Here is a 383,403-nt window from a genome sequence, read left to right on the forward strand (position 1 = left end):
CGGGCGCCGCCCGTCATGGGGGCCTGGCAGTGGCGACAGTTGGGGGGCGTGAAGGCCGCAGGCGCGGCGGCTTGATCGACGATCTTGGGGGGAGCGGGCTTCTCGGCCTCGCGCAGGGAGGCCACGAGGGCGTGGCCCATCTCGGCCGCGCGGTTGAAGCGCTCCTCGGGGGTCTTCTTGAGGGCCCGCATCACCACGGCTTCGAGCTTGGGGGGGACCTGGGCGTTGAGCTCGCTCGGCGGGGTGGGCGCCGCGTTCATGATGTTGAGGATCGTCCCGCCCAGGTTGCCCGCGTCGAAGGGGGTCTTGAAGGTGAGCATCTCATAGATGAGCGCTCCCAGCGAGAACAGGTCGCTGCGGCCGTCCACCAGGCGCGAGTCGCAGAGCTGCTCGGGCGAGATGTAGGCGATGGTGCCGAGGGTGGTGCCGGTGGTGGTCATGGAGGGCAGGTCGCTCTTGACCCGCGCCACGCCGAAGTCCGTGAGCTTCACCGTCCCGGTCTCGGCGAGCATGATGTTGTCGGGCTTGATGTCGCGGTGGACGACACCCGCCTGGTGCGCGTAGTCGAGGGCCGCGCAGATCTGGACCGAGATGTCCACCACTTGCTTGATCGAGAAGGTCTTCTTCTGCTCCAGGAAGTCGCCGAGGCTCTTGCCGTCGAGCAGCTCCATGGCCATGTAGTGGCGATCGCCGTCCTGGCCGTAGTCGTAGACCGTGACGATGTTGGGATGGCTCATGCGCGCAGCGGCCATGGCCTCGCGCCGGAAGCGCTCCACGGTGTCCTGTTTCTCGACTTCGGGCAGGGCGTTGGAGAGCAGCAGCTCCTTGACAGCGACCGTGCGCCCGAGCCGGGTGTCGGTCGCCTTGTAGACGACGCCCATCCCGCCTCGGCCGAGTTCGGAGATGATTTCGTAGTTGCCGAGCCGATCCGCCATGGTCTTGGTACTTGGAGGTGCTAGCCGGCGTTGCGGAGCAGGATCACGCTGATGTTGTCCTGCCCGCCCCGCTCGTTGGCCAGGGCCACCAGCCGCTCGCAGGCGACCTGGAGGTCTTGGTGCTCGTTGGCGATGGCGAGCATCTCCTCGTCGGCGACCAGCCCCGAGAGGCCGTCGCTGCACAGCAGGAGGCGATCGCCCGGGTTCCAGGCGACCACGAGGGTGTCGGCCTCGATCTCCATCTGCATGCCGAGGCACTTGGTGATGACGTTGCGGTAGGGGTGGCGCTGGGCCTCCTGCGGGGTGATGGCCCGGGCGCGCAGCAGCTGGGCGACGACCGAGTGGTCCTCGGTGAGCTGCGCGATCGCATCCTGGGTCAGCAGGTAAGCGCGGCTGTCGCCGATGTGGCCCAGGTAGACGGCCTCCTGGCAGGTGACGGCGACGACGGCGGTGGTGCCCATCCCGCGCATGGAGGCGTCCTGCAGCGAGGCGTGGACGATGACGCGGTTGGCCTCCTGGATGGCGTCCTGGATCACCTTGGCCAGGTCGCCGTTGGGGGCCTGGTCGATGGCCTCGCAGGTCAGGAGGTTGCTGATGGTCTCGACGGCGCAAAGGGAAGCCTTTTCGCCCGCCAGATGGCCGCCCATCCCGTCGGCCACCACGTAGAGGCCGCGCTCCGGATCCGCCGCGAGGTAATCCTGGTTGATCTCGCGGACCCGTCCCACGTCGGTGAGCGAGCCGGCAACGAGGCCGGTAGCCCGCTGATAGGTGGCGGGCTTGGGGTCACGGGGCGCCGTGGTTTCTTCGTTTGTCGTCGTCACGAATCTCGCCTTTAGCCGTAGTGGGGACGGGCACGGAGGGCGTTCAGCACCTGATCCTGGGTGGCGAAGCCCCCTTCGAGCAATACCTGGACGAGCGGCACCTGCTGCTCGTATTGGGCTTGGACGGCCTGGGTCAGCTGCTCTTCGGTCAGAACCCCTGCTTCCACCAGTAACATTCCCAGCGGCGGCTGGTTGCTAACGGGCTGAGGTGCAAGGAGCTCCTGCGGGACCTCAAAGCCGTAGCTGGTCTGAAACGGGTCGAAGCTAAAGGCGCTGAAGTCGTCGCTCACGGGCTATGCCTCCTCGCTGGTGCCGTCGTCTTCGCCGTCGGCCTCGGCCTCGGCGACCACCAGGGCAGCACCCACCACCCGGTCGTTCTCATCCATGCGCTGGAGGCGGACCCCCTGGGTCATGCGGCCCAGGCGCGGGACGGTGGCGACCTTCTGGCGGATGACGATGCCGTGGGTGGTGACGATGACGATCTCTTGGTCCTCGTCTGCGAGCATGATGCTGGCGACCTTGCCGTTACGGTTGGCGTTGAGCTTCATGTTGATGATGCCCAGGCCGCCGCGGCCCTGCTGGCGGTACTCGGCGAGGGCGGTGCGCTTGCCGTAGCCGTCGGTCGTGACCGCGAGCAGGTCGCCCACATCCTTGCCGAGGGTCATGCCGATGACCGCGTCGCCCTCGCGCATGGTGATGGCGCGGACGCCGCGCGCGGTGCGACCCAAGGGGCGCAGCTCTTCCTTCTCGGCGAAGTGGATGGCCATGCCTTCCTGGGTGCCGATGATGATCGACTGGTCGCCGTCGGTGCGGCAGACCCAGCCGAGGCTGTCGCCGTCGTCCAGGGCGATGGCGATGATGCCCGAGCGCCGGATGCTCGAGAAGGCCGTGAGGTCGGTCTTCTTGATGACGCCGCCGCGGGTCAGCATGACCAGGTAATCGCCCTCGGTGAACTCGGGGATGGGCACCACCGCGGTGACCGTCTCGTCGGCACCCAGGGGCAGCAGGTTGACGATGTTGGTGCCCTTGGCCTGACGGCTCGCCTCGGGGATCTCGTAGGCCTTGAGGCTGTAGGCGATACCGCGGTTCGAGAAGAAGACGACGTTGCCGTGGGCGTTGGTGACGAAGAAGTGGCGGATGAAGTCGCCCTCGCGGGTCTGCATGCCCGCGATCCCGCGACCGCCGCGACGCTGCTTCTCGAAGGTGTCGGTGGGCAGGCGCTTGATGTAGCCCTGGTCCGTGATGAAGATGGCCATGGGCTCGTTGGGGATGAGATCTTCCTGACGGATCTCGCCGGGGTCGTGCTGCAGCTTGCTGCGGCGCTCGTCGCCGTAGCGCTCCTTGACCGCCAAAAGCTCGGTCTTGATGATCCCCATGACCTTGGCACGGTCGGCCAGGATCCCGCGGAGCTCTTCGAGGGTCGCGAGCAGGTCGCGGTTCTCGTTCTCGAGCTTGTTGGACTCGAGAGCCGTCAGGCGGCGCAGCTGCATCTCGAGGATGGCGTTGGCCTGGATCTCGCTGAGGTGGAAGGAGGTCATCAGGCCGGTGCGGGCGGCCTCGGTGTTGGCGGCGCCGCGGATCAAGGAGACGATCGCGTCGATGTTGCGCTGAGCGACCAGCAGGCCTTCCACGATGTGGAGGCGGGCCTCGGCCTTCTTCTTCTGGTATTCGGTGCGGCGGGTGACGACCTCGGCGCGGTGGTCGAGGTAGTGGCCCAGGATCTCGTGCAGGCGCAGGATCTTGGGCTGGCCGTTGACCAGGGCGAGCATGATGACGCCGAAGGTGGTCTGGAGCTGGGTCTGCTTGTAGAGGTGGTTGAGCACCACCTGGGGGTTGGCGTCGCGCTTGAGCTCGATGACCACGCGGATGCCGTGGCGATCGCTCTCGTTACGCAGATCCGAGATGCCGTCGAGCTTCTTGTCCTTGACCAGGTCGGCGATCTTCTCGATGAGGGGATCGGGGCCCACTTGGTAGGGCAGCTCGGTGATGATGATCGCGTGCTTGTTGTTCTTGATCTGCTCGATCTCGGCGACCGCGCGCAGGGTGATGGAGCCGCGGCCGGTGGTGTAGGCCTCGTGGATGCCCTTCTCGCCCAGGATGATGGCGCCGGTCGGGAAGTCGGGGCCCTTGACGTACTGGATCAGGTCGCCCGAGGTGAGGCTGGGCTCTTCGATCATGGCGACCAGGCCGTTGACGACCTCGCTCAGGTTGTGGGGCGGGATGTTGGTGGCCATGCCGACCGCGATACCAGCCGAGCCGTTGACCAGCAGGTTGGGGATGCGCGAGGGCAGGACGACGGGCTCCTCGGTGGTGCCGTCGTAGTTGGCGTTGAAGTTGACCGTCTCGGAGTCGATGTCGGAGAGCATCTCGCTCGAGATGCGGCTGAGGCGGGCCTCGGTGTAGCGGTAGGCCGCCGCCGGGTCGCCGTCGACCGAGCCGAAGTTGCCGTGGCCGTCGATCAGCATGTAGCGCAGCGAGAAGTCCTGCGCCAGGCGGACCATCGCGTCGTAGACCGAGGCGTCGCCGTGGGGGTGGTACTTACCGAGCACGTCGCCGACCACGGTCGCGGACTTGCGGTGCTTGCGCTCGTGGGTCAGGTTGTTCTCGTGCATTGAGAACAGGATGCGGCGGTGCACTGGCTTGAGGCCGTCGCGGACGTCCGGGAGCGCGCGCCCGACAATGACGCTCATGGCGTAGTCGAGGTAAGACTCCTTGAGCTCCTCGCGCAACGAGCGCGGGATGATCCGTGCGGGGGTTTGCGGGGTATCGGACACGAAGGCCTCCATCCAGGGACGATCGAAATATGGCCGGAAAGACCATCATTGTACCATGGATGGGCGGTCGTTAGGGGCGGGCCACGCCCCTGGGCGCCGTCCGCCGCCGTCGAACGGGGCGGGGCCGCGTTGCAAGCGATCTTTTTTTGCTTAACCCGTTGACAATGGTCGTTAGCCTTTGGTATTAATAGTTTCACGGACGGCGCACTGCCTCGCTGAGGCGCGGTTCCGCTACGTACCCGGTTCGTTCAATGGTAGGACAGCAGTTTCTGGCACTGCTTATCGAGGTTCGAATCCTTGACCGGGTGCCTACACCGCCCCTCTGGCCGATGGCCCGGGGGGCGGTTTCTTTGCGGGGGTGGCAGTCATGGACAACCTGATCCTGCTCGGCTTCATGGGGGCGGGCAAGTCCACCGTCGGCGCGATCGTCGCCGATCGCCTCGGGTGGGACTTCGTGGACGTGGACGAGGTGATTTCGCGCGAGGCGGGTCGCTCCATCGGGGAGATCTTCGAGACCGAGGGTGAATATGGCTTCCGCCTGCGCGAGAAGGAAGTCCTCGCCCGGGTCTGCACCGGCAAGCGCCAGGTGATCGCCCCCGGTGGCGGGGCGGTGCTCGATCCCGACAATGTACGCCTGATGGCGGCCTCCGGCACCGTGGTGGTGCTCCATGCCCCGCCCGAGAAGCTGTGGCGCCGGGTCCAGGAGACGGATCGGCCCCTCGCCTTGGAGCGCGAGGGCTTCATGCGGCGCTACCGCGAGCGGGAGCCCCGCTACGCGGCCTTTCCTATCCGCGTCTCGACCTCATTCGGTCACCCGGGCCTTGCGGCCGACACCATCCTTTCGCGCTGCTTCGGCACCTCGGCCCAGGTGAAGGTGCCGCTCGGTTCGCGTTCCTACGACATCGTCATCGCCCCCAACGCCCTGGCGAATCTCGGCGAGCGGATGGCGGAAGTCCTCAAGCCGGGCCCTTGCCTGGTGGTGACCAACCCGACGGTGCAGCGTCTCTACGGCGAGGCGGCGAAGCGCTCGCTGGAGCATGCGGGCTGGGCGCCGATCTTCGGGGTGGTGCCCGATTCCGAGGGGGCCAAGTCCCTGAAGGAAGCCGAGCGCCTCTACGACCTGGCCATCGAGCGGCGTCTGGAGCGCCAGAGCCCCGTGGTGGCTCTGGGTGGCGGGGTGGTCGGGGATCTGGCGGGCTTCGTGGCGGCCACCTACCAGCGTGGGGTGCCCTTCGTGCAGGTGCCGACGACGCTGCTCGCCCAGATCGATTCCTCGGTGGGCGGCAAGGTCGCCGTCAACCATCCGCGCGGCAAGAACCTCATCGGGGCTTTTCATCAGCCCTCGCTGGTGGTGGCGGATCCCCTGGTGCTGCACAGCCTGAGCGATCGCGAGTGGCGCGGCGGGCTCGCCGAGCTGGTCAAGTACGGGGTCATCCTCGATGCGGCCTTCTTCGACAAGCTCACGGCCGACCTGCCGCTCTTGCAGGAGCGGGCGCTCTCGGCCCTGGTGCCTGCGATCGCGCGGGCCTGCGAGCTCAAGGCCCAGGTGGTGGCGGAGGACGAGCGCGAGGGCGGCCAGCGGGCCATCCTCAACTTCGGCCATACGGTAGGCCATGCCATCGAGGCGGTGACGCGCTACCGTACCTACCTGCATGGGGAGGCGGTCGCCATGGGCATGGTCGCCGCCGGGGCGATCGCCCGGGAGCTTGGCATGTGGGCGGCTGCGGAGCACGAGCGCCTGGTGACCTGGCTCCAGGAAGCCGGCTTGCCGACCGAAATCAAGGGCTTGTCGGCGCGTGCCCTGCTCGAAGCCATGGCCCACGACAAGAAGGTCCAGGACGGCAAGCTGCGCTTCGTGCTGCCCGAGACCATCGGGCGCGTGCGCGTTCGTTCGGACGTGCCCAACGAACTGGTCGAGAAGGTCCTGCGCGAGCTGGGCGCGAACTAGACCCCCATCACGCCGACTCCCCCGGTTCCACAACGGAAGCGGGGGCGTCGGCACGGATGACCGGAACTACTCGTTTGCATCCTTGGCTGCCCGGCTGCGGCGCCCGATGGTGGAGTAGTAGTCCACGCCTCGGGTCTGCTTGAGGGTCTGACCGCCCTTGCGGCCGATCTCGGCGTAGTGTGCCTCGCCGTGGCGCTGGTAGGTGGAGGATCCACCCTTGCGGCCGATCTGCGCGAAGAACTCGCTGCCGCGCTCCGCCTTGACGGCCAGCCCGCCGCGGCGACCGGCTTCGACCTGACGGGGATCGCCCTTCTTGGGACCCGGTTTCTTGCCTGCCATTGGTGTACCTCCTTCGATCAGGGTAGGTGGGGTGGCCTCGCTCGGCCCTTACACTCTATTGACAGTCAGATTAGCCGAATTGTTCCAGCCAAGTTGGCGTTTTTTCTTTTGCTTGCGTTAAGGAGATATGTCGCTTGCCTACTTGGGCTCGAAATCCTTGTGGCCGAGGGGCGCTGCGGCTACCATGAGCGGGCTGACACACGTGATGCGAGGAAGAGGAATGGACGAATTGACGCACTTCGACGCCCAGGGGCGTGCCCGGATGGTGGACGTGGGAGACAAGGCCCCGACCGAGCGCGTGGCGGTGGCCGCGGGGGCCATCCGGATGGAGGACGAGACCCTCGATCGCATTTGCCAGGGCACCATGACCAAGGGTGACGTGCTCGGGATCGCGCGGGTGGCGGCCATCATGGGGACCAAGCGCACCGCGGACCTGATTCCCATGTGCCATCCCCTCATGCTCTCGGGAGTGCAGGTTGAGTTGACCCCCGCGCGAAACCCCGCCCGGGTGGAGATCCGGGTGAGGGTACGGGTCGAGGGTCGCACGGGCGTCGAGATGGAGGCGCTGACCGGGGTGATGACGGCCGCGCTGACCATCTACGACATGTGCAAGGCGATTGATCGCGGCATGACGATCGACGAGGTTCGTCTGCTCTCCAAGTCGGGCGGGCGTAGCGGGGAGTGGGTCCGGGACTAGCTGCCTAGCAAGAGGGCGTCGAAGGCTTCGCCTGCCCGTGCGCCGTCGCGCTCGGCCGGGACGATGATGAGGGCGTTGGCCATGGCCATGGAAGTCATCATCCCCGAGCTCTGCGAGCCGGTCAGCGCGGCGCGGTAGCCCTCGGGCCCCTCTTCGACGACGGCGCGCAGGAAGGACGTCTTGCCGAGCGGCTTGCGGATGTCCTCGGTGAGGATCGCCCGCACGTGCCGCCGATCCACCTGGCGGTGTCCCATCATCTTCAAGAGGGCCGGGCGCACGTAGTGCTCGAAGCACACCATGGTCGAAGCGGGATTGCCCGGCAGGCCGAAGACCGGCTTGCCCGAAAGGGTCGCGTAGGTCAGCGGCTTACCCGGTTGCTGAGCGACCCGGTCGAAGTGGATGGTCCCCAGCTCGGCGAGGGCCTCCGAGACGTGGTCGAAGCGCCCCATGGAGACCCCGCCCGAGGTGATGACCACGTCGCATTCGAGCGCTTCATGGATGAGGCGGCGGGTTTCCTCTCGATCGTCGCGGGCGACCCCGCAGGGGACCGGAATCGCCCCGGCTTCCAGGACCATGCCGGCGATGGCGTAGGCGTTGCTCGCGTAGATCTGGCCGGGGCCCAGAGGCTCGCCGGGCTGCACCAACTCGTCGCCCGTGGTGAGAATGGCGACGCGGGGTGGCCGGTGGGTCTGCACTTGTGCGCGCCCGACGCCCGCCAGCAGCCCGACGCGCGCGGCGTTGAGAGGAGTTCCCGCTTCGAGGACGCAGGCCCCTTGGGCGAGGTCCTCGCCCGCGCGGCGCACGCTCTGCCCGAGGGCGCAGGGGCCGGTGAAGCGGACGCGGCCGTCTTCCTCGCGGGTTTCTTCGACCATGACGACCGAGTCAGCCCCCGGCGGCAGGATGGCGCCCGTCATGATGCGGCAGGCTTCGCCAGGGCCGACGGTCGGGGGCTCGCCGCAGCCCGCTGCGACCTCGCCAATGACCGGTAGCCAGACGGGGGCGTCTTTCGAGGCCTGAGCCAGGTCGTGCGCGCGGACCGCATAGCCGTCCATGGAGGAGTTGTCGAAGGGCGGGTGCGACACGGGCGAGTGGACGGTCTCGGCGAGGACCCGGCCTAAGGCCGAGAGCAGCGGAGTCGCTTCCGGCTGGGTCGGCTGGATGGTGCTCAGAATCAAACGGCGTGCGTCTTCGACCGGGATCATGGCGTCTCCTTTGAGCAGAAGCTGCAGGCGCTCGCTGCGACCGTGCCTGCGTGTATGATAGCAACATTGGCCGCTTTCGCGTGCTTGTCATCCCAGCCGATCGAGGAGACTTCGCCCGTGCATCCCAGCGATGAGGCCCCGACCTCCGAAGTGTTGAGCCTCGCGGAGCAGGAGCGCTACAGCCGTCACCTGGCCCTGCCCGAGGTCGGCGTCTCGGGGCAACAGCGTCTCAAGGGCGCCAAGGTCGCCGTGGTCGGCGTTGGAGGGCTAGGAACGCCGCTTGCGGCTTATCTCGCGGCCGCGGGGGTCGGAACGATCGGGCTGGTGGACTTCGATGAGGTCTCGCTCTCGAACTTGCAGCGCCAGATCCTCTTCGACACCGAGGACGTGGGGCGCCCCAAGGTCTGGCAGGCCAAGGCCCGCCTCGAGGCGATGAACCCTCACGTTCGGGTGGTGGGCCATGAAGCTCCTTTGAACGCGACAAACGCCCTTGCGATCCTTGGGGGCTACGATCTGGTCGCGGACGCCACGGACAACTTCGCCGTTCGCTATTTGCTGAACGACGCCTGCCATCAACTCGGCAGGCCCCTCGTTCAGGCGAGCCTCTACCGCTTCGAGGGACAGCTGACGGTCTTTTCGCCCGAGGGGCCGTGTTATCGCTGCCTCTACCCGGAACCACCGAGCATGCCGCCGCGTTGCTCGGATGCCGGGGTGCTCGGCGCGCTGCCCGGCATCCTGGGGGCTTTGCAGGCAAACGAAGTCTTGAAGTTGATCCTCAAGATCGGCTCGCCGCTCATCGGGCGGCTGTTGCTGGTGGATGCGTTGGGAACGCGCTTTTCCGAAATCGCCGTGCCCAAGGATCCCGCCTGCGCCCTGTGCGGCGAGCATCCCATCCTCACCGCGCTGGTGGATCAGGGCGCGATCGCCTGTGAGGCTTCTGACGACGCGATCTCAGCGCGCGAGCTTCTGGCGCTCGGCGAAGAACCGCTCGTCATCGACGTGCGGGATGGCGTCGAGGCTCTATCCCCCGTGCCGGGGGCGATGCACGTGCCTTACCCGCGCTTGAGCGACGTGCTGCCTGAGTTACCGCGCGATCGCAAGGTGGTCGTGTATTGCCTGAGCGGCGATCTCAGCCGGCATGCGGTCGCGCTCTTGAGAGGGGCGGGGTGTGCGCAGGCCCGGAGCCTCGAGGGCGGCTTGCTCGCCTATCACCGCGAAATGAGCTTGCGCGAGGCGTTCCTCAACGGCTGAGGAGTTCGAGTGCTTGCTCGTAATCCTCGGGGCGATTGAGGTTCCAGAAGCTGCGCAACTCGGGGTCGTGCTGCCGCAACGCCTCAGGGCCTATCTCGCGGTGGTTCACGTCGTCGATCAGACCGCAGACCCGGCAGTCTCCCGCGCCCAGCCGCTCGCGCAGCACCGGCAGCAGACGCCGCGAGTAGATTGCAAGCAACGGTTCTCGGAAGCGCGGCGTGCGAGGCGCGATGACGTCGGCATCGTCCGGCTCATTCGCGAGGGCGCGCAGCAGCTCTGGCTGGAGAAAGGGCATGTCACAGGCCACCAGCAGGACTCGATCCGCGTCGATGGCTTCGAAGGCGCTCGCCAGACCTTCCAGAGGGCCGTTGCCGGGGAAGCGATCGCTGATGCAGAAGGCGCCGGGCACCGGGAAGTCGGGCTGGTTCGTGACGACCACGACTTGGGGGAACACCTCCGCGAGCGTCCGATAGACGCGAGCGGCCAGGGGCTCGCTTCCGAAGGGAAGGCGTGCCTTGTCCTGCCCCATGCGCTGGCTCTTGCCCCCCGCAAGCAACACGGCCGCTTCGATCATGACGTCCTCCTGTCCTGCCGGATTTCTGACTACTTCTGCCCATGGTAAGCGGTGGCGGCTGCTTGGCAAGATGCTACTTGATTGTAAAACGGTGGGGCGACACGCTATGATCCGAGCAAGGAGGCTGCCATGCGTTTGACCATCCGGCTCTTTGCCATGCTGCGAGAGGCCCACGGGGCCGACCACGTCGTGCTGGACCTGAACGAAGGGGATTCGATTGGGGCTGTGCGCGAGGCGATCGCCCGCACATACCCCGCTCTCGCTCCCCATTTGCCCAGCGTGCGCGTCTCGGCTTCCTTACGCTTCGTGACTGACGCTTACGTGCCTGCTGCGGGCGAGGAGCTCGCGCTCATCCCCCCCGTCAGCGGAGGTTGAACCACTCATGATCCAGGTGACGTCTGAGCCCATCGACGTGGCGGCCCTCGAACGCCTTCTCGCGCATCCCGCAGCGGGCGGGATCGTCACGTTCTCGGGCGTGGTGCGCGATCACAACGTGGGGCGCGAGGTCCTCTTCCTCGAATACGAGGCCTACGCCGAGATGGCCGAAGCGCAACTCGCCGATATCCATCGCCGCCTCACCGAGCGCTGGGACACCAAGCGCGTGGTCATGGTCCATCGCACGGGCCGCCTCGCCATCGGCGATGTGGCTGTCTTCGTCGGGGTCGCGACCGCCCACCGGGCCGAGGCCTTCGAGGCGTGCCGTTTTGGGATCGATACCATCAAGCACGAGCTGCCCATCTGGAAGAAGGAGCACTTCGTGGGCGGCGAGGTCTGGGTGGAAGGCTGCGCTGGATGAAGCGGCTCCTGGGCGTTCTGTTGCTTGGCCTCTTCCCTGCGGCGCCGGTGTTCGCCGCCGAGCTCACCGTCGCGGCCGCTCCGAGCTCCCGCGAGGCTCTCGAAGAGCTGGCCGCCACCTTTCAGCAGGACACCGGTCATCAGGTGAAGTTCGTCTTCGCCTCTTCCGGCAAGCTCTTCATCCAACTGCGCAACGGCTCGCCCTGTGATCTCTTCTTCTCGGCGGATGACGTCTACCCTGCGAGGCTGCACGCCGAAGGGCTCGCCGAGAAGCCGCGCCGCTACGCGCAGGGCCGGTTGGTCCTGTGGGCGAGCAAGGCTTCGGGCTTCGCCGTCGAGCGGGGCCTTGACCTGCTCGGGGATGCGAAGGTGCGCAAGGTCGCGATCGCGAACCCGAAGCTCGCCCCCTATGGCCGCGCGGCCGAAGAGGCCCTGAAGGCGAACGGGACGTATCAGGCGCTCGCCTCGAAGCTCGTGCTGGGCGAGAACGTCTCCCAGGCCGCGCATTTCACCGCCTCGGGTGCGGCCGATCTCGGGGTCCTGCCGCTGTCGCTCGCGCTGACCCCGGAGCTTTCCCAGAAGGGTCGCTACGTGTTGGTTCCCGCCTCGCTGCATACGGCGATCGCAGCGGATGCAGCCGTGATGACGGCCGCCCCGGACAAGGCCCTCGCGCGCCAGTTCCTGGCGTTTGCGACCAGTGAGCGCGCTCGGCCGGTCTGGCAGCGCAACGGCCTCGCTGCTAAGTGATGGGGGAGTTCGCCCTTACCCTCAAGCTCGCGGTCCTGACCACCGGCATCCTGTTGATCGTGGGGACCCCGATCGCCTACGCGCTGGCATTCGCCCGCGGGCGCTGGAAGCCGCTGCTCGAAGCGACGGTCCTCTTGCCCCTCGTGTTGCCGCCGACGGTCCTGGGCTTCTACCTACTCGTGGGCATGGCCAAGCTCGGTCCCTGGTGGGAAGCGATCTTTCGCCAGCGCCTCGCCTTCTCCTTCACGGGATTGCTCCTCGCCTCGGTTTGCTTCAGCTTGCCTTTCGCGGTGCAGCCGCTGCAAGCGGCATTTCGTGGAGTCGATGCACGCTTGATCGAAGCCTCGCACACGCTTGGGGCTTCTCGCTGGCGCACCTTCTGGCGAGTCGTACTGCCTGCCTCGCGTGCCGGGGTGGCCTCGGCGGCGCTGCTCTCCTTTGCGCACACCATGGGGGAGTTCGGGGTGGTCCTGATGGTGGGCGGCAACATTCCCGGTCAGACCCGGACGGTCTCGATCGCGCTTTACGACATGGTGGAGGCGATGGAGTACGCTCAGGCGAGCCGCCTCGCGCTGCTGTTGGTTGTCTTCTCCTACCTCGTCCTCTTCTTGCTCTCGCGCCTCAACCGGAAAGGAGCCGCCACGTGGACGCCCTCCTGACGGCGGCTTTCACCAAGGCTTATCCCGGTTTCGAGCTGGCCTTCGACCTTTCGCTCGCACCCGGGATCACCGCTCTGATGGGCCCGTCTGGGTCGGGCAAGACCACGGCGATTCGTTGCCTTGCAGGCCTCGTGCGTCCCGAGACGGGGCTGGTTCGCTGGGGCGAGGAGTGCTGGCAGGATTCGGCGCAAGGGAGCTTCCTGAGCGTTCAACAGCGGCGAATTGGCTTCGTCTTCAAGGAGTTCGCCCTGTTCCCCCACATGACGGTGTGGGAGAACGTGCGCTATGGCGCGAAGCGCGATGCCTGGGCCAAGGAGTTGCTGGAGCTGCTTGCAATCGATGCGCTGCGCGATCGCCGTCCGCCCCAGCTCTCGGCGGGGCAGCAGCAGCGGGTTGCGATCGCCCGGGCGATCGCAAGCGAGCCGCGCCTGCTCTTGATGGACGAGCCTTTCTCGTCGCTGGATCCGCCCCTCAAGCGCCACTTGCTCGCGGAGTTCGCAAGCTTGGTGCGAAGGATTGGTCTTCCGACCCTCGTCGTCACGCATGCCCTGGATGAGGCGAGCGTACTGGCCGATGACTTGGTCGTCATGGCTGCGGGTCGCGTGCTTCAGAAGGCCCCCGTGCGCGAGGTCATGACCACTCCCAGCAGCCCCGAGGTTGCGCGTCTGGTCGGGATCCGCAACTGCTTCGAGGCGTCTGCCGATGTGGCCGCCTGGTGCGTCCGGGCCGATCGCATCGTGCTGGCGAACCCCGCCGACGAAGGCGCGATCCGGCTGATGGTGAAAGAAGCCGTGCTCGAAGAAGGGGGCCTGCGCATCCTGGGGACGGGCGGAGTATTCGAGGCCCTGGAAGTTCGGCTGCCGCTCTCGGCCTGCGAGGGACGCGCGATTGGACCCGGCGCGTCGCTCGACTTGCGCATTCCGCCCGAGGCGGTGCACCGCTTCGAAGGGATGCGCTGATTGACGGGCGTCGGGCCCATCCGCTTGAATGGTTCAATTACCTTGATTTCATGGAGGTGTAGCGTCGATGGAGCGGCTCGTTGATTCCTACCAGCGAACGATCACCTACCTCAGGCTCTCGCTGACTGACCGCTGCAACCTGCGCTGCCAGTACTGCATGCCGCCGGAAGGCCTCGACTGGATTCCTGCGGACAACCTGATGCAGGACGACGAGATCGTGACGATCCTGCGCGACGTGTTTCTGCCCCTGGGGGTGACCAAGGTGCGTCTGACGGGGGGCGAACCCACGCTGCGCAAGGGACTTCCTGCACTGGTGGAACGGATCGCGGCCCTGCCCGGCCTGACGGACCTGTCCATGACGACCAACGGCATCTTCCTGTCGAAGCTCGCCGGGCCCCTCGCGCAAGCCGGTCTGAAGCGCATCAACATCAGCGTGGATAGCCTCGACCCCGAGCGCTTCGGTTCGATCACCCGAGGGGGGGATCTCTCCAAGGTCCTCAAGGGAATCGAGGCCTCGCTGGCGGCTGGGCTTTCGCCCGTCAAGCTGAATGCGGTCCTCATCCCCGGCACCAACGACGACGAGGTCCTGGCCTTCGCTGCCTTGACCCGAGAGATGCCGGTCCACGTGCGCTTCATCGAGATGATGCAGGTGGGCGATCGCAGCTTCTTCGAGGAGAAGGGCTTCGTGCCCATCCAGGCGATGATCGACCAGATTCGCGATCGCTACGGCATCGAGGCCTCGGATGCCGCCGTCGAGGGCAACGGGCCCGCCAAGGTGATGCGCATCCCGGGGGCCGCTGGGACCCTCGGCTTCATCAGCCCCATGAGCCAGAACTTCTGCCACGCTTGCAACCGACTGCGCCTGACGGCGGACGGTCAGATCAAGGCTTGCCTGATGCGGCCGCAAGAGCAGGATCTCCTGGGCCAGCTGCGGGCCGGGACCGACCCGGCAATCCTGCGCGAGACGGTGAGAAACGCGCTCGGGATCAAGCCCCTGCACCATGAGTGGGGGGCCGATGAGCCCATTCTTCGCACGATGTCGCGGATTGGCGGTTGATAAGGGGCTGAATCAGCTGCCAACGATGAAGGTGGGAGCGGTGCTCACATCGAGCGCGAGCTGACCCTTCTCGATTTTTGCTTCGAGCTTGGTACCGGTCTTGTCGAATACCTGGGCCTGAGCGAGGGGCAGGGTGAGTCGGGCGCTTCCATCGCTTGCCCACACCACGTAGAGGGGCTTGTTGTCCTTGCGTCGGAACTGGTAGCCCTGCACGCCAGTCGCCTTGACCTCGGAGATGGGGGCAGCATCGCTCAGTTGGCTTGCCGCGAACTTGTAGGCGTCGTAGCCCAGGGTCTTCTTGGAGAGCGTGGCCTTGTCGATCAAGCCGATGTTGTTGAAGCCCGGGTTGGCGAAGACCGACCATTGCACCGTCTCGATGTCGCCCTGTGCGGCGGCCGTGGCGAAGAGCTTGCCCACGTAGCTTGCTTGTTCCGAGGGATTGTCGGCCGAAAAGCCCGTCTCGGAGCACCCGAAGGTCTTGCCCGTGATGCCCTTGGCCTGCAATACCTGCTTCATTGCCCGGTAGCGCCCCAGAAAGCCCCAGTCGGAGGTCAGGACTCCGTTCGACGTGCGCTTGTCCGAGCCATAGGCGTGGAAGTCGACCACGTCGAAGTACGCTGCGCCCCCTCGGTCGATGATCCCGGCCAGGTACTTCTCGTAGCCGAGGCCCCCCAGGGTGATCTTGGCGGCCGGATCGATCCCCTTCACGATGACGTGGCTGACCTTCAGGAGCCGGACGTAGTCCTCGACGGAGCCCGTCCAGTAGCGGTTGCTGCCGTTCGAGGACGTGCCGGCCGTGAGGTCTCCGGATGGGAAGTCCGGCTCGTTCCAGACTTGCCAGTAATGGATTTTGCCCTTGAATCGCGAGACCATGTCGAACATGTACGCGGCGTAGTAGTTGTTGAGGTTAGGCTTCGCGCCGGGTTTGTAGACGTCGGTGCCGTCGGCGAAGATGGGCGCGCCGAGCCCCAACGGCACGGTGTAACGACCGAGCGACGCCTCGTCCCAGCCGGTCTTGGAGGCGTACGCAGGGTCGGATGACGCCCAATCGGGGGTATCGGTCACCATGGCCTGCACCTTGACGCCCATCTGGGCGAAGGTGGCCGCCTTCTGGTCGAAGTAATCCATCCAGGAGACGTACTGGTGCTTGCCGACCTCGATGTTTCGCCAGTTCCAGCCTTCGCGGATGGTGGTCATGCCCAGGTCCCGCATGAGGGCGTAGCCCGCCGTGTGCGTGTTGTCGCTGCCGCGCGGCACGCTCTCGTTTCCGAACAGGGTTCCAGCGAACCCGGCATGTTCGCCCACGCTTCCGGGGCCGCCAATTGTCGGAACGGTTCCGCCGTCGTGGCCGGCGGCGGGACCGGCGCTTCCCCCGAGGAAGGGAAGAGCATTCAGGCCGCTGCTTCCGCAAGCGACGTTGAGCCCCGAGCCGAGGATCATCAGAGCGAGAAAGCGGATTCGGCGTTTCAAACAAGGGTCTCCTGTTGTTAGGCAAGGCCAGTCGTCCTACCATTCCCGCCAGGAGTTGATGAAAGAGGGATTGCTTCCCTATTGCGTTGCCGCTAATTCAAGGCTGCGCGCAGTTTTTCGAAATGAACGCCACGATCGATGCTGCTGAGTCTCTTGCTTGACCTGTGCGGGAAGGGCTCGTTTGACAGCCTGTGTGCAACTCCGATACCTTTAGAATCGGTGGGGTGTAGGCATGCGGTCTGTTGCCTCGTGGCCTCCCCCAATGTGGTGCTGCTTGACGAGGAGTGGTGCATGTTCTACCAACCAAAGACGGTTGAGGAGGCGCTCGCAATCAAGGCTGAATTGGGCCTTGGCGCGCGCTTCGTGGCAGGCGGGACCGATGTGGTGGTCCAGATGAAGAAGGGGCGCCTCTCGCTTGAACGCGTGATCGACCTGAGCCGCCTGGGTGATCTAACCGAGGCCCGCCTCGAAGACGACGTGTGCTACGTCGGCGCTCTCTGCGCCCACCGCACCCTCGAAACCTGGCCCATCCCGGTGCTCGCTGATGCGGCCCGCCAGGTGGGCGGCCCGCAGATTCGCAACCGAGGGACCGTGGGCGGCAATGTCGGCACCGCAAGCCCCGCAGGCGACGTCTCGGTTGCGCTGCTCGCCTTGGACGCGTCGATCGACCTGATGAGCGTGCGCGGCACCCGGACCCTGCCGTTGCGCGAGTTTTTCGTCGGCGTCGGCAAGACGGCCATCGAGCCGGATGAGTTGATCGTCGGCTTCCGCTTCCGCCGCCCCAAGGCGAGCGGCTTCTACAAGAACGGCAAGCGTAACTCGGTCGCCATCTCGGTGGTTTGCGCCGGGGCCTCCGTGTGGGAAGACGGCTCGGTCGCCATCGCCCTGGGCTCGGTCGCCCCCACGCCCCTGCGCCTGACGGGCACCGAGGCGTTCCTGCGCGAGCGCGGCCTCGGCGCCGAGGCGATCGCCGAAGCCGCCCGCCTTGCGACCGAAGAGGTCCGTCCCATCACCGACCATCGCGCTTCGGCCGACTATCGCCGGGCGGTCTCGGGGATCGCCGTCAGCCGCTTGCTCACCCAGCTTCAGGGAGGTGCCCATGTCGCTCTCGTCTAACCCGTCCGTTCCCGCGAGCCTGGGCGACGACCAGGCGACGTACCCCTTGAGCTTCACGCTCAACGGCAAGCCGACCGAGGCCCAGGTCCACCCGCTTTCGACCCTGCTCGAAGTGGTGCGCGAGGACCTTCGCTACACCGGCACCAAGGGCGCCTGCCACGAGGGCGAGTGCGGCTCCTGCACGGTCCTGGTGGACGGTGTGCCCATGAATTCGTGCCTGATCCTGGCGCCTCAGGCCCAGGGCGCCGAGATCGTGACGGTCGAGGGCCTTGCCGACGGCGAGACGCTGGATCGGGTCCAGGAGGCCTTCCTCGCGTGCGGCGCGGTCCAGTGCGGCTACTGCACCCCGGGCCTGCTCATCTCGGCCAAGGCCTTCCTCGAAAAGTGTCCGGATCCCACCCCCGAAGAGGTTCGCAAGGGGATGGAGGGTAATATCTGCCGCTGCACGGGCTACATGAAGGTCGTGGATGCGGTGGTGCAGGCCGCCAAGTCGAGCAAGGGAGGCTGCCATGCTGAGTAACACCATGGGGCCGGTGGGCACCAGCGTCCGCCGCAACGACGCCCAGGGCAAGGTGACGGGTGAGACCCAGTACGGCGGGGACCTCGCGGGCCCCGACGCCCTGCACGTGGCGGTCCTGCGCAGCGAGCACGCTCACGCCGAGATCCTGGGCATCGATACGACTGCTGCCGAGGCCCTGCCCGGGGTGGTCGCGGTCTACACCGCCAAGGACGTGCCCGGCACCAACACCCACGGCCTGATCACCCGCGATCAGGAGCTGATCGCAAGCCGCTTCGTCCGCTACACCGGCGACGCGGTGGCCGTGGTGGTCGCCGAGACCGCCAAGATCGCTCACCGCGCTCTCAAGCTGATCAAGGTCGACTTCAAGCCCCTGCCCGGCGTCTTCTCGATCGACGAAGCGCTCGCCGAGGGCGCCCCCAAGGTCCACCCGGGTGGCAACGTGATGGCCCGCCAGCCCATCCGTCGCGGCGACGCCAAGTCGGCCATGGCGAGCGCTCATGTCACGGTTGAGGCCACCTACGAGACCCAGGCCGTCGATCACGCCTTCCTCGACATCGAGGCCGGCATGGCCTTCATGGACGGCGACGTCCTCACCATCCACGCCTCGGGTCAGTGGGTCCACGAGGAGCAGCGCCTGCTTGCGATCGCCCTCGGCCTGCCCCTCGAGAAGGTTCGCTGCGTGCAGCCTGCGACCGGCGGCGCCTTCGGCGGTCGCGAGGACCTGGGCATCCAGCTCTACCTGGCGCTCGCCGCCCTCAAGACCGGCCGCGTGGTGCGCCAGGATTACGACCGTGCCGAGTCCATGACCGCACGCCACAAGCGCCATCCCCTGCGCATCCACTACAAGCTGGGCGCGGACAAGGACGGTAACCTGGTCGCGGCCGACGTCACGGTCTATACCGAGAAGGGCGCTTACGCCTCGACCGGCATCGCCGTCATGCGTAAGTCCGCAAGCCACGCGACCGGCCCCTATCGCGTGCCCAACATCAACGTGGACGTGATCGGCGTCTTCACCAACCACAACCCCAACGGCGCCATGCGCGGCTTTGGCGCGGCCCAGATGGCCGTCGCCTACGAGGGGGCCATCGACCTCTTGGCTGACAAGCTCGGCATGGACCGCCTCGAGATCCGCCGCAAGAACCTCGTCCGCAACGGCGACATGGTCACGACCACCCAGATCGTGCCGGTGGCGACCGCCGTCGAGTGCATGGAGGAGGCCCAGCGCCGTATCGGCTGGGAGAACCGCAACTACGAGACCGGCAAGCCGCACCTCAAGCGCGGCTACGGCATCGCGACCATCTGCTTCGGTCTTGGCTACGGCGGCGGCTTCCCTGACGCCTCGCGCGCCAGGGTGCGCTTCGCCGAGGACGGCGTCCTCGAGCTCTACACCGGCGCGGTCGAGGTGGGCCAGGGCCTGACCACGGCCATGGCGCAGATCGCAGCCCAGGAGTGCGGCGTGCCGGCCGAGTCGGTCCGGGTCATCTGGGCGGACACCGCGCGGACTCCCGAGTCGGGCTCGAGCTCGGCGACCCGCCAGACCTACTTCACCGGCTCGGCGGTGCGCCTGGCCGGCGCCGAACTCAAGCAGCAGCTTCTGGACATCGCAGCCGCGATGACGGAAACCCACTGGGACGAGCTGACCCTCAGTAATGGCTTCGTGGTCGGCACGCACCTCGAACCGGGCCGTATCTCGGTGGCCGACGTGGTGGCCGAGGGCCGCAAGCGCGGATACTCCCTGGAGGCGTCGGCGCTCTTCAAGCCGAACACGGTGCGTGAGGGCGACGACGGCCTTTCGCCCCTCTCGTTCATCACCTACCTGTTCGGTAGCCACGCCTGCTCGGTCTTGGTGGACATCGAGACGGGCGAGGTCCAGGTCGAGAAGATCGTGGCCGTCCACGACGTGGGCAAGGCCATCAACCCGCAGCTCGTGACGGGCCAGATCGAGGGCGGCGTCACCCAGGGGCTCGGCATGGCCCTGATGGAAGAGGTCGTGCGCCGCGAGGGCAAGATCCTCAACCCGGGCTTCACCGACTACATCCTGCCCACCATGGTGGACGTGCCCGTGATCGAGGCGGTGGGGCTCGAACACCCCGACCTGGGCGGCCCCTACGGGGCGCGTGGCGTCGGCGAGCCTCCGCTCATCGGGACGCCGCCCGCGATCCTCGCAGCGATCGCGGATGCCATCGGCACCCAGGTGACGCAGCTGCCCGCGACCCCCGAGCGCGTCTGGCGTGCTATGCAGGAGAAGGCGAAGTCTTGAGCACCAGCCGGGAAACTCTCGAACACTTGCTTCCCTACCTGCAGGGCGACCAGCCGGTCGCGCTCGTGACCATCGTGGGGTCGAGCGGCTCGATCCCCAACGCGGTCGGGGCCAAGATGGTCGTCGACGCCGCTGGGAACCGGCTTGCCGGGACCATCGGCGGCGGCGAGATCGAACGGGAGGGCGAGCGCCTCGGGGCCGAGGCGATCGCCGCCGGCAAGAGCAAGATGGGCTCCTACCACCTCACGGAGAAGCACGCCCACGGGATCGGGATGATGTGCGGCGGGACGGTCCACCTCTTCATGGAGGTCTACGCCCCGGCCACGCGCCTGGTCCTGGTGGGGGCGGGTCACGTGAACATCGAGGTGGCGCGCTTCGCTCGCCATCTCGGCATCGCGGTGACGGTCATCGACGAGCGGCCTGAGTGGGCGAGCGTCGAGCACTACCCCGACACCGAGATCATCCCGTACCGCGCCGCCGAGGGGATGAAGCGTCGCGAATGGAAGGCGAGCGACTACCTCATCATCGCGACGGCCGACGCCGACACCGAGTCGCTGCGCACGGCCATCGACCTGCCCTGCCGGTACGTGGGGCTGGTCGCGAGCAAGCGCAAGACCGTCCAGATCCTCAAGAACCTGGAGGCCGAGGGCTTGGACCTGTCGGGGCTGAAGCCCAGGCTGCGATCGCCGGTGGGCCTCGATCTCGGCGGCAAATCGCCGGCCGAGGTCGCCCTCTCGATCGTGGCCGAGATCCAGGCCGATCGCAACGGGCGTGACGCGCGATCCCTCTCGTTCGTCGAGCGGATCGTCCCCAGGGAAAAATCCAAGGAAACGGCCGAGGCATGATCGCCCCTGAGCGCGTCGCGGCCGTCGTGACCGCGGCGGGCTTCTCGTCGCGGATGGGAAGCCCCAAGGCGCTGCTCGACTGGCATGGCAAGCTATTGTTGCAGCATCAGATGGATGCCCTGGCCGAAATCGGTCAGGTCGTCGTGGTCCTGGGCCATGAGGCCGAGCGCATTCATTCGCATCTGCGAGCCGGAGCTAACTGTCGGGTGGTGCTCAACCCGGACTATCCCGAGGGGCGGGCTTCTTCCCTGCGACGGGGATTCGAGGCGATCGCTGCCTCGCCCGAGGCCGTGCTCGTGATTGGTGTGGACCAGCCCTTCGCGCCCGAAACCCTCACGTCGCTCTTGGCGCAAATGACCGCCGAGACGACGATCGTTCTTCCGACCTCTGCCGGTCGCCGCGGGCACCCGGTCCTTTTTGCCGGGGCGTTGCTCAACGAGTTGCGAGGGATCACCGAAGAAGGCGAAGGCCTGCGCGCCGTTGTGCGGCGCCACCCGGTGCGCGAGGTGCCGGTGAACGATCCGTTCTGGGACCTGAACCGTCCCGAGGACTACGCTCGAGCCCTTCAAGCTTGAAAGCGCATCCCCCGCCCCATCAGGGGCGGGGGATGCGGGTATTACGAGCGCTTGGCTTCTTGCGCGTCGGCGTAGACGTGCATCGCTCGCTGCATGAACGCTGCCAGGCCGGGCTTCACCTTGTCGTAGGTCTCGGTGAAGCGAGGATCCGCGACGTACATGTCGCCGAGGCCGCGGAAGATCTCAGGGGTCAGGCTGTAGAAGCGCTCGTTGATCATCTGCCACCAGCGCCCCACGCCTTCTTGGACGATCGGATCCGCGGGGTCGCGGTCCATGAGCGAGGCGAGGTTCTCCGATATCGCTTGCAACTCGGTCTTGATGTCGAGCCAGTCGCCCTTGGTGTACTTGGCGCTGCGCTCCTCGCTTTCCTTCCAGGCGTTCGACTGGCCCCAGCGGGCCTTGGCCTCTTCGCGGTATTCGACGAGCTTGGAGTCGTTGAAGGCCTCGAACATCGCGTCGTTCTTCATTTGCTTCCCACTTTCGAGTGCGCCGATCGACTCGTCGACCGACTGGATGAGGGCATGGAGGCGGCGCTGTTTCTCAATCAGCAGTTGCTTGTGCGTGAGCAGGGCCTGCTTCCGGTCAAAGTCCGGACGATCGATGATTTGCTTGATCTCTTGCAGGCTGAACCCCAGTTCGCGGAAGAACAGGATCTGCTGCAAGCGTTCGAGTTCGTCATCCCCGTAGTGCCGGTAGCCCGCGGGGCTCACCGACGCCGGTTTGAGTAGGCCGATTTCGTCGTAGTGGTGCAGGGCGCGGGTGCTGACCCCTGACAACTCGGCGACGGCTTTGACGGTGTAGGTCATCTCGCTCACCTCCAAGAACGAAGCTAAGCTATCCCGTAACGTGAGGGTCAACCCTTCGCTTGAAAAAAAACGAACAGCCTGCATGCCGAAGCAAAACAGGCTGTCGTCACGGGCGATAGGGGGCCGACTAGCGGGCGCCGACCGTGCTGGCGCCGACCCTGCTCAGGACGCGAGCCAGGGCGTTCGGGACCTCGGCGAGGACCTCGGCCTCGTCGAAGGTGAGCAGCTTCGAGTCGCGGAAGACCATCCGACCGTCGACCATGGTCATGCGCACGTCCGAGGTGCGGGCCGCGTAGACCAGCTGAGAGTAGATGTTCTCATCGACGCTCGGCGCGATGTGCGCTCCGCTGAGGTCTACGGCGACCACGTCCGCGCGCTTGCCCACTTCGAGGCTGCCCAGCTCGTGCTCCTGGCCGATGGCCCGGGCCCCAGCGAGGGTGGAGAGCTCGAAGACTTGGGGCGCCGGCATGCTGGTCGGGCCGTGGATCGGCTTCTGGATGAGGGCCGCAAGGCGCATCTCCTGGAAGCCGTCCAGGTTGTTGTTGCAGGGGGCGCCGTCCGCGCCGATCGAAACGTGGATGTCGCGCGAGAGCAGATCGGGGATCTGGGCGATGCCCGAGCCCAGCTTCAAGTTCGAAGAGGGGCAGTGCAGGACCTTGGTGCCAGTGCGCGCCAGGATCTCCTTCTCGGCCTCGTCCAGCCAGATGCAGTGGGCCAAGAGCAGGTTGGGGCCGGCGAGGCCCAGGTGTTCGAAGTAGGCCACGTTGCGCATGCCGCGCTCGCGCATGACCAGCGCGATCTCGTCCTCGTTCTCCGAGGCGTGGGTGTGCACCAGCACGTTGTAGTGGCGGGCCGCGTCCCCCACCTTCCGCAGCAGCTCCTCGGTGCAGGAGACGGCGAAGCGCGGGGCGAAGGCGTAGCGGATGCGCCCTTCGTCGGCGCCGTGCCACTTTTCGAGCAGGCGGATGCTCTCGTCGAGCGACTCCTGGGTGTCCTCCATCAAGCTCGCGGGCACCCCGCCGCCCACGTCCATCATGACCTTGCCCACGTGGGCGCGGATCCCCGACTTCTCGATGGCGCGGATGGCGCGCTCGGTGTGGTGGACGGTCTCCATGTCCACGATGGTCGTGGTGCCGCCCCGCAGCAGCTCGGCGATGCCGAGGTAAGCGGAGGTCTCCAGCGAGTCGGGGTCGTGACCGCCCTCGTAGGGCCAGATCCGGTCCTTGAGCCAATCGAGCAGCAAGAGGTCGTCTGCCAGGCCGCGGAAGAGGGTCTGGCAGAGGTGGATGTGGGTCTGGATGAGCCCCGGGATCAGGGTGAGGCCCTGGCAATCGATCACCTGGGCATCGGGCGAAGCTACAAGCTCGGGGCCGATGGCCGCGATGCGGCCGTTCTCGACGAGCAGGTCGCCGCGGAGGATCTCGCGTCGCGCGTTCATGGTGACGAGGCGCGCGTTCTTGAAGAGGGTGGTCGAGCGTTGCATGGATTTCTCCCTAAGAGTGGCCGGTGGTGTCGAGAGCGGGCGCGATCGCCTTGGCGCGCCAGGGCACGAGATCGGAGGCGAGCCCCGCGATCACGAGGGCGATCCCTGCGGCCTGCAGCGGGGTGGGCCGCTCGCCGAGGACGACGAAGGCGGCCCCCAGGCCGAAGAGGGGGGTGAGGTAGGCGAAAGCGCCTGCCTTGGCTGCGGGCATCTTGGTGAAGCCCCAGTACCAGAGGGCGTAGGCCAGCGCGGTGCAGGCCACGGCGATGAAGAGGATCGCCCCCCAGGTAGAGGGCGAGAGGGTGCCGAGCACCCCGGGTAGCCGGGTTGCGGGCAGCAGCGGCAAGAGGCCGATCGTGACCGCCCACAGGCCGATGGCGAGCGAGAAGAGGGGTGGCACGGCCCGGTTGACGATCTTGCTGAGGATCCCGCCCAGGGCCATGAAGAAGGGAGCGCCGAGCAGGAGCAGAGGCCCCAAGAGCGAGGCGCCGCCCACGGCTCCTTTGCTCGCAACGACGAGGGCGACCCCCGCGAACGCGACCACCAGGCCGACGACCCGGCGGGCAGGGATGTGCTCGCCGTACACCAGGCGCGCCAGGATGGCGGTGAAGATCGGGCTGGTCGACACCAGGACGCCGGCGAGGCCCGCCGGGGTGCCCAGGCTCTGGCCGTAGGTCAGGCAGAGATTGAAGCCCGCGAGCCCCGAGAGGCCCGTCAGGAGCGAGAGCCCGAAAATGCGCGGGGTGAGGCTTCGGAAGTGGCGTCGGGCGGTGAAGAGGAAGGGGGTGAGGCAGAGGCTTGCGATCGCGAAGCGCAGCACCATGACCTCGGCGGGCTGGAGCTGTCTTAGGGCGATCTGGTTCGCGGTGTAGCTCTGGCCCCAGAGCAGGGTCACGGCGACCAGCGCGACGATGGAAAGCGCTTGAGCGTTCACGTTTGCCCCTTTGCAAACACGAGGACGGTCAAGCGCAAGGCCGGAAAGGGCAAGTGGTCGCCCTTCCCGGCCTTGCGCGTGCGGCTTAGAGCCCGATGTTGCGGGCGATGACGATCCGCTGGATCTGGCTGGTGCCCTCGCCGATTTCGCAAAGCTTGGAGTCGCGCATCATGCGCTCGACGGGGAAGTCCTTGGTGTAGCCGTAGCCGCCGAGGATCTGCACCGCGTTGTTGGTGACGCGGTTCGAGACCTCCGAGGTGTACAGCTTGGCCTGGGCGCCCTCGAGGGTGTGGGGCAGGCCGGCATCCTTGAGGCGCGCGGCGTGGTAGACCATCATGCGGGCCGCGTGCAGCTCGGTGGCGGCGTCGGCGAGCATGGCCTGGACCATCTGGAACTTGCCGATGGGCTGACCGAAGGCCACGCGCTCCTTGGCGTAGGCGAGGGCGGCCTCGTAGGCGCCGGTCGCGATGCCCAGGGCCAGAGCGGCGATCGAGATGCGGCCGCCGTCGAGGGTCTTCATGGCCTGCTTGAAGCCGGTGCCTTCCTCGCTGATCATCAGCTCGGCGGGGATGCGGCAGTTCTGGAACGAGAGGGCCGTGGTGGGCGACCCACGCATGCCCATCTTGCGCTCGTGCTTGTCGATGGCGAAGCCAGGGGTGTCGGTGGGCACGATGAAGCTCGAGATGCCCTTGTTGCCCTTGGACTTGTCGGTCATCGCCATGACGATGACGTACTTGGCGTGGGTGGCGTTGGTGATGAAGTTCTTGGCGCCGTTGAGGACGAAGTGGTCGCCGTCGCGGACCGCGGTGGTCTGCTGGCGGGCCGAGTCGGAGCCGGCCTGCGGCTCGGTCAGAGCCCACGAGCCCATGAACTCGCCCGAGGTCACGAAGGGCAGCCAGTCCTGCTTCTGCTTCTCGGTGCCGAAGTAGACGAGGGGCATGGAGCCCAGGCTGATGTGAGCGGCGTAGGAGAGACCGGTCGAGCCGCAAACCTTGGCGAGCTCTTCGACGGCCAGCACGTAGCTCAGGGTGTCGGCACCGGCGCCGCCGTACTCCTCGGGAACGGGCACGCCCATCAGGCCGAGCTTGCCGAGCTTGTCGAAGGTTTCCTTCGCGAAGCGCTCGGTCTCGTCGATCTCGGCGGCGATGGGGGCGACTTCGCGCTTGGCGAACTCGCGGACCATCTCCTGGAGCTGCAGTTGCTCGTCGGTGAGCCCGTACAGGTTGGTGGCCGAGTAGGGGCTGTTGAGCATCGTGGTGGCCATCGTGATCCTCTCTGTGCGATCTGCCGCCGAAGTCGCATCGGACGAGCAGCAGGGTCGGAAAACCGCTTAGGGCCTGAAACGGCGCGGCGCGTCCATTATAGGGGCCGGCGCGGCGTTTTTCAACCGAGAGATTAACCCGAGGTTAACCAGGTGTGGGCCTGGGGGGCGCTGGCAGGGCGCTTCTCAGGCCGGAGTTTCTCCATTTTGGCCCTGCGTCGGGCCCCCGTGCCGCCGTTAGGATCGCTCCAGATCGCCCGAATTCAAGGAGGGGATTCTCGATGGACCGAGACGCACGCCTCAAGATGGCGCTAGAGCTGACCCGTCTGGTCTGGGACCTCAGGACGCCCGAGCAGGCCGCTCGCGGGCGATCTGAGCACATCCTCGACGTCTTCGCCTCGTGCTACCAGCGGATCGAGGAGCTGGAGGTGCCTGAGCAGCCGGTCGTCCCGGCGGACTGAACCTCGTTCGACCTATCACCGCTTCATGCGCCAAATGGCTTACCGAGCAGGTGGTCATTTGGCGCATCTCGTGCGAGCAGGCCTGTGGCATCCTGGGGATTAACCAGGTGAATCGGCTTGCCCTCTTACGAGAAAGGAAGCGGCAATGTTCAACAAGCGATTTATGACGGTCCTGCTCGCCTCGACGGCCGTGGTTTCTCTGACCGCTTGTGCCGGTCTTCCCACGAGCGTTCTCGGTAGCCTCAACGCCCAGCAGACGGCGGCGGCCCGAGCGATGATCGATGATGCGATCGCTTCCATCCAGACGGACTCGGACATGACCCTCGCGGCGGCCCTCGCCGAGGATTCGAACCTCAAGATCCAGGCGATCGAGTTCGAGGCGGCGGCTTCGGGCTCGGCGGGCCCCCGTGAGCGCGATCGCTTCGAGCGCTTCAAGGAGCGCGCCAAGCCGCGCCTCGAGAAAGCCCGCGGCGCGATCCGCACCGCCGAGAAGGTCGAGACCCCGACCGAAGACGGCGGCAAGATCGTCAAGGTCACCATGACGGTCAACCACCGCAACGAGCTCCAGAGCCGCGTGGTCGAGCGGACCTACGATGCCGACGGCGCGCTGATCGAGGCCAAGGTGCACTTCGAGATGGAGCGCAAGAACGGCCTCAAGATGACGAGCGATCGCCACCGCAAGCTCGAGGCCGACGGCACCTGGACCGCCAGCTTCAAGAGCGTCATGACCCGCAAGGACGGCAAGACGAAGACCATCGAGTGGACCCGCGTCGAGGCCACCGACGGCAGCGAGACGGGCGAGGGCAAGATCACCCGCTTCGACGGCTCGGTCGTCACCATTACCATCACCAAGAGCGCCGACGGCACCGTGGTGACCAAGACGGTCGACTCCCGCGCCAAGGTGGACGCCGAGATCACCCAGCCCGACGCTGGGACCGAGGCGACGGTGACCGTGACCGATGGCGCCAACGGTCAGGTCGCGGCGACCACGACCGTGAGCAACACCGAGGCGGTGGAGCCCAGCGAGCAATAGCGCTCAAGCGCATCAACCGGGGACCGGGGCCGTCAGGCTCCGGTCCTTGCGCATGGTGGGCGCCTGCATGGTCTCGATGGTGTAGCGCCGACCATCGGTGCGCACGGTGATCGCGCCATCCCAGTCGGTCCGGTAGACGGGGCCGTGCTTTTGTAAGCGCGAGAGGGTCTCGGCGGCCGGGTGCCGGAAGGTGTTGCGCGCCCCCACCGAGATGAGGCTCGCCTCGGGGGCCACCGCTTCGAGAAAGGCCGCGCTCGACCCGTACCGGGAGCCATGGTGCGCCACCTTGAGTAGGGTCGCTGAGAGCCAGGGGCGTTGCTCGCGCAGCAGGCGCTCTTCGGCCTCGTGCTCGATGTCTCCCGCCAAGAGCATCTTGAAGGCGCCATGCCTGAGCCGCAGGACCACCGAGTTGTTGTTGTGGTCGGAGCGGGTGCCCGCAAGCAGGGGCCTGCCGGGCGAGAGCACGTCCAGGAAGACGCCCGGTTCGAGACAGAGCGTCTGGCCGCCTTCGGCCGAGCGCCAAGACACCCGGTGTGCGAGCAAGGTCGCGAGCAGCTGGTGGTGGCCACCCTCCTCGCTTGCTTGGCCGTTCTCCAAGACCTCTTCGCAGGGCATGGCCGAAAGGATCGTCTTGACGCCACCCATGTGGTCGGCATGGGGATGGGTAACGACGAGACCCGCCAGGCGTGTGACCCCCTGGCGGCGCAAGAACGGCACGATGGTCCGGCTGCCGGCATCCCCGCCCTCCCAGGTGGGGCCCGCATCCACAAGAAACCATCGCCCGCGCGGCGTCCGGAAGGCAATGGCGTCGCCCTGTCCCACGCTCAGAATGGTGATCATCAGCTCGCCTGCGCGGGGCAAACCCTGCCAGAGCACCAGCGCGATCGCTAGTCCGCCTGCGACCAAGCCGTGCTTGAGGCGCCCTCGCTTCGCGCCCTGGACAGCCCAGATGAGCAAGAGGTACATAGCGCTGCCGCCGAGCCATCCGAGCGGGATCAGGTAGAGGCTCGCGCCAGGCAGGACGTGGATTCCCTCGATGCAGGCCTGGAAGGCGCGCAAGAGGAGCCGCAGCACCTCGAAGGGGGGCTGGAGCCAGGGGCCGCCAAGGCCGAGCCCATGCGCGATCGCCGCCACCGGTACCAGGACGGCGCCTGTGTTGGTCAAGGCCCAGATGAAGCCCATGGCCGCGAGGTTGGCGCCAAGTGCCCAGGCCGAAGCCTGCCCGAAAACCGCCAGCTGCAGGGGCGTGACCCATACCAGCGCCGCGATCGAGGGGGCGAGGGCGTCTGCGATCGGCTTGGGCCAGCGCGAGAGAGCGGCATGGATGAGCGGCGCGGTGTCGAGCAGGGCGTAGGTGGCCAGAGCGCTGAACAGGAAACCGAGGTCGAGCAGGAGGCTCGGGGTGTGCAAGAGCATGCCCCAGACGGCGAGGGTGAGCGGCCAGAGCCGTTGGCTGCGCCGCATGGTGCCCCAGGCGAGCAGGTTTGCCATCGCCATGATGACCGCGCGCGTGATCGAGGGCGGCATCCCGGTCATCAGGCCGTAGACGAGGATGCCGCTGCCCGCGAACAGGACCGTGAAATGCCGCGGCAGGCGCAGGGTGCTGCAGAGCCACTTGAGAGCACCCAGCACGATCAGCACCTGCGCGCCCGAGACCGCGAGGACATGGGCGAGCCCCACGTCCCGGAAGCGCTCGGACAGATCGGAATCGACCGGCGAGGCGCCAGCGCCGAGCAGGAGGCTCCCGAGCAGGGCTGCCTCCTTTTGGGGCAAGTGCTGAGAGAGGGCGAAGAGAAGGCTGTCCTTGAGGGCGATCGCCATGCCGGTGAGGCTCCAAGGGGCCGCCTCGAGCCGGGACCAGCGCCGCGCGCTCAGGACTGCGAACAGGCCGCGCCGCGCCATGGCCTCGCGGTAGGATCCTTCCCCCGGGTTCATGGGCGGTTCGGGCCGGTAGAGCCCGCCTTCGAGCCGGATGCGCTCGCCGAGTCGAGGCCGCTTGCTGCCCGCGAGCCTGACCTGCACCCGGCCGCCAAGCCGAAAAGGGTAAGGAGACGTCATGCGCTCGGCGTCGAGCTCAAAGCGAACGCCGCTCGGCGTGGCGATGGGATCCGTCCGGACGCGGCCGGTCACGATCAGCCAGCGCATGGGCGCAAGCCTTGCGGCATCATCCGGCCCCTCGCGCGGGGTGCGAACCTGCGCCCAGCTTGCAGAGAGGACAAGCAGGCTCAAGGCGAGCAGCCCATGCCCAAGCAAGGGCCTCAGGTGCTTGCCTGCGAATCGCCACAGCCCGAACCCTGCGAGGCCGAGCAGGGGCCATGGTGTCTCCAGTGGCAAGAGGATCCCCAGGCACCAGCTCGCTAGCGCCAAGAGGGCCGTCGGCACCTCACAGCCTCAAGAAGGGGCGCAGACGACTCAGCTTGCGTTCGCCGATTCCCGGCACCTCGCGCAATTCATCGAGGCTGCGAAAGCTACCGTGCTTGCTGCGGTAGGCGAGGATGTCGCCCGCGATGGCCGGGCCGATCCCCGGCAGCGCATCCAGTTGCGCAAGGGTGGCGGAGTTGAGGTTCACGACCTGCGAGGCGTCACCTGCTGCGGCTGCGCGCGCCCGGCGTGTCCGAGGTGCCTTCGCCGCCACTGGGGCATTCGAGGCAGCGCTTGCGCCATGCTTGGGCACCAAGAGCGCATCGCCGTCCTTGAGGGCTGCGGCCAAGTTGAGGCCCGAAAGCTCGGCTCCGGGCAGGAGCCCGCCTGCCGCCTGGATGGCGTCCGCGCCGCGCGCGCCCAGGCGAAGCTGGTAGACCCCTGGGCGCTTCACCAGCCCCTTGACCTGAACGTGGATACTGCTTTCGAGCAGCAGGGACTCCGCCCCGGCGGGCAGGGCAAGGCCGACAAGGAGCAGCCAGGCGATCGACAGGAGCTTGCGCATCGCGGGTCTCCTTTCTGCTGTGATTTATTTACTATATATCATAATTATTTCAAGTTCGGCCGATTGCCTTCCCTTCCCGAGTGAGGGCGCAGGCTTCCAGGATTCCGTGGTAGACTTGATGAAACTTCAACTAAGTCCGGGTTAATGCTGCCCGTTCAAGACAGAGAGGACATTGCATCATGGCCGATACGCTCAACCTTCGTCGCCAGGTCATCATCAAGGCGATCGTCACCGACACCTTCAAGCAGCAGGCCTCGGCCGAGCTCCAGGCCGCCCTGCAGAACGTCGACATGAACCTCCAGCAGCTGGAGTTCCAGGGCAAGCGCGCGATCGCCGACCTCGAGAAGAAGAACATCACCCCCGCCGGCCCCATGGTCCAGCAGCAGATCGAGGGCATCAAGCAGCAGATCGAGGGTGAGCGCGGCCAGCTGATGGCGGCCAAGAACGACATGCTCCAGAAGCTCAACATGATCGGCCAGCTCGACATCGGCTCCGAGTTCGTCCAGGCCCAGGTCGACAACTTCGTCGACGTGGCGATCGGCGACAACCTCTACCTCAAGCTCTCCTCGCCCGAGGTCATCGTCAAGGATGGCGTCGTCGTCGAGATCCGTCAGCCGGAGATGATGGCCTAACCATGAGCGAGAACGCCGAACGCTACATATCGGTCGGCCGGATCCTCAAGCCCCACGGCGTCCGTGGCGAGGTCAAGGTCGATCCCATGACCGACGACCCCGCCCGGTTCAAGAAGCTCGAGCGTATCTATTGCCTGCGCTCGAACGGCGAGCGCGTCACCTTGCACATCGAGGCGGCGCGCTCGGCGGGGCCCGAGACCGTGCTCGTGAAGTTCCGCGAGTACGCGACCCCCGAGGCGGTCGATGCCTTGCGCGATTGTCTGATCCAGATCCCGCGCAGCGAGGCGCCCGCCCTGCCCAAGGGCAAGGTCTACTTTGCGGATGTGATCGGCATGGCCGCCCGCGTCCAGGAGACCGGCGAGGTCCTCGGGACCATCACCGCCATCATCTCGGCCGGCAACGAGCTGCTCGAGATCAAGCGGCCGGACGGCAAGGAGCTCTTGATCCCCTGGGTGGACGCCTTCGTCTCGAAGGTCGACGCCGAGACCCGCGAGGTCTTGATCACCCCCGTCCCCGGCCTGTTGGAGCCCTAACCCCTTGCGGATCGATATCCTGACCCTGTTCCCCGGTATGTTCACCGGCCCCATGACCGAGAGCATGATCAAGCGCGCCCAAGAGGCGGGCCATCTCGACCTCGGCATCCACGACATGCGCGAGCACGCCACCGACAAGCATCGCATGGCCGACGATCGCCCCTTCGGCGGTGGCGCCGGGATGGTGATCAAGCCGGACATGGTCTTCGCGGCCGTCGAGAGCCTGCCGCGCACCGAGCGCACCCGCATCATCATGACCTGCCCGCAGGGCAAGCGCTTCGAGCAGGCGGATGCCAACGCCCTGGCCGAGGAAGAGCACCTCATGTTCCTCTGCGGCCACTACGAGGGCTTCGACGAGCGCGTCCGCGAGCACCTGGTCACCGACGAGTACTCCATCGGCGACTACGTCCTGACCAACGGCGAATTGCCCGCCATGGTCATGCTCGACGCCATCGTCCGGCTCATCCCCGGGGTGGTGGGCAAGGAGGAGTCGACCAAGGAGGACTCCTTCTACACCGGCATCCTCGACTACCCGCACTACACTCGCCCGGTGGACTTCAGGGGCTGGCAGGTGCCCGAGATCCTGCGCTCGGGGAACCACGGCGCGATCCAGCGCTGGCGCCGGGATGAGGCCCTGAAGCGGACCTTCGAGCGCCGGCCCGAGCTGCTCGCCTCGGCTCCCCTGGACCGCAAGGACCTCAAGTTCCTCAAAGAACAGTGCGGCTGGGAGCCTAACCGTTAGCCAAGCGACAGGGGCGGGTAAGAGGTCAGTGGATCCGCCCGTCCCTTCACGAGCCAGAGGTGCACCGTGTCCCAACTCAATCGCATCCTGACGAACTTCGTCGTCACCGAAGAAGGGATCTCCAAGATCCAGCACTTGCTTGCGGACCTCGTCAAGGACGTGGACGCGGATGCTGCCATGCTGGTCGAGAAGAGCGGCCAGATGATCGCCACCGACGGCGACGTGCAGGGCCTCGACACCACCGCGATCGCAAGCCTGGTCGGCGGCGCCTTCGCCTCGACCCGCGCGGTCGCTCGCCTGATCGGCGAGACCGAGTTCCAGGCCATGTTCCAGCAGGGCGAGAACGCCTCGATCTTCATGTACGCCCTGGGGACCAACGACATCCTAGTCGTGATCTTCAACGACGTGAGCAAGACCGGTCTGGTCAAGGTCCAGGCCCAGCAGACGGCGGTCGCCCTCTCCGCTCAGCTCAGCCAGATGCAGACCGGCAAGTAGCCGATCCTCGAATCCTGCGAATCGATCGTAGCTTGGCCGGAAGTGGTGCTATACTAGGGGCGTCACCGCTGGTTTTGGACTGTTCGTAGGAAGCGAGGACTTGGTTGCAACCAGGTTTGCGGCCTGATAGTGCCCTCTTATCGCCGACGCCGCCTCGCGTGGCGCCCTGGACGCTCGGCTCCCGCACCTTCGCGTGGGGCGAGCGCACCTACGTCATGGGCATCCTCAACGTGACGCCCGACTCCTTCTCCGACGGCGGCACGCACGGCACCGTGGAAGCGGCCCTTTCTCACGCGCGGCGCATGCTCGCAGAAGGGGCCGATTTCATCGACGTGGGCGGCGAGTCCACGCGGCCCGGGGCCGTGCCGGTCTCGGTCGAAGACGAGTGCGCACGGGTCGTGCCCGTGATCCGCGCCCTGGCCGCCGAGACCGACGCGGCGCTCTCGATCGACACCTTCAAGCCCGAGGTCGCGCTGGCCGCCCTCGAGGCGGGGGCGCATCTGGTCAACGACATCTCGGGGCTCGAACAGCCCGCCATGCGCCGCGCGATTGCGCGCCACAAGGCTGCCGCCGTCGCCATGCACATGCAGGGCACGCCCCAGACCATGCAGCAGGCGCCTCATTACGACGACGTGGTGCGCGAGGTGCGCGCCTATCTCGAAGACAAGCTCGTCGAGGCAAAGGCCGAGGGCCTGGACCGGGTCGCCCTCGATCCTGGGATCGGCTTCGGCAAGACCCTGGAACACAACCTCGCCCTCCTGCGGCACCTGGCGGTGTTCAAGGAGCTTGGGGCCCCCGTGCTGCTCGGGACCTCGCGCAAGGGGTTCATCGGGCAGCTGTTGGATTTGCCCGTGGACCAGCGGGTCGAAGGCACCATGGCCACCGTGGCGCTCGCCGTTCGGGACGGGGTGGACATCGTCCGCGTCCACGACGTGCGCGAGGCCGTGCGGACCGTGACGATCGCCGACGCCGTGGTGCGGGGCTCGAAGGGGGGCACGCTTGGATAAGGTCCGAGTCAAGGGCATCGAGGCCTACGGGTATCACGGCGTCTACGCCGAGGAGCGGACCCTGGGCCAGACGCTCGTCGTCGATGTAGAGGTCGGCTGCGATCTGCGCGAAGCCGGCCTCTCCGACGACATCCACGACAGCATCAGCTACGTGGATCTGGTGAAGATGGTCAAGGAGGTCGTCTCCGAGACCCAGTTTCAACTGCTCGAGGCGATCGCCGAAACGATCGCCGCGCGGGTGCTGGATGTGCCCCGCGCCCAGAACGTCGTCGTGCGGGTTGAGAAGCCCCGCGCGCCGATTCCCCATCTGACGGGGACGGTTTCGATCGAAATCGTGCGACAGAAAGGATAACGACATGGCCACGGTCTACCTCGGACTCGGATCCAACGTCGGCGATCGCGCCGACTACGTCAAACGAGCGATCGAGCTCCTCGAGAAGCACCCGCTGATCGAGGTGACGAAAGTTTCTTCCATGTACGAGACCGAGCCGCTGGAGTATCCGGATCAGCAGTGGTTCGTCAACGCGGTCGCCGAGATCCAGACCGCGCTGCGCCCCATGCCCCTGCTGGACGCCCTCCAGGGCATCGAGAAGCAGCTCCAGCGCCAGCGCATCATGCGTTGGGGGCCGCGCACCATCGACCTGGACATCCTGCTGTACGGCGATGAGCTGCTGGCCGAGCCGCGGCTGCAGATTCCGCACATCCGCATGCACGATCGGGCTTTCGTCCTGGTCCCCCTCGCCGAGATCGCCCCGGATGCCGTTCACCCGATCCTGGGCGTGAGCGTCGCCGAGCTGGCCGAGGGCGTGGATCGCAAGACCGAAGTCCGCGAGCTGGAGCTCCAGCAGCAGTAACCCCATCCACACACCAAAGGTCCCGGTGAAGGCTCACCGGGACCTTTGGCATGCAGGGCTGAAATCAAGCGAGTGCTTGGTGTTGAACGTCGGGCAGGAAGGTCTTGACGGTCTCGAGCAGCTCGCGGCGGTTGAAAGGCTTGGATAGGTAGCCGTCGCACCCGGCCTGGAGTGCCTCGCGGCGATCGCTCTCGAAGGCGAGGGCGGTCAAGGCCACGACGGGGATCTTGGCGCCATGCGGATGCTCCTTGATGCGCTGGGTGGCTTCGTGGCCGTTCATGATCGGCATCAGGATGTCCATCAGGATGAGGTCCGGCCGTTCGTGCAGGGCTACCTCGACGGCATGCAGGCCGTTCTCCGCGAAATACAAGGAATAACCGTAGGACATGAGCATGAGTTCGACGATCTTGCGCGAGTTCGGATCGTCATCGACCACAAGAATGCGCTTCATGGCCCAGTCCCTTTCTCCATGCGTAGGCGACGTCGGGCGCCTCGCCAGCGGGTCGGATCCTTGGGTGCAATACCCCTGCCTGACCCTTTCAGGAAAATCATAAGAATTATGAATAATCTTGTCAATGACTTCGCAAACTTTTGTGCAGATCGGTCTTGACGCACCGTGTTGACTTGATGTCTGCGACCCATAACAACAAGGATCCAGGTCGCGCTGTCATCCTCGTGGCGGGGCAAACGTCAACAACGGCCGGGCTTCTACTTAAATACCCGGCCGTATACAAAAGTTAACAAACTAGCGAGCGTTATTGTGAAGCTTCGTGATCTGGGTCACATGCTCAGGTGTCGAGAGAGCCCTCGAAGCGGCTGCCGACCGCGATCGCCCGCCAACCGCGAGCGGCTTCCTCGGAGCTCTGCGCCTTCTTGTTGGGAAGCTGGACCTGCTCGATGCGCAGGACCCCCGAGCCGCAGGCGATCTCCCAGCCGGCGGGCCCCATGGCGAGGACCGTCCCCGGCAGGCTGCCTTCCGGGTCGCGCGGGCTCAGGCTGGCCTTCAAGATCTTCACGGTCTCGTCGCCGAGCTTGGTGGTGGTGCCGGGCCAGGGGTGCAATGCCCGGATCCGCTGGTGCAAGGCCTGTGCCCCTTGACGCCAGTCGAGCTCGGCCATGGCCTTGGTGAGCATGGGGGCGTAGGTCGCGAGAGCGTCGTCTTGCGGGGTGGGCTTCAGGGTGCCCTCGAACCACGGGCCGAGGGTATCGACGAGGGTTTGGGCGCCGATCTCGGAGAGGCGCTGCGAGAGGGCGTCGGCCGTCTCATCGGCGCCGATCGGGGTGCGCGCCTCCATGAGCATGGGGCCGGTGTCCAGGCCCTTCTCCATCTGCATGGTGGCGACCCCGGTTTCGGCGTCACCGTGCAGGATGGACCACTGGATCGGAGCGGCGCCGCGATAGCGGGGCAAGAGCGAGGCGTGGACGTTGATGCAGCCGAAGGGCGGCAGGTTCAGGATCGACTCCGGCAGGATCTGGCCGTAGGCGACGACCACGATGAGGTCGGGGGCGATGGCCTGGAGCGTCGCGAGGGCCTCCTCGTTGCCGCGCAGGCGCTGCGGCTGGTGGACCGGGATCCCGGCTTCGAGGGCCGCTTCTTTGACCGGGGGCATGGCGATCTGCTTGCCGCGCCCCACGGGCCGGTCGGGCTGGGTGAAGACGGCCTTGACGTCGTAGCCGGCCGCGAGGAGGGCCTTGAGCGAGGGGACGGCGAAGGCAGGGGTGCCCATGAAGACGATGGACTTGGACAAGGGGGCCTCCTGTGAAAGGGCATGAAAGGGGAAAGGCCTCCCGTCGAAGACGGAAGGCCGAAAAGTTGTGGGTTCGACCTACTTGCGAGAAGAGATGCCTTTGAGTAGCGAGCGCACCTTGTTGAGGGGGCCGGGGTCCGCGGCGTCGCTGGGTTCCGGCTCGCTGGCGTGTGCCTTGGATTCCTGGAAGCGACGGTCCAGGATGTCGTCGACCTTCTGGGAGAGGTCTGCGGTGGGGCTCTTGACGAAGGCTTCGCGGCTGTAAGTCGTTTTCATTGGTTACACCGTCATTTCGACTTGTAAGGCGTGGGTCTCCTCGACGGCGATCTCAACGTGGCGCTTGTACGCAACGAGAAGGCCCTTGCGCTGGGCGTCGGATTCGCCTTCGATGGCGGTTTCGAGGTGCTGGACGTAATTCGTCAGGCTCATTGGAATTCCTCTCGGGCAAGAAACGATTGATTCCCTTCGGGGAGTCTATCGCCGCTGCTTTTCGGGGACTTGCCTGATTTTCACATTAGTTAAAACAAGCGGCGATGCGCCCCGGCGTGACTTAGCCGAATCGGCGCTTGTAGCCACGGGCGTAGCCCACGTAGGCTTCGGCGGTCATCTCGATGCCCTTGCGCTGGTTGGGGCTGATCTCCTTGATCACCTTGGCCGGCACGCCGACCACCAGCGAGTTGGGGGGCACGACCATGTTCTCGGGCACGACGCACCCGGCGCCCACGATCGAACCCTTGCCGATGACCGCCCCGTTGAGCACGGTGGCGCGCATGGCGATGAGGCAGTCCTCTTCGATGGTCGCCCCGTGCACGATGGCGCCGTGGCCGAGGCTCACGCGATCGCCGATGGTGCACGGGTGCTTGGCCCCCACATGGAGGATGCAGCCGTCCTGGACGTTGGCGCCCTTGCCGATGCGGATGGGGGCGATGTCGCCGCGGATGACGCAGCCGAACCAGACGCTCGCGTCTTCCTCGAGGGTGACGTCGCCCACCACGATCGCGTTGGGCGCGATCCAGGCGGAATCGGCGATCTTGAGGTCGTCGACGAGCTGGAAGTTGCGGGAAATCTCGAGGTCTTCAGTCATGCGACTGATTCTACAACTCGAACAGGTCGTTGGAAAGGGGCGGATTGACCGTCAAGCTGGGCACCTGCGCGCGGAACACCACTTCGCTGCCCTCGAAACCCTCGACCTGACTGGGCATGTGGCTCTGCTTGTCCACCGCGATCCGCACCTTGGCGAGATCGGGCAGGAGGCTCTTCGATCCCGTGATCTCGATCAGGTCCGCCGCGCGGCCGTTGATGGTCGCAGGGCCCGCATGGCGCAGGGTGGCGCTGGGATCGAGCAGGCCGCCCACCAGGGCGACGAGATCCGTCTGGTCGATGCGGTAGCCGCGCAGCGAGAGCACCTGGGGATCGTCGTAGGGGAGGGTCTTCTTGATGAAGCCGACCTTGACCGTGATCTTGCGATCGCCCAGATACACCATCTTGGCGCCGCGCTTGAGCATGGTGTCGGCCTCGGTCACGTTGGCGCGAAGCTTGCCCGGGCGGCTCCAGTAGAACTCGGCCTTGCTCTTGGTCTGCTCGCTGCCCTTCTGCTCCCAGAAGGCGACGACGCCCGAGACGGTGTTGAGCCCCGTCCAGGTGCGCTTGACCTCGGTGACGACCGCGTCGGCCTGGGTGTCGGACTTGGCCTGCAAGCGCGTCTGGGTGCCGCGGTCGAGGCTAGGGACGATGCCGCAGCCGGCGGCGAAGGTGGCGGCGGTCAGGGTCGCGATGGCGAGCAGGCGATGGAGCGGGCGCATATGACCTCCTTCGAGTGAAACGTTTGCGAACTTGATCTTAATAGATACTTAATCATTCGTAAATCTAATGCCCCTCGCCTTGGGCGGGATGAATCGCGCCCGGCGGGTATAACCTGGCGAGTAGCGCTACGCAGGAAGGAGCACGCTTTGGGGGGACGTCCCGAATTCACGCAGCAGGCCATGCCGAAGACCCCCTTGCCTGGTCTTGCCTGGGAGGCGCTGGCCCCGCTGGGGGTCAAGTCCCTCTACGAGCCCTTCGCGGGCCTGGGCGCCAACCTCTATGCCTTCAAGCGTAACGGCATCCGGGTGATCGGCAGCGAGTTGCTCGAGAGCACCGTGAGCGCGAGCCGCGCCGTGAGCGCGAACAATGCCACGCGCCTGAGCCCGGAGGCGATCGCGCGCTTCACGGCCCCTCCCACCATCACGCTCGCCGACTATCCGCGGTTCGCGCCCTGGGTCGAGCGCCACTTCTTCGACGAGAAGCAGGCCGCTCACCTGGGCTACTGGCGCGAGCAGCTGGAGACGCTCTCGGGTTACGAGCGCGACCTGGCCTTGATGGCGGTGGCCTGGATGATCGATAACTGGATCAAGAGCCTGGAGCAGCCCGGGGTACCACCCGCGGGCGTCAACGCCATGGGGCTTTACCTGAGGCGTGCCAACCAGTGGGTGTGGAACAACGGCGTCCAGAACGACGTGCGCTGCGGAGCGCCCGCCGAGGTCGCGCAGACCGTCCAGGCGGATGCCTGCTACCTTTACCTGGAGCCGCCCCTGGTGGCCATCGACCTGCGCTCGTGGCTGCTCGAGGCCTGGTACCAGGGAGAGCCCGAGGCCGACCTCAGCGCCTTCTACCGCGACAACCCCTTCTACGCACCGGCCGACGAGTACCGCGAAGGGGTCGAGGCCCTCTTTACGAGCCTCCAGCACATCCCCATCTGGGCGATTCAGTACCGCACCGAGGAGCTGGATGCCCTGTGGGGCGATCAGCCGAGCTGGCTTGCAGGCCGCGAGCTGGTTGCCCAGCAGCACCTGGGCATGGGGGCGGGCGCCGAGGGCGAGATGCTGTTCGTGGCGGTCAAGGCTTAAGTTCAGGTTCAATTCAGGTAAAGCGCGCCCTATATCATTAATTGTCCATTAAAAATCGAAAGAACGCGTTAAGGGGCCTCCATAACCTTCGATAGTAAGCCGGCCGGGCAGGGCATAATGCCCTTACGGCACGAGGATTGGAGGTCATCATGGCAGACAACTTGCGGCTCAACACCACGCGCCCGGGCACCGGCCGTCTCGGTCCGCTCACGCCCTCGGCCGCGCCTGAGCAGGCCGCGGGGGTGCAGGCGAGCCCTGAGCCGAGCGTCGTCAAGAAGGCCAAGACCGACACCCTGCGCCTCAGCACCGAGGCAGCGGGCGCGACCGGCCCCCTCGACCCGACCAAGCTGAACGACATGGCCAAGGCCGTCGGCGCCGTGCAGAATGAGCGCCAGCAGGTTTCCGACTTCCAGGCGCGCATCAATTCCATGGTGCCGGGTGGGGTTCGCTTCGAAACCAAGGACGGCGCCAACTGGACCTCGGGCGAGATGAAGAACCTGCTCGATGTGGTCGAGAGCATGTCGCCCGGCGATCGCCAGGCTCTCTCGGGCCTCAACTTCGTCCGCACCGGCCAGATCGACACCGCTGCGGGCGGGGATGCGGCCGTTGCGAAGCACTTCGGCAAGGAACTCGGCGACGTGGCGGGTCAGAGCGCCATGGCCAGCGCCAAGATGGGTGACAGCGAGCCCAAGGGCTTCATGGCCCAGGTCAAGAACTTCGTCCTGCACTCGGCGGACGTCCTGGAAGGCATCCCCGTCCTGCGCTTCATCGGCAAGAGCCTCAAGGCCATGTTCGGCCAGGAGGCCCCCGAGCGCGCCATCGTGCTCGGCAACTCGGGCTCGCTTGTTTCCAAGAACCTGTGGGCCCACGAGATCGGGCACCAGGTGCAGATGGTCAACCGCGGCTGGAACCCCGAAAAGATCGCGGAGTTCGCCAAGCTTTCGGGCTGGACTGAGAACTATGGCGACGGCAAGACCCATGTCGCCGACGGGGTGGATAACCGCACGGGCGAGAAGCTGCTCTTCGACGAGCAGGTCCTCAAGGCGGGCAGGACGGACAACTTCGTCTCCAAGTACGCCATGACCAACCCGACCGAGGACTTCGCCGAGTCGTACCAGGCTTTCCTGAACGATCCCAAGAAGCTCATGCAGGTCGCCCCCGAGAAGTTCCTGTACATCAACGCCCAGTCCCAGCGCTACGGCGCAAGCGAGATCAAGGGCTTCGCCCAGCAGACGGGCCAGGACCTGGAGGCGGTCGCGACCGACCTCATGCTCAACTCGGGCCTCAAGCAGGGGACTCTCACGTCGATCCTCGGGGTCAACGGCCTGAGCGCCGACAAGGGCGCCATGGTCTCCGAGGCCGCCTCCCAGCTTGCCTCGGGTGATGCGCTCAGCCAGGCCTGGGCCAAGATCGCCCTCGATGCCAAGGATGCGGGCGCAGCCTCGCGCCTCATCGCCAATCCTGAGGAGGCGCTTGGGGGGCTTTGGGGCAAGCTCGGCGCTGACGAGCAGGCGCTTTTCAAGGACACGGCCTTCATGCAGGCGCGCATTTCCGAGCTGCAGGGCGGGACGGCCAGCTTCCGCTCGTCGGCGGGCGCTACCCAGAACGAAGCCCACCGTCGTGCCATCGGCGATCTGGTGAACGGCTTGCTGAAGGACCCTGCTTTCGCCCAGGGGCTGGGTGCGAATCCCGGCCAGGCTTTGGCGGCGTCCGGGCTCACGACCCGCCTTTCGCCCGAGGTGGCCGAGGCCTTCACGGCCAACCCCCAGGCGGCCTCCAAGCTCACCGATGAATTGATGCGTCTGATGGCCAGAGCCGGTTCCGAGGAGCGGGTTCGCTTCGAGCAGAACCTGGATCGCGCCCTGGTCCAGTTGGGCCCCGAGCACTTCTCGGCCTTCGCGATGGCCCTCAACAACAAGGAGAAGCCCGGCCTCGCCGCGTCGATGCTGCGTCAGGTCCTTGAGACGGGAAGCCCGGTCTATCAGGGCGGTGGAGATCCCCCCGGCTGCTAGCGCCCGCAGCCGTTTCATCTTCAAGGACCCGTGGTGAACCCGACCTCTCGCGACGCCCTCGACGCTCTGTATCGTTACCTCGAAACCCAGCAGGCTCCTGAGAGCCTGCTGGGTTTGCAGCGTGCCGTGCTGAGCAAAGCGGAGCGCGCCCTGGCGAGTACCGGCCAGTGGACGGTGCTCGACTATCCGCTGGCACTCGCTCGAGCGCTCGGCGTCCCCGCTGAGGCCGCGCTGCCGGTGGCGGGAGCCTGTGCCCTTTTCTACGCCTTCGCGGACGTCACCGACGACGCGCAGGACCATGACCTGGCCCCGAGCCCCTGGGACGCTTGGGGGTGGGAGCAAGCGGTCAATACCGGTACCGCGCTGCTGTTCGCTTCGTTGCGTTCGCTCGAGGAGCGCCTTCCGGTCGAGGTCGCAGCGCAGGCGTCTGCCGTGCTCGTACGGGCCGGGCTCGAGATGTCGTATGGGCAGCACATGGATCTCATCGGCCTGGCAGCCGAGAGGGCAGGGCTTGCCGACTACATGCTTGCGATCGAGCGAAAGTCGGGGGCGTCCTTCGGGGCTTACGCTGAACTCGTCGCGATCGCCGGCGGCCTTGAGCCGGCGCGCGTTGCCGCCTACCGTGCGTTCGGGCGCGCCCTCGGAACCCTGTACCAGATGATGAACGACACCCACGAACTCTGGGGCATGGCGCTCTGCCCGGATTTCGTCAATCGTCGAAGGGCCCTGCCTTTCGTCCTGGCCTTCGAGCAACTGAGCGAGGAGGCCCTCATCCGGTTCCGCCGCCTTCTCGAGGGTCCGGCGGATTGGGAGCATCAGGCGGAGCTGGTCGCCTTGCTCGAAGCGGCGGGCATCAAGTCGTACTTGACCATGCGCATCGAGCTCCAAAGGCGCCGGGCCCTCGATCTCGCAACCCAGCTCGGCATCGGCGCCGAACCCTACCTCGCGGGCATGCTCGCGTCACCTGCCTTCCCCACGGCCCCCGTGGCCATCTGATTCCATGTCTGGAGCTCGCGCGATGCCCACTCAGAAACATCTGGCGTCCCTCACCCTCTCCGCGCTCGCCATCGCATGCTTCGTCGCCTGGTGCGTGGCGGTGATGGGGTCGCTTCAACTCATCAACAAGCCTTTCCCGGGCTTCCGCTTCGAACCGACGCTGACGGTGTCGGCGGTCAACGAGCCGACCTGGACGGGCATCAAGGCGAAGCTCCAGCAGTACGATCGCCTGCTGCGCGTCGACGGCCACGACCTGCGCACGGCGGGTGACCTGACGGCTTACGTCCACTCCAAGCCGATCGGGACGCCGCTCGAGTACGAGCTCGTTCGAGAGAAGCGTACGATCAAGGTCACCGTGCCTTCGCAGGCCTTCGGCTGGAGCGACTGGTTCAAGAGCTTCATGCCGTTGTTCCTGGTGAGCTTCCTGCATTTGCTGGTGGGGGCGGTGGCCTTCTGGATGAAGCCGCGCCACCTCACCTCGCAGGTGCACCTGCTCATGAACGTGGCGATCTGCCTGTTCTGCGCGCTGAACAATGACTACGACTCCGGGCGCTTCTTCGCCCCGGTCTACCTCTTCTCCTACTCTTTCCTCGGTAGTACCTTCCTCCACCTGGGGATGGTCTTCCCGGAGCCCGGGCATTGGTTGAAGCGCCGCCCCTGGCTCAACGCCCTGTTCTACCTCCCGATGCTGGGGTTGACCGGGCTGTGGCTCTCGGTCTTCAAGCCCGAGGGGCAGCTCGTCAATCCGGAGGCGATGGATCAGCACTTCTCCTGGCAGGACACCTCGCTCATGTGGGTGATGGTCGGCCTGCTGGTCCTGATTGCCAGCATCCTTTTCCACGTCTTCAAGGGCAAGACGCCGCTTGCGAAGCAGCAGGCCAAGGTGGCGCTCTTCGGGGCGACGGTCGCCTACTTCCCGGGGGCCGTCTTCTGGATCGTGCCGTACTTGGCGGGCAACACATCGCTCGATGGGTCCGGGCTGCTCGTCAACCTCTCTTTTGCCTGCTTCGTCTTCTTCCCCCTCTCGATTGCCTACGCCGTCGTGCGTCACAAGATGTTCGACATCGACCTGGTCATCAAGCGGACCATGGTCTATGCCGTCGTGGTGGCGGCCCTGTCCGGCGTCTACTTCATCACCATCGCTGCGATTCGGTGGGCGATCGAGCATTTGATCGGCTCGGCGGGCAATACGACGGGCAACATCCTCGCGACGGCCTTCGTCGCGCTCGCCTTCGTGCCCGTCCGTAACCGCACCCAGGCGATCATCGACAAGCTCTTCTACCGGAACCGCTACGACTTCCGCGCGGTGCTGAGCGACTACACCCGCTTCACCAAGGAGAACCCCGAGCTGGAGGCGGTCCTCGACAAGTTCGTCGAGGTGGTGGACCAGACGGTGCATCCGCGGCACATGTCGATCATGATCCGGGACCCCAAGTCGAAGAACCTGCACGTCTACAAGACGAGTGGCCTTTCGATCTTCCCGGAGGACTTCGCCATCCCGGCCAACGCGCCCGAGATCGGTGAGCTGAGCAAGGCGCGCCGCACGGGGCTCAAGCCTTCGAAGGCGACCACCCGCCAGCTCTCCCACATGGATGCGCTGGGGATCGCCTTCTGCGTGCCGCTCGAGATCAAGGGCGAGATCCTCGGGATGGTCAACGTCGGCCAGAAGCTCTCGGAGCTCGACTACACCGCCGAGGACCAGGGGCTGCTCATGAACATGGGCCAGCAACTGGCGAGCGTCATCCGTATCCACGAGATGACCAAGGCCGAGGTCAATCGTGCGCGCCTGGATGCGGAGCTCGAGACTGCACGCAGCATTCAGGCCTCCTTGCTGCCGACCGCCGCCCCGGCGCCGGCGGGCCTCGAAGTCATGGGGTCGTCGGATTCGGCCTACGAGTTCGGCGGTGACTACTACGACCTGGTCACCCTGCATGACGGCCAGCTGCGCGTGGTGGTCGGCGACGTGGCGGGCAAGGGCGTTCAGGCCGCGATGGTCATGGCCATGGCCAAGAGCTGCTTCTTCAACCAGGTGCGGGTCGATCCCGATCTACCCACCGTCATGAAGGCCATCAACCAGATGATCGTCGAGACCATCGACGACAAGAAGCACCGCAAGACCACCCTCATCTATGGCGCCATCGACCCGGTGGCCAAGACGCTGCGCTATACCTGCGCGGGTCACCAGCCCCCCCACTACTACAACGCCGAGACCGGCAAGGTCGAAGAGTTGGCGATTCCGGGCTCGTTCCCGTTCGGTGCCTCCAAGCTGGCCAAGTACCAGGAGATCGAGGTGCCCCTGCATGCGGGCGACGTGCTCGTCTTCTACACCGACGGCGTGACCGAGGCCGAGAACCCCGATCACGAGATGTTCTACCGCATCGAGGATGGGCCGGACGGCGAGGAGGTCGTGTACGACAACCTCAAGGACATCCTGGAAGCCCATCACCACGCAAGCGCTCAGGAGATCCATCGCCAGATCCTCAAGGCCGTGAGCGCCTGGGTCGACGGGGGCCCTCAGGGCGACGACATCACCCTCGTGGTGGTCAAGGTCCAGTAGCCAAGAACAGCGAACCCCCCGGCCATCGGCCGGGGGGTTCGTGCTGAGACCGGAAGTTGCTACACCTGTGCGGCTTTGGCCTCGTGCGAATCATGCGCTGTCGCCTGCGCGGCTCCGGTGCGCGATCTTGTTCGTCAAGTCGGGCGCGTCGTGTTCCACTCTGACACTCGTGCCGGTCTCACCACCCTCGCTAACAGCGTCCAACGAATTCGTTAAACGCTCTCAGGATACGCCGCGCACCGGGGGCGTCAACGGCTCGTCGCGCGTCAGTGGACCTCTTGGCGAACAACGCCGATCACACGGCCCTGGACCTGGACGCGATCGACGAAGATGGGGGCCATGGTCGCGTTGGCCGGCTGGAGGCGGTAGCCGCCGCGCTCCTTGTAGATGCGCTTGAGGGTGGCCTCGCCGGTCTCGAGCAGGGCCACGACGATCTCGCCGTCCCGGGCCGTGGCCTGGGGCTTCACGATCACCATGTCGCCCGGCATGATGTGGTCTTCGATCATGCTCTCGCCCGTGACCTCGAGAACGAAGTTGCCGTTGGTCGCCCACAGGCCCTTGAGGTCGAGGGTCTCGGTGGCGTCCTCGATGGCCTCGATGGGCGAGCCCGCGGCGATGCGACCCGCGATGGGCAGGCGCGCGGTCTCGGTGGCGTCCTCGCGAACGAGCGTGGCCACGGGGGCCGCCGGGCCCATGTCCAGGACCTGGATGGCGCGGTTCTTGCCCTTGTCCCAGCGGATCAGGCCGCGCTCGGCGAGGCCCGTCAGGTGGTAGTGGATGGTCGAGGTCGAGTGCACCCCGAGGGCCTCGACGATCTCGCGGATCGAGGGGACGTAGCCCCGCTCGGTGATTGAGCGGCGCAAAAAGTCGAGGACCTCTTGCTGGCGCTTTGGCAGCTTGGTTTCGGACATGGCCCCTCCGCAAAGATGAAACATAGGTTCGAGAACTTCTAATCTAGAAAAGAAGCGATCGCTTGTCAAGGAGCGGACAATTGTTAACCTTCTTCTAAATCGAGCTTGTCCTCCCTCTTGTCACCTTCGAAGCCGATCGTATACACTGGGGGCTGTTAGCACTCGTTCGATGTGAGTGCTAAGCCCTTCAAACTCATTCGTTCACCTTACGAGGAGGTTCAAAATCATGGCTACTGCTACCGCGCAGCAGATCCGTCCTCTCGGCGATCGCATCGTCGTGAAGGTCGTCAAGGAAGAGAAGACGGCCGGCGGCATCGTCCTGCCCGACACCGCCCAGGAAAAGCCCCAGATCGGCGAAGTCATCGCCGTGGGCTCCGGGCGTTTGCTCGACAACGGTGAGCGCGCCAAGATGGAAGTCGCCAAGGGCAACAAGGTGCTGTTCGCGAAGTACGCCGGCACCGAGGTCAAGCTCGAGGGCGAGACCTATCTCCTGATCAGCGAGAAGGACATCCTCGGCATCGTCGAGTAGTCCGTTCCAGTCGGAAACCGCAAGTCAAGCACCGATTCATCCTTTCAACCTAGAGGAGATTCAACCGATATGGCTAAGCAGATTCTGTTCGACGAGCAGGCCCGTCGCGCCCTTGAGCGCGGCGTCAACGCCGTCGCCGACGCCGTCAAGGTGACCCTTGGCCCCAAGGGCCGCAACGTCGTGCTCGAGAAGAAGTTCGGCGCGCCCCAGATCATCAACGACGGCGTGACCATCGCCAAGGAGATCGAGCTCGAGGATCCCGTCGAGAACACCGGCGCCCAGCTCGTCAAGGAAGTCGCCACCAAGACCAACGACCTGGCCGGTGACGGCACCACCACCTCGACCGTCCTCGCCCAGGCGATGATCCGCGAGGGCCTCAAGAACGTGGCCGCCGGCGCCAACGGCATCATGGTCCGCAACGGCATCAACAAGGCCGTCGAAGTCGCGGTCGGCGAGATCAAGAAGCTCGCCAAGCCCGTCGAGAACAAGTCGGCGATCACCCAGGTCGCGACCATCTCGGCCCAGGACGAGGAGATCGGCAATCTGATCGCCGAGGCCATGGAGAAGGTCGGCAAGGACGGCGTCATCACCGTCGAAGAGTCGAAGACCACCGGCACCACCCTCGAGACCGTCGAAGGCATGCAGTTCGACAAGGGCTACCTGTCGGCTTACCTCGTCACCGACGCGGATCGCATGGAGGCCGTCATGGACGAGCCCTTCATCCTGATCACCGACAAGAAGGTCACCGTCGTCGCCGACCTGATCCCCATGCTCGAGAAGGTCGCCCGCGCTGGCCGTCCCCTCGTCATCATCGCCGAGGACGTGGAGGGTGAGGCCCTCTCGACGCTCGTCGTGAACAAGCTCCGTGGCATCCTGAGCGCGGTCGCCGTCAAGGCTCCCGGCTTCGGCGATCGCCGCAAGGCCATGCTCGAGGACATCGCCATCCTCACCGGCGGCACCGTCATCAGCGAGGACGTGGGCCTCAAGCTCGAGAACGTCACCGTCGAGATGCTCGGCAAGGCCCGCCAGGTCCGCGTCGGCCGCGACAAGACCACCATCGTTTCCTTCAAGGACGAGACCACCGCTCAGAAGGTCGAGGCTCGCGTCGCCCAGATCCGCAAGCAGATCGAGGAGACCGAGAGCGAGTTCGACAAGGAGAAGCTGCAGGAGCGCCTCGCGAAGCTCGCGGGTGGTGTTGCGGTGATCCAGGTCGGCGCTGCGACCGAGACCGAGCTCAAGGATCGCAAGCTCCGCATCGAGGACGCGCTCGCCGCGACCAAGGCTGCGGTCGAAGAGGGCATCGTCGCCGGCGGCGGCACCACCCTCGTCCACCTCACCAAGCCCCTCCAGGAGCTCATGACCAAGGTGTCGGGCGATGAGCGCACCGGCGTCGAGATCGTGATGCGTGCCCTCGAGGCCCCCCTGCGCCAGATCGCCGACAACGCCGGCATCGAGGGCGCCGTGGTCGCCGACCAGGTCAAGACCCACAAGGACGGCTTCGGCTACAACGCCATGACCGGCGAGTACGTCGACATGATCAAGGCCGGTATCGTCGATCCCGCCAAGGTCACCCGCTCGGCCGTCGAGAACGCCGCGTCGATCGCCTCGATGCTCCTCACCACCGAGGCGCTCGTGGTCGACAAGCCCGAGAAGAAGTCCGCCATGCCTGCGATGCCCGATATGGGCGGCATGGGCGGCATGATGTAAGCGCGGCTCAGGCCGACGAACATCCGAGGGGGGCGGCGAAAGCTGCCCCCCTCCCCTCTTTTCAGCATGTTGTAGGGTTGGTGTGCTACGCTGAGTATCCATCGCTCGGAGGTTTGGGCGACTTGGCGCGAGGACAGGCCGTGATGCATCCGCAACCTATTCAATCCACGTCCTTCATCCAGGTGCTCGACGATCTCGGAGAGGCGGCCCTCCTCGTCGAGGGGGTGCGCATTCTCAGTGCCAACGACGCTTTTTGCCGGATGAGCGGTTACGCTTCCGAGCACCTGCTCTCACTTTCCAGCTGCCTGGAGCTCGCCCCGGTCGACGAGAAGCCCTTGCTCGAACTGCGCTGGAAGCAGCGACTCGCGGCGCCAGGGTCGATCAGCCGCTTCGAAACGCGCATGCGCCATCGCGAGGGGCATGTCATCCATCTGTCGGTGGCGGTCAAGCCGCTGCTGGCGGAAGGGCTGCGCTGCGTGGTGCTCGTCCGCGACATCACCGAGCAGAAGCGCATCGAGGAGGCCCTGCGACGCGCCAACGAGCAGTTCGCGATCATCCTGGAAGGGGTAGCGGACGGCATCTTCGCGATCGATGCTTCGGGGGATCTCATCTACGCCAACGAGGCGGCGCTTCGCTTCTACAACTTTCCGCACGGCAAGGCGAATCTCGCCGAATGGCGAGCGCATCTGGCCCACCACGTCACGTACTCGGAGATCGATGGACGTCCGATCCCCTTCGAGCGCCTTCCCAGCTTGCGGGCCTTGGCGGGCGAGGTGGTGCCCGAGCATGTGATGAACTACGATTTTCGCGAAACAGGAGAGCGCCGTGTCGCCATGGTGAAGGCGACTCCCGCCTTCGACGAGCACGGGCGGGTGCGCTTCGGGATCGCCATCGTGCACGATCTGACCGAGCGCATGCGCCTCGAGCGCCTCAAGGGCGATTTCCTCAACGCGGTGACCCACGAGCTGCGTACGCCGCTTACCTCGATCAAGGCCTACGCCGAGTTCCTCGAAGACGAGTTGCTCGGGCCCCTATCGCCCGAGCAGCATGCCTTTCTCGCGCAGCTTCAGCGCGGTGCCCAGCAGTTGGAGCTGCTGGTCGACGACTTGTTGGACTACGCGCGGATCGAGGCAGGCGAGTTCGCAGTGCGTCGCCAGCCGTGCGATGCGAGCGCCATCCTGCGCCAGGTGGGCGAAGCCTTCGACCCCATCGCCAGCGCCCGGGAGCTCTCGTTGACGGTGAGCGCACCGCCCTCGCCCCTGGAGGTCTTGGCGGATCCCAACCGGCTGGTCCAGATCCTGAACAATCTCTTGAGCAACGCCCTGAAGTTCACGCCGCCGGGCGGCTCGGTCACGTTGTCCCTGAGCCAGAGCGATACCGAGACGACCTTCGTCGTGGCGGATACAGGGATCGGGATCCTCGCAGAGCACTTGCCCCACCTCTTCGAGAAGTTCTTCCAGGCGGAGAGCTCCCTGACGCGAAGCTACAAGGGGACCGGGCTCGGCCTGCCCATCACCAAGGCGCTGGTCGAGGCTCACCAGGGCACCATCTCGGTGGCCAGCACACCGGGCGAGGGCGCGACTTTCACCGTACACCTGCCGCACTCCTGAGTCCGTGGACGCGCCCCATGGGGCGGGATATAATGGAGCTGCGAGGCAGCGCGCTCGGTGCGCGGCGCTCGCCCCCTCCACTTTCAGCGAGGTCTTCCATGCTCAGTCCTACCACCGTTGCCATCGTCGCCATCGGGGCGCTCGTCATCTTCGGCCCCAAGAAGCTCCCCGAGCTGGCCCGCTCGCTCGGCAAGAGCCTCTCCGAGTTCAAGGCCGGCGCCGAGGAGGCGCAAGACGCCTTCAAGCGCGAGATGAACCGATCACCCGAAGCTCCCAAGGCCCAGGACGCCGACGCGTCGAGCCAGAAGCCCCGCGAGGACGCGTAGAGGTACCAGGTGGCACATCCCTTCGAGATCAAATCCGCTTACCAGCCTGCCGGTGACCAGCCCAAGGCGATCGCCCAGCTCAAAGAGGGTCTCGATCGAGGGATTGACGCCCAGACCCTCCTGGGGGCGACCGGCACCGGCAAGACCTACACCATCGCCCAGGTGATCCAGGCCGCGCAGCGCCCGACGCTGGTCATCGCGCACAACAAGACCCTGGCGGCGCAGCTCTGCAACGAGCTGCGCGAGTTCTTCCCGAACAACCGCGTCGAGTTCTTCATCTCGTACTACGACTACTACCAGCCCGAGGCCTACATCCCCTCGAGCGACACCTACATCGAGAAGACCTCGAGCGTCAACGACGAGATCGACAAGCTGCGCCACTCGGCCACGCGCTCGCTGCTCGAGCGGCGTGACACCATCGTCGTGGCCTCCGTCTCGTGCATCTACGGCCTGGGTGCTCCTGAGGAGTACCTCAAGGGGACGGTCTTCCTCAAGCGCGGCGACGAGATGGGCCGCGATGACCTGCTGCTGCACCTGGTCGGCGTCCAGTACGAGCGTAATGACGTGGAGCTGATGCGCGGGCGCTTCCGGGTCCGGGGGGACACCCTCGAGATCGTCCCCGCATGGGAGGAGAACGTCTTCCGGATCGAGTTCTTCGGCGACGAGATCGATCGCATCACCGAGATCGACCCGGTGACGGGCGAGATCGTCAGCACCCGTGACGAGCTTGCGATCTATCCGGCCAAGCATTTCGTCACCTCCGACGATCGCATGCAGACAATCATCGCGGACATCGAGCGCGAGCTCGAGCACCGCTTGCCCGAGCTGAGGGGCCAGAACAAGCTGCTCGAAGCCCAGCGCCTTGAGCAGCGGACCAACTACGACCTGGAGATGATCCGGGAGATCGGCTACTGCAATGGCGTCGAGAACTACTCGCGCCACTTCACCGGCCGCGCGCCGGGCGAGCCGCCCCCCACCCTACTCGATTACTTCCCCGACGACTTCCTGGTGGTCATCGACGAGAGCCACGTGAGCATTCCCCAGATCCAGGGGATGTACCAGGGCGATCGCGTCCGCAAGGAAACGTTGGTTGAGCACGGCTTCCGCCTGCCGAGCGCGAAGGACAACCGGCCGCTGAGGATCGAGGAGTTCTGGCAGCGGGTCGGTCAGAAGATCTTCGTCTCGGCGACGCCCGGCGATTACGAGTTGAAGGTCTCGGAGCAGGTGGTCGAGCAGATCATCCGTCCGACCGGCTTGCTGGATCCCGAGGTCATGGTCCGTCCCATCGAGGGCCAGATCGACGATCTGCTGGGCGAGGTCCGTGCGCGCATTTCGCGCGAGGAGCGCGTCCTGGTCACGACTCTCACCAAGAAAATGGCCGAGGACCTGACCGAGTACCTCCAGGAGGTCGGCATCCGGGTGCGCTACCTGCACTCGGACATCAAGAGCCTGGAGCGCATCGAGATCCTGCGTGACCTGCGCATGGGGGTGTTCGACGTGCTGGTGGGCGTCAACCTCTTGCGAGAAGGGCTCGACCTGCCCGAGGTCTCGCTGGTCGCGATCCTCGACGCCGACAAGGAAGGCTTCCTGCGCGCGCACCGTTCGCTGATCCAGATGATCGGCCGCGCCGCCCGCCACCCCAACGGCCAGGTCCTGATGTACGCGGACAAGCTGACCGACTCCATGATTAAGGCCTTGGACGAGACGGAGCGCCGTCGGACCCTGCAAGTCGCTCATAACGAGCGGCACGGCATCGTCCCCAAGGCGATCGTCAAGAGCACGCGCAACCTCATCCTCGAGAGCCTCAGCGCGGTGGACGGGAAGGGGGCCACGGTGCCCATGGCCGCGCCCCCGAACTCCGAGGATCTCGGGGCGGTCATCAAGGACCTGGAGGTCCAGATGAAGGCGGCCGCGCAGATCCTGGACTTCGAGACCGCTGCCGCCCTGCGCGATCGCATCCAGAGCCTGCGCGCGCAGCAGGAGAAAGCCCGCAAGGACATGAAGCTTCATGGCTGATCTACGCACCCATCGCGAACTCACCGAAAGGGGCGAGGCGGCCATCGTCTCGGCCCTCTTGGCGTTGGGGGACGCCTACGTCGTCCTGCCGCACCTGCTCTTGAGCGGCATGCTCGGGCCGCGCAACCCCGACGACCTGGACGTGGTCGTGCTGGGGCCCGGCGGGGCCGCGCTGATCGAGTATCGCCATTGGCATGGACGCTTGACCGTTTCCGAGCCGCCGACTCCCTGGATCCTGCACTACGCGGCAGGCGGATCCGAGCCGCGCCCCAACCCCCTTGCGAACTTGAGCGACAAGGCTGACGCCTTGCTCGAGCACCTGAGCGCCAACGGGGCGGCGCCCGCCGCTCTTCTGACCGCCGTGGTCGTGCCGGATCGCACCGAGCTCGAAGGGGACGCCGAGCAACCGATCCTGCCCCTCTCGAAGCTCGTTCGCTGGCTCGAAGACGCCCTGGGGGGGAGCGCCACGCCCTGGACCACTCAGGCTGCCGACCTGCTGCGCCCGCCGGTGCCGCCCCGGATGGTCAACCAGTACCGCCTGACCTCTCTGCTCGGGCGGCAGGGCGATCACACCACCTACCTCGCCTTCGACACCCTCAAGCACCGCTTGGTCACCATCCGGGAGATGCCCTACGACCCCTTTCAGCGGCCCGAGGACCTGGACCGCGTGCGAACCGAGCTGCTGCGCGAGGCCAAGCTGACCATGGAGCTGTTCCATCCGGCGATCGCTCGGATCGAGCAGCTCATCCCGCAAGATGATTGCTACTACGTCGTGGGCGAGTGGGTCGAAGGGGCCCAGAACCTGCGCGAGGCCCTTTCGCAGGGGGTGTTGACCGTCGAGAGCGCGCTGGATATGGCGATCGCCTGCGCGGACGCCCTCTCCTACGCTCACGGTCGTGGGATCGTGCATCGCAACGTTCGGCCGGAGAACATCTTGCTGGCCGGCCGCGCGGTGAAGCTCACCAATTTCAAGATGGCCAAGAAGGCCGATCTTGGCACGCGATCCACCTTCGACCTGCGCCAGATGGCCCAGGAGAGCCCCTACGCCGCCCCCGAGTTCAAGCTCGGTGCCGAGGGGCATCACCGGGTGGACGTGCGCGCCGACGTGTACGCCCTCGGGGCCGTGTTGTACGAGGCCCTGGTCGGCAGTCCGCCGGTCCATCTCGACGAGAAGTACTGGAACCCGCCCTCGGCCTCACGGCCCGCTACCCCTCAGGGCCTGGACGAAGTCATTCAACAGGCGCTGCGCTTCGATCCCGCTCAGCGGTTCTCGACCATGGCGGCCTTCCGCGAGCGCTTGCTCGCCCTTCGAGAAGGGCGGCAGCCCGACGCCAAGTCCGCGCGTTACGGCGAGCGCCGCCTGGTCAAGCGGACGCGTAACAGCTTGCTCTACCGGGCGGTGGATGCGGTGCGCGGCCACGAGGTGGCCCTCAAGAAGATCCTGATCGATCCGGCCCTCTCCGCCGAGGCGCGTGGGGTTATGGTCCAGCGCCTGCTGCGTGAGGCCCAGATCGCCCGTACCCTCGTGCATCCGCGCATCGTGACGGTCCTCGACCAGTTCGTCGAGGACGAGGATCCGTACGTCGTCATGGAGTGGCTCGAGGGGCACGACGTCCGCGAGCACCTGGACGGTCGTCGTCCGGTGCTGAGCTGCGAGGAGGCCCTGGATCTGGTGCGGCAGGTGGGCGAGGCGCTCGCCTATGCCCACGACCAGGGGGTCGTCCACCGCGACCTGAAGCCCGAGAACCTGATGCGCGATGGGAGCCGAGTGACCGTGCTCGACTTCGGCCTCGCGTCGCTCGCAGGCGCCGAGCAACCGTTGGAGGTGGCGCCCGCCGGGACTCCGCGCTACATGGCGCCGGAAGTCTTGCAGGGCTTGGCGGCGGATCCGCGATCCGACGTCTTCTCGCTCGCGGTGGTGCTGTACGAGTTGCTCACGGGGCGCTATCCCTACGGCCCGGAGGTGCTCTTGGGGCGCTTTGCGGGCGGAGAGAGCGAGGGAATGCTCGCCCCGCCGAGCCACCTGAACCTCGCGGTGCCGCCGGCCCTGGATGCGCCGCTCATGAAGGCCCTGGCCGTCGCGCTCGAGGCGCGGACGCCCAGCATGGCCGAGTTCCTCACCGAGCTCGCCGCTGCGGACGAGGAGATGAACGCGGGCAGTTTCTTGCCCCGAGGGAACGCCCCGCTCAAAGCCATCATGCTGGGCGGTTTGGGGCTGGTCACGGTCGCTGGCCTGGGCCTCGGGCTGTACTTCGGTGGCCCGGGTCTCATCGGGGGCTTGCCGCAGCCGCAGGCGCCGCAGCCATCGCCGAGCGATGCGCTCGCCGCGCGCCCGGGGTTCGAGCAGCCCCCCACGTCGATGCCGAGCGAGGTCCCGGCCCCCGAACCGACGCCGCAACCGACCGTGGCCCCCGCGACCCCTGCGCCCGTGCGCGAGGTGAGCTGGACGAGCAGCGCGGTCAACATCGCCGGGGTGAAGGTCCGCGTCGAGCGCCTCATCGGGATCGAAGGCCAGAGCCTGCTGACCTTGAAGGTGACGAACACGACCGACGCGCCCGTCAGCTTCTTCAAGCCGGAGGCGGCGCTCGGCCGTCTGCTCATCACCGACGATCTGAGCGGCGACTACAGCCGCGATGTGGATTGGGCCTCGCTGCCCTTGGTGCTGACCCAGGTCGAAGGGGGCCAGACGGCTGAGGGGACCGTGCGTCTCACCCGTGCCATCGACCCTGCGGCGGGCATGGTGCGCCTCATTCTCAAGGAGGAGGGCGGTATGGGGCGCGAGTTCCTGATTCGCGCCTATCGCTTGGAGCATTAGCCTCGCGCTCGCCCCTATAACACAACGGTCCCCGGCCAGCTGGCCGGGGACCGTTGTGTTGGATGAGCTAAGTCTTACTTGCCGCCCTGGACGAAGGCTGCGCCGTCGCCGCCCGGGGGAATGATACCGACGAAGAAGTTCGCGAAGCTCTTGGTCGCCGCGATGTTCGAGTCGTAGACCGTGGTGCCGCCCGGGCCGCTCTGGAAGACCATCACGCCCGCGCTCGCGGTGTCGGTGGTCGCCCAGCGATCGGTGGAGCCGGTGGTCCAATTGAAGGCCGTCGTGCCGTCGTTGCCGTAGGTGCCGGTGACCGAGGCCTTGATGGCGCCGCCCCAGGGGCTGCTCGAGGCGTCTTCACCGCGACGGCTCTCCCACATCTTGGCCAGGTCGGCGACGGGGGGATACGAACCGCCACGGTTAGCCGCGATCTCCTCGACGATGGTCGCGAGGGCGAGAACCTTCTCTTGAGCCTTCGAGTTGCCCGCGGAAACCTTGGACTGGTTGTACAGCGTGATGGCGCCGGCCAGCACGATGACACCGATAACGATTGCGAGCGACACCTCGATCAGGGTGAAGCCGGATTGATTGTTGCGCCGAGACATCTTCACTTGAGAAGTCCTCCCCTAGAACACACGATTACTTGCAGTCTATACCCCTGCCCGTCTACTTCTAACAGCGTGGAGACGCGAATCTCAAATCTTCACGTTAACCCCCAGGCGTTCGAGCGAATTCTTCGCAACTTGTCGGACGCTCGGATCCGGGCTGGTTTCGAAAATGCGTCGCCAGACGTCGAGCGCCAGATCCTTGCGGGTGGCCTTCTCGTACATCCGCGCGATGAAGTAGCGGGCCTCGGGCGGTGCGCCGGGCAGGGCAGCAGCGCGCTCGTAGTAATGAGCCGCCCGCAGGTAGTCGTCTCCGAAGAAGAACAGGGTGAAGCCCGCCTGGTAGGGATACCAGTAATCGTTCGGGTGATGCTTCGCGCCCTTGTCGAGCAGCGCGATCGCCGCGTCTACCTGTCCGCTGTCGGCGAGCGCGAGCGCGCCCAGGTCGTAAGCGGGCTTGAAGCCGGGATCCAGGTCGACGATGAGGTTGAGGATGGGGGCCAGGTTCTGGAAGTGGCGCCCATGGGTGAGCTGATAGCCCCAGTAGCTGGCAAAGCGCATGTAGAGGGCGTCGGCGGCGAGGTTCTCGAAGCCCATCACCATCCGTGCGACGGGGGCCGGCGGCACCGAGAGGTAGCCGTGGCGTACTGGATCGGCCGGATGGCGCAAGGTGCCCAGGATGCTTGCGGACCCTGCGAGCGCTCCGGCCGTCAGGAGCCAGAGGATGGCCTTGCGCACCCCGCCCATGCTGGGAGGCGAGAGCTTCAGCCCCATGGCTAGAACTCCTTGCGCTTGAAGATCAGGACCGACAGGCCGGTCAGGCCGATCATCAGGCACAGGGCGTAGGCGACGGAGAGGCCGAGCTCGCGCACTGGGGGGAGCAGGCCGTAGACCACCTCGTTCTTGAGGTTCAGGGCCTCGAGGTTCGGGATCGCCCGGTACAGGAACTCCGAGAAGGTCGCCGCGAAGCCGCCCGCATTCTGGCCGTAGGTCCGGATCATCTCCGTCTGGTGCCCGAGCAGCATCAGGGCCAGGGTGTAGAGGGCCGCGAGGGTGGGCGAGGTGAGCAGGGAGAAGAGCGTGGCGATGCCCGCGACCACGAAGGTTTCAAGGGCGCCGGTGGCGATCGCCACCAGGTAGTGCGGCACGATCGGCAGGCCCACGACGGCGAGCATGCCGTAGAACACGCCGGCCATGGCCACGATCAAGAGGCCGAGGGCCGCGATGAGGCCCAGGTACTTGCCCACGATCAAGGCCGTGCGGCCGATCGGCTTGCTCAGCACCACGTAGAGGGTGCGACGTTCGAGCTCGCGCGGCATGTCGTGCGAGGCCAGGGCGATCGCAATCAGGGTCGAGACGATTTGCATGGTGCCCAGGCCGAAGTCGAGGACGATCTTGGCGCCGGCCCCGGGCCCCAGGTCCCCCAAGGCCACCGAGAGGGCCATGAGGCCGAGGCCGAAGAGGAGCGCCAAGTGAAGCAACTTCTCGTTGAGGGCCGCCTTGAAGGTCAGACGTGCGATCGCGATCACCCGGGAGTCCATGGCCATTTGGTTTCCTAGTCGACGTCCGTGTACGTGCTGTTGACGTTGATCGGAACGTAGAGCCTGGTGTTGGCCATGGCGCCGAAGTCGTTGATTCCGACCAGCGTCACCTCGGCGGTCACCATGGGAATGGCCGAGCCGGTGGCGCTTTGGTCGGTGCGGTTGATCAGGTCCTGCGTGATGAGGCCATCGAGCGTCACCGAAACGGGGCTCGGGGCGGTCGCGCGATCCTTCTGCATCAGGACGAGGGGGATCGGGACGACCGTGGGGGTACTGAACGGGGTGGCCGGGAGCGTCACCCGGCCCGAGGTGGGGGAGACCTGCAGAGTCGCGGGGTCGAAGAACTGGGCTCGCGCGCTGGAGTAGCGGATGGGCGACGAGTTGGCGTCGAGCGTGAGCGAGATGACCGGCGGGGTCACCGTCACCTTGCCGCTGCCTTCATAGATCATGCCGCCGTCGCGCTGGCGCCGGTAGGCCCAGTTGATCTGGCCGGGGGTCGTGACTACGGCCGCCACCCGGCTCGTGTCGGCCAGCGTGTTGAAGTAGTTGGCCGGATTGCAGGCGGTGGTCGTCGTCAGTAGACCAAAAGCCGCCATGCTCAGGAGGAGCGGCTTATGCGCGCGGCTTTTCATCCTTGATTACCTCCGGGGTCAGCAAGATCTTGACTTCGGTCTGCTTGCTGGTGTTGTTGCGCGTTTGGAACAGGCCTCCGAGGAAAGGAAGATCGCCCAGGAGGGGGAGCTTTCTGACCTCTTCTGACTTGCGATCCTGGATGAGGCCGCCGATCACGATCGTTTGACCGTCCTGGACATAGACCTCTTGCGCCTGATATTCGCGGGTGCTCTTCAGGGTCGCGATGAGGTCCCCGTTTTGGGTGTTGCGGATCTGCTCGCCGGGTACCGAGATGACCGGGTGGATACTCATGGACACCCCGTTGTTGGAGTCGATCCGGGGGGTCAGTTCCAGCGTTACGCCTGCTTCGTCGAGCGTGATGGTTTTCGTCAAGACTGTGGTGTTGGCGTTCTGGGTGGTGCTCGTTTCCATCTTGCCAACGATCTGGTCGGTGATCTTGATGAGGGAGGTGCGGTTGTCCATGGCGAGCAACTGCGGGCTCGCGAGGACTTTCGCCTTCCTGGCGGTCACGAGCGCGTTGAGCCTGACCTGGAAGTTGAGAGCACCATTTGCGACGGTGTCGTAGGTAAAGGTGCCATCGCTGCGGCCCGAGTCAAAGTCGATCTGCCGGGCGCCCGCCTTGTAGCTGAGCCCCAGGTCCCGCGAGTCGTCCACACTCATCTCGACGATCTGGGCCTTGATGAGCACCTGCGGCCGGCGCTTGTCGATGGACTTGAGCACCGAGTCGACCAGCATCAGCTCGCTGTTCGAGCCCATCACCAGCAACGCGTTCTGCGTCGGCATGGGGATGAAGCGCGGCGAGTCCTGGGAGACGTTGATGCTGTCCTTGCGCTGGGTCGGGCGCACGCCCGGGGCGGCCGCCCCGAAGTCGGGCACGCTGTTCTGGAGGGTCGCGATGGCCTTGCCCGAGCCCGTCTCGAAGAAGGTCGCGCGCAGCACGTCCACGGCCTCTTTGGGCGTGACGTGGTTGAGCGGGAAGATCTTGCTCGGCGTCAGCACGTCGAGGCGACGCACCAGGCTTTCGGCCTGGTTTACCTTGTCCTCGGGGCCCGTCAGGACGATGCGGTTGGAGCGCGGCTCGGTCTTGATTGAAAGCCTGAACAGGTCGCGAATGGCGGCGGCGCTCGAGGCCGGCACCACGTCCGCCGAGGTGGTCACCGACTCGCTGGCGTCCGCCGAGGCGGCCTTGGGCGGGGCCGAGGCCTGGGCGGCAGCGGGGTTCAGATCCAGGAGGTCGTTGAGGGTCGGAAGGATGGCCTGGGCGTTCACGTAGCGCAAGGGCACGAAACGCATGACCGGCTGGCCGTACTGACCCGAGCGGTAGACGACGAAGCTCTTGCCGTAGGGCTGGAGGCGATAGCCATTGGCCGTCAGCATCGAGTCGAGGATCTGGTTGAGGGGCGTCTGGAAGAAGTCCAGCGATACGCTGCCCTGCACCGAATCATCGAGGATGAGGTTGAGATTGCTCGTCTCGGCGATGAGCTGGAGCGCCTCGCGCATGGTGGTGTTGCGCAGGCGGAAGGTCATCTTGCTCTGCCCCCCGGGCACCGAGACGCGCCCTTGGAGGTAGACGTTGTCCGCTGCAATGCCGGGGCTGCTTGATAGCAGGCTGGCCAGCACCAGGGGCAGCAGCAACCGTTTGTGTTTCACGAGGCAATCCTCCCTACAGCGACGCGTCCCTGGATCATACGACCAGGCGGACGCGCTGGCTGTGAGTTGCGCACGAAGCTTGTACCCTTCTGGGCTCAGCGATTAACCGGGCTTGGCCTCACTCGAGATCGGTGGAATCATCGGCCGAGCCCGGAGCCGGGTAGCCGACGCGACCGCTCAGCGAGTCGATTTCCTCGACATCGGTCGGGGGGCCGCCCCGGACGAAGAGGTAAGGTGGCGAGTTCGGGTTGGGGTAGCTGTTCGGGACGATGCCCACCAGGTAATAGCGGAAGCCGAGGAGCCTGGAATCCCCGCCCGACTCGTCCCAGGTGGCGACGGCCGCCTGGGAGTTGGAAGCGGTTGGCCCTGCGGTCCAGTAGTAAAGCGCCCCTCTGGTCCCGGGGCTCGCCGAGGCGGCGTAGTGATCGGGGCAATCCCCGCCACCCAGGCCGCTTGCGACCTCGGTGCCGATCTGGGCGAAGCCGCCCCAGGGGCTCATGTTGTAGTCGGTGGGCCGGCGCTGCTGCCAGACGCCGGCGAGCTGCGTCACGCTCGGGTAGGTTTCGCGGTTGACGACGTAGAGGTGCTCGACCTGCGCCTGGAGGGCGACCACCTTGTCGATGGCCGCGGAGTCCGCGGCGGAGCGGCGGTACTGCTGGTAGAGGATCGTGCCGGAGGCGAGCAGCGTGCCGCCGATCGCGATGACGAGGATCGCTTCGATCAGGGTGAAGCCCCCGTTGTTCGTGCGCTTCATGTGCTCGCTATCTCCCGCTGGTGACCATGAAGTGTCGCGTCCGGGTCTTCAGGCCGGCGACGCCGTAGCCGGTGATGGTGACTTCTTGCTGAAGCGAGTTGTCCCACAGGGCGCCCCGGGCCACCGCGCTGGCGGTGGCGGTGCCGTCCCCGACGTAATAGTAGTAGAGGCCGCCCGTGGTCAGGCCGCTTTCTTCGAAGCGCTTGACGTTGTGGCTCCCCGAGGCGAAGGCTCCGCCCATGATGGCCGCGCTGCCCTCGGGCGCGTCGATGTTGCCCCCCCAGGGCGACTTGCCCCAGTCATCCGGGTGCGCGAGCATCCACTTCTGGCGGACTGACGAGAGCGAGGGCAGGGTCCCTTGCGCCGAGTAGAGGGTCTCGACGGTGGCCTGCAGGTTGCCGATCCGCAGCTTCATCGCGGCGTCCCCGGCGTTGTTGCGGACCTGGTTGTAGCCGGCGACCATGGCGGCCGTGACGATGATGCCAATGCCAATCGCCAGGCCGAGCTCCAGCAGGGTGAAGCCCCTCTGCGAGGCCATGCCTGCCTTCGCAACATCACGCGTCGTGGGTTTCAACTTTTGGTGCTCCTCTGGCCATCTTGCTCGCTTTTAGCAGTATACCAAGCCATCCCCATGTCAAAACTCGCGCCTTACCCTGGTAGAAAACTGCTTAGCGTGGGTACGAAGTGACCGCCTGGGCCTTGTCAAGCCCGACACCCGAGGAGCGGCATGGCCGAGCAGAAGTACTTCGAATACCTTGCCCAGTCTGGAGAGTCGGTCCGACGCGCCACCATCACGGCCACCGACGAGCGGATGGTGCGTGCGATCCTGCGCGAACAGGGCATGATCCCCATCGAGATCAAGCGGGCCAAGCCCCGGACCGAAGGCGAGGACAATCTCTTCGGGGCGCCGGTGGGCGTCCACGAACGTGACAAGAAGCGATCCTACTTTTACGTGGCGATCCCGACCGACGGCGGCGAGAACGTGCACGGCGAGATCATCGCCTCGAGCGATCGCGAGGCCCGCCAGCAGCTGCGCGAGCGCGGCTTGATCCCTTCCAAGGTCGAGGTCAAGCGCCTCTGGCACGACCTGATGATGGCCGGCAAGGTTTCCACGGTCGCCGAGATCCGCGCCCAGGCCCGCGAGGCCAACCGCCCGACGACTTTCACGCGACGCGTCTCGTTGATGCTTAACCGTCGCATCGGGCTGAAGGACATGCTGTTCTACGCGTCCCAGCTGGCGACCATGAACGAGGCGGGCCTCTCCTTCTCGCAGTCCATGGACATCCTGTCGGGCCTCATCACGAACCAGCGCCTGCGGATCATCCACGAAGTCGTTCGTCAGCAGGTGATGGAGGGCGTCTCCCTCGCCGATGCCTACCGCAATTTCGAGAACGAGCTGCCCCGCATCTTCATCGAGCTGATCACCGTCGGGGAGGCGAGCGGCAACCTCGAACACACCCTGAACCGCATGGTCACCTACATGGAGAAGCAGCTCGAGATCCAGGGCAAGATCCGCTCGGCCATGACCTACCCGCTGATCATGATCGGCCTGATCTTCGCGATCGTGCTGGGTTTGACGATCTTCGTGGTGCCGACCTTCATCCAGCTCTTCGACTCCTTCAAGGTCGACGTGCCGCTGACGACCAAGATGCTGCTCGGCTTCAGCTGGTTCGTCACGCACCAGTGGTACCTCTTGCCCATCATCCCGCTCGGTATCTTCATGCTCTGGAAGGGGTTCCTGGCCACCAAGTTCGGCCGACAGTTCTACGATCTGTGGGAGTATCGCTTCCCCATCTTCGGCAAGCTGGTCTACAAGATCACCATCTCGCGCATCTTGCACAACCTGGCGCTGTTCCTGAACTGCGGGATCACCATTCTCAGCGCCATCGAGCTGACGCAGCAGTCCATCACCAACGCCTACACCTCGCTCAAGCTGGAGGGCATCCGGGTGGGCGTCTCCCAGGGTATGCGCCTCTCGTCGCTCTTCGAGGGGACCGAGCTCTTCCCGCCCATGGTCAATTACCTGCTCATCGCGGGCGAGGAATCGGGCTCCATCGACGAGCTGCTGGAGCGAGGCGCCAAGTACGTGGATCAAGAGGTTGACGCGGCGATCAAGGCCCTCACCAGTGCGATCGAGCCCTTGCTGACCGTGGTGGTCGCGGGCGTGGTCCTGTTCGTGGTGGGCAGCCTCTATCTGCCGCTGGTCGGTCTCATGAAGGGTGGCGCCGGCGGCGCCGGAGGGATGTGATGAGGGCAGGGCAGAGGGGTTTCACCCTCATGGAACTCACCCTGGCGATCGCGATCGCGATGGTGGTGCTCGCGGGCAGCATGTGGGCCCTCAAGCAGCACAACGCGGAAGCGAGGGTCCAGCAGAGCAAAGTGACGCTCGCGACCCTGCGCACGCAGATCGCCTCCTTCCGCTATCGCACCGGGCAGTGGCCCACGCGAGCGCAGATCTACGCCAATGGCTTCATCCCAGGAGTGGCGAGCGTTTCCGAGCCCGTGAGCGGCGTTGCGACCATCTATCTCACCGGGGACGCGACGACGAGCTGGGGGGGGTGGCTCTACGATGTGGCGGCCGGCACCATGTCGGTCAACCTGAACCCGGCCAACTATCCGGGTGATTCCCCGAGCCGCTGGTGAAGGCGTTGTGCGTACTTCACAGTCTTTGTTCAGAAAGTCCCGTTAGATTGGGGTGGCCCCGGTTGATGTGCTGATGAAAGTGTCGTCCTGGTGAGAACGCCAAAAGGATATGTTGGTCTCTATATCACGAGCGACAAGATCGAGGCGGTCCTTCCCGCGTCGAGCGATGGCTCCATCGAAGAGACTTATACCTACCCCCTGCCCCCCGACCTCATCACGGATGAGGGGGCTGTTGCGTCATCCGACGAGCTGGGCGTAGCCCTCAAGGAGGCCTGGAAGGCCCTTGGGCTGCGCAACAAGCGCGTCGTCCTCATCCTCAACTCCCGCCAGGCCATCGTGCGCCTGGTTCGCTTGCCGCACCTGCCGCTCAACCAGCTGAACCACGCCATCCTCTCCGAGGCCGAGCAGTTCGCCCTCTTCCGCAACGACGCGCCGATGGTCGATTACTTCGTCGCGAGCCAGGAGGGGGACTTCATCCAGGTCTGCTACGGCGCCGCCGCCGAGACCCTCATCAAGCCTTACGAGAACGCCCTCAAGGCCGCCGGCTTGCGCTTGATCGGGGTGGACCTCGTCCAGCTGGCGGGCCAGCGCGGGATGGCCTACTACCACCCGCCCGACGAGGCCCCCTGGATCGGCGTCATGCTCATCCCCCAACGCCTGATCGTCACGGCCTGGATCGACGGCAAGCTCTCGGCGGTCCGCGAGCTGGTCCTGCCCGAGCGAGACAACATCTCGATGGAGCTGGTCGCGCTCAACTACTTGCCGGATGCCGTGCGCTCGGTCGCAGGCGTCAGCCTCGGCGAGGAGCCGCGCCTGGTCATCGGCGCCCAGCGCCCCGAGGATGCCCGGGAGCTCGCCTCGCACGCCGAGGCCCACATCAAGCTGCCCATCTGCATCGCCGAGCCGGCCGAGCTGGATCCCGAGATGGAGCTACCTTCGTGCGTGGCCCTCGGGGCCGGGTTGTGGGGGCGAGGCGATACTTTCCCCTCCTTCAACCTCGTCAAGGGCAAGGCGCCGGCGGTCGAGCTTCCTTCGCTCTCCTTCGAGCTGCCCCTGGATACGCTCAAGGAGCGGGCACAGCAGGTGGCGATGCCGGCCCTCATCGGGGTGACGGGGCTCGCCTTGCTGGGTGGGGCCGGCTGGCTCTGGTCGCAGAACGCCACAGGCAGCGTGCAGGACCTCAAGGGTAAGATTGCCGCCGTTCGCACCGAAAGCCTCTCGCTCGATGAGGAGCTGAAGAAGTCCGAGGCGCCGCCCCAGGCCGAGGTGCTGCGTCAGTGGATTCCCCATCACGCCGAGACCCGCTTTGCGGCGGATCTGGTCTCGCGTCTGAAGGGGATCGTGCCGGCCGATGCTTGGATCGGCTCGGTGTCCTATGTTTCCGGTCGTGAGGTGCGCCTGCAGGGCGCTGCTCTCAGCCAGACCTCCTGCCTGTACTTCGCCGATCAGCTCGGAGCCATCGACGCCGTTGCTCAGGTCCGCATCCTGAGGCTCGAAAAGCAGGGCTCCACCTATACCTTCGAGCTTCAGGCGCAGCTGGGCCAGAAGTACCGAACGGACGTGCTGCCATGATGGAACGAATCGACCGTCGCGTCCTGCTCGGGGGGATCGCGGGCGCTGCTCTGGTGGGGGGCCTCACCTACTACGTGCTCGCCATTCGCCCTGCCGCCATGGAGGCCGCCACGCTGCGTGCCGAGCTCGAGCGCGTCATCCGGCAGCGGGACGTGTCCGCTCAGCATCTGGCCGAGAGCAAGGCTCGCGTCAATCCGGCGGATGACGAGATCCAGCGCCTCAAGCTCTTCGACCTGCGCAAGGAGCAGAGCTTCGACACGGCGCTGGCCAATCGCTCGAACGTGGGCCTCATTGCCCTCTCCGAGATCCTGCAGCGCCACGCGATCACCATCGAGGCCCTGACGCCCGGTCCCATCGACGAGGAGAAGATCTCGGTGCAGTCCGTGCCACAGGCCGGGGTGCTGCATCGGCGCTACCAGATCCGGGCCCAGGGCCAGTACCAGGATGTCCAGGCGGCCTTCGGCGCCTTCAAGACCCTGCCCCCTGCCCTTGAGATCGACCAGTACGACATCCAGTACATCGGGGCCGAGGGCAATCGCGCCCGCGTCCTCTTCCAGCTGGGCTTCGGCTTCAACTTCCTCGTCTCGCTCGAACAGCTCGAGCGCTTCGCCGAGCTGGCCTCTGCGTCGGTGGTGCCCGCCCCGGCTTTCACCTTCAGCTCGCCCGCGCCCGCGGCGGCCCCTGCTGCGACCCCTGCCCCTGCTTCGCCCGCGCCCGTTTCGGCGCGCGAGAGCTGGTGGTCGGCGCTCGCTGGGTGGCTGGATCCGGTCGCCGTGGCCGCACCGAGCCCCAAGCCCACCAAGTCGCCGGCACCGGGGCCCAAGACCTATTCGTTCAGCGTGGATCGGGGGGTGACCCTCGGGCGCGTGGAGCCGTTCTTGCCGCTCGGAGCGGCCCGTGAGATGCCGGCTCCGGTGATCCTGCCCAAGCCCGTCGTCGCTCCCGCTCCCGTGACGGCCCTGCCCTCCACTCAGCTCTTGGCGGTCCTGCTCTCCAACAACGGGCAGGCGAGCGCGCTGTTGCAGGTGGGGAATGACCGTCTGCGCGTGCGAGCGGGCTCCATGCTCTCGGGCGGCGGCGTGGTGGCGGCCATTGGCAAGGATTTCGTCCTGGTTCGCCAGGGCGGGGCCCTGCACCGCATCGGCCTGAGCGCCGGCGAGGCCTCGTCGCCTGCAGCCGCTGCGCACGGGGCTCCGCCTGCAGTACCCGACTTCCCCAGCGTCCCGGCCCTTCAGATTCCGGGCGAACCTACGTCCGTATTCGACAAGACCAGGAGGTAGCGATGGACCAGGCGGCAGCCTCGACCGGAACGGGCGGCCTCCGGAAGAAGATGATCGGCGAGTGGCTGTGCAACCTCGGCCTGATCTCGCCCTTCCAGCTCTCGGAAGCCCTCAGCACTCAGCAGGAAACCGGTGAGCGCATCGGTCAGATCCTCATCCAGAAGGGATACTTGAACGAGCGTGAGCTCTCCGAGATCCTGACGCTGCAAGAGGTGCTGGCTACCAAGTCCTCGCTTCTGGACTTCCCCATCGAGGCCGAGACGATCGCCCTCATCCCCGAGGCCTTCGCTCGCAAGAACCTGCTGGTGCCCCTCATGAAGGTGGGGCGCCGCCTCATCATCGCCACTCGCAACATCGACGACCCCAAGCTGCTCGACCACCTCTCGCTGCTCACGGGTTACATCGTGGTGCCCATCGGGTTCCGCGAAGAGGACCTCAGCGCTGCTTTGGGCCGCTTCTACGAGGATCGCTCGCGCCGGGTGGACGACACCATCGAGCGCGCGATCAAGCGTACTGGTGGGACACGTGATGAGAGCCGTCGTCAGCAGCAGGCTCAGGACATCTCGGCCAGCACCGAGGTGGATGCGCCTATCGTCGAGCTGGTCAACTCGATCCTGACGGATGCGGTCGAGCGGGGTGCTGCCGACATCGCCTTCGATCCGAACGAAGAGGGGCTTGCGATCCGCATGCGCAGTGACGGCGTCATGATGACCGTCCTCAAGCTGCCCCGTGCCATCGAGGCCTCGGTGATCACCCGCATCAAGGTCATGGCGGGGATGAACATCACGGAGAAGCGTCGTCCGCAGGACGGCCGCTTTTCGGTCGTGGTCAACGGCGAGAAGATCGACTTCCGTACCTCGTGCATCGCCACCCACTGGGGTGAGCGCGTCTCCATGCGTATCTTGCGCACCCGATCGATCCTGCTCGGCCTGGACAGTCTGGGGTTCGGGGAGCGCGATCGCGAGACCCTCGAGCAGATCCTCTTGAGCCCCATCGGGGTCATCCTGGTCACGGGCCCTACGGGCAGCGGCAAGACGACGACTCTCTACGCGGTGCTGCAGCAGTTCGACCGTGAGTCGGACAGCATCATCACCATCGAGGACCCGGTCGAATACCCGGTGCCCGGGATCGCCCAGATCCAGGTCAACCCCAAGATCGACCTGAACTTCTCGAGCGCCCTGCGCACCGTGCTGCGTCAGGACCCGGACATCATCATGGTGGGTGAAATCCGTGACCTGGAAACCCTCGAAACCGCGACCAGTGCGGCCATGACCGGTCACCTGGTGCTCTCGACCCTTCACACCAACGACGCGGTCAGCACCGTGACGCGCATGATCGAGATGGGTATCCCCCCCTACGTGGTGGGCGGCACCGTCTCGGGCATCGTCGCCCAGCGCCTGATCCGCTGCGTCTGCACGACCTGCAAGACGACGCGCAGCGCCACGCCCAAGGAGAAGGCCTTCCTCAACGTGCCCCTCGACGAGGAGCTGACGCTCGCGATCGGGACGGGTTGCGAGCGATGCAACGGCACGGGCTACAAGGGCCAGCTCGGTGTCTTCGAGATCCTGCGCATGACCCGCACCATCCAGAGCCTGATCAGCCGCGGCGAGCCGGGCACCATCATCCAGGACGAGGCGAACCGCCTCGGGATGCGATCGCTCCTGGATGACGCCAAGGAGAAGGTTCTGAAGGGCCTCTCGACTGTGGATGAGGTCATCCGTTGTCTCGGGACCGGCACCAATTAAGCAAGAAGGGCCGCGGCAATCTGCCGCGGCCCTTTCTCTTAGTTCGGTCGAATGGATCTTGGGGTACCGATGCCCCGGATGTAACGCTTCGGAGCATCCACGCTGCGCTGCGTGACGAACTGGATCTGCACGGAGTCGGTTGAAGAGGGCGGAGAGACCGAGAAGACGGCGGCGGTGGCGACCTGACTGCCGTTGAAATCGTAGAAGGGGCCCTTGCTCGCATCCAGGTTCGCGAGGACCGGGCCGAGTGCTTGCCCGCCAGAGACCAGGCGAGTCCCGTCGACTTCGTAGGTGATGTCGACATTGTTGAGCTTGAAGCTCAACCGCTGCGCGCTTACTTGAATGCTGCCCGTGGCGCTGTCCAGCTCCCGGGTGATGCGGTTCATCAAGGCGACGGCCTGATCCGCGTCGCTCATGTCGGCGGTGGCCAGCGAGAGGGTGCCGACCAGCGTGCGGTAGGAGATGAGGAAGGCCGAGAGGAAGGCGGTGCTCAGCGCAAGGGCGAGCACCAACTCCAGCAAGGTGAAGCCGTTCGCGGTTCTAGATGCCGGCACGGGCCCCTCCTACGTTGAGCTTCCAGAAGCGCGTGAACCCCACGACTTTGTTGGCCGGGAGGCGATAGACGGTCACGTCGTAAGAGATGAGTTGGTGCGCGACCCCGCGGGTGTCGTTCATCGAAGGGAATGGCGAGGTGGCGATGGTGATGGAGGCGACGTCGCTTCCAAGGCTCATCGTGGCAAGTGGAGTGATGACGGCATTGGGCGTGGCCTTAAGCGCGGCGACCTGCGCGCGCAGGTACTGATCGACGATTCCCACGTCTTGAGGGGCGATGGGGCCGTTCGCGACGGGGGTGGTCGTATCGAGCGTGATGCGTACCAGTTGGGCGGTCATGATGGTTCCGACCAATAGGACAACACCTGCGATCGCCGCCTCGATGAGAGTGAAGCCGCTTTGATTGCGCATCATTATTGGACCTGGTACTGCCGGATGACGTACTCGGCGCGTGCTGAGTAGGTGGCGACGGTGGCGCGCACCGTCCGCGTGAACGTCAGTCCGGCTGAATTCGAAACGGTCGCATTGACAGTCAACTCGGCCGTGGCGGGCTCCGACGTAATGGACCAAGCCTTGCTGAGCTGGATCGAGTAAGTCGCCGAGGTCGTGGCCAGAGCAGCGACGGAGGCGCTGGCAAGCTGAATGGAGTCGGTGGCCTTGGGTTGGTACTTGCCGTCCCCCGGCCGCAGCCCCCACTCGTAGAGCGCATAGTTCAAGCCGGATTCCGCCACATTCTGGGCGAGGGTGCCGCCGAAGTTGGAGCTGCGCATCTCATCGGCTCGCGCGAACTGCAACTGGACGAGCCGCGTGAGGCCGACGCCCGCCAGCCCCAGTCCCAGCACGATCAGCGCGGCGATCAAGACGATGTTGCCTTGCTCGGCGGAGCGCTTCTGATAAGTTTCGTGTTTGCTCGTTTTCACCAGGCCCTTATACCCTTTCGAGCGTCCCTTCATCCTAGTCGGGGCGCCCGTGGCGAACTTGCCGCACCCGAAGGGTGAGTGTTAAGATGGCATCAGAGTATCCGACGGCGGGTCTTCGGACCTGTCGTCGTTTTTGTATGTGCCTCCTGGCTTGACGGACTTGATTGTAAACGGTACATATACTTCCGTTAAGCTATGTAAACGACCGGACGGCCACCCGAGGAGCATAACGCGTGCAACGTGAACGACTGGATATCCCCAAGGGCGACAACGATGCGATCGAGAAGCTCGATGCTGCCGAAACCGTGCAGGAACAGGGAGAGCTGAAACCCGAGGCGGAAGGCCTCACCCCTGCCTATGAGGGCGGTGAGACGGTTGCCGCCTCCAGCACCGAGGCCTCTGAAGGCCCCCCTCTCAAGAAGACCTGGATGAAGCCCGAGCTTTTGATTGACGACGAGCTCGGCGATCTGCCCGGCGAGTACGAGCGCGATCGCGCCGTCCTCATGGTGCGCGACCCCTTCTGGGTGCATGCCTACTGGGATCTCGACGCGGAGTCGGTGGCGCGCGCCAAGCTCGAAGGCGGCGCTCAGCTCACCCTGCGCGTCCACGACGTCACGGACCTCATCTTCAACGGGACGAACTCCCACTACCACTTCGACGTGGCCATGCCCTTCGACTTCCAGCGGGTGTGGTACTTCAACGTCCCCAACGACGGGCGCACTTACCTGGCCGAAGTCGGCTACCTGCGTCCCGACGGCCGCTTCATCCCCCTTGCGCGGTCGAACGCTGGCACCACCCCCCAGGCCAAGATTTCGTCGATCATCTCGGACCGTTTCGTGGATCCCGAGGCGAGCCAGCCCATCCCCCAGGCTCCGGCACCGCAGGTGCAGCCCCCTGCCCCGCCTGTTGCCCCGGTCGTCGCTCAGGCCCCCGAGCTGGTGCCCCAGCAGCCCGCCCCCGTCATGGAGGCACCGGCGGTCGAGGCTCCTGCGCCCATGCCCGAGAACCTCGAGATCAGCGAGCAGATGTATCGCCTCTCGCTGCGCGGCACGCCCTACTGGTCGGCCAACATCCCCAAGTACGGCGACTACCTGATCGATCGCGCGACCAGCTCCGAAGGCATGCCGCTCGCGGCCATGTCGAGCGCTCAGCATGCCCCTCAGCCCCCCGCGCCCAAGGCGAAGGACTTCTGGCTGGTGGCCGATTGCGAGCTCATCGTCTACGGGGCCACCGAGCCCGACGCCAAGGTGACGCTGCGCGGCCAGGCCGTTGATCTGCGCCCCGATGGGACCTTCTCCCTGCGCTTTGCGCTGCCGGACGGTCTGCACCCGATCCCCATCCACGCCGTGAACGCCGACGGGGACATGGAGCGCTCGCTCACCATCACCGTATCGCGAAACTCTCACGCACCTTCGTAGTCCACCCTTCGCGAAAGGATCCCGCCCATGGCGATTGGCTATCTGGCAATGGTGCTGCACGCGCACCTGCCGTTCGTGCGCCATCCCGAATACAGTTTCTTCCTCGAAGAGGACTGGCTCTACGAAGCCATCACCGAGACCTACGTCCCGCTCATCGAGGTGTACGACGGCCTCATCAACGATGGCATCGACTTCCGCATCACCATGACGCTCACCCCGCCCTTGGTCTCGATGCTGGCCGACCCCCTGCTCCAGAGCCGCTACGTCCATCACATCGATGAGCTGATCGAGCTTTCCGAGAAGGAAGTCACCCGCACCAAGTTCGACGGCCACTTCAACTACCTGGCGCGCTACTACCTTGACCACTTCAAGCGTATCCGCCACGTCTTCGTGGACCAGTACCAGGGCAACCTGGTCAAGGCCTTCAAGAAGTTCCAGGACCTGGGCGTCCTCGAGATCGTGACCTGCGGGGCCACTCACGGCTTCCTGCCGTTGATGCAGATCACCCCCCAGGCCGTTCGCGCCCAGATCCAGGTGGCGGCCGACTCTTACGAGAAGCACTTTGGCCGGAAGCCTCGCGGCATCTGGCTGCCCGAGTGCGGCTACTACCCCGGGGTGGACCGCTACCTCAAGGAAGCGGGTATCAAGTACTTCTTCACCGACACCCACGGCCTGCTCAACTCGACGCCGCGGTCGCGCTACGGGGCCTACTCGCCCCTGTACTGCCCCAACACCGGGGTGGCGGCTTTCGCGCGGGACCAGGAGTCGTCCAAGCAGGTCTGGAGCTCGGTCGAGGGCTATCCGGGAGATCCGATCTACCGCGAGTTCTACCGGGACATCGGTTACGACCTGGACCTGGATTACATCGGGCCCTACGTCCAGCCGGACGGCACCCGGAAGAACACCGGCATCAAGTACTACAAGATCACCGGCAAGACCGATCAAAAGCAGCCCTACGATCCCTACTGGGCGCGCGAGCGCACGGCGATCCATGCGGGCCACTTCATGAACTGCCGGGAGCAGCAGATCGAGCATCTGTTCAGCGTCATGGGCAAGGCGCCCATCGTGGTCTCGCCCTACGACGCGGAGCTGTTTGGTCACTGGTGGTACGAGGGGCCGCAGTTCATCGACTTCCTGATCCGCAAGTCGGTCTACGACCAGGACGTCTTCAAGCTGACGACGCCTGCCGAGTTCCTCGAAGAGAACCCGATCAACCAGGTGGCGACGCCCTCCTACTCCAGCTGGGGCGACAAGGGCTACGCCGAGTTCTGGCTCAACGAGACCAACGACTGGGTGTATCCGCACCTTCACGTCGCCGCCGAGCGGATGGTGGAGCTTGCGAACCTCTTCCGGAGCAACGGCAGCCCCGTCCTCACTCGGGCCCTGAATCAGTGTGCGCGCGAGTTGCTGCTCGCGCAGAGCTCGGACTGGGCCTTCATCATGAAGACCGGGACCATGGTCGAGTACGCCGTCAAGCGTACCAAGAGCCATCTCAAGCGCTTCAACAAGCTCTACGATGAGATCAAGGCCGACGCCATCGACGAGGACTGGCTCCAGAAGTGCGAGTACCTCGACAACATCTTCCCGGAGATCGACTACCGGGTGTATCGCTGACCAGGAAGGGGGTGGAGCCGAGGCTTCACCCCCTTTCCTGTAACTTTAGTCACAAGTTAACACCTTTTTTACCAAGTTTTCGGGCGTCCCGGCGATAAGTCTCTCGGATGGAATGGATAACAAACCTTCAGGGAGGATTCGCCATGATTAACGTCGCTGGTAACTACAACGCCACCGCCATCAAGCCCCAGGCTCGCCCCGAGGTCCCGCAGACCCACGTCGTTCGCAAGGGCGATACCCTCTGGGACATCTCGGCCGCCAAGCTCGGCGATGCCACCCGCTGGCCCGAAATCCACGAGCTGAACAAGAGCCAGATCAAGGACCCCGACCTGATCTACCCTGGCCAGGTCCTGACGCTGCCCACCCTGCGCAAGCCCTCGCAGCCCACCAAGCCCTCGGTGCCTGCCAAGCCTCCCGTTTCGACCAAGCCTTCGGTGCCCGCTCAGCCCACCAAGCCCTCGCAGCCCACCAAGCCTTCGGTTCCTGCGCAGCCCCCCGTCTCGACCAAGCCCCAGGTTCCCACTCAGCCCACCAAGCCCTCGCAGCCCCCCGTGTGCGAGAAGCCCGGCCAGGGTGGTGACGTGATCCTCTTCCCCACCAAGCCTTCGCAGCCCACCAAGCCCTCGGTTCCCACCCAGCCCACCAAGCCCGCCGACCCCAAGTACCCCACCGTCGGCGAGTACGTGAAGGATCGCTTCAACAAGGCGGTCGACACCACGGTCGACGTCCTGCACGGTGCCGCTGAGCTCGCGCTGCCCCCCGTCCTGCTCGGCGAGATGGTCGGCATCAAGGCCAAGAACAGTGCCGACGCCTACGGCCGGATCTGGGACCTCGAGATGGATCCCGCCGGCAAGTGGAAGGACGAGGCCAAGAAGATCCGCAAGGAAGAGTCGGCCGAGGCGGACGCCGCCATCCGCAACCTCCCCGGTGTCCGCGCCATCCACGCGGCCGGTGATGCCATCGAGGACGCGGCCGAGTGGACCGGCAAGCAGATCAAGACCGGCGTCCAGGTCGTGGCCGAAGTCCCCAAGGATGCGGCGCGCGGTGCGGCCAAGGGCATCGGCGGTATCGGCGATGCGCTCACCCGCTTCTCGAACTGGGCCCTCGGCGGTCTCAAGTAAGCCTCTTCCATCCATCCTCCCCCATCCCATCCATCCAAATCCCGACCGTCGCCGCTTCCTGAAAAGGAGGCGGCGACGGCCGTTTAATCGAATTTTATTTTCAAAACCGGTAAGTTTCGCTTGCTACGGGGGATAAGAGAACTATCGGTAGGAGGAGACCATTATGGCCATCGAATTCCGCAGCATCACTGTCCCCAATCAGTCCACCACCCGCAGCGCTGCCCCGCAGACCGAGGCGCCCGAGCGGCGGACCGTCCCTGCCGAGGCTCGCGGGTCCGTCATCAAGGGCGATGAGGCTTCCTTCTCGATCGCGACGCGCAAGCAGCCGACCACGACCGAGTACCCGACCGTCGGCGAGTACGTGAAGGATCAGTTCGATCAGAAGATGAGCGGGGTCCTCTCGGGCCTTCACCTGGTCGCTGAGACCCTGCCGCCGGTCCTCGTGGCCGAGATCGCTGGTATTCACGCCAAGCACAAGAAGGCCGCCCTTGAGCAGATCTGGCAGTTGCCCATGGATCCCGAGGGCAAGTGGAAGATCAAGGCCGAGAAGATCATGGACACCGAAGCGGCCGCGGCGCGCGCCGAAGTTCGCGAGCTGCCCCTGGTCAAGGCCGTGAACAACGCGGGCCAGGCGATCGCAAGCGGCGCCTCGTGGCTCGGCGGTCAGATTGAAGCCGGGGTCAAGGGCCTTTTCACCGGCATCGGCAACGTCTTCAAGAGCATCGGCAAGGCCATCACCCACGTGGGCAACTACGTCCTCGACGGCTTCGTCTCGACGGGGGTCGCCGTGGGCAAGGGGGTGCAGGTCGTCGGCCGGGGCATCGAGAACGGAGCCCGCGCCACAGGCGAGGCCATCCGGGACGCCGGCACCACCATCTCGCGCGGCGCAACGCAAGCTTACCAGGCCACCGCGGACGGCCTGACCTGGCTCGGCGATCAAGCGGTCGAGTTGCCGCGAACCGCCGCGCGCGAAATGGCCCGAGGGATCGGGGATCTCGGCAAGGGGATGGTCGATTTCTCGGAGCGCACCGAAGCTTACCTCGCCCCCTAGGCCCGCTTCAATCTCACAAAAATATCGAGCGAGCTGCCTGGTGCGGCTCGCTCGGCGTTTTAGCGGGCGATATTTAAGGGATAATTAACCCAGAACCAAGCAGGAAACCGTACCTTTTGGGGGATAACTCCCTAGAGTGTTCGGGAGGACGACCATGGATATCCGTAACCTTGGCCAATCGATGATGACGCGCCTCAGGCAGCTGCCTGCGAAGGCGACCCACTTGGCTGAGAACTTGCCCGAGACCCTCAAGGATCTCCCCGCCAAGGCCCAGGACGTCGTCCAGCATCTGCCCGAGCACCTCGAAGAGGGCGCCAAGTCCATTCTGGCCAACGAAACCGTCGCCCAGGGCTGGCGCACTGTTGGAAAAGGTGTTGGAGAGCTAATCGGCCACCAGCCGGGCGATCAGATCAGCCTCACCAACCCGACCGCGCCCGTGGTGAAGCCGCCAGTGTCCGGCGGCAACGCAGTCCTCAATCCGGTGGCAGAGATCCCCGCAGGGACCGTCGCGGCTCCCAAGCCGCCGGTGGGCAACGCCATCCCCAACGCCGCCACCAAGGTCGCGAAGCCCAAGCCGGTCCTCACCCCGAAGCCCGGCCCCGTGAGCGTTATCAAGGAGCCCGGCTTCGTCTCGGGCGGTCCGACCATCACGGAGCCCGCCGCGAACATCGGCAACACGGTGAAGCGCGCCCGCACCGCCAAGGAAGCGGGCCGGGTCGCCAGCGGCGTGCGCAACACGGTCAAGCCCTCGCTTCCTGTGGCGACTGCGCCTGTGGCTTCTGCGCCCGTGGTCGCCGCTCCCGTCAAGAAAGCCGCCGACGTCCTCAAGAACGGCGCCACGGTCCCGGTCAAGGTCAAGAACCTCGACATGGTCAAGCAGTACGCTTCGGCCTCCAAGCACATCACCGAGCGCGCCGCGCTGCTCAAGGAAGTGGGCCAGCCCGAGGCCGCCGCGAAGATGACCGAGCTTTCGGCACGTCTTTCGCGCGCGGGCGAGCTCGCCAAGCAGGGCAACACCCCCGCGGCGTCGCGGATGCTGCACGCCAAGTTCAAGGTGGGGCTGCGCAACCCCGGCGTGCAGGATGCGATTCGCCTGGCGAACAAGGCTGACGATCTCAAGGCCGCCTTCGGCACCCCCGCGACCTCCCAGCCCTTCGCGGCGGCCTCCGAGAAGATGCTCGCCCGCGCCAAGCAGCTCTCCGAGATGGGGCATCCCGGCGAGGCGCGCACCCTGACCAACTTCGCCAAGAAGCTCCAGACGGCCGGCGAGAGCTACGCCGCCGGCGACAAGTCGGGGGCCTTGAAGCTCTTCCGGAACGGCCTGACCGAGAAGACTCAGCAGGCCCTCAAGGTCAGCGACAAGGCCGACGAGGTCTTCGCCGCCTTCGGCAAGGGCAAGGGGGCCGCGAAGACCGCGACCTCGGCCACCTCGACGGCGAAGGTCGCCGCCGAGTCCCTGAAGGCCGAGGCGACCCAGGTCGCCCAGGAAGGCGCCAAGAGCCTGACCAAGGTGGCGAAGGCCGCCAAGGGTAGCGTTCCGGCCGTCGAGGCGGGCGGGGTCGCCGTCGCCCAAGAGGCCACCGCGACCGTCGCGAAGGAAGTGACGGCAGGGACCGCCAAGCAGGTGAGCACGAGCGCCCGCACCGCCACCTCGGCCACGCGCGTGGCCAAGGGTGCGTCGCGTGCGAAGGACGTGGCCTCGGCCGCGAGCGCCGGGGAGGCCACGCAGGCCGCCGCCCAGACCGCGACCAAGGCGGCCAAGGCTGCCAAGGGCGGCGCTCAGGCCGTCCAGGCCGGAGGCACCGCCGCCAAGGAGGTCGTCAAGACCGCGGGCACCGTCGCCAAGGACGCCGTCTCGGCGACCGGTGGCGCGGCGGGAACTGCCAAGGGGATGTTCGGCAAGCTCGTCGACGGCGCCAAGAACCTCTTCGGCAAGGCGAGCGAGCGCGTCAAGGGCCTCTTCGGGAAGATCAAGACGGGGGCCGGCAACTCGGCCGGCTGGCAGACCATCAAGCAGGGCTTCAAGGAGATGCTGCCGGGTCTCAAGAAGGCGGCCGTCTCGAGTGCCATCTTCTCGGCGGCGTTCTCGACGGCCGAGAACCTCTTCAAGATGTTCAAGGGCGAGCGCGCCCCCGGTCGCGCGCTCGGTGGGGTCCTGGGCGACACCCTGGGCGGGACCATCGGCGGCGTGATCTCGTCGCTTGCGAGCGGCGGGGCGATCGCAGCCCTCGGTGCCCTCGGGGTCGTCGGCTGGCCCGTGACCCTCGCGGCGGGCGCGGTCGGTATCCTGGGCTTCATGGCCTTCGACCGCTTCTTCCGCAAGTCCTGGGTCTATGACCAGATCACCCACCTCTTCACCTGAGGTGAAGAAGGTCGCTTGAAAGGGTATACGAAGGAGGCCCCCGGAGGGGGCCTCCTTTCGTTCGAGGCATTGCATGGCAGACGATTCCAACAAGGCGGGCTTTTTCAACCAGATCCTTTCGACCCTGGGTCTCAAGAAGCCCGAGCCCGAGCCCACGCCAGCGCCGCCTCCCGCGCGCCCGCGCACCGGCAACACCGGGGCGATGCCTCGCAAGCTGGGCACCGGCGAGCAGTTCTCCCGATCCGGGACCGGTCCCGTCGGCGCGGGGGCTCCGCCCGAGAAGAAGGCCGTCACCGCCCCCCTCACCCCTGAAGAGAAGGCCAAGCAATCGGATGAGCGCCGCTACCTGATCGCGGCCTTCGAGTCGACCCCGACCCTCATCCCCGAATTCCAGAACCCCCAGTACATGTACAAGCTCATCTCCAACGAGCGAGAGTACACCCAGGAGAAGCTCAACGCGCTGCTCGAAGAGCGCAAGATGCTGCTCATCGAGCACGGGGGTCAGATGGGGGAAGAAGAAGAGGAGCGCCTCAACGCCCTGGAGGGCCAGGCGCAGGAGCTGCGCAACGATCTCACGCGCCTCTTCTTGCTGATCAAGCGGGTCGCGGGGATTCAGAAGAGTGGCACCGGCGGGACGGATTTCCTGGACCCGCTCAAGAGCTAGAAACCACGGGCCATCTCACCCGATCCCTTGTTGTACTCGCCGTGGGGCCGCGCTATATTGGCGCGCAACGAGAGTGCAGAAGGAGAATCGCCGTGAGAGTCCGAGGGATCCGCAACCTGCTCGAGCTTCCCCTGGTGACCGCGCAGCAAGTCCACATGGGGGACATCTCCGACGCACTGCTCGATCTAAGCGAGCAACGGGTCATCAAGCTCGTGATCGACTGGGTCATGGACAACCGTCAGGTGTCGGGCTCGGATCTCGACCTGCCCTTCAGCCAGATCGCGGCCTTCGATCCGCACCAGGTGATCGTCAGCGACGAGATCGGCGAGACGGCCGGCCTGGACCTTTTGAACTACGACGACGATGCGCTGGTCTCGGTGAATGACTGTCTGCTCGATCGCGACGTGGTCACGGTGAGCGGCCAGCGCCTGGGATCGCTCGTCGACCTCTACCTGGACGAGGAGGACGGCGCCATCCTGGGCTTCGAGGTGAGCCACCAGGAGCTGGGCGTCGACGAGGTGCGCACGCGTCTGCTCGCCCCGACCACGGACATGGACTTCAAGGACGGGGAGATCGTGATCCCGGACAAGATCCTGACCATCACCCTCGCATCGAGCGAGGGCCTCTCGCGGGTGGAAGGGGAGGAGGCCGAGGACGCGGATTACGTCTTCGAGGCCGAGGAGATGCCCGCCCGGACTCAGGACCCCGAATCGGACGAGGATGTCACCGATCCCAGCCAGTTCCCCGAGGGGCACCGGGTCGGCACCGCCGCCGAGACGCGCGACAATCTGTTCGGCTAGAAGCCGCTCCGTGACGGTGCTTTGACGGGCGCTTTACAAGGGGTTAAGCGGCCTTCTATAATCGTCAGGCTTACGCAACATTCGCGCCACCGCAGGAGGACCAACGTCGCCATGACCCGCCTCAACCGCATGAACCAGGCCCTTGCCAACCGCACCTTCGTCAAGGTGATCGCCGGGATTGAGAACTTCGACACCCACCACGTGATGGGCGTGGTCGCCGCCGCTGAGGCCGCTGGCGCCCATGCGGTGGACATCGCCGCCGACGCCGCGCTGATCCGCACCGTCAAGGAGTCGACCTCGCTCGCCGTGTTCGTCTCGGCCACCGAGCCCGCCAAGCTGATCGCCGCCGCCGAGGCCGGCGCCGACGTGCTCGAGCTCGGCAACTTCGACGCCATGTACGCCCGCGGCGAAGAGCCCACCGCCGAGCAGATCCTCGGCTGGACCCGTGAGGTCAAGGCCGCCGTCGGCGACAACCTGCCCCTCTGCGTGACCGTTTCGGGTCGTCTGCCCCTGAACGTCCAGCTCGACCTGGCCACCCAGCTCCAGGCTGCCGGCGCTGACCTGATCCAGGCCGAGGGCGTCATGGGCAACGTCGAGATCGTCGACACCCACAGCGCGCTGACCGCGATCACCTCGGCCCTCGCGAACGCTGCCGAGATCGCCAAGGCCGTCGAGATGCCCGTGTTCGTCGCGGGCGGCATCACCCCCGCCAACGCGGCCTTCGCCGTCGGCGCCGGTGCTTGCGGCGTGGGCGTCGGCCGTGCGGTCAGCAAGCTCGCGACCGTCGCCGAGATGGAGGCCGTCGCCAAGGGCGTGGTCACCTCGCTCGCCAACGTCCGCGCTGCGGCCCCGAGCCTCGCGCTCGCCTAACGCGTCTCGTCTTCGAGCCCCGGCGACTCCTGTCGCCGGGGCTCGTGGCTTGTAGGATTCCCCATGGCCAAGAAGCGTCCGTCGTCGGTTCCCAAGAAGAAGCGCCGCAAGAAGCGCCGGCACGATCCCCGCGCCGCGCAGATCCGCGGGGTGCTGATCGGGGGCGGGCTCGTGCTTGCCGCCTTCGTCTGCGTGGGGCTCGTCGCCCTCTACGAGCTCCAGCTGGAGGAGGCCGAACGCCTCGAGGCCGCCCAAGTGACGGCGACTCCGTCCCCCACGCCGACCCCTGCCGAGGTCGATCCCCTTGCGGCGTCGGCGACCTCCTCGCTCACATCGGGTCGGGTGGCGGATCTGAAGCTCGGCATGCCCGAGGCCAAGGTTCGTGCCTTGCTCGGAGCCCCGGACGCCGCCCTCGACGACCATCGCTTCCGCTACGATCGCCTCGGGATCGAGTTGGCCTACAAGATGGGACCAGGCGGTTTGCCGGTGGTTTCGGAGATTCGCTGGGGCGCTGCCTCGGCGCACGAGGGGCTGTCTTACGGTTCGAACAGCTCATTGCCCGGCTCGCTGGGACTTGCTGGCCTCTCGATCGGCGGCGATCCGCATGCCCTTCGCGCCGTGCTGCCGAACGGGCGTATCGTCTACCACCGCAAGACCGGCAGCTTCACGCTGTATGCACCCGAGCGACACCTGGCGGTCGACTTCACCCCCGATCGCATCGTGGCGGTGCGCCAGGAGGCGAGCCTGACGGGGAAGCTCGAGGCCACCCTGAAGGGACCGTACGACTTCGAGGTCTCCTTCGCGCGGGCTTTCGACGCCCAGAGCCTGCTGCCCCAGCCGTTGAGCGACCACCAGATCGAGACCCGCTCGCGCAAGATCGCAAGCCCCGGCGGAACGGCGCGGGCCATCGACCTGCGTCTCAAGGTCGATACCTTCGGGGTCGACGACCTGAGGGCCCTCATCAAGCGCCGGGTGTCCATGCAGATTGCCGCCGGGGACGCAGCCGTTTCCGTCACGGTCCAGACCCAGAACGGCAGCAAGCTGGTGGCCTGCGACTGGTACTCGCCGCGCTATGCCGAGGCGGCCGGATCGATGCCCGAGCGTCTCGGAAGCGTGGACAGCACCGACAACCTCTCGTGGAGGTGGTACTAGCGCATGCTGAAGGCCTGCAAAGGCCCGCCGTGCGTGCTTTGGGCCGGTCTCGTGCTATAATGCTCCTCGCTCTGTCTTTTCTTGCCACGCCGTAAGGCACGCACATCAGGAGGCCTCCTTGGAACCGACCGCGACCGTCCCGTCGACCGCCGACCTCTCCGAGCACGAGCAGGTCCGCCGCCAGAAACTCGCCGAGATTCGCGCGCTCGGGATCGATCCCTACCCCGCCAAGTTCGACCGGACCCATGAGGCCGGTGACCTCCAGACCAAGTACGCGGCCCTCGAAAACGGCGAGGAGACCCAGGACGTGGTCCGCGTGGCTGGGCGCATCGTCGGTCGCCGTGAGGCGGGCAAGCTCAACTTCATCGACATCCAGGACGGCACGGGCAAGCTGCAGCTCTTCGTCTCGCTCGGCACCATCGGCGAGGAGTCGTTCGGCCAGCTGAGCCTGCTCGACCTGGGCGACTTCGTGGGGGTGGAGGGCACCGTCCGCCGCACCAAGCGCGGCGAGCTATCGGTGGCCGCGACCTCGTGGCAGATCCTCAGCAAGAGCCTGCGTCCGCTGCCGGACAAGTGGCACGGCCTCTCCGACGTGGAGGCCCGCTACCGCCAGCGCTACCTGGACCTCATCAGCAACGACGAGGCGCGCGAGACCTTCCGCAAGCGCAACGCGATCATCAAGGCGGTGCGCGCGTTCCTGGACGAGCGGGGCTTCATGGAGGTCGAGACCCCCATGCTCCACGCGATTCCGGGTGGTGCTGCGGCGCGTCCCTTCAACACCCACCACAACGCCCTGGACATGGAGCTGCACCTGCGCATCTCGCCGGAGCTCTACCTCAAGCGCCTCATCGTGGGCGGCTTCGAGAAGGTCTACGAGATGAACCGCAGCTTCCGCAACGAGGGCATCTCGACCCGCCACAACCCCGAGTTCTCGATGATCGAGGTGTACGAGGCCTACGCCGACTACGACGATGTCATGCGCATGACCGAAGAGCTGATCAGCTCGGTGGCCCAGCAGGTCTGCGGCACGACCCTGATCCCCTACGGCGAGCACATGATCGAGCTGAAGGCGCCCTGGCCGCGCCTGACCATGGAGCAGGCCATCAGCCAGCGCCTGGGTCAGGACGTCTCGGCGCTGGACGTGCCCGCCCTCGCCAAGCTGGCCGAGGAGCTGGGTGCCAAGATGCCCACCGAGCTCACCCGTGGTCGTTTGATCAACGAGATCTTCGAGGTGAAGGTCTCGGATGAGTTGATCCAGCCGACCTTCATCATCGACATGCCGGTCGAGATCTCGCCTCTGGCCAAGAAGCACCGGAACAACCCCATGCTCACCGAGCGCTTCGAGGGCTTCGTGGCCGGCCGCGAGCTGTGCAACGCCTTCTCGGAGCTCAACGATCCCATCGATCAGCGTGAGCGCTTCGAGGACCAGCTCAAGGAGCGCGAGGCGGGCAACGACGAGGCGCACCTCATCGACGAGGACTTCCTCACCGCCCTGGAGCACGGCATGCCTCCGACGGGCGGCCTGGGCATCGGCATCGATCGCCTGGTGATGCTCTTGACCAATTCCCCCTCGATCCGCGACGTTCTGCTCTTCCCCCTGCTGAAGCACCGGGACTAACCTCGGTGAAGCCTCCAGGCCTGCGCACGGCGATCGCGCTTACGCTCCGTCAGGCGGGGGTGCTCTTGCATCCCCCCGGCGCGAGCCCTTATCTCGCGCTCATGCTCGCGGTGGCGGGCTTCGAGGTTGGCTTCAACACCCCCTATACCATCGCCGAGACCCTGGCGGTGCGGACCCTGATGACCGACGGGCCGGCTGCCTTCTTCGCCGCCCTCAAGGCGGTGCCCGATCCCTCGCGCCCGGCGCTCGGGACGGCGCTGCTCCTGGCGGCCTTGTGCCTGCTGACCTTCGGCGGCTGGCTCAACACGGCCCACGCCCTGGCGCGCGGTGAGGAGCCGACCCCCGAGGGTTGGCAAAGCGGGATGGCGCGCTCGGGCCGAGCACTGTTCTGGCTCGGTCTCACGGGGACCATCGCCCTCGTGCTGATCGGCGGCCTTGGTGCCGTTTCGGCCGCGCTGATCAAGGCGGCGTCCATGGGGGCACTCGGGGACGGCTGGCGGGCCAGTGTCTTGCCATGGGGGGTGACGAGCGCGTTCATCGCACTCTTGCTCGTCGGGGTCTACGCCCTGGTCTTCACTTTCCTGGCCGCCGTGGTGGCGGTGGGCGAGCCGGAAACGCGCCTCTTGCGGTTGCCGGCCCGGACCTGGAAGCTCTTCAAGGGGGCAAGCAGCGATCGCTTCTTGCCCCGGATGGGCGGGCTGCTTTTCGCCTGGTTCCTGCTCAAGACCGCGCTACAGCAAGCGATCATCCCCTTCCAGCCTCTGACGGGGCGGCTCGGGGATGTTCTCTCGGTCGGTGGGGCGCTGCTCAGCGGCCTCCTGATGGTCGGAGACGGGGTGATCGCCCTGATCGGGATCGTGCTGGCGGCCCAGCTCTATCAGGCCGCTGCAACGCAGGTCGAAGCGCGCAACGAATAGAGAAATCCCCCGCCTGATGGCGGGGGATTTCATTTTAGCGACCGAAGGTGGTTTCGCCGGGAAGCAGGACGCGGTAGCCGTTGAGATGCTGACCGCTGAGATCGTCCATGGCGTGGAAGAGCTGGTAGTCTGCTTTGCCCTTCTTGAGCACCGAGACCTTGTAAGAGTCCACGGGGCCGGCTTCGACCGTGATCTTGGAGAAGTCGAGCTCGGCAATCTTCTCGCCGGCTTTGCGGCGCGCGTCGGTCGACTTCTGGACGGCGATCGCAAGCACCAGGTTCACGTTGGGGTTCTTGGGGTCGGTGGGGATTTTCAGGACCTGGCCGGTGCGCAGCACGTCGGACTTGAGACCGTTCGCCTTCTTGAGGTCTTCGATGAAGCGGGCGGTGTCCTTGCTGTCGGCCTGGCCGAAGGTGTTGTCGCCGGCATAGTCGGTGGCGTAGGCGCGCGCCAGGCTGTAGAGGGTGGTCGACTTGGTGACGGGCACCAGGAGCGAATCCTCACCGGGGGTTACCGTGATCCACCGCTGAGGGGTGACCTTGACGGTATCGTTCACGGGCTTGGCCGCCCGAGCGGTGCTCGTGGCGGGCATAAGCGGCGTCGAGCGGAGCGGGGCGGCCTTGACGGGAGCGGGGGCGTCGAACGCGATGAGCATCTGGCCTGTCTATCCTTTCGGGGGCGTGCAGCCCCGAATCGCGGCAATCTCCGACTGAAGAGGTTATCGCGTTTTTAAGGATAGACTTGCTAACGATGAAGGGCCTAGGAGGCCGCCGGCTGCCGGGTCTTGATGAAGTCCATGATGAGGTCCAAGACGCGGTCTTTATCCCAGTCGATCATCATCTCGTGGGCGGAGCGCTCGAACCAGTGGATGTCCTTCTCGGTCGAGCCGACCTGGTCGTAGATGACCTGGGCGGATTCCGGCTTGATGACCGTATCGGCCTTGGAGACGAGGACGCGGATCGGCACCGTCACCTTCTGGAGGTCGGCCTCGACCCGGCGACCGAGCTCGTAGAATTCACAGAAGGCCTTGGTGGGGAAGATCGAGTAGTTCTTGGCGGTGCCGTAGGCCGAGCCCTTGGGGGGGGAGGGCATCCACCAGTAGGGCACGATCTTGGCCATGAGGTGGCAGTAGGGCGCCAGGGGATCGGCGACCCGCAGGGCGGGAGAGACCGTCACCACACCGACGATCTGGGCCGGACGGGCCATGGAGAGTTGAAGGGTGATGAGCCCCCCCATCGAGAGCCCGACCACGACGACCTTGTCGGTTTCGGTGAGCAGATCATCGAGCGCGGCGTTGGCGTCGTCGTACCAGTCCTGGGCCTTGACGCCCACCAGGTCACGAGGCTGGGTCCAGTGGCCGCGCATGGCGGGCATCCGGTAGGGGATGCCCGCGGCCGAAAGGTGGGGGATCAGGCCGTTCACCGATTCCGGTAGGCCGGTGAAGCCGTGGAGCAAGAGGACGCCGAGGGGCTGCTTCTGGGGCTGCTTCATAGGGGCCTCCTTGTGGCTGCTAGACTTCGCGCCGGCCTTCCAGCGCCTTGACGAGCGTCATCTCGTCCGCGTACTCGAGGTCGCCGCCCACGGGCAAGCCGAAGGCGATGCGGGTGACCCGGACGCCGAGGGGCTTGAGCATGCGGCTGAGGTAGAGGGTGGTCACCTCGCCCTCGATCGAGGGATTGATGGCGAGGATGACTTCCTGGATCTCGCCCGAGGAGAGTCGGGCGAGCAATTCCTGGATCTTGAGCTGCTCGGGGCCGATCCCGTCCATTGGCGAGATGAGGCCCTGCAGCACGTGGTAGCGCCCCTTGTATTCCTTGGTTCGCTCGACGGCCACCAGGTCCTTGGGCTCGGCGACCACGCAGACGGTGGACACGTCGCGGCCCGGGTGGGCGCAGAGCTCGCAGGGGTCGAGCACGCTCAGGTTGGAGCAGACCGAGCACATGCGGATCTGCTCCTTGGCGTCGAGCAGGCTCTGCGCGAGGCGCTTGACGTCCACATCCGACTGCTTGAGCAGATGGAACGCCAGGCGCTGTGCGCTCTTGGGGCCGATGCCCGGGAGCTTCTGAAGCTCTTCGATGAGCTTGGCCAGGGGCTTGGAGTAGAACACCCGTTCTCCTTGGTCTAGGTAGGCTTAACGGCCACCGAAGCCGGGGATGTTGAGGCCGCCGGTCACGCCGCCGATCTGGCCCTCGGCGAGCGCGCCCGCCTTGGCCTGGGCGTCGCGGATGGCGCCGAGCACCAGGTCTTCGAGGGTCTCGATGTCATCGGGATCGACCGCCTCGGGCTTGATCTTGATGGCGGTGATCTCCTTGTGGCCGTTGGCGGTCACGGTGACGGCGCCGCCGCCCGCAGTGCCCTCGACCGTCTGGCTGCCCAGGGTCTCCTGCGCCTTGAGGAGGTCCTCCTGCATCTTCTGGGCCTGCTTCATCATCTTCTGGAGGTCCATCCCGCCGAATCCACCGGGCATGCCGCGCATTTTTGAGTCCCTTTCCTTTTGCGAAATCAGTGACACGATCCAGCTCAGCATTATACCACGCGCGCCCGATCGAACCTTTCTCGCCCCGCTTTCGTCCAGGAATTGGATGCGTTGAAGCGCCGAGGAGGAATGACGGATGGTGTCGAACACGATCGCCTTGAGGCACGCGGGCGCGCCCGGGTTGTGGGGGGAGTCCAACTCCGGTAGAATCTCGGTCGGTAACCGAGAGACCGCACAGGTGGCCCCCCAGCCGCCGATCACGAAAGGACGCGGCGTGTCCAACTCCCCCGACAGGCAAGCGCTATTGGAGCGCGCCAAGGCGGGCGATAAAGGGGCTTTCGAGCAGTTGATCGCCCCTCTCCTCAACCGCTATTACGGCCTGGCCTACCAGATGATGGGCAACCAGGAAGACGCCTCGGACGTGGTCCAGGAGGCCATGATCAAGGCGTACCGCTCTCTGGCGAGCTTCCGCAGCGAGGCCGACATCGCCACCTGGCTGGGACGGATCGTCCGGAACTGCGCCCTCGACGAGCTCAAGCGCTCGGTGCGCAAGCACGAGGAGGCGACCGAGATCCTGCCCGAGGCCATGGGCCCGAGCCTCGACCACCCGACCGAGCAGCGCGAGTTGCAGCAGATCATGGGCGAGGCCATCGGCACCCTGTCGGAGAAGCTGCGTGAGCCCCTGGTGCTGTACGATATCGAGGGCTACAGCTACGACGAGATCGCCTCGCTGCTGGAGATCAACCTCGGAACGGTCAAGAGCCGCCTGAACCGGGCGCGCGAGACCCTGCGCCAGAAGCTCCTCGCTCAGAAGGCACGCCTCGCCGAGTATCTGCCCGGCGAGTATTTCGGCGAATCGAGGCAATCATGATGTGTGAAGACGTTCAGAACTACCTAGGGGAGTACCTCGACCCCGCCGAGGACGCCATCCCGCGCGCGGCGATCGCCGAGCACCTCGCCGGCTGCGCCGAGTGCACCGAGCACCTGCGGGAGCTTTCGATCGTCACGGCCATGCTGCGCGATCGCAAGGCCCCCGATGCGCCCCCCGACCTGATGGACAAGATTCGCCTGCGGCTCGCCGACGAGCCGGTACCCGCGCCGGCGTCGCCTCCGAGCGTGCTCGCCCGAGTTTCGAAGCTCATCAACTGGCCGAGCCTTGCCGCGGGGGCCGTGGCGGCCGGGACGATCATCGCCCTGGTGACGGTGGTGCTGCGCAACCAGGCGCCCTTGCCCACCATCCAGACGGCGGCGGTCACGGTCGCGAGCCCGACCTCGGTCAACATCGGCTTCGACGTGGCCCAGGACGTCAACGACGTCACCTTCACCATCGACCTGCCCAAGGGGCTCGAGTTCGTCGACGCCAACAACCAGCCCATCGACTCCCAGAGCGTGTCCTGGCAGGGTGAGTTGAAGCGCGGCAAGACCGTCGTGCCCATCATGGTGCGCGGCGTCCAGCCGGGACGCTTCGAGATCCTCGCCACCGTCCGCAAGAACCAGTTCGCCCAGACCACCAAGATCGTCGTGCCGATCGAGGGCCGCCAGGGTACGAACCCTTCGGCCGCGCTTTCCGCTTCCCTGATTCTCGAAGAGGGTAAACCCAATGCTTAGCGCCCTTGCGATCGCCTCCGTCCTGGTCGCGACCGTCCCCGATCCCGCCCTGGTCGCCAACGCCCCCGAGGCGCAGCAGAGCCCGGGCCTGCCCATCAAGGGGGTCACGGTCGACAAGAAGATGCCCCAGGGGGTGACCCACATCGAGGCGCCCCCTCTGCGGGGCTACAAGATCCAGCTCGCCCCCACCCCGCCCGCCACCCCTTCGCCCACCCCAGAGCCCAAGCGCCGCTAGGCCTCGGCCTGATTCGCAGCAAGGAATGCCGTCCATGTCCGATTGTCTCTTCTGCAAGATCGTCGCCGGCCAGATCCCGGCGCAGATCGTCTATCAGGACGATCACACCGTCGCCTTTCGTGATATCAACCCTCAGGCGCCGGTCCACGTCCTCGTGATCCCGAAGGAGCACATCCCCTCGGTCGCGCACCTGTCCGGGGAGATCTGCCATCACCTGATGGAGGCCGTCAACGCGGTCGCCAAGCAGGAAGGGATCGCCGAGAGCGGTTACCGGGTCGTCTCGAACGTCGGAAAAGACGCCCAGCAGACGGTCCCGCACCTGCACTGGCACGTCATCGGGGGCCGCGCCCTCCAGTGGCCGCCCGGTTAGCGCCCGCGGCTGTTTCGTCAGGCGGCGCGAGATCGCGCGCCGCCTGCCTTTGAGGGGGCGTCTCTCGCCGTCCTGAAGGAACGATGTCAAGCTTAGGAGTTGTTTTTCACTCGCTTCTAGGTTAAGATTAGGGTTCCTGGGTCGCCGAAACCTCTTTGGCGTGTGCCCGGCATTTTTAAAATCGGAGGGGGTGAGTTACTTGGCAGAAGTTCGTCTCGGCGAAAGCGAGTCGATCGAGAGCGCCCTCAAGCGTTTCAAGAAGAAGATCCAGAAGGCTGGCATTCTTTCCGAAATCAAGCGTCGTGAGCGCTATGAGAAGCCCAGCGTGCGTCGCAAGCGCAAGTCGGAAGCCGCTCGCAAGCGTCGCTCTTAAGAGCCTCTGGTTAAACTCAAGAACGGAGCTTGGTTTCAGGCTCCGTTTTTGAGTTTTCTGGTATCATGCCCCTGCCCCCCGCGGCCCGTCGGCCGCCCACGAGAGAGCTGAATGCCCACGGAGATCCGGATCCCGCTCAAGGCCCCCCACAATGCGCTGTTGCTGACCGGCAACAACGAAGAGAACCTGCGCCTCGTCGAGCACGAGCTCGGCATCCAGGCCACCATGCGTGGCAACGAGCTGGTGCTGATGGCCGGCGACGACGCCCTCGGCTCGCTCGAGATCGGGCGCCGCCTCTTCGAGGAGCTGGACGCCTGGCAGGGCCTCGACTCGATCAAGGCTTCCGAGGTCTCCTACGCCCTGCGCCAGATCCGGACCAACCCGGACGCGCCCATCGGCACCCTCTACGCCGAGACCATCGTCACCACCCAGCGCGGCAAGCCGATCCGGGCCAAGACCCTCCACCAGCGCGCCTACGTCAAGGCCATCCACGAGCACACCCTCACCTTCGGGCTGGGGCCCGCGGGCACCGGCAAGAGCTTCCTGGCGGTGGCCATGGCCGTCTCGGCCCTCAAGGACAAGCGGGTCAGCCGCATCATCTTGACCCGCCCGGCCGTCGAGGCGGGCGAGAACCTGGGCTTCTTGCCCGGCGACTTCCAGGCCAAGGTCGATCCCTACTTCCGCCCCCTCTACGACGCCCTCTACGAGATGATGGACGTGGAGCGCTTCCAGAAGTACGTGGAGCGCGGGACCATCGAGGTCGCGCCGTTGGCCTTCATGCGCGGGCGCACCCTCAACGACGCCTTCATCATCCTGGACGAGGCCCAGAACACCACGCCCGAGCAGATGAAGATGTTCCTCACCCGCCTGGGCTTCGGCTCCAAGGTGGTCGTCACGGGCGACGCCAGCCAGACGGACCTGCCCCGGGGCAAGGTCTCGGGCCTCGCCAACATCGAGGCCCTGCTCAAGGACGTCCACGACATCGCCTTCGTCAAGTTCACGCAGGCCGACGTGGTTCGCCACGATCTGGTCGGCCGGATCGTGAAGGCCTACGAGCGCTACGAGGCACAGCAACCTTATGATTCAAGCCGTCATCGACAAGGTTCGCGCTAGCGCGGCCGAGCGGATCCCCGCGGGGCTTCGCGCAGTCTTCGAGCGGGTCGAGACCCACCAGGCGATCGCCGGGTGGGCCTCGTTCGTCCTCTTGACGGCCCTGCTCCTGCAGATCCACTCCGCTTGGCTGCCGGCGGGCCATCCGTCGAGCTACCTGCCCGCCCTAGGGGTGGTGATCCTCGTCGCCACCCTCGTGAGCCTCTACGTCGCCTACCTCCAGCTCTTCGAGCCCGAGATCGTCCGCGAGCCACGCCGTCTCTACGTGCTGGTGCTGGTGACGCTGCTCGTCTTCACGGCGGTGTGGGTCCTGGAGCTGCTCAAGGCCTCGCCCTACCTCTCGCCCTTGCCGGCGGCGGCAATCCTGCTCGCGGTCTTCCTCAACCCGCGCATCGCCCTCTTCACGGTGCTCGTCATGGGTCTGACGGCCGGGGCCACTCTCGGTGCGGGCGCGCCCTCGGCCCTGGAAGGGGCGGGTGCGGTGCTGGTGCACATCGGCGGGGCGCTGGCAGCGGTGCTTTCGGTCCACCGGATCCGGGCGCGCTCGGACCTCGCGCGGGCGGGCCTCTTCGCGAGCCTGGTCAACGTGGCCCTCATCGGGGCACTCGGTGCGCTGGAGGGCGGCATCGCCCCCTTGGGCTGGAGCCAGAAGGCCATCTGGGGCGCCATCGGCGGCGTGGCCTCGACGGTCCTCGCCGTGGGCATCCTGCCCTACTTCGAGGCCCTCTTCGACATCGTCACCCCCTTCAAGCTCCTGGAGCTCGCCAATCCGACCCAGCCGCTCTTGCGCCTGGTGCTGACCAAGGCGCCCGGCACCTACCACCACTCGATCATGGTGGGGAACCTGGCCGAGTCGGCCGCCGAGGCCATCGGCTCCGACGGGCTGCTCTCGCGCGTGGGGGCCTACTACCACGACATCGGCAAGACCAAGCGCCCCATTTTCTTCGTCGAGAACCAGCTGGGGATCGACAATGCGCACGACAAGCTCAACCCGCGCCTGTCGGCCCGCGTGATCATCGCCCACGTGGAGGAGGGCCTGGAGCTTGCGCGCCAGCATCGCCTCCCCAAGGACATCACCGACTTCATCGCGACCCACCACGGCAAGAGCTTCGTCTCGTACTTCTACCACCAGGCCCGCGAGGCCGAGGGGGCCGACGCGGTTTCCGAAGAGGGCTTCCGCTATCCCGGCCCGCGCCCCTGGACCAAGGAGCAGGCCATCGTCATGCTAGCGGACGCCACCGAGGCGACCCTGCGCACCGTCAAGAGCCCGACCATCGAGTCGATCGAGGCCACGGTCCGACGCATCATCAACAAGCGCCTGGCCGATGGGGAGCTCTCCGAGAGCCCTCTGACCCTCCATGAGCTCGAAGTGGTGGCCCAGACGTTCATCCGCATCACCCAGGGGCTCTACCACCAGCGGATCGAGTACCCGGACCAGTGGCTCAAGGACCTGGGCCCCAAGAAGCAAAGCGAAGGAAAAAAGGTTGGAAATCCTGCTCGATGACCAGACTGACGCCGGGCTCGACCTCCCGCACTGGGAGGCGCTCGTCGCCAAGATGCTCGTCGCCGCCGGCCTGGAGGATCGCGCCGAGGTGTCGGTGACCTTCGTGGACGACGCGGCGATTCACGCCCTCAACCGCGAACACCGCCAGAAGGATCGCCCGACCGACGTCCTGAGCTTTCCCCAGTTCGAGCCCGACGAGGAGTTCCCGCCCGAGCCGATCCCCTTCTCCCTGGGGGACGTGGTGGTGTCGGTGGACACGGCTTCGCGCCAGGCCGAGGAATACGGCCACTCCTTCGAGCGCGAGGTGGGCTTCCTCCTGGCGCACGGTCTCTTGCACCTCCTGGGCTACGACCATGAGACGCCCGACGAGGAGGCCGAGATGCGCGACAAGCAGCGCGAGTTGCTGGGAGCGGTGGGCCTCGGCCGAGAGGAGGATCCGGCTTGAGGTTCAAGGCCCATAGCCTTTTAGCCAGCTTCAAGTACGCGATCGCGGGTCTCTACTTCATGCTGCGCACCCAGCGCAACATGCGGATCCACACCGTCAGCGGCTTGCTGGCCTTCGGTCTGGCGGTGGCGCTGAAGCTGCCGCGCCTGGAGCTTGCACTCGTCGCAGTGGTCTGCTCGCTGGTGGTGGTCTGCGAGATGTTCAACACCGCCATCGAGAACGCGGTGGACCTCGCCACCCACAAGCGCCATCCGCTCGCCAAGGCCGCCAAGGACGTGGCGGCGGCGGCCGTGCTCGCCTCGGCCCTCAACGCCGTGCTGGTGGGCGGCCTGCTCTTGCTGCCGCCCCTGCTCAGGATCCTGCTTCGGGACTAGCGAGCTTCAGGGGCGGCAGCTCGTTGGGGTGGTCCGCCTCGTTCCAGACGGGCAAGGTGAACTTGAAGGTGGCCCCGCGGCCGAGCTCGCTGTCGACCTCGATGTGGCCGCCGTGCAGAGCCAAGAGCTCCTTCGAGATGGAGAGCCCCAGGCCCGTCCCCCCGTATTGCTTGACGTTCTCCACCTGGGTGAAGCGCTGGAAGAGGCTCTTCTGGGCCTCGGGCGAGATCCCGATGCCCGTGTCCTTGACTTCGACCGCCACGTCGTTGCCCAGGGGCCTGGCGCTGATGGTGATGGAGCCGCCGGGCTTGGTGAACTTGATTGCGTTGCCCAAGAGGTTCACCAGCACCTGGATGATGCGCATGGGATCCACCCAGACGAGCGGCAGATCGGCCGGCAGCGAGGCGATCGTGAGTGAGAGGCCGCCTTTATGGGCCAGGGGGTCCACCTGTTCGACCGCATGGCCCAAGAGCTCGCTCAGCGAGGTCGCCTGGCGATCGAGGCTCAGCCGGCCCCCTTCCAGCCGCGAGAGGTCCAAGAGGTTGTTGATGAGCAGCAAGAGGTCCTTGCCGCTCTGGATCATGCGGTGCAGCACCTCGAGCTGTTGCTCGCTGAGCGCCCCGTAGGTGCCTTCCTCCAGGAACTCGCCGTAGCCCAGGAGCGCCGTGAGTGGGGTGCGGATCTCGTGGCCGACCAGGTTCAAGAGATCCGTCTTCTGCTGGTTGAGCCTGGTCTGCTCCTCGTGGGCGGCCTGGAGGGCCTGGTGCTTCTCGTTGAGCTCCTGATTGAGCCGCTCCAGCAGGTGGGCGTACTGGCGATAGCATTCGGCCTCGGCCCGATGCACCTCGGCCTGCTTGCGGTAGCAGGCGATGAAAGGCGCGGTCGCTTCGTTCAGGAGGTCGCTCGCGTACTTGAGCCCTTCTTGCGGGCGGAGGCTTTCGCACTTCCTGAGCGCCTGGGCGTGCAGGTCCAGCAGCTGCTCGGGCCCGCACCCCTCGGCGATCAGCAACTCACCGATCGCGCGCGCGCGCCTGCGATCGCTCTCGTTGGGGTGCGTGACGAAGCGACAGAGCAGGGTCGCGTACTCGTCCAGCAGGGGGCGGAACCCGCCGGTGCTGCAGGCGGGCGTGGTCTCGGCCATCGGCGTCTCCTTCGTATCGCCCGAACCGCCGCGCAGGGATCTCGGGCCGACGCGAGCCATTGTATCAACTTCATTAACTTCGTTGAATGCCGTCTTTCTTGCCTGGCGAGTGCGCACGGGACCTGTCTTGCGCGCCGTGGCTGAAAAGGAGGGGGCAAGACAAGCGATCCACCTGGTATAATCAAGCTCCGAGCGGATCATATAAACTAGACAGCGAGGAGTTGCATGCCCACCAAGTACATTTTCGTGACCGGCGGGGTCGTCTCGAGCATCGGGAAGGGCATCGTGGCGAGTAGCCTGGGCCGCCTGCTCAAGAACCGCGGGTACTCGGTGCGCATCCTCAAGCTCGATCCCTACATCAACATCGACCCGGGCACCATGAGCCCCTACCAGCACGGCGAGGTCTTCGTGACCGAGGACGGGGCCGAAACGGACCTGGACCTGGGTCACTACGAGCGCTTCACCGACACGGACCTGGGCCGGGAGAACTCGGTGACCTCGGGGGCCATCTACTGGTCGGTCATCACCAAGGAGCGCCGGGGTGATTACCTCTCGGGCACCGTCCAGGTGATACCCCACATCACCAACGAGATCAAGGACCGGATCCACAAGGTGGGCGCCAAGGCCGACGTGGCCATCGTCGAGATCGGCGGCACCGTGGGCGATATCGAGGGGCTGCCCTTTTTGGAGGCCATTCGCCAGTTCCGCAAGGATGCCGGGCGCGACAACGTCCTCTACGTCCACGTGACCCTGGTGCCCGCCCTCAAGGCCGCCGGTGAGCTCAAGACCAAGCCGACCCAGCATAGCGTCAAGGAGCTGCGCTCGCTCGGCATCCAGCCCGACGTGCTGGTCTGCCGGACCGAGGCCCCGCTGCCCGAGCACGTCCGCGAGAAGCTCGCCCTCTTCTGCGACATCGACGCGGACGCGGTCATCGAGAGCAGCGACGTGAAGCACATCTACGAGGTCCCGGCCCTGCTGGAGCAGCAGGGCCTGGCCGAGCAGGTCGTCTCCCGTCTGGGCTTGAAGCCCGGGGTCAACGACGCGGCCGCCTGGGAAGACTTCGTGGCGCGGCTCACGAGCCCCACCCGCAAGATCCGCATCGGGATCGTCGGCAAGTACGTCAAGCTCGCCGACGCCTATCTCTCGGTCATCGAGAGCTTGCGGATCGCCGCGGCTCAAGAGGGGGCCGAGGTGGAGCTGAAGTGGATCCACGCCGACTCCGAGATCGAGGAGGACGGCGCCGAGCAGCACCTCTCGGACGTGGACGCGGTGATGGTGCCCGGCGGCTTCGGCCTACGCGGGATCGAGGGCAAGATCGCGGCCATCCGCTACGCCCGCGAGCACAAGATCCCCTTCCTCGGCCTCTGCCTCGGGATGCAGACCGCGGTCATCGAATTCGCGCGCCACGTGGCGGGCCTCGGCGGGGCCAACTCGGCCGAGTTCGACCCCGGCACCCCCTATCCGGTCATCGACCTCTTGCCCGAGCAGAAGGACGTCAACGGCATGGGCGGCACCATGCGCCTGGGGGCCTACCCCTGCCAGCTGGTGCCGGACACCCGCGCGCGGGAGCTGTACGGCACCGAGCAGATCGCGGAGCGCCACCGCCACCGGTACGAGGTCAACAACGCCCTTTTGCCGCGCCTCGTCGAGAAGGGCCTGGTCGTCAGCGGCACCAGCCCGAACGGCCGTCTGGTCGAGATCGTCGAGTTGCGCGATCACCCCTACTTCGTCGCCTGCCAGTTCCACCCGGAGTTCAAGAGCAGGCCGAACAACCCGCATCCTTTGTTCCTCGGGTTCGTCCGCGCGACCCTCGCCCTGGGCGATCGCGCCGGCGCCCCCCTCGCCGCGGAGGTCCGCTCATGATGAATTCGCGCCCCAGCTTCGATCGCAGCGCTCTACTGGAGCAGGCGCGTGAGGCCATGCGCTCGGCGTATGCCCCCTACTCGCGCTTTCCCGTGGGCGCGGCCCTTCTGACCGAGGACGGCCGCGTCTTCACCGGCTGCAACGTCGAGAATGCGGCCTACCCGCTCTCCATGTGCGCCGAGCGCGTCGCCATCGGCAAGGCCGTCTCGGAAGGGGCCACGCGCTTCGTCGCGATCGCCGTCACCGCCGAGCGGATCCGCCCCGTCACCCCCTGCGGGGCCTGCCGCCAGGTGCTCGCCGAGTTCGGCGAGATGGCCGTCGTGCTGGACCAGCCCGACGGCACCTGGGATCTGGCGGTCGCCGATCTCTTGCCCCACGGGTTCTCCGCTGCCAGCCTCGAGGAAGTTTAACTTGTCCACTACGCCTTTTCGCTCCGGTTTCGTCGCCTTCGTCGGCCGCCCCAACGTGGGCAAGTCGACCCTCATGAACAAGATCGTCGGTCAGAAGATCGCGATCGTCTCGTCCAAGGCCCAGACCACCCGCCACCGCATCAAGGGCATCCTCAACCGGGACGAGGCCCAGGTGGTCTTCGTGGACACCCCCGGCGTCCACAAGCCCCTCCACCTGTTGGGTGAGCAGCTGGTGAAGGCTGCGACCGACACCCTCTCGGACGTGGACCTCATCGTGTTCCTCGTGGACGGCCGCACCAGCGCGGGTCGGGGCGACAAGTACGTGGCCGACCTCATCCAGCAGGTCAACAAGCCCGTCATGCTGGTCCTGAACAAGCTGGACTCGCTCAAGGTCGACCCCGAGGTCCTCAAGAGCTACGAGGAGCTCGGCAACTTCGAGGGCGTCCGCGTGATCTCGGCCCTTTACGGCAAGGGCGTGCCTCAGCTGGTCGACGAGCTGGTCTCGAAGATGCCCGAGGGCATGCCCTTCTACACCGAGGACGAGGTCACGGACCAGACCGAGCGCGGGATCGCGGGCGAGCTGGTGCGCGAGGCGGTGCTTCGCCTGACCAGCGAGGAGGTCCCCCACGCGGTGGCGGTGCGCGTCGACGAGTTCAAGGAGCGCGAGGACGGCAACGCCTACATCCAGGCGACCATCTTCGTCGAGCGCGAGAGCCAGAAGGGCATCCTCATCGGCGAGAAGGGGACGAAGCTCAAGGAGATCGGCCGGACGGCCCGCATCGCCATCGAGAAGTCGCTCGATCGCAAGGTCTACCTGGAGCTGTGGGTCAAGGTGCTGCCCAACTGGCGCAAGCAGGCCAAGAGCCTCAAGCAGCTCGGGTATGCGGTCGACTAAGCGTCGCCAAAGCCACTTGATTTCAGGATAATAGAGGGGTGTCTACCTACACCGCCACCGGCATCACCCTGCGCCACTACCCCACCGGGGAGTACGATAAGATCCTCGTGCTCTTCACCCGCGAGCACGGCCTCAAGCGGGTGATCGCGAAGGGTGCGCGCCGCAAGCAAAGCAAGCTCGGCGGCAAGAGCGAGCCGCTGGTGCGCGCCGAGTGGTTCCTGGGTAAGGGCAAGAACCTCGACGTGGTGGCCCAGTGCGAGGGCCTGCATGCCCACCGGGCCCTGCGCGAGGATCTCGACCGCCTCCTCTCGGGCATGTACCTGGCCGAGCTGGTGGAGGCGCTCGTCGAAGACGAGCAGCCGAACCCCGACGTCTTCGATCTGTTGGCCTCGACCCTCATGGTCCTCGAGGTGGCCGCCTCGCCCCCCCTCGTCGTCGCCTGGTTCGAGCTGACCCTGCTGCACGCCCTGGGCTACGGCCTCGAGCTCGAAGCCTGCGTACTGTGCGGCGACGCCCTCGACCACGACGGCTGCGGCTTCTCGGCCGAGGAGGGTGGAGCAGTCTGCGCGGCCTGCCGGGCCGTTTCTGCCGCTCGGCGCCTGCACTACAAGGGCCTTGAGCTGTTGCGCCGGCTCTCGGCGGTGGAGCTTTCGGCGATCGCCGCCCACACCCTCAGCCCGGAGCTGCTCGCTCATGCCCGCTCGGCCCTGCAAGCCTCCCTTGCCATTCACGCCGGGCGCCCGTTGAAGGCGCTGGACTTGCTCGTCAAGCCCTAAAACGGAGAAGGCTTTCGTTGGCCCTTGGCAGCTCTTGCCTGGCCGCTCATGCCACAATCCCATTGAAGCATCCTTAACATTCTCCCCCTCTTGTTTCTCATGGGCCGCCACGGGCGGCTTGATGGGGCTTGTGGCCTGTGCGCCCAGCCTCTCTCTCGGAACGACGCGGATCCCTCGCATTCGAAGTGGAGGCAGAACTCCGATGATCGACGCCCGCTGCCGGCTCAGCGCCTTGAGCTTCTTTCCGAACGAGAATCCCGACTGGGACTTTGCGCGCACTCGGCGCCTCGCCCTGCGCACACCCCATGGGGAGTGGTGCCAGTCGGCGCTGAGCGCGTGCGAGGCCGACGGCTTCTGGTACCACCAGGTCGATTACGCGCACGAGGGTTTCGTGGCGCGCGTCCAGGGCGAAAGCTGGAAGGCGATCGATCGCATCGGCTTTCGGCTGGTGGTCGAGGGGCAGACGCCCGAGCTACGGGCGGGCGAGGTCACAGTGACCCCCGATTGGGTCCTGTACCGCTTCGAAGCCGAGGAGGGCTGTCTTGGCGTGCGCTATCAGCTCTTCGAGGTGCCCGAAGCCGCGACGGCCATGCTCGCGGCGACCTACACCTGGGAGGGAGCCGGCAAGGCCGATATCCTGCTCAAGCCCCTGTTGGATCTGCGCGATATCCACTACTTCTCCGATCCGGAGGGCCACCATGCCGAGCGCCTCGATGAGCGCTTGCTCGTCGTCCACCACCAGCGGCACCTGGCGATCGCAAGCGACACGCCCTTCGCCCTCTTCCCCGATCGGCAGGTGCGGGAGCTGTACTACCCCTTGGGCTCGGGCGAGCGCGAGGTGCTCCACGGGCGGATCCACTTCAAGCGCGAGTACTTCCGAGGCATGAGCTTGGGGGCTTTCGCCTTCGACCTCTCGGCTCCCGTCACCCTCGCGTTTGTCGCCGCGCCGCACGAGGCCGAGGCCATCGGCGCCGTGCACGTCGGCCTGGAGCACCTGCCTGCCCTCGAAGCGGCGTGCGAGGCGAGCGCGGCCTCTTACCATGCGCGCCTGCCGGGTCTTGCCCGCGAGGTCGCATCGCGCGTCTACGTCATGGCCGAGAAGTTCGACCTGCCCCGAGGCGAGCGCGCAGTGCCAGGCGCGGGCGCCTGGTGGGCCCGGGAGCCCCACCTCTCTTCGATCTTCGAGGGCTTGCTACACAACCGCCAGACCTTGCTGCACGTAGGCCGTGGCGCTTTGATCGAGGAGAGCATCCGCCTGGCCCTTGATCACCCGGCACCCGAGACCGATCTCCTGCTTTTCGATTTCTTGGCCGAGCACCTGCCAGCCCTGCGGGACCCGAACCTGCTCGATGAGTTGTACGAGGCCTACCGTCGCGCCTTCGAGGCGTTCGCGAGCGGCTCGCACGACGCGCTAGGCGGCGCCCCCGTCCTGGATCAGCGGGGCTTGCTGTCGAGCCAGCCGAGTGCGTCGTGGATGAACGGGATGCGCGCCCTATCGGTCGAGGGGCTCCAGGTCGGAGGCCTGCCGGTCCGGATCGATCCGGCCTGGCAGCAAGAGGCCATCGCCTGGCTGCGCGATGCGCGCCACGTCCAGGCTCTCTTCCAGGTGCCGGCCTATTACCTCCCCGAGCTGAACGCGCGCTGGATCCGCATGCTCGAGACGGGGATGGCGCTGGCTGACCGCTGCAATGACGCGGCGCTGCTCGATGCGAGCCGGGTGGCCTACGAGCGGGCGCTTTCGAGCTTCAAGCGCGTCTTCTGGAATCCGGAGGCGGGCTTCCTGTACAACTTGGTCACCCGTGAGGGACGCGTGGATCCGACCCGCGCGATCACGGCGGTCGAGGCGGCCGCGCGTCTGGGCGAGCGGGTCTTTTCTCGTGATGAGCTTGCGGCGATCTGGGAGGCGGCGCGCGATCACCTGCTGGTGCGGCGCACCCTCGCCGGCCGGCCGGCGGCCTTCGGGCTCATCGCCAAGGAATCCGCCGAGCGGACCTACCTGGGGGATGTCCAGGCGTACGAAGCGGTCTGTTGGCCGAGCAAGACCCCCTACCTGCTCAAGCTCCTGGCGCAGCTGGGCGAGACCCGGGTGATGCGCGAGATCCTGGCGACCAATCTCGCGCATCAGTTCGACGAAGGGGCAGTCTTCTACGCCGGCGAGCTCATGAGCTTGCCCGAGGGGGGCAACCCGTCGCCGAACCCTGCCACAGCGCAGGACCCAGTGCCGGTCCGAAATCCGATGCACTGGGCCGCTCTGTGGTGCGACGCGTACCTGGCCGCAGCTACCGATTGCATGCCACCCCGCTCCGGCGGGATCGCCTGAGGCGGGTTTAGACCCCGGGCTGGGGGGCGCGGGTCTGCAGCAGGCGCACGAGGCTCACCAGGCTGACCAGCGCCCAGGTGGTCTGCAAGAGGATGAAGCCGTACTGGCGGCCGACGACCGCCGCGTACCCGAGCCCCAGGGCCCCCAGCAGGTTGAGGAGCTGGTAGGCCGCCGAGCGGTTGTTCATCCAGCCGAAGGTGTTGCTGGCGAAGGCTGCGAGCACCAAGAAGGCACCCAGCAGGGAGATGAGCTGTACCGGGTTCATCGCGCGGCCTCCTGCCCGATGGGCACGTTGTGGTGGGCGATCGCACCGAGCTCCTCGGCGGCGAGCTGGCGGACGGTCTCCAGCACGAGCTCGACCGAGCCGTCCACGGCCCGGCGCTCCTCTTCGGGGGTGGCGAAGGGCCGATCGTCTCCCACAACCCCGAGCACGGCGCCCGCCAGCACCTGGTGGGCGTGGCCTTCGCCTTGCTGCCGGAGCTGGTGGTTGTAAAGCGAAGCGAGGATGAAGAGCTGGGCGGTTTCCATCTCGGAGGCGAGTACGCCCGAGGCGCTCAGCACCTTCATGTAGGCGTGGTTCTCCTCGTGCAGGGGGCCGGCGCCGAACTCGCGGGCGAAGAGCGAATCCTTGCAGTGGACGGTGCCGAAGTGGGTGGAGGGAGCGAGGCCCAGGGCGGCAGCGGCGCGCTTGGCGGCAAGCACCACCTCGAGAGAGGCGACGGCGGGCACCTCGATGGGCACGTAGCGGCGCGAAGTGGCTTCGTCGCGCACGCTCGCGGTGGCGACCACGAGGCTCCCGGCGCGGATGTTCGCGGGCTGCAGCGAGCCAGCGGTCCCGACCCGCACGAAGCGCTTGGCGCCCAGCTGGCAAAGTTCGTTGACGATGATGTCGATGCTGGCGCAACCCATCCCCGTCGAGACGGTGGCCACGTCGACGAAGCGATCGCCGACCTTGAGGCGCCCGAGGTAGAGGTTGTGGCAGCGCGGGTGCGGCAGGACGCGGACGTCCTCGAACGACTCGGCGATCCGCTGGGCGCGCCCGTCGGACCCGGGCAGGATCACGTAGCGCCCGATACCGTCGTTGCCGGCGAGATCCGCCGGGGTTGCGTTGATGTGGTGGGGGACGAAACCGTCCGTCGTCATCGCTCACTCCTTTGTGTCGCTGGATGTGGACAGGTCTTATACCCCCTACGCTTGCCTGTTACACCGCTCGCCGCGCCGTGGCGCTCGTCCTGGCCTTCGGCCGGTGGCTTCGGTATAATCGTTGTTTTACGGGCTTTTGCGCCCGCATGCCAATTCGGAGGTACCGTGGGGCGTAACTGGTCGGAAACCTTCTTCAAGCTCGCGTCGAGCCTCTTGATCCTGGTGCTCTGCTACGTCGGGTGGCAGGCGGCTGGTTACTTCCAGGACGTCTTGACCGTGCTGGTCAGCGCCAGCCTGGTGGCCTACGTCCTGCAGATGGCGGTCGAGCCCCTGTCGCGCCGGATGCCGCGCTGGTTGGCGGTGCTCTTGGTCGTCGTGGCCTTCGTGGTCGGCGTCGCGGCCGCGGTGTCGCTCGCGGTGCCCTTGGTGCTCAACCAGGTCCAGATGCTGCTGGTGCAACTGCCGGGCGGCATCGAGAAGCTCCAGGACCAGCTGGATCTCCTGAACACCTATCTGGCGTCGCGCCACCTGAAGGCGGACTTCCGCATCGACGCGTGGGTCCTGCCGCGTCTCGAAGGGATCGGCCAGAGCGTGGCGAGCAACTTGCCGGGCTTCTTGATGGGCTCGTTCTCGGGCTTCTTCAGCGGCGCCATGATCCTGGTCTGCTCGTTCTATCTGCTCAAGGACGGCACTCGCCTCTGGCGCAGCCTGCTCGACGCGCTGCCGAGCCGCCTGGCGCTCCAGGCTTCGTACTTCCAGGTTGAGCTGGATCAGAGCCTCAACCGCTACGTGCGCGGCCAGCTGATCAACGCGGGGGTGGTGCTCGCGGCGGCCTCGACCGCCTTCAGCCTGCTCGGGATGAACTACGGCATCGTGGCGGGTCTCATCTGGGGCCTGGCGGAGATCATTCCCTACTTCGGCCTCTACCTGGGCCTGGGGACGGCGGTCTTCCTCGCGATGCTTCAGGGCGGCCCCGTGGTGGGCAAGGTCCTGCTCGCGGGGCTCGTCATCTGGTGGACCAAGGACAACATCATCGCGCCGCGCGTCATGAGCCACACGACGGGCCTGCACCCCGTTCTCATCATCGCGGCGGTGCTGATGGGAGGCAAGCTCGCGGGCTTCTTGGGCGTTTTGCTCGCGATTCCCATCATGGCGGTCATCGTGACGACGCTGCGCTTCTGGCTACAGCAGCAGCGCGCGCGCGAGCTCGCGACTGTCGAGCCTGCGCCTGTCGAGCCCAGGCCGAAGTCGCCCGGACCGGCGGTCGAGCCGTTGCCCGAAGCTTAGCGCCGATAGTGAACACCGTAATCCCCTCGCTCCTTTCTGGGGCGAGGGGATTACAGCACCTAACAAAGCGATTCCGCTTGCCCTGCGCCGACGGCGGCCAACGGTCCTCCCATGCCTGGTCTTGTTAGCTGCTCTTACGATGTTTGCTCTCCCGTGCGCTCGGCCATCGTCAGACTCACGTGCGCCTCGAAGGCCGGGGCGCGCTCCATCAGCTCCAGGAAGGCTGCGCGGTCGAGCGAGAGCAGGTGGCAGGGCGTCAGGGTTCGGATGGTCGCGCCGCGGGGCGCGTCGGTGCTCAGCGCGATCTCGCCGAAGTAATCCCCGTCCTGGAGCTGGGCGACGCGCCCGGCGGTGCCGTCGGCTTGACGCTTGAGCACCTCGACGGTGCCGCGGGCGATCAGGTAGAAGCGATCGCCCGCATCCCCTTCGCGAAAGACCTCGCGCCCCGCGCCGACGTGCTGGGACAGGAAGCGACCGGAAAGATCGGTAAGAAGTCCTTGATCGAGGGTGGCGAACAGCTGCAAGCGAGTGAGCCACTCGGGTCGGACCCGGTTGGCGACGAAACCGTTCTGCTTTTCCCACCATTCGGCATAGAGGCCGCCCGCTTCGAGAAGTGTCGAATGGCTGCCCTGCTCGACGATGGCCCCGTCGTTCAGCACGTGGATCTGCGCGGCGTGTTGGATGGAGGCGAGCCGGTGCGTGGCGATGAGCACGGCTGCTCGGTCTTTCGCAACGGCTTGGACGGTTGCCAGGAAGCTCGCTTCGCTCTCGCCGTCCATGGCGCTCGTCGCATCGTCGAGGATCAAGAGGCGGGGGCCTCGCAGCAGGGCGCGCCCGAGGGCGAAGCGCTGCCATTCGAGCGGCGAGAGGCGCAGCTCGGCGATCGCGGTATCGAGCCCTCGGGGCAGGGCCAAGAGGGTTTCGCTCAGTCCCACGGCCGAGAAGGTCTCGTCGATCGCTTCGGGGCTGGCATTTGGCGCTGCGAGCAAGAGGTTCTCACGCACCGAGCCGGGGAGGAACTGAGGTTCGGCGCGCAGGACGGCCATACGCGCGCGTAGGCTCTCCCGGGTGAAGCGCTCGATCGGCTCGCCATCCACCGTGATCGCGCCCCCCAAGGGCAGTGCATCGCCGATGAGCAGGTCGATCAGAGCGCTCTTGCCAGCGCCGCTCGGGCCCACCAGGGCCACGGTGGTGCCGCGGGGAATCGCAAGACTCGCCTCGCGCCGTGCATCGGTTGCTCCGAACGCGAAGGAGACCCTATCGAGCTGCCAGTGCGCTGGATCCTCGGGGGCGGCGATGGCCTCGGGCGCATTCGCCTGCTGGGGCACCTCCTTCAAGAGGTCCTCGATGTGCTGCAAGGCGCCCGCGGCCGGCACGACGATGGGCAGGTAGTTGATCACGTACGAGACGGAATAGCTCAGCGTCACGAGCAGCGCCTGGAACGAGACCAGCGAGCCGATCGAGATGGCCCCCGTGAAGGCGAGATAGGCGCCCACCCCCATGGTCAGCACCTGGAGGAAGCTGATCCCGATGTTCGCCGTGCGCTCGACCACCGCGCTGATGAAGCTCACCTTGAGGCCGTCCTGGGCCAGGCGTCGCGTGCGCTCGTGAAAGCGCGTGACGGCATCCGCTTCGAGGCCGAACTGCTTGATGAGCGGTTGGAAGGCGACGTTCTCCTGGACGTGGGCGACGATGGCCGCTTCTTCTTGCTTGTAAGCGTAGCTCTCGCGCGATGCCCGGTTCGAGAACAGCCGAGGGCCAATCAGGCTGAACGGCCAGATCAGCATGGCGACCAGTGCCAGGCGCCAGTCCAGCAAGAAGAGGAGAACGGTGCTCATGGCGATGTCCATGAGGGGCAGGACGACCCAGGGCACGACGCCTGCGACCGCGTACTCGACCGCGGCGATGTCGATGGAGAAGCGGGCCATGACGTCGGCTTCGCTCGTGCGGCGGTAGAAGCCCAGCGGCAGGCGCTGGAGATGGGCGAAGATCTCCCGGCGCAGGTCGCGCTGGATCCGGCTGACGATCTTCGCGTAGAGGTAGTCCCGTCCCAGCCCCGTGGCCGAGACCAGCAGCAGGGCGCCGAGCAGCGCGCTCAGGGTGAGGGCCAGAGCCGCGCGGTCCTGGTGCGCGATCGCCCCGTCGATGAGGTACTTGAAGCTCATGGGGACGAGCCCGGTGAAGCCCATCTCGAGCGCCAGGGCGGCGGCGATGACCCCGCACATGGCCGGGTAGCGCATGAAGGAGCGCCCGATCCGCAAGAGGCTGCCCACCACGCCGAGGATGGGCGCGGGCTCGTCGGCAGGGGCGGAGCCGGGGGAGTTCAACGGGCCGGTGGGCATTGGAGCTCCGAATCGAAAAGCGGGGGCTCCCTTATTGTAGCAAGTAGGCTTCTGCTCGCGGACCTATCGGCTCGCCCAGACCGCGATGCCGCCGTTGAACGGCGCGATCCCGTCGCCGAGCGGCGTGGTGAGGGCTCGTTCGAGCTGTTTGCGGGTAATGGTCACAGGGGAGGCCGCGAGAGGATCGTTGAGGTGGATGCGCTCGCCGTCGTAAGCAGTCGCCAGGGCGAAGTGCCCCCCGTCGAAGGGGTGGGCAAGCTGGTTGGCATAGGCGGGGGTCGGGTTGACGTTGACGATCACCATGCGCCCGGGGATGGCGAGCTGCCGCAGGACCCCGTCGACGCCGCCGTAGACCATCTGGGTGCCGAGGCCGAATTGCTTGGCCGCAAACGGGAACTGAGCGGGGTAAGTCCAAGTCCCTATATCATCCGTCCCCGTCATGGCGAGGCGTACGGCTTCGATCAGCTTGTCACGGCTGCCCTGATAGGGGCGAGGCACCTTGCCGTAGGCCGTGATGGCCATGGCGAGGCTCGTCGGACCGCAGTTGGCGTTTTCGAGCGGCGTCGGTTCGGGGTGGTAGACGGGGTGGGTGTACTGGGTGATGAAGTAGGAGCCGGGCTCCGGCATCGCCTGGCCCATGGCGACCGTCTGAGGGGCGCCGCAGCCGACGAGGCCCGCGCCGATGCAAGCAAGGACTAATCTACGAGGAACCATGAAGGCTGAAACTTCCTTTCCATGCGTATTTCAGCTTTTATTCCTCGCGAGGCCCCGTCCGAAAATGCGGACTAGCTTGCGATTTGTGAAGTGATAAGTAACACTTGACTGAAAGACTAACTTATATTAAGATGTAAATTACTTAAAACGTTCGCGATTATCCCTGCACCGGCGCGAAGCACCGGTGCACTCGGCCCGCCGGGCCGTGTCACATCCCATCGTAAGGAGGAACTCACGCATGGCAATGGAGCCAACGTCGCGGTTCACCAGGTCCCCCAAGCCCATCAAGGGCACCGCCCCCAAGTGGAAAGCCGCCTTCCCGGCGCCTATCCCCAAGCAGGCAGAGCCCCGCAAGCAGGATGCCTACGGCGGCATCAACTACGGGGACCGGGGCAGTTCCGATCGCATGAGCTGGCGCTCGCATCGGGATCACTAGTTTCGAACCCAAACTGAATAAGCAAAAAGGGGAGGCGACAGCCTCCCCTCGCTATTTGTTAGATGCGCTTAGCCTCTGAGCGAGGCGATCGCCTCGGCCGCGTCCGGCGCGCCGAAGACGTAGGAGCCCGCGATGAGGACGTCCGCCCCGGCGTCCACCACCTGGCGGCCGGTCGTGGCGTTGATGCCGCCGTCCACCCCGATTCGGAGATCATGGCCGATGGCGTCCGCCATCTCGCGGATGGCCTGGATCTTGCGCAGCACCCCCGGGATGAAGGACTGCCCCCCGAAGCCCGGGTTCACGCTCATGACGAGCACCAGGTCCAGGTCCTGGATCAAGTAGCGCAGGGCCTCCTCGCTGGTCGAGGGGTTCAGGGCGACCCCCGCCTTGATGCCCATCTCCTTGATGCCGTGGATCGTGCGGTGCAGGTGAGGGCAGGCCTCGGCGTGGACCGTGAGCAGGTCCGCGCCCGCCTGCTTGTACGCGAGCAGGTAGGGCTCGGGCGGCTCGATCATCAGGTGGACGTCGAAGGGCAGGTTCGAGTGAGGGCGCATGGCCGCGATCACCCCGGGCCCGAAGGTCATGTTGGGCACGAAGTGGCCGTCCATGACGTCCAGGTGGACCCAGTCGGCCCCTGCCTTCTCGATCCGGCGCAGGTCGGTGGCGAGGTTGGCGAAGTCGGCAGAGAGGACGGAAGGGGCGATCAGGGTTTTGCGCATGGTTCGGACCTTTCGAGCGCGACGAGGGCCTCGCGCGCGGCGGCTTGTTCGGCTTGCTTCTTGGATTGCCCCTTGCCGTGGCCGAGGACGCTCCCCTCCACCTCGACCTCCACGAAGAAGGTGTGGTGGTGCAGGGGCCCCTCGCCGCCCACCACCCGGTAGGTCGGCAGGGTGCCGAAGCGCTCCTGGGTCAGCTCCTGCAAGAGGGCCTTGGAGTTCTCGGCGCCGGGGGCCGAGGCCGCCGCCACCAGCTCGGTTTCGAGGAGCTGGCGGATGAGCGCCGTGACGATCTCCAGGCCATAGGTGAGGTGCACCGCGGCGAAGACCGCCTCGAGCGACGCGGCGATGTTGCCGACCTTCTTGCGACCGCCGGTGCGCTCTTCGGCCTTGCCGAAGCGCATGTAGGCGGGCAGGTCCAAGCGACGGGCGATCGCCGAGAGGGTGGCGTCCGAGACGATCCGCGCGCGGATCTTGGTCATCTCGCCCTCGGGGAGCGCCGCGAAGCGCTCGTAGATCCAGGCGGAGGCGACCAGCTTGAGGACCGCGTCACCGAGGAACTCGAGCCGCTCGTAGTGGGGATGCCCCGTGAAGGAGGAGTGGGTCAGGGCTTGCTCGAAGAGGTCCTCGCCCCGCCGGGGCAGGCCGAGGACCTTTTCGATGAAGTCTACGACGGGCAGGCTCACGCGAAGCGACGGAAGACGAGGCTCGCGTTGTGGCCGCCGAAGCCCATGTTGTTCGACATGCAGACGTTCACCTCGGCCTTGCGCGCCGTGTTGGGCACGTAGTCCAGGTCGCAGTCGGGATCGGGCGACTCGAGGTTGATGGTCGGCGGGAGGATGCCCTCGTTCATGGCCATGACGCAGGCGATCGCCTCGACGGCGCCGGCAGCACCCAGCAGGTGACCCGTCATGCTCTTGGTCGAGGAGATGGGGATCTGCTTGGCGTGCTCGCCGAAGACGCCGCGGTAGGCGGCCGATTCGTACTTGTCGTTGGCGCCGGTCGAGGTGCCGTGGGCGTTGATGTAGTCCACATCCTCGGGGGAGAGGCCCGCGTCCTTGAGCGCCTTCTTCATGGCGCGCTGGACGCCCTCGCCCTCGGGGGCGGGCATGGTGATGTGGTGGGCGTCGTCGGTCAGGCCGTAGCCGACGACCTCGGCCAGGATCTTCGCGCCGCGCGCTTGGGCGTGCTCGAGGGTCTCGAGCACCAGGACGCCCGCGCCCTCGCCCATGACGAAGCCGTTGCGGTCCACGTCGAAGGGACGGCTCGCGCGGGTGGGATCACCCGAGGCGTGCCCGCTGGAGAGGGCCTTGGCCGCGGCGAAGCCCGCGATCGCAAGCGGAGTGACGGTGGCTTCGGTCCCGCCCGCGAGCATGACGTCCACGTCGCCGTACTGCAGCTGACGGAAGGCGTCGCCGATGGCGTGGGCACCGGTGGAGCAGGCCGAGACGTGGCACAGGTTGGGGCCCTTGGCGCCCAGGTGGATGGCCACGTTACCGCCGGCCATGTTCACGATGACTGAGGGGATGAGGAAGGGGCTGACGCGGTCGGCGCCCTTGTCGCGGAGCTTGAGGGTCTCTTCCTCGATCACGTCGAGGGCGCCCATGCCCGAGCCGATGAAGACGCCGACCCGCTCCATGTCGAGGGAGTCCTTGTCGAGGCCCGCATCCGCCCACGCCTGCTTGGCAGCGGCGATCGCGAACTGCGAGAAGCGCGCCGTGCGCTTGGCTTCCTTGCGGTCCATATACTCGGTCGGCTCGAAGTCCTTGACCTCGCCGGCGAACTGCACCGGCAGGGCCGAGGCGTCGATGGAGGCGATGGAGGCGATGCCGCTTTTGCCTTCCTTGAGGCCTTCCCAGTACTTGGTCACGGAGGATCCGAGGGGGGTGATGGCGCCCAGGCCGGTGATGACGACGCGGTGTTTCATAGCGACGAAGTGACTCCCTAGCGCGGAGGGCCTTCCGCGAAAAAAACGAAAACTTGGAGATTACCAACATGGTATCGCGCCCAGGCCCCAGGCGCTACAAAACGGGTTCGCGGCGGGGAAGCCCCGCCGCGATTGCCGACCTGCTTACGCGGGCTGGTGCTTCTTGATGTAGTCCATCGCGGTGCGGACGGTGGTCAGCTTCTCGGCGTCCTCGTCCGGGATCTCGACCTCGAAGGCCTCCTCGAGGGCCATGACCAGCTCGACGGTGTCCAGCGAGTCGGCGCCCAGGTCCTCGGTGAAGGAGGCGTCCATGGTGACTTCGTCGGCGCTCACGCCGAGCTGCTCGACGATGATCTGCTTGACCTTCTCAAAGAGTTCTTGCTCGTTCATTTGAATGTTCCTTCTTGTATGGGTGGGTGAGGGATTAAGTATGCATGCCGCCGTCGACGTTGATGACCTGCCCGGTGATGTAGCTGCCGCTGGTCGCGAGGAACGCGACCAGGGCGGCGACCTCTTCGGGCTCGCCGAAGCGCCCCAGGGGGAGCGCGTCGAGGTAGGTCTTCTGGACGTCGTCGGTAAGCTTGTCGGTCATCTCGGACTTGATGAAGCCCGGAGCGATGGCGTTTACCAGCACGTTACGGCTGCCGAGCTCCTTGGCGAGCGACTTGGTGAAGCCGATGATGCCCGCCTTGGAGGCCGCGTAGTTGGCCTGGCCCGCGTTGCCCATGACGCCGACCACGCTCGAGACGTTGATGATTCGTCCGGCGCGCTGCTTCATCATGGGCTTGGCCACGGCCTTGGAGAGGAGGAAGACGCTCTTGAGGTTGGTGTCGAGCACCGCATCCCAGTCTTCTTCGCTCATCCGAAGGAGGAGGGTATCGCGGGTGATCCCCGCGTTGTTGACGACCACGTCGATCTTGCCGTCGCCCCAGGCCAGGACGTCCTTGATCAGACGATCCACGTCCTCGGTCTTGGAGACGTCGGCCTGGATGGCCTTGGCCTCGCCGCCGGCCTGCGCGATCGCTTCCACGACCGCATCGGCGGCAGTGGAGTTGCTCACGTAGTTGATGGCGACCTTGGCCCCGAGCTTGGCGAGGGCGAGGGCGCAGGCGCGGCCGATACCGCGGCTGCCGCCGGTGACGAGTGCGACTTTTCCATCGAGTGCGTTCATGAGACTGCCTTGGTTCGTGTCCGTGAGGACGAGTGGGATGAAAGGATCGATTCTACCACGCTTGCTACGAGGACACCGGCGAAGTCATGGCATCAAGGGCCTTGCGAAGCGCCTCGGGATCCTCGGTGACGAGGGTCGGGGCCTTGCGATCGAGCTTCTTCACGAGGCCCGAAAGCACCTTGCCCGCGCCCAGCTCCACGAAGGTCGTCTCGCCCTGCTCCATCATCCAGCGCAGGGTGTCGGTCCAGCGGACCGATGAGGCCAGCTGCTTGGCGAGCTTGGCCGAGAAGTCGGCCGCCTTGGTGGTCGGGGTCGCATCCACGTTGGTGACGACCGGGACGGTGGTGTCCTGCCAGGGGGCCTTTTCGAGGGCAGCGGTCAACGCTTCGCTCGCCACCTCCATCAGGGGCGAGTGGAAGGCGCCCGCGACGACCAGGGGCACGACACGCTTGGCGCCCGCTTCGCTGGCCTTCTGGCTCACCTCGGCGACGCCCTCGGGCGTGCCCGAGATGACGAGCTGGTCGGGCGAGTTGTAGTTGGCGACGACCACGGTCGAGCTGGCGTTGCGGCAGAGGTCTTCGAGCTTCTCGGCCTCAAGGCCCATGACGGCGGCCATGGTGCCGGCTTCGGCCTTGGCCATCAGCTCGCCGCGCAGACGCACGAGCTTGAGGGTGCTGGCGAAGTCCAGAGCACCCGCGGCGCAGACGGCCGAGTACTCGCCGAGCGAGTGGCCGGCGACGAAGGTGGGCTTGGGGCCGCCGAGGGCCTGGAAGGCGCGCAGGGCGGCCATAGAGGTCACGAAGAGCGCGACCTGGGCGTTCTCGGTGGCGCGCAGGGTCTCTTCGGGGCCTTCCCAGCAGAGCTGGCGGATGGGAAGGCCCAGGATCTCCTCGGCCTCCTCGAAGGTGCGGGCGGCCTCGGGGAAGGCCTCGGCGAGGGCCTTGCCCATGCCGACGGTCTGGGAGCCCTGACCGGGGAACAGGAATGCGACGTTCATGATGCCTCCTCGTGTGAGATGACTGGCGCGAGGGGTTGGAGCGCTAAGCTGGCGAGGGGGAGAAAAGGCTAGGCCCGCGAGGGGAAGGGGCGGTCACAGGTCCAGCGCACGAGGGCGCTGGCCCAGGTCAGGCCCGAGCCGAAGCCCACCAGGCAGACAAGGTCGCCCTTCTTGATGGTTCCCGCCTCGACCGCCTCGGCCAGGGCCAGGGGCACGGTGCCCGCGCTGGAGTTGGCCATGCGATCGACGTTGACGATCATCTTCTCCATGGGCACGCCCATGCGCTTGGCGGCGGCTTCCATGATGCGGTAGTTCGCCTGGTGCAAGACGAAGTGGTCGATCTCGTCCACGGAGACGCCGGTGCGCTGGGTGATCTCGTCGACGCACTTGGGGACGATCTCGACGGCGAACTTGTAGGTCTCGCGGCCGTTCATGTGGACCGTGTGCTCCATGGCCTCGATCATCTCGGCCGAGGGGGGCACGCGCGAGCCAAGGGGGATCTGGATGTGGGCCGAGCCCCCGCCGTCCGCGCCCATGTAGCTGCCGAGCAGCCCCTTCTCGTCGCCGCCGCGCAGCACGACCGCGCCGCAGGCGTCGCCGAAGAGGACGGCGGTGCCGCGGTCCTTCCAGTTGATGTACTTGGAGAGCAGGTCGCCGCCGATGACGAGCGCCGTGCGGTACATGCCCGTGGCGAGGAACTGGCTGGCGACGATGGTCCCGTAGACGAAGCCGCTGCAGGCGGCCTCCATGTCGAAGGCGGCCGCGGGGGTGGCGCCGATGGCGTGCTGGACCAGGGCGGCGGTGGCGGGCATGGCCATGTCCGGCGTCGAGGTCGCGACGATGATCAGATCCAGCTCGGAGGCCTCGACCCCGGCGTGCTCGAGCGCCTGCTTGGCCGCGGGGATGGCCATGTCGCTCAGGGCGTGCTCGGGCGGCGCGATGCGGCGCTCACGGATGCCCGTGCGCTCACGGATCCAGGCGTCGTTGGTGTCGAGGAAGCTCTCGAACTCGGCGTTGGTCATGATCCGCTCGGGGACGTAGTAACCGCAACCGATAATGGAAACGGGAAGCAGGGAAGTGGTCATGAAGCTCTTTCTCAAAACAGGCCGGACCGGATGGTCCAGTATCTCATGACGCGGCGCCACCGGAAGGGGGGGCGCTGACAGGGGGGGCATTTTGCCCGCCCGCATCGGCCAGCTGGCCGAGGGTGTCGGAGACGATGGCCTCCTTGGCCACTCGGATGGCGTTGACGATGGCCTGCGCCTTGCTCGAGCCGTGGCTGATGACGCAGATGCCGTTCACCCCCAAGAGGAGGGCGCCGCCGTACTCGGCGGGATCCAGGCGCTTCTTGAAGCGGCCGAAGACGGGCATCAGGAGGGCCGCGCCGATTTTGGCCAGCAGGCCGCCCTGGTTGATCTGCTCCTTGAGCAGGCCCGTGAAGAGCTCGCCCATTCCTTCGGCGAGCTTGAGCATGACGTTGCCGACGAAGCCGTCGCACACCGCCACGTCCACGTTGCCGCGGGGCAGGTCCCGGCCCTCGACGTTGCCGATGAAGCGGATGCCGGGGGTCTCGGAGAGCAATTGGTGGGTCGCAAGCGAGAGCTCATCGCCCTTGCCGGGCTCCTCGCCGATGTTGACGAGACCGACCCGGGGCTCGGGGATCTTGAGAACCGCCCGGGCGTAGGCATCGCCCATCCGGGCGAACTGCTGAAGGTAGAGGGGCTTGCAGTCCACGTTGGCGCCCACGTCCAAGAGGACCACCGGGCCCTTGACGGTGGGCAGGACCACCGCGATCGCGGGCCGCTCGATGCCCCGCACGCGGCCGAGGCGCAAGAGAGCGGCGGCCATGGCGGCCCCGGTTGAGCCGGCGGCGACGACGCCTTGGCAGTGACCGGCCTTGACCTGGTCCATGGCCACGACGATCGAGGAATCTCTTTTCTTGCGGACCGCACTCGCCGCCTCGTCCATCCCGATCACCTCCGCGGCGTGCACCACGGAAAGGGGGAGGTTCTCGGCGGCGTAGGGTTCGAGCTCGGCCTTGAGGCGCTGCTCGTCGCCGACCAGCACCAAAGACAAAGCCCGGTCCGCTCTCAAAGCTTCGACCGCACCCTTTACGATTTCGGTCGGGGCGTAATCCCCGCCCATGGCGTCAAGGGCAATGCGAATGTCGGGCATTGGAGCGAACCGGGCCTCGGAGGTCAGCTTACTGAGCGACCGAGAGGATCTGCTTGCCGTTGTAGAAGCCGCAGGTGCGGCAAACGGTGTGCTGCAGCTTGGGAGCGCGGCAGTTGGTGCAGGTGGTCAGGTTGGGGGCCTTCGCCTTCCAGTGCGAGCGGCGGTGCCACTGCTTGGAGTTGGAAGTCTTCTTCTTAGGTTGAGCCATGGGTCTTGGATTCCTCCTCAGTGGTTCGACTTAGCAAGGCTTCGAGCTTACGCCAGCGCGGGTCGAGGGGCTTGTGCTTCGCCAGGTATTCGGGCTCGCACCCGCAGAGACTGCGACTGGGCAGGTTCAACAGCAGGTGCTGCCGCAGCAGGTCGGAGAGGTCGATTTCTCCGGTCGCCGCAACGGCCTCTTCGACCTCGAGCGCCTGGGTCGGCGTCTCGGTCACCTCGAGCGTCTCTTCGAGATCGAAAGCGATCTCGGTGGGGGCGGGGCCGAGGCAGCGATCGCAGACCAAGTCCGCGGTCGTTTCCAGGTGGCCCGTCAGGGTGAGCAGGCTCTCGTCGATGGCGCGCGAGATCTTGACATCACCGGAAAGGGGACGCTTGAGGGAGCCCAGGTCGGCCGGAAACTCGACGTCCTCGCTGAACGCGACGCGGGTTTCGCTCTCCGGGGCCTGAAGCAGGGTTTCCACATCCAAACGCACGGGAAACCTCCTTCCGGGCACCAGCTGGACGACACGACAATTTGGGCGCGTATTACCGACGATTCAGTATAGCAGCGGCGATCCCTTTGTCAAGGCGTAACCTCGCCTTTACCGGGCCTTAGCCCCCGCGGTGACGCTCTTTCATGGCCCGCTCGATGTCGCGCTTGGCGTCCTTGGCGGCGATCGCATCGCGCTTGTCGTAGAGCTGCTTACCCTTGGCGAGGCCCAGCTCGACCTTGGCCCAGTCGCCGTGCCAGTAAAGCTTGAGCGGGATAAGGGTGAGGCCCTGCTCCTTGGTCTTGCCGATCAGGCGCGAGATCTCCATGCGCTTGAGCAGGAGCTTGCGCTTGCGCATGGGGTCGGGGTTGTAGCGGTTGCCGTGGGTGTAGGGCGCCACGTGCATGTGGTGGAGCCACACCTCGCCGTCTTCGATCCGGGCGAAGCTGTCGCTGAGGTTGGCACGCCCCATCCGCAGGCTCTTGACCTCGGTGCCGGTCAAGGAGATGCCGGTCTCGAAGCGCTCCAGGATGTGGTACTCGTGGAACGCGCGACGGTTGTCGGCGATCAGGGAGGATTTTCGGGTGTTGGCGGTTGCCATGGTGGCGCCCCTTGTTGATTTGCGTCTTCAACCTTGCTAGAATTACGCCGTCCATTATCGAGTGTCTCAACGCTCGGCGCAAGTGGATGCCAAGTGCTCGCGTCGCGCGCCCATCGGGGGAGCCTCACGATGATCCGTCCGGTCCGCTTCATGGACCTGCCCGCTCTCAAGACGATCTTCGAAGGGTCGTTCGCCGAAGAGTTCGAGCGGCGCGGCGTCGATATGACCGGGCAGCTCGCCCGGTGGCAGCAGATGTACCCGCTGGTGCGGGCCCTCTCCCTTTTCCCCAATCCCTACCAATACACCATGAACCTCCAGGTCGCCGAGCTGGACGGAGCGATCGCGGGCTTCATCCAGACCAGCCCCGGCAACCACCAGAAGACCCGCTGGCACATCGACTACATGGCGGTGGCCAGCGCCTTTAGGCACCGGGGGGTGGCGAGCGCCATGCTCGACCACGTCTTCGACGCGTACGGGGGGATGGGGGTCAAGAGCTTCACCCTCGAGGTGGACACCCGGAACCTTGCGGCCATCAGCCTGTACGCCAAGAAGGGCTTCCGCACCTACGCGACCCTCTCGTACTACCAGCTCTCGCCCGAGCGCCTGCGCGAGTTCGAGCCGATCGAGCCGCCCGAGGGCTTGAGGCCCTACCGCCCCAAGGACGCCGAGGCCCTCTTGGCCCTGCACAACGCCTGCACGCCGGCGAGCGTGCGCCTGATCGACTCACGCTCGGCCGAGGACTTCGAGCTGGGCTTCATCGAGCACAACTTCGCCCGCTGGCGGCGCAAGCTGGGCCTCTTCGAGGACCGGCGCTACGTGGTGGAGAACGAGGCGAAGGCCATCGTGGGCTACCTGCGGATCCTCGGCCACTTCCGCCACACCCCCCAGAGCCTGCGCCTGACGGTGCATCCCGGCTACGAGCACCTCTACGAGCCCTTGCTGCGCTTCGGGCTCGGCAAGCTGCGGGGGTATCCCGAGAACGTGGTCCTCGCCTGGGCGCCGGATTATCAGGCGGCGAAGGCCCGGGCTTTCGAGGAGGCGGGCTTTAGCCTCCTGACTGCGGATCACCTGCTCGTGCGCGACAGCCTCCTGACCATCCGCATGCCCTTGCCCGGGGTCAAGGTGGACGAGGCGACCTTCAAGCCCGCCTTCTGCGAGTCCTGACTCGGTTCTAGATGAACTGGCCGCCGTTGATCACGGGGGCCCACTCTTGCACTGCCGTGAGCAGGGGCTTGATGGCCCCGGCGATGACGGAGTGCGCGATGGCTTCCTGGAGCTGCGGGATCTGCTGGAGCAGGGGGAAGTGGGCGAGCAGGACGAGCGGGGTCGCGAGCACCACCACGCCGGTCATCAGGCCGAAGACCGCGCCGCCGATCCGGTCCGCGACCACCAGGGGACGCAGCCGCATGGTCAGCCGCAGGAGGCTGCCGAAGACGTTGACGGCGATAAAGGCGAGCACCCAGGTGAGGACGGGGCGCGCGAAGAGGGCGAGGGACCAGGTGGGGGGCACGAAGGCGTCCACGAAGGGGGCGACGAGGCCCTGATGCTGCCAGGCGGCGTAGGTTGCGATCACCACGGCGATCGCACCGACGCTGGTACGGATGAGGCCCGTGGTGAGGCCTCGCAGGACGTTGTAGCTCAGGATCAAGACGCCGAACACGTCCATCCAGGTCGCAATCACGTCAACCCTCCGGTCCAAACACGCGTTGTGGACAGCCCATGGGAATCCCGGTAGCATGGGTGCGCTACCTGCAAGGCAGGCGCCATATCGCGTCCCGCCTCGATCAAGGATACCCGGATGCAGCCCCTCAAGCAACTCATCGCGCGCGCTGCGCGCCTCACGGTGTCCCAGCCCATCCTGTGGACCCCGCCCCTCGGCATCGCGCTGCTCTCCAGCCTGATGGCCCCCCAAGCCACCCCCCAGATGGGGATCATCTTCTTGGTCACGGCCCTGATCACCCTGGCGGTGACCGCGGGCTGGTACGCCCTCATCGCGAAGGCCGCCAGTGACGAGCTGCCGGTGTGGGAGGACTTCTTCGTCGCCATCGGCCGCCACTTCTCCACTTTGATCGGCGGGACGATCGTCTTTGGCCTCCTGGTCGCCGTGGTGGCCGTTCCCCTGCTCATGGCCGCGGTCTCCTGGGCGGGGCCCGAGTCCTTGAACAAGCTCAAGGACCTGCTGCCGGGGCTCATGCAGCAAGCGCAGACCAAGCCCGAGGTCCTGCTTTCGATCGAGCCCTCCTTGCTGCTGGCGGCGAACCGCTTCTTCCTCGGCCTCTGCGGCGCGGGGCTCTGGTTCGCCCTCTTGAGCATGGTCCTGCTCTTCTGGAAGCAGGCCGTGGTCCTCGGCACCATGCCCTGGCCCGAGGCCTGGAAGGCGAGCCTCACGGTGATGCGCCGCCACTTCGGCCCGGCCATGGGGGTGATGACCGTCCACGGCCTGGCGTACCTGGCGGCGGCCTTCTTCAGCCTCATGCCGCTTCCCTTCGGCTTGATCGGCTGGCTCTTGCTCATCGGGGTGGACGTCTTCGCGACCGTCGCCTACACCCTGCTCTACCTGGAGGCGATCCCGCCGGTCAAAACCGCTGAGTCAGCCTCAGCGACACCGACTGGCCAAGCAGGTTAGCGCCCGGACTCATCCAGGCTCGCACCTGGAGCTTCACGGGGGCGATGCTCAAGACGAGCTCGCTCGATGTGCCGAGCCCAGTTGCCGAGCCCAAGAGGCTGACCTGCGCATCGAGCGCCCAGGACGGCCAGCCAAGCCGCCCCATGACCGCCACCGTAGGCCCGACCCCCAGGTCGGGCCTTTCTTTGTAGCCGGCATCCAGCTTCAGGCGCCAAAGGCTGCCCGCGGTGACGAGCGAGCCTTGCCAGGACGGTTGAGGCAGGCTGAACAGCCTGCCATCCGCGAGCTTGAGGATCCACTCCACCCAGAACGGGTTCTCTTGTTGAGGCGAGGTTGGTGCGAGGTCCAGGGCTGCGAGGGGCTCGGGCCCGTCGAGGCCACTCGGCCGGAGGCGGAAGACCGCCGCCTCCGCAGCCAAGGGGGCACTCAGGACGAGCGAAAGCCCCAGGATGATACCCCGAGGGCTTGCCATTGCGCAGGGCGTCGCGCTAGTCGATCGCCTTGCGCCAGTAGCTGCTCGCCCGGTCCTCGACCACCTCGTAGGTCCCGGCCGGCACGCTGAGGGTGGCGTGCTCCGGATGCTCGACCATCGTGTCGTGGGGCGCGACCAGGTAGAGCCGGTTATCTTTGCGGTAGACGGTGCAGTCCACCGGATTGTGACGGCCAATGAGCCGCCCCCAGTCGCTGCTCATTACCTCTTCTTCATGGACCGGGTCCGTGAAGAAGCTCTTGAAGCCGTCCACGGCCCGCCGTAACAGCCCGACCGCCTTGGGGCGCTCGACCTCTTCGACGTTCGCCGGAAGGCGCTTGCGCGGCAGGAGCACGAAGTCCCCTTGCTGGAGGCCGCCGCGCCCGAGCCACTCGAAGCAGGTGTCCGGCTCGCTCGGGGCCCAGGATCCCATGGGCAGGCGCTGGCAGTAGGTGGTGCCGTTCTCCTGGAAGATCAAGTAGCGGTAGAGCTGCTTGATGGCGCCCTCGCCCCGGCGATAGCGGGCGGCGACCTCGATCAGGATGGCTTGCTCGCCTTCGCTGCGCTTCTCCTCGGTGAGGCTTAGCCCCTGGGAGACGATGGAGACGAGGCGCTCTTGCTGGTCGACCTCGATCTTGGGGGTGATCAGCTTGCGGAGGGTGGCCTCCTGGAAGTTGGGGACGTTGAGTACGCGGATCGAGACGAGATCCGAGATGCGCGGGGCGACTTCGAGGGTCTTGAGGGGCGCGGGGACCGGCGGCACGACGGGTGGTTGCTGTGGGGACTGCAACTCGGGCTTCAGCTCGATGGCCATGAGGGGCCCTCCTCTCGCGAGACGGTCGGGATGCGCGAAATGCCTCCGAGCAAGCAACCATGCGGTGCTCCGGCCTCAGGGCGCCCTTATCCTAGGAGCGGCTCGAATGAAGTGTCAAGAAATGTAAAGTTAACTTCCTGTGTGGATTTCGGCTAAGAGCAGGCCCGAGGTGGGTTGACACCTCGGGCCTGCTTGGGTATAGTAAGAAAGCTTCGCGGGTGTAACTCAGCTGGTAGAGTACCTGCTTCCCAAGCAGGCTGTCGCGCGTTCGAATCGCGTCACCCGCTCTCACTCGAAGGGTAACTTTTGAGTCGGCTTGGGCCTCAAGGTGCCTGGCACCCGAGGGTCCAATTTTTTCGGCGGCATAGCCAAGTGGTAAGGCAGAGCTCTGCAAAAGCTCCACCCCCAGTTCGAATCTGGGTGCCGCCTCTCCCTCACTTTCGAGGGCGCATAGCTCAGTTGGTTAGAGCGCTACGTTGACATCGTAGAGGTCACTGGTTCGAATCCAGTTGTGCCCACTAGACCCCCTGGTGAAAGCCAGGGGGTTGTTTTTTTGTCTAAATCCCGATTGATCGGTTTTGGATCAAATGATGGATCGGAAGTGAAACAAATGAGACAGATGAAACAATCTTGTTTCACTGGCTGGCGAGCGGGACAAACATTGCTCTAGCTATTAACTATATGACAAGATATTCATGTTTCAGTAATTTTTTAATTATCACTGGGAGACTTGAGTTGTTTGAGACTGTTGGACGGATTGGTTTTGCAGCACTTGTTGTCTTTGGATACTTCGCATCTCCCCAATGTGCTGAAGCAAAGAATGAAAAATTGGGTGAAGAAATTTACACCATGCTCGTCAAGAAATACCCATCGATCCAGCAACCTGATGTTCGTGGGCTTGCAACTTCTACTCCTCGCGTAACGCTGTATGTGCCTTTCAAGGTCTGGGCAAAGCTATCTAAAGCTGAAAAGCAAAGCGTTCAAGCCTATATGCCTACTCTGGTTGCAAAGGTAAAAGCATCGCCAGATTCTTATGTTGGCATTCCTTCATCAGCTCCTGTCTATGGGCGTTTTCGGGCGAAAATCCCCACCCTGAGCAGCAATGCCTGGGAGATCATGGGAGGAAATATTATCCGTTCTAGCAAGGGTGGGAACACTATTACGGTTGATCGGACTCTGGCTTGTGGTGATGGAGACTGCAATTAGTCCACACCCTCCCCATTCAAATTCAATTTAAGAAGCCCGCCGGGTGTGCGTCCGGCGGGCTTCAGTTCAGAGAGGTGATGTGTGGGTGATGGGAGTGTCTTGCCATGGGTTGGTGATGAACACTGTTGCTCTGAACACCATCGAATGGTGAGCTTCCTATCAATAGCTTGAGCGCTTGTTCGAGGTGGAAAATTGGCCCAAATCTGACCTGACTCCCGAAAACCGGGTCAGCAAGAATTTGGATCTTCCGGGAATAGAACCCGAGGAGGGCCAGCATGAAATCCAGCCGTTTCACCGAAGAGCAGATCATCCGGGCGATTAAAGAGGTCGATGCCGGTCGCAAGGTGGCCGACGTGTGCCGCGAGCTCGGTGTTACCGATCAGACCATGTACAACTGGCGCCGCAAGTACGGCGGCATGGAAGTCAGCCAGGCAAAGCAATTGAAGCAGCTTGAGGACGAGAATCGGCGCCTCAAGCTGCTCTTGGCCGATGCCACCCTGGACAACCAGGCGCTAAAGGCGGCACTCGGAAAAAACTGGTGAAGCCCGCAGCCAAGCGGCGTGTCGTCCGGTACTGGGTGGATAACTTCCAGCTGAGCGAGCGTCGGGCCTGCGGGCTTGCGAATCTGGCCAAGTCGGTGTGGCAGTACAAGAGCAAGAAGGCGCTCTCCGACGCGCCTCTCAAGGAGCAGTTGCTGGAACTGGCTCGTGAGCGGCCTCGGTTCGGCTACAGACGGCTCTGGGCGATGCTCCGACGCCAGGGCGAAGTGATCAATCGCAAGCGCGTCTACCGGGTTTACCGCGAACTCGGTCTGGCGGTCCGGCGCCGAAAGCGCAAGAAGATCGCAGCGGCCGCCAGGGTGCGGATGCCCGCCCCAACCCGGCCGAACCAGCGTTGGAGCATGGACTTCGTGAGCGATGGCTTGAGAGATGGCCGGCGCTTCCGCACGTTGAACGTCGTCGACGACTACACCCGAGAGTGCATGGCGATTGAGGTGGACTTCTCGCTGCCCGGTGCGCGGGTGGTGCGCGTCCTTAGCGAGTTGGCCGCCACTCGGGGTTTGCCCGAGGCTATTACGATCGACAATGGGCCGGAATTCGCAGGCAAGGCACTGGACGAGTGGGCCTACGAGAAAGGAGTGAGCTTGCAGTTCATCCGGCCGGGCAAGCCGGTGGAGAACGCGTACATCGAGAGCTTCAACGGCAAGTTCCGAGATGAGTGCCTCAATGCGCACGTCTTCAAGAACTTGCTCCACGCCCGAGCGCTGATCGCGGCCTGGCGCGACGACTACAACCAGGTCAGGCCCCACAGCTCCTTGGGGCTACTAAGTCCACAGGAGTTCAACCGACGTAACCCACGTTCCGCGTAAGATCCAAATTCTGGCTGGGTCAACCGAGGGTGTCAGGTCAAATCCTCCTGGCAAGAGGTCGACTTGCTTTTGCGTCTTTCAGGGACAGGCCAGAAGATTAATCGCTTTCGCCTCGATTTGGATGACGTCGCCTGTCTGCATTTCCAAATTGAGTATCATCTGTCCGTTTGCTTGCATTGCTGGTTCATTGGCTTCCAGGATATATTTTGGTGGTGAAATTCCCCAAGGCTGCTTATGAGGATAGATAAGCATCAAAAGACCTTGGACTTGTATAAGCGCCTTCATCACTGGTTGTTCAATTACCTGATTATTACCCGCGAGCGGGATAGGCGCGCCATATCCGAGCAGTAGCGAAAGCTCTGCTTTAGCTTCTTCAGGATCGATTTTGATCGCATACAAAATTGCGTCATGAAGGTCAGCCCATTCAATCATAAAAAGCTCCTTGCAGGAGAAATCTAGGACCCGTTGCTCAAACTGCGTTTTTAATCTCGCTAATCTTTGGCAACTGCAACCAATACCTCTCCCTTTTCAAGTTGGCGCTTTTCCACAATAACTCGTGAGCCAGGGACAAACTCCCATTCTTCAACTTCTGGGTCGTAAATATCTGCGCCGTTAAGAATATATATATTCGATGTGATTTGAGACGCTGGAACAGGTCGATAGACTGTAGTGCCCTCATTCAGAAGACGGATATAGATTGTCTCGGATATAGAATTATCGCTCCAAGGTGCTTCTTTTAAGCAGACAACGATAGGAATATCCGCCCGATCAACTATTCCTACCTCATCAAAATGAGCATGTGAGCCCGAATTTCTATGCTTTACGACTTCCAAGATGGACATTGCAAAATAAATTAAACCATCCGGGTTTCCATTGATCGAAAGCGTATTGCCGTTATCGGTCTTCACAAACTCCAGAAAATGATGAGAGACTCCATCAACGCTTGCGCGTGCGTTCATTTCTCGAAGCTTATCAACTAATTCATCAAATCCACTTGGCAAACTGAATTCCATCAAAACCACCATGAGAACCAATCGCCTGATACAAGCACTTAATACCCAAGCAAATGGTGATTGAAAAGTCTTGTATTTTGTCTTATTTTCATGTCCACCTTTTGGCGAAATTCCTGCCCTCTGTTCACTTCCATCCGAACGAACGGTATAGTTCCGAACGCTGATTTGACCTTCGGAGGAGCCGGTGAAGAAGCTTGGGGAAAGCCTTTCTACGCTTGAGGTTGCGCACGATCTAGGGCTTGGTCGAGCAACGATCCATCGCTGGATTCAGGACGACACCATCCCGGCTATCAAGGTGGGATGGAACTACCAGATCCCATTGGAGCCGTACCTCAATTTCAAGGCGTCGTATGTGCAATCTGAGGACGCATCAGACACTCCGCAGCTTCACAGGTTGATCGAGGAGTGGCTGCATCACTTGCGAAATGGGCCGAGACCCTTATCCCCCAAGACGGTGGATGATTACGGCTACAACTTCAGGATCTTCCTTCGGACCATCGGGGGAGCAGGTCATGTGGACGCTGACCAACCGAAGCAGGGCCCTGCGGGTTCGGTGTTCGACTTGCTGGCCGATTTGTGATAAGTTCTTAGAACATACGTTCAATTTGCTTCATTGTTGAAAGGCTAGGTCTATGCAGGTTAGGGGAATCGATTTTGTAGGCATCGCCGTGGGGGATCTCGATGCTGCCCGTCACTTCTATGGAGAAGTCTTGGGGCTGCCGGCATTGGGGACTTTCGGCGACAGCTGGGCCGAATTCGACGCCGGTAACGTGACTCTCTCCCTCATCAAGGCCGATCCGGCCGCGATCGCCAAGCGGCTCGAGGCTGGCCCCTATGCTTCGATTGGCGTCGCCATAGCCGTGCCGGACGTGGGCGCTGCGATCGATGAGCTTCGCCAACGGGGCATCAAGGTCGTGATGGAAACGACCGAAGGTTCGCCGTGTTTCACTGCCATGGTCGAGGACCCGTCGGGCAACTTCGTCTGGCTGCATCACCGCAAGGATGGGACGGCAGGCTAGACTGGATGGCCGCCCTGTCGAGATGGCAAGTCTGAACCCACCGTTGACATCGTAGAGGTCACTGGTTCGAATCCAGTTGTGCCCACTAATGACCCCCAGCCATTGGCTGGGGGCTTCTTTTTTGTCTAAATTTCGATCAATCGCTTTTGGTTAGATGGTGGATCGGAAGTGAAACAGATGAAACGAATGAAACAATTTTGTTTCACGGAGTCTCGGGCGTGCCACTGACTGAGCAATAACGTGCAAGCAGGTCTTCCCAAGTGCCGCCATTGGAAAAGTAGACCTGAACGGCAACATCAACAATGCTGCGCTTTTCAAACCAATGCCAGTAGCGCTCACCGCTGAGCAGTTCACTGGCTTTATGACAGTGCGAACATAGGAGGTGAAGGTTCGATGCCTCATCACTTCCCCCTTCGCATCTGGCCAGGATATGTGATCTCTCGGTGACGGCCTCAAAGCCGCAAGCAAAGCAATAGTCATCCTCGAAGACCTCATCCTCGCAAATGAATTTCTCAAGCTCTACAAGGCACTTCCACCAGTACTGCCGGATCTTGTCCTTGGACGGCATCCTTCTCGGCGATGGATTAAGCATGGATCTATCCCCCCTCTTCAGGCATTTACAGGCTCGCCTTCAGACCATGAGAAAACCCGCCGGGTGTGCATCCGGCGGGCTTCAGCTCAGAGAGGTGGTGTGTGGTTGATGGGGTTATCTTGCCATGGGGTGATGATGGACACCGTTGCTCTGAGCACTATCGAAGGGTGAGCTTCCTATCGCTTGCTTGAGTGCTTATTTTGGACGGAATCGCCAAAAATTAGAGAGTTTCTCTAAACAACAATGATTCCATCTGGCGAGCCTGAAATCGTGTAGCACTCATAGTACTCGTTGTCATCAAATATCTGTAGTTTTGCCCCATTTGAGAATGTAAGTTCCAAATTCCCTTTTCCGGATTTCTCAACTTTGGAAATTGCGTGACCCAGAAGAACTGAAACCATTGAAGAGGAAATATATTCTTCCGCCGACAGCTCATAAATAACTTCGGGTGAAGGTAGGTAATTAAATCCGCTTTCAATCGAGACACAGACGTTCTCATTAAAGCGGAGCTGCAAGTTGAATTGTCCGATACAAACTTGGCTCAGCTCTTTGTGAAGCAAAAAGTCGAGATCTATAGAGTCATTTAATCCATACATATGCAATACAGACCTGCAGCTAAAAGTGGGATCGGCGGATAGTGAGCCTACTTTCCATGCGCTGCCTTTTGCGCAGTTCGGAATTCGGCGTTCTGGAGCTTGCCCCGCCACCATTGCTCGAACTCCAACTCTTGCTCGTTGGCATACTTGGCGAAGAAGTACAGGAGCGCGACAATCTCGCGTGCGGCTTTCTCCGTATTGCCAGGCGTCTTGAGGAAATTGTGATTGAGGCGGCGGGTAAACCAGCCACGATCCGTTAGCACCTTGTCCCGGTTGATGTCCTTCTGGCGCCGAGTGGTGTGAGAGGGGTCATCGATCTCGATGTTGTACTTGATGCGCCGCTCGGGCCAGAGGATGGCTATATCGAGCACGTAGTTTTTCGAGTCGCCGTTCTCCCACTTCTTCCACCCAAGCTCCGTCAGCTCGTACTGATGAATGAGGAAGGGGCGGCCACGATTGGCGACGCTCACTTCTTGCCGGATACCGAGTTTCCGCAACTCGTCGATCACCTCGGCTTCGAAGCGCCCGACCTTGGACTTGTCCGAGAGCGTCACGTGCTTCCCGTAGAAATCCACATAAGGGAGGCGGGTGATCGCAGCCTTGAAGATCTCGTCTCGATAGAGATCGGGATTGGCCTCGAATGCACCGAACAACTCCTTCTCATGGGAGTACCGTTGCTTCCGCAGGCGTGGGAAATGGAAGAGCACTGGCACGATCATGACTGCGAAACAAACGAATACAAGCAACGATGAGAGCAGGAGGCTTTTCGGGCGAATGAGAAGCCACTCAACCAGCGACATTCCTAGCCCCAAGGCAACGAAGTAGGGCCAGATGTGCAAGGCCAGCGACTTGCCGCTAATGAATTTAGGTGCCGGGGTTTTGCCGGATACCGCATCCTGAATGACTTTGGGGCAGTCCGAATAGGCGGGGAGGGCCGCATTGGGCTTGAAGAAGACACGAAGCGTCTGAAGGTCTTTCAGGCGAGTGGACGTATCGACGACCAGTTCTCCAGACCAACCCATTGCATCCTCCCGCTTATCAACAACTGAAGGTCACATACCCGCCAGAAAGATGATTGAATAGTACCCTTCGGGAGAACGAGTATTTCATTCTCTTACTCTCTGCTCAGGGAGGATAGTTGTCTCACTTGATCGACCTGGGCTACTCGAATCCAGACCTGATGGTGGCCGAGGCGCTTGCGATGGTGCGTCTGCACGGGTGTTTAGTTGATGATGAATCCTTCGAAATGGGCTATCGAGTAGCTTTTGCACTAGCGATAAACGTGGTGAAACCCGATAGAATGCACCACAAAATAGAGATTGACCGTATAGAGGCCGAAATGGCCGGGTAGGAAATTCTCAGGTGCATTCTAGCGTCCCGAAGCAGCTTGCTATGCGCATTGATTTGCGGGAGAATATTGCTAACACTGTTTTCAAACACATTAGGAGGAACTTGATGCCTCGTACTGCTAAAGCTGCAACTGCCACCAAGAACGGCAAATCGAAGATCGCTGGGAAGGTGAAGACCACGGAAGCCAAGCGTACCCGTCGTTCACCTTACGATCTGGTGCAAGAACTGCGCGCCAAGCGCGATGACCTCATAGAGAAGATGACGGGACAGCTTGCCAAGCTGGACGAGCGGATCGCCAAACTAGAAGAGAAGCACGAACACAAGATTCGCGTCTCTGAGTTACTCCATAGCACCACTCCCGAAGAGCTTGAAAAGCAGATGGAAGAGATGAAGAAGCAGCAGACTCTTCTCCGTAAGGCTCTCAAGCAGTCGAAGAAGTAATCAGGCATATTTAAGATTAGAGCCTCCTGGTCTCTATGTATTAAAACTCCTCTGAACCCACCGATACGCTTGCGCCACTTCCCTGCTATCAAGGGGGATGAAGTGCGGCCCTCACCGGCTTTCACCTGGACGAGAGATCGTCTCTCTGGTGGGAGCGCGCTTCGAACGGAAGCAAGTTCGGTTGCAGAGGTAGCCCAGTGACACTTCTCACCAGCGACGCGTGATAGGGAACCGTCAGGACTGCGCCAGGTCAACCTATAATGAATCCAGCCAAGTTCTGCACTCATAGGCAATGGCGCATCCGTTCATCGGGTGCCTCGCTTCACTGCCTCTCGCCGTTTCGCCGCAAGACAGAAAGGAATCGCAGCCTTTATGCAGGAAGTAACCCGTAGCCAGCTTGAGGCCCAACTGATCGCCAAGGCCTGGGAGGACGAGGCCTTCAAGCACGAATTGATGTCCTCGCCTCGGACCGTGATCGCACGGGAACTGGGTATCTCGCTCCCCGAGGGCCTCAACGTCCAGGTCTTCGACGAAAGCAACAATTCGCTTGTCCTGGTCATCCCCCGCAACCCCAACGCCGAGGAACTCTCTGATCTGGAGCTCGAGGCCGTGGCTGGCGGCAAGGGACAGCCCTTTAGGCCTTCGCAATCCGAGCCGTTCAGAACCAGACCTATGGGTGCCTGATCCAAGCAATCAGTAAATAAGGTGAACGTCTGAATGGGGTTGGAGATGCTTCCAGCCCCATCGAACTACGCTCGGCGCGGCGAACGGGTACCTCTGTAGCAGCGACGTGATACCCCCGTCCCGGACCCATGAGTTCATCTTTAAAAACCACGAAGCCCCCCATCCCTTGATGGGGGGCTTCGTGTCAGGTGGCGCCGATCTGATCAGACGCTCGGTTTTGCTACGGGATACTTAGGCTGCTTTGCCATTGAGGGCGCCAGTTGATCACGCTGAGATTGCCTGCCATGATGACCAGCGCTCTAGTGGGGCTCTAGGAGGTAAAGAACACACCGATGCTTGATCGATCTTCTTCGAAGAAAGTCGTTTCCAAGGCGCCCTGGGGCTACCGTGCGCGTAGACGGTGGCAATTACTTGTCGCGGTTGCCCTAGCTCTGATCCCGACTCCGGCTGCTTGGGCCGACTCGGCATTCGATACAAGCATCGCCAAGATTGAGACCCGCCTGAAGGGGCGGGTGGGGGTCTTCGCCATGAGAGGCCCCGCGAAGCTAGGCTACCGATCTGGCGAACGATTTGCCTACTGCTCTACCTTCAAGTGGGTACTGGCGGCGGCCGTTCTCAAAGGTGTTGATGGGGGAGAGTTAGACCTCACTCGTGTGGTGCCCTACAAGAAAGAGGACCTGCTCGCCTACAGCCCCGTTACTGGGAAACACGTTCAGGATGGGGGAATGGGCATTGGTGATCTTTGCGCTGCAACTATCATCACCAGTGACAACACAGCCGCAAACCTCCTGTATCCACTCGTGGGAGGGCCTACTGGGCTGCAAGATTTCGTCCGCAGCATGAACGATCCAATCACGCGGTTTGATCGAATGGAGCCGGAGTTGAATAGCAACCTTCGTGGCGATCCACGCGATACGACCACGCCTGAGGCAATGACCCGCCTACTTCAGAATGTCCTGGAGTCGGAGAGACTCTCGAAGGCTTCTCGAAACCAACTCCTCTCCTGGATGAAGGCCACCGTAACCGGGCATGGTCGAATTCGTGCCGCCGTTCCCCAGGGCTGGGTGATTGGCAACAAGACGGGTACGGGCAATCGGGGGGCTGTGAATGACGTGGCTATCATCCTCCCGCCGAAGGGGGAGCCAATCTACCTGTCAGTTTTCACAGATGACGACCGGAGCGACCTTAAGGCTCATGAGGAAGCCATCGCCGAGATAGCGAAACAAGTCCTGGAAGCCCTTCCCTAGGGGCCACTTGGTCCAAGCACTCATCACTCTCCTGCCACCTGGCTACGTTGATTTAGCGAGTCAAGACCCGCCGCTGACATCGTAGAGGTCACTACTTCGAATCCAGTTGTGCGCAACAGAAACCTGGCCACGTGTCGAGGGTCTGTTTTTTAACGAGGCCTTGCAGACCAGCTCGCACCAACGGAGGTTATTATCCGAAATGTCGCTCATTAAGTGTTTTAAATGCGAAGGCGATATTTCGGATTCATCGAATGCTTGCTTATGGTGTGGAGAGAAAACGCCGAGAGGCCGGGATTTTGAAAAATATAAGGCTCGAAAGCACCAGGCCACTCTGCTGCTCTTCTTGGGGAACTTTATCGCTTTGGGTTTTGTTGAGAAAAGAGGTTATCCACCAGCCTTCTTACGGCACTTTTATCCCTTATTTGAGGGGCGTCCAGAATTACGTGAACTTGTTCTACTCTTGGCAAGATGCGGTTGGTATTTTGGGCTTCTGGTTAGTTTCGCAGGGTTTGTAGCTGTTGTTGCCTTATCGCTAGGATTCCATCGCTCACGATAAATTTTTGTTATCCGCAGGGTGTTGTTGGTAGGTTGAGGCACTCAGCAATTTGGTAGTAGAGAGCATTATTTGAATCCAGTTTGCCCACCAGAGGGTTTGTGATAAATTATCGCCACTGGCGCCATTGGTTCATTCTCGACTTTGGGTACTGCCTCAAATTCGCAGGAAAGCTCAATTGGGACAGGGGGCTATGCAATGTATCAGGTCGATTCTTCAAGATAGATATCCCCGCACCCCGCTAAAGAGAGGGGCTAGCCCCTCTTGAGTGCGTAGAAGGCGAACGCTTAAAATTGCCTGCGGCTCTTCCGTATGGCAGCGAGCGATCTCGAAAAATGAGACTGGCGGCGTGAGAGCGCCTTGCTCACCGGCTCGTAGGAAGGGCGTTAGCGCTAGAGAAGCATTTCCGGCGCGCCAAAGCACCTGAATACGAGGTTATCAATGAAGCGCATGATCCTCCAGGCCGTCTTGGCCAGCTCGCTCGTCGGGGCGATCGCCCTGCCGGCCATCGCCCTCTCCCCACTGGAGCTGACCCCGCTCAACTCGGGCTGGACCGCCGGTTCGCTGCGGATCGCTCCGATGCACCTGGATCGCTCGGGGGAGGCGGAGCTCTCGTTGCGGCCGTCCTTCGACCAGTTCGCCATGATGCAGGGACCGAGCACGGCTCTCAGCCTCCAGCTTCGCGCGCTCGACAGCGTCCTGCTTTATGCGGATTACGGCAAGCTGACGCAGCTGGGCCTTCGCGGACCGCTCCCTTCCCTGGGCGACGTCGGGTTGGGCTGGGACGCCTCCCTGCGCCATGACACCTACATGCTGAGCCAGACGGGAGCGCAGGTGCTGGTGCCCTTCACGCAGCTGGACGCAGTGGGCTGGGGCGGTGATTTCCGGCTCAACGGCAAGTCCGCGCTGGGCGGCATGAACGTCTACTACGGCCCCTTGATCTCGGTGATGAGCAACCGCTGGGGCGTGGGCCTGGAGGCGGGTGTCGAATACGATCTGGCTGGCTGGGTCTTGGGCGCCAATGCCGGGGCACGCTATCACTTCGGCTTGAAGGACGCGCCCGCGTACTCGTACGTCATGCAGCCCTTCGAGGACGTTTTCGGCCTGGGCGTGCGCAAGGCGCTGACGGATACCCTGGAGGCGAACGTCGCTTTCCAGTGGCAGCCTGACAACGTCTACGGTATGTGGAACCGCTCGTACACGGCGGGCGTTTCCTGGCGGATGGCACAGAAGGCCAGCAAGCCCGCCCCCGCTCCGACTCCGGCTCCTACCCCCGTGCCGACGCCTTCCCCGATGGCCACTCCCACTCCGGTGAAGGCCCCGGTGAAGCGGACCTTGATGCTCGGCGGTCGGGTCTACTCGTCGCTGGGTGCGATCCAAGGGCCGGTCACCGTCCGCTTGAAGCGTCGCGCTCCTGGCGAAACGGGCTTCGTGACGATCCCCGAGACCCTGCGGGCAAAGGCCGACGGGACGTTCCTTTTCACCGATCTTCCCAAGGGCGAGTACCAGGTCTTCTTCAAGGACGAGTCGGGGGATCCGACGCTGGTGGATTACGCGCTGGCGGATGCCACGGCTCCCGGCTACGAGGGGGCGGTTCCCCAGGTGGAGCTGGACGTGGCCTGGCGTGGCATCGACGCGCAGGCGGAAGGCCCCCTCGTGCGGGTCAACTGGTCGGCGAAGCCCGGCTTGACGGCGGCGGTGTACCAGGGGCTGGTGCGCGGTAGCGTCGCGGGTTCGCCCGTGGACTTCACCAACTTCCCGGAGACGCCTGCCGACGTGACGAGCGGCCGGTTCGGCGTGACCTCCGGCATGGAGCGGGCCGATTCGCTCTACGTGGTGATCAAGTACTGGAAACCTGGGAATTCGTTTGCCGGCTCGGGCTACTACGGTCAGTCGAAGCCCATCCTTCCCAAGCGTGCCCAGTAAGGAGAGCAAAGCATGCGTAACCTGATAGGTGTCATGACGGCGGCCACCCTCTTGGCCGGCTGCACCGCGTATTCCCCCTTCGATTCGCTCCAGACCTCGGGCGCTCTCTTGACCACCGAGGGAAAAGTGACCGTGAAGGCCAGCTTTGTGCCGGGCGGCTACACGTTCCCAGTTGCCGCTCCTGTGGTGTACCGCACGGCGGCGGTCGTACCCAACCTGACCAAGTCGCAGGTCGACCACCTCAAGGTCAGCCTCTTCAGCGTGGAGGGCGAGACCGAGACGCCCCTCAAGGACGCGAACGGTGCGCCGCTGGTCAAGACCGTTTCGGCGAGCGATCTCGAATCGGGCCTGGTGGTCGGCGGGCTGACGATCGGCAAGTCCTACCGCCTCAAAGCGACGGCGTACCGGACCGCGGAGGAGTCGAGCCCGATCTCTTCCGAAGTCGTGGTGCTATTCAAGCTGGACAAGCTGAAGCCCTCGGCCGAATTGAACATCCAGCTCATGGACGTTCCTTTCAACGGGCAAATCTCGCCGCAAATCGAGATCACTCCCAGCGGGGAGCTCGGTCATCAGGGGCCGATCGTGATCGAAGCGGAGATGCAGGTAGGATAGCGAGGAGATCCCATGCGTAAGTTCACTTTCAGCCTCACGTTATCGCTCGGGATCGCCCTCGTGGGTTGTGCGACCCTGGCGCCTCTCACCCCTGCTCCCGAGGCCGTCTCTCCCCAGGTCCTGCCGGCCTTCGAGCCGGGCGATCTGGTGCTGCGTCTGCGGATGGGCGATTCGCGGATCGTGCAGACCATCACCGGCGATCCGGTCGCGGTCTATGACGCGAACGACGTCGACAAGCTGGTCATCACGGGGTTCGTCAAGGTGGGGGATGCCTTCGTTCCGATGAACGTCTCGGGCAAGCCCACCACCGAGAACGCGACCGACCGGCTCAAACTGGAGACCACAGGTGATCGGCGGTACTTTGTCCTGAAGAACCTGCCTGCGGAGCAGACGTACGGCTTCCAGGCCCGGGCCTTCGACGCCCAGGGCAAACAGATCTCGAAGGACGCCGACAGCATCACGCCGGTGACGTTCGTTCGACACACCTACGTGGAAACGGCGGATATCCCGCTTCGCCTGGTGGACAAGCCCTTCGTGGCCACGGCCAAGGCCCAGCTCAGCTTTCCGGACGGGCTGGACCAGACCGATCGCGTGGTGGTCACGCTCTTCAAGAAGGGTCCCCTGGAGGTGAAGGTGGCGGGCCCGTTCGTGATTTTCGCCGCCGAGCTCCAGAACACCCGCACGCTGTTGCTGGGCGGGTTGGCTCCTGAGACCACCTACGTCCTCAAGGCCGAGGCGCGGGCTGCCAACGATGAGGTGCTGGCCTCCGCCTCCAACGAGTGGAAGGTTGAGAACGACCGGAATCTCGGCACGAAGACGCTGGCGCTCAGCTTCGAGACCCAGGTCACCACCATTTCGGGGGGAAGTGACGGTTTCAACGTCGTCAATGTTCCCTTGGCCCAGGCCAGGTATATCGCGCCATACGGCATGACGCTGGGAGACGATGGAGCCGTGTATGTGGCGGATCAGTACAACAGCGCGATCCGTCGTCTCGACCTCAATGGGAACGTGACGACCTGGGCGGGCATTCCCTACCCTGAGGCGATGACCCGCGATGCCAGCGGGAATCTCTACGCTACGAGTGGCGCCACGTTTAAGGTCTACAAGATCACCGGTCAGGACACCTACACCACGTATGCCGGAAACGGGTCGGGCAGCGGTCTCGATGCGCTTACCAACTCACTTCCCGGGGTTTGCGTGGATCCTCAGAACCAACTCTACGTCACGGGCTGGGACACGCTCTGGAAGTACACGGCGCCGGGGCAGCGGACGACCGGATCGTTTGGGCGACTTGAAGGCCTGCACTCGGATTCCCAGGGGAACATCTACGCCGGCGATGTCAGTAGACACATCATTATCAAGATCGCTTCCGAGAGCGTGGCACCAGTGACGGTCGCGGGAAGCGGAGCGGGGGGCATCGAGGACGGCCCCGTGTTGACGGCGAAATTGTCCAGGCCCAGGTCCCTCGCGCTTTCGGGCGATACCCTGTACTTCACGGACGATGGGTATATCCGCCAGCTCAAGGGCGGACGGGTTAAGACCCTTGCGGGTGGTCCGGCGAATAACGGGGGGACCTTCCGTGATGGCAAGGGTTCCGAGGCGAGATTCGGCATGTTCTTGGGTGGCCTCGTGGTCTTGCCGGACGGAAACCTCGTGGTCTCCGATATGGACAACAGGCGCATTCGCAAGATCGTCCTCCCTAACTCACCTAAAAACTAGCGGATCGCAAGGAGTTCAACGTGAAGAAACATCTATCCCTTCTCACTTCGAGCCTCCTGCTGCTAGCGGGATGCGCTGCGGGGCCTCAGGTTGCCAGGACCGGTTCGGGCGCAATGCTGGTCCTCACTCCTGAGGTGGTCTCGGGCGGTTATCAGACGCAAGACGTGCCCTCGATCGAGCCGTTCACCGCCGCAGACGTCAAGAGCCTGGTGGTGAAGCTCTACACGGTGACGGACGGCGTCGAGACGCCAGTCACCGAGAACGGTCAGCAGGTGTCCCGCGGGCTCACCAGCGAGCGCCTCGGCGACCCGGTCGTCTTCAGCAAGCTCAAGCCTCATACCACCTATCGCGCCAAGTGCGAGGCCTACGGCTTCGATATCCGGTATCCGGAACCTGAGGTGATCACCATGACGCTCCTCAGCACGAATGATGCCAATTCGTACACCGACATCGTCGTGACCGATGACGATCGCCCGACGGTAGGCAAGCTCAAGGTACGTCTCAAGGCGCGCTTGTTCAGCGGCCAGACCGACTTCGACGTCACCATCGGAGCTGGTGGCCTGTTTCCCGGAGCTTCGGAGTCCCTGGCGCTCGAGCCTCTGGATTAGCCTTCCTGCCTTCTGTAGAGCAAATAAAGGCGATCCTGTACCAAAGATTGGTACAGGGTCGCCTTTACTATGTAGTGAGCCTTGCCAGCTTTCTAGAGCGACCGAAAGGTGATGGTTTCGCGGTAAAAACCGCTTAAATGAGTCCGGCTTCTTGGAATAATCGATGGTAGATCTCTCGCACCACGGGCTCTTTTCGCTTGTTGTAATCCATCACCACTTCGACATTATCGAGAGACGATTGTTTCGCTTGTTCATACAACGCGCGGTCTTCGGGGTGAGTTCGTAGCCAATCGCGAAACATGAGGTGGCGGATGCTCTCCGGGCAATCTGGGCCAAAAACATGGAGATTGACGCGGGGACCATTCAATCGAAGGCAACGATGCTGATGCCAGCTTGGCTCACGAATGTACAGGTCAAAACCCAGCGATTCCAGGGCGGGGACATAAGCGGCTTCGTCGGTGGGATCAGGCACCGTGAGATCGATGTCGATCACTGGCTTTGCGGCGAGGCCTGGCACAGCGGTTGAGCCGATGTGTTCGAGCTGGAGAACTGTTGCGCCGAGTGCCGCCTTAATTTGCTCGGCGATCGCCAGATAGCGTTCGGGCCAAGCCCGATCGTATGGAACGACTTCGATGTTTTCTGGTTGTGGCTTGCCATGAACCCAGGGATTTTCGTTTGGGTCCGAATCGTAATCCCGAACGATGTCCTTTGCTTGCACTTTCACGTTTCATCTCCTCCGGATCGCTGGCTTCAAACGCATCAGGCTCAAGTAGATTGTAGTCTGAGCCCTTTAAAGCTTGTCCACCCCAGCTCGATAGGCCCTTGGTGAAAGCTCAGGGGGTTTCCGAATCAAAGAAGCTATCAATCTCCTTTCAAGCGCCGGATGGGATGGCCGTAGCTCTTGCTTGTTGAACTAATCTGAGGATGTGACAAAATGTTAAGAGTGGCATAGCAAGGGAGGACAAGATGGCTGGCGAAACGGACCGCTTGAAGGGTAAGGGCAAGGAGCTAAAGGGCGATACTCAAGAATTTGTCGGCGAAATGACGGGCGATCGCTCGTTGGAGCGCAAAGGCAAGCTCGAGCAAATGAAGGGCAAGGCCCAGCAGGCCTGGGGAGACGTCAAGGAAAAGGCCGAAGATATCAAGCGCGATATTCAAGATAGGTAGCGCTCAATTCACCTGTAAAGGGGAGCCTCCGGCATCCGGAGGCTCCCCTTTACAGGTGGAAAGGTGCTTACAAGCCGAGGCGGGGTAAGATGTTACCTATCGACGATTGATTCCCGGAGGACGTTCACTTGTTATCCAAAGTTCGCCCTTTCGCTCTTTGTTGCCTGATCCTCGCCTTCGCCACACCGGCGCTCGCCCAGGTCCCCACCTACCAGCTACCGGCGCCGGAGCTTGCGCGCATCGTGGACGCTCCGCTTCCGCCCAGTATCAGCATCGGCCCGGATAACCGCACCCTGCTGCTCATGGAGCGGCGATCGCTGCCGAGCATCCTTGAGGTCAGCCAGCCCGAGCTCAAGCTCGCAGGTCTTGCCGTCAACCCGAAGACGAACGGCGAGTCCCGAGTGAACTACGTTTCGGGACTCGCCTTCCAGGCGTTGCCCGACGGCAAGGCTCGCAAGGTCACGGGCCTGCCCAAGGAGCCTCAGATTTCCCACGTCGCCTGGTCGCCCGATGGTAAGAAGCTGGCCTTCACCCTCACCCGCGATGCCGGTATCGAGCTTTGGGTGGCGGACGTCGCGACGGCTCGGGCCCAGCGCCACGGAGTCCTTCGCCTCAACGCGGCGGTGGGGATGCCGTTTGCTTGGCTCTCTGATAGCCAAAGCATCCTCTGCCGAGCCGTTCCGGAAAAGCGCGGCGCGGCCCCCAAGGAGCCGGAGGCCCCCGTCGGCCCGATCGTGCAGGAGAACATGGGCGAGAAGGCCCCTGCCCGCACCTATCCGAACTTGCTCAAGGGGCCGTACGATGAGGCCCTCTTCGAGCACTACCTGACGTCTCAGCTGCTCGTGCTCGATGCAACCGGTCGCGCGAAGCCTCTCGGCCAGCCCGGGCTGATGATGGGCGCGCGCCCCTCGCCGGACGGCAAGTACGTGCTCGTCGAGACGGTCCATCGCCCCTACTCCTACCTCGTGCCGCTGGATCGCTTCCCGACTCGGGCCGAGGTCTGGGATCGCGCAGGGCGGCTCGTCCGGCGCGTGGCGGATTTGCCGCTTGCTGAGACCGTACCGATCTCCTTCGACGCCGTCCGCAAGGGACCGCGTGCTCTGGCGTGGCGTCCGGATGCCGATGCTTGCCTCTACTGGGCCGAGGCCCAGGACGGCGGCGATCCGGCCCAGCCGGCACCCGTGCGGGATCGCGTGCTCATGCTCAAGGCGCCCTTCAAGGGTGAGCCGACCCCGTTGGTCGATCTGGCTTACCGCTTCTCGGGAGCCGAGTGGGCGAACGGTCGCCTCGCCTTGGTCTGGGAGCAATGGCGCAAGACGCGCCAGGAGCGCACCTGGGTGCTCTCGCCCGATACCACCGCGGTGCCTCGGAAGCTCTTCGAGCGCTCCTCCGAGGATCGCTACGGCGATCCGGGCAGCCCCATTCGCCAGCGCACGGCGCGCGGCACTTTCGTCATGACCGCCTCTGCCGATGGCAAGAGCCTGCTCTTCAGCGGAGCGGGGGCTTCGCCGAGCGGCAACAAACCCTTCCTGGATCGGCTCGACCTCGAGACCGGCCGCAAGGAGCGTCTCTGGGAGTCCCAGGCGCCCACCTACGCGGTGGTGGCGCATGTTTTCGACGCTTCGGGCAAGCGCCTGCTGATCCGTCGAGAGTCCCCCAGCGAGCCGCCCAACTACGTCCTGCGCGACGGGGCGCAGGAGCATGCGATCACGCACTTCGCCCATCCCACGCCCGAACTGGCCGGCGTCCGAAAGGAACTCATCACCTACAAGCGTGCGGACGGGCTGCCCTTGAGCGGGACCCTCTACTTGCCGTCGAACTACGATCCTGCCAAGCAAGGGCCCCTGCCCATGGTGATGTGGGCTTACCCTCGCGAGTTCAAGAGCGCCGATGCGGCAGGACAGCTCGACCGCTCGCCGTACATGTTCGATCGGATCGCGTACAACTCGCCCCTGGTCTGGCTGGCGCGCGGGTATGCCGTGCTGGACGATCCCAAGCTGCCCATCCTCGGTCAGGGGGAAAACGAGCCCAACGATACCTACGTCGAGCAACTGGTCGCCGGTGCCAAGGCTGCGGTGGACGAGGTCGTGCGGCGCGGGGTGGCGGATCCCCGTCGGATCGCGATTGGCGGCCACTCTTACGGGGCGTTCATGACGGCCAACTTGCTGGCCCACTCGGACCTCTTCGCCGCCGGCATCGCCCGCAGCGGGGCCTATAACCGCACGCTGACGCCCTTCGGCTTCCAGTCCGAAGAACGCACCCTCTGGGAGGCGCCCGACACCTACTTCAAGATGTCGCCCTTCGTGAACGCCAACCGCATCAACGAGCCGCTGCTCTTGATTCACGGCGCGGCCGACTCCAACCCCGGCACCTTCCCCATGCAGAGCGAGCGGTTCTACCAGGCCCTCAAGGGCCTCGGTGCGACGACCCGGCTGGTGCTCCTCCCGCACGAGGAGCATAGCTACCGGGCACGTGAATCCATCCTGCACATGCTCTACGAGACGGATCGTTGGCTCGATCGGTACGTGAAGCATCGCCCAGCTGATACGCCGCGTCGCTGAGCCTCGACAAGGGCGATTGTCACGCGTCAAAAAAAAGGAGGAACCATTGTCAGAGACCACTGCCCCGATCGGGATTTCGCACGTCGGCTTCATCGCCATCAATGTGCGCGACGTCGAGAAGGCCATCGCCTTCTACGGTGAGACGCTCGGCTTCAAAAAGACCACGGATGCCACGATGGGCCCCATGCGCTGGGTCGAGTTCACGCCCCCCGGCAACGCCACGCGCGTGACGCTCCTCAGCGAGGGGAATCCCGCCTTCGAACCCGAGCGGGTCGGCGCCATGATCGCGGCGACCTTCGAGGTCAACGGCTTCGAGGCCACCTGTGCGCAGCTCAAGCAGCGGGGTGTCACCTTCGGGGTGGAGCCGCGGAAGGAGCCGTGGGGTTGGTGGGCTGAGATCCTGGATCCGGACGGCAATACCTTGGGCTTGCACGCCGAGGCGTAAGACTTACCAGCACGATTCGCTGCACATTCAACCGACCTCATCAGACAGAAAGGAAGCCCCATGCCCGTTACGCAGATTGCGTTCGTGATGTACCCCGTTACCGATATGGCGCGCGCCGTGGCCTTTTATCGCGACGTGCTCGGCCTGAAGCCTGAGGGCCTCGCCTCGGAGACCTGGGTGGAGTTCGAGGTCGGCAAAGGCACCTTCGGGGTGGGAAACTTCGAGCAGGTCGGAAAACCCGGCACGGCTCAGTCCTTGTCGCTCGAGGTGGACGATATGGAGGCCTTCCGGGCGATGCTGGCCGAGCGCGGCGTCAAGGCGAGCGAGGCTTTCGAAACGCCGATCTGCTGGATCTCGATGGTGAGCGACCCGGACGGCAACCAGATCTGGCTGCACCAGGCAAAGCACGCCTAAATCGCCAACCAAGACGTCCCTGCCCGCCGAAGCGGGCAGGGACGCAACATCGCGCCAGCGGCTGTCGCTATTGCGCCTTGAGAGGGGAGCGGATTTAGACGGGGATCCGCTTCTCCTCGATGTCGTAGATGTCGAACCAGCGATAGATCCGCTGCCAGCTCTGGGGCGGCAGGTTCTCTTGGACATAGTCCTCCATGTGGAGGACGAGCCGATCGTCTAGCTCGCTGAGCCGCTTTTCGCGCCAGCCGTTGCTCCAGCGCACGATGTCGATCCGATCCCGCTTGACGGCCACCTCCTGGATCCAGTCGGCGACCTCGTCGTCGGAGGCGCCGGTGGCGACGAACGCCTTGAAGGCCTCGGCCGATATGCCCGCGAAGTCGAGAAAGAGGCGGCTGAGCGGGCAATCGTAATGATACTCGCCCTGCCATCCGGCAATCTCCGCGCGGCACTTGTCCAGGGCGCGGGCTGCGATCGCGTAATCCGCAAGCGGCTCGGCTGGACTACGGGGGAAATCCGTTCGCAGGTCCTTGGCTAAGCGCTTCACTTGATCTAGGTTCATCGTGGTGGCGGCCATGGCGCTGACCCTCCTTTGCGCATCATCGGGCGATTTTCACGTCTGTCGCGAAGGTTATGCCGGTTCCGGCACCAAGTCAAACTGAGCCCATCGTCCTCATCACCCGCTTGCCGCGTGGCAAGCGGGTATCAGACGACCCTTGCGCGAGGGGCGTGGTAAAAATCCGGCGACTCTCCACGTGGTCTTCCGCGAGGCCCCGGCCGAGAATGGGGGGACGGGAGTGGGTGCGATGGCCACGCGCAAACCTACGGGCCACGGAAAATGGTGGGTGCTCTTTTCTGTCGGCATCAGCACCTTCATGTCGGCGCTCGATGGGAGCGTCGTGAACACGATCCTGCCCGTGGTGAGCCGCACCTACCAGAGCCCCATTGCTCAGGTCGAGTGGGCGGTGACGATTTACCTCCTGGTCATCAGCGCGCTGTTGCTCGGTTTCGGACGGCTCGGTGACCTGCTCGGGCACAAACCCATTTACCTGACGGGCTGCACCTGCTTCGTGATCGGCTCGGCGCTGTGCGGCGCTTCGCCATCACTCCATTGGCTGGTGTTGTTTCGAGCGCTGCAAGCGATCGGGGCCGCCATGCTCTTTGCAAACTCGCCGGCCATCTTGACCTTGAGCTTCCCGGAGCATGAGCGGGGGCGTGCCTTGGGGCTTCAGGCCACCATGACCTATCTGGGGCTGAGCGTGGGGCCCGCCCTGGGCGGATGGCTCACGGACCAGTTCAGCTGGCGCGCCGTCTTCTACATCAACGTGCCGGTGGGGGCGCTGGCCTTGCTCTTCGGCTTCCACTTCATTCCGCGCCCGCGGCCCGTTGCGCAGATGCCGCGCTTCGATTGGCTCGGCGCGATCGCCTTCGCGGTCGGCCTCTGCGCCTTGCTGCTCAGCTTCAACCGAGGCCCCACCCTGGGCTGGAGCTCACCTCTCACCTTGGGCCTGTTCGCCGTGGCCTTCGTCGTGCTCGGGCTCTTTTTGGCCATCGAGCATGCCTGCAAGGATCCCATGTTGAAGCTCACGCTCTTCCACGATCGGCAATTCGCAGCGGCGAGCGCCAGTGCCGTCTTCAACTACATCGCCGTCTCGGGGACGCTTTTCCTGCTGCCCTTCTACCTGATCCAGGGGCGCAGCTTCAGCCCGGAGCATGCGGGGCTCATCCTCACCACGCAGTCCCTCACGATGGCGCTCGTCGCGCCCCTGAGCGGCGCCCTCTCCGACCGTATCGGCACGCGTCTGCCCGCGGTCGTGGGGATGCTCCTCTTGGCGAGCGGCTTGTTCTTGCTGTCGCGCCTGGGCGCGACGACCCCGCAAGCGAACATCCTGGTGGGCTTGGCGGTGGTCGGCCTCGGGACGGGGATCTTCATCTCGCCCAACAACAGCAGCCTCATGGGGGCCGCCCCCAAGGCCGACCAGGGCCTTGCCGGCGGTGTGCTCGCCACTGCCCGGAACGTGGGGATGGTGCTCGGCGTCGGCCTGGCCGGGGCCGTCTTCTCCACGGTCCTCGGCACGCCCCAGGCCGCAAGCTCCAGTGTCGCCCTCTCTCGCGCCGTCGATGCCGGGTTATCGGTGCTCGCGGCGGTCGCTCTCTTGGGTTGCCTGACGTCCGCCATACGCCGGTCGTAGCACGGGGTACGCGCACGGGCGAGATGAGGCCAGGTGCCGAGTGCCCCATGGTCCCGGGACGCGAGTGATTGAACGCTTGTTGCCAGCTCCGCCGCCGATTCTTACACTCGGGCGCATGGACGAGGCAGAACGCAAACTCAACTGGTACGGCCTGCTCTTGCTCATTCCGGCGCTGGCCTTCCTCGGGGCGCTCGCGATGGACCTGACCTACGCCGTGACCCAAAACGGCGCCTGGTTCGGTATCGCGGGCTGGCTCATCGCCCTGGGGTTGGTGGGCGGGGTGCTCGCGGCCCTGCCCGGGCTCGATTACTTCGTCCACACCGTGCCCCGCACGACGTCGGCCGCGAGCAAGCTCGCCACGGCCCACATGGCACTCAGCGTGGCAGTCTTGGTGCTCTTTGGGCTGAACCTCGCCTTGCGCCAGTATGGCGCGAGTACCGCCTGGGCGCGCTGGCTCGCCGTCTACCTGACGGTGTTCGGGAACCTGGAGATGGGGGTCTCACTGGTGCTCGCCCTGCGCTTGCGCGCATACCACCGCAGCGCGCGCAAAAGCCGCCTGCACGTCACCATGAGCCCTTACGATCGGGTGCGCCCTCGCAAGTAGCGACGTCAGGGCTTACGAGCCGGGGCCCCCGTCCAAGACGCGGGCCAGCAGGCTGCGGTACGCTCGCGCGGCGCTGTCCGGCCGCATCAGCAGATCGCCACCCGGGCCGAAGGTGACGTATTTGGGCTCTTGGCTGGCGATGATTGTGCGGTCCTCGTCGAGGACCTTCCGGTTGTAGCGGTTGAAGAGGGGCGTCAGCAACCTGGAGCGCGCGAAGCGCCGCAGGCCGAGGATGTAGACCCGGGTCTCCGTCGCACCGACCGGGACGCCCCACATGTAGTGGATCATCTGTGCCGAGATCGTAAGCCGGTGGACGTTTGGCAGCCGGAACGTCAGCAGCCCGTCCTCGAGGTCGAACCCGTCCGGCAGCTCGGTCACCTTCGGCACGTGGGGGCTGCGTTTCTTGGCGAAGCGGCCGATGGTGCGGGCATGGACGTAGGGAAGGTGCACCATGTCGAGCATGTTCTCGGCGAAGCGCGTGAAATTGGTGTCCCATCGATCCTCGATGAGGCCGTAGGCCCAGCCGGGCTCGCGCAACTCGGGCGGGACCGGGTCGCCTTGGGGGACGGCGTCCGGGACCTGGGTCATGTACACCCAGACGAGGCCGCCCGCCTCGATGGTGTGGTAGCGGGGAATGCGCAGGTTCTGAAGAGTGGGGGCTGCCTCGCCGAGGGCAGGAATCTCGAGGCAGCGCCCCTCTTCGTCGAAGCGCCACCCATGGAACGGGCAGGTCACGCAGCCGTCGCGCACGTGACCGAGCGAGAGCGAGGCCCCCAGGTGGGGGCAGCGATCGCGGAGCGCCACGACGCCGCCCGCTTTGTTGCGGTAGAGGACCAGGCGCGTATCCAAGAGGGTGGCGGCAAAGGGCTTGTGGGCCTTGACCTGATGCGAGCGAGCGGCGATGTACCAGTGGTTCCAGAGGTAGTACGGCGGCGTCGGCATGGGGCCCTCCTAGCGACCGAGTTCGCTGCGTAGCGCTGCCTCGAGATCGGGATGGTGGAACTTGAAGCCGCTGGCTTCGAGCTTCGTGGGCTGCACCCGTGCGCCTTCGAGCAGCAAGGCGTCGCCCAGCTCGCCGAACACCAGCCGGACCACCGGGGCCGGCAGCGGGAAGAGGGTCGGTCGGCCGAGCACCTTCCCGAGGGTGCGGGTGAAGGCCGCGTTGGTCACGGGCTGGGGGGCGGTGGCGTTGACGGGGCCTTCGAGCGACTCGGTGAAGAGCGCATGGTGGAAGGCCCCGATGAGGTCGTCGAACCCGATCCAGCTCATCCACTGCCGGCCGCTGCCGATGACCCCGCCGACCCCCATGACGAAGGGCAGCAGCATCTGGGCGAGGGCGCCCCCACCGGGAGAGAGCACGATGCCGGTCCGCAGGTGGACGACCCGGATGCCCGCCTCTCGGGCGGGATCCGCGGCGGCTTCCCAGGCCTGGCAGACCTCGGACAAGAAGCCGGTGCCCGGTTTGCTGGCTTCGGTGAGCACCTCCTCGCCGCGATCGCCGTAGAAGCCGATCGCCGAGGCGCAGACCAGCACGCGGGGCGGCCGGCGCAGCTTGGCGAGGCCCTCGGCAAGCAATCGCGTCCCCTGGACGCGGCTGTCGCGGATCGCCGCCTTGCGCTCGGGCGTCCAGCGTCCGCCCGCGATGCTCTCGCCTGCCAGGTGGATCACCGCGTCGACCCCTTCGAGCTTGTCGAGGTCCAGCGCGCCTGTCGCCGGGTTCCAGTGGATCTCACGCTCGCCCGCCGTGCGCCGCACGAGGGGCCGGACGTCATGCCCGCCGCTCGTGAGGAAGGCTGCCAGCTGCGTGCTGACGAAGCCCGAGGCGCCCGTGATCGCGATCCGCTGGGGGCCCAGCTGCGCGAAGGCTTCGTGGCGCGCGAGGTCGTGGCGGGTGCGTTCGTGCCGGAAGCCGAACATGCGCGTCAGCTCGCGCGCGATGGTGGGACCCATGACGGTCTGTCCGAGACTGGCGAAAGGCACGCGGTACATGATCTCGTCCTTTAACACGCACCGGTGGTCGCCCTGCGGGGTGAAGGCATGCAGGTGATCCCACGCGGCGAAGGGGCCTTCAAGCTGGAGGTCGCGGAACTGGCGGTTCGCCTGGTAATCCCGGTGCTCGGCCACCCAGCGCCGCTTGATAAGACCGAGCGAGAGCTCCATGACCAGCCGATCGCCGTCTTGGATGCTGCCGTGGCGCTCGATGAGGCGTACCCGCATCCAGGGGGGGATCAGCCGCTCGAAAGCCCCCTTGCGGGCATGCCAGGCGAACGCGGTGGCTGTCGGAACCTCGAGCGTGGTGCTCGCTTCGAACCTGGGCATGACGCCTCCCTTTTCTCCACGTGCCCGGAGTCTAAAGATCGTGGACGGCGTTGTCAATATCTTGTCCATTACAAGCATTTGACAAGCGCTGCGCCCTCGGGTATGAAGGACCCAGGAGGCGCCCATGAAAGATCCCGGCAAGTACCAGATCAAGGCCGTTTGCCGCCTGACGGGGCTCAGCCCCGACGTCATCCGTGCCTGGGAGCGGCGGTATGCCGCGATCGCCCCGGTTCGCGCCGAACGCAACCTCCGCCTGTACAGCGAGGGCGACGTGGCGCGTCTCCTGTTGCTCAAGCAAGCGACGGCCGCAGGTCATGCCATTGGCCGGATCGCCTCCCTTTCGGACGCGGATCTCTCGGACCTCGTCGCCACCCCCGAGCCCCTGCCTGTCCAGCCTCAAGGCGTGCTCGCCCAGCGGATCATCGACGCGGTCGATCGGCTCGATTACCTGGCGGCCGATGAAGCGCTGGGGCATGCGGCTCTCGTCCTTCCCCCTGTTCAGCTGATTCACGAGGTCGTGCTGCCGCTCTTGGAGCACGTCGGGAGCCGGTGGTCGCACCGGTCGCTCGGGATTGCCGCCGAGCACCTGGCCACCTCGCTCTTGAGAAGCCTGCTCGGGACGATCCTGCGGACGCGGCATCTCGATCGCCGCCACGCCCCGGTCTTGCTCGGGACCCTGCCCGGTGAATTGCACGAGATGGGCCTGCTCGTGGTGGCCTTGATGGTCGCCTCTTGCGGGGTGCCCGTGTGCTACCTGGGGCCGAACCTGCCCCCATCCGAGCTCGCGCTTGCCGCCAAGCGGATCGGGGCCTTTGCCGTCGGGATCAGCCTCGTCACGCATCCCGACGACGCCCGCCTTTCCGCGCTCGAAACGCTGGCGGGCGCGCTGGAGCCCGGAACGAGGCTTTGGCTGGGAGGCCAGGGAATCTCCACGCTTCCCGCCCGTGCCCTGCCGCGCCAGGCGATCGTCCTGCCGACGCTCTTGGAGGTCGAACGGCACTTGAAGGTGGCAAGCCTCGGCTAGTAGGCCGGCAGGGCGCCTTTTGGCCCGCGCGTCTTCGATCGATTATACTGAGAAGGCATGCTCGTTAGTTTGTCCAGAGGTGTCTATGCGCACGAAATTCTGGCCTCTGCTTTCGATCGTCGCCTTGCTATCGGCGTGCCTTCCTCTCGTCCGCCAAGAACGCCTCATCCAGGCGGACCAAGGCCAGCCCGCGCCCCCTCGGGCCTTGATCGTGAACGCGGATGATCTGGGGATGAGCGACGGCGTCACGGCAGGCATCGTGCAGGCGTGGCGCGAGGGGGTGGTGACCTCCTCGTCGGCGCTGGTCAACGTCGAGGGGGCCGAGGCGCGGCTCGCCCAGGTCCGCCGAGAGCACCCGGGCCTGCCCATCGGCCTGCACCTGAACGTCACGACCGGCCGCCCCGTCTTGCCGCCGAGCGAGGTGCCCACCTTGGTCGATGCCCGCGGACAGTTCTATTCTCGCGACGCGCTCATGGAGCGCGCGCCGGATGTCTCGCTCATAGAGCTAAAGGCCGAGCTTCGCGCCCAGGGCGAGCGGCTGCGATCGCTCGGGGTGCGCTTCGATCACCTGGACTACCACGAAGGCATCATGTTCCTCTACACGCCCTTCTACGGGGTCGTGCGCGAGCTGGCCCGAGAGTGGAAGGTGCCCGTCCGGCATCCGGTCCCCGAGACGGTCTACGGGCGCGTTTCCTTTGCCGGCGGGGGCGGCAATTCCGGGATGATGTGGAGGATGATCGCCTTCGGCATCCTGCATCCCATCAAGGCCTGGCGCATGATGCCCTACATGACCCCGGACGCCTTCAAGCGGCAGGCGACCTTGCTGGTCGAAGAGGGCATCGCAAGTCCCGTCAGCTTCGTCGACGGCTTCTTCGGGGTGGCCAGCGTCGAGAACTTCGTGGGCATGCTGCCGCAGCTTCCGCCCGGGGTGAACGAGGTGGCCGTCCACCCCGGCTACGTGGACGAGCAACTGGAGCATTTGGGCGGCGGCTACGTCAGACAGCGGGAGATCGAGCTTGCCGTCGTGCGCGATCAAGGTGTGAGGCGGGCGATCGAGGCGCAAGGCGTTCGCTTGGTGGACTTCGCCGCTCTTCGGGCGCGGCCTTCGCGCCCTGATTGATTCGAGACGCCTGCCTCAGGGGGTGGGCGAGAGGATGCCGACGCGCTTGCGGGAGCAGGAAGCATCGGGCAGGGCGTCGATCATCCAGCGGGCCAGCGCCTCCATGCTCACCTTGAGGGGCCCTTCGGGCAGATAATCGGCCTGGACCGAGAGGAGTGCCTCGCGGTCGCCCTCCACCAGCTCCGGCGGGCAGACGAGGGTCCAGTCGAGCGCCGAGGCTTCGAGGTGCTCCCATGCCTTGAGGTGGGCCTGGGAACCGGCCCGAAACGCCTCGGGATACCCGGCGCGCTCGAAGCGCAGGCGCGAGGCGTCGAGCTGCAGGATTCCCGCAGAGGCGAGGGCCACGATGCGTTGGATCCCCGCCCCCTCCATGGCTGCGATCAGGTTCGCCATGCCAACGGACAGAAGATCCGGCGCCTCGGCCGCGCGGCGATGGCCGAGCGTCGAGATTACTGCGTCGTGGCCCTGCACCGCCTCGGCGAGGGCGGCCTGGTCCCGGACGTTCACGGACACGCGCTGCAGCCCGGGGTGCGCAAGGTCGATGGCTTCAGGCGAGCGCGACAGGATCGTGACCGTGTGGTTGCGGCTCAGCGCTTCCATGACGACGCGACGGCCCAGGCGGCCCGTTCCCCCGGTGACGATGAGGCGCATCGATGAGTCTCCGTTTCATGCGCAAAATGGGACGAACAGGACGGGGGCATCCCCGTCCTGTTCGTGAGCATAGCAGGTTCGCGCCGAAGCGTGCGTTATGCCTTCAGGGCTTCGAGCCTCGCGAGCGCCCGGGGGAAGAGGATGTTGTTCTCCTTGTGGATGTGGGTGAAGGTGTCGCTTTCGAGCTCGGCGAGCCCCGCGAAGAGCGCGCGGTAGGAGTTGCAGGCATCGTCGGGGGCCGTGAACCCGCCGCTCAGCTCGCGCATGCGCTCAAGGTCGTGGCCGGCGCCGTCGTGCTCGGCTTCCATCGCCCGGATGGGATGCTGGACGGGGAAGCCCGCGTCCCCGTGAGCCAGCCGAATGAGCGCCGGGAAGAGGATCTGCTCCTCTTTCACCAGGTGCTCGGCCATTTCGGCATGGAAAGCCTGGTAGACCTGGTTCAGCTCGACGAGCTCCGGGTGGCGATCGCCGTGGACGTTCGCGACCTTGAGCGAGAGCGCCGCCAGGCGCGGCATCGCCTCGTGCAGGTAGGCGTGGTGCGTCTCGACGAGGTGCTCGACGAGCGTGTCGAGCGGGGTGTCGGCCCAGTCGAGCTCGGGGGGGACGGCCTGGTCCATGGCCGCCTGGATCTCATCGAGCAAGGCCTGGGCGTCCAGCCCTTTCCTGGCGCAGACGGCCTGGACGCTGAGCTTGCCGCCGCAGCAGTAATCGATGCCGTGCGTTTCGAAGACTTTCGCCAGGAGGGGGTGGGCCGTCACGATCTGGCCGACGGGGGTTTCGAGAGTGGGAGTCATGCGGGGTCTCCTTCCGTGAGGCGGCGCGTGAGGGCCGTAGGTTGGCCCTGGTCGAGGCCAGCATATCCTCGCGATCGCACCCCCTCAATGAGATGCCTCATAAGTGGCTTTTGACGCTCCATTCGCCCGTGGGTATGATGGCCTGAACGACTGAGGAAGGGATTGCCCGTGGCCCAACAAGACGCCGTGCTCCTCGAAGCGAAGGCAGCGCTCGAAGCAGGAGACGATGTGCAGGCGGAAGCCCTGCTCGCGGGGCGAACCGATCGCCGTGCCACGCTCTTGCGGGCGAGTATCCGTTGCGGCCGTGGCGAGCACCTGGAGGCGGTGCGCCTCCTGAAGACCGTCATCGCCGAGAAAGAGACCGCCCAGGCCTACTATCGCCTCGGGATGTGCTGGGAGCACCTCGGCCAGTGGGACGGCGCCGAGAAGGCGCTGCGCCGGGCCGTCCTGCTCGATCCGCGTCACACCGACGCTTTCATCCGCCTCGGGACGGCCCTTTACCAGCTGGATCGCTCTCATGAGGCCATGCGGGCCTACGAGCAGGCGCTCGTGAACGATCCCAAGGCCCTGCTCGCGCGTTACCAGCTCGCGCAGCTCTGCACCGAGGCAGGGGACTTCAAGCGGGCGCTCACCCAGCTCCACGTGCTGCAAGGACTCAAGCCCGATTACGACCGCACCCGGCGCTTGCAAGCGGCCATCTTCCTCAAGCTCGGGGACCATCGCCAGGCCCTGGTCGAGCTCTGCTGGCTCGCGGAGAAGGGCCATGCGGATGCCTGGTGCTTCGGCGCCATGGGCCGGGCGTACCGGGCGATCGGCGAGAAGCTTCAAGCCCTCAGGGCCTACGAGTTCGCCCTGCGCCTGGAGCCTTCCCTGGACGAGGAGACGCTAGAGGCGGCCTCGCTCAACGAGGAGCTCGAGCAGTACGAGGCGGCACTCGCGCTCTATCGCGCCCTCGTGAGCGATCCCCAGTGGGGCGAGCGCGCGCGAGCGGCCGTCAAGCGCCTGGAGCGCCGCCTGGCCACTCTTGCCCCCGACGCGACGCCCACCGAGCTTGCGCCGTTCGAGGGCTTCGAGCCGCCCCCCACCCAGCAGCCCGAGACCAAGCCCCTGGGCAAGGCGCCCGGCCTTCGCACCGTGCCGCTTGCGCCTGCCGAGGAGCCCGACGTCGAGGAGGACCTGCTTGCGATCGTCAAGCGCAACCTCGGCGAGATCGCAGACGGGCGGCTGGATGCCGTGCGCAGGCTCGGCGAGGAGGTGCTTTCGCGCCTGCCCCTCGAAGGCTTGAAGCAACGCCTGCCCAAGGAGCTCGCCAGGCTCCAGGAGCTCAAGCAGCGCTTCCAGCGCCGCGAGGGCGATCGCTGAGGGTTGATTTAACGAAAGAAAAACAAACTCCAAACAGGGTATTAAGAAGCGAGCGGCTGGATGCGTGGATAACTCCCTGAGCGCGTTCGTCTCCAGGAGGTAGCCATGACCATTCGCCAACTCAACCATACCGGCTCGTTCGCCTGGCAGCAGGCCAAGCAGCGCCCTGCGATCGCTGATCCGGTCCCCAACTGGCGGCAGCACATCACCTCGCACCAGGGGCACCGCGCCAACCCGTTCAGCGGGCGCGGGGGCGAGTCCCACCTCGGCCTCGACGTGGCGGTCCCCCAGGGCACGCCCATCCAGGCGGCCAAACCGGGCAAGGTGGTCTTCGCCGGTGAGCAGGGCGGCTACGGCAACCTGGTCGTGCTCAAGCACGACGACGGGACCTTCACCAAGTACGCGCACCAGAGCAAGATCAACGTCACGGAGGGCCAGGACGTGCAGGCCGGGGACGTGATCGGGGCCGTCGGCAGCACCGGCCGCTCCACGGGCCCGCACCTTCACTTCGAGGTCCGCAAGGGATCGCCCGACGGCGAGGTCCTCGACCCTGTCGCCTACCTGGAAGGCGCCGAGAAGGTCACCGCCCACGCGCCCGAGGGTGGCTACAACCCGGCGGGCGACTCGCGCGGCGCCTCGACGGGCGGCGGCATCGCGAGCACCCTGGATCTGCCCTCAAGCGGTGGCGGCGCAAGCAGCTCAGGTGGTGTGTCGAGTGGCGGCGCCGTGGGCTCGCCCGGTTTCAGCGGCAACCTCGGCGGCATCAGCGCGGGCGGGCTCGACGGCCTGTGGGATCAGCTCGCCAAGTACGGCATCGACCAGGAGTGGATGCGCAAGCTACTCGAAGAGCTGGGCATCCCCGCCTCCGAGATGGAGAAGATGATGACCCTGGTCTTGGGGGTCATCAAACAGGAATCGGGCGGCAACCAGGGCGCGCGCTCGCCGGTCGGCGCGACCGGCCTCATGCAGCTGATGCCCGCGACCGCCCAGGGCCTCGGGGTCAACCCGAACGACCCCAAGGACAACGTGCGCGGCGGGGTCACCTACCTCATGCAGCAGCTCAAGGCCTTCGGCAACGACGTGCCCAAGGCGCTCGCCGCCTACAATGCCGGCCCCGGCAACGTGCAGAAGTACGGCGGGATCCCCCCCTTCGCCGAGACGCAGAAGTACGTGCAGAACATCACGCGGAGCGTCGGCCTGGCCTGAGACCCGCAAACGCTCGAAGCCCCGCCCATCTGGGCGGGGCTTCGAGCGTTTGGCCTCAGTCCGCCACGGCTTGCCGGGCGTCCGAAACGAGCGAGGGCCAGAGATCGATCATCGCGCTCTCGAACTCGGCCAGGAACCGCGCGAGGAACGACCCGTCGGCCATGGCCTCGGCCGAGAAGGGGTTCATGATGGTGGTGCGCAGCACGGTGACGCTGCCCTCCGGCGCGAGCGCGGCGACCAGGTCGCTGCCGAGCCTTGCTTCGAGGCCATGGCGATAGGCGTTGATGCCGAGGTCCGTCTTGGAGAGGACGAACTCGTGGCTGAACACCCGGCGCTCGATGTCGATGGCGAAGCGCTTGTAGAGCGCCTCGTTGAAGCGGTTCAGCTCGGCGCCCGAGCACGCCTCGGGCGGCAACGCGAGGAAGGTGACGACGTTCAGGTCGGGGGCGTTGAGTGGCACGATCCGGTAGCCGTGCCGGGACTCGAAGGCCCTCAGGCCCTCGTAGAGCTGGTGGGCGCATTCCACGCTCTTGCTGATCAAGCTGCCGTAACCGGTGGTGTCGAGGGGCAGGACCCGGTGGCTGAGCCAGACGGCCGCGGCCGCGGCCCCCGGCTTCGAGCCTTCGAGGATGTACTTGCCGATGGTCGTCGGCGAGGTGACGGGCGTCTCGTGGAAGACGTAGGGGGCGCTGACCGAGAGGAACTCGCGGATCCGCGAATCCCGGAACACCACCGCGCCGGCCGGGTAGGGGATGTAGCCCAGCTTGTGGGGGTCGATGGTGATGGAGTCGGTCTCTTCGAGGGCCTTGAAGCTCGCGAACAGCTCAGGAGTGTCGCCCTCGTCCACCCATTCGCCCTGCGGGCTGCGGAACATGGCCGCGGCGTAGCCGCCGTAGGCCCCGTCGATGTGGCAGTAGCAGTGCAGGCCCTGCTCTTCGGCGATCGCGCGCACGGCAAGGAGCCGGTCGAGCGCATCCACCGAGCCGGTCTCGGTCGAGCCCAGCACCGAGATCAGGGCGAGGACGGGCACCTGCCGCTTGCTCAGGTCGTCGAGCACCGCTCCCAGCCCCGCCGGGTCGATGCGGTAGGCCTCGTCCAGCGGCAATTCGAGCAGTTGTCCCTGCCCGAGCCCCAGGAGGTTGGCGGTCTTGACCCAGGAGTAGTGCTTGGTGCCCGGCACCAGCATGACCGGGGCGGGCAAGGGAGCGCCGTAGGCCGTCTCGAAGTGGCGGTGGAACTGCAGGTAACCCTGGTTTCCGATCACGGTGGCTTCGAGCAGGGCCGCCGCCTCCGGGTCTTGCGCGAGCGCGTCGCGCAAATCCAGGATGCTCGACGTCCTGAGGTTCATCAGCTGCCATGGGGTCAGCTGCCCCAGGCGGGCCTCCTGGCCGTTGGCGAGGACGACCGCCGGGCCCTCGATCCCCAGCTCGTTGACGACGAGCCACGCGGCGGCCGGGAAGTACTTCACGGCGCGAACGGCCCAGAGCGCTTCCAGGTTGGCGACGGAGCCGCCGGAGGCCAGGTGCCCCCAGGTGTCGGAGCCGTAGCCCACCAGATTGCCGAGCTGGCGCCCGACGTCCAGCTCCAGCTGGGTGGTGACCGGCGAGGCCTCGCCCGAGACGTTGTTGGGGTTGTACAGCATGGCGGCGAAGTAGCCGACCAGCGAGGCCATCGTCACGTCGCTCGTCATGTGCGCCAGGTAGCGCGGGCTGAAGAGGGGAGCGCCCTGCTTGAGCCGCGACAAGAGGGAGTAGAGCTCCTGGCGCAGGCGGATCAGCGAGTCGTCGAAGGCGGGGGTGCCGCGATCGCTCTGGCGAATGCTCGGCGCGTCCTCCGGGTGGAAGTTGCGGCGCCAGAAGACGTGGTCGCGCAGGGCTTCGAGCATGAAGCTTTCGAGGATGTCCGCGTTCTCGGCGGCGGGACCGAGGAATAAGGAACCGATAGGCAGGGCCATATCAAACGATCTCCCGGGTATTGGCTGGTGCAAATACGCTGAGCGTACCCATCGAACGGCGCGCGCTCAATGAGGTGCCTCATTCTGCAGAGGATACCGCCACGCCAAGGCCTTCGACGTCCGTAAGTTCCACCGTATGTCCGTGCTTGCCTCGGTGCTCGTCGGGGCATAATGAAACGAACGTGCCATTCATCGACGAAAGGATTGCATCACGTGAGGATCTCCAAGTTTCTGCTGGCGGGCCTCCTGGGCCTTGGGGCCATCCAGGCCCCTTCGCCCGTTTCGGCCATGCAGGTCGCTCAGCGCGAGAACGCCCTTCATCGCCTGTTCGCATCCGAGTGGGACTACGCCATGGCTCAGGATCCGCTCTGGGCCTCGTCGCTCGGTGATTACCGCTTCAACGATCGCTGGCGGGACCTGAGCCCGGCGGCCAGGACCGGCCGCGCGCGCCACTACGCGGACACGCTCAAGCGCCTCTCGGCCATCGACCGCAGCAAGCTTTCGAGCGACGACCAGCTCAACTACGACCTCTTCCAGCGCGAGATTTCGCTGCTCGCCGAAGAGGCGGCCCTCGGCGCGGATCGGATGCCGCTGAGCCACAAGGAAGGCATCCACATCGCCCACGACGTGGTGGACTTCCTGCGCTTCGAGACGGTCAAGGACTACGAGGACTGGATCGCCCGGATGCGCACCTTCCCGCGGTACATGGACCAAACCCTTGCCCTGATGCGCGAAGGCAAGGCAGCGGGCCTCCTGCCGCCCCGGGCGATCCTGAGCCGGATTCCCTCCCAGCTCAAGCTCCAGATGCCCGCCAACCCTGAGGACAGCCCCTTCTACAAGCCCTTCGCCAAGATGGCCGCGGGCATCCCCGCCGCCGAGCAGGAGCGCCTGCGCGCCCAGGCGCGCGAGGCCATCACGGCCCAGGTCATCCCCGCCTTCCACGCGTTCGACGTCTACTTCTCGGGCGAGTACCTGCCCGCGAGTCCCGAGAAGGTGGGCCTGCGCAACCTTCCGAACGGCGAGAAGCTTTACGCCTTCTACGCGCGCTACTACACCAGCACCGAGCTGTCCCCCTCGGCCATCCATCGCCTGGGGCTCTCCGAGGTCGCCCGCATCCGGCGCGAGATGGAAGGGGTCATGGCCCAGGTCGGCTTCAAGGGCACCCTGAACGCCTTCTTCGCCCATCTCAAGGATCAGAAGCAGTACTTCCGCGCCGACGCGGACGCGCTCCTGATGGAGTACCGCGCCCTCTCGCGCCGGATCGACCCGCTCTTGCCCAAGCTCTTCAAGAACCTGCCGCGTGCCCCGTACGCGGTCGAGGCGGTGCCGGCCGAGCTTGCGCCCAACTCGAGCGCGGCCTACTACATGGGACCGGCCGCCGACGGCTCGCGCCCCGGTACCTTTTACGTGAACCTGTACCGCTCGGAAGAGCGTCCCACCTACGAGATGACCCCGCTCGCCCTCCACGAGACCGTGCCGGGCCACCACCTCCAGATTGCGCTGGCTCAGGAGCAGAGCGAGCTGCCCGCGTTCCGCCGCTACGGCGGTTACACGGCCTTCATCGAGGGCTGGGGGCTGTACTCCGAGTCGCTCGGTCACGAGCTGGGCCTTTTCGAGGATCCCTACGTCCGGTTCGGCAAGCTGAACATGGAGATGCGCCGCGCCCTGCGCCTGGTGCTCGACACCGGCCTGCACCACGAAGGCTGGGATCGCCAGAAGGCCATCAAGTTCTTCCTCGAAAACGCGGCCAAGACCGAGCTCGAAGCGACCAACGAGGTGGACCGCTACCTGGGCAAGCCCGGCCAGGCCCTTTCGTACAAGGTGGGCGAGCTGAAGATCCAGGAGCTGCGGGCACGGGCAAGCGCCAAGCTCGGCAGCAAGTTTGATATCCGCGAGTTCCACGACGTGATCCTGCGCCAGGGAGCCCTGCCGCTGGACGTTCTCGAGAAGCGCGTCGACGCCTGGATCCAGGCGAGCAAGAAGTAACGGACCCGAACAGCAACTAGACGCAAAGCGGGCGTTGATCCCAAGAAGGGGATCAACGCCCGCTTTGCTTCTGATGCGGAATAAAACCTTATATTTGATGTTCTTGTATTTAGTGGGGATAGTGTCCGACATCTGAGATGTTTGGCTTAATTCCTGGATTAGTGGCGGATCTATGGTCGATTTCTCTTATTCTTAGGGGGTTAGCCCCCTTCTTTTAATCGCATAGTGTTGTGGATAATATGCTCGGGTACATGCTTAATTACCGAATAACTGCCCGTGTTAAGCGGTTGTTTTGATTTGATTGGCTATGTTCCTGGAATGTGGAATGCGGTTGGAAGAAGGCGCGGTAACGCGCTTTTTGCTGCCTGAATGAGCGAGGTTTGGTACGAAATGAGCGCCTCAGCGGCTAGAAGGCTCATCGTCGCCTTGCACACGCGCTTTCTGCGCGTTTGCCTGATCGTGCTCTGTCTCGTCGCTCAGACTGCTTGCTTTTTTCCGGTCGCGGCGCCGCGCGCACTCGGCGGCAACGGCGAGACTTCCGCCACCACGAATAGCGTGCCCCCTCTCTCGGGCCGAATCGCCTTTTCGCGCGGGTATGGCACCCAGGCCGACCTGGAGGACGTGGCGGTCGGAGCGACCGTCTCGCTCATCAACACGGGGACCAACCAGACGGACGCGACGAGCGTGACGGACGAGAAGGGGCGCTTCGTGCTCAGCTTCGGGAGCAAGTTCAAGCCCGAACGCACCGCGCTCTACTACCTGGAGGCCTCCAAGGGCCTGGGGGGCAACCTGCCCGGCAACAACGCCGCGCGCGTCAGGACCCTCGTCAAGTTTTCCGGTGGCTGGACCAGCCTGACCAACGCGACACCCGGGGGCGGGATCGTCCTGGATCCCGTGACGACGGCCGTCTCGATCGGCGCAGCCCTGCGCAACGGCAACCCGGCGCGCTTCGATTTCGCCACCTTGATCGGAGCGGTGACCCCAGGCCTGCCGAGTCGCTACGCTCCGGTCTCGGGTCTCTCGGAGGCGGACTGCACGGCCATCCTGGTGCTGGTCGAGCAGGCCCTCGGCCTCGATCGGGATCCGACGGCAGGGGTTGCGCTCGAGCTCGATGAGTGGGTCGAGGCCACCCAGAACAACGCGCGCCTCTTCGTCTCGGCGCTCACGCCGAGCAGCGGCAGCGTCAACACGGACGTCACGGTCACCGGCACGGGCTTCAGCCCGACCCCTTCCAACAACGTGCTCAGGTTCAACGGGACACCGGCCGGTGTGGTCGCTTCGAGCGCAACGAGCATGCGTACCTCCGTGCCCGCCGGTGCCACCTCGGGACAGACCAGCGTGCAAGTGGGCGCGCGGCTGCAACTGGGCCCGATCTTTTCGGTCGAGGTGCGTCCTGCTTCCTTCATCCCCACGAGCGGCAGCGCCGGGACTGTCGTGACCATCACCGGCACGGGCTTCGACACGGGGATTCTCGCCAACAATGCGGTGACCTTCAGCGGGGTGGCGGCGACCGTCACTTCGGCGACGGCGACGAGCCTCACCGCCACCGTGCCGACGGCTGCGGTGAGCGGCCCGATCGCCGTCTCGGTCAACGGCAATGCGCAAACGATCGACGGTAACTTCACGGTGCCCGTCAGCGTCGCGAGCTTCGCGCCGGCCTCAGGGGGGCCCGGGCAAACCGTGGTGCTCACGGGTGCGGGCTTCAGCAGCACGCCGGCCGATAACCTCGTCACCTTCAACGGCGTCGCGGCGACGGTCGTCAGCGCCACCCCGACGAGCCTGCAGGTCCAGGTCCCCGTGGGGGCGACGTCTGGGCCTGTCTCGGTGATGGTCAAGGGCCAGCGAGGCACGACTGCGGCCTCGTTCCTGGTGGGAGCCGCCCTGCGTGCCAACGCGGTGATCCAGACGATCGCCGGCTCGAGCCCCTTGGCGCCGCCGCCTGGGGTCAAGGCCCTGGACTGGAGCCTGCCGCCGCTTGACGGGAAGATGGCCTGCGATGCTGCGGGCAACTTCTACTTCATCGGGAACGCCAGGGTCTGGAAGGTCACGACGAGCGGGACGCTTTCGCTGGTGGCCGGTGGCGGCGCCACCCTGGGAGACGGAGGCCCTGCCACCAACGCCCTGCTCAATAATCCGAAGGGCCTGGCCCTCGATGCCGCCGGCGCGCTTTATATCGCCGATACCGGCCACAATCGGATTCGCAAGGTCAGTGGCGGGCTCATCACCACCGTCGCAGGCGGGGGGAGCGGTTTCGGGGACGGAGGGCCCGCGACCGCCGCCCTGCTCAGCAACCCGAACGGGATCGCCCTGGATGCCGAGGGGACGCTCTACATCGCCGACACCAACAACAGCCGGATCCGGAAGGTCAGCGACGGGATCATTTCCACGATCGCAGGCAACGGTAACTTTGGCGCCACCGGCGACGGAGGACCACCCGCGAACGCGGTGCTCGGCTACCCCTTCGGCGTGGCCGTCGATGCGACGGGGGCGATCTATGTCGCCGACACCTACAACAACCGAATCCGCAAGATCAGCTCCGGCGTCATCACCACCGTCGCTGGCGGCGGGAGCGGTCTCGGGGACGGCGGGCCCGCCACCGGCGCGCAGTTGGCCTTCCCCCAGGCCATCGAGGTCGATGCGGCGGGCGCGTTCTACGTGGCTGATACCAACAACAGCCGGATCCGCAAGGTCAGCGGCGGGATCATCACCACCGTCGCCGGCGGAGGCAGCGCCAGCGACGATGGAGGGCCCGCGACCGGCGCCCAGCTCAGCAGTCCGCATGGGATCGCGCTGGATGCCACTGGGACGCTCTACCTGGTCGATTCGAACAGAAAGCGGATCCGCAAGGTGGTCGCTGGGACCATCACGACGGCTGCCGGCAACGGCTTTGCCTCGTTCGCGGGCGATGGAGGGCCTGCGACCGCCGCCCTCTTCTCAGCTCCCTACAGCGTGGCGGTCGACCCGCAGGGCACGGTCTATGTCGCCGAGCTTCAGAACAACCGCGTCCGCATGATCCGCGAAGGCATCGTGACCACCGTGGCCGGCGGCGGGAGCGCCACGGGAGACGGCGGACCGGCTACCGAAGCGTTGCTCAACGGCCCCTTCGGGGTCGCCCTGGGGCCGGACGGCAGCCTCTACATCTCGGAAGCGTACGGCAACAAGGTTCGGAAGGTGACCACCGGCATCATCACCACGGTCGCGGGCGGCGGGGGCACCCTTGGCGATGATGGGCCCGCGATCAACGCGAAGCTCGCCATGCCCGCAGGCCTGGCAGTGGACGCTTCGGGCAGTCTCTACGTCGCTGATACCGGTCAGCACCGGATTCGCAAGGTGAGCGGCGGGATCATCACCACCGTCGCAGGCGGTGGCAGCATCCTCGGCGACGAGGGGCCCGCCACCAGCGCCAAGCTCAATTCACCGTACGGGGTCGCGCTGGATGCGGTGGGCAATCTCTACATCGCCGACACCAGCCATTCGCGCATTCGGAAGGTGAGCACCGGCATCATCACCACCGTGGCGGGCGGCGGTAGCACGCTCGGCGACGGCGGGCCCGGCACCAGCGCCCAGGTCCTTACGCCCTACTCGGTGGCCGTGGACCCGCTGGGGACCCTCTACATCGCCGACACCAGCAACTACCGGATCCGCAAGCTCAGCAGCGGCACCATCACGACGGTGGCAGGGAGCGGAGCTCCGGGGCCCACCGGCGACGGGGGCCTTGCGACCAGTGCTCAGTTCTTTCCCGTGGGCCTCGCGGTCGACTCGGCCGGATCCTTGTACATCGCCGATGGGCAAGCGGGCCGCATCCGGAAAGTGTATTGAGCCTTGCGCTCGACTGGAAAGAGGCTCCCCATGCACCTGATGCGTCTGCCATTCGTTCTCGCCCTCGCCCTGATGCTGGCGGCTTGCCGCTTGCCGTCTTCCTCGGTCGCGCCGATGCCGAGCGGGCCGGAAAAGACCCAGGTCGAGGCGGAGGCCGTGCGCGAGTTGACGGGGAAGGTCGCTTTCCCTCGCGCACTGCGCCCCCAGGCGACCCTGGAGGAGGTGGCGGCCGGTGCCACGGTCTCGCTCATCAGCACGGGGACCAATCAGACCATCGCCACCACGGTCACCGATAGCGCGGGACGCTTCATCCTGACCTTCCGGAGCGCTTTCAAGCCCGATCCGGGCACCGTGTACTACCTGGAGGCTTCCAAGGGCTTGCGCGACAACTCGCCGAGCCTGCCCCTGGTCAGGGTCCGCACCCTCGCGAAGTACGTGAACGGCAAGTGGGCGACCATGACCCGCGACGAGATCCTCCTCGACGAGACGACCACCGCTCTTTCCATCGGCAGCGCCTTGCGCAACGGCAACCCCGCCCCGTTCGACTTCGCCTCGCTCATCGGGGCGGTCCAGATAGGCTCGCCGAGCGTCTACGTGCCCGTTCCGGGCCTCTCCGCGTCGGATTGCGACGCGATCCGGACGATCGTGAACCAGGCGCTCGTTGCGGATCGCGATCCCATGGCCTCCGTGGTGCTGGATAACGGGGTAAACGCCTGGGTGGCGGCGAACCAGGGCCAGCCGGACCTGATGGTCACCGTTTTCACCCCTGGCACCGGCGGGGTGGGGACGCCCGTCACCGTGAAGGGGACGGGCTTTCGAACCACCGCTTCCAACAACGTCGTCAGGTTCAACGGGACGCCCGCGACCGTGACGAGCGCGACCATCACCAGCCTGAGCACGGCGGTGCCGCCCGGGGCCACGTCGGGGCCGACCAGCGTTCAGGTGGGGAATGCGATCTACCTCGGGCCGCTCTTCTCGGTCGACGTCGTGCTCTCGAGCTTTGCGCCGACCAGCGGTTCCGCCGGGACCGTGGTCACCATTGACGGCTCGGGCTTCGATCCGAGCGCGCTCGCGAACAACCGGGTCTTCTTCGGAAGCATCCCTGCGACCGTTACGGCTGCGACCGCGACCCGCTTGACCACCGTCGTGCCGAGCAACGCGACGAGCGGCGCCATCACCGTCGTCGTCAGCGGCAACGCGAAGCAGAGCGCGACGAGTTTCACGGTGCCGGTGGTCATCTCGAGCTTCGTGCCCACCGCGGGCACGCCCGGGACCCAGGTCACCATTTCGGGCTCGGGGTTCGGAACCGTCGCCGGGGCGATTTCGGTCAAGATTAACAACCAAGCTGTGACGCTTCTGGCGGCCGCTCCGAACAGCTTGACCGTCCAGCTCGGCTCAGCGATGACGACCGGCACGGGACCCGTTGCGGTCACGGCCAATGGTCAATCCGCGACGAGCGCAGCGAGCTTTGGCGTCTTCAACGGAATTGCCTCAAGCGCTCTCATCCAGACCATCGCCGGCCGGAACGCCCCGACCGACGGCACCCTCGCGACGCTCTGGAGCCTGCGCACTCCCAGCCACGTCGCGTGCGATGCGGCGGGCAACGTGTATCTCAGCATCCGGAACGCCGTCTACCGGGTAAGCCCCGGGGGCGCCTTCACCCGCATGGCGGGGGGCGAGTACCCCGGCTACTCGGGCGACGGCGGACCCGCCACCAGCGCCCGCCTCAACAGTCCGCACGGCGTTGCCCTGGACGCCTCGGGGAACCTCTACATCGCGGATCGGCTCAATCATCGCATTCGCAAGGTCAGCGCCGGGACCATCACCACCGTGGCGGGGAACGGCAACTGGGGCTTTTCCGGTGACAACGGCTCGCCCCTGAGCGCCAAGCTGGATAGCCCCGAAGGCGTCGTGCTGGACGCTTCGGGCACCCTCTACATCGCTGATTCCAGCAACTTCCGGGTCCGCAAGGTCAGCGGGGGGCTCATCACGACCGTCGCAGGCAACGGTGCCTCGGCTTACTCGGGCGAGGGAGTGGCGACGAGCGTGGCGATTTCGCCCCCACGCTACATCGCCCTGGACGCCTCGGGCAACCTCTACATCGCCGATACCGACAACCATCGGGTGCGCAAGGTGGACACTTCGGGCACCATCAGCACCGTGGCGGGGGACGGCAATCGGGGCTTTTCGGGGGACAGCGGCAGCGCTACGAGCGCCCGTCTCGATAGCCCGCGGGGGCTTGCGTTCGATGCCTCGGGGAACCTCTACATCACGGACTATTACAACGGTCGCATTCGGAAGGTCAGTGGCGGCGTCATCACCACGGTCGTAGGCAACGGGGGGGCCGCCTTCGGCGGGGATGGCGGCGCTGCGACGAGCGCGACGCTCCGCTACCCGAAAGCGATCGCGTTCGACCCTACAGGGAATCTCTACATCGCGGACAACGAGAACCATCGCATTCGCAAGGTCAGCGGGGGGATCATCTCGACGTTCGCCGGCAACGGCGCCCTGATCAGCGGGGACGGGGCGGCGGCGAGCGATGCCCAGTTCGGCGCGCCTGCCGGCCTTGCTTTGGACGCCTCGGGCAACCTGTACATGGCGGATTCCAGCCAGCATTGCATCCGAAAGATCACCGCTGCTGGCGTCATCACCACGATTGCAGGGGATGGCAACGCAGGCTTTTCTGGGGACGCTGGGCCGGCGACGAGCGCGAGGCTCAACAACCCGCATGCGCTTGTGTTGAATGGTGCGACCGCCCTCTACGTGGCCGACTCGGACAACCATCGCGTTCGCAAAATCGACCTGGCGAGCGGCATCATCACGACCGTCGCCGGCGGCGGCGCCACCCTGGGGGATGGCGGGGCGGCGACCGCCGCTCAGCTGAGCGGGCCGGTGGGGCTCGCCATTGACTCATCGGGCAACCTCTATGTCTCGGAGCCCGGGGCGGCACGTGTTCGGAAGATCACCTCGGGGAATGTCATCACGACCTTCGCGGGAGGCGGAGCCACGCTCGGCGACGGGGGGCCTGCGACCAGCGCGAACCTGTATCAGCCCCATGGGCTCGCGGTGACGCCGAGCGGGGAGCTGCTCATCGCGGATATGTGGAACCATCGGATCCGGAAGGTCAGCGGCGGCATCATCAGCACGATTGCAGGTGCGGGCGGCGGCGGAGACGGGGGGCCCGCGACGACGGCCGGCCTCTACTACCCGTCGAGCATCGCGCTGGACAGTTACGGGACGCTCTACATCGCCGAGGGCTACAAGATCCGGCGCGTCGACACGCTGAACGTCATCACGACCCTCGCAGGCGGGGCGGCGTTTGTCGACAACGTCTCGGCCATCGGCTCTTCGGTGGAGTGGACGACCCAGATCCTGGTCAACCAGGCAGGTAATGGGCTCTACCTGTTGGATGCCAACAACAGCCGCATCCGCCGCATCCAATAGCCAGGAGGGGGATCAGGCGGCTTGCTTCTCGAAGAGCCGCTTCACGACCCCTGCGAACATCAGACCTGCGGTGCCGATCACCGCGCCCACAGTGGCGCCGATGGGACCGCCCACCATGAAGCCCAGCCCGGCGCCGAGCATGGTCGTGCCCGGGGTGATGAGCAGCTTGCCTGCAAGCTTGAGGTTGAAGTTGTCGCCGGTCTCCTCGCCCTTGGCGCGGTGGGTGAAATGGTGGGCGAGCTGCTTGAGTCCGAGCAGGGTGCCGGGAGCCGAACCGCCTGCGGCCGCCCCGATGGCGGCTCCGACCGGGCCAGCCACGAGGAAGCCGAGGCCTGCGGCCACTACGCTTGCGATCGGCGAGAAGACCATGACGGGCACGAGGTTCGTCAAGTCGTCCCAGCCCCCGTTGTGGGCGGGCTGCGGGGTGCGGGTCGAGCGCATGCTCTGGTTCGAGAGCGTGAGCTGATCAGCCGCCATGCCGGGTGTTGCAGCGACGGGGCGAGCGGGCTGCGGCGCCGGGGTGGGGTTTAGCTTGGGCTGGTAGCTGGCCCCTTGGAGCGAAGTGATCATGGGCTTACCTCTTGGAGCGTCAGACGTGCCGGACTCCCATGATCATCGCTTTCAAGGGGCAGATTCTTGCGTTCTGGATGAAAAAAGGCTCCTAGCCGGCTTTTGCCGGCAGGTTCTCGGATGATGTGGCCGCCTGGACGGCCGCCATGACCTCCTGGTGGGCGAAGTCCGGCTCCAGGTCGACCAGGTGCGCGATCGCCACCCACACCACCCAGACCAGGAGCCCGAAGCAGAGGTAGCCGAAGTACCCGAGCAAGGGCATCTCCGAGAAGAGGTGGATGACGTTCACGTAGGGCACGTCGTAGCCCCAGAAGTTGGGGTTCGACGGGACGCCGTTGCGAAAGGCCTGGCTGCCGTAGTTCCAGACCTCCCAGCACAAGCCGTTCAAGAGGGTCGCAAGCGCCATGACGCTGAAGCGGGACCAATCGCCCTGGGCCATGGCATCGAAGGGGGTCCAGAAGCCCGCCACCTTGAGCCCGCCCATGATGACCAGCAGCGAGCCGACCCAGAGCGCCCAGAACATGGGGTAGGGGAAGCGCCCCATGAGGAACAGGAGCGCGAGGCCCGTCATGAGGCTCGCCGCCATCAGGCCGCGCGAGAGGGCGATCTTCGGGCCATCGGCCCAGCGCCGGCGAATGGCCGGGAAGGTCATGAGCAGCATGTACCACTCGAAGCAGGCCGGCCAGATCGTCGTGTAGGAGAGGGTGTACCAGACGACGTTGCCGAACGGCGTCAGCAGGTGCGCGTGGGGGTAGTACCAGTTGCCGAGCGCGAAGTAGTTGAGGTACTCGAACAGGTACCAGCCCACCACCGAGACGAGCGCCAGGATGAGCATCTCGTGCTTGCGCGAGCCGACGATGGAGCGCCCGTTCGTGCGGGCGTAGACCAGGCCGTCGAGCGCGTAGATGAAGCCCCACCAGAGGGGCACGAAGCTAAAGCGCGCAAGCAGTCCCGACCCGAACCACATCAGGCCCCAGCTGACCCCCATGACCGCCACGCCCGGAGCGAACCAGGCAGGGAGCGGACCGGCCTTCGCTGGGGCGACCCGCACCGGCGCCTTGAAGCCGAAGAGGCGCGGCGCCCCCAGGTACAGGCACAGTCCGAGGGCGACCAGGGAGAAGACCACGAGGTACCGGGTGTCGAGCCCGGGCGGCGGTGCGACCCTAGGCGGCGGAAAGGCGCCGTAGCCCGGGGGAAGGCCCTTCCAGCGCAGCAAGCTGCCGCCCAGGGGCAAGAAGGCCACCAAGAACAGGCAAGCGAGCAGGAAGGGTTTGCGGAGGATCGCCGGGAAAGCCAACGAAGCGGCGGGTTTGAGCGTGGTGATCGGGTTGGTGACGTTCATGCGCGGGCCCTCATGTGCGTCGATGGGTGCATGATCTATTCATTGTCATATGATGCAAAATATTACATATCTTTTCAAGGCGTCCTGCCTGGCGATCCCGCCTGCGCTCGCCTCGAAATGATGCTCAGATGCCCTTCGCACGCTCAGCTTGACGGGGGTAGGCTCGTCCAATCCGAGCAAGAGAACCGACGATTTGCCCTAGCCTTGTGCGGGGCCCGCCGGGCACGATCCGGATGCCCGGCAAGGGGAGCGCGGATGGAGGCAGGGATGGAGTTCGTGTATGGGGGCTTGGCACCGCTGCTGCGTATCATCCTCGTCGGCACGCTTTCTTATCTGAGTCTGCTGGTCATCCTCCACGTCACCGGGCAGCGATCGCTGGGCCGGATGCAGACCTTCGATGTGATCGTCGCAGTGGCGATGGGTGCGACCTTCGGGCGGCTGTTGACCGCCAAGGAGGTCGAGCTCGACGAGGCGATTACCGCCTTCTTGCTACTCGCCGCCCTGCACTATTCGGTCTCTCGGCTGACGTACCGCTTCCCGCGCCTTGCCGCCGCGCTGACGACCAAGCCCCTCTTGCTCTATCGCGAGGGCTTCATCCGCTCGGCCATGGATCGCCAGTGCATCACCGAGCAGGAGCTGCTCGCCGCCGCTCGCAAAAGCGGCCTAAAGTCACTGCGCCAGGTTGAGGCGATTGTCCTTGAAACGGACGGCACCCTCGCGGTGATCCGCCGTGCGCCCGAGTACGACGACTCGACCCTGCGCGGCCTCGAGGGCTAGCCGGCCTTCTTTCGCTCGGGTGTTACGTTTCGTGAAAGCGGCTTGACTACCTAACTTAGTTAGATTTATCGTCCTCTTTGTACTGACCAGTCAGTTCAAAGAGAGGCTGTCATGACCAAGGACAAGATTCGCGCCGGAGCGCTCGCCATGTTCGCCCAGCGGGGCTACGACGAGACGACCCTGGACGAGATCGCCGAGGCGGCCGGTGTCGCCAAGGGTACGCTCTACTACCACTTCAAGAACAAGGAAGCGCTCTACGCCTACGTGCTCTCGCAGGGCCTGGCGGACTTGACGGAGGCGATCGCGCAGGCGGTCTCGTTCGAGGGCCTCTTGCCCCTCGAACGCGTCGCGGCCCTGCACGAGGCCCTCTTCCGGGTGCTGGCGCGCGAGCGGGACTTCTGCCGGGTGCTGCTCGCCTCCGCTTCCAATCGCCAGACGCACACCGAGGCGGCCTGGAGCCACCTGGGCCCTTTCTTCGCTTTCCTCGAAAAGACGCTCGCCGAGTTGCAGGCCCAAGGGGCGATCGCAGCCGAGCTGGACATCCCGACGGCGGCCTCGGCCACCTTCGGGATGATCGGGATGGTCGTGCTGCGCAAGCACTTCCGGGGCGAGGAGGTCGACGTGGAGCCGACGCGCGGCACCGTTCTTCGCATGGAGCGCCTGGCGCTCGGTTAATCCCCACACGGAACGAGAGGACACGATGATGGAACAAGAAACGGGAATCGAACGCCACGAGCCACCCACGCAGGCCGAGCGCAGCCGCACCCGGCGTGGAGTCATCGCCTTCGCGGGGGTGGCCCTCGCCTTCAGCGTCGCGCTCGGCTTCGCCCAGGCGACCCAGTCCCACACCACCCAGGGACCGGCCTTGACGGGGGTGGTCGAGGGCACCGAGATCGATCTGGCCTTCAAGCTGCCCGGCCGGGTGGCGGCCGTGACCGTCCGCGAGGGGGACACCCTCAAGGCAGGCCAGGAGGTGGCCCGCCTGACCTCCGAGGAGGTCCAGGCCAAGCTCGAGCAGGCCGAGGGGGCCTACGCCCTCGCCGAGGTCCGCGCGGCCCAGGCGCGGCAGGGCGTCTCTCTGATGGACGGCGCGAGCAGCGCCCAGGTCCACCAGGCGCAGGCGGCCGTCCAGGCGGCGAACGCGCAGCTCGACGCCATGCGCAACGGGGCGCGCCCCGAAGAGGTGGCCCAGCTCGAAGCGAAGCTCAGGGCCTCCAAGACCGGCGAGAGCGCCGCGCGGGTCGCCTACGAGGGCATCAAGGAGCTCTATCAGGCGGGTGGGGTGGCCAAGGCCAAGCACGACGAGGCCCTCGCCCAGTACGACAAGCTGCGCGCCGAGCGCGAGGCGACCGAGGAGCAGCTGCGGATGGCCCGCAAGGGCGCTCGCCAGGAGCAGCTCTCGGCCTCGCGGGCCCAGGTCGCGCAGGCGTCCGCCGTCTACGACCAGGCCATGGCGAACCGGGTCCAGGTCTCGCTCAAGGCCCTCGACGTGGCCGCCGCCGAGGCCGGCATGAAGCAGGCCAAGGGCCTGGTGGACGAGGCGCAGGCCGCGCTTCGGAACACCCACCTCTTCGCGCCGGTGGACGGGGTGGTCAAGACCGTGGCGATCAACCCAGGCGAGCTGGTGCCGCAGGGCGGGCTGGTGGTAACGGTCGAGGACGTGCGCGCGCGCTACGTGAAGTTCTACGTGGACGAGCAGCGCCTTGCGGGCATCCGCGCCGGCGAGCGGCAAGAGCTCTACGTGCCTGCCATGGACCGACGGGTCGCCGCCAAGGTCCTCGCCGTCTCGCCCTCGGCCGATTTCGCGGTCCGCAAGGCGACCCGCGAGCTGGGCGAGCGCGACGTGCGGGCCTTCACCGTCAAGCTGCGCGTCGAAGAGCCCGAGCTGCTGCCCGGCTACACGGTCGAGTGGCAGCCCCGGAAGGAGAAGGTCTCATGAGCGCCTCTCAAGCCTTCGTCCGGGTCTTCGGGCGCGAGTGGCGCACGATCTTCAAAGACAAGACGATCCGCAACGTCATGCTGATCGTGCCGGTCCTCTACTGCGCGATGTTCGGCTGGCTCTACAGCGCCCAGCGCGTGACGGATTTGCCCCTGGTGGTGGTCGATCAGGACCGGAGCGCCCTGAGCCGCGAGCTCGTGCGGGCCCTGGACCAGGACCAGACCTTCCGGGTGACGGCGCACCTGAGAAGCGAGGCCGAGGCCTTGGCCGAGATCGACGCGGCTCGGGCCGCGGTGGCGGTCGTCATCCCGCCTTCGCTCGAACAGGACGTGAAGCGTGGGCGCGAGGCGGCGGTCCTCACCCTGGTGGACGGCGCGAACATGATGGTCTCGAACACCGCCGTGCGCGCCGCCAACACCGACATCAAGACCATCTCGGCCGGCATCACCCTCAAGAAGCTCGCCGCGCGCGGCCAGTGGGGGAGCGTCGGCGAGCGCACCTTCACCGGGATCGACTACCGCTACCGGGTCCTCTTCAACCCGACCTTCTCGTACGCCGACTTCATGGTGCTGGGGCTGGTGGGGGCCGCGCTGCAGCAGGTGCTCTTGCTCGGGGTCGCCCTTGGTGCGACCCGCGAGAAGGAGGCGGGCACCTGGCATCAGACCCTCGAAACGACGCCCTTCTGGGCGCTGTGGCTCGGGAAGACCCTGCCCTACTGGCTCGTCACGATGACCATGACGGTCCTCTGCCTTTCGGTCGCCGTCTTCGGCTTCGGCCTGCCCGTTCACGGCCCCTTGTGGCCGGTGCTGCTGGTGAGCGGCGTCTTTTGCCTTGCGGTTGCCGCTCTCGGCTTGCTTATTTCCTTTGCCTTCTCGACCCAGCTGATGGCGACCCAGGTGGCGATGCTGATCGCCGTTCCCTCCTTCATGCTCTCGGGCTTCACCTGGCCGCAGATGGCCATGCCCCAGCCCCTCGCCGTCGTCTCCCAGCTACTGCCCTTGACCTACTACCTCCACGCCATCCGGGAGGTCGTCTCGAAGGGCCACGGGCTCGAATCGCTCGCCACGGATTTCGTGGCCTTGCTCGCCATGACGCTCGTTTCGCTCGTGGCGCTCGTGTGGTTGCGCGCGCGGGCCGTGGCGAAGGCGCCGGTACCGGATGCGCGCCTCGCACAGGCGAACGCGACGCTTTAGAAAGGACCTTTCCACAATGGAGATGAAGCACCTGGCGGTGGCCCTTGCAGCGGCCACGCTTCTTTCGGGCTGCGACTCCTTCGCGCAGCTCGTCGTCACCCCCAAAGAGAGCTCGCCGAGCGCTGCGATCGCAGCGACCCAGCTCGTGACGGCGGTCGGGGCGACCAATACCGTCTCGTACGTCTTTGCTCCCGGCGCCTTGCCGGCCGACATCCTCGCGGGGCAAGCCCCTGCCCTGGTGCTGAGCGGCAAACCCGCGCCCTTGAGCCTCGGCAAGGGCGGCACCTGGGTGGCGACCTTGCCCCCGTTGACCCAGCCGCCCGTCACGGACCCTGCCGGCCGCACCGTCATGCTTCTCCAGAGCAGCGCGGGCCGCCGCTACCTCTCGGTCACCGTCGCCAAGTCGGCCCCGATCGTCATCGGGCCCGCGACGGCGAGCCTTTAAGGAGACGTTCCCATGGCATCGATTCAGACGCGGGGCCTGCGGGCCCTTTCGATCCTCACCGTGCTTACGAGCGCCTTGGCGGCATCTCCCGCCTGCGCCGCCGAGGCGCAGGCGCCGGAGGCCGACCTGCTCGGGAACGCCTTCGGCTTGCGCTACCAGTACCGGACCTTCAACGCGGCCGAGAGCGGCAACGGGGTGGCAGGCGCCATCGACAACGGGCTCGGCTTGCGCTGGCAAGGGCGCTGGGAGAACTGGCTGTGGCGCCTCGACGGCACGCGCGATCGCGCCAACGTGCGTCTGGCGGACGGCTTCTCGCCGCTTTCGCCCGACGCGACGGTCGCAAGTCCCGAGACCTTCGAGACGAGCTTGAGCCTGGGCCGTGTCTGGCACGTCGCGGGGGCGGCGGCCTGGGCCCCATACCTCTCGCTCGATTACCGCAGCCTCCAGGCCCACAATTCCGGATCGCGCTACACGGGCACGGCGCTCGACTTCGACCAGACCTGGCTTGCGCCGGGCGTCGGCGTTGCCGCCGAGTGGGCGATTCATCCGCGGCTGGTGCTTTCGGCCGACGTGGCCTGGTACCCCGTGGCGGCGGTGACCATGGCCCAGGCGCCCGCAAACCTCACGGGGACCTGGGGCCTCAAGCCCGGCGTCTCGCTCGGCTTTGGCGTCGCCCCCGGGATCCGCCTCGAGGCGGCCTACCTGCACGACCTGTGGCGCGCCGACGGCTTTGCGCTCGATTCCGATGCGATCACCCTGGGGCTCGCGTCGCATCCGGCGGAGGTGACCCGATGAGCGCCCTGAATCGATACGCCCGCGGCGCCGTGGCGGCCTGGGTGGCGCTCGCCGTTGCTGCCCCCGCCGCCTGGGCCCAGGGCCCGGTGCAGCCCCTGACGCTCGACGAGGCGATGCGGCGGGCGATCGCGACCAGCGAACTGATCCAAGGAGCCGAGGCAAAGGCTTCGGGGGCAGCGGCCCGCGAGCAAGAGATTAAGGCCCAGAACGCGCCTACCGTTTCGGTCTCGGTGATGCCCATGCACCTGGGGATCGTGAACCCGACCTTGAAGGGGGCCCTCGATCAGTACCTGCCGGGCATGTCGCCCAACGCGCTGCACGAGACGCTGACGGTGAGCCAGGTGCTCTACGACGGCGGGCGCACGAGCGTCGGAGCGAAGGCCGCCAAGGTCGGCCAGGAGCTTGCCGCCGAGAACGTGCGTAACGCGCGCCAGACGGCGGCGTACGAGGCGGCGAATGCGTACCTTAACGTCTTGCGGGCCGAGAGCCTGCTTTCAGCAGCGAACGCGGCCCAGCGTCAGACCCAGCAGCACGTCTCGGACAGCGAGTTGCGCGAGAAGAAGGGCATCGGCTCGCGCTTCGAGTTGTTGCAGGCCAAGACTGCGCTTGCCAATGCCGAGGGAAAGGTGGTCCAGGCGCAGAACGCGGTCGAACTCTCGCGGCTCAGCCTGAGCACGGCCATGCACGAGGAGCTGGGGAATCGGCCCCTTGAAGCGGCGCCTTCGCTTGCGCCGCGCGCCGTCGAAGAGGCAGCGATCGCCGAAGGCATTGCCCGGCGTCCCGAGGTCCGCATGGCCCAGCGCCAAGAGCAGATTGAGCGCCTCGGCGCCGAGATCAAGGCTCGCGAGAAGTTGCCTGTCGCGGCGGCCCAGGGCATCGTCGTGGGGATGGGCAGCCAGGTCCCTGGCTACGCGGTGCTCGGGACGGTGAACTGGACCCTGTTCGACGGCGGCAAGACCGATGCCAAGGTCAAGCAGGGCGAGCAGAGTGCCGAGGCGGCCGCCGCCACGGTGCGGGCCTTGCAGAACGGGCTGCGCTTGGAGGTGCAGAAGGCGATCGCCGATCGCCGCGAAGCCCAGGCCCGGATCAAGGCGGCCGAAACGGGCCTTGCGACGGCGAAGGCCGGCTACGAGCTGGCGCGTGTGCGCTTCAAGGCGGGGGTCGGCAGCGGGACCGAAGCGATCGATGCGGCGACCATGGTGGCCGGCGCGCAGGCCCAGCACATCCAGGCCGTCTATGACGAGGTCGGCGCCGAGCTACGGCTGGCCAAGGCGCTCGGGATCGACTTGCGCGATCGCCTCGGCCAGCCCTGAGGAGGGGAGCTAAGCCCGCGCCGCGGCGGCGGGCATCTGGCTCGCCTGGAGCGCCTGCTCGATGTCGCGGATGAGGTCCTCAGGATTCTCGACGCCCACCGACAGGCGGATCAGCCCTTCGGTGATGCCGCAAGCGCGCTGGCTCTCGGGCGGGATGTCGCTGTGGGTCATGGTGGCCGGGTGCTCGACCAGGCTCTCGGTGCCGCCCAGGCTGACGGCGAGCTTGCACAGCTTGACGGCGTTGAGGAAGCGGAAGGCCTCGGCCTTGCCACCCTTGATCTCGAAGGAGACGATGGCGCCGGGGCCCGAGCACTGCTTGGTGTAGATGGCGTGCTGGGGCGTGCCGGGCTCCAGCAGCGTCGGGTAGAGGGTCTGCTGGACGGCCGGGTGCTGGTTCAGGTACTCGGCGATGCGCACCGCGTTGGCGGCCTGGGCCTCCATGCGGATCTTGAGGGTTTCGAGCGAGCGCATCAAGAGCCAGCACGAGAACGGGTCGGGCATGGAGCCCATGATGGTGCGGTAGGTCGAGATGGCCTCGACGACCTCCTTGGAGCCGGTCACCGCCCCTGCGATCACGTCGCTGTGGCCGCTGATGTACTTGGTGGCCGAGTACAGGATCAGGTCGGCCTCTTGGGCGAGGGGCTTCTGGAAGATGGGGCCCAGGAAGGTGTTGTCCACGAAGGTCAGGACCTTGCGCTCGGCGCTGGAGGCCCGGCGGGCGATCGCCGTGACGCCCGCGAGGTCGATCATGACGTTGGTGGGGTTCGCGGGGCTCTCGACGTAGAGGATAGCGAGGCGATCGCCGAGGGATTGCGCGAGCGCCTCCAGCTCGTCGAGGGGCAAGTCCGCCGCGAAGGGGCGGGTCTCGATGCCGAATTTGGGCAGGATGTTCTGGAACAGGAACTCGGTGCCGCCGTAGACCGGCATGCTGTAGAGCACCACGTCGCCGGGCTTGGTGTGCGCCAGCACCGAGGTGCTGATGGCGGCCATGCCGCTCGCGAAGCTCAGGGCCATCTCGGCGGAATCCCAGAGGGCGAGGCGCTCTTCGAGGATTTGAAGACCGGGATTGTTGAGGCGCGAGTAGATGAGCCCCATGGTCTGGTGGCTCTCGCGGGCTTCGAGGCCGTAGGCCCACTTGAAGTACTGCTCGCCCTCTTCGGCGGTCTTGAAGACGAAGGTCGAGGTCATGAAGATGGGTGGCTTCGCGGCGCCTTCCGAGAGGAAGGGGTTGTAGCCGTAGGTCATCATGAGGGACTCGGGGGAGATCGGGCCGGGGTTCATGGTCATGGGGCGTGATACTCCTTCGTCGTGAGAGGCAGGCGACGTCGCCGACATCGCTCTTCGTTGTATCGCATTCGGCCGCTTTATGCCACAGCGATGAAAGGCCGCCTGGCGGTTCTGTTCGCTTGTTGGGGGGATGGTGCGCATCGGCTAAGGTGAGCGGGATGGGCACGAGCCGAGGAGGGTGTGATGACCGTATCGCTCTGGGCCGCCACGACGGCTACTCCGGACTGGCCGCGGCTGGATCGCGATCTGGCGGTGGATGTGGCGATCGTCGGGGCGGGGATCGCCGGCTTGACCTGCGCCTACCTGCTTCAGCAGGCGGGGAAGACGGTCGCCGTACTTGATCGGCGGGACGTCGCCTCGGGCATGTCGTCGCGGACGACGGCCATGCTGACGCAAATCTGCGACGCCCCGCTCAGCAAGCTCGTCAAGGATTTCGACGCCGAGGTCGCCAAGACCGCCTGGGAGGCGGGCAAGACCGCCATCGACTTCATCGAGCAGGTGGTGGCGCGCGAGGGGATCGCCTGCGACTTTCGCCGGGTGCCCGCCTATCACTACGCCTCGACCGTCGAGGCCGTCTCCTTCGTCCGTGAGGAGGTGCGCCTCGCCCTCTCGCTCGGCTATCCGGCCGCCTTCACGGACGCGCTGCCCTATCCCCAGGCGAGTTTCGGCGCCTTGATCCTTCCGGAGCAAGGGCAATTCCATCCCCGGCGCTACCTGCTCGCGCTCGCCGAGCGCCTGCGCGCGCGCGGGGTGGCGATCTTCCCGCACACCGACGTTTCCCGGGTCCGGGCAGGCGAGCCCTGCCGGCTCGAGACCCCGGGCGGGACGGTGACGGCCGAGCGCGTGGTCTATACGACCCATCATCCGCTCGATAACAACCTACTGGTCTCGAAGGTCGCCGCTTACCAGACCTACGTGATCGCGCTCAAGGTGGCGCCGGGCACCTTTTCCCAGGCGCTCGCATGGGATACGGAAGACCCCTACCACTACTGGCGCCAGGCGCCTCAAGATGGGTACGACCTGGTCCTCATCGGCGGCGAGGACCACCGCACCGGGCAGGAGGCCGAGCCGGAGCGCCGTTTCGAGCGTTTGGAGGCCTACGCGCGAGAAGCCCTGGGGGATCGCTCCTACGAGCTGATGTACCGCTGGAGCGGGCAGATTCTCGACCCGGCCGATGGTCTGCCGTTCATCGGGCGAAACGGTGCGGCGAAGAACGAGTTCGTGGCGACCGGCTTTGCGGGGAACGGCATGACCTTCGGCACCTACGCTGGCATGCGTCTCACCGACCTGATCCTGGAGCGCGAGGTCCCCGCCGCCAACATCTTCAACCCCGATCGCTTCGGTCTCAAGGCGGGGGCCGTCACCTTCCTCTCCGAGAACCTCGCCTACCCGACCCATCTGGTCGAGCGCCTGAAACCCGAGCCTCAGCCCGATTTGGCGGCCTTGAGCCCCGGCGACGGCCAGATCTTCGAGCAAGACGGACAGAAGGTCGCCGTCGCCCGCGACGCGACCGGGGCGCTGCACGCCTGTAGCGCCGTCTGCACGCACCTCGGCTGCGTGGTCCACTGGAACAGCCTCGAAGCGACCTGGGATTGCCCCTGCCACGGCTCTCGCTTCGCCGTGAGCGGCGAGGTGCTCGACGGTCCTGCCCGGCACGCCCTGGCGCCGGTTTCGCTCAAGGTGCCCGAGGAGCGGGGTTGAGCGAGAGGCCTCAGGGGATAGGGGGCGCTTCGAAGGCGAAGATGCGCTTGAAGTCCCGGCGCATGCTGACGAGCTGCCACCCGTAGGCATGGGCCAGCTCGGGGAGGGTGGGGGACTCGTGCTCCCACATGGGGCGCTGGGTGTCGTAAGCGTACTCGCGCACGGCGTCGTCGTGGTTGATGAGTAGCGAGAGCGAGGGGCGGGCCGGATCCCGGGCGTAGCGCAGCATCTCGGTATCGCCGCGCGAGTTGCCGACCGCGAGGATTGGCCGGCCCCCGATCCGGGAGATGATCCGCTGGACCTTGTACGGCCCGTCGTTGAAGGGATAGCGCGTGATGTCGCAGCGGATGGGCAGGAAGTAGCCCTCTTGCTCGCGCACCGTGTAATCGATCTCGGTGCCGATGACGTCGTTGGGCGGGATGCGGTAGCACTGCCAGCTCACCGCCCGCAGGAAGTCGAGGCCGCCGCCGCTCACGATGAGCGGGCGGAAGGCGTGGGCCCGCAGGAAATCGAGCAGTTCGAGCTGCGGCTGGTAGGTCAAGGCGTTGAAGGGGACTCCGAAGCGGGGATGGAGGTCGGTCGCGAAGAAGGTGCAGACCTCGCGCTCGAACTCGGCCTGGGTCAGCCCCGCGTTGATCCGGGCGATGTGCTCGACGATTTCGGTCATGTGCATCGCTTCGAGGGTGCCGGACGTGGCGTCGAGCAGCTTTCGGTACGGCGCCTGGTTTCGAAGGGTCGGATGGTCTTGGACCTTCCAGCGCGCCTGCTCGGCCAGGAAGAAGCCTTGCACGTAGGCGGGCTGCTCGCACCAGAGGGTGCCGTCGTTGTCGAAGACGGCGATCCGCTCTTCGGGCGGGACGAAGCCCGCGCCGCCCTCGGTGGTCACGGCCTCGACGAAGCGCAGGATGGCGTCTCGGGCCGCCCCAGTGTTCCAGGACGGCAGCACGTCGTCGTGGCCCAGGGCCGGGTCCTGCTTGGGTCGTGCTCGCATGGCGTCACTTCCTCGAATGAGCCGGTGGTGGCGCGTCCCTTCTCATGCCACAATGAAGGGCTGTCGCGTATCGGCCAAGATTCAAGCTGGAGTTGTAGAGAATGACCAAGCACGTCGCGACCCTCGCGGTCCTCCTCGCCCTCGCCCCTGCCGCCATGGCGGCCCCTGATCCGGACAAGCGCGACTGGGAGCGCTTCTTGACCCAGGAGGTGCCGACGGAGCGTGTGCTGGCCGATTGGCTCGGCCGGGCGCCCGAGCTGGATACCGAGGGTCCCGAGGGGCGGCACTTCCTGATTCGCGATCGCGCCCCCTACGCGGGCGGCGTGGACGTGTACGCCACCGGCAAGGGCGACGTGCAGGAGGTCATCTACTACCTGGTGGAGGGGCCGCTCTACCTGGAGAGCCAGGTCAAGCGCGCGCTCACCCTCAAGAGCCCCTACACCGTCGACGACGTGGAGCGGTGGTACGGCAAGCCCTTTGAGCGGCGCGTCAGCAGCCGCAGCGGGGCCACCATCCTCACCTATCACTTCGCGGGCGATACGAAGCGTGAGCTCACCTTCTCGTCGCTGCCGGGATCCAAGTACCTGCACCGCATCGTGGTGACGCGGGGCGAGTGAGCCCCTGGCTTACTTGCCCTTGGGATGCCCTTCTTCCTTGTGGTGCTTGAGTACCGTGCGGGCTGCGACTTCCTCCTCGCGGCCCGGGTAGCGGCCCGACTTCTCGGCGGATTCCTTGATGTGCTCGTACATGCGCTCTTCCTTCGGCCCCACGCCGCGGACGGGCTCCTTTCGCTTTTCGGGCATGGCCTTTCTCCTCTCTTTCGGCATGACTCCTGGAGCCTAGCCCTTCATTCGGCGAAGGGGAAGTGGCAGGCGCTGGTGTTCGCTCAAGCGGTGTGCGTGACGACCGTCTCGACCGGGGGGCGGCGGCCTTCGCGGCGCTGGGTCTCGTAGCCGAGCTGCAAGAGGCCGACGATCCGCGTGGTCGCAGGATCGATGCCGAAGAGCGCGTAGGCCTGCGGCGTGTCGAAGCTCTTCCAGCCGCTCGCCACCTCATCGGCCCAGGCGGCCAGGAGGAAGTTCTGCACGGCGCAGCAGGTGGAGGCGTAGTCCTCGCGCTGCCGGATCTCGTCGCCTTCCTGCACGGCGTAGACCATCACCTGGAAGGGAACGGCGAGGGCCTTGGCACGGGCGGCACTGCGGGCGGAAGGCACGTCCGCCTCGCCGCCGCCTCGGGCGCGCAACTTGGCCTCGGCGCGATCGGCGAAGTAGTCCGCGAGCCGCTGCCGCATCTCGGGCCCGACCAGGACGAAGCGCCACGGATAGGTGTGCTTGTGGTTGGGGGCCCAGTTCGCGGCTTGCAGCGCGCGCTGGATGACCGCGTCGGGCACGGGGCGATCCTGGAACAGGAAGGTGGTGCGCCGCGAGGCGATCAGGTCGTGCATGTCCATGGGCGGGTCTCCTTGGTCGAGTAAATGAGAATGATTGTCACAAATTCGCGATCGAAAGGTCAAGGCGAACGCTGACGCTCGCCTTGACCTTTTGCGGCCTGGCCGCTCAGCGATGGGTTTCGCGCTCGGCCGCCTTCTCGCGGGCGCGGGCGAGCGTCCCCTCGTCGAGCATGGCGACCCGTAGCTTGTCCCCGAAGCTCCGGACCCGGAAGGAGAGGCCGATTTGCAGGCACCCGGCGATGATGGCCAGGACCCCGATGGTGGCCATCAGGGCCAGGAAGCCGATGGCCGGTCGCGTCATGGCCATGATCCCGAAGACCACCCAGGCCAAGCCGCCGAGCCCCAAGAGGATCTGGCTCGTCTGTTCGTTCTTGACCTGGAAGGCAGCGACGATCTGCGCCACGCCGCGGATGACGGCCCAGGTCGCCACCACGTAGAACAGGGTGACCCCGGCGGCCACCGGCATGGCGAAGACCGCGAGGCCTGCGATCGCGCTGACGACGCCCAGTGTCAGCATCAGCCAGCGGTGCTCACCTACCCGGTTGGCGAGCGAGCCGATGATTGTGACGATCCCGTCGGTCAGGGCGTAGGCCCCGAACAGGATGACCAGGGCCGCCGCAGTGGCGATGGGCCAGGCCATCGCGGCCACCCCCATCAGGACGGCGAGGACCCCTTGGACCATCAGGAGCCACCAGTTCTGAGTCAGGGTTGATAACATTTCAAGCCTCCTCGCTTTTTCATGCGCTTCGAGGCGCTCTTGGAGGGGCATCTTAGTCCCGCCCACGCGCCAGGCCAAGTTCGAAGCAACCCTTGTGCCGGAAAAGCAGCCAAAGGATAAGAAAGATTGCCCGACGCAAGATCCGCTTGCTGGGTACGATAATCTGGTAAGGCTTGTTAGCGCGTTGTTAATGGGTTAGGTCAATGTCCAGCATCGGAAGCACCAACAGCAACTATCAGCCGCACTGGCTCCGCAAGCGCCCTCTCGAAGAGGAGGCGTCCGAGACGGCTGGCCAGGAGCAGGGTGCTGATGCGCAACCCAAGTTGGATTCGACCGAGAGCGAACTGATCAAGAACGCGGCGACCAAGGCCGACAAACTCGTCAGCTCGGTGGTCGGCGCTCAGGTCAAGGTGGCCTCGGCCGCCGCTTCGGGGGATTCGGTCGGCGCCGTCACCGAGGCCGCCAAGGCCATGGGCGAGAAGGTCACCACCAACGACTCGCTCAAGACCGGCATCGCGAACGGTGCGACGGTGGTCGCCGGCATGACGGCCGTGGCCAACGGCGATGCTTTCGGCGCAGCGGCCGCGACCAAGGCGGTGCTCGAGAACGCCCCCCCGGCCCTGGCGCCCCTCGCCTTCGTCGCCGACGTGGTGATTCTCGCCAAGGGCGACCAGAAACTCAAGGACAAGGCCCAGGCCGCCGCCAAGGAAGTCCAGACCCTCACCTCGCCCGTCGCCTCGCCCACCAAGAAGACGCGCTCCGCCCTGAACCTCGCCACCCACGTCCAGGGCGGCATCACCCTCGGCAAGGAGCTCATCTCGGCAGCGAGCGGCGTCGGCAAGATCGCCTCGCGCTCCAAGGCCCTCGCCCCGACGGTCTCGGCCCTCGGCCGCGGCGTGGACTGGCTGATGAAGACCCCGGTCGGCAGCATTTTCAGGGGGCTGGGCAAGGCGCTGCCCTTCCTGAACGTGGCGGCACTCGCCAACTCCATCTGGATCGGCCACGACGTCTTCAAGGCCAAGGAGTCCTCGAACACCACCAAGGCGCTCGCCGTCGGCAGCATCGCCTCGAGCGCGGGCCTCTTCTTGGCGACGGTGAGCGCGCCTTTCGCCCCCTTGCTTCTGCCCATGGCCCTCGGGGGCCTGATGGTCGAGCTTTCGCTCTTCTACTCGCGCCGCAACGATCAGAACTCGGGCGACACCGACCGCAAGCTCTCGCACGCCCTCGCGCACCCGGTCGAGGGTGCCGAGATGGCCGCGCGCACGGCGATGAAGGCGATCGACTCCACCCTGGACTGGTTCGCCAAGAACCTCAAGGAAGGCGTCGATAACCTGGCCGGCCTCTTCAAGCCCAATAAGCCCTCGTCGGATGCCTAGCGCACGGAGATTGCATGGTCGCTGAGATCCTGATCGGCCTGGTCGCCGTCGAGCACCTCTTCTTCTTCATGCTCGAAGCCGTCTTCTGGAACCGGCCGCTCGGCCGCAAGGTCTTCGGCTTCACCGAGGAGTACGCGACCTCGACTGCGTCGCTTGCCGCCAACCAAGGGCTTTACAACGGCTTTCTCGCCGCCGGCCTCTGCTGGGCGCTTCTTGCCGCTGAGCCTCAGATGGCGCGCGCCCTCGCCATCTTCTTCCTGTCCTGCGTGCTGGTGGCGGGCGCCTTCGGGGCCGTCACCGTCAATCGAACCATCCTCTGGGTCCAGGGCTTGCCGGCTGCGATCGCCCTCATCGCCGTCTTCGCGGGCGTCTAGCTTTAGCCTGTCTTCTTGTTGGTGGGCGCGTTCACGATCCCGCCGCAGGAGTTCTTGCCGTCCTTGCGCCACCGGACGCAGCCGTAGCCCGTCCCCGAGGGGAAGAGGCGGGTCGGGGCCTTGCAGAGCGGGCAGGGCGGATTGTTCAGCGCCTCGGCGTCCATGATGAAGTCGCAGCTCTCGCGGTCGCGCGAGCAGCAGAGGTATTCCTTACCGTTCTTCTGGCTCGTGACGCGCCGCATGAGCGCGCCGCAGCGGTAGCACGGCGGGTTGTCGAAGAGGGCCTGGACCTCACCCTTGGCACCGCTCGTCGCTTCGCCCTTCCCCTTGCGGCCTTTGCGGGCGCCCGTCTTGGGGGCGGGGCTCTGGCGCGCGCTCTTCTGCGGCACCCCGCGCGAGGGCACGCCCGCCTGCGCTGCGGTGAGCAGCGGGGTGAAGGCTTCCCAGAAGGTGCCCAAGAAGCCACGCCAGGCATGCTTGGCTTCGGCGATGCGGTCCAGCTCGGTTTCCAGCTGGGCGGTGAAGCCCTCGTTGATGACCGGGGCGAAGTGCGTGCGTAGCTCCGTGTCGAGCTTCTCGCCGCGCGGGGTGGGGGCCAGGTACTTGCGGTCGGCCTTGGTCACGAACTCCTTGCGCAGGATCAAGGAGACCATGGAGGCGAAGGTGCTCGGGCGCCCGATGCCCTTGGCCTCCAGGTACTTGATGAGGGTCGCCTCGGTGAAGCGCTCGGGGGGCTTGCTCCAGTGCTGCTTGGGCAGCACGCGGCTGAGCATGAGGGCCTGGCCGGCCGAGAGGGCAGGCAGGGTGGTTTCCTTGGCGTCCCGGTCGTCGAGGATCGTGAGGTAGCCGCGCTGCTTGAGCACGCGGCCGCTGGCCTTGAGGGCATGCTCGCCCGCGTGGATCCAGGCCTCGGTGGCGTCGAAGACGGCCGGGCGGCACTGGCTGGCGAGGTAGACCTTGGTGATGAGCGCGTAGAGCTGGCGGGCGCGCGGCTCGATGCTGTCCGGGGGCTCCTGGCCGAGCCGGGTGGGGCGGATGCACTCGTGGGCGCCCTGGGCGCTTGCGCTCTTGGCCTTGTGGATGTTGGGCTTGCTGGGCACGATCTCGGGGCCGTGCTGCTCACGCAGGTAGGCGAGGGTTTCTTGCTGGAACTCGGGGCTGACGCTGGGTTCGTCGGTGCGGATGTAGGTGACGAGCCCCGCCTCGAAGAGGGCCTTGGCGTGGCGGGTCGTCTCGTCGGTGCCCATCTTGAGCTGGCTCGAGGCCTGCTGGAGCATGGTGCTCGTGATGAGCGGGGCGGGGGGATTGCGCTTGGCCTCCTTGCGATCGACCCGCGCGACCGCATGGGAGAGCCCGCGCAGGGCCTCGGCGATCGCCTCGGCGTCCTCACGCTTGGCGATCACCTGCTTGCGTGGGGCCTTGCCGTCCGCGTGCTTGCCCACGTACTCGGCCTCGAACATGGCGTCGGGGCCCTGCCCCGGCACGTGGTAGAAGGCGTGCACCGACCAGGACTCGGTCGGCTTGAAGGCGCGGATGGCGAGCTCGCGATCGACCACGACCCGCAGCGCCACCGACTGGACCCGCCCGGCCGAGAGGTTGGCCTCGTTCGGCAGGCGGTTGCGCACGATGGGGCTCACCTTGTAGCCGACCAGCCTATCCAGGATGCGGCGCGCCTGCTGGGCGTCGACCAGGTGCATGTCGAGGGGGCGCACTTTGGAGAAGGCGCGCTTGAGGCCCTCGCGGGTGATCTCGTGGAATTCGAGCCGCTGGACCTGCCGGGCCGGCAGGCCGATCGTCTCGGCGATGTGCCAGCCGATGGCCTCACCCTCGCGGTCCGCGTCGGAGGCCACGAAGATGTCTTCGGGCTTGTAGCGCCCCTTGAGGGCCTTGAGCTTGGCGACCACGTCCTTCTTGTCGGAGGCGTAGACGTAGGTCGGTGCGAAGTCGCGATCGAGGGCGACGCCCAGCTCCTTCTCGGGCAGGTCCCGGAAGTGCCCGACCGTCGCCACCACCTCGTAGCCCGAGCCGAGCAGCTGCCGGATGGTCTTGGCCTTGTTGGGCGATTCGACGATGATGGCGCGGCGCGACATGGCGGCTCCTTTCGAAGAGGTTCGAAATTTTGTTCGATAGCCGGTTCGATTCTACCTCCACGGCGCTCGCTTGTCACCCGTCCTTTCGAGGGTCGCGCTTGCGCTTGGGTGGCGCGAAGCGCTCGGCGTCGTAGCGCTGGACGATGGCGGCGAACTCGGCATGGGCGGCCGGGGCGAGCACGGAGGAAGCGAGCGCGAGGGCCTCGGCCGGCGAGGTTGCGGCGGTGATCGGCACCCCGCGTCGTTCGAGCCGCTTCAGGGCGCGCTGGTACGCGCGGGTAGCGGGCGGCAGGCGACGCCGCCAAGCGCCGTAGAGAAGAAGGGCGCTGAGCACCGCGACCAGGATGAAGAGCCTGGGATCGCGGGCGGGCAGGGTGGAGCGCCTGGCGGGCGTCGGGTCGTAGCTCACCCATTGCCCGTCCGCGAAGGCCTCCACCCAGGCGTGGGCGTCCTTGGCCCTGTAGAGGACGTGGTCTTCCTGTTGCTCGCCTTGCGCGTAGCCCACCACCAGGCGCGTCGGGATGCCGATGCCTCGTCCGAGCAAGGCCAGGGCCGAGGCGTAATGGAGGCAGAAGCCTCGGCGGCTCGCCGTCAGGAAGAAATGCGTCGGGTCCATTCCCCCGGTCGCCCGTGGCGCGTCGAGGTCGTAGCGGGTGTCGCGCTGGATCACGCGAATCAGCGCCGCCATGGCCGCGTCATCGCTCGACGCGCCGGCGGCGTACACCGGCGCACGATGGGCAAACTCCCCTGGAATCCGGTCGAATGCCTTCTCGGAACCGCTCGGGGGAACCTTACGCCAGGCCGCTTCGCTTCCCAGGGTGACGCGGTAGCGGTAGCCCTCGCGCAGGCCGGTCGGATTGCGCAGGCTGCCGTCGCGACGAAGGTGAGGGCGTTCGAGGGGCGTCAGGACCCCGATGGTGGTCTCGGGAAGGGGGAGCCGATCCATGTCCGGGGCGAGCAGGGTCAGCCAGCGCTGGGGCCCTTCGCGATGCGCGGGCGCTTGGGTCGTGGGGGCGAGGTCTTGGCGCGTCCAGCGCCCGTTCCGGTAGGTATCGAAGGTCTCGACGCGCAGCCGCAGCGGCGGGCGGCCTTCGAGGCGAGCGGCGGGGGTGTCGTCGGTGCTCCAGCGCGCATCCAGGGAGAGGGATCCCGCCTCGCCCGGCAGGCGAGAGGCGCGGGTCAGGGCTTGCGCGCGCTGCGCCTGGGCCAAGCCGAAGGTGGGCAGCTCGGGGAAAGGCAGCGCGGGGAGATAGGGCTGGGCGAGGTAGGCCGTAAGGCCGATCCCCACGAGTGGCAGCCAGCGAGAGGGCAGGTTGCGCAAGTCCTGGAGCCGGACGCGGGCGAAACCGATCGCATGGCGCCCGTCGACCCAGCTGGCGAGCCACAGCGCAAGCAGGGTCGCGCCGTAGCTCAAGCCGACGAGCATGGTGTCGCGCGGGGCGACGAAGGCGGGCAGGATCGCGATCGTCAGCAGGGCGAAGAGCTGCTGGGCCCGCAGGTAGGCGCGGTTGCGCAGATCCCATGCGAACAGCCCCATCACCAAGAGAACCAGCTCGACCATCGCGCTGCGCGAGGCGGCCGGGTGCTTCAATTGCCAAAGGAAGAAGCCGAGTACCGCGAGGATGCCCAGGTAGAGCAAGGCGTGCAGCCAGCGTGCCGGTTTGCCCTGCCGGCGCGCGCTGGCGGTGCTGCCGAAGGCGGCGAGCATGCCGGCGACGCCCGCGATCCCCACTGGGGCAAGGCCGCTCAGCCAGGCGAAGGCGATCGCCGAGAGGGTGGCAAGGCCTGTCGCGAGGTGCATGAGGCCCAGATCCAGGGCGGGCCTGGGGGCTTCGGAGTTCGACCAAGGGGTGCGGCGCGGGGCGGAAAGGGGCTCGGGATCGCGCAGCCTGACCACCAGCGCCTGTTTCTTGGCGCTGACCCCCCAGTGCACGTCGCGGATCCTTTCGCCGGGCCGATGCTCACGGATGCCGCCCGAGGGCTCGGCAATTGGGCCATGTGGTGCTTGTCGACTTTCCTCTCGCGCCGCCTCGCGCGTCGGGGGGCTCGTCTCTTGCTGGGGCCACGGGATGCGGGTGAGGGTGGAGACGGCGAGCAGGCCGAGCGGGAAGGTGCGAAGCCGCACCACGATCGGGGTGCGATCGCGCGGGGGCAAGAGCCGCAAGCGGTGCGCGGCGGTGTCGGGCAGGACGACGGGCACATCCTCGCTCCAGCGCTTGTCTTGCCGGACGGCGAGCCCGAAAGGGCCTGCTTGCCTCTTCGATCGGACCCTCACGCCCAGTAGCCGGCTGCCGCCCGCCTCGGGATCTGTCGCGAGACGCGCGTCGAGGGTGACGCCGCGCCGCTCAAGCACCCCCAGGATGAAGGCCAAGACGAGCATCAAGAGCAGCGCGTCGCCCGAGAGGTTCAAGAGGGGCAGGCGCAGGGCGGACCCCGTCAGGAGGCAGAGCCCCCCGATGACGAGGACCGCCGTGCCGCGGCCGCTCAGGGTTAGGCGCAGGCTCATCTAGCGAGGGATGGCTTCCTGGGCGAGCAGTGCTTCGACCACGCGCTGTGCGCGAGCGCGCGAGGCCTCGCCTCTGAGCACCAGACGATGGACGAGGGCCGGGACGGCCGTCGCCTTGAGGTCGTCCGGCACCAGGTGGCCGCGTCCCTGAACGAAGGCGTGGGCGCAGGCGAGGGCTTGCCACGCGAGCGCCCCGCGGGGGCTGATGCCGAGGACGACGTCCGGCCAGTTGCGGCTCGCATGGACAATCGCGAGCAAGTAGCGGCGCAGCTCGGGGGCCACGTGGGTCTCGGCGGCCGCCTGGCGCCAGGCCTGAAGGCTCTCGGCGGGCATGGCTTCCGCGGGGATCCCCTTGCCATGGCGCCCTTCGAGCAGCGCGAGCTCCGCTTCGAACGAGGGGTAGCCCAGGCTCACGGCCGCCATGAAGCGATCGAGCTGGACCTCGGGCAGTGGGTAGGTGCCCTCGAAGTGCACCGGGTTCTGGGTGGCGATGACGAAGAACGGATCGCTCAAAGGGTAGGTGGTGCCGTCCACCGAGACCTGGCCCTCTTCCATCGCTTCGAGCAGGCCGGCCTGGACGCGGGGTGAGGCCCGGTTGATCTCGTCGGCCAGGAGCACCGGGGTGAAGAGGGGGCCCGGCACGAACGCGAAGGTGCCATCCACCTGGCGAAAGACCCTGGCACCCGTCAGATCGCTTGGCAAGAGGTCCGGCGAGAACTGGACCCGGCGAAAGCCCAGGCCCAACGACTCGGCGAGACGCTTGGCCAACAGCGTCTTGCCCACGCCGGGCACGTCCTCGAGCAGGAGGTGGCCGCCCGCGATCGCCGTGCAGACGGTGACGACGAGGGCCTCGCGAGGTGCGGCGACGGCCTGCTGGAGGCGCTGCACCAGCTGCATGGGGGCTGAGACCTGGAGCGGCATGGCAACTTTCCTCTGTGACGCGGGCGCACCGCATTATACCCTCGATCGCCCCGTTGTCCCGGCCGGGGGCGGACTACAGCCCCTTATCCGGTTGACTCCGTTGAGAATTAGAATTATTCTAAATGCAGTCAACCACAAGAAAGGACCCCTCGCATGTTTACGCCCGTGACGGTCGGCGCCCTTCGCCTCAAGAACCGCATCGTGATGGCCCCCATGACCCGCAGCCGCGTCGAGCAGGACGCGACCCCCGGCGCGCTCGAGGCGACCTACTACGCCCAGCGCGCCTCGGCGGGCCTGATCATCACCGAGGGCACGGCACCGTCCGCCACGGGTCTCGGCTACAGCCGCACCCCGGGCATCTACACCCCCGAGCAGATCGAGGGCTGGCGCGCGGTGGTGGACGCGGTGCACGCCAAGGGCGGCACCATCGTCCTCCAGATCATGCACGTGGGCCGCGTGGCGCACCCCCTCAACCAGCCCGAGGGGGCCGAGATCGTGGCGCCTTCGGCGATCGCCGCCAAGGCCAAGGTCTACACCGAGCAGGCGGGTATGCAGGAGATGGTCGCCCCCCGGGCGATCGAGACCGACGAAATCCCGGCGATCATCGCCGAGTTCGCCCAGGCCACCCGCAACGCTCGCGAGGCGGGCTTCGACGGGGTCGAGCTGCACGCGACCAGCGGCTACTTGCCCCACCAGTTCCTCAGCACCAACAGCAACCAGCGCACCGACGCCTACGGCGGTTCGCCCGAGAACCGGGCCCGCTTCGTGCTCGAGGTGATCGACGCCATGGCCGAAGCCTGGAGCGCCGATCGCGTCGGCATCAAGGTCTCGCCCGGCCAGGGCTTCAACGACATGGTCGACGAGACGGCCCGCGAGACCTACGGGTACCTGGCAGATGAGCTCGCCAAGCGCCATCTCGCTTACCTCCACGTCACGCGCCAGGCTCAGTTCAGCCCGGCGGATCAGACCTTCGACTCGTTCGCCGAGATGCGTCGTCGCTTCAAGGGCCCCTTGATCGTCAACGGCGGTTTGACCAAGGCCGAGGCCGAGACCCTGCTCGCGAACGGCCAGGGTGACCTCTTCTCGTTCGGGGCGGCCTACATCGCGAACCCCGACCTGCTGGAGCGCCTCGAAGCGGACCTGCCGCTCGCCGTCTCGGACCGCTCGACCCACTACGCGGGCGGCTCCAAGGGCTACATCGACTACCCCACCCACGAGGAAGCGCGCCTCGCGGGAGCGGTGCCCCGCGACTGAGCCCGCCTTTTCATGCACGAGCGAGCCCCGGCGCCATTTGGTGCCGGGGCTCGCTCGTCGAGGCGTGTTGAAGGAGGCGATCGTCGCTTCGTCTCTGAGGCCCTGGGTCACTGTCTGACGGCGCATCGCAACGCGAGCGACGAGGCAGCTTTGGCCCAATCCTTTCGTGCTATCATCGAGGCGAACAGCCTTGCAAGGGATACCCGCGAGCGTTCAAGAGACCAGGTAAGAGCGGAGCACCAGACGCTTGAAGAAAAGTGGAGTCGGTTCGGATACGCTGCGGCGCACGCTGATCGTCAACGGCATGGGGCCAACCCTCGTCATCGTGCTGCTTTGCGCGATCCTCGTGTGGCAGTTCGCCAAGGTCCGGGCCGAAGCCGACAAGGTGACGCACACGGTGCAGGTCCAAGAACGGGTCAGCCAGCTGGACTCGCTGCTCGCCAACGCGGCCGCCGGCTTGCGCGGCTATCGTCTTGCCGCCCGGCCCGAGTTCCTCAAGGAGTTCTCTCAGAGCCAGGAGCGCGTCGATGCGCTCGCCGGCAGCATCGAGAACCTCGTCGCCGACAATCCGGCTCAGCGTGAGGCGATCCGCAAGATCCGCAGCCTGATTCCCCACTGGTATCACAACGCTCATTTGAGCACCAAGATTTCAACGCCGGCCACGCCCGACACCATCCGCCTGATGCTCGCGGCGGATGGGGCGCCGATGCTGGCCGAGATCCACGACCGCCTGCGCGCGATGCACGACCACGAAGGCGACCTGCTCCGGGAGCGCCAGGAGCGCCTCGGCGACTCCAACGCCTGGGCCATGCTCGTGGGTGCTATCGCCATGCTGCTTGCGCTCGGCTTCTTCGCGCTCTTCAGCTTGCGGCAGTTCCGGATCCTCAACCGGCACTTCCAGCAAAATCTGCGCGATCTCGAGCTCCAGAAGGGCGACCTCCTGGAGCTGACCCGCTCGCTCGAAGTCTCGAACCAGACGCTCGAGCGCCGGGTTCATGAGCGTACCGAGGAGCTTCAGGTCGCCTACGAAAAGTACCGGCATCTCGCCGAAGCCGACGGCCTGACCGGGATTCCGAACCGCCGCATCTTCGATGAGGTCCTGGTGCGCGAGTGGGAGCGCTGCGGCCGCCAGGCAACACCCCTCTCCCTGGTCATGCTGGATATCGATTACTTCAAGGTCTTCAACGATACCTACGGTCACCAGGCGGGCGATGACTGCCTGCGGCAGGTCGCCAAGGCCCTCGCCGGCCAGGTCAATCGCCCGGGCGAGCTCGTCGCGCGCTACGGCGGCGAAGAGTTCAGCATCATCCTCAGCGACACCGATGCGCTTGGAGCCGAGCAGATCGCCGAGCGCGTCAGGAGCCAGGTCGAAGCGCTGGCTATCCCGCACGCTGGCTCGAAAGCCGCGCCCTGCGTCACGATGAGCCTCGGGGTCGCCACCCTCGTTCCGCGTCCCGAAGACGCCGCCGACCGGATGGTGGCCCTGGCGGATCACGCCCTATATCAGGCCAAGCAAGAGGGCCGTAACCGCGTTTGCATGATGCAGCCCGGAGAGTTGCCCGTTTAGCGCCCACGCAGGGCCCCTAAAGCTTGCTTGATGCTATACTTCCAAATGATTGATCCTATTATTGGAGGTGTAAAATCTTGCAACTGCATCATCGAGTCGCGCTCGCGGTCGCGAGTGGCCTGCTCCTGATCCCCCTTTCGGGCTGCCCCGATCCGAGCGCAACGAATCAGGCAAACACGCCGGATGAGCAAGGGAAGTCCGATCAGACGCTTCAGGGCAACCTTCACGAGGGGGAGATCAAGGCCGACCAGACGTGGACGAAGGCGGCCAGCCCCCACATCGTTCGAGGCACCCTCTATGTCCAGAGCGCCCAGGGAGCGACCCTGACCATCGAGCCGGGTGCCGAGGTGCGATTCGAGCCGGGCGCTGCCCTCCACGTGGGCTGGAACGACACGGGCATCCTCAAGGCCGTGGGAACCGCCACCGAGAGCATCACCTTCACCACCACCCAGGCGAGCAAGGTCCCGGGAGCCTGGGGGCAGATCTATGTCGGCAATGGTGGCGCTTCGACGATCCTGAGCCACTGCAAGATCATGTACGGAGGCGGCACGGGCAAAGAGGCGAATGACAGCGCGCTCTACGTCAACGGCGAGGGCAACAAGCCCACCGTCAGGAACTGCACCTTCGAGAACAACGCCGGCATTGCGGTCTCGGCGTTCGACACGTCCTTCACCGCCTTCGAGAACAACACCATCACCACCAGCGGCGAGAATCCTATCCAGCTGAGCCCGGAAGCGGCTGGCTCTCTGGGGGCGGGCAATCGCCTGACGGGGAACGGCAACGACACTGTCCTGCTCACGGCCGGGACCGTATCGAAGAGCGTGCGCTGGCGCAACCACGGCATTCCGTACCGCGTCATGGGGACCGTCTTCGTTCAGCACGCGAGCAACGCCCCTGTCTTGACCGTCGATCCCGGGTCCGTGGTTCAGTTCGCGCATGAGGCTGCCCTCTCCGTCGCTTATTCCGGAATGGGCGCCCTCCATGCGGTCGGCACGAGCGCCGAGGCGAGCGAGAGCATCACCTTTACGAGCTTGCCGAGCAACAAGGCGCCCGGCGCCTGGAGTGGGATCTACATGGGGGATGCGACCGTCGATGGTGCAGAGAACAACACCAGCTCTACTCGCTTGCGGTACGTCACCATCGAGTATGCCGGTGACTCCGGAAATTTCGGGGCCAACCTCTACGTCGACAGCTGCAAACCGCTGCTCGAGAAACTGACCCTCCGGAAGTCCGCCGGGGTGGGCATCCAGCTCGTGGGCGAACTCGCAACCATCCCGGTCGAGAGCCTCTTCTCGGACTCGAGCAAGATCACCTACGACAATAACGCCGTGGGGACTTACCTCTACCCCGAGCAATAGGCCGAGGATCCATCAGCGAAAAGGCCCGAGGCCCTGCAGATGCAGGGCCTCGGGCCTTTCTTGTGCCGTCGATCAGGCGCGCTTGACCACGACGCTGCCCACCGAGTAGCCCGCCCCGAAGGACGAGATGACGCCGCAAGCGCCCGGCTCGAGGTCCGCGTGGTGAAGGTGGAAGGCGATGATCGAGCCAGCCGAGCTGGTGTTGGCGTAGCGATCGAGGATGATGGGGGCCTCCTCGGCGCTCGCCTCGCGACCGAGCAGACGCTTGGAGATCAGCTGGTTCATGCCCAGGTTGGCCTGATGCAGCCAGAGGCGCGACAGGTCGCTCGGAGCGAGCGAAAGGGCTTCCAGGTGGCTTGCGATGTGCTCGGCCACCATGGGGCAGACCTCCTTGAAGACCTTGCGCCCCTGCTGGACAAAGAGCTTGTCCGGCTGCCCGATGCCGCGCTCGTCCGTGCGGTTGAGGAAGCCGAAGTTGTTGCGGATGTTGTTGCTGAAGACGGTCGCAAGCTTGCACCCGAGCACCTCGAAGCGCACGGGGGCCTTCGCGAGGTCGGCGCGTTCGAGCACCAGGGCGGTGCAAGCGTCGCCGAAGATGAAGTGGCTGTCCCGGTCGCGGAAGTTGAGGTGCGCCGAGCAGATCTCGGGGTTGACCACGAGCGCGCGCCGGGCCTGGCCCGACTGGATGGCGTTGACGGCCGTCTGGATAGCGAAGGTGGCAGATGAGCAGGCCACGTTCATGTCGAAGGCGAAGCCCTGAATCCCGAGGGCGCCCTGGACCTCGATTGAGACTGCCGGGTAGGGGCGTTGCATGTTGGAGCACGCGACCAGGACCATGTCGATGTCGCTTGCCTCGCACCCGGCACGGCTCAGGGCCTCGCGGGCGGCCTGCACGGCCATCTCCGCCTGGACCGAGGCTTCCTCGTTGGAGCGCTCGGGCAGGCGCGGGCACATGCGCGCCGGGTCCAAGACCCCCTCGGCGTCCATCAGAAAGCGGCTCTGGATGCCGGAAGCCTTGACGATGAACTCCGCGCTCGAGGGCTGGAGAGCCTCGCGGGCGCCGGAGGCGATCGCCTCGGCGTGCTCGAGGTTGTGGGCCTCCACGTACGCGTTGAAGGAGGCGACCAGTGCTTCGTTGCTCACCGCGTGGGGCGGGGTGAAGAGGCCGGTGCCGCTGATGACGACCTGGTGCTGCATGGAAGAGGGTCTCGCCTTCTGGGTTCGAGGGGATAGGGTGTGTGCCCTCGATGATACACCAAGCGTGATATTTAGGGCGCCTCGGGGCTAAGCTGCGCCTTGGGGCGGGCGGCGAGCGTGCGGTAGAGGATCAAGCCGACGAGGCCGCAGGTACCGATGATCCCCGCCATGGGCAGGGCGGAGCCGTCGTGCAGGCGCCCGACCAGGCTGCCGGCGACTGCCGCGAGCCCGAATTGGAGCGCTCCCATGACCGCTGCCGCGAGGCCGGCGCGCTTGCCGTGCTCCGCGAGGGCCGCGGCCGTGACGTTCGGGAAGACGAAGCCGAGGGCCGCCAGGTAGCCGAACAGCGGCAGGACCACGCCCCAGAAGCCGCCGACCTTGAGCCCCACCAGCGTCGCGAGGCACAGCCCGAAGAAGGCGGGCAACTGGATGGTCAGTCCCAGGATGCCTTCGGGGGCACGGGTCTTGAGCAGCCGCCCGTTCACCTGGGACGCGGCGATGAGCCCCAGGGCGTTCGCCCCGAAGATCCAGCCGAAGGCCTCGGCCGGGACGTGGAAAAGCTCGATGAAGACGAAGGGCGAGCCCGAGATGTAGGCGAACATTCCCGCCTGGATCACGCCGCCTGCCAGGGTGAAGCCGAGGAAGCGGCGATCGGTGAGCAAGGACCGGTAGTCGCGCGTGAGCGAGGCGGCGGGCTCGGCCTGACGCTTGGCGGCATCGCGCGTCTCGGGCAGGGCGAGCGCGGCCAAGGCGAGGATCGCGAGTCCGAAGACGACGAGCCCGCCGAAGATGGCGCGCCAGCCCATTCCCATCATCAGGTAGCCGCCCACCAGCGGCGCGACGATGGGGGCGACCCCCATCACGAGCGTCATCAGGGAGAAGACTTGGGCGGCTTCGCGCGGCGGATAGAGGTCACGCACGATGGCGCGCGAGACCACGAGCGCCGCGCAGCCCCCCAGCGCCTGGAGCAGGCGGAAGGCGATGAGCGCGCCCGTGCTCGGCGCCAGGGCGCACCCCGCCGAGGCAAGCACGTAGAGCACCAGCCCCGAGATCAGCGGCCCCTTGCGGCCCAGCCGATCGGAGAGCGGCCCGTAGATGAGCTGACCGAGGGCCAGACCGACGAAGAACAGCGCCAGCGTGAGCTGGACCGCCGCGGTGCTCGCGCCCAGGTCCCGGGCGATGGTCGGCAGGCTGGGCAGATACATGTCGATGGACATGGGGCCGATGGCCGTCAGGGCCCCCAACAGGGGGATCAGGCCACGGCGGCTCGTCTGGACGGGAAGGCTCAGGGTGGAACTGGACAAGGCGCCTCGATTCTTTGCGGGCAGGTAACCTGGGGCAGCGCAAAGCGAGGAGGGGACGAGCTTTGCGGCCACCCTTTATGTTACCACCGTTGTTTCAGAAATCGGTCGCTTGTCGACGCGCGCCAACGTCAAGATTCGTGTCGCATGCAGGCCGGCAAATGCGCGTCCTGGAAGCGGTGGCGCAGGGTGACGGCCTCGGCGGCGGGGTAGCCCGCTTTTTCGCTGGCCGCCTGGAGGCGCTCGGGGGAAAGCAAAGAGGCGAGAGGCTGCGGGACCGAGGGGGTGAGCGTCAGGGCGAGGCGGAGCTGGGCTTCAAGCGCGGTGAGCTGCTCGCTCGAGAGGCTGCTGCGGGTGTTGCGGCGGCAGCCGGGCGCGCCGCAGTGGCAGGGGAAGAAGTCGTCCTCGCGGTGGTCTTCGAAGGTGCCGTAATCGTTGGTCAGCTGCTCGCCCATCCGGATGTCCCGGATGGCCACCTCGAAGCCGTGGAGGGTGCCCAGGCAGTTGGGCTGGCAGGAGTGGTTCATCTGGCGGCCCAGATCCCAGATCAGGACGCGGTTGCCCTCGGCGTCGCCGTAGGTGTAACGCGCGAGCAGGTCGTCGTAGGCCGCAGGCAGCGCGGCAACCCGAGTGGGATCGAGCAGTTGATCGAGGGCGTCCTGCACCCAGATGACGGTGCCCATGGGGATGGGCGCCGTCGCGACCAGCCCGTGGCCGACCGCGGGCGAGATGAAGCGCAGGGCGGTGTCGGGGTGGATCATCGGCCGAGGGCCCAGAGCCCATCGCCGCTCTCCGGTCGCGCACGTTCGGGGGCCTGGTAAGCGCGGCTGCTGGGCAGCGGCACCTCGCGCCCTTCGCGCAGGGCGTCGGCCAGTGCCCGATCCGCCGGGCTCAGCTTGGCGTAGGGCAAGAGGGGCTGCGGGACCGAGAGAGCCCGCTGGAAGGCCTGCGCCGCCTCTCGGTCCCACTCGGGCCAGAGGGTCTCGAGATCGGCTGCGCTCACGCTGCCGCGGCAGCCGGGCGCGCCGCAGGCGCAGGCGAAGTCGCCCGTCATGTTGAGGGTGCCATACTCGCAGGTCAGCTGCTCGCCGGGCTGGATGTCGCGGATGGCGATCTCGAACGCCTCGCCGACGCTGCGGCTCGTGGGGCGGCACGAGTGGTTCATGTAGCGGCCGAAGTCCCAGCAGAGGATGAAGTCGCCCGCCGCGTCGACGTAGGCGTACTTCTCGAGCTGGGCGCGGAGCAGGTCAGGCAGGGCCCGGACCTCGTCGGGCGAGAGGATGCGGTCGAAGGCATCCAGCGCCCAGATGATGGTGCCCGCCGGGATGAACGCCGTGGTGAAGACCCCGTAGCCGATCGCGTCGTCGATGAAGCGTAACTCGGTCGCTGGATGGATCATGGCGCAGCCTTTCGAGGGGGCGATGTTGCGATATAAAAGTTAACGAATCATTCTAGCGCGCCCACCTCGTCAGGCGTCAAGGGCGAGCCCAATCACCTTGCTCGTTGCTGACGATCCGGCCGAGTCGAGGCCGATTCACGGGAGGTCGACGAAACGATAAGGCAAGACAGCGGGCCACCCGATCCGGGTGGCCCGCTGTTCGTCTTGGCTTGAGGGGCTCTTAGAAGGCGCCGAGGTAGACGTTGTCGATGACCGGAGCGCTCATCTTGTCGGTACCGAGGTAGTAGTCGTAGGTGTAGCGGAAGCGAACCTTGACGGTGCTGGTCTTGTAGGCGCTGAGGTCAACTTCGACGCGCTTCCAGTCGGTCTGGTTGGCGGTCTGGTCGTAGACCTGGCTCCAGGTGGCGCCGCCGTCGGCCGAGGCATCGACCTGGAACTTCGCGGTCTTGAAGTAGTTCTGGGCGGTGAACTTGGAAAGGTCGAAGCGGAGGGCCGAGCGAGCGTTGCCCGAGAGGTTGGCGTTGCTGGCGAGGGTCAGGGCGTAGGTACCGGTCTCGGTGACCTGGCCGTCGCTGCCGCCGGGGGTGGCGCCCTTGGCGCCGCCGTTGGCCGCGAAGGTCGAGGCGTTCCAGTTGGTGGTCGCCGCAGTGGCGCTGCTGTAGCTGCTCTTGGTCCAGCTCGCCTGCCACTTGCCGAGGCCGCCCTCGAAGTCGTCGCTGAAGGCCGCGGCGACAGGGGCCGGGGTGGCGACGGGCGCGGGGGTCGGGGTGGCGATGGGAGCCGGGGTCGAGGAGTCGTCGCCTTCGATGGTGACGCCGAGGTCGAGGCCACCGAGGACGGGCTGGTTGGTCTTGAGGTTGATCTTCATCGAGAGGGGGGTGACCTTGCCCTCTTCGACCTGGACGCCTTCCTGGATGAGGCCGCCGAGGTAGCCGTAGCTCTGGTCGAGGGCATCCACGCGGACGGTGTAGGTGTCGCCCTTGAGGCCGTTGAAGGACACGTCCTTGCTCATGGGCCAGCCGATGGTCTGGCTGACGGTGCCCTGCTTGCCGTTGTAGCTGACGACGTGGATCGAGAGGTAGCGGACGTCGCTCGCGGCGGCGGCGGTCTGGTAGCCGGCGCGCTTGATGATGATGCCGCCGCCCTGCTGGGCCATATCGAGGGTCATCGAGCGGTCGCCGGTCTCGGCGACGGGGGCCAGAGGATAGGAGCCGCAACCCGTGAGCGCCGCGATGGCGGCACCGAACACGATGAACTTGCTGGCGGTCTTCTTGAACATTGCGCTCCCATCCTTTCGGACTGTGGTCCTCACACCAGTGTTATCCGCGGGTGGGAGTGAAATGTTCTTATGACCGAGTTAAGGTTACTCTTTCAGGGTGTTAAGATTGCGTACGTTGCAGGGTGCGGCGGTCGATCTTGCCGCTGCCCAGCCGCGGCAGCGCGTCCAGGACGGTGATGTCGCGGGGCAGCTTGTAGCGGGCGAGGCCTTGCGCGAGCTGGGCCCGCAGGGCCGAGACGCTGAGCCCCGGGTCGCGCAGCACCACGAAGGCGACGGGGACCTGGCCCCAGGTCGGGTCGGGGGCGCCGACCACGGCGGCCTCGGCCACTCCCGGGTGGCGTTCGAGGGCTTGCTCGATCTCCGAAGGGTAGACGTTCTCGCCGCCCGAGACGATGAGGTCGGTGCGTCGGGCGAGCACGTGCAGGCAGCCCTGCGCGTCCAGGTAGCCGTCGTCGCCGGTCCGAAGCCAGCCGTCGACCTTGGCGGCGGCCGTCGCAGCGGGGTTGTGCAGGTACTCCTCGAAGACGGTCGGGCTGCGCACCTCGATCGCACCGGGGGTGCCGGTGGGAAGGGGAAGGCGCGCCTCGTCCACGATGCGCACGTCGGTGCCCATCAGCGGGGTACCTGAGCTTGCGCGCTCGCTGTCGCTCGCACCGAGCCGCGTGAGGGTCACATGGGAGCAGGCCTCGGTCATGCCGTAGGTCGGCAGGGCCTGGGGGCAGCGCTCGACCAGGTCGAAGGGGATGGGGGCGCCGCCGACCAGGATGGCGCGCACGCTCGAAGGCAGCGGGCGATCGCCCCACTGGTCCAGCATGCGACGCAGCATGGTGGGGACCACCGAGAGCATGCTCGCCCCGTCGTCGCGCATAGCCTGGATCATGGCCTCGGGCGAGAAGCGATCGTGCAGGATGACGGTGGCTTGCGCCAGCGCGCAGCGGTGGACGATGTTGAGGCCCCCCACGTGGAACATGGGCATGGCAAGCAGCCAGCGATCGCGCGGGTTCAGCCCGAGGGCCGCCGCCGAGGCCGTGGCGCTCGCGAGCTGGTTGGCCCAGGTGAGGACGACGGCCTTGGGGCGGCCCGTGGTCCCCGAGGTGAACAGGATGGTGTGGGCTCGATCGGGGTCGAGGGTGTCGGGGATGGCGGGGCTTTCGTCCTCGCTGAAGGCCTCGGCGAGAGGCACGACCCGGAAGCGCTCGCGGATGCCGCGCGAGAGCCGATCCGCGTCGGCGAGCACGAGGCGGGCGCCCGCATGCTCAAGTTGCCAGGCGATTTCCTCGTCGGTGAGGCGCAAGTTGAGCGGCAGGAGGATGGCCCCGAGGCGGCCGAGCGCGTGGGCTGCCGCGGCCCAGTCCGGATGGTTGGCCCCCCAGACGGCGACCACGTCGCCCTCGCGCACGCCGAGGGCCGCGAGGGTGGCGGCGGCGCGCACGACCCTGCGATCGAGCATCTCGTAGGTCGTGACCTCCCCCTTGAAGAGGATGGCCGGCTGGTGTGGGCGCAGGCGGCGCGCCTGGGCGGTGGGGTGGCTCAGCATCGTTCGAGGCTCCTGGTCAGGGCGGTGTGCGCGGGCTCGGGGGGGCAGACGCCGAGCCCCGGCCCCTCGGGCCGCACGAGCGCGCCTTTGCGAAGCCGAAGCGGGCCATCCGCATCGGGTGCGTCGAGGAGCGCGAGGGTGGAGAGACCGGCGGGCTCGGGCCCATCGAGGGCGCAGGCCAGGTGCAGGGCCGCGGCGACGCCTACGAGCCGATCGAGGCTCGAGGTCACGACGGTGCGCAGCCCCTGCCGCTGGGCTTCTTGTGCGAGCGCGTGGGCGACGCCCAGGCCCCCGAGCAGCATGGGCTTGAGCACGAGGGCATCGACGGCTTGCTCTGCGATGAGGCGATGGGCGGTTTCGGCATCCAGCAGGGCTTCGTCCGCAGCGATGGGGACGCCGCGATGGCGCAGCGCCGCGAAATCGGCACCGGCCACTGGTTGCTCCAAGAGGTCGATCCCCAAGGGGGCGAAGGCCTCGATGGCGGTTATCGCTTCGGCCTCTTGCCACGCGCCGTTGGCGTCGAGCCTCAGGCGGATCGCGGGGAAGCGCGCGCGCAGGGCACTGACCCGAGCGAGATCCGTCGCGAGGGGGGCAGCGCCGACCTTGAGTTTGAAGGTCTTGAAGCCTTCGGCGATAGCCCGCTCCCCTTCTGCGATCGCGCCTTCGGGGTCGGTGGACGTGAGCAGGCGCTGCAGCTCGGCCTCGGGCGCGGGGGTTCGTGAGAAGGCTTGCGCGAGCGCGTGGCCATCGCGCTTGGTTAGCGCATCCAGGAGCGCGAGCTCGACCCCCGCGTGGACGCAGGGCGTATGGGCGAGCGTGAGGCCTGCTTCCTTGAGGGCCGCGGCGACCCCTTCGAGGCTGGGCTCGGTAAGCGAAAGCGGGCACTCCGCAAGCTTAGCAAAGGTGCTCGCTGCCATCTCGTAGGCCTCGCCGCCGAAACCCGGCAGGGGGGCGACTTCTCCGAACCCCAGAGACCCCGCTTCGTCCCGGACGGCCACCCACCAGCCCCGGCGGTGCGTGTAGACGGCGCTGCCGGTCACGAGCGGGCGCTTGAACCTCACCTCGTAGGGGGCATAGGCGAGGCGAAAGCGGCTCACGGCAAGAGCAGCCCCACCGAGAGCAGGAGCCCGAACAGCATCAGCAGCTTGGCCGTGCCTGCGAGGGTCTGGTTCAGGACCGGCCCCACGTCACGGCGAACCGAGCCGAAGAGCTTGATGGCGAGGGGTAGGGTCAAGAGCGGCAGCAGGGCCTTGAAGTCGAGCTTGCCCATGGCGACCATCGCCACCGGCACGAGGTAGGCGCCGGTGAGCAGCGTGGCGTAGTAGCCGTGGGTGAAGCGCGCCCCGAAGCGCGCCGAGAGGGTCTTCTTGCCCGCGACGCGGTCGGTCTCGATGTCGCGCAGGTTGTTGACCACGTTGATGGCCGCCGCGATGAGGCCGACGGGGATGGCGAGCGCCCATGCGAGCGGCGAGAGGTGGAGGGCCTGGACGTAATAGGTGCCGAGCACGGCGACCAGGCCAAAGAAGATGAAGACGAACAGCTCGCCCAGCCCGTTGTAGCCGAGCGGGTAGGGGCCGCCCGTGTAGGCGAGCCCCGAGAGGATGGAGAGCAGGCCGATGGCGACGATGGGCCAGCCGCCCACCGCCACCAGGTAGCAGCCCACCAGCACCGCGAGCCCGAAGGCGATCGCGGTGGCCTTCAAGACGGCCTGGGGGCTCGCGAGGCCCGCCTGGGTGACCCGGGTGGGGCCCTGGCGGGCGTCGGTGTCGGCGCCCTTCTTGAAGTCGAAGTAGTCGTTGGCGAAGTTGGTGCCGATCTGGATCAGGCAGGCGCCCAGGAGCGCCGCGAGACAGGGTCCCGCCGCGAAGGCGCCGTCCGCATACGCGATGGCGCTGCCGACCACCACCGGGACGATGGCGGCGGGCAGGGTCTTGGGCCTTGCGGCCATGACCCAGACGGCGACGGGCGAGGGCTTCTCGATGGCGGTGCTCATGGGCGCTGCGTGTTCCTTACGGCTTACGGACGGCGGGGGAAACGGGAGAAGTTGGGCTTGCGCTTCTCGACGTAGGCGTTGCGGCCCTCCTGGGCTTCCTCCGACATGTAGTAGAGCAGGGTGGCGTTGCCGGCGAGCTCCTGCACGCCCACCTGGCCGTCGATCCCCGCGTTGAACGAGGACTTGAGCAGGCGCAGCGCGAGCGGGCTGTGCTCGAGGATCTGGCGGCACCACGCGACGGTCTCGGCTTCGAGCTCGGCGAGCGGCACGATCTTGTTGATCAGGCCCATGTCGAGGGCTTCCTCGGCGTCGTACTGGCGGCACAGGAACCAGATCTCGCGGGCCTTCTTCTGGCCGACGATGTCCGCCAGGTAGCTCGCGCCGAAGCCGCCGTCGAAGCTGCCGACGCGGGGGCCGGTCTGGCCGAAGCGGGCGTTGTCGGCAGCGATCGTCAGGTCGCAAACCAGGTGCAGGACGTGGCCGCCACCGACGGCGTAGCCCGCGACCATGGCGATGACGGGCTTGGGCATCGAGCGGATCTGCTTCTGGAGGTCGAGGACGTTGAGGCGGGGCACGCCGTCGAAGCCGACGTAGCCCTCGTTGCCGCGGATGCGCTGGTCACCGCCCGAGCAGAAGGCGAGGGGACCTTCGCCGGTCAGGATGATGACGCCGACTTCCGGATCTTCGCGCGCGTCGGTGAAGGCGGCGGTCATCTCCATCAGGGTCTGCGGGCGGAAGGCGTTGCGGACCTCGGGGCGGTTGATGGTGATCTTGGCGATCCCCTCGGCCTTCTCGTAGCGGATGTCGGTGAAGTCCTGGACGCTCTTCCAGGCCGGCAGGGCGACGTCGATCATGGGTGGCTCCTTATCGGTGAGAAACGAGGATATGAGTGAAACCAGCGCCTCCGGGCGCTCGAATGGAACAGCGTGGCCCGCCTCGGGCACGACCGAGAGGCGGGAATCCGGGATGCGCCCTTGCATGAGCCGGGCGATCGCCTGAAACTTTTCATCCTGTTCGCCGACCACGAGCAGGGTCGGCACGGTGAGGGTGTCGAGCCGGTCGTGCAGGGACGGCTGGCTGCCCGTGCCCACGACGGCGAGGGAAGCGGCCAGGCCATGAGGCGCCTGCTCCATGCGCTGAGCGTGCAGAGCAGCCCGGGTCTCTGGGGCAAGCGATGCCATAGAAGCAAAGAGGGGCAGCGCGGACCAGCGCTCGATGAAGCGCTCGATCCCTTCTTCCACGATCGCGGTGGCGAGGGCCGCGTCGGAGGCCCGTCGGGCCTCGCGATCACTCGACGTTTCAAGGCCCGGTGAGGCGCCGACGAGCACCAAGCGCTCGACGAGATCGGGCCGGCGCAGGGCGAGCGCAAGGGCGAGGCGGCCGCCCATCGAGTAACCGACGAGCGTCACGGGGCCGCGCCCCAGCGCATCGAGCAAGGCGCCGAGCGCATTGACCACCCGCTCGAAGGTCCAGCTCTCGATGGGCGCCGCAAAGGCGGTGCCGCCGTGGCCGGGCAGGTCGGGGGCGATGCAGGCGTAGCGCATCGAAAGGGTGCTTGCGATCGCTTCCCAGGCCCGCGCGTCCCAGGTGAAGCCGTGCAGGAAGACCACCGTCTCGCCGGCCGCTTCGTTCCAGCCCCGGACGCGCCAGCGCAGGCCGCCGGCCTCGACCCAGCGTGCGTTCATCGCACGCTTTCCCTCAAGGTGAGGGCCGCTTCGGCGGCATCGGTCGCTCGCTTCATGAGGGCCTGGTAGGCGAGGGCCTCGTCGGTGCGGGCGGTGGGCACTTCTACGATGCTCGGGCGGCCGCTCGCGATCGCAAGGGCGACCTGAGAAGCCACTTCGTCGGGGGTGGCGGCGACGAAGTGCGAGAGGCCGAAGAGCGTCGCCGCATCCCCGAAGCGCAAGCCGTGGGGCGTGCCGAAGTACGGCTCGAAGACCTCGGGGAAGCCCGAGATGGGCAGGTGCGAGAAGATGGCCCCGCCGTCGTTGTTGAGCACCAGTGCCACGAAGGGGGCCTTGAGGTGGCGCGTGGCGAGCAGCCCGCCCAGGTCGTGCAGGAAGGCCAGATCACCCGTGACGAGCAGGGTGGGGCGATCCAGGCCCATCGCCGCCCCGAGAGCGGTCGAAGTGATGCCATCGATGCCGTTCGCCCCGCGGCTGACCAGCACTTGAAGCCCGGCAGGGCCCTGGCCGCACAGCGCATCGGCGTAGCGGATGGACATGCTGTTCGAGAGGAAGACCCCGCTGCCTTCGGGCAGGGCCTGAATGGCCTCGCGCACGGCGAGCGCCTCGGTGGCATCGGTCGCCTGCTCGAAGATCGCCGCCACCGCTCGGTTCGCAGCGAGCAGCTGCTCGCCCCAGCGGGTCGGGGACTTGGGAGCGAGGGTGTTCGTCAGGGTGTCGAGCATGGCCTCGACGTCACCCGTGATCGTCAGGTGCGCGAGCGCTTCGGGATCGCGCCTCGCAAGGTCGGGCTGCAAGAGGGCGAGCCATGGCTGATGGCGTTCGAGCCACTTGTTGAGGGTGGCCGAGGTCGGCAGCCCCCCCAAGCGGAGGACGACATCCGGGCCGTTCTCGGCGATCGCAGGGGCGCGCAGCAGCGCCTCGGGATGGCCGACGACCAGACCCTCGGCATCCGGGTGGAAGCGCAGGCCCGAGGCCACGTCCGCAATGATGGGGAAGCCCGCGAGGCGCGCAAGTGCGAAGACCTTCTCGGGAGCCGTGGCGTCGAGCGCGGGGCCCGCGACGATCACGCCGCGCTCGGCTTTCGCCAGTCGCGCGGCGAGGGGCGCGAGCGCCGCCGGGTCTAAGCCGGGAGTGGGCGCAACGAGCGTGCTGACGTGCGCGAGGGCCTCCTCGGCGAGGGTGGCAAAGGTCGGGTCCTCGGTGGGGATGGGCGGCAAGGGGTCGGCGAAGGGTACGTTGAGGTGTACCGGCCCGATGGGGGCCGCCAGGGCGATCTGAGCGGCCTGGCTAGCACTCGCGCAGAGCCGGCGCAGCGCGGCGGGGCTCGCAACGGGCAGGGCCGTCTCGGCGAAGTGCCGGACGTGCGAGCCGAAGAGGCGCACCTGGTCGATGGTCTGGGAGGCGCCGGTGTTGCGCAATTCGGGTGGGCGGTCGGCGCTCAGGACGATCAGGGGCACGCCTGCGAGCGACGCCTCGATGATCGCCGGGTAGTAGTTGGCCGCGGCCGTGCCCGAGGTGCAGACGAGCGCAACCGGGCGGCGGGTGGCCTTGGCGAGGCCCAGGGCGAAGAAGCCCGCTGCGCGCTCGTCGATGTGAACCGTGGTGCGCAGGTCCTCGTGGACGTGGGCCGCGTAGGCGAGTGGCGTGGAGCGCGAGCCGGGGGTGACGCAGACGTCGCGGACACCCGAGCGGTGCAGGGCGCCCATCAGGATCTGGGCCCAGAGCGCGTTGAGGTTGGGGGCGGTCATTCGGAGCGACCCTCCAGGATCGAGAGGATGCCCGAGGCCTTGCGCTCGGTCTCCTCGAATTCGGCATCGGGGTCGGAGCCTGGGACGATGCCGCAACCGGTGATGGCGATCGCCCCACCCGGGTGGAGGATCGCCGAGCGAATCCCTACGGCGAAGTCGCAAGCGTCGGCACCGACCCAGCCGACGGCTCCAGCGTACCAGCCCCGCACCCGATCCTCCAGGCGTCTGACCGACTGGCGGGCCGCCTCGCGCGGGGTGCCGCAGACCGCAGGCGTCGGGTAGAGGGCCGCGAGCACGTCTTGCAGGCTCGTGTCGGGCTTGAGTTCGCCCGAGATGGGGGTGTAGAGGTGTTGCACCGTGGGGGTGCGAAGGATGGTCGGCGTCTCGGCGACCTGGAGCGAGCGGCAAAGAGGGCTCAGGCCCTCCTGGATGAAGCGCACGACGAAGTCGTGCTCTCGGCGCTCCTTGTCGTCTTCGAGCATTGCAGCGGCCAGGAGCTGGTCCTCGACTTCGTCCATTCCCCGGCGGCGAGTGCCTGCAAGGCCGTCGGCCATGACGCGGTCGCCCGTGATGGAGACCAGGCGCTCGGGGGTGGCCCCGAGGAAGGCGGCATCCGGGTCGAAGCGGAAGCAGAAGCGGTGGCCGGGCGCCGTCGCAGGGAAGCGGGCGAGTACCGTCCAGGGATCGAGCGCTTCGGTCGCACGCAGGCGGATCTCGCGCGAGAGCACCACCTTGGGGATCGCATCGGCCTGGGAAAGGGCCGCTCGGATGGCCTCGGCCCAGCGCTCGCGATCGCCAGGCTCAGGAAGGCGTTCAGCCCTCAGGTGCGTCGCTTCGAGGGTGGCGGCCTGTCGGGCCCAGTCTTCGAGGCGATCGCGCAGGACCGAAAAGCGCTTTTCGAGCTTCTCGGAGGTTTCGTCCGCCACGGCGCGCACCAGCGCGATCACGTGGGCGACGCCGGGGGTGTCCGCGTCCCAGCGCAAGGTCACCTCGGGCAGGACGAAGCGCGCGGGCAAGCCAGCGGGCCATGCCGGATGAACGGGGGAGGAAGGGTCGAAGGCGATCCCGCCGAAGTAGCGCAGCGCGGGGTGGGCGAAGGCCGCCAGGCGCGCGCGGCACAGGTCGGGGGCCGAAAGGGCGCCGTCGGGGGTGGTGGTACTCACTTCGTCGGCGGCGCCCAGCCCCAGCCAGGTCTCGCTCGAGGCCGCGTCCACCCAGCCGACCTGAGGCCCCATGGCCGCCACGCGGGCGAGGGCGAAGGGGTCTTGCGCCTCGAGCCGGAATTCATAGGCGACGAGGTGCTCAAACCCTGACCGTTCGACCGCTTCGAGGAGCATGGGAGTGTCGAGCGGTCGAATGGACGAAAGATTCGGTTTGCTCCCGGTCTGCAAACGGGGCCTCCTCTTCGCTTCGCGGGGGTTTGCGCTCGTTCCATCATTGCATAGTTTTCGATTTTCAAAAAGATTTGAAGGCTCTGAAGGGGTGTGCTAGAATCCGGGGGTAATGGGCAACCTACCTAGGATTCGCCCGCACATTCACAGGAGGGCGCCCGTGCTCATCACGCTTTCAGACCGCACGGAAGCTGCAAGAATCCAAGGCTGGCTCATTCGCGAGGGTCATGCCAACCGAAAGCTCGACGATGGGCGCCTGATCCTCGTCGATGACCCCTTCGTCCCGCACCGGGTCCGCGAGGCCCTCCAGCGCGACGCCGCGGTGGCTTCCATCGAGCTCACGCGCAGCGAGCCCCGCCTGGTGATGCGCCACAGCGATGCGGATGCGGCCTGGCCCTTCCCCGGTCCCATGCCGGACGTGGTCGCCGGCCCCTGCTCCATCGAGAGCCGCGCGGTGGCCGACGAGGTCGCCCACTTCCTCTCCACCCTGTCGATCAGCTGGATGCGCGGTGGCACCCACAAGGTCCGCACCTCGCCCTACGAGTTCCAGGGGGCGGGTCTCAAGGCGGCCGAATGGCTGCGCGAGGCTTGCGATCGCTACAACCTGCGGGCCATCAGCGAGGTCATCGACACCCCCGACATGGAAGCGGTGGCGAGCCTGCTCGACGTCATCCAGATCGGCGCGCGCCAGATGCACAACCCGCAGTTCCTGCAGAAGGTCGCGCGGCTCGGCAAGCCGGTCCTGCTCAAGCGCGGGCTCTCGGCGACCCCTGCCGAGTGGCTCTGGGCGGGCGAGTACCTGCTCGAAGCGGGGGCGCCCTTCGTCGCCTTCTGCGAGCGCGGCATCCGCACCCCCTCGCCCCTCAAGCGCTTCACCCTCGATCTCCAGGCCATCCCCTTCATCAAGGAGATGACCCCCTTCCCCATCTTCATCGATCCGAGCCACGCGGCGGGGTCTTCCCCGTACGTGAAGCCGCTCGCGCTCGGCGCCATGGCTGCCGGCGCGCACGGCTTGCTCGTCGAATGCCATCCCGATCCCGCCTGCGCGCGCAGCGACGCGACCCAGGCCCTCGACTTCGCGGCGATGACGGACCTGGTCCGGCAGGTGCGCCGCCTCAACCTCCAGGAGGTAACCGTATGATCTCGCAGACTGCCGAGGTTCGCCGCAAGACCTTCCGCGAGAGCCTCCTCGACACCGTCCAGTCCAAGAACGAGGTCCTCTTCAAGGCTGCCGCCCACCTCCTCGAGGTCGAGGGCAAGTCCATCCGGCCCCGCTGCGCTCGCCTGATTGGCGAGGCGGCCAATCCGGACGCGCCCTTGACCGACGCTCACGAGCGCCTCGCCGAGGCGGTCGAGATGCTGCATGTGGGCTCGCTCATCCACGACGACATCCTGGACGAGGCCGAGCTGCGCCGTAGCGTGACCTCGGTCCACGTCAAGTACGGCGCCAAGGCGGCCGTGCTTGCCGGTGACTTCTTGCTCGCCCGCTCTTGCGGCCTCATCGCCTCCCTGGGCCACCACCGCCTCAACCAGCGGATGGCCGAGGTGCTCGCGGGCCTCTGCGAGGGCGAGTACGTTCAGGACGAGCAGCTCTGGAACCTGGACGTGACGGTCGAGGCTTACCTTGAGCGGATGGCCCTCAAGACCTCGGGCCCCTTCGAGCTCGCCTGCGAGGGCGCGGCCCTCTTGAGTGGCCAGCGCGACGAGGTGGTGCAGGCCGCCCGCCGCTTCGGCTACCACCTGGGGCTGCTCTTCCAGATGTTCGACGATCTGCTCGACTACGCGAGCTCGGCCGAAGTGGCGGGCAAGCCCGTCGGTCAGGACCTGCTCGCGGGCTCGTTGACCCTGCCGGTGATCGTGGCCCTCGAAGACCCCACCGTCGGGCCCGTCATGCGCCGGATGCTCACGCCCTTCCCCCAGGAGATCCACCAGGAGCTCAAGGAGCTGCTGTTCAGCCCCGAGGTCTTCAAGAAGTCGCTCGCGCGCCTCGAAGCCGAGGCCCGGACGGCGCGCGCCTGCCTGGACCTCTTCCCCGAGAGCGCTTCCAAGGACCAGCTCTTCGAGTACCTGGACAAGCTGAGCGACCAGGCACGCAGCCTCTCGCCCGAGGCCGCCCTGCCCACCCTCGGAGCCGCCCATGTCGTTTAACCTCCCGAGCCTCGAAGACAAGCCCACCTACGTCCGCGGGATGTTCGACCGGATCGCGGCCAACTACGACCTGATCAACCGCCTCATGACCGGCGGCCGCGACACGGCGTGGAAGCGGAGCGTCTTGCGCCTCGCCGAGCCCAAGGCCGGCGGTCAGTACCTCGATCTCTGCACGGGCACCGGGGATATCGCCTTCTTGCTGGCTGACATCGCCGGGAGCACGGGCAGCGTCAAGGCCCTCGACTTCTCGGAGGGCATGCTGGAGGTGGCGCGTCAGCGCCCCTGGAGCGGTCCTGCCATTACCTGGATCCAGGGGGATGCGTGCGACCTGCCGTTCGAGGATGGTAGCTTCGATGCGGTCACGGTGGGCTACGGCCTGCGCAACGTGCAGCCGCTCGAGAAGGCCCTGAGCGAGATCCACCGCGTCCTCAAGCCGGGCGGCCGCTTCGTCTCCCTCGAACTCGGCAAGCCGAAGGTCAAGGTCGTGCGCTGGGGAGCCGAGCTGTACGAGTACCGGATCGTGCCCGCCATCGGGAGCCTGGTCTCGGGCGATCGCGACGCCTACCGCTACCTGCCCCATTCCAACCGCAGCTTCCCCGACCAGCGCGAGCTGGCCGAGCGCCTGCGGGCCCTGGGCTTCAAGGACGTGAAGGTGCACGACCGGATGCTCGGCGCAGTCGCCATCGTCGCTGGCACCCGCTAACCCGTCTTTTTCCCATCAAAGCGATCGCCCCAGTCATTTCCGACTGGGGCGATTTCCATTCGGGCCTGATAGACCGCGCAATCTTATCAATAGAACATCAAGCCGCGCGAACGACGAGCCTGTCGCCGTGTGGCTTGTCTTGAGTGCCTTATGGCGTTTTTTGTCATGCCTGTTCCGCACACCGCTTTACATTTCGGCTGCGGGGTGCGGAGAGTCGGGTAATTTTTACGGATTTGGACATTAATGAATATTTCTAGGTTAACTTCAGGAGTTCCACTCGTCAGAAGAGAAAATGGAGCATCATGAAGACCCTGAGCGAAAAATATCGCATCAATGATACAAACCTTGCCCTGCGACGAACCTTTCTCGGGCTCGGCGACGAGGAGCGTCAGACCCTGGCAGCGCTTGCCGGCTGGGCCGAGCGCGTGGTCGAGGCGATCGCGCGCGAATTCTACGATCACCAGTTCGCCTTCTCGGCGACCCGCGCCTTCTTCGAGGCACACGCCAGCAAGAAAGGTGTGTCCTTGCAGCAACTGCGCGCCCACCTGGAGCGGGCGCAGGCGGGTTACTTGCGCGAGATCTTCCAGGAGGCCGCATCGGGCGGCAACTATGGCAGTACTTACTTCGAGCGCCGTCTACGCGTGGGCAAGCTCCACAACACCATCAACCTGCCCCTCAAGTGGTACCTCGGCGCGTATCCTCTCTACCAGGACCTGTTCCGCAAGTATCTGAAGCGCGCCTTCCTGCTGAGGCCGGGCATGCGCACGAAGGCCGAACGTGCCATCTTCGCCGTCTTCAATTTCGACATGCAGGCCGTGTGCGACGCCTTCTTCTACGACTACCTCGAGTCGGTCGGGCTCGATCTCTCGCAGATCACGATCGCGCACGCCGACCGGGACCTCTCGGATTACTACGACCAGCTCAAGACCGTCGTGGCCGCCTCGCTCGGCGAGTCGATCAGGACCAGCCGGGTAGTGGACGAGAGCAGCGTCGCCATCTCCAACGATACCGAGCAGGTGCGCGAGGCCGTGCTCGATATCGTTGCGGGCGTGCGCAAGGTCGCTCAGCGCGCCCAGGAAGTCGCCCAGAACGTGGACGACGCGTCGGGGTCGGTGGCGCAGATGTCCAATCGCCTGGGCCAGGTCAGCCAGGATACCGAGCGCCTCGACCAGGCCGTCGCCGAGACCTCGGCCTCCATCGAGGAGATGAGCGCGAGCATCCAGCAGGTGGCGGGCAACGTCACCGAGGCCCACCAGTTCACGGAGCGGGCGGCCAAGGCGGCCGAAGAGGGCAAGCGCTCGGTCGAGGCGACCGTCCTGGGCATGGAGCAGATCAACCGCACCATCCACGAGGTGGTGAGCGCCATCGAGCAGCTGGGCCAGAGCTCCGCCGAGATCGGGGCCATCGTCGAGACCATCGACGACATCGCCGAGCAGACCAACCTCCTGGCCCTCAACGCGGCGATCGAGGCGGCAAGGGCCGGTGAACACGGCCGGGGCTTCGCGGTCGTCGCCGACGAGGTCCGCAAGCTCGCCGAGCGCTCCACCATCGCCACCGGCGAGATCGCCAGCCTCATCAAGGGCATCCAGGCCAAGACCACCCAGGCGGTCGCCTCGACCCAGGAAGGCGAGCACGTCATCCACGAGGAGGCGCGGCTCGTTCGCCAGGCGGGAGAGGCCCTCACGGCGATGGTGGAATCGGTCGGTCAGGTCCGCTCCTTGATGAGCGAGGTCACCGGCGCGATCCACGCCCAGGCCCTCGCAGCCGAGCAGATCAACCTCGCCGCCCAGGCCATGAGCGCCATCACCCGCGACGTGGCCGTGGCCATCGATGACCAGGTCCAGGGCTCGGGCCTCATCCTTCGTGCCTGCCAGGCCGTGGGTCAGCGCACCCACGAGGTCTCGGAAGCGACTCAGGTCCAGCTCAGCCTGGGCGAAAAGGTGGTCGGCTCGATCGATCGTCTCTCCACCATGGCCGAGGCCCTCACGGGCCAGGCCCGTGGCTTGCGCGAAAGCCTTTCCGGCTTCAACGAGATGGAAGCGGCAAATGAGCGCTCGGCCATGACGCGCCAGGAGCCGCGCGCCCTCCTCACCAGCGGACGTTGAGCCAGCCCCGCGGGGCGATGGCGAAAGGGGCTGCAGCATGCGTGCTGCAGCCCCTTTCCGCTTCGATGCCTTCGAACACGAGGAGCGGGGGCCCCTTGCGACCCGGGGGCCGGTCGGGTTAAGGTGGACCGTTCGACTCTCTTTGCTAGGCGAGGGTTAGATTGCCATGCGAGCCGCGTATATAAACTTGCAGACGCATTCGGAGTTCTTCAGGTTGAAGTTAGTCAAAACGCTGTTGCCCTTGTTCACGGTCTTGAGCCTCGCCCCCATCGCATCGGCCGCGCCTTCGGGCCCGGTTTCGAGCGGGGATGAGGCTCTTACCATCTTGATGGCCGGCAACAAGCGTTATCTTACAGAAACGTTCAGGCATTCCGGGCACGGGACGCAGCGCCGCGGCGAAATCGCCAAGGTCCAGCATCCCGTCGCGCTCGTGCTGGGGTGCGCTGATTCGAGAGTGCCGCCCGAGCTGGTCTTCGACCAAGGCTTGGGGGACCTCTTCACGGTGCGCGTGGCAGGTAACGTGGCGGATGCATCGGTGCTCGGCAGCATCGAGTACGCCGTGGGCCACCTCGACGTGCCGTTGGTGATGGTGCTCGGCCATGAGCATTGCGGAATGGTCGAGGCCACCCTCAAGGGAGGCCAGGCGGAGGGACACCTCCAGCATCTGGCGGAGGCGATCCGACCTGCCCTCGTGTCGGTCGACAAGCGAACAGGCGATGTCCTCGACGCTGCCGTCCGGGCAAACGTCCGGTATGTGGTGCAGCAGCTCAAGGTCTCGAAACCACTCTTGGCAGACCGGATCAAGGCCGGGAAGCTCAAAGTGGTCGGCGCCCGCTACGACCTGGACACGGGGGAGGTGGAGTTGCTTTCTCCTTGAAATTGGCAGAAATGGAAGGGAACCACATAGTCAATGCATGATCCAATCATCCTATTCTTCATCTTCGGCCTCGTTGCCGGCCTGCTGCGCACGGAGTTGAAGCTCCCCTCGGCGATCTACGAGTTCGCGAGCATGCTCCTGCTGCTCTCCATCGGCCTCAGAGGCGGGGCCGAGCTCGCCAAGCTGCCGTTGCTCCACGTGCTGCCGCAGATGGTGGCCGTCGTGGCCATGGGCTGCGCCCTGCCGATGGTCGGTTTCCTCGTGCTGCGCTACCTGGGCCGCTTCAAGCGCGCGGATGCCGCCGCCATCTCGGCCCACTACGGCTCGGTGAGCGTCGGGACCTTCGCCGTGGCCGTCGCCTACTTCGGGGCGCGCCACATCCCCTTCGAGGAGCACATTTCCCTCCTCTTGGTCCTGCTGGAAGTGCCCGCCATCCTGATGGGGATCCTCCTGGCGCGCGGCCTGTCCAAGGAGACGCGCTGGGGTCAGGTCTTGAACGAGGTGTTCCTCGGCAAGGGTATCGTGCTCTTGATCGGCGGCGTCCTCATCGGCTGGGCGGCCGGTACCGACGGGCTGGTGCCGATCAAGCCTATGTTCTTCGACCTGTTCAAAGGCTTCCTTGCCATCTTCCTGCTCGAGATGGGCTTGATCGCTTCGCGGCAGGTCGGGGCGCTGCGCCATCATGGCCTGTTCCTGCTCGGCTTCGGCGTGCTGATGCCGCTCTTCTCCGCCTTGGTGGGCACCGGGCTGGGGCTGGCACTGGGCTTCTCGGTCGGCGGCACCGCCATGCTGGCCACGCTCGCGGCGAGCGCTTCGTACATCGCCGTGCCGGCAGCCATGCGCATCTCGGTCCCCGAGGCCAATCCGACCCTGTCGCTGACCGCTTCGCTGGGGATCACCTTCCCGTTCAACATCCTGGCGGGCATTCCGCTGTATCACATGATCGCCGAGAAGGCGCACACGCTCATTGGAGGCTGAACCAATGAACCCTAACAGACGCAAGCTCCTGACCATCATCACCGAAGCCGTCCTCGAGGAGTCCCTGATCCGCGAGATCGTTCGCCTGGGGGCCCACGGCTACACCGTGACCGATGCCCGCGGCAAGGGCGATCGCGGCGTGCGTAGCGCCAGCTGGGAGGCCAGTAGCAACATCCGCATCGAGGTGGTCTGCACGGCCGAGATGGCCGAGGCGATCGGGGCGCTGCTCAAGAAGAACTACTACGAGAACTACGCCATGATCGTGTTCGTGACCGAGGTCGACGTCATGAGGCCCGAGAAGTTCTGACGCTCGCAGCGCGAGGGGTGTGAACGGTTCACCGTTCACACCCCTCGTTCGTTTTTGCGGCTTTGGCCTTAGTGCTCGAACAGGTTCTCCCAGCCCTGGAGATCCAGCTGGATCAGGGTCGGCAGGTGCTGCATGCAGGCGAGCGCAAGGTCCATGCGGCCTTCGCGCACCAGCATGGCGTCCAGCTTTTCCTTGAGGGGGATCAGGTAGCGCACGTCGTTGGCCGAGTAGGCGAGCTGCGCGGGGCTGAGGTCGTCGGCGCCCCAGTAGCTGGTCTGGACGGACTTGTCCAGCTCGACGCCCAGGAGGTCCTTGGTCAGGTCCTTGAGGCCGTGCTTGCCCGAGAAGGTCCGGGCGATCTTGCTGGCGACCTTGGTGCAGTAGACGTGGGTGATCTTGGCCCCCAGGTGGTGCCGGAGCATGGCCAGGTCGAAGCGGGCGAAGTGGAAGAGCTTGAGCGGCCGCTCGGCTTCGAGCAGCTTGACCAGGAGGGGCATGTCGTAGGAGCTCACCTGGAGGACCGTGGTGAGGCCGTCCTCATTGCACAGCTGGATCAGGCAGAGCCGGTCGCGGTGGGGGTTGAGGCCGGTGGTTTCGGTGTCGGCGCAGAGGTAGGCGCTCTTGGCGTAGGCTTCGAAGAGCTCGGGGGTCAGATCCCCTTTGATGAGGTGGACGTCGGCGGGGGCTTTCACGGGGTCTCCTTCGCGATCGGGTTGGGGGCTTGCTCCATGATAGCCCGTTTGCTCGCGAAACGTGAGCATCGGCACGCCGGGTACGCGACCTCCCTCACGGGCCACAGGTTGCTTGTTTGATAGGGTATAGTAATCCCATCAGGGCCCGCCACGCGCAGGGCCGCTCATTGCCAGGAGGATCCATGTCAGAAGCCGAGCCTATCGCTCCCCTCGATGCCCTCCAGGACGAGGAGCTGGACCAGGTTGCCGGCGGCACGACCCTTGCTGTTGCGCTCGATCCCGCCCAGTTCAAGCCCCCGGTGTCCGCGCCCACCGGCTTCGTGACGGCCCTGCCGCAGGCCCCGACGGTCTATACCCCCGTTCCTGTGGTGATTCCGGGGACCTTTGTCCAGGTGAGCCCGCCTTCCGGGCTTCCCAGCCAGTTGGGCCCCAGGCCGCTGCCGGGCACCCTACCGTTTGTCTGCGAGTGAGATGTCCTCGCGAGCATACGCGCACTTCGCAACCATCACAGAAAGGAACCCGCCTTGTCTCACGATAACTTCGTCTTCCCGTCCCTCGAAGAAATGGAACTCACCGACGAGGAGCTGGATCTCGTCTCCGGCGCCGGCATCGATTTGGCCGCATTCGCCGGCATGGACCTGGAGACGGCCCTGCTATCCGTCCAGTCCCAGCGGGCCAAGTTGATCGATTCCCAGCTCCAGAGCTTGCAGGGTGCTGCTCAGAGCGGCAACCAGATGGACATGCTCCGCCTCCAGTCGCTCACCAACAAGCGCAACGAGGCTTTCGACCTTATGACCAACTTCATCAAGAAGATGGCGGACAGCCGTAGCAGCATCCTCGGCAACATGCGCTGAGCCCAAAAGCAAGTCCCCCCGGCGGATTCCGCCGGGGGGACTTGCGTTTTGGGCTTACGCCTCGGAACCGACCGGCTCCTTGGCCTCAGTGTGGGTGAAGACGACCTTCTCGCCGTTCCAGTCGGCGGTGATGACGCCGGACTTGGGCAGGGCACCGCCCAGGATCTCCTCGGCGAGGGGATCCTCGATCAGGCGCTGGATGCTGCGGCGCAAAGGACGCGCGCCGTAGCTCGGCGAGTAGCCCTCTTCGCACAGCTTGTCCTTGAGCGCGTCGGTGACGTCGAGGTCGAACTCGTTCTCCTTCATGCGCTGGCGGACTTCCTTGAGCATGACGTGGACGATCTGGCCGATCTCTTCCTTGGTCAGCGGGTGGAAGACGACGATCTCGTCGATGCGGTTGAGGAACTCGGGACGGAAGGCCTGCTTGAGCTCCTCCATCACGACGTCCTTCATCTTGCGATAGCGCCCGTCGTCGCCGCCGGTCTGGAAGCCCAGGCTGCCGCCCTTCTCCAGCGCGCGCGCACCGATGTTGGAGGTCAGGATGATGATGGTGTTCTTGAAGTCCACCACCCGGCCCTTGGCATCGGTCAAACGGCCGTCCTCCAGGATCTGGAGCAGGATGTTGAAGGCGTCGGGGTGAGCCTTCTCGACCTCGTCGAAGAGCACGACCGAGTAGGGCTTGCGGCGCACGGCCTCGGTCAGCTGACCGCCCTCGTTGTACCCGACGTAGCCGGGGGGCGAGCCGATCATCTTGGAGACCGCGTGCTTCTCCATGTACTCGGACATGTCGACCCGGATGAGGTTCTCTTCCTGGCCGAAGAAGAAGCCCGCGAGCGCCTTGGCGAGCTCGGTCTTACCGACGCCCGTGGGGCCCGAGAAGATGAACGAGCCGATGGGACGCTTGGGGTTCTTGAGGCCGACGCGCGCACGGCGCACCGCCCGCGAGATCATGTGGATGGCGTCCTGCTGGCCGATGACGCGCTCGTGGAGGACTTCCTCCATCTTGAGCAGCCGCTCGGTCTCGCCTTCGGTCATCTTGCTGACGGGGATGCCCGTCCAGCTGGCGACGATCTCGGCGATCTCCTCGGTGCCGACCGAGGGGGTCGCGCCCTGGCCCTTGTCGCTGCGCCAGTCGGCTGCGATCTCGCGGATCTTCTCGCGGACCGCCTGCTCCTGGTCGCGGAGCTGGGAGGCCTTCTCGAACTCCTGAGCCCGGATTGCGGCTTCCTTCTCCTTGGTGAACTGGCGAAGCTCCTTCTCGAGCTCCTTGGCCGCGGGGGGCAGGCTGCTCGAGCGCAGGCGCACGCGGCTCGCGGCCTCGTCCATCAGGTCGATGGCCTTGTCCGGCAGGAACCGATCCGAGATGTAGCGATCCGAGAACTTCGCGGCCGAGACCAGCGCGTCGTCGGTGATCTGGAGGCGGTGGTGTGCCTCGTAGCGCTCGCGCAGGCCGCGCAGGATCTCGATGGTCTCGTCGACCGAGGGCTCACCGACCATGACCGGCTGGAAGCGGCGCTCGAGGGCCGCGTCGCGCTCGATGTGCTTGCGGTACTCGTCGAGGGTGGTCGCGCCGATGCACTGCAGCTCGCCGCGGGCGAGCGCGGGCTTGAGGATGTTGGCGGCGTCCACCGCCCCCTCGGCCGCACCGGCGCCGATCAGGGTGTGCAGCTCATCGATGACCAGGATGATGTTCTGGGCGCTGCGGATCTCTTCCATGATCTTCTTGAGGCGCTCTTCGAACTCGCCGCGGTACTTGGTGCCCGCGACCAGCGACCCGATGTCGAGGGTCACGACGCGCTTCTCGGCCAGGATCTCGGGGACCTCGCTGTTGGCGATGCGAAGGGCCAGGCCCTCGGCGATGGCGGTCTTACCGACGCCAGGCTCGCCGATGAGCACCGGGTTGTTCTTGGTGCGGCGGCCCAGGATCTGGATGACGCGCTCGATTTCCTTCTCGCGGCCGACGACCGGGTCGAGGCGGTGCTCTTCGGCCATCTGGGTGAGGTTGGAGCCGAACTCGTCGAGGGTGGGCGTCTTGGAACGGTGTTGGCCGGTGCCGGGGGTCGCGGCGCTCTCGCCGAGCATGCGGATGACGTTGGAGCGGACGCGCGAAAGGTCGACGCCCAGGTTCTCCAGGACGCGGACGGCCACGCCCTCGCCCTCGCGGATCAGGCCCAAGAGCAGGTGCTCGGTACCGATGTAGTTGTGGCCGAGCTGGCGGGCTTCATCCCAGGAGAGCTCGAGGACGCGCTTGGCGCGGGGGGTGAAGGGGATCTCCACCGCCACGAAGCCGGAGCCGCGGCCGATGATCTTCTCGACCTCGATCCGCGCGTCCTTCAGGCTGACGCCCATGCTCTTGAGGGTCTTGGCGGCCACCCCGGTGCCCTCGCCAATCAACCCAAGAAGGATTTGCTCGGTGCCGACGAAGTTGTGACCCAGGCGCCGGGCTTCTTCCTGCGCCAGCATGATCACCTTGATGGCTTTCTCAGTAAATCTTTCGAACATTTCGCACCTTCTTCAATCCTAACTTGGTGTCGGGTTTGGTGGCATCTTACCACAGCCGATGACACCCGCCAATGCGCTACGGAAAGCGAAAAAACGCAGTCGTGACAACTCTTTCAGGCTTTTGACACGGGCCGAACCGGCGACTCGGCTACTCCCCAAGGTGATCCTTGAGCTTGGCCTTGATCGAGCGGATTTCGTGCTCGCGCCCTTTCTTTAGCTGCTCCAGCTCCCCAATTCGTTGCTTGATCTCTGCAATCTCTGCCTCCTTTTGCGCTTTGAGCTGATCCAGGTCGTTTTGCAACCGGATGATCCGCTCGACCCCCGCGAGGTTGATTCCGAGCTCCTGCGTCAACTTCTGGATGTAGATCAGGCGCTCGATATCAGCTTCGGAGTACAGGCGATTCTTCCCCTGGCGCTTGGGGCTCACGAGCCCCCGCCGCTCGTAAAGGCGGAGCGTCTGGGGATGCATCTTCACCAACTCCGCGGCCACGCTGATGATGTAGAGTGGCCGGTCTTTCGATGAATGCTCGTAGCCCACATCGGTCCTCCTTCAGAATCGAGATCTCTATTCCCGGAGAGAAGACTTGCCTAACCCATTATAAAGACGCTTGCGGTTTGGCATGGAATGTTATGTTAACACACGGGGCCATGAGCCGCCTTCCCCGCCCCCGAGCAGGCGGTGCCCTTGCGCACGCGCCGTCGGAGACGGGGAATTGGAGGGCTTAGTATTTAGTGCGGACGGTATAGGTCACCTTCGTGACGGAGCGAGCAGGGACCTGCACGCCGAACTCGACGGTGCCTGCGTCGAGCTTCGAGTAGCCCTGGGAGGCCTGGGTGATGGTCCAGTCGCCGCCGAGCTTCTCGGTGGCGAGGATCGTCACGGGCTGGTCCTTGCGGTTGCGCAGCTCGATCTCGTAGCTGGACTCGACCAGGCGATCGCCCAGGACCTTGTAGCTGGTCTGCTTGCGCTCGCCCACCAGGTCGAAGGCCTGTCCCGCCTTGAACTTGAGCTTCTCGTCGCGCGGGGTGTGGTCGATGCTATCCTCGCCCACGAACTGCAGGCGCTTGTCCGCGTCCTGCTGGTAGATGCGCACGACGCCCTTGGGCAGGGGCATGCCCAGCTTGTCCTGCTTGCTGTTGGTCATCTCCAGGTAGACGTTGACCTTCTGGCTGGTGCGATCGCGGGTCTGAATCCAGATGGGGGCCGAGGGGGCCTCGAACCGGTAGACCTTGCGGGTGGGGATATCGGCCGCCGAGAGCAGGCTGACCTGCTTGGTCTGGCGGTCCTTGAGGGTGGTTGCGCGGTTGAGCTGGTAGGAGTGGTACTCGAAGAGGGCACGCTCGGCGAATTGGTCGCTCGGGGCCTCGGCCTTCATGGCCCGCATGCGGTCTTCCATGTAGGTGGGCTGGGGCCGGACGCGGTTCACGTCGCCCGCCACCAGGGTGAGCTTGGCGTTGTCGTAGGAGGCGCCGCTCTGGTTGTCCAGGGTGACCCAGCCGTTCAGGTTCGACTTGCCCTGGTCCTCGGAAACCACCAGCACGTAGTCGCTGCGCCACGAGAGGCCGCGGGTCAGGTACGAGGTCTCGGTCTGCTGCTCGCCCGTGGCCCGGTCGTTCTGCAGCAGCCACTTGAGGGTGGGACGCGCGACCAGGTTGGCGGGCACCTGGGGCAGGACGACCTTGCCGGGCGGCTGGAGGTAGATCTTGTCGCCGATGCGGTAGATCTGACCGTCGTTGGTGCTGAGGAGAGTCGCCTTGCTCACGGTGTTGTCGGCGTGGATCTCGACGTCCTTGCCGATGTACTTCTCGAGCAGCTTGTCGGGGGTGAGCAGGTCGTACTCGTAGTTCTGCTCCAGGACCTTGAGGTCCTGCGGGGCGCTGAGCGAGCGCAGGGAGACGGTCGTCGGGTCGATGCCCGAGGCCACGTCCGCATACTGCAGCTCGCGCTGGCCCTTTTCGAGCTTGATGGTGCGCACTTCGCGCACCAGGCCCAGGTTGTCGTTGTAGACGGTCAGGGCTACCTCTTTGCGGTCCTGTACGGTGCTCTCCTCGGCCCAGGCGGGGGCGGCGGCGCCCACCACCAGGGAGAGTGCGAGCAGGCCTTTGGTCAGTTTCGAATTCGTCATCGGTGATTACCTCCAAGCAACCGACGAAAGAGGCGGCCCGAAGGTTCCCTCCGGGCCGCCATATCGCTTGCTTTTTTACTTGAGCTTCGCGATCACGTCCGCGAAGGTCTTCTGAGAAGCGGGGATGCTGGCGAAGTCCTTGACGAAGCGTTCGCCCTCTTCCTTCGCCGACGGGCTGTTGATCTGGAACAGGCCGCGGACGTAATTGCCGCGGATGACCCAGTCGTCCGAGTCCATCTTGACGGCCTTGGCGAGCATCTCGGTGCCCTTCTTGGCGTCACCGCCGACCATGCCGGGCGCCTCCAGGAAATAGCGGCCGAGAGCATACCGGGCGCGGGCATTGTCCGGGTCGATCTCGACGCCCTTCTCGAGCTGCTTGCGCACCCCGAGGCCGTACTTCATCATCGCCATCATGCCCTCGCGCTTGGACTTGAGGCCCTGAGCGCCGCCAAGCACCACGTACACCTCGGAGCGGTAATAGGCCGAAGCGTCCTTGGCGCCGGGATGCTTCTCGAGCTTCTCGCAGAGGTCCATGGCCTCGTTGTAGCGCTCGAGCATGAGGAGGGCGTGGGCGATCATCACCTGGGCGGCGAAGTCGTTCTCCTTGATCGCGAGGCTCTTCTTGTAATAAGAGAGCGCGTCCTCGTATTCGCCCCGTGCATCGTGCTGACGGCCCTTGGCCATCATGGCATCGAAGTCGCTGGCGGCGGCGATCTGGTAGGGAGCAGGGGGAGCCGCATGCGCCGCCACCGGCGTCATCACGGCCAGACCCAACAGGGCGCCCAAGAGAAGTTTCTGCACGAGACGTCCTCCTTTGTTCAACAAACGTGAATGCGTTGGGGTCATTCTGCGGCCACGCTCGCCCGATGGCAAGAGGGCTACTTGGCCTCCATCCAGCTGGGCCCGACCGAGAGCTCGACCTTGAGGGGCACGGCGAGCTGCGGATAGGCGCTCTCCATGGTCTCGCGGACCAGGGCGCTGACCGCTTCGACTTCGGCCTTGGGCACTTCGAGCACCAGTTCGTCGTGGACCTGGAGGATCATGTGGGCCTTGAAGCCGCCTTCTTTCAGCGCGCGGTGGAGGCGGATCATGGCGATCTTGATGATATCGGCGGCCGTCCCCTGGATGGGCGAGTTGACCGAGGTGCGCTCGCCGAAGTCCTTGAGCCGGCGGTCGTTGAGCTCGGGGATGTAGCGTCGGCGACCGAGAAGGGTCTCGGCGTAGCCCCGGCGCTTGACCCTGGCGACGGCCTCGATGGTGTAGTGGCGGATCTTGGGGTAGTGGTCCCAGAAGGCGTCGATGAAGGCCTTGGCCTCGCCCATGGGGATGCCGAGCACCTTGGCAAGGCTGAAGGCTCCCTGGCCGTAGATGGTGGCGAAGTTCACGGTCTTGGCCATGCGGCGCTGGTCCTTGGTGACCTCTTCGAGGGGGACCTTGAAGATCTGCGAGGCGGTCAGGGCGTGGATGTCCTCGTCCTTGCGGAAGGCCTCGATGAAGACTGGTTCATCGGCGATGTGGGCCAAAAGGCGCAGCTCGATCTGAGAGTAGTCGGCCGCCATGATGACCACGTCGGGAGCCGAGGGCACAAAGGCCCCACGGATCTCGCGGCCCTCGGCGGTCCGGATGGGGATGTTCTGGAGGTTGGGCTTCTCGGACGAGAGGCGGCCGGTGGCGGCCACCGTCTGGTTGTACGAGGTGTGGATCTTGCCGGTGCGGGGGTTGACCAGCTCGGGCAAGCTGTCGATGTAGGTGCCCTTGAGCTTGGTGAGCTGACGGAACTCGAGGATCTTGGCGACCACCTCGTGCTGGCTCGAGAGCTCTTCGAGCACGCTCGCGTCCGTCGAGGGCTCCTTCTTGGGAGTGCGCTTGAGCACGGGCAGCTGGAGCTTGTCGAAGAGGATGACGGCGAGCTGCTTGGGGCTGTTGATGTTGAACTCGGTGCCCGCCAGGGTGTGGATCTCGGCTTCGAGCTCCTTGAGGCGGTTGCCGAAGACGTGCGACATCTGCGCGAGGTAGCCCGTGTTGATGGTGACGCCGTACTGCTCCACGTCGGCGAGCACCTCGATGAGGGGTAGCTCCAGGTCGTTGAAGAGGCTGGTGAGGTTGCCCTCTTGGAGCTTGGCCTCGAGGCCCGCGACCAGCTCCAGGGAGACGGCCGCGTCGGCCGCGGCGTAGGGGGCCGCCTGCTCGACGCTCACCTTGTCCATGGTGATGGCCTTGGCGCCGGTGCCGATCAGCTCCGAGATGGGGGTCATGCGGTAGCCGAGCACGTCCCAAGCCATGTCCTTGAGACCGTGGGGGTGGTTGGTGTCCACCAGGTAGTCCGCCACCATGGAGTCGAAGCGCAGGCCCTGCACCTTGATGCCGTAGGCCGACAGGACGTTGATGTCGTACTTGGCGTTGTGGGCCGTCTTGGCGATCGCGGGATTCTCGAAGAAGGGCTTGAGGGCCGCGACCACGTCCTGCAAGGGGAGCTGCTCGCCCTCCAGGTGCCCGACGGGCAGGTAGTAGCTCTCGGCCTCGGTCGCCACCGGCGCGCCGAAGGCCAGCGAGATGCCGACCAGCTTTGCCGCGAGCGGGTCGAGGCTGTCGGTTTCGGTGTCGAAGGCGACGAGGGTCTGCTTCTCAAGCGAAGCCGTGAGGGCTTCGAGCTGCTCGCGGCGCTGCACGACCGTCATCTTGAGGTCGAGCGCGCGCTCGTGGGTCTCGGCGGCCACGGCAGCCCCCACGTCCTCGGCCCGCGCGCCGCCCGTGAAGTCGGCAAGGATCTTGGGCAGGTCGCGCACGATCGACTTGAACTCCAGGTCGGTCAGGCACTGGATCAGGTTCGTGAGGTCGGGAAGCCGCATCTCGCAGTGCTCCCAGTCGAAGCCCGCGATGGGCACCTGGGTGTCGATGGTCGCGAGGCGCAGGCTCTGGCGGGCGGACTCGACGTTCTCGGCGAGCTTCTGGCGAAGCTTGGCGTTGTCGAGCTTGTCCAGGTTCGCCAGCAGGTTCTCGACGGTCTCGAACTCGGCCAGGAGCTTCTTGGCGGTCTTATCGCCGATGCCCTGGACCCCCTTGATGTTGTCCGAGGCATCGCCCGCGAGGCCCTTGTACTCGATGATCTGGAAGGGCTTGAGGCCGTCGAACTCCTCGGCGACCCGGGCCTCGTCCACGCGGATCAGCTCGGAGCCGCTCTTGGCCCACAGGATGTTGATGTGACCGTCGACCAGCTGGAAGGCGTCGCGATCGCCCGTGACGATGAGGACGTCGTACCCCTTGGCGGCGGCCGCCTTGGAGATGGTGCCGATCACGTCGTCGGCCTCGTAGCCGTCCAGCTCGTAGATGGGCAGGTCGAAGGCGCGCACCACTTTGCGGATCACGTCCATCTGGACGATCAGGTCGTCCGGCATGGGCTTGCGGTGCGCCTTGTAGTCTTCGGACTCCTGGTGACGGAAGGTCGGGGCCTTGCGGTCGAAGGCGACGGCCATCAGGTCGGGCTTGTGCTTGCCGATCACGTCCAGGATGGTCTTGGTGAAGCCGTAGACCGCCCAGGTGGGCACCCCGTCGCGCGTGGCGAGGCCCATGCGCATCAGGGCGAAGTGAGCGCGGTACGCGATGGCATGGCCGTCGATGAGCACCAGACGGCGCCGAGCGCCCTCGGTGGGGGCTTGTGCGGCGACGGCGAGCGGGGTTGCGGTCATGATTCCTCCGAGTGGTCGTGGGCCGAGAGGGCGAGGGCGCGCTGGTAGGCGTCCCGCTTGGGGACACCCAGCTCGCGCGCGATTTGCTTGCTTGCGTCTTGCTTGCTCATCCCCTGCGCGAGCAGAGCCAAGAGGCGCGTGTCCAGATCCGCCTCGGGGGCGGGCGCGGCCTCGTCGGTGCAGCCACCCACGACGAGGGTGATCTCGCCGCGGGGCGCGTGGGCCTTGAAGTGGGCGATCGTCGTTTCGAGGGTGCCGCGCACGACCTCCTCGAAGGCCTTGGTCAATTCGCGGGCGACGGCGACGGGGCGATCGCTCCCGAAGGCCGCGGCCAGATCCTCGAGGGTATCGAGCAGGCGATGGGGGCCCTCGTAGAAGACCAGGGTGCGCGGCTCGGCGGCGAGGGTGCGCAGCAGGCGCCGGCGCTGCTTGCCTTCACGGGGCAAGAAGCCCTCGAACACCCAGCGATCGGTGGGCAGGCCCGAGACCACGAGCCCCGCCACGGCCGCCACCGGGCCCGGGATGGGCACCACCGGGATCCCCTCGCGGATGGCCGCCTGGATCACGGCCTCCCCCGGATCGGAGATCCCCGGCATGCCGGCGTCCGAGACGAGCGCCACGTTCTGGCCGGACAGGAGGCGCGCGATGAGGCGCGGGGCCTGACCGGCCTCGTTGTGCTCATGGTAGCTCACGGTCGGCGTCTCGATGGAGAAGCGCGAGAGGAGCTTGGCGATCTGGCGGGTGTCTTCGGCGGCGATCACGTCCGCGTCCCGCAGGGTATCGAGCATGCGGACGGTCACGTCCGACAGGTTCCCGATGGGGGTGCCGCAGACGTAGAGCGTGCCGGTCGTAATGGGGTCTGTGGGCGTCATTCCCTGATTCTATCATCTTCCCGAAAGCTTCACCGTCTTCGGTAGTTTCCGCGCTCGTCTTCCGGGGAATTTTCATGGTGCAATTGGAAGCGGCCGAACAAGCGGCCACCACGGGCAGGAGGATGCATGAGCTACAAGGGCGAGATTCTACTGGATGCCGGGACCAACGAGCTCGAAGTGGTCGAGTTCATGCTGCACAGCCCGACGGCGAGCGACGCGGGGGCGATGGGCTACTTCGGCATCAACGTGGCCAAGGTCAAAGAGATCGTGACCATGCCCGTTCCGCTCGAGATTCCGATGACCCACCCGGCGGTCGCAGGGGCCATGAGCCTGCGCGGCCAGGTCATCACCCTGATCGACCTGGCCAAGTGGCTGGGGCTGCCCTCGACGATCACCAAGAAGACCCGGGTCATCGTCACCGAGTTCAACGGGGCCGTCACCGGCTTCATCGTCTCGAGCGTCTCACGGATCCACCGCATCTCGTGGAGCCAGGTGGTGCCGCCTCCCTCGACGGCGTCCATGGGCATGAGCGATAGCCTGACGGCGGTCGTCAAGCTGGACGAGCGGGTTCTCTTGCTGCTCGACTTCGAGGCCATCCTCGCCGAGCTCAACCCGAACATCAGCCTCAGCGCTCGCGCCGGCAGCATCAAAAGCGCCGAGGAGCGCGAGGGGCGCCTGATCCTGATAGCCGAGGACTCGGGCGCCATCCGGCGGATCATCGTCAACTCGCTGAAGACTGCGGGCTACGAGGTCGTGGCCTGCGAGAACGGCGAGGAGGCTTGGAACTGGCTGAACGACCGCGTAGGGGCGGGCGAGCCCTTGCCTGACCTCCTCATCTCGGACATCGAGATGCCCCAGATCGACGGCCTGCACCTGCTCTCCCGGATCAAGGCCACCGACGGCCTCAAGCAGCTGCCGGTCGTCATGTTCTCGTCGCTCGGCAACGACTCGAACCGCGAGAAGGCGATCAAGCTGGGGGCCAAGGACCTCATCCTCAAGCCCGACCTGCCGCACCTGGTGGAGCTGGTGGACGCCACCGTTCTGGATACCGTCCTCGCCTGAGCCGCCTACCCTTCGCAACCGCCTCCCCGCTCGGGGAGGCGGTTTTTTTACGCAAGTATTAGCGGGCTTTTTACGATAAGATAACCTAAGCACAACCATTGGGCGATCGAAGGTCGATTGCCGGAGGAGAGGATCCATGAGGCGGCACGCGCTGGGATGGTTATTGGGGGCGAGCTTGTGCCTGGTGGCATGCGGGACGACCGACGACCTGTACCCGACCGTTCCGGACGATCCCTACCCGAGCGACGTCTACACCTTCCCGGGCGACGACGATTACCCCAATCCGAGCGCTACTTCGAGCGCCACCCCGGCGCCGGTCGAGGGGGAATCCCCCTCGGGCAACGGCAGCGTCCTGCCCAATGATTTCTACCGCTACATCGGCGAGCGCCCCTTCGTGAAATCGCTCTACCAGCCGCGGGCCCTGGCGGCCTTCGGCAACGACGTGCTGGTGGCGGACGGCAATCGTACCGACCCGATGGGCGCCTACGGGGCCCTCTTCCAGTTCGATGCCGACGGCTCGGACGCTGCGCTGCCAATCGGCTCGCCGTACCTCACCCTCAACGGCACGGGCGGCCGCCTTGCGGCCAGCGTCAAGGGGGTCGCGGTCTCGCCCCAGGTGGTCTACGCCCTCGACGACAACGGCGTCTACGGCTTCATGCGCGACTCCCATCACGCCGTGAACCTGGGGGCGCCCTACGCCTCGACCGGCCGGGACATCGTGGCCGCGAAGGATACCGTCTACGTGGCCCGCGACGCCCAGATCAGCGCCTATTCCGTCGTCAACTTCGCGCCCATCGCCTCGTTGAGCGTGAACGTGGCGGCGCGGGGAGTGGGGAGCGATGCGACCGGGCGCCTCTACGCGGCCACCTCGGCAGGCGTCGTGCGCTACGACGAGGGCCAAGAGGCGCTGGTCTTCGACGGGCGCGGCGCCGACCGTCAGGGCCCCGGCTTCGACTCGGTGCGGGACGTGGCCGTGGACCCGCGCAACGGCGACATTTACGCCCTGGACGTGCAGGCCGTCCTGCGCTTCGATTCGAGCGGGCGCTTCCTCAGCCGCTTCGGCACCACCCTGATCCAGGGCGGTTCGAGCATCGCGGTGGCGGAGAACGGCACGGTCTTCGTGCTCGACGCCGCGACCAACAAAGTTCTCCAGTTCAAGCAAAGCCCTTGAGCCACCCGGCGGAGGCCGGACGCAGCGGGGATTCTGGAAGGGGGAGGCAGGCACTCGGGTTTTCGAGGAAGCTTGCCTCCCCTTTCCATTTCGCTTCTTGTTCGTTAAGATATTGTCAATAAAATTTTCAACAGGTGTAAGGAGGGGCCCGCAGGGGAATAATTAGAGCGGCGAGACCTCCGCAAAAGCCAGGCAGGCTCTGGTTTAGCGGGGGGCAATGAGGGGAGGTGGTCGTCAATGCAGGTGCTCGTGTTGAGCAGCAACTATCAACCACTCTATACCTGCGGGATCGAGAAGGCCATCACCCTGCTCTATCTCGGCAAGGCGGTGTCGGTCCAGGATTCGGAGCAGGTGCTTCGCTCGCCCTCGACCACCGTCAAGGTGCCCACCGCCATCCGACTCCTGGTCAAAGCGGTCGTCCAGCGCTACTACGAGACCCTGCGCCCCACTCGCCAGGCCATCTTCAAGCGCGACAAGCACGCCTGCCAGTACTGCGGCAGCCGCGGCGACCTGACCATCGACCACGTCCACCCCAAGTCCCGCGGCGGCGACGATTCGTGGGAGAACCTGGTGGCGGCCTGCCAGCGGTGCAACAACCGCAAGGGCGATCGCCGTCCCGAAGAGGCCAACATGCCCCTCTCGACGGTTCCCCGGGCCCCGCGCACCATCGAGATCGCCTCGGAGCTCTGGTCCAAGCTGATGGGCTGGTAAGCAATTCAAAGGGGGCCGGTCCAAGGACCGGCCCCCTTTGGCGTGTTGATGAAAGCTACTCGGCGAGCCAGCCCGCCACGTCCATGGCGTGGTAGGTGAGGATCAGGTCCGCTCCGGCGCGCTTGAAGCCGACCATGGTCTCCATGACGACCTTGCGCTCGTCGATCCAGCCCTGGCGCGCGGCGGCCTTGACCATCGCGTACTCGCCCGAGACGTTGTAGCAGGCCACGGGGCGATCGGTCGCCTGCTTGACCCGCAGGATGACGTCCATGTAGGCGAGGGCCGGCTTGACCATCACGATGTCCGCGCCCTCGGCCACGTCGAGGGCGGCCTCCTTGAGGGCCTCACGGGCGTTGGCGGGGTCCATCTGGTAGCTGCGGCGATCGCCGAACTGGGGCGTCGAATCGGCCGCGTCCCGGAAAGGGCCGTAGTAGGCCGAGGCGTACTTGACCGAGTAGGCCATGATGGGTACGTTCGCAAAGCCCGCCGCGTCGAGCGCGTCGCGCATGGCGCCCACCCGCCCGTCCATCATGTCCGAGGGAGCGACCATGTCGGCGCCCGCCTCGGCGTGGCTCACGGCGGTCTTGGCCAGGAGCGAGAGGGTCGGGTCGTTGAGCAGCTCCTCGCCGTGGATCACCCCGCAGTGGCCGTGCGAGGTGTACTCGCACAGGCACACGTCGGTGATGACCATCAGCTCGGGCACCGCCGCCTTCACGGCGCGCACGGCCTCCTGGACGATGCCGTTCGGGTCGTAGGCGCCGGTGGCGATTTCGTCCTTCTCGGGGGGCAGCCCGAAGAGGATGATCCCGCCCAGGCCCGCCGCGTGGGCGCGCTTGGCGTCCTTGACCACCTCGTCCACCGAGCACTGGAAGACCCCCGGCATGGAGACGACTTCATGCCGGATGCCCGTGCCGGGCACCGCGAAGAGCGGCCAGATCAGGTCGCTCGCGTGGACGTGGTGCTCGCGGACCATGCGGCGCATGGCCTCGGTGGCGCGCAGGCGGCGCGGCCGAAAGCGGGGGATCGAGACGGGGACGACGTCCTGCACGGAGGGGCTCCTATTCGACGGTCACGGACTTGGCGAGGTTGCGGGGCTGGTCCACGTCGCAGCCGCGCAGACGGGCGATGTGGTAGGCCAAGAGCTGCAGGGGCACCACGTTGACCAGGGGCGAGAGGTGCTCGCGGACGGCCGGGACGTAGATCACGCGGTCCACGTGCTCGGTGATCCCGATGTCGCCCTCGGTGGCGATGGCGATCACCACGCCGTTGCGGGCCTTGACCTCCTGGAGGTTGCTGACGACCTTGTCGTAGGTGGCGCCGGCGGTCGCGATCGCCACGGTCGGCATGTTCTCGTCGATCAGGGCGATGGGGCCGTGCTTCATCTCGCCGGCGGCGTAGGCCTCGGCGTGGATGTAGCTGATCTCCTTGAGCTTGAGCGCGCCTTCCATGGCCGTCGGGAAGTTGAAACCACGGCCGAGGAACAGGAAGTCGCGGCAGGCGGCGAAGGCCTGGGCCACGTCCTGGATGGCGTCGGTACGCTCGAGCATGGCGGTGATGAGGCCGGGGATGGTCTTGAGCTCCTTGAGGACCTCGCCGACCTGGACGTTGGTCAGCTTGCCGCGCACCTGGCCCAGGTGCAGGGCGAGCAGGGTGAAGGCGGCGACCATGGCGGTGTAGGCCTTGGTCGAGGCCACCCCGATTTCGGGGCCGGCGTGGATGTAGAGGGTGCCGTCCACCTCACGGGCGATCGAAGAGCCCTTGACGTTGATGACGCCGAGGGTCTTGGCGCCGCGACGCTTGGCCTCGCGCAGGGCGGCGAGGGTGTCGGCGGTCTCGCCCGACTGGCTCACGACGATGACGAGGGTCTTCTCATCGATCACCGGGTTGCGGTAGCGGAACTCGGAGGCGAAGTCGCACTCGACCGGCAGGCGGGCGAACTCTTCGATCAGGTACTTGCCCACGTTGCCCGAGTAGAGGGCGGTGCCGCAGGCGATGACCATCACGCGCTCGAAAGCGCGGATCTCGTCGGCGGTGAGGCCGATCTCGTCGAGGTAGAGCTTGCCCTCGCGGTCGTCGAAGCGGCCGCCCAGGGTGTTGGTGAGGGTGGTGGGCTGGTCGTGGATCTCCTTGAGCATGAAGTGCTCGTAGCCGGCCTTCTCGGCGGCGACCAGGTTCCAGTCGATGCGGGTGACGTCCTTGGTCTTGGGACGCAGGTTGGCGTCGTAGACCGTGATCGCCTCGCGGGTCACCACGGCCAGCTCGCCGTCCTCGAGGTAGATGATGTCGCGGGTGTGGCTGAGGATGGCCGCCGCGTCCGAGGCGAGGAAGTTCTCGCCCTGGCCGACGCCCGCCAAAAGCGGCGCGCCGTGCTTGAGGGCGACGATCTTGCCCGGCTCGTCCTGGTGGAGGATCGCCGTGGCGAAGGTGCCGACCAGGCGGGTGTAGGCCTTCTGGACCGCCACCACCAGGTCGCCTTCGTAGTAGGAGGAGATCAGGTGGGCCATGACTTCGGTGTCGGTGTCGGAGGCGAAGGTGTGGCCGGCCTCGACGAGCTCGTTCTTGAGCTCCATGTAGTTCTCGATGATGCCGTTGTGGACGACCACGAGCTTGCCCGAGCCATCGGTGTGCGGGTGGGCGTTGTAGGTGGTGGGGCGGCCGTGGGTGGCCCAGCGGGTGTGGCCGATGCCCAGAGGGCCGGGGGCGGGCTGCTCGCGCAGCTGGGCCTCAAGGTTGCGCAGCTTGCCGACTTCGCGGCGCAGGGCGAGCTTGCCCTCGTGGACCACCGCGACGCCCGCCGAGTCGTACCCGCGGTACTCAAGACGACGCAGGCCCTCGATCAGGACCTCAGACGCTTCCTGGAAGCCAATATAGCCAACGATGCCGCACATGCGTGTTACTTCCCATCCTTGAAAACGGGCAAGGAGGCGCTGCTCCGCCCAACCGACCCAAAAATTCTACACGACGCTCCCTCAGGGGGCAACGCCGTCCATTCCATCGCAGTTATGGAACCGGTCGAGGGATCTCTTCAAGTCTTCTTTACTTCTTCTTAATTTAAGGTTAATATGATCTTCATCGCGGCGCTCGATGGGGAGCGCACCCGCTCAGAGGAGACGCGCATGCAGCTGAGGTCCTTCCCGGTGCTCGATCGTCCTGCGGCCTTGCCCGCCGAGATCATGTTCACGCGCTCGAACGGCTTTCCTCCCTCTTGGTTCAATTTGATCCGCTTGGTGCAGCCCTACCGGGGCCTGACCTCGATGGTCGCCCTGACTTGCGGAGCGGCCATGGCGGGCGGAGACCTCCTCTCGCCTCATCGACTGCCGACCCTCGCGCTGGCCCTCCTCTTGGTGGGCCCCCTGCTCACCGGTGCGGGCCATGCGATCAACGCCTATTTCGATCGTCACCTCCTGGGGCTCGTCGATCGCCATCCGGAAGCCCCTCAGCGCTTAACCTCGGATGCCATCGTGGCCACCATCGGCCTGTTTTGCCTCCTCTCGCTGCTGTTCGCACACCAACTGGGCGCTTTCGCCTTCAACGTCACCTGCGCGACCCTTGCGATCCACTTCGCGCTCAACGCCCCGCCCCTGAGCCTGCGGCGCCAGAGCTGGTGGAACGGCCTGTTTTTCGGCATCGTCTCGGTCGCAGGTCCCTGGCTGCTCGGCGGGGCTCTGATGGGAGGCGTCACCCAGAGCGCCATCGAGCTTGCGGCCATCTTCTCGTTCGGAGCCGTCGGCCTGCACCTCTTGGACACCCTCCATCGGGGCGAGGGGGAGCGCCGCGCGGGCCTTCAGACCCTGGCGGCCGTGTTCGGGCCCGAGGTGGGGGCCGGGATCGCCGCCCTCATCATCAACACCAGCCTGCTCGGGGCTGCGATCGCCTGTGCCGGCGCCCAGGTCATGCACGCCGCGCTCGGGATCGCCCTGACCCTGCTCGCGCAGTTCACCCTCCAGTTCGTCGGCTTCCGTCAGCCGGCGGGTAAGCGCGGCGCCTTCGCGGTCCTGAGCTTCGCGCTCTACATGGCCGCCATGGCCCTGGCCGCTTCGGCGCTGGGGCACCAGGTTCTCGAACTCTAGAGAATTGTAAACCGTTGTAAAGCGCCGGCCCGAGGGGTCGGCGCTTTTGCTTGTTTCTTGGTCTTGGGTTTACATCGACTTAATTTTGAGTTAATATAAGTTCACCAATTATCCGACCGAGCGAGCTGCGGTTCATAAACTGTTGGCTTTCGGTTGGTGAAAGGGGGAACTACGTTGAACGCTACGCTGGAGGATACGTCGCTCCACTTCTCGCGGGTTGTCCTTCCCCGCACCACCCTCGCCGCCTGGGTCGCCCTGCTCTGCGCAGGGACCGGCTGGGTCATCTGGTCGGGCCCGTCGGCCCTCTCGGATGCCAGGCCTTCGAAAGCCGCGGCGATCGCTTCTCGCCCCGCGGCAGCGCCGGCAAGTGCCGCGCGTCCTGCACCCACCTCGCGGGCCCCGCGCCAGAGCCTGCCGGTCCTGCCGACCGCGGATGGCCCGAGCTATCCCTATTACAAGCAGATTCAGGCGGTGGCCAAGAAGCACCGCGTCGCACCCGAGCTCATCGCGGGCATCGTGCGCATCGAGAGCAACTTCGATCGCTACTGCGTCAGTCCGGTCGGAGCCGTGGGACTCATGCAGCTGATGCCCAGCACCGCCCGCGGAGTCGCGCGGTCCATGGGCCTGAGCCACTACGACCTCTACGATCCCGAAACCAACCTGGAGCTTGGCACGCGCTACATGACCATGCTGCTGCGCCAGTTCGACGGCCACATCCCGACGGCCCTGAGTTTCTACAACGCGGGCAGGCACGGGATCGTCAGCCGCGGTGTCTATCGCAATCGCCGTTACATCCGGATCGTGATGGACAACTACTGGGACTACGTCCGGAACCAGCCCGAGCCCGTGGCGGGACGTAAGCTCTAGCCCTCAGCGCGTCGGGGTCTTTGCGATCGCCAGCTCGTTGTGCACGTCGATGACGCTCGGCACGTCGTAGGCGAGATCGGCCAAGAGCTTCTTGGCATCCTTGTCGGCGACCTGGCCGGTGAGCGTGACCACCCCGTTGAGCACGGTCACGCCGAGCTGCTTTATGGCGATCGCGCCTTGGCCAGCGATGGCGTCGCGCACCTGCTGGGCGATCTCTTCGTCGGTCTGAAAGTCGAGCCGCTCGGCGCGGTTGTCCACCCCGTCGATGTAGCTCGCGGCCGCCGTGAAGCTGCCGCATGTCGGGCAGAAGCCGTGCTTGATCATCTCGCCCCTCCTTACTTCTCGGCGCGAGGCGGATCGTAGCAAGGGGAGGCCTCGCAGCCAACAAGGGGCCGGGAATCCGGAACGATACCCCGCATGAAACGAGCAGGCGCCCGGTGAATGCCGGGCGCCTGCGAGTCTTGAAGCGGAAAGTTTAGTGGTGGGTGACGGTCACTTCCGTGTCGCGCGAGACCCCGAACTCGAGCTCAAGGTAGGTCATCATGCGGCTGACGGCCTCTTCGCGGGAGTCGGCCTTGAAGCAATGGTTGAGGACCACGTCCGCGTCGTACGACACCGAAATCCAGTAGCTCTGCATCTTGGCTCTCCTTATGATGTCGCCGCCTGGGGCGTGCTGGCTGACCCTCCACTCACAAGACGCTTATCGCGGGCCCCGTCGCCAAGCTGACTTATCTTCCCGTTAACTCCGCGTGAAATTTTGACCAAAGTACTGAGGCTCGATGGTTTACACGGGGCGCCCTTGCCGCTAGTGTTTGGGTGGAAGGGACGGCCCTTCCGAAAGGAGCGCCATGATCACCGACGAGGAAATCCACCGTATCAATCATCTGGCCCGCAAGGCCAAGGCCGAAGGCCTCACCGAAGAGGAGAAGGCCGAGCAGCACGATCTGCGCATGCGCTACGTGGCTGCGGTCAAGCGAAGCCTGAAGGGCCATCTGGATCACATCCGGCCCCAGGATCCGGAAAGCACGCAGACGCCGCCTGCCTAGCCCGGGTGGCCGTGCTAAGATACCCGCGACCCTGAGGAGCGCGCGGCACATCGGCGCCGAGCGCATGTGTCGAGAGGGGTGCGCCATGCAGGGAGTGGCACATTTCAAGGAGAAGCTCGAAGCGGAGCGGGAGCGCCTCAGGCGCCAGTTCACCTGGATCACCGAGGAGACGTCGGGGACCGACAACTCGATTCAGGACGCCATGGCCGACTCCGGCGACGACGAAATCGCGGACGCGGCCACCAACACCTACACCCAGGAGCTCGACGCCGCTCTGGCGCGGCGGGCTCGAGGCCGCCTGAGTGCGGTCGAAGCCGCCCTGGAGCGGATTCAGGTCGGCCAGTACGGAACCTGCGTCCATTGCGGCAAGCAGATCGCCGAAGGGCGCCTGGAAACCTTGCCCTGGGCCCCGTACTGCATGACCTGCGCCCAGGAGCTGGAAGTACTCGACTGAAGGCCGCCGCGTAGCGTCAGGGGGGCCATCGATGTTATGATCGAGGCTTCAAATCCTCGTACGACGTCGTTTCGATCCCCTTGATGGAGGTTATTCCTTGCTACGCGCTGGTATCGTCGGCCTTCCCAACGTCGGGAAGTCGACCCTGTTCAACGCCTTGACCCGTGCCGGGGCCATGGCGGCCAATTATCCTTTCTGCACCATCGATCCCAACGTCGGCATCGTGACGGTTCCTGACGAGCGTCTGGGGGTGCTTCAGGGCATCGTCAAGACCAACACCGTCATTCCGACCGCCTTCGAGTTCGTGGACATCGCGGGGCTGGTGCGCGGCGCGAGCAAGGGCGAGGGCCTCGGCAACCAGTTCCTGGCGCACATCCGCGAGGTGGACGCCATCGTGCACGTGGTGCGCTGCTTCGAGGACGAGAACATCACCCACGTCGACGGCGGGATCGATCCCATCCGCGACATCGAGACCATCAACCTGGAGCTGGCGCTCGCGGACCTCGCCACCGTCGAGAAGATCCTGGAGCGCAACCGCAAGCCCGCGAAGACCGGGAACAAGGAAGCCCAGGCGCTCGTCGACGTGCTCGAGCCCCTGCAGGCCGCCCTTGACCAGGGTAAGTGGGCGCGCACCGTCGAGCTGAGCGACGAGCAAAAGGCGACCCTCAAGACCATTCCCCTGCTCACCAGCAAGCCCGTCATTTTCGCCGCCAACGTCGCCGAGGGCGATCTGGCGAACGCCGATGCGCTGCCCCTGGTCCAGCGGGTTCGGGAGTACGCCAAGGCTGAGAACGCCGAAGTCGTCACCATCTCGGCCCAGATCGAGGCCGAGCTCTCGACGCTGAGCGCCGAAGAGGCCGAGGAGTACCTCAAGGACCTGGGCGTCAGCGAGTCGGGCCTCAGCAAGCTCATCAGCTCGACCTACCGCATCCTCGACCTCATCACCTACTTCACCGCCGGCGTGAAGGAGGTCCGCGCCTGGACCATCACCAAGGGCACCCTCGCCCCCGGCGCTGCGGGCGTCATCCACTCGGACTTCGAGCGCGGCTTCATTCGCGCCGAGGTGACGGCCTACGGCGACCTGGTCACGGTCGGATCCGAGAGCGCCGCCAAGGAGAAGGGCCTTCTGCGCCTCGAGGGTAAGGCCTACGAGGTGAAGGACGGCGACGTGATGCACTTCCGCTTCAACGTCTAGTATCCCGCCGGTTGGTGAACGCCTCACCGTTCGACCTACATTGCAGAGCAGGAGTTCCCGTGAGCAACGAGTCCGTCGCAAAACCCGCCAAGAATACCACCGCCATCTCGCCCACGCGCGATGTCGACTACGCCGAGTGGTACCAGCAGGTGATCAAGGCCGCCGATTTGGCGGAAAACTCGCCCGTGCGTGGCTGCATGGTGATCAAGCCTTGGGGATACGCCCTCTGGGAGAACATCCAGAAGGTGCTCGACCAGATGTTCAAGGACACAGGCCACGTCAACGCCTACTTCCCCTTGTTCATCCCGCTCTCCTTCCTTGAGAAGGAGGCGGAGCATGTCGAGGGCTTTGCCAAGGAGTGCGCCGTCGTCACCCATCACCGCCTCGAGGCCAAGCCCGGTGGCGGCCTGCGCCCGGCCGGCGAACTCGAAGAGCCGCTCATCGTCCGGCCTACCAGCGAGACGATCATTGGCGAGATGTTCGCGAAGTGGGTGCAGAGCTACCGTGACTTGCCCTTGCTGGTGAACCAGTGGGCCAACGTCGTGCGCTGGGAGATGCGTACCCGCCTGTTCTTGCGCACGGCCGAGTTCCTGTGGCAGGAGGGTCACACGGCCCATGCGTCCGCAGACGAAGCCCGCGAGGAGACCATGCGGATGCTGGACGTGTACGAGACGTTTGCCCGCGACTACATGGCCCTGCCCGTGATCAAGGGTGAAAAGTGCTCCTGGGAGCGCTTCCCGGGCGCGGTCGACACCTATTCGATCGAGGCGATGATGCAGGATCGCAAGGCCCTGCAGGCCGGGACCTCCCACTTCTTGGGGCAGAACTTCGCGAAGTCCTCGGAGATCAAGTACCTGAGCAAGGAAGGTCGCGAGGAGTACGCCTGGACGACGTCCTGGGGCGTCTCCACCCGCCTCATCGGCGCCCTCATCATGGCCCACAGCGACGACGACGGCATGGTGATCCCGCCTCGCCTGGCACCCAAGCATGTCGTGATCATGCCCATCTACCGCAACGACGAAGAGCGCGCGGCCGTCCTCGCGTACTGCCAGGAGCTCGTCGCCGACGTCCGGAAGCAGAAGTACGACGACATGCGGATCGAGGTCGAGATCGACGACCGCGACCTGCGCGGCGGCGAGAAGGCCTGGTACCACATCAAGCGCGGCGTGCCCATCAGGCTTGAGATCGGTCCGCGCGACGTGCAGAACGGAGCGGTCTTCATGGGCCGCCGGGACAAGGGCCCCAAGGAAAAGGCGGCCATGCCCCGCGAGGAGTTCGTCGCGACGGTGGGCGAGATTCTCGCCGACATGCAGACGGCGCTTTACGAGCGGGCGCTGGCATTCCGCGAGGCCCATACCCGCCGCATCGAGGACCGCGCCGAGTTCGAGGCCTACTTCACCCCGGGCAATGCGGCCAAGCCCGAGATTCACGGGGGCTTCGCCCTGGCGCCTTTCGTCGATGATCCGGCGCTCGAGGAAGCCCTCGCAAATCTCAAGGTCACGGTTCGCTGCCTGCCCCTCGATGCCGAGCGCAAGCCCAGCCATTGCCTCTTCACGGGCAAGCCGACGGATCGCTGGGCGATCTACGCGAAGGCCTACTAGGGGTTCGCAGTCATACCTTTCCGATTTAACGTGTAAGAGGAACGCATGGGACGCAAGTGGGAGAACATCAAACGCTCTAAGGGCAAGCTGGACTCAGCTCGCAGCACGGTTTTTGCTCGGATCTCGCGCGAGATCATCGTCGCGGCGCGCCATGGCGGGGGGGACCCAGCCGGCAACTTCCGCCTGCGCCAGGCGATCGAGCGGGCGAAGGTCTCTGGGTTGCCGAACGACAACATCGCGCGGGCGATCCGGAAGGGCACGGGGGAGGACGCCTCGGAGGCCTTCGATGAAATCACTTACGAGGGCTATGGCCCTGGCGGCACGGCCGTGATCGTTGAGGCCATGACCGAGAACCGCAACCGCACGGCAGCCGACGTGCGCGCCGCGTTCAACAAGGCGGGCGGGAACATGGGCGAGATTGGCTGTGTGGGCTGGATGTTCCGCCGCGTGGGCGTGGTGGTGGTCCCGAACGAGGACGGTGCGCGGTCCGAGGAGGACCTCCTCCTCCTGGCCGCCGATGCCGGCGCCGAGGACCTCCGGACGGAGGACGGCGAGATCGTCATCGAATGCCCGCCTGAGGCCCTCGAAGCTGTCACGGAGGCTCTCGCCGCCGCCAAGGTCACCATTGCCAGCGCTGACGTCTCGCTTGTCCCCGCCAACACCATCGTCGTCGAGGACCGCGACATCGCCAAGAAGCTAGTCAAGCTCATGAACGCCCTGGACGACTTGGCTGATGTTCAGAACGTGACGGCAAACTTTGATCTTCCGGAAGCGTTGATGGCGGAGCTTGCGAACGCATAGCACCTCGCCGTATCTGGACCTTGTCTAGAAAAACAAAATACGGGCAGAGAGCCCCCGCCAGGTTAACCTGGCGGGGGCTCTCTGCCCGTATGCAAAGGTTATGCGAACGCGGTGGCTTCCGAAAGATCGAGCATCGGCCAGAACGCCTTGGGGATGTACGATTGGTGGCTCTGGGGGAACGTGCCCGCGAAAATGGATTTTCGCGCGGATTCCATCAGCCAGATGAGGAAGCGCATGTTGTGGATGCTGACAAGCGTGTAGCCGAGGATTTCCCCGACGCGGTGCAGGTGATGCAGGTAGCGGCGATCGAAACCTTCCGTGCACGTGAAGCAGTCGCAGCCCTCGAAGAGCGGGCCCGGATCTTCACGGAACGGTGCGTTCTTGATGTTCATGCGGCCTTCAGGGGTCCAAAACGTACCGTGGCGACCGAAGCGGGTCGGCTGGATGCAGTCGAACATGTCGACGCCCAGGGCGACGCCGACGATCAGTTCTTCCGGCGTGCCGACGCCCATCAGGTACCGCGGTTTGTGGACGGGTAGCTGCCTTGTCGTTTCCGAGAGCGCGGGATACATCTTGTCCTTCGGCTCACCCACCGACAATCCGCCGATGGCATAACCGGGGAAGTCCATGGCCACGAGCGCTTCGGCGCTACGCTGGCGTAAGTCGTGGTAAACGTTTCCCTGGACGATGCCGAAGAGGGCTTGATCGTCTTGGCGGGCGTGGGAGTTGAGACAACGTTCGGCCCAGCGCGTGGTGCGATCGACGGCGGCCAGGGCATCGGCGTGCGAGCTCCTGCCGGGCACGCACTCGTCAAAGGCCATGATGATATCGGCCCCAAGGGCGTTTTGGATCTCCATTGAGACCTCAGGCGTGATGAAGTGTCTGGAGCCGTCGAATGCCGCCTGGAAGTGCACGCCTTCCTCGGTGATCTTGCGCTGATCGGACAGGCTGTAGACTTGAAAGCCACCGCTGTCCGTCAGCATGCTGCCTTTCCAGTTCTCGAACTTGTGAAGACCCCCTGCACGTTCGATCAGACGATGCCCCGGTCGCAGGTACAGGTGGTAGGAATTGGCCAGGATAATGCTCGCGCCGGAATGCTCGACGTGCTGAGGCATGACGGTCTTGACCGTCGCTTGGGTACCGACCGGCATGAAGACGGGCGTCAGAACCTCGCCGTGCGGGGTGCGCATCCGTCCAGCGCGGGCGCGGCCGGATGTGGCTTCGAGGTCGAATGATAGGGCGGGCATTGAGAAAACTCCGTATTCTGTAGTCAAAGCGTCACGTGGCGCGGAAAAGTCGCTACCGAGCGCTGTGCGATGTCCGTCACTCGCCTCGTCCATGCGGATCGCACGTTCAATCGAGATCTCGCGCGTCGACCCTCGCTCTGTCACCTCTCTCTACCTACCCCATGTTCACCCGCTCATTTCGGGCAATCGAATCAGGCAGGGCCACTCGAAGGACGTTACGCCTTGAATTTGCAACGTTTCGTGGGTCCGATGCCGCGTGTAGCCTTTGCGCATGGCGTAAGATGTACCTAGCGGCCACGTGGTTGCCCGATTTGCGTCAGCCGTGATGCCGGACCCCTCGACTCTGGTTCAGGCCATCGAGGCTGAGCTCGGCCAATCGAGGTGTAAGCCCTGTTACTCAATTGACGATCGAAAGGAACCCGTTTGTCTTTCCATTTCGAACCCCTCGCGCTGCAGCCCCTTGTTCTCGAGGGCCTCGCTTCCATGGGCTTCTCGGAGCCGACCCCTGTTCAGCAGCAGGCCATTCCGCTCATCTTGGCGAAGCGCGACGTCATCATCCAGGCCAAGACGGGGTCCGGAAAGACGCTTGCCTATGGCTTGCCCCTGCTCTCGCGTCTCAAGACCGGTCCGAGGCCTCAGGCACTCGTGATCGTCCCGACGCGTGAGCTGGCCGCTCAGGTCAGCGAGGCGATCGCCCAGGTGGGAGTCGCATGCGGGCTGCGCGTCGTCGCCCTCTATGGCGGCATGAGCCTGCGTCAGCAGCGAAAGGCCATTCAAGGCGGTCAGGACATCGTCGTTGGGACGCCGGGCCGGCTCAAGGACCTTGCCGAACGCGACAGCCTGGACCTGAGCGGCATCCGCTTCGTGGTGCTCGACGAGGCGGATCGCATGTTCGACATGGGCTTTCGCAAGGACATGGACTTCCTGCTTCATGAGACGGGCGAACGCGAGCAGCTCGTGGTCTTGTCGGCGACCTTCCCTCAGGAGATCGCGAGCCTCGTCCGCAAGCAGATGACGAAGCCCGCCCGGGTGGAGCTCCTGGACGAGGGGGAGGTCCCCGCGAAGCTCAGCCATTGGTACCTTCGCGTCCCGAAAAAGAAACGCTTTGCCCGCCTGGTATCCCTGCTGCGGGCCGAGAAGCCGGCGCGTGCCATCCTCTTCACCGAGATGAAGCATGAGACCGAGCACCTCGCGCAATGGCTCGGGCAGAAGGGCGATTTCAAGGTCGGTGCGCTCAATGGCAACATGCCGCAGGTGGACCGCAACAAGATGCTCGCCCGCTTCAAGAACGGGGACGTGACGCTGCTCGTGGCCACGGACATCGCGGCACGGGGCCTGGACATCGAGGGTCTCAGCCACGTCTTCCATTATTCGATTCCGAAGGTGGTCGACACTTACATCCACCGGAGCGGGCGGACGGCCCGGAACGGCAACGTCGGCAAGACGATCATGCTGGTGGTGCCCGAACAGGAAGCGGAATTCGAGGCGATCCAGCGGCGCATCCCGTGCGTGGAATATCCCCACTCTCCGGGGGCGGAAGGCAGCGCCTCGAAGGAGCCGAGCGCCCCAATCCCCGGTTTGGATAGTGCCCCTTCGCTTTAACGTCTAGTTGTAATGCATGGTTGGGCGGTGGCTGTGTTGACTTACGGGTGGACGTCCCAGATACTGGCCAAATGGCCAGCCAAGATATCGATGCCTATATCGCAAGGCAAGACGAACCCAAACGCAGCACCCTGATTGCTCTCCGAAAGACCATTCTTGAGATTGTCCCGGACGCCGAAGAGTGCATCTCTTACGGGCTACCAGCCTTTCGGATCGAAGGCAAGGTCGTTGCGGGTTTCGGGGCGTTCAAAAACCACCTCAGTTACCTGCCGCACAGCGGCTCGGTGTTCTTGCAGATGGCGGAAGACTTGACGTCATATTCATGGTCAAGTGGCGCCCTGCAGTTTCCCATCGACACGCCGCTTCCGAAACAGCTCGTTGCGAAACTGATCGCCCTCAAACTGCAGCAGATCAGGGCGAAGGAGTAGCCTCCAATAGCGGCCACTCAAATGATTGAACCACTTGGAAGTGGATCGTCATGCACTTCCGCTTCAACGTCTATGTGAGGTATACTTCGCCCGAGCAATCGAGCATTCAAGGACAAGTATGTTCCCGGTTCCGGCGTCCTGACACCTTGACTGCGCCCTTTTTGTCCAGTGACTTCGGTAAACGGTAGGGGCGAGGCGTTGTAGCATCGGGAATGCAGAGACGTGAGGAAAGGTAGCAATGTCCAAGGTCGTTGATTTTAAGAATGTGTCGACGGAGGGGCTGGAGTCTTCCCCCGTGGCAACCGCGCTCGCGGGACTTCGTGCCAATGAAGCCCGGTATTTCATGAACAAATACAACCATGAATTCAGAGTAACTGCGGCCAGCGAAAGCCAGGACATTCTGGATTATGTCAACCGTATTCTCAAGGACGAACGCGATATTGAAATCGCCGCCAAGCCCCTGGAGACCTCGAGGTTTCAGGTTGAAAACATCAAATGGACCTACGTCTTTTACGAAGATGGTCTCGAAATCAACGTTCTGTACACGATTGATGACCCTAAGAAGCGAGCCGTTGGCATCAAGCTTTCAGATGGGATGGAAGTGCCGAGTGAGCTAGTCGAGAAATTCAAGTTTGCCAGGCAGAAGTCCAAGCTGGCCGGCACCATTCGGGGTTCCTATTTCGTAATCAAGCGCGAATACTAGGCAACACCTGTCGAGGGCAGTGGCCACTCGAAGGAATGAACAGCTCTGAACTGTGTCGTCATGCCTTTTGGATTCAACGCGTAACCAAGTTTGAGACCGAGCCATGATGCCGGTCGGGCCACCGATTCCAAGCTTGGAATCGGTGGCCCGACCGTTTGATTTTGCCGAGGATCGCGCAGAACTACCGGAAGAATGCCCTCAACACAGGTGCCAGGACCTGCGCCTTGACCGCATGCGTCTGGCCCGGAAGGCTCTGGTACTCCGCGCCAAGCAGTTCCGACAGCGCCTTTGCGCCATTGTGCATCCATGCCTGGCTCTTGCCGCCGGCGATGACCAGCGTGGGAATCTCAATCTTGGTCCAGCGATCGCGAGGTAGTGGCTTGCCTGCCTGCGTGCCGCCGAGGATGCGGTAGTCATGGGGCAGCGTCGCGGCCGCCTTCTTGGTCTTTTCCCAGCCGGGAAAGAACGGCATCACGGCGACGAGCGGCGCAGGCATGCCCACCGACTTCATGAACAATTTGGCTGCGTCGCCCGGTCTTCCCTGGGCCACGCACGCTTCCAGGGTCTCGACGAAGCCCTCCGGGAGAGGCGCGCGGGTGTCATCCACGATGAAAGGCGCCTCGTAAATGGCAAGCTTGGTGATGCCGGGCAGGCGGTTGGCCGCTTCCAGCGCCAGCACTCCCCCCGATGACATGCCAAACACATGAGCCGAGCCGCCGGCGGCTTGGATCAATGCCTGAAGGTCCTCGACCTCGCGCAGCGGGTCGTAGGGGTGGGTATTGCCGCTCTCACCGCGCCCGCGCCGGTCGTAGCGGTAAACCGTAAAATCGGTTATCAGGTGCTCTGAAAGCTCGGCCATCGGGCCCATTTCGCGCGAGCACATCGCGCCGTCCACCAAGACCAGCGCGGGGCCCGACCCGGCTCGCTCGTAGGCGATCGCTGTCCCGTCGCGCGAGGTCACAGTGCTTGTTTCCTGGGTGCTCGTCGCCAGCTGCGTCATGGTCATCCTCCTTACGCCAACGCGGTGGCGAGCTTGTCGAATGCGGCGCGGAACCCGTTCCTCGCCCCGTCAATCTGGGTATCCAGCGGGTAGCCCGAATGCTCGAAGACCATACGGGTCTGATCACCTTCCGCTTTGAATTGCACCCGTATGGTGAGCGGGTAGCCCGCAAAGAAGTCGTTCCGGTTCTCGTGAGGCGCGTGGGGCTGATAGATCACCAACTCATGCGGCCGATTGACCACCTCGAAGACGCCATCCTCGTAGAAGCGCACGCCGTCAGGGCAGACCAAGGTGAAGGCCAGCCGCCCGCCCGGCCTGGGATCCAGCTCATGCACCACAGCGTCCAGTCCCGGAAATGGGCAGATCCAGCTAGCGAACTCCTCCGGCGTCGTCCAAGCCGCCCACAGATCTTCGGGCGTGCAATCAAACAAGCGCTCGATGTGAAGTGACTGGGTCTGGCGCAAGGTCACGGGGCGGGATCCTCCTTTTGCTGTTTCTTTTGAGCGAGGTGGGCGGCGAGCTTATCGAACCGGGCATCCCAGATATGGCGGTACTCGTTCATCCAGTCCCCCAACTCGCGGAAGGGCTCGGGGCGAAGGGAATACCAACGTCGCTGGCCCTCATTCCGAACGTTCACGAAGCCGGCGTCGAACATGATGCGTAACTGCTTGGACACGCCCGGCTGGCCCAGCCCGACCTCCTCGGCGAGTTGACTCACGGAGCGCTCGCCCTGGCGCATCGCCTGGATCAGGTGGCGCCGGGAGGGCTCGGATATGACGTCGAAGACGTCGAGCATGGTGCGGACCTCCATTAAGTTCGCCTGTCTCGATATATTGCTATACGGCAATATATCCGTCAAGCAATATTTCTCGGCAAGCTGAACCAAAGGGTGCCAGCATCACCTGGATGGAGGGTGAGCCCACCGTGATGCATTACAGAAGCGCACGAACGGTACCAAGCGACTCCTGTTCCGAGCATCCCAGGGAATCAGGCGTAGAACGAGGCTACGCCTGTTTGCGACTCCGTTCGAGACCGTCGAGGATGAGATCGAGCCCGAACATGAACTCATTGGCGTAGGCGTAGCCCGGCTGCATGACGTGCCCCAAGGCAAACTCGGTGAGGTGGGGGTAGGCGCCGGCGGGCATGTGCTCGAAGAAGGCCGTCAATTCTTCTACAGGCACTTTCGTGGTGTCGAACGGCAGGCTCAGCTCTTGCAGCGCAAAGCCGTAAATGTAGGTGTCGATGGCCGAATACGCATGCGCGGTCATCTCCAGAGAGAAGCCCGCCTTTCGAAGCATCCCCAGGACCGCGTCGTGGTGATGGAACGTCGCGGGGCCCGGCTTGCGTCGCGACTCCATGAGTCCAATGGCCCAGGGGTGTCGCAAGAGCGCGGCACGGGCCGAGGTGGCCCGCAGGCGCATGGCCGTCCGCCAGTCTGCCTCCTCGGTGGGGAGGTCGATCTCGCTGAACACGACGTCGACCATGCCATCGAGGATCTCTTCCTTGTTGGCCACGTGGTAGTACAGCGACATCGCCTCCACCCCGAGCTTCTCCGCGAGTTTGCGCATCGAGAGGGAAGCGACGCCTTTCTCGTCGGCAAGCAGCACGGCAGTGCGCATGACCCGCTCCTTGTTCAATGGGACGCGGGGCTCGGAGCCTGGATCAATCTTTGCGGCCATGGGTCTCCTCTTGGTTCCGCGGGAAATCCTTTCTTGACATCTTACACCGTAAGGCCTAGTCTTACGGTGTAAGGTTGCCCGTCAGGGCGGGGCCGATCCCAATATGGAGGGCTCTCAGCGCGTGAGCGAGGAAGGGGACAGCACCATGAAGGCCGCCGTTTACCGTCAATATGGTTCTCCGGAAGTGGTCCGCATCGAGGAGGTGGCCAAGCCCGAGCCGAAGGACGATGAGGTCTTGATCAGGGTCAAGGCCAGCACCGTGTCGTCTGGCGACTGGAGAGCTCGCAGCCTCAAAATGCCGGCCGGGTTCGGTCTTTTCGCCCGCCCGGTGTTCGGGATGTTTGGCCCGCGCAAGGCGATCCTCGGCACCGAGCTCGCCGGGGAGATCGAGGCGGTCGGCAAGGCCGTCACCAAGTTCAAGGTCGGCGACGCCGTGTTCGCGTTCTCAGGCTTCGGGATGGGTTGCCACGCTGAGTACCGGACCATGCCCGAAGACGGGCCGCTCGTCCCCATGCCGGCCGGTGTTGGCTTCGAAGAAGCGGCGGCGATCTCGTTCGGCGGCAACACGGCGCTCTACTATCTGCGCGACCTCGGGAAGATAGCGGCAGGCGACGAGGTCCTCATCATCGGGGCGTCCGGTGCCGTGGGCAGCGCCGCAGTACAACTCGCCAAGCACTTCGACGCCGTGGTCACCGCAGTGACGAGCACGCCCAACGTGGAGCGGGTTATCAAACTCGGAGCCGATCGCGTCATCGACTACACGAAGACAAGTTTCCTGGACGACGGCAAGCAGTACGACCTCATCTTCGACACCGTCGGGAGCACCGAGTACTCCGCCTGCCACGTGGCGCTGAAGGAAGAAGGACGCCTCCTGCTCTGCGGTGCGAGCTTGCCGCAGATGCTCAAATCCAACTGGGATGCGAAGTCGAGCAAGCAGAAAGTCTTCGCGGGGGCGGCCTCGGAGCGCGTGGAGAACCTCCGTTACCTCAAGGAGCTGGTGGAATCGGGTCAGTACCGGCCATTGATTGACCGTTCCTATCCACTGGATCAAATCGTCGACGCGCACGCCTACGCTGAAACTGGGCGCAAACGCGGCAGCGTCGTGATCACCATGGCGCGAGCCTGATTAGCCAAGAGCGCTGATGGTTCACAAGTGACCACTCGAACCATTGCACCGACATAAAGTGCGGTATCAGGCATTTTAGATTCAACATTTATGGAGTGTTTTCAGCGTTCCACATCGAGGACTTGGCCAGTCGGCCAAGTCCTCTTGTTGTCTTCTCTTGTGGCCTAGGTCGGGGCCCTAGCGACCTCGCGGATCGTCAGCAGGATTCACGTAGTGGATCTCCCATGGCCCAATGCCGTGAAGCTGGATAATCGACTCACCCGTGCTCACCGCAAAGTGACGGTGCCCTTTCGGGATATAGGCAAAGGAACCGGGCGGCATCTCGCGAAGTGCCTTCGGGTCGAAACGCTCACCATGCCCCAGTTGGAACCCTCCCTCAAGTACGGTGATATGCTCCACATTCGGATGCCAATGGGGCGGGATTCGATAACCTGCTGGAAGCTTGAGGCGCAGCGTGAACTGACCCGGCTTGCTTGGATCGCCTTCCAGCACCACCGACTTGGCGCCTGCCGGCAGCCCTTGAGGTCCTTTGCCCCATTGCAACGCTGAAGGAACAAAGATGCTCAGCTCTGTTCCAGTGGGCGAGTTTGCGGAGCTATTGGCCGGACTCGGCATCCCAAAGAGTACGAGTCCGGCGAGCAGGAAAGTCCTTGCTTTCATCACGACACCTCACAATCTCCGGGATTCGGCCCGACCTTAGCATTCCGTGGCGGATTCATTTTCGGCGTTTTGGATAAAATCGCCACGGAGGCCCTGTCAAGGTAACTGGGGCCACTTGCAAGCGGATGATCGTCGTTTAAGACCAGGAAGGCAGCTCAATCAATCGAGCGAAGGCGGTGGAGCTTCCCTTGGCAACGCAATCTCCTGCGTTGCTTTGAACGAAAAACGGAACTACGATCCTGGGAAAGACCCCTGACGCGCGGGAAAGGAGAGTGCGATGCGCATGCCTGACCATCGATCGGACCCGGATGACCAGACCAGTCGCGGCCAGGGCGGCACGATCAGCGGCGCGGAGACCTTCGTTGCCCCTGTGGAGACCCTCAAGAAGCCAGTGGCTGAGGCTGACCTCACCCCCTCGGAGACGCCCCCCGACACCGAGCGGGGCGGGCAGCGAATCTCTGGCCCCGGCGCCAACGACCTTACCCGCGGATTGCCGTAGCCACTAATCCTTCACGAGCGCGCGGCCTCAGGTCTCCAATGCAGCGATCCAGCGAAGGGCGCTCAGGCTCGGCATGAAGCCGTACTCGCCGCCGCGCGTGACGACGAAGCGGGGAATCCCTTTCAGGCGCCTGGCAATCGGCCGGGTGGGGATCGTGTGGGTGCCGCCGTCATGGTTGTCGCCCGCGATGGGGTCTTTCAGGCCGTCGCTCAGACCGAGGAATTCGCCACCGTTGAGCCATTCCGACTGCACGAACTCGAACTGCCGATCCAGATGGGCGCCGATGAAGGCGAACATCAGCCCGCGGTCCAAGCCGTCGTCTTCCAGCTCACCCTCGGGCAGCTCGGGGCCGTAGACGGTGCCTCGACGGATCATGCGGTGGAGCCGTACCACGCCAGCCACGGACGCATCGCGCGGGTTGGCGCGCCGGATGTGCGCGCCGGGGGGCGTCTTGTAGCCCGTCGGATCGTCGGCGTAGGTGAAGGCGTTACGGCACGCGCAGTCGTCGCCCAGCGAGGGATCGTCCTGGTCCGGTCTCAGCGCTAGGGGGGTGCCGCTGCGCCAGCGCCCCATCATCTTGGCAGCCAGGCGTTCCTCGTCCTCGGGGCTCTTGGCTTGCTCTTTGAGATAGCGGCGGAATGCGGCCACCCGCTGGTGCAGCTTACGGAAGGCCACGTAGGTGCCGTTGCGACCGAGGACCTCGGGCTGGGGCATCGAGGGCAGCCCGCCCGTCTCGTCGGGGTAGCCCAGCACGAACTCGCCCGCCTTGAGTGGCTGCTCATATGGGTTGCTGCCGGGGACGCCGCTACCTTCGATCGCAGGCTGGCTAATGCCGTCATGGTAGCCGAAGGGCTCTTTCTCGGTAGGGAGGGCATGGCAGTCCTGCCGCCAGACGGCAGTCACGCCTTGGGCCTCCTGGTAAGCCTTGCGCGCGCGGGCGAGCACGGCCTCGAGCTGCTGGGAGTCGGGCGCGAGGCACGTGAGCACGACGTGGACGTCGGACGTGCCGAGCGGGTACTCCCAGTGCTCGGGGCTGCTCTCGCCGACGTCGCCCAGCACCTGGGCCCGTGCGGCCATGCCCTGCCGGAACTCCCAGGCGAAGGAATCGAGCGAGCTTTGCGGCACGCCGAGCGCCTTGAGGCCTTGGTAGGTCAACGAGACGCTCATCCAGGCTTCGCCAGCCGGGCTGGTCGTATGGGCGGCCGACGCCACCACATCGGCAAGCCGACCAAGCGCCGCGCGCCCAGCCCCGGCATCGTCCACCCGCAACAGGATGTAGGTCGCCGCATAGGGCGTCGGGCGTGGGCGCAGCACGCCGCTCTGTATCTCACTCAGTTCGAGCATCAGCGCGATCCTGCCAGTTGCCTGGCACCGGCCAGGTTCTTCCAGAACTGGATCAGGCTGTCGTCCTTGCCGAAGAGGGTGCTGAAGATGGTGGAGTCGGCCACCAGCACGTCGCCGGCTCGCCGGCCGCTGGGGGGCATCCACGCCAGCGCGTTGAACTCGCGGTTGCCCGCATTGGTGAAGGGGTGGGGGTGGCTCATGTCGATCGGCTGGGTGGCCAGCACCTGGACGGCCTTGGGGTCGTCGGTGGTCACCGCATAGTGCGGCAGGTGCTGGTGGAAGTTGAAGTTGCGCACGCCGCGTAGCCAACCCTTGGCGTCCAGATCGGCGTTCACGGTGAGGGGCGCAATCTGGTTGGTGCCCGCCACCACCGCCGGCCGCAGGCCCCATCGGTTCTCCACCGGGATGCCGAGCCCCTTCATCAAGGAGCGGGTGTATGCGCCGAAGCGCTGCTGACGAGGCACCAGGGCGTCGCCGTGGTGGGCGTACTCCATGGCGCGCTCTTTCAGGTCGTCCGAGTGCCCCACGTCGTGGTGCGGGCCGATGAGCAAGCATGTGCCTTCCCGCTCGAGGAAGGCGCGCACCGCCTCGATCTCCTCGGGGGCGGCCGTCTGGTTGGTCACCATGTGGTCCAGGCCAAAGACCAGGAGCGTGTCCGCATCGGCGAGCACGCGCTCGTCGAGGGGCAGCTGGAACCCGGCCTGGTCGACGCGCTGGAACACGGGCACCACGTGCCCGGTGACCTCCTCGACCACCGATTGGAATTGCACCCAGGCCCAGAAGAACAGCTCGAGCGAGCCGGCAATGCCCTGGTTGAACAACATCGGATCGGCCCACTGGGGGCTCTCGTAGGCGGGCCAGAGCACCCGCCGTACCTCGGTCATCGTCGAGAAGCGGTTGTCCATCTTGCGGGGGTCGGCGTTGGCCTCGCCCGGGTAGCTCCAGGCCATATAGATGCTCACCCGTCGCCGCCCCGGTGTCTCGGGCCGGGCTTTGTGGTTCTGATTGTACGTGCGTGCGGTCGTCACCTTGGTCATGGGATACCTGCCTATTGCATCTGCTCGAGCATCTGGGAGAACGCGGCCTTGATGGCCAGGGCCTTCTTGATCTCGTCGCTCGAGACGAAGGGATACTCGCCGTACTCGAGGAAGCTGTTGCACTGGTGATCGCGGATGAAGCGGATGAACGCTTCGGTGTTGGTCTTCCAGTCCTCAGGGAAGCCTTCGAGATTCTCGAAGGCCGTGTCGATGCCCGTCTTCTTGAAGAGCATCACCGCGTCCTCAGTGTATTTGTCGAAGTCGGTGTCGAAGATGCCCTGGTACATGAAGCGTGTGTCGTTGTCGAACAACACCCAGCGCAGGTAGTGCAGCTTGAGTGGGGCTAGCACGTGCGGATCGCCCTTGAGGGCCTCTTCGAGCCGGCGGCCGTACTCGCGTATCGCCTCCGCGCGTCCAGGCTTGACGTTCGCAATGACAGTAAAGCCGTAGTTGGCGGCCGTCTTCGGGAAGATCGGACCGTACTTGCCTTGCTCGAGATGCTCGGTCGACTTCGGAATGTAAGTTCCTTGAGGCGTGATCGCCATGGCAGCCCTCCCACTCGAGACGATATGACCTGGTTGAAAAGTAGCACTGGGCAATGTCGCGCACAATGGCGGTTCAAAAGCTATTTGTTGATGCTTCTGTCTGCTTTTGCCGGTGCATTTTATCGACGCAGCCCCACAGAACGCCAATGGCAAGAAAACCTGCGGTGGTGCGGTATCTGAACGTCGGTAATGACGCTGCTCGCCAGAGGCAGCCTCCACTCGAACGAGTAAACACCGCAGAAGTGCAACGTGATGCACTTCTGCTTCAGCGTCTAGCGCCTGGGATCGAATCACTTCCTGCTTGTTGCAGATGACCCACTTTTCTCTTTGACGCATCTGCACGAAGACGCCCCCGGCCAGAGCCAGGGGCGGTCTAGGGCGTGTTTCTGAATTACCGAATTTCGGGCGATAGCTCACCCGCGACAGGCACCCCGTTGGAAGCTGTATGCTGCTGGGGGAATGCGGCGCGCTTGTAGTGTGTTCAGTCCTTCAAGCGGAGCAGCGCTTCTCTGAGGTACGACTGCGCGTCGCCGAACAACTGGTGCGCCTCCTTGCCGGACTGGAGCCGCATGGTGTCGAGGTAGTCGTCGGAGACCGCCCGCACCACCAGCAGTCCCTGGTCGGAGCAGGTGAGCGTGCCGCCGGGGATTTGCCAGGACGCGGACATGCGGCGCTCATTCTGGTACGACGGTGCCCCATGCTCCTTTACCAGCCGCTCGGCGCCGCTCTTGAACCGTGCCATGCGCGCCTCCTGATCCTGGGCCTGGGTGAGGTCGACGATCATCAGCTCGTACAGGTGCCGACCCTTGGGGGTAAACGCTCCCATGACCGCGAGCTCGCGATCTTGCAAGGCACCGCGATAGAGTACAAAGCCTCGTTGCTCGTCTTGATCGGCCACCCGGAAACCAGCGAGCTTTCGCTTGACGTCGTCGATCGAGTGCCCGAACTTCACCCCTTCGAATAGATCCCTGCCATTCTCCACAGGCGGCAAGTTGGCCGCGCGGTAGCGCATCACGGCATCCTCGATCGCCTTACCGGCGGGGCTCATCAACCTCGATGCCTCGGCCCAGGCCTTGCTCTTGAGGTGTCTGCGCGTCAGTTCGTCACCGCTGGCGTCTGCTAGCCCCGCGCCATAGGTCAGCAGGTCGAAGAGCGTGGTCGGGCCGGTGTACCCGCCTGCCTCCTCGTCATCCTCATCGTCGTAGTATCCCTGCTTGGGTGTTGCCGCCTGAGTCGGCGCCGTGATGCCGAGTTCGGGAGCGGCGGCCAGGACCGCGTCATCGGCCGCGAAGTGCAATTCGGTTCCACCGTTCGACAGCTTGAGGTGAACGATGCCCTCCTTCAGCACCCAGTGGGTCAGCGTGGCATCCTTGCGACGGGGCGGGCCGAACGTCGACTCGAGCGCACGGATCTGACGCTCGTAGATCGCCTTCGTCCCGCTGCCGTTCGTGTCGCGCTGCTTGGGAACGGTTCGCTGGATCACGTACCAGAGCTGCTGGGACTTGGGCGAGAAGTAGGCTAGCAAATAGCTGGGGTCGTCTCCGGATGTTGCTTCGTAAATGCGACCGGCCGTGAAGGCATCCGACTGGATCCTGCGGAATTCCGCCCGACGCATCTTGCCCTCGAACGCCGCGGCCGTCTCGGAGAAATCGATGCCGTATGCGAAATCCAGGCGCTTGATGGCGGGTGAGGCAATGGGGTCGTTGTACTGGGCACCAGCGGGCGGTTGCTTGGCAGGAGCGGCCGACGCGTGCGACGTCGGGATCGCGACGAAGCTGGCGAGAAGGACGACCGGAATCAAGGCCTGGAATTTTGGCAAGGGGATGGCTCCTCGAACGTGACGCACCGGTCATGCATGCCCGGATCCCCAGCCCCGAAACACGATTGGTTCAACAGCGTCGCTCGTGTCCCGTACAGGCGGGAAAGCGGTCACTTAAAGTGTCGAACGACGTGAAAGTGCGTCGTCAGGATGGGGACGACCTTCCACGTTAGGGTGTGCGTGCGAGCCGTCGGATAGCGGAGTTGCGGGTATCGGTGACGAAAAAACCGCCCGAGCCATCCGTGACAATGGCCCGAGGCCAGTTGAAGAGGGCCGACGCGCCATCCCCGTTCACGAATCCGGTCGTTCCAGGGGGCGTACTGCCGGCAATCGTGGTCACCGACCCGGCGGGTGTCACCCGGCGAATCATGTGGTTGGAGCCATCGACCACGTAGACGTTGCCTTCGGCATCCAACGCGACACTCGAGGGCCCGCTGAAGCGCGCTTGCTCGCCGTTGCCGTCGGCGTAGCCGCGCGTGCCCCCCGCAAGCACCGTCTTGGTCTGGTCCGAGAGGTTGACGAGCGTCAGGTTATCGTAGACGTTGTCCGCCACCACCATGCGCCCGTCCGCTGTGAAGGCAAGGCCCTGCGGGCTGAAGAACCAGTCGGGCGTCGCATAGGAGACCGTGCCGTCGGCAATCTTGTAGATGCGCCCGTACCAGTCCGAAACGTAGAGATGGCCGTCCGGACCGAAGGCCAGCGTGGTCGGGATCTTGAATTTCGCCTCGGTTATCGAGCCGATCGCCGCCCCTTCGGCGGTTGCCTCCGTCGAGCCCGCGAAGGTCGTCACGACGCCCTCGGGGCTAACCTTTCGGATACGATGGTTGTACGTGTCGGCCACGTAGAGGTTGCCGTCCGCCCCCAGGGCGATCCCCTCCGGAAAGTGGAACTTGGCAGCGGTTCCGGTGCCATCGAGGTAGCCACGGGAGTCGCCCGCGCCTGTCCAGCCGGCTAGCGTCGTCACGGTCCCTGCCGGCGTGATTTTACGGATGAGGTTGAGGTTGCGATCGGCGACGTAGAGGTTGCCCGAGGCGTCACGCACCAGGCCCATCACCCAGCCGATTTCACTCGCATTCCCTTTTCCGCTCACGAAGGTGGAGACCACGTAGGGCCCAGCAGAGTTGCCAGGGATGCCGGGCGTGGCTGGCGCAGAGGGCGTCTTGCCATCCGTAGGGGTGGAGGTCGAGGCGCTCGGGGCCTGGGCGATACACCCAGTCACCACGAGAACGACGAGAGCGGTGGCGAGCACGAGGTGGCGAGTGGCCAAAGGGGGCCTCCATAACGCGTGTGTGATTGAGGAACGATTGCTCGGCAGATGATACCTTAATGACATTTCCTTCGCAAACCTTCGCGAGAAGGAGGTCGCACATCAGATTCATCGCCTAAGGTCTGCTATGACCACGCTTAGAGCCCCGCTGTACCGGCGGGGCTCCTCGTTGACGACCTGATTTACAATCTTTCAGCAGAGCGGCTGTGCGTCATCACCTGACTTCAGGTGGACACATTGGGTCGGGCTAGCTCTGCGGAGCACATTTTACACTCATGGACGAGAGCAAGTTGGCCAGGTCGTTTGCATGGTCCTCTTCGTCCTTGAGGATCGACTCGAACAGCCGGCGGGTGGTCGGATCACCGGTTCCAAACCACTCGATGATGCGGCGGTAAATTTCGATCACCACCCGCTCTTCCACGAGGTCCTCTTTGATCATATCGGCCAGCGAACAGGATTTTCCGTACTTGGTGGCGGTGCGCTCGGCGATGGTGGCGGGGTTGAGGTCTGGATCGCCGCCCAACTGGTCGATCCGCGTGGCAATCATCATCATGTGGCGTTGCTCGTCTTCGGCGTGCTCTTCGAACTCGTCGGCGACCTGCGGGAAATCGATACCCTTGGCGACAATCTGGTGATGACGATAGCGCAAGACACAGAGGATCTCGCTGGCCAGGGCCTGGTTGAGCAGTTTGTAGGCTTGGTGCAGGTCGAGCGGGTAATCCGGGGTCACGGGCCCCTTGTCGATGGATTCGTTGGCGTCTCGTCGAATCTGCTCAACGTCATACAGCGGGGCTTGGGGCACCAGCGGCGTCGCCTTGACACTCGTTTCCGCCGGCTGAGGTTGATTGCGCGTTTGCTTTTGCATGACACCACCTCCTGTCGATGGGGAGTGTAATGCAAAGCGATCCCGCCCCCTACAGTCGAACAGGTCTCTCAAATGAACGTGCGTCTTGGAAGAGGGACCCCGAAGGGCAGCAGCTTTCGCTCGACTGTGCGACCTCATGGCATAATACCGGTTGCAAGTGCTCGCTTTCCTTGTATGGAGCGCAATCTGCCGCCATGGATCCAGCCTATACCTTCGAACTGCTTGATTCGCAGCAAGTGGTTGGCTTTCAACACCTGAGTTATCCCATCTACCGCCCTCAACTGCGCAATGCCGCACAGTCCGGTACGCTGGTTGCGATCGGCGTATCGGATGGGACCAGAGCCGTGGGGCTTGTGCTGGCTGACCACCCCAGAGACTCGCGCCTCGGGGTCGTTCTCTCCCTCTATGTCACCCCTCAGTATCGACGCCGAGGGCTTGGCAAGACCTTGTTCGGGTTATTGGGAGATGAGCTGCGCCGGCGGGGCTGTTTCGAGGCAAAAGCCTCGTTCATGGATGGCACCCCATCCACTCCCGGCGTCGAGCGGATCCTCAGCCATCACGATTGGTCCCAGCCCCTCGAACGGGTGTGGGTTTGCACGGGGACGCGGGAAAGCATCGTTTCCTTGCCCTGGTTGCAGGACCTCCCGCTTCCCGAGGCGTTTGAAATGTTTCCCTGGAACGCGTTGAGAGATGACGAGCGGCAAGCCCTCTTGGAGCAGGAAGCGGTAGCTCCGGGCTATCCCGCAATCCTGTCCCCTTTTCGCGAGGAGCACCTTCTCGAGCCGCTCAATAGCCTTGGGCTCAGGTACCGAGGCCAGGTTGTGGGCTGGTTGATCACGCACCGGATCGCCCCGGATACCATTCGCTACACGTCCTTATTCGTAAGAGAGGAACTCCAAGCCCTGGGACGCGCGATTCCCTTGGTTGCCCGCGCGATCCGCTTGCAACTAGAGGATGGCGGGGCGAACAAGGGGACCTTTGCCGTCCTGGTTCAAAACCGGGCGATGGCGAACTTCATCCACCGCCGCTTAGCCCCCCACCTCGCCAGTATCCGGAAATCCTGGGAATCGAGCCTTTCTGTTGCTCACCTTGGCTCGAGCGCGGCCTCTGCTGGATCCTAGGCGAACCCCATGATTAACAGGCTCATCGTGCGCTAGAGAGCGAATGTGCTGGAACATCCACCTGTGAACCTTCTCACAGGCGTGGTGTGATTCACCCTCGCAAGAATTGCCTTGAAGCGTCTTATAATGATTTGAAAAGTTGGCACAGTCGAAAAGGCATTCGCTTTGGCGTTCCTCGGATGTTTCGTCGCGCTGGGTCTAACCGCTTCATCGCAGGACAGAAAGGAATCGTAGCCTTCATGCAACAAGCCACCCGTAGCCAGATCGAGTCCCACATGATTGCCCGCGCCTGGGAAGATGAGACCTTCAAGGCAGAGTTGATGGCTTCTCCCCGGACCGTCCTCGAGAAGGAACTGGGCTTCAAGCTTCCGGATGGCCTCAACATCAAGGTCTTCGATGAGAGCGATAATTCGCTCTACTTGGTGATTCCCCGCAATCCCCATGCCGAAGAGCTTTCTGATCTGGAACTCGAGGCCGTTGCTGGCGGTAAGATTGCCACCTCGGTCGCCCAAATATCTTCCGTGGAAAGGGATTTGGCGTAGTCACGCCAAATCGATAATCCTGGTTATCGGGACTGCTTCTCGCCCTTTGGCTGATAGTGAAAGGCCTGAAGCCCCCTCTGCGAATCGCCCGAAAGCGATTCGCGGAGGGGGCTTCCCATTTGGCCGCTCGGTTGTTAATATATCGATTCGATATATCTCAGTCGAGAAGGAGCTTCCCATGCAGACCTCGTCGAAACCCGTTTCTCGCCCCTGGCTTCACAGGCTCTTCGGTGTTGGCGGTCTCGCTGCTGGTCTGATGACGACGCTCACGGCCTGCCTGCCAACTCTCGAGCTTCCGATCCCCGAGCCCACGGGCACCTTCCCGGTCGGTATCACCCAGCAGTTCCTCCTCGAGTCTCCCGGGCGGGGCCTTACGCTTGATATCTGGTACCCGGCGAGCGAGACGAAGGATCATCCGAAGGTCCCTTACACGGAGGATGCCCTCAACGATATCCTGAGCAAGGTCTACGGCATGCCGCGCTTCCTCTACCAGGAAGTGCCTTCCTATGCGCACCTCGACGCTCCCCCGGTGCCTGGCCGCCACCCGGTCGTGCTCTTCAATCATGGCTTCGCCTCCTTCACGAAGCAGAACTTCTCGACCTTCCAAGAGCTCGCGAGCCACGGGTACGTCGTTATCTCGCTCGGACATCCCGGAGAATCTCTGACGGCACGGGATGCGCAGGGCAAGCTCGTTTCCTTCGACACGGAGCGCGAGACCTATCGCGAGATTCAAAAAATCCAGAAGGCGATGGGGGCTTATGCCGCCAAGCTCGCTCCGGTACTTGAGAGGCAGCGACGGGCGCAGACCCCCGAGGCCTTCGCTCAGGCATCGGTGGAGCTGGGGCAGGACCCTCAGTATGCAGCGCTGAAGCCCCAGCTCCGGCGCTGGGTTCAGGACACCCGGCACGTCATCACCGCGATCCAGGCGCCCCGGCGCGAAGGGATCCTCGATCTGATCGATCCTGACAATCTCACGGTCATGGGGCACTCCCTGGGTGGGGCGGTCGCCATGCACCTGGCCACCCAGCCGCCAAAAGGGCTGCGGGGTATCGTCAACCTCGACGGGCCCTGGTTCCAAGATGACCCGACTCAGCTTGCGCCGATCGCGGTGCCGGCTTTGAACCTGGTGTCCACTCACATCCTGATGGACAAGCAGGACCTTGCGCTCAAGGGAACTTTGCTCGGGCTTTACCGCGGCGGCAAGGCGGGGGCCCATGTGATCGAGGTGAAGGGCGCGGCCCACTATAACTTCACCGACCTCAATTTCGTTCCCGCGCTGAAGTTCACGCAAATGCTCGGCCCGGTTGACGCCCGCCTCATGGCGGCGACACAGACTGGGGCGATCATGACGTTCCTTCGCCAGACCAGGCGCGAGGGGCGGGCCGCCTTCGAGGCGCCGCTCCTGCCCGCACACGCCGATTTGATCCAGCATGTCTTTCCTGGAGAGCGGAAGGAGTCTTGATTCGATGATGGAGTTCGCAGTCCTCGGCTTCCTCTTGTATCGGCCGTTGTCGATGTACGACCTCAAGAAGGCGATGGAGCGCTCGACTCAGCATTTCTTGAGTGCCTCGTTCGGGACGCTCCACCCGCTGCTCCAGAGGCTCTCGAAACAAGGTTTCGTCACGGGCGAGGATCAGATGGGGAACGGGCGCAACAAGAAGGTCTACACGATCACCCCTGCGGGACGCTCGCACTTCGTCGAATGGCTCGGCCAGGACGTCATGGCCGAGCGGGTCTCGGATCCCCGGCTGCTCAGACTGTTCTTCCTCGGACATATGGCGGCAGCGGAGCGCGAGGAGTTGCTAGCACGATTTTTGACGCAGATGGAAGCGGGCGCCGAGGAGCTGGAGCGTCTCAAGGCGCAGGTGCAGCAGGTGACGGTTCCCCCAGGGTGGGAGGATCACATGGCCTACCAGTTGGCTACCTTGGAGTTCGGCATCGCTCATCACCGATTCGTGAAGGAGTGGTACCAGGCCAAGCTCCAGGCGATAGCAGGATCTGGCGACGCCGGCGAGGTCTAAAGGCCAGACCCCGCTCGATGTGGGGGCGGGTCGCGTGGAGCGAAATCTGCGCAGGTGCGGCAGCGTACGCTCGGCGTCGCGTCACGACCTCATCGCACGAAAAGGAGACGGCCGGCGACCGCCAGCACGATGCCGAGATAGATCACCTTGACGAACTTGCTGCCGCGCAGCATCGCCATGTGGGCGCCCAACTGGGCGCCGAGCGCGTTGGCAACGCCCATGGACAAGCCCAGCCAGAAAATCATCTGGCCGGCGAACAGGAAGAGGACGAGGGCTGCGACGTTGGTGACGAAGTTGATGACCCGGGCGTTGCCGCTGCCGGTCACGAAGTCGAAGCCCAAGAAGCTCACGAAGCAGAACATCAGGAAGGTGCCCGTGCCGGGCCCGATGAACCCGTCGTACACGCCGATGGTGAAGGCAGCCCCCATGCCGATCGCAAGCGTACGCGGCGTGAGCCCCGGAAAGCGGTTCTCGAGGCCCAGAGAGCGGTTCGCGATCACCAAGGCGCCAACGGCCAAGATGAGGACGGCGATCGCGTTTCGAAACCCACCCGTGTCACGAAGCTGACTGACGAGAAAGGCGCCGAGGCCGCTGCCGAGCAGCGCCAGCGGTGCGATGCGGATGAGCAAGGCCTTGTCCACCGCGCCCTTGCGCCAGAATGCGAGGGCGCTGCTCGTCGACCCGAAGACGGCCAGTAGCTTGTTCGTGGCGACGGCCTGCCCGGGCGATAAGCCCATCATCAGCAGGGTAGGAAGGGTGATCACACCCCCACCGCCTGCGATGGCGTCCACGAATCCGGCAAGGAAAGCGAGGGGCAGGCCGTAGAGCAATACGTCGTATTCGGGCATTTGGGGGATTCTACCGTTTCCAGGGAATGCGAAAAGGTGCTGCGGCTGATCGAAGGCGAGGCACGCCAGCGGCCAGGGGCTCTAAGGCACAGACCATCTTTGGTTTCGCCTCGGCCTCGGCTCCTATACCCCAGTTGGCGACTTTCCGAGCCGAAAGTCGCCCTCGGCTGCTGTCGGTGACCTCATTGGAGGCCCGCGTCAATATTTAGGTATTGACCTAAGTAATGGAGATCTCTATAGTTAGGCATGTGCCTAACCAATCCGTCCCACTGATTCGCATCTTTCAAGCGCTGGCCGACCCTACGCGGTTGGCCGTCGTCGAGCGACTGAGTCGAGGGCCGGCGACCGTGAGCGAACTCGCCCAAGGGTTCGACATGGCCCTGCCCTCGTTCATGCAGCACCTCAAGGTGCTCGAGGACGGTGGTTTGGTCATATCCAGCAAAGCTGGCCGGAGCCGGACCTACCGAATCGCCCCGCAAGGGCTCAAAGTGGCGGAGGATTGGTTGGTGGCACAGCGCTCGATCTGGGATCGCCGTCTGGACCAACTGGACGCCTTCCTGGAGCAACTGAAGGAGAAGGAGTCATGACCCACACGATCCCCGCCCAGCTCGATCCCCGTCTCGATCTCGTCCTCGAACGCGTCGTGGACGTGCCGCCTGAGCTCGTCTGGAAGGCCTGGACGACGCCCGAGCACCTCATGAAGTGGTTCTGCCCCCTCCCGTGGACGACCGTCGAATGTGAGATCGATTTGCGGCCGGGCGGTATCTTCCGCACCGTCATGCGGTCGCCCGAGGGTCATGACATGCCCGCGAGCAACGGCTGCTTCCTTCACATCGTCGAGAACGAGCTGCTCGTTTTCACCGATGCCCTGCAGCCCGACTTCCGACCCGCCGAAAAGCCGTTCTTCACGGCGGTCATCAAGCTCGAGCGCCAAGGCAGCGGGACCAAGTACACGGCGATCGCCATGCACCGCGACGAGGAAGCCGCCAAGCAACACGCCGAGATGGGCTTCCATGTGGGCTGGGGCATCGCCCTCGACCAGCTCGTCGCCCACATGAAGAGCGTCCAGGCAGCCGTCTAAGGACCATCACTCGGCTGCGGTGTCAGGCACTTCCGCTGCAACGTGTAACCACCGCAACGCCTCAAGCAACGAGCGGCTCTCATCCGAGAGCCGCTCGTTGCTTGAGCTGTAGTCGACGGACGATCCGAGAAAAGCTCGGACGTGAGGCTTGACTTTTACTCATTCAAGTAACATGAATAGTTACATGAAACGCGATAGCCGACTCTCATCCATGCTCCACATCCTGCTTCACATGGCGCAGGCCGGGCGGCAGCTCACGTCTGAAGAGCTCGCACGCATGCTGCATACGAATCCTGTGCTGGTCCGCCGGACGCTGGCAGGACTGCGGGAGCGCGGCCTCGTGTCGGCCGAAAAGGGCCATGGCGGTGGCTGGGTCATCGCGCGTGCCCTCGATGCCATCACGCTTTACGACGTGTACGAGGCCCTCGGCGAACCGGAGATCTTCGCACTCGGCCACCGAAGCGAGGAGTCCCAATGCCTCGTCGAGCAAGCGGTGAACGCGTCCTTGGACCAAACGTTCGCAGAAGCAAAGGCCATCATTCTTACACAGTTGCGCGGGGTGACACTTGCCGTGCTATCGGAAGACTTCAACCGGCGCTATCCAAGCGCACACCATGGGAGGTTCCATGTCCCTGACTCCGAACCCTGATTGGACAGCCCTTTACGACGTGACGATCGTCGGCGGGGGGCCTGCCGGACTCTCTGCTGCCTTGATTCTTGGGCGCGCGCGTAAGCGGGTGCTGCTCTTGGATGCCGGCACCCCGCGGAATGCCCGCGCGCACGAGGTCCATGGCTTCGTCACACGCGATGGGACGCCCCCGGCCGAGTTCCGGCGCCTCGCGCATGAGCAACTCGCGGCTTACCCTTCGGTCGCACGTGCCAGCCAGTTGGTCGAGCGCATCACGGGCGAAGTGGATGCCTTCCACCTGCAACTCCAAGAGGGAACGAGCGTTCGATCCCGCCGGATCCTCCTCGCGCTGGGGATGGTCGATGTCTTGCCGGAGCTACCCGGCTACCGCGAGCTTTGGGGAAGCTCGCTCTTCCAGTGCCCGTATTGTCACGCCTGGGAGGAGCAAGACAAGGCGTTCGGCTTCCTCGCGCCAGGGCCGGAGAAGCTGGAGTTCGGCGCCTTCTTGTTGGGTTGGACACCGGATGTCACCGTCTTTACGGATGCTCGGTTCGAGGTGCCTTCGGCAATTCGCGATCGCCTCGAAGCGACGGGCGTCCGCCTCGAAGAGCGCCCCATTCGCCGCCTTGTTGCCAGGCCTGGGGATGACGTTCACGGCGATCGCCTGGAGGCCGTCGAGTTGGTCGATGGGACGCGCATTGCCCGCGAGGTCCTCTTCGTTCGGCCCCCGCAGCGCCAGACGGCGCTCGTCGAGGCGATGACCCTGGCGCTCGACCAAAATGGTTTCGTTCAAGTCGATGCACGCCAGGAAACATCCTGTCGGGGGATCTTTGCCGCGGGGGACCTGACGACGCAGATGCAGTCGGCCATGATCGCGGCTGCTGCGGGTTACCAGGCCGCGGCAATGCTGAACCACGATCTGACGTTCGGCCCACAGTGAGCGATCGCAACGCCTGACACGGACAATCGTTCGGGGGCCTGCATGGCCTCTTCCCGGTTGCTTCGATACGACACGAAGGAGAGGGTATGGACCAAGGATTTGATGCGGCGTTCTGGGACCGGATGTACAGTCACCGTCATGCAGCGGCGCACAGTGAGGCGAATCCCTTCTTGGCTCAAGAAATTGAGGGCCTCGAGCCCGGGACGGCCTTGGATGTTGGTTGCGGCGAGGGCTCGGATGCGATCTGGCTCGCGAACCGCGGATGGCGCATGACGGCGGTCGATTTCTCGAACGTTGCGCTCGATCGCGCTCGCGCAGCCGATGCGGATCACCAGGTGAGCTGGGTTCAAGCCGACATGCTCGTTTGGCAGCCGCCAGCGGACGCATACGACTTGGTTTCGCTGCATTACGTGCACGTCCCACCTGCCGAGCGCGCGGCGCTCTTTGGGCGGCTCGCTCAGGCCGTACGGCTAAAAGGCACGCTGCTCATGGTCGCCCATCACTCTTCCGATCGAGAGACCACGATCGGCCGGCCACCGGTCCCCGACCTGTACTTCACGGCAGAGGAGGTGGCAGCATTGCTAGCTCCCGGTAGCTGGGAGATCCTCTTCAGCGGCACGCGACCGCAAAATGTCACGGACCGGGCGGGACGCCCCATCACCATTCAGGACATGGTGTTGAAGGCGCGACGTATCGCGTGAGCCTGTGCGTCGTTCTCGCTTACGTGCTGCCTAGGAGTCCGACCACACGGCCAGTTCATTGCCCGCAGGGTCCTGGAAGTGGAAGCGGCGCCCACCCGGGAAGGCGAAGATGGGCACGGTGATGGTGCCGCCCGCGGCGCGCACCTTGGTCTCCATGGCCTCGAGATCCGTGGCGTACATGATGACGAGGGGTTTGGTGAGCGGGGTCTCGGGCGTGGCGTCGAAGCCGCCGTCGAGGCCGGCGGATGGATCGAGCGCCGCGTACGTCGGACCGTAGTCGATGAAAGACCAGCCGAAGGCCGTGGCGTAAAACTGTTTCACGACCGGAAGGTCGGTCGCTGGGAACTCGACGTAATCAATCTTGCCGTCCTGGCGCATGGGGAGACTCCTTGATGCCGTTGCTGTCTGCCCCCACATTGTACCGCCCGATGCTGCCTATCGCTCGATTGTGTCCAGGGATCCGGGAACGGTACAATTCTAGCTGGCTTGCATACGCTTCTGAATCGAAGGAGGGGCAATGAAGGCAACCCTGGTGAACAGCGAGAAAGGGAGCATCTCCCTGATTGAAGAACTCGCGCTCCCCCTTCGGACCGGAGCGGATCTGCTCGAGGTCCTGATGAACAGTCCGAGCGATACCGTCGCCCTCAAGGCAGCATACCTGGACGCGCAATTCTTCGAACTGCGAACGGGCGTTGCGGGCGACATGCTGCAGAAAGTCTCCAACTACAAAATGCGGCTCATCGTCCTTGGCGACTTCACGGAGGTGACGAGTCAGAGCCTTCGGGACTTCATCTGGGAGAGCAACAAGCGGGGTCAGGTGGTCTTCACCGATACGCTGGAAAGCGCCATCAGCAAGCTGAAGTAAGCACCAGGCCTCAAGTCGGAAATCCGGCTCGCGCGCTACTTGGTGGTGATGCGCTTTCGCGCGTTACCGAATCGGCATCTGGCTGGATGGGCGGCCCGCTCCCAGGATCCGAGGCAACTCGTCGAGCTCTCGAATCTCGTAGGTCGGCACCACCGCGCTGGCGTTGGGCTTTGCGCCGGGGTTGAACCAGCAGGTGTCCAGGCCCGCGCCGTGTCCGCCCTGAATGTCCGCGCTCAAGGAGTCGCCGATGATCAGGGTTTCCTTGGCTGAAAAGCCCGGAATGCGCGCGAAGACGTAGTCGAAGTACTGCTTCATCGGTTTGTGATAGCCCGTGTCTTCCGACACGAAGATGCCCTTGAACAGCGGGTGCAGCCCCGATCCCCGCAGGCGCTTGTCCTGAATGTGAGAAACGCCGTTGGTGACGAGGTACAGGTGGTAGTCGGCCTGCAGGTCGACGATCAGCTCGAGTGCCCCGTTCACGAGCTGATTGCCCGCTTCGAGGTGACGGCTGAAGCTCCTGTCCAGCTCCGCGCCGTCGACCTCTCGACCGAATTCCAGGAACAGGCGCGAGTGGCGCGAGTGCAGCACCTCATCGCGCGTGATGACGCCTCTCTCGAAGGAGTGCCAGAGCTCCTGGTTGATACGCCGATAGGCGGCTTCCGTTTCCGGCGTGAAGGGAAACGCGTGTTCCTCGAACAACAAGCGCAAGGCCAGGCGCTCGGCCGCACCGAAGTCCAGCAGCGTGTCATCCACATCAAACAGCAAATTGCGGTATTTCTTCACGAGCGTTTCTCCCTGGGTATCGTCGAGTGAGTATCCGGCATGAGGGGTGTGGCGTCAGCGGACGCCGGCTGGCTCGGGGGACGTGGCGGACTTTTGCGTACCGCACAGCTTGAAGACGAGCACGCCGCCGACGATGACCAGCACCCCGAGCAGCCGTTTGGGCGAAATGGGGACCGGGGCCATTCCCAACCAACCCATACCGTCCCACAACACGGCAAAGGCGAGCTGGGCGGCCATCACGATCGAGACGGCATAGGTGGGGCCCAACCGCCTGATGCTCTGCACCAGGCCGATGACCACGCCGACCCCAAGAATCCCGCTGCCCCAGTACCAGGGCTGCATGCCCTTCAGGGCAAACATCTGCGGACCCTCTAGGACCAACCCGAGCACCAGTGACGCCAGGGCGCCGAGGCCCAGCACCCATGCGGTGGTGGCCCACGAGCTGACGTGCTCGTTCACCTTGCTGTTGAAGATATTCTGCACGCTGACCAGCGAACCGGCGATGAGTGCTGATAACAGGCCCGACAGCATTCGTTTTCTCCCTACGCGGTCATGTCCTACTCGTAGATGTTGCGACCGGCCAGTGCGCTCAACCGGTCCCGGTCCTTGACGCGGATGCCTCCGCGGTGACGCTCGATCACGTCCTCGGCGCAGAACTGACGGATGATCCGGTTCAGGTGCCGGTAGCTGGTGCCGATCAGGTTTGCCGTATCGGTCAGGTGGACGGCGCTCATTGATCCGTCGAGCGGCGCGTCGGCCTCGTCGAACGAGACGGATAGCAAGTAGCTCGCCAGGCGTACCTCTGCGGGATGCATCAGGTTGAAGCTCATGGCGTTTGCCATGTGGTAGAACTTCGCGGCGATGGTCGTCAGCAAGAACTGCAGCAACGGCGCATGGTCGCTCGCGTAGGCCTTCAGCCACTGGTAATGCACCCCGATCATCGAGACGGGCGAGACGGCTTCGACCGTGTTGAGGATGTTCTCCCGATGGACGTACTCGATGTCGCCCATCAAGTCGAGCGGCTTCTTGAACGAGAGAATGAGCGACCTGCCCTCCGCCGAGGTGTTGAAGACCTTTACCTTGCCCTTGACGAGAACGTACAGGGTTTCAGCGGGTGCCCCCTGGGAGCAGATGAGATCGCCTCGCTCGAAGTCGTAGAGGGCCAGATGCGGTTGCAGGCGCTCAGGGAAGACGGATGTGATCCGATGAGCCTGCAGGTATTGATTCAGTTGTGCGCTGTCTTTGACTTCTCTCAAGGCTCGTTATCACCCCCCTCTTGCGCTCGGCGTTGCGTGCATTCATCCCCTCAGCATCACGACGCCTGCGATCATCATGGCGATGCCGATGAACTGCGGCAGCCGTATCGCCTGCTTCACGACGCCGAACCAGCCGTTCAGGTCAACCAGGACCGTCAGGCTCAACTGGGCGATCAGGAGCACGGCGACCGTCATGGTAACACCGATCTGTTGAACCGCTGTGACGCTGCTGAACACGATCACAGCCCCCAAGGCACCCCCCGTCAAGTACAACGGCTTCACCTGCCTGAACGGATGCCAGGCGCTTTCGCGCAGGGCGATCGCGATCGCCAACGCCACGAGGAAACCGGTCAACTGTGTCAACGCCGCGGTCTGCCATACGCCGATGTCGTGGCCGATCCGCGCGTTGGCCACGCCTTGCAGCATGAGGCAGGCGCCGCCCAACAAGGCAAATAAGATCCCTGGCATGGTGTTCCCCCTGAATCGGTGACTTTCTGATTAAAGACGCGATCCACGCAGCTCGAATAGGACATGTGTCCTGAACCAGCCGGAACCCCAGGGCTTCAGATGGCCGTGCCATCTTTCGCGGCGGCCAGAACGGGGGCAAGACGGTGTCCTTTACGCGGTTATTGGGCGTTCAGGGGCGGCGAGGGTGAAGTACTCAAATGCGTCCGACCATCAGCATCTGGGGCGGGGTGCAGTCCGCCGGATAGATGAGGGTCAGGCGCGGTTCGAGGCGCGAGCGTCCCGGCACCGTGATTGTTTCGAAGGGTGCAAGGTCTTCGCCGTCATGCAGGACCAGGTGGCGAAAGCGGGTCTGCGTCACGCCCTTCTCATCCTGCCATTCGAGCCGCACCTGGCCTCGGAAGTGGATACGTCGGCCTTCGGGTGGGGCGAAGCTGAGCGTGGCGCCTTCTTGGAGTTTCAGGGGGCTGGAGAGCCCGAGCGTGAAGCTACGCGGCGCGTCATCGGGATTGTCGAGCGGAATGGTGAGGTTGTAAGTCACCCCATAGTTGCCATGCGCCTGGTAAGCCGTGTCCGGGTAGCGTTTGCGCATGGGCGCGCTCTGGATCTGACCGGTGCCCAGGTGGTTGAGGACCACGCTCGCGATGGGGAAGCCTACGCGCTCGCCAGGAGCGGGCAAGGCAGGCCCACTCGGCCCAAAGAGGGTGCCCGTCCAGCGATCGCCCTGGCTGATGCCACCGACCCGCCCGTAGCGAAAGGCGCCGCCGGTCGGCGGCTGGGCCGGGTCGTAGGCCGTCGGGGCCGAGTCCCGGGGGCCTGCGAGGCGCTTGGCGTTGATGGCCGCCTGGACCATCCCGAGATCCGGCACCTGGTTCGGCGGAGCCAAAACGGCAACCTCGGTGAGGTAGACGGGGCCGTCGCTTTCCAGGTGCAGCAGGGTGGAGCGCTCGTTACGGCCAGCCGTGACGTCGGGGCTGATCGCCCAGGTGGCGAGCAAGGCACTGGTGTTCGGCCCTACCGTGCGGCTGTCCTGGCTCGTCAGGCCGTGCAGAAATTCGGTGGCGACGCGATCGCCCGGCCCCGCGTAGATGGTGCCCGTCGGATCGTCCAGCAAGGACTCGAGTGCCTTGAAGGGCGCCTCCGGGCGCGTGACACGACTCGCGCCGCGTTGCTGGCGGAGCGTCACGGTGCGATCCGTGTGGTTGTGGGCGACCAGCACCAGGTGCAGGACCTGCGTGCTGCCGACGAAAACGTCGGCGAGGTGGTGCGAGAAGACGCTGAACCGACCTTCGAAGGCATGGTCCAAGAAAACGCCCGCGTCATCGGAGCCAGCCGGCGGCAAGCTGGAGAGCGTAATGCCTGCCTCGTGGATCAGCTCCGGGCTGTTGCTGTTGAAGACCGGCACGTCATCCAGCCCGCCTGGCAGGGCATGGACGCGAAATGGGCCGCTCACGGGTCGCGCCGCCGGCAGGCTGCCGGGACCACTGAGCGGGAGAACCGCGCAGGCATGCAGGAGCAGCACCAGGCCCAGCGCGGGCCAAAGCCGATGCGCGTAGCGGGGGGATGAGGCGAGCGGAGTGTTCATAGGCATGTAGATACGAGATGAGATAGCCAGTGTCCAGTTCCGAGTAGAGGGGGCTCTTGGCGATGCCCAGGAGCAACATTCCCTCGCTCCTAGTAGCTGACGATTTCGGCTGCGCGGAAGTTCGAAAAGTTGGAAGCGTGGCCAAACGAAGTGTCGAAGCGACAGGGCAGGATCCAGCCTTTTCGGTTCAACGCCTAAAGTTTGAGTTTGGCTCGTACAGACGCGCCAGGTCTTCCGCCAGGTCCACGTCGAAATCTCCACCAGGAAGCGGAACGCTTGCGATCGTGGCGCTTGCGTGACGGATCACGTGACGGGCCCCATGGGGCCCTTCGAGTTTCAAGAGCGTCGGAAAGTGCTCCTGGCCGAAGAGGGCCGGCACCCCGTATGTCTCATCGTAAGCCGAGGTGACGATGGAGTGCGCGCCGCGTTGGTGAAGCCGTACCAACGCGGCAAGGTGAGCCGAGGTGACGGCCGGCTGATCCACCAGCATCACAATTACAGCGCTCAGAGATGGGTGGCTGGCGAGTAGCGCCCCGAGGCCCGCCGAGAGCGATCGCCCCTGTCCTGCGTTCCAGCCTGGCTCGACGATGACCGCGACCTCAAGATCCGAGATCTCGCGCGCCATGCGTTCGGCCTCGTAGCCGAGAACCACCGCCACGGGGCGGCAAGGCGAGGCCAGGGCCACCTCGGCCATGTGGCGCAGGAGGGTCGCCCCGTGAAAGGGCAGCAGTTGCTTGGGGTGTCCGAGCCGGGTGGAGGCTCCTGCCGCCAGGAGCACGAGGCCAATGCCCGGGGGTGTGCTCAAAGCAGCTTCTCCACCGTGATGGGCAGGTCTCGGATGCGTTTGCCCGTCGCGTGGAACACCGCGTTGGCGATCGCAGCCCCCGCCCCCACGATGCCCAATTCGCCGACTCCCTTCACCCCCAGGGGATTCACGTACGGGTCCTCCTCCGGCACGAAGAAGGCCTCGATGTGGGGGATATCCAGGTGGACCGGGATCAAGTAGCTGGCAAGGTCCGCGTTCATGACGCGTCCCCAGCGCGGATCGCGCACCCCTTCCTCCATCAGGGCGAGGCCGATGCCCATGGTGATGCCGCCCAGCATCTGGCTTCGGGCGGTCTTCGGGTTGAGGATTCGTCCCGCGGCGAAGGCGCCGACAAACCGCGTGACCCTGACGGTTCCAAGGTCGGGGTCGACCTTGACCTCGGCAAACTGCGCGCCGAAGGCGTGCGAGGACCAGCGGTTCTCCTCGTCGCCGGGAACGGAGCGGCGCTCTGCCACAACGGCAGGAAGGCCGTTTCGCCTCAGCAAGTCGCCAAAGGCCTCGCGGCGCTCTGGTGAATCGGTATGAACCAGATGCCCCGCCGAGGCAACGAGCTTGTTCGGATCCGCTTCGTGCAAGGGCGAGGCGGGATCGCGCCGTGCCAGGTCTCGAAGCTGATCGAGTGCGGCCTTGGAGGCGAACGCCACGGCGGCGCTCACGCTGGCGGTGGTCTGGGAACCGCCGGCGACGGGGGCCTCGGGCAGGTCCGAATCGCCGAGCTCGAAGCGAACCCGATCCGGCGGCAGGCCCAGCATGTCGGCCGCCACCTGCGTCAATACCGTGTAGGCGCCGGTCCCTAGATCGTGAGCGGCGCTCTGGACCAGGGCCCTGCCGTCTTCGTCGATGCGCACGCGGGCGGCTGCTTGCGAGCGATACGTCGGGTAGGTCGCCGTGGCCATGCCCCAGCCAACCTGCAAGTGGCCATCGCGCATGCTCCCCGGCCTCGGGTCCCGTTGCGCCCAGCCAAAGCGCTCAGCCCCCTGCTGGTAGCAGGCGCGAAGCTCCTTGCTCGACCAGGGCAGGTCTCGGACCTCGTCGCGCTCGGCGTAGTTTGCCAGGCGCAGCGCGAGCGGATCCATGCCCAAGGCGTACGCAAGCTCGTCCATGGCCGACTCCAGCGCAAAGCTGCCCGTTGCTTCGCCCGGGGCGCGCATGTAGGTCGGCATCTGGGTGTCCAGGTCCACGACCCGGTGCCTCACCCATACGTTGGGACAGGAATAGAGCATCCGGGTCGTCTGCCCCACGGGCTCGACGAAGGTCCCCAGGGCAGAGACCCCGTTGGTGCCGTCGTGGCCGATCGCCGTGAGCCTGCCATCTTTCGTGGCTCCTAGCCGAACGCGCTGGTGCAGGGTGGGGCGAAAGCCAATCAGCCCGAACATCTGAGCACGCGTTACCGCGAGCTTCACCGGCCTCCCCACCGCCCGAGCGGCGAGGGCGGCACACACCACGTGCGGCCAGGTCATGCCCTTGCAGCCGAAGGCGCCGCCGACGAAGGGCGAAACCACCCGGACTTGCTCGGGCTTCAGGTCGAGGGTCCGCGCGAGTACGGCCCGGACGCCATACACCCACTGGGTGGCGTCGTGGACGGTGAGGTGATTCCCCTCCCAGCTGGCGATGGTGGTATGAGGCTCGATGGGGTTGTGGTGCTCCCAGGGGATCGTGTAGGTGGCGTCGATTCGCGTGTTGGCAGCATGCCAGCCGGCCTCGAAGTCGCCACGCTTGGTATCCGGGTCCTCACCGAAGATCTGGTCCGGTGGATAGGCCTCATTCAAGTGGGCCGCCAGGTCCAACCGAGGGGCGCGTGCTTCCACCTCTAGGCGGATCAAGGCGGCGGCTTCGGTCGCTTGCTCCAGGGTCTCGGCCACCACCACAGCGACCGGCTGCCCCGCATAGTGGATCTCCGCGTCCCACAGCACGGTGAGCGTGTCGGGCGAGTAGGTGTGGTCCGTACGATGGGGCGTGAACTGGGATGGCTTGGCGTGTGGGGAATGCGCGTTGCGATGGGTCACGATCGCAAGGACGCCCGGGGCGCTGGCAGCAGCCGAGATGTTGAGGGACGTGAGGCGCCCCGGCCCGACCGGGCTTGTCACCAGGACGCCGTGGGCGAGGCCCGTGAGATCCCAATCGCCGGCGTAGCGGGCGGTGCCGGTCACCTTCTGGCGGCCGTCGACCCGGTCCAATGGGGTCCCGATGCTGGGAGTCATGCACGGCCTCCTTTCGATGCGGCGACCTCGCTCAGGGCGCGAACCAAGGTCTTGCGAGCAAGCGCCACCTTGAAGCGATTGTCCCGTCGGGGAGAGGCGCTTGCCAGTTCAGCCTGGGCTGCGCGCTCGAACGCCTCGGTGGTCGCAGGAGCACCCGTTAGCGCCGCTTCGGCCGCTCTTGCCCGCCAAGGCACGGTCCCCACGCCGCCGAGCGCCACGCGTGCTTGGTGGATTCTCCCGTCCTGCACGTCCAGGGCGACGGCCGCCGAGGCGAGGGCGAACTCGTAGGTGGCCCGATCCCGCACCTTGAGGTAGCGCGAGCCCTCGCCGAAAGAGAGTGCCGGCAGCTCGAGCGCCACGATGAACTCGCCGTGCGCGAGTACCGTTTCTCGGTGCGGGGTTGCGCCCGGTTGCAGGTAAAATTCGTCGATCGGGATCCGGCGTTCGCCCTGGGGGCCTCGGACCACGATGATGGCTTCGAGGGCCACAAGCGCCACGGCCATATCCGAGGGGTGGGTTGCAAAGCAGGCTTCGCTCGTGCCCAGGATCGCATGGGAGCGGTGGGTGCCTTCTTTCGCTGAGCAGCTCTCTCCGGGCGTGCGCTTGCCACAAGGGGCGTGGGTGTCGCGAAAATACAGGCAGCGGGTTCGCTGCAGCAAGTTGCCGCCGAGCGTGGCCATGTGCCGGAGCTGAGGCGAAGCCCCCGAGAGGATGGCCTCGGCGAGCATGGGGTAGCGCGCCTGCACGCGCGCGTCCGCGGCCACGTCGCTGTTGCGCGCGAGGGCCCCCAGGCGCATCCCCCCGCGCTGGTCGAGCAGCGCGGTTTCCGCCAGCCGCGAAATGTCGATCAGGACATCGGGTGTTTCGACACCGAGCTTCATGAGGTCGAGGAGGCTGGTGCCACCGGCCAGGAACGCCCCTCGTGGCTGCTCGGCGAGGGTGGCGAGGGCGACATCGGCCGTGGTGGCGCGTCCGTAGGCAAAGGTCTGCATGGTGGGCTCCTTGTCGCGTCAGGCTTGGTCGCGTACGTCGCGGATGGCGGCCAGGATGTTGGGGTAGGCGCCACACCGGCAGAGGTTGCCGCTCATGCCTTCACGGATGGCCGCGTCGTCGTGGGGACGGCCCTCCGAGAGGAGCCCCATTGCCGAGCACAACTGCCCGGGGGTGCAGAAGCCGCACTGAAAGGCGTCATGCGCCAAGAAGGCCGCCTGGAGCGGGTGGAGCCGCTCACCATCTGCCAGCCCCTCCACGGTGGTGATCCGGGTGTCCTGTACCGACATGGCAAGGCTCAGACAACTGAGGGTCCTTCGTCCGTCCACCAGGACCGTGCATGCGCCGCATTGGCCATGGTCGCAGCCCTTCTTGGTCCCGGTGAGGTGCAGACGCTCTCTCAGGGCATCGAGCAAGGTCACCCGAGGCTCCAGGCTCAGGGTATGGTCTTGCCCGTTGACGTGGAGCGTCACCTTAGCAGGACCCTCGATCAGGGTGAAGGCGGCTGCCGGTAAGCGGGTGGGCATTCGCTCTTCGAGAGGGCGTAGACCGGGGCTTTCGCTGGCGAATTCGCGCTCGTCGTCGGCTGAAGGTTCGGTTGGCACAGGCACCTCCGCATGGGCACTAAGGGACGAGGGGACGATCGTGGATGGAGCCGTTGCGCTCTCGCAGGAAGCCGCCTCGACGACCGGCGAGGACGGCGCGAATCTCGGCGCAGATGGCAAGCGCGACCTCTTCGGGGGACTCTGCGCCAAGGTCGAGGCCAACGGGCGCATACAGCGCGTGCGAGGAGGGACTTGCGGCAGGCAAGCCGTCCAGTAGGCGTGCGGTGCGCTTTCTGGGACCCATCACCCCCAAGTAGGCGATCGGAGTGGCAAGGAGGGATTCGAGCAAGGCGCGATCCGCTGTCAGGGAGTGGGACATGACCACCGCGGCGGTCCGCTCGTCCAGTTCGACGTGCGCGGTGAGGTCTTGCGGGGCCAAACAAAGTAGACGGTCGGCTGAAGGCATCAGCTCGGGGGTCAGCCGACCTTGGCGATGGTCCACTACTGTGACGTGCCAGCCCAGGAGGCGGGCCTGCTCGGCAAGGGCGATCGCATCCGCCCCGATGCCGCAGATGATGAGCGAGACGGGCGGCACGAGCCCTTCCACGCTGAGCCAGGTGCCGCACGGCAGCTGCCGGCTGCGATGCATCGAGCGTCCCGTCCGCCGGATTGCCGAGAGGACCTCCGAGGCTTCGTGGTGGGCCGCCTCGACCGCGCTGCCTGCGGCGCCTTCGCCTTCACTCCCGCCCTCTCGGATCAGCCAACGGCCCACCAGCGGCGATTCACCTTCGACCCAGGCGGTGGCGATGGCGCCACAGCCACGGTGGTGCAGGAGCTGTGCGAGGAAGGCCAGATGGCGTGAGGTGCTCGGCAGTGATAGAGGCTCGAGCAGGATCCTGACGTGACCGTCGCAGCCGAGGCCGAGCCCGAACACCGGGTCATCATCCGTGTGGTACGTGACAAGCCGTGAGGTCGCGATCGCGATTGCTTGCTTGGCGTGCTCGGCCACGTCGCTTTCCAGGCAGCCAGCACTCACCCCGCCCACGATCGTGCCATCTGCGTGGATCAGCATGCGAGCACCCGGCCGACGGAAGCCCGAGCCTTCGAGATGAACCACGGTCGCGAGCGCCGAGCGGCGCGGGTCGATGCTGTTCAGTGCCAAGAGGATGCGCTGGATTTCAAGCATGGCCATCCCCTTTGAATCGCGCTGAGACGAGGGAGTGGTTGTTATTGTTTATTTATGAAGTTTTTAAAAGTAAATGTCAAGGAAGCCTGGGAAGCCCTATTGCCCTTTGCTTTCCTTCAGCAAGGATGCGGTGGCCGAACTCTCTTGAAAACATTCGTCGTGCGGTACGAACGACGGGCGTTGGCTGCGTTTGCCACTGTTGAGCCGAACGACCCGTTGTCGTGTCCCGGAGGATTCGATGCTCTAATGGCGCCGACGGCTCAGAGGGGAGCAGGGGGCCTCATGGTCGCCGGGATCCCCGGCGATGGCCGAGGACTGAAAGGAGGGGCGGACATGCAGAGCCCACGGGTAGCACAGCAACCGGAAGCACGCATCAAACCCGCAACCACCACACCGCTCTCTTGGCGCGCGGGCCTCGAAGACGGTCGGTTGTGGCGCGCAGGGGCCATCCTCCTCGGGGGCGCCTTGTTGACGGGCGGTTTGAGGCGGCGCTCTTTCGGGGGCCTCGTGTTGGCGTTCGCCGGCGAAGAGTTGATTCGGCAAGGGGTGAGCGGCAAGAGCTACTTGTTCCAGGCCGTGAGCGAGCGTCTCAAGCCAGGCGAAGTGGTCGAGATCGCAAGCGCGGTGACCATCGGTAAGTCGGCCGACGAGGTGTACCGGCGCTGGCGCAAACCCGGCACCATGCAGCAGATCTTGGGTGGGGTCGTCACCGTGACGGAGCTCGACGGCAATCGCGCGCATTGGCGTCTGAACGGCCCGCTGGACACCCGATTGGAATGGGACATGGCGCTCGTGGAGGACAGGCCGGGCGAGCGGGTGCGGTGGAAGGCCTCCTCTGAGGCGCGGGTGCCCGTGGAGGCTCTGGTCGAGTTTCGAGCGGCACCCGCCAATCAAGGCACCGAGGTCCTCTTGCGCCTCACCATGGCCCCGCCCGGGGCGGCGATCGCCCAGCAGGTCGTGAAGGTCCTGGGCGTCGTGCCGAGTGCGATCGAGGGCAAGGTGCTGCGGCGCTTCAAGAGCCTCGTCGAGACCGGCGAGATCCCCACCACGCGCCGGCAGCCCGCGTGTCGCGGCGACGGCCGCGACGAGTGAGGAGGAACGACCCATGCGCGCACTCTGCTGGCACGGCGTGAACGATTTGCGGGTGGGCCGGGTGGCCGATCCCGAGATCCTCAACCCTCACGACGTCATCCTGCGGGTGACCATGAGCGCCACGTGCGGCTCCGACCTGCACTTCATCGACGGCTTCCTGCCCACCATGCGCGAGGGGGACGTGATCGGCCACGAGTTCATGGGTGAGGTCGTGGAGACGGGCCCCGAGGTGCGCAAAGTGAAGAAGGGCGATCGCGTGGTGGTCCCCTCCTGCATCGCATGCGGCGGCTGCTGGTATTGCGAGCACGACCTCTTCTCGCTCTGCGACAACACGAACCCCCGCTGGGAGCTTCAAGAGCCGCTGCTCGGATACCCGACCGCCGGCATCTTCGGCTACACGCACGCCTTCGGCGGGTACGCGGGCTCTCACGCCGAGTACGTTCGGGTCCCGTTCGCCGATAACGGCTGCTTCAAGGTTCCCGAGGGCTTGCGCGACGACCAGGTGATTTTCATCTCGGATGCGGTCCCCACGGGCTACATGGGGGCCGACTTCTGCAACATCCAGCCCGGTGACGTGGTCGCGGTCTGGGGTTGCGGGGGCGTGGGCCTCATGGCTCAGAAGAGCGCGTTCCTGCTCGGGGCCGAGCGGGTGATTGCGATCGATCGTTTCCCCGAGCGCTTGCGCCTGGCGCGCGAGCAGATCGGGGCCGAGACCCTGAATTACGAGGAAGTGGATGTCGTCGAGGCCCTGCGGGAGATGACCGGTGGGCGCGGACCCGACGCCTGCATCGACGCCGTCGGCATGGAAGCCCACGGCACCACCCTCGACTACACCGTCGATCGGGTCAAACAGGCGCTGCACGTGGTCACCGATCGCGGCCCGGCCCTACGCCAGGCGATCCTGGCGTGCCGGAAGGGTGGCACCTTGTCGGTGCTAGGGGTTTACGGCGTGATGGACACCTTCCCCATGGGGGCCCTCATGAACAAGGGGCTCACGGTTCGTACCGCTCAGCAGCACGGCCACCACTACGTGCCGCGTTTGCTCGAACTTGCCGCCGAGGGGAAGCTCGATTCGTCCTTCCTGCTCACGCACCGGCTCTCACTGGACGAGGCCCCGCACGGCTACGACCTCTTCAAGCACAAGGAGGACGGTTGCGTGCGCGCGGTCTTCGTCCCCTAGTCCGAAATCGGACGATGAGCGGGTCGGCATGCCGACCCGCTCATCGCGCGTGCTGCCTAGCGCGAACGCGTGCCCTTGGCCGCGAATCCGCCCACGTCGAAGAGCAGCACGAGCTCTTGGGCGGTCTTGGCGTAAAGGACGTAGGTCCCTTGGGCGTTTTTCACCTCGAAGTAGCGCACATCGGGCTGGGCGAACCAGGGCTTGAGGGCGCGGAGCTTGCCGGTCGTGCGGCCCCAGCGGTAGTCCCCGGAGGGCTTGATCACGAGCCGGTTCAGGTCGGCCCCCGGCGTGATGCGCCGGTACAAGTTGGCTTCCTTGCTGAAGTAGGTCACGGCCGCGGGGATGCGCAGGTCCCAGGTCCCCGTCAGGTCGGCATCCGGCTTCAGGGCGGGGCTCAAACGCTCATTTTCGAGGGATCGGCGCTCGGTGGTGGGGGCTGATGACCAGTCCTGGGTCTTGGTGGCCGGTGCCCATTGTTCGGCCGCAAGGGCCGGCGCGGCGGTGAGAAGACCCAGGAGCAGCGTCGCGTAACGAGCGTTCATGGGGGCTCCTTCTTTATGACGGAAAGCTCGGACGTAAGCTAAGCAGGTTACCCCTGTGTTTCCCCGCCGTCAATAGCCGCCAGGCTGGCCCCTTACGAGCTGCACGAGAGCATCGAGCATCCCGCCCGATGGCGCGCCCATTCCGGCCGGCGCTGCGCGAAGCGCGCTTGGTCCGGCTGGTCCTCGTAGGGCCGGCGCAGCACCTCGAGCAGCTCTCGGATGAGCGATTCATCCCCCTGCTCGGCCAGATCGATCGCTTGCTGGGCCAGGTAGTTGCGCAAGACGTAGCGCGGGTTCGCGCTCTTCATCCGCGCCTGCCGTTCGGTCGGCGTAGATGGGTCGCGCTCGCAGCGCGCGGCGTAGCGTTTCAGCCAAGCCAGGAACGCCGGTTCGGCATCCGCCATCTTGGTTGGGTCGTAAAAGGCTTCGTGAAACGGCGCCAGCGAGGGTGCTGCGAGGTCGACGTCGCTCAGGGCGCGGAAGAACAGGGTCATGTCGACTTCGGCCCGATGGAGCAAGGCGTGCAATACCTCCATCAGCTCGATGTCTTCGTCGAGGCAGTCGGCGAGGCCCAGCTTGGCCGCGATGTTTTCGCGGTTGGCTTGGTCGAAGGCCTCGACGTAGCGCGTCAAGCCGGCATAGAGCGGTTCGACGGACGGGAAGAGCGGGGCCAGCGCATTCGCGAGCCGCCCCAGGTTCCAGTAGGCGATCTGGGGCTGCTGGCCGAAACGGTAGCGACGCTCCTGCGCATCGGTCGTGTTGGGGGTCCAGTCGGGATCGAAGGCGTCGATCCAGCCGTACGGCCCGTAATCGAGGGTGAGGCCGAGGATGGACATGTTGTCGGTGTTCATCACCCCGTGGACGAAGCCGACCCGCATCCAGTGGGCGACCATCTGCGCGGTGCGCTCGCACACCTGGGCGAAGAAAGCCGCGCGCCGCTCGTCGGTGCTCACGTCTTCGGTGGCGAGGCCTGGGAAGTCGCGCCGGATCGTGAAGTCGACCAGTCGCGCGAGCAGGTCCGTCTCGCCGCGCGACGCGGGCAGCTCGAAGCTGCCGAAGCGGATGAAAGACGGCGAAACGCGGCAGACGATCGCACCTGGCTCGGGCCGGGGGTGGCCGTCGTAGAGCATGTCCCGCACGACCTCGTCACCGGTTGCGACGAGGCTGAGCGCGCGGGTGGTCGGCACGCCGAGGTGGTGCATCGCCTCGCTACACAAGAACTCGCGAACCGACGAGCGCAGCACGGCCCGACCGTCGCCGCGGCGCGAGTAAGGTGTTGGGCCCGCGCCCTTGAGCTGTAGCTCCCAGCGCTCGCCCTGAGCGTTGAGGGTTTCGCCGAGCGTGATCGCCCGCCCGTCTCCGAGTTGCCCGGCCCAGTGGCCGAACTGGTGCCCGCCGTAGTTCGCCGCATAGGGCTGCATGCCGTCGAGCAGCGCGTTCCCGCCGAAGACCTGTGCAAACTCCGGCGAGGCGATCGCTTCGGGCGCAATGCCGAGCAGAGCGATGACTTCAGAAGAGGCTGCGATCAGGCGCGGGGCGCGCACGGGCGTAGGAGAAACCCGCGAGTGAAGGGCCCCCTGGACCTGGCGTCGGCGCAGGCTTTCTTCCGGATCACCGGGCAAGTCGCGGACAAAGGCGTTGTCGAAGCGTAGATGTTGCATGGGTCAGGCCATTCTCTCGGGGTGGCAGGCCTCGGCGATGAGCTCGAATGAGCGCAGTCGCGCGGCGTGCTCGAAGATGTGCGAGGTGACGATGAGCTCGTCGGCGCCCGTCTGGGCGATGAGGCTTTCCAGGCCGGAGCGAACGGTCTCGGGCGTGCCGATGACCGATACCGCGAGGGGGCCGTTTGCAAGGGCCTGCCGATCCGTCCATCCCTCGGTCGCATTCTCCAAGGGCGGTGGCAGCGGGCCGGGGCGACCGCGTTGCAGCATGGCGAACATCTGCTGGATAGAGGTGGACAGCCGCCAGGCCTCGGCGTCGGTATCGGCTGCGAACACGTTGACGGCGACCATGGCGTGGGGCTTCGAGAGCGCTTCGGATGGCTTGAACTCAGCACGATACAGCCGCAAGGCAGCCAGCAGGTAGTCGGGGGCGAAGTGCGAAGCGAACGCGAAAGGCAGCCCGTACTCGGCGGCCAGTCGTGCGCTGAACAGACTGGATCCCAGCAGCCAGAGCGGCACGTTCAGGCCCGCGCCCGGCACGGCTCGTACCGCCTGGCCCGGCTCGGCGGGGCGAAAATAGCCCTGCAACTCGAGGACGTCCTCAGGGAAGCTGTCGGCGCTGCCCGCCAGGTATCGGCGCAGCGCGCGGGCCGTGGCCTGGTCGGTGCCAGGGGCGCGTCCCAGGCCCAGATCGATCCGGTCCGGGTAGAGCGTTGCCAGGGTGCCGAATTGCTCGGCGATCACCAGAGGGGAGTGATTGGGCAGCATGATGCCGCCTGCGCCGACGCGGATGGTCGAGGTGCCGCCGGCGACGTGGCCGATGACCACGGCGGTGGCGGCACTCGCGATGCCCGTCATGTTGTGGTGCTCGGCCAGCCAGTAGCGATGGTAGCCCCAGCGTTCGGCCTGCCGCGCCAGGTCGAGCGTGTTGCGCAGGGACTGGGCAGCCGTGCCGCCCAGCACGATGGGCGCGAGATCGAGAACCGAAAGGGGGACCATGGTAAAAACCTGCTTTCACGCGAGGCGGCTCGAAGCGGGACCCTGGCCGGGTTGGCGGCCGGGTGGCCCCTACACTCTAGAGAGAGCTCCACCTTGTGGTCAAGCGAGACCCCGCACACGGCCAGTGCGTCGCTCGGCGCGACGATGTCCGGCCGATTGTTTCGCCGATGAGCGTGTACGATGAAAGCTCGCTTGCCAGACGCCGTTTATTTTGGAGGAAGCATGATCCGAGGTATCCATGGACTCTTTTATTCGTCGGACCCCGAGGCGACGCGGGCGTTCTTCCGGGACAAGGTGAAGCTGCCCGGGAGCGACGTCGGGGAGGGGTGGTGGATCTTCGATTTCAAGGAAGGGGACCTGGGCGTTCACCCGGTGGATGATCCGAGCAGCGCGGGGGATCACGACATCTCGTTCTACTGCGACGACATTCATGGGACGGTCGCCGATCTGAAGTCGCGCGGGGTCGAGTTCACGACGGACGTCCAGGCCCGCGGCTATGGCCAGGTGACCTATTTCACCGCCCCTGGCGGCATCACCGTCCAGCTCTACGAGCCGCGGTACAAGAAGGGCGCTTCGAATACCTAAGGGTTTGCCAGCCTGGATTCGGGCAGGCTGAAGAAGAACGTGGCGCCCTCGCCGGGGGCGGAGTGGGCCCATACGCGGCCGCCGTGGTGCTCGATGATGCGCTTGACGGTCGCAAGCCCCACCCCGGTCCCGGCGAAGGGCGTGGCCGTGGCGAGCCGCTCGAAGGGCGTGAAGAGACGTTCGGCGTCCTGCATGTCGAATCCGACCCCGCGATCGCGCACGTAGAAGACCTGCTCGCCCACAGCTTCCGTCCGGCCCACGTCGAGGTAGGCGATCGGGGCATCACCCGAGAACTTGACGGCGTTCGAGACGAGGTTCTCCAGCACGCCGTGGATCAGGCTGCGATCGCACTCGGCGCGCAGATCGGCATCGATTCGCAGCTTGATACGGCGCTCGGGATGCAGGGCGCTCTGCTCGGCGACCAGTTCCTGGACCAGGGCCGTGAGGTCCACCTCCTCGCGGTGGAGCTCGGTGCGCCTGGACTGGCCCAAGAGCAGGTAATCGGCGATGCGCTTGCCCATGCGCGTGACCTCCCGCTGGATTCCTTCCAGGTACTGGTGGCCGCTCGCAGGCAGGATATCGTCGAATTGCTCGGCCAGGATCTCCGCGTACCCCGCGATCGCCGTGAGGGGGGTGCGAAGGTCGTGCGAGACGGAGTAGCTGAAGGCTTCGAGCTCGCGGTTGATGCTTTCGAGCTCGGCGGTGCGCTCGCGCACCCGCCATTCGAGTTCGGTGACGAGGGTCGCGTTTTCGATGGCCACGGCCGTCGTATCCGCCAGGATCTGCAAGAGCCGGATCTCGGCGTTGCTCGCTCGATGCGTCGAGGCCCAGTACGCCCCGATGGCCCCGATCGGGCTCTCTTGGCGGATGGGGACCATGACCAGGCTCTTGACGAAGGTGGGGGCGTAGGCGTCCACGGGGATGCGCGGGTCCTCGTAGATGTCCGTGATGGCGACGGCCTCGCGATGGAGCATGGCCCAGCCGCTGATGCAGCTCTCCATCGGAAAGCGTAGCCCCTTCCAGAGCGGGCTGATCGCATCTTCGTCCGCGTAGAAGCAGCAGTCCCCTTCGCGTAGGACGAAGGTCGCCCCATCGGCCCCCACCAGCGCCCTGGCGGCTCGCTTGACGATGGCCTGGATCTCCTGGATGCTGCGGGCCTGCGAGAGCTTCTGCACGACCGTGACGAGTCGCGAGGCGATGGCGCCATCCGCCAAAGCATCGAACGGGGCTTCGCTCCCACCTGCCGGGTCGAAATCCTGCATGGTGTCACCCTCCTCCGGTCGTTGGGGTCTCCGAGTGAAGGTGATGACTATATCTTTTATGATATAAATCACCTTCTTATTTGGTATCACAGAAACCTGCCGAGCAAAATAGGCCAGCGAGCATTTGCCGATGCCGCCGCCTCCTTCTCCCGGCTCATGGCGCGCCGATCGCCTGCCGCCATCCAAGATGGCTGAAAACCTTTGCCCCTCTAGCGCTTGTTCGTTGGCCCCTTGATGACGAAGATAGCAAGCGAGCCTCAGAGGCGAAGGAGGCATGATGCGTCGCTATCTTCTGTCGTTTTCCATCGGAGTCGGCTTGGTGGCGCTCGGGTGTCACCAAGCGCAGAACTCGCCCCCGCAGCCCACTCCGCCCCCGGTCGTGTCGCTCCCCAAGAGCGCCGTTCGCCTGGATGTGATGGGCTCGAGCTCTTACGAGCGCCTGGACGTGCGGGTGGACGAATTGGGCCCCCAGGGGCGCGGGCTGCTCGCGTCGGGCTCCTACGCTCCGGCCCAGGTCCCCTCGGCTTTCGCGCTCGACTCGCTCAAGCCCGAGCACGTCTATCAGGTGACGGCGATCGCCCGCGAGGGGGCGGGCACGCTCGCCGTCGCGTCGGCGAGCATCGACTTCCGCGGCCGGAGCGTGGTCGCCACCCAGTCCCTTGAGCTGTTCGTTCCCTTCCGGCTCGAGACCGTGGCGGGGGCAGGCGGAGCCGGGGGGTACGCCGACGGCATGGGCACCGGCGCCCGCTTCAACGCTCCGGCAGGTCTGGCGAGCGACGCGAGCGGCAGCGTCTACATCGCTGATACGGGCAACCGCTTGATTCGCATGTTGGATGCGTCCGGCAGCATCACGACCTTCGCCGGCATCCCGTACTCCCAGACCGCGACGCAGTCCGAGGAGATCTCGCCGCAGGCCTTCTTGGCTCCCTACGGGGTCAGCCTCGCTCGCGACGGCCGGGTCCTGGTGGCGGACCAGGGTCGCAACCAGATTCGCGCCATCACCCGGGGCGGCATCGGCCGGTTCGGCGTGGTCGGCGACTTCGCAGGCCAGCTGGGCTTTACCTCGTTCGCGTCGGGCAGCGCTCAGACCGCCATTTTCAACAAGCCGATGGGCGTGGCGGTCCTGCCAGACGGGACGGTGGCCGTCACGGATACCGAGAACCACCTGATCCGGGCCGTCACCGTGAATGGGCAGGTCGTCGAGCTCGCCGGGATGTACGTGCCCTACTCGTCGGGAGGCTTCATCAACGCGACGGGCTTGCAGGCCGCCTTCAGGCAGCCGACGGGGATCGTGTCGGACGCCAAGGGCAACCTCTACATCGCGGATACGGGCAACCACTGCATCCGCAAGCTCACGCCCCAGGGTCAGGTGACCACCTACGCGGGGCTGGCAGGGACGGCTGGCTACGCGGACGGCGACGCGACGACGGCCAAGTTCAACCGGCCCACGAGCGTTGCGCTCGACCGTCATGGGCAGCTGTTCGTGGCGGACAGCGGCAACCACTGTATCCGGATGGTCACGCCGTCAGGGGAGGTCATGACGGCTGCAGGCCAAGGAGGCAGCGCGGGCTTCAGCGACGGGCGCGGCGCAAACCGCCTGCGCGAGCCTTACGGGGTCGCGCTCGGGGTCGGGGACCAGATCTACGTCTCCGATCGCGGCAACAACGCCATCCGCAGGATGCGCTGAGACGCCCCGCCGGCCCCGAGCCTCAAGGCTCGGGGCCGGCGGGTTTCGTGCGCCTGAGAACCGTATCGTTCAAGGCAGGCCCGTGGTCACCACGGGCCTGCCTTGGTCGGAGATGCTTAGACCCGCTCGATGACCGTGGCGATGCCCTGGCCGCCCCCGATGCACATGGTGATGAGCGCCGTGCCGAGCCCGCGCCGCTCCAGCTCATCCAGGGCGGTGCCCAAGAGCATGGCGCCGGTGGCGCCGAGGGGATGGCCGAGGGCGATCGCGCCCCCGTTGACGTTGACCTTCGCAGGGTCCAATTCGAGGGCGCGCATCACCTGGAGCACCACCGAGGCGAAGGCCTCGTTGATCTCCCAGAGGTCCACGTCCTCGGGGCGCATGCCGGCGGCCTTGAGCGCCTTGCGGGTGGCGGGCTCGGGGCCGGTCAGCATCAGGACCGGTTCGGAGCCCTGGGTGGCCATGGCCCGGATGCGAGCGCGCGGCTTGAGGCCATGGTTCTTCACGTAAGCCTCGGAGGCCAGGAGCACGGCGGCGGCACCGTCCGCAAGGCCGCTCGAGTTGCCCGCCGTGTGGACGTGCCGGATGGCACCCGCCTGGGGGTAGCGCAGCAGCGCCAGCTGGTCCAGGGTCTCGCCGGCAGGCCCGAGCGCCATGGCGCCCATGGCCTCGAAGGACGCCTTGAGCTCGCCGAGCCCTTCGAGGGTGGTCTCGGACCGGGGCAGCTCGTCGGCTGCTAGGGCGATCGCGCCGCTCAGCGGATCGCGCACGCTCACCAGGCTACGTGCGAAGCGCCCGTCCCGGATGGCCTCGGCCGCGCGCGCCTGGGACGAGAGGGCGTAGCGGTCCGCGTCCTCGCGCGAGAAGCCTTCGAGGGTCGCGATCAGATCGGCGCTGATGCCCTGGGGGACCTGGACGAGCTGCTGACGCAGCGTCGGGTTGTTGCCGTCCAGCCCGCCCTGGTCCGTGCCGAGCGGCACCAGGGACATGCTCTCGACGCCGCCAGCGACCACCAGCTCCTGGACGCCCGCCATGACGCCCATGGCGGCGAAGTTGACGGCCTGGAGGCCCGACGAGCAGAAGCGGTTGAGGGTCACCCCCGTCACCTCCTGGGGCCAGCCGGCCGTCAGGACCGCGTTGCGGGCGAGGTTCGCCCCCTGCACTCCCACCTGGGAGACGCAGCCGACGATCACGTCCTCCACGTCCGCCGCGGCGACCCCTTGCCGCTCGACCAGCGGCTGGAGGACCTGGGCGAGCAGCTCCTGGGGATGGATGCGGCTGAGGGCCCCCTTCTCGGCCTTGCCGCGACCGCGCGGGGTGCGCAGGGCGTCCACGATGTAGGCGTTCGACACGACTTGGCTCCTTTGCTTGGACGGTCACGATCCGATCTTACCCCAAGCGCGGCCTTTCGCCCGGATCGTGCCCCTCTTTCCCCGCGATGGCGTCAGGGAGGATAGAATGGAGCGATTACCGTCCCCCCGTTCGTAGGAGATGCCCTTATCTTGAAGCAACGCACCTTCCTGGCGATCGCTTTGCTCGCCGCTCTCTGCGCCCCCGCCCTGGCTCAGCCCGTCGAGGGCGGCGATCCCGCCGTCCGGGCGCAGGACGATCTCTTCCGCCACGTCAACGGCGCCTGGCTCGACGCCACCGCGATCCCCGGCGACAAGCGCTCGTACGGCACCTTCATGCTGCTGCGCGAGAAGTCCGAAGTGGACGTGCGCGCCCTCCTCGAGGCCGCGGCGGCCACGCCCGGCACCGACCGCAACAGCCGCCTGATCGGCGACTTCTACGCCGCCTTGTTGGACGAGAAGACCGCCGAGACCCGGGGCCTCGCCGCCCTCAAGGCCGACCTCACGCGCATCGCGGGCCTCAAGCGCCTCGACGACGTGGCCACCGAGCTTGCTCACCTGCTTGCGATCGGCGTGCCTGGCCCCGTGGTGGCCGGCGTCGATGCGGACCCCAAGAATCCCCTCACCAACGTCGTGTTCTGGGCCCAGTCGGGCCTGGGCATGCCCGATCGGGACTACTACCTCAAGCAGGGCCCCGAGGCCGAGTCGCTTCGCGCGGCTTACCTGGCCTACCTGAGCGAGATCAACCGCCTGGCGAAGATTCCCTCGCCGGAGGCTGCCGCCAAGAAGACCCTCGCCTTCGAGACGGCTCTGGCCGAGCTGCACTGGACGACGGTCGATCGCCGCGACGCGCTGAAGACCTACAACCCCGCCCCGCGCGCCACCTGGGCCAAGGACTACCCCGCCTTCCCCTGGGAGCGCTTCGCCCAGGCTCTCGGCATGCCGAGCAAGTCCGGCGCCATCGTGATGGAGCCCAGCTACTTCAAGGGCTTCGCCAAGCTCGCCGCCAAGACCTCCATGGCCGACTGGAAGGCCTACCTGACCAGCCGCATGCTCGACAACTACGCCGAGTACCTGGGCAAGCCCTACCAGCAGGCCTACTATCGCTTCAAGGGCGAGCGCCTGCAGGGCCTCCAGGCCATGCCCCCGCGCTGGCGCATGGCGGTCGGCATGACGAGCGACGCTTTGGGTGAAGCCATCGGGGCGCGCTATGTTGCCAAGCACTTCCCGGTCGAGGCCAAGGCGCGCATGCAGACCCTGGTCTCGAACCTGCTCGCGGTCTACCGCGAGAGCCTCGAGAACCTCTCCTGGATGACCCCCGAGACCCGCAAGGCCGCCCTCGACAAGCTCTCCAAGTTCTCGGTCAAGATCGGCTACCCCGACCAGTGGCGCGGTTACGACGGCCTGGTCGTGCGCCGCGACGACGCCATCGGCAACATCATGCGCGCAAGCCGCTTCGCCTTCGGGCGCGACATGGCCGAGGCCGGCAAGCCCGTCGATCGCGCGCGTTGGCACATGACGCCTCAGACGGTGAACGCCTACTACAACCCCCTGGGCAACGAGATCGTCTTCCCCGCCGCCATCCTGCAGCCTCCCTTCTTCGATCCCAAGGCTGACGACGCCTACAACTACGGCGCCATCGGCGCGGTGATCGGCCACGAGATCAGCCACGGCTTCGACGACCAGGGCCGCCACTACGACGGCGACGGTCGCCTGCGTGACTGGTGGACCGAGGGCGACCAGGCGGCCTTCGAGGCCAAGGCCGGGCGCCTCATCGCCCAGTACGACTCCTACGAGCCGCTGCCCGGCGAGCGCGTCAACGGGCGCCTGACCCTCGGCGAGAACATCGCGGACCTGACGGGGGTGGCCATGGCCCTCAAGGCCTATCACCGCTCGCTCGGCGATCGCCCCGCCGCGAGCCTCGACGGCTTGACGCCCGACCAGCGCTTCTTCTACGGCTATGCCCGCGTCTGGCGCTCCAAGAGCCGCGACGAGTGGCTCAAGACGCGCCTGCTCTCGGATCCCCACTCGCCCGAGCAGTTCCGGACCAACGGCGTGGTGACGAACCTGGACGCCTTCTATGACGCCTTCGGCCTCAAGATGGGCGACAAGCTCTTCAAGCGCCCCGAGGACCGTATCCGCATCTGGTAAGCGGATTTTTCCAAACGCACCGCCCCGAGGTCATCCTCGGGGCGGTGCGCCGTTTAAGGATCGAGGGTGGGATCCGAGCCTGCTGCGGGGCCGTAGGTGCGGCCCTTCCAGGGGGCGGATCGTCCGGATCGGGCGTAAGCGAACGAACGCAGGGCGATCAGGATCAGCGCCGCCATGGCCAAGGGGTGGAGGACGACCGTCAAGAGCGCCTGGCGGAGCCTCAGGGCGATGGCCAGGCGCATCCCGAGGCCCAGCGCGATCGCCGCGAGGCTCGCAACGCCACCCCAGGGCAGGGTGAGCCAGGGCCACATGAAGCACCCGAACAACATTGCGAGGGCCCCCCAGAAGCTGCTCGCGCTGCCCCCGAAGGCCGGGTAGAGGTTCTTGGAAAAGCCCAGGTAAGCTTCTTTCCAGCTCCGGTACATACGGCAGGCGACAAGCCCCGTGCCATCGGCGATCGAAAGGCGCTCGCCCGCCGCCTTGATGTTGCGCGCCAGCTGGATGTCCTCGACCAGCGCGCCACGCACGGCTGCATGCCCGCCGATTTTTTGGTAGGCCCCTTTCCGAAAGAGCATGAACTGTCCGTTGGCCGCCGAGAGACTGGGCAGCTTGAATTGTGCGGCGAGGCGCATGGGCAGGAAGCAGAGCAGGATGAAGGAGAGAAGCGGGACGGTGAGGCGCTCGCCGAGGGTCTTCGTCTCCTGTTCGGGGAAGAGTGACAGCAGCCCGGCCTCGTTCGCCACCAGGGCGCTCACGGCGCTCGCCAGCGCGTCCGGGGCGAGCCGCACATCGGCGTCGACGAAGAGCAAGAGGTCCCCCTCGGCGCTCTGGCTCAGCTGGTGGCAGGCGTAGCACTTGCCCGTCCAGCCAAGAGGTAGCGGCGCGCCTTCGAGCAGGCGCACGCGCGGATCTGCGGCCGCATGGCGCCTGACGATCCGCGGGGTCTCGTCCGTCGAGGCGTCATCGAGCACCTGGATCTCGAACGACGGGTAGTGCTGGGCTCTCAGCGACCCGAGGCAGGCGTCCAGGACTGCGGCTTCGTTGCGCGCAGGCACCAGCACCGAGACCCGCGGCGCGTCGGGTGGGGCCTTGATGGGGGGGAGCCGACGGAAATGCGAAAGGTTGTCCGCAAGCACCCCCGCGAGGGCCGCGAGCGGAAACAAGAGCGCGATTTGCAGCGCCGCGAGGGCCGAAGCGCTCATACGCCGTTGCGCGGGTCGAATTCGGCGGGGTCCATGAGGCCCAGCCGGACCCGCCAGGCATCGAGGCGCCGGTTGAAGGACATGGGGCCGCTGACGAGTGGCAAAAAGGCGTCCAGCGTCTCTTGGCGGATCGCGCCGTTGAGTTCGTCGAGCAGGGCGCTCACCTCGGCCTCCATCCGGGCGCTGAGGGCGCGGGGGCCTGCCTCGCGCGCGCCCTCGCTCAGCAGGTAGGGCTCGCCGATCAGGATCAGCGCCTGGGGCTTTTCTTCGTGCAGGAACTCGTAACGCATCGCAACGGGGCAGATCCGGACCCGCTCCAGGCGCAGGGCGAGCCGTGCGGCTCCGGTCTCGAAGGCGAGGGGGCGCACGTCGTTCGGGCGCAGGCGCCCCTGCGGGAAGATCCAGAGCGCGGTGGACGGCTGCGCCATCAGCTCGGCGGCATGCACGAGGCTCGCACGGGCGGAGCGCGGGTGAGCCCGGTCCACCCCGAAGGCCCCGAGCCGCGTGAAGAAGCGGTAGCGCCGCAGATGGCGCTCTTCCATCATGACGTGGAAGCGCCTGTCCATGAGGCGGTGGGTCACGAGCATGGCCATGAAGCCGTCCCACCAGTTGCTGTGGTTGGCGATCACCAGGGTCGGAACCGCCGGGTCCCAGTTTGCAAGGCGCTCGGCGCCCGCGACGCGCACGTCGTAGAAGCGGCGCGGCACCGCCCAATCGAGGTAGCGCAAGAAGGCCGCCTCCACTCCTGGGTGATTGTTCGCGCGGATCATCGCCCTTGCTCCGCGGCGATCCGCTCGCTCACGAGCTTGGCCGAGAGCAGCACCATGGGCACGCCGCCGCCCGGGTGGGTGTTGGCGCCCACGAAGTAGACGTTGCCTAGCTGAGTATGGCGGTTGTGGGGCCTGAAGTAGCCCACCTGGTTCAAGTGGTGGGTGTAGCCGAACGGCGCACCGAAGCCCACCTGAAGCTGGTCTCGGAAGTCCTGGGGGCTGAACCGGCGCTCAAAGCGGATCCGGCCGCGCAGCTCGCCGTACCCCGCCTCGCGCAGCCGATCGAGCATGCGCTCGCGCAGCAGCGGTCCCTCTTGCGCCCAATCCGAGAGCTGACCCAGGTGCGGCACCATGGTCAGGGCGTAGAGGGTCTGGCAGCCGGGCGGAGCCAGGGCCGGCTCGGTCACGCTCGGCGAGCAGACGTAGAGGAAGAGGTCGTCCGGGATTGCCCCTTCCTGGCAAAGCGTCCGGTACGCCCGGTGAGTGTCGGCAGGAAGGTGGATGTTGTGGTGGTGGGCGTCGGGAAGCTGGCCTTCGATCCCGAGATAGAGCAGGTAGACTGAGGCCCCGACCCGCAGGAAGCGCTGGGTGAGCGGTGCCTCGCCCGGGAGCAGGCGATCGTAGGCCACCGGCACGTCGGCGTTGAGCACCACCACGTCGGCTTCGAGCCGGCTCTCGTCGGCAAGGCGCACGGCCGTGGCGCGCGCGCCGCGGGTCTCGATCCGCGCGACGTCCGCGCCGTAGCGCAGTTCGACCCCGCGCGCCTCGCACAGGGCCGCCAGGGCGCGAGGGATGCTCGCCATGCCCCCTTGGGGGTACCAGATCCCCTCGGCGATCTCGAGGTAGGCGAGCATGGCGTAAAGCGCCGGGCTGTCGTAGGGCGACATGCCCAGGTAGAGGGTCTGGAAGCCGAAGGCGTCCTTGAGTCGGCGATCGTTGAAGTAGCGCCCCAGGTGGGCGTCCAGGGCGCCGCGAGCAACCAGCCCGAAGGCCTCGTTCGGCGGGATGGGGGCGGTGACGTAGTCGAAGAGGGTCTTGAAGTTGCGTTCGAGCACGCCGCGCCGGCCGGCGCGGTACGCCGAGCCGGTCTCGCTCAGCAGGCGCTTGAAGCGAACGCCCGCCCCGGGTTCGAGCCGATCCACCTCGCCGGCCATGGCGTCGGGGTCCGGGTGGAAGCTCAGGTGCTCGCCGTCCGCGAAGCGCACGACGTAGTTGGGGTCGAGGCGCCTCAGCTGCAAGTGGTCCTCGGTGCGCTCGCCGACCAGCTCGAGGAGGGCGTCGAGCACGTCCCGCATCACGAGCAGGGTGGGCCCCGCGTCCATGGCGAAGCCCTCGCCCTCGATCCGGTGGCAGCGGCCGCCGGGACCATCACGCCGTTCGAGCACCGTCACCCGGTAGCCTGCGTGGGCGAGCCGCAGGGCGGTCGCGAGGCCGCCGAGGCCCGCGCCGACCACGATGGCCGTCTTGGGGGCGCTCACGGCCGCGGACCCTCGACGCCGATCTGCAGCGTGAGGGTGGGATGCTGGCGCAGGATCAGGGTCCGGGCGTTGGCGTTGCGCAAGAGGGCCGAGTCGGGGTCGAAGACCACGACCTCAGGGGCGAGGGTGCGGGCCTGCAGCAGGCACGAGGCGAGGTCGGTGACGTGGCCGACGACCTCGCAGGCGCCATGCTGCTCGAGGCGCGTCGCCAGCGCCCGCGCCTTGAAAAGGGTATCCGCAACAATCAGCACGCGCGATTTGATCATGGTGGGTCGGTCTTGCTCCTGACCTCAGCATGTCAAATCCCTCGCGATGATCCATCCTCCGTGAGGATGAATCACCCTAGCTTGAGCAGGCCCCGGTGCAGGGCCTGGATGACCGCCTGGGCGCGGTCCTCCACGTCCAGGCGCTGGAGGATGTGGCGCACGTGCGTTTTGACGGTCGCCAGCGAGATGATGAGCTTCTCGGCGATCTCCTGGTTGCTGAGCCCTTCGCCCAGCAGTTGCAGCACCTCTTGCTCGCGCTCGCTGAGCACTCCCGCCTGGGCGGCGTCGACGCGCAGCTGGGCCTCGCCCGAGTCGAGGCGACGATCCAGCACGTGGCGTGCGACGGCCCCGTCGAGCCAGACGGTGCCCTGGTGAACGGCGCGCACGGCTGCTGCCAGGCGCTCCTCCGAGAGGTCCTTGAGGCAGTAGGCCTCGGCACCGGCGCGTAGGGCAGCGAGCACCTTGTGCTCGTCGTCGTACGAGGTCAAGACCAGAACTCGCGGCGCACCTTCCTGGCCGCGGATGCGGGCCGTCGCTTCGAGCCCGTCCATCTTCGGCAGGCCGAGGTCCATCACCACCACGTCGGGGGAAAGCGCCTCCACCTTGGCGAGGGCCTCCAGGCCGTCGCCCGCCTCGCCCACCACCCGGATGTCCTCGGCCTTCTCGAGCGAGATGCGCAGGCCCAGGCGCATGAGGGTGTGGTCTTCGACCAACAGGACCGAGATGGGCTGATTCACGTGACATCCTCCGTTGCAGTGGCACTCATGAGCTGGAACCAGAAAGTCGCCCCTTGGCCCGGTGCGCTCTCGACGCCGATCTCGCCTCCGTGGGCGACCAGGATCTGGCGGCACAGGTAGAGCCCCAGCCCGGAGCCGCCCGCTCGGGGGCGCGGCTGCACGAAGCGCCCGAACAAGAGGCCCTGCTCGTCGGTGCTGAGGCCCGGCCCCTCGTCGGTGACGCGGACGCACAGCCTATCCGCCTGGGTCTCGGCCGAGAGGCGCACGGTGCCGCCGTGGGGACTGTGGGCGATCGCGTTGGAGAGCAGGTTGATCAGCACCCGCTTGAGCTCGAGCGCATCGGCGAAGGCCGCGGCCTCTTCTGGCAGGTGCGTCTCCAGCCGGACCTTGGCGGCTTCGAACAGGGGGGTGAGCTCGTTGGCGCAGCGCCGCGCGAGGGGCGCGAGGGCGACCGGTTCGAGCACGAGCTCCTTCTGGCCGCCCTCGTAGCGGTAGACGTCGACCAGCGAGTTGATCATGGCGAGCAGGTCCTGGTGGCTGTCCAGGATGGCCTGGCTGACCTCGGCCTGGGCGGGGGCGAGGGGGCCGAAGCGGTCGTCCTTCAGGTGCCCGAGGGCCTTGATGGCTGCGAGCACCGGGGTGCGCAGGTCGTGGACCAGGGTGGCGATGAAGTCCTCGCGCTGGCGCTCGATGGACTTGAAGAGGCTGTTGTCCCGCACCACCAGCACCCAGCTGTCGGCCCCTTCGCCCGAGAGGGGGGCCATGGAGACCGACACCGGGGTGCTCTGAGCGGACAGGGCGTGATCCAGCTCGAACTCTCGGTAGTGGTGGGCCCGCAGGGAGGCGACGTCGAGGCCGGGCAGCAGCTGGGAGAGGCTCATCCCCCTCAGCACCGAGGCGGCGACACCCGCCAGGTGCGCCATGGCCATGTTGGCGTCCTGGATCCGGCCCTCGGCGTCGGCGGTGACGATCCCGTCGGCCGACGAGTGGAGGATGGCCTCCACGCGTTGCTTCTCGGCGGCGAGTTGGCGGGTGCGCTCTTGCACGCGGGTTTCGAGGGTGCGGTTGATCTCGACCAGCTCCTGCGTGCGCTCGGCCACGAGGCGTTCGAGCACCTGGTTCTGGAAGTCGATGGCCGCGTTGGCCTCGATCAGGCGCATGGTCGCCCGCAGCTGGGCGCTCGCATCGTGCAGGATCACGATCACCGCCCCCGACTCGCCGGAGGGGGCGGGGAAGGCCGTGAGGGTCAAGAGGTGCATGGCCTCTCCCGGCGCGTCGACGAAGTTGAGCTCCCAGCCGTTGGTGAAGCCGCGCTCGGCGGTCTGCGCCAGCAGGCGCTGGACCTTCGGCCAGGAATACGGATCGATCAGGGTCTTGAGCGAGGCCGAATCGAGCGTCTCGCGCGCTCGCCCGAGCAGGGTTGCGGCCGTCTCGTTCGCGCAGAGGATGACCCCTTCGGGGTCGAGCATGAGGACGGCCTCGGGCGAGTCGGCGTAGCGCGCAGCGAAGAAGGCGCGGCGCCGAGCCGCATCCCAAGCGCGTCGGGTGCGCCCCAGGCTGCGGGTCACGGTGCCTCCTGGGCGACGGCAGGAGAGAGCGCACGCACGTAGGCGAGCAGCTCACGGCCGTCGCAGGCCGCCTGGTCCGCGCCGATCCGCATGGCGACCCCGGGGTCCCGTCGGAAGGGAGCACCCCCGACCACCACCGGGATCGCTCGGAGCTCGGGGACGGCGCGCAGGGCGGCGATGGTGCGCGCGGTGGCCGCCACGTGCGAGTCCATGGTGGCCGAGAGCCCGACGAGCGACGGCTTCAGGCGCTTGACGAAGTGCACGAGCGGCTCGGCGGGCATGTTCGCGCCGAGAGTGACGACCTGCCAGCCTGCTTCGTTCAGGAGCAGGCCGATCATCTGCTGACCGATCCGGTGGTCTTCGCCCGCGACCGAAGCGAGCACCGCCACCGGGGCGACAGGGCCGGGCGGGGCCAGGCGCTCGCCGAGTTCGGAGAGCAGGTGCTCGACGATGGAGCTCACCAGGTGCTCGTCGGCGATGCTCAACTCGTTCGAGAGCCAGCGATCGCCGACCTCGACCAGGGCGGGCTCGAGCACCTCGAAGCAGAGGCGTTCGAGGTCGTAGCCCGAAGCGAGCAGGTCGCGCAGGCAGGCGCGGGCGCCGGGGCGATCGCCTGCGAGGGCGGCTTCGAGGAAAGGCGCATGGACCACGGCGCTAGCCTGCCTCTCGCTTGGCGAGGCGATCCCTCAAGGCCTGGGCCGAGCGATCGCGCGGGTTGCGTTGCAGGATGCCATCGGCGACGGCGCGGGCCTTGGCGAGCTGGCCCGTCTGCTCGTAAGCGACGGCGAGCAGGTTCGCCGTCTCGGGGTCGTAGGCCTTGGCGTGCAGCCCTTCGAGGCGCCTGACGGCCGCTTGCGGGTCCCCGCCGAAAAGGCGCGGAGTGAACAGGGAGTTGAGGGACTCGGCGATGGCGGTGCGCCGATCGTCGGGGGCGTGCTCGCGCAGGTACTGGAGCGGGTCACGGGTCTTGAGGGCGAAGGTCCAGTCCGCCGCGCTCAGCTGGCCGTACAGCTTGAAGAGCAGGAAGTGCGAGGCGACGAGGTCCTCGCGGGCCCGGATGGCATCCAGGAGGGCGGCGACGGCCCGCCTGGCGAGCTGGACCGCCTCGTCCTGCCGAGCGTCGGTCGAGAGCACCAGGGCCTCGGCGGCGAGCAGCTCCGCGCGCTGGTAGGCGGTGGCGCGATCGCCGAGGCCCTCGCGGACCTTCGCGATGGCGCCTTGCGAGTAGCGCGCGGCGGCCTCGTCGAGCCCCGGCGTCTCGAAGGCACGGGCCGAAAGGCATCCGCTGAACCACATGACGCCTGCCAACAGCGCCCCACCCCACCTGTGCACCTTGCTCCTCCTTGCTCGCTTCCACCTTGGAGAGCTGCCCCAATTGTACCCGCCAGGCGGATTCTCGGGGTCCATCGACGGGCGGAATCCCGCCTCATCCCATGGGAGGATGCCGGGAGACCGGTACGTTGCTAACCTACCACGAGGCCCGCATCGGCCCGTCAGACCCATCAGGAGGCTTGCCATGTCCAAGACATCGGGGACGGACCCCGCGCTCCCGTATCACAACGCCCTCGCGGAGAGTCGCGCCCTCTGCCGTACCATGGCGAGCACCCACGGCAAGAGCTTCTACTTCGCCTCGTTCTTCTTGCCGCCTGCGTGCCGGGTCGCCATGTACGCCCTCTACGCCTTCTGCCGCACCGCCGATGACCTGGTGGACCGCGCTGACGGCCGTGATCCGGCCTTGGTGCGCGCCGAGCTCGCCGAGGTCCGCGCCACCCTTACCTCGATCTACGACGGCCTCAACCCCGCCGGTGCCTACTGGCCCGCCCTCACCGACGCGATCCGGCGCTACCGCGTCCCCATCCGGCCGTTCCTCGATTTGCTGGACGGGGTCGAGATGGACCTGGACCGGAGCCGCTACCGCACCTTCGAGGAGCTGGAGGGGTACTGCTACCGGGTGGCCTCGACGGTGGGGCTGATGCTCTGTCACGTCTTCGGTTTCCGGGACGCGAGTGCGCTGCCTTACGCCGCCGAGATGGGCAAGGCCATGCAGCTGACGAACATCCTGCGCGACGTGGCCGAGGATCTGCGCTTGGGGCGCCTCTACTTGCCGCAGGCGGAGCTTGCGGCGTTCGGGGTCGACGAAGAGGACCTGCGCGCGGGCCGGATGACCCCCGCGATTCGCGCCCTCATGCGCTACCAGGTGGAGCGCGCGCGGGCCCTCTATCGCCACGCCCACCAGGGGGTCGAGTACCTGGACAACCCCTTCTCACGCTTCACGGCGCACCTGATGGGCCGGATCTACGGTGCCATCCTGGACGAAATCGAGCGCCGGGACCACGACGTCCTCAGCGCGCGCGCCTTCGTGAGCACCCCGCGCAAGATCGCGCTCCTCGCCGCCTGTGTTCGCGACCTCGTCCGCCCCCACCGCGCGGGCCGCGCCCCGGAGCCGGTCCCGTTCACCTTCCCCGATCCCGCTCACTGACGCGATGACGGCACTCTGGCTCAAGTTCTTCCACCTGGTCGGCGTCGTCCTGATGCTGGGCAACGTCATCGTGACCGGCTTCTGGAACTTCAAGGCGGTGCGCTCGCGTCATCTGGCCGTCATCGCCTTCGCCCAGCGCGAGGTCATGTGGGCGGATGCCTTCTTGACCTTGGTCGGCGGCACGCTGATCACCATCAGCGGGATCCTGCTCGCCCTGGACCGAGGCTATCCCTTCTGGGCCACCCGCTGGTTGTACGGGGGCGTCTTCCTGCTCGGCCTCTCTACCCTGCTGTGGCTCGCGGTCCTGCTGCCTTGCCAGGATCGCCTGGTCAGGCTCTCGCGTGAGGCGCTTTCGACCGGTACGCTGAGCCCGCGCTTCGCGCCGGTCTTCGTCGTCTGGAACGTGGTCGGCTGGTTCGCCACCCTCCTGCTCCTGGCAGCCCTGGGCTTGATGGTCGTCAAGCCCCTCTAAGCGCCTTCCCCTTCAAGCTCAAAGGACCGCTCGTCAGGTACGAGCGGTCCTTTGAGCTTGCTTTCCCCGCCCCACCGGGGGCGGGTTTCCCTATCAGGCGTGGACTGGCGGGCGCGCCTGGCTCAGGCTGTGCTCGCTCTCGATGCGCTCGGTGACGAGTCTCGCCGAGATCAGCACCATGGGGATGCCCGTGCCGGGCTGGGTGCTGCAACCCACGAAGTACAGGTTGTCGATCTCCTTGTGGCGGTTGTGAGGACGGAAGTAGCCGATCTGCGGGATGGTGTGCGCCAGTCCGAAGGCCGAGCCCCGGGCCGAGTTGAGGCTCAGCAGGAAGTCGTCGGGGGTGAAGATGCGCTCGACCACCACGTGCTTGCGCAGGTTCGTCAGACCGAAGGCCTCGAGCCGATCGTACATGGCCTCGCGGAAGCGGGGCTCCTCTTCGCCCCAGTCGATGTTGGGCGTCTGGTGCGGTACCGGGACGAGCACGTAGAGGTTCTCGCAGCCCTCGGGCGCAAGCGACGGGTCCGTCTTATTCGGGTTGCAGATGTAGAAGGCGGGATCGTCCGGCAGCACCTTGTCCTGGAAGATGCGCCGGAAGTTGCGCTTGAGGTCCCGGGACACGATCAGGTTGTGGTGCAGCAACTGCGGGTACTCGCGGTTCACCCCCAGGTACATGAGGTAGCCCGAGCAGGTGTACTCGAGCGACGGCAGCCGGTCGTACCGCTTGTCAGGCAGGAGCTTCTCGTAGACGTAAGGCAGATCGGCATTGGCAACGATGAGGTCGGCGTCCATGGTGCGGCCATCGCGGGCGACCACGCCGCTCGCGCGGCCGTAGGCGTGCCGGATCTCGCCGACCTCCCAGTCGCACTCGTAACGCACGCCGAACTCGCGTCCCAGGCGCTCCATGGCCTCGACGATGGCGTAGAGGCCGCCCTTGGGGAAGAACAGCCCCATCCCCGTCTCGGTGAAGGGCAAGAGCCCGTAGACCGCGGGGCTCTCGTAGGGCGAAAGACCCAGGTACATGGACTGGAACGAGAAAGCTTCGCGCAGCCGACGGTCCTTGAAGAACTTGCCGACCATGGGGTAGAGGGTCTGGTGGGCCTTGACCTGAAAGAGCTGACGGAGCTTGGTGGGGTTGAGGAACTGGTGCCAGCGCGTGAAGTTTTCGCTGACGAAGGCATCCACCGCCAGCCGGTACTGCCGCTGGGTCTGGGCGAGGAATTCGAGGGCGCGAGGGCCCGCGCCGGGCTCTAGCCGCTCGACCTCGGAGAGGAGCTTGTTGAGGGTGCTCGAGTTGTCGAAGTGCGAGCCGTCGTGCCACGAGACCCGGTAGTTGGGATCCAGCTGGACCAGGTCCAGGTAATCTTCCAGCCGGCGCCCGACCGAGGCGAACAGCTCGGAGAGCTGATCGATCATCAAGAGCAGGGTCGGCCCCGTGTCGAACCGGAAGCCGCCCGCCTCCCACACCCCGCTGCGGCCCCCGAGCGTGGCTTGCTTCTCGAGGACGGTGACTTGCAGGCCCTGGGCCCCCAGGCGGATCGCGGTGGCGAGCCCGCCGATCCCCGAGCCGACGACAATGGCGGAGCGTGCGTTCAAGTGGACCTCCTTTCGGTTCCTCATCGATCCTGGCGCCTTCGGTCCCTGCCGCCATCGTCCCAGGGGATGATCACGCTTGACTCACAGGACGAACTGCGGGTGTGATGCGGGGCGGATCGACCAAATGACGGTCAGGCGTAATCAAAGGTCCGTTTTTAATGCGTTTTTCAGGATTGGCCGATCGTGAGAGAGTCGTGAGCAACTTCCCCCTCTCCCGAAGAAGGACACTCCGAATGCTTGCCCAAGAAACCAGCGGCTTCATCGGCCGCGAGATGCTCGAGAAACTCGCCTTCCACCACGGTGCGACCCTCACCCACCTGGTCACCGCAGCCTGGATGGCGCGCGTCCTGGCCCAAGAGCTCGGCCTTGCGGCCGTCGAGTGCGAGCGGATCTGGCATGCGGCCTTGCTGCACGACATCGGCAAGCGCGAGGTCCGGCGCGCGGTCCTGACCAAGCCTGCGGCCCTCAGCGACGTGGAATTCCGTCACATGCAGGGCCACTGCCTCGCGGGCGGCGAGATGCTGCGGGCAATCGGTGCGCCCCTCGCCCTGGTGCAGGCCGCCGAGGAGCACCACGAGCGTTGGGACGGCAAGGGCTACCCCAAAGGCCTCGCGGGCCGCGAGATCTCGCTGGTCGGTCGCATCGTCGCCGTCGCCGACGCCTTCAGCGCCATGAGCGAGCACCGGGCCTATCGCCCGCGTCTGCCACTTCCGAAGATCATGGCGATCTTCGCCGAAGGGGCCGGCGTTCAATGGGACCCGGACGTGGTGGCGGCCCTCGCCTCGAGCGCAGTGCAGCGCGCCATCGCCGACGAGCTCGACTCGGACGAAGAGGCCGCCGAGCTCCAGGAAGCCACCGAGGCTTGAGCTTCTTCGATTCCATCGAAAGCCTTCGCTGCGGGTGGGTGGACAAGGTCCTTGGCCGTCAGTAAGATGGGGCGGCCCTGCTTGCCTCGATCCGAGGCCTCACGAGAGGAACCCGCCCGATGATGACCACCGACCCCACCCATCTGGCCGCGAAGATCAGGGAGATTCCCGACTTCCCCAAGCCCGGCGTGGTCTTCAAGGACATCACCCCCCTGATGCAGGATCCTCAGGCCTTCCGCGAGGTGATCGATCGGGTGGTCGAGCATTTCAAGGGCGCGCGCATCGACCAGGTGCTCGGCATCGAGTCCCGCGGCTTCATCTTCGGCGCGGCGATCGCCTACGCCCTGGGGGCAGGCTTCGTTCCGGTCCGCAAGGCGGGTAAGCTGCCTGCCCCGACCCACTCCTGCGAGTACGCCCTGGAGTATGGCACCGACGTCCTCGAGATCCACTGCGACGCGGTGCGGCCCGGCGAGCGGGTCCTCATCATCGACGACGTGCTTGCGACCGGCGGGACGGCCGCGGCGGTCCTGGAGCTCGTGCGCAAGCTCGAAGGGGAAGTTGCGGGCTTCAGCTTCTTGATCGAGCTGTCCTTCCTAAGCGGCCGTGACAAGCTTCAGGGGCACGAGACCTACTCGGTCCTGCGCTACTAATTAGCGGCGCGCTCGCCTCGTGCTCGCGCGCCGCGACGGAAGCGACCGGCGCCTGCACCGCGGCCGCCTGGCGCAGCCCGTCGTCGCGTCGTGCAGGGCCCGGGTACTTTGCGTCATAGAGAACCAGGGCGTTGGTCAGCCCCCAGTGGGGGGACGCCACGATCTTGCCGCGGTAGGCCATGCCGACCGACGGCCCCCCGTCCAGGTTGAGCGCGTCGTGAGCGCCGAGCGTGCGCATGGCCTGCGCCGTCTGGCTCAGGGTCATGCGCGCGGGGAAGCAGGCCACGATGAGGGTCTTGCCCCCCTCGGCGAGTCCGAGCGCCATGCGCGGGTGACGGCCGAACAAGGCGGGGTCCTGGAAGCCTTCGCGCTTGGGCTGGAGCCAGACCTTGCCCTCGCGGACCAGGCGTGGCCCCGAGGTCAGATAGAAGCGCGAATTGCGGTGGTCGGGGCGCCCCTCGACGCGCAGGGTCCGGATTTGCGCCCGGCCGTCGGCACCGATTTTGAAGGCCGTGCCCCGATCGTCCCAGTCCCGGTGCTGGCGCACCCGCCCCTCGCTGACGAGCGTGCCCATGGTGTCGGCGGTGCGGATGCTGAAGAAGGTGCCGTTCACGAGGGCGGCCGCCTGTGACCCCTCGGCCATCCCCGAGAAGCCCTGGCGGCGCTTGAGCGGAACCCCGGTGTCGTAGGCGAAGCGCAGGGCGAGCCGGGTCTTGGGGTCTTCGAGGTCCGCGCGCAGCTGCATGACCGGCCAGGCTTGGCGCCCGACCTTCACCTGCTGGCGCGAGAAGGCGACCGGGGCCGCCGTCGCCTCGGCGCCCGTGAACGCCGGCGCCCCCATCGCGGCGCCGAGCGCGATCGCCAACCACCTAGCCCCTCGCTCCCTCATTCCCACCCTCCTGCCCTCACGCCTCGTCCATGGTCGCGATCGAGCAAGCAACGGGCTTCGGCAAGCCGGATGAGATCCCTTGGTCTAAACCTCTAGCCGCAGGGTATTCTTGAAGGGGAGTGTCCCGCTTCATGAAGGAGGAGCCCGTGATCCGTCGTGTGCTGCTGATGATGCTCGCGCTCGCCCTCCTGGCCCCGGCACCCGCCGTTCAGGCCCAGCGCCCCGAGGCGCCCGAGCGGGGGTTGAAGTTCGTGTCGGCCTCGGGGGCCAAGACGCAGGGTCCCAACGCGGTGGACGGCGATCGCTCGACGGTCTGGGTCGGCCTTGCGCGCCGCACCGACGCCTGGATCACCTTCCAGGTCCGGGGCGAAGCCCCCCTCGAAGGGGTGCGGGTCGCCATGGCCGCCATGCCCGCCAACACGTCCTACCGGATCGAAACCTCGGAGGACGGCAAGCGCTTCGAGACGGTGCTCTCCGATCTGCGCAACGAGACCGACGACGCGGTGGACCGCCGCTTCCCCTCGCCGCGCGCGGCTTCCTTCGTGCGGCTCTCCTTCACCAACGGCTCTCGGCAGGCGGTGATTCCCTTCACCCTCTTCGAGGTCTCGCCCCTGCCCGAACCCACAGGGGCCCTGGCGAATCCTGCGCCTTCGGCCCCGCGTATCCTCGGCGCGGTGCTCGGTCAGCATGGGGGCGAGCGCGTCCTGGTGGTGGTAGGCGACGGCTTCGCCGAGCCCTTCGAGGCGGTGCGTGTCGACGGCCGAGCTCTCGACATCCTGGCGGTCACTTCGACCCAGATCCTCTGCCGCTACCCCTATCCGCGCACGCCGCGCCTCGCGCTCTCCCTCTCGGTCGCAGGCAAGGCCCTCTCGCGCACCGTCTCGCCGGTCACCCGCGAGATTCGCTGGACGGACAAGCCCCTCTCGCGCTAGCGCTCGGGGGTGGCGCGGGCCTCGCGGGGCTCCTTGAAGAAGGTGAAGTGGCCGTCGGCCACGTCCACCTTGATGGCGTCCCCCTCGCCGAACTCGCCCTTGAGGATGAGCTGACTCAGAGGCGTTTCCAGCTGCCGGGCGATGGCGCGGCGCAGCGGGCGCGCCCCGAAGGTCGGATCGTAGCCGAGCTCGGCCAGTCGGACCTTGGCGGCGGGCGTCAGATCGAGGCTGATCGCCTGGCCGTGGAGCTTGCGGCGGGTCGCTTCGAGCAGCAGATCGACGATTTCGAGGATCTGCTCGCGACTCAGGGGCTGGAAGATCACGATCTCGTCGATGCGGTTGAGGAACTCGGGCCGAAAGGTCTCCTTCATGGCCGACAGGACCGCCTCTCGGATTCGCTCCCAGCCGGGGCCGCTCACCTCCTCGGGCGGCGTGCCCCGAAAGCCCAAGGTCGCCCCCTTGAACATCTCGGCGGCCCCCACGTTGGAGGTCATGATGACGACGGTGTTCTTGAAGTCCACCGTGTGGCCCTGGCTATCGGTCAGGCGCCCGTCGTCCAGGATCTGGAGCAGGATGTTGAAGACGTCGGGATGGGCCTTCTCGATCTCGTCGAAGAGCACGACCGAGTAAGGCCGGCGCCGCACGGCCTCCGAGAGCTGGCCGGCCTCCTCGTAGCCCACATAGCCCGGCGGGGCGCCGATGAGGCGGCTGACGGTGTGCTTCTCCATGTACTCGCTCATGTCGAAGCGCAACATCGCCTGTTCGTCGTTGAAGAGGTAGTCCGCGAGCGCGCGGGCCGTTTCGGTCTTGCCGACGCCCGTCGGCCCCAGGAAGATGAAGGAGCCGATGGGGCGCGTGGGATCCTTGAGTCCGGCGCGGGCCCGGCGCACCGCCTCGGAAACGGCCCGGATGGCCTCTTGCTGGCCGATCACCCGCCGCTGGATCGTGGCCTCCATCTGTAGCAGGCGCTCTTTCTCTTCGCTGGCGAGCTTGCTGGCGGGGATGCCCGTCCATTCGCTCACGACGGTCGCGATCGAGTCGGCGGTGACGATGGGCTCGGTGGTGCCGCGGGTGGTCTCGTAGTCGCGCTTGAGGGCGTCGAGCTTCGCCTTGTGGGTCTCGATCTCGGCCTTGAGCCGGGCGGCGTCCTCGTACCGCTCGCCGGTGACGGCCGCCTGCTTTTCCTGTTCGAGCTGGGCGAGGCGCGCCTCCAGGTTCTTGAGGGCGTCGCTGCCCGTGCGGCTCTCCAGCCGCTCCATGGCGGCGGCCTCGTCCAGGAGGTCGATGGCCTTGTCGGGCAAGAAGCGATCGCTGACGTACTTGTCGGCCAGATCCACCGCTGCGACGATGGCCTCGTCCGCGATCTTGACCCGGTGGTGCGCCTCGTAGGAGTCGCGCAGGCCGCGCAGGATCTCGACGGCTTGCTCGGTGGTAGGCTCGGCGACCAGCACCGGCTGGAAGCGGCGCTCCAGGGCGGCGTCCTTCTCGATGTGCTTGCGGTACTCGTCGAGGGTGGTCGCCCCCACGCACTGCATCTCGCCGCGCGAGAGCGCCGGCTTGAGCATGTTGGCGGCATCCACCGCCCCCTCGGCGGCCCCCGCGCCGACCAGGGTGTGGAGCTCATCGATGAAGAGGATGATCTTGCCCTGCAGGGCGCGGATTTCGTCGACCAGGCCCTTGAGCCGCTCCTCGAACTCGCCCCGGAACTTGGTGCCGGCGATCATCCCGCCCAGGTCCAGGGCGAGCACGCGCCGGCCGCGCAACAGATCGGGGACCTCGCCGCTCGAAATCCGCAGGGCCAGGCCCTCGGCGATGGCGGTCTTGCCCACGCCCGGCTCGCCGATGAGCACCGGGTTGTTCTTGGTCTTGCGGCTCAGGATGCGGATGACCCGCTGGATCTCCTTGTCGCGCCCGATGATGGGGTCGAGCTTGCCGCTCTCGGCGAGGGCGGTCAGGTCCCGCGAGAAGCGCGTCAGGTTGGGGGGCAGCGCGTTTGCGTCGCCGACGTTGCCATAAGGCATGGCCGTCAGCTTGCCGTGCAAGTCCTCGGGGTCCAGGCGCGCGCCGACGAGCAGTTGCGAGGCGTAGCTCTCGCCTTCGAGCAGCAGGCCGAGCAAGAGGTGCAGCGGGGTGATGAAGCCGTGGCCCAGCTCGGCCGATTGCATCAGGGCGATCTCGAGCACGCGCTTGACCCGAGCGGCCAGGCCGACGCGGGTCGCCTGAATGGGCGGGCTGCGGCGCAGCACCTCGGCGAAGCGCGCTTCGAGCCCCTCGGCCGAAAGCCCCGCCTGGTTGAGCAGGGCCTGGGCGCCGCCTGGCTCCTGCGCAAGGCCCAAGAGCAGGAACTCGGTGGTGATCTGGTCGTGCCCCCAGCTGAGCGCGGTCTGGGCGGCGCGCTGCAAGATTTGCTTGGATTCCTCGGAGAGGCGCGAGAGCATGGCGTCGCGCCCGCGGGGCTTGGGGCCGAAGAGGCTTTCAAAGAGGCTTTCGAGCCCGCCGAAGGCGGCGGCGCCGCCCGCGATCGCACTCTGCATGGCGCTGGCGCAGTGGTGGCAGAGGTCCAGGGATTGCTCGACGCCGTTGACGTGCTGGCGGATGTGGACGGTCGCGGGTCGTTGGTGACAGTTCTGGCACTCCATGGCGCCCCCCTCTCGCGTCTTGAATCCTCGCGATCATGGGGCGGCGGCGTCCTCAAGGCCAATAGAGAAGCAGGCCTTGGCCATGGTAGCATTGGATTTCGAACCTCATCCCCCTGAAAGGACCCGGCCCCGCGCATGAAAGTCAAAATCGATCTCGAAAACCTCGCCTGTGACCTGATGGACGTCGACCTGGTCGAGCTCAGCATGTTGCACGACGCGCTTGCGACCTATGTGGAGACCCTCTATCCCGAGGTGGCTGAGGCCCTCCAGGAAGGCACCCCGCTCGACGACGCCCTCGAAGGGCTCGACGAGTCCGACGCGTTCCGCATCCGGACGATCATCGAGCGCCTCTACGACAAGCTGGAGCGCCCGCTCGGCATCCTCGAAGAGGAGACGGAGCGCCAGGCGGTCATGGAGGTGGGCGATCGCGTCCGGATCCTGCTCGACAGCGCCGACGAGGCCACCCTCCTGCACGAGGCCGCCCGCGAGCTCGGTGACCAGGTGGGCCGCGCGCTCGAAGCGAGCGATATCCCCTATCCCGACGCAGAGGGCCTGGTGCGCGAGTTCGCCAGCTGGTTCGATCCGGACGACATCCCCGAGTACCCCTACTTCATCGAGATGGAAGTGGCCGACGCCCGGATCATCGCGCAGCTGGCCGAGCGGGTGCATGCCCACCAGCCCACCGACAAGATGGGCCAGCTGCTCAAGGTGATGCAGGCCGCCTCCCAAGACGACGGCGACGACGAGGAGTAAGCCCTGCTGCGCCGGCTGATCGATCGGGTCTCGGGCGAGGCGCCGGGCGAGGTATCGCTCGAAGCGGCCTTCGCCGACCTCGCCCTGCCGGCGGGAGTGGGCGATCGCCCCTACACCTACCTCAACATGATCGCGACCCTCGACGGCAAAGCGGTCGTGGGGGGGGCGGGTACCACCTGGACCGTCGGCAGCGATACGGACCATGCCCTCTTCAAGTGGCTGCGCCGCTCGTGCGATGCGGTCATCTCGGGGGCTGCGAGCCTTGCTGCCGACGAGATGCCCTACCCGCGGGTCAGCGAGGCGGAGCGCGAACGGCGCGTGGCGGCGGGCCTAAGGCCTGTGCCCTTGTGGGTCGTCGTGAGCGGCCGTGCCAACCTGCCGCCCGACTTGCGCCTCTTGCGCGAGGGCGGCGAGGACGTCCTGGTGGTGGTGAGCGAACAAGCGCCCGCCGAGCGGGTCGCAGCCCTCGAAGCCAGGGCGAGGGTACTCAGGCTTGGGCAGGCATCAGTGCCCATGCGCGCGTTGGTCGAGCTGCTCGCCGCGCGCTTCGGGGTGCGCCGCCTCTACTGCATCGGGGGGCCCACCCTCAACGCCGCCATGCTCGAGGCGGGAGTCCTCGACGAGCTGTTCATGACCCTGGCGCCCAAGATCCAGGGGGGAGCGGGCCAGGCGACAATGATCGAGGGCGCTCCCTATCCCCCGACGGCCCTCAAGTCGGCCAAGCTGCTCTCGGTCTACGCAGCGGGAGACGAGCTCTTCATGCGCTACGCGCTGAGCGAGGCGGCCAAAGAGAGCCGGGGCTGAAGTCGCCCCTTCCGACGCAATCCGGGCCCTCGGTCTTGAACCGAGGGCCCGGATTGGCATGAGGACGGCGTTACTCTGCGGCCTTCTTGACGGTTGATGCGGGACGCCGATGCTGGGCGCAGTCGCGAAGGCTGCCCGCGCGCACGGCGCTTCCTTCTTGCGTTTGGAAGGCGCTCTCCGGGTAGTAAATCGTCGTTCCTGCCTTCTTCGAGCATTTCGGACAGCTCTTTTCGGTGATCTTCTCACCCGTCGCTTCGTCTACCGTGCGACGAAACAGGTTGTCCCGATACGGATCCAAAAGCTTCGCTTTGCCCTGCATGGTCGCCTCCTATCGCGCTCAAGGGGTCGCCGAGAACCGAATGGGACGGGCGCGAGCCGCTTGGGCCTCGCCCGTCCCGATCGTGGTTACTTTCTGAAGCAGTCCCGGCAGTAAACGGGCTTCGACCCATTCGGACGGAAGGGCACCTGGGTGGTGACGCCGCAGGCGCTGCAGGTCGCGTCGTGCATCTCGCGCTGGGCGCCGAAGCCGCCGCTACGGCCGCCGCCGTAACCGCCGCCGCCGAAGCTGCCGCGGCCGCCTTCGCGGTTGGCCTTGGCCGCCATGCGGCAGGGCTTGCAGCGACGGGGAGGGGTGGTGAAACCCTTTTCGGCGAAGAACTCCTGCTCGGAGGTGGTGAAGGGGAACTGCGTGTTGCAGTCCACGCACGTGATGGTTTGTTCGGTGTACATGCTGATCTCCTGTTCGACCTGGAAAATGCGGCCTAGGCCCGCTTACGGAAACTGATGCGACCTCTGGTCAGGTCATAGGGGGAGAGCTCGATTTTAACCCGATCGCCTTGCAGGACCTTGATGCGGAACTTGCGCATCTTGCCTGCCAAGTGGCCCAGAACCACCACGTCGTTGTCGAGCAAGACCCGGAACATGCCGTTCGAGAGCGCTTCTTGGATGATGCCCTCGACCTCGATGGTTTCCTCTTTCATTCGTCTCCCAAAAAGAGGGTCCGCGTTGTTAAAACGCGGACCCAGCTTTAACAGTTCGTTGGTAGCAGCTGAAAAATTGCATCAGCGCTTATATGTCGATAATTGTAACACATCTCTCAATGTTATGTAAGGGATTGACACCTGCTTGTGTGGTGAGCGGGGTGATGCGCCAAGAGAAACGGCGCTCCCGGCTTTGATTGGGAGCGCCGTTCGAGGCGGAGGCGGTCGGATTCGAACCGACGGTGGCTGTTACACCACGCTTGTTTTCAAGACAAGAGCCTTAAACCACTCGGCCACACCTCCGGGTGCCACCAGTGTAGCAGGAGGGAGGGCGTCGGGCAATCCGGAGGGCCTAGAGACCCGCCTGCTTGTGGTAGGCCGCGAGGTCGTGGACCTTGTAGACCGAGCCACCCTTGGCCGAGCCGGTGGCGATCGCCGCGAAGCCCAAGGGCTTGCCGCCCTTGGCGGGCGTCACGCTGATCTCTTGGGCTTCGGCGTAGCCCCAGGCCGCCTGGGCCGTGCGCCAGTCGAGGGCGGGAAGCTTCTCGCCGGCCTTTTGGCGGACGGCGGCGGCCTTCTGAGCGGCGACCATGGCCTCGAGCATGAATGTGGCGTGGGCGTTGATCGGCAGCTTCACGGTCTGACCGGCCTTGAGGGTCTTGCCGTTCAGGGCCTGGAGATCCTTGACGTAGGCGTTGATCTCGCTTTCGGTCGGCGCGATGCCGTCGGCAGCCGAGGCGAACTTGCGGGCGATGCTCCAGTAGCTGTCGCCGGCCTTGGCGGTGACGCTCAGGTGGTCCTTACCGGGGATCACCGTGACCTCGACGGTCTTGCCAGCCTTCGCCAGCTTATCGGCGCCGAGCGGCGCCTGGGGGGCAGTGGGCTTGGCAGTAGCAGCAGGGGCCGCGCCGGTTGCCGGGCGCTGGGTGGTGACTTGGGTCTGGGACGAAACGGATTTCACGATGCCTCCCTTTGCTTGTTACGTCGATGCCGTCGCTTGCGATGCGAGTCTATGGCCGGGGGCCGGAGGACTCTTGCTTTAAGCGTTATTAAAGTTTGTGACGGTGCGCAATGGGTGGAAGCGAACCTTAACGAAACTATCAAGTGACCTTTACCCGATCTGCGGGGAGCGACCCGATAGACTTCTTGGCGATTGAACAGGGGGAACCGCGATGGGAATGGCGTTCAACAGCATCAACAGCAACTCGCTCGGCCAGCTGGTCAGCCGCCTCGGCGCTCGCGTCCAGGCCGGCGGCGGCCTCTCGAAGCCCGCGGTCACCCAGGTGCCCTCGCCCAACCACAACGACCGTCCCGGCGGCGGCAAGGACATCTCGGCCATCGTCCTCCACCACACGGCGGGCGGTACCCTCGACAGCGTCGCCAACTTCTTCAAGAACTCCTCGGCCCAGGTCAGCTCGCACTACATCGTGGGCAAGGACGGCCGCATCGTGCAATCGGTCCAGGACGACAAGCGTTCGTGGCACGCCGGCACCAGCGAGTTCAAGGGCCGCAACGACGTCAACGACTTCAGCCTCGGCATCGAGATCGTCAACGACGGCAACGGGCGCGACCCCTTCCCCGAGTCTCAGTACAAGGCGGTCATCGACCTGGTCGCCTGGATGTGCCAGACCTACAACGTCCCGGTCGATCGCATCACCGGCCACAAGGACGTCGCCCTGCCCCGGGGCCGCAAGAACGATCCCGCCCCCAACTTCGACTGGAACCGCGTCCGCTCGGGCGTCGAAGCCAAGCTCAAGGGCGCGTCGGCTCCCGCTCAGCCGCCCAAGCCCGCAGCCCCCGCCCAGCCCGCCAAGCCTGCGGCCCCTGCTCAGCCCGCCAAGCCTGCTGCCCCCGCCCAGCCCGCCCTCCAGACCGTTCCCATCGGCTCGCTCGACAGCCTCACCCTGAGCGGCGCGGCCCAGGCCCAGTACAACCAGCCCCTCACCGAGGTGCCCCTCGGCGCCATCCCCATGCCCGGCCAGGTCTTCCAGCCCGCGGTTCAGATGCCGCAGCCCGCGGTCCAGGTCGCCCAGCCCGCCATGCAGCCGACCTTCGCCCCTGCGGTTCAGCCGACCTACGCACCCCCCGTTCAGCCCACCTACGCGCAGCCCGTCCAGCCCATCCAGAGCGGTGCCGTCCAGCCGCGCTTCGCCGCAGCCGTCGTGCCGAGATTCGCTGGCTAGCCTTCTGCTTGACGATGCCCCCCACGCCGGATAGGATACGGATGGGGGGTATCTGATTTGCGGACGGGGAGATAAGCGAATGGCACGGCCTGCGTGGCTGAAACCGAGTGTCGCGAAGTGGCTGGATCGGGGCCTGACCCTGGCGGCCATCGCGCTGCTCGCCGTTACCCTCGGGCGCTATGTCCTGCCACGCTCTCCCGATAGTCTCGGCGACGCCGCCCTCGCACCGGCCCTCGCACCGGGCCGGGTCGCGCTGGTGGAGCTCGGGGCGACTTACTGCCCCGCTTGCATTGCTTCCAAGCCCATCATGGCGGCCCTCTCCAAGGTGTACGGCGATCGCGCCGAGGTCCGCGTGATCGACATCGACCGCCCCGAGCACCGCTCGGAGGCCCAGCGTCTCGGCGCGCTCGCTCAGCTGCGGGCCACTCCCACGTTTCTCGTCACCGACCGGCAGGGCCGGGCCGTCGCGAAGTTCGTCGGCCCCACGTCCTATGCCGCCCTCTCACGGGCGTTGGACGACGCCCTCAAGCCCTGACAGGAGGATTCTGATGTTCGGCATGTTCGCTCCGCGCGTCCCCGAGGTCTCGACCCAGGAGGTCGACGCCCTGCTCGCCACGCCTGACGCACCCTTCGTGCTCGACGTGCGGGAGCCCAACGAGTTCGCCGGGGGCCATATCGCGGGCAGCCACCTGATCCCCCTGGGCAGCCTGCCTGAACGGCACGCGGAGGTCCCCAAGGATCGCAAGGTCGTGGTCGTCTGCCGCAGCGGGGCGCGCAGCGCGAGCGCGACCCAGCTGTTGATCGCCCAGGGGTACGACGCCGCCAACATGGCCGGCGGCATGCTCGCCTGGCGCGGAGCGGTGGAGCGCTAGGCTCATGGCCCAGGACAAGATCCTCCAGAACCTGCGCCGCATCGAGGGCCAGGTCAAGGGGCTGCAGCGGATGATCGTCGAGGAGCGTCAGTGCGACGAGATCCTCATGCAGATCATGGCGGCAAAGGCCGCGCTCGACCGGGTGACGAGCGATCTGGTGGAGAGCCAGTTGGAGGCCTGCTTCACCGACCTCGACCCCGAAGCCCTCAAGGACAAGATGACCCAGACGATCCGCCTGCTCTGCAAGCGCTAGTTCGGCAGGCTCCCGCTGACGGCGCGCTCGGCGTTGACCCGCCCGTGGCCGTAGAAGGGGTCGAACCCCTCGGCGCCCAGGTCGTCCGCGCTCTCGGCCAGGCGGCGCTTGACCCGATCAGCCCAGGCGGCGGTCTCCTGGTCGGGCCCGTTCGAGCCGTAAACGATGTTCACGAGCGCCGCGACCCCTGCCGCGAAGGGGGCCGCGGCGCTCGTGCCGTTGAAGAGCCGGTAGGCGTTGGCGTAGTCGGGCGCGTGGCCCTTGGCGGCCGTGCTCCAGAGGTAGTTGCCGGGGGCCGAGACCCAGATCTCGGGGCCGCGGCTCGAATAGGGCGCGAGCATCTCCCAGTCGAGGTACTGGAAGGTGCACGAGACGCCGATGGCCGCCGGGCTGTTGGCGGGCACCTCGACGCGGCCGTCTCCCCCGTTGTTGCCCGCCGCGACGCAGACGACGATCCCCTGCTGGCGCAGCTCCTCCAAGACGGCGTCGTAGACCTCCAGCCGCGCGGTGATGGTGGGGCCATAGCTCAGGTTCACCACCCGCACCTTGCCGGCGGCCGGGTTCTGGAGGTTGGGGTATTGCGCGTCCGGGCGATTGTAGTCGGCAGCGATTTTGAGCCCGCGCAGGATGCTGAAGTCCGAGCCGCCGCCGTTGGTGCCGATCACCTTGATGGGCAGGATGGGGACCCCAGGCGCGACCCCTGCGGCTCCCAGGCCGTTGCCGCGCCGTGCGCCGAGCACCCCGGCGCAGGCGGTGCCGTGGTCGTTCTCGGCCGGATCGAAGGAAGCGGTCGAGACGAGGCCGCCTTCGATGGGATCCGCCGAGTTGTAGCCGGGCAGCACGTTGAGGTCCGGATGGTCGGGATCGACCCCCGTGTCGAGCACCGCGACGGTGGTGCGGGCGATCGCCGCAGGATCCAGGAGGCCGTCGAGCTTCGTCCAGCCCCCGTAGACATTGGCGACCTTGGCCGGGTAGGACCACTGGGCACCGAGCAAGGGGTCGTTCGCGGGCGGCGCCTCGCGCCGGGCGATCCGGTGGTTGGGCAGCGCCGTGATGACGCCCGGTTGCTGGCGCAGGTAGGTGAGCCCTTGCTCCACGGCGACCCCGTCGGGGAGCGCGAGCAGGGCGACCCGGTGCGCGAAGCGCAATTGGTCCTTGACCGTGGCCTTGCCGAGACTTCCCCAGTCGAGCGGTAGCGCGGCGCCAGGCGCCAGGGTCACGATGAGTTCGCCGGGCACGACGTCGGCGGCCTGGGCGCTCGTGCCAGCCCCGCTCACCGGATCGCTCGCGTTGGAAGAGCCGGGATAGCGGTCTTCGACGGTGGCGCTCAGGCTTGGGGCATCGAGCGTGGGGCTTTGGCTGTTCGCAAGGGGGCTCATCACCTGGCAGCCCGTGAGGACGAGACCCAGGCTGAGGGCGAAGCCGAAGGGGCGGCGGGTCGTCATGGGAGGACCTCCGGGTTGAAGGCTTCAGCCGTGCGAAGCGGGCGCCCGTTTGCGTCCATGCCGCCGGTCACCAGGACCAGGCGGTCAGAAACCGCCGAGGCGGCGAGCAGAGCGCGGGCGGTGCCCATGGAGGGCTCTGCGTGCCAGGTATCGGTCGCAGGGTCGTAGGACTCGACGGTGGAAAGGGCCCGGTGTTGGGTGTTGGCGCCGCCGATGGCGTAGAGTCTGCCGTTGGCGGCGACCAGCGCGAACGAGTGGCGTGCCGTGGGCATGGCCGAGCAGGTGGCCCAGGTGTCCAGGTGCGGGTCGTACACCTCGAAGGCCTTGAGGGCCTCCATGGCGGCGCCCGCGTTGGCGTCCACGCCCCAGCTGCCGTAGTACGACTCTTTGGCCGGGGTGCCCGTCCACCGGAAGCCGCCCGCGGCGTAGATCTTGCCGCCGAGCATGGCGACTCCCAGGCTGCCACGCGAGGTGGGCATGGGGGTCGCTTGGTGCCACTGCTGGGTGCGGGCCGAGAGGGCTTCGACCAGGGGGGAGTCGACCCAGACGTACCCCTGGGGGGTGCCGTCGTAGCGCTTGCTGGAGCCGCCCAGCACGTAGAGGGTCTCGCCGTCCGAAACGACGCCCGCTGCGGCGCGTGGGGCCACCAGGTTGCCGAACTCGCTCCACATGGGGGTTTCGAAGGCGGTAAAGGCGTCCAGGCTTTCGGGGTCGAAGAAGACCGGAGCGGTGATCTCGGGAGCACCCAGGTACTCGCGGTCGTTGGCGACCATCACGATCCGGTTGCGCAGGGCTGCGGCTTGGCCGATGGGGTGGGCTATCGCCGACTGGTTGGGGATGCGGCGCGGTGTCCACCTGCGAAGGATGGGGTCGTAGCGCTCGATCAGGTCGTTGAAGTCGCCTCCGATGGCGTAGAGCGCGCCGTTCATGGTCACCAGCGAGTGGGCGGCCCGCGCGATCGCAAGGGGCGAGACGCTCAGCCAGCTCTGGGGCGGCACCTCGCCGAACGTGAGGAAGAGGCCTGGCCCGTCCGGGTTGGCGGGATCCTGAGGCTTGATGGGATCCGGCTTCTGGTCGGGTTTCGCCGGATCCTTGTCGGTTGGTGTCGGATCCTGGGACCCGGCGGCCGGGGTGGGGACGAGGCCCAAGACGCCGGGGGCGGGCGGAGGCTCCTGGCAGGCAGAGAGCAGGCTGCAAAGTAGCAGGCCGGTCAACAGGCGCGCGGTCATGGCGTCACCTCCAGCACCTCGACCGAGTCGAGCGCGCGGGCCGAGCCGCCGGCTGCATCGTTCAGGTACAGGGACGGGGAGCCGCCGATGGCCCAGAGCCGCTCGCCCGCGTAGAGCAGCCCGAACGAGGAACGCGGGATCGCAAGGGGCGGCCCCGGCAGCCAGCGACGCGTGCTCAGATCGAGGCGCTCGACGGTTTCGAGGGAATGCTCCTGGTTGTCCACCCCGCCGGCGGCGTAGAGGTTGCTGCCGGCCTGGGCGATCGCAAGCTCCGAGCGCCCGGTCGGCAAATCGGGCCAGCCCGCCCACTGGCGGCGCGAAAGATCGAGGGCCTCGACCCGCGGCATGGCCGAGCGGAAGAGGAAGCCGTACGAGCCCCGGTTCTCCTGGATATCCGGCTTGTCGCCGCCTGCGACCATGAGCTGGACGGCGCCTTGGATCACGACGGGGGAAAAGCCTGCGCGATCGCGCGGGGTCCGGATGGTGGGGATGCCGTTCGCATCCACGAGCCAGGCCTTGAGGGTGGGGTCGTACTGTGCCGTGTGGCTGCGATCGAAGGGGGCCTCGCTGACCTGGTCGCCGAAGACGTTGATGAGCACCGTGAGCTTGCCGTCCAGGGAAAAGGCGCCCGCCGGGTATCCCAGCTGCGAGAGGGGACGGCCGTTGATGCTCGGTAGCTCGGTCAACGTAAGCCATTCGGGTTGTGCCACGTCGAGCGAGAGGGAGAGAGCGTCCTTGCGGTAGCCTTCGCCCTTGGTGTAGCCGCCCACGACGTAGAGCGTGCGCCCGATGATGACGCAGGCGGCGCCGTCGCGCGGGCTCGGCATGTCGGGCAGCGGCTGCCAGGTGGGCGTCGGCGCCTGGGTATCGAGCTTCCAGCAGGCCGCCGTGGTCGCACCCCCCTGGAGGACGCCGCCGGCGACGTAGAGGTGGCGGCCGTCAGTGGCGTACCCGGCGTTGCCGAGGGCCACGGGCAGCTTGGGGCCAGCCTTCCAACCCTTGAATTCGAGGTTGATATTCGCCTCGCCGCCTGCTGGCACGCTCAGCGATCGGCTGGCGACGCCGAAGCCCGGCACCGAGACCCAGACCGTCCAGGTCCCGGGCATGACGGGTCCCACCCGATAGCGGCCGCCGGTCTGGGTCGTCACGGGTGAGACCCCGCTCTGTAGCGGCGAGACCGGGTCGTCGATGCAGAGCTCGGCGGGTACTGCCGACGGGGCGCCCGTGACCGTCACCAGGGCCGAGCCGGGGGCGATCGCAAAGCTTCCCGGCACCTCGAGCGAGCCCGAGGCGGCGGCCACCGCATCCGCCCACTTGTCCGTATCGATGAGGGCGTGGTGCGGCAAGTTGCTCGCGCGTTTCAGCGCTTCGAGCCGCCGCGCCACCTGCGCGGGATCCGCCTGCTGTGCGAGCACCTGGTGCCCGGTATCGAGCCAGCGCGCCCAAACCTTGCCCACCGCCGTCGTCGCGCTCGATAGCATCACCTGGTTGGAACCCGACGCGAGGGGGGCGACCGCGAGCCACTCGGCGCCGGGCAAGGGGCGATCCGCCGCGTCCACGCCCTGGAGCGTGAGAAGCCGGTTCGTACCGAGCGGAAGGCCTTCCACCCGGAGGGTCCGGGCGCCTTCGGCCTGGGGCACGACGATCGAGACCGGAGCGTCGAGGTCCCCGGCGCGGACCGTCAGCGTGAAGCGCGCCTCGGCACTCAGGGTCTGGGCCTGGGTCTTGCGCGGGGCGCTCGCCGTGGGCGGCAGGCCCAGGGTGAGGCTTGCGCCGGCCGGGAGGGTGGACGCAAGCGGGGGGCGAGCGCCGGGCAAGGCCTGGCACCCGGCCGCGAGGGCCAGGGACAGGGCAAAGAGTGGCGCCATGGCGGTCGATGGGCTGCGCAGGATTCAGTCCCTCCCTTGCTCGGGGCGACGGGGCTAGGGCAGGCCGTGGATCAGGCGCTCGTCGGCGCGCGACGGGTGGATCAAGGTGAGAAAGAGCGCCGCGCGCTCGGAAGGAGCGGGGAAGCCCTCGGCTTCGAGTGCGGCCTGGAGGCGGCTGAGCGCCTGCAAGAGCGGATCGGGGTCGTGGGTTTTCAGCGCCTGGATCAACAGCGGCACGCAGGCGTCCGCGTCGCTCAGCGAGGCGAGCTCGGGCTCTAGCCAGTGATCCATCGGCACCCAGCGCCCTTCGAGGGCGAAGAGGAGGCGCGAGAGGGCCTTGGCGCCCCGAGCGACGTTGGTGGCCACCGCGGCCTCGAAGTCGCGGCGACGGCACTTCTGCGCCCGGTAGACGGCGTTGTAGGCGTCGATGCCGGCGTGCAGCAGGCGCAGGCGCCGGAAGGCGAGGTCCATGCGGCCGGCGGCGTGCACGGCCTGCTCGACCCGGCCGTCCCGGTCGAAGAGCACCTGGGCCTGCTCATAGGGCCAGTGGTCCAGGTCGCGGGGCGAGGCGACCTTGCTTTCTAGATCAGAGATCGAGGTGTAGTAAGCGTCGTAGACGAGCTTCCTGCTTGCCCCCTCGCCGGAAAAGGCCACCTCGCTCGTCGCCTCGGGCGAAAGCCGCGCGTGGGCTTCGTCGGTCAAGAGGACTTCCAGGTCGTCATCCGAGAGAGCGTCGCCGTAGCGGCGGCACTTGGAGCCGACGAGCAGCACGCCGACGACATCGTCGCTCGCGCGCCAGGCTTCGAGGCGCGCGGCGGTTTCGGGGAAGATGTCTTGTGACACGGTCTGCATCCGTCGGACTCCCTGCGCCTCGGAGCGCCTAGTGGGTGGGGGCGTGGTGGGAGCGCAGCGCGAGGCGAACCTCTTCGGTGCGGCGCGCGTAGCCCGCCGAATCGGGCTCGTGGGGATGTGCGCGGCGGTGGGCGACGAGCTGTGGCATCCAGACGCTCGCGGGGGTGGGGACGAGGTTCAGCTCGTCGCGGGTCCTGCCGCCCTCGCCCACCAGGACCCAGCCCGGCCCCCCGTAGGGGAGGCCGTAGTCCGCGAGGCCCTGGGCTTCGAGCGCCTCGCGCGAGACGCTCACCGTCGCGCTCGCGGAGCCTGCGAGTCCCGCCAGGGTCGCCACCAAGGTCTGGTAGGTGAAGAGCTCCGCGCCGACCGCGTGGTAGGCGCGGTGGTAGGCCTTGGGGGCCTGCAGGGTGGCGAGGATGACCGCGCACACGTCTTCGTGCCAGCTCAGCTGGAAGATGCTCGGCAGACCGTCCGGCAGCAGGATCGGACCACCGTCCAGGACGCGCTGCAAGAAGAAGTCGAAGCGCCGGGTGTAGTCGTGAGGGCCGACCACGAACCCCGGTCGGACGATGGTGAAGGGGGGGATGGTGCCCTGTCGCTCCCAGAGGACACGCTCGGCTTCGCGCTTGCCCTCGGCGTACGGGTTGAGGCCGGGAATGGGCTGCAGGTTGCCGGGCCCGACCTCGGACTCGTGGTACATGCGCAGGCCCGTGAACTCCGCGTAGACCGACTCGGTGCTGACGAGGACGTAGTGCCCCAGGCGGTCCCGTAGGGCGCCGAGGATCCCTTCCACGTCGGCGCCGGTGAAGGCCACGTTGTCGATGACCACGTCGAAGCGCCGGCCCGAGAGGACCGCTGCGAGCGCGGCGGGGTCGGTGCGATCGGCTTTCAGGTGGTGGGCCCCCGTCGGGACGGGCAGGTTGCCGCGGGTGAGGACCGTGACGGCATGGCCGTGCGCCACAAGGCGGTGGACGAGGGTATGCCCGAAGAAGCGGGTGCCTCCGAGGACCAGAACTTCCAAGCGGCCCCTCCTTTCCGAAGCATGCAGCCTTTCGATTGTAGCGGATCTCCCAACGTAAAGGGATAGCGACCATTCTGCCGGCAAGAGGTCAGAAATCGTCGAGGATCGTCGATAATCGAGAAAGGTCCTGCTCTTGGGAGGCTATCGCCCTTGTCGAAAATCGATTCCGCTTCTCGCTCTCATCAGCCTTCGCGCGTCCCTGCCGCCGCGAAGACCCTGGCCGCGGCCGCGGGGCCCACCCCGACGCTCGATTCGCGCCTGCGTACCTATCCTCAGGGTCGCTCGCCCATCGGCACGGCCGTGAACCAGGCCGTCTTCGAGACGAACAAAGGGACTGTCGAGGCCTCCCGCGCCTTTGCGATGGGATCCGTCGAGGACATCTGGATCAACGACGTCGATGCCGAGGACGAGGCCATCGACCAGGTGATTTCCCTGCTGGACAAGGCCCAGCTCGAGATCTGTATCCAGACCTTCATCTTCGACTACAAGTCCGAAGCTTCCAAGCGCCTGCTAAAGGCCATCTCCGAGAAGCAGGCCAAGAATCCCGACTTCAAGGTTTACATCGCTTACAACCGGGACCTCAACCCCTTCGGCCAGACGATGGAGCAGGCGCTCGCCAAGGCCGGGGTCAAGGCCGAGGTCGCTTTCTACGCCGGGGCGGTGAGCCGCCAGTCCAACCACACCAAGATGTTCGTCCTGGACGGCCGCGAGGCGGTGATCGGCGGCGACAACATCGACAACCCCAAAGAGCGCGACATGATGATCCACGTGCGGGGGCCGGTGGTGGACTCGTTCCTGCAGGACTTCGACGACGCCTGGCGCACCTCCAAGCGCTGGCTCAATTCGAGCGCGACCCCGCCGGTGCACCTCCAGGGCCCCCCCCTGCCTTCGACCCAGCCCCAGGTGCCCATGACCATGCTGACCAAGCGTGGGGTGGCTTGGAGCGGGGACTACCTGGCCAACGACGCCGACCAGGGCTTGCTCGCCGCCATGAAGGCCGCCAAGACGAGCATCAAGCTCGCCACCCCCAACCTCAACTCCCCCGAGGTCTGGGATGCGATCGAGGACGCTGCCAAGCGTGGGGTCAAGGTGCAACTGGTGGTGGCCAAGATGTGGAACCCGGTCCTGATCGTCGATCGCGCGACCGCCTGGGCTGCCGAGCGCTTCGTGGCGCAGCTGCCGCCTGAGGCCCAGAAGAACGTCGAGCTGCGCTGGTTTTCGGAAGACGGCAAGAAGGTCTCCGATTCGCACGCCAAGTACCTGGCGGTGGACGGCCAGTGGGCCTACGTGGGCTCCCAGAACATGGACAACCAGTCCTGGTCCTTCTCGCGCGAGGTGGGGGTCGGGATCGACGACCCCGCCCAGGTTCGCCGGCTCGATGAGGCCCTTTTCGACGCCGACTGGAAGACGAGCATCCCCGCCAAGATCGACTGGTGGGACAAGATCATTCCCTTGCCCGCGCGCAACTGGGGCGAGCGCTTGCTGCGCCTCTTCTTCCCGATTATCGCCTTCTTCACGGGCCGCAAGGCGTGAGCGAGGTCGCCTCGCCCTGCACCAAGGTCTGTAAGCTGGATCCCCGGAGCGGCTGGTGCATCGGCTGCTATCGCACCGGCGGCGAGATTGGCGCTTGGATGAGCCTGGGTGATGCAGGCAAGCGAGAGGTTCTCGCGCGCTGCCAGGCCCGAAAGCAAAGCCCCGCCGACCAGCGGCGGGGCTAAGAGCGTCTAAGGACCTACTTCCGACGCCAGAGCATCGCGTGCGACACGATGTACTGGAATTTGCGGGCGTGCTCTCGGATGACGAGCGGCACGTCCTCTTCTTTGATCAGCTCGAACTCGTCTTCAAGCATCGCGCGCAGGGTGTCGGCGGCACGGACGCGCTCGCCGTTCCGCTCGAAGCCGCCGAGCCAGGCCTCGGGCGAGGTGAACTGCTCGAGCCAGGTGTAGGGCGAGACGATGAGCAAGAGCCCGCCGGATCGCACCAGGCCGCGGGGCCCCCCCAGGCGCGAGAGGCACGCGCGCGGGCTCGGCAGGCGGCACAGCAAGTTCGCCATCAGGACCGCGTCGAAGCCCTCGTACTCGGCGGGCAGCGCGCAGGCGTCCGCCTGGCGGAAGGTGGTCCGCTCGCGGGCGATCGCCGGGTCGATCACGGCCGTGCGGGGAGTCATGAGCTTCCCCTCGTCCTTGCGATCGTAGTCCAGGCGCCCGTCGCGACGCAGGGTGTCGGCCGCGTCGATGAACGACTTGGAGAGGTCCACCCCGGTCACCGCGTCGAAGTGCCGCGCCAGTTCGAAGACCGCCCCGCCGACGGCGCAGCCCACGTCCAGGGCCTGCCCGCCGTTGATCCCTTCCTCGCGCGCCGCGTCATTGAGCATCCGGGCGCAGCGCTGGGCGAAGTCCACCGCGTCCCGGGGGCCGAAGGCATAGGGCATCACGTCCTCGGGGGCGCCGTAGTGCATCAGGAGGTACTCGTTGAGCAACTGGCGCGTCTCGTAGACGTCCTCCTGGCCACCCTCGGCGCCGAGCTTGACCGCGCCGCCGTCACCCGCGGCGCGCACCGGCCTAAAGCCCGCGAACTGGTAGAAGTGGGGCCGGAAGTGGAACCTGGCCCAGATGCTCGCCTCGTCCCCGGTGCTGACGAAGGATCCGCCCAGCAGCATCTGATGCTTACCGTCGTAGCAGGGAACGCTGAAGTCCTCGTAGAGCGGATCGAGCTTGGATCCTTGCAGCGGGTTGAAGTGGTCCTCGCACCACTGCCACACGTTGCCCATGGCATCGTGCAGCCCCTCGGCGGTCGGAGCGAAGGCGTCGACCGGGGACGCCGAGCCGTAGGCGAGGTTGAGGTTGAGGCCTTCGCTGCGGGCCATGGCGCTGCCCGCGTGCGCCATCACCGGGTCGCGCCGCGTGGCGCGATCGAGGCCGCGCATGGCGCTTGGGCGCATCAGCTGGTGCTCCGCCTCGCTCGGCAGACGGAGCGCGGTGCCGCCCTCGACCTCGCTGCGCCAGGCGCAGTAGGCCTTGGCCTCGAAGTAGTTGACCTCGGCGGGCCAGCTCCAGGGCATCTCGCGGGTCTCAAAGCAGGTCCGCAGCTTGAAGCGGTGGAGGCCCGACGGGCCGTCCGGCACCCAGAAGGTGGGCCACTTGGCGTTGCGGAAGGTCTTCCACTGCCAGCCCTCTTCGGACCAGTACCGGCGCTCGCGGTAGCCGCCCGCCTTGACGAAGGCCCAGAACTCGCCGTTGCTCACCAGGTAACGGCTCGCCGAGAAGGCAGCCACCGTCACCCGGCGCTCGCCGTACTCGTTGTCCCAGCCGAAGGTCGGCCACTGGCGAGGCTTGCCCAGCACGACGTCGGCGCCGCCGACGTCGTGCCAAGGATTCTCGGGGTAATCCCTGCCCGCCTGGGGTTCGGGAATCTGGGGACCGAAGGCCGTCGGGTGGTCGGAAGGCCACTGGGCGGGGCGCTGTACCAGGGACAGGGGCAGCTCGCGGATGAGGACCGAGGAAGTCTCCAGGTGGATCCGCTCGTGCTCGAAGCCCATCAGGAGGGCCCAGAGGGGGCTTGCCTGCGAGAGGGGGCCGTCCAGGTCGGGATGCGTCTCGAGCACCTCGCGGACGATGCCGTAGACCGTGCGGCGGTAGGCGTTGACTTCCTGGATCGAGGGCCAGCGGCGCTCGTTCTTGGAGAGGTCGTCCCAGGACATCTCGTCGACGCCCGTCTCGAAGAGGTGCTCGTAGTCGGCGTTGAGCGCGCTGCCGATGAGCCCCGCGAGGCGCAGCTTGTTGATGAAGAGCACCGCCGGATGGCAGTAGTAGAAGATGAGCGGATGGCGCAAGTTATGGTAGGGCGGCCGGTAGAAGGCTTCCTCGCTCGCGAGCGCCGAGAAGAGGACCTCGGTCAGGGTCCAGGTGTTGTCGAAGTAGGCGAGGGCCTCTTCGCGGGTGCAGCGGCTGTAGTCGAGCAAGGGCAAGGAGGTGATGACCCCCTCGGCGTCCACCCCCGGGCAGCGGCCGTGAATCGGCGGCTTGCCGGTCCACCACCAGTCGGGGCGCGCCCCTTGCAAGGTCTCGTCTTCGAGGCGCCCCAGGTTGATGCGCCAGGGCTCGCTGGCCTCGTGCGTCGCAGCGGCGGCAAGGCTCGTATCGGTCGTCGGGGAGAAGGGATTGGTCTGCAAGAGAAGGCCTCCTCAGGGTCGGCACGGCGGTCTCACGCCGCTCTGTGCTCCATCATACGCCCCAGGACAAAGGGACAGAAGGTGCTTGACATTTAGTTCGTGTTAGAACTAATATTGAGTTGATTCTACCTAGTACCGAAAGGAAGGGTAAGCCACCATGCTAAAGATCCGCAAGAGCCAAGAGCGCGGCCACGCCAATCATGGCTGGCTCGATTCCTACCACACCTTCTCGTTTGCCGACTATTTCGACCCTGCGCACATGGGCTTCTCGGCGCTGCGGGTGATCAACGAGGACCGCGTGGAGCCCGGCCAGGGCTTCGGCACGCACCCTCACCGGGACATGGAGATCGTGACCTACGTCCTCGAGGGCTCCCTCCAGCATCGGGACAGCATGGGTAACGGCTCGATCATCAAGGCCGGCGACATCCAGTACATGAGCGCGGGCAGCGGCGTGACCCACAGCGAGTTCAACCCGTCCGCGCAAGAGGGTTCGCACTTTCTCCAGATCTGGCTGATGCCCAATCAGCAGGGTGGCGAGCCTCGGTACGGGGAGCGCAACTTCACCGACGAACAGAAGCGCGGCCGCTGGGTCTTGCTCGTCTCGCCGGACGGGCGCGACGGCTCGATCGACGTGCGCCAGGACGCCTCTCTCTTCGTGACCGTCGTCAAGCAGGGCGATCGCCTTCCCTACGCCCTCGAGCCGGCCCGGCGGGCGTACCTGCACGTGGCCCGGGGCCGGGTCACGGTCAACGGCACTCCCTTGGCGGCCGGTGACGGGGTCGCCGTCGCGGACGAGTCGGAACTCGTGCTCGAATCGGACGATTGGGGCGAAGTCCTGCTCTTCGACTTGCCGTAGGCCTCGAAGGCCCGCGTCGATTGATGCTTCGAGCGCCCGCCCTGATAGGGAAAAGGGGCGCTCGTGGTATAGTTGATGCGGGCGAGTGGGGCTCTTCGGCGCACCGTCGATGCGCGAGCCGGCTTGCCCAGGGAATTGCGGGCAGGTGACGAATGGCGAGCCACATCCAACCTGATAAGCGAGAGAGCGATCCGGTCTGCCAGGTCTTCCACCGGGCGATCGAGATCATCGGTCGGCGCTGGACCGGGGCGATCATCTTCGCCCTCATGAAGCGCCCGCGCCGCTTCTGCGAGTTCCGCGAGGCGGTGCCCGATCTCAGCGATCGCCTCCTGACCGAGCGCCTCAAGGAGCTCGAGGAGTGCGGGATCCTCGTGCGCGAGGTCTCGGCCACCCGTCCCATTCAAGTGCTGTACCGGCTGACCCCCAAGGGGGAGGCCCTCGATCCCATCTTCTGCGCGCTCGGTGACTGGGCCCGGAGCTTCGATGCGAATGACGCCCCCGCCGCAGCGGAGGCGCCCTCGCTTTCTTGAGCTAGCGCTCGCGGCCCTCGTAGTGGCGCTTGAGGTGGCTCGTGAGCTCCTTGATGCGTTGCTTACGCGAGCGCTCCGCGTTCGCGTCGACCTTCGCGAGCTGGTAGGCCGCCTCGCGTTCGAGCTTTCGGAAGCTCGCGAGGCGCTCGGCGTCGAGCACCCCGGCCTCTAGCGCCGTGCGCACGGCGCAGCCGGGCTCCGCGTCGTGTCGGCAATCGCGGAACCGGCAGCGCGCCGCGAAGGCCGCGATCTCGGCGAAGGTCTCCTGGATCCCATCGCCCCCCTCCCAGAGCTGCAACTCGCGCATACCGGGCGTATCGAGCGCGAGCGCCCCCGACGGCAACAGCACCAGCTCACGCCGGGTGGTGGTGTGCCGCCCCCGGTCGTCGCCGTCGCGCACGGCCTGCACCTGCTGCCGATCGCTGCCGAGTAGCCGGTTGAACAGGGTCGACTTGCCCGCCCCGGACGAGCCCAGGAGGGCCACCGTCTTGCCGGGACGCAGGTACGTGTCGAGTGCTTCGAGGCCGGTGCCTGCCGAGGCGCTCAGCGCGTGCACCGGCACCCCCGGCGCGATGGCGCGCACGGCTTCGCACCGCGCTTCGACGTCGTCGCACAGGTCGGCCTTGGTGAGAAGGACGACCGGGGTGGCGCCGCTCTCCCAGGCGAGGGCGAGGTAGCGCTCGATCCGGCGCAGGTTGAAGTCCAGGTTGAGGGCGTTGACGAGGAAGACCACATCGACGTTGGTCGCCACGATTTGCTCGTGGACGCCCTTGCCTGCAGCGTTACGAGAGAACTTGCTCGTGCGCGGCAGGACCTCGTGGATGAGGGCGCTCGTGCCGTCGTTGTGCCAGGACAGGCGCACCCAGTCCCCGACGGCAGGATGCAGGGCCTCTTTCGCTTCGGCGTCGAAGCGCAATTTACCGCTGAGGCGCGCTTCAACCTCGCCGTTTTCGGTCAAAAGCGAGTAGGCGTCTCGCGCTTGAGAAGCGACACGCCCGTAGGGACCGGGGTCCATGCCCTCGTAGGGCCACCCCAGTTCATTCAAGTTGTACAAGGAAACCTCCTGTGAACGATCAGGCGATCACAGGCGCGAGCCCTCGGGGGAGGTTGGTGGGCCTAAATCCGAGAGAACGCCTGGGACCGCATGGCGGTGGGCTGTTCGAACACAAGCGCAAGGACAGACATCGGCGATCTCCTCAAGATTAGGGAACAAAGGCATGCTCGCTCCGAGGGCCCGTAGGGTCAAGCCCCTTCGAGCATGCTCGAAGGGGCTTGAGGGAGTCAGGCTTTAGCGCGAGAAGGGCCAGCCGGGGAAGGGCATCGGCTGCCCGGCGCCGGGCTGATGACCAGGGGCCGGCCGGTGGCCATGACCGGGCTGATGCCCGTGACCAGGCCCGGGCCGCTGACCGTGACCAGGGCCAGGTTGGCCGGGGAAGGGCTGACCAGGGCCAGGCTGACCCGGGAAGGGCTGGCCAGGACCGGGTTGACCCGGGAAGGGCTGCTGACCACGACCCGGCGCGGGGTTCGGGCTCGGCTGCTGGTCTTGATCCGGATCCGGGGTGGGCGCGGGCTGCGGCTCAGGCAGGCTGCCGCCGCCGGCGAGCGTCAGGGCTCGGGCCACGTTGAGGCGCTTGATCCCGTTGCTGAAGCCGCTGGTGTTGTCACCGCTCTTGGTCAGGGCGTCGCGCACCTGCTGAGGGGTCAGCGAGGGGTACTTGGCGAGCAAGAGGGCCGCAGCCCCCGCGACGTGCGGGCTGGCCATGCTGGTGCCGGACATCTTCTTGTAGCTGCCGCCGGTGCTCGAGAGGATGTCGAGGCCGGGGGCCGCGATGTCCACCGAGCTTGCGTAGTTGGAGAAGACGGTACGCTTGTCCGACTGGTCCGTAGCGCCCACCGACAGGGCGTTGGGGTAAGCCGCCGGGTAGTTGGGGGTGCTCTTGTTGTCGTTGCCCGAGGCAACCACGCACAGCACGCCCTTGGCCGTAACCTTGTCGAGCGCGTCCTTGAGAACTGAGGCCTCCTGGGGACCGCCCAGCGAGAGGTTGATGACCCGAGCGCCCATCTCCTGGGCCTTGAGGATGCCCTGGGCGATCGCCGAGGTCGAGCCCGAGCCGTCGGAGCCCAGCACCTTGATGGCGAGGATCTTGGTCTTGTAGGCGACGCCGACCACGCCCTTGCCGTTGTTGCCGATGCCGGCGATGGTGCCCGCCACGTGGGTGCCGTGGCCCTGGTCGTCCATGGGATCGTTGTCGTTGTTACCGAAGTCGGGCCCCTTGATGACCTTGCCCGCGAGGTCCTCGTGGTTGTAGTCCACGCCGGTGTCGACCACTGCCACCGTCACGGCCTCATCGCCCGTGGTGGTGTCCCAGGCCTCGGGAGCCTGGATCTTCTTGATGCCCCAGAGCTGGCTGAGCATCGGATCGTCGGTCGTCGCCTGCGAGCGGATGTCGGTGGCGTGGTAGATGTAGTCGGGCTCGGCGTAGACGACGTTCGGATCATGGCGCAGCTTGGCGATCGTCTCTTCGACGGTGCTGCCCTCGGGCACGCTGTAGACGCGGGTCTCGCTCAGGCCTTCGACGGCCTGAACCATCCGCATGCCCTGGACCGCCCGGGAGCCCGTGCCGTTCTTCATCTTCACGACGACCTTGCCGGCAACGGCCGGGGCGGGGCGCGAGGCGCCCGGCGTTGCCAGGTTCGCGCTCGGGGAAATGGTGCCGGGCGTGGTGGCGCAGCCGGCGAGCCCGCCGAACGCCAGTAGCGTCCCGGAGAGCGTGAGCAGGGATAGTTTACGATTGAACAAGCAAGAGCTCCTTCGCTGGATGTGGGGAGTTAAGGGAAGTGGGACGGCTAGATTAGTGGGCAATGGCGTCCCCCTTCTGCGCTTTACCCTCCCGAGATGATGCGATTACCGCGCGACTGAGGGTTAAAATTTGGATAGCCCTCTGGCAGGCCTTTGAAGGGAGGGCCCGCGATCGGGGCCCCATCGGCCTGAGCGCCACGTATCCGAGAGGACGAGGGTTTTCAATTGTTCACAGCTTTCAGGGGGGCTCTGATACAATGACGGCTTCCAACGAAAGGACGCCGATGATGGATTTGAAGGGCAAGTCGATCGCCGTGACCGGCGCGAGCGGATTCTTGGGCGGGTACGTGGTGGACGTGCTGCGCGCGCGGGGCGCGAAGGTGGTGGGCGTGGTGCGCAATCCACTCAAGGTGCCGGATCTCGCCGAGCGCTGCCATGAGATTCGAAAGGCCGACCTGATGGACCCGCCGGCCCTGAAGGCGGCGTTCACGGGGATGGACGCGGTCGTCCACACCGCTGCCCTCTACAGCCTGACCAAAGGGGGATGGGAGGAGAACTTCCGCCCCAACCAGCTCGGTACCGAGCACACCTTCGAGGCCCTGCGCGAAGCCGAGGTCCGGCGCGTCGTCCACATCAGCACCGTTGGGGTCTACCGCCGGCAGCTTGGGTACGCCCACGAGGACGACCCCAAGCTCGAACTCAAGGATCGCTTCACCGCCGGGGCCTACCGGACCACCAAGGCCCTGAGCGAGGCTTTGGCTTGGCGCCTGAGTGCCGACTACGGCCTGGACCTGACCGTCTTGCGGCCTTCCGGGATCTACGGCGCCCACGATCCCAACTTCATGCCCCTGGTGCGTCGCCTGACCCGCCTGCCGCTCATGGTGGTGCCGAAGCTCGTGTTCCCCTTCGTCTACGCCAAGGACGTGGCCGAGGCGGCGGCTCGCGCCCTCGAGTGCGAGGTCTCCGTCGGCGAGGCCTACAACACAGCGGGCGAGGCCCGATCCACCTGGGAGTTCTTCGAGGCCTGGAAGGAAGCGAGCGGTAAGGGGCCCGCCCTTGCCCTCCCTCTTCCCCTACCGGCGCGGATCGCCTACGACAACGGCAAGGCCTTCCGGGACCTGGGCTGGCAGAACTCGAACCTGGTCGAGAGCCTGCGCGAGGTCTTCGCCGTCGAGCCGGCCTGAGCCACCAAGACGCAGTGAGCCCCCGCTTTCCTGGGAGGGAGCGGGGGCTCTGTGTTAAAATATCCTTGATTTCGGCGTTAAATTTGCGCCTACAACCCGCTGTCCCGCACGATTTCGGAGGCTCCATGGAACCCACCACGACCGCCGCCCCACAGATGTCTACCGCTTACGAGCCCGCCGCCGTCGAGCCCAGGTGGAGCGATCGCTGGGAGGCGCTCAACGTCTTCAAGATGGACATGGATCCGGCCAAGAAGCCCTTCTCCATCGTCCTGCCCCCTCCGAACGTGACCGGCTCCTTGCACCTGGGCCACGCCACCAACGGCACCATCCAGGACGTGCTGTGCCGCACGCGCCGCATGCAGGGCTACGGCGTCCTCTGGCAGGGCGGTACCGACCACGCCGGCATCGCCACCCAGAACGTGGTCGAGCGCAAGCTCCGCAACGAAGAGGGCAAGAGCCGCCACGACGTGGGCCGCGAGGCCTTCATCGAGCGGGTCTGGGAGTGGAAGGAGCAGTCCGGCAACACCATCGTCAACCAGTACCGCAAGATGGGCGCGTCCATGGACTACAGCCGCCTGCGCTTCACCATGGACGAGGGCTACACCAAGGCTGTCCGCAAGGCCTTCGTGCACCTCTACGACAAGGGCCTGATCTACCGCGGCAACCGCATCATCAACTGGTGCCCCCGCTGCCTGACCTCGCTGTCGGACCTCGAAGTGGTCTACAAGGAGTCGGACAGCACCCTGTACCACGTCCAGTACGCCCTTGAGGACGGCTCGGGCTCCATCACCATCGCCACCGTGCGCCCCGAGACCATCCTCGGCGACGTGGCGATCGCCGTGCACCCCGAGGACGAGCGCTACGCCGCCATGGTCGGCAAGAAGGTGCGCGTCCCCATGACCGATCGCCTGGTGCCCGTCATCGCCGACACCCACGTGGAGCGCGAGTTCGGCACCGGTGCCCTCAAGATCACCCCCGCCCACGACCCGGCCGACTACGAGATCGGCCAGCGTCACGGCCTGCCCAGCATCGACGTCATGACCCCCGAAGGGACCATGAGCGAGGCGGCCGGTGCCGAGTGGGCGGGAATGGACCGCTTCGAGGCGCGCCAGGTCGCTGCCAAGCGCCTGCGCGACGAGGGTGTCCTGGTCAAGGAAGAGGCCTACCGCAACAACGTCACCCACTGCGATCGCTGTTCGACCGTCATCGAGCCGCGCCTCTCTGACCAGTGGTTCGTCGCCATGCAGCAGCTCGCCGCTCCCGCCATCAAGGTGGTCGAGGACGGCAAGGTGGACTTCACGCCCGATCGCTGGAAGGGCGTCTACCTCGACTGGCTGCGCAACATCCGCGACTGGTGCGTCTCGCGTCAGCTGTGGTGGGGCCACCGCATCCCGGTCTGGACCTGCGAGGACGGCCATGCCCACGCCTCGGTCACCGACCTGACCCAGTGCCCGACCTGCGCGAAGCCGACCGAGCAGGATCCCGACGTGCTCGACACCTGGTTCTCGAGCGCCATGTGGCCCTTCGCCACCCTCGGTTGGCCTGAGAAGACCCCCGAGTTCGACTACTTCTACCCGACCAACGTGCTCTCGACCGCGCGCGACATCATCTACCTGTGGGTGGCGCGCATGGTGTTCATGAGCATGGAGTTCGAGCACGAGATCCCCTTCCAGGACGTGGTGATCCACGCGACCATCCTGGACGCCAAGGGCCAGCGCATGAGCAAGTCCAAGGGCACCGGGGTCGATCCGCTCGAAATCATGGGTAAGTACGGCACCGACGCCTGCCGCTTCTGGTTCGCCGGCGCCGGCACCAGCGCCCAGGACGTCCGCTACACCGAGGACAAGCTCGAGGCGGGCCGCAACTTCGCCAACAAGCTCTGGAACGCGAGCCGCTTCGTCCTCATGAACCTGCCCCAGGGCTTCAAGACCGACGTCGCCCAGGTCGCGCCCGAGCGCCTGGACATCGCCGACCGCTGGATCCTCAGCCGCCTGCAGCACACGGTGCAGACGGTGACCGAGGCCGTCGACGCCTTCGCGCTCTCGGATGCGACTACCGCCCTCTACGAGTTCGTCTGGAGCGAGTTCTGCGATTGGTACCTGGAGCTCGCCAAGCCCCGCATGCGTGAAGGGGACGAGGCGGTCAAGGCCGTGCTGCGCGAGGTGCTCTCGACGGTGCTGCGCCTTTTGCACCCCTTCATGCCCTTCATCACCGAGGAGATCTACGCGCAGCTGGTCGCTCAGGAGCTGGTCGCTCCCACCGAGACCCTGCTTGCGACCCAGTGGCCCGCCGACCAGGCGTCGCTGCGCAACGAGGCCGTCGAAGCCGAGATGGCGCTCGTCATGGAGGTCATCCGCACCGTCCGCAACATGCGTGCGGAGCTCGGCGTGCCCCCCGCCAAGAAGGCCGAGCGCCTGGTGATCTTCGGCAAGCAGCATGAGTTGCTCGCCCGCATGAAGGACACCATCGGCCACCTCACCCGCTCGGAAGCGGTCGAAGTGGGTGCCGAGCCGGTCGAGATCGCCCAGGCCGCCTCGGGTGTCGCCGGCGAGAATACGATCCTGCTGCCTCTCGAGGGTCTGCTGGACATCCAGAAGGAAGTCGAGCGCCTCAAGAAGGAGCAGGGCCAGCTCACGGGCGAGCGCCAGCGCCTGGAAGGCCAGCTCTCGAACGAGGCCTTCGTCTCGAAGGCTCCGGCCCACGTGGTGGACAAGCTGCGGACCCGCATGGGCGAGGTGGATGCGCAGCTTACCACCCTCGCGCAGCAGATCGAGCGCTGGGCGTAGCTTCCTGTCTCAAACGCATCGGGCCTGCCCTTTTGGGCAGGCCCGATGCGTTTTGAAAGGGAGAAGAATTCAGGGACGGCGCTGGCGCAGGGTCTCGTAGAGGCAGACGGCGGTTGCGATCCCCGCGTTGAGCGATTCGGCCTGGCCCGGCATGGGGATGGAGACGGCCTCGGTCGCAAGCCCAATCATCTCGTCCGAGAGGCCCGCGCCCTCGTTGCCGACGAGCCAGGCGACCTTGCCCTTGAGGTCCAGGTCGTAGAGCGAGCGGTCGGTCCGTAGCGCGGTGGCGTAGACGGCGACCCCCTGGGCCTTGAGGCGTGACAGGTCGTCTTCCAGCGAGGGGCGCACCAGCACCGGCAGGTGGAAGAGCGAGCCCATGGTGGCGCGCACCGCCTTGGGTGAGTAGGGATCGACCGTGCCGGGTCCCACCAGGACGGCGCTCGCGCCCACCGCGTCGGCGGTGCGAATGACGGTGCCCAGGTTGCCAGGATCCTGGAGGCTGTCGGCCACCACGAAGAAGGCGTTCTCGGGCACGGGCACCGTGGCGGCGGGGGCGGGGATCTTGGCGATCGCCACCACCCCCTCGGGGGTCTCGGTGGTCACGAGCTGGTCGAAGAGGCGCTCGGCGACCAGCGTCGTCGGGACGCCGTCGAGGGTGCCGTACTTCGCAAGCCAGCTCTCGGTCACGAAGGCCTCGACGAGCGGCCAGCCGCTCTTGAGGGCTTCCTGGACGAGCTTGGTGGTTTCGAGGAGGAAGAGGCCCGCTTGCTTGCGGCCCTTGCGGGTGTGAAGGGCGCGCAGGGCCTTGAGCTTGGGGTTCTGGAGGCTGGTGAGGATCAAGGTTTGGCGGTACTCAGGTACTTGACCAGCCGGACCTCGTTCTTGAAGCCGGGCTGGATGTGGTAGTCGACGTGGTCCATCAGGCTGCGCATCAGGAAGATGCCGAGCCCCCCCACCCGGAACTCGGCCAGGTGCTGGTCGAGGTTGGGCGGCGGCACCGCGATCGGGTCGAAGGTCGAGCCGCGGTCGGCGATCACCACGGTGAAGGCGTGGGGGTCGGTTTGGATCGAGAGGTGCAGGCCGACGTTCTGGCTGTGCTGGGGGTAGGCGTGCTCCATGACGTTGGCGCAGGCTTCGTCCACCGCGAGCTCGATGCTGTCGATGGCCTCACTGGAGAAGCCCATGCTGGCTGCCTTCTCACGAACGAACGCGCGGATCCGCGAAAGGTTCGCGGTATCGCTGCGGAACGTCGCTTCGAAGCAGCCGTCGGACATTGCCTTTAACTCTCTTGGAAGGCGGCGATCGCCTCGCCGCGGGAGTCGTAGATCTCGAAGAGCTTGGTGAAGCCGAGCAGGTCGAAGATCTTGAAGACCTTCTGGGGCAGTTGCACGACCTTGAGGTCGCCGTGGTTTTGCCGGAAGTTGCTGATGGCCCCCATCAGCACGCCGAGACCGGCACTCGAGATGTAGTCCATGTGCTTGCAGTCGAGCACGACCTTGTAGTGCTGCTGGGCGACCAGGTCGTTGAGCAAGCGCTCGAGCTGCGGAGCGGTGTGAGCGTCGACGAACCCCTCGGCCTTCACGAAGGTGATGTCGCCAGCCGTTTCGACGCTTTGCCTAAAAGCTTCCAAAGTTGAGAACCTCTGATGATGAGCCGGAGAGGGGGCACCCGTCCCATTATACGCGGCCTTCGCCGCAAAACCACAGCTTCGGGAACGGCGGAAAGTCGGCGACGGCGAACAGTATTTTATCTGTCGTTATTATGAAGCAGATGCGCCGCTGCCGCAAGCACGGCGGCCGTGGTCAGGCAGCGGCTCTGGTGGGGGACCAGCCCGATGGTGTAGTAGTACGGCTCGGCGGCAAATCCCCCGTCCGGCGCTTGCAGGCTCGCCAGGTATTCCCAGCCCCGGGCCGAGGCCTCCGCCACGGCGGGATCGGAGGCAAGGCAGGCGAGGGCCGAGAGGGCGAAGGCGGTCTCGAGCGCACCCGCGTGCGCGGGCGTCTCGTAGCGGCCGCCCTGGTCGCGGACCCCGTGTGGCACCACCCGCGCGACCCAGCCGCCCGAGGGATCCTGGGAGGCGAGCAGCGCCTCGCGCGCCGCCGCCCGCGAGGCCCGGAACTCTTCGGCCGTCTCGGGCCAGCGACTTTCGACCTGCCGGTAAAGGCGCAGGGCTTGGTAGGTGCCGTAGGCCGCCCCGTAGTAGTTGTAGGTCTCCCAGATCCCGTTCGCTTGGAGGCTCGCGAGCCACCGGGCGCCGGCGCGAAGTGTCTCGGCGTGCGCGGGGTCGCCCGTGACGCCGAGCGCCCAGAGCATGTGGGCCGTCACCTCGGGCTGCACCGGGTCGGGGCCCACCCCCCAGCGCCGATCCGCCTCGACGCGGGCCTCGGGGCTGTCGGCGAGCCAGGTGCGGAAGCGACCGGGGGCCACCGCGTTGGAGGCGAGGGTTTCGAGCGGGGCGATCAGCCGGTCCTGGTGGGCGCCGACCATGTGAAAGAGGGCGGTGACCACGGCCAAATCGTCCGTGTCGGGCGGGATCTCGGGGCAGAGGTTGTAGTAGCGCCAACCTTGCGCCTCGCCCAGCATCGCGAACTGCGCGGCCTCGTGCGCGGCGATTGCGCGCACCTCAGGGTCCTCGGGCGAATGGGCGAGCATCCCCAAGAGGACCAGTCCCACGGGGAACACGCTCGCGATCACCACCGGGTGGCCGTACAGGCCGAACTGGAGATCGAGGGCTTCCTGGAAGCCATCGGCCGCCTGGGCCTTGAGGAAGGAGAGGGCCTTGGGGCCGATAAGGCGGGCAGCTTGAGCAGTCGTCATCCGCAGAGCCTCGGTCAATAGGAAGTAAGCGCCGACATGATTTGGCGTGAGCGGCATCCTCACGATCTCGCCACGATTGAAAAGGGCGATCGATGGTATAAGGCTACTACTCCCTCAAGAGGATGGCAATTCAGTGAAACTCAATCGTATCAACGCCATCGCCTTCTGGGCCACCGCCACATCCTTGTTGCTCTTGGCGTTGGTCACCCTCCTGCTGGCGACGACTTCGATCAACCGCCCCTTTCCAGGGTTCGTCGTGCTGGGCAACAACACGGTCGACTCGATCGCGTCTGCCCGCTGGACGGGCTTCCAGCGCGGGATCAAGCAGGTGGACCGGGTCGTGGCGATCCAGGACAAGCCGATCAAGACCAGCGCCGAGCTGCGCCGGATGGTCGCCTCGCATCCCGTGGGCACCCCGCTCAAATACACGATCGAGCGCCCCGAAGCCGGCGGCTTCAAGACCATGACCCTGGTCATCCCCACCCAGACCTTCACCCCCTTCGACTTCGTCGGGTTCTTCATGACGTTCTGGGTGGTGGGCCTGTTCCACATCGTGGTGGGGATTCTCGTCTCCCTGGTCAAGCCCGGGGATCCCATCGCCCGTGCCCACTTCATCTTCTGCATGGTCTTCGGCGGCTTCGCCCTGACCAACTTCGACGGCCTCACCACTCACGTCTTCACGGCCTTTCCGCACAACCCGTGCTTCGCCCTGATCGGGGCGGTGGCCCTGAACCTCGCCTTCTTGGTCCCGCGGCCGGTGCCCCTGGTCCAGCGGCACCCTTGGCTCATTCCCCTGAACCTGGTGGCGGGCCTGGCCTTCATGGCCTACATCATCGCTAGCTTCCACAACCCGGAGCGCTGGCCCCAGGCCTTCGCGGCCCTCACCTTCGTCTCGTCCGCGACGATCCTGCTGATCCCGGCCTCCTCGGTCTGGGCCCGCCTGAGCGCGACGAGCACCCCGCAGATCAAGAAGCAGGCGAACATCATCCTGTGGGGGGCGCTCGCCGCCTTCTTCCCGGCGATCGTGGTCAACGCCGTGGCTCTGCTCGGGATCACGGTGCCAGGCAGCGAGCTGACCTACTTCGCGATGGTCCTCTTCCCCGCGGCCGTCGCCTACACCATCGTCCGGCATCGCCTGTTCGACATCGACGTCATCATCAAGCGCACCGTCACCTACTCGGTGATGTCGGTGGCGCTGGCGGCGGCCTACTTCGTCCTGACCCTCGGGATCCGGAGCCTGTTCGGCACTGGCGGCCAGATGGATCCGGCGAGCATCATCGCGACCGGCGTGGTCGTGCTCCTGGTCGCGCCTTTGCGCGATCGCACCAAGGTGCTGGTCGACAAGCTCTTCTTCCGCAGCGGCTACGACCCGGCGCGCCTTTTGACCGACTTCGGCGATCGCGCCCGTGAGACCTTCGATCCCCAGGAGCTGCTCCGCGCCTTCGCTTCCAGCCTCGAGCATGCGCTCCACCCGACTTACGTGGCGGTGCTGATCCAGGACGCGACGGGCGGCCAACTGGTGCTGCGTGAGAGTCGGGGCCTCGCCCTTTCGGGCGGCGTCGTCCTGGATACGGCGGATCCGGCCCTCCAGGCGCTGCTCACCCCTCGCGGCCCCTCGATCAGCCAGGACCCCATCGATCTGCCAGGGATGCCCGCGGCGACGGCCACCCCCCTGCGCCTCAAGGAGGAGCTGGTGGGCCTGGTGCTGGTCGGTCCCCGCAAGAGCGACCAGCCCTTCAACTCGACGGACCGCACCCTGCTCATGGGCCTCGGCCAGCAGCTCGCGCTCTGGATCAAGAACGCCGAGCTCTTCGGTCAGCTTGCCGGTCAGGCGCGTCTCAAGCGCGAGCTGGAAATCGCCCACGAGGTCCAGACGGGCCTCTTGCCGACCTCGCTGCCCGCCATGCACGGGGTGGAGTTCGCCGCCACCTCGATCCCGGCCCTCGAGGTCGGGGGGGACTTCTACGACGTGATCCAGGTGGACGAGCACCGCTTCGGGGTGCTGATTGGGGACGTGTCGGGCAAGGGGGTGCCGGCGGCCCTCCTGATGGCCATGACCCTCGTCATCTTCCGGTCCATCGCGCGGGGTAACCCCTCGGCCGCCGACGTCATGGCCAAGGCCAACGAGCTGATCTACCTGAACCGCCCCTCGCGCAAGATGTTCGTGACGGCCTTCTACGCGGTCTACGACTCGCGCGATCGCACCCTCACCTATGCCAACGCGGGCAATCCCCTACCCATCGGCACCAGCGGCCGCCTGGAGGCCAAGGGGGTGTCGCTCGGCATGTTCCCGACGGCGACCTATGACGGCAACACGGCCGTCATAGCCCCGGGCGAGCTGCTCGTGCTGTACAGCGACGGCGTAGAGGATGCGATCAGCCCGAGCAGCGAGCAGTTCGGAGAGGAGCGCCTCGCCGAGATCGTCTTCGCCAACCGGAAGGCCGCGCCCAAGGAGGTCGAGGAGCGGATCCTGGAGACCATCCGCACCTTCTCGGAAGGCTCGGATCAGTTCGACGACATCACCCTGGTGACCCTGCGGGCGAACTAGCTTTGGGGAAAATCAAAAGGGCCGGGTCGGCTTCCAGTCGACCCGGCCCGCTATTTATTTAGACGCTCAGGGGCTGCGGGGTGCCGCTCAGGCTCTCGAGCCCCTTGAGAGCCGCGCCGTAGGCGGTGGAGACTGCGCTCAGCTCGGGCCCCAGTACATCTTCCAGGTCCCGGATGCGGTCGTGGGGCACGCCGCAGGCGAGCAGCGCGGGCCGCGCGAGCGCGTCCTTGCCGAGGCCCATGACCGCCGCTTCGAGCTCCTTGGGATGCCCGAGCCCCGCCTGGGCCGCCACGCGGGCGATCCCCTCGGCGACGCGCGCGATGAGCTGCCGGTGGAGGTTGTCGGCGAGCGCGACGAGCTCCGCCTCGCTCAAGAGCTCTCGATCCAGGCCGAAGGCCTGGGCCAGATCGGCGAACGCGGCCTCGCGGCTCGGGTAGCGTCCGAAGTAGGCATGCGTCGCTGCAAGCTCGGCGGGCACCAGGTCCAGGATCCGGGTGAGGCACTCGGTGGCGCCCATCCGAGGATAGAGGGGGTAGGCGCGGCCGCCGGCTGAGGCCTGCTTCGTGACATAGTCGAGCGGGGTGGCCGTCATGCCGTACCACATCAGGCGCTGGGTCTCGAGCCGCGAGAGGTTGTAGCCGTCCGGATCCGCCAGCGAGGCGCTCTCGATGGATCCGTCGAGAATGGCGATCACGTCGGTCGAGGTCGTCCCCACGTCCACGCTGAGCCCGTGCTTGACGAGCTTGCTCGCGAGGTACGCCGACCCCCAGAACTTGGTGGCGGCGAAGCGCAGCACTTGGTGCCCTTCCAGGCCGAGCGCCTCTTCGCTCCGGTAGAGCGCGCCGTCGGCGCCGACCAAAAAGGCGCGCCCCTCGAAGAGGCTTTCGGCCATGCGAGCGGTGTGGTGCAGGGCGTGCCGGAAGCTGGGGTAGCTGTAGAAGTGGCTGGTCGAGAGGATCACCCGGTCCAGGTCGCGCACCGAGCAGCCCGCCTCGGCGAGAAAGGCGGTCGCGGTGGCCATGAGCCCCGCCTCGAAGTCGAGGCTGCGATCGGGCATGAGGGCCTGGGTGTAGGGCAATCCGTAGCTCGCCCACCGCGCGCGCGGCGCCGGGGAGGCGGCTTCGAGGAGAACGTACTTGACCTTGGCGTTGCCCAGGTCGATGCCGAGGATGCGTGTCATGGGCCCTAGCCTACCATCGGGAGGGCGAGCGCGTCAGGGGCGTCGAGCCGCTCGCCCTGGCCCGGCTCGTACCAGCAGTGGGGGTCGGGGGCCATGTAGTCGCCGGTCGTGCCGTAGGCCGCCGCTCGGGACCCCCCGCCGCAGACCTCGAACAGCTCGCAGCTCGCGCACTTGCCGGTGATGCGCCGGGTGCGCAGTTCTTCGAGCACCGGGTGGGCCCACACCGCTTCGAGGCTCGTCTCGCGCACGTTGCCGATCACGATGGGGGTGCGTCGGCCGGCGTAGGCGGTGCCGTCCGCGTCCAGGGCCATGAAGGAAATCCCCTCTTCGCTGTGGAAGATGTGGGGGTAGGACAGGGAGAAGGCGCGGTCGAAGCCCGCGTCCCGGATCTCGGTCCGGGTGAAGGGCGATTGGGCGGCCTCCTGGGCGATGGCGTCGAGGGCCGCGCGGTACTCGGCACCGGTGAGCTGGCGCAGGCGAGCACCCGGCCCGATGGCGATGAGGCGCGCGAAGGAGAGCACGCGGACCCCCTCGTGGTTGGCGAGCGCGTAGAAGGGGGCGATGGCCGTGTCGTTGACCCCCGGCATGAGGGTGACCTTGAACATCACCTCGATCCCCTCGGCGCGGAGGTTGCGCACCCCCGTCAGGGCGCGTTCGAAGTTGCCACGCCCGCGGATGCGGTCGTGAGTCTCGGGGGTAGGGCCGTCCAGCGAGACCTGGACCCCCAGGATCCCCCAGGCCTTGAGGGCGGCGGCCATCTCGGGGGTGATGAGGGTGCCGTTGGTGTTGAGGTGGGTCACGATGCCCAGCGACTGAGCGACCTTGACGAGCAGCCCCAGGTCGGGGCGCGAGAGCGGCTCGCCGCCGCTGAACAGGACGTTGGGCTCGCGACCGAGCCGCGCGGCCAGGTCGCGGACCTGATGCAAGATGCCGATCAGCTCCTCGGTGCTGTACTCGTCAGGAAAGGCGGTACGCACGTCCCGGTAGCAATGGCGACACGAAAGGTTGCAGCGGTTGGTCACCGAGATCTGGACGAAGAACTCTCGCTCGGGAGCCGGCTCCATGGTCGTGGGATCCTGCATGCGCCTCCGCCTTCAAAAACAGGCAGGGGAGCCACGGCTCCCCTGCCCTTTCTTACCCGTCTCGTTGGGGATCTTAGCAGGCGGGGGTGGCGCCGCCGGTCGGGTCGCCCTTGCCCGCCGCGATGCGGCTCTCGAGCGTCATGGGGTCGACCGCGCGCAGGTAACGGTAGCTGGCCTTGAGGGATTCGCGTTCGGCACCGCTCAGGGCGATTTCGTTGGCCGAGAGGGTACCATCGAAGTCGGTTTCGAGCGACGCGCGCAGATCCTGGTCGACGGCGACGCGGTTGACGAAATCGATAAGCTTGCTGTTGGTGAGCATTCGTACATCCTCCTCGTGTTGCGGAGCTGAGTCCGGTCCGTTACTCATCTACTACCCGCTTCCTAACACCTCTCTAACGCCTTTTCGCTTGCTTTAATCAACTATTCACGGGAATGTTGCATTCGTTCATCCTGGTGCAATATTCACGCAATCTTTCTTTCCGGCTGCATCGAACTTCAAACGGGGTACAAGAGCCAACATGCAGCAGTTCGAGCCGTCTCACACGATGCCGCCGCTTGCCGAAGCCTTGCTCGCTCAGCCCCTGGGCCCCGAGCCCGTGTGGTCCATGCTCGGCCACTTGGCTTGGCATCCCGAGTGCCTCGTCAGCGACCTCTCGCAGGGCGGCGAGCGTTTCGTCATCGCGGGCGTCGCCCGCTACGGAACCTACCTTCGCTTTTCGGTGGCGGACCACGCTTTGGCCGAAGCCCTCGTGAAAGCCACCGACTACCCGGAGCTGCTCACGGGGGCCTGGCAATCGGCGGGATGTCTCGTCGCTCCTTCCCAGGTGGCGGTGTTCGCGACGCGCTTGCTCGAATCTGGCCTGATCTACGACCGGCGCAAGCCCCCCCAGCGGCCGCGACCAGCGCGGACCTGGCGCGACGCGGTGCAGTGGAAGGTGCCCCTCTGGGACCCGACGCCCCTGCTCGATTTTTTGGCGCCGGTGCTGCGCTCGACTTCGCGCGCGGGCTTCTTGTGGGGCGTCTGGGTGCCGCTGCTCGTCCTGGCCACCGTCCTGGTCTTCGGGGCCTGGGGAGAGGTCTCGGGCGAGATCACCCGCCTCTTCGGCCTCAAGGAGCCCTATGCCCTCGCGTGGATCTACGGCCTGCTCTTTCTGACCCTGGCGCTGCACGAGTTCGGCCATGCGGCGGTCTGCTACGCCCTGGGGGCACCCGTCCGGCAGATCGGGGTCATGCTATACATGGGGATGCCCTTTGGCTATTGCGACGTCAGTGCCGCCCACCTCTTGCCTCGCAAGCGCGATCGCATCGCCGTGAGCCTCGGCGGCCTCTATTATCAGATGGGGCTCGGGGCCCTCGCCGTGCTCGTGTGGGCGGCGATCCCCAGCGGGGAGCCCGCCCGGGCGATCGCCCTCAAGCTCGCCATCGTCGCGAGCACCTCGATCGTCTTCGACCTCAACCCCTTCGCCAAGTTGGACGGTTACTACGTGCTCGCGGACTGGCTCGGGATTCCCAACCTGCGCGATCGCTCCTTTGCCTATCTTCACGCACGCCTCAGAAGGGAACCCGGCGAGCGCCTCGCTCCTGGCGAGCGACGCCTCTTCTTGGGGTACGCGATCTTGGGCTGCCTGGCCAGCGCCGGGCTATTGGTCCTGGGTGTGCTCTGGTGGCGACGCGTCCTGACGAGCGGCGTGCTGGGGTAAAGCGGCCAATATTGCGCAAAAATTAAATCTCGCCTGTCTGGCTTTTTCGTTGAGAGATCGTGAAGGTTGCGAGGTATAAGCCCTCCAGGAACGCTTGTATGGCGTTCGAGATTCGCAGTGCGAAGGAGGGCAGGATGCAGGATACCAAGAGGGCTTCGCTTTTGCTCGGGGCGGTGATGGCCGTCTCGATCGCCGCTGGTTGCCAGGTTTCGCCCGGCACCGTCGGCTCGGCCTCGCAGGCGGGAGCGGCTCCTGGTGGCAACCTTTACCGCATCGCAGCCAACGGCGCGCAGCGCTACGTCGTGACCTTCAAGCACGAGGAGATCCCCACGGGCTTCGAGGCCGCCGTCGCCGCTGCAGGCGGCACCTTGCTCCATGCCCTCGACGACATGGGCGTTGCGCTGGTCGTCTCGAGCGAGCCCGGCTTCGCGGCCAAGCTCGAAAAGGCCCACGGCGTCGAGAGCGTCGAACAGAGCACCCGCCAGGGCCTGGTCCAGAAAGCCTATGCCGCGGGCTTCGATCCGGGCGTCGAGGCGCCGGACCCCTCGGGCGCTTCGGGCGAGCCGCTCTCCGGCTACCAGTGGGGCCTTTCGAGCATCCACGCTCCCGAAGTCTGGGACAAGGGCTACACGGGTCACGGCGTGCGCGTCGCGGTCCTGGACACCGGCGTGGACGAGCAGAACCCGGATCTGGCTCCCAACCTCGATATCCAGCGCAGCGTCTCGTTCGTGCCCGAAGAGCCGACCTTCTCGGACTTCAACGGTCACGGCAGCCACGTGGCGGGCATCATCGCCGCGGCCAACAACGGCTACGGCGTGACCGGGGTGGCCCCCAAGGCCTCGATCATCGCCGTCAAGGTGATGGGCGCCGACGGCTGGGGTGACGATTTCGGGATCCTGCAGGGCATCAAGTACGCGGCGGACCAGGGCGCGCAGGTGATCAACATGAGCCTCACCTCGCTCTCGGATGAGCGCCCGACCATCAAGGCCTACCGCCACGCCGCCCGCTACGCCAAGAAGAAGGGCGCCCTCATCGTCGCCGCCGTCGGCAACAGCGGCATGAGCGGCAAGGACATCGACCCGGCCCTCTTGCCCGCAGAGCTCGACGGGGTGATCGGCGTCTCGGCGGTCGGTCCCCAGAACCAGCAGAATTTCGACGCCTTCGCCTTCTATAGCAACTACGGCAAGAAGCTGGTGGACATCGCCGCCCCGGGCGGCGGCGTCGGCTTCGATCCGGCCACCTTCACCCCGGTGGTCCACACCAAGCGCGACCTGGTCCTGAGCACCTGGAGCACCCAGGCGATCAGCTACTCCGAGGGCGGCTTCGACTTCCAGGCGGCGCCGCACATGTTCATGGCCGGCACCAGCATGGCCACCCCCCACGTCACCGGCGCGGTCGCCCTGATGCTCCAGGCCAAGCCGCGCCTCTCGCCCGCCGAGGCCCGCCGCGCCATCCTCAAGGCGGCGGATGACCTGGGTCCGCGCGGCCGTGATGCCTACTACGGCGAGGGCCGCCTCAACGCCCTCGCGGCGATCCGCTAGCGACAGCTTCTCTTCGCCCAGCGCCCCTCCGATACGTCGGAGGGGCGCTGGTTTTTTCGTTGACAGGTAGGCAAGGAATGATTAAAGTTAATTTAACCCTTAGTTAAGGATCTCGTTCGTGAAGGAGGCGGCATGAAGACGGCGAAGGCAGGCCTGGCGATCGCACTCTTGCTCAGCGGCTGCGGCCGCGCCGTGGCCCCCACGGTTTCGACCGTGCAGCCCCGCGCCGCCGCCCCCGCGCAGGTCGCGGCCAAGGCGCCCGCCACGTCCCTGGTGAGCGCGCCTCTGGCGAGCGCGCCCAAGGCCACGGCACCGCAGGCCCCCGAAGCCGCCCCCGCCCCCGCCTCCTTCGAGGCCCTCCAGTGGGATCATTTGCGGGCCATCGGGCAGGCCGGCGGCCTGGTGACCGGCCTTTCGAGCCTCACGGCCGAGGTCCCCGCCTCCTACACCACCCAGATCGTGCCCGAGAGCACCCAGGCTCTGGCCCAGGCCCGCGCCAAGGCGTGGGCGCCCGATGCTCGCCAGGCCTACATCGGCTGGGGCTTCTGGAAGGTCTCGCTGCTCAGCCGGGTGCGCCACGCCTACTACTCGCCCTCCAAGAAGAAGGTCCTCAAGCTGGAATACAGCGTGAGCTCGGTCTTCCTCAACCAGTACGAGGACGACGGCGACGGCTACGACCTGGGCTTTTTGGTCCTGCGCGACGCCTACGACGTCCACCGCTATCAGGTCAAGGAGGCCCACTCCAAGGCCCGCAGCTACGGCTATCGCCCCGGCAAGAACACCACCGCCGCCCTCCTGAACTTCGTCCTGTTGGGGCCCGTCTGGTGCTTCATCGACGATCGCACCTGGGAGCCGACGGTCCTCATCAAGGCCGATTCCGGCGACGTGGTCACGAGCGGGCCCCTCATGTGGGCGGCTTCTTACCTGATCGGGCGGGCTGCCGCCCAGTAAGGGGGCGCCGAACGCCCTTCTTGAGGCCTTGCTGCCGCTTGCCGGGCGCCTTTACAGCCTCTAGCCCCCCTTCTATAATAGGAGCCGCTTGGGGCGCCTCACGACACCGTTCCTCCGCGCCGCTCGGCGGCCCACGGAGGGGATAGCCGGGTGTCGGGTGGCGCTCTTTGAAGAGGGCTCCATCTTGGCTAATCGCTCGAAATTCCGCCTCCAGCTGGCGCTTGCGCTCGCCATCGGTCTGACGGCCCCCATGGCCGCGCCCGCGCTCGCTTCGGGCGCGGCCGACTACGACTGGGCGCGGCTCGACGCCTTGATCCGTCACCAGGCCTTTCAGGTCGCCCGCCAGACGCTGCAGGGCGACCTTGAAGCGTTAAAGGGAGAGGACCGCGAGCGCGGCCGCTTCCTGCTCGGCATGACCGAGCGTCACTTGGGGAACGGAGTCGCCAGCCGCGCGCTGCTCGAGGCCGTTCCGACCCAGAGCCTCTGGTACCTGCGCGCCCAGAAGGAATTGGTGCTGCTCGATCGCGCCGAGGGTCGCCACGAGGCGGCGGATGTGACGCTCGAGCGCCTCTTGCCCCAATTGACCGGCCTGGAGCGTGACGATGCGGGCCTAGAGCTTGCCGACGATCGCTTCTCGCGCGGGGTCTACGAGCAGGCCCTGGTGGCCTACCAGCGGGTGACCGACGAGAGCAAGGATCCTGCGCGCCGCGAGCATGCGGCTTACGCCATCGGCTGGTGCTACGAGCGCCTGTCGAACCCCGCGCGCGCCATCTGGTCCTGGAAGGAGGCCGTGCGCCTCTTCCCCGAGAGCCTGCAGGCCAAGCCCGCACGCCTGATGCTCGCCAATCAGTACCTGAAGCTGGGCAAGCCCTTGCTTGCGAGCGACGAGCTGCGGGCCCTGGCCGAGAGCACCCAGGACCTGGAGCTTGCGGCGCGCGCCCAGTTCGTCGCGGGCGAGGGCTACGCGGCGGTGGGCAACTGGAAGCTCGCCGGCGCCGCCTACGCCATGGTCAAGCCCGGCACCCGCTGGAGCGAGCCTGCCGAGTACGGCGAGGCTTACGCCCGCTGGCAATCGGGTGATACCAAGGGTGCCAAGCCCGCGCTGGAGCGGTGGCTGACGAAGTACCCCAAGAGCGCGACGCGCCCGGCCGTCCTCTACGCCCTGGGCCGGGTCCAGCTGGAGCTTTCCAACCCCGCGCAGGCCCGCGCCGCTTTCGAGAAGGCGGTCGCCGAGCCCGGCTCGGGCGTCTACGAGGAGCTGAGCCTCTTCGGGCTCGCCGAGCTGGACTACAACGACGGGCGCTTTGCGGCGTGCGTCGAGCGCGCCAAGCGGCTGCTTGCAGCCTATCCCGCCTCGGTCCAGCGCGGGCCGGCCCGCTGGCTCTTGGCCGAGAGCCTACTTGCCCTCAAGCGCATCGACGAGGCGATCGCGATCTACACCGACCTCGCCAAGCGCGAGGGCGATCTCTCCTTCTTAGAAGGCAAGGGTGATGCGGTCACCTTCCGCCTCGGCCTGGCGCACTTCCGCACCGGCGAGTACGCGGCGGCGACCTCCTACCTCAAGGACGTCACCGACGGTCGCTACGGCCAAGAGGCCCTCTACTGGCTCGCCGAAGCCACCTACCGCACCGGCGATTACGCCGGCGCTCTTGGCCACTACGCCCGCTTCCTCAAGGCCTACCCCGGCTCGGACAAGGCCCCCGAGGCGGCCTACGGCCAGGCCTACAGCGCCTATCAGCTCAAGCGCTACGGCGAGGCCCTCAAGCTCTTCAAGCAGGCGAGCGATACCCTTCGCTCCGCCTCCCTGCGCCAGGACGCCATGATCCGCCTGGGCGGCCTCCAACTCAACGCCCACGACTGGGCGGCGGCCGAGGCGACCTACGGGGCGCTCTACGGTAGCCAGCTCGCCGCCGACTCCATGCCGGACGTCCTCTTTGGCCTCGCCTGGGCGACCTACCGCAAGGGCAACGCCGCCGAGGCGCTCAAGCTGGCCGATACCTTCATCGAGCGCTTCGGCGAAAACGCCAAGCTGAACCGGGTGCGCTCGATCGCAGGCCAGGCCGCTTTCCGCCTGGCCAAGTACCCGGTGGCGGTCGCGCGCTTCGAGGCGGTCCTCAAGGATCCCCAGGCCACCGCCGAGGAGCGCTCGGACGCCCAGGCCCGCATCGGGGCGGCCTACTTCAACGCCCAGCAGTTCGACCAGGCGGCAGATGTCTATCAGGCCATCTACGCCGATCTGGAGCGCCCCAAGGCCGAGCGCGAGCAGATCGCCCAGCCGCTGGTCCAGGCCCGCATCGCCAAGGGCGATTGGGACGAGGCGCGGCGCATCGCCCTCGAGGCGAGCGGCTCGCTGTGGGCGGGGGATGCCCTCTCCCGCATTGCCCAGGGCTACCTGGACAAGGGGCGCGCCGACGACGCCGTCCGGGCGCTCGATGCGATCGAGTCGCCGACCACCGACCAGCGCTACCTGCTCGCCAAGGCCTACTTCGCGGCCTCGAACCACGAGGCGGGCCTCGCGACCCTGGACGCCCTGGCGCGTCTGCCGGGGCCCCAGCAGATCGCCTGGACGGTCGAGCTCGCCGATCGCTACCTGGCTGCCAACGAGCCCGCTCGGGCCCAGGAGACCTACGACCTCTTGGCCAAGCTCCAGCCCGGTCATCCGGCGGTTCTAAAGGGCGCGGTGGCGGTGGCGACGGCCTACGCCAAGATCGGGCGCGACCAGCTCGCTCTGGACGCCTACCGGGAGCTCGCCAAGCGTTTCGCGTCCCGTGCGGACGTGGCGTCGGTCGCCTACCTCCGCATCGGCCAGCTGGAGCTGAAGCGGGGCAACCATACCGAGGCGGCCCTCGCTTATCGCCAGGCCGAGAAGGCGGGCCCCGCGGGGTCGCTCGGGGCCGTGCAGGCCCGCTACTGGCTGGGCTACGCCCTGGTGGCCGGCAAGCGCTACGAGGACGCGGCCATCGAGCTCGAAAAGCTCAAGGTGCCGGCCACGGTGGGCCGCGAGTGGCAAGCCCTCGCCTGGCTCAAGCAGGGAGAAGCCTACGAGCACCTGCGCCGCTGGAAGGATGCCGAGAAGGTGTACCGCCAGGTGGCGAACGGCGCTACGCTGCCTGCCGCCGAGCGCAAGGAGGCGAGTGAGCGCCTCAAGTGGATCGACCAGAACGTGAACAGGAGGTAGCCGTGAGCCGCTGGATCGCAACGACCTGCACGGCTTTGACACTCGCCGGCACCTTCGCGCTCGGCGCCCACGCGGCGCCGGCCCCCGCCGAGGCTCCGAGCGCTCCCAAGCCGACCCTCGAGAACGCCGAGAAGCTGCCGGTGGACTTGCCCTCGGTCCTCATCCGAGGCGAGGACGAGACCGCCGGCCCCCTGATGCCGGGCAACAAGCTCTCGCCCGACGAGCCCGGGGCCATCCCCTTCACCCTGCCGCGCCCCCGCACGGCCCTCGACCTGGAACGCTACATGGCCCAGGCGTCCGAGAGCGTCGTGCCGGCGATTTCGCCAGCGCGCGAGCGCATGGCCCAGCCGCGGCCGGGCTACGGCGAGATTCGCCTGGGCACCATGGGGCCGCACTTCTACGACGTGGGCGCCTACCTGGGCCGGGCCGTTACCCTGCCGGCGGGCTTGCCCGTCGGCGGCGGAACGATCCTCGGTGAGCTCGAGGGCCAGACCGCCGCGGGCATGACGCCCACGGCGGGGGACTGGTCCCACTGGCGCCTCGGCCTCTCGGCGGCCACCGAGTCGGCCGGGGTGGGCTTCGCCCTGAACCGTCGTTCGACCCTGGTTTCCGCGGGAGCAGGGGACACGGCCGCCGAAGGGCTTGCCCTCAACGGCCGCTACCGCCTCTTGGACCTGGAGCTGCGCCTGGAGACGGGCGGCGGACGCCTCTTGGGCCCTGCCGCCTACGGGATCGACAGCCACGTGGCCGAGGGAACCCTTTCGGGCACCTGGCGGCCGGCGCTCGGTCTCGCGGACCAGGAAATCGAGGTGGGCGCCACCATCGGTCACCGCCAGACCGAGAAGCGCGCGGATCCGCTCTTCATGCTGTCGGTGGCGGACGAGTGGGCCTTCCTGCCGCAGTGGAGCCTGAACGCCTCGCTCGAGGCGGGCCGCCGCTTCGAAGAAGGGGTGATCGAGCCGGGCCTCGCCCTGCGCTACCGTCCTTCGGATGCGACCGAGCTGATGGCCGGCCTGCGCGCCCAGAGCACCATGCCGACCTTCGAGGCCCTCTACCTCTCGCGCCGCTTCGTGGGCGGCAACGGAGCCCTGCTCGATCAGCGCGTGCCTTTGCGCGTGGATCTCGCGGCGACCCATCGCCTGGACGATCGCTGGTTTTCCCAGGCGAGCCTCTCCTACATGGCCGCCGAGCGCTGGATCGCCTGGCGCGCCATGCCCGGAGCCCCCGGGCTCTGGCAGCCCTTCAACCCGGGTCTTGCGGGGGATACCGGCAGTGCCGCCCAGCAGGCGACCGAGGGCGAGCTCGCCGTGCAGTACCGGGCCTGGGACGACGCGGCCCAGCGCTTCTTCTACCGCTGGCAGACGGTTCAGCCCCTCGGCGAGATCCGCCAGGAGGCCGGCACCGCTCACGAGAGCACCTGGCTTTCTGGTAAACTGAAGTTGGATCTCGGGGCTTCGATCGTGCTGCAGCAGCTTGGCGAAGGCCAGACCTCGGCCCAGACGGCGACGGGCTACCAGGCCCTCGTCCGGGGGCAGGGGACTTATCGCCTGACCGACGATCTCGCCCTTTACCTGCGCGCCGACGCCCTCCCGCTCAAGCAGGAGCAGCCGGCCCTCAACTTCTTCGCCCCCGACGCGCTCGCCGTCGTCGGCTTCTCGTTCGGATTCTAGGAGAGCGCCGTGGCCCCCACCACGACCCAGCCGCCCCGCAAGCGAAAGCCCCGCGCGCTCGCACCGACCGTGCCGGCGCTCGCGCTCGCTGGGGCCACGCCCACTCCGCGCACGTGGCTCGCCTCTCTTGGGGCCCACGCGCTCATCTTGCTCTTGCTCGCGTGGGCGGTCGGTGCCGAGCGCCCCATCGAGCCCCCGTCGCAGCCCATCGAGCTGGTTGACGTGGTCACCGACGGCCCGGTGGGTGACACCAAGGGCCCCGCGAGCGATCGCCCCACGGCCAAGGACGTGGCCCAGCGGGTGCTGCCGGACGCCCCCGTCGAGCGCCATGCGGACCGCAAGGTGCCGGTCGAGGCTCCGCGCAAGGCGCCGACCTCGCAGGCCCCGGCCCCCAAGGCGCCCGTTCCCAAGCAGGTCCAGCCCAGGCCCGACTACGACGCCCTGCTCGCCCAGCGCGAGGCCAAGGACCGCGCGCGCGAGGCTTCGCGCCTGGGCTCGCTCGCCTCGGCAGCCGAGAACTCCTTGGCGTCGGACGGCGGGGAGGATTCCACCGCCGAGAGCCCGCACCGCGGCGGCAGCGTCGACTCGGGTACGGGCCTGACCGGGGATCTCGGTCAGCGCCGCATCATCGAGCAGCATCCGCCCTCTTATCCCGCTTCGGCCCAGCGCCTAGGGGTCGAGGGCGACGTGCGCCTCAGGGTCTGGGTCAGCGCCGAAGGCCGCGTGAGCCGCGTCGAGGTCGTGCGCCTGTCGGGCACCCCCGAGATGGACCGCCGCGCCGTGGATGCGCTCAAGCGCTGGCGCTTCGCTCCCTTACCCGATGGTGCCGCCCCCGTGACCCAGTGGGGCGAGATCACCCTGCGCTTCCGCCTGGATTGATGCCCACAGGAGACCGCCGGGTGAACCCCCACGACGCCAACACGCCGCCACGCATCCTCTACACCTCGCGCCTCAACCCCAACGGCGCGATCCTCCAGGCACAGGCGCAAGACGGCTTCACCTGGCGCACGGTCGATACGCTCGCCGACTTGCGCTACGAGGGGGGCGAGAGCGCCAAGCTCCTGGTGGTGGACCGTCACCTGATGGCGACGGGCGACCCGCTCACCCTGCGCGAGATCGCAGCCCTCTGGGGCTCGTCCGGCGTGCTGGTCTGCTCGTACCCGGAAGGGGAGGACGCGCCTGCCGACGTGCCCGAGGACCTGCTCTGGGGCTACTTGCGCGAGCCTTACCACGCGCGGGGCTTTTCGAAGCTGGTCGATAACGCCTTCCAGTTCATCCTCAACCGCCTGGAGACGGAACGATCGCGCCAGGAGCTGCGCGAGTACGCCGTCAAGCTCCAGGAGCTGAACGCCATCGGGATCGCCCTCTCGTCCGAGCGCGACCCGGACAAGCTCCTGGATCTGATCCTCAAGAAGAGCCGCGACATCGTCTACGCGGATGCGGGCAGCCTGTATCTGGTGGAGCGCAAGGACGCGAACGGCCCCAAGCTGCGCTTCAAGCTCTCCCAGAACGACACCTTCCCGTTCGCCTACCAAGAGTTCACCATGCCGATCTCGCGCCAGAGCCTCGCGGGCTATGTGGCGCTGACCGGGCATGCCTTGAACCTGGAGGACGTGTACCACCTGCCGGAAGGGGCCGAGTACGCCTTCGATCGCACCTTCGATCGCAGGACGGGCTACCGCACCAAGTCCATGCTGGTGATCCCGATGCGCAACCGCAGCAACGAGACTATCGGCATCCTCCAGCTGATCAATCGCAAGCGCCGCCGCGACACCCTGCTCGACGAGCCCCACCTGATGGAGCGAGAGGTCATCCCCTTCGACCCGCTGCACGAGGAGCTGGTGCTGAGCCTCGCGAGCCAGGCTGCGGTCGCCATCGAGAACAACTCCCTGTACCAGGATATCGAGGGGCTGTTCGAGGGCTTCGTCAACGCTTCGGTCACCGCCATCGAGAGCCGCGACCCGACCACCTCGGGTCACTCGGCCCGGGTGGCCAACCTGACGGTCGCCCTGGCGGAGCTGGTGGATGGCCTGGACCACGGCCCCTTCCGGGACGTGCACTTCAGCCGCGACCAGATCCGGGAGGTGCGCTACGCCTCCTTGCTCCACGACTTCGGCAAGGTAGGGGTCCGCGAGGAGGTCCTGGTCAAGGCCAAGAAGCTCTATCCCCTCAAGCTGGAGCTGATCCAGAGCCGGTTCCACTTCGTGCGGCAGGCGCTCGAGACCCGTGATAGCCGCAGCCGGCTCGACTACGTGCTCGCCAAGGGCCGCGAGGCTTACCTTTCTGAGCTGCCGCGCTTCGACGCGACGCTCGCCCACGAGCTCGCGGCTTTGGACGAGTACCTCCGCATCATCCTGGAGGCCAACGAGCCCACGGTGCTGGAAGAAGGCAGCTTCCTTCGCCTGATGGAGATCGCTCAGCACACCTACCGGGACCTTTACGGATCCGAGCAGCCTCTCTTGCTGCCGGACGAAGTGCGCCAGCTATCGATCCGGCGCGGCAGCCTGGACGAGAGCGAGCGTCGTGAGATCGAGCGCCACGTTTCCCATACCTATCGCTTCTTGAGCCAGATCCCCTGGACCAGCGATCTGGCGCGCGTCCCCGATATCGCCTACGCGCACCACGAGAAGCTCAACGGCAAGGGCTATCCCCAGGCGCTCGCCGACGAGGGCATCCCGGTCCAGTCGAAGATGATGGCGATCGCCGACATCTTCGACGCGCTGACCGCGAGCGATCGCCCCTACAAGAAGGCCGTGCCGCTCGAAAGAGCGCTCGACATCCTGCACTTCGAGGCCAAGGACCACCACATCGACGCCCAGCTCCTCGATCTGTTCATCGACTATCGGATCTTCGAGCAGGGGCGTATCATCCACCCGGCATAAGAGGAGAGACGACCTTGTCGAGCGAATCGCCAGCGATCGATCCTGCGATCTACCGCGCCTGTGAGGCGGTCGGCGGCATCGTCGAGATGTGGGGCTTCAAGCGGGTGCTTGGCATGGTGTGGACCTTCATCTACCTGAGCCCCAAGCCCCTCTCGGCCCAGGAGATCCGGACGGGCCTCGGCATCAGCACCGGCCTGGTCAGCATGGTCCTCCAAGAGCTGGTGCGCTGGGGGGTGGTCCACAAGCAGCCGATACCCGGCGAGCGCAAGGAGTTCTACACCGCCGAGCGCAATGTCTGGCGCCCCATCTCCAAGGTGATCCGGGAGCGCGAGATGTACCAGGTCGCCACGACCCTGGAGCGCCTGCGCGAGGCCGAGGTCGAGCTGGAGACGGCGGGGGATGCCGAAGAAGACGACTGCAAGCGCGTCGCGGCCGACCGCCTGGCGGAGCTGATCCAGGTGGGCGAGCTGGCCCACAGCATGATCGATCAGTTCGTCTCCTTGGGGGTGCTCGACGCGCGCGACCTGCGCAGCGTGGCGCTCGGGGTAGGCCTCACCCGCACCATGTTCCAGATGAAGCGTCTCACCGAGAAGCAGCGCCGCCCCGAGATGGAGTAGGCCTAGACCCCTCGGATTGGAGCGGCTTCGAGCTTTTGCGCGAGGGCCTCTTCGTAGGGCGTGAGGGGGCCGGCTTGCAATTCGATCCCGAAGGCGCGGGCAAACCCTTCGACCAGCGCCTGGCGCACGGCCTTCGCGTCGATGGCCGCGTCACTCAGGGCCGAAAGACTCGCCATCCCCTTGGGCGGCGTGCCCGAGACCAAGAGGGGCGCGATCGCATCAGCCTCCTGGGTCAGCATGAGGGTCCCGTGCTGGAGGAAGCTCCCCTGCCGGCGCACCTGGGCGCTGCCGACCACCTTGAGGCCGCTCGCCGTGAGGTCTGCCTTGGTGGAGGTGGCGAAACAGGCGCTCGTGTTCCCGTTGCTGCGAACGCCGGGCGTCAGCTCGGCGTCGAGCCCCAGGGTCTGAAGCGACGCGATGAGGGCCTTGGCGATCAAGCAGTACGAGTCGGCCACGCTCTCAGGGAAGCCCTCGGCTCCCGAGGCCACCACCGCGTAGGTGAGATCGCCCACCCCGTGCAGCACCGCCCGGCCGCCGGTGGGGCGCCGGACCACTTCGACCCCGCGCGCGGCGCAGGCGTCGAATGCCACGTCGCTCGCTTTCTGGGCGTAGCCCAGCGACAGGGTCGGAGTGGCCCAGTCGTAGAGGCGCAGGGTGGGGGGAGCCTCGCCAGCGCGGTAGGCCTCGAGGATCGCCTCGTCCACGGCCATGTTCCGCGCGCCCGAGGCCGCTTCGTCGAGCAAGAGCCGCCAGTGTCGCATGTTCACGAGTCTAGCCGAGGGGGCCAATCCCCGCAAGCACGCCCCGCCGGGACTAGCAAGCGGAGCCCATGTCGCTTACAATGGAGAGCCGGCGGCTACGCCCCGCCGCCCCCCGATACGACCCCCCGAGGAGCTCCAATGCCAGCGCGCAAGGCCGTTGAAGGCCAGGCGAAGACCAACGCCTACTCCGACATCGATCTCAACAACTGGAAGGACTACCCCGAGGTCGAGACGGGGAGCCTGTGGCTCTTCTCCAAGCGCGACAAGGGCGAGACCCACGTCGGGGACTACCACGGCAACTTCATTCCCCAGCTCCCCCAGCAGCTGCTCAAGCGCTACACCAAGCAGGGGGAGGTCGTCCTGGACCTCTTCAACGGCATGGGCACCACCTTGATCGAGTGCCGCCGCATGGGGCGCCACGGCATCGGGGTCGAGCTCTTGGGCCACGTGGCCGAGGCGGCCGAGGCGCGGATCCAGGGGGCGCAGAATCCTGACGGCGTCGAGACGCAGGTTCTGGTCGGTGACTCGGCAGCAGCCAGCACGGTCGATAGGGTCCGCGAGGCGCTTACCCGCTTCGACAAGAAGCACGCGGACCTTGCGATCCTGCACCCGCCCTACGGGGACATCATCTCCTTCTCGAACGGCGAGCGCCCTGAGGACCTCTCCAACGTCGAGACCGACGACGAGTTCATCGCGCGCTTCGAGCCGGTGATCGCGAACGCCTTCGAGCTGCTTGCGCCAGGGCGCTTCATGGCGCTCGTGATCGGCGACAAGTACGCGGGCGGTCAGTGGGTGCCCCTCGGCTTCATGTGCATGCAGGCGGCGATGAAGGTGGGCTTCACCCTCAAGAGCATCGTCGTCAAGGACATCAACGGCAACGAGAAGGGCAAGGGCAAGAACGGAAACCTCTGGCGTTACCGCGCGCTCGCCCAGGGCTACTACGTTTTCAAGCACGAGTACGTCTTCATCTTTCAGAAGCCAAAGCGACGCGGCAAGTAGCGACGAGGGCGGGGGAATTTCCCCCGCCCTCGTCGTTCGAACTCGCCTTACAGGTTGAGGGCCTGCAGGTGCAGCAGCTTGTTGTTGTTGAACGGGTCGCGCATGGTGATGCCCAGGATGCCGCCGCCGCTGCTGTTGTCCAGGTAAAGGGTGACCGTGGGAACGTGGTTGGGCGGGGCGTTGTCCGCCAAGAAGTAGAAGCGGGTCGAGGCGATGCCGCTGGGGAAGGCCGATCCGAAGAAGGTCTCGGGCCCTTGGGTCTCGGGATCGATGAATCGGAAGACCGAGGGGCTGGAGGCGATCGGGTAGAAGTTCGAGATCGCCTTGAGACGCCGGATGGGGTCGGCGCCGCCGCCGATCTTCTCGAAGTAGAGGTTCATGACGGCGCCCTGGTTGCCGAAGCGCACGATGAGGGTCTCGCCCAGGGGGTTGAAGGGGTCGCTGGTGATCCACTGGATGTCGTTGTTGGGCCCAAGCCATTCCTCGGTGCCCGGGGTGCCGCTCAGGTTCGTCCTGAAGGCGGTGTAGGTGCGGTTGTTGGAGGCGTTGAGCCCGGCGTTGCGCATGTCCAGGCTCGTCTCGTCGTCGAAGGCGCCGGCGAAGTTGATGAGGTTGGTCAAGGGGGCCGAGACGCCGGCTTGCTCGGAAATCCGGGCGGTGCTGGTCGGGGTGCTGGTCAGGTTCTCGTCGTGGGTGATCAGGTTGCCCGAGTTAGCGTTGATGCCCTCGGTGATGCCGCCGCCGGGGAGGACCGCGTGGGTGTCCTCAAGCTGGACGGTGGCGGACCTGAGCAGCATCGTCCCCGAGGTGATGTTGTAGGGGCCGAAGGTGTCCGCGCCGCCGCTCGCGTTCACGACCTGGCCGCCGGTGTCGCGGGCCAGGATGAGCAGCTCGTAGCTGCCGGGCTGGAGGCGATCGAAGCAGATCCGCGCGGAGCTGGAGTTCGCGGGGTTCACGAAGACGGTGAACGTGTTGCTGATCGGGTGGGGGCCGTTGTCGAGGCGGTGGATCCGGACCTCGTACTTGTCGACGTCTTCCTTGAAGGCCTGGATCTGGCGGCCCTTGGAGGGGGCGTTGTTGGCCAGGTCCATGACGATGCGGCCGCCGTCGGGCGCGTTGAAGTCGATCACCTGCGTGTCTTGCCCCAGGCTCTGGCGGGCATCGGGCAGCGAGGACGGGGTCTGGAGCGGAGCCTTGGCGCACGCCGTGAGGGCCAAGGTACCTGCGGTCAACCCCAAGAGCAACATTCTGATGGTCATGCGGTTCTCCTCTGCTGGTGTGAATCGAGAATGTAGGGGATGGGTTTTGTTCTCGATCGGGTCGATGGGGAAGACGATACTCGGATGCAAGCGAGCAACCGAGAGTTGATTCGAATGAAGAACTTCACTCAAGATTCACAGCGCTCGGCGCTTTTGCGCTTGGATAGTGGCCAGCGCTTGGGACCAAACGCTATAATCGAGGCCACACGCACGACATGGGGAGAAAGGGAGCGAACGGATGAGTTATTCGATGGCTGAGGCCGCCAAGAAGCTTGGGGTCTCCGTCTCGCTGATTCGCCGCTACGAGCGAGAGTTCGACCTCCAGTTCGCGCGCACCGAGCAGGGGCGTTGCCTGCTCACCGACCAGGACCTCGCGAACCTCAAGATCATCCGGGCCTACCGCCAGCAGAATCTGCCCCTGGAAGCGATCAAGGCTATCCTCAGCCGGACGGCCGTGGTGGAGGCTGCGACCGAGAGCACGGGCCCCGACATCCGCGAGGTGATCAAGGCCCTGGTCGCCCGCCAAGACGAGCTGGAGGCCGTGGTCAAGGCGCAGGGCCTCGCCCTGGAGCAACTGACCCAGGAGAACCACCGCCTCCTCGGTGCGAACCAGGACCTGGTCTTGCGCCTGGAGGCCCCCGGCGATCATCGTCTCGTTCAGCGCCTCGAAACGCTGGAGGAGCGCGCCCGCGCCGCCGAAGAGAGCCTCGACGCCGAGACCAAGGACGAGATGATCCGCAAGCTGCAGCGCCGCCTCTTGGACCTCGAGGCCGCGGTCGCCACCGAGATCAGCACGCACGATGATGACGGCGAGGGGATCCTAGAGGAGCTCGCGAAGGCCATCCAGGCTCAGGGAGCCGCTCCGCGCAAGAAGTGGTGGCAATTTTGGGGGTAGGCCCCCAATCTTCACCGTCTCTTTACGACTAGCATGCGTTCACGATGGGTATATGTTAACGGTCGTTAACCGTATGCCGCTCCCACCGGAGGATTCAACGTGAGTGACCTGCTGCCCTTCGAGGCCGGATCCGAGGCTCGACCCGCCCCCGAGTCTCATCCGCCCGCTCCCGAGGCCCACGATGTCTCCTCGGCCCTTCACGCCATGAAGCAGCGCCTGGCCTCCACCCGCCAGGCCCAGGCGGCCGCTCCCGAGAGCCCCTACGTGAAGGTCCAGGAGGTCGAGCAGGCCGAGGCGATCGCCGACGCCCGCCCCAAAACGGCCAAGCCGCCCGAGGTCTGGGAGTATCGGACGGGGCAATCGGTCTTCCGCGAGGGTGAGCTGACCTACGAACTCTTCATGCTGATGGAGGGGGCCGTCGACATCATGGTGGGCAACGACAAGGTCGCAAGCCTTGATGCTTCCTTCGCCGCGGGGGCCTACCTGGGCGAGATCGGGTCGTTGCTTCGGACTCCGCGCACAGCGACCGTCAAGGCGACCGCGCCCTGCAAGTTCCTCGTCTTCCCCGACGCGCGCCGCCTCTTCGAAGAGGATCCCGAGTTCGGTATCAAGCTCTCGGTCACCCTCGCTCAGCGCCTTTCTCAGTCCAACGAGCGGATGGATCTGGTCATGCGGGCCCTCTACCGGGCCAAGGTCAAGGACGAGGTCATCGACGCGGTCAAGGGCGCCTTCCAGGGTAAAGAGTCGACGTACGTCGGCAAGAAGGGCTGGTTCTCCTAAGCGCGGGACACCCTCGGCCCATGCACCCGATTCGCACCTGGCCGTCGCCTCGACACTGCCTGAAAATCCTGCTCGTCGCCGTGGTCTTCTTCCTGACGGGCAAGCTCGGCCTGCTGCTTGCGGCCGTCAGCTTCGACACGGTTGCGACCATCTGGCCGCCGAGCGGGTTCGCCCTCTGGGCCGTGCTGCTCGGCGGCAGCGGCATGTGGCAAGGGGTCTTCCTCGGCTCCTTGGTGCTCAACCTCTTGCGGCTGCCCTGGTACGCCGCGCTGGGGGTGGCCGCTACCTCGACCCTCGCCGCCATCCTGAGCGCGCGCTGGCTGCGCCACAAAGGCTTCGACGATCGCCTCTCGCGGATGCGGGACGTCTTCATGCTGGCCGGGGTGGTCGCTTTCCTCAACCCGACCTTCGCCGGGACCCTCGGGGTGCTGTGCAACGTGTGGGGTGCGGTGGTCCCCTGGGACCGCTACGGGGCGGCCTGGTGGATGTGGTGGGTCGGCGACCTGATGGGGATCCTGATCGTCGCGCCCCTGCTCTTGACGTGGCGCCCGGCGCCGCTCCCCGCTTGGCGTTCATGGCGCGTCATCGAGGTCGTCGCGCTCACCTTCTCGCTGATTGTGGTCGGGGTGCTGGTCTTCGGATCCGAGCTCAGCGTCGCGCGGCTCGCCTACCCCTACACCTATCTCCTCTTCCCGCTACTCATCTGGAGCGCGGTGCGCTTTGGGCCCCGGGGGGCGGCAGGCGCGAGCTTTCTGGTGTCGGTGCTCGCGATCGCCGGCACCGCCCAGGGCGGCGGACCCTTCGTGCGCGAGACCCTCTCGCACAGCCTGCTCTTCTTGCAGGTCTTCATTGGCCTTCAGGCGATGACGGCCCTCTTGCTCGCGGGCGCCATCAGCGAGCTGAGGCTTGCGACCGCCGAGATCGCGCGTCGTAACGCCGAGCTGGAGCAGGCCAAGGAACTCGATCGCCTCAAGAACAACTTCGTCAACGCCGTCTCCCACGAGATCCGTACCCCACTGACCTCGATCATGGGCTACGCGGAGTTCTTGGAAGACGAGCTGGGCGGCCCGCTCACCCAGGACCAGCGGGAGTTCGTGCACCAACTCAGCCAGGGCGCCAAGCGTCTCGAATACCTGGTCAGCGACCTGCTGGACTTCGCCCGGATCGAGGCGGGGACCTTCCACGTCCGGATCGTTCCCAGCGACTTCTCGATCAAGCTCGCCGAGATCCTCGAGAGTCTCAGGCCTCAGGCCGAGGCGGCGCGCCTCACGATCAAAGCCGAGATGCCGCCGAACCCTCTGCCCATCGCCATGGACGCCGAGCGGATCGGCCAGGTGCTGACCAACCTCCTGCACAACGCCATCAAGTTCACGCCCCCCGAGGGCGACATCCGGGTCAAGGTCCAGGCGCAGGATGAGGCCCTGGTCTGTGAGGTGAGCGACACCGGCATCGGGATCGCCGCCCAGGACCTGCCACGCCTCTTCCAGCGCTTCATGCAGCTCGAGAACGGGGTCAAGCGCGGGGTGGGCACCGGGCTCGGCCTCAACATCTCCAAGACCATCGTCGAGGCCCACGGCGGGACGATCGGCGTGCGGAGCGAAGAAGGGGCAGGGAGCACCTTCTGGTTCTCCCTGCCCCTCTCGTCGTGAGGTTATTTCGTTAACACGTCCAGCACAGGTTCGGCTTGCGCGCGGCCGTCACCTCGTCCACCTTGCCGATGGGCGCGGTGTGCGGGGCGCCGGTCACCAAGTCGGGCTGGCTCTCGACCTCCTGGGCGATGGCGCGCATGGCCTGGATGAACTGGTCGAGGGTGGCCTTGGACTCGGTGTCGGTCGGCTCGATCATCATCGCCTCGTGGACGATGAGGGGGAAGTAGACCGTCGGCGGGTGGAAGCCGTAGTCGATGAGGCGCTTGGCCATGGCCATGGTGTTGGCACCCTGGGCCTTCTGGCGATCGCCCGAGAGCACGAACTCGTGCATGCAGGGCTGGGTGTGGGGCAGGTCGAAGAGGTCCTTGATCCCCGCGCGCACGTAGTTGGCGTTGAGCACCGCATCCCGGCTCGCCTGGGTCAAGCCGTCGCGGCCCATGGTCATGATGTAGGTGTAGGCCCGCACCAGGACGCCGAAGTTGCCGAAGAAGGCGCGCACCCGCCCGATGGACTCGGGCCGGTCGAAGCTCAGGAAGTACTGGCCGTCTGCGAACTCCACGGTGGGGGTGGGCAGGTAGGGCACTAATCGCTTGGCGACCGCCACCGGGCCCGCACCCGGACCGCCGCCGCCGTGGGGCGTCGACATGGTCTTGTGGAGGTTGAGGTGCATGACGTCGAAGCCCATATCACCCGGGCGCACAGCGCCCATGATGGCGTTGAGGTTGGCGCCGTCGTAGTAGAGCAGGGCGCCGGTCTCATGGACCACTTGGGCGATCTCGAGGATGTCCTCCTCGAAGAGGCCGAGGGTATTGGGGTTGGTCATCATGAGGGCGGCGACGTCCGGGCCCAGGTGGGCCTTGAGGTCGGCCACGTCCACCAGGCCCCGGTCGTTGGAGGCGATCGAGACCACCTCGTAGCCCGCCAGCGCCGCGGTCGCGGGGTTGGTGCCGTGAGCCGAGTCGGGCACCAGGACCTTGGTGCGCTTCTCGCCGCGGGCCTCGTGGTAGGCCCGGATCATCATGATGCCGGTGAACTCGCCGTGCGCGCCCGCCGCCGGCTGGAGGCAGACCCGATCCATGCCCGTCAGGTTGGCGAGCATCTTCTCAAGGTCGTACAGGAGCTTGAGGGCCCCCTGGGTCGTCTCGGTCGGCTGGTAGGGGTGGAGCCCCGAGAAGCCGTCGAGCCGGGCGGCCAGCTCGTTGACCTTGGGGTTGTACTTCATGGTGCACGAGCCCAAGGGGTAGAAGTTGGTGTCGATCGAGTAGTTGAGCTGCGAGAGGCGGTTGAAGTGCCGCATGACGTCGAGCTCGGTGACTTCGGGCAGGCCTGGCGCCTCCTGGCGGATCATGCCCGCGGGGAGGAGCTCGGCGAGGGGCTTCTCGGCGACGCCGGACGCGGGCAGCTTGGCCTCGCGGTGGCCTGGCGTGCTCTTTTCAAAGATGAGCGCTTCCATGGTTCCTCTTTTGAATCTAGCGGGCGCCGACGGCCGCACTCGCGGTCAGGGCCTTGAGGGTCGCGACGTACCGATCCAGGTCGGCGGGCGTGTTCAGCTCGTTGACCGACACCAGGTAGCAGTCCTTGAGCTCGGGGTACCAGGTACCCAGGGCGACGCCGCCCAGGATGCCGTTCTCGCGCAGCTTGGTGAGCAGCTCGTCGACCGGCAGCGGGCTCTTGACCACGAACTCGTTGAAGAAGGAGCCCGCCATGGGCAGCGAGAAGCCGGGCAGCTCCTTGATGGTCGATGCGAGCGCGTGGGCGCGCTGCAGGGACACGTAGCCCAGCTCGTAGATCCCTTCCTTGCCCATGACCTCCATGTAGACGGTGGCGGCGAGCGCGTTGAGAGCCTGGTTGGTGCAGATGTTGCTGGTGGCCTTCTCGCGGCGGATGTGCTGCTCGCGGGTCTGCAGGGTCAGGGTGAAGCAGCGCTGACCCTTGGCGTCCACCGTCTGGCCGACGATGCGGCCGGGCAGCTGTCGCGCGAGCTTCTCGCGGCAGGCCATGTACCCCACGTAGGGGCCGCCGAAGCTGACGGCGTTGCCGAAGGCCTGGGCCTCGCCGACCACGATGTCCGCGCCGTAGGCGCCGGGGGCTTCGAGCACCCCCAGGGTGGTGGGGTCGGCGACCACGATGAAGAGGGCCCCCGCCGCGTGGGAGAGATCAGCCAGCGAACGGCCTTCCTCGATGCCGCCGAAGAAGCTCGGGACCTGAACGATCAGGCCCGCGACCTCGTCGGTCATCAGGGCTTCGAGCTTGGCGCGATCGATGAGGCCGTCCTTGAGGGGGGCCTCGACGACCTGGACCCCGGGGCCCGCCGCGTAGCTGCGCAGGACCTCGCGGTACTCGGGGTGGACGCTGCCGGCCACGACGACCTTGTTGCGCTTGGTGACGCGCATGGCCATGAAGGCCGCCTCGGGGGTCGCGGTCGAGCCGTCGTACATGGAGGCGTTGGCGAGGTCCATGCCCGTGAGCTGGGCGATCATGGTCTGGAACTCGTAGATGACCTGGAGGGTCCCCTGGCTGACTTCGGGCTGGTAGGGGGTGTAGGCCGTCAAGAACTCGGAGCGGTGGAGGATCCAGTCCACCGCCGAGGGCGAAAAGCGCCGCTGAGCTCCTGCCCCGAGGAAGGAGGAGAACTGGTTGGTCGATTGATTTTGACCGGCCAGATCCGTCAGGAGGCGCGTGACTTCGAGCTCGCTCTTGGACGGCGGGATCGCGTCCAGCGAGAAGGCGCGAAGGCTATCGGGGACGCCCTGGTAAAGGTCGTCCATCGACGAGACGCCGATTGCCGCGAGCATCTCGGCGCGCTCGGCATCCGTATGGGGCAGGTAGCTGAAGGGCATGGCTTACGCTCCGATCAGGGCTTGGTATTGCTCCGGGTTGAGGGCGTCGGCGGCGTCCTCGAGGTTCGCGGGCTGGAGTTTGATGATCCAGCCTTCGCCGAAACTGTCCTCGTTGATCATGGACGGCTCGTCGTTGAGGCTCTCGTTGATGGCCACGACGGTGCCGCCGATGGGGCTGTAGAGGTCCGAGACGGCCTTGACCGACTCGATCACGCCGAAGGATTCGCCCTTCTTGAGGACGCGGCCCACTTCGGGCAGCTCCACGAAGACGACGTCGCCGAGCTGATCGGCGGCGAAGTTGGTGATGCCGATGGTCGCCTCGTCGCCCGAGAAGCGGACGTACTCGTGGGATTTGGTGTACTTGAGATCCTGCGGGATCATGGTGTGATGAATCCTCCTGACGCGGGGCGAACCCCTGGCGGTGATGGCCGCGCAGCCGGCGCGGCCTGGCGGGATGAGAGACGCTGCTAGTTCTTGGAGCGCTTGTAGAAGGCGGTGCGCCCCACGGTGGCCGGGAAGCGCTTGCCGCGGATCTCGACTTCGAGGGTGCCGCCCATGGTGGCGGCGTCGGCCTCGACGAAGGCCGTGGCGATGGGGGCGCCGATGGTGGGCGAGGGGGCGCCGCTCGCGACCGTGCCGACCTGGCGATCGCCCAGGAACACCGGGTAGCCCTCGCGCGCGATCTGCTTGCCCTGCATGGTCAGGCCCACGAGCTTCTTGCTCGGGCCCTCGGCCTTCTGGCGCGCGATGACGTCTTTGCCGAGGTAGTCGGCCTCGCTCTTGACGGTCCAGCCGAAGCCCGACTCGATCGGGGTGGTCTCGTCGTTCAATTCGTGGCCGTAGAGGGGCAGGCCCGCCTCCAGGCGCAGGGTGTCGCGGGCGCCGAGCCCGGCAGGGCGGATGCCGTACGACTCGCCGGTGGCCAGGAAGCCGTGCCAGAGGCGCTCGGCGTAGGCGTTGGGCATGTAGATCTCGAAGCCGTCCTCGCCGGTGTAGCCGGTGCGCGACACGGCCACGTCCACCCCGAAGATCTTGCCGAGGGCGATCCCGAAGAAGGGCAGCTCGGCCAGGCCCGGCGTGGCGGCCTCGCGCATGACCGTCTCGGCCAGGGGGCCCTGCAGGGCGATCATGGCCGTCTCGGGCGAGTAGTTCTCGAGGGTGACGTCGAAGGGCTTGTGCTCGCTGAGCCAGGCCCAGTCCTTGTCGATGTTCGAGGCGTTGACGACCAAGAGGTAGCGGTCCGCGAAGCGGCAGATGATGGTGTCGTCGACCACGCCGCCCGTCGGACGGGTGAACTGGGTGTAGAGGCACTTGCCCACCGGCAGGTTGAGCACGTCGCCCGGCACCATCCGCGCGAGGAAGGCGGCGGCGCCTTCGCCCGAGACGTAGAACTCGCCCATGTGCGAGACGTCGAACAGGCCGACGGCCTTGCGCACCGCGTGGTGCTCCTCGATGATCCCGCTGTACTGGACGGGCATATCCCAGCCCCCGAAGGGGACCATCCGGGCGCCGAGGGCGACGTGGGCCCCGTGAAGCGGGGTCTTCTTGAGGGTTTCAGCGGCCGTGGGGTTTGACATTCGGCGACACCTGGCTTTCTGAGTGGGGCGACGAGCGACGCGACGGCTCAACACGGAGCGATCGCGACCTTATTATACCGAAGGATGACGCAGGTGGCGATTCATCGGCCACAAGCCGAGGCCGGACGCCCATAGGACGTCCGGCCTCGGCTTGAAGAATCGGGGGGCTAGGGTCTGACGAGCGGCGTGTAGCTCGAAGGGTAGGTGATGCCCTTGGCGATGGCGCGGGTGACCCCTCCGGCGGCGATGATTTGGCGGTAGACGCTCGCCGCCTGGGTCGGGACCCGGCGCTGGTCCTCGTTGCGGCAGTCCACCGAGAACAGCCCGAAGCGCGGGCGGTACGAGCCCCACTCGTAGTTGTCGGTGATCGACCAGTGGACGTAACCGAGGACGGGAATGCCGTCCTTGACGGCCCGCTGCAGCTGCTCCACGTGGGCCGTCAGGTAGGCTTCGCGGGTCCAGCCGTCGGGGCGGGGCTTGCCGTCCTCGTTGGCGTAGCCGTTCTCCGCCACCAGCACCGGCTTGCCGGTCAGACGGTGGTAGAAGGCCAGCGAGTCGTAGAAGCCCTGCGGGTGGACCGGCCACTGCCAGGGCTGGGGCAATTCGAAGGGCAAGAGCTTCAGGCGGGTGTAGTAGTCGATGGCCATGTAGTCGAGCTTGGGCAGGCTGTCGGCGTTGCCGAGCACCCCGTCGAGGAAGTCGTCGCCCGAGCCCCCTTGGACCCGGTTGGGGAGGAGGCGCCACGAAGCCGAGTACTGGTTGAAGGCCACTTTTGCCACCGGATCGTTGCGGTGGACCACGTCGTAGGCCTTGTTGTGGGCCGAGACCAGGTGCTTGAGGACCTTGCCCGCGGCGATCAGGTCGTTCTTCTTGCCGGGCGGGCACTGGCCGCTGACGTATCCGCCCGCGACGAAGACCGTCGGCTCGTTGAAGGTCAGGTACCAGTCCACCAGATCCCCGTACTCGCGGGTGATCCGATCCACGAAGCGGGCGTAGGCGTCGCTCGCGGCGGGGTTCTCCCAGCCCCCTTCGGCGTCGAGCCAGGCGGGATAGGAGAAGTGCATGAAGGTGACGATCGGGGTGAGGCCCCGCTCGCGCAGGGCCTTGAGCAACTGCCGGTAATGGGCGATCGCCTCGGGGTCGAACTCGCCCTTCTTAGGCTCGACGCGCGCCCACTCGATGCTGGTCCGGAAGGTGTTGCAGCCCATCCCCCGGGTCAGGTCCAGGTCCTCGGCGTAGCGGTTGAGACCGTCGGCGGCGTTCTTGCGGCGCTCCTCGGTCTTGCCGGCGAGATCCCAGCGAGCCCACTGGCTCAGCTCCTCGTGCCCCTCCCACTGGAAGCCCGCCGTCGAAACGCCCCAGAGGAAGGGGCTCGAACCCTTGCCCGCCGTGTCCTGGGCGGTGAGGGGCCGGAAGGCCTCCGGGCTTGGGCCGGCGCCGGGCTGGATGCTGCAACCGACGAGCGCGATCGCTCCGAGCAGGGCGGCAAGGCGTGCGAGGGGGCGAAGAGCCTGGCGCATTCGAACCTCCGGGAAGCGAGACGGTTGATATGTTTAAGATTAATTTAAGTTTAAATCATCATGGAGGCGAGCACAAGATCCAAGCGAGCGAGCGCCGGGTTCCCCCAAGCTCTTGGTCGAACGCGCCGATGCGCGCGGTGGGGCGTCTCCCCTAGACTGGGGCGGTCCCTTGCCAAGCGGAGGACGCCGATGCCGAAGGCTTTCGTTATCTGGCGCTGGGTCGCGCTCTTGGGGCTTGCAGGGTGGTCGATCGCCCAGGGGGCCGGCTGTGCCGCCCTCGCCCCCGGGATCGGAGCGCCCCAGCCGGCCGACGGGGGCCTTGCGCCCATGACGGCCTTCGGGCTGCGCGCCGGGGTCCGGGCCGAGGACGGCGAGCTCATCATCGGGCTCAAGCCCGGCTACGACATGGACGCTTTGCCGCCGCTTGGCCAGGCGCGCCCAGTGGTGCTCGGCGCCCTCGACTTCGACACCCCGCTGCGCATGCTGCGCCTGCCCAAGGGCTTCCCCCTCGAGGAGGCGATCCGCGTCTATCGGGCACATCCGGCGGTGGCCCTCATCTCGCCCAACCGCTCCATCGACGCCCTCCCCAGGCCCCGCGCGCTCGCCTTCGACCCGTTCGGCGGCCTGACGCCCAACGACCCCTACTTCTACAACGAGTGGGGCTTCGGAGACGGGGTCACCAACGCCCGCGCCCTCTGGCGCCGGGCGGTCGACGCGAGCAAGGTGATGGTGGCGGTCATCGACACCGGCATCGACTACAACCACCCGGACCTCCAGGGCCGGGTCACGATCGGCTACAACTTCAAGGACGGCAACAAGGACGTCATGGACCGCGACGGCCACGGCACCCACGTGGCGGGCCTCATCGGGGCGGCGGGCAACAACGGGATCGGCGTGGCCGGGGTCGCCTGGGACGTCCAATTGCTCGCCATCAAGGTCATGGACCACGCGGGCGGCACCGACTTCGGCGCCGCCGCAGGGATCAAGTACGCGGTCGACGCGGGGGCCAAGGTCCTCAACCTGAGCTTCAGCAGCGACTCGACCAAGCGCAACCCGATCTTCGACCTGGCGGTCAAGTACGCCCAGGAGCGGGGCGCGACGGTGGTCGCCGCCGCCGGCAACCAGGGCGGGCCGGTCAGCTCGCCGGGCAACTCGCCGGGGGTGCTCGCCATCTCGGCCACCTCCAAGCGCGGGACCGAGCGCTTGGCGAGCTTCTCCAACTTCGGGAAAGAAGTTTTCCTGGCCGCTCCCGGCGAGGGGATCTTCTCGACCTACTTGAGCGGCGGCTACAAGAGCCTCAGCGGTACGAGCATGGCCGCTCCAATCGTGGCGGGGGCCGCGGCGATCCTGTACGCCCAGCACCCCGGCTGGGGCCCCGCCGAGATCCAGGCAGCGCTCGCCCAGGCGGTCGATCCGCTCGGCACCCGCGGCAAGACCGAGCAGTTCGGCTACGGCCGGATCGACCTCAGCAAGCTCCCCTAATACCCGCCCTCACGGGCGAAACATTCGCTCAATCCAGGCGCCATGCCTCCGTCATCCCAGCGGCTTAAGCTTCCTTGTCTGGAAGCGGCTGTCTGAGAGGATGAGGCATGACCAAGTACGACCGTCCATTGCGCCTGCTGCTGGGCGTCTTGTTCGCTGGCACCATCGCCCTGGTGGGCTGTGGCCAGGCTCCCCCCGCCGCGGGGCCCGGCCCGGTCGCCACGCCGCCGGTCGTCGGCCCTGGCCCCGGTACGGGGATCCAGCCGACGCCCGCGCCGAACCCGAGCGTGGCGCCCCCCCAGACCCCCGAGGCTTATCACCTCTACACGGTGGCCGGGATCGGGGTGAAGGGCGAGCCCGACCCGGGGGCCCCGGCCCTCCAGACCAAGCTCGACTCGCCCACCGGCGTCTTCCAGGCCCCGGACGGCAGCGTGTACGTGGCCGACTACAAGGCCCACCGGATCCGGCGGGTGACCCCCGAGGGGATCCTCGAGAACGTGGCCGGCACGGGCAACCCAGGATCGAGCGGGGACGGCGGCCTCGCCCTCGACGCCGAGCTCGCCAAGCCCTACGCCATCGTGGCGGGGCCCGAGTCGAGCCTGGTCTTCTCCGAGTACGGCTTTGCCGGGAACGACATCCCGGGCAAGGTGCGGATGATCGACGCCCAGGGCCGGATCCACCGGATCGCGGGAGGTGGCGAGCTGGACGTGGTCGACGGGGTGCCGGCCCGCGACGCCATCCTGAAGGGCCCCCAGGGGCTGGTCTACGACGCCGAGGGCAACCTCTACATCTCGGAGTACGCGGGTCACCGGGTCGTCAGGGTGGACGCCCAGACCGAGACGATCACCGTGGTGGCCGGCACCGGCGAGACCGGCAACAGCGGCGACGGGGGGCCCGCCACCCAGGCAAAGCTCGCGACCCCCAACTGGCTCGCCTTCGACAAGGCGGGGCGCCTGATCATCGTCGACACCGAGAACAACAACCTGCGGGCCGTGGACCTCAAGACCGGCGTCATCAGCACGGTGGCGGGAACGGGCAAGGCCACCAACGACCCCAAGGTCTTCGGCTACTACCCGAGCCCCTTCGGCGATACGCCGCTGGGCGACGGGGGGGCAGCCACCGAGGCCACCCTCAACGGCCCGACCACCGTGGCGGTGGACGCGGTGGGCAACCTGCTCGTGACCGACACCCAGAACTACGCCATCCGCCGGATCGATACCAAGGGCGTCATCACGACCGTCGCGGGCAACTGGCAGCCCCCTGATGGGGAGACGGCCGTCGCCGAGGGGACCGAGGCGCGTAAGGTGCCCATCTCGGCTCCCGATGGGGTCACCGTGACTCAGCGGGGTGACGTGTACTTCTCGGAGTACGGGGTCGGCAAGATCCGCAAGCTGAAGCCCTGATCACGTGGGGCGCCGCTTGCGGCGCTCGTAAGGCGTCGTGGGGGGACGGTCCTCAGCCCGAGGTACGGGCGGGGGCACGTCCCCCCTTTCGCGCAGCTGGCGCATGGCCTCGTAGGCGACGATCGCCACGGCGTTGGAGAGGTTGAGGCTGCGCACCGGCCCCCAGTGGGGGATCCGTACGACCAGGCCCGGGTGCTCGCCCCATAGGGCCGGATCCAGCCCCGCGGTCTCCTTGCCGAAGACCAGGCAATCACCTGGCTGGTATTCCACCTCGGTGTACAGGGTCTCGGCGGTGGAGGAGGTGTAGATCAAGCGCTTCGGCCGCGCGGCCTCGACGAACGCCGAAAAGTTCGGGTGCACCTGGAGCTGGACGTGTTCCCAGTAATCAAGCCCTGCGCGCTTGACGGCTTTTTCCGAGACGTCGAAGCCGAGGGGCTCGACCAAGTGAAGCGGGACGGCAAGGGCCGCCGAGAGCCTTGAAACGTTGCCGGTGTTCGGCGGAATCTCGGGTTCGACCAAACAAATCCGGAGCATCTTGCCAACCTCCCTTGCGGTTGATATAGTTATGTTTAGATTAAGTTCAAGTAAAGAGCTTTTCATCTAAGCGTAACCCACGGACCGACTGCCTTTCAAGGGGAGGAGACCCGGATCATGACCCGACTGCGCCACAAGGGAGTATGCCTCAGCCTCGCTATCAGCCTCGCGCTGATCTCGCTGACCGGTTGCGGCACCACGGCCAACACCCTCTCGCAGGGTGATGTCAACGGCACGAGCCGCGCGAGCGCCGTGACCCGCAGCGGGGTGGATCTCGCCGCGTCCTTCGCCGAGCAGATGAAGCAAGGCGGGGCCAAGGTGCGCCTCGCGGGCGCCGTGGTCACCCTCGAGACCCAGGACGGCGAGGTCGTCACCTACGACTTCACCCAGACCCCCAAGACCGGCAAGGTGGTCTTCCGGGCGGGCGATGTCGTCACCACCCTGGACCACGACGAGGTCCAGGCCAAGATGCTCCCCCTGCGGGTCGTCTACATCGCCGCCAAGATGATCTACGGCGGGGCCAAGGCCTGGTACTGGTACACCCGGACCCACGAGGGCGCGTCGTACAACAAGGAAGAGCTGGTCAAGGCCATCCTCTACGGCGTGATCAAGGAAGGGGTCGGCGGCCTGCCCTTCGGCTTCCTCTGGTCGCGTTTGACCCCCTACGTCTGGAAGTGGGTGACGGGCGAGGCGCCCATCAAGCCCACCCTGCGCGAGCTCTTCGAGCTCATGAAGAAGGACCTCCTCGGCATCAGCAGCATCCTGGTCGAAGCCGAGACCTTGAAACAAGCGAAGTAAACCCCTAAGCTGGAAAGGCGGCACGTGCCGCCTTTCTTGCATTTTAGGAGATTATGGCCACACTTACGCCCCGCGCTCAGGCGCTGAAGATCCTCATCGACGTCGAGCAGCGCGGCGCCTTCGCCAACCTGGCCCTGCAGGGCCTCTCGGGCATCTCCCCTCGCGATCGCGCCCTGATCACCGAGCTGGTCAACGGCACCGTCCGTCGGCGCCGGACCCTCGATCACGTGCTGTCGGCCTTCGTCCGCACCGGCCTCGACAAGCTCACCGCCCCCATCCGCAACAACCTGCGCATGGGGGCTTACCAGCTCTTCTACACCTCGGGGATCCCCGCCCACGCGGCCATCGACGAGGCAGTCAAGCTGGCCCACCGCTACGGTCACTCGGGGGTCGCCAAGCTGACCAACGCCGTCTTGCGGCGCGTCCAGCGCGAAGGCCGCGAGGTTCCCATGCCCGACCCCGCTCGCGAGCCGGTCGCCGCCATCGGCGTGCGCGAATCGCTTCCCGATTGGCTCGTCTCGCGCTGGGTCGAAGCCTACGGCCTCGAAGTCGCCGCCGAGCTCGCCACAGCGAGCAATCACCCCACCCCCATGGCCCTGCGCGCCAACACCCTCAAGATCGAGCGCGACACCCTGCTCGCACAGCTGCGCGAGGCGGGCCTCGACGCCGAGCCGAGCCCGGTCGTGAGCGAGGGGCTTCGCTTTGCCCATGGCGTGGCTTTGAGCCAGATCCCCGCGTATAATGAGGGGACCTGGTACGTGCAGGGCGAGGCCGCCATGCTCGCGAGCCGCGTGGTCGATCCCCAACCCGGAGAGACCGTGCTGGACATCGGGGCGGCCCCCGGCGGCAAGACCACCCACCTGGCCGCCTTGATGCGGGACGAGGGTCGGGTGATCGCCGTCGATCCGCACGAGGGGCGCCTTGAACTGGTGGCAGAGAACGCCGCCCGCCTCGGGGAGCACATCGTGACCCTGCGTCACCAGGACGGCACCGCGCCCTTCGACGTGGTGGCCGATCGCATCCTGGTGGACGCGCCGTGCTCCGGGTTCGGCGTGCTCTACCGCAAGAGCGACCTGCGCTGGCACCAGACGCCCGAGCAGGTGGACGCGTTGCCGGCCGAGCAGCTCGCGATCCTCGCGAGCGTTGCCAAGGCCCTCAAGCCCGGAGGGGTGATGGTCTATGCCACCTGCACCATCAACCCGGCTGAGAACGAAGCGGTGGTCAGGGACTTCCTCGCGGCGCACCCGGACTTCAAGCCGGGCGACATCCGGCCCTACCTGCCGGAGGCGTGGCGGGAGGAGGCCCCGAACGGCATGATCCAGCTCTTGCCGAGCAAGCACGGGGTCGAAGGCTTTTTCATCGCGCGAATGGAGCGCACGCATGGCTGAATTGGCGGGTCTGACGACCCAGGAGCTCAAAACCCTCGCCGAGTCCTTCGGTGAGAAGCCCTTCAGGGGCAAGCAACTCGCAACCTGGCTCTACCAGAAGAGCCAGACGGATCTCGCCGCCATGAGCGACTTGCCAGCAAGCTTCCGCACGAAGCTCGCCGAGGCGGGCCACGGTACCGGCGCCCTCGAGGTGACCCGGGTCCAGGTGGCGACCGACGGCACCCAGAAGTTCCTCTTCGACACCCACGGCTGCGGCATGATCGAGAGCGTGTTCATGCCGAGCGAGGGCCGCACCAGCGTCTGCGTCTCGACCCAGATCGGCTGCGCGGTCGCTTGCGCCTTCTGCGAGACGGGCCTCTCGGGCTTCCAGCGACACCTGTCGCCCGGCGAGATCGTCGCCCAGGTCCTCGAGATTCAGCGCCGCACCGGCGAGCGGGTCTCCCACGTGGTCTTCATGGGCATGGGCGAGCCCCTCTTCAACTACGAGAGCACCCTCAAGGCCGTGCGCCTCCTCAACGAGGAAGTCGGCATCGGCATGCGGCACCTGACGGTCTCGACGTCGGGGGTGGTGCCCGGCATCCAGAAGCTCGCCGACGAAGACTTGCAGCTGACGCTCGCGCTCTCGCTGCATGCGCCGAACGACGAGCTGCGCAACTTCCTGGTGCCCCTCAACCGCAAGTACCCGCTCGCGGTCCTGCGCGAGGCGGTGCTCGACTACACCGAGCGCACGGGCCGTCGTCTGACCATCGAGTACGTCATGCTCGACGGGGTCAACGACACCCCCGAGCTCGCCAAGCAGACCGCCGACTGGCTGCGGGGCATCCACACCCACGTCAACCTCATCCCCTTCAACGCGACCGACGCCCAGTTCGGCCCGAGCAAGCCCGAGGCCATCCAGGCCTTCCGCGCGGTGCTCGAGGCGGCGGGCTTCCCGGTGACGGTGCGCGTCGAGCGCGGCGCGGACATCGCGGCCGCCTGCGGCCAGCTGCGGCGCCAGGCGCTCAAGTCCTCGGGCGAGATCGTGCCCCTCTTGAAGGGCATGAAGGATCCGGAGCCCGTGGCCGAATGACCGAGCGCGCTTGGGGACCGGACGCGGGGGTCGTGATCCGGCGGATCACGAACTACTACACCGTTCGTTTCCGAGGCGAGGACTACGTCTGCCTGCCGCGGGCCCGCCTCAAGAAGGAGCGGGTCGCCATCCACGTGGGCGATCGCGTCCTGATCGAGGAGATCGACCTGGCCAACCGCACGGCCACCGTCGCCGAGGTCCTGCCCCGCTTCAACATGCTGCCGCGGCCGCCCATCGCCAACGTGGACCAGGCGGTCCTGGTCTTCGCGGCCGATCGCCCCGCCTTCAATCCCATGCTGCTCGACCGCTTCTTGGTGCTCGTCGCCCAGAGCGGGATCGACAGCGCGATCGCCATCAATAAGGCTGATCTGCTCGACCCCGAGGTCCTCGAGGCTCTGGTCGCCCCTTACCGCGCCATCGGCTACCCGGTGGTGACGGTCTCGGCCGAGCGCGGCGACGTGGAGCCCCTGCGCGCTTTGCTCGCCGGCAAGGAGACCGTCTTTGCCGGTCCCTCGGGGGTGGGCAAGTCGTCCTTGCTCAACGCCCTGGAGCCGGGCCTCGCCCTCAAGGCCGCCGAGGTCAGCGCCAAGATCCAGCGTGGCCGCCATACCACGACCTACGCCTCGCTCTACGCCCTCGAAACCGCCGGCGAGACCGCCTACGTGGCGGACACCCCCGGCTACTCGCACCTGGGCTTCGGCCCCCTGCACCCCACCCAGCTCGGTTGGCTCTTCCCCGAGATGGCGCCCCACATCCCCGACTGCCGCTTCCCCGATTGCCTGCACCGGGGCGAACCCGGCTGCGCGGTCGCCGAGCGGGCGCAGGTCGCCGAGAGCCGCTTCGCCAGCTACCTGCGCTTCCTCGAAGAGCTCGAAGCCACCGAGGAGCGCCTGGCCTCCACCAGCACCAAGAACGAGGGCGCCATCAAGCGCAAGGCCGCAGCCGGCGGGGGCGAAACCAAGCTGATCCGCCTGGCGGCGGGAGCGCGCGACGACTCGCGCCGAAAATCCAAGCAGCGCCTACGGGATCTGCACCTGGAGGAGCCCGAGGACGACGAAGAATCTGACGGCCAGCCTGACGATCAAGTGCTAGAATAGGCCCTACCCGGCCTTCGTGATAGGAGAGAAAGAGTCCCGATGCCCGAATCGACTCACGACGTTTCCCAGCTCACCGCACTGATTCTCGCCGCCGGCAAGGGAACTCGAATGAAGAGCGCCCTGCCCAAGGTCCTCCACCGGATCGCGGGCGAGCCCCTCATCGGGCACGTGCTCGCGACCGTCGAGCGGCTCGGCATCTCGCGCACGGTCGCCATCGTCGGCCACGGCGCCGAGCAGGTCCGCGCCGCGCTGAGCGAGGCGGTCCAGACCGTCGAGCAGCGTGAGCAGCTCGGCACCGCCCACGCGGTCCTCCAGGCCGAGAGCGCCCTTGCGGGCTTCACGGGCGAGGTCGTCATCCTGAGTGGCGACGTGCCCCTTTTGAGCCCCGAGACCTTGCTTGCGATGCTCGACACCCACCGCAAGGCGGGTGCCGCCCTGACGGCGCTCACCTTCAAGCCCCAGGACCCCTCGCGCTACGGTCGCATCGTGCGGGACGCCGCGGGTCACCTCTCGCGGATCGTCGAGTACAAGGACGCCACCGAGGCCGAGCGCGAAATCGGCGAGGTCAACGCCGGGGTCTACCTCGCCGACTGGCCCCAACTGCTCGCGGCCCTCAAGGGCATCGGCAACGACAACGCCCAGGGCGAGTACTACCTGCCGGATGCGGTGACGGCCCTCAACGCCAAGGGCCTGGTGGTCGCCGCCTACGCGACCGACGACGAGATTGAGGTCGCGGGCGTCAACACCCGCCTGGAGCTGGTGGCCCTCGGCGAAGCCTACCAGGAGCGCGCCGCGCGCCAGTGGCTCGAAGCCGGGGTGACCATCGAGAGCCCCCGCACCACCTGGATCGGGCCCCGGGTCTCCCTCGGCGAGGATACGGTGGTCGAGTCGGGCGTCCAGCTCTACGGCCGCACCCGGGTCGGCAGCGGCTGCCGCATCGGCGCGCACAGCCAGCTCATCGACGCTGTGCTGGGCGATGACGTCACCATCCTCCAGTCGTACCTCTCGGAGTCGGCGGTGGGCGACGGCACCATCGTCGGCCCCTTCGCTCATCTCCGCAACGGCGCCGAAATCGGCACCAACTGCCGGATCGGCAACTTCGTCGAGGTCAAGGGCTCGGTCTTCGGCGATGGCGCCAAGGCCTCGCACCTCGCCTACATCGGGGATGCCTCGGTGGGCGCCAAGGCCAACATCGGGGCGGGCACCATCACCTGCAACTACGACGGGGAGCGCAAGCACCGCACCACGATCGGCGAGGGCAGCTTCGTCGGCTCCAACAACACCCTCGTCGCCCCTGTCACCATCGGCGCTGGCGCCTACACGGCGGCAGGTTCCACCATCACCCAAGACGTGCCCGACGGCGCGCTCGCTTTTGGGCGTGCTCGGCAGGCCGTGAAGCTCGGCTGGGCCATGCAGCGAAAGGGCATCAAGCAATGACGGACCAGACCACCATGCTCTCCTCTCGGCGCGGCGAGCGGGTCCACATCCCGCAGCGCTCCATGAAGATCTTCTCGGGGTCGGCCAACCCGGCGCTCGCCGAGGAGGTCGCCACCTACCTGGGCACCGAGATCGAACCCATCAAGATCGCGAACTTCTCGGACGGCGAGATCTACGTCCAGATCCAGAACTCGGTGCGCGGGGCCGACGTCTTCTTGGTGCAGCCCATCTGCCACCCGGTCAACTACAACATGATGGAGCTGATGATCATGCTCGATGCGTTCAAGCGCGCATCGGCCCACTCGATCACGGCCGTGATCCCCTACTACGCCTACGCTCGCCAGGACCGCAAGGCCCAGGGCCGCGAGGCCATCACGGCCAAGCTGGTCGCCGACCTGCTCACCACCGCCGGCGCCACCCGCGTCTTGACCATGGACCTGCACGCCCCCCAGATCCAGGGCTTCTTCAACATCCTGGTCGATCATCTCCACGCTTCGCCGGTCTTGGTCGAGTACGTCCGCAAGAAGAACTTCGAGGACCTGGTCATCGTCTCGCCCGACGTGGGCGGCGTGGCGCGCGCCCGCTCCTACGCCAAGAAGCTCGACGCGCCCCTGGCCATCATCGATAAGCGCCGTCCCAAGCACAACACCGCCGAGGTCCTCAACATCATCGGCGACATCAAGGACAAGACCTGCGTCATCCTCGACGACCTGGCGGACACCGCTGGCACCCTGACCGAGGTCGCCAAGCTCCTGATGGCTCAGGGTGCTCGCGCGGTTTACGCCTGCGTCACCCACGGCGTGCTCTCGGGGCCCGCCATCGAGCGGATCGAGGCCTCGCCCCTTTCCGAACTCATCATTACCAATACCATCCCCCTGCCCGAGGAGAAGCAAATCTCCAAGATCAAGGTCCTCTCGGTGGCGGGGCTCTTGGGCGAAGCGATCCTGCGCATCCACGAGGATGCGTCGATCAGCACCATGTTCGAGTAGGCCATGAAGGTCGTCGTTGGCCTCGGGAACCCGGGGAAACAGTACGAGGAGACCCGCCACAACGCGGGCTTCATGGTCGTCGAGCGCCTGGCCAAGGCCATGGGCGTCGAGGGCAAGCACGAGCCGCGCTTCGAGGCCATGGTCGGCGAGGGGCGTCTCGGCACCGAGAAGGTGATCCTGGTCGAGCCCCTCACCTTCATGAACCTGTCGGGCCGCTCCATCCAGAAGGTGCTGCACTTCTACAAGCTCACGCCCGACGACCTCATCGTCGTCTACGACGACTTCGCCATCCCGTGCGGCACGGTGCGGGTGCGGACTTCGGGCTCGGCGGGGGGCCACAACGGCATCTCGTCGACCATCTCCTGCCTCAACACCCAGGCCTTCCCGAGGGTGCGGGTGGGGGTCGGGCCGCTGCCGCCCGGGGCCTCGACCACCTCGTTCGTGCTCGGCAAGTTCCGCCCGGATGAGCTTCCCTTGCTGGAGCAGGGCCTGGACGACGCGGTCGGAGCGGTCGAAACGGCCATCCGCCAGGGCTTCACCGAGGCGATGCAGCGTTTCAACGCCGCCAAGGCCGTGACCTAATTCAAACTGAAAAGCCGCCCTCAAGCGAGGGCGGCTTTTCTTTAGCTTTTCATCCAGTCCGGCAGGCGCTTCAGGCCTCGGTCCAGGTAATCCCTGGCGTGGGCGGCGGCGAGGCCGGCGGCGACCTCGGCGACCTGCTCCAGGCCCATCACCGTGAAGAGGTCCTTGCTGTCAGGCGTCAGGCCGATGCGGACCAGGTCCTTGAGCGGGAGCTTGTCGAGGCCGGCGCTCAGGTAGGCCTCGGGGTGGGTGTCGTAGGCGAACTGCTTGAAGGCCTCGTCGTCCAGCTCCAGCTTGTCGAAAGCGGCCGGGTCCGCCTTGAGGCGCGCCTCGATGGCGACCTGGAGGTTCATGCGCGCCTGGGCGAGCCAGGCCTGCCCCGTGGGCGAGAGCTTGGGGGCGAGCTCTTCAGTGAAGCGCTTGGCGTACTTCTCGCCATAGTTGAGGTAGTAGCCAGGGGGCTCCACGCCCGGGTGCCGGCGCTGGAAGTCTTCGTAGCGCGCCCGGTAGTAGTCGGTGCCGCCGAGCTTCGTCATGGGCTGGGGCGGAAGGGCGACGGTCACCGAGGCCTGGGCGACCGCCGACGAGAGCATCAAAGCGTCGTTCGACAGTCGTGCCTTGGGTAGCGTGGCCTTGGCAGGAGCGGTGCCCTCCTCGGCGGCGCGGGGCTTGGGGATGAGGCCCGAGAGCGGGGATTGGCCGGAAATCTTTTGCATGGGTCTTTACCTGTGAGGCGTGGGACGAAAAGACGCCTGTTCGGTATATACCCGAGCAGGCGTCCTGAACGCGTGGCGTCGCGTGATTTTAGGTGATGGCCTTGTGAACGTTGTTCACGAAGGGCTTGCGGATAGTCTTTTCATACAGGTAACCGAAGCCGATGCCTGCCGCGATGCCCAGGGCCGTGCCCACGAAGGGGATGGGGATGAGCGAGCCCAGCGTCGCGCCGATGACGGTGCTGGTGGCGCCGATGCCCGTGTAGGCGGCGGTGTCCACGGCGAAGGTGGCGATCGCCTTCGAGGGGGTGATCTCGCCCCGGGCGACGTCGATCAGGTTGGTGACGCCCGAGACCACGGCCGAGACGAGGAAGTTGGACTTCAGCGCGCCGACCCACATGTTCATGCCGCTCTTGAGGGCATTGCCGATGCCGTTCAGGCCACCGCTGAGGCCGCCGCCGATGACGCCACCGCCGGTGCCGCCCATCACGCCGCCTGATAGGCCGCTCGCTGCCACCCCGCCGGCTGCCGCTTCGGCGCCGCTGGCGAAGCCGCCGAGGCCCGGGTTCATGACGCCGCCTGCCGCTCCGCCGCCGATCCCGCCGGTGAGGCCACCCGTGAAGCGCGAGAAGAAGTTCTTGACGCCGTTGAGGAGGTTCGAGCCGATCCCGGAATCGAGCCCCACCTTGATGAGGGGGGTGCCTATGCGGACGGTGCTGGTGAAGGAGTCGCCCGCGGGAGCCTTCTTGGGGCCACCCGCCTGGACATCGACGCTCTGCACGGCCGGCGCGTAGGTCTTCGTCCGAACGGAGAGATTGTTGTTAACGCCGCTGATGCCAGCCATGAGGGACCTCCTTGCGTGAGGGAAACGGTTACCTGAGAGGGTTATGACCGTTAGGACGGTGTTAATCGGTTATCGGACGGTTAAGTCACCGTTAATTTCCGGGACAGATGCGTTAAGAGGGTCGGCGGACGTCATGAGATCGCTCGTCAGGAAAAGCGTGAGCCATTTGCCTACGTTCGCCTGCTTATCTCAGGGGTATAGACTTCCCTGAGCTTTGTCATGGAGAATCTAATGGCGTTTCGAGTGCAGAGAAGCGAGCGTTTCCCCCTCTTTGCGTTCCTGGTCGCAGGGGGCCTCCTTGGGGCTTGCGCGAGCTCCGAGGACTTGGGCCACCTCGAGCCGCTTGCCATCGTTCCGTCCGAGCGCCGGACCTCGACCCCAAGCCCGACGCCGACCCCTACTCCGACGTCCACGCCGAGCCCCAAGCCTACGCCGACCCCAACGCCGGAGCCTACCCCGACTCCCGAGGCGACCGCGACGCCCTCGCCGGAGCCAACCTCGACCGCATCGCCCGGCCCCACGCCCTCGCCCGAGCCGACGCCGACTCAGGCCCCGACGGCACAGCGGGTGGTGGTCTCGCCCAATTCGGCGACGATCAATGCCAAGTCCCCTTCGGGGCAGGGCGCGCAGGGCTTCGTCACCAGCATCCGCCTGGTCTCGACCGTCGCGATGTCTGACGGCAGCACCAACGAGGCCGTGACCTGGTCCACCTCGGACCCCGCTCGCGCGACGGTCGGTGCGGACGGCACGGTGCAGGCGCCATCCACCGCCACGGCCGGAACCGTCACCATCACCGCGACCGCCCGTGGATCGAGCCTCTCGGCTTCGGCCCTGATCACCGTGACGACGCACGGTCGCGTCAACGTCATCGTCAAGTAGGAGAAGATGATGCGCTTCCCCGTCCTCCCGTCTCTGTCGATCGTCTCGCTGCTTGCGCCTCTCGCGCTCGCCGCCTGCGTCTCCATGCCGCTGCTCATGCCGGGTGAGCACTCAAGCCCCCTTGCTGGCGCCGAGGCTTCATCCGCGCATCGTGAGACTTCTCGCCCGACCTTGTCCGGAACGGTGACGGTGACCGTGGCTTGGCCCGAGCGGCGGGATTACCGGAGCCAGGCCATCCCCTTGCGAACGAACGCGCTCACCGTCCAGGTGCTGGACACGTCCAATCATGTCTTGGCTTCGGCGGTCCTGAGCCGGCCCCAGGCGGGTACCTTGCCGACGACCGCCAACCTCTCGGTGCCTGCCGGTCCCAATCGTCTCGTCGTGGTCAAGGCTTATCAGGAGCAGGTACCCGGCTTCGACTCGCTACCGCTCGCCCAGGGAAGCGCCACCGTGACCGTGGAGCCGAGCAGCGAGGTGACGGCGGATTTAACCCTCGTCCCGGCCGACATGCCCGAGATTCTCTCCATCCCTGCCAATGGGGCTCCCCTCTCCTCCATCGCGATCGATGGCAGCGGCTTCGAAGGCTGGGGCCAGCCGGTCGAGGTGCGTTTCGGAGGCATTCTCGCGCCTTACGTCTCGGGGACCGAGAGCCGGCTTTCGGTCGTGGTGCCGAGTGACGCCGAGGACGGCCCCATCACGGTGAAGGCCGACGGCCTGACGGCAACGAGCTCGGAGAGTTTTCGGATCATCCGAGGGCTCTCGTTGAGCCCAGAGAGCGCCGTCGCCTCGGCCGGAGCTCGCATCGACTACGCCCTGAGCGCGATCGACAGGCACGGCGCTTCGATCCCCGAGCCAAACGTCGCGTGGTTCTTCGAGCAAACCTACCCCATCCTGCCGCCTCCCCCAGGGACCCCCGCATCCATCCTGCTCGACGGTCATTTCACCCCCGGCTCCACGGGAAGCTACGAGATACGCATCGTGGCGGGGCGCCTCGTCGCCACTGCCTCGGTCACGGTCAACTAGGAGGGTCACCATGCTTCAGCCCATCAAGCGCCGCCGGCCCGGTATCGCCCCTGGGATGGCCGTTCTGCTCGCGTTTGGCGTCACCTCCTGCGTGGCTCCGGCTACCACTGGTTTTTCGAGCTTGCCGGATGCCCCGGCGCGCACCTCGGACGGCACGTCGAGCCTCGAGCAGGTGGCGGCACAGTCCCGCGCGACCGACACTGCCATTCGTGGCACGCTGTCAGTGCCCGAGAGCCGCGCGATTCAGGCCGCGCCGGACTATGCCGCCAAGAACGCGACCCTGACGCTCGTCTCGCTTGCGGACAACCTCACCATCGTCACCGGGCGCACCAACGCCGACGGCACCTTCGTGCTCGGCCTCAACGGCTTTTCCCCCGCCCCCGGCTCGACGTACCTGCTGGAGGCGAGTCGGGGCCTCAACAACAACGCCGCGGGTAACGAGGTCGCACGCTTCCGCACCTTCTTGACCTGGACGGGGGGCGCCTGGACGAGCGTCTCGGGCACGGCGGTCGTGATCAACGCCCAGACCACCGCGGTGGCGGTCATCAGCAGCCTCGATCCCCTCAACGTGCCGCCTGGCGGCACCATGAACAAGGTCTCTGGTACCAGCCTCAACGCCTCGCCGGCTTTGACCAATCACCCCAACTCCGAGATTGCAGCGCTCGCGACTGAGATGCTCAATTACCTGATCAAGGACTTCGACCCGGTGCGCAACACGGCGAACATCGGGCCGAGCATCACCACCCTGACCCCGTCGAATCCGGCGCCAGGTGGGGCGATGACCATCTCGGGCAGCGGCTTCTCGCCGATCCAGAGCGGCAACGTGGTCCTCTTCGGCGCGGCGACCGCCTCGATCTTCACGGCTTCGTCCACGGCGCTCGGGGTGTTCGTGCCCCCCGGCGCGCCTTTCTTGGGGACCGTCACCGTCAAGACGAGCCTCGGGGCGAGCAAGGAGGCGGCAAGCTACACGCTCTCCGCCACGGGGGGCGGCGGCGGTGGCGGCGGGGGAAGCGTTGGCGGCCTCAGCGTCTCGGCCCTGGTACCTGCCAACGGGGCGCCGGGCGACTCGATCATGATCCGGGGGACCGGTTTCAGCCCGGTCCTGACGGACAACGTGGTCAAGTTCGCCGGGGTCGATGCCGAGGTCACCTACGCCGACAGCGAGATGGTCGTGGCCAAGGTGCCCGCCGGGGCAGCCTCGGGCCCCATGACCATCACGGTGGGCGGGGTGACCAAGGGCTTCTTCTTCAACTTCACGGTGCCTATCATCGCGTCGTTCAACCCCAACACTGGCAACGAGTTGACCTCGGTGACGGTCAACGGCCAGAACTTCGCGACCCAAGGCCCCCAGAGCAAGATCCGCTTCAACGGGGTTCCCTCGCCAAACATCACGTCCTGGTTCGGGACGCAGGCGGTTGGCCTTGCGCCGCCCCCTTCGCTGAGCGCACGCATCTCGGGCCCGCTCACGGTCCAGTCGGACGCGGGGATCATCAGCCAGAGCGGAGGACCCTTCACTGCCCGCCAGAACGTCGTCGAGAACTTCGCGACCACCAACCAGCGCAATGCCGGCACCAATGCCGCCTGGGGAAGTAACGCCCTCCAGCCGGCAGCGGCGGTCACGACCTTCACCCAGACCAACTTCAGCGCCAACACCAATGTAGGCGTGCTGCTGAATGCTAGCAACCAAGTTACGGTGCAGCCACTCGCGATCGCCCATACCGGACAACAGCCAGGAAATTCCTGGTGCGCGCAGTTGGGGGTAGATGGGACCAGCTACTTCATCAACAACGGAGGCACCGTCTATCGCTATTCCCTTCTCGACGGTTCTTTGCTGGGTACGCGTGCGATGGTGTATCAGAGCTCCTCGGCTGCCTATGTTTACCTGGCTTCAGAGAATGCATACGCGGAAATTGGCGGGAACGCGGCAAGCATCTACAAGTTCAATGCTTTCGCAGGTTCGTATATTTCCGGCGGCTTCTCGCATACCCCTTTTATGGCTTCGAACGGAACTCATTACCTGCTCAGCAACGGCTGGGGGAGCCATCAGATCACCAACACGAGCTTCGGTGGGGTTGCCAGCCCCTTTAGCTTGGGCACCACGAACTTTTCCGCTGCCGGCTTCACGGGTTCAAGTACGTTCCTCTACAAGGATTCGGCTGCAGCGACCATCACCACCTTGATGGCACTGACGTACCCTTCTCCGTCGTCGGCGGCTACTAGCTTGCCCTTCAGCATCGGAAGCACCGGTCTTAGTAACATCGGGTCCCCGACCATCGGCTCGAATGGTACTCACCTCTTCATTCTGGGCTCAAATGCGGCCTACAACGGTGGGGCACTGTCGCTCTTTAAATTCAACGTCAGCGGATCGGCGATTACGCTTGGGAGTGGTTCAACCGGCACCTCGGTCACCTCCGCCATCAGTCTGCCGGCGAGTTCCCTCTGGGATACCGTCACCTTCAACCGGACGCTTCCGGCTGGTACGACCCTCACGGTGGATGTCCTCGATGGAGCGACCAACGCCGTGCTGATGAGCAACGTTTCGATCGGCGCGAGCCTAAATGGCATCACCGCTGCCAGCATCAAGCTTAGGGCCAATCTAACAGGGGCGGTGGCTGCAGTGCCTGTGCTCACCTCGTGGTCGGTGACGACGCGCCCCTCGTATGCCATTTCCAACGGCTATGATACGGGCACCAACTACGGCGTCTACGAGACTCCTGTCATCACCGCGAACAATGCCAACTACGCCTTCGAGTACTCGGACAGCGCGGATAACAGCGCATGGGGGTCCTGGGTATCGGATATCACCACGCTCAGTCGTCGTTACATTCGCTATAGGGTCAACTTCTCTGGGTCAAACACCCAGATCACCCGCATCACCCTGCCGTATACCTACTAGGGGAAGACGCCATGCGCCGAGCGATGATGTTGCTGATCGTGGGGCTGGGAGGCTGCGCCCTCCCGCCCGGGCCTGAAACGGCCGTGCCGGATCTGGTCGGGCGGGTGGATTTCGGCGCGACGCGCACGAGCCAGGCGACCCTTGATGAGGTCGGGGTGGCGGCGACCGTCACCTTGATCAGCGCCGTGACCAATCGCTCGGTTGCATCCACCATCACCGATCCGACCGGGCGCTTCTTCTTGACGTTGCGCAACTGGAAGCCCACCGCCGGCGAGGTCTACTATCTCGAGGCCATCAAGGGCTTGAGCGAGAACCTTGCGGGCAACTCGGCCGCTCGGGTGCGGACCATGGGGCGCTGGAACGCCGGCGCCTGGGAGTTCATGACCCAGAAGGAGCTCAGCATCACCTCGGGGACCACTGCGATCGCAGTCCTGACGAGTCACCTAGGCACTGCCTCGGTGCCAGTCACGGGCCTCATCGGCAAGATGATCGTCGGCCAGTCCGACGATTCCTTGATGCCTGCGACCGCCGACACCTTCCTGCATGCGGGGACCGGCATCACGAATGCTCAGTTCCACAAGGTGCACGAACTGGTCGAGCAGGCTATCGCCGCGGACACGGACCCGGTGGATCGGATCGTGCCCCTGGGGGAGACGTTCGTCCTCAAGGCCGGGATGGGGGTGGGCGGTTATGTGGTCGCACCGACCCTCCACGCCGTCGTGCCCCAGGCGGCTCCGCCCGGATCCCTCGTCACGCTGTACGGTCTTGACTTCGCTGGGGCGAAACAAGACAATGCCGTCTACTTTGGTAACCGTCTTGCCTCGATCATCAGCTCGGATCCTCAACAGCTCGTCGTTCAGGTGCCGGCGGGCGCGACCAGCGGCAACCTGACAGTCCGAACCGGCGGCGGCACGAGCGCTGCCCTGCCTTTTACCGTTACCGCAATCGCCGCCACCGATGTCGGTGGGACCTTCTCTCCACGTTGAGTTCGCATTTCGGCACAGAAAGATCGGCTTGATCCGTGGATACGAACGATCCGCACGGTTCGAAGACGCTGGCTGCCCTCGCGCCCGTTGAGTCGGCGAGAGGCGGCTGGCCTGCCCATGTGGCGCCCTTCGAGCGCTTGGCGGCATCCCTGAGTCACTCAGGCCAAGACGACCGGCTCGCACAGGCGCTCCAAGAGGCTCCGGAGGCGCTTCGAACGAGCAACCCTTATTTCGTGATGTTCCACGCGGACTTGCTGGTGGCGGATCGGGAGGATGCCCTCGCGTGCCAGTTGTACCGGCGGGCGCTTTCCCTTCAGCCCTCTGCCGAACTCGAGCGAGAGATCGTGGTGCGTCTCTTCGCCGCGCTTACCCGGCTCGGGAAACAGACGGCAATCGATCTCATGCCACGCCTCGCTTCGGAGGCGCCCTTTCTCTCGCCCTACGGCCAGGCGCTGTGGGGACACTACCGCGGGGTTCTGCATTGGCGCAAAGGGGACGTCGAGGCGGCCGGGGAGGCCATGACCGAGGTTCTCGCCATCCCTGAGCAAGTGGATCGGCGTGTCGCCTTCACCCAGTTCCGCGCGCGATACGCCCTCAGCGCCGCGGCCATCGATCTGGCCGCAATCCCGCAGGCGGCCGCCCATGCCGGTGATCTGGTCGAGCTGGCCCTGCGCCACGACTTTCGCTCCAATGTGCTGATTGCGTTCGTTCAGCACCTCAACGCCGAACTGCTCGATCAGCGCGGGGTGCCGTCGCTCGAGTCCTTCATCGGAGTGCCGGGCGGGGCCTTCGATCACGCGAGTTCGGCGGCGCGCTTCGACTTTGCGACGAGCTTCGGCATCCGCGCACTGGCCCTGGGGCAGCTCAACCTGGCCCATTCTCTGTTCAAGCACCTGGTTTCCGATGCGCGCCGCTCGTCGTTGCATCACCGGCTTGCGATCGCAAGGTTCTGGCAGATGCACGTGCTGGCGCATCAGGGGAACCTGGAGGCGGCTCAGGCGAACCTTGCCGAGATTCGAGCACTCTCGGCCCCCAAGCGCTTTCTGGCCAATTTGTGGCCCTCGTGGGCCTCGCTGATGATCCAGACGAGCCGCTTGCCGGAGGCCCAGGAGGCGTTGCGTCGGATCGAGGATGAGGCCCTCACGGAGGACGATCGGGCCCGCGTGCGCCTCTACCAGCTGGTCGCGGACGTGCTCGCCGACAATGAGGGGGCCGGGCCGCGCCTGCGACGCTTTCTCGAAGGCCCTGACGGAGAAAAACTGAGCTACCTCGAAGCGCGCTTGCTACGCCGCGTGGGGGAGGCCGATACCCTGCCCCCCCTTTGCCTGCAGCTCCTCGGGCAGCCCTCCCTCCGGGTAGGCGAGCACGTCATCGAGTTTCCAAGGCGCAAGGTCCTGTCTCTGCTCGCCTTGCTTGCGCTGCATCCCGCAGGGTTGAGCAGCGAGGAATTGGTCGCGCAGCTCTTTCCGGAAAGTGAGGACTTCGAGCCTCAGGTCGCCTTGCGCAAGGCCATCTACTTGGCGCGACAGCTGCTCAAGGCTGCGGGCATGCCGGATCCCATCGAGCATGGGAAGGGGCGCTATCGCTTGTGCCATGAGCGTTTTGCGTTGATTGACTGCCTGGAGTTAGAGAGCCTGCACCGCAAAGCGCTCGAATGCGAGCGAGAGGGCCATCATCAAGGGGCGCGCCTTTTCCATCAGTTCATCGTCTGGATGGGAGCCGCCCAGCCGTTCGATGGCTTGCCCGAGCCCTGTTTCGTTGCGCCGCGAGAGCGCTTGTTGGCCATTTATGAACAGTCGCGCGCTTATTTGCTAGCCAAGGAAGTGGCGCCCACCGATCCTGACTTGCCTTGGGGCGAGGCATGGGAGACGATCAAGCAAGCGAACCCGGCCGTCGCGCAGCGCATCCGGGCACTCCATGGCACCTGGGTGGCGGGTGATGAAGATAAGATGCAGGCGGAGATCGAGGCCCTGCTCATCGAAACCTCGATTGGCGATCGCACCGTGCGCATCGCGCGGGGCATCGTGCTGGTGCATGGGTGCATGATGGCGCTTTCGCGAGAGGCTCCTGATGCGCTCGTCTGGACGGAGCGCTTGATGACGCACGCAGCGCGCCATCCCGGCACGCTGGATCGTTTGATGGTGCGAGCCATCCGCTTGCACTCGCGCCGCCTCGATGAAAACAATCCCCTTTCGCTTGAGAGCCTGCTCGAGACTCCGTCGGATTGGCTCGTTTCAGCGGATCCCACCGCGCTTGGAACGTACTTGGCGGCCATCGGGCACTACTTCATCCGGATGGGACAGGCAGAGGTGGCGAGTCGGCTCTTTGCCCAGTTGCGCGAGGGTTTGGGGGCCACGCCTTCGCCGATCCTCGAGATGGCGATCGCCCTCGGCGAGACACCGCGGCGCGATGTGCGACCGAGTGCTGTGGGCACTTCTCGCGTACCGTTGGTGCACTTCCGATGGTTCGGCGAGCCGAGTGTGGCGCTCGCGGGAGAGGCGATCCGCTTCCCCCGCAAGAAGTGCCTCGCGTTGCTGGCCTTGCTGGCGCTTCACCCGCAAGGGCTAGAGGTCGACGCGATTTTTTCGCTGCTCTATCCCGAGGTGCGCCACTCGAATGCCAAGAAGACCATCTACACCTTGGTCGCCACCACGCGTCAGGCGCTCGATGTGAAGGGGGGAGCCGATTTGATCGTCTCGGTGCCGGGCCTCTATCGCTTGCGCACCGAGAGTCTAGGGTCTTGCGATCGTTTTGCCTTTGAACTGGTCTATGAAAAAGCCTGCGACTTGGAACGCCTGGGGAGTGTCGAGACGGCGCTTCCATTCTTCCGCTTGGCTTGTGATCTCGCTGAGCGAGGGCCGTTGTTCGAAGGTCTCACCGAGCCGTGTTTCGAAGCCTTGAGCCGCGTGCGCCAGAGACAGGTTCTGCAAGCCAAGAGCAAGGTGTAGCGACATTGCCTGGCGATTGCCCTTGCCTTGACCAGAAGCCTTGGCGCTTGTTAAGATCGGTACTTGTGCCGGTATAGCTCAATTGGTAGAGCACCTGATTTGTAATCAGGCGGTTGCGGGTTCGATTCCTGTTACCGGCTCCTCAAAAAACCCAATCCTGAAACCAGTTTTCAGGATTGGGTTTTTTGTTGGGGACTGCCTCAGTGCCTATCGTCAATCGCCCCCGGCCCCAGGCCCAGGGGCGAACTCCGCTTCTTCGGGCTTGATGCCCGCTTGAGGATCCTGCGGGGCTTCACCCCGGAAGACGGCCCCGGCCGAGGGCGGAGGCACCTGAGGAGCGCCTGATTTTCCCTTTTCGCTCGCCTGATTCGAACGATTCTCCAGCACCACGTACCTCCTTGCCGTCAGGGAGCCTCGTGGGGGAATCCTAGGGACTCAAAGCAAGCCTTGAAAACGGGCGCCTGCTCTCAGCATTCAACTTCTGCTTGAATGCTCAAGCGGTTCTATGCAAGAATAAGAGTCTTATCGTGAAGACATCGTGAGTGTTTCGCGAGGTGCTTGATGAAAGAGAAGCGAGCAGCCATCTACATTCGGATCCTGGAAGATCCCTGTCCCGGTGGGATTCGCCATGACTGGCTCCACCAGGCCCGCTTGCGCTGCGAGACTTACGGCTGGCAACTCGTCGGCGAGTACGACGATACCCGTACCGACGATAATCGAGCGCTCGCCCACCTCAAGCAAGCGATCGCCTGTGGCGCCATCGACGTCGTGGTCGTGCGAAAGCCCGCCGATATGGGCGGAGACGGTCTCTTGCTGCTGGCCGAGCGAAGCATCGAGCTCGAAGCGATCCGCATGCCGTTCATGAACTAAGCGGCAGCCCGAGGGCCCTATCGACCTACTTGGCCAGAGGGCGCGTGAAGAGGTCGATCAGATCGACCGTGACCGCAATCGGCAGCATCACGGCCCCGGCGGATTGAGCGGCGGGGTTCTTGCTGTTGGCCAGCTCGCTGGCGCCCTGGGTCAGCCCGAAGAGGGGGGCCGAGGAGGCGGGGTTGGTCGCAGCTTTCGTGGCCGTGCCGGCGGGCCGGGGGGCCGGCGGGTTGAGCTCGTATTCGGTCTTGCGCACGCGGGCTTCGAATGCATAGAGCTTGTCGCTCGCGTTGGTGCGTTGGTCGAAGCCGACCGCCCGGAACTCGATCCACGCGGTGTTCACGAGGTCGTCGGCTGCCTTGGCGCGTGCCAGTTCTTGCTTGGCCTCACCCAGCCACTTGGCCTTGCCTTCCTTGTCGGCCGGTGGCGCGGGGTATTTCGCCAGGCCATCGATGAGCTGCTGGGCGGGCGGCAGGATGCCCGCGAAGAATTCCTTCTTGACGGCATCACCCTTGTCGAGCCTGGCGAGCTGCCGCTCGACGTCCCAGATCAGCATGGTCAGCTCGCCGACCTTACGCGTATTGGCGCTCTTGTCCCCTTCGAGCATCTGCTGGGCGCTCTTGGCCTTCAGCACTCGGCTGTATCCCTCCATCAGCCAGGGCTTCACTTCTGCGGAGGTCTTGGGTTTTGGAGGAAGCATGAGGGCCGTGTGGGCGATGTGCAGGGTCGCATCCGCCTGGGATACCCCTCGTGTCATGAGCTTATCCGCTTCTGCCCGGACCGTTGCTTGCGGAGTGGCAGGGGCCGAGGCCGGCGCCGAAGCCGGCGCCTGGGGGCGCGGACGAACGGGTGAAGCGGAGGTGATGCGGGTATCGGGCATTCGGGGACTCCTCTCGTCCACCCTCGATGACATGCGAGGGTCATGATCTATTTCCTGCATCGCAGCGACTGACTTGCGCCGATCGGCGAAACTCGTCGCTCGAATCCTTCTTGAGGTTTCGGCGCCTCCCGGTACGATGAGCCCAAACAGCGCGAAAGGAGGATCCCATGCCCCCCCTCTCCAAGGCGGATCTCACGGGCCTCAAGGTCGCGGCCATCGTCGCGGACGGCTTCGAGCAGTCCGAGCTCGATGGCCCGGTGGAGGCCTTGCGCCAAGCCGGTGCCACGGTGGACATCCTGGCCCAGGACGAGGCGCACCTGAAGAACATCATCGGGGTGCGCCACTTCGAGCACGGCCCCGGGGTCAAGGCCGATAGGCTGCTCTCGGACGCCTCGATGAACGACTACCACGCCCTCCTGGTGCCGGGCGGTCTTGCGAGCCCCGACACCATGCGCCAGTCGGAGGCGCACCTGACCTTCTTGCGGGCCTTCATGCGCGCGAACAAGCCGGTCGCCCTCATCTGTCACGGGCCCTGGGTGCTGGCGGACGCCGAGATGGCCGAAGGCCGCCGCCTGACCTCGTGGCCCGGCATCCGGCGTGACCTGGAGCGGGCCGGGGCCACCTGGGTCGACGCGGAGGTCGTGCGCGACGGCAACCTCGTCACCAGCCGCAAGCCCCAGGACATCCCGGCTTTCGCCGACGCGTTCATCGAGACCCTGGCTGCGGTCAAGCGCCCGGTTTGATAGAGGCCGCCTAAGGGTGCTGGCACCTGTCCCGTAAGGGGCAGGTGTCGCACTTGGGCGCCTGGGGATGGCAGTGGTGGTGGCCCAGCGCGTCGATCAGGGCGTGGTACTCATTGAAGAGGGGGACGTCGGGGGGGAGGCGATCGCTGAAGAACCGCCGCATGGCCTCGTAGCCGATTCGCTCGTCGAAGTAGCCCAGCCGGCTGAAGATCCGGCGGGTGTAGGCGTCCACCACGAAGCTCGGCAACTGGGCCGCGTAGACGAGGATGCAATCGACCGTCTCGGGGCCGAGGCCGTGGACGGCGAGTAGCTCCCTTCGAAGCTCGGGCAGCGGGGTGGCGAACATGCGCGGGAGGTCCCCGCCGTGGCGCATGACGACGTGGGAGGCCAGGGCCTTGAGCTTTTGCGTCTTGGCCCGGAAGTAGCGAGAGGGGCGGATCAGCTCCTCGATCTGCGTGTCGGGCGCCGCGTGGAGGGCGCGCCAGTCCAGCAGTTCCGCTTCCTTGAGGCGCCTGATGCACGTTTCCACGTTGCGCCAGGCGACCGACTGGGTCAGCAGGGCCCCGACCATCATCTCGGTCGGAGAGTCGGCGGGCCACCAGCCACGAGGGCCGAAGTGCGCCAACAGGCCCTGGTAGATCGCCTGCAGTTCCTCTGGTTGAGCGTCTTTTAGAATCACGGGTCCAGTCTACCAGAGCGCGGCATCGACCAGGAGACGCTCTCATGTTGTCCATGCGCGCGATCGGAGGGAGAATACGCGGTCGAGGTAATGCCCATGGAACCGACCGCCCTCGACCTCAGCGCAGGCACCCGCGACCAGCTTCAGGAGCTCAGCCGCGTATTCGGCGTGGATGAGCAGGAGGCGATCGCGAAGGTCCTCAATGACTACCTCGCAAGCCCGTGCGGCCTCCAGCATCCCCGGATGCGGGCCCTGCTCGAGAGCGAAGCCAAGCTGCTTGCGATCATCGAGCACGCCCCCGACGTCATCTTCGTCAAAGATCTCAAGGGACGCTACGAGCTGATCAACCCGGCCGGCGCGAGGGTTATCGGGCTCGCGCGTGAGGCGATCATCGGGAAGCGAGACGTGGACCTCGTCTCACCCGAGCTCGCCGCCTCCCTCGAGGAGGCGGATCGGTCGGTCATGAGCAGCCACCAGCCGCGCCTTTCGGAGGAGCGCTTCTCCAGCGATGGGGCCGAGCGGGTGATGCAGACCATCAAGTTTCCCTACTTCTCCCGAGAGGGCCGGTTGCTTGGGCTCATCGGGATCGGCCGTGACGTCACGGAGCAGAAGCGCCTCGAGAGCGCCCTGAACGAGCTGGCGCAGGGGCTCTCGGCCTCCACGGGGCGTACCTTCTTCACCTCGATCGCGCGTTATCTTTCAAAGGCGCTGCACGTGGGCCACGTCCTGATCGAGGTGGCGACCCCCGATCCGACCATCATCCGTGCGGTCACTTGGTTGAGCCCAGGAAAGCTGGAGGAGGACTTCTCTTACTCGATGATCGGGACCCCATGCGAGTTGGTCTACGGCAAAAAGTTTCTTGCCTATCCGAAGGATCTGGCGACCCACTTTCCAAAGGACCCCTTCGTGAAAGAGATCGGCCTGGAGAGCTACGCGGGGATCCCGCTCTTCAGGTCCGACGGGGCGCCCTTGGGGATCGTGGCCGTGGTTCACACGGCCCCACTGACCAACATTCCCTACGTCGAGATGCTGCTGAAGATCGTCGCCAAACGCATCGAAGCCGAGCTCGAGCGGCAGCTCGCCGAAGAGGAGGTCATCCATCAGACCGTCGAACTGGAGAAGACCAAGGAGCTTGCGCGGTTGAGGAGCAGCTTCGTCAACTCCGTCTCCCACGAGTTGCGAGGCCCCCTGACCTCGGTCATCGGGTATGCCGAGTTCCTGGAGGATGCCGTGGGCGGTACCCTGACCACCCAGCAGGCGGAGTTCGTCCGGCAGATCCAGAGCGGGGCTCAGCGCCTGCAACGCTTGGTTGGCGATTTGCTGGATTTTGCCCGGATCGAGGCGGGGACCTTCCGGATCAACCTGGAGGAAACCGATCTCGCCCCCAAGATCCGAGGCCTCCTCCAGAGCTTTCGCCCCCAGATCGAGGAGACCAAGCTTGATCTGAGCCTCGAGCTTGCCGAGGAGCCGCTCGTCCTGCGGGTCGATCCTCAGCGCATCGAGCAGATTCTCGGCAACTTGCTCAGCAATGCCATCAAGTTCACTCCGCCGGGGGGGCGCATCACCATCCGGGTCCGTCGCGAACAGGGAATGGTCCGCTTCGAGGTCGCCGACTCGGGGGGTGGGATCGCCGAGGAGGACCAGCCAAAGCTCTTCAGGCCCTTCAGCCAGCTCGATGCCGGAGGCCGAAAGGCCAAGGGGACCGGTCTCGGCCTGAGCATCGCCAAGACCCTGGTCGAAGCCCATGGGGGCACGATCGGCGTGAGCAGCGCCCTGGGAAAGGGGGCCACCTTCTGGTTCACCCTCCCGGCGCTGAGCCTGGCTAAACTGCCTGCTTAGCCGTTGTGATCCTTGCGCTCGGGGCCGTAGGGGCCGAGTGCTTCGAGAACGCGGGACCAGCCCACCTCGCGATCGAAGGCGGTGCGCTTGTACTGGGCGAAGAGGGCCTCGTTCGTCGCCTGATCCCCGGTGGTGAGGCGGGTCATGACCGTCAGGCCGTGCATGCCGGCGCGGTTGGCCTCGTCCGAGAGGGCTACGACCACCGCGCCGTCGAGCGCGCGGCGCACCTGGGCGCATGCCTCGCTCAGCGCGGGGTCCCGCAGCGCTTCGAGCTTCTCGCACAGGTCGTAGAGGTCGGTCTGGGTCTGGGAGCGTCCCCAGTTCCGGCTGCTCTCCAGTGCCGCCTGGATCTCGGCCTTGCGCGTCGGCATCAGGGCGAGCAGCGCTCGGCTGACGGCCTTGAGCGGGGCGATCGCCGCCGGCACCTTCCGCAGATCGGTCGCCGAGTAGGTGGTCGCGGTCCGGAGCTCGGCGGTCTGGATCGCCATCCCCTTGGTGACGTAGGCGGTGGCGAACTCGCGGGCGGTGACGGTCGGGTTCTTCGCGAGCACGTCCAGGTTGCGGTAGAAGAGCGAGTCCTGGCCCGAGCGGGTGAGCATGCCGTCCTCGGAGGCCACCAGGTAGCCCACGCTGTCCGAGAGCTGATAGCCGACTTCGACCGAGGCCATGAGACAGGCCTTGGTGGTGAGGACGTCCACCCCCTTGCCGCCGGTGCCTTGCTTGATGGCTCCGTGCAATTCGGGCAGGAAGATGCGGGTGCGTGAGTGGAAGTCGTCGGCGATGCCGAGGGGGCCGTGGCCGTGGCTGCGGATGTCGAGGACCTTGAGGCGGCCGGGATGCTTGCCGAAGCCCCAGGACACGAACTCCTGGAGGTGCCCGGCGCTGCCGGAGTCGGGATCGCTCAGGCCCATGTAGGGCGAGGCGTAGGCGTTTTCCCGCGCATCCGGGGTCACGAAGAAGCGGTACGCCCCGCCCTTCTCCCGGTGGCTCACCTTCTCGAAGCCCTTGGCCCACGAGAAGCGGAAGGCGAAGACGTCCGCCGAGACCAGCAGGTTCATGTGCTTCGGGTCGACGAGGCGCTCCATCACGTCGAGATCGGACGGCAGGCTGCCCTGGAGGTTGTTGTCGACGGCCTGGTAGCTGAGCACCGTGCTCGCCTTGAGGGGGCTCGAAGCCGGGAAGTCGCCCTCGCTGGCCTTGGCCCGGAAGGTCCCCTCACCCTGAGCGCCCGGCCCCATGAGGCTCGGCGCGCCGCAGCCCGCAAGCATGCTCACGGTCAGTCCGAAGAGGGCGAGGCGCGACAGGGGACGATACGATGCCGACATGGATGCTCCTTTTCGATGATGGGGGCAACCTCTCATCAACTTGTCGGAGCGACGGCCGGAGACTAGGTAATCAATACGTTAAATCGATAGAAAGTTTCGGTAAGGCTTCTTACCAGAAGCGCCACCAAGGCCGCTTGGTCGTGGCCTTGAGCCCCTCGAAGGGGTTGTGCTTGGCGTTGCTCTCGGCGAACTTGCGCAGCAGCCAATCGCCGGGGTTCTGCTCGCGACCGCCTTCCAGCGTCAGCTTGAGGGGGCCGGTGGTGAAGGACGCCGGCTGGATGGAGCGGACCCGCGAGGTGTTCGTGCTGAGGCTCATTTCCCATTCCTGTGGTGAAGACGCGACGTCGCTAGCTTAGCTCCCCCGAGCGGGCGGGATCGGTGACCGACGCCTCCATGACGCTCTATGCCCCCAGTGGGCGGGCGCGACAACCTGCGATCGCTTCGCCCGAGAGGTGCTATACTCGGTATCGACGAGATTCATGGCCAAGTCCTGCCGCGCGCCAGCCGCCGTCAGGCACTGTGAAGGAAGAAATCATGGGACACGCATCCGCCGCCCACGCCCCCCAGGTCGAGTCGACCGAGCCCCCCGTGCTCTCCGCCGGGGCCGGCGTCGTCATCGGCGCCGTCTTCATGGCGCTGTACCTCACCCTGCTGGTCTACCTCTTCGCCGCGAGCGCCGGCAGCGTGCCGGCCGCGCACTAGTCGAGACGGCAAAGGGCCCCGGTCGCTTCAGCGACCGGGGCCCTTTTTGGTTGATTACTTGAGCGCGAGCGCGGACTTCTTGAAGTTCTCGTGGCACTCGAGCAGGTAGTTCTTGGCGAACGCCTCGTCCTCCCAGCCCATGATGGTGGGGTAGAGGTTGTCGAGGTTCTTGTAGACCTGGAAGAAGTGCTCGATCTCGAGCAGCAGGTGCGGCGAGACGTCGGTGTGCTTGGTGATCTCGGTGTAGCGGCGATCCTTGCTGGGCACGGCCAGGATCTTGAAGTCCTCACCCTTCTCGTCGGCCATCTTCAGCAGGCCGATGGGGCGCACGCGGATGATGCAGCCGGGGAAGGTGGGCTCTTCCATCGGGACGAGCACGTCGGCGGGGTCGCCGTCGCCCGCCAGCGTCTGGGGGAAGAAGCCGTACTCGGTGACGTAGTGCAGGGGGCTCGAAAGCACCCGGTCGAGCCGGAAGTTGCCAGTCTCGGATTCGTACTCGTACTTGTTGCGGCTGTTCTTGGCGATCTCGATGATGACGTCCGCTTCCTGGGGGAAGCGATCGCCCAGCGGATAATGGTAGAGGCTTTGCACTTTCGTCTCCTAAGGCTCATTTCGGGGATTTTTGCCCCATCGCGCATCTGCACAAACTCCAGGCATGGGGCGAGCCTGGGCGCTTTCGCGACTTGAAGGAACGGCTTTGCTAGACGCCCTTAACGCGCTCAGAATATAGCATACGCTTATTCGGAGCGGCAAGATCGGTCTGCGTCTGCTACCATCGCAGGAACTTCGCCGCACGAGGAACTCACCATGCCGCAACCACGCAAGCAAATCGCCGTCATCGGCCTCGGTCGCTTCGGCCGCAGCGTCTGCCGGACCCTGCACCAGCAGGGCCACGAAGTGCTCGGGATCGATGCCTCGGAAGAAGAGACCCGCTCGGCCCAGGCCGAGGAGATCGCCACGCACATCGTCCAGGCGGATTCGACCGACCTGCACGCCCTCGAGGAGCTCAGCCTCTCGGGCTTCGACACGGTCGTGATCGGGATCGGCACCGACCTCGAAGTCGCGGTCCTGACGGCCCTCAACCTCGTGGAGCTCGGCGTTTCCCAGATCGTGGCCAAGGCCTCCCACGAGAAGTACGGCAAGGTCATGGAGCGCGTCGGAGGCGAGGCCATCCGCGTCGTCTACCCCGAGATGCAGATGGGCGAGCGCGTCGCCAACGCCATCAGCGGCCAGGGCATCATCGAGATGATCGAGCTGGACCCCGATTACAGCATCATCGAGGTGCCGGCTTCGCCCCTCTTCTTCGGCAAAACCCTCGGGGACACGGGGTTGCGCGAGCGCTACGGCGTGACGGTCATCGCCATCAAGGGCAAGGGCGGCGTCAACATCGCGCCGTTGACCGGAGACCGGATCCACCCCGGGGACATCCTGACCGTGATCGGCGACAACAAGCGCTTGAACCAGCTACCTCGCTAGCCGTGACCTCCACGAAGGCCGCCCGCCGCAAGGGGCCACAGCCCAATGCCTCCCAGCTGATCGTGCTCGGCTACCTGAGCTTCATCCTGCTCGGGGCCATCCTGCTGATGCTGCCCATTTCCCACGTGCCGGGCCCGCAGCCGGGGATCGACGATCTGTTCTTCGCCGCCTCCGCCGTCACCACCACGGGCCTCGCCCCGGGGGACGTGGTGGATCGCTACTCGCCCTTCGGCCAGGGCGTGCTGATGCTCTTGATCCAGCTCGGGGGCCTCGGCTACATGAGCCTCTTCACCCTGACCATGCTGCTGATCGGTCAGCGCATCTCCCTGCGCGATCGCCTCAACATCCAGGAAGGCCTGGAGCAGCCGGGGATGGCGGGGCTCGTGCGCTTCGTGCTGAACATCGTCGGCTTCTCGCTCGTGGTCCAGCTGGTGAGCGCCTTTTTCCTGGCCTGGACGATGGTGCCGGAGTTCGGCTGGTCCAAGGGCCTGGTCATGACCCTCTTTCACGTCGTCGGCGCCTTCAACAACGCGGGCTTCCCCTTCTTGCCCGAAGGGGCCATCCACTGGCAGCGCAACGCCGGGGTGCTGCTGGTCCTGGCGATGACCACCGTGATCGGGGGCCTCGGCTTCAACGTGAACCAGGAGCTCGTGCGCCGCTACCTCTTGCGCCGGGCGCCGAGGCAGCGTTGGAACGTGCTCATCGGCATCGTGCTCGGCCTGACGGTGGCCCTGCTTGTGAGCTCGACTGTTGTCATCTGGTATTTCGAGGCGCGAAACCCGAAGACCCTCGGGCCGCTTCCCTTGCACCTGCAGGCGGCGAATGCCTTCTTCATGGCCGTGCAGCCCCGATCGTGCGGCTTCAACAGCGTGGAGGTCGAGGCCATGGCCCGCCCGAGCCTGCTCTTGATGCTCGCCCTCATGTTCATCGGGGCGGGGCCGGGCTCGACGGGTAGCGGCATCAAGCTGACGACCGTTGCCGTCACGGCGGCGGGGGTCAAGGGGGTGTTGCAGGGACGCCAGGAGATTGCGCTGGATTGGTTCAAGCGGCGCCTGGACGAGCGATTGGTCCGCAAGGCCTTCGCCGTCGTGCTGCTCTCGCTGGCCGTGGTGGCCTTCTCGACCCTCTTGCTCGCCTCGATCGAGTCGCTGCCCTTCTTGCCGATCTTGTTCGAGGTGCTCTCGGCCTTCGGCAACGCGGGCATGTCCATGGGGATCACCGGTCAACTCAGCACCGTGAGCAAGCTCATCCTGATCGCGACCATGCTGATCGGGCGCGTCGGGATGATCACCGTCATGCTTTCGCTCTTCCCGTCGCGCCGGCGCTCGGCGATCCGGTACGTGGAGGAGCCCCTGCTGATCGGCTAGCAAGAGGAAACCAGCCGCAGTAACTTCCTGAACGCGTCAGGCCGGGCGCTTATCGGCGAGCCCGGCCTGGTTGGGAAAGAGCGTTAGTCTTCGTTTGCGGCATCCGCGCTCGGGGCTTCGTCCTGCTTGAGGGACTTGAGCTCGCGGTATACCCGCACCATGGCGGTCAATTCTTCGATAAAGTCGGGCAAAGTGTCTGTCTTTTGCATGGGGTGCTCCTTTGGGGCTGAAAATACCAACCAAACCATCATACCAAGCTTGTTCGAAAGCTGCGGTGATCGGCGAACTTGGTTGCGCGGATCACCGCGAAAGCGCTTGTTCGCGGCTATTCTGGAGGGGTTTCCACGGTTCGTGAATGGAGCTGACCCCACCAATGCGCCGCCGCCTCTACATCATCGGCACAGGCGGCCTGGCCCGCGAGATGGCCATGGTCGCCGAACAAGTGAACGCGCGCGAGCACCGCTGGGAGTTCGCGGGCTTCATCGGCAGCGGCTCGGCGGTGGTGGGCAAGGACCTGGGCCTGGGCATCATCGTGGGCAACGACCGCTGGCTCCTCGAGCAGGACCAAGAGGCGGACCTGGTGATCGCCATCGGCCGCCCCAACGTGCGCGCGGCGGTGCTCGCCGAGTACGTCCAGCAAGCCGATCGCTTCCAGTTCCCCAACCTGATCCACCCCGACGCCACCCTGGACTTTCGGCGGATCGACTTCGGCCAGGGCAACGTGGTCTCGGCCGGCTGCCGCTTCACCTGCGACATCGAGGTCAGGGACTTCAACCTCTTCGGGGCCAACGCGACCGTCTCGCACGACGCCGTGATCGGCAGCTATAACGTCGTGAGCCCGGGGGTCAACATCTCGGGTGGGGTGCAGATCGGCGATCGCGTCCTCTTGGGGCCGGGCAGCCAGATCATGGGCTACGTCTCGATCGGCGACCAGGTGATGATCGACCCGGGGTTGGTGGTGCGCCACGACGTGCTGGCGCCGGAAGACGTCTTTCTCGGCTAGCAAGAAGGGGGCGCCTCGCGAGGCGCCCCCTTTTTACGGATGGATGGCTTAGTGGGCGTTGCCCGTCATCTTGACGCCGAGGATGCCGGCGATGATGAGCGCCACGAAGAGCAGCCGCATGGGGTCTTTCGATTCGCCGAGCAACAAGATGCCGACCAACACCGTGCCGACGGCGCCGATGCCGGTCCAGACCGTGTAGGCCGTTCCCAGGGGCAGCTGCTTCATGGCCTGCGCCAGGAAGACGAAGCTTGCGATCATCACGACCACGGTGCCCACGCTGGGCCAAAGCTTCGAGAAGCCCTCGGTGTACTTGAGGCCCGTCGCCCAGACGATTTCAGAAAGCCCTGCAATGAGTAGCCAGATCCATGCCAATTGGTTTCGCTCCTTACTTCGCCGCCCGGGCGGCGAAAAACAACCCGGCGATTCTATGCCACCGGCCAGTTCGGGTCAATGAACCGTGAAGGAGGGAGTTTCTTTCGGTTGTGATCGTTTCGGTGATCGGTGGCAGCGAGGATAATAAAACGGTTGCTTTCCTGTTCGAGCCCTCGTCGTCCCCGAGAGGAGATTTGTATGCGTCTGGCTTCGCGTCTGAGCGCCCTTGCGGCCTTGTCGTTGACCTTCACCTGCATCGCGGGGTGTACGACCACCGGGCTCTTCCGCAGCACCTTGCCGAGCGACATGGCACCCGCTCAGGGCGAGGCCATCGCGCCGAACGGGAGCTTTGCTTCGGGGGCTCCGGGGAGCGAGCAGCAGGGTTCGGGGCTCAAGGGCGGCGAGGTGGACGACAATGCCGACTTCGCGGCGTACCTGACGTATCTCTCGAGCTTCTCCGGCGGTGGCGTCGCGCCCCTGGATGTCTCCGAGCGCTTTCAGTTTTGGTTGAGGGATCCGGCCTCGCGGAGTGTTCCCAACGCCACGGTCACGGTGCTCGCGGGGGTCGATGAGGTGTTTTCGGCGAAATCCGCCAGCAATGGCCGGGTCCTCTTCTTCCCCAAGGCCTTCCCGCTTGCCGCGCAGGCGAGCGACTCGTTCACGGTGCGGGTCGAGAAGGGGGCACAGCAGTTCACCCGGACGATCCCGAAAGACGGCGCGCGCGACGTGGTGCTCGAGTGGCCCGAGGCGCGCGCGGACATCGCGCCCAAGCTTGATCTCTGCTTTACCCTGGACGTGACGGGCAGCATGGGGGATGAGCTGAGCCGAATCCAGACGACCATCGGGGACATCGCCGCGCGGATCAAAAGCTTGCCGGATGCCCCGGTGCTTCGCTACGGCTTGGTGGCGTATCGCGATCGCGGCGACGACTTCGTGACCCGGCACTTCGACTTCACCCCCGACCTGGACACCTTCCGTGCACGCCTCAACTCGCTGGCGGCGGCGGGCGGCGGCGACTACCCCGAGGCCCTGAACGAGGGCGTCGGAACGTCGCTCAATGCGCTGAGCTGGGATGCAGCAGAGAGCGTGCGCCTCATGTTCATGGTGGGCGACGCCCCGCCGCACCTGGACTACCCGCAAGACGTCCCCTACACCACCCACATGGTCAAGGCCGCAGAGCGCGGCATCAAGATCTACCCGCTCGGGGCGAGCGGCCTCGACGCCAGGGGGGAATATGTCTTCCGGCAGATGGCGCAATTTACCGGCGGCAAGTTCCTGTTTCTCACCTACGGCGGGCAAACCTCGCATCAGGTGGGGACCGTGCAGGAGAACAACCTGGATGATCTGGTGGTGGGCATTGTGAAAGCCGAGTTGGCCGATTTGAAATAAAGTTGGCGAGAAGGGTTGACACCCGGTTAAGGCGGTGATAAGTTTGAAGAGTGGTTGCGCGTTGCATCGCAGCGGGCCGCCACCGAACGAAATCAAGTCAGCGCCTTGTGTGCCCCGGGGTTTCGCTCGCAATTTATTTGGAGGGATACCCAAGTGGCCAAAGGGATCTGACTGTAAATCAGACGGCTCTGCCTTCGTAGGTTCGAATCCTACTCCCTCCACCACCAAGCCCACGTAGCTCAGTCGGTAGAGCGTATCCTTGGTAAGGATAAGGTCACCGGTTCAATCCCGGTCGTGGGCTCTTTTCTTTGCTTATTTGATTTTTTCCGGACCCCAGCATAACTAACGGCTACTTGAGGAGGAATCACCAAGACCATGGCCAGAGCGAAGTTCGAGCGTAACAAGACGCACGTCAATATCGGCACGATCGGTCACGTCGACCACGGCAAGACCACCCTGACCGCCGCCATCACGATGACGCTGGCTGCCGCCGGCAGCGCGAAGGCGATGGCCTACGCCGACATCGACGCCGCCCCCGAAGAGAAGGCCCGCGGCATCACCATCAACAC

The 383,403-nt window shown here is 66.0% G+C and carries 370 protein-coding genes, 8 tRNA genes and 2 pseudogenes (1 of these 380 running past the window's edge); 206 read left to right on the forward strand and 174 right to left on the reverse strand.

What is annotated here, in order from left to right; all coding sequences use genetic code 11:
* The 4 genes in view from J7643_06995 to gyrA are tightly spaced (at most 20 nt apart) and all read right to left on the reverse strand, a layout consistent with a single transcriptional unit that may run on beyond the window.
* Window positions 1-935, reverse strand: partial view of a protein kinase gene (locus J7643_06995; GenBank protein ID MBO9540322.1) — the 5' end (the start) only. Its footprint begins 1,144 nt before the window's first position; 935 of the gene's 2,079 nt are visible here — the first part of the coding sequence; the start codon lies at window positions 933-935; its stop codon lies off the left edge, out of view.
* 20 nt (window positions 936-955) lie between these two features.
* A complete protein-coding gene (locus tag J7643_07000) occupies window positions 956-1,756 on the reverse strand; it encodes a Stp1/IreP family PP2C-type Ser/Thr phosphatase (protein ID MBO9540323.1) in 801 nt (266 codons plus the stop codon).
* An 11-nt stretch (window positions 1,757-1,767) separates the two neighbouring features.
* Window positions 1,768-2,046, reverse strand: a complete 279-nt coding sequence (locus J7643_07005; protein MBO9540324.1) for a hypothetical protein — start codon at window positions 2,044-2,046, stop codon at window positions 1,768-1,770.
* A gap of 3 nt (window positions 2,047-2,049) precedes the next feature.
* Window positions 2,050-4,542: a DNA gyrase subunit A gene (gene gyrA, locus J7643_07010; GenBank protein MBO9540325.1), complete on the reverse strand. Its 2,493-nt coding sequence runs from the start codon at window positions 4,540-4,542 to the stop codon at window positions 2,050-2,052.
* A 225-nt stretch (window positions 4,543-4,767) separates the two neighbouring features.
* Here gyrA and J7643_07015 point away from each other — a divergent pair.
* Both J7643_07015 and aroB read left to right on the forward strand, forming a co-directional pair.
* Window positions 4,768-4,838: transfer RNA gene (locus J7643_07015), tRNA-Gln, on the forward strand.
* A gap of 434 nt (window positions 4,839-5,272) precedes the next feature.
* Window positions 5,273-6,478, forward strand: coding sequence for a 3-dehydroquinate synthase (gene aroB, locus J7643_07020; protein ID MBO9540326.1), 1,206 nt, complete (start codon window positions 5,273-5,275; stop codon window positions 6,476-6,478).
* Window positions 6,479-6,544: 66 nt separating this feature from the next.
* Here the strand turns inward: aroB and J7643_07025 are convergent, their stop codons facing one another.
* Window positions 6,545-6,817 (reverse strand): hypothetical protein, encoded by a 273-nt coding sequence (locus J7643_07025; GenBank protein MBO9540327.1) that lies wholly within the window; start codon window positions 6,815-6,817, stop codon window positions 6,545-6,547.
* Window positions 6,818-7,037: 220 nt separating this feature from the next.
* On the opposite strand from J7643_07025, the gene moaC reads away from it, so the two are divergent.
* Window positions 7,038-7,514, forward strand: coding sequence for a cyclic pyranopterin monophosphate synthase MoaC (gene moaC / locus J7643_07030; protein ID MBO9540328.1), 477 nt, complete (start codon window positions 7,038-7,040; stop codon window positions 7,512-7,514).
* Here the strand turns inward: moaC and J7643_07035 are convergent.
* A complete protein-coding gene (locus J7643_07035; protein MBO9540329.1) occupies window positions 7,511-8,716 on the reverse strand; it encodes a molybdopterin molybdotransferase MoeA in 1,206 nt (401 codons plus the stop codon). The genes moaC and J7643_07035 overlap by 4 nt on opposite strands.
* A 54-nt stretch (window positions 8,717-8,770) precedes the next feature.
* Between J7643_07035 and moeB the strand changes: the two genes are divergently transcribed.
* Complete coding sequence (gene moeB, locus J7643_07040; protein MBO9540330.1) at window positions 8,771-9,967, forward strand: molybdopterin-synthase adenylyltransferase MoeB; 1,197 nt, start codon at window positions 8,771-8,773, stop codon at window positions 9,965-9,967.
* Here the strand turns inward: moeB and J7643_07045 are convergent.
* Window positions 9,957-10,541, reverse strand: a complete 585-nt coding sequence (locus tag J7643_07045) for a molybdenum cofactor guanylyltransferase (GenBank protein ID MBO9540331.1) — start codon at window positions 10,539-10,541, stop codon at window positions 9,957-9,959. The genes moeB and J7643_07045 overlap by 11 nt on opposite strands.
* 129 nt (window positions 10,542-10,670) lie before the next feature.
* On the opposite strand from J7643_07045, the gene J7643_07050 reads away from it, so the two are divergent.
* From J7643_07050 to moaA, 6 genes are all read left to right on the forward strand, one after another.
* A complete protein-coding gene (locus tag J7643_07050) occupies window positions 10,671-10,916 on the forward strand; it encodes a MoaD/ThiS family protein (GenBank protein ID MBO9540332.1) in 246 nt (81 codons plus the stop codon).
* A gap of 7 nt (window positions 10,917-10,923) precedes the next feature.
* On the forward strand, window positions 10,924-11,337 hold the full coding sequence (locus J7643_07055; protein MBO9540333.1) for a molybdenum cofactor biosynthesis protein MoaE: 414 nt from the start codon (window positions 10,924-10,926) through the stop codon (window positions 11,335-11,337).
* Complete coding sequence (gene modA / locus J7643_07060; GenBank protein MBO9540334.1) at window positions 11,334-12,083, forward strand: molybdate ABC transporter substrate-binding protein; 750 nt, start codon at window positions 11,334-11,336, stop codon at window positions 12,081-12,083. The genes J7643_07055 and modA overlap by 4 nt, the downstream gene beginning before the upstream one ends.
* Window positions 12,083-12,742 (forward strand): molybdate ABC transporter permease subunit, encoded by a 660-nt coding sequence (modB, locus tag J7643_07065; GenBank protein ID MBO9540335.1) that lies wholly within the window; start codon window positions 12,083-12,085, stop codon window positions 12,740-12,742. The genes modA and modB overlap by 1 nt, the downstream gene beginning before the upstream one ends.
* Window positions 12,727-13,701, forward strand: a complete 975-nt coding sequence (locus tag J7643_07070) for an ATP-binding cassette domain-containing protein (protein ID MBO9540336.1) — start codon at window positions 12,727-12,729, stop codon at window positions 13,699-13,701. The genes modB and J7643_07070 overlap by 16 nt, the downstream gene beginning before the upstream one ends.
* Before the next feature lie 67 nt (window positions 13,702-13,768).
* Window positions 13,769-14,758, forward strand: coding sequence for a GTP 3',8-cyclase MoaA (gene moaA / locus J7643_07075; GenBank protein MBO9540337.1), 990 nt, complete (start codon window positions 13,769-13,771; stop codon window positions 14,756-14,758).
* 12 nt (window positions 14,759-14,770) lie between these two features.
* Here moaA and J7643_07080 read toward each other — a convergent pair whose 3' ends face one another.
* Window positions 14,771-16,228 (reverse strand): hypothetical protein, encoded by a 1,458-nt coding sequence (locus tag J7643_07080; protein ID MBO9540338.1) that lies wholly within the window; start codon window positions 16,226-16,228, stop codon window positions 14,771-14,773.
* Between the two features lie 291 nt (window positions 16,229-16,519).
* Here J7643_07080 and J7643_07085 point away from each other — a divergent pair, with 291 nt between their 5' ends.
* The 5 genes from J7643_07085 to J7643_07105 are packed head-to-tail and all read left to right on the forward strand — an operon-like array spanning window position 16,520 to window position 21,544.
* Complete coding sequence (locus tag J7643_07085; protein MBO9540339.1) at window positions 16,520-17,344, forward strand: xanthine dehydrogenase family protein subunit M; 825 nt, start codon at window positions 16,520-16,522, stop codon at window positions 17,342-17,344.
* Window positions 17,328-17,864: a (2Fe-2S)-binding protein gene (locus J7643_07090; protein ID MBO9540340.1), complete on the forward strand. Its 537-nt coding sequence runs from the start codon at window positions 17,328-17,330 to the stop codon at window positions 17,862-17,864. Before J7643_07085 ends, J7643_07090 begins: the two co-directional genes overlap by 17 nt.
* Entirely contained in the window at window positions 17,854-20,124 is a 2,271-nt protein-coding gene (locus J7643_07095; protein MBO9540341.1) for a xanthine dehydrogenase family protein, read from the forward strand. Before J7643_07090 ends, J7643_07095 begins: the two co-directional genes overlap by 11 nt.
* The gene (locus J7643_07100) at window positions 20,121-20,969 is read left to right on the forward strand and encodes an XdhC family protein (GenBank protein ID MBO9540342.1); all 849 of its coding nucleotides are present in this window, start codon (window positions 20,121-20,123) and stop codon (window positions 20,967-20,969) included. Before J7643_07095 ends, J7643_07100 begins: the two co-directional genes overlap by 4 nt.
* Window positions 20,966-21,544, forward strand: a complete 579-nt coding sequence (locus J7643_07105) for a nucleotidyltransferase family protein (protein MBO9540343.1) — start codon at window positions 20,966-20,968, stop codon at window positions 21,542-21,544. Before J7643_07100 ends, J7643_07105 begins: the two co-directional genes overlap by 4 nt.
* Before the next feature lie 41 nt (window positions 21,545-21,585).
* On the opposite strand, the gene J7643_07110 is transcribed toward J7643_07105, so the two are convergent.
* The 4 genes from J7643_07110 to J7643_07125 all read right to left on the reverse strand — a co-directional run bounded on the left by J7643_07110 (window position 21,586) and on the right by J7643_07125 (window position 26,019).
* Window positions 21,586-22,350: a MerR family transcriptional regulator gene (locus J7643_07110; protein MBO9540344.1), complete on the reverse strand. Its 765-nt coding sequence runs from the start codon at window positions 22,348-22,350 to the stop codon at window positions 21,586-21,588.
* Between the two features lie 127 nt (window positions 22,351-22,477).
* Complete coding sequence (locus tag J7643_07115) at window positions 22,478-23,833, reverse strand: 5'-deoxyadenosine deaminase (GenBank protein ID MBO9540345.1); 1,356 nt, start codon at window positions 23,831-23,833, stop codon at window positions 22,478-22,480.
* A gap of 10 nt (window positions 23,834-23,843) precedes the next feature.
* The gene (locus tag J7643_07120) at window positions 23,844-24,767 is read right to left on the reverse strand and encodes a DMT family transporter (GenBank protein MBO9540346.1); all 924 of its coding nucleotides are present in this window, start codon (window positions 24,765-24,767) and stop codon (window positions 23,844-23,846) included.
* A gap of 85 nt (window positions 24,768-24,852) precedes the next feature.
* Window positions 24,853-26,019 carry an acyl-CoA dehydrogenase gene (locus tag J7643_07125; GenBank protein ID MBO9540347.1) on the reverse strand — a complete coding sequence of 389 codons (1,167 nt, stop codon included), beginning with the start codon at window positions 26,017-26,019 and terminating at the stop codon, window positions 24,853-24,855.
* Between the two features lie 290 nt (window positions 26,020-26,309).
* Between J7643_07125 and J7643_07130 the strand changes: the two genes are divergently transcribed.
* Together J7643_07130 and J7643_07135 are read left to right on the forward strand one after the other, a co-directional pair.
* Window positions 26,310-26,489 (forward strand): hypothetical protein, encoded by a 180-nt coding sequence (locus J7643_07130; GenBank protein ID MBO9540348.1) that lies wholly within the window; start codon window positions 26,310-26,312, stop codon window positions 26,487-26,489.
* A 145-nt stretch (window positions 26,490-26,634) separates the two neighbouring features.
* The gene (locus J7643_07135; GenBank protein MBO9540349.1) at window positions 26,635-27,522 is read left to right on the forward strand and encodes a hypothetical protein; all 888 of its coding nucleotides are present in this window, start codon (window positions 26,635-26,637) and stop codon (window positions 27,520-27,522) included.
* A gap of 12 nt (window positions 27,523-27,534) precedes the next feature.
* Here J7643_07135 and J7643_07140 read toward each other — a convergent pair whose 3' ends face one another.
* Complete coding sequence (locus J7643_07140) at window positions 27,535-29,904, reverse strand: DNA internalization-related competence protein ComEC/Rec2 (GenBank protein MBO9540350.1); 2,370 nt, start codon at window positions 29,902-29,904, stop codon at window positions 27,535-27,537.
* A gap of 1 nt (window position 29,905) precedes the next feature.
* Window positions 29,906-30,448, reverse strand: a complete 543-nt coding sequence (locus J7643_07145; protein MBO9540351.1) for a ComEA family DNA-binding protein — start codon at window positions 30,446-30,448, stop codon at window positions 29,906-29,908.
* Between the two features lie 179 nt (window positions 30,449-30,627).
* Between J7643_07145 and J7643_07150 the strand changes: the two genes are divergently transcribed.
* The 7 genes from J7643_07150 (at window position 30,628) to folK (ending at window position 34,711) form a co-directional block, all read left to right on the forward strand.
* Window positions 30,628-31,080, forward strand: a complete 453-nt coding sequence (locus J7643_07150) for a YlqD family protein (protein ID MBO9540352.1) — start codon at window positions 30,628-30,630, stop codon at window positions 31,078-31,080.
* Window positions 31,081-31,082: 2 nt separating this feature from the next.
* Entirely contained in the window at window positions 31,083-31,613 is a 531-nt protein-coding gene (gene rimM / locus J7643_07155; GenBank protein ID MBO9540353.1) for a 16S rRNA processing protein RimM, read from the forward strand.
* A gap of 4 nt (window positions 31,614-31,617) precedes the next feature.
* Window positions 31,618-32,355, forward strand: a complete 738-nt coding sequence (gene trmD / locus J7643_07160; GenBank protein ID MBO9540354.1) for a tRNA (guanosine(37)-N1)-methyltransferase TrmD — start codon at window positions 31,618-31,620, stop codon at window positions 32,353-32,355.
* Between the two features lie 66 nt (window positions 32,356-32,421).
* Entirely contained in the window at window positions 32,422-32,850 is a 429-nt protein-coding gene (locus J7643_07165; GenBank protein MBO9540355.1) for a roadblock/LC7 domain-containing protein, read from the forward strand.
* A 215-nt stretch (window positions 32,851-33,065) separates the two neighbouring features.
* The gene (gene folP, locus J7643_07170; protein ID MBO9540356.1) at window positions 33,066-33,857 is read left to right on the forward strand and encodes a dihydropteroate synthase; all 792 of its coding nucleotides are present in this window, start codon (window positions 33,066-33,068) and stop codon (window positions 33,855-33,857) included.
* The gene (gene folB, locus J7643_07175) at window positions 33,850-34,209 is read left to right on the forward strand and encodes a dihydroneopterin aldolase (protein ID MBO9540357.1); all 360 of its coding nucleotides are present in this window, start codon (window positions 33,850-33,852) and stop codon (window positions 34,207-34,209) included. The genes folP and folB overlap by 8 nt, the downstream gene beginning before the upstream one ends.
* A 4-nt stretch (window positions 34,210-34,213) precedes the next feature.
* Entirely contained in the window at window positions 34,214-34,711 is a 498-nt protein-coding gene (gene folK / locus J7643_07180) for a 2-amino-4-hydroxy-6-hydroxymethyldihydropteridine diphosphokinase (GenBank protein MBO9540358.1), read from the forward strand.
* 64 nt (window positions 34,712-34,775) lie between these two features.
* Here folK and J7643_07185 read toward each other — a convergent pair whose 3' ends face one another.
* The 6 genes from J7643_07185 to J7643_07210 all read right to left on the reverse strand — a co-directional run bounded on the left by J7643_07185 (window position 34,776) and on the right by J7643_07210 (window position 38,261).
* Complete coding sequence (locus J7643_07185) at window positions 34,776-35,162, reverse strand: response regulator (GenBank protein MBO9540359.1); 387 nt, start codon at window positions 35,160-35,162, stop codon at window positions 34,776-34,778.
* A 337-nt stretch (window positions 35,163-35,499) separates the two neighbouring features.
* Window positions 35,500-36,438 carry a methionyl-tRNA formyltransferase gene (gene fmt / locus J7643_07190; protein MBO9540360.1) on the reverse strand — a complete coding sequence of 313 codons (939 nt, stop codon included), beginning with the start codon at window positions 36,436-36,438 and terminating at the stop codon, window positions 35,500-35,502.
* 99 nt (window positions 36,439-36,537) lie between these two features.
* Window positions 36,538-36,735: a hypothetical protein gene (locus J7643_07195; protein MBO9540361.1), complete on the reverse strand. Its 198-nt coding sequence runs from the start codon at window positions 36,733-36,735 to the stop codon at window positions 36,538-36,540.
* Window positions 36,736-36,738: 3 nt separating this feature from the next.
* Window positions 36,739-36,888 (reverse strand): hypothetical protein, encoded by a 150-nt coding sequence (locus J7643_07200; GenBank protein MBO9540362.1) that lies wholly within the window; start codon window positions 36,886-36,888, stop codon window positions 36,739-36,741.
* Between the two features lie 121 nt (window positions 36,889-37,009).
* Window positions 37,010-37,543 carry a gamma carbonic anhydrase family protein gene (locus J7643_07205; GenBank protein ID MBO9540363.1) on the reverse strand — a complete coding sequence of 178 codons (534 nt, stop codon included), beginning with the start codon at window positions 37,541-37,543 and terminating at the stop codon, window positions 37,010-37,012.
* A gap of 10 nt (window positions 37,544-37,553) precedes the next feature.
* Window positions 37,554-38,261, reverse strand: coding sequence for a hypothetical protein (locus tag J7643_07210; GenBank protein MBO9540364.1), 708 nt, complete (start codon window positions 38,259-38,261; stop codon window positions 37,554-37,556).
* A gap of 180 nt (window positions 38,262-38,441) precedes the next feature.
* Here J7643_07210 and J7643_07215 point away from each other — a divergent pair, with 180 nt between their 5' ends.
* From J7643_07215 to J7643_07230, 4 genes are all read left to right on the forward strand, one after another.
* Complete coding sequence (locus J7643_07215; GenBank protein ID MBO9540365.1) at window positions 38,442-39,344, forward strand: hypothetical protein; 903 nt, start codon at window positions 38,442-38,444, stop codon at window positions 39,342-39,344.
* A 149-nt stretch (window positions 39,345-39,493) separates the two neighbouring features.
* Window positions 39,494-41,356 (forward strand): hypothetical protein, encoded by a 1,863-nt coding sequence (locus tag J7643_07220; GenBank protein MBO9540366.1) that lies wholly within the window; start codon window positions 39,494-39,496, stop codon window positions 41,354-41,356.
* Window positions 41,357-41,389: 33 nt separating this feature from the next.
* Window positions 41,390-42,352, forward strand: coding sequence for a polyprenyl synthetase family protein (locus J7643_07225; protein ID MBO9540367.1), 963 nt, complete (start codon window positions 41,390-41,392; stop codon window positions 42,350-42,352).
* Between the two features lie 22 nt (window positions 42,353-42,374).
* The gene (locus J7643_07230) at window positions 42,375-44,909 is read left to right on the forward strand and encodes a SpoIIE family protein phosphatase (protein ID MBO9540368.1); all 2,535 of its coding nucleotides are present in this window, start codon (window positions 42,375-42,377) and stop codon (window positions 44,907-44,909) included.
* Between the two features lie 266 nt (window positions 44,910-45,175).
* Here the strand turns inward: J7643_07230 and lexA are convergent, their stop codons facing one another.
* The gene (lexA, locus tag J7643_07235; protein MBO9540369.1) at window positions 45,176-45,820 is read right to left on the reverse strand and encodes a transcriptional repressor LexA; all 645 of its coding nucleotides are present in this window, start codon (window positions 45,818-45,820) and stop codon (window positions 45,176-45,178) included.
* A gap of 226 nt (window positions 45,821-46,046) precedes the next feature.
* Between lexA and groES the strand changes: the two genes are divergently transcribed.
* From groES to J7643_07265, 6 genes are all read left to right on the forward strand, one after another.
* Window positions 46,047-46,349 carry a co-chaperone GroES gene (groES, locus tag J7643_07240; protein ID MBO9540370.1) on the forward strand — a complete coding sequence of 101 codons (303 nt, stop codon included), beginning with the start codon at window positions 46,047-46,049 and terminating at the stop codon, window positions 46,347-46,349.
* A 69-nt stretch (window positions 46,350-46,418) separates the two neighbouring features.
* Entirely contained in the window at window positions 46,419-48,056 is a 1,638-nt protein-coding gene (gene groL, locus J7643_07245; GenBank protein ID MBO9540371.1) for a chaperonin GroEL, read from the forward strand.
* A gap of 143 nt (window positions 48,057-48,199) precedes the next feature.
* Window positions 48,200-49,666 carry a PAS domain S-box protein gene (locus tag J7643_07250; GenBank protein ID MBO9540372.1) on the forward strand — a complete coding sequence of 489 codons (1,467 nt, stop codon included), beginning with the start codon at window positions 48,200-48,202 and terminating at the stop codon, window positions 49,664-49,666.
* Window positions 49,667-49,764: 98 nt separating this feature from the next.
* Complete coding sequence (gene tatA, locus J7643_07255; GenBank protein MBO9540373.1) at window positions 49,765-49,992, forward strand: twin-arginine translocase TatA/TatE family subunit; 228 nt, start codon at window positions 49,765-49,767, stop codon at window positions 49,990-49,992.
* A gap of 9 nt (window positions 49,993-50,001) precedes the next feature.
* A complete protein-coding gene (gene uvrB / locus J7643_07260; protein MBO9540374.1) occupies window positions 50,002-52,008 on the forward strand; it encodes an excinuclease ABC subunit UvrB in 2,007 nt (668 codons plus the stop codon).
* Window positions 52,001-54,823 carry a protein kinase gene (locus tag J7643_07265; protein ID MBO9540375.1) on the forward strand — a complete coding sequence of 941 codons (2,823 nt, stop codon included), beginning with the start codon at window positions 52,001-52,003 and terminating at the stop codon, window positions 54,821-54,823. Before uvrB ends, J7643_07265 begins: the two co-directional genes overlap by 8 nt.
* A gap of 74 nt (window positions 54,824-54,897) precedes the next feature.
* Here the strand turns inward: J7643_07265 and J7643_07270 are convergent, their stop codons facing one another.
* From J7643_07270 to J7643_07300, 7 genes are all read right to left on the reverse strand, one after another.
* Window positions 54,898-55,431, reverse strand: coding sequence for a type II secretion system protein (locus J7643_07270; GenBank protein MBO9540376.1), 534 nt, complete (start codon window positions 55,429-55,431; stop codon window positions 54,898-54,900).
* 84 nt (window positions 55,432-55,515) lie between these two features.
* The gene (locus J7643_07275) at window positions 55,516-56,199 is read right to left on the reverse strand and encodes a tetratricopeptide repeat protein (protein ID MBO9540377.1); all 684 of its coding nucleotides are present in this window, start codon (window positions 56,197-56,199) and stop codon (window positions 55,516-55,518) included.
* Window positions 56,200-56,201: 2 nt separating this feature from the next.
* Window positions 56,202-56,972, reverse strand: a complete 771-nt coding sequence (locus J7643_07280) for an ABC transporter permease subunit (GenBank protein MBO9540378.1) — start codon at window positions 56,970-56,972, stop codon at window positions 56,202-56,204.
* Between the two features lie 8 nt (window positions 56,973-56,980).
* Entirely contained in the window at window positions 56,981-57,598 is a 618-nt protein-coding gene (locus tag J7643_07285) for a hypothetical protein (GenBank protein ID MBO9540379.1), read from the reverse strand.
* Window positions 57,579-59,249, reverse strand: coding sequence for a hypothetical protein (locus J7643_07290; GenBank protein MBO9540380.1), 1,671 nt, complete (start codon window positions 59,247-59,249; stop codon window positions 57,579-57,581). Before J7643_07290 ends, J7643_07285 begins: the two co-directional genes overlap by 20 nt.
* 118 nt (window positions 59,250-59,367) lie before the next feature.
* Window positions 59,368-60,003, reverse strand: coding sequence for a type II secretion system protein (locus tag J7643_07295; GenBank protein MBO9540381.1), 636 nt, complete (start codon window positions 60,001-60,003; stop codon window positions 59,368-59,370).
* A 7-nt stretch (window positions 60,004-60,010) separates the two neighbouring features.
* Window positions 60,011-60,541 carry a type II secretion system protein gene (locus J7643_07300; protein ID MBO9540382.1) on the reverse strand — a complete coding sequence of 177 codons (531 nt, stop codon included), beginning with the start codon at window positions 60,539-60,541 and terminating at the stop codon, window positions 60,011-60,013.
* 189 nt (window positions 60,542-60,730) lie between these two features.
* Here J7643_07300 and J7643_07305 point away from each other — a divergent pair, with 189 nt between their 5' ends.
* From J7643_07305 to J7643_07325, 5 genes are all read left to right on the forward strand, one after another.
* Window positions 60,731-62,251 carry a type II secretion system F family protein gene (locus J7643_07305; GenBank protein MBO9540383.1) on the forward strand — a complete coding sequence of 507 codons (1,521 nt, stop codon included), beginning with the start codon at window positions 60,731-60,733 and terminating at the stop codon, window positions 62,249-62,251.
* A gap of 29 nt (window positions 62,252-62,280) precedes the next feature.
* Complete coding sequence (locus J7643_07310; GenBank protein ID MBO9540384.1) at window positions 62,281-62,646, forward strand: hypothetical protein; 366 nt, start codon at window positions 62,281-62,283, stop codon at window positions 62,644-62,646.
* Between the two features lie 90 nt (window positions 62,647-62,736).
* Window positions 62,737-64,218 carry a pilus assembly protein PilM gene (pilM, locus tag J7643_07315; GenBank protein ID MBO9540385.1) on the forward strand — a complete coding sequence of 494 codons (1,482 nt, stop codon included), beginning with the start codon at window positions 62,737-62,739 and terminating at the stop codon, window positions 64,216-64,218.
* On the forward strand, window positions 64,215-65,498 hold the full coding sequence (locus J7643_07320; protein ID MBO9540386.1) for a hypothetical protein: 1,284 nt from the start codon (window positions 64,215-64,217) through the stop codon (window positions 65,496-65,498). The genes pilM and J7643_07320 overlap by 4 nt, the downstream gene beginning before the upstream one ends.
* Before the next feature lie 2 nt (window positions 65,499-65,500).
* Window positions 65,501-67,243 (forward strand): type II/IV secretion system protein, encoded by a 1,743-nt coding sequence (locus J7643_07325; GenBank protein MBO9540387.1) that lies wholly within the window; start codon window positions 65,501-65,503, stop codon window positions 67,241-67,243.
* A gap of 38 nt (window positions 67,244-67,281) precedes the next feature.
* Here J7643_07325 and J7643_07330 read toward each other — a convergent pair whose 3' ends face one another.
* Genes J7643_07330 through J7643_07340 form a run of 3 tightly spaced genes read right to left on the reverse strand, consistent with a single transcriptional unit; the run spans window position 67,282 to window position 68,715 of the window.
* Window positions 67,282-67,797, reverse strand: a complete 516-nt coding sequence (locus J7643_07330; GenBank protein MBO9540388.1) for a prepilin-type N-terminal cleavage/methylation domain-containing protein — start codon at window positions 67,795-67,797, stop codon at window positions 67,282-67,284.
* Complete coding sequence (locus J7643_07335) at window positions 67,784-68,209, reverse strand: prepilin-type N-terminal cleavage/methylation domain-containing protein (GenBank protein ID MBO9540389.1); 426 nt, start codon at window positions 68,207-68,209, stop codon at window positions 67,784-67,786. Before J7643_07335 ends, J7643_07330 begins: the two co-directional genes overlap by 14 nt.
* Window positions 68,209-68,715 carry a hypothetical protein gene (locus tag J7643_07340; protein ID MBO9540390.1) on the reverse strand — a complete coding sequence of 169 codons (507 nt, stop codon included), beginning with the start codon at window positions 68,713-68,715 and terminating at the stop codon, window positions 68,209-68,211. The genes J7643_07335 and J7643_07340 overlap by 1 nt, the downstream gene beginning before the upstream one ends.
* 233 nt (window positions 68,716-68,948) lie before the next feature.
* Between J7643_07340 and J7643_07345 the strand changes: the two genes are divergently transcribed.
* The 11 genes from J7643_07345 to J7643_07395 all read left to right on the forward strand — a co-directional run bounded on the left by J7643_07345 (window position 68,949) and on the right by J7643_07395 (window position 82,302).
* The gene (locus J7643_07345; GenBank protein MBO9540391.1) at window positions 68,949-70,133 is read left to right on the forward strand and encodes a DUF4912 domain-containing protein; all 1,185 of its coding nucleotides are present in this window, start codon (window positions 68,949-68,951) and stop codon (window positions 70,131-70,133) included.
* 27 nt (window positions 70,134-70,160) lie between these two features.
* Window positions 70,161-71,747 carry a DUF1957 domain-containing protein gene (locus J7643_07350; protein ID MBO9540392.1) on the forward strand — a complete coding sequence of 529 codons (1,587 nt, stop codon included), beginning with the start codon at window positions 70,161-70,163 and terminating at the stop codon, window positions 71,745-71,747.
* A 143-nt stretch (window positions 71,748-71,890) separates the two neighbouring features.
* Window positions 71,891-72,868 (forward strand): LysM peptidoglycan-binding domain-containing protein, encoded by a 978-nt coding sequence (locus tag J7643_07355; GenBank protein MBO9540393.1) that lies wholly within the window; start codon window positions 71,891-71,893, stop codon window positions 72,866-72,868.
* A gap of 163 nt (window positions 72,869-73,031) precedes the next feature.
* Window positions 73,032-73,919 carry a hypothetical protein gene (locus tag J7643_07360; protein ID MBO9540394.1) on the forward strand — a complete coding sequence of 296 codons (888 nt, stop codon included), beginning with the start codon at window positions 73,032-73,034 and terminating at the stop codon, window positions 73,917-73,919.
* 154 nt (window positions 73,920-74,073) lie between these two features.
* Entirely contained in the window at window positions 74,074-76,281 is a 2,208-nt protein-coding gene (locus tag J7643_07365) for a hypothetical protein (protein MBO9540395.1), read from the forward strand.
* Between the two features lie 73 nt (window positions 76,282-76,354).
* On the forward strand, window positions 76,355-76,945 hold the full coding sequence (locus tag J7643_07370; protein MBO9540396.1) for a hypothetical protein: 591 nt from the start codon (window positions 76,355-76,357) through the stop codon (window positions 76,943-76,945).
* Between the two features lie 92 nt (window positions 76,946-77,037).
* Window positions 77,038-77,745 (forward strand): PRC-barrel domain-containing protein, encoded by a 708-nt coding sequence (locus J7643_07375; protein MBO9540397.1) that lies wholly within the window; start codon window positions 77,038-77,040, stop codon window positions 77,743-77,745.
* 111 nt (window positions 77,746-77,856) lie between these two features.
* Window positions 77,857-78,615 carry a DUF561 domain-containing protein gene (locus J7643_07380; protein MBO9540398.1) on the forward strand — a complete coding sequence of 253 codons (759 nt, stop codon included), beginning with the start codon at window positions 77,857-77,859 and terminating at the stop codon, window positions 78,613-78,615.
* 63 nt (window positions 78,616-78,678) lie between these two features.
* On the forward strand, window positions 78,679-79,767 hold the full coding sequence (locus tag J7643_07385) for a hypothetical protein (protein ID MBO9540399.1): 1,089 nt from the start codon (window positions 78,679-78,681) through the stop codon (window positions 79,765-79,767).
* 118 nt (window positions 79,768-79,885) lie between these two features.
* On the forward strand, window positions 79,886-81,385 hold the full coding sequence (gene lysS, locus J7643_07390) for a lysine--tRNA ligase (GenBank protein MBO9540400.1): 1,500 nt from the start codon (window positions 79,886-79,888) through the stop codon (window positions 81,383-81,385).
* Between the two features lie 5 nt (window positions 81,386-81,390).
* Window positions 81,391-82,302: a hypothetical protein gene (locus tag J7643_07395; protein ID MBO9540401.1), complete on the forward strand. Its 912-nt coding sequence runs from the start codon at window positions 81,391-81,393 to the stop codon at window positions 82,300-82,302.
* Between the two features lie 34 nt (window positions 82,303-82,336).
* Here the strand turns inward: J7643_07395 and J7643_07400 are convergent, their stop codons facing one another.
* The 4 genes from J7643_07400 to J7643_07415 form a co-directional block, all read right to left on the reverse strand.
* Entirely contained in the window at window positions 82,337-82,957 is a 621-nt protein-coding gene (locus J7643_07400; GenBank protein MBO9540402.1) for a LysM peptidoglycan-binding domain-containing protein, read from the reverse strand.
* Window positions 82,958-83,061: 104 nt separating this feature from the next.
* Window positions 83,062-83,793, reverse strand: coding sequence for an alpha/beta fold hydrolase (locus tag J7643_07405; protein ID MBO9540403.1), 732 nt, complete (start codon window positions 83,791-83,793; stop codon window positions 83,062-83,064).
* A 19-nt stretch (window positions 83,794-83,812) separates the two neighbouring features.
* Complete coding sequence (gene recR / locus J7643_07410; GenBank protein ID MBO9540404.1) at window positions 83,813-84,409, reverse strand: recombination protein RecR; 597 nt, start codon at window positions 84,407-84,409, stop codon at window positions 83,813-83,815.
* A 24-nt stretch (window positions 84,410-84,433) separates the two neighbouring features.
* On the reverse strand, window positions 84,434-84,769 hold the full coding sequence (locus J7643_07415; GenBank protein ID MBO9540405.1) for a YbaB/EbfC family nucleoid-associated protein: 336 nt from the start codon (window positions 84,767-84,769) through the stop codon (window positions 84,434-84,436).
* Between the two features lie 283 nt (window positions 84,770-85,052).
* Between J7643_07415 and J7643_07420 the strand changes: the two genes are divergently transcribed.
* The 9 genes from J7643_07420 (at window position 85,053) to J7643_07460 (ending at window position 90,797) form a co-directional block, all read left to right on the forward strand.
* Complete coding sequence (locus J7643_07420) at window positions 85,053-85,649, forward strand: RNA polymerase sigma factor (GenBank protein ID MBO9540406.1); 597 nt, start codon at window positions 85,053-85,055, stop codon at window positions 85,647-85,649.
* Window positions 85,646-86,386, forward strand: a complete 741-nt coding sequence (locus tag J7643_07425) for a zf-HC2 domain-containing protein (GenBank protein ID MBO9540407.1) — start codon at window positions 85,646-85,648, stop codon at window positions 86,384-86,386. The genes J7643_07420 and J7643_07425 overlap by 4 nt, the downstream gene beginning before the upstream one ends.
* On the forward strand, window positions 86,379-86,621 hold the full coding sequence (locus J7643_07430) for a hypothetical protein (protein MBO9540408.1): 243 nt from the start codon (window positions 86,379-86,381) through the stop codon (window positions 86,619-86,621). Before J7643_07425 ends, J7643_07430 begins: the two co-directional genes overlap by 8 nt.
* A 34-nt stretch (window positions 86,622-86,655) precedes the next feature.
* On the forward strand, window positions 86,656-86,991 hold the full coding sequence (locus J7643_07435) for a histidine triad nucleotide-binding protein (GenBank protein MBO9540409.1): 336 nt from the start codon (window positions 86,656-86,658) through the stop codon (window positions 86,989-86,991).
* Between the two features lie 199 nt (window positions 86,992-87,190).
* Entirely contained in the window at window positions 87,191-87,364 is a 174-nt protein-coding gene (locus tag J7643_07440) for a 30S ribosomal protein S21 (protein ID MBO9540410.1), read from the forward strand.
* A 111-nt stretch (window positions 87,365-87,475) separates the two neighbouring features.
* A complete protein-coding gene (locus J7643_07445) occupies window positions 87,476-88,477 on the forward strand; it encodes a PhoH family protein (GenBank protein ID MBO9540411.1) in 1,002 nt (333 codons plus the stop codon).
* Window positions 88,443-89,978, forward strand: a complete 1,536-nt coding sequence (locus J7643_07450; GenBank protein ID MBO9540412.1) for an HDIG domain-containing protein — start codon at window positions 88,443-88,445, stop codon at window positions 89,976-89,978. The genes J7643_07445 and J7643_07450 overlap by 35 nt, the downstream gene beginning before the upstream one ends.
* Before the next feature lie 52 nt (window positions 89,979-90,030).
* Window positions 90,031-90,423 (forward strand): rRNA maturation RNase YbeY, encoded by a 393-nt coding sequence (ybeY, locus tag J7643_07455; protein MBO9540413.1) that lies wholly within the window; start codon window positions 90,031-90,033, stop codon window positions 90,421-90,423.
* Entirely contained in the window at window positions 90,420-90,797 is a 378-nt protein-coding gene (locus J7643_07460; protein ID MBO9540414.1) for a diacylglycerol kinase family protein, read from the forward strand. Before ybeY ends, J7643_07460 begins: the two co-directional genes overlap by 4 nt.
* On the opposite strand, the gene J7643_07465 is transcribed toward J7643_07460, so the two are convergent.
* Entirely contained in the window at window positions 90,775-91,938 is a 1,164-nt protein-coding gene (locus tag J7643_07465; GenBank protein MBO9540415.1) for a HAMP domain-containing histidine kinase, read from the reverse strand. The genes J7643_07460 and J7643_07465 overlap by 23 nt on opposite strands.
* Before the next feature lie 225 nt (window positions 91,939-92,163).
* Here J7643_07465 and J7643_07470 point away from each other — a divergent pair, with 225 nt between their 5' ends.
* The 5 genes from J7643_07470 (at window position 92,164) to J7643_07490 (ending at window position 98,202) form a co-directional block, all read left to right on the forward strand.
* Complete coding sequence (locus tag J7643_07470; GenBank protein ID MBO9540416.1) at window positions 92,164-93,801, forward strand: CTP synthase; 1,638 nt, start codon at window positions 92,164-92,166, stop codon at window positions 93,799-93,801.
* Window positions 93,801-94,211, forward strand: a complete 411-nt coding sequence (locus J7643_07475) for a cytidine deaminase (GenBank protein MBO9540417.1) — start codon at window positions 93,801-93,803, stop codon at window positions 94,209-94,211. The genes J7643_07470 and J7643_07475 overlap by 1 nt, the downstream gene beginning before the upstream one ends.
* A 1-nt stretch (window position 94,212) precedes the next feature.
* Window positions 94,213-95,106: a GTPase Era gene (gene era / locus J7643_07480; protein MBO9540418.1), complete on the forward strand. Its 894-nt coding sequence runs from the start codon at window positions 94,213-94,215 to the stop codon at window positions 95,104-95,106.
* Window positions 95,107-95,144: 38 nt separating this feature from the next.
* Window positions 95,145-95,882, forward strand: a complete 738-nt coding sequence (gene recO / locus J7643_07485) for a DNA repair protein RecO (protein ID MBO9540419.1) — start codon at window positions 95,145-95,147, stop codon at window positions 95,880-95,882.
* 202 nt (window positions 95,883-96,084) lie between these two features.
* Window positions 96,085-98,202 (forward strand): hypothetical protein, encoded by a 2,118-nt coding sequence (locus J7643_07490; protein MBO9540420.1) that lies wholly within the window; start codon window positions 96,085-96,087, stop codon window positions 98,200-98,202.
* Window positions 98,203-98,209: 7 nt separating this feature from the next.
* Here the strand turns inward: J7643_07490 and J7643_07495 are convergent, their stop codons facing one another.
* Both J7643_07495 and J7643_07500 read right to left on the reverse strand, forming a co-directional pair.
* Window positions 98,210-98,467 carry a hypothetical protein gene (locus J7643_07495; protein MBO9540421.1) on the reverse strand — a complete coding sequence of 86 codons (258 nt, stop codon included), beginning with the start codon at window positions 98,465-98,467 and terminating at the stop codon, window positions 98,210-98,212.
* Window positions 98,464-99,345, reverse strand: coding sequence for a nucleoside phosphorylase (locus tag J7643_07500; GenBank protein ID MBO9540422.1), 882 nt, complete (start codon window positions 99,343-99,345; stop codon window positions 98,464-98,466). The genes J7643_07495 and J7643_07500 overlap by 4 nt, the downstream gene beginning before the upstream one ends.
* Window positions 99,346-99,510: 165 nt before the next feature.
* On the opposite strand from J7643_07500, the gene J7643_07505 reads away from it, so the two are divergent.
* Complete coding sequence (locus J7643_07505) at window positions 99,511-100,632, forward strand: AI-2E family transporter (protein MBO9540423.1); 1,122 nt, start codon at window positions 99,511-99,513, stop codon at window positions 100,630-100,632.
* Window positions 100,633-100,766: 134 nt separating this feature from the next.
* Here J7643_07505 and J7643_07510 read toward each other — a convergent pair whose 3' ends face one another.
* Complete coding sequence (locus J7643_07510) at window positions 100,767-102,974, reverse strand: ATP-binding cassette domain-containing protein (protein MBO9540424.1); 2,208 nt, start codon at window positions 102,972-102,974, stop codon at window positions 100,767-100,769.
* A 63-nt stretch (window positions 102,975-103,037) separates the two neighbouring features.
* Window positions 103,038-103,688 (reverse strand): C39 family peptidase, encoded by a 651-nt coding sequence (locus J7643_07515; protein ID MBO9540425.1) that lies wholly within the window; start codon window positions 103,686-103,688, stop codon window positions 103,038-103,040.
* Between the two features lie 238 nt (window positions 103,689-103,926).
* Here J7643_07515 and J7643_07520 point away from each other — a divergent pair, with 238 nt between their 5' ends.
* Window positions 103,927-104,124 carry a hypothetical protein gene (locus J7643_07520; protein ID MBO9540426.1) on the forward strand — a complete coding sequence of 66 codons (198 nt, stop codon included), beginning with the start codon at window positions 103,927-103,929 and terminating at the stop codon, window positions 104,122-104,124.
* A 68-nt stretch (window positions 104,125-104,192) separates the two neighbouring features.
* Here J7643_07520 and J7643_07525 read toward each other — a convergent pair whose 3' ends face one another.
* From J7643_07525 to smpB, 11 genes are all read right to left on the reverse strand, one after another.
* Window positions 104,193-104,843 carry a ribulose-phosphate 3-epimerase gene (locus J7643_07525; protein ID MBO9540427.1) on the reverse strand — a complete coding sequence of 217 codons (651 nt, stop codon included), beginning with the start codon at window positions 104,841-104,843 and terminating at the stop codon, window positions 104,193-104,195.
* Window positions 104,828-105,526, reverse strand: a complete 699-nt coding sequence (gene rnc / locus J7643_07530) for a ribonuclease III (GenBank protein ID MBO9540428.1) — start codon at window positions 105,524-105,526, stop codon at window positions 104,828-104,830. The genes J7643_07525 and rnc overlap by 16 nt, the downstream gene beginning before the upstream one ends.
* Window positions 105,523-106,767 carry a beta-ketoacyl-ACP synthase II gene (fabF, locus tag J7643_07535; GenBank protein MBO9540429.1) on the reverse strand — a complete coding sequence of 415 codons (1,245 nt, stop codon included), beginning with the start codon at window positions 106,765-106,767 and terminating at the stop codon, window positions 105,523-105,525. Before fabF ends, rnc begins: the two co-directional genes overlap by 4 nt.
* A 144-nt stretch (window positions 106,768-106,911) precedes the next feature.
* Window positions 106,912-107,157: an acyl carrier protein gene (gene acpP / locus J7643_07540; GenBank protein MBO9540430.1), complete on the reverse strand. Its 246-nt coding sequence runs from the start codon at window positions 107,155-107,157 to the stop codon at window positions 106,912-106,914.
* A gap of 34 nt (window positions 107,158-107,191) precedes the next feature.
* The gene (fabG, locus tag J7643_07545; protein MBO9540431.1) at window positions 107,192-107,938 is read right to left on the reverse strand and encodes a 3-oxoacyl-[acyl-carrier-protein] reductase; all 747 of its coding nucleotides are present in this window, start codon (window positions 107,936-107,938) and stop codon (window positions 107,192-107,194) included.
* 64 nt (window positions 107,939-108,002) lie between these two features.
* Window positions 108,003-108,938: an ACP S-malonyltransferase gene (gene fabD, locus J7643_07550; protein MBO9540432.1), complete on the reverse strand. Its 936-nt coding sequence runs from the start codon at window positions 108,936-108,938 to the stop codon at window positions 108,003-108,005.
* A gap of 65 nt (window positions 108,939-109,003) precedes the next feature.
* A complete protein-coding gene (locus tag J7643_07555; protein ID MBO9540433.1) occupies window positions 109,004-110,020 on the reverse strand; it encodes a ketoacyl-ACP synthase III in 1,017 nt (338 codons plus the stop codon).
* Between the two features lie 43 nt (window positions 110,021-110,063).
* The gene (gene plsX, locus J7643_07560; protein ID MBO9540434.1) at window positions 110,064-111,101 is read right to left on the reverse strand and encodes a phosphate acyltransferase PlsX; all 1,038 of its coding nucleotides are present in this window, start codon (window positions 111,099-111,101) and stop codon (window positions 110,064-110,066) included.
* 37 nt (window positions 111,102-111,138) lie between these two features.
* Entirely contained in the window at window positions 111,139-111,318 is a 180-nt protein-coding gene (gene rpmF / locus J7643_07565; GenBank protein ID MBO9540435.1) for a 50S ribosomal protein L32, read from the reverse strand.
* Window positions 111,305-111,802, reverse strand: coding sequence for a DUF177 domain-containing protein (locus J7643_07570; GenBank protein ID MBO9540436.1), 498 nt, complete (start codon window positions 111,800-111,802; stop codon window positions 111,305-111,307). The genes rpmF and J7643_07570 overlap by 14 nt, the downstream gene beginning before the upstream one ends.
* Before the next feature lie 118 nt (window positions 111,803-111,920).
* Window positions 111,921-112,400 (reverse strand): SsrA-binding protein SmpB, encoded by a 480-nt coding sequence (smpB, locus tag J7643_07575; GenBank protein MBO9540437.1) that lies wholly within the window; start codon window positions 112,398-112,400, stop codon window positions 111,921-111,923.
* A 129-nt stretch (window positions 112,401-112,529) separates the two neighbouring features.
* Between smpB and J7643_07580 the strand changes: the two genes are divergently transcribed.
* Window positions 112,530-113,564 (forward strand): GNAT family N-acetyltransferase, encoded by a 1,035-nt coding sequence (locus tag J7643_07580; GenBank protein ID MBO9540438.1) that lies wholly within the window; start codon window positions 112,530-112,532, stop codon window positions 113,562-113,564.
* A gap of 7 nt (window positions 113,565-113,571) precedes the next feature.
* Here the strand turns inward: J7643_07580 and J7643_07585 are convergent, their stop codons facing one another.
* Window positions 113,572-114,081, reverse strand: a complete 510-nt coding sequence (locus tag J7643_07585; GenBank protein ID MBO9540439.1) for a CvpA family protein — start codon at window positions 114,079-114,081, stop codon at window positions 113,572-113,574.
* A 117-nt stretch (window positions 114,082-114,198) separates the two neighbouring features.
* On the opposite strand from J7643_07585, the gene J7643_07590 reads away from it, so the two are divergent.
* Window positions 114,199-115,026, forward strand: a complete 828-nt coding sequence (locus J7643_07590; GenBank protein MBO9540440.1) for a hypothetical protein — start codon at window positions 114,199-114,201, stop codon at window positions 115,024-115,026.
* Here the strand turns inward: J7643_07590 and J7643_07595 are convergent.
* Both J7643_07595 and J7643_07600 read right to left on the reverse strand, forming a co-directional pair.
* Complete coding sequence (locus tag J7643_07595) at window positions 114,977-115,498, reverse strand: hypothetical protein (protein ID MBO9540441.1); 522 nt, start codon at window positions 115,496-115,498, stop codon at window positions 114,977-114,979. The two genes, J7643_07590 and J7643_07595, sit on opposite strands and share 50 nt — an antisense overlap.
* A 16-nt stretch (window positions 115,499-115,514) precedes the next feature.
* Complete coding sequence (locus J7643_07600; GenBank protein ID MBO9540442.1) at window positions 115,515-116,309, reverse strand: hypothetical protein; 795 nt, start codon at window positions 116,307-116,309, stop codon at window positions 115,515-115,517.
* Window positions 116,310-116,523: 214 nt separating this feature from the next.
* On the opposite strand from J7643_07600, the gene J7643_07605 reads away from it, so the two are divergent.
* From J7643_07605 to J7643_07625, 5 genes are all read left to right on the forward strand, one after another.
* A tRNA-Gly gene (locus J7643_07605) sits at window positions 116,524-116,596 on the forward strand.
* Between the two features lie 71 nt (window positions 116,597-116,667).
* A tRNA-Cys gene (locus tag J7643_07610) sits at window positions 116,668-116,738 on the forward strand.
* Window positions 116,739-116,753: 15 nt separating this feature from the next.
* Window positions 116,754-116,827, forward strand: a tRNA-Val gene (locus tag J7643_07615).
* Window positions 116,828-116,939: 112 nt separating this feature from the next.
* Entirely contained in the window at window positions 116,940-117,515 is a 576-nt protein-coding gene (locus J7643_07620; protein MBO9540443.1) for a hypothetical protein, read from the forward strand.
* A 275-nt stretch (window positions 117,516-117,790) separates the two neighbouring features.
* Window positions 117,791-118,884 (forward strand): IS3 family transposase gene (locus J7643_07625; protein ID MBO9540444.1). Its coding sequence is split into 2 segments (ribosomal slippage): window positions 117,791-118,049 and window positions 118,049-118,884, totalling 1,095 coding nucleotides; the frame shifts between segments, so codons are not numbered across the junction.
* A 78-nt stretch (window positions 118,885-118,962) separates the two neighbouring features.
* Here J7643_07625 and J7643_07630 read toward each other — a convergent pair.
* The gene (locus J7643_07630; protein MBO9540445.1) at window positions 118,963-119,316 is read right to left on the reverse strand and encodes a hypothetical protein; all 354 of its coding nucleotides are present in this window, start codon (window positions 119,314-119,316) and stop codon (window positions 118,963-118,965) included.
* A 59-nt stretch (window positions 119,317-119,375) separates the two neighbouring features.
* Window positions 119,376-119,582 (reverse strand): hypothetical protein, encoded by a 207-nt coding sequence (locus J7643_07635; protein ID MBO9540446.1) that lies wholly within the window; start codon window positions 119,580-119,582, stop codon window positions 119,376-119,378.
* A 499-nt stretch (window positions 119,583-120,081) separates the two neighbouring features.
* On the opposite strand from J7643_07635, the gene J7643_07640 reads away from it, so the two are divergent.
* Together J7643_07640 and J7643_07645 are read left to right on the forward strand one after the other, a co-directional pair.
* Window positions 120,082-120,477 (forward strand): excisionase family DNA-binding protein, encoded by a 396-nt coding sequence (locus J7643_07640; protein MBO9540447.1) that lies wholly within the window; start codon window positions 120,082-120,084, stop codon window positions 120,475-120,477.
* Between the two features lie 52 nt (window positions 120,478-120,529).
* Window positions 120,530-120,916 (forward strand): VOC family protein, encoded by a 387-nt coding sequence (locus J7643_07645; GenBank protein MBO9540448.1) that lies wholly within the window; start codon window positions 120,530-120,532, stop codon window positions 120,914-120,916.
* A 202-nt stretch (window positions 120,917-121,118) separates the two neighbouring features.
* Here the strand turns inward: J7643_07645 and J7643_07650 are convergent, their stop codons facing one another.
* The 3 genes from J7643_07650 to J7643_07660 form a co-directional block, all read right to left on the reverse strand.
* Window positions 121,119-121,508 carry an HNH endonuclease gene (locus tag J7643_07650; protein ID MBO9540449.1) on the reverse strand — a complete coding sequence of 130 codons (390 nt, stop codon included), beginning with the start codon at window positions 121,506-121,508 and terminating at the stop codon, window positions 121,119-121,121.
* Window positions 121,509-121,741: 233 nt separating this feature from the next.
* Window positions 121,742-122,218, reverse strand: a complete 477-nt coding sequence (locus J7643_07655) for a hypothetical protein (GenBank protein ID MBO9540450.1) — start codon at window positions 122,216-122,218, stop codon at window positions 121,742-121,744.
* Window positions 122,152-123,126: a DUF559 domain-containing protein gene (locus J7643_07660; protein MBO9540451.1), complete on the reverse strand. Its 975-nt coding sequence runs from the start codon at window positions 123,124-123,126 to the stop codon at window positions 122,152-122,154. Before J7643_07660 ends, J7643_07655 begins: the two co-directional genes overlap by 67 nt.
* Before the next feature lie 125 nt (window positions 123,127-123,251).
* Here J7643_07660 and J7643_07665 point away from each other — a divergent pair, with 125 nt between their 5' ends.
* The 8 genes and pseudogenes from J7643_07665 (at window position 123,252) to J7643_07700 (ending at window position 131,244) form a co-directional block, all read left to right on the forward strand.
* On the forward strand, window positions 123,252-123,455 hold the full coding sequence (locus J7643_07665) for a hypothetical protein (protein ID MBO9540452.1): 204 nt from the start codon (window positions 123,252-123,254) through the stop codon (window positions 123,453-123,455).
* 104 nt (window positions 123,456-123,559) lie between these two features.
* Window positions 123,560-123,895 carry a hypothetical protein gene (locus J7643_07670; protein MBO9540453.1) on the forward strand — a complete coding sequence of 112 codons (336 nt, stop codon included), beginning with the start codon at window positions 123,560-123,562 and terminating at the stop codon, window positions 123,893-123,895.
* Between the two features lie 372 nt (window positions 123,896-124,267).
* Window positions 124,268-124,579: an NHLP leader peptide family RiPP precursor gene (locus J7643_07675; GenBank protein MBO9540454.1), complete on the forward strand. Its 312-nt coding sequence runs from the start codon at window positions 124,268-124,270 to the stop codon at window positions 124,577-124,579.
* 332 nt (window positions 124,580-124,911) lie between these two features.
* Window positions 124,912-125,826 carry a class A beta-lactamase gene (bla, locus tag J7643_07680; protein ID MBO9540455.1) on the forward strand — a complete coding sequence of 305 codons (915 nt, stop codon included), beginning with the start codon at window positions 124,912-124,914 and terminating at the stop codon, window positions 125,824-125,826.
* Window positions 125,827-127,612: 1,786 nt separating this feature from the next.
* A pseudogene (locus J7643_07685) lies at window positions 127,613-127,702 on the forward strand (energy transducer TonB).
* 615 nt (window positions 127,703-128,317) lie between these two features.
* Window positions 128,318-128,917 (forward strand): hypothetical protein, encoded by a 600-nt coding sequence (locus tag J7643_07690; protein ID MBO9540456.1) that lies wholly within the window; start codon window positions 128,318-128,320, stop codon window positions 128,915-128,917.
* 12 nt (window positions 128,918-128,929) lie between these two features.
* Window positions 128,930-130,636 carry a hypothetical protein gene (locus J7643_07695; GenBank protein MBO9540457.1) on the forward strand — a complete coding sequence of 569 codons (1,707 nt, stop codon included), beginning with the start codon at window positions 128,930-128,932 and terminating at the stop codon, window positions 130,634-130,636.
* Window positions 130,637-130,656: 20 nt separating this feature from the next.
* Window positions 130,657-131,244, forward strand: coding sequence for a hypothetical protein (locus J7643_07700; protein ID MBO9540458.1), 588 nt, complete (start codon window positions 130,657-130,659; stop codon window positions 131,242-131,244).
* 133 nt (window positions 131,245-131,377) lie between these two features.
* Here J7643_07700 and J7643_07705 read toward each other — a convergent pair whose 3' ends face one another.
* Window positions 131,378-131,968 carry a GrpB family protein gene (locus J7643_07705; protein ID MBO9540459.1) on the reverse strand — a complete coding sequence of 197 codons (591 nt, stop codon included), beginning with the start codon at window positions 131,966-131,968 and terminating at the stop codon, window positions 131,378-131,380.
* A 242-nt stretch (window positions 131,969-132,210) separates the two neighbouring features.
* Between J7643_07705 and J7643_07710 the strand changes: the two genes are divergently transcribed.
* The 4 genes from J7643_07710 to J7643_07725 all read left to right on the forward strand — a co-directional run bounded on the left by J7643_07710 (window position 132,211) and on the right by J7643_07725 (window position 135,831).
* The gene (locus J7643_07710) at window positions 132,211-132,411 is read left to right on the forward strand and encodes a CsbD family protein (GenBank protein MBO9540460.1); all 201 of its coding nucleotides are present in this window, start codon (window positions 132,211-132,213) and stop codon (window positions 132,409-132,411) included.
* A gap of 128 nt (window positions 132,412-132,539) precedes the next feature.
* Window positions 132,540-134,972: a prolyl oligopeptidase family serine peptidase gene (locus tag J7643_07715; GenBank protein MBO9540461.1), complete on the forward strand. Its 2,433-nt coding sequence runs from the start codon at window positions 132,540-132,542 to the stop codon at window positions 134,970-134,972.
* 46 nt (window positions 134,973-135,018) lie between these two features.
* Window positions 135,019-135,417, forward strand: a complete 399-nt coding sequence (locus J7643_07720) for a VOC family protein (GenBank protein MBO9540462.1) — start codon at window positions 135,019-135,021, stop codon at window positions 135,415-135,417.
* Window positions 135,418-135,477: 60 nt separating this feature from the next.
* Window positions 135,478-135,831, forward strand: coding sequence for a VOC family protein (locus J7643_07725; GenBank protein MBO9540463.1), 354 nt, complete (start codon window positions 135,478-135,480; stop codon window positions 135,829-135,831).
* A 94-nt stretch (window positions 135,832-135,925) separates the two neighbouring features.
* On the opposite strand, the gene J7643_07730 is transcribed toward J7643_07725, so the two are convergent.
* A complete protein-coding gene (locus J7643_07730) occupies window positions 135,926-136,390 on the reverse strand; it encodes a DUF5069 domain-containing protein (protein ID MBO9540464.1) in 465 nt (154 codons plus the stop codon).
* Between the two features lie 244 nt (window positions 136,391-136,634).
* Between J7643_07730 and J7643_07735 the strand changes: the two genes are divergently transcribed.
* Together J7643_07735 and J7643_07740 are read left to right on the forward strand one after the other, a co-directional pair.
* Entirely contained in the window at window positions 136,635-138,020 is a 1,386-nt protein-coding gene (locus J7643_07735; GenBank protein MBO9540465.1) for an MFS transporter, read from the forward strand.
* A gap of 115 nt (window positions 138,021-138,135) precedes the next feature.
* A complete protein-coding gene (locus tag J7643_07740) occupies window positions 138,136-138,624 on the forward strand; it encodes a hypothetical protein (protein MBO9540466.1) in 489 nt (162 codons plus the stop codon).
* A gap of 12 nt (window positions 138,625-138,636) precedes the next feature.
* Here J7643_07740 and J7643_07745 read toward each other — a convergent pair whose 3' ends face one another.
* Window positions 138,637-139,566 (reverse strand): aromatic ring-hydroxylating dioxygenase subunit alpha, encoded by a 930-nt coding sequence (locus J7643_07745; protein ID MBO9540467.1) that lies wholly within the window; start codon window positions 139,564-139,566, stop codon window positions 138,637-138,639.
* A gap of 9 nt (window positions 139,567-139,575) precedes the next feature.
* Window positions 139,576-140,943: a TIGR01777 family oxidoreductase gene (locus J7643_07750; GenBank protein MBO9540468.1), complete on the reverse strand. Its 1,368-nt coding sequence runs from the start codon at window positions 140,941-140,943 to the stop codon at window positions 139,576-139,578.
* Window positions 140,944-141,067: 124 nt separating this feature from the next.
* On the opposite strand from J7643_07750, the gene J7643_07755 reads away from it, so the two are divergent.
* Together J7643_07755 and J7643_07760 are read left to right on the forward strand one after the other, a co-directional pair.
* On the forward strand, window positions 141,068-141,967 hold the full coding sequence (locus tag J7643_07755; protein MBO9540469.1) for a MerR family transcriptional regulator: 900 nt from the start codon (window positions 141,068-141,070) through the stop codon (window positions 141,965-141,967).
* An 85-nt stretch (window positions 141,968-142,052) separates the two neighbouring features.
* Entirely contained in the window at window positions 142,053-143,087 is a 1,035-nt protein-coding gene (locus J7643_07760; protein MBO9540470.1) for a ChbG/HpnK family deacetylase, read from the forward strand.
* Window positions 143,088-143,102: 15 nt separating this feature from the next.
* Here the strand turns inward: J7643_07760 and J7643_07765 are convergent, their stop codons facing one another.
* Window positions 143,103-143,738, reverse strand: a complete 636-nt coding sequence (locus J7643_07765) for an NAD(P)H-binding protein (GenBank protein ID MBO9540471.1) — start codon at window positions 143,736-143,738, stop codon at window positions 143,103-143,105.
* 95 nt (window positions 143,739-143,833) lie between these two features.
* Window positions 143,834-144,532, reverse strand: a complete 699-nt coding sequence (ric, locus tag J7643_07770) for an iron-sulfur cluster repair di-iron protein (GenBank protein ID MBO9540472.1) — start codon at window positions 144,530-144,532, stop codon at window positions 143,834-143,836.
* A gap of 168 nt (window positions 144,533-144,700) precedes the next feature.
* Here ric and J7643_07775 point away from each other — a divergent pair, with 168 nt between their 5' ends.
* From J7643_07775 to J7643_07785, 3 genes and pseudogenes are all read left to right on the forward strand, one after another.
* The gene (locus J7643_07775) at window positions 144,701-145,894 is read left to right on the forward strand and encodes a tetratricopeptide repeat protein (GenBank protein ID MBO9540473.1); all 1,194 of its coding nucleotides are present in this window, start codon (window positions 144,701-144,703) and stop codon (window positions 145,892-145,894) included.
* A 105-nt stretch (window positions 145,895-145,999) separates the two neighbouring features.
* Window positions 146,000-146,407 (forward strand): annotated as a pseudogene (locus tag J7643_07780) (M23 family metallopeptidase).
* A 315-nt stretch (window positions 146,408-146,722) separates the two neighbouring features.
* Window positions 146,723-147,100: a lytic transglycosylase domain-containing protein gene (locus J7643_07785; protein MBO9540474.1), complete on the forward strand. Its 378-nt coding sequence runs from the start codon at window positions 146,723-146,725 to the stop codon at window positions 147,098-147,100.
* A 55-nt stretch (window positions 147,101-147,155) separates the two neighbouring features.
* Here J7643_07785 and J7643_07790 read toward each other — a convergent pair whose 3' ends face one another.
* The gene (locus tag J7643_07790; protein ID MBO9540475.1) at window positions 147,156-149,054 is read right to left on the reverse strand and encodes a hypothetical protein; all 1,899 of its coding nucleotides are present in this window, start codon (window positions 149,052-149,054) and stop codon (window positions 147,156-147,158) included.
* A 288-nt stretch (window positions 149,055-149,342) separates the two neighbouring features.
* Here J7643_07790 and J7643_07795 point away from each other — a divergent pair, with 288 nt between their 5' ends.
* From J7643_07795 to J7643_07805, 3 genes are all read left to right on the forward strand, one after another.
* Window positions 149,343-151,040: a DUF885 domain-containing protein gene (locus tag J7643_07795; protein ID MBO9540476.1), complete on the forward strand. Its 1,698-nt coding sequence runs from the start codon at window positions 149,343-149,345 to the stop codon at window positions 151,038-151,040.
* A 426-nt stretch (window positions 151,041-151,466) separates the two neighbouring features.
* A complete protein-coding gene (locus J7643_07800; GenBank protein MBO9540477.1) occupies window positions 151,467-154,859 on the forward strand; it encodes an IPT/TIG domain-containing protein in 3,393 nt (1,130 codons plus the stop codon).
* A 30-nt stretch (window positions 154,860-154,889) separates the two neighbouring features.
* Complete coding sequence (locus J7643_07805; GenBank protein MBO9540478.1) at window positions 154,890-158,303, forward strand: IPT/TIG domain-containing protein; 3,414 nt, start codon at window positions 154,890-154,892, stop codon at window positions 158,301-158,303.
* 12 nt (window positions 158,304-158,315) lie between these two features.
* On the opposite strand, the gene J7643_07810 is transcribed toward J7643_07805, so the two are convergent.
* Together J7643_07810 and J7643_07815 are read right to left on the reverse strand one after the other, a co-directional pair.
* Window positions 158,316-158,873, reverse strand: a complete 558-nt coding sequence (locus J7643_07810) for a hypothetical protein (protein MBO9540479.1) — start codon at window positions 158,871-158,873, stop codon at window positions 158,316-158,318.
* Window positions 158,874-158,964: 91 nt separating this feature from the next.
* On the reverse strand, window positions 158,965-160,215 hold the full coding sequence (locus tag J7643_07815; protein MBO9540480.1) for a small-conductance mechanosensitive channel: 1,251 nt from the start codon (window positions 160,213-160,215) through the stop codon (window positions 158,965-158,967).
* A gap of 267 nt (window positions 160,216-160,482) precedes the next feature.
* Here J7643_07815 and J7643_07820 point away from each other — a divergent pair, with 267 nt between their 5' ends.
* From J7643_07820 to J7643_07850, 7 genes are all read left to right on the forward strand, one after another.
* Window positions 160,483-160,992: a DUF421 domain-containing protein gene (locus J7643_07820; GenBank protein ID MBO9540481.1), complete on the forward strand. Its 510-nt coding sequence runs from the start codon at window positions 160,483-160,485 to the stop codon at window positions 160,990-160,992.
* Window positions 160,993-161,103: 111 nt separating this feature from the next.
* Window positions 161,104-161,667, forward strand: a complete 564-nt coding sequence (locus J7643_07825) for a TetR/AcrR family transcriptional regulator (protein ID MBO9540482.1) — start codon at window positions 161,104-161,106, stop codon at window positions 161,665-161,667.
* A gap of 28 nt (window positions 161,668-161,695) precedes the next feature.
* On the forward strand, window positions 161,696-162,931 hold the full coding sequence (locus J7643_07830) for an HlyD family efflux transporter periplasmic adaptor subunit (protein ID MBO9540483.1): 1,236 nt from the start codon (window positions 161,696-161,698) through the stop codon (window positions 162,929-162,931).
* The gene (locus J7643_07835) at window positions 162,928-164,124 is read left to right on the forward strand and encodes an ABC transporter permease (GenBank protein ID MBO9540484.1); all 1,197 of its coding nucleotides are present in this window, start codon (window positions 162,928-162,930) and stop codon (window positions 164,122-164,124) included. The genes J7643_07830 and J7643_07835 overlap by 4 nt, the downstream gene beginning before the upstream one ends.
* Before the next feature lie 16 nt (window positions 164,125-164,140).
* On the forward strand, window positions 164,141-164,569 hold the full coding sequence (locus J7643_07840; GenBank protein MBO9540485.1) for a hypothetical protein: 429 nt from the start codon (window positions 164,141-164,143) through the stop codon (window positions 164,567-164,569).
* Between the two features lie 12 nt (window positions 164,570-164,581).
* Complete coding sequence (locus J7643_07845) at window positions 164,582-165,364, forward strand: hypothetical protein (GenBank protein MBO9540486.1); 783 nt, start codon at window positions 164,582-164,584, stop codon at window positions 165,362-165,364.
* Window positions 165,361-166,677 (forward strand): TolC family protein, encoded by a 1,317-nt coding sequence (locus J7643_07850; protein MBO9540487.1) that lies wholly within the window; start codon window positions 165,361-165,363, stop codon window positions 166,675-166,677. Before J7643_07845 ends, J7643_07850 begins: the two co-directional genes overlap by 4 nt.
* 9 nt (window positions 166,678-166,686) lie before the next feature.
* Here the strand turns inward: J7643_07850 and J7643_07855 are convergent, their stop codons facing one another.
* Window positions 166,687-167,964, reverse strand: coding sequence for a cystathionine gamma-synthase family protein (locus J7643_07855; GenBank protein ID MBO9540488.1), 1,278 nt, complete (start codon window positions 167,962-167,964; stop codon window positions 166,687-166,689).
* Window positions 167,965-168,147: 183 nt separating this feature from the next.
* Here J7643_07855 and J7643_07860 point away from each other — a divergent pair, with 183 nt between their 5' ends.
* Entirely contained in the window at window positions 168,148-169,665 is a 1,518-nt protein-coding gene (locus tag J7643_07860) for an FAD-dependent oxidoreductase (protein ID MBO9540489.1), read from the forward strand.
* Window positions 169,666-169,675: 10 nt separating this feature from the next.
* Here J7643_07860 and J7643_07865 read toward each other — a convergent pair whose 3' ends face one another.
* Complete coding sequence (locus tag J7643_07865) at window positions 169,676-170,656, reverse strand: haloacid dehalogenase-like hydrolase (protein ID MBO9540490.1); 981 nt, start codon at window positions 170,654-170,656, stop codon at window positions 169,676-169,678.
* A gap of 101 nt (window positions 170,657-170,757) precedes the next feature.
* On the opposite strand from J7643_07865, the gene J7643_07870 reads away from it, so the two are divergent.
* Entirely contained in the window at window positions 170,758-171,273 is a 516-nt protein-coding gene (locus J7643_07870; protein ID MBO9540491.1) for a hypothetical protein, read from the forward strand.
* 9 nt (window positions 171,274-171,282) lie between these two features.
* Here the strand turns inward: J7643_07870 and J7643_07875 are convergent, their stop codons facing one another.
* From J7643_07875 to J7643_07885, 3 genes are all read right to left on the reverse strand, one after another.
* Window positions 171,283-171,459 carry a hypothetical protein gene (locus J7643_07875; GenBank protein ID MBO9540492.1) on the reverse strand — a complete coding sequence of 59 codons (177 nt, stop codon included), beginning with the start codon at window positions 171,457-171,459 and terminating at the stop codon, window positions 171,283-171,285.
* Window positions 171,460-171,542: 83 nt separating this feature from the next.
* A complete protein-coding gene (locus J7643_07880) occupies window positions 171,543-172,106 on the reverse strand; it encodes a nitroreductase (GenBank protein MBO9540493.1) in 564 nt (187 codons plus the stop codon).
* Window positions 172,107-172,212: 106 nt separating this feature from the next.
* Complete coding sequence (locus J7643_07885; GenBank protein MBO9540494.1) at window positions 172,213-172,824, reverse strand: HdeD family acid-resistance protein; 612 nt, start codon at window positions 172,822-172,824, stop codon at window positions 172,213-172,215.
* A 203-nt stretch (window positions 172,825-173,027) separates the two neighbouring features.
* On the opposite strand from J7643_07885, the gene J7643_07890 reads away from it, so the two are divergent.
* The gene (locus tag J7643_07890) at window positions 173,028-174,200 is read left to right on the forward strand and encodes a hypothetical protein (GenBank protein MBO9540495.1); all 1,173 of its coding nucleotides are present in this window, start codon (window positions 173,028-173,030) and stop codon (window positions 174,198-174,200) included.
* 14 nt (window positions 174,201-174,214) lie between these two features.
* The gene (locus tag J7643_07895) at window positions 174,215-174,574 is read left to right on the forward strand and encodes a DUF1304 domain-containing protein (GenBank protein MBO9540496.1); all 360 of its coding nucleotides are present in this window, start codon (window positions 174,215-174,217) and stop codon (window positions 174,572-174,574) included.
* 2 nt (window positions 174,575-174,576) lie between these two features.
* Here J7643_07895 and topA read toward each other — a convergent pair whose 3' ends face one another.
* The 3 genes from topA to J7643_07910 all read right to left on the reverse strand — a co-directional run bounded on the left by topA (window position 174,577) and on the right by J7643_07910 (window position 180,091).
* On the reverse strand, window positions 174,577-176,664 hold the full coding sequence (topA, locus tag J7643_07900) for a type I DNA topoisomerase (protein ID MBO9540497.1): 2,088 nt from the start codon (window positions 176,662-176,664) through the stop codon (window positions 174,577-174,579).
* 73 nt (window positions 176,665-176,737) lie between these two features.
* Entirely contained in the window at window positions 176,738-179,170 is a 2,433-nt protein-coding gene (locus J7643_07905) for a DUF58 domain-containing protein (GenBank protein ID MBO9540498.1), read from the reverse strand.
* Window positions 179,171-180,091, reverse strand: coding sequence for an AAA family ATPase (locus J7643_07910; GenBank protein ID MBO9540499.1), 921 nt, complete (start codon window positions 180,089-180,091; stop codon window positions 179,171-179,173). It lies immediately after the preceding gene.
* Window positions 180,092-180,244: 153 nt separating this feature from the next.
* Between J7643_07910 and J7643_07915 the strand changes: the two genes are divergently transcribed.
* From J7643_07915 to J7643_07925, 3 genes are all read left to right on the forward strand, one after another.
* Window positions 180,245-181,345 carry an alkene reductase gene (locus tag J7643_07915; protein ID MBO9540500.1) on the forward strand — a complete coding sequence of 367 codons (1,101 nt, stop codon included), beginning with the start codon at window positions 180,245-180,247 and terminating at the stop codon, window positions 181,343-181,345.
* A gap of 682 nt (window positions 181,346-182,027) precedes the next feature.
* Window positions 182,028-182,912 (forward strand): GGDEF domain-containing protein, encoded by an 885-nt coding sequence (locus J7643_07920; protein ID MBO9540501.1) that lies wholly within the window; start codon window positions 182,028-182,030, stop codon window positions 182,910-182,912.
* A gap of 77 nt (window positions 182,913-182,989) precedes the next feature.
* Window positions 182,990-184,270, forward strand: coding sequence for a right-handed parallel beta-helix repeat-containing protein (locus tag J7643_07925; GenBank protein MBO9540502.1), 1,281 nt, complete (start codon window positions 182,990-182,992; stop codon window positions 184,268-184,270).
* A gap of 72 nt (window positions 184,271-184,342) precedes the next feature.
* Here the strand turns inward: J7643_07925 and J7643_07930 are convergent, their stop codons facing one another.
* The 11 genes from J7643_07930 to J7643_07980 all read right to left on the reverse strand — a co-directional run bounded on the left by J7643_07930 (window position 184,343) and on the right by J7643_07980 (window position 197,803).
* A complete protein-coding gene (locus J7643_07930; GenBank protein MBO9540503.1) occupies window positions 184,343-185,467 on the reverse strand; it encodes a beta-ketoacyl-ACP synthase III in 1,125 nt (374 codons plus the stop codon).
* 71 nt (window positions 185,468-185,538) lie between these two features.
* Complete coding sequence (locus J7643_07935) at window positions 185,539-186,756, reverse strand: Bcr/CflA family multidrug efflux MFS transporter (GenBank protein MBO9540504.1); 1,218 nt, start codon at window positions 186,754-186,756, stop codon at window positions 185,539-185,541.
* A 143-nt stretch (window positions 186,757-186,899) separates the two neighbouring features.
* Window positions 186,900-187,529 (reverse strand): SET domain-containing protein, encoded by a 630-nt coding sequence (locus J7643_07940; GenBank protein MBO9540505.1) that lies wholly within the window; start codon window positions 187,527-187,529, stop codon window positions 186,900-186,902.
* On the reverse strand, window positions 187,526-188,167 hold the full coding sequence (locus tag J7643_07945; protein MBO9540506.1) for an SET domain-containing protein: 642 nt from the start codon (window positions 188,165-188,167) through the stop codon (window positions 187,526-187,528). Before J7643_07945 ends, J7643_07940 begins: the two co-directional genes overlap by 4 nt.
* A gap of 220 nt (window positions 188,168-188,387) precedes the next feature.
* Complete coding sequence (locus J7643_07950) at window positions 188,388-189,446, reverse strand: choice-of-anchor J domain-containing protein (GenBank protein MBO9540507.1); 1,059 nt, start codon at window positions 189,444-189,446, stop codon at window positions 188,388-188,390.
* 100 nt (window positions 189,447-189,546) lie between these two features.
* The gene (menE, locus tag J7643_07955; GenBank protein MBO9540508.1) at window positions 189,547-190,983 is read right to left on the reverse strand and encodes an o-succinylbenzoate--CoA ligase; all 1,437 of its coding nucleotides are present in this window, start codon (window positions 190,981-190,983) and stop codon (window positions 189,547-189,549) included.
* Window positions 190,977-192,080 (reverse strand): o-succinylbenzoate synthase, encoded by a 1,104-nt coding sequence (menC, locus tag J7643_07960; protein MBO9540509.1) that lies wholly within the window; start codon window positions 192,078-192,080, stop codon window positions 190,977-190,979. The genes menE and menC overlap by 7 nt, the downstream gene beginning before the upstream one ends.
* Window positions 192,077-192,976 (reverse strand): 1,4-dihydroxy-2-naphthoate polyprenyltransferase, encoded by a 900-nt coding sequence (locus tag J7643_07965; protein ID MBO9540510.1) that lies wholly within the window; start codon window positions 192,974-192,976, stop codon window positions 192,077-192,079. The genes menC and J7643_07965 overlap by 4 nt, the downstream gene beginning before the upstream one ends.
* A 23-nt stretch (window positions 192,977-192,999) precedes the next feature.
* Window positions 193,000-194,661, reverse strand: a complete 1,662-nt coding sequence (gene menB / locus J7643_07970; GenBank protein MBO9540511.1) for a 1,4-dihydroxy-2-naphthoyl-CoA synthase — start codon at window positions 194,659-194,661, stop codon at window positions 193,000-193,002.
* Complete coding sequence (menD, locus tag J7643_07975; GenBank protein MBO9540512.1) at window positions 194,658-196,412, reverse strand: 2-succinyl-5-enolpyruvyl-6-hydroxy-3-cyclohexene-1-carboxylic-acid synthase; 1,755 nt, start codon at window positions 196,410-196,412, stop codon at window positions 194,658-194,660. The genes menB and menD overlap by 4 nt, the downstream gene beginning before the upstream one ends.
* Window positions 196,409-197,803 carry an isochorismate synthase gene (locus J7643_07980; GenBank protein MBO9540513.1) on the reverse strand — a complete coding sequence of 465 codons (1,395 nt, stop codon included), beginning with the start codon at window positions 197,801-197,803 and terminating at the stop codon, window positions 196,409-196,411. Before J7643_07980 ends, menD begins: the two co-directional genes overlap by 4 nt.
* A 160-nt stretch (window positions 197,804-197,963) precedes the next feature.
* On the opposite strand from J7643_07980, the gene aroF reads away from it, so the two are divergent.
* The 7 genes from aroF to J7643_08015 all read left to right on the forward strand — a co-directional run bounded on the left by aroF (window position 197,964) and on the right by J7643_08015 (window position 204,921).
* Window positions 197,964-198,944, forward strand: a complete 981-nt coding sequence (gene aroF, locus J7643_07985; protein MBO9540514.1) for a 3-deoxy-7-phosphoheptulonate synthase — start codon at window positions 197,964-197,966, stop codon at window positions 198,942-198,944.
* Complete coding sequence (locus J7643_07990) at window positions 198,941-199,951, forward strand: polyprenyl synthetase family protein (protein MBO9540515.1); 1,011 nt, start codon at window positions 198,941-198,943, stop codon at window positions 199,949-199,951. The genes aroF and J7643_07990 overlap by 4 nt, the downstream gene beginning before the upstream one ends.
* The gene (ubiE, locus tag J7643_07995) at window positions 199,941-200,654 is read left to right on the forward strand and encodes a bifunctional demethylmenaquinone methyltransferase/2-methoxy-6-polyprenyl-1,4-benzoquinol methylase UbiE (protein MBO9540516.1); all 714 of its coding nucleotides are present in this window, start codon (window positions 199,941-199,943) and stop codon (window positions 200,652-200,654) included. The genes J7643_07990 and ubiE overlap by 11 nt, the downstream gene beginning before the upstream one ends.
* 302 nt (window positions 200,655-200,956) lie before the next feature.
* On the forward strand, window positions 200,957-202,759 hold the full coding sequence (locus J7643_08000) for a hypothetical protein (protein ID MBO9540517.1): 1,803 nt from the start codon (window positions 200,957-200,959) through the stop codon (window positions 202,757-202,759).
* Between the two features lie 214 nt (window positions 202,760-202,973).
* On the forward strand, window positions 202,974-203,636 hold the full coding sequence (locus J7643_08005; GenBank protein ID MBO9540518.1) for a carbonic anhydrase: 663 nt from the start codon (window positions 202,974-202,976) through the stop codon (window positions 203,634-203,636).
* A 33-nt stretch (window positions 203,637-203,669) separates the two neighbouring features.
* Complete coding sequence (locus J7643_08010; GenBank protein ID MBO9540519.1) at window positions 203,670-204,614, forward strand: sodium-dependent bicarbonate transport family permease; 945 nt, start codon at window positions 203,670-203,672, stop codon at window positions 204,612-204,614.
* A 4-nt stretch (window positions 204,615-204,618) separates the two neighbouring features.
* Window positions 204,619-204,921, forward strand: coding sequence for a transcriptional regulator (locus J7643_08015; protein ID MBO9540520.1), 303 nt, complete (start codon window positions 204,619-204,621; stop codon window positions 204,919-204,921).
* A gap of 68 nt (window positions 204,922-204,989) precedes the next feature.
* Here the strand turns inward: J7643_08015 and J7643_08020 are convergent, their stop codons facing one another.
* Window positions 204,990-205,682, reverse strand: coding sequence for a ribonuclease D (locus J7643_08020; GenBank protein ID MBO9540521.1), 693 nt, complete (start codon window positions 205,680-205,682; stop codon window positions 204,990-204,992).
* A gap of 113 nt (window positions 205,683-205,795) precedes the next feature.
* Between J7643_08020 and J7643_08025 the strand changes: the two genes are divergently transcribed.
* Together J7643_08025 and J7643_08030 are read left to right on the forward strand one after the other, a co-directional pair.
* Window positions 205,796-206,083, forward strand: coding sequence for a hypothetical protein (locus J7643_08025; GenBank protein ID MBO9540522.1), 288 nt, complete (start codon window positions 205,796-205,798; stop codon window positions 206,081-206,083).
* A 54-nt stretch (window positions 206,084-206,137) separates the two neighbouring features.
* Window positions 206,138-206,467, forward strand: a complete 330-nt coding sequence (locus tag J7643_08030) for a hypothetical protein (protein MBO9540523.1) — start codon at window positions 206,138-206,140, stop codon at window positions 206,465-206,467.
* 54 nt (window positions 206,468-206,521) lie between these two features.
* On the opposite strand, the gene J7643_08035 is transcribed toward J7643_08030, so the two are convergent.
* The 6 genes from J7643_08035 to rsmI form a co-directional block, all read right to left on the reverse strand.
* A complete protein-coding gene (locus J7643_08035) occupies window positions 206,522-208,969 on the reverse strand; it encodes an ATP-dependent Clp protease ATP-binding subunit (protein MBO9540524.1) in 2,448 nt (815 codons plus the stop codon).
* A 148-nt stretch (window positions 208,970-209,117) separates the two neighbouring features.
* Entirely contained in the window at window positions 209,118-209,438 is a 321-nt protein-coding gene (locus tag J7643_08040; GenBank protein MBO9540525.1) for a MerR family transcriptional regulator, read from the reverse strand.
* A gap of 253 nt (window positions 209,439-209,691) precedes the next feature.
* Window positions 209,692-211,095, reverse strand: a complete 1,404-nt coding sequence (locus tag J7643_08045; protein MBO9540526.1) for a DUF4139 domain-containing protein — start codon at window positions 211,093-211,095, stop codon at window positions 209,692-209,694.
* 75 nt (window positions 211,096-211,170) lie between these two features.
* Complete coding sequence (locus J7643_08050) at window positions 211,171-211,896, reverse strand: tetratricopeptide repeat protein (GenBank protein MBO9540527.1); 726 nt, start codon at window positions 211,894-211,896, stop codon at window positions 211,171-211,173.
* 77 nt (window positions 211,897-211,973) lie between these two features.
* Window positions 211,974-214,781: a DNA polymerase I gene (polA, locus tag J7643_08055; GenBank protein ID MBO9540528.1), complete on the reverse strand. Its 2,808-nt coding sequence runs from the start codon at window positions 214,779-214,781 to the stop codon at window positions 211,974-211,976.
* Window positions 214,778-215,653: a 16S rRNA (cytidine(1402)-2'-O)-methyltransferase gene (gene rsmI, locus J7643_08060; GenBank protein ID MBO9540529.1), complete on the reverse strand. Its 876-nt coding sequence runs from the start codon at window positions 215,651-215,653 to the stop codon at window positions 214,778-214,780. Before rsmI ends, polA begins: the two co-directional genes overlap by 4 nt.
* Before the next feature lie 126 nt (window positions 215,654-215,779).
* Between rsmI and J7643_08065 the strand changes: the two genes are divergently transcribed.
* From J7643_08065 to J7643_08075, 3 genes are all read left to right on the forward strand, one after another.
* Window positions 215,780-216,715, forward strand: coding sequence for a chemotaxis protein CheV (locus J7643_08065; GenBank protein ID MBO9540530.1), 936 nt, complete (start codon window positions 215,780-215,782; stop codon window positions 216,713-216,715).
* A 136-nt stretch (window positions 216,716-216,851) separates the two neighbouring features.
* Window positions 216,852-217,886, forward strand: coding sequence for a hypothetical protein (locus J7643_08070; protein MBO9540531.1), 1,035 nt, complete (start codon window positions 216,852-216,854; stop codon window positions 217,884-217,886).
* Between the two features lie 237 nt (window positions 217,887-218,123).
* Window positions 218,124-218,597, forward strand: coding sequence for an HNH endonuclease (locus J7643_08075; GenBank protein ID MBO9540532.1), 474 nt, complete (start codon window positions 218,124-218,126; stop codon window positions 218,595-218,597).
* Window positions 218,598-218,652: 55 nt separating this feature from the next.
* Here J7643_08075 and hemB read toward each other — a convergent pair whose 3' ends face one another.
* Window positions 218,653-219,579: a porphobilinogen synthase gene (gene hemB / locus J7643_08080; GenBank protein ID MBO9540533.1), complete on the reverse strand. Its 927-nt coding sequence runs from the start codon at window positions 219,577-219,579 to the stop codon at window positions 218,653-218,655.
* A 76-nt stretch (window positions 219,580-219,655) separates the two neighbouring features.
* Window positions 219,656-221,485 (reverse strand): glutamine--fructose-6-phosphate transaminase (isomerizing), encoded by a 1,830-nt coding sequence (gene glmS, locus J7643_08085; GenBank protein MBO9540534.1) that lies wholly within the window; start codon window positions 221,483-221,485, stop codon window positions 219,656-219,658.
* 228 nt (window positions 221,486-221,713) lie between these two features.
* On the opposite strand from glmS, the gene J7643_08090 reads away from it, so the two are divergent.
* Window positions 221,714-222,667, forward strand: coding sequence for a UbiA family prenyltransferase (locus J7643_08090; GenBank protein ID MBO9540535.1), 954 nt, complete (start codon window positions 221,714-221,716; stop codon window positions 222,665-222,667).
* A 174-nt stretch (window positions 222,668-222,841) separates the two neighbouring features.
* Window positions 222,842-223,534 carry a lytic transglycosylase domain-containing protein gene (locus J7643_08095; protein ID MBO9540536.1) on the forward strand — a complete coding sequence of 231 codons (693 nt, stop codon included), beginning with the start codon at window positions 222,842-222,844 and terminating at the stop codon, window positions 223,532-223,534.
* A gap of 3 nt (window positions 223,535-223,537) precedes the next feature.
* Here the strand turns inward: J7643_08095 and J7643_08100 are convergent, their stop codons facing one another.
* Together J7643_08100 and J7643_08105 are read right to left on the reverse strand one after the other, a co-directional pair.
* Entirely contained in the window at window positions 223,538-223,858 is a 321-nt protein-coding gene (locus J7643_08100) for a BON domain-containing protein (protein ID MBO9540537.1), read from the reverse strand.
* A gap of 151 nt (window positions 223,859-224,009) precedes the next feature.
* Window positions 224,010-224,171: a hypothetical protein gene (locus J7643_08105; protein ID MBO9540538.1), complete on the reverse strand. Its 162-nt coding sequence runs from the start codon at window positions 224,169-224,171 to the stop codon at window positions 224,010-224,012.
* A gap of 211 nt (window positions 224,172-224,382) precedes the next feature.
* Here J7643_08105 and J7643_08110 point away from each other — a divergent pair, with 211 nt between their 5' ends.
* From J7643_08110 to J7643_08130, 5 genes are all read left to right on the forward strand, one after another.
* Entirely contained in the window at window positions 224,383-224,580 is a 198-nt protein-coding gene (locus tag J7643_08110; protein ID MBO9540539.1) for a DUF896 domain-containing protein, read from the forward strand.
* A gap of 85 nt (window positions 224,581-224,665) precedes the next feature.
* Complete coding sequence (locus J7643_08115) at window positions 224,666-225,034, forward strand: TraR/DksA family transcriptional regulator (GenBank protein ID MBO9540540.1); 369 nt, start codon at window positions 224,666-224,668, stop codon at window positions 225,032-225,034.
* 97 nt (window positions 225,035-225,131) lie between these two features.
* Entirely contained in the window at window positions 225,132-226,229 is a 1,098-nt protein-coding gene (gene ychF, locus J7643_08120; protein ID MBO9540541.1) for a redox-regulated ATPase YchF, read from the forward strand.
* A gap of 59 nt (window positions 226,230-226,288) precedes the next feature.
* Window positions 226,289-227,830, forward strand: a complete 1,542-nt coding sequence (locus tag J7643_08125; GenBank protein MBO9540542.1) for a proline--tRNA ligase — start codon at window positions 226,289-226,291, stop codon at window positions 227,828-227,830.
* 45 nt (window positions 227,831-227,875) lie between these two features.
* Window positions 227,876-228,631, forward strand: a complete 756-nt coding sequence (locus J7643_08130) for a YebC/PmpR family DNA-binding transcriptional regulator (GenBank protein ID MBO9540543.1) — start codon at window positions 227,876-227,878, stop codon at window positions 228,629-228,631.
* Window positions 228,632-228,729: 98 nt separating this feature from the next.
* Here J7643_08130 and tgt read toward each other — a convergent pair whose 3' ends face one another.
* Complete coding sequence (gene tgt, locus J7643_08135; GenBank protein MBO9540544.1) at window positions 228,730-229,878, reverse strand: tRNA guanosine(34) transglycosylase Tgt; 1,149 nt, start codon at window positions 229,876-229,878, stop codon at window positions 228,730-228,732.
* A 423-nt stretch (window positions 229,879-230,301) separates the two neighbouring features.
* Between tgt and J7643_08140 the strand changes: the two genes are divergently transcribed.
* From J7643_08140 to J7643_08150, 3 genes are all read left to right on the forward strand, one after another.
* Window positions 230,302-231,480, forward strand: coding sequence for a DEAD/DEAH box helicase (locus tag J7643_08140; GenBank protein MBO9540545.1), 1,179 nt, complete (start codon window positions 230,302-230,304; stop codon window positions 231,478-231,480).
* A 71-nt stretch (window positions 231,481-231,551) separates the two neighbouring features.
* Window positions 231,552-231,908, forward strand: coding sequence for a DUF1801 domain-containing protein (locus tag J7643_08145; protein ID MBO9540546.1), 357 nt, complete (start codon window positions 231,552-231,554; stop codon window positions 231,906-231,908).
* Between the two features lie 238 nt (window positions 231,909-232,146).
* Complete coding sequence (locus tag J7643_08150; protein ID MBO9540547.1) at window positions 232,147-232,611, forward strand: phage tail protein; 465 nt, start codon at window positions 232,147-232,149, stop codon at window positions 232,609-232,611.
* Between the two features lie 181 nt (window positions 232,612-232,792).
* Here J7643_08150 and J7643_08155 read toward each other — a convergent pair whose 3' ends face one another.
* The 4 genes from J7643_08155 to J7643_08170 all read right to left on the reverse strand — a co-directional run bounded on the left by J7643_08155 (window position 232,793) and on the right by J7643_08170 (window position 235,290).
* Window positions 232,793-233,611, reverse strand: coding sequence for an alpha/beta hydrolase (locus J7643_08155; GenBank protein ID MBO9540548.1), 819 nt, complete (start codon window positions 233,609-233,611; stop codon window positions 232,793-232,795).
* 11 nt (window positions 233,612-233,622) lie between these two features.
* The gene (locus J7643_08160) at window positions 233,623-234,081 is read right to left on the reverse strand and encodes an SRPBCC domain-containing protein (GenBank protein ID MBO9540549.1); all 459 of its coding nucleotides are present in this window, start codon (window positions 234,079-234,081) and stop codon (window positions 233,623-233,625) included.
* Complete coding sequence (locus tag J7643_08165) at window positions 234,078-234,422, reverse strand: winged helix-turn-helix transcriptional regulator (GenBank protein MBO9540550.1); 345 nt, start codon at window positions 234,420-234,422, stop codon at window positions 234,078-234,080. Before J7643_08165 ends, J7643_08160 begins: the two co-directional genes overlap by 4 nt.
* A 193-nt stretch (window positions 234,423-234,615) precedes the next feature.
* Window positions 234,616-235,290: a TetR/AcrR family transcriptional regulator gene (locus tag J7643_08170; GenBank protein ID MBO9540551.1), complete on the reverse strand. Its 675-nt coding sequence runs from the start codon at window positions 235,288-235,290 to the stop codon at window positions 234,616-234,618.
* A 145-nt stretch (window positions 235,291-235,435) separates the two neighbouring features.
* Between J7643_08170 and J7643_08175 the strand changes: the two genes are divergently transcribed.
* A complete protein-coding gene (locus J7643_08175) occupies window positions 235,436-236,416 on the forward strand; it encodes an NAD(P)-dependent alcohol dehydrogenase (GenBank protein ID MBO9540552.1) in 981 nt (326 codons plus the stop codon).
* Window positions 236,417-236,593: 177 nt separating this feature from the next.
* Here the strand turns inward: J7643_08175 and J7643_08180 are convergent, their stop codons facing one another.
* On the reverse strand, window positions 236,594-237,076 hold the full coding sequence (locus tag J7643_08180; protein ID MBO9540553.1) for a cupin domain-containing protein: 483 nt from the start codon (window positions 237,074-237,076) through the stop codon (window positions 236,594-236,596).
* 283 nt (window positions 237,077-237,359) lie between these two features.
* On the opposite strand from J7643_08180, the gene J7643_08185 reads away from it, so the two are divergent.
* On the forward strand, window positions 237,360-237,575 hold the full coding sequence (locus tag J7643_08185) for a hypothetical protein (GenBank protein MBO9540554.1): 216 nt from the start codon (window positions 237,360-237,362) through the stop codon (window positions 237,573-237,575).
* A gap of 27 nt (window positions 237,576-237,602) precedes the next feature.
* On the opposite strand, the gene J7643_08190 is transcribed toward J7643_08185, so the two are convergent.
* From J7643_08190 to J7643_08215, 6 genes are all read right to left on the reverse strand, one after another.
* Entirely contained in the window at window positions 237,603-238,919 is a 1,317-nt protein-coding gene (locus tag J7643_08190; GenBank protein MBO9540555.1) for a Dyp-type peroxidase, read from the reverse strand.
* Window positions 238,919-239,956, reverse strand: coding sequence for a hypothetical protein (locus J7643_08195; GenBank protein ID MBO9540556.1), 1,038 nt, complete (start codon window positions 239,954-239,956; stop codon window positions 238,919-238,921). Before J7643_08195 ends, J7643_08190 begins: the two co-directional genes overlap by 1 nt.
* An 11-nt stretch (window positions 239,957-239,967) precedes the next feature.
* Complete coding sequence (locus tag J7643_08200) at window positions 239,968-240,501, reverse strand: hypothetical protein (GenBank protein ID MBO9540557.1); 534 nt, start codon at window positions 240,499-240,501, stop codon at window positions 239,968-239,970.
* A gap of 481 nt (window positions 240,502-240,982) precedes the next feature.
* Window positions 240,983-242,320, reverse strand: coding sequence for a hypothetical protein (locus J7643_08205; GenBank protein MBO9540558.1), 1,338 nt, complete (start codon window positions 242,318-242,320; stop codon window positions 240,983-240,985).
* Window positions 242,321-242,489: 169 nt separating this feature from the next.
* The gene (locus J7643_08210; protein ID MBO9540559.1) at window positions 242,490-243,587 is read right to left on the reverse strand and encodes an SMP-30/gluconolactonase/LRE family protein; all 1,098 of its coding nucleotides are present in this window, start codon (window positions 243,585-243,587) and stop codon (window positions 242,490-242,492) included.
* Window positions 243,588-243,834: 247 nt separating this feature from the next.
* Window positions 243,835-244,452 (reverse strand): ferritin-like domain-containing protein, encoded by a 618-nt coding sequence (locus tag J7643_08215; protein ID MBO9540560.1) that lies wholly within the window; start codon window positions 244,450-244,452, stop codon window positions 243,835-243,837.
* A gap of 194 nt (window positions 244,453-244,646) precedes the next feature.
* Between J7643_08215 and J7643_08220 the strand changes: the two genes are divergently transcribed.
* From J7643_08220 to J7643_08235, 4 genes are all read left to right on the forward strand, one after another.
* The gene (locus J7643_08220) at window positions 244,647-245,573 is read left to right on the forward strand and encodes a GNAT family N-acetyltransferase (GenBank protein ID MBO9540561.1); all 927 of its coding nucleotides are present in this window, start codon (window positions 244,647-244,649) and stop codon (window positions 245,571-245,573) included.
* A 239-nt stretch (window positions 245,574-245,812) separates the two neighbouring features.
* Window positions 245,813-246,115: an NHLP leader peptide family RiPP precursor gene (locus tag J7643_08225; protein MBO9540562.1), complete on the forward strand. Its 303-nt coding sequence runs from the start codon at window positions 245,813-245,815 to the stop codon at window positions 246,113-246,115.
* Between the two features lie 178 nt (window positions 246,116-246,293).
* Window positions 246,294-247,577 carry an alpha/beta fold hydrolase gene (locus J7643_08230; GenBank protein ID MBO9540563.1) on the forward strand — a complete coding sequence of 428 codons (1,284 nt, stop codon included), beginning with the start codon at window positions 246,294-246,296 and terminating at the stop codon, window positions 247,575-247,577.
* A gap of 4 nt (window positions 247,578-247,581) precedes the next feature.
* Entirely contained in the window at window positions 247,582-248,136 is a 555-nt protein-coding gene (locus J7643_08235) for a PadR family transcriptional regulator (GenBank protein ID MBO9540564.1), read from the forward strand.
* Between the two features lie 89 nt (window positions 248,137-248,225).
* Here the strand turns inward: J7643_08235 and J7643_08240 are convergent, their stop codons facing one another.
* Entirely contained in the window at window positions 248,226-248,984 is a 759-nt protein-coding gene (locus J7643_08240) for a TSUP family transporter (GenBank protein MBO9540565.1), read from the reverse strand.
* A 248-nt stretch (window positions 248,985-249,232) separates the two neighbouring features.
* Here J7643_08240 and J7643_08245 point away from each other — a divergent pair, with 248 nt between their 5' ends.
* From J7643_08245 to J7643_08265, 5 genes are all read left to right on the forward strand, one after another.
* Window positions 249,233-249,571 (forward strand): helix-turn-helix transcriptional regulator, encoded by a 339-nt coding sequence (locus tag J7643_08245; protein ID MBO9540566.1) that lies wholly within the window; start codon window positions 249,233-249,235, stop codon window positions 249,569-249,571.
* Window positions 249,568-250,065 carry an SRPBCC family protein gene (locus tag J7643_08250; GenBank protein ID MBO9540567.1) on the forward strand — a complete coding sequence of 166 codons (498 nt, stop codon included), beginning with the start codon at window positions 249,568-249,570 and terminating at the stop codon, window positions 250,063-250,065. Before J7643_08245 ends, J7643_08250 begins: the two co-directional genes overlap by 4 nt.
* 184 nt (window positions 250,066-250,249) lie before the next feature.
* Complete coding sequence (locus tag J7643_08255) at window positions 250,250-250,714, forward strand: Rrf2 family transcriptional regulator (protein ID MBO9540568.1); 465 nt, start codon at window positions 250,250-250,252, stop codon at window positions 250,712-250,714.
* Window positions 250,692-251,633, forward strand: coding sequence for an NAD(P)/FAD-dependent oxidoreductase (locus tag J7643_08260; GenBank protein ID MBO9540569.1), 942 nt, complete (start codon window positions 250,692-250,694; stop codon window positions 251,631-251,633). The genes J7643_08255 and J7643_08260 overlap by 23 nt, the downstream gene beginning before the upstream one ends.
* A gap of 86 nt (window positions 251,634-251,719) precedes the next feature.
* Window positions 251,720-252,334 carry a class I SAM-dependent methyltransferase gene (locus tag J7643_08265; protein MBO9540570.1) on the forward strand — a complete coding sequence of 205 codons (615 nt, stop codon included), beginning with the start codon at window positions 251,720-251,722 and terminating at the stop codon, window positions 252,332-252,334.
* 30 nt (window positions 252,335-252,364) lie between these two features.
* On the opposite strand, the gene J7643_08270 is transcribed toward J7643_08265, so the two are convergent.
* Entirely contained in the window at window positions 252,365-252,712 is a 348-nt protein-coding gene (locus J7643_08270; GenBank protein ID MBO9540571.1) for a VOC family protein, read from the reverse strand.
* Between the two features lie 139 nt (window positions 252,713-252,851).
* Here J7643_08270 and J7643_08275 point away from each other — a divergent pair, with 139 nt between their 5' ends.
* Window positions 252,852-253,199: a DUF4180 domain-containing protein gene (locus tag J7643_08275; protein ID MBO9540572.1), complete on the forward strand. Its 348-nt coding sequence runs from the start codon at window positions 252,852-252,854 to the stop codon at window positions 253,197-253,199.
* A 63-nt stretch (window positions 253,200-253,262) separates the two neighbouring features.
* Here the strand turns inward: J7643_08275 and J7643_08280 are convergent, their stop codons facing one another.
* The 10 genes from J7643_08280 to J7643_08325 all read right to left on the reverse strand — a co-directional run bounded on the left by J7643_08280 (window position 253,263) and on the right by J7643_08325 (window position 263,036).
* Window positions 253,263-253,982: a YjjG family noncanonical pyrimidine nucleotidase gene (locus J7643_08280; GenBank protein MBO9540573.1), complete on the reverse strand. Its 720-nt coding sequence runs from the start codon at window positions 253,980-253,982 to the stop codon at window positions 253,263-253,265.
* 54 nt (window positions 253,983-254,036) lie between these two features.
* A complete protein-coding gene (locus J7643_08285; GenBank protein ID MBO9540574.1) occupies window positions 254,037-254,513 on the reverse strand; it encodes a DMT family transporter in 477 nt (158 codons plus the stop codon).
* Window positions 254,514-254,539: 26 nt separating this feature from the next.
* Complete coding sequence (locus tag J7643_08290) at window positions 254,540-255,238, reverse strand: cyclic nucleotide-binding domain-containing protein (protein MBO9540575.1); 699 nt, start codon at window positions 255,236-255,238, stop codon at window positions 254,540-254,542.
* Window positions 255,239-255,280: 42 nt separating this feature from the next.
* A complete protein-coding gene (locus J7643_08295; protein ID MBO9540576.1) occupies window positions 255,281-255,706 on the reverse strand; it encodes a DMT family transporter in 426 nt (141 codons plus the stop codon).
* 193 nt (window positions 255,707-255,899) lie between these two features.
* Entirely contained in the window at window positions 255,900-257,288 is a 1,389-nt protein-coding gene (locus J7643_08300; GenBank protein ID MBO9540577.1) for a DUF3370 family protein, read from the reverse strand.
* 187 nt (window positions 257,289-257,475) lie between these two features.
* On the reverse strand, window positions 257,476-258,075 hold the full coding sequence (locus J7643_08305) for a nucleotidyltransferase family protein (protein MBO9540578.1): 600 nt from the start codon (window positions 258,073-258,075) through the stop codon (window positions 257,476-257,478).
* Window positions 258,076-258,089: 14 nt separating this feature from the next.
* Window positions 258,090-260,315, reverse strand: coding sequence for a xanthine dehydrogenase family protein molybdopterin-binding subunit (locus tag J7643_08310; GenBank protein ID MBO9540579.1), 2,226 nt, complete (start codon window positions 260,313-260,315; stop codon window positions 258,090-258,092).
* Entirely contained in the window at window positions 260,312-261,307 is a 996-nt protein-coding gene (locus J7643_08315) for a xanthine dehydrogenase family protein subunit M (GenBank protein MBO9540580.1), read from the reverse strand. The genes J7643_08310 and J7643_08315 overlap by 4 nt, the downstream gene beginning before the upstream one ends.
* 18 nt (window positions 261,308-261,325) lie before the next feature.
* Window positions 261,326-261,832: a (2Fe-2S)-binding protein gene (locus J7643_08320; GenBank protein MBO9540581.1), complete on the reverse strand. Its 507-nt coding sequence runs from the start codon at window positions 261,830-261,832 to the stop codon at window positions 261,326-261,328.
* A 97-nt stretch (window positions 261,833-261,929) separates the two neighbouring features.
* Window positions 261,930-263,036 carry an XdhC family protein gene (locus J7643_08325; GenBank protein MBO9540582.1) on the reverse strand — a complete coding sequence of 369 codons (1,107 nt, stop codon included), beginning with the start codon at window positions 263,034-263,036 and terminating at the stop codon, window positions 261,930-261,932.
* 333 nt (window positions 263,037-263,369) lie between these two features.
* On the opposite strand from J7643_08325, the gene J7643_08330 reads away from it, so the two are divergent.
* Together J7643_08330 and J7643_08335 are read left to right on the forward strand one after the other, a co-directional pair.
* Window positions 263,370-264,128, forward strand: coding sequence for an SRPBCC family protein (locus J7643_08330; GenBank protein MBO9540583.1), 759 nt, complete (start codon window positions 263,370-263,372; stop codon window positions 264,126-264,128).
* A 13-nt stretch (window positions 264,129-264,141) separates the two neighbouring features.
* On the forward strand, window positions 264,142-265,308 hold the full coding sequence (locus J7643_08335) for a glutathione-dependent formaldehyde dehydrogenase (protein MBO9540584.1): 1,167 nt from the start codon (window positions 264,142-264,144) through the stop codon (window positions 265,306-265,308).
* A 56-nt stretch (window positions 265,309-265,364) separates the two neighbouring features.
* Here J7643_08335 and J7643_08340 read toward each other — a convergent pair whose 3' ends face one another.
* The 3 genes from J7643_08340 to J7643_08350 form a co-directional block, all read right to left on the reverse strand.
* Entirely contained in the window at window positions 265,365-265,850 is a 486-nt protein-coding gene (locus J7643_08340; protein ID MBO9540585.1) for a hypothetical protein, read from the reverse strand.
* 92 nt (window positions 265,851-265,942) lie between these two features.
* Window positions 265,943-267,511, reverse strand: coding sequence for a YdiU family protein (locus J7643_08345; protein MBO9540586.1), 1,569 nt, complete (start codon window positions 267,509-267,511; stop codon window positions 265,943-265,945).
* 3 nt (window positions 267,512-267,514) lie between these two features.
* Window positions 267,515-268,510 (reverse strand): LLM class flavin-dependent oxidoreductase, encoded by a 996-nt coding sequence (locus J7643_08350; GenBank protein MBO9540587.1) that lies wholly within the window; start codon window positions 268,508-268,510, stop codon window positions 267,515-267,517.
* 192 nt (window positions 268,511-268,702) lie between these two features.
* Between J7643_08350 and J7643_08355 the strand changes: the two genes are divergently transcribed.
* On the forward strand, window positions 268,703-269,095 hold the full coding sequence (locus tag J7643_08355; protein MBO9540588.1) for a VOC family protein: 393 nt from the start codon (window positions 268,703-268,705) through the stop codon (window positions 269,093-269,095).
* Here the strand turns inward: J7643_08355 and J7643_08360 are convergent.
* Entirely contained in the window at window positions 269,092-270,357 is a 1,266-nt protein-coding gene (locus J7643_08360; GenBank protein ID MBO9540589.1) for a GAF domain-containing protein, read from the reverse strand. The two genes, J7643_08355 and J7643_08360, sit on opposite strands and share 4 nt — an antisense overlap.
* Window positions 270,358-270,634: 277 nt before the next feature.
* Here J7643_08360 and J7643_08365 point away from each other — a divergent pair, with 277 nt between their 5' ends.
* Window positions 270,635-272,044 carry a hypothetical protein gene (locus tag J7643_08365; GenBank protein MBO9540590.1) on the forward strand — a complete coding sequence of 470 codons (1,410 nt, stop codon included), beginning with the start codon at window positions 270,635-270,637 and terminating at the stop codon, window positions 272,042-272,044.
* A 116-nt stretch (window positions 272,045-272,160) separates the two neighbouring features.
* On the opposite strand, the gene J7643_08370 is transcribed toward J7643_08365, so the two are convergent.
* A complete protein-coding gene (locus tag J7643_08370; GenBank protein MBO9540591.1) occupies window positions 272,161-273,396 on the reverse strand; it encodes an acetyl-CoA C-acetyltransferase in 1,236 nt (411 codons plus the stop codon).
* Between the two features lie 150 nt (window positions 273,397-273,546).
* On the opposite strand from J7643_08370, the gene J7643_08375 reads away from it, so the two are divergent.
* Window positions 273,547-275,544: a M13 family metallopeptidase gene (locus J7643_08375; GenBank protein ID MBO9540592.1), complete on the forward strand. Its 1,998-nt coding sequence runs from the start codon at window positions 273,547-273,549 to the stop codon at window positions 275,542-275,544.
* Between the two features lie 53 nt (window positions 275,545-275,597).
* Here J7643_08375 and J7643_08380 read toward each other — a convergent pair whose 3' ends face one another.
* From J7643_08380 to J7643_08415, 8 genes are all read right to left on the reverse strand, one after another.
* Complete coding sequence (locus J7643_08380; GenBank protein MBO9540593.1) at window positions 275,598-276,746, reverse strand: glycosyltransferase; 1,149 nt, start codon at window positions 276,744-276,746, stop codon at window positions 275,598-275,600.
* Window positions 276,743-277,516 carry a lysophospholipid acyltransferase family protein gene (locus J7643_08385; protein ID MBO9540594.1) on the reverse strand — a complete coding sequence of 258 codons (774 nt, stop codon included), beginning with the start codon at window positions 277,514-277,516 and terminating at the stop codon, window positions 276,743-276,745. Before J7643_08385 ends, J7643_08380 begins: the two co-directional genes overlap by 4 nt.
* Window positions 277,513-278,994 carry a phytoene desaturase gene (gene crtI / locus J7643_08390; GenBank protein ID MBO9540595.1) on the reverse strand — a complete coding sequence of 494 codons (1,482 nt, stop codon included), beginning with the start codon at window positions 278,992-278,994 and terminating at the stop codon, window positions 277,513-277,515. Before crtI (J7643_08390) ends, J7643_08385 begins: the two co-directional genes overlap by 4 nt.
* Window positions 278,991-279,260 (reverse strand): response regulator transcription factor, encoded by a 270-nt coding sequence (locus tag J7643_08395; GenBank protein ID MBO9540596.1) that lies wholly within the window; start codon window positions 279,258-279,260, stop codon window positions 278,991-278,993. The genes crtI (J7643_08390) and J7643_08395 overlap by 4 nt, the downstream gene beginning before the upstream one ends.
* 71 nt (window positions 279,261-279,331) lie before the next feature.
* Window positions 279,332-279,952: a response regulator transcription factor gene (locus J7643_08400; GenBank protein ID MBO9540597.1), complete on the reverse strand. Its 621-nt coding sequence runs from the start codon at window positions 279,950-279,952 to the stop codon at window positions 279,332-279,334.
* Between the two features lie 41 nt (window positions 279,953-279,993).
* Window positions 279,994-281,565, reverse strand: coding sequence for a PAS domain S-box protein (locus J7643_08405; protein ID MBO9540598.1), 1,572 nt, complete (start codon window positions 281,563-281,565; stop codon window positions 279,994-279,996).
* Entirely contained in the window at window positions 281,562-282,215 is a 654-nt protein-coding gene (locus tag J7643_08410; protein ID MBO9540599.1) for a cobalamin-dependent protein, read from the reverse strand. Before J7643_08410 ends, J7643_08405 begins: the two co-directional genes overlap by 4 nt.
* A gap of 4 nt (window positions 282,216-282,219) precedes the next feature.
* Entirely contained in the window at window positions 282,220-282,897 is a 678-nt protein-coding gene (locus J7643_08415; GenBank protein MBO9540600.1) for a tetratricopeptide repeat protein, read from the reverse strand.
* Between the two features lie 184 nt (window positions 282,898-283,081).
* On the opposite strand from J7643_08415, the gene J7643_08420 reads away from it, so the two are divergent.
* Complete coding sequence (locus J7643_08420; GenBank protein ID MBO9540601.1) at window positions 283,082-284,044, forward strand: phytoene/squalene synthase family protein; 963 nt, start codon at window positions 283,082-283,084, stop codon at window positions 284,042-284,044.
* A 4-nt stretch (window positions 284,045-284,048) separates the two neighbouring features.
* Window positions 284,049-284,516, forward strand: a complete 468-nt coding sequence (locus tag J7643_08425; protein ID MBO9540602.1) for a DUF2269 family protein — start codon at window positions 284,049-284,051, stop codon at window positions 284,514-284,516.
* 93 nt (window positions 284,517-284,609) lie between these two features.
* Here the strand turns inward: J7643_08425 and crtI (J7643_08430) are convergent, their stop codons facing one another.
* Entirely contained in the window at window positions 284,610-286,112 is a 1,503-nt protein-coding gene (gene crtI, locus J7643_08430) for a phytoene desaturase (GenBank protein ID MBO9540603.1), read from the reverse strand.
* 233 nt (window positions 286,113-286,345) lie between these two features.
* Here crtI (J7643_08430) and J7643_08435 point away from each other — a divergent pair, with 233 nt between their 5' ends.
* The gene (locus J7643_08435) at window positions 286,346-286,978 is read left to right on the forward strand and encodes an HD domain-containing protein (GenBank protein ID MBO9540604.1); all 633 of its coding nucleotides are present in this window, start codon (window positions 286,346-286,348) and stop codon (window positions 286,976-286,978) included.
* A gap of 122 nt (window positions 286,979-287,100) precedes the next feature.
* Complete coding sequence (locus J7643_08440; protein MBO9540605.1) at window positions 287,101-287,628, forward strand: adenine phosphoribosyltransferase; 528 nt, start codon at window positions 287,101-287,103, stop codon at window positions 287,626-287,628.
* On the opposite strand, the gene J7643_08445 is transcribed toward J7643_08440, so the two are convergent.
* Entirely contained in the window at window positions 287,546-288,493 is a 948-nt protein-coding gene (locus J7643_08445) for a phosphodiester glycosidase family protein (protein MBO9540606.1), read from the reverse strand. The two genes, J7643_08440 and J7643_08445, sit on opposite strands and share 83 nt — an antisense overlap.
* 170 nt (window positions 288,494-288,663) lie before the next feature.
* Here J7643_08445 and J7643_08450 point away from each other — a divergent pair, with 170 nt between their 5' ends.
* The gene (locus J7643_08450) at window positions 288,664-289,449 is read left to right on the forward strand and encodes a discoidin domain-containing protein (protein MBO9540607.1); all 786 of its coding nucleotides are present in this window, start codon (window positions 288,664-288,666) and stop codon (window positions 289,447-289,449) included.
* Here the strand turns inward: J7643_08450 and J7643_08455 are convergent.
* Complete coding sequence (locus J7643_08455) at window positions 289,446-292,088, reverse strand: AAA family ATPase (protein MBO9540608.1); 2,643 nt, start codon at window positions 292,086-292,088, stop codon at window positions 289,446-289,448. The two genes, J7643_08450 and J7643_08455, sit on opposite strands and share 4 nt — an antisense overlap.
* Before the next feature lie 135 nt (window positions 292,089-292,223).
* On the opposite strand from J7643_08455, the gene J7643_08460 reads away from it, so the two are divergent.
* Window positions 292,224-292,841, forward strand: coding sequence for a hypothetical protein (locus tag J7643_08460; protein ID MBO9540609.1), 618 nt, complete (start codon window positions 292,224-292,226; stop codon window positions 292,839-292,841).
* 96 nt (window positions 292,842-292,937) lie between these two features.
* A complete protein-coding gene (locus tag J7643_08465; protein MBO9540610.1) occupies window positions 292,938-293,645 on the forward strand; it encodes a dihydrofolate reductase family protein in 708 nt (235 codons plus the stop codon).
* Window positions 293,646-293,715: 70 nt separating this feature from the next.
* Here J7643_08465 and J7643_08470 read toward each other — a convergent pair whose 3' ends face one another.
* The 5 genes from J7643_08470 to J7643_08490 all read right to left on the reverse strand — a co-directional run bounded on the left by J7643_08470 (window position 293,716) and on the right by J7643_08490 (window position 295,586).
* The gene (locus J7643_08470; protein MBO9540611.1) at window positions 293,716-293,964 is read right to left on the reverse strand and encodes a hypothetical protein; all 249 of its coding nucleotides are present in this window, start codon (window positions 293,962-293,964) and stop codon (window positions 293,716-293,718) included.
* Between the two features lie 86 nt (window positions 293,965-294,050).
* Window positions 294,051-294,374, reverse strand: a complete 324-nt coding sequence (locus tag J7643_08475) for a zinc-ribbon domain containing protein (protein MBO9540612.1) — start codon at window positions 294,372-294,374, stop codon at window positions 294,051-294,053.
* Between the two features lie 32 nt (window positions 294,375-294,406).
* Window positions 294,407-294,625, reverse strand: coding sequence for a translation initiation factor IF-1 (gene infA / locus J7643_08480; GenBank protein MBO9540613.1), 219 nt, complete (start codon window positions 294,623-294,625; stop codon window positions 294,407-294,409).
* Between the two features lie 216 nt (window positions 294,626-294,841).
* A tRNA-Ser gene (locus tag J7643_08485) sits at window positions 294,842-294,928 on the reverse strand.
* A 49-nt stretch (window positions 294,929-294,977) separates the two neighbouring features.
* A complete protein-coding gene (locus J7643_08490; protein ID MBO9540614.1) occupies window positions 294,978-295,586 on the reverse strand; it encodes a LysM peptidoglycan-binding domain-containing protein in 609 nt (202 codons plus the stop codon).
* Window positions 295,587-295,797: 211 nt separating this feature from the next.
* Here J7643_08490 and J7643_08495 point away from each other — a divergent pair, with 211 nt between their 5' ends.
* The 4 genes from J7643_08495 to J7643_08510 all read left to right on the forward strand — a co-directional run bounded on the left by J7643_08495 (window position 295,798) and on the right by J7643_08510 (window position 297,933).
* Window positions 295,798-296,808 (forward strand): N-acetylmuramoyl-L-alanine amidase, encoded by a 1,011-nt coding sequence (locus J7643_08495; GenBank protein MBO9540615.1) that lies wholly within the window; start codon window positions 295,798-295,800, stop codon window positions 296,806-296,808.
* Window positions 296,809-296,887: 79 nt separating this feature from the next.
* Window positions 296,888-297,343 carry a thioredoxin family protein gene (locus J7643_08500; GenBank protein MBO9540616.1) on the forward strand — a complete coding sequence of 152 codons (456 nt, stop codon included), beginning with the start codon at window positions 296,888-296,890 and terminating at the stop codon, window positions 297,341-297,343.
* Window positions 297,344-297,365: 22 nt separating this feature from the next.
* Window positions 297,366-297,680 carry a rhodanese-like domain-containing protein gene (locus J7643_08505; protein ID MBO9540617.1) on the forward strand — a complete coding sequence of 105 codons (315 nt, stop codon included), beginning with the start codon at window positions 297,366-297,368 and terminating at the stop codon, window positions 297,678-297,680.
* Window positions 297,681-297,684: 4 nt separating this feature from the next.
* Entirely contained in the window at window positions 297,685-297,933 is a 249-nt protein-coding gene (locus J7643_08510; GenBank protein ID MBO9540618.1) for a metal-sensitive transcriptional regulator, read from the forward strand.
* Here the strand turns inward: J7643_08510 and J7643_08515 are convergent.
* The 5 genes from J7643_08515 to J7643_08535 are packed head-to-tail and all read right to left on the reverse strand — an operon-like array spanning window position 297,930 to window position 304,348.
* On the reverse strand, window positions 297,930-299,378 hold the full coding sequence (locus tag J7643_08515) for a S8 family serine peptidase (GenBank protein ID MBO9540619.1): 1,449 nt from the start codon (window positions 299,376-299,378) through the stop codon (window positions 297,930-297,932). The two genes, J7643_08510 and J7643_08515, sit on opposite strands and share 4 nt — an antisense overlap.
* On the reverse strand, window positions 299,375-300,607 hold the full coding sequence (locus J7643_08520) for a hypothetical protein (protein MBO9540620.1): 1,233 nt from the start codon (window positions 300,605-300,607) through the stop codon (window positions 299,375-299,377). Before J7643_08520 ends, J7643_08515 begins: the two co-directional genes overlap by 4 nt.
* On the reverse strand, window positions 300,604-302,475 hold the full coding sequence (locus J7643_08525; GenBank protein MBO9540621.1) for a hypothetical protein: 1,872 nt from the start codon (window positions 302,473-302,475) through the stop codon (window positions 300,604-300,606). The genes J7643_08520 and J7643_08525 overlap by 4 nt, the downstream gene beginning before the upstream one ends.
* A 54-nt stretch (window positions 302,476-302,529) precedes the next feature.
* On the reverse strand, window positions 302,530-303,318 hold the full coding sequence (locus J7643_08530; protein ID MBO9540622.1) for a hypothetical protein: 789 nt from the start codon (window positions 303,316-303,318) through the stop codon (window positions 302,530-302,532).
* Window positions 303,319-303,355: 37 nt separating this feature from the next.
* Entirely contained in the window at window positions 303,356-304,348 is a 993-nt protein-coding gene (locus J7643_08535) for an NAD-dependent epimerase/dehydratase family protein (GenBank protein MBO9540623.1), read from the reverse strand.
* A gap of 150 nt (window positions 304,349-304,498) precedes the next feature.
* On the opposite strand from J7643_08535, the gene J7643_08540 reads away from it, so the two are divergent.
* Both J7643_08540 and J7643_08545 read left to right on the forward strand, forming a co-directional pair.
* On the forward strand, window positions 304,499-305,881 hold the full coding sequence (locus tag J7643_08540; GenBank protein ID MBO9540624.1) for a phosphatidylserine/phosphatidylglycerophosphate/cardiolipin synthase family protein: 1,383 nt from the start codon (window positions 304,499-304,501) through the stop codon (window positions 305,879-305,881).
* Window positions 305,878-306,066: a DUF1289 domain-containing protein gene (locus J7643_08545; GenBank protein MBO9540625.1), complete on the forward strand. Its 189-nt coding sequence runs from the start codon at window positions 305,878-305,880 to the stop codon at window positions 306,064-306,066. Before J7643_08540 ends, J7643_08545 begins: the two co-directional genes overlap by 4 nt.
* 14 nt (window positions 306,067-306,080) lie before the next feature.
* On the opposite strand, the gene ovoA is transcribed toward J7643_08545, so the two are convergent.
* The gene (gene ovoA, locus J7643_08550; GenBank protein MBO9540626.1) at window positions 306,081-308,438 is read right to left on the reverse strand and encodes a 5-histidylcysteine sulfoxide synthase; all 2,358 of its coding nucleotides are present in this window, start codon (window positions 308,436-308,438) and stop codon (window positions 306,081-306,083) included.
* A gap of 238 nt (window positions 308,439-308,676) precedes the next feature.
* Here ovoA and J7643_08555 point away from each other — a divergent pair, with 238 nt between their 5' ends.
* Window positions 308,677-309,375: a pirin family protein gene (locus J7643_08555; GenBank protein MBO9540627.1), complete on the forward strand. Its 699-nt coding sequence runs from the start codon at window positions 308,677-308,679 to the stop codon at window positions 309,373-309,375.
* Window positions 309,376-309,527: 152 nt separating this feature from the next.
* On the forward strand, window positions 309,528-309,905 hold the full coding sequence (locus tag J7643_08560; GenBank protein ID MBO9540628.1) for a helix-turn-helix transcriptional regulator: 378 nt from the start codon (window positions 309,528-309,530) through the stop codon (window positions 309,903-309,905).
* 1 nt (window position 309,906) lies between these two features.
* Here the strand turns inward: J7643_08560 and rsgA (J7643_08565) are convergent, their stop codons facing one another.
* Together rsgA (J7643_08565) and J7643_08570 are read right to left on the reverse strand one after the other, a co-directional pair.
* Window positions 309,907-310,920: a ribosome small subunit-dependent GTPase A gene (gene rsgA / locus J7643_08565; GenBank protein MBO9540629.1), complete on the reverse strand. Its 1,014-nt coding sequence runs from the start codon at window positions 310,918-310,920 to the stop codon at window positions 309,907-309,909.
* Between the two features lie 273 nt (window positions 310,921-311,193).
* Window positions 311,194-312,705, reverse strand: coding sequence for a S8 family serine peptidase (locus J7643_08570; protein ID MBO9540630.1), 1,512 nt, complete (start codon window positions 312,703-312,705; stop codon window positions 311,194-311,196).
* Between the two features lie 284 nt (window positions 312,706-312,989).
* Between J7643_08570 and J7643_08575 the strand changes: the two genes are divergently transcribed.
* The gene (locus J7643_08575; GenBank protein MBO9540631.1) at window positions 312,990-313,889 is read left to right on the forward strand and encodes an NAD-dependent epimerase/dehydratase family protein; all 900 of its coding nucleotides are present in this window, start codon (window positions 312,990-312,992) and stop codon (window positions 313,887-313,889) included.
* 155 nt (window positions 313,890-314,044) lie between these two features.
* Window positions 314,045-316,675 (forward strand): valine--tRNA ligase, encoded by a 2,631-nt coding sequence (locus J7643_08580; protein MBO9540632.1) that lies wholly within the window; start codon window positions 314,045-314,047, stop codon window positions 316,673-316,675.
* Between the two features lie 69 nt (window positions 316,676-316,744).
* Here the strand turns inward: J7643_08580 and J7643_08585 are convergent, their stop codons facing one another.
* From J7643_08585 to J7643_08600, 4 genes are all read right to left on the reverse strand, one after another.
* A complete protein-coding gene (locus J7643_08585) occupies window positions 316,745-317,515 on the reverse strand; it encodes an RNA methyltransferase (protein MBO9540633.1) in 771 nt (256 codons plus the stop codon).
* Entirely contained in the window at window positions 317,512-317,949 is a 438-nt protein-coding gene (locus J7643_08590; GenBank protein MBO9540634.1) for an ATP-binding protein, read from the reverse strand. Before J7643_08590 ends, J7643_08585 begins: the two co-directional genes overlap by 4 nt.
* Window positions 317,950-317,954: 5 nt before the next feature.
* Complete coding sequence (locus tag J7643_08595) at window positions 317,955-318,305, reverse strand: STAS domain-containing protein (GenBank protein MBO9540635.1); 351 nt, start codon at window positions 318,303-318,305, stop codon at window positions 317,955-317,957.
* Between the two features lie 116 nt (window positions 318,306-318,421).
* Window positions 318,422-319,492, reverse strand: a complete 1,071-nt coding sequence (locus J7643_08600) for a hypothetical protein (GenBank protein ID MBO9540636.1) — start codon at window positions 319,490-319,492, stop codon at window positions 318,422-318,424.
* A 133-nt stretch (window positions 319,493-319,625) separates the two neighbouring features.
* Here J7643_08600 and J7643_08605 point away from each other — a divergent pair, with 133 nt between their 5' ends.
* On the forward strand, window positions 319,626-322,040 hold the full coding sequence (locus tag J7643_08605) for a SpoIIE family protein phosphatase (GenBank protein MBO9540637.1): 2,415 nt from the start codon (window positions 319,626-319,628) through the stop codon (window positions 322,038-322,040).
* A gap of 58 nt (window positions 322,041-322,098) precedes the next feature.
* On the opposite strand, the gene J7643_08610 is transcribed toward J7643_08605, so the two are convergent.
* From J7643_08610 to J7643_08620, 3 genes are all read right to left on the reverse strand, one after another.
* Window positions 322,099-323,220: a hypothetical protein gene (locus tag J7643_08610; GenBank protein ID MBO9540638.1), complete on the reverse strand. Its 1,122-nt coding sequence runs from the start codon at window positions 323,218-323,220 to the stop codon at window positions 322,099-322,101.
* Between the two features lie 5 nt (window positions 323,221-323,225).
* The gene (locus J7643_08615; GenBank protein ID MBO9540639.1) at window positions 323,226-324,302 is read right to left on the reverse strand and encodes a radical SAM protein; all 1,077 of its coding nucleotides are present in this window, start codon (window positions 324,300-324,302) and stop codon (window positions 323,226-323,228) included.
* A 73-nt stretch (window positions 324,303-324,375) separates the two neighbouring features.
* On the reverse strand, window positions 324,376-324,621 hold the full coding sequence (locus tag J7643_08620; protein ID MBO9540640.1) for a hypothetical protein: 246 nt from the start codon (window positions 324,619-324,621) through the stop codon (window positions 324,376-324,378).
* Between the two features lie 199 nt (window positions 324,622-324,820).
* Between J7643_08620 and J7643_08625 the strand changes: the two genes are divergently transcribed.
* From J7643_08625 to J7643_08660, 8 genes are all read left to right on the forward strand, one after another.
* Window positions 324,821-326,002: a hypothetical protein gene (locus J7643_08625; protein ID MBO9540641.1), complete on the forward strand. Its 1,182-nt coding sequence runs from the start codon at window positions 324,821-324,823 to the stop codon at window positions 326,000-326,002.
* A 134-nt stretch (window positions 326,003-326,136) separates the two neighbouring features.
* The gene (locus J7643_08630) at window positions 326,137-327,543 is read left to right on the forward strand and encodes a S8 family serine peptidase (GenBank protein ID MBO9540642.1); all 1,407 of its coding nucleotides are present in this window, start codon (window positions 326,137-326,139) and stop codon (window positions 327,541-327,543) included.
* A 132-nt stretch (window positions 327,544-327,675) separates the two neighbouring features.
* On the forward strand, window positions 327,676-328,494 hold the full coding sequence (locus J7643_08635; protein MBO9540643.1) for a hypothetical protein: 819 nt from the start codon (window positions 327,676-327,678) through the stop codon (window positions 328,492-328,494).
* A 184-nt stretch (window positions 328,495-328,678) separates the two neighbouring features.
* A complete protein-coding gene (locus J7643_08640) occupies window positions 328,679-331,672 on the forward strand; it encodes a tetratricopeptide repeat protein (GenBank protein ID MBO9540644.1) in 2,994 nt (997 codons plus the stop codon).
* Window positions 331,673-331,674: 2 nt separating this feature from the next.
* On the forward strand, window positions 331,675-333,342 hold the full coding sequence (locus tag J7643_08645; GenBank protein MBO9540645.1) for a hypothetical protein: 1,668 nt from the start codon (window positions 331,675-331,677) through the stop codon (window positions 333,340-333,342).
* A 9-nt stretch (window positions 333,343-333,351) separates the two neighbouring features.
* The gene (locus tag J7643_08650; protein ID MBO9540646.1) at window positions 333,352-334,221 is read left to right on the forward strand and encodes a TonB family protein; all 870 of its coding nucleotides are present in this window, start codon (window positions 333,352-333,354) and stop codon (window positions 334,219-334,221) included.
* A gap of 20 nt (window positions 334,222-334,241) precedes the next feature.
* Entirely contained in the window at window positions 334,242-336,224 is a 1,983-nt protein-coding gene (locus J7643_08655; protein ID MBO9540647.1) for a GAF domain-containing protein, read from the forward strand.
* A gap of 14 nt (window positions 336,225-336,238) precedes the next feature.
* A complete protein-coding gene (locus J7643_08660; GenBank protein ID MBO9540648.1) occupies window positions 336,239-336,841 on the forward strand; it encodes a hypothetical protein in 603 nt (200 codons plus the stop codon).
* 2 nt (window positions 336,842-336,843) lie between these two features.
* Here J7643_08660 and J7643_08665 read toward each other — a convergent pair whose 3' ends face one another.
* A complete protein-coding gene (locus J7643_08665) occupies window positions 336,844-337,602 on the reverse strand; it encodes a lipoate--protein ligase family protein (GenBank protein ID MBO9540649.1) in 759 nt (252 codons plus the stop codon).
* Between the two features lie 138 nt (window positions 337,603-337,740).
* Between J7643_08665 and J7643_08670 the strand changes: the two genes are divergently transcribed.
* Complete coding sequence (locus tag J7643_08670) at window positions 337,741-338,601, forward strand: DNA methylase (protein MBO9540650.1); 861 nt, start codon at window positions 337,741-337,743, stop codon at window positions 338,599-338,601.
* A gap of 47 nt (window positions 338,602-338,648) precedes the next feature.
* On the opposite strand, the gene J7643_08675 is transcribed toward J7643_08670, so the two are convergent.
* Window positions 338,649-339,860 (reverse strand): hypothetical protein, encoded by a 1,212-nt coding sequence (locus J7643_08675; protein ID MBO9540651.1) that lies wholly within the window; start codon window positions 339,858-339,860, stop codon window positions 338,649-338,651.
* 238 nt (window positions 339,861-340,098) lie between these two features.
* Between J7643_08675 and J7643_08680 the strand changes: the two genes are divergently transcribed.
* The 3 genes from J7643_08680 (at window position 340,099) to J7643_08690 (ending at window position 343,184) form a co-directional block, all read left to right on the forward strand.
* Window positions 340,099-340,755 carry a MerR family transcriptional regulator gene (locus J7643_08680; protein ID MBO9540652.1) on the forward strand — a complete coding sequence of 219 codons (657 nt, stop codon included), beginning with the start codon at window positions 340,099-340,101 and terminating at the stop codon, window positions 340,753-340,755.
* 99 nt (window positions 340,756-340,854) lie between these two features.
* Complete coding sequence (locus J7643_08685; protein MBO9540653.1) at window positions 340,855-341,535, forward strand: cyclic nucleotide-binding domain-containing protein; 681 nt, start codon at window positions 340,855-340,857, stop codon at window positions 341,533-341,535.
* Window positions 341,536-341,555: 20 nt separating this feature from the next.
* Window positions 341,556-343,184, forward strand: a complete 1,629-nt coding sequence (locus J7643_08690) for an MASE1 domain-containing protein (protein ID MBO9540654.1) — start codon at window positions 341,556-341,558, stop codon at window positions 343,182-343,184.
* A gap of 10 nt (window positions 343,185-343,194) precedes the next feature.
* Here the strand turns inward: J7643_08690 and gcvPB are convergent, their stop codons facing one another.
* The 5 genes from gcvPB to J7643_08715 form a co-directional block, all read right to left on the reverse strand.
* Window positions 343,195-344,637, reverse strand: coding sequence for an aminomethyl-transferring glycine dehydrogenase subunit GcvPB (gene gcvPB / locus J7643_08695; protein MBO9540655.1), 1,443 nt, complete (start codon window positions 344,635-344,637; stop codon window positions 343,195-343,197).
* Between the two features lie 16 nt (window positions 344,638-344,653).
* Complete coding sequence (gene gcvPA, locus J7643_08700; GenBank protein ID MBO9540656.1) at window positions 344,654-346,024, reverse strand: aminomethyl-transferring glycine dehydrogenase subunit GcvPA; 1,371 nt, start codon at window positions 346,022-346,024, stop codon at window positions 344,654-344,656.
* A 3-nt stretch (window positions 346,025-346,027) separates the two neighbouring features.
* Window positions 346,028-346,405 carry a glycine cleavage system protein GcvH gene (gene gcvH / locus J7643_08705; protein ID MBO9540657.1) on the reverse strand — a complete coding sequence of 126 codons (378 nt, stop codon included), beginning with the start codon at window positions 346,403-346,405 and terminating at the stop codon, window positions 346,028-346,030.
* A gap of 86 nt (window positions 346,406-346,491) precedes the next feature.
* Entirely contained in the window at window positions 346,492-347,601 is a 1,110-nt protein-coding gene (gcvT, locus tag J7643_08710) for a glycine cleavage system aminomethyltransferase GcvT (protein MBO9540658.1), read from the reverse strand.
* 167 nt (window positions 347,602-347,768) lie between these two features.
* Window positions 347,769-349,121: a glycoside hydrolase family 1 protein gene (locus tag J7643_08715; protein MBO9540659.1), complete on the reverse strand. Its 1,353-nt coding sequence runs from the start codon at window positions 349,119-349,121 to the stop codon at window positions 347,769-347,771.
* A 189-nt stretch (window positions 349,122-349,310) separates the two neighbouring features.
* On the opposite strand from J7643_08715, the gene J7643_08720 reads away from it, so the two are divergent.
* Together J7643_08720 and J7643_08725 are read left to right on the forward strand one after the other, a co-directional pair.
* Complete coding sequence (locus J7643_08720; protein ID MBO9540660.1) at window positions 349,311-350,603, forward strand: S8 family serine peptidase; 1,293 nt, start codon at window positions 349,311-349,313, stop codon at window positions 350,601-350,603.
* Window positions 350,604-350,710: 107 nt separating this feature from the next.
* Window positions 350,711-352,006 carry a hypothetical protein gene (locus tag J7643_08725; protein MBO9540661.1) on the forward strand — a complete coding sequence of 432 codons (1,296 nt, stop codon included), beginning with the start codon at window positions 350,711-350,713 and terminating at the stop codon, window positions 352,004-352,006.
* Here J7643_08725 and J7643_08730 read toward each other — a convergent pair whose 3' ends face one another.
* Window positions 352,007-352,540 carry a tRNA (cytidine(34)-2'-O)-methyltransferase gene (locus tag J7643_08730; GenBank protein MBO9540662.1) on the reverse strand — a complete coding sequence of 178 codons (534 nt, stop codon included), beginning with the start codon at window positions 352,538-352,540 and terminating at the stop codon, window positions 352,007-352,009.
* Window positions 352,541-352,657: 117 nt separating this feature from the next.
* Here J7643_08730 and J7643_08735 point away from each other — a divergent pair, with 117 nt between their 5' ends.
* From J7643_08735 to J7643_08765, 7 genes are read left to right on the forward strand one after another with little or no spacing between them, the layout of a single operon-like run.
* Window positions 352,658-353,338: a hypothetical protein gene (locus tag J7643_08735; protein MBO9540663.1), complete on the forward strand. Its 681-nt coding sequence runs from the start codon at window positions 352,658-352,660 to the stop codon at window positions 353,336-353,338.
* 53 nt (window positions 353,339-353,391) lie between these two features.
* On the forward strand, window positions 353,392-354,726 hold the full coding sequence (gene rsmB, locus J7643_08740) for a 16S rRNA (cytosine(967)-C(5))-methyltransferase RsmB (protein ID MBO9540664.1): 1,335 nt from the start codon (window positions 353,392-353,394) through the stop codon (window positions 354,724-354,726).
* Window positions 354,719-355,795, forward strand: coding sequence for a 23S rRNA (adenine(2503)-C(2))-methyltransferase RlmN (gene rlmN, locus J7643_08745; GenBank protein MBO9540665.1), 1,077 nt, complete (start codon window positions 354,719-354,721; stop codon window positions 355,793-355,795). The genes rsmB and rlmN overlap by 8 nt, the downstream gene beginning before the upstream one ends.
* Window positions 355,792-356,892, forward strand: a complete 1,101-nt coding sequence (gene rsgA, locus J7643_08750) for a ribosome small subunit-dependent GTPase A (GenBank protein ID MBO9540666.1) — start codon at window positions 355,792-355,794, stop codon at window positions 356,890-356,892. The genes rlmN and rsgA (J7643_08750) overlap by 4 nt, the downstream gene beginning before the upstream one ends.
* Before the next feature lie 39 nt (window positions 356,893-356,931).
* On the forward strand, window positions 356,932-358,329 hold the full coding sequence (gene glmU, locus J7643_08755) for a bifunctional UDP-N-acetylglucosamine diphosphorylase/glucosamine-1-phosphate N-acetyltransferase GlmU (protein MBO9540667.1): 1,398 nt from the start codon (window positions 356,932-356,934) through the stop codon (window positions 358,327-358,329).
* A gap of 14 nt (window positions 358,330-358,343) precedes the next feature.
* Window positions 358,344-359,318, forward strand: coding sequence for a ribose-phosphate pyrophosphokinase (locus tag J7643_08760; protein MBO9540668.1), 975 nt, complete (start codon window positions 358,344-358,346; stop codon window positions 359,316-359,318).
* A 3-nt stretch (window positions 359,319-359,321) separates the two neighbouring features.
* Window positions 359,322-359,900, forward strand: coding sequence for an aminoacyl-tRNA hydrolase (locus J7643_08765; protein MBO9540669.1), 579 nt, complete (start codon window positions 359,322-359,324; stop codon window positions 359,898-359,900).
* A 41-nt stretch (window positions 359,901-359,941) separates the two neighbouring features.
* On the opposite strand, the gene J7643_08770 is transcribed toward J7643_08765, so the two are convergent.
* The gene (locus tag J7643_08770) at window positions 359,942-360,616 is read right to left on the reverse strand and encodes a hypothetical protein (GenBank protein MBO9540670.1); all 675 of its coding nucleotides are present in this window, start codon (window positions 360,614-360,616) and stop codon (window positions 359,942-359,944) included.
* 88 nt (window positions 360,617-360,704) lie between these two features.
* Window positions 360,705-361,457: a hypothetical protein gene (locus J7643_08775; GenBank protein ID MBO9540671.1), complete on the reverse strand. Its 753-nt coding sequence runs from the start codon at window positions 361,455-361,457 to the stop codon at window positions 360,705-360,707.
* 231 nt (window positions 361,458-361,688) lie between these two features.
* On the opposite strand from J7643_08775, the gene J7643_08780 reads away from it, so the two are divergent.
* The 7 genes from J7643_08780 (at window position 361,689) to J7643_08810 (ending at window position 371,059) form a co-directional block, all read left to right on the forward strand.
* A complete protein-coding gene (locus J7643_08780) occupies window positions 361,689-362,336 on the forward strand; it encodes an Ig-like domain-containing protein (protein MBO9540672.1) in 648 nt (215 codons plus the stop codon).
* Between the two features lie 9 nt (window positions 362,337-362,345).
* Complete coding sequence (locus J7643_08785) at window positions 362,346-363,359, forward strand: hypothetical protein (GenBank protein MBO9540673.1); 1,014 nt, start codon at window positions 362,346-362,348, stop codon at window positions 363,357-363,359.
* 10 nt (window positions 363,360-363,369) lie between these two features.
* Window positions 363,370-366,255: an IPT/TIG domain-containing protein gene (locus J7643_08790; protein ID MBO9540674.1), complete on the forward strand. Its 2,886-nt coding sequence runs from the start codon at window positions 363,370-363,372 to the stop codon at window positions 366,253-366,255.
* A gap of 11 nt (window positions 366,256-366,266) precedes the next feature.
* Window positions 366,267-367,241, forward strand: a complete 975-nt coding sequence (locus tag J7643_08795; protein MBO9540675.1) for an IPT/TIG domain-containing protein — start codon at window positions 366,267-366,269, stop codon at window positions 367,239-367,241.
* Between the two features lie 35 nt (window positions 367,242-367,276).
* Window positions 367,277-370,189, forward strand: a complete 2,913-nt coding sequence (locus J7643_08800) for a hypothetical protein (protein ID MBO9540676.1) — start codon at window positions 367,277-367,279, stop codon at window positions 370,187-370,189.
* A gap of 67 nt (window positions 370,190-370,256) precedes the next feature.
* Window positions 370,257-370,329, forward strand: a tRNA-Thr gene (locus J7643_08805).
* Between the two features lie 421 nt (window positions 370,330-370,750).
* Window positions 370,751-371,059: a hypothetical protein gene (locus tag J7643_08810; protein MBO9540677.1), complete on the forward strand. Its 309-nt coding sequence runs from the start codon at window positions 370,751-370,753 to the stop codon at window positions 371,057-371,059.
* A 25-nt stretch (window positions 371,060-371,084) separates the two neighbouring features.
* On the opposite strand, the gene J7643_08815 is transcribed toward J7643_08810, so the two are convergent.
* Window positions 371,085-371,939, reverse strand: coding sequence for a hypothetical protein (locus J7643_08815; GenBank protein MBO9540678.1), 855 nt, complete (start codon window positions 371,937-371,939; stop codon window positions 371,085-371,087).
* Window positions 371,940-372,106: 167 nt separating this feature from the next.
* Between J7643_08815 and J7643_08820 the strand changes: the two genes are divergently transcribed.
* Window positions 372,107-372,682, forward strand: coding sequence for a type 1 glutamine amidotransferase (locus J7643_08820; GenBank protein MBO9540679.1), 576 nt, complete (start codon window positions 372,107-372,109; stop codon window positions 372,680-372,682).
* 10 nt (window positions 372,683-372,692) lie between these two features.
* Here the strand turns inward: J7643_08820 and J7643_08825 are convergent, their stop codons facing one another.
* Complete coding sequence (locus J7643_08825) at window positions 372,693-373,256, reverse strand: endonuclease III domain-containing protein (protein MBO9540680.1); 564 nt, start codon at window positions 373,254-373,256, stop codon at window positions 372,693-372,695.
* 201 nt (window positions 373,257-373,457) lie between these two features.
* Between J7643_08825 and J7643_08830 the strand changes: the two genes are divergently transcribed.
* The gene (locus J7643_08830) at window positions 373,458-375,200 is read left to right on the forward strand and encodes a PAS domain-containing sensor histidine kinase (protein ID MBO9540681.1); all 1,743 of its coding nucleotides are present in this window, start codon (window positions 373,458-373,460) and stop codon (window positions 375,198-375,200) included.
* Here the strand turns inward: J7643_08830 and J7643_08835 are convergent.
* Both J7643_08835 and J7643_08840 read right to left on the reverse strand, forming a co-directional pair.
* Window positions 375,197-376,525, reverse strand: coding sequence for a hypothetical protein (locus J7643_08835; protein ID MBO9540682.1), 1,329 nt, complete (start codon window positions 376,523-376,525; stop codon window positions 375,197-375,199). The two genes, J7643_08830 and J7643_08835, sit on opposite strands and share 4 nt — an antisense overlap.
* Window positions 376,526-376,634: 109 nt before the next feature.
* A complete protein-coding gene (locus tag J7643_08840) occupies window positions 376,635-376,841 on the reverse strand; it encodes a hypothetical protein (GenBank protein MBO9540683.1) in 207 nt (68 codons plus the stop codon).
* Window positions 376,842-377,059: 218 nt separating this feature from the next.
* Between J7643_08840 and J7643_08845 the strand changes: the two genes are divergently transcribed.
* Window positions 377,060-377,227 (forward strand): hypothetical protein, encoded by a 168-nt coding sequence (locus J7643_08845; protein ID MBO9540684.1) that lies wholly within the window; start codon window positions 377,060-377,062, stop codon window positions 377,225-377,227.
* A 54-nt stretch (window positions 377,228-377,281) separates the two neighbouring features.
* Here the strand turns inward: J7643_08845 and J7643_08850 are convergent, their stop codons facing one another.
* Window positions 377,282-377,818, reverse strand: coding sequence for an inorganic diphosphatase (locus J7643_08850; GenBank protein ID MBO9540685.1), 537 nt, complete (start codon window positions 377,816-377,818; stop codon window positions 377,282-377,284).
* 216 nt (window positions 377,819-378,034) lie between these two features.
* On the opposite strand from J7643_08850, the gene J7643_08855 reads away from it, so the two are divergent.
* From J7643_08855 to J7643_08865, 3 genes are all read left to right on the forward strand, one after another.
* Window positions 378,035-378,703 (forward strand): TrkA family potassium uptake protein, encoded by a 669-nt coding sequence (locus J7643_08855; GenBank protein ID MBO9540686.1) that lies wholly within the window; start codon window positions 378,035-378,037, stop codon window positions 378,701-378,703.
* A 2-nt stretch (window positions 378,704-378,705) separates the two neighbouring features.
* Window positions 378,706-380,070 carry a hypothetical protein gene (locus J7643_08860; GenBank protein ID MBO9540687.1) on the forward strand — a complete coding sequence of 455 codons (1,365 nt, stop codon included), beginning with the start codon at window positions 378,706-378,708 and terminating at the stop codon, window positions 380,068-380,070.
* Between the two features lie 373 nt (window positions 380,071-380,443).
* Window positions 380,444-381,073: an acetyltransferase gene (locus J7643_08865; GenBank protein ID MBO9540688.1), complete on the forward strand. Its 630-nt coding sequence runs from the start codon at window positions 380,444-380,446 to the stop codon at window positions 381,071-381,073.
* A gap of 48 nt (window positions 381,074-381,121) precedes the next feature.
* Here J7643_08865 and sugE read toward each other — a convergent pair whose 3' ends face one another.
* Window positions 381,122-381,445, reverse strand: coding sequence for a quaternary ammonium compound efflux SMR transporter SugE (sugE, locus tag J7643_08870; GenBank protein ID MBO9540689.1), 324 nt, complete (start codon window positions 381,443-381,445; stop codon window positions 381,122-381,124).
* A gap of 198 nt (window positions 381,446-381,643) precedes the next feature.
* On the opposite strand from sugE, the gene J7643_08875 reads away from it, so the two are divergent.
* From J7643_08875 to tuf, 4 genes are all read left to right on the forward strand, one after another.
* Window positions 381,644-382,834: a VWA domain-containing protein gene (locus J7643_08875; GenBank protein ID MBO9540690.1), complete on the forward strand. Its 1,191-nt coding sequence runs from the start codon at window positions 381,644-381,646 to the stop codon at window positions 382,832-382,834.
* 139 nt (window positions 382,835-382,973) lie between these two features.
* Window positions 382,974-383,058 (forward strand) — tRNA-Tyr (locus tag J7643_08880).
* A 4-nt stretch (window positions 383,059-383,062) separates the two neighbouring features.
* Window positions 383,063-383,135 (forward strand) — tRNA-Thr (locus J7643_08885).
* Window positions 383,136-383,209: 74 nt separating this feature from the next.
* Window positions 383,210-383,403 (forward strand): elongation factor Tu (tuf, locus tag J7643_08890; protein ID MBO9540691.1); only part of this gene is annotated, 194 nt, incomplete at its 3' end.

It is taken from the genome of bacterium (assembly GCA_017744355.1).
Lineage (GTDB): Bacteria > Cyanobacteriota > Sericytochromatia > S15B-MN24 > UBA4093 > JAGIBK01.

What these genes read in the sequence shown, in the direction of transcription:
- J7643_07425 (MBO9540407.1), top strand. Translation starts at nt 85,646, where the DNA reads ATGATGTGTGAAGACGTTCAGAACTACCTAGGGGAGTACCTCGACCCC.
- J7643_07500 (MBO9540422.1), bottom strand. Translation starts at nt 99,345, where the DNA reads ATGACGACGGACGGTTTCGTCCCCCACCACATCAACGCAACCCCGGCG.
- J7643_07300 (MBO9540382.1), bottom strand. Translation starts at nt 60,541, where the DNA reads ATGGCCTCGCAGAGGGGCTTCACCCTGCTGGAGCTCGGCCTGGCGATT.
- bla (MBO9540455.1), top strand. Translation starts at nt 124,912, where the DNA reads ATGCTTGATCGATCTTCTTCGAAGAAAGTCGTTTCCAAGGCGCCCTGG.
- J7643_08600 (MBO9540636.1), bottom strand. Translation starts at nt 319,492, where the DNA reads ATGACGACTGCTCAAGCTGCCCGCCTTATCGGCCCCAAGGCCCTCTCC.
- infA (MBO9540613.1), bottom strand. Translation starts at nt 294,625, where the DNA reads ATGAAAGAGGAAACCATCGAGGTCGAGGGCATCATCCAAGAAGCGCTC.
- J7643_07350 (MBO9540392.1), top strand. Translation starts at nt 70,161, where the DNA reads ATGGCGATTGGCTATCTGGCAATGGTGCTGCACGCGCACCTGCCGTTC.
- J7643_08775 (MBO9540671.1), bottom strand. Translation starts at nt 361,457, where the DNA reads ATGGCTGGCATCAGCGGCGTTAACAACAATCTCTCCGTTCGGACGAAG.
- J7643_07135 (MBO9540349.1), top strand. Translation starts at nt 26,635, where the DNA reads ATGTTCAACAAGCGATTTATGACGGTCCTGCTCGCCTCGACGGCCGTG.
- J7643_07525 (MBO9540427.1), bottom strand. Translation starts at nt 104,843, where the DNA reads ATGCGCAAAACCCTGATCGCCCCTTCCGTCCTCTCTGCCGACTTCGCC.
- J7643_08680 (MBO9540652.1), top strand. Translation starts at nt 340,099, where the DNA reads ATGAGTTATTCGATGGCTGAGGCCGCCAAGAAGCTTGGGGTCTCCGTC.
- J7643_07475 (MBO9540417.1), top strand. Translation starts at nt 93,801, where the DNA reads ATGAATTCGCGCCCCAGCTTCGATCGCAGCGCTCTACTGGAGCAGGCG.
- J7643_07875 (MBO9540492.1), bottom strand. Translation starts at nt 171,459, where the DNA reads ATGCCCGAAAAGCGAAAGGAGCCCGTCCGCGGCGTGGGGCCGAAGGAA.
- J7643_07555 (MBO9540433.1), bottom strand. Translation starts at nt 110,020, where the DNA reads ATGACCACTTCCCTGCTTCCCGTTTCCATTATCGGTTGCGGTTACTAC.
- J7643_08460 (MBO9540609.1), top strand. Translation starts at nt 292,224, where the DNA reads ATGAAAGTCAAAATCGATCTCGAAAACCTCGCCTGTGACCTGATGGAC.
- menD (MBO9540512.1), bottom strand. Translation starts at nt 196,412, where the DNA reads ATGACCGCCCCCAACCTCAACGCGCTCTGGGCCCAGATCCTGATGGGC.
- J7643_08395 (MBO9540596.1), bottom strand. Translation starts at nt 279,260, where the DNA reads ATGATCAAATCGCGCGTGCTGATTGTTGCGGATACCCTTTTCAAGGCG.
- rsmB (MBO9540664.1), top strand. Translation starts at nt 353,392, where the DNA reads ATGGCCACACTTACGCCCCGCGCTCAGGCGCTGAAGATCCTCATCGAC.
- J7643_07840 (MBO9540485.1), top strand. Translation starts at nt 164,141, where the DNA reads ATGGAGATGAAGCACCTGGCGGTGGCCCTTGCAGCGGCCACGCTTCTT.
- J7643_08295 (MBO9540576.1), bottom strand. Translation starts at nt 255,706, where the DNA reads ATGCCAGGGATCTTATTTGCCTTGTTGGGCGGCGCCTGCCTCATGCTG.
- J7643_07370 (MBO9540396.1), top strand. Translation starts at nt 76,355, where the DNA reads ATGGCAGACGATTCCAACAAGGCGGGCTTTTTCAACCAGATCCTTTCG.
- J7643_07690 (MBO9540456.1), top strand. Translation starts at nt 128,318, where the DNA reads ATGCGTAACCTGATAGGTGTCATGACGGCGGCCACCCTCTTGGCCGGC.
- J7643_08100 (MBO9540537.1), bottom strand. Translation starts at nt 223,858, where the DNA reads ATGATCAAGCACGGCTTCTGCCCGACATGCGGCAGCTTCACGGCGGCC.
- J7643_07035 (MBO9540329.1), bottom strand. Translation starts at nt 8,716, where the DNA reads ATGATCCCGGTCGAAGACGCACGCCGTTTGATTCTGAGCACCATCCAG.
- J7643_08625 (MBO9540641.1), top strand. Translation starts at nt 324,821, where the DNA reads ATGCAGCAGTTCGAGCCGTCTCACACGATGCCGCCGCTTGCCGAAGCC.
- J7643_07655 (MBO9540450.1), bottom strand. Translation starts at nt 122,218, where the DNA reads ATGGTGGCGGGGCAAGCTCCAGAACGCCGAATTCCGAACTGCGCAAAA.
- J7643_07450 (MBO9540412.1), top strand. Translation starts at nt 88,443, where the DNA reads ATGATTCAAGCCGTCATCGACAAGGTTCGCGCTAGCGCGGCCGAGCGG.
- gcvH (MBO9540657.1), bottom strand. Translation starts at nt 346,405, where the DNA reads ATGATCCCGCAGGATCTCAAGTACACCAAATCCCACGAGTACGTCCGC.
- J7643_07405 (MBO9540403.1), bottom strand. Translation starts at nt 83,793, where the DNA reads ATGAAGCAGCCCCAGAAGCAGCCCCTCGGCGTCCTCTTGCTCCACGGC.
- J7643_08035 (MBO9540524.1), bottom strand. Translation starts at nt 208,969, where the DNA reads ATGTTCGAAAGATTTACTGAGAAAGCCATCAAGGTGATCATGCTGGCG.
- J7643_08260 (MBO9540569.1), top strand. Translation starts at nt 250,692, where the DNA reads ATGTCCCTGACTCCGAACCCTGATTGGACAGCCCTTTACGACGTGACG.
- J7643_07125 (MBO9540347.1), bottom strand. Translation starts at nt 26,019, where the DNA reads ATGCTCAACAGCCCCTACTCGGCCACCAACCTGTACGGGCTCACCGAC.
- J7643_08345 (MBO9540586.1), bottom strand. Translation starts at nt 267,511, where the DNA reads ATGCAACATCTACGCTTCGACAACGCCTTTGTCCGCGACTTGCCCGGT.
- J7643_08315 (MBO9540580.1), bottom strand. Translation starts at nt 261,307, where the DNA reads ATGCAGACCTTTGCCTACGGACGCGCCACCACGGCCGATGTCGCCCTC.
- J7643_08330 (MBO9540583.1), top strand. Translation starts at nt 263,370, where the DNA reads ATGCAGAGCCCACGGGTAGCACAGCAACCGGAAGCACGCATCAAACCC.
- J7643_08810 (MBO9540677.1), top strand. Translation starts at nt 370,751, where the DNA reads ATGAAAGAGAAGCGAGCAGCCATCTACATTCGGATCCTGGAAGATCCC.
- moaC (MBO9540328.1), top strand. Translation starts at nt 7,038, where the DNA reads ATGGACGAATTGACGCACTTCGACGCCCAGGGGCGTGCCCGGATGGTG.
- J7643_08310 (MBO9540579.1), bottom strand. Translation starts at nt 260,315, where the DNA reads ATGACTCCCAGCATCGGGACCCCATTGGACCGGGTCGACGGCCGCCAG.
- moeB (MBO9540330.1), top strand. Translation starts at nt 8,771, where the DNA reads ATGATAGCAACATTGGCCGCTTTCGCGTGCTTGTCATCCCAGCCGATC.
- J7643_08590 (MBO9540634.1), bottom strand. Translation starts at nt 317,949, where the DNA reads ATGTCCGACGGCTGCTTCGAAGCGACGTTCCGCAGCGATACCGCGAAC.
- J7643_08425 (MBO9540602.1), top strand. Translation starts at nt 284,049, where the DNA reads ATGACGGCACTCTGGCTCAAGTTCTTCCACCTGGTCGGCGTCGTCCTG.
- J7643_07230 (MBO9540368.1), top strand. Translation starts at nt 42,375, where the DNA reads ATGCCCACTCAGAAACATCTGGCGTCCCTCACCCTCTCCGCGCTCGCC.
- smpB (MBO9540437.1), bottom strand. Translation starts at nt 112,400, where the DNA reads ATGGCAACCGCCAACACCCGAAAATCCTCCCTGATCGCCGACAACCGT.
- J7643_07945 (MBO9540506.1), bottom strand. Translation starts at nt 188,167, where the DNA reads ATGATCCATCCAGCGACCGAGTTACGCTTCATCGACGACGCGATCGGC.
- rsgA (MBO9540629.1), bottom strand. Translation starts at nt 310,920, where the DNA reads ATGGACCCCGGTCCCTACGGGCGTGTCGCTTCTCAAGCGCGAGACGCC.
- aroB (MBO9540326.1), top strand. Translation starts at nt 5,273, where the DNA reads ATGCGGCGCTACCGCGAGCGGGAGCCCCGCTACGCGGCCTTTCCTATC.
- J7643_07205 (MBO9540363.1), bottom strand. Translation starts at nt 37,543, where the DNA reads ATGACTGAAGACCTCGAGATTTCCCGCAACTTCCAGCTCGTCGACGAC.
- ybeY (MBO9540413.1), top strand. Translation starts at nt 90,031, where the DNA reads ATGCTCGTCGCCGCCGGCCTGGAGGATCGCGCCGAGGTGTCGGTGACC.
- J7643_07600 (MBO9540442.1), bottom strand. Translation starts at nt 116,309, where the DNA reads ATGGCCATCGAGCTGAAGCCCGAGTTGCAGTCCCCACAGCAACCACCC.
- J7643_08185 (MBO9540554.1), top strand. Translation starts at nt 237,360, where the DNA reads ATGCCTGACCATCGATCGGACCCGGATGACCAGACCAGTCGCGGCCAG.
- J7643_08265 (MBO9540570.1), top strand. Translation starts at nt 251,720, where the DNA reads ATGGACCAAGGATTTGATGCGGCGTTCTGGGACCGGATGTACAGTCAC.
- J7643_07145 (MBO9540351.1), bottom strand. Translation starts at nt 30,448, where the DNA reads ATGCGCAAGCTCCTGTCGATCGCCTGGCTGCTCCTTGTCGGCCTTGCC.
- ubiE (MBO9540516.1), top strand. Translation starts at nt 199,941, where the DNA reads ATGTCGTTTAACCTCCCGAGCCTCGAAGACAAGCCCACCTACGTCCGC.
- J7643_07385 (MBO9540399.1), top strand. Translation starts at nt 78,679, where the DNA reads ATGGCCAAGAAGCGTCCGTCGTCGGTTCCCAAGAAGAAGCGCCGCAAG.
- ric (MBO9540472.1), bottom strand. Translation starts at nt 144,532, where the DNA reads ATGACTCCCACTCTCGAAACCCCCGTCGGCCAGATCGTGACGGCCCAC.
- J7643_07885 (MBO9540494.1), bottom strand. Translation starts at nt 172,824, where the DNA reads ATGTTATCAACCCTGACTCAGAACTGGTGGCTCCTGATGGTCCAAGGG.
- J7643_08555 (MBO9540627.1), top strand. Translation starts at nt 308,677, where the DNA reads ATGCTAAAGATCCGCAAGAGCCAAGAGCGCGGCCACGCCAATCATGGC.
- J7643_07710 (MBO9540460.1), top strand. Translation starts at nt 132,211, where the DNA reads ATGGCTGGCGAAACGGACCGCTTGAAGGGTAAGGGCAAGGAGCTAAAG.
- J7643_07755 (MBO9540469.1), top strand. Translation starts at nt 141,068, where the DNA reads ATGAAAGATCCCGGCAAGTACCAGATCAAGGCCGTTTGCCGCCTGACG.
- J7643_07645 (MBO9540448.1), top strand. Translation starts at nt 120,530, where the DNA reads ATGCAGGTTAGGGGAATCGATTTTGTAGGCATCGCCGTGGGGGATCTC.
- J7643_08215 (MBO9540560.1), bottom strand. Translation starts at nt 244,452, where the DNA reads ATGCAAAAGCAAACGCGCAATCAACCTCAGCCGGCGGAAACGAGTGTC.
- J7643_08170 (MBO9540551.1), bottom strand. Translation starts at nt 235,290, where the DNA reads ATGGCCGCAAAGATTGATCCAGGCTCCGAGCCCCGCGTCCCATTGAAC.
- J7643_08230 (MBO9540563.1), top strand. Translation starts at nt 246,294, where the DNA reads ATGCAGACCTCGTCGAAACCCGTTTCTCGCCCCTGGCTTCACAGGCTC.
- folK (MBO9540358.1), top strand. Translation starts at nt 34,214, where the DNA reads ATGGCCACGGTCTACCTCGGACTCGGATCCAACGTCGGCGATCGCGCC.
- J7643_07185 (MBO9540359.1), bottom strand. Translation starts at nt 35,162, where the DNA reads ATGAAGCGCATTCTTGTGGTCGATGACGATCCGAACTCGCGCAAGATC.
- J7643_08665 (MBO9540649.1), bottom strand. Translation starts at nt 337,602, where the DNA reads ATGCGACACTGGCGGCTCTTGCTCGACGAAGCGGCCTCGGGCGCGCGG.
- J7643_08420 (MBO9540601.1), top strand. Translation starts at nt 283,082, where the DNA reads ATGTCCAAGACATCGGGGACGGACCCCGCGCTCCCGTATCACAACGCC.
- J7643_07400 (MBO9540402.1), bottom strand. Translation starts at nt 82,957, where the DNA reads ATGCTCATCGCGTTCGACGCCCCCGCTCCCGTCAAGGCCGCCCCGCTC.
- J7643_08615 (MBO9540639.1), bottom strand. Translation starts at nt 324,302, where the DNA reads ATGCAGGATCCCACGACCATGGAGCCGGCTCCCGAGCGAGAGTTCTTC.
- J7643_08155 (MBO9540548.1), bottom strand. Translation starts at nt 233,611, where the DNA reads ATGACGCAGCTGGCGACGAGCACCCAGGAAACAAGCACTGTGACCTCG.
- rpmF (MBO9540435.1), bottom strand. Translation starts at nt 111,318, where the DNA reads ATGGCTCAACCTAAGAAGAAGACTTCCAACTCCAAGCAGTGGCACCGC.
- J7643_07085 (MBO9540339.1), top strand. Translation starts at nt 16,520, where the DNA reads ATGTTCTACCAACCAAAGACGGTTGAGGAGGCGCTCGCAATCAAGGCT.
- J7643_08250 (MBO9540567.1), top strand. Translation starts at nt 249,568, where the DNA reads ATGACCCACACGATCCCCGCCCAGCTCGATCCCCGTCTCGATCTCGTC.
- gcvPB (MBO9540655.1), bottom strand. Translation starts at nt 344,637, where the DNA reads ATGGAAGCGCTCATCTTTGAAAAGAGCACGCCAGGCCACCGCGAGGCC.
- J7643_07305 (MBO9540383.1), top strand. Translation starts at nt 60,731, where the DNA reads ATGGCCGAGCAGAAGTACTTCGAATACCTTGCCCAGTCTGGAGAGTCG.
- J7643_08855 (MBO9540686.1), top strand. Translation starts at nt 378,035, where the DNA reads ATGCCGCAACCACGCAAGCAAATCGCCGTCATCGGCCTCGGTCGCTTC.
- J7643_08175 (MBO9540552.1), top strand. Translation starts at nt 235,436, where the DNA reads ATGAAGGCCGCCGTTTACCGTCAATATGGTTCTCCGGAAGTGGTCCGC.
- J7643_07150 (MBO9540352.1), top strand. Translation starts at nt 30,628, where the DNA reads ATGGCCGATACGCTCAACCTTCGTCGCCAGGTCATCATCAAGGCGATC.
- J7643_07695 (MBO9540457.1), top strand. Translation starts at nt 128,930, where the DNA reads ATGCGTAAGTTCACTTTCAGCCTCACGTTATCGCTCGGGATCGCCCTC.
- J7643_07090 (MBO9540340.1), top strand. Translation starts at nt 17,328, where the DNA reads ATGTCGCTCTCGTCTAACCCGTCCGTTCCCGCGAGCCTGGGCGACGAC.
- J7643_08145 (MBO9540546.1), top strand. Translation starts at nt 231,552, where the DNA reads ATGGCCAGCCAAGATATCGATGCCTATATCGCAAGGCAAGACGAACCC.
- J7643_08165 (MBO9540550.1), bottom strand. Translation starts at nt 234,422, where the DNA reads ATGGAGGTCCGCACCATGCTCGACGTCTTCGACGTCATATCCGAGCCC.
- J7643_07785 (MBO9540474.1), top strand. Translation starts at nt 146,723, where the DNA reads ATGCGCAAGCTACTCGAAGAGCTGGGCATCCCCGCCTCCGAGATGGAG.
- J7643_07510 (MBO9540424.1), bottom strand. Translation starts at nt 102,974, where the DNA reads ATGCCCACCGGCCCGTTGAACTCCCCCGGCTCCGCCCCTGCCGACGAG.
- J7643_07515 (MBO9540425.1), bottom strand. Translation starts at nt 103,688, where the DNA reads ATGGTTCCTCGTAGATTAGTCCTTGCTTGCATCGGCGCGGGCCTCGTC.
- J7643_07220 (MBO9540366.1), top strand. Translation starts at nt 39,494, where the DNA reads ATGGCAGACAACTTGCGGCTCAACACCACGCGCCCGGGCACCGGCCGT.
- J7643_07675 (MBO9540454.1), top strand. Translation starts at nt 124,268, where the DNA reads ATGCAGGAAGTAACCCGTAGCCAGCTTGAGGCCCAACTGATCGCCAAG.
- J7643_07445 (MBO9540411.1), top strand. Translation starts at nt 87,476, where the DNA reads ATGCCCACGGAGATCCGGATCCCGCTCAAGGCCCCCCACAATGCGCTG.
- fabG (MBO9540431.1), bottom strand. Translation starts at nt 107,938, where the DNA reads ATGAACGCACTCGATGGAAAAGTCGCACTCGTCACCGGCGGCAGCCGC.
- J7643_07805 (MBO9540478.1), top strand. Translation starts at nt 154,890, where the DNA reads ATGCACCTGATGCGTCTGCCATTCGTTCTCGCCCTCGCCCTGATGCTG.
- J7643_07920 (MBO9540501.1), top strand. Translation starts at nt 182,028, where the DNA reads ATGCTCGCGGCGGATGGGGCGCCGATGCTGGCCGAGATCCACGACCGC.
- J7643_08090 (MBO9540535.1), top strand. Translation starts at nt 221,714, where the DNA reads ATGCAGCTGAGGTCCTTCCCGGTGCTCGATCGTCCTGCGGCCTTGCCC.
- J7643_08840 (MBO9540683.1), bottom strand. Translation starts at nt 376,841, where the DNA reads ATGAGCCTCAGCACGAACACCTCGCGGGTCCGCTCCATCCAGCCGGCG.
- rimM (MBO9540353.1), top strand. Translation starts at nt 31,083, where the DNA reads ATGAGCGAGAACGCCGAACGCTACATATCGGTCGGCCGGATCCTCAAG.
- J7643_07795 (MBO9540476.1), top strand. Translation starts at nt 149,343, where the DNA reads ATGCAGGTCGCTCAGCGCGAGAACGCCCTTCATCGCCTGTTCGCATCC.
- J7643_07045 (MBO9540331.1), bottom strand. Translation starts at nt 10,541, where the DNA reads ATGATCGAAGCGGCCGTGTTGCTTGCGGGGGGCAAGAGCCAGCGCATG.
- J7643_07355 (MBO9540393.1), top strand. Translation starts at nt 71,891, where the DNA reads ATGATTAACGTCGCTGGTAACTACAACGCCACCGCCATCAAGCCCCAG.
- groL (MBO9540371.1), top strand. Translation starts at nt 46,419, where the DNA reads ATGGCTAAGCAGATTCTGTTCGACGAGCAGGCCCGTCGCGCCCTTGAG.
- tatA (MBO9540373.1), top strand. Translation starts at nt 49,765, where the DNA reads ATGCTCAGTCCTACCACCGTTGCCATCGTCGCCATCGGGGCGCTCGTC.
- J7643_07965 (MBO9540510.1), bottom strand. Translation starts at nt 192,976, where the DNA reads ATGAGCACCGCCATCGAGAAGCCCTCGCCCGTCGCCGTCTGGGTCATG.
- J7643_07495 (MBO9540421.1), bottom strand. Translation starts at nt 98,467, where the DNA reads ATGAACCCGGTACAGCTCATCTCCCTGCTGGGTGCCTTCTTGGTGCTC.
- J7643_07265 (MBO9540375.1), top strand. Translation starts at nt 52,001, where the DNA reads ATGGCTGATCTACGCACCCATCGCGAACTCACCGAAAGGGGCGAGGCG.
- J7643_07910 (MBO9540499.1), bottom strand. Translation starts at nt 180,091, where the DNA reads ATGCCGCTCCAGGTCTCAGCCCCCATGCAGCTGGTGCAGCGCCTCCAG.
- J7643_08240 (MBO9540565.1), bottom strand. Translation starts at nt 248,984, where the DNA reads ATGCCCGAATACGACGTATTGCTCTACGGCCTGCCCCTCGCTTTCCTT.
- J7643_08190 (MBO9540555.1), bottom strand. Translation starts at nt 238,919, where the DNA reads ATGCTCGAACTGAGTGAGATACAGAGCGGCGTGCTGCGCCCACGCCCG.
- J7643_08780 (MBO9540672.1), top strand. Translation starts at nt 361,689, where the DNA reads ATGGCGTTTCGAGTGCAGAGAAGCGAGCGTTTCCCCCTCTTTGCGTTC.
- J7643_08500 (MBO9540616.1), top strand. Translation starts at nt 296,888, where the DNA reads ATGGCACGGCCTGCGTGGCTGAAACCGAGTGTCGCGAAGTGGCTGGAT.
- J7643_08045 (MBO9540526.1), bottom strand. Translation starts at nt 211,095, where the DNA reads ATGACGAATTCGAAACTGACCAAAGGCCTGCTCGCACTCTCCCTGGTG.
- J7643_07280 (MBO9540378.1), bottom strand. Translation starts at nt 56,972, where the DNA reads ATGGCCATGGACTCCCGGGTGATCGCGATCGCACGTCTGACCTTCAAG.
- J7643_07430 (MBO9540408.1), top strand. Translation starts at nt 86,379, where the DNA reads ATGCTTAGCGCCCTTGCGATCGCCTCCGTCCTGGTCGCGACCGTCCCC.
- J7643_07860 (MBO9540489.1), top strand. Translation starts at nt 168,148, where the DNA reads ATGACCGTATCGCTCTGGGCCGCCACGACGGCTACTCCGGACTGGCCG.
- J7643_07940 (MBO9540505.1), bottom strand. Translation starts at nt 187,529, where the DNA reads ATGATCCACCCCGACACCGCCCTGCGCTTCATCTCGCCCGCGGTCGGC.
- J7643_07890 (MBO9540495.1), top strand. Translation starts at nt 173,028, where the DNA reads ATGTCCAGCATCGGAAGCACCAACAGCAACTATCAGCCGCACTGGCTC.
- J7643_07095 (MBO9540341.1), top strand. Translation starts at nt 17,854, where the DNA reads ATGCTGAGTAACACCATGGGGCCGGTGGGCACCAGCGTCCGCCGCAAC.
- J7643_08435 (MBO9540604.1), top strand. Translation starts at nt 286,346, where the DNA reads ATGCTTGCCCAAGAAACCAGCGGCTTCATCGGCCGCGAGATGCTCGAG.
- J7643_07415 (MBO9540405.1), bottom strand. Translation starts at nt 84,769, where the DNA reads ATGCCCGGTGGATTCGGCGGGATGGACCTCCAGAAGATGATGAAGCAG.
- J7643_08720 (MBO9540660.1), top strand. Translation starts at nt 349,311, where the DNA reads ATGCCGAAGGCTTTCGTTATCTGGCGCTGGGTCGCGCTCTTGGGGCTT.
- topA (MBO9540497.1), bottom strand. Translation starts at nt 176,664, where the DNA reads ATGTCGCGCCGCGCCATCATCGTCGAATCGCCCAACAAGGCCAAGACC.
- J7643_08015 (MBO9540520.1), top strand. Translation starts at nt 204,619, where the DNA reads ATGAACCCTAACAGACGCAAGCTCCTGACCATCATCACCGAAGCCGTC.
- J7643_07850 (MBO9540487.1), top strand. Translation starts at nt 165,361, where the DNA reads ATGAGCGCCCTGAATCGATACGCCCGCGGCGCCGTGGCGGCCTGGGTG.
- J7643_07895 (MBO9540496.1), top strand. Translation starts at nt 174,215, where the DNA reads ATGGTCGCTGAGATCCTGATCGGCCTGGTCGCCGTCGAGCACCTCTTC.
- J7643_08200 (MBO9540557.1), bottom strand. Translation starts at nt 240,501, where the DNA reads ATGGCGATCACGCCTCAAGGAACTTACATTCCGAAGTCGACCGAGCAT.
- J7643_08875 (MBO9540690.1), top strand. Translation starts at nt 381,644, where the DNA reads ATGCGTCTGGCTTCGCGTCTGAGCGCCCTTGCGGCCTTGTCGTTGACC.
- rsmI (MBO9540529.1), bottom strand. Translation starts at nt 215,653, where the DNA reads ATGACGCCCACAGACCCCATTACGACCGGCACGCTCTACGTCTGCGGC.
- J7643_08525 (MBO9540621.1), bottom strand. Translation starts at nt 302,475, where the DNA reads ATGGCGCCACTCTTTGCCCTGTCCCTGGCCCTCGCGGCCGGGTGCCAG.
- J7643_08815 (MBO9540678.1), bottom strand. Translation starts at nt 371,939, where the DNA reads ATGCCCGATACCCGCATCACCTCCGCTTCACCCGTTCGTCCGCGCCCC.
- J7643_08675 (MBO9540651.1), bottom strand. Translation starts at nt 339,860, where the DNA reads ATGACCATCAGAATGTTGCTCTTGGGGTTGACCGCAGGTACCTTGGCC.
- J7643_07195 (MBO9540361.1), bottom strand. Translation starts at nt 36,735, where the DNA reads ATGAAAACGACTTACAGCCGCGAAGCCTTCGTCAAGAGCCCCACCGCA.
- J7643_08470 (MBO9540611.1), bottom strand. Translation starts at nt 293,964, where the DNA reads ATGCAGGGCAAAGCGAAGCTTTTGGATCCGTATCGGGACAACCTGTTT.
- J7643_07435 (MBO9540409.1), top strand. Translation starts at nt 86,656, where the DNA reads ATGTCCGATTGTCTCTTCTGCAAGATCGTCGCCGGCCAGATCCCGGCG.
- J7643_08020 (MBO9540521.1), bottom strand. Translation starts at nt 205,682, where the DNA reads ATGCTCACGTTTCGCGAGCAAACGGGCTATCATGGAGCAAGCCCCCAA.
- J7643_07520 (MBO9540426.1), top strand. Translation starts at nt 103,927, where the DNA reads ATGGCAATGGAGCCAACGTCGCGGTTCACCAGGTCCCCCAAGCCCATC.
- menB (MBO9540511.1), bottom strand. Translation starts at nt 194,661, where the DNA reads ATGAACGCACGCTGGGTCGAGGCCGGCGGCCTGCGCTGGCGCGTCCGG.
- J7643_07365 (MBO9540395.1), top strand. Translation starts at nt 74,074, where the DNA reads ATGGATATCCGTAACCTTGGCCAATCGATGATGACGCGCCTCAGGCAG.
- J7643_07325 (MBO9540387.1), top strand. Translation starts at nt 65,501, where the DNA reads ATGGACCAGGCGGCAGCCTCGACCGGAACGGGCGGCCTCCGGAAGAAG.
- J7643_08630 (MBO9540642.1), top strand. Translation starts at nt 326,137, where the DNA reads ATGCAGGATACCAAGAGGGCTTCGCTTTTGCTCGGGGCGGTGATGGCC.
- J7643_07105 (MBO9540343.1), top strand. Translation starts at nt 20,966, where the DNA reads ATGATCGCCCCTGAGCGCGTCGCGGCCGTCGTGACCGCGGCGGGCTTC.
- J7643_07870 (MBO9540491.1), top strand. Translation starts at nt 170,758, where the DNA reads ATGACCAAGCACGTCGCGACCCTCGCGGTCCTCCTCGCCCTCGCCCCT.
- J7643_07275 (MBO9540377.1), bottom strand. Translation starts at nt 56,199, where the DNA reads ATGGGGCTGAAGCTCTCGCCTCCCAGCATGGGCGGGGTGCGCAAGGCC.
- J7643_08770 (MBO9540670.1), bottom strand. Translation starts at nt 360,616, where the DNA reads ATGCAAAAGATTTCCGGCCAATCCCCGCTCTCGGGCCTCATCCCCAAG.
- J7643_07855 (MBO9540488.1), bottom strand. Translation starts at nt 167,964, where the DNA reads ATGACCATGAACCCCGGCCCGATCTCCCCCGAGTCCCTCATGATGACC.
- J7643_07790 (MBO9540475.1), bottom strand. Translation starts at nt 149,054, where the DNA reads ATGGCCCTGCCTATCGGTTCCTTATTCCTCGGTCCCGCCGCCGAGAAC.
- J7643_08455 (MBO9540608.1), bottom strand. Translation starts at nt 292,088, where the DNA reads ATGGAGTGCCAGAACTGTCACCAACGACCCGCGACCGTCCACATCCGC.
- J7643_07580 (MBO9540438.1), top strand. Translation starts at nt 112,530, where the DNA reads ATGATCCGTCCGGTCCGCTTCATGGACCTGCCCGCTCTCAAGACGATC.
- J7643_08300 (MBO9540577.1), bottom strand. Translation starts at nt 257,288, where the DNA reads ATGAACACTCCGCTCGCCTCATCCCCCCGCTACGCGCATCGGCTTTGG.
- J7643_08620 (MBO9540640.1), bottom strand. Translation starts at nt 324,621, where the DNA reads ATGCTCACCAACAGCAAGCTTATCGATTTCGTCAACCGCGTCGCCGTC.
- J7643_07915 (MBO9540500.1), top strand. Translation starts at nt 180,245, where the DNA reads ATGTTTACGCCCGTGACGGTCGGCGCCCTTCGCCTCAAGAACCGCATC.
- J7643_07765 (MBO9540471.1), bottom strand. Translation starts at nt 143,738, where the DNA reads ATGCGCCTCATCGTCACCGGGGGAACGGGCCGCCTGGGCCGTCGCGTC.
- polA (MBO9540528.1), bottom strand. Translation starts at nt 214,781, where the DNA reads ATGACCGCAACCCCGCTCGCCGTCGCCGCACAAGCCCCCACCGAGGGC.
- J7643_08180 (MBO9540553.1), bottom strand. Translation starts at nt 237,076, where the DNA reads ATGAAAGCAAGGACTTTCCTGCTCGCCGGACTCGTACTCTTTGGGATG.
- J7643_07380 (MBO9540398.1), top strand. Translation starts at nt 77,857, where the DNA reads ATGACCCGCCTCAACCGCATGAACCAGGCCCTTGCCAACCGCACCTTC.
- J7643_08830 (MBO9540681.1), top strand. Translation starts at nt 373,458, where the DNA reads ATGGAACCGACCGCCCTCGACCTCAGCGCAGGCACCCGCGACCAGCTT.
- fabF (MBO9540429.1), bottom strand. Translation starts at nt 106,767, where the DNA reads ATGAAACACCGCGTCGTCATCACCGGCCTGGGCGCCATCACCCCCCTC.
- J7643_07200 (MBO9540362.1), bottom strand. Translation starts at nt 36,888, where the DNA reads ATGAGCCTGACGAATTACGTCCAGCACCTCGAAACCGCCATCGAAGGC.
- J7643_08715 (MBO9540659.1), bottom strand. Translation starts at nt 349,121, where the DNA reads ATGCGCCAGGCTCTTCGCCCCCTCGCACGCCTTGCCGCCCTGCTCGGA.
- modA (MBO9540334.1), top strand. Translation starts at nt 11,334, where the DNA reads ATGAAGCGGCTCCTGGGCGTTCTGTTGCTTGGCCTCTTCCCTGCGGCG.
- J7643_08635 (MBO9540643.1), top strand. Translation starts at nt 327,676, where the DNA reads ATGAAGACGGCGAAGGCAGGCCTGGCGATCGCACTCTTGCTCAGCGGC.
- J7643_07630 (MBO9540445.1), bottom strand. Translation starts at nt 119,316, where the DNA reads ATGATTGAATGGGCTGACCTTCATGACGCAATTTTGTATGCGATCAAA.
- J7643_07740 (MBO9540466.1), top strand. Translation starts at nt 138,136, where the DNA reads ATGGACGAGGCAGAACGCAAACTCAACTGGTACGGCCTGCTCTTGCTC.
- J7643_08040 (MBO9540525.1), bottom strand. Translation starts at nt 209,438, where the DNA reads ATGCATCCCCAGACGCTCCGCCTTTACGAGCGGCGGGGGCTCGTGAGC.
- J7643_08505 (MBO9540617.1), top strand. Translation starts at nt 297,366, where the DNA reads ATGTTCGCTCCGCGCGTCCCCGAGGTCTCGACCCAGGAGGTCGACGCC.
- J7643_07660 (MBO9540451.1), bottom strand. Translation starts at nt 123,126, where the DNA reads ATGGGTTGGTCTGGAGAACTGGTCGTCGATACGTCCACTCGCCTGAAA.
- J7643_07250 (MBO9540372.1), top strand. Translation starts at nt 48,200, where the DNA reads ATGCATCCGCAACCTATTCAATCCACGTCCTTCATCCAGGTGCTCGAC.
- J7643_08270 (MBO9540571.1), bottom strand. Translation starts at nt 252,712, where the DNA reads ATGCGCCAGGACGGCAAGATTGATTACGTCGAGTTCCCAGCGACCGAC.
- J7643_08195 (MBO9540556.1), bottom strand. Translation starts at nt 239,956, where the DNA reads ATGACCAAGGTGACGACCGCACGCACGTACAATCAGAACCACAAAGCC.
- J7643_07750 (MBO9540468.1), bottom strand. Translation starts at nt 140,943, where the DNA reads ATGCCCAGGTTCGAAGCGAGCACCACGCTCGAGGTTCCGACAGCCACC.
- J7643_07990 (MBO9540515.1), top strand. Translation starts at nt 198,941, where the DNA reads ATGATCTCGCAGACTGCCGAGGTTCGCCGCAAGACCTTCCGCGAGAGC.
- J7643_08365 (MBO9540590.1), top strand. Translation starts at nt 270,635, where the DNA reads ATGCGTCGCTATCTTCTGTCGTTTTCCATCGGAGTCGGCTTGGTGGCG.
- J7643_08380 (MBO9540593.1), bottom strand. Translation starts at nt 276,746, where the DNA reads ATGAGCGCTTCGGCCCTCGCGGCGCTGCAAATCGCGCTCTTGTTTCCG.
- J7643_07590 (MBO9540440.1), top strand. Translation starts at nt 114,199, where the DNA reads ATGCAGCCCCTCAAGCAACTCATCGCGCGCGCTGCGCGCCTCACGGTG.
- J7643_08575 (MBO9540631.1), top strand. Translation starts at nt 312,990, where the DNA reads ATGATGGATTTGAAGGGCAAGTCGATCGCCGTGACCGGCGCGAGCGGA.
- J7643_07050 (MBO9540332.1), top strand. Translation starts at nt 10,671, where the DNA reads ATGCGTTTGACCATCCGGCTCTTTGCCATGCTGCGAGAGGCCCACGGG.
- J7643_07285 (MBO9540379.1), bottom strand. Translation starts at nt 57,598, where the DNA reads ATGAAAAGCCGCGCGCATAAGCCGCTCCTCCTGAGCATGGCGGCTTTT.
- J7643_07735 (MBO9540465.1), top strand. Translation starts at nt 136,635, where the DNA reads ATGGCCACGCGCAAACCTACGGGCCACGGAAAATGGTGGGTGCTCTTT.
- J7643_08400 (MBO9540597.1), bottom strand. Translation starts at nt 279,952, where the DNA reads ATGCGCCTGGGCCTGCGCATCTCGCTCGAGAAGGCCGAGGACATCCGG.
- modB (MBO9540335.1), top strand. Translation starts at nt 12,083, where the DNA reads ATGGGGGAGTTCGCCCTTACCCTCAAGCTCGCGGTCCTGACCACCGGC.
- J7643_07810 (MBO9540479.1), bottom strand. Translation starts at nt 158,873, where the DNA reads ATGATCACTTCGCTCCAAGGGGCCAGCTACCAGCCCAAGCTAAACCCC.
- J7643_07725 (MBO9540463.1), top strand. Translation starts at nt 135,478, where the DNA reads ATGCCCGTTACGCAGATTGCGTTCGTGATGTACCCCGTTACCGATATG.
- moaA (MBO9540337.1), top strand. Translation starts at nt 13,769, where the DNA reads ATGGAGCGGCTCGTTGATTCCTACCAGCGAACGATCACCTACCTCAGG.
- J7643_08340 (MBO9540585.1), bottom strand. Translation starts at nt 265,850, where the DNA reads ATGAACGCTCGTTACGCGACGCTGCTCCTGGGTCTTCTCACCGCCGCG.
- J7643_08475 (MBO9540612.1), bottom strand. Translation starts at nt 294,374, where the DNA reads ATGTACACCGAACAAACCATCACGTGCGTGGACTGCAACACGCAGTTC.
- J7643_07905 (MBO9540498.1), bottom strand. Translation starts at nt 179,170, where the DNA reads ATGAGCCTGCGCCTAACCCTGAGCGGCCGCGGCACGGCGGTCCTCGTC.
- J7643_07865 (MBO9540490.1), bottom strand. Translation starts at nt 170,656, where the DNA reads ATGCGAGCACGACCCAAGCAGGACCCGGCCCTGGGCCACGACGACGTG.
- J7643_08350 (MBO9540587.1), bottom strand. Translation starts at nt 268,510, where the DNA reads ATGGTCCCCCTTTCGGTTCTCGATCTCGCGCCCATCGTGCTGGGCGGC.
- J7643_08275 (MBO9540572.1), top strand. Translation starts at nt 252,852, where the DNA reads ATGAAGGCAACCCTGGTGAACAGCGAGAAAGGGAGCATCTCCCTGATT.
- J7643_07650 (MBO9540449.1), bottom strand. Translation starts at nt 121,508, where the DNA reads ATGCTTAATCCATCGCCGAGAAGGATGCCGTCCAAGGACAAGATCCGG.
- J7643_08795 (MBO9540675.1), top strand. Translation starts at nt 366,267, where the DNA reads ATGCGCCGAGCGATGATGTTGCTGATCGTGGGGCTGGGAGGCTGCGCC.
- J7643_07745 (MBO9540467.1), bottom strand. Translation starts at nt 139,566, where the DNA reads ATGCCGACGCCGCCGTACTACCTCTGGAACCACTGGTACATCGCCGCT.
- J7643_07215 (MBO9540365.1), top strand. Translation starts at nt 38,442, where the DNA reads ATGCCGAAGACCCCCTTGCCTGGTCTTGCCTGGGAGGCGCTGGCCCCG.
- J7643_07465 (MBO9540415.1), bottom strand. Translation starts at nt 91,938, where the DNA reads ATGGCCGAGACCACGCCCGCCTGCAGCACCGGCGGGTTCCGCCCCCTG.
- J7643_07310 (MBO9540384.1), top strand. Translation starts at nt 62,281, where the DNA reads ATGGAACTCACCCTGGCGATCGCGATCGCGATGGTGGTGCTCGCGGGC.
- J7643_08495 (MBO9540615.1), top strand. Translation starts at nt 295,798, where the DNA reads ATGGGAATGGCGTTCAACAGCATCAACAGCAACTCGCTCGGCCAGCTG.
- J7643_07210 (MBO9540364.1), bottom strand. Translation starts at nt 38,261, where the DNA reads ATGCGCCCGCTCCATCGCCTGCTCGCCATCGCGACCCTGACCGCCGCC.
- tgt (MBO9540544.1), bottom strand. Translation starts at nt 229,878, where the DNA reads ATGCCCGCCCTATCATTCGACCTCGAAGCCACATCCGGCCGCGCCCGC.
- glmU (MBO9540667.1), top strand. Translation starts at nt 356,932, where the DNA reads ATGCCCGAATCGACTCACGACGTTTCCCAGCTCACCGCACTGATTCTC.
- J7643_08070 (MBO9540531.1), top strand. Translation starts at nt 216,852, where the DNA reads ATGAGGCGGCACGCGCTGGGATGGTTATTGGGGGCGAGCTTGTGCCTG.
- gyrA (MBO9540325.1), bottom strand. Translation starts at nt 4,542, where the DNA reads ATGGAGGCCTTCGTGTCCGATACCCCGCAAACCCCCGCACGGATCATC.
- J7643_08835 (MBO9540682.1), bottom strand. Translation starts at nt 376,525, where the DNA reads ATGTCGGCATCGTATCGTCCCCTGTCGCGCCTCGCCCTCTTCGGACTG.
- acpP (MBO9540430.1), bottom strand. Translation starts at nt 107,157, where the DNA reads ATGAACGAGCAAGAACTCTTTGAGAAGGTCAAGCAGATCATCGTCGAG.
- J7643_08385 (MBO9540594.1), bottom strand. Translation starts at nt 277,516, where the DNA reads ATGATCCGCGCGAACAATCACCCAGGAGTGGAGGCGGCCTTCTTGCGC.
- J7643_08110 (MBO9540539.1), top strand. Translation starts at nt 224,383, where the DNA reads ATGATCACCGACGAGGAAATCCACCGTATCAATCATCTGGCCCGCAAG.
- J7643_08335 (MBO9540584.1), top strand. Translation starts at nt 264,142, where the DNA reads ATGCGCGCACTCTGCTGGCACGGCGTGAACGATTTGCGGGTGGGCCGG.
- J7643_07110 (MBO9540344.1), bottom strand. Translation starts at nt 22,350, where the DNA reads ATGACCTACACCGTCAAAGCCGTCGCCGAGTTGTCAGGGGTCAGCACC.
- J7643_08025 (MBO9540522.1), top strand. Translation starts at nt 205,796, where the DNA reads ATGTCAGAAGCCGAGCCTATCGCTCCCCTCGATGCCCTCCAGGACGAG.
- J7643_08735 (MBO9540663.1), top strand. Translation starts at nt 352,658, where the DNA reads ATGACCCGACTGCGCCACAAGGGAGTATGCCTCAGCCTCGCTATCAGC.
- J7643_08220 (MBO9540561.1), top strand. Translation starts at nt 244,647, where the DNA reads ATGGATCCAGCCTATACCTTCGAACTGCTTGATTCGCAGCAAGTGGTT.
- J7643_08865 (MBO9540688.1), top strand. Translation starts at nt 380,444, where the DNA reads ATGCGCCGCCGCCTCTACATCATCGGCACAGGCGGCCTGGCCCGCGAG.
- J7643_08320 (MBO9540581.1), bottom strand. Translation starts at nt 261,832, where the DNA reads ATGCCCACCCGCTTACCGGCAGCCGCCTTCACCCTGATCGAGGGTCCT.
- fmt (MBO9540360.1), bottom strand. Translation starts at nt 36,438, where the DNA reads ATGGGCACCCCTGCCTTCGCCGTCCCCTCGCTCAAGGCCCTCCTCGCG.
- gcvT (MBO9540658.1), bottom strand. Translation starts at nt 347,601, where the DNA reads ATGTCAAACCCCACGGCCGCTGAAACCCTCAAGAAGACCCCGCTTCAC.
- J7643_07930 (MBO9540503.1), bottom strand. Translation starts at nt 185,467, where the DNA reads ATGCAGCACCAGGTCGTCATCAGCGGCACCGGCCTCTTCACCCCGCCC.
- J7643_08765 (MBO9540669.1), top strand. Translation starts at nt 359,322, where the DNA reads ATGAAGGTCGTCGTTGGCCTCGGGAACCCGGGGAAACAGTACGAGGAG.
- J7643_08075 (MBO9540532.1), top strand. Translation starts at nt 218,124, where the DNA reads ATGCAGGTGCTCGTGTTGAGCAGCAACTATCAACCACTCTATACCTGC.
- J7643_08580 (MBO9540632.1), top strand. Translation starts at nt 314,045, where the DNA reads ATGTCTACCGCTTACGAGCCCGCCGCCGTCGAGCCCAGGTGGAGCGAT.
- J7643_08820 (MBO9540679.1), top strand. Translation starts at nt 372,107, where the DNA reads ATGCCCCCCCTCTCCAAGGCGGATCTCACGGGCCTCAAGGTCGCGGCC.
- J7643_07950 (MBO9540507.1), bottom strand. Translation starts at nt 189,446, where the DNA reads ATGTTCAAGAAGACCGCCAGCAAGTTCATCGTGTTCGGTGCCGCCATC.
- J7643_07820 (MBO9540481.1), top strand. Translation starts at nt 160,483, where the DNA reads ATGGAGTTCGTGTATGGGGGCTTGGCACCGCTGCTGCGTATCATCCTC.
- J7643_08785 (MBO9540673.1), top strand. Translation starts at nt 362,346, where the DNA reads ATGCGCTTCCCCGTCCTCCCGTCTCTGTCGATCGTCTCGCTGCTTGCG.
- J7643_07595 (MBO9540441.1), bottom strand. Translation starts at nt 115,498, where the DNA reads ATGGCAAGCCCTCGGGGTATCATCCTGGGGCTTTCGCTCGTCCTGAGT.
- J7643_08520 (MBO9540620.1), bottom strand. Translation starts at nt 300,607, where the DNA reads ATGACCGCGCGCCTGTTGACCGGCCTGCTACTTTGCAGCCTGCTCTCT.
- J7643_07845 (MBO9540486.1), top strand. Translation starts at nt 164,582, where the DNA reads ATGGCATCGATTCAGACGCGGGGCCTGCGGGCCCTTTCGATCCTCACC.
- J7643_08515 (MBO9540619.1), bottom strand. Translation starts at nt 299,378, where the DNA reads ATGACGACCCGCCGCCCCTTCGGCTTCGCCCTCAGCCTGGGTCTCGTC.
- J7643_08725 (MBO9540661.1), top strand. Translation starts at nt 350,711, where the DNA reads ATGACCAAGTACGACCGTCCATTGCGCCTGCTGCTGGGCGTCTTGTTC.
- J7643_08825 (MBO9540680.1), bottom strand. Translation starts at nt 373,256, where the DNA reads ATGATGGTCGGGGCCCTGCTGACCCAGTCGGTCGCCTGGCGCAACGTG.
- J7643_08235 (MBO9540564.1), top strand. Translation starts at nt 247,582, where the DNA reads ATGATGGAGTTCGCAGTCCTCGGCTTCCTCTTGTATCGGCCGTTGTCG.
- glmS (MBO9540534.1), bottom strand. Translation starts at nt 221,485, where the DNA reads ATGTGCGGCATCGTTGGCTATATTGGCTTCCAGGAAGCGTCTGAGGTC.
- rlmN (MBO9540665.1), top strand. Translation starts at nt 354,719, where the DNA reads ATGGCTGAATTGGCGGGTCTGACGACCCAGGAGCTCAAAACCCTCGCC.
- J7643_08285 (MBO9540574.1), bottom strand. Translation starts at nt 254,513, where the DNA reads ATGCTGTCGGGCCTGTTATCAGCACTCATCGCCGGTTCGCTGGTCAGC.
- folP (MBO9540356.1), top strand. Translation starts at nt 33,066, where the DNA reads ATGGGCATCCTCAACGTGACGCCCGACTCCTTCTCCGACGGCGGCACG.
- J7643_07815 (MBO9540480.1), bottom strand. Translation starts at nt 160,215, where the DNA reads ATGAACGTCACCAACCCGATCACCACGCTCAAACCCGCCGCTTCGTTG.
- J7643_07490 (MBO9540420.1), top strand. Translation starts at nt 96,085, where the DNA reads ATGATCGACGCCCGCTGCCGGCTCAGCGCCTTGAGCTTCTTTCCGAAC.
- J7643_07470 (MBO9540416.1), top strand. Translation starts at nt 92,164, where the DNA reads ATGCCCACCAAGTACATTTTCGTGACCGGCGGGGTCGTCTCGAGCATC.
- J7643_08610 (MBO9540638.1), bottom strand. Translation starts at nt 323,220, where the DNA reads ATGACACGCATCCTCGGCATCGACCTGGGCAACGCCAAGGTCAAGTAC.
- J7643_08130 (MBO9540543.1), top strand. Translation starts at nt 227,876, where the DNA reads ATGGGACGCAAGTGGGAGAACATCAAACGCTCTAAGGGCAAGCTGGAC.
- J7643_08560 (MBO9540628.1), top strand. Translation starts at nt 309,528, where the DNA reads ATGGCGAGCCACATCCAACCTGATAAGCGAGAGAGCGATCCGGTCTGC.
- J7643_08010 (MBO9540519.1), top strand. Translation starts at nt 203,670, where the DNA reads ATGCATGATCCAATCATCCTATTCTTCATCTTCGGCCTCGTTGCCGGC.
- J7643_08325 (MBO9540582.1), bottom strand. Translation starts at nt 263,036, where the DNA reads ATGCTTGAAATCCAGCGCATCCTCTTGGCACTGAACAGCATCGACCCG.
- J7643_07760 (MBO9540470.1), top strand. Translation starts at nt 142,053, where the DNA reads ATGCGCACGAAATTCTGGCCTCTGCTTTCGATCGTCGCCTTGCTATCG.
- J7643_08440 (MBO9540605.1), top strand. Translation starts at nt 287,101, where the DNA reads ATGACCACCGACCCCACCCATCTGGCCGCGAAGATCAGGGAGATTCCC.
- gcvPA (MBO9540656.1), bottom strand. Translation starts at nt 346,024, where the DNA reads ATGCCCTTCAGCTACCTGCCCCATACGGATGCCGAGCGCGCCGAGATG.
- J7643_08255 (MBO9540568.1), top strand. Translation starts at nt 250,250, where the DNA reads ATGAAACGCGATAGCCGACTCTCATCCATGCTCCACATCCTGCTTCAC.
- J7643_08105 (MBO9540538.1), bottom strand. Translation starts at nt 224,171, where the DNA reads ATGCAGAGCTACTGGATTTCGGTGTCGTACGACGCGGACGTGGTCCTC.
- J7643_08730 (MBO9540662.1), bottom strand. Translation starts at nt 352,540, where the DNA reads ATGCTCCGGATTTGTTTGGTCGAACCCGAGATTCCGCCGAACACCGGC.
- J7643_08670 (MBO9540650.1), top strand. Translation starts at nt 337,741, where the DNA reads ATGCCAGCGCGCAAGGCCGTTGAAGGCCAGGCGAAGACCAACGCCTAC.
- lexA (MBO9540369.1), bottom strand. Translation starts at nt 45,820, where the DNA reads ATGTCCGAAACCAAGCTGCCAAAGCGCCAGCAAGAGGTCCTCGACTTT.
- J7643_08510 (MBO9540618.1), top strand. Translation starts at nt 297,685, where the DNA reads ATGGCCCAGGACAAGATCCTCCAGAACCTGCGCCGCATCGAGGGCCAG.
- J7643_08790 (MBO9540674.1), top strand. Translation starts at nt 363,370, where the DNA reads ATGCTTCAGCCCATCAAGCGCCGCCGGCCCGGTATCGCCCCTGGGATG.
- J7643_07055 (MBO9540333.1), top strand. Translation starts at nt 10,924, where the DNA reads ATGATCCAGGTGACGTCTGAGCCCATCGACGTGGCGGCCCTCGAACGC.
- J7643_08000 (MBO9540517.1), top strand. Translation starts at nt 200,957, where the DNA reads ATGAAGACCCTGAGCGAAAAATATCGCATCAATGATACAAACCTTGCC.
- J7643_07130 (MBO9540348.1), top strand. Translation starts at nt 26,310, where the DNA reads ATGGACCGAGACGCACGCCTCAAGATGGCGCTAGAGCTGACCCGTCTG.
- J7643_08065 (MBO9540530.1), top strand. Translation starts at nt 215,780, where the DNA reads ATGAGCTACAAGGGCGAGATTCTACTGGATGCCGGGACCAACGAGCTC.
- J7643_07730 (MBO9540464.1), bottom strand. Translation starts at nt 136,390, where the DNA reads ATGAACCTAGATCAAGTGAAGCGCTTAGCCAAGGACCTGCGAACGGAT.
- J7643_07360 (MBO9540394.1), top strand. Translation starts at nt 73,032, where the DNA reads ATGGCCATCGAATTCCGCAGCATCACTGTCCCCAATCAGTCCACCACC.
- J7643_07670 (MBO9540453.1), top strand. Translation starts at nt 123,560, where the DNA reads ATGCCTCGTACTGCTAAAGCTGCAACTGCCACCAAGAACGGCAAATCG.
- J7643_07115 (MBO9540345.1), bottom strand. Translation starts at nt 23,833, where the DNA reads ATGCAACGCTCGACCACCCTCTTCAAGAACGCGCGCCTCGTCACCATG.
- J7643_07835 (MBO9540484.1), top strand. Translation starts at nt 162,928, where the DNA reads ATGAGCGCCTCTCAAGCCTTCGTCCGGGTCTTCGGGCGCGAGTGGCGC.
- J7643_07320 (MBO9540386.1), top strand. Translation starts at nt 64,215, where the DNA reads ATGATGGAACGAATCGACCGTCGCGTCCTGCTCGGGGGGATCGCGGGC.
- J7643_08225 (MBO9540562.1), top strand. Translation starts at nt 245,813, where the DNA reads ATGCAACAAGCCACCCGTAGCCAGATCGAGTCCCACATGATTGCCCGC.
- J7643_07025 (MBO9540327.1), bottom strand. Translation starts at nt 6,817, where the DNA reads ATGGCAGGCAAGAAACCGGGTCCCAAGAAGGGCGATCCCCGTCAGGTC.
- J7643_08150 (MBO9540547.1), top strand. Translation starts at nt 232,147, where the DNA reads ATGTCCAAGGTCGTTGATTTTAAGAATGTGTCGACGGAGGGGCTGGAG.
- J7643_07825 (MBO9540482.1), top strand. Translation starts at nt 161,104, where the DNA reads ATGACCAAGGACAAGATTCGCGCCGGAGCGCTCGCCATGTTCGCCCAG.
- rsgA (MBO9540666.1), top strand. Translation starts at nt 355,792, where the DNA reads ATGACCGAGCGCGCTTGGGGACCGGACGCGGGGGTCGTGATCCGGCGG.
- menE (MBO9540508.1), bottom strand. Translation starts at nt 190,983, where the DNA reads ATGCTGAGCCACCCCACCGCCCAGGCGCGCCGCCTGCGCCCACACCAG.
- J7643_07880 (MBO9540493.1), bottom strand. Translation starts at nt 172,106, where the DNA reads ATGGACATGCACGACCTGATCGCCTCGCGGCGCACCACCTTCCTGTTC.
- hemB (MBO9540533.1), bottom strand. Translation starts at nt 219,579, where the DNA reads ATGCGCCGCATGGTCCGCGAGCACCACGTCCACGCGAGCGACCTGATC.
- J7643_08690 (MBO9540654.1), top strand. Translation starts at nt 341,556, where the DNA reads ATGCACCCGATTCGCACCTGGCCGTCGCCTCGACACTGCCTGAAAATC.
- groES (MBO9540370.1), top strand. Translation starts at nt 46,047, where the DNA reads ATGGCTACTGCTACCGCGCAGCAGATCCGTCCTCTCGGCGATCGCATC.
- J7643_08845 (MBO9540684.1), top strand. Translation starts at nt 377,060, where the DNA reads ATGGGACACGCATCCGCCGCCCACGCCCCCCAGGTCGAGTCGACCGAG.
- J7643_08360 (MBO9540589.1), bottom strand. Translation starts at nt 270,357, where the DNA reads ATGCAGGATTTCGACCCGGCAGGTGGGAGCGAAGCCCCGTTCGATGCT.
- J7643_08760 (MBO9540668.1), top strand. Translation starts at nt 358,344, where the DNA reads ATGCTCTCCTCTCGGCGCGGCGAGCGGGTCCACATCCCGCAGCGCTCC.
- J7643_07295 (MBO9540381.1), bottom strand. Translation starts at nt 60,003, where the DNA reads ATGAAGCGCACGAACAACGGGGGCTTCACCCTGATCGAAGCGATCCTC.
- J7643_07830 (MBO9540483.1), top strand. Translation starts at nt 161,696, where the DNA reads ATGGAACAAGAAACGGGAATCGAACGCCACGAGCCACCCACGCAGGCC.
- J7643_08115 (MBO9540540.1), top strand. Translation starts at nt 224,666, where the DNA reads ATGCAGGGAGTGGCACATTTCAAGGAGAAGCTCGAAGCGGAGCGGGAG.
- J7643_07335 (MBO9540389.1), bottom strand. Translation starts at nt 68,209, where the DNA reads ATGATGCGCAATCAAAGCGGCTTCACTCTCATCGAGGCGGCGATCGCA.